Source organism: Rhodoligotrophos appendicifer (assembly GCF_007474605.1).
In the GTDB taxonomy this organism is placed as follows: domain Bacteria; phylum Pseudomonadota; class Alphaproteobacteria; order Rhizobiales; family Im1; genus Rhodoligotrophos; species Rhodoligotrophos appendicifer.
This window is the reverse complement of the sequence record NZ_VHKL01000002.1, coordinates 56,392-515,330: the sequence shown is the minus strand read 5'-3', so window position 1 is coordinate 515,330 and position 458,939 is coordinate 56,392. Positions and strand designations below refer to the sequence as shown.

Genomic DNA, 458,939 nt, shown 5'->3' with positions numbered 1-458,939 from the left:
TGAGTATCGGTGCGGTCGCCGGAATTATAGGCGGGTTGGCCGCAGCAGGTCTGAGTGTCCGGCACATGCACCTCGCAGCCCGCCCATTCCAGCAGCTTCACGGCGGAAAAACCGACCGAGGGACGGAACAGGTCGACGAGGCAGGTGACGAAAAGGCCAACTTGAGGCGGAGAAGCGGTCATAAGATCCCTGAACGGTCTCTGGTTGGCGGGACTATATCTTTGGCCGCACAATGCGCCAATGTATAAGGGTGATAAACAGGAGCCATTCATGAGCTTTGGGAAAGTGGCAGCCGTTTGGCGCTATCCGGTGAGTTCCTTAGGGGGCGAGGTGCTGCCGCAAGCGGAGATCGACGAGACGGGAATCAAGGGCGACCGGATCTGGGGCGTGGCGGAGGCAGCCACCAATGGCATTGCCAAGCCCGAGGGGGAGAAGAAGTGGCGGGTCGTTGCCGACGTGCTGGCCAGAACCGGTGAGGCCGGCATCGAAATTCAGTCTCCCAATGGTGGCTGGTTGCCTGCGGGTTCGCCCGAGGCGGAGCAGGCGCTGCAGGACCATTTCGGCTTTCCGGTGCAACTGAAGCCGCATGGGGCCGCATTCGAATCACGTGAAACCGTCGCCCCCCGCTATCGTCGCAAGCCTATTCACCTGCTGACCAGCGCATCCCTGCGCACGCTCAAATCGGTCATTCCCGAGAGTGTGGTCGACGAGCGGCGCTTTCGCCCCAACATCCTCGTCGATCTGCCCGAAGAGGCCGATGAAGGTTTCGCCGAGGGCCGCTGGATCCGCAAGGAGATCCGCATCGGAGCCGTCCGGCTCTATGTTCTGGAGCCTTGCGAGCGCTGCGCCTTCACCATGGTTGCCCAGCGTGACATTCCCTTCGATAAATCGATCCTGGCGGCGATCTCCTCGGAGAACGGCAAGGGATTCGGCGTCCTCTGCCAGGTCCTCGACGGCGGCACGATTCGGCCGGGAGATCCTGTCGAGGTCGTCTGACCCATGCCCGTTGATCTCCAGACGCTGCTGGTCTTCGTGCCCATTGCCCTGGCCCTGAACCTGACCCCCGGCCCCGACATGCTCTTCTGTCTGGGCCAGGGCCTGAAGTCCGGGCCTCGGGCCGGCATGGCGGCGGCCATCGGTGTCGCCACCGGGGCCTTCATCCATTCCATTGCCGCGGGACTGGGCTTGGCCTCCCTCTTAGCCACGACACCCTTGGCCTTCGAGGTCATCCGCTGGATCGGCGTCGCCTATCTCGTCTGGATTGCAGTCAAGGCGTTTCGTGAGCCGCTCGGCGGTCTCCGGCCGGCCAATGTGGAGAGGACCAGCGCCTTTTCGGCATGGCGCAACGGCGTCCTGGTCTGCGTTCTCAATCCCAAGATGGCGATGTTCATCCTGGCCCTGGTGCCGCAATTCGTCGCTCCCTCGCAGGGCTCCGTTTTCGCCCAGTTCCTGATCTTCGGCTTGGTCCTGAATATCGGCGGCACCGTGGTGAACGGCCTGGTGGGAGTCTTTTCCGGCAGCATCGGCCAGTGGCTGGCCCGCAACCTGGTTGCCGCCCGCGTGCTGCAATATGTGACCGGCCTCATGTTCTTCGGCATCGCCGCCAAGCTGGCCTTCGACCGGCGATAGAGGCGCCTGCGCTTTCACAGCTGGGTTTAAGTCCGTCATCCTCGAGCTTGACCCGAGGATCCAGGACCACAGGGGAAAGCTTGTACCGCTTCACCCTGGATCCTCGGGTCAAGCTCGAGGATGACGATTTGAGAGAGGATGACGGTGTGAGAGAGGGATGACGGTGAGCGAGCAGCATAAGGAGAGCGAAGAATAAGGTCGCCACCCTCTCGATGGATACCGCACCGCCATCCATGGTATGACACTCCCGTGACACATGAGGGAAACAGGCAAGGATGAGCGGCCTCAGGATGCCGGAGCCGGATCGGGGCGTTTTGGCCCGGCGCCGCGAGATCGTGCGCAGCCTTCGCGCCATCGTGCCGGGCGAAGGGGTCATCGACACGGTCGACGAGTTGCGGGTCTTCGAGAGCGACGGGCTGACGGCTCATCGCCAGCTGCCCATGGTCGCGGTTCTCCCCCGCGATACGGCACAGGTCGCCGCCGTCCTGAGATTTTGCCACGAGCAGCAGATCCGCGTGGTGCCGCGTGGCGCCGGCACGTCCCTGTCGGGGGGCGCCCTGCCGCTGGAGGATGCCGTGCTCCTGGTCATGGCGAAGTTCAAGTCGATTCTCGACATCGATTACACCGACCGCTGCGTGACCGTGCAGCCGGGGGTGACCAACCTCGCCATCAGCGACGCCGTGCGCGGCGCGGGCTTCTATTATGCCCCCGACCCGTCCAGCCAGATTGCCTGCACCATCGGCGGCAATGTGGCGGAGAATGCCGGCGGCGTGCATTGCCTGAAATACGGCCTCACCACGAACAACGTGCTCGGGGTGGAGTTCGTCCTGATCGACGGCGAGGTGATCCGCCTCGGCGGCAAGCATCTCGATTCGGGTGGATTGGACCTGCTGGGGGTGGTGATCGGCTCGGAGGGGTTGCTCGGCGTGGTTACGGAGGTGACCGTCAGGATCCTGCCTCTGCCGGAGACCGCCCGCGCCCTGCTGGTGGGCTTTCCCTCGAGCGAAGAGGCCGGCAAATGCGTGGCCGATATCATCGCCGCAGGGATCATTCCCGCCGGCATCGAGATGATGGACCGGCCGGCGATCCATGCCGCCGAGGAATTCGTGCGCGCCGGCTATCCGCTCGACGTGGAGGCCCTGCTCATCATCGAGCTCGACGGTCCCGAAGCCGAGGTCACCCATCTGATCGAGCGGGTCTCCGCGATTGCCGATGCCAATGGCGCGGCCGGCCTGCGCGTCAGCACCACCGAAGCCGAACGGCTGGCCTTCTGGGCGGGACGCAAGGCGGCCTTCCCGGCGGTGGGCAGGATCTCGCCGGACTATCTCTGCATGGACGGCACCATCCCCCGCCACCAATTGCCCAAGGTATTGCACCGCATGGGCGAGATGTCGGTGCAATACGGGCTTCGGGTGGCGAATGTCTTTCACGCCGGCGACGGCAATCTGCATCCCCTGATCCTCTATGACGCGAATATCGCTGACGAATTGGAGCGCGCCGAGGCCTTCGGCGCCGACATCCTGAGGCTCTGCGTCGAGGTGGGAGGCGTGCTCACCGGCGAGCACGGGGTGGGAGTCGAGAAGCGCGATCTGATGCCGGTGATGTTCGACGAGGGCGATCTCGCCCATCAGCAGCGGCTGAAATGCGCCTTCGATCCGCAAGGATTGATGAATCCGGGCAAGGTGTTCCCGATCCTGCACCGCTGCGCCGAGCTGGGCGCCATGCATGTCCATCGCGGCCAGGTGCCGTTTCCGAACATTCCGCGGTTCTGAATGGCCTCGGTCCTCAAGCCCGAAAATCTCGGCCAGCTGCGCGATGCCGTGGCCTGGGCCGCCTCCGCCCAGGCGCCCATCGAGATTTTGGGGTCGGGCTCCAAGCGGGCGATCGGCGGGGTGATGGATGCGAGCTGGACCCTCGATACGACCGCTCTCTCCGGCATCAGCCTCTATGAGCCCGAGGAGCTGGTGATCCAGGCCGGCAGCGGCACGCCGCTGGAGGAGATCACCGCCGCGATCACGGCACGCGGCCAGTGCCTGGCCTTCGAGCCCCCCGACCTCACCGTGTTGCTCGGCGGCAATGGCGGGCCGGGGACGGCGGGCGGCCTGGTGGCGACGAACTTGGCCGGGCCGCGGCGGATCAAGGTCGGCGCGGTCCGCGACCATTTCCTCGGCTTCAAGGCGGTGAGCGGCCGCGGTGAGATCTTCAAGGGCGGTGGCCGCGTGGTGAAGAACGTGACCGGCTACGACCTGCCGAAGCTGATGGCGGGCTCCTGGGGCACGCTGGCGGTCATGTCCGAGGTGACCCTGAAGGTCTTGCCGGCCCCCGAGACTGAATCGAGCCTGATCCTGTTCGGGCTCGACGACGAGGCCGCCATAGCCGCCCTGTCCGCAGGCCTCGGCAGCGCCTGCGAGATTTCCGGCGCAGCCCACATCCCAGTGGACCTGGCGCGGCGCTTCGCGCCTGAGGATGCGGCGGGCCAGGGCGCCAGCGTCACCGCCTTCCGGCTGGAGGGCGTCGGCCCCTCCGTCGCCTATCGCGTGGCCAAGCTCGAGGCTCTGGTCGCAGTCCAGACGGCCAGCCTGGTGGTCGAGGCCGAACCGTCGCGCGCGCTCTGGGGCGACATCCGCGACGGCCTGCTGCTTGCCGACCGCTTCGACCGCCCGGTCTGGCGGATCTCGGTCGCCCCGGCGCGCGGAGCTGCGGTCTTGAACGAATTGCGCCGCACGGCTCAGGCACGCGGCTTCTATGATTGGGGCGGCGGGTTGATCTGGTGCGACGTGGCAGCGACAGCCGATGCCGGGGCGTCAAGCGTGCGCGGCTGCATCGCCCGCCATGGCGGTCATGCGACGCTGATTCGCGCCGATGCGGCCACCCGAGCGGCGGTCGCGAGCTTCGATCCGCTCTCCCCCGGCATCCGCGCCTTGACCCGGCGCGTAAAGGCGGGCTTCGATCCCCATGGCATCCTCAATCCCGGGCGCATGTATGACGGCAGTTGACAGGTCCTTGTAACGATGCAGACCCGCTTCACCGAAGCCCAGCGCGCCGACCCGAAGATCGCGGAAGCCGAGCAGATCCTGCGCGCCTGCGTCCATTGCGGCTTCTGCACGGCCACCTGCCCGACTTACGTGCTGCTGGGCGACGAGCTCGACAGCCCTCGCGGCCGCATCTATCTGATCAAGCAGATGCTGGAGGAGGACAAGCCCGTCACCGGCGAGGTGGTGAAGCATATCGACCGCTGCCTGTCCTGCCTGGCCTGCGTGACGACCTGTCCCTCGGGCGTCGATTACATGCACCTGATCGACCAGGCCCGGGTGCGGGTGGAGGAGACCTATCGCCGCCCCTGGTTCGACCGGCTGCTGCGCGACGCCCTGGCGGCGGTCCTCCCCGATCCGGACCGGATGCGCACCGCCCTGAAGCTGAGCCGGCTGGGACGCCCCTTTGCCCCTTTGCTGCAGGCGATCCCGCCGCTGCGGCCGCTGGCGGCGATGCTGCGGCTCGCACCGCGCACCCTGCCCGAGGCGAAGCCCTTGGCCATGCCGAGCGCCGGCAAGCGGCGCGGCCGCGTGGCGCTGCTCACCGGCTGCGCCCAGACGGTGCTGGCGCCGTCGATCAACGAGGCGACCGCGCGCCTTCTCGCCCGCATCGGCTACGAGCCGGTGGTGCCGCAGGGCCAGGGCTGCTGCGGCTCGCTCACCCATCACATGGGCCGCGACGAGGATGCTTTGGCGAAAGCGCGCGCGAATATCGACGCCTATATCGCCGAGATGGAGGGCGAGGGCTTGGAGGCGATCATCATCAATGCTTCCGGCTGCGGCACCACGGTGAAGGATTACGGCCACATGCTGAAGCGCGATCCGCTCTATGCGGAGAAGGCGGCGCGGGTCTCCGCCCTCACCCAGGACGTGACCGAGTTCCTTGCAGCCCAGGGCCTGCCCGAGGGGCGCGTGCCCATCGCCATGCGGGTCGCCTATCATTCGGCCTGTTCCATGCAGCATGGCCAGAAGATCCGCACGGCCCCGAAGCAGCTTTTGTCGGAGGCGGGCTTCGAGGTGGTGGAGCCGGCGGAGGGCCATCTCTGCTGCGGCTCGGCCGGGACCTACAACATCCTGCAGCCGGAGATCGCGACCCGGCTGCGCGACCGCAAGCTCGACAACATCCGCGCGACCCGCCCCGACGTCATCGCCACCGGCAATATCGGCTGCCTGACCCAGCTCGGCTCCGGCACGGAGATTCCCGTGACGCACACGGTGGAATTGCTCGACTGGGCAACGGGAGGCCCCCGGCCGGCGGCCATGGTGCGCTGACGCGCGCTCACGCCTTGCCGCTGTGACATCCATCCGATAGAACCCGCCGCACAGAACCAACCGGCAGGACTGACGCTCGGATGAGCAAGACATTGAAATCGGAGCGCCCCAAGGCGCGCGTCGCGAAAGGCTTTCGCGACGTCGAGGCGAGCGAGATCCGCGCGCTCAAGAAGATGCTGCAGACCATCGAGCAGGTCTATGAATCCTATGGCTTCGATCCCGTCGAGACGCCGACCATCGAGTATACCGACGCCTTGGGAAAATTCCTGCCTGACCAGGACCGCCCCAACGAGGGCGTGTTCTCGTTCCAGGACGAAGACGACCAGTGGCTGTCCCTGCGCTACGACCTGACCGCCCCCCTCGCCCGCTATGTGGCGGAGCATTACGACAGCCTGCCCAAGCCCTATCGCTCCTATCGCTCGGGCTGGGTCTATCGCAATGAGAAGCCGGGACCAGGCCGGTTCCGCCAGTTCATGCAGTTCGACGCCGACACCGTGGGCACCAGCAACCCGGCGGCGGATGCCGAAATCTGCATGCTGGCAGCCGACACGCTGGAGGCGCTGGGGATCCCGCGCGGTTCTTACGTGATCCGCGTCAACAACCGCAAGATCCTCGACGGCGTCATGGAAGCCGTCGGTCTGACTGGCATTGAAGATTCTGGGCGCCGTCTAACGGTTTTGCGAGCTATAGACAAGTTGGACAAGATCGGTCTGGACGGTGTCAAAGACCTGTTAACATCTGGGCGTACAGACGCCAGTGGCGACGTCACCAAAGGAGCAGGCCTGATTGAAGATAACGTCACGATTGTGTTGGCGTATCTACAGATCGTTGGCAAGGATGGCGCCGAGAAGCTTGCTAAAGTTAATGATTTAATTGGATCCGAAGATTTGGCTATCAGTGAAACTGTACAGTTGCTGTTGCATTGTAAAGATGCTGGATATGAGCAAGACAGAATCACTTTCGACCCGTCCGTCGTCCGCGGCCTCGAATATTACACCGGCCCCGTCTTCGAGGCCGAGCTCCTGTTTGATGCCCGCAACGAGGAGGGCGAGGTCACCCGTTTCGGCTCCGTCGGCGGCGGCGGGCGCTATGACGGGCTAGTCGAGCGTTTTCGTGGTGAGAAGGTACCGGCGACCGGCTTCTCCATCGGCGTCTCCAGGCTTTACGCGGCCCTGAAGCATCTGGGCAAGATCGAGGACCAGGGGGCGGCTGCACCCGTGGTGGTGCTGGTCATGGACAAGGAGCGCATGGGCGACTACCAGGCCATGGTCACCGAGCTCCGCCAGGCGGGGCTGCGCGCCGAGATGTATCTCGGCACCTCCGGCATGAAGGCGCAGATGAAATATGCCGACCGCCGCGGCAGCCCTTGCGTGATCATCCAGGGAGGTGACGAACTGGCGCGCGGTGAGGTGCAGGTGAAAGACCTGGTCGCCGGTGCCGAGGCCGCCAAGGCCATCGAAGGCCGTGACGAATGGCGCGAGGCCCGCCCCGCCCAGGTGACGGTCAAGCGCGACGCTCTGGTGGCGGCGGTGCAAGAGATCCTGGCACGGTATTCCTGATGTGCCCTACCCTACCATCGACCGTCAGGCCCGGGCCTGATGCGAGCATCAAGGAGCCGCGGGGGACGCGCTTTCCCTGGGCGACCCTGGATCCTCGGGTCAAGCCCGAGGATGACGGTGGAGAAGATGACGCTGCCGCAACCCTTCACCTCTCCCCGTGCGTGAAAGGGAGCCGCCCCCATGCCCGGTAGGTCCTCTGCCGATCGGGGCTCCCTCGAGGCGCAGAATGCGGCCATGCTGGCGCTGATCGAGGCGGCCGGCTTCGATCATGTGACGCCTGACATCCTGCAGCCGGCGGATCTGTTCCTCGACCGCTCCGGCGAGGATATCCGCACCCGCACCTATGTCTTCACCGACCCTTCGGGTCGCGAGTTGTGCCTGCGCCCGGACCTGACCGTGCCCACCTGCCGCTATCATCTGGAGACGGCGCCCTCCCCTGCGACTGAGGCGCGTTACTGCTATTGCGGCCCGGCCTTCCGCCACCAGCCTCAAGGCGCGGATGCCATGCACCCCAACGAATTCGTGCAAGTCGGCATGGAATGGCTGGGCGACACTGACGCAGGGATCGCAGAGGCCGAGATCTTCGCCCTGACCGTGAAGGCGCTCCATGCCGCGGGCCTGACCCGCTACCGCGTCAAGCTCGGCGACCTCGCCCTGCTTGCGGCGCTGCTCGATGCGATCGACATGCCCGAGCGGTGGCGCCAGCGGCTCAAGCATCAATTCTGGCGGCCCCGGGCCTTCCGCGACCTGCTCGACACGCTCTCCAGCCGCCGCAAGCCGGTGCGCTCGGCGACCGAAGAGCTGCTGACCCGGCTGCATGGCGCCCCGGAAGCACGCGCCCTGCAGCTCGTGGAGGAGGTGCTGGAGCATGAAGACATTCCGCTGGTCGGCGGCCGCACCATCGCCGAGATCGCCCGGCGGCTGCATGAGCGGGCCCGCGACCGCGACGAGGATCCCCTCGATGCCGATGCTGTCGACTTGATCGAGACCTATCTCGCCATCGATGGGGCGCCGGAAGATGCAAGCCTCGCCATGCGCGCCATCGCGGAGAAGGCCGGTGCGCAGTTCGGGGCCGTGCTCGACCAGTTCGACCGGCGCTTTGCCGAGGCCAGAGCCCAGGGCATAGAAGTCGAGACCCACCGCTTTTCCGGCGTCTTCGGCCGCAGCCTCGAATATTATTCGGGCTTCGTCTTCCAGATCGAGGTGGAGAGCGCGACGGGTTGGCTGCCGCTTGCCGGCGGCGGCCGCTATGACGGCTTGATGGCCGCCATCGGCAGCCCGGAGCCTGTGCCGGCGGTGGGCTGCGCCATTCACACCGAGCGGCTGCGGCTGGCGCTGGAGGCCCGGTCATGATGAAGCCGCTGATCATCGCCCTGCCCTCCAAGGGACGACTCATGGAGAAGGCCTCCGAGTTGCTGGGCGGCGTCGGCTTGACGCTCGATCGCACCGGGGCGGGACGCGGCTATCAGGGCCGCCTAAACGGCATCGACGGCGTCGAGGTATCCTACCTCTCGGCGACCGAGATCGCCCATCTGCTGCGCGAGGGCGCCATCGATATCGGGATCACCGGCGAGGACTTGCTGCGTGAGCACATCCCCAACATGGCCGAGATTGTCGACATCCAGCTGCGGTTCGGCTTCGGCCGCGCCGATGTGATCGTCGCCGTGCCGGAATGCTGGCTGGACGTCGCCACCATGACCGATCTCGACGAGGTGGCGCTGGCCTATTACGCCCGCCATGGCCGCAGGCTTCGGGTGGCGACGAAATACATGAACCTGACGCGCCGCTTCTTCGCCGAGAATGGGGTGCGCGGCTATCGAATCGTCGAGAGCCTCGGTGCAACCGAGGGGGCGCCGGCGGCGGGCACGGCGGAGGTGATCGTCGACATCACCTCGACGGGGGCGACGTTGGAAGCCAACCACCTCAAGATCCTCGACGACGGCGTGATCCTGAAATCGGAAGCCGTGCTGGCAGCCCATCTCGGAGCCATGAGCGATGCCCGGCTGCAGGAGATCGTCAAGCGGCTGGCCTGAACCGGCCCCGGCCGGGCGAGTGGCGGGCCTTGGGCCTCGGCGAAATCGCAGTGCCAGCGGCGGCGCGACCGCCGAGATCGTCGCCCATCTTGATGATCCAAAATCTCTTTCAAACAATACTGATATTTAAAAATCATAATCTTAAGATTATGATTTTTACTGCCCTAATCACATTTTCATCAGCATTGATCGATTTTTGTTGAACATCCAACGGCGTCCGTCGGTGGAACATCAACTTAGCCGTGCTGTTAAGCATCGGAGATTTATCTCGGCGATGCGGAAAACTGAGCGACAGCCTTGAACAAGTTGCATCGTCTTTGCTCGACGAATCTTGAAATCAAGGAGACTTTCCCATGCAGACAAAGACCCTCCTGGCCACCTCCGGCCTCACCCTTTCACTTGCCTTGGCCAGCCTGACACCGTCCTGGGCTCTGGATGTGCCCTTCGTTCCGACACCGAACGCCATGGTCGACCGCATGCTCGAAATGGCGGATGTGAAGGAAACCGATGTTCTCCTCGACCTCGGCTCGGGCGATGGCCGTATCGCCATTGCCGCCGCCAAGGAGCACGGCATCCCGGCGCACGGGGTCGATCTGGATCCGAACCGCGTGGCGGAGGCAAAGGCGAACGCCAAGGAGGCAGGTGTTGCCGATCGCGCGACGTTCGAAGAGCAGAACCTGTTCGAGACCGATCTCTCCAAAGCCTCCATCATCACCATGTATCTGCTGCCGAAGGTCAATCTCGAGCTGAAGCCGAAACTGCTGGAACTGACGCCGGGCACCCGCCTTGTCTCGCATCAGTTCAACCTTGGGCCATGGACGCCTGACCAGTCCGACGAGGTCGACGGGCGTGACGTCTATCTCTGGCATGTGCCGGCAAAGGTGGAAGGCACCTGGCGCGTGGAAAGCCCCGAGGTGACATTCACCCTGGACCTTGACCAGACTTACCAGCAGGTCGAAGGCACCGCCGAGATCGAGGGCAAGTCCGTGCCCATCGAGAATGCCTCCCTGAAGGGCGATGCGCTGAGTTTCGAGGTCGAAGTCGAGCCGGGATCGCCTCGTGAATTCGTGGGCCGGGTGAACGGCACCTCGATCGAGCCCATGGCGACGGACGCCTCCGGTGCCGCGATGGATTGGCGCGCCACCAAGAGCTGATCCCGTCCCGTCATGACCATGGCGGACTCTCTGAGACAGGCATCTGACCCCTGGGAGGATGCCTGTTTCGGCGGCTCGCACGCCACAGGATACCAGCAATGAACGCAGCGGCTCAGCCTCGCGCCACCCTCTCGGTGTTCGAAGGCGTATGCATGATCATCTCCGTGGTGGTCGGCATCGGCATCTTCAAGATTCCAGCCCTCGTCGCCGGCAATGTCAGCAGCGAGGCCATGTTCGTTTCCGTCTGGGTGGTCGGCGGCCTCATCACCATGGTGGGCGCCCTCTGTTACGCCGAGCTCGGCTCCTCCTATCCCAGCGAGGGAGGCGAATATCACTTCCTGCGGCGCGCCTTCGGGCGCTCCACGGGCCTGTTCTTCGCCTGGGCGCGGGGGACCGTCATCCAGACGGGTGCGATTGCGGCTTTGGCCTTCGTCTATGGCGACTATGCCCAGCAGCTGGTGCCCCTGGGACCCTACGGGCCCTCGCTGCATGCCTTTTCCGCCGTGATCGCCTTCACCGCCCTGAATGTCCTCGGCACCCGGCCCTCGAAATCCGTGCAGATCGCCATGACCGTGGCGGTGATCCTCGGCCTGGCCGCGATGGTCGCGATCGGCCTCACGGCACCCGTCGCCGCTGAAGGCGTGCCCCCGGCGCAGGACAACGGATCGGCGCTCGGCATGGCCATGGTGCTCGTCCTCCTGACCTTCGGCGGCTGGAACGAGGCCGCCTATCTCTCCGGTGAGATCCGCGAAGTGCGCCGCAAGATGGCGCGCATCCTGGCCATCGGCGTCGTGGTGATCATGGCCTTCTACATCCTGATCAACATGGCCTATCTCAACGCCTTGGGCCTCGAGCGGCTGCGGGGGACGGAGGCGCCGGGAGCGGATCTCGTGAGGATCACCTTCGGCGAGCTGGGGGCCATGCTGCTGAGCCTCGGCGTCTGCATCGCCGCCCTGACCTCGGTGAATGCGACCATCTTCACCGGCGGCCGCGCCTATTTCGCCCTCGGACGCGATCTCCCGCATCTGCGCTTCCTCGGCGAATGGGACCAGAAGGGCAGCACCCCGCGCAACGCCCTGCTGGTGCAGGGGGTGATTTCCTCCGGCCTCGTGCTCTTTGGCGCGATCGCCCGCGACGGCTTCCAGTCCATGGTCGACTACACCGCCCCGGTCTTCTGGTTCTTCATGCTGCTGGTCAGCCTGTCGCTGTTCGTCTTGCGCGGCAAGCATCCCGGGGAACGGCCCTTCTCCGTGCCGTTCTATCCCGTTCTCCCGGCCCTGTTCTCCGCGACCTGCCTGGGCCTGCTCTATTCGAGCCTTGCCTATACCGGCTTGGGGGCGCTCATCGGGATCGTGGTCCTCCTGGCCGGCGTGCCGGTGGTGATGATGGAACGCCGCTTCCGCCTGCAGCCGGCGGAGTAATTCGAGGCAACAGGGATCGCGATCGCCTCAGGTGATCGCGATCGCCCTGAAGTCGTTGACATTGGTATGGGTCGGCCCGGTCATCACCAGGGTCCCAAGGGCATGGAACAGGGCATAGGCATCATTGGCATCGAGCAGGGCTTGCGGGTCGAGGCCCTGGGCCCGGGCCTCGGCGAGGGTGTTTGCGTCCACAAAGGCTCCGGCATTGTCCTCCGAGCCATCGATACCGTCGGTATCGCAGGCCAGCGCTTCGACGCCAGGCAGCCCGTTGAGGCCGAGGGCCAGCGCGAGAGCATATTCGCTGTTGCGCCCGCCCCGGCCCTGGCCCCGGACGGTGACCGTCGTCTCCCCCCCCGAGAGCACGATCGCCGGGGCCTTGACCGGCACCCGCCCTGCGGCGATCTCGCGGACGAACTGGGCATGCGCGGCACCGACCTCCCGCGCCTCGCCTTCGATGCGGTCGCCCAGGTCGACAACCGTGAAGCCGGCCGCCTCCGCCCGTTCGCGTGCGGCTGCGAGCGACAGGGAGGGGGCTGCGACGATGCGGGCCTCGCAGCGGGCAAGATGTGGATCGTCGGGCTTCGGCGTCTCCGAACGCGGATCCCGGAGCCAGTCGGTGACGGCTTCGGGCACCTCGAGGCGGTATTTGGCGAGAATGCTCAAGGCATCCGCCCGGCTCGTGGGATCCGCCAGGCCCGGTCCCGAGGCGACCATGGAGGGGTCATCCGCGGGCACGTCCGAGATGAGCAGCGAGATGCAGGCTGCGGGCCATGCCGCCGCCGCCAGCCGCCCGCCCTTGATGGCGGAGAGATGTTTGCGGACGCAGTTCATCTCCGTGATCGTCGCCCCCGAGGCGAGCAGGGCGCGATTGACCGCCTGCTTGTCCTCGAAGCTGAGCCCTGCCGCCGGCAGCGCCATTAGCGCCGAGCCGCCGCCGGAGATGAGACACAGCAGCAGGTCGTTTTCGGTGAGCTCCGATGCGAGCGCGAGGATGCGCTGCGCCGCGCGATGCCCGGCCAGGTCCGGGACCGGATGCGAGGCTTCCACCACCTCGATCTGCCGCGTCGGCAGGCCGTGTCCGTATCGTGTGATGACGAGGCCTTCGAGCGGCCCCGCCCAATGAGCCTCCACCGCTTGCGCCATGGCGGCGGCAGCCTTGCCCGCGCCGACCACCACGGTTCGCCCCGGCGGAGGCTCCGGCAGATGCGGCGGCAGCACCACCAGGGGATCGGCCGCTTTCACCGCCGCCCCGAACATCTCGAGCAGGAGGGCGCGGACGGTGTCTGCGGGCGGGTGATGGGCCATGCGTCTATCCTTGTCTGTTGGTGGTCTCCACAGACTAGCGTTCGCGGCCCGGCTTGTGAATCCCTCAGCGTGAGGCCGAACCGGCCGCAGCCTTGATGGCCGCCAAGGCACCGGGATGAGTGGGCAGAATCCCGCTCTGCGTCATATCGTCGGCCACAAGGCCGCTCAGGGCCGGATGGAGCGAGCGGAACCGCTCCACGTCGGACAACACGGCTGTCGTGAGCTTTTCCACCACGTCATCGGCGACCGCCGCGGAGGTGACCAGCTCTGCCGTGACCCCGAAGCTGCGAATGGGCTTGTCCTGTCCGCTATAGGTGCCGGCGGGGATGACGACTTCGCGATATTCCGGATGCGCCTTCAGCAGGGCCTCGACCGCCGGTCCCGTGGCATCGGCCACCCTCGCATCGCAGCTCGAAAGCGTCTCCTCCGTATTCGCGGAGGGGTGGCCGACGAACCAGACGAAGGCATCCATCTGATTGTCGCACAGGGCCTGCCCTTGGTCCTCGCTTGAGATCTCCACCACCTGCACGTCCCCCGGCGTCCAGCCCATGGCCTCTTCGATCACGGTCCAGCTGCCCAGCGCGCCAGAACCCCTCGCGCCGAGATTGACCCGCTTGCCCTTGAGGTCTGAGATGTTCGCGATTTTGGCATCGGCCCGGCTGATGATGGTGATCACTTCCGGATAGAGCGTCAGTACCAGGCGCAGCCCTTCCGCGGGCCGACCCGTCCAATCGCCGCGCCCCTGGAAGGCGTCATCGGCGATATCGGCTTGGACGATGGCGAACTGGACGTCGCCAGCCTGCAAGGACTTCACATTGTCGACGGAACCGTCGCTGGGCTCGACAGAGCAGAAAAGATGATCTTTCGATCTCTTTTCGTTGACGACGCGGCAGATCGCACCGCCGACGGGATAATAGACGCCGGTGACACCGCCCGTTCCGACGATCACCGGTGCCAAGCTCTCCTGCGCCACCGCAGCCGCCTCCACCGCCCCCAACACGGTCAAGACAATCCACGCTCTTTGCCACCACCCCATGGAATCCGCCTCATCACCAGAAATTCTCTGGCAGCCCCTGACCATCATAGGGTCCGTGCGGTGAAAAGCGCAAATGCTCAAGAGGCCGGCATGGTGCCCAGCAGCGCGTCCAGGTCCTGGTTCTTCCGTGGCCCCCGCAGCGAGAGGATTGTCGCCCCCTCCTGCTCGACCGCAGCAAGGCTCATGGGCAGGGGTGCGATCCGGACACCCGCGCTCCGATCCCGGAAGGTCAGATAAAGGCAGCGCTGGTCCAATTTCTCGGTGAAGACCCCCTCCAGATGGGCAAGCATTCTGGTCGCGGCGATCCGCATGAACCGGCGTGCCGGATCGGTGGGCGCGGCATAGAGGGCGGCGGCGAGCACCTTCTTTCCCGGATCACGAAATTTGTCGCGTTTGATGAGGCCGATATCGGCCCCTGCCCGCAGGAACGCGGTGGCGCTCAGATCCTGGGCGATGACGCTGTCGATGTCGATGGCGAGGAAGGAGTGTGGCGACCGATGCAGGAACTGCGCGAGACGGATGAAACGCATGCTTTGAAAGAAACGCACTCTATCGGCGGTTCCGCTCGGGAGACGATCCACCGTCTCATAGGTAATGCTGAGCTGAAGTCTGGCATCCGCGGGCAGACGGGCGCTGATGTCTTCCGTGCCGAAGACATGCAGATGTACCGGCGTATTGGGACTGCGCGCGGCCAGAGACATTAGCAATGGCGGCCCGTACCGCGCGACGAAGACTGGATCCCCGAAAGCGATCAAGACCTCGCGGCCTGCCGGTGCACGGGGCAGATCACCCGCGATCGGCGGCACCTGCTCCCACAGGCTGAACTGACGGGCGGGTGTCCGCGCCCTGACGAAGAGGTCGATAACCTGAAAGGCCAGATGCGCCATGGCTCGGCGCGCCCGCCCCCATGGCAGCGGGTGCTCATGGCTGAGCCCCGTCCACAGCCGATTACAGATGCGGTAGAGCCAGACCCGCTTCTTGCGGGCTCGTGCCGGGTTGCCCGCGGCAATGGTTTTCATCATGTGGAGGCGGCCTGCCGGGCAGAGGTCGGCAGGTCTCGGACCGTGCCGAGCTGCCGCGCCAACCTGCCCCGTTTGCCGCGCCGGCGCCGGGTTTCGAGCACGATCAGCAGCAAGGCGTTGAGGGCGCTGATACTGGCGCAGACACAAAGAAGCAGCCAGACGCGACCGCGATCATTCCCATAGGCCCAGTCCGTAAGGCCGCGTCGCCTCCGCCGGGCGAGCATCAGCGCCAGCGCCCAGGCAGCACTTTGGCCAATCGGGTATCGTCTCCCGGTATTGGCATCATGCTGCCGATAGAAATGTACCACGTCCGGCAGGTTGCGGATCTCCCCCAACTCCTCGAGCCGGAGGAACAGATCTGTATCCTCTTGATGGATGAGGGCCGGACGGTAGAGCCCGGCCTCCACGACTGTCGCGCGCCGCATGACCACGGTCGAATGCAGGATCGGCAGCGGCTTTGGTCTCAGACCATTCAGCCGGCTGCGGGGCGACAGCGGTTTCGGCGAAATTGGTCGCCCATCACCCGCCGTCACGGGATCCAGTTCATCCTGGCCGATATGGCAGAATGCACCGCCCACCGCCACCACGCGGGGATGTCGGTCGAGAAAATCGACCTGGAGAGACAAGCGATGCGGCGGCGCGAGATCGTCGGCGTCCATGATGGCGATGTAATCCGACCGCGCCACTGACAGGGCATAATTCAGGCACGCGACACGCCCCGGGGTCGCACAGCAGAGCAGCGTCACACGCGGGTCCACTTCCATGAGGCTCCGCACGATGGCCGCCGTCTGGTCGGTCGACTGGTCGTCCACCACCAGCAACTCGAACTCGCAATAACTTTGCCTGAGGATGCTCGCGATGGCACCGGCGATGAACCGCTCCTGGTTCTTCGCGGTCATCAGTACCGAAACACGGCTTGGCGATGGAGGGGATTTCATTGAGCGCAACTGAAGATTTAGGTTCGACACTTCTAGCGCAACTTATGCGATCTTTCAATACGCGACAAACGCATAGAGAGTAGTCGATGCGGCTTTGGGTGCCTTGAGCCCCGCCCGTGCGGCGTCTATGGTTGATTTCAGGAGCGGCCGGTGCGTCGGCTGGCGGGCTCGCAACTCATAGGCGATCGATGACCAACACGGTTTTCATCCACACCAATGCCAAGCAGATGGTTGGCGCGCTTGTCGCGGCTCACTCATTGAAGCGCAATTCGAAGACCCCGGATGCTTTCAACGTGCGGATCATTACCCAGGAGGATTATCCTCTGTTTCGGGAATATGAGGGCCGGAAGTTCCTGCGCGCCGGAACCCAGCGCGCTTGGGTCAATGACGACCTCCAATCCTTCACGCCACTGCGGTTCATGCCGCCCCAGCTCATGAATTACGAAGGCCGAGCCGTCGTGATGGATCCGGACATCTTTGCGGTGGGCGACATCAACGAGCTGCTCCAACGCGACATGCAGGGCAAGGCCATCTTCGCGCGCCCCCGCCCCGGCCACAATGACCGTCCGGACTACATGGCCAGCAGCGTGATGCTGCTGGACTGCGCCAAGCTGAAGCACTGGAATTTGGAGGAAAATTTCGGAGCCCTCTTCCGCAGCGAGCGTGACTACGAGGACTGGATCATTCTCGCTTATGAGCCGCGCGAGACGATCGGCGCTCTGGAGCCCGAATGGAACGATTTCGACCGGCTGACCCCGAAGACCCGGCTGTTGCACAACACCAAGCGCCGCACGCAGCCCTGGAAGACGGGACTTCCGGTGGACTTTACCAACCGCCTGAAGATCGACTGGCTGGCGAAGATATTGGGAAGCAACGGCATCACCATGCCAGGCCGTTACAAGCGCCATCCTGATCCGAATCAGGAGAAACTGTTCTTTGGCCTGCTGCGGGAATGTGTCGAGAGCGGGCAGATTTCGGAAAGCTATCTCCAGCAGGAGATCGAGCGCCGCCACATCCGCCCTGACGCCCTCGCCCAGATGAACAAAGCGCCCTCGCCCTCCGAGTTGAGCCTGTCCTAAGGCAGAAGTGGCCCGTTCGCTCGAGCGGGCCACCGATCGCACTCCCTCTCAAAGGGGATTTGCACTCTCAGAACATGGTGAAGGTCCAGGCCAGACCGAAGGTCCCCATGTGGATAGCCGGCTCGAAAGTCGCTGTCCGGCCGTCAAACTTCTTCTCGCCCGAAAGGTGGACGTATCGGTACTCGACCCGCGCTGAGAGACTGTCCGTCAGCTTCGTTTCGATGCCTGTACCGACGTGATAGCCGTCGATCGCCGTGTGGCCCTTGCCGGCACTCAGTTTGAGCTTCAGGTCCGCATTGGAATAACCGCCCAATACATAGATCATTGTTGATTCGCTCGGCAGCCACCCGGCCCGCGCCGAGACCGACCACAGGTCACGGATCGACTCCGTGCGATCGGGTTTGCCGCGTTGAGGCCGGAGCGGCTTGCGCGTCAGGGCACCCCCTGCGGCATCTTTGGGACCGGGTTTTTCGGGCAGGATTTCCTTGCCGAAGGTCGCCTCCAGATCGGGAACGAAGTAGTCCCCCTGGAGACCGAAGACGACTTGCGGGCTGAGTTGATAGTTGAAGCCGACAAATCCTCCGCCGATCAGACCCTCGGAACCCGACCCGTTGAACCGTGCGTTCTTTCCGGTCCGCAAAGGTGTGTTTGTCGCTGAGGCAGACCCGGCCCCGCCGACGGAACCGCCGAGATAAATCCCCGTCCAACTGACTGCCGGCTCCACCGCGATGACCGCGGGAGGCGGGCTGTAGAGATCGGCGGCCAAAGCTGGTTCCGGTGCCACAATGGCGGTCGCTGCCGTGAAGACGGCCCATTTGAACTGCTTGTACATAAACAACTCCTCTGACACCCGAGGCCATGCGGACGGCCTTGGTACCCTTAAAAAGGGCATGATATTTTTTCACACGTATAAGGAGTATCGCGAGCCATACACACGCACAAGATGTTCTGGATCATTTTACAAACTTGACGGGTCTCTGTGGTGTCTGGGCCACGGCCCGCGAGCGTCGCGAAGATGCGCGGGAACCTTTTGGCCCGTTGCGAATTGTTGAAGCGCTTAGTGCGGGAGGCGGGTCATGCTGAAATGGGCGTTAATATTCTTTATTGTCTCACTCGTGGCGGGAGCGCTCGGATTTTCGGGCATCGCCTCTGCGGCTGGATCCATCGCGAAGATACTGTTTGTCGTGTTCCTGGTGATCTGTCTGATTTTCCTCGCCCTTGGCCTGCTGGCCGGTGAGATCCTCTTCTAGGCGCGACGGATATAAAATCTTTGATCACTGACATTACGGGGCGTTGGTGATATAGAAGGTCGGATAGAAGTCGTTTCACAAAGAATACGCTGGTCAAGGAGAACGTAAATGGCGACAACAGAACCGCGCAAGAATAGTAATATGGCGCTGTGGATCGGTATAATTGTTGTGGTCTTGCTTGTGATTGCTTGGTTCTCAGGCGTATTCACCGGCAGGGACGAGACGGCAACCGACACCGCACCCACCACCACGACGACAGAGCCTGCGACCCCTCCGGCGGCCACGACCACGCCGGCGGCACCGCCCGCCCCGGCCACGCCTGAGCCGACGACACCGCCGGCCACCCCGGAGCCCGCGACTCCGTCGACACCTCCGGCGACGACACCCGGCACCACGACGCCTCCGGCAACGCCGCCGGCATCAGGTACACAGCAGTAACCATCGAAACTGCGGATCGATTTTGGGCAGCACGGCCGTGAGGTTGTGCTGCCCTCATCGTTTGGCGGACCTGAATCGATCGGATCCTCGACAAAACGGGAACGGTGGCGGCGTGAGAACCTTTATCTTTCGTTAGCTATGAGTAATGTCGATATTGACTAAAAATGAACCTCTTCAGCGCAAGATCCTTTAAGTCTTTGAACTGAAAGAGTGGAAGGTCGCAATGAATCGCCACCACGATGACTTTAGCAATGACGAACCTATGTTGAGCAGACTGGCCTTGCGAAGGCTGGGAACGCGACTTCAAAACGAATATCGCCAGGTTTGCGAGAGCGATCTTTCGCCTGAACTGTCCATGCTGATGTCTAAATTGGACGAGGCCGGCGGGTCTCGGTAGCGCAGAATTGCGGTGCGGCCGCGTCTCAGCCCTTGACGGCTCCCTCGTGAAAGGTCAGTGAAGCACATCTGTGCAAACTGGCGGAGTAGATATGAGGGTACGAGCGATAGCGGCGGCTTTGCTGATGACAGGACTGAGCGCCGCCCCGGCCTTTGCAGCCTGCAACAACACCGGCAGCTTCGATCGCTGGCTTTCCTCCTTCAAGCAGGAGGCCGTTGCTCAGGGCATCTCCCCCGCCACGATAGCGTCCGCCCTCGATGGCGTGACCTTGGACCAGAGCGTCATCAAGGCCGACCGCGGCCAGGCGGTCTTCGCCCAGAGCTTCCTCCAGTTCTCCGACCGCATGGTCGCAAAGTACCGGCTCGACAAGGGCGCCCAGCTCATCAAGAAATACAAGGCGACCTTCGACCGGATCCAGCAGAAATATGGCGTTCCCGCCCCGGTCATCGTGGCCTTCTGGGGCTTGGAGACGGATTTCGGCGCCAATCTCGGCGACAAGCAGACCCTCCGTTCCCTGGCGACTTTGGCCTATGACTGTCGCCGCCCCGATAAGTTCCGCGTCGAGTTGATGGATGCGCTCCAGCTCGTCCAGCGCGGCGACCTGAGCCCCGCCCAAATGCGCGGCCCCTGGGCCGGCGAGCTGGGCCAGACCCAGTTTCTGGCCTCGAACTACCTGAAATACGGCGTCGACTTCGACGGCGACGGCCATATCAACCTGATCAGCAGCGTCCCCGACGTGCTCGCCTCCACGGCGAATTATCTCGACGCCCTCGGCTGGCAGGCCAACCAGCCCTGGCTCCAGGAGGTGCGCGTTCCTGCGGACATGCCCTGGGAGCAGGCCGATCTGGCGACCACGCATCCCCGCGCCCAGTGGGTCAAATGGGGCGTGAAGGCCACCAAGGGTTCGCTGCCCGCCGACGGCATGGCGGCCTCCCTGATCCTGCCCATGGGCAAGAATGGCCCGGCTTTCTTGGGCTATCCGAATTTCCGCGTCTATCTGGAATGGAACGAATCGCTCGTCTATTCCCTGACGGCCGCCTATTTCGCCACCCGCCTGGCAGGAGCGCCAACCCTCACCCGGGGCGATGCCCCCCCGTCATTGAGCCTGGCCCAGGGCAAGCAGCTGCAGCAGAAGCTGGCCGCCATGGGCTATGACGTCGGCAAGATCGACGGCATCATCGGCGCCGGCACCCGCGGTGCGGTCCAGAAGGTCCAGGCCAAGCTCGGCCTGCCGGCGGACGGCTATCCGACCGCAGAGTTGCTCGCCCGTCTGCGCTGAGCGCGGCGATGGACAGCATTCTCGGCCTGCGCCCCTTCGTGCCGGCGCGCGACTTCGCCCTCTCCAAGCGGTTCTACATGGCGCTGGGCTTTGCCGTGATGCATGAGGACGAGGAGGTCGCGATCCTGAAGCTTGAGAGCTTCAGTTTCATCCTGCAGAATGTCTATGTCCAGGAATTCGCCGAAAACTGCATGATCCAGCTCTTGGTGCGCGACGCTGATGCCTGGTGGCGGCGGATCGATGCAACCGACATCGCAGACCGCTTCGGCGTGAAGCCGCCGCGGGCACCGAAGGTGCAAAGCTGGGGCTTGAAGGTCGGCTTCCTCTTCGACCCCTCCGGCGTGCTCTGGCACATCGCCGAGCCGCCATTCTGATCCGTCTCGGCGCGGCCCCTGGTTCTTTGCCCGCAGGCGGGTCCTATCCCGCCAGGATCGCCCCCCTGGCGACCGCCTCCACATCGACGCTGAGATCGAGCTCGGCAAAGCGGTCGATGGGCCACCAGCCGGCCTCGAGGGCGTCATCCGCAGCGATTGGTTCGCCAGCGATCCAGCGGCAGCGCACGGCGATCAGCACGAAGTGACGCTGGAGACGGCCGGCCTGGTCCTTTTCGAAGACATCGACGGCGGTGAGCACGGCGACGGCTTCGGTCGCGATCCCCGTTTCCTCCGCGACTTCGCGGGCGGCGGCCGCCAGCACCGTCTCCCCGCGCTCGATCTTGCCCCCGGGAAAGCCCCATTTGCCCCGATCGGGCGCATTGGCGCGCCGGATGAGCAGGATCTCGCCATCGCGAATAACCACGCCGAGCACGCAGGCGATCGGCCGTCCGGTGGTCACCGGCTCAGGACGCCAGACGCTCGATTTCGGCGCCGCAGGCGACCAGCTTCTTCTCCAGCCGCTCGAAGCCGCGGTCGAGATGATAGACCCGGTGCACCGTGGTCTCGCCTTCGGCCGCCAGCCCGGCGATGACCAGCGACACGGAGGCACGCAAATCCGTGGCCATGACCTCCGCCCCGCGCAGCCGCTCCACGCCGCGGACCGACGCGCAATCGCCGTCGAGGCTGATATCGGCGCCGAGGCGCGCCAGCTCCTGCACATGCATGAAGCGGTTCTCGAAAATGGTCTCGGTGATGGTCGACACCCCCTCCGACCGTGTCATCAGCGCCATGAGCTGCGCCTGCATGTCGGTGGGAAATCCGGGATAGGGCGCGGTCGTCACGGTCACCGGCTGCAGGCCCGTGCCATTGCGATGGATGCGAACCCCGCGATTGGTCTCCTGCACCGCGACCCCGGCCTGGCCGAGCACGTCGACGACGCTGTCGAAGAGGTCCTGGCGGGCGCCGATGAGCTGTACGTCGCCCCCGGTCATGGCCACCGCCATGGCATAGGTCCCGGTCTCGATTCGGTCCGGCAGCACCTCATGGGTGGCGCTGTGCAGCCGCTCGACGCCCTGGATGTGCAGGGTGGACGTGCCGATGCCCTCGATCTGCGCCCCCATGGCCGCCAGGCAATGAGCCACATCCGTGATCTCGGGCTCGCGCGCCGCATTTTCGATGACGCTCTCGCCGCGGGCGAGGACCGCGGTCATGAGCGCGGCATGAGTGGCGCCGACGGACACCTTGGGAAAGCTGATTCGGGCACCCTTGAGCCCGCCCGGAGCACTGGCCAGGACGTAGCCGGCTTCGATGTCGACCTTGGCTCCCAGGGCCTCGAAGGCCTGCAGATGCATGTCCACCGGCCGCGTGCCGATGGCGCAGCCGCCGGGCAGCGACACCCGAGCCTGGCCGCAACGGGCCAGCAGCGGCCCCAGCACCCAGAAGCTGGCGCGCATGCGCGAGACCATCTCGTAGGGAGCGGTCGTATCCACGATGGTCCGGGCGGTGAGATGCATCGTATCGCCCTGGATGCCGTTCATGCCCGCGCGTTTGCCGTCGACGCTGATATCGACGCCGTGATTGCCGAGGATGCGCATGAGCAGGGCTACATCGGCGAGCCGCGGCACATTGCGCAGCGTCAGCGTATCGTCGGTGAGCAGGCTGGCGATCATCAGCGGCAGGGCGGCATTCTTGGCGCCCGAGATGTGAATCTCCCCGTTCAGGCGATGGCCGCCCCGAATGCGAATTCTGTCCATGATCTTCCCCTCGGCCCGGCGGCCCCCGTGGCTCATGCCGGCGCGACCGGTCGACCTATGATCGACCGGAATCCTTAACAAGCATGATTACAGCCTCAAGGGCAAGTCTGGCCTTCACTCCCTGTCCCCGCCACCGGCCCCGGAAGGACCCTCCACCGGGTCCTCGGCAGGATCCTCGGCCGCAGCCCCCTCCCCGGCCTCGGGCCGCCGGCCGCGGGCTTGCTCCTTGCGCCGTCTGAGATTGGCGCGCAGGGCTCCCGCCAGTCGCTCGGCCTTGCGCTGCGCACCTGTCTGCCCTTTTGGGTTCCGTTCCATCCGCTCCTTCGCACATGCGATCAAACTGCCCGCTTGCACGAGACCGCCCGCTGTGGCAGGTTCCGCCCCGTTCGCGAAAGGTAGGCTGCTGCAGCCTGGCCGGCAAGCCCGGCGACCTTGCGATGCGCTGCCGTAGCTCAGTGGTAGAGCACTCCCTTGGTAAGGGAGAGGTCGACAGTTCAATCCTGTCCGGCAGCACCAGCTAAGCAATTGTTTTTCCTGACGTTCGACGGAGAATTGCGAGACAGTCGCGACTTTCCACGACGGAACGAAACCAGAAAAATCCATCAGAAACGGGGAAAATCTGGGAAGGTAAAAACTCCTTTTGTTCTCGACATTGAGCGATTTTCACGCACTTCGCTGAAAATGAGCTTGTGACCACCTAGGGCGCCTCTAATAGCCTTGGCAAAAAGTGTTCGTTTGGCACAACCGATATGATCGAGTGTTCAATTAAGGTCGCCTCGCTGGCAATGATGATGCCGGTAATCCCGTGCACTCCGATCGCTTCCCTTTCCTCAACTCTCTCGGAACGGCAGCATGTCTGCGAGAGTCGCGCGTTCGATTCTCTCGTTAAGCCTTATGGTTTGTGGAGCGACAAAGCACGAACGTCCGGTCCTCGTGGTCCCACGGACCCGTGTATGAAGCCAAAATCAGTCCGCCAGATGGCCTGGCACAGTCCTTTCCGGATCTGGCCATCGTTCTGACCACCAATCACGACCGGCAGGCGAAGATCACGTGCGAGGTGGGCAAGCTTGCAATCGGCTGTGCCAGTCCAATCGCAGACACTGATCTGCTTATCTGAGTTCATTTCCCCACCACAAAGATCAATGATCCAGAAGGCATAACAGCCGCTCTAGCAACTTATATGCAGCATGAGATCCTTTGTGATCCGACCCACTGATCGCTACCTCCATTTCCGTGGAGCAACGCATGGGAATCCGTCGGGTGGGCGGAAGTGCAGCGTCAGTGGAAGCGATGGATGCGAGCCCGAAAACGTGATCGAACAGCCGCTGGATGAGCAATTTCGCTCTTTCGTCACGTCGAATGATGGCATGGCTCCGGGTCAGCCGTGCGGCTTCGACCAAGGCGATATGAGCTAAGAACTACAAGCTACGCGCAAGACGATGGCCGACGATTCCCTCGACAGCATCTCGGGCTCCACTGGATTCACAGGCGCGGCCGACACGATCCTGGTGCTCTCGCGCGATAAGGCCGGCGTGACGCTGTTTGGAAGGGGTCGCGATGTCGATGAGATCGAAACGGCCCTGAAATTCGACGGAACAAGCGGGGTGTGGAGCCTTCTCGGCGATGCCGACGACGTCCGCCGCTCGGCTGAGCCTGGCGTCATTCTGAGGACGGCGAGTGCTCGGCAGCCTGACGTCGTTTCCAAAGCCTAAAGTTCTCAAGTTCCGCCAAGACCTCGATCCAGTGCTCGGCGGAGATCATTAAAAGGTCAGTTCGCTCAGATGCTGAAGCTACCTCCTACCACATCGGTCAGCTCATTGCGGGCGCTCGGATCTTAGGCGAGGCCGGTCGAGAGAAGGTGCCGTTTGCGGCAACACTAAGCCAGGGAACGCCCATCGAAATCACCGTGTCAGCCTGAGAATCCCGAATCTTCAGCGCATAGGTGCTAAAATCGGAGGTGCCTCGCTCATAGCCTATATCGGCCGCTAGCTCGACGCCCGCTTCATTCATCGCTCTCATGACGCCGACGCGGCCGAGTTCACCGAAATCGTCGTTCTGATACAGGAAGGCGATGCGTTTGGCGCCGACCTCCTGAAGCAGGTACTTGGTGGCGATATACATCAAGTCGGGATAAGGGGCCATGAAGCTGAAGACATGTTCCCGCTGAGGATCCGGCGCGGCGGTTGCACCGAACGCTGGCACGCCGGCGCGGTCGACATAGGGTGAAACAGCACCGATCATGGATGCGCCCATCTGCCCGAAGATGAAAAACACGTTATCACGCTCGATCAGCTTTTTGGCCGCGGCAAGCGATTGCGCGGGTTTGTAAGCATCGTCCTCGACGATCCATTTGATCTTGCGCCCGTTGATACCGCCTTCGTCGTTCACCCGTTTAAAATAAGCGTCAATGGCCTGACCATACGGGTTTGTCACCAAACTCACGGGACCGCTGAGCGCGAAAACGCCACCGAGCACGATCTCGTCCTTGGTAACGCCCTGCTCCTCGGCCTGCGCCGTCGCGGCTAGGGAGAGCGCAAGCCCTAACGTGACAAGCCAGCGCACCGCGCCGCACGTGATCATGCGGCACGCGATTTTAATCGCGTTGATGTTCATTCCACCACCTCCCTGTGTTCCGCAAGCGATCTCTTGCTCGTCTTCTGCTAGTACGATATTATCCTATAATATTGTAGTCAATAGCACAGGTGGCATTATGGATGCGGGACACCAAGGCAGCAAAGTGAACCGGGGAACGACGACGACCAGGCATCTGAGACGGGACTTTGAAGCAGGACGTTTTGTGCTGGCGCCCGGCGTATTTGAGATGATTTCAGCGCTCGTGGCAGACAAGATGGGTTTCACCGCTCTCTACATGACGGGTTACGGCGTCTCGAGCTCGCATCTCGGCCTTCCGGACGTTGGACTCGCCAGTTTTACCGATATGCTGGAGCGCGCCCGTCGTATCGCCGGGGGAACCAGTACGCCGCTGATTGCTGACGCCGATACCGGTTATGGTGGGCTGATTAACGTCCACCACACGGTGCGCGAATACGAAGCTGCGGGGGTCCAGGCCATTCAGCTGGAAGATCAAGACATGCCCAAGAAATGCGGACACACGCGCGGGCGCCGCGTCATCCCGCTAAAGGACATGCTCCAAAAGATCGATGTCGCTGCGAACGCCCGGCGCGACGACGATACGCTGATTATTGCGAGAACGGACGCCCGCGAGACCCTGGGGCTGGATGAGGCGATCGCGCGAGCCAAGGCATTCGCCGCCGCCGGAGCCGACATCATTTTCGTCGAAGCGCCCGAGACGATGGATGAGTTCAAACGGATTGGCGGCGAAATAGACGCATGGCTGCTGGCCAACATGGTCCCATCCGGCCTTTCACCCGAGATCGATGCCGATGCACTAAAGTCGTGGGGCTATTCGGCATCCATCTACCCCACCCTCGGAATCCGGCTCACCGCCTCATATCTCGCGAAGGGCTACGACTACCTGCTCCGGAACGGTTCAACAATCGGCATGCCTCTGGAGACAATTTCAATGACCGAGATGCACGAGCTCGTGGGCTTCCAAGCTATCTGGGAATTCGAGCGTAAATATTCCCAGGCGACCCAACAGTGATTAGTTTGTATTTCGAGGATCTGGAGCTGAATCAGACCTTTGAGACCGGTGGTCGGACCATAACGGAAGCCGATTCGACTTTCTTCTGCATGCTGTCCGGGGACTGGGCGCAGCTGCACTGTGATGCCGAATACGCGCGCGCTACCAGCTTCGGGCAGCGCGTCGTGGGTGGCGCTTTCGGATTTTTATTGGTCGCCGGCGCTTACACGCAGTGGGGTATCTTCAATGAGACGGGATTGGCGATGCTGTCGGTTTGCGACTGGCAGTTCACTGCTCCAATCTTCATTGGTGACACATTGCGCGTAAGAATGCTGATCGCCGCCAAGAGGGAAACATCCAAACCTGATCGAGGCATCATCGACCGCAAGATCACGATCCTCAATCAGAAGAGCGAGGAGGTCCAGTCTGGCCACTCGAAGCTGCTGATAAAGAGGCGGATCACAACGTAGGAACATCCATGGCTAGCGAAGCTGCTCTACCGCGCTCGCAACCGCCTCGCTAGGTTAGCGAGCTGCCCGCCTGCGCTAGCGTGTCCCGCACCGAGCGGCGCAGGTGCGCTCGCATTGCGCGGTCCGCCTTGTCCGGATTTCCCTCCAGCACGGCGGCAGCGATCTGCTGATGCTCGTGCATTGAGGCCTCGACTTGAGCAGTCGTCATGGCCAGCCGGAGCTGCAGCATCACCACCGGAAGGCCAAGCTTGTCGAGAAGGTCGGTCAGTTGCGGGTTGTCGGCGAGGCGTACGATCGCGTCGTGGAACTTCTTGTTTTCTGTAACGTAGATCCGTGCATTCATGAGCTGGTCGCGAGCGGTCGTAGCTTTGGCGACCTGCTCGAGATTTTTCCTGTGGGGACTGTTCTCGATGTTCTCAGCGGCCAATCGGGCGGCCAATCCTTCCAGCGCTTCGCGGATACGGAATAAGTCGAGGATTTCCCGGCGGTTCAGCTTACGCACCACGGCGCCGCGGTTGGCGATGATCTCGATCAACCCTTGCGCTGCGAGATGCCTGAAGGCTTCTCGCAACGGTCCGTGGCTGACATTCAGCTCTTCCATCAGATCGCGCATCACCAACCTCTGGCCGGGCGCGAATTCCCCATTAAGGATCATCGACCGAATCTGTGCGCCGAGGTGGTCAACAGTCTTTCCGTGTTTAATGTCGTTCGCTATGGCGGTTGGCATGGATGCTTTCCCGATGCAACTGGCTGCATTGACGCCTCTTGCGCCGGTTGTATCAGAGTGCGCCAATGTCGACCAATGCCGCGATGTTGTTTTCAGATCTTTCCAGCCAGTCGGCGACATGCCCCGCTATCTCGTCGCTGTTCTTGTCCATCATGATCATATGTGAGTTCCCGGAGATCCCGATGTCGGGCAGAAGGAGGTGCTGCGCCCGCCCACCGGCGCGGCTCCAACTTTCGCAAAGCTTGGCCAGCTGTTCTGTCAGATCTATCCAGACGGCGGACCTGTCGATGAAGTCACCGGTGATCGCAAGCAGCGGTATGCCCGCGACGCCGCCCAGGTCAATTCCTATAAAATCCGCATGCGGTTCGAGCACGACGCAGCCGACAACATTCCGCGGACAACAGGCTGCTGTGTCAAGGACGAAACCGCCACCCTGACTATGGCCGACGAGGACGCATCTGCCGAGCTTCTTTACGAGTTCGTGCAGCGCAAAGCGCTGGAGGTCTGCCACCGCTGAACGCCGCGGCACGGTAATGCGCGTCAGTGCTTCGATGTGCTCGACGGGGAACTGCTGCCCGGCAAAAGGTTTCCTTGCGCCGAAATCCTCTGCCAAGCCAAATCGATAGAGCCACCAGGATTCTTGTTCTGACCGCAAGATGGGCCTTTCGCTCCAGGGCTCGCCGTCGATGAAGTAACCGGCGCGTCCCCGTTCGACATTGTCTATGACGTGGACCTCGTAGCCGAGGCGCAGGAAATAGTTCAACCATCCTGCACGGCCATCGGGCGTTGTCTCCCAGGAACTCCCTGTCAGGCCGCCGCCATGCACCAAGACGAGCGGAATGGGATGGAGTTTTGGCTCGGGTACGAAATATTGGACATAACAGTGGTTGGCCCAGTACCGGCCGTTAGGGTCGACCGTATTGGTGTAACTGGACGAGAAGGCGAAGCGTTCAAGGGGCCGCCCGGTGATTTCGATCGGGTTGCCTCCCACCATGTAGCTTCCCATGTCGGACAGCGTGATGGCAGTCATGGGTTCCTCGACAGAATGAGGACATTGTGGCACGCGTTGATGCCGCCATTGGAATGCACCGCGCCGGTCACCGCCGCCGGCACCTGCAGGCCGAGCGCCGTGCCGCGCAGCTGGCGTACCGCCTCGACCAGACTGTCCATGACGCACGAGACGCCTGGCTGGCCGAAGGACAGCCAGCCACCATTGGTATTTGTCGGTATGCGTCCGCGTGGCCCCGTCTCACCAGCCCGGATGAACGCTCCTGCCGCCTCGACTGATATGAACCCGAACTCCGCCAGGACCATCAGCTCGATATGGGCGAATTGCGACGCAGTCTGCAACACGTGAAGCTCATCGAGGCCCATGCCGGACATCTGCAGCGCCGCCTCAGCTGCGACCTTGGCGCCGCTGGTGGTGAGGTTCGGCAACCGGCCGAGATCGTGGGCACTGGTGCGCAGGCCCATACGGTCGGTAATATATTCGTGCGTGTGGAACTCGCCGAAACCGTGAAGATAGATCGGCTCTCGCGACAAATGTCTGGCGTTCTCCGCGCGGGTCACAATCATCGCGCCCGCCGTGCCTGGCGGACCCCATGTTGCGCAATGCCACAATCGTAGCGGCGAGGAAACCATTCGCGAGGCCATGACCATCTCCGCCGTGATCGGCCCCTTGTGGCCCTTGGCCGAAAAAGGATGATGAATGGCCCAATCCTGACACTGGACGCTGACGGAGGAGATGTCTTCCTCGGTGACGCCGGACTCATGCATCAACCGCGATGCGATCTGCGCATAGAGGGTGGGGATGATGACGCCGTAGGGTTGCTCGAATTCAGGATCGGCATCCAAAGTGCTGATCCCCTCCTTGACGTCCATCAGGCCTGCAGCGGCGTCGGCGCCAACGCATAGGACATATTCCGCCACGCCGGCTTCCACGGCAATTGCGGCGTGCTTGAGCATGCCGTTCATGCCCCCGGCATGGGTGGTGATCTCCGTGGATAGTCGGGGGGTGATCTTTGCATAGGACGCCACGATATTGTTCCACTGCGGACGCATGTCCGACATCGGAGCGCGGCCCGACAGCAGACCGTCTATAGCCCCCTTCTCGATACCGGCGTCATCGAGCGCCTTGCGTATGGCTTCCATCAGGAGCGAGAGTGCTGTACGCCGCTCATCCCTCGCGCAATAGCTATCACCGATGCCGACGATGGCTGCCTTAGCCTTCAATCGATTGATGTTCATTGCATCTGCCTCCGAAAGACGGGCAGTGCGTGGTTCTGGTCAAGCGGCTGGAAGTCAACGGCGACCGGATCGCCTATGCGCAGCTCGGCGGGGTTGTCTGCTAGGACCTCTGAGAACATGTGAAAACCTTCCGCCAATTCGATAATGGCGAAGGCGCGTATGCCGGTCGCACCATCAAGATGGACGTGCTGCAACGAGAAGGAATAGACCGTTCCCACGCCCTCCGAGGTTTGCCATGTCAGCGCTTCCGACAGACAGTAGGGACAGGCCGCGCGCGGGTGAAATACGACGCTGGTGCAAGCCGCGCAGCGCTGGAAAATCAATCTGCCCGAATGCGCAGACTGCCAATATTGGGCGGTGTCAAGACTAGAACGTGGAGTGCGATACTTCATTGCGACATGCTTCTGTCACCGGGTTGGAGCAGGCGCTCACGCAAATCGACTTTCCGTATCTTGCCACTTTCGGTCATGGGCCAATCCTCAACGAAAATAATGCGACGGGGCACCCGAAAATTAGCCATCAGGCGCCCACAAAAGGAAACTACGTCGCCTTCTGCGAGACTGCTGCCGGCGCGCTTCTGAACGAAGGCGGCAACCACCTCGCCGAGCCGTGAATCCGGCGTGGAGACGGCCGCTGCCTGGACGATGTCGGGATGGCCGATCAGGACGTTCTCGACCTCCTCGGCCGAGACATTCTCGCCGCCAACGCGGATCATGTCCTTGATGCGGCCGCGAAATTTCAGATGGCCGACGTCATCCATTTCGCCCAGATCACCGCTATGCAACCAGCCGCTTTGATCAATGACTTCCGCTGTCTGTTGAGGCGCGTTCAGATAGCCGTTCATCATCCACCAGCCGCGCAGGCGTATCTCGCCCACGCTCCCGCGCGGCAGCTCGTGGCCGGTGAGCGGATCGACAATTTTGATCTCCATGCCCTCCACAGCGCGGCCACAGGTCGTAGACAATATCTCCCAGCTGTCGCCTATGCGCCCGCAAGTTCCTCCCCCCTCCGTTGCCGCAAAGACTTGGACCAGAGACGAAATCCCCATGCGCTCCCTAATCCGGTTCATCAGGGAAGGCGTAGCGTTGCACCAGGCACCGCGCAGGCTTGATAAGTCGAACTGCTCAAATTGAGGATGGGAAAGCTCGGCCGTATACATTGCAGCCGTTCCGGAGCGTAGCGTGCAGCGCTTGGCTGCGATAAGCTGGAGCACCCGCCCGGCATCATAGCTTTCCGGCATGACTACCTTACAGCCGATGGTCAACGGCACCGTCACGGCGCCGCAGGCTCCCCCGACATGGTAGACCGGCTGCGTGTTGAGAAGCACATCATTGGGACCGATCTCCAGATTTCGGAGGAAGGCCACACCGAAATAAAGACAGTAGCGATGATTGCAGAGTGCGCCTTTGGGCCGGGATGTGGTGCCCGATGTGTATTGCAGCAATGCTGGTCGGCGCCAGTCCTGCCGGGCCTGCACGGCGGCCAGCGCGTCGGCCTGGACGGCTGATCCCCCGTCCAGGAAAGCCTGCCAGCTGAGCGCCAGCGGATCGCGCGTCGAGCCGGGCAGAGCGATGATCAAGCCGAGACCGGGCAGTTGCGGTGCCGCAACCCGGCCGTGGTCGGACCGTTGTCCCTGTGGGCACAGCTCTGCCAGGGTGGCGACGAAGTCGTTGCTGCGAAATCCATCCTGCATAATCAGGAGGCGGGCGCCACTGTCAGCCAGCGTGTGCTCCAGCTCGAAGCGGCGCGAGCGCGTGTTGATTGCCGCGATGACGGCGCCGATCTTGGCGCAGGCGAATTGCACATAGGCGAACTCGGCACGATTGGGCATCCATACGGCGACGATATCGCCTTCACCGATGGAGGCTGCGACCAGGGCCCGGGCGACAGCGTTCGCGCTCTCGCGCATTCCCGCAAAGCTGACATAATCATCGTCGAACTCCCAGCCGACCCGCCCCGGCCAGGCAAGCGCTGCCCGATCCAGCGCGTCGCCGATACATTCCGGCGCGAACGCCTCAGGCCCCGAAACAATGCCGGCAGAGGGGCGACCTTCTAACGCGACCTCTGTCCTTTCCAGCATTGACCCACTCCCGCTTTGCGAAAATTGTACTATAATATTGTGATACAATCAAAGTCAAATTTCTCGTCCTGACGCCGAGGTAGAGCCGTTGACTCAAAAATAATAGCACAATATTATACTACAATAAAAGTGAACGGGGAGGACTGACTTTGGCATACGAAAACGCGGGCAAATTGCCCATAATGGACCGCAGGCGCTTCATCCTCATGACGGTGGCCGCCGTATCCACGGCTAAAATTCCCTCTGCCATGGCGCAGACTCAGGGCGTCACTGACAAGGTGATCCAGCTCGGAGGGGTGTTCGCACTTAGCGGTCCGGTCCGACTGATCACCGAACCTTATGAGCAGGCCGCCCGCGCCTATTTCGACAAGATCAACAAGGCAGGCGGCGTCAAGGGTCGCCAGATCGAATGGTTGATCGAGGACGATGCTTACCAGCCTGCTAAGGCGCTTGCCGGCGCAAAGAAGCTGGTCGAGCGCGACGGTGTTTTCCTGCTGTTCGGCTCCGTCGGGACCCCAACAACGGTGGCGATATCGACCTATGCCGAGCGGGCCGACATACCATTCTTCAGCCTCAACCCTACGCCTGAGACTTTGAAGACGACTTTCGCCCTAACCCCGAACTACTTCAGTCAGATCTATTTCGTCACCAAGCATGTTGTCGACAAGCTTGGCAAGAAAAGGGTCGCCTATTTCTATCAGAACGATGATCTGGGCGAGGCGGGGCGCAAGGGCTTCGAGAAGGCTTTGAGAGAGTCGGGCCTCGAGCCGGTCGCCGATGTGGGCTATGAGCGAGGCACGAACGATTTTAGCACCTATGTGCTTCGGCTGAAGGACTCCAACGCTGACGCAGTCGTCTCCATGAGCACAGCCGGTGCCACGGCGACGGCAATCAAGCAGGCGAAATCCGCCGGCTACGGTCCCCTTTGGGTGGCGGGCGCCGGTGGCAGCTCTGTCTCCATGCCGAAACTGCTGGGCGACGACGTTAATGGCGTCGTGTTCGCTAATGAAGTCGAATCTGCCTTCAGCGATGTCCCAGCCGTCCAGGAATTTCGGAAAGACTTGCTAGACCGCTTCCCAGGCGCGACCGTCGACTGGGGCGCGCTGGTGGGCTATGTGCATGCCGCGATGATGGTGGAAATCCTCAACGCGGCCACAGAGTTGACGCGGGAGGGCGTGATCGCCGCCGCCAACTCTGGCCAGCCCCTCGAGGTCGGATTGATGCCCCCGGTGACCTACACCGAAGAAAAGCACATCGGCGCCAACGGCGTTCGGATTTTCGAATGGCGAGACGGGAAGACTGTGCCCATTTCAGCGTGGCACACGATCTCATACGATTAGAGCATCACCATGTTCCGGCTCACAGCTTGCGCGTCGCCGCTACGCCACTTCGCGATGCGGGGGCTGTGAAGAACGCAAGCGGCACAGGGGTACGAATTCCTCCGCCGTCAGCGTCTCTTTCTCCAGAAGCAGGGCCGCTCCGGCGTCGAGATCGCTCCGGCGTCGGATGAGAATGTCGCGCGCCGTGGCATCAGCGGTCTCCACCAGATCGCGCACGGCGACGTCGATTTCCCTCGCCGTCGCCTCTGCCGCATTCGTCGGCTCCTGCGCGTTCGGCAGAAAACTCTGAACCCGCGGCGCATAGGTGCGCTGGCCGACCGTCGGATCCATTCCGTATTTTGTCACCATCTCGATGGCGATCTCGGTGGCACGCTGCAGGTCGTCGGCAGCACCTGTCGAAACATCCTCGTCGAAGATCAAGCGCTCCGCGGCGCGCCCTCCCATAAGCACGGCAATTCGGTTCTTAAGGTCGCTGGCGGCCAGCAGGAACCGGTCCTCGGTCGGTCGCTGCATCGTATAGCCGAGCGCCCCGACCCCTCTCGGAATGATGGAAACCTTCTGCACCGGATCGACCCCAGGCAGGCTGGAGGCGACCAGCGCATGCCCCATCTCGTGAAAGGCGACCCGTCGCCGCTCCGGCGGGCTGAGGACGCGGCTCTTCTTCTCGACGCCGGCGACGATCCGCTCGATGGCAGTGGTGAAATCATCGAAGGTCACGGCCACGGCCATGCGTCGCGTCGCTGCGATCGCCGCCTCGTTCACGAGGTTGGCGAGATCTGCCCCCGTGAATCCGGTCGTCAGTCCCGCAACTTTCTGGAGACTGACATCAGGCGCCAGGCGGATCTTTCGGACATGCACCTTCAGGATCTCCAGGCGGCCGAGACGGTCCGGCCGATCGACCAGGACGTGGCGGTCGAAACGTCCGGCGCGCAGCAGTGCGGGATCGAGAATCTCGGGGCGGTTGGTGGCGGCCAGCAGGATGACCCCGACGCTTGGATCGAAGCCGTCGAGCTCCGCCAGGAGCTGGTTCAGCGTCTGCTCCTTTTCGTCATAGCCGCCAAAGGCGCCTGCTGCCCTGCTGCGGCCCAGGGCATCGAGCTCATCGATGAAGATGATGCAAGGTGCAGCCTTGCGGGCCTGCTCGAACAGGTCGCGCACCCGCGCTGCGCCGACACCGACGAACATCTCCACGAATTCGGAGCCTGAGATCGAAAAGAACGGCACCCCCGCCTCTCCGGCAACGGCGCGCGCCAAGAGGGTCTTTCCCGTGCCCGGCGGCCCGACGAGGAGGATGCCTTTGGGCAGCCTTGCGCCAAGCCGGCCATACACTTTCGGATCCTTGAGGAAGTAGACGACTTCCTTCAGCTCGAACTTCGCCTCCTCGACACCCGCAACATCGGCGAAGCTGACCTTAGTGTCCTTTTCCACATAGACCTTGGCGCGCGACTTGCCGATCGACATCATCCCACCGAGGCCCTGGCGATCGGCCATGCGACGAAAGACGAACACCCAAAGAAGGTAGAATAGAAAGGCTGGCACCGCCCAGGACAGGAGGGTTTGGATGAGGCCGCCTGTCGGAACCCCGGTGACCACTACCCCCTTCGCTGCCAGCTTCTCCGCAAGCATGGGCTCGACCCGTGCGGTGACGAACGCCGTGTTCCCGCTGGGCAAGGGCGCCTTCACCCTGCCCTGAATGGTATCCTGCCCCACCGCCACTTCTGCGACCTTCTCTTGGTCGACGAGCTGTTCGAACTGGCTGAACGGAATCGTATCGACATGGCTGTAGCTTGCCCACGCCCATTGCAGCAGCAACAGGCCCATGCCGGCCGCAATGAGATACCAGGTGACGATGCTCTGTCTTCTCGAGGACGAATCCTGGGCCATGGAGTGGCGTCCGTTCCGAAACTCTGGTTTCCGGCAGCCGATCCGGTTCGAGGACAGAATGCTGCCCGAACACTGCATCACCATCGCGACTGCGGGGCTTTGACCTCTGTCAACTCGAGCGGACCGTGGGTCAGCATGTCGCTTTTAGGGCGTCCCCTTCGCGCCAGCCAGGCGGCCATCGACCACTTCGATGATCCGATCGCAATGTTGGGCCAGATCGAGATTATGCGTGACGATCAGGAACGTCGTGGATTGCTCGCGATTGATCCGTCGCATCAGCTGAAGGACATCCGTCGCTGATGCCGTATCGAGATTGCCCGTGGGCTCGTCTGCGAGAACCAGCGCCGGCCTCATGGCCAGCGCTCTGGCGATTGCCACCCGCTGCTGCTGTCCGCCCGACATATTCATGGCCCGGTTGTTCCGCCACTTGGTGAGGCCCACCCTGCCCAGAAGCTCGTCCGCACGCCGTTCCATCTCCTGGTCGGGCCTGCCGCGGTCGACGAGCATCGGCATCATCACGTTCTCGGCCGCGGTGAAGGCCGAGATGAGGTAATGATACTGGAAGACAAATCCGATCGTCCGACCTCGAAGTTGGGTCAGATCCGCATCCGCGAGACGCGTCGTGTCCTCTCCGGCAATCAACAGCCGCCCGGATGTCGGCCGGTCGAGGAGCCCGATGATGTTAAGCAGGGTGCTCTTGCCGGATCCGGAGGGACCCATCACCGCAACAAATTCGCCTTCTGCAATGGTGAGGTCGATCCCATGCAGCACCTCTGTCTCGACGGGCGTTCCAACACCGTAGGATTTGCGGATCTTTTCGAGCACGAGGACGTCAGCCACGGATTGCCTCCACCGGATCCAGGCTGGCGGCACGCATGGCAGGCGCAATGGCGGCAGCCACGCCGGTGACGGTGGCGAGAGCGGCGGATGCAATAAACAGAGTGGGCTCAAGGACGAGGGGGAAGAGTTCGGAGCCGTCTGCCTGCCGGGCGTAATTGTGCCAGACGACCAACCCCGCCGCACCCAGTGCCGAGCCCGCTAAAGAGCCGGCAAAACCGAGAATTCCGCCCTGGATCAGGAAGACGCGCAAGACCTGGCCGCGTGACGTTCCCATGGCGCGGAGAATACCGATGTCGCGGGAACGCTGGATCACGGAGACGACCAGCACCGCCGCGATGCCAAAAGCCACGGACAGCCCCACGAAAAGTCGGATCAGAGTGTTGGTGGTCTGCTGCGCCCGCACCGCCGTGAAGAACTGGGCATTGGTCTTGATCCAGCTTTCGGCCTGGACCGGCACGCTCGCCTCAATGTCCTGGGCGATCGTCTCCGCGCTGTAGATGTCCTTCACGGTGATGTCGATGGTGGTGACGCCGCCGATCAGGCCGAGCAGGCTCTGAGCCGTTCGCAGAGCGACGAACGTGCTCCGCTCATTGGCTCCCTTGTTTCCCAGATCAAAAATGCCTCGGATCGTCAGGATGCGAGCCCCTCCTGACCCCGTGGTCACATTGAGCTTGTCTCCGAGACTCGCACCGAGATCATTGGCGAGTTCGGTTCCGACGAGGATGTCGTCGGTGCCGAGGGTCGTCTGCCCCGCAACGATATAATCCGGAATGCGGACGATCTTGAAATAGCGCTCGGGGTCCATGCCGGTGAGGGTGATGCTGCGACTTGCATCGCCCCGGATTGCCAGCGCCGCTCCTGAGACCGTGGGAGAGACCACGACGATATCGGGTCTTGCCTGCATCTCCGCCCGGATGGCCTGCCACTGGTCGATCGATCGGACCCTCTGTGTGGGGCGCTGGACGATGGCGCCCTCATGGACGCCGGGGCCGAAGAGCGGGCGCGCGACCTCGTCGGGCGTCACGAGCTGGATCTGCGGTTGCGAGGTGAGAACCCGCTTGATGAAATTGGCCTGCAGGCCGGCGAGCATCGCGGACATGAAGACGATCACGCCGACGCCGATGCCGATGCCGGTGAGAATGAAGGCCGTCTGCATCCGACCCTCGGCAAGAAAGCGGGTTGCGGCAATCACCTCGAACGGCAGCCACCGGTTCATGGCGTGACCGGCCTGACGGCTTGTCCCGCCTTCACACCCGCGGCCACTGGAATGAGTTGATCCCCAGGAGCGACGCCCTCGAGGACCTCCACCATTTCGCCGGCCCGCAGACCGAGACGGACCCTCTGGCTCCGCGCTCTGCCCTCATGCACGGCCAGGACGAACGGCGCATCAGACGAGGGGTCATGGACGACCCTCGCGGGAACGATGAGGGCCCCCTGCCGGTGATCGACCTCGATGTCCACGGACACGGTCATGTCCTGTCGCAGATAGGCTGGAGGATCAGCAACCTCGAGCTTCACCTCGACGGAGGCCCGCGTGATGTCGATCGCGGGGTTGATATAGGCGACACGTGCCGGGAACCGTTGATCCGGATAGGCGTCCGCAGAGCCGATGGCGTCTTGGCCCAGCCTTATGAGACCAAGGTTCTTCTCGTCGATCTGGACGACCAGCTGGACTTCGCCGTCGGGTGCCAGCACGAGCAACGTCTTGCCCGGCTGAACAACCGTACCGCGCTCAACGCTGCGACGGATGAGAACGCCATCGCGGGGCGCAGTGATGGTTGCATAGCTGAGACGGGCCCGGGCGCTGGCGAGATTCGCCTGTGCTTGATGGAGCTGCGTCTCCACCATGACGTAATCGCTGCCGCCAGGACTTGATGTGAACACCTGAAGCTCCGCGGCCCGAACCACGGCCTGCGCGACGCCGAGGGTCTTCGTGGCCTCGTCAAGGGCCGCTTGGGTATTGTACCCGGCATTGGCTAGCCGCTCCGCGCGCCGGAATGTCGCTTCGGCATTAACAAGATTGGCGCGGCCCTGTTTCAGCGCCTCGGCAGCCGCCGGTCCCGTCACCTCGCTCATTTGCCGCAGTCGGGCTTCAGCTTGGGCCAGCGCCCCCTGGGATTGAACCATCTGCTCTTCGAGCTCGGTGGCATCGAGCGCGATCAGCTTCTGGCCCGCCTTGACGGTCTGGCCCTCGTCGACGAGGACCTCTTTGACAATACCCGTGATTTGGCTGCCGATATCGACGCGATAAGGTGTTTCCACATTCCCGCTCGCGACGACGGTCTTTACAAGGTCACCTCGAACCGCTGGATAGACCACGACGTCCGGCCCGATGGTGAGGCGCATCATCAACAGACCGGCACTCCCGATGACGAGGATGACGGCTGCAATCAGCCATTTGCGGCGCCACAAAGCTCCCCAGCCCTTGGGCCCGGGACCATGATGCAAGTGGGTGGCGGGAAAGCTCGTATTCGTCTGATCCACGAAAGCCTCGTATCTACGGCCTTCCCTTTACAGGCGCTCGGGCCGGCACCCCTTGCGATAGATCATAAGACCAACCTCATACCAATCAGCGATCGGTGAGTGCCCGCTTCAAGCGGCGAATGATCACATTACGGGCGCGCTCGTCCGCCGCCTGGGCCACGGAGTCATTGATGTCCAGGATCAGTTTCGAAAGGTCATTGTGCCAATCGAGATGGCCAGCCTGGTCGGGAGGAATTCTGGCCGGCCGATCCGACGCTATGGGCTGGGCAACCGGCCCCGAGAGGTCGAATGCCTCATCGAGCGCGGGAATGAAGACCGGCAGGTCCGCCATCGGCCCTTTCACTCGCTGCTTCAACGCTTCCAATGCGTCTTGCTCGCCGTGAACCAGAAACAGGTTTCCAGAAATCGGCCGCCGCGCCGTGATCCAGGAGACGAGTTCGGGGCCGTCTGCATGCCCCGAATAGAGATCCAGCGAGCGAATATGGGCGCGCACCAAGATCTCCTCTCCCATCAGGCGCACCTTCGTCGCTCCTTGCAGCAGGATTCTGCCCAAGGTGCCCTGCGCCTGATAGCCGACCAGCAATATCGTTGCCTCCTCGCGCCACAACCAGTCTTTGAGATGGTGGCGAATGCGTCCTGCTTCGCACATACCGCTGGCAGCGATGACGATATAGAAGCTCCGAACACGGCTGATGGCCTTGCTTTGTTCAACCGTATCCGTAAAGCGGACATTATGGGCATCGAAGGCACGCTTCAGGGCAGGTCCATCGGCCAGCTCTCGGAGATGCCTCTGGAAAACCATGCTAGCTTTCGACGCCAGAGGCGAGTCGATGAAGATCGGAACGGTCGGAACCTCGTTCGCCTCCATCAGATGAATGAGGTCGACGAGCAGCTCCTGTGTCCGCTCCACGGCAAATGACGGGATGAGCAGGGCTCCCCTCGAATGGTAGGCGTGGTCTACCTCCGCCTTGAGGCGCTGCCGCCGCACCTCAGGGGAGATCTCCGGCCGATCCTCATCGCCATAGGTCGCCTCGCAAATGATGTGATCGACGCCCTCCGGCCCCTCCGGCTCCGATTGCAAAAGCTTGTGCCCGGGCCCGATATCGCCTGAGAAGAGCAGGCGTAGAGGGTTCTCGTCATCTCTTGAAATCTCGATCTCTACCGATGCGGAACCCAGCAAATGACCCGCATTCCAGAACCGGCATCGGATGCCACCGGCAACCGTGACCCAGTCGCCATAATCCACCCCACGAAACTGGGTCAGGGTCATCACGGCCTGCTCGGCTGTGTAGATGGGCGATACGTCATCCAAGCCGCGACGGGCATTTCGCCGGTTGAGCTGCTGAACTTCCATCTCCTGGATGTGGCCCGAGTCAGGAAGCATGACCGAACACAGATCCATGGTGGCTCGGGTCGCAAAGATCGGTCCGTCGAAGCCGTCGAGCACCAATTTCGGCAGAAGCCCGCTATGGTCTATGTGAGCATGCGTCAGGACGACTGCCGTGACCGCTTTAGGGTCGAAGGGAAAGGGGCGGTAATTCAGTCCTTTCTCGGTCTTGGCCCCTTGGAACAGTCCACAGTCTACCAGAAGGCGCGCCCTGGGCGTCGTGATCAGGAAGCACGACCCCGTAACGGCTTGGGCCGCGCCATGGAAGTGGAGTTGGATGGAGTGTCCCCCCAGCGGGTGGGGTATCTGATGCGATGGCATTGCCTGGACCGGGATGCGGGTGAGAAATAATAGGTCACTAAGGCTTCACCGGACAGCGCGGGCTCATTGACCTGACGGAATTAACTGACGCATGTCAGCCTGGTCCAACCAGGAACGGAGAGATTGATATAAATCAACCGTGGCCGTTTTAACATCTCGGGACTGCGCCCAGGCCCAGGAACGACGCTCGAATTCAAGTGCATAGAGCGAGATCGTATCGCGCCCCCGCCTGCACGTTTGAAGCGGAGAGTGATGTTCGCCCGGTCCGCTAGCCACTGTAGGAAAGGCGAGTGCTCAAGAGATCGACAGCTGTGACCCTTGGCTGAATGCAACAAATTTCCGGGGGAGCAACTGACGAGCCTGTCAGAACCCGCACGCTATGACCTTGTAGCCGAGCTTTGGCCGCCCATTCCAAAGCCTTGCTGACGGCTTCTTCGAGTGAGCAAAATTCATCGAAATCGCGAGCCATGAACCGGATTGTCCACACTCTGCCTTTGCGACGTACGATCAACTGCTTCATCTGCCGGCTCCCTATTGCACCTCAAGACGAAACCGGGAAGCGGCGGAACGCCTTGATGCAGCGCAATGTGCCCCCTCCCCCGAACGGATAAGGATCACGGCCGTTCCCCTGGTCTCCTCAGAAGACGCATTGGGCAATCGATACCCGCTCTTTGTTGTTTGCGTTGAATGGCAGTGAGCTTCTCGGCGCTGGTGTTGCTCATCACCTGAGTCGACAGCTTTCCGACCACGAAGAGCGTGAGTCCGAAGATCGTGAGCAAGCGCCCATGCTAAGAAGATCAGAACTGTCCTGGAACGTTGTTCCCCTCACAAATCGGCGAGAAGATAAATTAAACCTCCCAAGCAGAAGGATTAATATGTTGCTGTACATACAGGCTCTGCCTTGCACAAGTTGATGGCTATAATATTAGTTGCAGTCGCGTCGATTATTTGCGCACAAGCTGAGGCAGCGACGCTGAGTGCTAGAATTGATCGCTCAGAGCAATTGATGTCGGTGTTCGTAGATGGACGCCTGCAGTATCGATGGCCCGTTTCAACGGCGAGGCGAGGCTATAGGACTCCAGAGGGTACGTTCCATCCCACACGACTGGAACGTGTCTGGTACTCTTCGCGGTACGAGAATGCGCCAATGCCCCATGCCGTGTTCTTTCATGGCGGCTATGCGATTCATGGCACCCTCGAGATACGAAAGCTAGGGCAGCCTGTCTCGCACGGCTGCATCCGGCTGCATCCCTCCAATGCAAAAGCATTCTTCGATCTGGTGGTCCATTACGGCGCAGCGAACACATTCATCAAAATAACTCAGTAGGATTAAGGTCTCCAAGAATGCCAGTTGGAGCGCAGCGAGAGTTCGGATCGCCACAGGCAGAATTCACGGTGAATGCGGCGACTTCGCTGGACGGGGTCCCGGCCGAGCAGACCTGCTCGTCACGAGCCGGACTACAGGACGTCTAAGGCTTTTCAGGTGTAATCGCGGTGTTAGCGCCCATGCTATCGAACGATGATGCAGGTGCAGGGTGCGAGTTGAGCGATCTTATGCGAGACGCTTCCCAGGAGCAGGCCGGCGAAGTCACCGAGGCCACGGCTGCCCATGACGATGGTGTCGACACCGTGCTTCTTGGCCGTCTCGATGATCCGGCCAACCGGGTCCCCCTCTGAGATCATTGGCTCAACACGCAATACGCCTGCACTGCGGCACTTCTGTTCGGCGTGGGCCAACATTGCGTCCGCAGCTCTTCGAAGAACATCGGCTTCGGTCAGTCGGATCTTCTCGATCCGCTCAAACTCTTTCGCGCCTGCGGGAATGATGTCTCGACCATGCGTCTGCTGGACATGCAGTAAAATCAGCCGAGCATCGGCCGAAACGGCAAGTTTGATCGCGTAGTCCAGAGCCTTGTCGGCTGCTGGGGAGCCATCCGTGGGATGCAGTATGACTGTGTCCATTGTGACCACCTTTGCATCCGGCTAGCTCCCCCGCCAGATCGACGCGCTCTTCCTTGTCTGCCCGCGTGCCGGCAGCCTTGGGAGAAGAGATTAAAGCGCCTGCACTTATTTTTTACCGGCCGACGGTGAGGTGGTCCGTGACCAATTTGACGCCGGTCGCCGACCAGGCTGCGTGTTCGACGGCATCGTGCTCGTCCCAGGTATCAACTTTTCCCTCGAGGGTGACTTTGTTCCCATCGACACTGACCCGGATCTGCGAAGCCTCGACCTTGGCGCGCCGCTTCAGCGCCTCTTCGATCTTTCGCTTGACGTCAGTAGACTGCACCATCGGCTTGAGGGTGATGTCGTTGATGACACCCGTCACGCCCGTCATTTTGCGGACCGCCAGTTCTGCGGCTTTCCGCTGAAACTGCCAGGGCACCTCCCCTTTCAGGGTCACGAGTCCATGATGCACGATAAGCGTGATGGTCTCATTCGGGATGGTCACGTCCCACTTGAGAGCGTCCAGCGCCCGTTTGGCGATTTCGTCGTCTGAGGTCTTCGCCTCACCGGGGTAGCGCACGTCGATCTCTTGCGCGATCGCTCTCACCCCGCGCACTCGCCGCACCGCGGCTTCCGCGGCAAGCTTTTCGGCGTAGCTGCGGACATGGCCGGTCAAAGTGATCACACCATCGTCGACGGCCACACCTATGTTAGCAGCATCGATGCTCGGCTCGAATTCCAGCTCATCCAAGATGTCCTGACGCAACTGAGCCTCTTTCATGACCATCCTCCATTCAAGAAAGATCCTGCGGTCCCCAAAGATCCTGCCTCGCTGGATTGAAGACGGCGAGCTTTCAGTGAAGCACAATTCAGACGCCGGCAAATTGATATATGTCAAACGACACTCCCGATGGAGAAATCTTTATTATTCGAAAATTATGGCGGCACCTGATAGTCAAATTTTATAGTTATGGCTCGCACATCTTCCCATTCCTTGCGAGTGCCGGTTTTAGCAAGATCTTCTATTATCCATTGATTCAGATCAAGAAGAGGACGGCAAGGGGATGATCTAAGGGACAGGCAAATAACTCGGCCAATTGTCGGCTTAAGGTCCTCCCGATCACATTGCAGGTCCGTCGGCTCAGCAGCATTGGCCAGTTTGAAACAGGAGAAGAGACAATGGCTGAAGCAGCAACCAAGCTCCCAGAAAAGACCGGAAATGCGCCCTCACCAGCGAGCCACGGTGCTTGGGCTCCGCTTGAAGCGCTCCGCCGAGAGATTGATCATGCCTTTGAGAACTTCGGAGTAAGGTCCTGGCTGCAGCCATTCGGCGGCTTGGCCGCTGAATCCGAATTGTCGTTTCCGCGTCGGGTGATGAGCGACATCGCGCTGGCGGTCAACATCGTCGAACGGGACAAGGACTATCAGATAACCGCTGAGCTCCCAGGCCTTGATCAAAAAGACGTCGATGTGACGGTCGCCAATGACACATTGACGATCAAAGGCGAGAAGAAGGAAGAGAAGGAAAAGCGGGAGCAGGATTATTACCTGTCAGAGCGCCGATTTGGCTCCTTCCTGCGGGCATTCCGTTTGCCAGAGGGTGTCAACGCCGACAAGATTGAGGCAAGTTTTGCCAAGGGGATCTTGACGGTCACCCTGCCGAAAGACCAGAGCGCCAAAGCCAATCAGAAGAAGATCGCGGTTAAAGCAGCGTAGGATCTGCAGCATGCAGGGGAGCATTGATCGACCAGACTGTCTTCCCTGGATTGATGCTCCTCCTAAAGACCCCGAGAGTCGGAGGGAGCTCTCCATTAGCGCCAAGTGGACGAGATCTGCGCCCACTTGGTGCATAACCTGCTGGCCCTCAATGGAGGCGCCATACTGGACGAAGGTCGTCAATTTACTTGGGATTTGGCTGCATTCGGGGTCTGAGCGCCTGTCCCCGACCGAGGCAGGAGCGCAGACCCGCTGAGCTCGGTCCACCCAAGACCGCGTGCCTATGACAAGGATCAATGCGGGGTCGGTCCATCCTCACAACATTGCAGCTTCAGCGGCAATAAACCAGTGATCGAGTTTCCAGCGGATGTCTCAGATCCTCACCCTAACACTCAATCCCACCATCGACATTTTCAGCGACGTCGAAAGCGTGCGCCCTATTCGCAAGATGAGAACAGAAAACGCGCGCTATGATCCGGGCGGCGGCGGGATCAACGTGGCACGCGTGATCAATAGGCTGGGAGGCGAAGTCGAGGCCGTATTCCTCGCCGGGGGCATGACCGGCATGTGGCTGGATACGCTTCTGGGGAAAGAGGATGTGCCGCGCCAGAAGATCGAGATCGCCGGGGAGACCCGTGTAGCCTTCGCGGTAAACGAGAAGGCCAGCGGTCTGGATTATCGTTTTGTGCCGTCTGGTCCAATGGTCACAGAAGCAGAGATCGGCACGTTCATGGACGTCGTCCGCGCCTTTGATGGTGGCTATGTCGTGGCGAGCGGTAGCCTGCCGAAGGGCTGTTCCGCCGATATTCTGATTGAGATTGCCAGGGCCGCCTCGGGCAAGGGCGCGCGCTTCGTTCTCGACAGCTCCGGTGAAGGCCTGAAAGCGACACTCTCCCAGGCCAAGGTCTACCTGGTGAAGCCGAGCCGCGGGGAACTGGAAAGCTATGTGGGGCATGCCCTCGATGATGCTGGTGTTTCAGAGGCGGCAGCCGACCTCGTCCACCGAGGCGTCGCAGAACTGGTGGCGGTGACCCTGGGAGCGCAGGGCGCCGTCCTGGCGCATTCCGACGGCGTCATCCGGGTCTCGGCACCGCAAATTAAGGCGCGCTCGACTATTGGCGCCGGTGACAGCTTCCTGGGCGCCATGGTCTGGGCCCTGTCCCGGGGATGGCTCTTGGCAGACGCGCTTCATCTTGCTGTTGCCGCAGGGGCTGCAGCGATCACCAGACCCGGAACCCAGTTATGCCGCCGGGAGGATATTGTCTCTCATTATCCCCATTTTCCGAAGCTCGAGCCCGTGCGCTGAGCGGCAGATCGAATGACATCGATCATGACATCGATGATGCGCTCCACCCATGAAGGGTGATCAGGAAGCGCTCGGAATGCGCGGCGAACTGCGTCAGGCCGGTCAGGGCTGGTTCGCGGTCGGTAATCACAAAGGTGGGGATTTGCCTGATGATCTCCGCGAAGGGCATCTTCCTCTCAAACGCCTGGCGGAAGGGACTCTGTCTGAGAAACTCAACCATGCGCGGGGCGATTCCGCCACCCATGTAAACCCCTCCCGTTGCGGAGAAGATCAGCGCGAGATCACCGGTAAACCGCCCCAGGAACTTGGCAAATTGTGTGAGTGCCGCATGGAAGGGGCCGTCTTGCGCGCGCATGCCGGCGGCGACGATCTCAGCCGGCGTCACAAGAGCGGGCGGGTTGCCGCGCTGTCGTTCCAGAGCCTCATAGAGGCGCAGAATTCCAGGCCCCGAGAGAAGGGATTCACTGGTCACGCGATCATGGACTCGCTCCAGATAGGGCCAGAGAGCAAGCTCCCCTTCTTCCACCGCACCAAACTCGGTGTGACCAGCTTCGGTCGGCAGAACCGCAAACCGGTTTTCGAAGGGCACGAGGGCAGTCGCCCCCATGCCGGTGCCCGCACCCAGAACCAGTCTCGCCCCTGCATCGCCAGGGAGTTCGGGTCCGAGTGGCGCCAGATGATCCGGACCGGCAAGGAACGGGAGAGCCATCGCCACCGCCGCATAGTCGTTCATCAGCAGGACGGATTCGGCTCCGATCGCGCGGCCGATCTGCCTTGAGTCGATCGTCCAGGAGGCATTGGTCAGATGCACCACCGCCGCATTCACCCGCGTCGCAACGGCAAGAATGATCGTTCTGGGCTTCTTGTCTGGGTGGGCTTTGAGATAAGCGCCCATGGCCTCGACTGGACCGGCATGGCCTGCCACCGGACGCTTGACCAAGGCAATGGGCGCGTCCCCTTTCTCGGCAACGAAGGCAAAGCGCGCGTTTGTGCCGCCGATGTCTCCAATCAAGAGAGGATAGGTGATCGTGTCCGTCAATGGCATGAGGTTTCAACTGCCTAACTGGTCGTGCCCATCCGCATTGCGCCGGACAGGTGTTCGGTAAACACCAGAATAAGGCGTCACGTTCAAACCCGAAGTACCCTCCAGGGCAAGAAAGTGAGCCGCCACATACTCTCCGGAGGGGATTGGATTATCGGCTGAGGCCCAACTCCGCCTCGGCGCGCGCGATCCGGGTTTTGACAGGAGCGAAGCTGTCCGGGCTCACGGAGACGGAATCGATGCCGCATTGGACTAGGAATGCCGCGAATTCGGCGTCATCGCTTGGCGCCTGACCGCACAAGCCGATCTTGGCACCGCAGGCGCGGGCCTCTTCGATCACCCGAGCGATCATCCATTTCACGGCAGGATCGCTTTCGTCGAACAGATCCGCCAATGCTGCGGAATCCCGGTCGACGCCGAGGGTGAGCTGGGTGAGATCGTTGGACCCGATGGAAAAGCCATCGAAACGCTTTGCGAAGTCCTTCGCCAAGATGACGTTGGAGGGGACTTCGCACATCACGAAGACCTCCAAGCCGTCCTGGCCACGAGCAAGGCCAGCGCTCGCCATCACCTCGAGCACCTGGTCTGCCTCCTGTAACGAACGGCAGAAGGGGATCATCACGACGACATTCCTGAAGCCCATGACGGTGCGAAGCGTCTTAATGGCCTCGCATTCCAGCTTGAAGCCCTCGCGATAATTGTCCGAATAATAGCGACAGGCGCCGCGGAAGCCGATCATCGGATTGGCTTCCTGCGGCTCGAACTCGGCGCCGCCAAGCAGTCTGGAATACTCATTGGTCTTGAAGTCGCTCATTCGAACGATAACCGGCTTGGGGTGGAACACGGCGGCTATTCTTCCGAGACTGCGGGAGAGCACGTCCACGAAATAATCCGTCTTCTTCTCGTAACCCCGCGTAAGCGCCTGGATTTCGGCCTTTGCGGCCTCGTCCTTCAGGCGGTCGAAGGAGACGAGGGCCATCGGGTGAACCCGAACGGCATTGCTGATCACAAACTCCATCCGCGCCAAGCCCACACCGTCGGCCGGAAGCCGCCACCACCGGAAAGCGGCGCTGGGATTGGCAAGGTTGAGCATCACCTCGGTTTTGGTCGACGGCAGGTCGGCAATATCCAGAATGTCGATGTCGAAGACAGCCTTGCCGTCATAAACGAAACCTTCATTGCCCTCCGCACATGAGACGGTGATCTCCTGTCCTTCAGCCAGGCATTGCGTCGCACAGCCCGTGCCGATGACCGCAGGAACGCCGAGCTCACGGCTGACGATTGCCGCGTGAGAGGTGCGACCGCCATGATCGGTGACGATGGCCGCTGCCCGCTTCATGATTGGCACCCAATCGGGATCCGTCGTCTGCGTCACCAGGATCGAGCCGTCTCGAAAGCGGCCGATGTCGGCGGCCGTTTGGATGAGGCTCACCCGACCGCTGACCACGGCATCGCCGATCGCCTGGCCCGTCGCGAGCCGGGCGCCCTTTTCAGTAATGCGGTAGGTTTTGAGGATGCCCGCCTCCCGTCGCGACTGCACGGTTTCGGGTCGGGCCTGAACGATGAAGATTTCCCCGGTCTCCCCATCCTTTGCCCATTCGATGTCCATCGGCTGCTGATAGTGGGACTCGATGGCCATAGCCCACCGTCCGAGCGTCAGTGCCTCGTGATCATTAAGGACATAGCTGTCGCGTTCGGCAGCGGAGGTGGACACATTCCTCGTGGGCGTCTCACCCGTGTCATAGATGAGCTTGAGCTCCTTGCCGCCCCGCTTCTTCTCGATGATCGGCACAAGCGTCGAATCGGCGAGCAGCGGCTTGAACAGCTGATATTCATCGGGATCGACAACGCCCTTGACCACATTTTCTCCAAGGCCCCAGGCGGCATTGATGAGAACCACGCGGTCGAAGCCAGTCTCCGTGTCGATCGAGAACATCACGCCGGCGCCACCAAGATCGGACCGCACCATCTGTTGGACGCCCACCGAGATGGCAACCGCCATCTGGTCGAAACCCTTGGCCCTGCGATAGCTGATCGCGCGATCGGTGAAGAGCGAAGCATAACAGCGGCGGCAGGCATCCAGCAGGCTCGCCTCTCCATGGATGTTGAGGAAGCTTTCGAGCTGGCCGGCAAAACTCGCCTCGGGCAGGTCCTCGGCGGTGGCGCTCGAGCGCACCGCGACTGCAATGCTCTCAGTTCCTACTCGTGCCGAGAGCGTGCGGTATGCGGTGAGGATGGCCTGAGCGACATCCTCCGGCCAGGCGCTCTCCAGCAGGAGAGCCCGAATGCTGCGGCCCGCGTCCGAAAGAGAGGTTCGCCCAGCGTCGAAGCCGGCCACGAGGCTGGAGATCCGGTCCCTGATGCAATTGCCGTCGAGATAGCGCCAATAGGCGCTGGCGGTGAGCGCAAAGCCAGGCGGTACAGCGATGCCGGATGCGGTGAGCCCTTGTACGAGCTCGCCGAGCGAGGCGTTCTTGCCCCCAACGCTCGCGATATCCTTGCGACCGACTTGTTCGAACCAGAGGATCGGATCGTCTGTCCCAGGCATGAGCCCCACTCCCTTATCGACGACACCGCGACAGGCAATGCCCACGGAGGACAGAAGATAGAAGGATCCCAAGGCGACGCCTTGACTTCGCGCAAATCCCTCCGGGGCTCCAGTTTGACATCGAGGCGATCGGATCGGTTTCCGTCATCTGCACCGATAAGACGGGCACGCTGACGCGCAATGAGAGGGTCGTCGCCGCGGCCGAGACGCCGCAGGGTATCTTCGAGATCACGGGCGAAGGCTATGCGCCCGAGGGGAATGTCACGCCTGCGGGAAATCTCGCGCGTCTCGCCCGGGCAGCTGCCCTCTGCAACGATGCAGCCCTGTTGCATCGCGACGGGAGCTGGGTGGTTGAGGGTGATCCGATGGAAGGGGCCCTTCTCGCCTTTGCGGGCAAGGTGGCGGGGGATCTTCGCAGCGCTGGGCGCAGGTTGGATGCAATCCCGTTCGATTCACGCCACCGCTTCATGGCTGTGCTGACCGAAGGTGCGGAAGGCCGCCTGACCCACGTGAAGGGCGCCCCCGAGCAGGTTCTACGGATTCGCGATTATCGAGATCGAAAAGCAGATCAGGCTGCGCGTGAGATCATAGAACGGGGCGCCCTGGACCACGTTTGACCCCCTGAAGTGTGTCGGCAGGGTGTCCCGCCTCCGGTTTGGACAAGACGCTGAACGAGCCGTCGGTCTCGAGGACCACGGCCTCGATGCCGGAGAGCTCCGAATGGCCCTGCGCCCGGATCGCCGCGAGAATCTCCTCTTCTGTGACCCGCTCCCGGCGGAGCATTTCGCCCAGAAACGCGCCGCGGAAGAAGAGCATGCTGGGCTCGGCTTTGACCAGGCCTTGAACCCACGCCCACCGGAGGCTTGTCCAGGTGATCAGGTATTGGAGCAGACAGAGGACCGTGAATGCCAGGAGACCTTCGAGGAGAGCGACATCGCTGCTCATGAGCGTGCTCGCAAGGGTCGAGCCGAGCGCGACAGTCACCACCAGATCGAAGGCGTTCATCTTCGAGAGCGTCCGTTTTCCTGTCAGGCGCAGGAGAACGATCAGACCCCCATAGGCGAGGATCCCCACGACGATGATGCGCCAGAGATCGAACCAATTATCGAAGAACATCTCTTCTCCTCAGCGGGCGCCGGCCCAGGGCGCATCCCCCCCCAACGATGAGCGGGCCGCCCTAGGCTTAATGGCCAATCGCCGAGAAGGTTCGCCCGTCTCAGTGAGATTTCCTGAAAGGAGCCCGCTCAGGGTCTGAACTGTGGCTTCACATCGCTGCGCATCAGAGTGCGCGCCAGCATCGAGCCGAGTGCGGCATCGACGGCCTGATCCGCTCGGGGCGCGCCCGCCTTCCGAAAATTTAGTTGAGCGACTGTCCAATTAAGGCCTATCTTCCTCTGATTGGCCTGGGGAGAGCGGATGCGGGCGGTTCGGACGCAACATGCGACGGCGAGGTGTGACGCGGTTTACATGCCCCTCATCAGCGACGGCTCGCGCACGAACGCGGGCCCACGACTTTCCTTCGATGCCAAGCCTTCGCCGGCGCCCGCGCTCTGCGAGGGGCAGAGACCCGGGTCGATCAGACACAACAAGGAGGGAGTTCCATGACAAGATTGCCCGTCAATCGCCGTGGGTTTCTGGGCGGCTCCGCGGCTCTGATCTCGGCACTGACCCTGCGACCGAGCGCATCCTGGTCCGTGGAGGGCGGGATATTGCGCATCCGTGAGGAAGGCGACATCGCCAATCTCGATCCCATGAAGATGGCAGGCCTCACCGAGGAGGTGGTCATGCGCGGCATCTACACCACCCTGGTCACACTGGGGGACGTCCGAGACGGCTCGAAGCTCTCGAACTGGGCGGCCTCCAGCATGGAGCAGGTCGATCCCACCACCATCAAATTCGTCCTCAAGCCGGGTCTGAAATGGTCGGGCGGCTTCGGCCCCGTCACCCCCGATGATGTGAAGTTCTCCTACGAGCGCATCGCCGATCCGGCAAACGAATCTCCCTGGAAATACCAGTTCGAGAAGCTGGACAAGGTGGAGGTCATCGACGACCTGACCGGGCTCATCAAGCTGAAGGAGCCCTTCGCACCCCTCTGGTGGATGTCCCTGCCCTGGTATGGCGGCCACATCATCTCGCGCAAGGCGACGGAGAAGGTCGGCGGCAGCTTCACCACGGAGCCCCCGGCCGTGTGCGGCCCCTATGTGATGGCAGAATGGCAGCCGAAGCAGAAGATCGTGCTGCAGGCAAATCCCGATTGGCCGGGTCCCGCAGCGGCCTTCCCGACGGTTGAGATCATCATCGTCGAAGACAATGACGCAGCCCTGCTTGCCTATGAGGCCGACAGCTTCGACTACACCAAGGTCAACATGTCGGCGACAGAGCGTCTCAAGAAGAGCCCCCTCCCCGACACGAAGCTCATCGAAGCGCAGTCCTCGCGCTATGTCTGGCTGACGGTGAACATGGAGCATCCGAAGCTCCAGGACCCCCGGGTCCGCCAGGCGCTCCAATACGCCTTCGACGGCGCCTCCGTGATCACCGGGGCTTACAACGACCTGGTGCCGCGCTCCGCCGGGCTGGCGCAGCCAGGCACCTTCGGCGCCCGCGACAAGAACATCATCGACACGCCCGACTATGAGAAGGCCAAGGCTCTCCTGGCCGAGGCCGGCGCTTCGGATCTCGAACTCGAGCTCGCGGTGATGAACACCTCCACACCCATGGCGATCGCTCAGATCATCCAGGCGACCATGGCTCAGGCCGGCATCACCATTTCCATCATGCCCTATGACGAAGGCGTCTACTGGACCCTCGGCGATCAGGCCAGCGGCGAGACCTACAAGACGCTGCAGCTGGTGCTGATGCAGTTTTCAGGCGGCATCGATCCCTCCGAGAACATGGTGTGGTTCCGCCCCGACCAGGTCGGCGTGTACAACTGGTCGCGCTGGAAGTCCGACGCGTTCGAGAAGCTCTACCAAGAGGGCCTGGTCGAGCAGGACCAGGCCAAGCGCGCCGAGATCTACAAGAAGATGCAGGATCTCATGGAGGAATCCGGCGCATTCATCTTCATTACCCATGAGCCGCTGGTGGCTGTCTATCGGGACTTCTTCGAGCCTGTGGTCCTGGCGGACACCTTTCTGAGCCTGCCGCAATGCAAGAAGGCCTGAGGGCCCGGACGCAGCGGGCGGGATCGAGGCGCCCACGGGGAAGCCTCCGCTGACCAGATTGGCTTCGATTTAGATCAAATTGAAGCCAGTTCGTCCAAGCTTAACGGAAGGATTGCGCCGGCCAGAGCCGTTTCGTTAAGAATGTCGTAAAGCAGATGATGAAACTTGGCGCGGCCGGCGGAGATGCCGGTTGCTCTTCATGCGCATAAGTGCTGAGAAATACATCTCGTGAACTGCTCGGCAGGAAAACTCGCGTCGCAGCAAGGCGGCTTGGGTAATACATCCGAGGAGATTGATCTGCGGAAGACCACCGCGGCATGTGCCGTCGGTTGGCCCGCAAGGGGGTAGCGTCATGAATTGTCTAGCTTTCCAGCCGAAACTTCTGTTGTCGGGCCTTCTTCTGACCGTGCTGATGATCACCGGGGCGCAGGCCCAACAGCCGACAAAGGCTCAGCAGAGCGCCATCCGCGCGTCCTGCTCCAGCGATTTCCAGGCCAACTGCGCCGGCGTCTCGCCCGGCGGCCAGGAGGCGCTGCAATGCCTGCAGACGAATGTCGCAAAACTGTCCGCAGCCTGTCAGTCGGCAGTGAATGCAATCGGCGGCGGCGCGGCCAGCGGTGCGACCCCTGCGGCACCGCCCCCCGCAGCAGCCACGGCCCCCAGCGCGCCCCCGGCGGCGACAACGGCCGCCCCTGCCCCGACGGTCGCCCCCGTGATGCTCACCCCGCGTCAGGAGCTGGCCCTGGTTCGGCAGTCCTGCGGCCGCGACGTGCGCAGGCTGTGTGCCGGCGTCCCCATGGGCGGCGGCCGCGTAGCGGCGTGCCTTCAGGCGAACGCCGCCGCGCTCTCCCCCGGCTGCCGCGGCGCCTTGGCCTCCATACGGCCCTGAATGTCTCGCCCCCCGGCACCCGTCATCGGAGCCGGGGGGTAATCTCGCCGAGATCTGAGCCTGGCCCGAGGGGAGTAAGGCAGAATGGGGCTGTTCGGTGGTCTTCTGGGGCATGGCACGGAAGTGGATGCTGCAAAGCTTGCGCAGCGCCTTGATGGCGTGCTGCTCGATAATGAGCAGGTGCATGTCGCCTTCAAGGTCATCCGCGATCTCTTCGTCTTCACCAGCGCCCGTCTTATTCTGATCGACGTTCAGGGTATCCGCGGCAAGAAGGTCTCCTATCTCACGATCCCCTACCGGGCGATCACGCGCTTCTCAGTGGAGACGGCCGGCACCTTTGACCTTGAGGCGGAACTCAAGGTCTGGATCTCCGGGAGTGACAAGCCGATCGAGCGCACGCTGACCAAGGGGACCGACATTCGCGGTCTCCAACGCGCGCTCGCTTGGGGTGTCTTGAAATGAGGACGCGGGGGACACCCTGGCGTTGACGTCAGTTCGCCGGCGGTGTGCCCGGCAGGAACGGGAACGGAGTGGCGTCCGCAAAGCGGCCGCTCACTTCGCCCGAATAGACCTCCCCATGCTGAAGGATCAGCTTCTTGACGGGGCTTCCGGCTTTGAGCTCCAGCTTCGACAGATCGACCCAGAAGGTGTTCGGCCGCGTGGCGGAGTCGAAATAATAGATGAGGTTCTTCTGGTCCGAGACCGTGCGCCAGATCGTCGACGAGATGTTGGGCTCTTCGGGCGTGGTGATGCCGAGGGGCACGCTGACCGCTCGCTGCACGCTCATGACCCCGGCCACGGCCTGATATCCGTAGGACTGCATCGGCACCCCGGCGATGTAGTTCTTGTCGAGCGTGCGCGGAATGGCATCCAGCAGGAAGGAAGCCCGGGCGAAGCGGTCCGCAGCCCTGTTGGTGCCGGGAAGGAAGACGAGCCCTCCGATGTTTTTCCAATAGGCATTGAGGGCGAGCTGCTGGTCATAGGCGGGCGAATTGGTCATGACCGTGAACTGCTTGCCGTGATGGATCACGAGCTTGCCCTCGATATATTCGAAGATGGCCGAATCGCCGGTCGCATCCGAGAGTGAGAGATGCAGCGCCGCCGGCGACCCGTTCGGCAAGGTGGGGGCCAGTAGGTTGAACGGATCGGCCTCCAGATGGCTGACTGCCTCCGCGACGGTGGCGAAATTGTCGAGGGCATATTGCGCCCAGGTCGAGATCGACAAGTAAGGTCGGGCCGCATCGGGCGGGGTATATTGCGACTCGGCCAGATAGAGCAGATTGGCGACCAGCCCCTTTTCATTCATGCCGTCGGTCGTCCCCGCCTCATAGCCGGAGACGATGACGCTGCCATAGCTGGAGGTCCACTTCAGCGACTGCGCTCCCGCAGCGCCGTCTCGGGCCATTCCCGCCGGGAACACCCAGAGATTGGAGGCCATGTCCTCCTTCCAATCCATGTTGCGGCCGGTGATCACCACATTCTCGGCCCCGACATAGAGCGTGCGCGTACAGGCTGCGGCGGGATGCGAGCCCACGAGGCTCGCCAAGGCCACGGCAATGGCGGCCTGAACTCTGAAATGTCTGCTCCGCATCGTCCGGTTCTCCTCGGGCTTGTTTTAAGGCGGGTACAGATGATCCGCATCCCTGAACGAGTGTAGCACGTCTGCCACCCATGTGACTGGCATCCCATTTCCCAGGAAACTGCCGACAGTTTTGAGGGTCCCAGGGAACGGAAACGCGGCATCATGAATTGTTTCGCCGCCAAACGGGTTTGCCGGCTGACTGTGACGAGGGCTGGGAGCTCGGAGGGACGGCGAGGCGACGCCGCTCGACCGCAGGATACGATGATCGTTCGTCCTCAAGACCACCCCCTCCACCCCTTCATTTGGCAGCATAGCATGACCACCAAAATCGCAATCATCGGCTCGGGGCCGACCGGCATCTACACCTTGCGCGGTCTGATCGATTCAAAAATTCCTTTGTCGATCACGATCTTCGAGTCGGAAGCCGATCCCGGCAAGGGCACTCCCTATCATCCCGACATGAACGATCAGTCCATGTTGGCAAACATCGCCAGCATCGAGTTTCCGCCGATCCGCGAGACCTTAGTGAACTGGCTGCGCCGCCAACCGGACGAGGAGCTGACCCGGCTCAAGGTGAACCGCGAGACCATCAATGTGCGGGAATTCTATCCGCGGCTCGTGCTCGGCGAATATCTGGAATCCCAGCTCCGGGGGCTTCTGCAGCAGGGTCGTGAGCGCGGCCATGTGATCGATGTGAAGGCGCGCCACCGTGTGATCGACATCGAATTGGCAGAGAGCGAGATCGCGTTGACCGTCCGCCTGCTGGACGGGGAGGAACTGCGCTCCGCCTTTGATCATGTGGTGATGGCCACAGGGCATGATTGGCCGGAAAACACCGAGATCAAGCCGGGCTATTTCATCTCCCCCTGGCCGGCCTCAGCGCTGAAGGCCATCCCCAGTGGCTCCATCGGCATCCTCGGCACATCGCTCAGCGCCATCGATGCCGTGGTGACCGTGGCGACGGCCCACGGCATGTTCATGCTGGATGCGGGAGGACGCCTCGAATATGCGCCAGCCCCCGGAACCGATGCCTTCCACGCCACGATGATGTCCCGCAAGGGGCTGCTTCCCGAGGCCGACTTCTACTGCCTCCTGCCCTATGCGCCGCTCCAATATTGCACCCCGGAGGCCATCGACGCCCTCCTTGCGTCCAAGCGCCACGACCTGCTCGACGACATTTTTGCGCTGTTCAAGGCGGAGCTCGCCGCAAGTGACCCCGACTATGCAGCGAAGATCGGTTTGAGTCTGCTGACGGTCGAGACCATCGCCCCCGCCTATTTCGCAGCGCGCGAGGATCAGGATCCTTTCGTCTGGGCCGCTCTCAATCTCGCCGAGGCCGAGCAGAACAAGATCGATCGCTACACCGTGCCCTGGCGCTATGCGATCCTGCGGATGCATGAGGTGATCGCCCGTGCCATCCCTCACCTTGATGACGTCGATCTCGGCCGCTTCCACAAGCACTTCAAGTCCATCTTTGTCGATGATTATGCGACCGTACCGCATGAATCGATCAAGCGGCTTCTGGCGCTGCACCGCGCCGGCAAGCTGGACGTGCTGGCACTCGGCAACGACTACACGATTTCGACCGACGCGGTGGAGCAGGGTGCCGTGGTGAGTTCCGGCCAGACGGTCACGTACGATGCATTTATCGACGCAACCGGCCAGCAATCCATGTCGGCTCGGGACATTCCCTTTCCGACGTTGCTTGCCCAGGGCGTAATCCGCAAGGCGGCGACCCCGGAAGCAGATGCCATCATCGATGACGCAGGCGAAAGCATGGTCCGCACTGGCGGCGTCGATCTGGACGATGCGTTTCGTCCGATCTTCGAGGCCAATCTCAGCAACCGCCTCTATTGCGTGGCGATTTCCTTCCTGCTGTACAAGCTGCCTTTTGTTCAGGGCATTACCAGCGCCTATGAACTGGGCGGATTGGTTTCAAGCGCGATTCTGAGCGATATCCGTCTGGAGACGTCCGTCGCGGCCTAACACGGGCTCGAAAGCCATTTGAGGCATGGCGACAACGGTGCTCTTTTTTCGGAACGATGAACATCCATAGAGGTTGCTAAGCTATGGATAAACCTGGCAAACAGGGCGGGGCCTAAGGGGTGAATGATGAATGCAGAGACGGTCGATGAGGATAGTCGCAGGACGCCTATACCCACCGTCATGGTGGTGGAAGACGAAGTTCTGATCCGGGTGATCATCGCCGAGTACCTGCGCGACTGTGGTTTTCTTGTCGTTGAAGCCTCCAACGGAGACCAGGCCCTCAGCCTTCTTGCCCACGCCGACAAGGAGTTCGACATCGTCTTCACCGATGTCCATATGCCGGGATCCACCAACGGTCTCCAACTGGCTCAGTGGATCGAGCGGGAGCGGCCGGAAATCGAAGTCATCCTTACATCCGGCCTGGCCCGCAAGGCGGATGCTGCAAAGGATCTCTGCGGCCATAGACAACTCGTTGAGAAGCCTTATGATTTATCGGATGTGGAGCAAAGGATCAGGCGTTTATTGAAACGCTAGTTTACGACCATGACAGGATTGACTTCCGATACCGAGGCGACTTCGGCCGCCCCACCGATCATCCTCCTCGTCCAGGACGAAGTTCTGATGCGGATGGCCATCGCCGATTATCTCCGGGAATGCGGTTACAAGGTTTTCGAGGCCAGCAATGCCCACGAAGCCATGGCCATACTGAAAGCCGGGGTGCAGCAGATCGAGGTTCTGTTCTCTGACATCACCATGCCGGGCGAGCTGAACGGCTTCGGCTTGGCGGCCTGGTCGCGTGAAAATTTTCCCTCTGTGAAGGTTATCCTCAGCTCGAGCGCTCAGCGCAGTGCCGATATCTCGGAGAACCTTTGCTCCGAGGAGAATGAGATGATCAGCAAGCCCTATGACGGCTCGTCTCTGGAGGCCCGCATTCGACGGATGCTCGGGCGCAAGCCTCGTCTCTCCGATCGGGAGTTCGAAGACAGCTGACCTTGCGCTCGCATCCAATCCTGTTCCGAGCGCCGACATCACCGAATAGCATTGCCGGATCCGCTGCAAACTGCATCATGGTGCAGTTGTGCGACAATAGGCATGTGCGGAAGGCTTGAATGGCGATTTTGCCTCGGAAGCGAGCTGGGTCGGCGTCGAGGACGTCCGCTGTCGCCGGCGCGGTGCGCAGCCTCCCTGCAATCATGCGCAGCGAGTATCTTTACCGGGCGGCCCGCAAGATCTCCGCGGACGGCGACCATGCAAGGGCGGCCGAGAAGCTGCAGTCGCATTTGCCTCGCCTGCGCGAACACGCCCACTGGCGCGCCTTCACCTTGCTGGGTCATTGCCATGCTGAGCTCGGTGACCTGCATGCGGCGCGAGATTTCTTCGCCGAAGCGGCAGCGCTCATCCTGACCGACCGAAAATTGTCGCACAGCTCCAAGAGCTACATGTCGCATTACATCGACAATCATTTTCACGACGAGCACGTCTTCCCGAAGGAGTTCAAATCGACCGCCTTCCTGTTGATTAACAAGGAGAAGCTGCCTCAGGACGTGGTTTCCGATTTTCCGGTGGAGCATGCGGAGATCCGCTCGCGCCTCGGCATGCGCATGAATGTCGGCCTGTATCGCAGCTTGCCCGACCAGGAGAGGACGGCTTTCGTGACCGGCATGGCGGACATGCTGTCCAATCTCTACCATTATGTCGGCGACGAGGATCGCGCCCTGTTTGGCCGCATGATCGCTCAGGAAGCCCCTTTGGATGGAACGGGTCTGCGCCAGGAGTTCGACGCGCATCTGGAGGCGGCCCAGCCGGCGGCCGACACCGGCACGGCCCGCTCCTTCGTAGAGATGCTGATGCACAAGCAGTTGCATCCGCGCCTGCACGGCGATGATCACCGAGGCCGGTAGAATTAGGCGAGACGCTCACTGCAGAGAGGCGTTTTCAGCGACGGTGAAAGCCGCAAGAGTGGCGAGCCGTGGGCTGCATCCAAATCCGCAGGAGAATTTTTCGCCCGCCTGTCGGTTTCGAGGCGCGTGGCCCGTCCTTAGGCAAGCAGATAGGAAAGGAGCTTTGTCATGGCATATGTCGATGGGTTCATTGTCCCGGTGCCGAAGGCCAATATCGAGGCCTATCGCGAGATGGCGCATAAGGCCGGCAAGATCTGGATGGAGCATGGGGCGCTCAGCTTCGTGGAATGTGTCGCCGACGACGTGCCCTATGGAGAGCTCACCTCCTTTCCGCGCGCCGTCCAGGTGAAGGAGGATGAGACGGTGTTCTTCTCCTGGATTACCTACGCCTCCCGCGAGGAGCGCGACCGCATCAATGCTTTGGTCATGGCCGATGAGCGTCTGATGGCCGAGATGCAGAACATGCCCATGGACGGCAAGCGCATCATCTTTGGCGGTTTCAAGCCCGTGGTGGAGCTCTAGACAGCAGCGGGACCACTCCTGGCGAGCGCCGAAATCGGAACCAAAACGGGCTCTCTGGAATACTTCAACAGAACGCTGTCCGGCCGATGGAGCTGGGCGTGCCAAATGAGGAGGTTTTCATGAGATCCCGTCTGTTGTCGAGTGTCGCTGCCGTATTGCTGCTGGGCACGACTGCCGCGTTTGCCCAATCCAACATGCCGGCCCAGGGCGGCGGCAATGCTGGCGCGACCGCCCAGAGCGGTGGCAGCAGCGGCGCGCAGGGGGGAGCTTCAACGCAAGGCGGTGCTTCTGCCCAAGGCGGCGCCCAGCAGATGCCAAACGCATCGGGCCAGGCGCAGACCGGCGGTGCGGCAGCTCAGGGCGGCACCACCCAGGGTCAGGGCGGCAATGCCACCATGCAGGGCCAGAGCGGACAACCCGGCAGTGACGGGACCCAGAGCGGCATGTCTCAGGATGGACAGGCCGGCGCCAAGCAGTCGGGTCAGGCCGCCGACGACATGACGAAGAAGAGGCAGGGCGCGGCCGAGGACGCCACGAAGTCGAAGCAGTCCGGCGCCGATGAGCAGGGTTCGCAGAAGAACGCGACCAAGGGCGAGCAGGATACGAAGAAGTCCTCCGCCGACGGCAGCAAGGGCGAATCCAAGAACAAGGAAGCCGCGCGCAGTGAGAAGCGCGATACTAAGATCACCACGAAAGAACGCACGGTGATCAAGGAGACCATCGTCAAGAATAGGGTCGAGCCCGTTCGCGACATCGACGTCTCGATCAATGTCGGCGTGGCGATCCCGCAGTCGATCCATCTTCACGCTCTGCCGCCGAGCATCATCGAAGTGGTGCCCGCCTATAGCGGCTACCAGTATTTCGTGCTCGCCGACGGCCGCATCGTGATCGTCGATCCCGGCAGCTTTGAGATCGTCTACATCATCGCCTGATATTTCAGGATCTCGCAGAAGGGTCGCTCCGCAAGGGGCGACCCTTTCTTTTTGGCCGTAACTAGCGATCGACCATCGCCAGGGCAGCCTCCGTATAGCGGGGCCCCGCGACGATGCTTGAAAGACGGTCCAGCCGACTAATGTCGGCCTCCGTCAGCTTCACGGAGATGGCCCCGACATTCTCTTCCAGATAAATCCGTCGTTTGGTGCCCGGGATCGGTACGATATCGTCCCCACGCTGCAGCAGCCAGGCGAGCGCGACCTGGCCGGGTTTGGCTCCGTGGGCCTCGGCGATCTCGCGGACCAGGGCTGCGATCTGCATGTTGGCGGCGAAGTTGTCGCCTTGCAGTCTCGGATCGTTGCGTGAGCGGAAATCGCTCTTGGGATAGTCTTCAGCGGGCTTGGACGTCCCTGTGAGGAAGCCGCGGCCGAGCGGGCTGAAGGGGACGAGCCCGATGCCGAGCTCGCGCAGGACGGGAATGACCCCGTCGTCGAGATTGCGCTCCCAGATCGAATACTCGCTTTGCAGGGCTGACACGGGCTGGACCGCATGGGACCGCCGGATCGTCCTTTCCCCCGCCTCCGACAGGCCGAAATAGCGGACCTTTCCGTCCGCAATCAGATCCTTGACGGTCCCGGCGACATCTTCCGGCGGCACCTTCGGATCGACCCTGTGCTGGTAGAGGAGATCGATATGATCGGTCTGCAGCCGCTTCAACGAAGCATCGACGACGGCCTTGATATGGTCTGGCCGGCTATCGGCGCCGACCGACTTGCCGCCCTCGTGCCGGAAGCCGAACTTGGTGGCGATGGTCACCGTGTCGCGCATCGGTTTCAGGGCGCGTCCCAGCAACTCCTCATTCAGATACGGCCCGTAGGTTTCCGCCGTATCGAAGAAGGTGCAGCCGAGCTCGACCGCCCGATGCAGGGTGGCGATGGATTCCGTTTCGTCCGCCGGTCCATAGGATCGGCTCATCCCCATGCAGCCGAGGCCGAGCGCGGAGACTTTAAGGCCCTGGCGGCCGAGCGTGCGTGTGGGAAGCATTCCAGAACCTCCTGGCTGAAGTCTTCGCCCTATATATAGGACGCGGAGATCCGGCTGCGAACCGTTCAGTTCCGATCGCAGGCGAGAAACAGGAACTCCCGCATGCAGGAGGCCGCAAGGAAGGCCGTCATGCCGCCGACATCATGGGGCGGGCTCACCGTATTGACGTCGAAGGACACGAAGCGCAGGCCGGCAAGCGAGCGGATGAGCGAAAGCCCCTCATAGGCCGTCAAGCCGCCCCAGGTCGGCGTGCAGACGCCCGGCGCGCAACTCGGGTCGAACACATCCATGTCGAAGCACAGATAGACCGGACGGCCGGCCAGGGTGGAATGGATCTCGGCGGTCACATCCTCCCAGCCCCGTTTGCGCACCACGTGATCGGGAATGACCCTATAGCCGAGCGTCTCCGCATGGCTCCACGCATCCTGCCGGTAGGTGGGACCGCGGGTGCCCACATGGAACGAGTGCTTCGTATCGACGAGCTTCTCTTCCGCGGCCCGGGTGAAGGTGGTGGCGGTGCTGTAGCGGATCCGGTCGATCCCGTCTTCCGGGAAACTGTCGGTATGGGCGTCGATATGTAGCACGACCAGGTCGGGATGCACCCGGTGCAGCGCGCGCAGTTGCGGCAGCGTCATGGCCCCATCCCCACCCATGGTGACGGGGACGACGCCCTCGGACGCGATGCCATAGACGGCCTGCTCGATGGCGGCGAAGGACTCCGCGATCGAGGACGGCACGACCTTCACATTGCCATAGTCCACCGCATTCAGCCGCTCGATCGGACTGAAGTCCTGGTCTGGCGGCTCGTAGGCGCGCACCAGAACCGATTGCTCCCGGATCGAGGCTGGTCCGAGCCGCGAGCCGATGCGTGCGGGATGGGTGCCGCTGTCATAGGGGATGCCGAGGATGGCGGCCCGGGCCTTCGAGAGGTCGCGCGACAGCGGCGCCCCCATGAAGGTTTGGATGCCGAAGGTCTCGCTCTCGTCGCCCGGAATCGTCATGCTGCTTCCCTCTCGCTCGGACCGTCCAACCCGAGCAGTCTCGCCTTCTGGCGGATCAGACCCAGGACCATGTCGATGGCCGGGGTCTCGACCCGGACGCTGCGGGCGAGTTCGGCCACAGCACCTATTATGGCGTCAATTTCGAGCCTTCGGCCAGCCTCGAGATCCTGCAGCATGGAGGTGCGGAACTTTCCGGCGAGCAGGGCCGTGGCCAGGCGCTTTTCGAGGCTCGTTTCGAAGACGATGCCCTGGGAGGCCGCAACGTCGCGCGCCTCCGTCATCATGGCGATGACGAGGGGGCGGGTTTCCCGCTCGATGATCTCATCCATGGTGGCGCCTGTGAGCGCGCTCAGGGGATTGAAGGCGAGATTGCCCCACAGCTTGAGCCAGATCTCCGTACGGATGCGGTCGCTGATACGGGCGCCGATCCCGGCCTCCGCCAGCGCCTCGATGATGGCGCCCAGCGCCGGGTCGCTGTGGCCGTCGGGACGGCCGAGAATGAAGGTGTTGTCGCTGACATGATGCGCTTCCCCCAGCCCGCTATTGCGCACATTGGCGTAGGTGACGCAGCCGATGGTCCGCTCCAGGGGCACGGCGGCGGCAATCCTCCCGCCCGGATCGAGGCTTTGGCTGCCGGTCTCGCCGAAATACCACCAGGGCAGCCCGTTCTGCACGAAGACTGCTTGCGTCGTCCCCTGCATCAGCGGCTGCAGGGTGGCGGCGATGTCCGGCACCGAATAGCCTTTGACGCAGACCAGCACCACATCTTGCGGGGCCAGCGCCTCTCCGCTCTCGGCGACCTGCGGGCGGAACGAGAAACCGTCGCCCTTGTCCGCAGTGAGCGTAACACCCTTCTCGCGAATGGCTGCGGCGCGGGCGCCCCGCGCGAGCACAGTGATCTCATGTCCCCGCCGGGCGAGATGGGCGGAGAGAAAAATGCCGATCGCGCCCGCGCCGATGATGCAGAATTTCATGAATGTCCCGATGAGGCTTGAAGTGTTGCGTAACGCCTGCCTCGTCCTTCGAGACCGCTGTCGGGCCTCTTCGGAAATGAGGTAAGCGACTGAAGATTCTGTCGATCAGCCGGAAGGTCGAGCCTCACTTTGAGGAGCAGCCGCAAGGCTGCCTCTCAAAGGTTCGGCTCGTCGACCTTACTGCGGCAGGTAGTCATTGGTGAAGATGTCTTCGGCCTTCACGGTCACTTTCAGGGCGCCGCCCTTCTCCAGGACCTCCTGCATGCCGGTCCAGTCCTCGGCCACCATGGCGCCCATGGGCTTGTCTTTGGTGTTCTTCGTGGTCAATCCGGGAAGCGAAGCCTGCCACTGGGTCATCAGGACGTCGCGGTTGCGCTCCTGCTGCGGCAGGATCTTGATGATGGCGTCGATCGCCTCTTTCGGATTGGCCTGAGCAAGCTTGATGGCCTCGACGGTCGCTTTCACGAACCCCTTCACGGCCTCTGGATTCTTCTCGAGGAACTCCTTGTTGGCGACCAGCCCCTGCGCCATGAAGCTGACGCCGAAATCCGAATAGAGGAAATGCGTCGTCTTCATGCCCAGCTTCTCGATCTGTGCCGGCTGGACGTTCACGTTGCCGGGGATCGCATCGGCCCGCCGCTGCAACAGGAGCGTATTCTTTGCGCCGGTCGCGGGGCTCAAGATGTTCACTTTCTTGATGTCACCACCATCCGCGGCCATCAGCGTGCCGAAGGCGACGCCGCTCGATTCCGAGGGAGCATAGGCGATGATCTTGCCCTCGAGTTCTTTGGGCGACTTGATGGGTGCATCCGCCGGCGAGATGACGCCCAGCATGTCGCTGACGATCCGCATGACGGCGACCACCGGCAGGCCCTGCTCGACGCCGAAGAGAAGGGTCGAGAAATCCACGAGCGCCATCTGGTCCTGGCCCTGCGCGACCATCTGCATGACGGTGGCTGAGCCTTGGCCTTCGGTGATGGTGACGTCGAGACCTTCCTTTTTGTAGAGGCCCTTGTCCAGCGCCAGGTAGAACGGCGCATGCACGCCGTAGATCGTCCAGTCGAGTTTGAAATTGATCTTCGTCTCGGCTTTGGCCGGGCTCGCAATGAGCGCAGCAGCGACAAAAGCCAGTGACAGAAGATGCGTGAATTTGCGCAACATGATCATCGCTCCCCAATTTTCCACAACGATGCTAGGCCCTCGCCTGTCGCCTCGCTCCCGCAGCCGACACTGGCCTTGACGGCTCGTTCTTCGGAAAGCGTATGGCCGCTGGTGTCGTCTATCGCGACGTGCCGCTCGGCCGGGCTGCAGGGGAAGTATCGATGGCTCCTAATGTGCCGTCCAATGACATTGTTGACTCAAATCATAACCTGGCGGTTATGGCCTCCGCCGGATGACTATCTCCGACCGGGGCGTGTCTCCGCCTGAGGCGTGGGGACATCTTAGTCGATATCCAGCCTCAGCGTGTCAGCAAAACCCCTCATCGCTTGCACGAAATCCTCAAGGAACCGCTGGGACAGCTGCGAGGCGGGACGGTAGATCGACTGGATGCAGAAGATCCTGAGCGGCACCAGGGGACGGAAGCGCCGGATGACCAGATCCGTCCGAGTGTCCCCGAGCATGACCGTGGGGTCGATCAGCGCGACCCCGATTCCTTGCGCCGCCATGGACTTGGCGGCAAAGGAATTGTTCGTCTCGAACTGATCCCTCGGCACCAGTCCCTCACGCAGGAAGGCTTCGCGAACGAGCTGGCTCGGAGGCGTGTTCTGCTCCCACAGAATGACCGCATGCCCATCGAGGATCTGAGGCGTGAGGACCGGCTCGCTGGCCAGGGGATGGTTCCGGTGCAGCACGCCCACCACCTCGAGTTCCGCCACGAGTTCGGCGGAAAGGCTCTTCTCCGGTCCCGGATGATTGTACATGAAGCCCAGATCGACCTGATGCAGGCCGATCTGCGTGAGCATGTTGCCGGAATTCTCCGACATGAGCAGGGTTCGGATATGCGGCCGTTCCCGGGCGAAGCGGGCCAGGGAGGTGGCGACGATGGAGCTCGCCAGCGCCGGGATGGCCGAGATGGCGATCTTCCCGTCCTGGCTGGAGCGCAGGCCCTCCATGCCGTCATTGAGGGCTTCGAGCTGGACGAACAGGCGCTCGATCTCGATCAGCAGCCGGGTGGCGTCGCCGCTCGGATAGAGCCGGCCGCGGATGCGCCGGAACAGACGCGCCCCAAGGCTGTCTTCGAGGCTCGCGATCGTCTTGCTCACGGCCGGCTGGGTGACGTTGAGCTGGCGGGCCGCCTCGGTCACGTTCTGGGTCTGCATGAGGATCCGGAACGTATGCAACTGGCGAAGATTGGGTAGGCGCATGGGCGAAGTGCTCCTGTCGCCCCTTTATAGCGTGATGGGGCGCCGCGCGGGAAAGAACAGCAACACGACCCCGAAGAGGTAGATCACGCCGATGCCGAGGAAGATCGCCCGGTACGCGCCATGATCATAGAGCAGTCCGAACAGGACCGGCGCGATGATGCCCCCGAGGCTCAGACCGGTGCTGACGATGGCGAAAGCCCGCGCATAGGTGCCCGGCGATGAAACCGAGCGCACGATGAGATCCCGGGACGGCAGCACCATCCCGTTCAGCAGCCCGGCCCCCACGGCGACGATGAGGATGAGGAACGGCGCCAGCGGAAACAATCCGCCGACCGTGAGCAGCACCGCGGAGCCTCCGAGCCCGATGGCAGCGACAAGGTCGTGACGCGGGGTCCGCCCGGCCACCATGCCCCCGATCAGCACCCCGATGGCCGTGGCAAAGAGATAGCCCGAAAGCGCGATATTGGCGAAATCCAGAGGAATGCCGTACAGCGCGTTCCAGGAAATGACCGCATAGCTCTGCACGCCCGTGCTGGCGGTGGCCAGCATGACCCAGATCAGTGTGTTCCGCAGGATTTCGCGCGACTTCAGCAGCGAGAGCGAGGACACATGCGGCGCCGGGGTTGAGGATTTCGCGGCATGCGCCCGCCTTGCCCGGGCAAACAGGCCCCGTTGGGCGAGGAGGCCGACGGCGACCGCGACGCCGAGCCCGCAGGAGGCCCAGAGCGCAGCTTTCCAACCCAGATGTTCGGCGATGTAGACGAGGCTGACCGGTGCGGCGGCAAAGCCGACGAAGCCGGAGAAGGTATGGATCGAAAAGGCGAGGCTCATCCTCGGGCCGGAGATCTGCTCCGAGAGGATGGCGTAGTCCACCGGATGATAGGCCGCATTCGCCAGGCCACCCACGGCGAAGGCGGCGAGCAGTGCCCAATAGGTCGGCACCAATGCGAAGAACGCGAACGAAGCAGCACCCAGCAGCAAGGCGGCGATCAACATCCAGAAGCGGTCGATCCTGTCACCAATGATGCCGGCCGGCGTCTGGAAGACGGTGGTGACCAGATTGAACAGCGACAGCGCGATGGCGAGTTGCGTGATGCCGATGCCGAGATCCCGGTTCAGGAACGGCATCAGCGGCGGCAGCACCAGGATGTAATAGTGGCTGACGAAATGGGCGGCGCTGATATTGCCGACGATACGCCACTCTCGCCTGCCCTCACTCACCTTGGTCTTTGTCTCTCTCGGTCGCTCGATGGCACGCATCGGAGCCAGATGTGGCTACGCAGGCTCAGGACTACGTTCCTACGGCATAGCATTCCCGCCGCGGATCGGCACCCCCCATCAGGAGACCATCAGGCATGCGTCGCACGGCGTTGACACCGCCCATGAGCCGCGACCAGCCGCCGACATGCTCCACGGTCCACCCCGCCGCTTCCAGTCGTGTGATCCAGGACTGCGGGCAGCGGTCCTCCACCAGGACGGTCCGCCCATCGTCATGGCGGATCCGCGGCCACTCGATCGCGGCCTGGATGTCGAGCCCCTCTTCGAAATGCCGCCGGATGACCTGCAGCAGCGATTGCGGCTGGCCGTGATCGCCAGGGGTGGAGATGGCGAGCTCGACACCCCCCTCCCCCGTCACCATGGCAGGACAGAGAGTGTGGAAAGGGCGATGCCCGGGCTTCAGGCCGCGCACTGGATCGTCGTCGAGTCGCTCCAGCATCGCGCGGTTATGCAGCACGAGCCCATGCTTGGGGACGGTCACGCAGGAGCCGAAGGCCTCGAACAGAGACTGCACCCAGGAGACGGCGTTCCCCTGCTCGTCGACGACGACAAGGGTCGAGGTATCGCCGCCGCCGGAGAGATTGACGGGATCCTGTGTGCTTCGGTGCAGGGCAGCGAGGCTTTCCGCCGTCAGGATGTCCGCGGGCAAGGCGACCCGACGGGGATCGGCACAATAGGCGTCCCGGATGCGGAAGGCGGTGAGCTTGCGCTCCAGATGGGCGACGGGATCGATGAACCCGTCCTCCGCCGCGTCCTGCTCCTGGTTGGCGAGACCGAGCATGGCGAGAAGGGAGATGCCTTGGGAATTGGGTGGCGCCACATGCACCCGATGGCCCTGCCAGTCGATGGCCAGCGGCGCATCGAACAGCGTCTCATGGCGGGAAAGGTCGCCGCCATCCAGCAGCACGCCGGCCGCACGCGCGTCTTTGATCCAGTCATCCGCAAGCGCCCCCTCATAGAAGGCGCTCCAGCCCTTCTCCGCCAGGATGCGCAGGGTTGCAGCCGCCTGCGGCTGGCGCAGTCGCGCCCCCAGACGAGCGCTGCCATGCGCGAGGAACATGGTGGCCAGCGCCGGAAAATCGGCGACGAGAGCTGCATAGTCGGGGCCGTTGAAGAAGCGGGTGGAGGTCGAATCCAGCGGCACCCCGTTTTCCGCCAAGGCAATGGCCGGCGCCAGGATCTCGGCCAGGCTCATGGTGCCGAAGCGCTCCAGCGACTGGCCCCAGGCCGCAACCACGCCAGGCACCGAGACCGCCAGCGGCCCCCGGCGCGGGATGGTGGAATGCCCCAGGGCCTGGAAGGCCTCCACGGTGGCGGCCGCAGCCGTCGCACCCGACCCGTTGATCGCGGTCACCCGCCCTTCGGCGTCTGACCACAGGGCGATGGCGTCCCCACCGATGCCGTTCATGAAGGGAATGGCGATCGCCAGCGTGGTGGCTGCGGCGATCGCGGCGTCCATGGCGTTGCCGCCGGCGCGCAGAATCGCAGCCCCCGCTTCGGCGGCGCGCGGATGACCGGCGACCACGAGCCCGTGTTCGCTCATGACGATGGGACGATGGGCGGCGAGCAGCGAAGGACTTTGGGCGGGGGGCATGTTCACTCCACGAAGCTTGCCGCATTCATGAGCGTGCGGACTTTTTCTGAGGCGGTATAGAAGGCGGGCTCTTTCATCACGGAGAAGTCCCGCGGCCGAGGAATGTCGACGGGCACGATTTCCTGGATGCGGCCTGGACGCGGCGTCATCACCACGACCCGGTCGGCGAGCATGACCGCCTCGGTAATCGAATGGGTGATGAGCAGCACCGTTTTCGGCGCCTGCATCCAGATCCGCTGCAGCTCGAGATTCATCTGCTCCCGGGTCAAGGCGTCGAGCGCGCCGAAGGGCTCGTCCATGAGCAGCAGCGACGGAGCGGTGACGAGGGCGCGGCAGAGGGCAACACGCTGTTGCATGCCGCCTGACAGCTCATAGGGCTTCTTGTCGGCGAAGCCGTCCAGGCCCACGAGCTTCAGGAGCTGGTCGACATCGGCACGCTGCGACGCTGGTCCACTCTGGATGTCCAGCGGCAGCTCGACATTCTGCCTTACGCTGCGCCACGGCAGCAGGACGGGCGTCTGGAACACGATTCCGGTGCCAGGTCCGGGGCCTTCGACCTGTTCGCCACCGACCAGGACGGCTCCCGAACTGGCCGGCAGCAAACCGGCGACGAGACGCAGCAGGGTGGATTTTCCGCAGCCAGAGGCGCCGACCACGGCGACGAATTCGCAGGGCGAGACGCTGAGATTGATGTCCTCGAGCGCATCGACGGGCCCGGTCCGGGTGTGAAAGCGCTTGGCGACAGCTTGCAGCTCGATGGATTGTGTCATCGCTCAGGCCGCTCCCGCCCCGCCATGCAGGCGGATCACATTGTGCCAGGGGATGACGGCTCGCTCGATGAACTCCACGGCGTAATAGAGGACGACACCGATCACCATGAGCGCGGCGAGGACGGCGAACAGCAATGTCGTATCCAGACTGGCATTGGCCTGCAGCAGGAGGTAGCCGAGGCCTTCCGAGGCGCCGACCCATTCGGCGATGACGGCACCGACCACGGCGAAGGCGACGGACACCTTGAGGCCGGCGAAGATGTTGGGCAGCGACAGCGGCAGCCGGAAATACCAGAAGGTCTGCATCTTACTGGAGCGCAGCGACTGGGCGAGTTCAATTACCTCGCGCTCGACCGAGCGCAGCCCGACGATGGTCGAGATCACGATGGGAAAGAAGGCGACCAGGAAGGTGACGAGGAGCTTCGGCAGGATGCCGAGGCCGAACCACACGACGATGAGTGGCGCGAGCGCGACCTTGGGAAAAGTCTGGCTGAGGATGAGCCAGGGCATGATCGCCTTTTCCAGCGTGCGCCAGGTGACCAGCATGATCGACAGCGGGATACCGATGGCGATGGACAGGAAGAAGCCTCCCAGGGTGACATAGGTCGTCACCCAGCTGTGATAGAGGAGGAAGCCGAAATCCTCGTAGATCCGCTGCAGCACGGCCTCCGGCCGCGGCAGCAGATAAGGGGGGATGTCGAAGATGTCGATGGCCGCATACCAGCCGGCGATCATGAGCACCAGGGCGGCCAGGGGATAGGCGGCTGATTTCACCGCCTCCATCAGGTCAGCCCCCGAAAGCTTTGGCGCGCACAGGCGTCATGCACCATGGTGACGAGATGGGTGAAGTCGAACACCGGCAGCCCGATCCGCGCCTGAATCGCGGCCGCGTAAGGCGGCAGCAGCGAGCATTCGAGCAGCAGGGCGCCCACATCGGGATGCTCAGCCAGGAGCCGGCAGGCGACGTCGACGGTTTCGGCCTCCGCAAGGTCGAAATCGAGGCTCGGCCGGTCGTCCCAGGCGGTGGCGGCGAATTCGGCGCAGCCCTCCATGCCGATGATCGCCACCGGCTGTGTGATCCCGGCCCCGTCCAGATGGGCTTGGGTGAGGCTGCGGGCCTCGGCCGTGATGATGCCGAGACGCTTGGACGGCTTCAGCATGCGCGAGATCATCGGCGCCAGCATGAGCGAGGATGCAAAGACGGGAACGTCGACGGCCTCCGTCAGATGCCGCTGGAACAGGGCGGCGAAGCCGCAGGACGTGGTGACGGCGCGACAGCCCTGCGCCTCGAGCAGCCGAGCCCCGTCCAGCCACGGCGCAATCGCCTCCTGAAAGGCCGAACTGCCGGGATCCATGGCCCCGAGGTCGCGCACCGTGCGGCTGCCCGAAAAGCCCTTGACCACATGATGGATGACCGGGAACGGGAAACTCGCGGCGTTGCCGATGGCCCCCGGCGGGCGGGGAAAGGAGCCCTCGATCACGAGGATTCCGATCGCATGCCCATAAATGTTGTGGCCGCCGCGCAAGACGCGACGGGACGCCGTCGCCTTCATGGCTTAGCCCTTATGCGTGAGGATTCGCGGATAATCCGCGAAGCATTCGGCGCCCTTCTCCGTGACGGCGAAGGTCTCCGAGATGACGAGCCCATACGTGTCCATCCAGATCGCCGGGATGCAGTGGAACGTCATGTTCGGCTCGAGCACCGTCTTGTCACCGGCCCGCAGGCTGGCGGTGAGCTCACCCCATGTGGGAGGATAGCCGATGCCGACGGGATAACCGATGCGGCTGTCCTTCTCGATGCCGTGGCGGGCGATGACCGCCTTCCAGGCCGCGGCCAGCTCCTCGCAGGCGACGCCGGGCTTCACCTTGTCGAGAACGGCCTGCAGCCCTTCCGCGATGACCTTGGCGACGTCCTGCATCTCCTGTGTGGGCGTGCCGAGATAGATGCAGCGAGACAGGGGGGAGTGGTAGCGATGCCGGATGCCGCCGAGCTCGATATAGAAGATCTCGCCCTCGACCAGCGGCGCATCGGTCCAGGAGAGATGGGGTGCGGCGCAATATTCCCCGACCATGGCATTAGGCGGCTTGCAGGGGAAGGTCCCGCCGAACTCCGGCAGGCCGGCGGTGGTGACGCGGTAGACCTCCGCCATCACGTCGCATTGGCGCACGCCGGGCTCGGCCTTGTCGAAAGCCGCCTGCTGCGCGGCGGCAGCGATCTGCCCGGCCTGGCGCATGAAGACGAGCTCGGCCTCGGACTTCACCATCCGGCACCAGTTGACCAGCAGGAAGGCGTCCTCGAAGCGCGCATTCGGCAGGTCCCGCTTCAGGATCGCATCCCATTTTGCGGTATAATAATAATCGTCGCTCTCGACGCCGATCACGCCCTTGTCGAGCCCGCGCCGCTTCAGCTCCTCGGCAACGAATTCGATCGGGTGGCGTTCCGTCGAGGCCACATAGTGGTCGGGATAGGGGACCACGTGCTCGGGAGCGAGGAAGGCGGTGAATTTGGCGCCGACGGCGTCCATCTTCCGTCCGATCCACAACGGCTCCTCGTCAGCGAGGCTGACGGCCACCATCTGCGGCGTATAGAACGACCAGCCATCATAGCCGGTCAGCCAGAATTGGTTGGCGGGCGAGGCGACCAGCAGCAGGTCCAGGCCGCGCCGGCTCATCTCGGCCTTCACACGACCGATACGTTCGAGGAATTCCTCGCGTTCGAACAAGATCATGACAGTGCTCCCCAAGGGCATCGTCGGCCCATTGCAGTGCAGCATGGCGCGCGAGACTTCGGGTGTCTAATGATATGTAGAGCGGCTTTTTATAACCTGCCGGTTATGGTTATTTCGGGCCGGGATAGGGATTGCGCTTCAACAGCCCCGCGAGATGGGCAGCATTGGCAGCCATGAGGCGCGTGGCTTCGACCGTGGGCTCATAGGGTTTGCGCAGGTCCTTGTAGTCCGTGGAGCCCATGGCCTCGCCGACCCAATAGGTCCCCGCGGTTGCGGCAAGGGTGAAGCCCACATCATTGAGCGCCTGGTAGATCTCGGCATGCACGTGATGCGCGCCGTCTTCGTTGCCGACCACGGCCACCATGGCGACCTTGCCGAAGGACGGCATGCGGCCCTTGTCGTCGGTCTCGTCGAGAAACGCATCCAGGCGCTCCAGCACCCGCTTCGCGACGCTGGACGGTTGTCCGAGCCAGATGGGAGTGCCGATGACCAACAGGTCGCACGCGATCACCTTCTGCCGCAGCATCGGCCATTCGTCGCCTTCGCCCTCGTCGGAGGTGACGCCCGGTTTGATGGTGAGATCGGCCACTCGCACGATCTCGCCGCCCCCGCCATAGGGGCTGAGTTCCGCCAGGATCTCATTGAGAAGCTTGTCGGTCGACGACGGCGCATCACCGCCTTTGAGCGTGCAGTTGAGGGCGAGGACCTTCAGCGCCATCCGGGACAGTCTCCATCATGTTTCCTGGAGAACCCATGGACACCGGTGAGGTTCCTCTTCCGTGAGCGCTCAGATTTTTCGACTGTCATAGGCCCAGTGCAGCAGGGCCTGGCGCTGACGCTTGCGGCAGGTGAGTTCGCCCGGCTCGCAATTCTTCACGATCTGGCCGATATGGCGGCGGATTGCTCTCCAGCGTCCGATCTGACGCCGGTCCTCCTGGTCGAGCCGGCGCCCCATGAAATAGCGGCAATACCACTGGAACCAGCCCCTGGGATCCTCCTCCGACAGCCAGCCTTTCTGGCGCCAGACGGACAGGGGCTGGCTGGCATCGACGCCGTAGAAATTAAGGTTCGGATCGCGTCTGCCCGATGCGAGCTTGGCCTGCGTGAACCAACTCGACGGGAACTCGTCGCGACCATCGGTCATGTACTTGCCCCCGAAAACCCCGAGGGCGAGCATCTCCTTCGGCGTCAGCTCTGGCGCAAATGCGGGATCGAAGGCGCCGCCGATGGGCGCGACGCACTCATAGACGTAATGGCTCTGCATCTTGTCATTGACGACGACGCGTCTGGTCATGGGTCTTCTCCGCAATCGCTGCAAGAACGGCAAGGCGAGCCGATCGTTGCCGGGTCAATGGCACCGAATGCCTCCAGCGGCGTTCTTGCGTCACCGCGATGGCGGGCTCAAGGATCTTTCATGGCCAATAGTGCTCGCAACACCCGCCCGGCGCTGGACGCGGTGAATTTTTTCCTCGCCGACGTCCGCGATGGTTTGGGCCCCTATCTCGCGATCTTCCTTCTCGCCAAGCAGGACTGGAACGCCGCCTCCATCGGCATCGTCATTTCCGTGGGCGCCATTGCCGGGATCATCGCCCAGACCCCGGCCGGCCTGCTGATCGATTCGACCCGGGCCAAGCGGGCGGTCATCGTCGCCGCAGCGGTCCTGGTGACCGGCAGCGCCCTTCTGATGCCCCTGCTCACAAGCTTCTGGTGGGTCGCGGCCCTGCAGACGATCCAGGGCGTGGCCGCTTCCGTATTCGCCCCCGCGATCGCAGCAATTACCCTGGGCATCGTCGGGCCTCGCGCCTTCGCCAAACGCCTCGGCCGCAACGAGGCCTTCAACCATGGGGGCAATGCGGCAGCGGCCTTGATCGCCGGTGCGCTCGCATACAGTTTCGGCCCGATCGTCGTCTTCTGGCTGATGGCGGCCATGGCGATCGCCAGCATTCTCTCGACGCTCTCGATCCCGGCGGACGCCATCGATCATGAACTGGCTCGGGGCCTCGCCGACGCGCCCGGCGAGGATCATGCGGAACAAGTTTCGGGGTTCCGGGCTTTGCTGGCCTCCCGGCCCTTGCTGATCTTCGCCGCCTGCACGACGATCTTTCATTTTGCCAATGCGGCAATGCTGCCGCTGGTGGGCCAGAAGCTGGCACTCGCGAATGCGGCACTCGGCACCACCTTGATGTCCGTCTGTATCGTTGCTGCGCAGCTGGTGATGGTGCCGGTGGCGCTCCTGGTGGGCGCCCGCGCCGATGTCTGGGGCCGCAAGCCGATCTTCGCCACGGCACTTGCGGTGCTCGCCCTGCGCGGCGCTCTCTACCCCCTGTCCGACGACCCCTACTGGTTGGTGGGCGTACAGCTTCTGGACGGGGTGGGCGCCGGGATCTTCGGCGCCCTCTTCCCCCTCGTGGTGGCCGACCTCACCCGCGGCACCGGCCGTTTCAATGTCAGCCAAGGCGCGGTAGCGACGGCCCAGGGCATCGGCGCAAGCCTCAGCAACGGCATCGCCGGCGTGATCGTGGTGGCGGCAGGCTACAGCGCGGCATTCTTCTTCCTCTCGGCGATTGCCGCCGCGGGATTGATCCTGTTCCTCTTCGCCATGCCCGAGACGGCAGAGAGCCGGAAGCCCAAGGTCGAGGGCCCCGGCCCCATGTCCGTGCCTATTTCTTGAACTGCTCCCACAACGGGGCAAACGAGGTATCGACCACCTCCTCGTAAGAGGGCGCGGGCGCCTCGATGGACTTGCTGCTGACCAGGAGCTCGACCGTCTTGTCGACCATCTTTGGATTCATGGCCGGCTGGAAGGCGTGCACCTGCCGTTCGATCGAGACTTTCATGATGTCGACGCCTGCCCCACCATATTCCTTATCGGCAATGCTGGAGAGTTCGTCGATGTTCTTCGGATCGTTGATGTAGCTCTGCGCCTTGACCAGCGCCCGCACCACCTTCTCGACCGTCGGCCGGTGCTCCTTCACATAGTCGCGCGTGGTCTGCAGGGTGATGTAGCCGAGGCCCTGGAACACGTCGGGCCCCTCGCCGGCGGTGATGTTGATCACATAGGCCCATTTATCCTGGCCTTCCACGCCAATGGCACCATAAGGCTCCATCACGAAGGCGGCCTCGATCTCGCCGGCCTCCCCTGCGGTCAGCTGGCGGTCGGAGCCCTTGATCGGGACCAGTTGCACGTCGACATCGGGCTCGAGCCCCGCCTTGTGCAGAACGTAGCGGGCGGACACATCCGCAAAGCCGCCGCGGGCAAGGGTACCAAGCCTGAGGCCTTTGAGGTTCTCGAGCGTGGGCTTGCCACCGAACTTGTCGGCGATGTCCTTGCGCACGATGATGGCGCCGGCGAAGTCGGTCTGGATATTCATCACGGTGACGATCGGCTGCCCACGCTTGACGGTCTTGACGTTATTCTCGAAGGCCGCATCGATGAACTGCACGGAGCCGCCGATGAGGGCGGCTGTGGCCGGCGTACCGCCACCGAAATAGTCGATGGTGACCTCGACCCCCTCCTCCTTGAAGAAGCCCTTCTGCTGGGCGACCAGCACCGGCAGGCCGAACAGCGACCTGTTCGAGACGCCGATATGGATGGCCTCGTTCGCCATGGCCTGGATGCTGCCCAGGGCCAGCGACCCTGCCATCAGTGTAAGGGCGAGCAACCGCCCAAAACCGTGCCGCGTCATGACTGTATCCTCCTGAATTTTGTTGGTATTTTCGGTGACATCAATGCGCCCCTTCCCGCCAGCGCAGCAGCGAGCGAGAGATCCTGAGGACCAGCCGGTCGAGCGCGAAGGTGAGAATCATGAGCACGAACAGCGGCATGAGCATGCCGGTCGCGTCGAAATTGCCCGCCGCCGTGTCGATCATGAATCCGATGCCGGCGCGCGAGGAGATCAGCTCGCCCACGATCGCGCCGATCACCGCAAACGAGATCGAAACGCGCAGGCCCGAAAAGATCCAGGGCACGCAGTTGGGCAGCAGCACCTTGGTGAACACCTGCAGGCGATTGGCGCGAAAGACCTTCATGACGTTCAGGAGCACCGGCTCGACCGACTTGATGCCTTCATAGGTGTTGATCATCATCGGGACCACGACCAGGGAGAAGGCGAGCAGGAATTTCGAGGCAAAGCCGATGCCGACAAACATGATGATCAGCGGCGCCAGGGCCACGCGCGGCAAGCTGTTGAGCGCGATGATAAAGGGCTCGAGGGCCGCCCCGACGAAGCGGCTGACCCCGAGTAGCAGCCCGAGTCCGATGCCGACCACAGCGCCGACGGCGAGCCCTGCCATGGCTTCCTGCATCGTCACATAGGCGTGGTAGGTGATCTCGTTGGCGAGGACCGATTTCCAGAACGCGGCGGCGATGAGGGTGGGACTGGAGAGCCAGACGACGTCGATGATGCCGGCATCCGCCAGGATCTCCCAGAATCCCAGAACACCGACGAGGATCGCAACCTGGGCCACCAGCAGCTTGGAGCCGGACTCCATGGGTTACCTCCCCCGCATGGCGAGCAGGGCCTCGGCGCGCAGATCGCTCCAGATCGCCTCGTTCAGCGCATTGAACCGCTCCAGAGTGCGCAGATGCACGATGTCGCGTGGCCGCGGAATGTCGACGTCATAGGCCGACAGAATGTGACCGGGCCGCGCGCTCATCACCACCACCCGGTCCGACAGGGCGACGGCCTCTGCCAGATCATGGGTGACGAACAGCACCGTCGTCCGGTGCTTCTCCCAATAGGTGATGAACATTTCCTGGATGAAGATCTTGGTCTGCGCATCGAGGGCGCCGAAAGGCTCGTCCATGAGGATCAACTTCGGCTCAGCGATCAGTGTGCGCGCGAGCGCCGCGCGCTGCCGCATGCCACCGGAGAGGTCGCTGGGGTAATGATCCTCGAAACCGCCCAGCCCCAACTCGCTGAGGATGACCCTCGCCCGCTCCCGGCGCTCCGCCTGGGAAACGCCGGCGATCTCAAGCCCTAGTTCGACATTCCGAACGACAGAGCGCCACGGCAACAGGCCATGCTGCTGGAACATGTAGCCGACCGACTGGCCGCGGCCCGGGGGCTGGCCCATCACCGTGACCCGGCCGCTCTGGACGGGGAGCAATCCGGCGATGAAGTTGAGCAGCGTGCTCTTTCCGCATCCGCTGGGACCCACGATCGACAGGAATTCGCGGTCGCGAACAACGAGGTCGACGCCGTCGAGAATGTCCGTCTGCTGCCCCTGGCGGTTCTTGACGGAAAAGCCGAGCCCTGGATGTCGACGGGCTCGCTCTGAGAGCCATGGCTCTCAGAGGGCGGATCTGCGCGCAATGAGTGAGGGGTCGAGATGGACAAGGTGAGCCCTGTCCTCAGCGCGGGGCGACGGCGAGGAGGACTTTCACACGCAAGGGCATCAGGAATTTCGTCATCGTTTCGCCGCCCCGTTTTCCGCCCTGCGTCTCGCCCGCGAATTTTTTTGGATATTTCTTACGGGCCACTGTGGCAAAGCCGATCACGCCCCACAAGCGGCCCCGTGCGAAATAGCGGCCAACTAACGGAAATGTCAACGTCTTGTTCGTTATAACGAACAATTGATGATCTCACCGCGCGTCATGGAAGATCAGGCCCAGCGTGTGGCGGCGGCCGGTTCTCAGGGCGCTGACCCCGTGGCGGAGAGTGACGCGATAGGTGCCGCGGGTGCCCTGGACCGGCCGGTGATGGACGGCGAAGATGACGGCATCGCCTTGTGCGAGCGGCACCACCGCAGCGCGCGACTGCATCCGCGGCCGCTGCTCGGTGAGCACGAACTCGCCACCAGTGAAATCCTCGCCTGGTCTCGACAGCAGGATCGCGACCTGCAGGGGAAAGGCGAGTTCTCCATAGAGATCCTGATGCAGGCAATTATAGTCTCCCGGCCCATACTGCAGGAGCAGCGGCGTCGGGCGCGTCTGCCCGGCCTCGTGGCAGCGGGTGAGAAAAGCCTCATGGTCAGCCGGATACCGGGTCTCGATACCCATGGCCTCGTTCCACCGATTGGCAATGGGCGCGAGCTGCGCATAGAGCGAGCGCCGCAGTGGGCTCAGCGGCGCCGGCAGGGGATAGGCGAAATATTTGTACTCGCCGCGTCCGAAACCGTGCCGTGCCATGATCACATGGCTGCGAAACAGATCATCGCGGGGATAGAGAGCGGCGATCTCCCGGCATTCGCTCGAGCTGAGCAATCCCTCGATCACGGCAAAGCCGCTGGCGTCGAGCGACCGTGCGGCATCCCAGTCGAGGCTGGGCGCGGTGTCGGGGGCGATCTTGTCTGCCAAGGCTCTCATGCCGAGCTCTCCTTGTCGAGCAGGGCCCGCTTGCGCTCTACGCCCCAGCGATATCCGGACAACGCACCATCCGTCCGCACCACCCGGTGACAGGGAATGGCGACGGCGATCGCGTTCGCAGCGCAGGCCCCGGCCACGGCCCGCACCGCCTTGGGCGCACCGATGCGCTCGGCGATGTCGCGATAGCTCGCGGTCTCTCCCGGGGGGATCTCGCGCAACGCCTCCCACACCCGTTGCTGGAATGCGGTACCGCGAATGTCGAGAGGCAGATCGAGGCCGAGGCCGGGGGCGTCGACGAAGCCCACCACCTGGGCGACCATGGTGTCGAATGCACGATCACCGCCGGTGAGCTCGGCCTTGGGAAAGCGGTCCTGCAGCTCCCGCGCCAGCGCCTCCGGATCATCCCCCAGCAGAATGGCGCAGATCCCGCGCTCGCTTGCCGCCACGAGGACGTGGCCGAGCGAGCATTCCCCGATGGCGAAGCGGATGCAGATATTGGCGCCCCCGTCCCGATAGGCGGTGGGCGTCATGCCGAGAAGGCCATCGGCGGCCGCATAGAAGCGTCCGTTGGAACCGAAACCCGCATCATAGATGGCGGCGGTGACGCTGGTTTCGGGCTGGGTGAGCGCATTGCGCACCCGCTCTCCGCGGCGCGCCTGGCCATAGGCCCTGGGCGTCACCCCGGTCACGGCTTTGAACAGGCGATGGAAGTGATAGGGGCTGAGGCCGGACTCGGCGGCCAGGACGGCAAGGCTCGGCAGCGTGTCTGCCGCCTCGATCCGCCGACAGGCCTCGGCAACCAGCTCTGCACGATGCAGGGCGGGACCCGCTGCCTGGTCCGGTCGGCACCGCTTGCACGCTCGGTACCCCAGGGCCTCCGCCGCAGCCGCGCTCTCCGCAAAACCGACATGTTCGGGTTTCGCCAATCGCGACGGGCAGGACGGGCGGCAATAGATGCCCGTCGTCTTGACCGTATAGACGAAGCGGCCATCGGCGGATGCATCGCGCGCCGCCACCGCCGGCCAGCGCGGATCCTGCTCGGCGGATGCGACGGTATGAGGAGTGAGCATTGGGGTCTTCCTTCGATCCATTATCGATCTGACCCCAATTTAAGCGCTCCTCTGGAGTGCCGCACTCCGGCCCTTGCGGTGGAATTTCCGATGCGCAGGCAACACGTCACATGTCGGCGGCGTGATATGCCCAGGCAGAGGCGACGGCCGGCCGATCCAAGACGAGCTGACACAGCTTGGCGAGCCGTGGCGCGCGCTGGAACAGGCCGGCGCGATCGCGATCCCAATAGGGGAACATGGTGAGATAGATGTCGGCCGCGCTGATCCGGGAGCCGAGCAGATAGGGGCCGGGATCGAGAGCAGCCTCTAGGGTGGCCCAATCCTCCGCAAGTCGCTCGATGGCCTTGGCGCGGATCCCGGCATGGGTCGCCGGGTCGTCATGATATTTATCCGCATGATAGACATGCATGAACGTCCCGTAGACGTTGACGGCAAGATAGGTCATCCACCGAAGATAGGTGGCGCGCTCCGGTGTGGTTATGGCCGGCGCAAGCCCGGCCTCCGGGTGAAGATCGGCCAGATAGATGCACATGGCAGCCGATTCCGTCATCACCGTGCCGTCGGGCAGCACCAGAACGGGGACTTCGCCCCGCGGATTGATGCGTCGCATCTCCGCCGGCACGTTCTCCTGACCGCGCGGCACTTCGATGCGCTCATAGGACAGTCCGAACTCGTCGAGCAGCATCTCGACGGCGGCAGCCCCCGATCCACGGCGAGTATAGATCTTATGCATGAAGCGCTTCCTCAGATGGTTATCGGACCATTCTAACGTTGTCCTTCTGTTCCGGTAAGAGGGCACCGAGGCGATTGTCCAGCAGCGTAACGCCGGTGCTTCGTCCCGTTTTAGGACAGAGTCGTTAACGGCGTGGGGAGAATATCGCGTGGATGATCGCGATGTCCTCTCGCCCTCTGCTACATCTTGAGATACGGCTTCATGGAAGCGCTACAGGTGCCTGGAACGGAACGAGAATTTACCGCAGGTCGGTGATTCGGACAGGGTCCGTTCCCGCTTGTTCTGCTTTGTTAAGATGGACCCTACGCCAGCGGGCGAACAGTCTCATCTCTTGTTAAGGATGAACCTCATGCGCGTCGGCACGCTATGTCTTCTCCTCCTGTTTGCAAGTCTTCCCGCAGCGGCTCAGGAGTTGGTGGTCCCTTCCGTGACCGATCCCGTCCCGCCCCGGACGGCATCCTCCGCCGAGGGATTCGCCCCGCGCGGATGGCAGGTCGAGTTCCAGCGCCAAGGCGACCTGAACCGGGACGGGATCGCGGATCTGGTCGTCATCCTCCGGGACCGGGCGGCCGCGAACATCCTTCCCAATCCGGACGGGCTCGGCGAGGATCCGCTCGATACCAATCCGCGCCTCCTCGTCATCGGCTTCGGCACGGGAGCCGGGACCTATGCTCTGGCAGTAAGTAACCACAGCCTGATCCCGCGGCGGGAGGACCCCGTGGTCTCCGATCCCTTGACTGTGCCGGAGGGCGTGGGCATCGAGCGCGGCGTTCTGCGCATCACGCTAGACTTCTTCATGAGCGCCGGCGGCTGGGGCATGTCCACCACCACCTACAGGTTCCGTTATCAGAACGATCGCTTCGAGATGATCGGCTATGACCGCACCGAGATTCAGCGCAATACCGGCGAGACGGACACCATCAGCATCAACTATTCCACCGGCAAGGCGAAGCACTCGATAGGCAGCATCGAGAACGACAAGGAGAAGGTCACATGGCGGACAGTGCCGAAGCGGCCTCTTCTGACCCTCGAAGAGATCGGCGACGGGCTCGAATTCGACCCGAAGATGTGAGAGCCGGGCTCGCCCCTCGCCGCTGCCATTGGCAACGCTCGAAGCGGGCCTTTCGGCGCAGCGATCGCTCAACAGCGGGAGTGATGGGGAATCAGAAAAGGAAATACCCGAGCAGCCCCGGGGGTGGTACATCCGCACCCTTCAGCGACCTGCTCGAGCTCATGACCCGGTAGCTTGCTTTGGAAGCGAGCCGCCTGGGTTCATGAGCTAATGTAGTAGCCCCACCCTATGACGACAAGATGACGGGATCGGCCGATCGTGCCTTGAATGCCGAGGAGGCCAGCGAGAACCCTCCATGGGCGCTGTCGACGAAATGAATATGGTCGTTATTCTCCAGGCTGAACACGAGGCAGGTCATCAGCGCGCTGTCGTCGAGATGATGTCCATAGATCAGCCGGCCGGCATGGAACTCTGCCTCGAGAAACGTTTCGATGGCCTTCGCTTGGGCCTCGCTGACATCGAGCACCATGCGCAGCGTATCGTCATATTTGCGAAAATCCGTATTCGAGAAGAGCTGCGACCTGTAGGCGACGGGATCGTAGGGGCCGACTTTCTGGTTCAGCAATTGCCCCGTCCACTGCAGGAACGAAATGCCGAGAAGCTTGCAATAGCGCGCCAGGACCGTGGCCTTCGGGCCGCCCAGCCGGGCCTCGGCCCAAAGCCCGCGCGGTGGCCAGCGAAACCGGAGGGATTGGTGGCTCACCGGGGCGGCCTCTTTGGGATCCTGGCCGAGGATGGCGGCGATCTGCGTCATTACCTGTTCGAGGTCCCGGCGCATGGCTGCGGCGGTGCTGGAGGTTGAGCGCACCATCAGCGCCATCATCCGTCCGTTTCGCGGCACCAGCGGATCCCATCGGCACGACAGGCCAAGAAGATCGGGCTCCCCCTCTGCCGCCGCCGCTATGACGTAGCGATCCGCATCGGTTCCCATCTTGATGAGGCTGTCAGCCAGCTCCACGCCACCGCCCGCGAACATGGCCAGAAAATTGCCGGGACTGAGCTCGAGCTTGCGGACTGCCACATCGGTGCCGCGGGCCCGCAGATCGGCCAAGGGCACGGCGGCGGCACGCAAATCGAGACCGAAGGAGCTTTCGATGCTCTGCCTGAGCTTGGCCAGTTCCCGCGATGCTGCAGCCGATACTTGTCCCGGAACGGCGATGCTGGCGCCATCGCCGCCGAACACGAAGGGGACCTTGATCTCCCCACAGACGTTGAGGACCGCGGTGATCGAGGCGGCCCCGGCCATGTTCACGTCTTTGTAGCGCCCTTCAGCGATCGCCTGCGATGATCCGACGATGTCGGTGACCATCAGCACCCAATCCGCGGGCAAGGGGCGATAATGCTCGAACTCGAAGACGCCGGAAAAATCGGAAAAGCTCTTCAGGTCGCGATAGAAGGTCTCTGAGGCCGTCGGCGGTCCGGACACGCAAACCTCCTCATTTTCAATCACGCCGATTTGGTCGGCATGTAACAACTGGGCTCTAAGCTTCGTAGATGTAAATGACTATGTTAGAAATTCGCAACGAGCAGTTGAGGTGCCCCGTGCTGATCCGCCGGCCTGCAGATATCCTTCCCTCGGAGATGACCTCCCGCAGCGTCTACATGCGACGCCGCGAGTTTCTGGCCGGCGCGCTGTCGGCGGGAGTGGTGGGTGGCATCGCCGCCTCCAGCGCGGCCGCGGCACCTTTGACAGGCGTCAAGAGCCAGTACGTGCTGGACGAGAAGCTCACGCCCCTGGAGGACGTGACCACCTACAATAATTTCTATGAATTCGGCACCGGCAAGAGCGACCCTTCGCAGAACTCCGGCAATTTCAAGCCCCTGCCCTGGACCGTCACCATCGACGGCCTCGTCAACAAGCCCCAGACGCTGGACTATGACGCCTTGCTGAAGCTCGCCCCCATGGAGGAGCGGGTCTACCGCATGCGCTGCGTCGAGGCCTGGTCCATGGTCATCCCCTGGCTCGGCTTCCCGCTGAAGGCCCTGCTCGACCGTGTCGAGCCGCAGGGAAGCGCCAAATATGTGGCCTTCGAGACGATCGTCCGACCCGACCAGATGCCCGGCATCGGCGGCTTCTTTCCGGTCCTCGACTGGCCCTATCGCGAGGGCTTGCGCCTGGATGAGGCGAACCATCCGCTGACCATCCTGGCCTTCGGCCTGTATGGCGAGACCCTGCCCAACCAGAACGGCGCCCCCATGCGTCTGGTGGTGCCGTGGAAATATGGCTTCAAGGGCATCAAGTCGATCGTCCGCATTTCGCTGGTGGAGGAGCAGCCGAAGACCGCCTGGAACATGCAGGCGCCGAGCGAATATGGCTTCTATTCGAACGTCAATCCCGCAGTCGATCATCCCCGCTGGAGCCAGGCGACGGAGCGGCGCATCGGCGAAGGCGGCGGTCTCTTCGGCGGCGGCGGACGCATCCCCACCTTGCCTTTCAACGGCTATGGCGAGCAGGTCGCGAGCCTCTATGCCGGCATGGATCTGACCAAAGACTACTGACGTGCGGCTCTCTCCGAGGATCATCAACTGGCTGGTCTATGTCATCGGCCTCCAACCGGGGCTATGGACCTTCTATCTGGGTGTCGTGGACCAGCTCGGTGCCGACCCGGTGAAGGTGCTTGAGCATACGCTGGGCGAATGGGCGCTACGCTTCCTGATCCTGACGCTCCTGATCACGCCGATCCGCGACCTGATCGGACTGAACTGGATCCGCTATCGGCGCGCCTTGGGACTGCTGGCCTTCTATTATGCAGCGGCCCACTTCGCGACCTACCTGATCCTCGACCAGTCCCTCGATCTGGCGGCCGTCGGCGCCGACATCGTGAAACGGCCCTTCATCACCGTGGGCATGGCGGCCCTGGTGATCCTGACCACCCTCGCCGTCACCTCGAATGGCTATTCGATCCGCAAGCTGGGGGTCAATTGGCGGCGGCTGCATCGCCTGATCTATCTCGCCGCCGCCTTGGGAGCCGTGCATTTCATTCTCGCGGTGAAATCCTGGCCGCCGGAGCCCTTGGTCTATGCGGGGATTATCGCGGTCCTGCTCCTCTATCGTCTGCTGCCGAAACGGCGCAGCCGCAGGCGCGTCGTGGCCCAGCCCAATCCCCGCGGCTGACGTCTCGGCACATTCCGATGAGGCGGCGCCCAGACTTCGTCATCAACCTGTCACATCCCCGTGCTCGAGCAAGCCTCAGGCAAGGCTGAGCGTTGCCGAGGCCCGTCACAAGCTAGCCCAAGAGTCCGATTGACACGGATCCGTCATCCGGGCGTGATAGCCGCAACAAACGCAGGCGCCGAGGGCGCCACTAGGGGAGACTTCGATGAAAACATCCATGCTGCGCGCCGCCGTATCATTACTGGCCGTCTGGGCAGTGACCGGACAGGCCTTTGCGCAATCGGCCGAGTTGATCGAGGCGGCCAAGAAGGAAGGCCAGCTGACCACCATCGCCTTGCCCCATGACTGGTGCGGCTACGGCGCGCTGATCCAGGGCTTCAAGGACAAGTACGGCATCCAGATCAACGAGTTGAACCCCGATGCGGGCTCCGGCGACGAGATCGAGGCGATCAAGGCCAATAAGGGCAACACCGGACCGCAGGCGCCCGACGTCATCGATGTCGGCCTGTCCTTTGGACCCGCCGCAAAGGCCGAAGGCCTGATCCAACCCTATAAGGTGGCGACCTGGGACAGCATTCCCGACAGCGCCAAGGATGCCGAAGGTTACTGGTATGGCGATTATTACGGCGTGCTCGCCTTCGAGGTGAACGCCGACATCGTCACCAAGATGCCGGCCGACTGGAAGGATCTGCTGGCGTCCGACTACGCCAATGCGGTGGCCCTTGCCGGCGACCCGCGCGCCTCCAACCAGGCGATCCAGGCCGTCTATGCCGCAGGCCTGGCGGCCGGTGAGACGGATCCCGCGAAGGTCGCCGAGGCCGGGTTGAAATTCTTCTCCGACCTGAACAAGGCCGGCAATTTCGTGCCGGTCATCGGCAAGGCGGCCTCCCTGGCGCAGGGCTCGACCCCCATCGTCATCCGCTGGGATTATAACGCCCTGGCCGATCGCGACACCCTGAAGGGCAACCCGAAGGTCGAGGTTATCGTGCCGAGATCCGGCGTTGTCGCAGGCGTCTACGTCCAGGCGATTTCAGCTTTCGCACCCCATCCCAATGCCGCCAAACTGTGGATGGAATATCTCTATTCCGACGAGGGCCAGCTCGGTTGGCTGAAGGGCTACTGCCACCCGATCCGCTTCAACGATCTGGTGGAAAAGGGCAAGGTTCCCCAGGAGATGCTCGACAAGCTGCCGCCGGCGGAAGCCTACAAGGCGGCGGTCTTCCCGAGCGTCGAGGACCAGAACAAGTCCAAGGAAGTCATCACCAAGCAATGGGACACGGTCGTCGGCGCGAGCGTGCAGTAAGGCTTGGCGGCGAGAGCGAAGGCAATCCGCTCCAGGGAAGCGGCCCCTTTGGTCTCGCAGTGATCTGTGAGTGATGCCGGCATCTCGGACTTGACCCGAGGATACAGGGGCCAAGCGGTGGACCCCTTCCCCCTCCAGTCCTGGGTCCTCGGGTCAAGCCCGAGGATGACTGAGAGGGGTGGGGGACGGACGAAGAGAAGAGGCCGGGGATGACGAGATACCCAGTCTCCAGGCAATCCTCCCTTAAGGCGCGTCATGGCTCAGGCGTCAGAGACAATAGACATCCAGGCTTCCGGACTTGGGCTCCGCAAGGAGCCCTTGTCCTGGGCGTGGCTCGGCGTGGTGCCGTTCTTCACCTTCGCCGTGTTGTTCCTGATCTGGCCGACCCTTGATCTGGTGGTCGGGGCCTTCCAGGATCCGGCGGGCAACTTCACTTTCGACAACTTCTTCCGTCTGTTCCAGCCCACGATCCTCCGCGCCTACTGGATTTCGATCAAGATCAGCGCGGCTTCGGCCATCGTGGGCGCCATTCTCGGCTTCGCACTCGCCTATGCGGTGGTGCTGGGCAATCTGCCCGCCTGGCTGCGGCCGACCCTGATGACGTTTTCGGGCGTCGCGTCGAACTTCGCCGGCATTCCTCTCGCCTTCGCCTTTCTGGCGACCTTGGGGAGGACCGGCCTCGTCACCTGGCTGCTCACCACCTATCTCGGCTTCAACATCTATTCCACCGGCTTCAACCTTTTGAGCTTCTGGGGCCTGACCCTCACCTATCTCTATTTCCAGATCCCGTTGATGGTGCTGATCCTGACCCCGGCGCTGGACGGGCTCAAGAAGGAATGGCGCGAGGCCTCCTCCACGCTCGGAGCCTCCACCTGGCAATATTGGCGCTATGTGGCGCTTCCGATCCTCTGGCCAAGCATTCTGGGCACGACGCTGCTGCTCTTTGCGAACTCCTTCGGCGCGGTGGCGACGGCCTATGCCCTGACCGGATCGTCCCTGAACATCGTCACCATCCTGCTCTATGCCCAGATCCGCGGCGACGTGCTCCACGACCCCAATCTCGGCTATGCCCTGGCCATGGGCATGATCCTCATCACCGGCGCCTCCAATGGTCTTTACATCTGGCTCCGGGCGCGCAGCGAGAAGTGGCTCCGATGAAAGGCTCCCGCCTCGGCTCCTGGATTGCCGTCACCATCGGCGCGCTCTATTTCCTGGTGCCTCTCATCTCGACCCTGGAATTTTCCATGCGCATGAAGCGCGGCGAATATTCTTTCGAGGCCTATCGGGTGGTGCTGGCCGATCCGGGGTTCCAAAAGAGCTTCCTCTATTCGACCACTTTAGCGCTGTTGACCATCCTGATCGGCGTGCTGCTCGTGGTGCCCACCGCCTACTGGATCCGGCTTCGCCTGCCGCGGCTGCGGCCGGTGGTCGAATTCATCACCCTGCTGCCCTTGGTGATCCCGGCGATCGTCATCGTCTTCGGCTATCTGCGCATCTACAACTCCTCCTCCTGGCTGCCCATGACCTCCAGCGCCCGGGCGACAGACCTCCTGCTGACCTTCGGCTACGTGACCCTGGCGCTGCCTTACATGTATCGCGCCGTCGATTCCGGTCTTCGGTCCATCGATATCCGCACATTGACCGAGGCTGCGGAAAGCCTGGGGGCAAGCTGGCCGACAATTCTCTTCAAGGTGATCTTCCCCAATGTGCGGGTGGCGATCTTGAGTGGCGCCTTCCTCACCTTCGCGATCGTGATCGGCGAATTCACATTGGCCAGCCTCCTCAACCGTCCCGCTTTCGGGCCCTATCTGCAGCTGGTCGGTGCCAACCGGGCCTATGAACCGGCGGCCCTGGCGATCATTGCCTTCGTCATCACCTGGGCCTGCATAGGTCTCATCCAGATTTTCGGGCGCGGCACCCGCGGCATGACGCCGGACAAGTGACAGGATTGATGTGATGGCGTTCCTCGAAATTCGATCCCTGCGCAAATCCTATGGTGCCAACACCGTGGTCCGGAATGTCGACCTCTCGATCGAGAGGGGCGAGTTCGTGTCCTTCCTGGGTCCCTCCGGCTGCGGCAAGACGACGACCCTGCGGATGGTCGCGGGCTTCGAGACGCCGAGCGCGGGCACGATCCTGATCGACGGTAAGGACGTGACCGACCTCAGGCCGAACCAGCGCAACATCGGCATGGTCTTCCAGTCCTACGCACTGTTTCCGAACATGACGGTCGCCGACAATGTCGGTTTCGGCCTGAAAGTCGCCAAGCGCCCCACCGCCGAGATCGCGCCCCGGGTGGCGGAGATGCTGAAGCTGATCGGCCTGCCCACTCTCGGCGACCGCTATCCCTACCAGCTTTCCGGCGGCCAGCAGCAGCGCGTGGCCTTGGCGCGCGCCCTGGCGATCAAGCCCAAGGTTCTGCTGCTGGACGAGCCCTTGTCCGCCCTCGACGCCAAGATCCGCGTGTCTCTGCGCGAGGAGATCCGCAACGTCCAGCGCGAGCTCGGCATCACCACCATCTATGTGACTCATGACCAGGAAGAAGCGCTGTCCATGTCGGATCGCATCGTGGTCATGAGCGAAGGCCGCATCGAGCAGGTCGGCACACCCTTCGAGATCTACAATTATCCCCGTACCCGTTTCGTCGCCTCCTTCGTGGGCACCTTGAACATCCTCCATGGCAAGGTGGTTGACCCTGCCACCGGACGCATGACGATCGACGATCAGGAACTGGCCGTCAGCGGTTCCTTCGAGGGGGCCAAGCCGGGCGACACGCGCACCCTTGCCCTGCGGCCCGAGGCGATCGCCTTTGGCCAGTCGGAACCAGGGCGCAACAGCTTGAACGGCACGATCGAAGAGGTGAGTTTCCTCGGATCCATCGTCCGCATCCGGGTGCGGTTCAAGGAAAACCTCGTTTCTCTCGACACGTTCAACTCGCCGAGCGCCCCGCCCCCGGATCGCGGCCAGCCGGTGACCGTGAGCTTCCTGCCCGAGGATCTGCAGCTTCTAGAGCACGCTTGAGCAGTCCTTGTGTTTACGCCCTGATCATCGACGACACCGCCGCGACCCATCTCTATAATGGCGTCGATGATTTCGCCTCCTCCCATGCCGGGGAACCGCGCAGCGGTTCGCGCCGCTTTGACCGAACGCCGTGCGAACGTGCTCGACCCGCGGCGAATCATGTTCGTGGTCGGCATCATCTTGATCGGGCTGGGCATCTTCATGCTGCCTTCCGTCGCCACCGATCTTGCCGCCGGGCATAGCGATTGGCAGGTCTTTGCCCTGTCCGCGCTGATCACATGTTTTTTCGGGACGATGTTGACGCTGGTCAGCGACCGCCAGGCGAACAGCGGCATTTCCCGCCGGGAGGGTTTTCTTGTGACGGCCGCGACCTGGGGCGCGGTCTCCATCTTCGGCGCCGTCCCCTTCATGCTCGTGGGTCAGAACCTGTCGCTGGTCGATGCCTGGTTTGAATCGGTCTCCGGCCTGACCACCACCGGCAGCACGGTCCTCGTGGGCCTCGACAACATGCCGCCGGGATTGCTGCTCTGGCGCTCGATCCTGAACTGGCTGGGCGGCATCGGCATCGTGGTCATGGCGATCATCATCCTGCCGTTCCTGCGCATTGGCGGCATGCAGCTTTTCCACACCGAAAGCTCCGACCGCTCCGACAAGATCGTACCGCGGGCAAGTCAGCTGGTCCGGTACATCGCGGCCTCTTACGGCCTCCTCACCCTGGCCTGCATGGTCTCCTACGCGATCTCCGGCATGACCCTCTTCGATGCCGTGTGTCATGCCATGTCGACGGTCGCCACAGGCGGCTTCTCCACCCATGATGCTTCATTCGGCTTTTATACCAACCCCTCCACCATGTGGGTCGCCACCGTCTTCATGTTTCTGGGCAGCCTTCCCATCGTGCTCTATATCCGAATCCTGCGGGGCGGCAGCTGGGCGATCTGGCGCGATGTTCAGGTCCAGGGCTTTTTCGGGATCGTGGCGCTCTTCATCATCGGGATGAGCGCCTGGCGCTATGCGAGCCACGAGCTCTCGTTCTTTGCGGTGCTGACGGAAGTCTCCTTCAACATCGTGTCGGTCATTTCGACCACCGGCTTTGCTTATGGCGACTACTCCTCCTGGGGCGCGCCGGCTCTGGGGGCCTTCTTCGTCCTGACTTTCATCGGCGGCTGCACCGGCTCGACCACGGGCGGAATTAAGATCTTCCGCATTCAGATCATGTGGTTGACGGCACGGGGCTACTTGGCCAGCCTCATCAGCCCCCACCGTGTTCACCGGGCGATCTATGATGGGCGACCCATTGGCGACGACGTTCCGGTTGCGGTGCTCGCCTTCGTCTCGATCCTGTTCACGAGCTTCATGGTCATCGCCATGGCGCTCACGGCGCTTGGCCTGGACTTCACCACCAGCATCACGGGAGCCGCCACGGCCCTCACCAATGTCGGACCCGGATTGGGACAGACCATCGGCCCCGCCGGCAATTTCTCGACCCTGCCCGACACGGCCAAAGCGCTTTTGGCCTTTGCCATGTTGCTGGGGCGACTGGAATTCTTCACGATCCTGGTCCTGTTCGACCCGAGCCTGTGGCGCCGTTAGGCTGGATCCGATCCATCTTCCACGAAGCGCTTCAGCCGCATCAACGCCTCGTCCCACTGGCCGGAGACCCTGTCGATATAGGCCTGAACCGCCTTGAGCGGCGCGGGATCGAGTTGGTAGCGGCTTTCCCGGCCGACCCTCAGATGATGAACCAGCCCTGCCCCCTCCAATACCTGCAGATGCTTGGTGATCGCCTGCCGGGTCAACGTCGACCCTTCCGCCAGGCGAGCGATCGATTGTGCTTGCCCGAGCGCCAGCCGGCCCACCAGGGTGAGCCGCGTCTCATCGCCAAGGGCCGCGAAGATGGCCGCGGGCGGTCTTGCGTCTTGGATGTCCCTAGGCTCCGGACTCGGCATGGCGTTGAATGTTCCCCATCTGCTCGGCCCACCCGCCCTCATTCATGCGATAGGCTTCGAACCGCCGCTCCATCGGGATCCGGTCGAATCCGCTCTCCCGCACCGACAGCAAAGTGCCGCTCTCCATGGGCTGCAACCTGAACTCGACGAGCGTCTGCGGTTCCTGGGAATAATCGATCTTTGGATCGACCGCATAGGGATGCCAGGTGAAGGAGAACAGAGTCTGCGGCTCGATCGCCTGAACGTGGATCTCGAACGTGACATGTTCGAAGCCCGGATAGGTCACCCGCCCGCGAACCGGATGTCCCGCTACGAACTGGCTCTCCAGGGCGACCTGGAACCACGTGCCGAATTCCTTGTAATCGGTCAGCGCCCTCCAGACACGCGCCACCGAAGCCTTGATCTCTATGGACTTTTCGATGCAGTCGCTCATATGCAACCTCCTGGTTGCCTTTAATCTGCCTTTGCAAGACTAAAAGAGCAACCATTTTGTTGCTTGATGAGGGATGCGTCAGCTCTTCCGATCCCAACGATCGGCCGACTGCGCATCGCTCTCGCGCGCCTCGACCCAGCGGGTCTCCTCCCCCTGCGCTTCCAGCTTCCAGAACGGGGCCTTGGTCTTGAGCCAGTCCATGAGGAACTCGCAGGCGGCGAAGGCGGCCTCGCGATGCTCCGCGGCGCAGATGACCAGCACGATATCCTCGCCTGGCTCGAGCCGCCCATAGCGATGGATGACCAGGCAGGCCTCAAGCGGCCAGCGCTGCAAGGCCTCGCCTTCGATGTCGGCCAGCGCCTTCTCCGTCATGCCCGGATAATGCTCCAGGGTCATGGCCGAGACGCCGGCACCGTCGGAGCGGTCGCGTACCGTGCCCACGAATAGGGCAATGCCTCCGATCGCCGTGTTGCCGGCCTTCAGGGCGCTGAGCTCCTGCCCCACATCGAAGGGCTCCTGCTGCACTTTGATCATGGCGACCGCATTTGAACCCGCAAAGACCGAGCAAGGCGGGGCTCAGCCAGACTGACACATATGAATCCGACGATGAAGGCAGAACAGACCGCGAGGCTGAACACCGCTACTGAGCATCGCCCTTGCCCACGGGATTGCCGGCACCGGCTTCGGGCGCGGGGTCCGGCGCCGCAACCGGCGGAGAAGGCTCCGGAGCCGCGGGCGGCGCAGGAGTTTCGACACCGGAGGCAGGCGCCTCCGATACTGTGCCGGTTGCCTCGGGAGCCGCGGGGATCGGCTCAGAAGGGCGCGCCTGAGCAGTGCCTTCTTCCGGCTTGGCCCCACCCATCAGCCCATCCAGGAACTGCTTTCCCGTGGCGCCCAGAGCGGCACCGGCTTCGTCACTGCCGAGGATCTCCCCCGCCTGGCCCGAGATGATGCCCTCGACGCCGCTGCCGAGGACGTCCTGCGCGGCCTTCTTGCCCGAACCCAGATCGAGGCTTCCTGTGGACGCGACGAGCCCCTTGAACTTTTTATAGGCCGCCTGGGGATCCTTCAGGATGTTCTCGATGTCCGGATAGATCCGGGGTTTGTTCCAGGGGCCCTTCACCACGATGGGGATATTGAACCCTTCGAGATCCTTTGTGCTCCCCTGCCCCTGCAGGGTGGCGACCAGTTTCGGGTCGATCCGATAGTCGAGCCTCTGGGTCGGCAGATCGATCGAGCCTTCCCCCGTCACCCGCACCAGCGGTCCCAGCAGGCTGAGATCGTTATTCGCCGCCAGCCCGTTTTCGATGTCGAAACTGGCCTCGAAGACGCTGAAATCCGTAAGCTGCTGGCTATCCCCCTGCCATCCATCGACGACCCCGGTCGCGACGTTGCGGATCATCTGCGCCAGATTGACGCCGCGCACCGCCCCGTCGGTGAAGCGGAAGGCCACTTTGCCCCGCAGCGTGGAGACCAGGTCCAGTTGGCTGCGGCCGGTGCCGAAGACCTGGACGCTGGCCGCCGCCTGGCCCTCTACGCGGTCGAGCCCTGAGAAATCCCGCAATAGCGAATAGCCGTCGAAATTATTCGCGCTCATGGCGATCTGCAGCGTCGGCACCGGCTTGGACCCGTCGATCTGCACGCTGCCCACGGCGGTTCCACCATAGAGCGAGGCGTTTGTCAGGCGCGTCTCCAGCAGGCCGGCTTCGAGCAGCAGCTTCATGCTGACCGCATCCACCTTGACCGTATCGAACAGGAGGCCGCCGGCATTCAGCGTGAGGTCGGCATCGAGCGCTTTGAGGCCGGCGAGTTCCATGGGCTCGCTGCTCCAGCCTGCCGCGATCGCAGGCGCACCGGGCCCTTGCCCGGCAGGTGGGGCCGCGGCGCCGAGATATTGGTTGAGGTCGATCCGGTCGACGCCGAGTGTCGCGATGATCTTCGGCCGGGGCCCTTGCAGCTCGAGCCGAACGGTCCCTTGCCCGTTCATTCCATCAAGCGCGATCTTTGCGTCCTTGAGGGTCAGCGTCTGGCCCTGGAGGCCGATGGCGCTGTCGGCCCGGAAAGCGCCGAGGCCGTTGCCGGGAGCGAGCTTCTGCCCTGCCCATTGCGCGAAATCCCGCAGCGAGGGTGTGCTGAGGGCAATGACCCCGGCAAGCGAGATGCCGTCCTTAAGGGAGATCTGGCCCTCATAGCCGGCATTCAGCAGCGGCGAATCGAGGGTGACATCGACGGCCGACGACGAGCCCGAGGCGAGCTGCGCCGGCTGGCGCAAATTCGCATCCAGAGTGATCCTCTGACCGTTCCAGATGAGCGAGCCGCGTGCACCGAAGGGTGAGGTCAGATCCGCCAGATGCAAGGTGAGGTTTACATCTTCCGCGAGGAAATTCGTGCCGCTGCGCTCATCCAGATACCGGAGGGCCCCGTTCCGGATTTCGATGGGGGCGAATTTGATGCTGTCGAAGGGCACGGCGACTGAGTCAGGAACGTCCTGAGGCACGTCGATCCCGTCTGCAGGTTCCTGGTTCTCCACCTCCGCCAGCGGCTTGTCGGCGGCCGCGGCATCGAGCACCCAATTGCTGTGACCCTGGCCGTCGATGAGCAGATTGAGCCTCGGCGCCTCGACGATGAACTCCTCGACGTCAACATTCCCCGACAGGAGAGGCATCAGGGCGACCTTCACCAGCAGTCGGTCGGTGAGCAAGAGGTTGCCGGCCGCCATTCCAGGAGGGTTGGTCAGGGTGACGTCGTTGAGCTCGACGGCGAGGTCGGGATAGAATGAGAAGCTGGACTCATCCCCCAGCATGAGCTCGCGGCCGGTCTGCTCCTTTACCGCTTCGGCGACCTTGCGGGCGACGAAATCCGGGCTGATGACGAAGGGCAACGCGATGAAGGCGACGATCGCAAGCCCGACGATGCCGAGCAGAATATAGAGCAGGCTTTTCACGAAGGCCGCTTCCTCTTCAATGGGTCGGTGGTGTCGCGCAACATGCGACGACGGTGCGGCGCTTTTGCGACAGGCCGGGCCTAGTGATTCGGTCGGATCAATTTACCATTCTTCCGCCTGAACACACGTGGCCAGATGTTTTGCAGGCTGGGCGAAAAACACTTGGGGTCGCTGCTCCCAGCCCCTATGGTGCGGCCAAAATCCAGGCCCCTAGGGAGAAGTGAGTTGCAGCAACCCCTCTGGACACCATCCGCCGCGCGCAAGGATGGCAGCCGCATGACCGCCTTCATCCATGATGTAAACGATCGCTATGGCCTCCGGCTGACGGACTACGATGCTCTCCACCGCTTCTCGGTCGAGCGGCAGGATGATTTCTGGAATGCGGTTTGGGATTTCTGTGACGTGAGGGCCTCCGTTCGGGGTGAACGGGTCCTCATCGACGGCGATAAGATGCCTGGCGCCCGTTACTTTCCCGATGCCCGGCTGAACTATGCCGAAAATGCCCTGCGCCGGCGCGACGACACGCCGGCCCTGATCTTCCGCGGCGAGGACAAGGCCAGGAGCGAGCTGAGCTGGAATGAACTCTATGTGAGCGTCGCACGCATGGCGCGCGCGCTGCGCGCAGCCGGCGTGCAGCCGGGTGATCGGGTGGCGGGCATCGTCCCCAACATGCCCGAGACCGCCGTCGCTTTTCTGGGCGCGGTGGCCATTGGCGCGATCTGGTCGTCCTGCTCACCCGATTTCGGCGAGCGCGGCATTCTCGACCGCTTCGGCCAGATCGAGCCGAAGGTACTGATCGTCTGCGACGGCTATTACTATAACGGCAAGGCCTTGGACATCTCCGACAAGGTCGACCATGTCCTGCAGCATCTGCCGACGGTCGAGCGGGTGGTGGTGATCGATTATCTCGGTCGCGGTTCAGACACAGCGCAGAAGCTTCCCCACGCGGTCGTCTATGGCGACTTCCTTGGAAACGACCCGGCCGGCGAGATCGATTTCGCGCAGCTCCCAGTCGACCATCCCATCTACATCCTGTTCTCCAGCGGCACGACCGGCGTTCCCAAATGCATCGTCCATCGCACCGGCGGCATCATCCTCAAGCATCTGACCGAGCAGAAGCTGCACGGCGACATCAAGGCCGGTGACCGCCTGTTTTATTTCTCGACCTGCGGCTGGATGATGTGGAACTGGCTGATGTCGGGTCTCATGTCCGAAGCCACCCTCATCCTCTATGACGGCTCGCCCTTCGCGCCTTCCGAGCGGGTGCTCTTCGACTATGCCGACGAGGTCGGCATGACCCATTTCGGCACCTCCGCGAAATATATCGATGCGGTGAAGAAGACCGGCTGGCGGCCCATCGAGACCCACAGGCTGGAGACGGTGCGGACCATGTACTCGACCGGCTCCCCGCTTGCGCCCGAGAGCTTCGACTTCGTCTATGCGGCGATCAAGCCCGACATCCATCTGGCCTCCGTCTCCGGTGGCACCGACCTCTGCGGCTGCTTCGTCAGCGGCAATCCGCTGCTGCCCGTCTATGAAGGCGAGATCCAGTCCCCGAGCCTGGGCAACGCCATGGATGTCTTCGACGATGCGGGCCGGCCCATGCCGCGCGGCAAGGGCGAGATGGTCTGCAAGGCCCCCTTCCCCTCCATGCCGGTGATGTTCTGGAACGACCCCACCGGCGAGAAATATTTCAATGCCTATTTCGCCCGGTTTCCGGGCATCTGGACCCATGGTGACTTTGCCGAATGGACGGAGCATGGCGGCATGATCATCCATGGCCGCTCCGATGCCACCCTCAATCCGGGCGGGGTGCGGATCGGCACGGCGGAGATCTATGCCCAGGTCGAGCAGATCCCGGACGTGCTGGAGGCGATCGCCATCGGCCAGGATTGGGACGGCGACGTGCGCGTCGTTCTGTTCGTAAGGCTGCGCAACGGCGCGGCCTTGGACGAACAACTCGTCAAACGCATCAAGACGCAGATCCGGGTCGGCGCCTCGCCGCGCCATGTGCCGGCAAAGGTAATTGCCGTCTCCGACATCCCGCGCACCAAATCTGGCAAGATCACGGAGCTGGCGGTGCGCGACGTGATCCATGGCCGCGAGGTCAAGAACAAGGAGGCCCTCGCCAACCCCGAGGCGCTGGACCTCTATAAGGATCTGGCCGAGCTGCAGGGCTGAGCTTGCGTCGGCGGCTCAGCTCAGGCGGCGAACCAGAGAAACTCCTCAGGTGACGGCGCGAGCTTGGCCTCCGGCAGATCCGCAAGCGGATAGCCGAAGGCCCCCAGCTCGCCCTGCTTGTTGAGATCAGAGAGCTTCTTGTTCCAACCGGGATGGCTCGCATCGAAGACATAGATCTTGTCGAAGGGGATGGCGCCCTCGACATGCACCTCGTCGACTTTCCATGTCTCACCGAAATACGTGTCCACACCCTGGCGCGGTTCCGCCCTGAAATAGACGGGATCGACCTCCCGGAAATTCGCCAGCCCTTCTGCATTTTTGAGGGCGTTTTCATTGAGCGAGACGGCGGGCCGGCCTTTGGCCTCGATCGCATAGTAGAAATACCGATTGCCGGTAAAAGCCTCACCGGCGCGGCCATGGGTCATAGCCCCGTCCACCGAAGCGCTGGTGATCAGCGCCATCTCATCGGTCATCCGGTCATAATAGAAGTGATATGAGCCTTCGAAACCTCCGGCCATGACGATATCCTCCGGTGAGCGCGTATCCGCCCGGAACAGCAGTTCGTAATCGTCCCGCACCAGCAGCCCATTGGCGTTCTTCGGCAGCTCTTCCGCCGGCTTCATGAACTCTTCGTGGCGGTCCACATAGGTCTTGAGGCCATTGTGATTGAACACCTCCCGGGTGTACGGCTCTGGACCGATATAGCCGTGCTTGGTGAGTGTTCGTCCTGCCGCGGCGGGAGCCTCTACGGGGTGGACGGCTCCTTCGGCGATGATCTCCTCCGGAGCTCTGGCCGGCACGAGATCGGATACGCTCTCGTCGATGAAGGCAATGTCGTCAATGTCCTTCGGCGTGTAGGCTCTCACCTCACTGGCCGCCAGGCCACTACCCCCTGTAGCGCCCGCGCCCAGGGGTTTGAGGACGGCGTCCCCATGATGGAAGAATTCCGAGGATGCCGATTTGACGATGTCCTTCACCGAGGAGACGGGAACCACGAAATCCGCGAGCCCCTTGCCTAAGAGGACGGCCGAATCCCTGGTCGCCAGATGCTCGACGGCGATTTTGAGGATTGCGCTCGCCTTGGCAGCACCCGTCAGTCCCTTGATGCCGAGCTTGGCGGCGACGAAGCCGGGCTTGCTGAGGATGCCGGCACCCGCCGTTCCCAGCGTGACCGCCAGATCGATGCCGTCGATCACCAGGCTCTGCACATCCACCTTCGACAAGGGATCATTCACGGCATCGACGATATTGCCATAGAAGGGAACGACCGCACGGAGCACTGTCTCCAGACCATGACGATCATAGCCGGACTCCTTCCAGGCGAGGAGCTTCAGCCTCAGATGATTGGCGGCTCCGTCTGCGAGAAGGGTGGATACTCTCTCCTCGGCACCGGTCCGCCTGCTGGTCTCCAGATCTTGCCAGACGACCCGATCGAATGATCCCATGGCACGCCCGATCGCTGCTGGGTCGATGCTACCATCGGCCCTGATCGGGCTCGTCTCGTAGCGATGCAGTGAGCCATCCGGGCGCACGAGACCGAATTTACCTGTGGAATCCTTGTAGAGATAGGCGGTCCCCGTCTCATCCTCCTCGATCGGTGCGCGCAAGGGCGGCCTCTTGAAGACGCTCTCGAAGGCATCGCTGTGCCAGGCCCCCATGGAGCCGCCGCCACCACTGCTTGCGAGAACCGAGAGGATGTTGGCCTGGCGCGCATCGGCCGCTGTGTCGTCCGCCTCCGGCCAGCGCCCCGTCAGGCGGTGAATGGTCCAGGCTGCTTCCACGGGTCTGGCATAGTCCGCCCAGCTGAGCCCGGCCCTCTGCGCCTCTTGCCAGGCAAACACCTTGGAGAATTGCGGGCCCTGATCCTCGATATAATCCGCAAACTGTTTGTAATAGGCCCGGTCGAGGCCATTAAAGGTGCCGAAGGCGAGCAGCATGGACTTATGGGCAAGACGCAAGGTCTCCATTTCGGCATCGGTCCGTGCCGGCCTGTATCCGAACCCGGAATACAGGCCGAGTTCGCCGCCGCTGCCGCTGACGGGCTCCGATCGGGGGACCGTCCTGATGTGAGCCTGCGACCATCGCTCTGCAATCGCCTCCCGCGTTTCGAACTGCGGCGACGTCATGGGCGTCAGCGCCATGCTCCAGAGAGACAGATATCCCTCGACCTGATCCTCGGGCGTCAGGGTCTCGGCGCTCATTGCGCGCGCCCAGATCGCCGCCTCTCGGGCGAGCAGAGCCTGCGAGGCATGCCGCTCCGCCGCACTCGCCCCCGCGTCTGCGCCACGGGCATGGATCGTATTGGCATGGCCGATCATCGCCGCATCGCTGCTGCGGGCGGCATCGCTCCCGATGGTTTGACGGGCCGCCATCGCCCGGGCGGCGAGGATGGACGTCCGCTCGAAGCCGGCGGTGGGCAGATCGAGTGTCAATTGGGGTTTCTGGGGCACCATGAGATCCCTTCCGACGGGCTGCGACGGGGATCCCGGTAGAAGCCGATTGCGGCCAAACCGAAGCGCATGAAGGTCGAGAAAAAGGTGCCGAGCACGTCCATCAAGACGGCCGGCGCGGACGGATTACTCCGCCAGGACGCGAGTGGTGGGGAAGGTGATTTCCACCATGGTGCCGCTCTCGGGTCGGCTGGAAATGGTGAAGCCCGCCCGGTTGGCCTCCGTCAATGCCTTGGTCAGCGGCAGGCCGAGCCCGGTGCCGCCGCTGCTCCGTCGCTTGGTCTCGATGCGGCGGAAAGGCTGGAGCGCATCGACGAGCTCCTCCTCGGTCATGCCGATCCCGGTATCCTTGACCCGGAGCTTCACCTCCCCCTCGGGCGTCATGACGAGCGAGACGATGACTTGGCCGCCGGGTTCGGTGAATTTCACTGCATTGGAGAGGAGGTTGAGGATGATCTGCCGCATGGACCGTTGGTCGGCGACCACGAAGGGCAGGTCCGCCGGGATGCTGGTCCGCATCAAGACCCGGGCTTCGCGCGCCTGGTCCTGCATGATGTGCACCACCTGGTCCACCACATCCACGAGATTGACGGCGGTGAAGTTGAGCTCGAGCTTGCCGGCCTCCACTTTCGACAGGTCCAGCAGATCATTGATCAGGCTCAGCAGATGCTCGCCGCTGGCATGGATGTCGCCGATATAGCCGAGATACTTCTCGTTGCGGATGGCACCGAACCGCTCCGACTTCATGACCTCGGAAAAACCCAGAATGGCGTTCAGCGGCGTGCGCAGCTCGTGGCTGATATTGGCCAGGAACTCGGATTTCTGCGCCGACGTCCGCTCAGCCTCATCCTTGGCGGCGCGGAGATCGGATTCAGCCTTTTTCCAATGGGTGATGTCGCGCAGCACGGCGCAGAACCCATGGCCTTCCGCCACCGGGGTGATGGTGAGGAACAGCGGGATCTCGCCTCCCTGACGTTCCACTCCGGTGATCTCGCGACCATCATTGAAGATGGGCGACAGAGTGCCCTCCGTCATGACGTCGAGATAATCCTTGAAGGTCTTGCGGCTCTCCGCGCTGAGAAACTCCGCGAAGGGACGGCCGACGGCCGCGCTCGGCTCGCAGCCGAAAATGGCTTGCGCTCCGGCATTGAAGCTGCGGATGCAGCCGTCGCGCTCGAGCATGAGGATGCCGTCCGTTGCCGTCTCCAGGATGGCCCGCAGCGTATCGTCCTTCGGCGTCCAGCCTTCGCTGCCGGCCTCCCGCTCCGGCAAGGGTGCGCTGCGGGGCGTGAAGATCAGCTGCCGGACCTGTCCATCCGGCAGATCGAGGGTCTTCGCGGTGATCGAATGCGGCGCCACGCGACCGTCATCGGTCGAGACGCAGGCCTCTTCGCCGCGCACGCGCCATCCCGGCAGCAGTCCGTCGAGACCGATGGCGAGGAGGGCTTCGACGCTGTCATGAGAGAAAACCTGTGCGGCTCCCGCATTAGCGGCAAGGACGCGTCCCTCGCGATGGATCAGCGACGGCTGATCGATGCTGTCGACCAGCGCCTGAGCAGCCTGCACCACCCGATCCGATGCGGACTCCTGGGGCGTGGTTGTTGACCCCGCTGGCCTGACCGCGCTGATGTCGCGCGCCACGGTGCCCAGGCTGCGGGCAATTCTCTCGAAGGCGGCGGCATCCGCCTCGCTGAGCTGGCGGCGTTCCGCCGATCCCGCAGCCAAGGCGGAAGTCCGCAAGGGGGCCTCAGGGTCTGCCGCCGTGGATTCGGACGCGTCCAGCAAAGCGGGTTCGGCGATGCTCTGGGCTGAGGCTGTAGGCTGGACCGGCGCCTCGTTCAGTGCTGCCGCAGGAGCCGCAACGGGCTCCTCCACGACGGCCGACTGCGCTGCGGGTTGATCGGCGGATCTCTCGGCGGGCACCCCTCTCTGCGAACGGGCGACGGCCCCGATGCCGCGATAGCCGCGGCCGCCTGCCACTGCGACCGCGCTCAGACAGAGGGTCGACGGACCGACGGGACCCTGCCACTCGACGATGGCGCGCCAAGCCTGCCCTTGCTCCATGGCGCCGTGCAGAGTGCCTTGGACATCATAGCCGAAGCGGCGGGCGGCCTCCTCCCAGGTGAGCCCGAGAACGTCGCCGGCAGCCGTGCCGGTCGCCTCCGCAAAGCCGCCACTGACGGAAATCCAGCGCAGTTCGGGATCGAGCTCGAACGTGAAATCGGCGCTGGCGGCGACGAAATCGGTAAGCCTCGCGGCGTTGTCCTCGAGCTGGCGCTGCAATGCACGGCGCTCGGCCACGTCCTCCAACACCAGCATGAGCTGCGGTTCGGCCCCCACGGCCTCGAGCTTGCGAGCCTCGAGACGGATGTCGCGCATGCCGAAAGTGGTATCGAGGGCCCGCACTTCTCCTGCAATCCCCGCGGACATTACCCGCTCCAGGAAGCGCGTCGCACTGCGCTCCTCGTCGAACAAAGCGGCCAAGTCGCGCCGCCGGGCGCCGGGAAAGAGATCCATGGCCGGCCGATTGGCCCGCAGGAGGCCGCCCTCGCCGTCGAAGATCATCACCGCCTGGGGCAGCGCGTCCATGACGGCATCGGCCGGCGCCGACGGATCATGGACGGGCTCGGGCTCGGCAAGGCCGACGACGAGGATTCCGGGCCGCCCATCGGCGAGACGATGATAGTGACAGCGGCAGGCGATCGGCTGGCCCGTCACCCCTGCGGCGAAGCGGAGGATTTCGTCCTGTTCCCGGCCAGGTGCAAGGCTGTCCAGCAGGGCGGCGAGCCGCTGCACGGAAGGCTCGCGCGGCTCAAAGCGCAGGTCGATGAGGTCGAACAGGGAGTGACCACCGAAAAAGGCGATGGCAGCCGCATTGGCCCAGACGATCCGCGCCCGCTGGCCGTCCCACAGCCAAGCCGGCTGGGTCGCCTCGGACAAGGCCTCCAGATTCGCTCGTCCCCCTCTGGTCACCACTAAATCTCCCGGGCTGGCCCTTCGCCCGTGTCTGAGTTCATTCTCACCGAACTCTATGTCCGTCGCTTTAACAGCCGCAAGATACGGATGATTCTTGTCCTCCTATCAATGGAAAAGGTGCTCAAATCATGGACGCCCAACATTTCCTGGGTTTCTTCGTTAACACGCGGGTGCCGTAAGCCAGGCACAGACGAAAATGGAACCTTTTGTTGCACTGCAACATTAAAGGCCGTATAGTGGCGTTAAAGCCAAACGCAGACGAAGGACGCCGCACCGCGTGCGTTTCAATGATTCCTGCGGCGGACATGACAAAGGAAATCCCATGACAGAGCTTGACAAGGGCGCCTCCACGGCACCGAAGACCGAAGCCAAGACAGCGAAGATCCCCGCCCCCGCCAAGCGTGCGGCCAAGCGTGCAGCCCCGCGCAAGACGGTCAAGGCATCGGCGAAGACCGCCGAGGTGAGATCCGCTCCCGTGGCCTCGCATTCGAGTTCCGCCGCAGCCAAGCCAGCAGCCACGCCCCAGGCCTCCACACTGAAGGCGGATACTGCAGCAGCGAAGTCGACGACCGCCGCATCCAATGCCGATGCGTCCGCCTCCAAGTCGTCGGCACCGGCCGCGGAAAAAACCGCTGCCGCAACCAAGCCCGACACCGCCGCAAAGCCGCAGGCCGCTCAGAAGTCAGAGACCACCGCGAAGTCTGAGACGGCTGCGAAGTCTGAGACCGCCGCGAAGCCAGAGACCGCCGCGAAGCCAGAGACCACCGCGAAGCCAGGGACGTCTGCCAAGCCTGTTGCCGGCCCGGCCGAGACCATGAGCAAGGCGACGGGCGAAACCCTGGCCAAGGCCACCAGCGGGACGATGAAGCTGGCTGAGAAGGCCGTGAAGACCCCGATGCCCACGGCAAGCGGTGAATCACGGATGCCTCACCCGGCGGTCGACAAGGTCGTGGCGCAGAGCAAGGCCAAGGCGACCCAGGCCGTCGATCAGATCCGCAGCCTGTCCGATGATCAGGCGCGCGCTTTCGATGTCTCGGTCCAGAGCTGGCAGGGCGGCATGGGCGAGATGCAGAAGAAGCTCATGGAGTTCACCCAGGTGAACATGGCCACGGGTTTGGAATTCTTCCGCAAGATGATGACGGTCCGCGATGTGCCTCAGGCCATTGCGCTCCAGCAGGAGTTTCTGAAGCAGTCCGTCGAAAGCTTCACGACTCAGGGGCGGGAATTGGCAGGCCTTGCCACGGGGCTTCAGGACAAGGCGCGCAAGCCTCTGCAGGATAATGTGATCCGCTCCTTGGAGCAGGTTCGCAGCGCCCGCCGCAGCTAAGAAGCGACTGGCGGGATCCGCATCATAACGAGATCCCGCCTCTTGCCGATCGCGCCTTGCCAACAGCGAAACGAGCGCCTATTTTGCGCGCAAATCGCGATGCAGCTGTAGCTCAGTTGGTTAGAGCGCCTGATTGTGGATCAGGAGGTCGCCTGTTCAAGCCAGGCCAGCTGTACCATTTTCCTTAAGGATTCCGCTTCGTTGAGGGGCCATGTGCCTCAAGTCTCCGGGGCGACCGCGGCGAGTAGACGCGGGCCCCTTAGGAGCGCCGGGCCGCGCCGATCGCGCCGCTGCTACGGGGCGCCGTCCGAGACTTTCGCAGGAAGAGCCAAAAGGTCAGGGGCCGGTGGCGACAGAGGCTTTGCCAGCACCGGAAATCCGGCTCTGCGGGCGCCTTCAGCCAGTTTGGCCCGGTCCTGAGGGTTGAAGCTTCGCTTGATCAGCTGGGCGTCTAGGTCGTCGAAGAAATGCGGGCGCATTTTCAGAAACTGCACGCGAGCGGCGGTCGCCTCCTCCACGAGACCCACCTCGTGATAGATCAGGGCCGCGACAGCGAAATAGATCGGGAACTTTTGCATGTCGGCGCGCCGAATGAGGCTGAGCGCTTCCTCCTGCTGGTTCTGCATATAAGCCGCCAGCGCCAACACTCCGTCGTAGAATCCCGAATAGCCCGGATTGCGAGCGAGTGCCTGCCGGATGAGCTCGGCGCCGCGAGCCCAATCGCCTGCCTGTGCAACGCGGCTTCCATATTCGCCCAACAACTCGGTGTCGTTAGGGTTGAGCTTCAAGGCGGCCTCGCCAACCCGAAATGCGTCTGCGGTCTGCTGGTTGAAGAACAGAGCTGTCATGAGGGCCTGCTGCGCCCGGACATTGGTGGGATCGAGGCGGACCGCCTGCCTTGCGGTCCGGAGCGCACGCTCCGCTGCTGACGGCTGGCCACCGCGTGGATTGAATTCGAACCGGTCCTCATCCAGGGAGAGGTAGGCGAGCATTGCCCAGGCTGTGGCAAAGTCGGGATAGCGGGCGACAGCTTCTTCCAGACAGGTTCGGACCTCCAGATGCGTAGCGGAGCTCAACTCGCTCCGATAGCTGTAAAACCGCAGAGTACAGCCATAGGCTTCGAGATCTTCAGGTGCGTTTTGCTGTGCCTGCCCTCGCCCGGCCTGAAAGATGGTGCCATAGGGCTGGGCGATCGCAGTTGCCACCTTCTGGGCGACGTCCTGTTCGATCGTCAACAGATCACGCGTTGTGAGATCCTCGTGGTATGTCTCCGACCAGAGGATGGCATTGCTGTCGAGATCGAGGAGTCGGGCTGTTACCCGGAGCCTGTCTGCGCTGCTGCGCACGGCACCTTCGACCACAAAGCGCACCCCAAGCGTCGACCGCAGGTCCAGGGGATCGACCATCGGATCCACAGTGGCGGAGGTCTCCCGGCCGAACACGGTCAATTCCCTGAACCGTGCGAGTTGGCTGAGGATTTCTTCAGTGAGTCCGGCGGCGTAAAGTTTCGTGTCTGGACTGCCGCCAAGATCGATAAAAGGCGCCACGACGAGGGCGGGCGACTCGGGAAGGGCGCGCGAGCCACCGGACGCTGCGGATCGGAGATACCCGTAAGTGCCGCCGACGCCAATGGCCACAACCATGACCGCGAGGACCGCCCATAGCCGCTGCTGTCTGGGGAAACGACTGGGCTCCTGACGATCGACGACACTGGGCAGGGCTGCCTCATCATCGGCGAAGGCGGCCCGCAGGGTGAAACGTGGCGTGTAGCCTCCCTTTGGGATCTCGATCAAGATCGGATCCGTGGCACCAGACATCAAGTAGTAGCGCTCGAGCGCACGCCGCAAGCGCCCGGCCTCGACGCGGACCACGGGATCACTTTGGGAATCGAAGCTCTGACTTCGGTCGAAGACCTCGATGCCGATCGAATAGGCCTTCAGGCGGTTGGCGCGCCCGGCCAGCGTCTCGTCCACCACATACTGCAAGAAATGGCGGAGTCGTCCGGGGACGTCGAAGGTCGCGCTCTCGAGGATGCGCCTTAGCTGCGCGCGAATTTCTTCGGGATCTACAATCGCTGGCCTATCGAGCATAAGCGTCTTCCACGGGTGCCGGGTTCACCAGCGATTACGGCTCCGCCCCCTCAGACCGCAGTGTGCTACTGTAAGCTACACTCCGGATGCTGAATTTCGCACGACTGTATCATATGCTGTTCGCAGGAGATGCTGGTTTTCCGTCGGGCAGGAACACCGGCGCCTTTCGGCATGCGGGGAGGAGCCAAGAGATGTCTTCAATCGGAGGTGCAGCTGACGTCGAGACTTTGAGCTGGCGTTTCAAGCTCGGGATCGTCGTCTTCATCCTCGCCTTCGCCTTGTGGCTTCTGCTGCCTCTCGCCGTCGTCATGGATTTCCCGGGAAGCACGATTGCGGCTCTGACGGGCGGCTTGTTCATCACCAACAAGATACTGCTTCTCGCGGTGATCGCGATCATGGGGAAGGCCGGGTTCCAGCAGCTCAAGGGCCTCGTCTTCGGGTATGTGGGGGGCCTGGCTCCTGAAACCGTCAGCCCGCTGCGCTACCGCATCGGATTGGTGATGTTCTGCCTGCCGCTGCTCTCGTCGTTCTTGGAGCCGTATGTGGATAGCATCTGGCCAGGCCTGCGGCCCAATCTATGGCAGCTTCAGCTTCTCGGTGACGTCATGCTGATCGCCAGCTTCTTCGTCCTCGGCTCCAGTTTCTGGGAGAAGATGCGGGCGCTGTTCATCCGGACCGCGCGGGTCGTCGACACCGCCGACGCCCGTTAGGACGCAGACATGTCCGAAGCATCGGCTCTGGATTCGGAACCCGCTCCACGACCCGTGACGGAGCGCACCGATCCCGCCCCATCGAACCCGCTGCGCCGCATCGCCCTGATCGTGGTTTTGCTGTCGATTGTCTTGTTTGCGATATCCGTCGCCATGGAGCGCATCACGCCGTCGTCCTCCCAGGCCGTCGTGCAGGCTTACATCGTGCCCATGGCCTCGGAGGTCAGCGGTCGGGTGATCGAGATCGGTGTTGCCGACAATGCGCGCGCACCGATGGGTCAAATGCTGTTCCGCATCGACCCCCAGCCCTACCAGATCGCAGTCGCCGACGCCGAGGCGAAGCTGGAGCAAAGCGGCCAGGGGATCGGCGCGAACACCGCCGCAGTTGACGCAGCCCAGGCAAAGCTCGTTGAAGCTCGCGCCAACCGGGACAACGTCCGCGAACAGGCTCAGCGCGTCCTTCAACTCGTCGACAAAGGCATCTACGCGCGCGCCCGGTATGATCAGGCCACGGCAGCCCTGCAGTCTTCCGAGGCGACGGTCACGCGCGCTGAAGCGGATCTCGAGCGTGCGCGCCAGGAACTCGGCCCGGCAGGGCAGGACAATCCCCAGCTCAAGCAGGCCCTTGCTGCGCTGGAGCAGGCTCGGCTCAATCTGCTGCGGACCACCGTGATTGCGCCCTCGGATGGGGTGGTGACCAATCTGCAGCTGGCGATTGGGCAGGTCGTCAGCGCCGGCCAGCCGGCTTTGACCTTCATTGATGCCGGGACGATCTGGATCGCGGCCGCGTTCAAGGAAAACAGTCTCGAATACGTCAAGCCGGGCAATCCGGCGGAGGTTGTCTTCGACACATTGCCCGGCAGGGTGTTCCCGGCACGCGTCGAGAGTGTCGGTTGGGGTGTCGCTCAGAGCACCGACACGAACTCCGCGCTGCCGACAATCCGCAATCAGAGCGGCTGGGTCCGGGAGCCGCAGCGTTTCCCGGTGCGGCTGACCTTCGAGGATGCGCGCCCCCCGGGTCTTCGCTACGGCTCTCAGGCCAATGTCGTCATCTATACCGGAGACAATCCGGTGATGAACGCGCTCGGTGCCTTTTGGGAGCGGCTGATCGCCCTACTGACCTATGTCAGCTGAACGCATCTTTGCACCATCAGCGGCCATAGACCTCACAAGCGCCAGACGCCAGGGCCTGCGCATCGCTCTGGCCGTGTCGGTCGGCTTTGCCTGGTCGCTGGCATCGGGAGAGGTGATGCCGTTCCTCGCGCCCCTGTTCGCCGCCCAGTTTCTGACCGCGGATCGGCGACCATTGGCTCTCTCCCAGGCACTGGGCATGGTCGTCCTGATCATGGTGGTGGGCCAGGCATTGGCGGTGGCGACAGGCCTGTTGGGCGACCGCCCGCTGGCGCTCCTCCCGCTGCTGTGGCTCCTCTTCTTTACGTGCTTCCTCATGCAGGGAGCCAACCGCGGTGGCGCGGCCGTATTTCTCGTGCTCGTCATGGCGATCATCGTTCCTCTGCTCGGCATCCTTCAGCGCGACCTGGGGGGATCCATCATCCTCATTCTCGTGAAGGCCGTGATCACAGGCGCCATTCTGTCCTGGCTCGCCCATGCCGCCTTCCCCGATCCTGCAGGATCGTCCGCGCCCACGACCGCTGCGCCGGTCGCGCTGGCGACACCATGGCGCGCGGTCGCCAGCGCCTTCATCCTGCTCGGCGCCCTGGTCCTGTGCCTCGTCGACAGCAGGCTGTCGACGGCTATCGTCATCCCGATCACCGTCGCCTCGCTCTTGGGGCAACTCGATCTGGCGACCAGCGGGCGGACGGCCCTGGGCCTAGTCATCGTCAATCTGTTCGGCGGCATCGTCGCCTCTTTCGCTTATGTCGTGCTTTCCCTGGACCCGACGCTCTGGTGGTTGTTCCTGATCGTTCTGGTGGTCGGGCTCCTCTTCGGGGGGAGTGCTGCGGCTCATGAGAAAACGGGCAAGGTCTATGCCGGCGCGCTCACGATCTTCCTGATCCTCTTCGGACTCGGCGTTTCGCCCCTGCCCGGCACTGCGGCGGAATCCTTCTCCACCCGCATCGCCTACGTTCTCTTCGCGATCACCTATGCCTTGTGCGCCGCCGCCCTGTTTTGGCCGCGGCGCCATCCCGTTCCCAGCGCCAACCCCCGATGAACATTCTGGCGTTCGACGGCAATGCCGCGACTGAAGACGTCAGTCACTTAAGACGTTCGACAAGCGCGCGGAGGTCGGCATTCTCCGCTTCGAGTTGCGCCAGCCGGTCGCGCAGCGGCTGCACAGCATTGGAGACCTCCTGCTCGGTGAAGCGCGGCGTGATGTGCTGCGGGCAATTCCAGTCGAAGGCATCCAGAGACAGCCGAAAGATGCGCTCCATCTTCGCGCCATAGCCCGGCATGGTGACGCTTTCGGTCAAAGCCGCATCGGCGTCGAGGGCCAGGATTTCCGCATGGGCATAGATCTTGAGCCGCGCGCGGCGTGGGTAGTCCATGAGGAACAGGCAGACTCGGCCGTCGGCAGCAAGGTTGCCGGTGCTGATATATTGGAGATTGCCGCGATAATCGGCGAAGGCCAGCGTGCGATCATCGATCACTTTCAAGAACCCCAGCGGACCCCCGCGATGTTGAACATAAGGCCAGCCCGTTTCGGAGACGGACGCCATGTAGAAGCTGTCGCGGGTCGAGATGAAGGCCTCCTCCCTCTCCCTGAAGCGGTCGAAACTTGCCTTGCCTTTGAACTCTGCCCAAAGATGGTCCACGCCCATCTCGGCCTGAGCGGCGCGGACGCTCGGTGTGACGGCAATATCGAGAAAGCTGTGCGGCATGGGAACTCCCAGGGGTAAGCGGATCCATCCCAGTCAGGCCAAAACGACGTCCCGTGTGGCGGGAACTGCGGCGACGCGGCCCAGCGCCAGCGACGCTCACCTCAGGACTCGATCTCTTTTACGAGTGCCCACCAATGTGCCGCTCTATCCGCAATTCCAAGCATATTTCCGCGATCGCAAGCCGCCAACGCTGATTGTGTGCGGGGGAAAGAACGACACGATCTTCCCCGAGGAAGGGGCACACCCCTATTTGCGCGATCTTCCTGATGCCGAGCTGACGCTGCTCGATACCGGCATTTTGCGCTGGAGGACAAGCTCGACGAGATGGCTCCGCTCATCCGGTCGTTCCTGGATCGAAACCTGACCGACCGCTGATCGGGAAGCGACCCCAGCCCGATGCAATCCGCCGGTCATCCGGCGGGGCCGGTCACCCAGCCTTGGTCGCGACCCAGATGACATGGCGGGCGCCCCGGCCATTCGCCCTGGCTCTGACTTTGACCTCCTCGACCGAGAACCCGCCCCTTCTGAGGCGGCGCGTGAAATCGGGGCTGGGACCTGAGGACCACACGGTCAGGACGCCCGCGGGTCGCAACGCCGACCAGGCCCGCTTCAGCCCGGATATGTCATAAAGCCCGCTGTTCTGCTCTCGACTGATCCCTTCCGGGCCATTGTCCACGTCCAGCAGGATCGCGTCATAGGCGAGCCTGTTGGCGGAGATGAGGTGTCCGACATCGCCAGTGACGATACGGACCCTGGGGTCGTCGAGGCAGCCCTCGAACATGGGAGCGAGCGGTCCATGTGCCCAGGCGATGACCTCGGGCACGATCTCCGCCACGATGATCTCGGCCTCTGGACCGAAGCACCTTAGGCCCGCGCGAAGCGTAAAGCCCATTCCGAGCCCGCCGATGAGCACCGTTGGACGAGCTTTCGCCGCCATCCGCTGGGAGGCAAGATCGGCCAGGGCTTGTTCGGAGCCGCTGAGGCGGCTGTTCATGAGCTCGTTCGAGCCCAGCATGATCGAGAACTCGTCGCCTCTCTGCATGAGGCGCAACCGCGTTGCTCCGCCTGGGACAGTCGCGGCGTCCAGTTGAACCCAAGGCTTCATGAGGAACTCGGCACGATCCGTTGCGAGCAGCGATACACTGCGCGCTTTATAGCAAGCCGCGCGAGACCGGCAACATGGGAGACTGCTCGGCTGTTCCAGAGCATCGGAACATGGGGACCCGGAACTCATCACCTAAACGGGATGCCCAAGCTGTTCGACGCCGATAGACTGAACTCATTTCGTCTTCTGGCTTTGAGTGAAGGGCTCGCACGCGAAGGAGAATGATGTGATGTCGTGGACACTCGACGAGACCGTGGCAACATCTGCAGGCGCAGTTGCCGCGGGTCGACGGGGCAGCGGGCCTGCCCTCGTGCTCGCCCATGGATGGCCATGGTTTTCATTCTCATGGCATCGGATCATTCCGGAGCTTGCACGGCATTATCATGTGCATTGGTACGACATGCCGGGATACGGGCGCTCCGAGAAATCCGCCGCACAGCGAACGTCGCTCGACGTGCAGGGTCGGGTATTCGCCGAGATGCTTGTCTATTGGAAACTGCAGCAGCCAAGGGTCTTGGCCCATGACTTTGGGGGCGCGATGACGCTACGAGCGCATGTGCTGCATGGCTGCGAGTTCAAGCGATATGTTCTCATGAATGTTGTCGCCTTGCGCCCTTGGGGATCGGAGTTCTTCGATCATGTCGGCCGCCATGTTGATGCCTTTCAGGGCCTGCCGACGCACATCCACAGGGCGGTCGTGGAGGCTTACATGAAGGGGGCGATCGTCAACAACATCGATCCCTGTGATCTTGCGACGCTGGTCGAGCCATGGCTTTCCGATGCGGGACGGGGCAGCTTCTATCGGCAATTCGAGCAAGCCGATGAAAATTATACCGCCGAGATCGAGCCGCTGTTCGGGACTATTCGCTGCCCGGTGCGGATACTCTGGGGGGAAGACGATCCGTGGATCCCGCTGGAACGCGGCAGAGCGCTTCATGGACTGATCCCTCGATCCTCCTTCGAAACGCTGCCCGGTGTCGGGCACTTGCCTCAGCTCGAAGCCCCGCAACGCCTGCTCGAACGACTGAACGCATTTCTATCGCGCGAGGACGACGACGGATGACGGGATCGACGCCTGGGAAGACGGACCCATTTCCCTCGCTCTCTTTGGTGTCCACTTCGGGGCCGACCCTCGACCCCGCGTAACGCTCTGGACAGATCTGGATACCTTTGCTAGACAGCAGGCCCTTCCTGAGGGCGCATAGCTCAGTTGGTAGAGCAGCTGACTCTTAATCAGCGGGTCCATGGTTCGAGTCCATGTGCGCCCACCATTCTTACCCGCTGGGTTCGTTTGGTCTTCCCCCGGAGAGGAATCGTCGTCCATCACATCGATCTCGGGCCGTCGCGGATCGGATCCGGCTGCCACGGTCGGCGTGAACCAGCGGCGCCGTGGTGTCAGGAATCCCCGCCCCCGATCCGATTGAGGATTCTCGAAGGCTCGGTCCGCATCCAGATGCGGACGGTCCTGTCCCGGCCGACCGCATAGGGCGCGCAGTCCTGCAACGCTTCGGCGGCCGTCCGAGCTGTGGATCGGCCGATCTCTCCACCAGGTCTGAACGTCACCAGGGTCAGCCCGGTTATGGCGCCCGCCTCGTCGAGGCTGATGTCGAACGCCACCTCGATTTGCCTTTCCGCGGCTCCGGCAGGCGGCACCCAGCACTTCTTTGCAGCCTCGGCGATGTCGCCGGCGATGTCGGCGCGGGCCGGTGAGATGGCGAGAGCGGAGAAAACAAGGAGTCCGGCGGTCAGTTTCATGCGTCTCCGGAGGCCCTGGCCTGCGCTGGCGTCAGATGCGAAAATGCTCATGAGAGCCTAACACGATCCCCCCCGGTTTGGCTGCATCGATCCTAAGGCGACAGCCGCGCGGAGACGTCGACTCGAGGGATACAGACGAAAGCTGGTCAGTCGCAGTGTTTGGATTTAGGTTCAGATCCCGCGGAACGCCACCCGAGGACAAGCGTGCAACGTGTTGTTCGAGCCCTGAGCCTGCCTGAGGTCGAACTGCTGATCAGCTGGGCCGCGGCGGAAGGTTGGAACCCGGGGCTTCAAGACCCCGCCAAATTCTACGTGACTGGTCCTGAAGGATTTATCGGCGCCTTCGTCGGAGGCGAGATGGTCTCCGGCGTGTCTGCCGTGGCCTATGGCGGCCACTACGGGTTCCTGGGGCTGTTCATCACGCGCCCGGATCGGCGGGGTGAAGGCCATGGCAAGTCCGTCTGGGAAGCGGCCATGAACAGGCTCAAAGGGCGCACGATCGGCCTGGATGCCGTCCCGGCCAGGCTGTCGGATTATGCAGCACTCGGCTTCGAGGCAGCCTACGGCACGGAGCGCCTGAGCGGTCATCTCCAGGGCACAGAGCCGACAGAGGCGGTGCGGCCCGTGACCCCCGCCATGATCGAGGACTTGATCCGCCTCGATCGCAGCATCTTTCCGGCGGAGAGGCGCGAATTCCTCGAGCATTGGCTCAGCCCCTCGCATCTCGCTTTGGCCGTGACCGATCGGGAGCGGGTGACCGGCTATGGCGTTGCCAGGCAGTGCCGAGAGGGCTGGAAGCTGGGTCCCCTTTGTGCACCGACGCCGGAAAAGGCCTTCCTGCTTCTGTCCGCCCTGTCGCGCGCGGCCGGCGATCCCCAACTCCATCTGGACATTCCGGACTCTGCCCGGGCCCTGCGCGATCAACTCTTGGCGATGGGCTTCACCACGGGCTTCCAGACCACGCGGATGTATCATGGCACCCCGCCCGGTCTCCGAAACCCGGATCACCTGTTTGCCATCACCACCCTCGAGCTGGGGTGACCGGCGCACGGAACCGGGACTGAGCCTTTACAGAGGATGCGCGATGCGCGCGGCATCGAGCATGGAGGCATGCAGGTTCCGCGACGCCCAGGCATCCCCCACTCTGAACAGACTGAAGCGCCCGGCCTCGTTGTTTCTGATGTCTTGGGGACGTGCGGCCGCCAGCGCGCCCAAATCCACCTCTCCCAGATTGCCCGACAGCGGTTTCAGCGTGAAATACAGCTCGTCATTGGGAAGAGTGCCATTCTCGCCGATCACCTGATCGACCATAAGCGGGGTCTCGTGACCGCTATAGGTGTTGGTGAGCACCGCGAGCAAACGGTTCCCCGACCGGGAAATCCTCGTGAGCCGCGTATCGGTGATGATGTGAACGTTCTTCTTGTAGAGTTCCGTCAAATGGGCGCCGAGATTGGTGCCTCCGAGTTCACGGCCGACCTCCCGGTCCGGAGTGGCCAGATGGACCTTCGAGCCCTGCGCGGCTGCAAACTCGGCACAGGACAATCCGGGGACTGAGCCGCTCTCGTCGAACAGGAGGATTTCGGCTGCACAGGAGGCTTGTCCGGAGAGAATGTCCCAGCTGGAAGTCGCCAGTTCCGCGCCCTCGAAGGAGCCGACATGGGGCACGCCGCCGGTTGCGGCGATGACCACATCGGGGTTTTCCGCCAGCACGTCCTCTTCGCTGGCATACGCGTTCAGGCGGACATCGACGTCGAGCACCTCCATCTGTCGCGCGAGCCACGTGGTAATGCCGGACATGTCGCGCTTCCAGGTCGCCTTGGCCGCCAGAAGGAGCTGCCCGCCCAGGGCCGGGGCTGCCTCGAAGAGAATGACGTGATGACCGCGGCGCGCGGCGATCCTCGCAGCCTCCATGCCCGCAGGCCCGCCTCCCACGACGACCACCCGCTTTTTGGGGCCCGGGCTCCTGGAGATCACCTGCGGAATCGTGGCCTCCCGCGTGGTCGCCACATTATGCGCGCAGACGGCGTCATGACCGGTGATGACCCGGTCCACGCAATATCCGGCCCCGACGCAGGGGCGGATGCTCTCCTCGTCTCCGGCCTTCAGCTTGTTGACGTGGTGCGGATCTGCCAGGAACGCACGCGTCATTCCGACCATGTCCACATAGCCGCCCTTCAAGGCATGTGCCGCCGTGGCCGCATCGGTCATGCGGGTCGCATGGAAGATCTTCACATAGCTGGAGACTTCGTCGCGGATGACTTTCGCGATCGGCAGATACGCCGCCGATGGGACCCACATGGTGGGCCAGATCCTCGCCTCCGACTGATAGTCGACGCCTTGGGCGCCGACCACGCTGATGAAGTCGATGAGGCCGCTGGCGGCATAGGTCTTGGCGATCTCCAGACAGTCGTCCTGCGTCAGACCACCCTTGAGCATTTCATCGCCCGGCATGCGGATGCCGACGACATAATCATCTCCCACGGCGCTCCGCACGGCGTTGAGAATCTCAAGCCCCAGACGCATCCGGTTGGCCAGCGAGCCGCCATAGCCATCCGTGCGCTGGTTCATGGCGGGCGACCAGAATTGCTCGATCAAGGTCGCGCTCTGGCACGAGATCTCCACCCCATCGAGATCACCCTCGCGCGCCCGCACGGCGGCCGAAGCGAAATCCCGGACCACGCGCCGAATGTCGTGATCTTCCATGATCACGGGGAACGACCCATGGATGATCTCGCGCAGCGGCGAGGAGGAAAAGGTCGGCAGCCAGTTCGCCACGTCCCACCGCTCCCGTCGACCTCCATGGGTCAGCTGAACCGTGCAGTGGGCGCCATGCTCGTGGATGGCGGCGGCCATTCTCCGATATTGAGGAATGACGGCATCGACGGAGCCGTTGATCTGCCCGTAGTGGAAGGAATTCTCCGTCGACGGCGCCGTTGCCCCGCCGAATTGCGTGAGCCCGACCCCGCCTTTGGCTTTTTCGGCCTGATATCGGATATACCGGTCCGTGATGTCGCCTCCGACCGCCAGACCCGGCGAGTGGCTGGTCGAGAGGAAGCGGTTGCGGATCGTCAGCCCCTTGAGCTGCAAGGGCTCGAACAGGGGATCATACTGGCTCATGGCAGCGTCCTGATGTGATCTTCAAAGCGGGGAGTGTGGCAATCGACGTTATTCGCCGGGAGAACCTTGGCCCCCCGATTGGGGCCATGCGGGGCTTCGTCCTAATGATCTCCTCCGGCCTCCTCCTGATGCGCTCGTGCCAGCGCTGCCATCGACGTGAAGCGAAAATTTGTGGACGGCATCGTCCCCGGGTTCATCGTGGCGCCGAACCCGTCCTGCTCATGGCGTCGGTATATCCAGCAGGTCGACAGGCTTTGTGCCGTGGCGGGAACATGGTCGTGAAACAAGCTTTCGGCAGTATGCAGGATGCCGGCCCGCTCCACACCCAGATCCGCCTGCAGATAGTCGATCATATAATCGAAATTGCGCGCTGCCGGCTTGTAGGAACCGATATCCTCCGCCGTATAGACGGCGTCGAAGTCCACGCCGAGCTTTTCATTGCTGGCGGCAAAGGACGCATTGTCGACATTCGACAGGACGACCAGCTTGTAATGGCTCTTGAGATAGCGAAGGGCCTCGGCCGAATCCGGGAAGGCGGGCCAGGACGGGATCGACTGCCCATAGACTTCGCACTCGTCCCAGCGCGTCGGCACCCCCCACTCTTCGCCGAGCCGCTTGTAGACCACGGCGAGAAGCTCGCTGTATTTCTTGGTCGGCGTGACCAGCTGCTGCTTCGATTCCTGGCGCGCATGCGCTTCCAGGATCTCGTTGCGGGTGAGCGTCCTCCCGACCTGGCGGGTCAGGGGCGTCAGGGCTTCCATGATGCCGCTTTCCCAGTCGATGAGCGTGCCGTAGCAATCGAAGGTAAGGGCCTTGAATTCCGACAAGCGCACTGTGAGGGTCCTCCGCATCGACCGAGTCGGGCGCATATTAAGGCACCTTGGTGCGGCGGCAATAGGAGACCGCCAGGGCGACCGACCATGAGGTTGCGACCTTTGCGACCGTCACCTCCGATCGTGAGGAGTGCGGCTCAGAGGACGTCGAAGCTGCGTGTAAACTTGTCCACCACGTCCTCCACATCTTCGGCGCCGAGACATAGAGGGGGACACATCCTGATGACGTTCCGGTACGGTCCCGAGCGGCTGGCGACGAGACCTTGGCGCCGCGTTTCCTCGAAGACCTTGAGGGCCTCCTCGGCGGCGGGCGCCTTGCTCCGCCGATCCTTGACCAGCTCGATGGCCAGCATGAGGCCTTTTCCGCGCACGTCGCCGATGATCGGATATTTGTTCTGCAGCTCTCTCAGCTGACTGATCAGCAGGGCGCCGACCTGGCGCGCATTCTCCTGGAGCTTCTCCTCCCGCATCACTTGCAGCACGGCCCGGCCCGCCGCACAGGCGACGGGGTTGGCGCCATAGGTGTGGAAGAGGAACTTGTCGGCCATGGCCTCGCCGATCTCGCGCTTGGCGATGACCGCGCCGAGGGGGATGCCGTTGCCGATCCCCTTCGCCACGACCATGATGTCGGGGATCACGCCGTGACCCTCGAAGGACCAGAAGTGATCGCCCGTGCGGCCGACCCCGGCCTGGACTTCGTCGACGATGCAAAGCCCGCCTTTGGCCCGCACGCGCTCGAACGCCCCGGCGATGTAGCCCTCGGGCATCGGCACGATTCCCCCATAACCTTGCACCGGCTCGATAATCATGCCGGCAAGCGCGCCGCTGGTTGAGGATGCGATTGTCCGGTCGATCTCGTCGAGATAGGGCGCCACGCCCTCGCCATAGATGCCGCGATATTGGTTCGGCTCCGCTACGAAGGCGACGCCACCGAGCTGGGGCACGTTGTGGCGGAAGCCCGCGATGCCGGTGAGCGCCTGGGCACCAAAGGTGGCGCCGTGATAGCTGCTGCGCAGCGCCAGCATGTCGATATTGCCGGTGAAGGACCGCGCCATGAGCAGGGCGAGGTCGATCGCCTCGGCGCCGCTGTTCGTGAAATGAACCACCCACTCGAAGGATTTCGGCATCGTCGCCGCCAGCTCTTCGGCGTAATGGGCGGGCGTCGGATGATAGAACATCGTCGTGCAATGCGTGAGCTGGGCGATCTGCTCGGAGGCTGCCTTCACGACCGCCGGATGCGCATGCCCCACGGAGATGCAGAGATTCATGCCCAGGAGGTCGGTATATTTCTTATCCGTCTCGTCCCAGACATATTGCCCCGCCCCGCGCTTGATGATCAGCGGCGTGCTGTAGGGCACGAACTTCCGCTGCGAGGCGGAGTAATAGCGATCGCGCCGCTCGACGATGGCCTCGGTGGACCAGTCGGTTTCGATGTCGGGATAGACAGGCATGCGGTCACTCCGTGAAGGGCTGGCGAATAACAGCACGGAGGCCCCGCCAGGGGCAGGAAAAGCAGCGGCGATCGCAATAACTGATGCTGAGGATTAGGCCTGCCGTCTCGCCCTCTCGGCCCCGCTCGGTCGCAATACCTCACGCGGGCGGCAGAGTGACGTTGTAATGCTCGGCCGTAAGGCTCGGGAGCCGGCTCTGGATGGCGGCGACCAAGGTATCCGCGCAACAGCGTGCAAAGACCTCCGGCAGCTCGCCGAACTCCCGCTCGCGGGCCACCAGCGTGATCTCCCGCGAAAAGCTCGCGATGGGCAGAGGATGAACGTCGATCTGCATCCCCTCCGCCACGCCATCGATGAGCAGGCTGGGCGACATGATGGCAAAGCCCATCCCGGCAGCGACCGGAGCCATGACGACACTGGAGCGATCGCCTTCCATCACCCGCGGCAGCTCGACCCGCACCCGGGAGAGATGCTGGTCCGTGCGCATGCCCACCGGGGTTTCACGGGAGAAGCGAACGAGCGGGAGCCGCTTCGCCAAGGCCGCCAGATCGTCCAGGGGGCCGCGAAACCCTTTTGGCGTGACCAGCAGAAATCTTTCGCTCAGCACCGGATAGCGCACCAATCCGTCGATCTCGAACAGATCCCCCGATGTGACGGCGAGGTCGGTGCGCCGGCTCCTGAGCAGGGTCACGTGATCATGGGCAAGGCTGGCAAACAGACTGAGTTCCGGCACTTTGAACCGGTTGCGGGCCAGCACCGAAAGCGCCGGTGCCAGCGTCGTCGCGATCGAGGCCAGCAGCGCGATGCGCAACAGCGGCAGGGGCGCTGAATTCTCTCGCCGCGCGTCAGTGAGCAGCCCCTCCACCTCACCGAGAATGGTGACCGCGCGCCGATGCAGCACCACACCCGCCTTGGTCAGCTCGATCGGCCGGAGGTTGCGGTCGATCAGCACGACGCCGAGAGCCCTTTCGAGGTTCTTCAAATGCTGCGACGCAGCCGACTGCGTCATGCCCAACATCTCCGCGGCCTGCGTGACATGGCGGGTCTCGACGACGGCGACGAACACCTCGATCGAACGGAACAGGTTGAAGTCGAACTTGGTGCCCTTGGCCATCGATCGGCCTTTCATAAGAATTCCTAATGCCCCGCACTTTGTCTTGAGAGGCTCGGGATTTCAACCGATTGTGGCCGCCGTCAGGAGACTAGAAGCAGACTTATGGCCGACATCGAACATGCCCAGATCGTGATCATCGGCGGTGGCGTCATCGGCCTCGGCATTGCCTTTCACCTCGCCGAGATGGGCGTCACCGATGTGGTTCTGGTGGAGCGCAACACCCTCACCAGCGGGACCTCCTGGCACGCCGCGGGAATTGTCGGCCCTTTGCGGTCGAGCTTGAACCTGACCAGGCTCGCGAGCTATGCGACCGAACTTTTCCCTGAGCTGGCGGCGCGGACCGGCCAGGATTCCGGATACCGCCGAACGGGTGGGCTGTGGCTGGCCCGCACGCAGGCGCGGCTGATCGAGTTGCGCCGCATTGCCGCCACCGGCGAGATCAGCGGCCTCGATGCGCGCATGATCGGACCCGAAGAGGCCTGTGAAAAGGCGGGACTTCTGTCGGAAGAGGGTCTCGCGGGAGCCCTCTGGGTCGCCGACGACGGCCAGGCCAATCCCATCGATATCTGTATGGCCTATGCGAAGCGGGCGCGGGGCGCGGGCATCCGCCTCCTGGAGGGAACCGCCTGCACGGGCTTTCAGCGGCGCAACGGCGCCGTGACGGGGATCGAACTGGCCACGGGAGGACGGATCTCCTGTGAGAAGATCGTCCTCTGCGCCGGAGCCTGGTCGCACGCTTTGGGCCGCCTCGCAGGCGTCCCCGTCCCCCTCCAGCCCGTCGAACACATGTATGTCGTGACGGAGCCGGTTCCGGGCCTCCCTCAGCCGTTCCCGATCCTGCGCGATCTCGACCGCGGGATCTATTTGAAGGAGGACTCGGGCAAGCTGGTCCTCGGCGGTTTCGAACCCCATGCCAAGATCTGGGACCCGACCGGCCCCGATGGCGACCGGCCCTTTCTGGAATTCGGTGAGGACTGGGAGCAGTTCGCGCCATTCATGGAGGCCGGCCTCTCCCTCGTCCCGGCGCTGGGCCAAGTGGGGATTCGCCATTTCATGAACGGCCCCGAGAGCTTCACGCCGGACACCCGGCCGCTGATGGGTGAATCGCCGTTCCTGAAGGGATTTTTCGTGGCGGCCGGTTTCAACTCCACGGGCATGATGTCCTCCGCCGGCGTGGGCCGGGCGATGGCGGAATGGCTGGTCGACGGTCGGCCCTCCCTTGATCTCTGGGCGCTCGACATCGCACGCTTCGACAGGGCGTCGGCAGCCCCCTCCTACCTGCATGCGAGAATGGAGGAAAGCGTCGCCGATCTCTTCGAGATGCACTGGCCCTATAAGCAGCAGAAAGCCGGACGCGACGCCCGGCGCTCGCCCTTCCACCGGCAATTCGCAGAGGCGGGCGCCGTGTTCGGTGCGCCCACCGGCTGGGAGCGGCCGCTCTGGTACGCCCGCCATCCTGGTGAGGAGGTCATCGACTACGGCTTTGGCAGCCAGACGTGGTGGCCGGCGGCGGCACGCGAAGCCAGGCACATGTCCGAGACTGTGGCGCTGTTCGAACTCTCGCCCTTCACCAAGATCGACGTCAAAGGCCCGGACGCCGCGGCGCTTCTGCAATATCTCTGCACGAATGACGTGGCCCGCGACGTGGGTCGCGCGTTCTACACCCAGATGCTGAACGATGCCGGCGGCATCGAGGCGGACGTCACCGTGACCCGCTGCGGTGAAGACGCATTTCGCATCGTCAGCGGGGCTGCGACCCGTCAGAAGGACCTCGCCTGGCTGGAGCGCCATGCGGCGGGCCGCAGCGTCCAGATCTTCGATGCGACCTCGGCCGAAGCCGTGCTTGGGGTGATGGGACCCCGGTCCCGCGACCTGCTCCAGAGCCTCACGGATGCGGATCTCTCCGCCACGGCCTTTCCATTCGGAACCTCGCAAGTGATCGACATCGGCTATGCGAGCCTGCGGGCGACCAGGGTCAGCTTCGTCGGCGAACTCGGCTGGGAGCTGTATGTCCCCGCCGAATTTGCCGAGAGCCTGCTGCAGGTGATCATCGAGGCCGGCAAGCCCTACGACCTCGGGCTTGCGGGCCACTATGCCTTGGATGGCTGTCGGCTGGAGAAGGGGTATCGGCATTGGGGCCATGACATCGGACCTCTGGATACCCCTCTCGAGTCGGGACTGAGCTTTGCCATCGCCTGGACGAAGCCGGACGGGTTCCTGGGTCTTCCGGCGTTGGAGGCGCAGCGCCGGCAAGGTCTTGCCCGTCGGCTGATGCTCTTTGCCGTGGACGGAGCAACGCCGCTCCTGCTGCATGATGAGCCGGTCTATCGCGAGGGGGTCTATTGCGGGCTCACGACATCCGGCGGCCAAGGGTTCCGCACCGGCCTCAGCCTGTGCCTCGCCTATGTGGCGGTGCCTCCCGAAGCCGCGTCCGAGACGATGTTCGAAGCCACCTATCAAATCAAGGTCGCCGGCGAGGTCTTGCCGCTCCGCCCCTTGCGGCAGCCTCCCTACGATCCAGGCGGCCAGCGCTTGCGCGGCTGAGAGGAGTGTGCACGTGAAGACACAGGCGAGAGTGGTGGTGATCGGCGGCGGCGCCATGGGCGTGTCCCTGCTCTATCACCTGAGCAAGGGCGGCTGGACCGACGTGGTGCTGGTTGAAAGACAAGAGCTCACGGCGGGATCCACGTGGCATGCGGCAGGCCTCTGCACCCATTTCGCACATAACGCGACCATCATGGAGATGCGGGCTGAATCGGTGCGGCTGTACCGTGATGTCCTTCCCGCGGAGACCGGCCTGTCCACCGGCTTTCATGCCAGCGGCGCCTTGCGGATCACGCGCTCGCCGGACCGGATGGATGAGTTCAGACATGTGCAGGGGCTCGGCAAGTTCCTGGGCTATACCTTCAACATTCTGTCTCCTGCCGAACTCAAGGCCATCTATCCCCTCTGCATCGCCGATGGGATCATTGGGGCGATCCACGAGCCTGACGATGGCCATGTAGATCCGACCCTCGCCACGAACGCCATGGCGTCCGCAGCCCGCGCCCGGGGGGCTGAGATCTATCGCCACACGAAAGTCCTGGCCATCGATCGCACGGCCGGGGGCGAATGGCGGATCCGCACCGACAAGGGTGAAATCCTGGCCGAGCATGTGGTGAACGCGGCCGGAACATGGTGCCGGGAGATCGGCACCATGATGGGCCTCGACCTGCCCGTCGTTCCGATGCTGCACCAATATGTGGTGACCGACACGGTGCCGGAGATTGCCGCCAGACAGTCGGGCGGCCAGGCGGAACTGCCGATCATCCGCGACCCTGAAGAGAGTTGGTATCTTCGTCAGGAGCGCGATGGCTTCATCATTGGCCCCTATGAGAAGGCGGCAAGCCCCTGGGCGATCGACGGCGTGCCGCCGGCCTTTGGCATGGAGCTGCTGCCCCCGGATCTCGAAAGAGTGGAGCACATCCTGGCCCTTGCCATGGACCGGGTGCCGGCCCTGGCGCATGCCGGGATCAAGACCGTGGTGAACGGTCCCATCACCTTCACACCCGACGCCAACCCGTTGATAGGTCCTGCTTTCTCGCTTCCCAATGCCTGGCTCCTGACCGGCTCCAGCATGGGGGTCATGGAGGGCGGCGGGGCCGGCAGTTTCCTTGCCGACTGGATCATGTCTGGCGAACCGCCGCGGGACGCTCTGGCTATCGATTCCCGTCGTTTCGGAAACTACGCCGACCGCGCCTATAGGCTGGACAAGGCAGTCGAATGTTTTGGTCTGCAATTCGGCATTCACTACCCCTTCGAGGAGCGGGACGCCGGGCGCCCGAGACGGGTCACGCCGCTGGTCGAAACGCAATCCGAGGCCGGCGCCGTGTTCGGATGCGCCTATGGCTGGGAACGGCCGAACTTCTTTGCAGCGGATCAAAGTGCCGAGATCGCCCTGACCTTCCGGCGCCCGGCCTGGCTGGATGCCGTGGAAGGCGAATGCCTGGCTGTGCGCGACGGGGTCGGACTGGTCGACCTGTCTGCATTTTCGAAGTTTGAGATCACGGGTCCCGACGCCCTGCCCTTCCTCGACAGTCTGGGGGCGAACCGGGCCCCGCGGCGTGATGGTCGCATCGGCCTCACTCACGCCCTGACGCCCAAGGGCGGTGTGGCCTCGGAATTCACGGTGACCCGGTTGGCCACCGACCATTTCTATCTGACGAGTGCAGCCGCCGCCGAGCGCCATGATGAGGATCTTCTCAGACACAGGGCCAGGGCCGGATTTGATGTCGAGATCACCAACCGCACGGAACAGCTCGGCATCCTCGGCCTGATGGGCCCGCATTCCCGCGAGGTCTTGTCAGGCTGCACCGAGACCGATCTCGGTGATCCTTCCTTTCCATGGCTTTCCGCACAGACCTTGGAGATCGCTGGGCTCGAAATCAGGGCACTGCGCGTCTCCTATGCGGGCGAGCTCGGCTGGGAGCTTCATGCTCCCCTGGGCGAGCTGGACCGTGTGCACTCGGCCTTGAGTGTCGCGGGCAAGCCCTTCGACCTGCGCCCGTTCGGTGCCTACGCCCTCAACGCCATGCGGCTGGAGAAAGCCTGTCGGGCCTGGGGCATGGACCTGACCACCGAACGCACGCCGCTGGAGGCCGGGCTCGACGCCTTGGTTCAGGCAAAGGATCGCGACTTTATCGGCAAGGAGGCGATGCTGACGCGCGCCGCAAGTGGAAAGGCTTGGCACATGGCGCTCTTCGAAGTTGCAACGGATGGGGAAGTCCTCCCCTTCTATGCCCACAGCCTGATCCAGGACGGGCGCCCCGTTGGGATCGTGACATCTGGCACTTATGCTCCACGCACAAGCAAGACGCTCGCTTTGGCCTATCTGAAACCGGAGGCTGAAAGCGGGGATCTCTCGATCGAGATCCTGGGCCGCGCCTTCCCGGTGCGCCAGCTGTCGGAAGTTCCCTATGATCCGGGAAATGTTCGATTGCGCGGTCGCTCGCTTGAGCCAGCGCCCGTGGTGGCCCTGTGAGCCGCCAGGGCGGCGGCCGCGCCGGCCGTCTGAACGCGCGAGCCGACAGCGACGTGATCCGCAAACCTTACGTCAATCGCCGTCTGGGCACCTTCAACGTGCTCGATGAGGAGGGCTTGAGCCTCATTGAACGCAATGCCGATCGCCTGCTCAAGGAGACGGGCATGGAGTTTGTGGACGATCCCGAGCTTTTGGAGATCTTCCACGACGCCGGCGCCGACGTCCAGGGCACGCGGGTGCGCTTCGAGGAGGGCATGTGCCGCAAGCTCATCCGCGCGACGGCGCCCCAGCGCTTCAACCAGCTGGCGCGCAATCCTGCGAACACGGTCGTCATCGGCGGCGACAATACCGTCCTCTGCCCGTCCTGGGGACCTCCCTTCGTCCACGACCTGGACCGCGGCCGCCGCTACGGCACCATCGACGATTTCCGGGATCTGGTGAAGCTGCACCAGATGATCCCCTATCTCCATCACTCCGGTGGTGTCGTTTGCGAGCCGGTCGATCTGCCCGCGAATAAGCGCCATCTCGACATGCTCTACACCCATATCCGCTATTCGGATCGCTGCTTCATGGGCGCCTTCATCGGCGAAGTGCGTGCCCAGGATGCCGTGGACATGGCGAAGATCGTCTTTGGTGCGGAGACCGTCGCCACCAACGCGGTGCTCTACAACGTGAGCAACACCAACGCCCCGCTGGTGCTCGATGCCAACATGTCGGGATCGCTCAAGGTCTATGCCCGCAACAACCAGCCGGTGGCCTGCACCCCGTGGATGCTCGCCGGCGCCATGAGTCCCTGCACGGTGGCGGGAACACTCGCCCAGGTCCTCGCCGAGGCGCTGGCGACCCTGTGCCTGGTGCAGCTCATCAACCCCGGCGCCCCCTCTCTCATGGGCAGCTTCGCCAGCACGATTTCCATGCAGAGTGGCGCCCCGACCTTCGGCACCCCGGAAGCGGGCAAGATGGTGCTCGCCTGCGGCCAGCTCGCCCGGCGCCTTGGCGTGCCCTTCCACACCGTGGGGACGCTCTCGGCCTCCAAGGTGCCCGATGCCCAGTCGCAACAGGAGGCGACCTGGGGCCTGTTGATGTCCATGCTCGCCGGTGCCAATGTCATCAATCACGCGACCGGCTGGCTCGAGGGCGGCCTGGTGACGGGCTATGAGAAGACGATCATTGATGCCGATTTGTGCGGCAAGGTCATGAGCTTCTTCGAAGGCATTGATCTCTCTGACAATGCCCAGGCGATCGAGGCGATACAGGCCGTCGGGCCGGGGTCCCACTTCCTCGGCAGCGCCCACACTCAGGCCAATTTCATGAGTGCCTTTTACCGCTCCGCCATCAGCGACAACAATTCCTACGAGCAATGGAAGGCGGACGGCCAGCTGACGGCTGACCAGAGGGCGAACCTTCGGTGGAAGCAGCTGTTGCAGGATTATGCCGATCCAGGCCTCGATCCCGCCATCGACGAGGAGCTGTGCGCCTTCATCGCCAAGCGCAAGGAAAGCATGCCCGACATGGCCTATTTTTAGGGTCAATGCGCGCAGCTCCGCCGGCATGGGCAGAGGCCCCTAATGCGCATCATCGTTTTTCCTAATCATTCGCGCTGACGCATGGATCCAGCGGCGCTTGCGCTAACCTGCGCAGGGAACAAATTCCGCCAGAAAAAACCGACAGGGGATCGTTGTGAAAAATCGCCTTCTTGCCACCGCTTTCGGCATCTTCCTTTTGGGCACCGCCGGTCAGGCCTCGGCAGCCGACGTGACCATGCCGGATCCGAACTACGCCACCGCGACGGCGGCCATGAATGTGATCAAGGCCATCGCCGAGCAAGAGCTGGGGTTGGAAGTGGATACCGTCACCACCACAGCCGTGCCGGTGATCTGGGAAGCCATGGACCGGGGCAAGGGCGAAGTGGATATCTGGCCGGACGTCTGGCTCCCGAACCAGCAGGGCCTCGTGGACAAATATGTCGAAGCGAACAAGACGGTCAAACTCGCCAAGAATGGCTATGCGGCCGCACAGGGCTATTGCATCCCCACGGCAGCAGCCAAGAAGCACGGCATCAAGAGCGTCTACGATCTCGCCAATCCTGAGAATGCCAAGCTGTTCGACACCAATGGCGACGGCAAGGGTGAGATCTGGATCGGGGCACCGGGATGGCAGTCCACGAATATCGAAAAGGTCAAGGCGCGCGACTACGGCTTTGCTGAGTTCTTCGAGCTCCAGGCCACGGAAGAGGCGGTGGCCACCGCAAATCTTGACAAGGCGGTCAAGGCTGACAAGCCGTGGATCGGCTACTGCTACGGCCCGCACCAGAATTTCGCTCTCTATGAGCTGACGATGTTGGAAGAGCCGAAACATGATCCGGCCAAATTCGTCGTGGTGCAGCCGAACGACGATCCGAACTGGTTCGAGAAATCGAAGGTCTCTTCAGGCTATGCGGATACATCCGTCCACATCGCTTATTCGGCTTCCCTGGCCAGCCGTCAGCCGGAACTGGTCGCCGCTCTCGAACGCATTCAGTTCGACGCCAACGATATCAGCAAATGGGCCTACGAGATCATCGTCGACAAGAAGCCGGCGGCGGAAGTCGCCTCGGAATGGGTAAAGGCCCATCCTGATGCCGTCGGCAAATGGATGGGACGCTGAGCCAGGCTGCATGACTTGCCACGGCCTCCGGCTTGAGCTTCATTGGCGCGAGAGCGCGAGGTGCTGATGGAGCAGGTGGAGGCCGTCGAAGTTCCTGCATCCCCGGCCATCGAGTTGCGCGGGGTCTGGAAGCTTTTCGGCGACAAGGCATCCGAGGCGATGAGCGCCATCCACCGCGATGGCCTCACCAAGTCAGAGGTCCTGCAGCGCTACGACTGCGTGGTCGGCGTTGCGGATGCGAACCTGACGATTGCCCGTGGCGAGATCTTCTGCGTCATGGGCCTGTCGGGAAGCGGCAAGTCCACGCTCGTCCGCCACATCAATCGTCTGCTGGAACCGACATCCGGCGAGATCTATGTCGACGGCGAGGACATGCTGGGCAAGAAACCTGCCGAGCTCCGCAGCATGCGCGCCCGGCGCATCGGGATGGTGTTCCAGAATTTCGGCCTGCTGCCGCATCGGACCGTGAGGGACAATGTGGCCCTGCCCCTGGAGATCCAGGCCGCCACCAAGCATGATCGCTACACGATCGCCGAACGCGCCCTGGCGCAGGTCAACCTGACCGGCTGGGGTGATCACTATTGCTCGGCGCTGTCCGGCGGCATGCAACAGCGGGTTGGCCTCGCCCGGGCCTTGGCGGCGGACCCCTCGATCCTGCTGATGGACGAGCCCTTCAGCGCCCTCGACCCCCTGATCCGCCGGCAGCTCCAGGACGAGTTCATCAATCTGTCTCGAACCATGGGCAAGACCACCGTCTTCATCACCCATGATCTTGACGAGGCGATCCGGATTGGCGACCGCATCGCGATCATGAAGGATGGAGCGATCGTTCAGGTCGGCACGCCGGAAGACATCGTCACCGATCCGAAGGATGACTATGTCGCCGCCTTCGTCGCCAACATCTCCCGCCTCCACATCCTGTCTGCCAGAAGCATCATGGAGGCCCCTGACGCCTACCGCCGGCGCAACCCCGCTTGGAATGGCTCGACGGGCAACCCACCAGTGTCGGCGATGACGGATCTCGCAAGCTTGATTGACATCGCCACCGGCAATGACGAGCCCATCCTGGTGTCAGGGACAGAGAGCGAGACCGTAGGCATCATCGATCGGCACAGCCTGTTGCGGGCGATCCGCGGCGAGACCCGGCTGTGACGAGGCAAGCCAGCGAGGCCGACCAGCACGTGCCAGAGAACGACCGGCTGACGCAGGATTTTGCCGTCCAGAACCATGGCTATTACCGCCGCCAGTTCGATCGCATCGGCCACGCCCGGGGAGGTGTCTGGTCCTTCAACGTGAGCGCTGCCCTGCTCGGGCCCGTATGGATGGCCGCTCGCGGTTTGCGGCTCTTGTTTTGGCTCGCCTTCTTCCTGGAGGCCATCGGCATCGTCCAGCTCGCCATGGGGCTTGCCGGCAATCTCGGGGCCGATCAGGCGGCGCGGGCGGATCGGCTCGAGCTTCAGGCCGCGCGCCGGGATGCCGAAGCGAAGGAAGCGATCCGCACCGGCCAATCCTATGCTGAGGGTCTCGCGCGGTCGGCCGTCGCGCTGAAGGAGGCCGCCGCGCGCGCCCGCAGCCAGGCCGAAGCCGCGACGGCACAGGGATCGGTCCACGTGACCCTGGGCATCGGGGTCATCATTCTCGCCAAGCTGATCGAGGGCTTCCTCGCCAATCATGGCCTGGAGCGGCGCTTCCGGCGCTGGCGATCCGACCGCCGCCTGCGGACCGGACTGGATTATGGGACAGGTGCGCTGGCCGGCGCTTTCATCCTGGCAGCCTATGGCCTCCTCGCCTACCGTTTCGCAGCACAGGCGCCGCCGGACTGGTTGCTCTCGGCTCCGGCCAACCGCGCGTGGCAGATGGGTGCTGCGGGCTGGCTGAACACTGTTCTCGACAGAATTTCGGCAGGCGGAGATCGCCTCTTCTCCGGGATCAGTGCCTTCATCGCGGCGCTCCTGAACGGGATCGAATACGTCCTCATCACCTCGCCCTGGCCTGTGCCGATGGCCATCATCATCATCCTGGCCTGGCAGCTCGCCGGGCCCCGAGTGGCCATTTTTACCTCGGCCGCTTTGGCCTATCTGGCCGTGCTCGGCTATTGGGAAAAGAGCCTCGAGACCGTTGCTCTTCTGGGGACGGCGGCAATTCTATGTATCGCCATCGGGATTCCGCTGGGCATCTGGTGCGGTCGCCGTCCGGCGATCTATGCCGCACTCAGACCGGTGCTGGACTTCATGCAGACCATGCCGGCCTTCGTGTATCTCATTCCCGTCATTGCCCTCTTCGGGATCGGCAAGCCGCCCGGCATCATCGCGACGCTGATCTTCGGCACGCCCCCGATGGTTCGCCTCACCGCGCTTGGCATCCAAGGTGTTCCGGCTTCCATCAGGGAGGCCGCCGAGGCCTTTGGCGCGACCCGCTGGTTTCTGCTGACCCGCGTTGATCTGCCTCTCGCCCTTCCCTCCATCATGACGGGCGTCAACCAGACCATTCTGATGTGTCTTTCGATGGTGGTGATTGCATCCTTGATCGGTGCCAAGGGACTGGGCGAGGATGTACTGAACGCCCTGCAATATGCGGCTGTGGGCCAAGGCCTGCTGGCGGGCCTGGCGATCCTGCTCTGTGCCATGATCATCGACCGCATCGTCCAGGGCCGATCGCGCTGACCTCGCCCCCCTGCCGGCGCCGCCAGCGCCTTGGAGAGGGGGTCAAGCCGTCGTGTCGCGCTCGACGACGACCGGCGAGCCCTCCGGCCAGCTTAAACTGACTTTGGCCCCTGGCTCCAAGGCAAAGCCGGAATCCCCCGCCTGCGCCTCCACGCGCAGAACACCGAGCGCCGTCTCCACCAGGAGCTGGGTGGTATTGCCGTGATAGGTGACGTCCGTGAGCGTGGCGGGAATGGCGCCGTCACCGCCATCGCTATCCCCGGACAGGCGCATGCGTTCAGGCCGCAAGCTGACCGGGACGCGGCTTCCGACCACGGCCGCGGCTCCATGGGCACTCACGAAACTGTGGCCGCCCGCTTTCAGCACTGCATTCCGTGCCGCGTCCCGGCCGACGACCTCCGCCTCGATGAGATTGCTGCGCCCCATGAAATGGGCCACGAACTCGGTCTTCGGAAGTTCATAGACCTCGTGCGGCGTGCCGAGTTGGATGATCCGGCCATGGTTGATGACGGCGATCAGCGTCGACATGGACAAGGCTTCGTCCTGATCATGGGTCACGTTGACGACGCTCACGCCGAGTTTCCGATGCAGCTGCTTGAGTTCGCCCTGAAGCTGACTGCGCAATTGCCGGTCCAGCGCGCTCAGCGGCTCATCGAGCAGGATGAGCGGTGGTGCGAAGACCAGGGCGCGGGCCAGGGCGACCCGTTGCTGCTGGCCGCCGGAGAGCTGCGCGGGCTTGCGGTCGGCCAGGCCGGTGAGCTGCACCGTCTCAAGGCTCGCAGCCACCAGGCGGGCAATCTCGGGCTTGGGCAGTTTGCGCACCTCCAGGGGGAAGGCGACGTTCTCCGTCACGGTCATGTGCGGGAACAGGGCATAGCCTTGGAAGACGACGCCGAGATCCCGCTTCTCCGGCGGCAGCGCGGTGATGTCCTCGCCCTGCAGCCGGATCGTGCCCGAATTGGGTTTGACGAAGCCGGCGATCGCCATCAGCAAGGTCGTCTTGCCGGACCCGGACGGGCCCAGCAGGGTGAGGAATTCACCGCGCGGAATGCGCAGGCTCATCCCGTCGATGGCTTTGACGCGCCCATAATGCTTATGCAGGTCGTCGACGACGAGATAATCGGAACCGGGAATGTGCACGTTGCTTGTCCTCAGGCCTTGCTGCCGCGGCCGGCGAACCGCACGATGACGATGGCGACGGTCACGAGCACCATGACGGCCGAGACGGCTGCCACTGCGGGGTCGACCCGCTCCGACAGACTGTTCCAGATGACCACCGGCAGCGTCACGACGTTGCGGCTCGTCAGGAAGATGACGGAAATCACCTCGTCCCACGACGTCACGAAGGAGAACGCAGCGCCGGCGGCGACCCCTGGCGCGATGTTCGGGACGATGATCCGTCTCAGCACGGTGAGGTTCGAGGCCCCGAGGCTACGCGCCGCCTGCTCGATCCGCCGATCAAAGCCGCTCAGAGATGTCGCCACGGTGATCAGCACCAGCGGAATGCACAGGATGGTATGCGCGACGACCACACCGGCGATGGTGTCCAGCCATTTGAGATCGATCCAGGTGCGGTAAAAGGCCAGTGCGTGCACGATCGGCGGCACGATCAACGGCGCAAACAGCAGAATGCGGATATACTGCGTAAAGCGTGCATTGAGCCGCCAGAGGCCGATGGCGCAGAATGTGCCGAGGGTGGTGGCGGCAATGGTCGTGAGAATAGCGATCCAAAGACTGGTCAGGATGCTTTGCGACCAGCGGATGTCGGACAGGAGTTTGGCGTAATGCTGAAACGAGATGCTGCCCGACGGCATTGAAAGATAACGCTCAGGGGTGAGCGAAACGGGAAAGACGACGGCCAGGGGCGCCAGCAGGAAGATCAAGCCGAGCCAGCCGAGCGCGAGAACGATCGTCCGGCTGAGCCGCGGGGGTCCCGCCACATCCATCAATCGTCTCCCTTGCCGACGATGCTTTCCCAATCGGCAAAACGGCCGACCGCAAAGATGACCGCGAACACGGACACCAGCAGCACGGAGGCGAGCATCGTGGCGATGCCCCATTCCAGCGTCTCATGCACCTGAACGCTGATATATTCGGCGACCATCATGACGCGACCGCCACCCAGGATCGCCGGGGTCACGTAGAAGCCGAGCGAGAACACGAAAATGAGGATGAACGAAGAAAACAGACCCGGGACGGTCAGGGGAAAGAACACGCGACGGAAGATCGTCAGCCCGCTGGCGCCGAGGCTCCGGGCGGCATTCATCACCCGGGGATCGATGGTGCGCATGCTCGCATAGAGCGGCAGGATGCCGAAGGGCAGCATGTAATGGATCATGCCGATGGTCACCCCCAATTCGTTCCGCACCAGCGTGAGCGGCGACTCGATGAGGCCGGAGGAGAGCAGAGCACCGTTCAGGACCCCGTTGCTGCGCAGCACGGTGACCCAGGCGAAGGCGCGGATCAGGACCGAAAGCCACAACGGCAAGAGAATGCAGGCGAACATCACCGGGCGCAGACGGTCGCTCGCCAGGGTCAGTGCGCAGGCCATCAGATAGGACAGGACCAACGTGACGATCGTCGTGATCGCGCAGATCCGCAGCGTCGTCGCGATGACGCGTCCGATGGCAGGCGAGGTGAAGAGCTGGGCGTAGTTCGAAATCCCTCCCGGTGCTTCCGTGACGCTGAGGCCCAGGACGCGAATGAGCGGGAAGATGTAGAGCAGCAGCACCAGCAGCACGGCAGGAGCGATCATGGCCAGCGCCATGCGTGCGCGCTGGTCGAGCCCGCTCATCATGCCTGATAGGCCGTCTTACCACCGACGATCGTGCGCGCGACTTTGATATGCGGGATCCGTTCCGGATCAACAGTGAAGATGTCTTCCTCAAGGATCACGAAGTCGGCGAGCTTCCCCACCTCGATCGTGCCCTTGATGTCCTCCTCGCGCCCGGCATAGGCGCCGTGGATCGTATAGGCCTTCAGGGCGTCCCAGAGCTCCAACGCCTCCTCCGGTCCCAGGGACTGCGCCGTGTCGGTCTTTCGCGTCACGAGCGAATAGATTCCCCGCAGCGGATTGGGATGGCATATCGGGGCATCGGAATGGCCCGGCGCGATGACTCCCATTTCTTTCCAGGATTTGTGGGGCCACATGTCCTTCATGGCGGCCTCCCCCCGCACCCGGATATAGCCATCCCCCAGATCATAGAGAAAGCCCGTGGCCGAGGACGGGATGACGTTCAGCCGCTTCATGCGCTCCCGGATCGCGGGCGTGGCATAGCAGCTGTGTTCGACCCGCATGCGGCTGTCGGCATTGGGATGGGCAGCAAGCGCCGCCTCGAACGCGTCCAGCACGAAATCGATGCCCCGGTCGCCGATCCCGTCGGCGAAGACGACGAGGCCGGCTGCGGTTGCCTCCATCACTTTCCGGCGGAAATCCTCGCTGGAATAGAGCAGCATGCCGGTATTGTGCTCCGGCTCCCCGAGGACGCGGGTGCCTGTATAGGGCTCGTAATAGGCGGCGGTACGGCCGGTGGTGGAACAGTCGGGGCACCATTCGACGCCGATCACGCGGATCCACTCGTCGCCGAAGCCCGAGCGGATGCCGGCACGGATATAGGACTCCACCAGCCCCGGCTCCTTGCCGCTCACCATGATCCCGACACGCAACGGCAGTTCGCCGGCCGCGCGCATGTCCTGAAAGGCGCGGATGCCGTTGGAATGGGTCAGGGAATTGTGCAGGGAGGTGATGCCGTATTGAAGGAACTCGGCAAAGACCTGTCTCAGGCCCTTGCGAAAATCTTCGGTCGTATAATCCTTGCTCAGCTCATCCACGACCACGTAAGCCGCATTCTCCCGGACGAGGCCGGTTGGCTTCCCCGTGGCGGGGTCTCGGTCGATCCTCCCGAAAGGCGGGTCCTCGGTCAGTTTCGACAGCCCCGAGCGCTCGAAGGCTGCGCGATTGACGACGCCATTATGGTGATCGGTGCGATAGATGAAGACCGGATGACCGCGGCCCGCGTGATCCAGCTCCTCCATGGTCGGAAAGCCGCCGAGCTTCATGTCGTCGTAGCGGAAGCCGACAAACCAGGCGCCGTCTTCCAACGTTGCCGTGGCCTCGGCGATGATGCCGAGGACTTCATCCTTCGACGTGACGCGCGGCCAGCTGAAATCCGCCCACCGGTGAATGCGCGCGCCATAGATGTCGGCGTGGCAATGGCTTTCGATGAAGCCAGGCAGCACGGTGCGACCGCCGGCGTCGATGATCTCCGTCGCCGGGCCTTGCAAGGCATCGATCTCCGCCGGGCTGCCTGCTGCCACGATGCGGCCGTCGCGAACGGCGACCGCATCGACGAACGGCGTCGCATCGCACAGGGTGGCAACCTTGGCGTTACGGATGATCAGATCGGCTGTCTGCATGGGGGCTCCGGCAATTGGGAAGGCCGGCCTGCAGGCAGGCCTTCCGGTCATGGGCTTTGGATCAGGACGACATCAGATCCAGAAAGCGCTTGGTCACGGGGACGATATTGGCGCCGTACCATTCCGCATTTTGCAGAACCATGAGCTTGCGATTCTCCGGTGCGCCGGGGTTGATCGCGGCCAACTCGGGCGGATAGGTGCCTTCCGCCGCGGGATTGGCGGGGCCGTTGCCCAGCAATTCGAGCAGCTTCACCTGCGATTTCGGATCCTGCATCGAGGCCAGGAAATCCATCGCCACCTTCGTCCCGGCGGGATTGTTGACGGGCACCGACATGACACCCGGCTGCAACAGGCCCTGATTGAACGTGAAGTCGAAGCGGCCGCCGGACTCTTTCTTGATCAGATTGGCGCGCGTGTGCCAGATCTGTCCCATAACGACCTCGCCGTCGCGGAACACCTGCTGGCTGCTGGCTCCGGTGTCCCAGAGGATGAGATGCGGCTTGAGCACTTCGAGCTTCTTCAGGGCGCGGTCCACATCCAGCGGGTAGAGCTGGTCCATCGGCACGCCATCGGCCATGAGCGCGGCCTCCAGGGTGCCTGCCATGTACTTGTACATGACGCGCTTGCCCGGAAACTGCTCCACATCCCAGAAATCGACCCAGCTCTTCGGGGTCTTGCCGCCAAAGGCTTGTGTGTCGAATGTGAGGACATTGCCATAGACGAACACAGTCGCGCCCCAGCGATAGTCGGTGCCGGGCAGGGTCTTCTTGGGATCGACGATGGTATAGTCGATCTCCTGGGCAGCCTTTGCCGCCCCCAGAGCGGCTTGCGTCCCGACGCCGCCATCGATGATGTCCCAGGTGACGTTGCCGGCTTCGACCATGGCGCGGACCCGGCCGGAGGTCGGCCCGCTTCCGTCCATCACGACGTCGATCCCGGTCTTTGCCTTGAAGGGCTCGCCCCAGGCCGTCTGATAGGCCTGCTCGGCATCGCCACCCCACATGGCGAAGACGAGTTCCTTGGCCTGAGCCAGGGCGTCATCCGATCTGCCCACGAGTGCCGCACTTCCGAGAAGCGCGCTCAGCTGCAGGAACGTCCGGCGGTCGACGCCACCGGTTTTGACCCGCTCTGCGGCCAGCGTCCAAGCATCGTGAAAATAATTCTGGGCGTCCTTCATGTGCAGATCTCCCTCTTGCCCCTCCCTCAGGGGCGATCGCCAGCCAAAGCCAAATCTCCGGCTAAACTGACATGTCAGAAGAATTTTGGTCTGATAAGCATGTCATTGTCAATGCCGGTTCTCCGCCGTCTCTCTCTTTGACTGAAGTGTAGCCGTTCAAAAATTGACATGTTAGTTATAAACCGTTGCCGCAGTTCGGGCAGCTCACGGAGCAGTGATGTCCACAGTGAAAAGCAGCCTGGGAACCCCGGCGAAAGCGCCGTCGATGGCGAATGAGGCCTATGCGCGCCTGGAGGAGATGATCATTCTCGGCAAGCTGTCGCCGGACACCCGCCTGTCGGAGCAGATGCTCGCCCAGGCCCTCGGACTGGGCCGTACGCCGATCCGTGAGGCGTTGCAGATGCTGCGGGCGAACCATCTGGTGGAGATCCACCCCCGCGCCGGGGTCTTTGTGACGCGACTGGATTTCCGCAGCCAGCTCCTGGTCTTCGAGGTCCGCCGCGAGCTCGAGATCCTTGTCGCCGGACGTGCCGCACGTCGCGCCAGCCATGACCAGCGGACCGAGTTTCGCCAGATGGCGAGGGATATGCGGGCATCCAGCGAGAAGGGCGACAAGATCTGGCTGATGAATGTCGACCGGCGCTTCAAGGAGCTCGCCATAGCGGCGGCCAACAACCGCTATCTGGCGGTGGCGCTGGCGCCGATCTATGCCCATTCAAGACGCTTCTATTTCACCCATCTCGAGACCACCAATGTCTCGATCGCCCTTGCCCATGCTGCGGCCATGGAAGCCATTGCAGAGGGGAATGAGGCCGGGGCGACGGCTGCGGCGCGGCGCTTTCTGGCCGAAATGGAGGAGTTCACCAAGGCCGTGATCACTGAAGAACTCGTCAGCGCCTGACACACAGTAAGCCGGGAATCATCGCCTTGACCGATTTCAATCAACCCGCGCCAGGCGTTCTGGTCGGCCGTTCGGTGCGGCGCAAGGAAGACCATCGCTTCATCACCGGCGCCGGCCGCTTCGTCGACGACCTTGTCGTCCCCGGCGTGGCTCACGCACGTTTCCTGCGCTCGCCGCACGCCCATGCGGAGATCGGCGCGATCGACATCCGGGCAGCGCTCGCCATGCCCGGCGTCCTTGCAGTCTATACCGGCCGGGATCTCAAACAGGCCGGGATTGGCTCCCTGCCCTGCGGCTGGCAGCTCAAGGATCGGGCGGGAAACCCTATGGCCGAGCCGCCGCACTTCGTCCTGGCAACGGACAAGGCCCGCCATGTCGGCGAGCCGGTTGCTGTGGTGATCGCCGAGACCGCCGCGGCCGCCCAGGATGCGATCGAGGCCGTGTCGGTCGACTATCGCGTCCACGAGGCGGTGGCCGATGTAGCGCGGGCGATCCTCCCCGAAGCACCTCGGGTCTGGGACGAGGTCAAGGGCAATCTGTGTTGTGACTGGGAGATCGGGGACTCGTCTGCCGTGGCTGAGGCCATCGCCGGGGCGGCCCATGTGACGCGGATCGAGCTGATCAACAACCGGCTGGCCCCGGTCCCGATGGAGGGCCGGGCGGCCTTGGCGCGGTATGACGCTGGCACCGGATTGTTCACCCTCCACACGACGAGCCAGAACCCGCACACCGCCCGCAGCATCATCTGTGCGCTCCTCGGGATCAGCGACGGCGACATGCGTGTGATCTCCCCCGATGTGGGAGGCGGCTTCGGCGGCAAGATCCCCGTCTATCCCGAGGAGGTCTGCCTGTGCTGGGCCGCCCGGCAGCTGAATCGCGCGGTCCGATGGACCTCCGATCGGACGGAGGCCTTCCTCACCGACGTCCATGGCCGCGACCACAAGACCTGGGCCGAACTCGCCCTCGACCGCGACGGCACCTTCCTCGGCCTGCGGGTCAGGACGCTCGCCAATGTCGGCGCCTATCTGTCCCTGGGTGGCAGTGCCATTCCGACCTTCTACTATGCGCCGCTCCTATCGGGCGTCTACCGGCTGCCGGCGATCTACTGCAACGTTGAGCTCGTCTTTACCCATACCTCCCGCATCGACGCCTATCGCGGTGCCGGCCGACCCGAGGCCACCTATCTGCTAGAACGCTTGGTCGATCAGGCGGCCCATGAGTTGGGCATGGACCGCATTGCCCTGCGGCGGCGCAATTTCATTCCCCGCGAGGCGTTCCCCTACGAAACGCCCGTGGGACTGACCTATGATTCAGGGGATCACGAAGCCACACTCGATCTTGCGCTCGAGGCCGCTGACTGGCAGGGAGCCTCGCGACGTCGTGCCGAAGCCTCCGCGCGGGGGATGCTGCACGGCATCGGCCTGTCGACCTATGTGGAGATCGCCGGCGGCATGCCGAGCCATCAGGCGGCCAGCCTGGGTGCCCGCGGCGGACGGTCCGAGATTGCTCAGATCCGGGTCAATCCCGGAGGGTCGGTCACGGTGTTCAGCGGCGCCCACAGTCATGGTCAGGGCCACGAGACGACCTTCGCCCAGATCGTATCCGATCGATTGGGCATACCGATCGAATCCGTCAGGATCGTCCAGGGCGACACCGATCGCATTCCCTTCGGCCGCGGCACGGCGGCATCTCGCTCCCTGGTGCTGGCTGGCTCGGCCATCATTCGCGCACTGGCCAAGATCGAAGTCAAACTGCAGGCGATCGCAGCTCATCTGCTCGAGGCGCCGACTTCCGAGCTGAGCTTTTCAGAGGGCGTGTTTCGGATCGCCGGCACCAACCGCTCGGTGACCGTCAAGGAGGTGGCGGCGGCCGCCTACAGCCTCCGCAGCTATCCGCCAGGCCTCGAAGCGGGCCTCGATGAGACGGCCGCTTACGATCCCGCAAACTGGACCTATCCCGGCGGCTGTCATGTCTGTGAGCTTGAGATCGATCCCGAGACGGGCGAGATGAAAATCCTCAGAATCGTGGCGGTGGACGATGTCGGCCACATCATCAATCCCATGGTGGTCGAGGGTCAGATTCATGGAGCTCTGGCGCAAGGCTTCGGGCAGGCGGTGACCGAGCACTGCGTCTTCGACGATGCGGGCCAGATGCTGACGGCGTCGCTTCAGGATTACGCGGTGCCGCGCGCCGACGATCTGCCCGATTTCACCGTGCTCACGCATGCCACGGCCTGCGAGCACAACCCCCTCAAGGCCAAGGGATGTGCCGAGGTCGGCACTGTGGGTCTGCCCCCGGCGATCGTCAATGCCGCCCTGGATGCCGTGCGGCCTCTGGGCATCACCACCTTGGACATGCCGCTGACGCCGGACCGGCTGTGGCGGGCGATCGCCTCCTCCCGATAAGCAATCCGAGTTCCGGCTGGCCGATCCCTGTGACTGCAATACTGCCAACCCACAGGAAAAACTCGCCTTCCAAGCTTGCCACCTTCCACATATTCACATAAAGATGTCTTTATGTGATTGGTGGAAATGATTGTGTCAGGACAGGATTTGTCGCAGAACTCGCCAAGCTTCGGCGATGGGGCCGTAGCTGAAAAGCCGGATGGCGTTGAGATCAAGGCAGCGCTCCAGGCAGCCGCACGCGAACGCATCCTCATCCTCGACGGCGCCATGGGGACGCAGATCCAGGGTCTTGGCTTCGATGAGGATCACTTCCGCGGTGATCATTTCGTCGGCTGCGCCTGCCATCAGAAGGGCAATAACGACCTGCTGATCCTCTCCCAGCCGGCCGCGGTCGAGGAGATCCACTACCGCTACGCCAAGGCTGGCGCGGACATCATCGAGACGAACACCTTCTCCTCGACGGCGATCGCCCAGGCCGATTACGGCATGGAGGACATGGTCTACCGGCTGAACCTGGACGGAGCCCGCCTCGTGCGCCGAGCGGCCCTCCGCGCCGAGCGGGAGGACGGCAAGCGCCGCTTCGTCGCCGGCGCCTTAGGGCCCACGAACCGGACGGCCTCCATCTCGCCGGATGTCAACAACCCCGGCTATCGGGCCACCACCTTTGATGATTTGAGGATCGCCTATGGCGAGCAGTTGCGCGGCCTGATCGATGGCGGCGCCGACATCATCCTGATCGAGACGATCTTCGATACGTTGAACGCCAAGGCCGCGATCTTTGCCTGCGAGGAGATTTTCCTCGAAAAGGGCGTGCACCTGCCGATCATGATTTCCGGCACGATCACCGATCTGTCCGGCCGCACGTTGTCCGGCCAGACCCCCACCGCCTTCTGGCACTCGATTCGCCATGCCAAGCCGTTCACTGTCGGGCTCAATTGCGCCCTGGGCGCCGCCGCCATGCGCCCGCATCTGGCCGAATTGTCGGGCGCCGCGGACACGTTCCTCTGCGCCTATCCCAATGCCGGCCTTCCCAACGCCTTTGGCCAATATGACGAGAGCCCCGAATTCATGGCGGGCCAGGTCGAGGCCTTTGCGCGCGAAGGCCTGGTCAATGTCGTCGGCGGTTGCTGCGGCTCGACGCCCGAACATATCCGGGCCATCGCCGATGCGGTCGGGAAATATGCACCGCGCGCGATCCCGGAGTTTGAGCCGCTCATGCGCCTGTCCGGCCTCGAGCCGTTCACGCTGACCAAGGACATCCCCTTCGTCAATGTCGGCGAGCGCACCAATGTGACGGGCTCGGCCAAGTTCAGGAAGCTGATCACGGCCGGTGACTATGCCGCCGCCCTGGACGTCGCCCGCGACCAGGTCGAGAACGGCGCCCAGATCATCGACGTCAACATGGACGAGGGGCTGATCGATTCGCAGAAGGCAATGGTCGAGTATTTGAACTTGATCGCCGCCGAGCCGGACATCGCCCGCGTCCCCGTGATGATCGACAGCTCCAAATGGGAGGTGATCGAGGCCGGTCTGAAATGCGTGCAGGGCAAGCCGATCGTGAATTCGATCTCCATGAAGGAGGGTGAGGAGGCCTTCCTGCATCACGCCAGGCTGTGCCGGATCTATGGAGCGGCGGTGGTGGTCATGGCCTTCGACGAGCAGGGCCAGGCTGATACTCGCGCCCGCAAGGTCGAGATCTGCACCCGGGCCTATAAGCTGCTGACCGAGCAGGCGGGTTTCGCACCGGAAGACATCATTTTCGATCCCAATGTCTTCGCCGTCGCCACCGGCATCGAGGAGCACGACAATTACGGCGTCGACTTCATCGAGGCCACCGGCGAGATCACGGCGTCCCTGCCTCACGTCCACATCTCGGGCGGCGTGTCGAACCTGTCCTTCTCCTTCCGCGGCAACGAGCCGGTGCGTGAGGCCATGCACGCGGTCTTTCTCTACCATGCCATCCAGCGCGGCATGGACATGGGCATCGTCAATGCCGGCCAGCTCGCCGTCTACGACACTATAGAGCCGGGTCTGCGCGAGGCCTGCGAGGACGTCGTCCTCAACCGCCTGCCGAAAGCGGGCGGCCCGGCGACCGAGCGCCTGCTGGAGATTGCCGAGCGCTTCAAGGGCACGGCCGGCAAGGAGGCCCGGGAGAAGGACCTCGCCTGGCGTGAATGGCCCGTCGAGCAACGCATTTCCCACGCTCTGGTCAACGGCATCACCGAATTCATCGACATGGACACGGAAGAGGCCAGGCTTGCGGCCGAGCGCCCCCTCCATGTGATCGAGGGCCCGCTGATGGCGGGCATGAACGTGGTCGGCGACCTGTTCGGCGCCGGCAAGATGTTCCTGCCCCAGGTGGTCAAATCGGCCCGCGTGATGAAGCAGGCCGTGGCGGGGCTCCTGCCGCATATGGAGGCGGAAAAACTCGCCAACGCCGCCAAGGGCATCGACAATGGTGAGCGCCAGACCGCCGGCAAGATCCTCATGGCCACGGTGAAGGGCGACGTCCACGACATTGGCAAGAACATCGTCGGCGTCGTGCTCGCCTGCAACAATTACGAGATCATCGATCTCGGCGTGATGGTGCCGGCAACGAAGATCCTCGCCACCGCCAGGGAGGAGAATGTCGACATCATCGGCCTGTCCGGCCTGATCACCCCGTCCCTCGACGAGATGGCTCATGTGGCCGCCGAGATGGAGCGCGAAGGCTTCGACATTCCGCTCCTGATCGGCGGCGCGACCACCAGCCGGGTGCACACGGCGGTGAAGATCCACCCCCGCTACGCCCGCGGCCAGGCCGTCTATGTCACCGACGCCAGCCGTGCCGTCGGCGTGGTCTCCAACCTGCTCTCCCACGAGGCCAAGCCCGCCTATGTGGAGGCCCTGCGCGCCGAATACCGCAAGGTGACCGAAGCCCATGAGCGCTCCGAACGCGACAAGCAGCGCCTTTCGCTCGCCAGGGCGCGGGCCAATCCGCACCGGATCGACTGGTCGAACTACACCCCGCCGAAGCCGTCCTTTCTCGGCACCCGCAGTTTCGCCGGCTGGGACCTGGCCGAGCTCGCCCGCTACATCGACTGGACCCCTTTCTTCCAGACCTGGGAGCTGAAAGGCCGCTATCCCAAGATCCTCGAGGACGAGAAGCAGGGTGCCGCCGCGCGCCAGCTCTTCGAGGACGCCCAGGCCATGCTGGCCAAGATCATCGACGAGCAATGGTTTGTGCCGAAGGGCGTCATCGGCTTCTGGCCTGCAAATGCGGTCGGCGACGACATTCGCCTGTTCACGGATGACACCCGCACCACGGAGCTGGAGACCTTCGTCACGCTCCGCCAGCAGCTCTCCAAGCGCGACGGCAAGCCGAATGTCGCCCTCTCCGATTTCGTGGCGCCTCGCGACAGCGGCAAGCCGGATTATCTCGGCGGCTTCGTGGTGACGGCGGGCATCGAGGAAGTGGCGATCGCTCAGCGCTTCGAGAGAGCGAATGACGATTACAACTCCATCCTCGTGAAGGCGCTGGCCGACCGCTTTGCCGAAGCCTTTGCCGAGCGCCTGCATGAAAAGGTGCGCAAGGAATTCTGGGGCTATGCGCCACAAGAGAATCTGGCGCCCGAGGATCTGATCAGCGAGCCTTATCAGGGCATCCGCCCGGCGCCCGGCTATCCCGCACAGCCCGACCACACCGAGAAGACCACGCTGTTCAAGCTGCTGGACGCGGAGCGCGAGGCGGGTGTCACCCTGACCGAGAGCATGGCCATGTGGCCGGGATCCTCGGTGTCGGGAATGTATCTCTCCCACCCCGAAAGCTATTATTTTGGCGTGGCCAAGGTCGAGCGGGATCAGGTGGAGGATTATGCGGCCCGCAAGGCGATGTCGGTGCGGGACGTCGAGCGCTGGCTGGCACCGATCCTCAACTACATCCCCGCCGCACTCGCGGAAGCCGCCGAGTAGCGCCTGGCCTTGCGCTCCTCAGCGTCACGCACGGCGCCTTTGGCTCAAAGCCCCGGAGGCGTCTTTCGCCATTTATAGCCCGCAATCGCGGCCTCATAGCCGTAATTGAACAAAGCACGCATGTAGGACTGCTCAAACGGCGTCTTGTAGGGAACCGTGAAATCGGGACCGATCACTGCGAGGTTGAAATCCACCCCGTCACGTTGGGTGGTGGCGTAGATGCGATAGAGATCACCGATGCCATTGCTGGTGATCATGGTGTTGACGGCGCGGCCGGCGATGGACAGCGTCTGCCGGTCGACCGTCGTCCACGGCACGGAGAAGCGGCCATTGCGGATGATATACGCCTCGCGCTTGCGCTTGGGGCCGCCCTTGACGCTGATCGTCGGCGGATAGAGGAACACCTGTGCCACGGCGCCGCCATCCACATGCATCTCCTGGCGCGGTACGCCATTGACGTCGACATCGAACATGACCGGCGGGAAGGCGCCGGGGATCGAGGCCGACGCCAGAAGGATGCGTTTGATGGTCTCGATCGCCTGCGGATGGCCGCTATTGGCGATGGCGCCGATATTCCAGATGACCGGCCGCCCGGCATCCAGATTGGTGGTGGCGATGAGCAGCAGCCGCCCTTTGCGATACTCCTTAGCGATCCGCGCCATCAGGTTGGCGTCGACATATCTCGAGATCATGCGATAGAGCGGCGTGGTGTCCGACATGGCGTCGTTGGTGAGGGCCGCAAACACCATCCTCGGCGTGAAGATGTCCTTCTGCGAGGTCTCGGTATAGACGGCGCGCAGAACCCCGTCATAGTCGGAACCGAGAAACGCGAAGGGCGCGATGAGGGCACCGGTGCTGATGCCCGTGACGATCTTGAAGGACGGCCGCCGCCCTGTGGCCGTCCAGCCGACGAGCAGGCCGGCCCCGAAGGCGCCATCGTCACCGCCGCCCGACAAGGCGAGGAACCGCGCCGGAGGCAGGGGCGCTCCCGGCCTCAGACGCAGTGCGGCGAACTCTCGTTGGACGGATTTGGCGCCTTCCTCCTGCATGAGGGCGACGTCGGTGTCGATGTAGAAGCGGGCGTTCGGCAAGCCGAGGACCGTGGGTTCGGCGGCATCTGCTACGGTGACCGCGGGCACCCGACCGGGATGCATGCAGCCGGAAAGCCCAAGCATAGCCAGGGCGGCAAGCGCGAACGCCACTCTCTTGAACATCACCCCACCCTCGCATCCGCCCCGCCGCAAAGCCTAGTGCGACTGTGCAGGCAGCACCAATAAAGCTAACCGTATGAGTTAATCGTTTGCAAGCAACCGTGATGCAGTGCGACCCCCCGCGACCTGCGCCGACAGCAAAGGCCGTCCTGAAATTGTTTGCTTGACATTTTAGGCCACGAAAACAACCTTTCGCGACGCTGTTCGACTTCACTAGACTTGCGACGGAGCGAATGTGCCGAGATCGCAATGTGCAACGCGTCGGCAGATGAACCCCGCGCCCATGGGCCTCGACTGAGAGCCGCCTGTACCTTTCAAGGAGCCCGTGCATGACGGCCATGACGACGGAAATCGATGCACTCAGGGCGCTTCTGTCCGCTGCGCCCCGCCCGCAGGGCTGGTCAGAACGTCGGATGCGGCTGGACACGGTGGCAACGCTCGATCCGATCGGCAGCGACGTGACGCTGCAGGGCGAACGCTTCGGTGAGGTTCCGGTCGAATGGTCACGCACCGCCACGGCCGATCCGTCCTCGGTCCTGATCTATTTTCACGGCGGCGGCTATTGCTCGGGATCGATCGCCAGCCATCGTGGCCTCGTGACGGCGGCCGGCCGTGCGGCGTCCATCTCGACGCTGGCCGTCGGCTATCGCCTAGCCCTGAGCATCCCTTCCCCGCCGCCCTGGACGATGCCCTGCTGGCCTATCGAACGCTGCTGGCCAAGGGTTTTTCTCCGCGACGCCTGGTGCTGGGCGGCGACAGCGCCGGGACCGGCCTGGCGCTGGCGTTGATGATCTCATTGCGTGAGGCGAATGAACCGCTGCCGGCCTGCGCCTGGCTGATCTCGCCCTGGACCGATCTTAAGATGACCGGGGCGACTCTGAAGTCAAAGGATGCGGTCGATCCTTTGATCCACGAGGCCTATTTGCACGAGCTCGCCGCGGCCTATCTCGGCACCACGGCGCCGGATGCCCCCCTCGCCTCCCCGCTCTACGCTGAGCTCCGCGGGCTTCCTCCGATGCTGATCCAGGTGGGAAGTGACGAGACGCTTCTCGACGACGCGGTGCGCCTGGCGGGCCGAGCGGGGGCCGCGGAGTGCCGGGTCATCCTGGAAGTCTGGCCGAAGATGATCCATGCCTGGCCGCTTTGGGCCGCCCGCCTGGAGCCGGGGCGCCAAGCGATCGCCAAGGCGGCCGATTTCATCCGGACCGCCTTGGCCTAGACCCACGCGACTTTCCAAAGCTCGGCTAGTGCTCGGCGAAAAGCCGTCCCTGTCCGGCAATCTTGTCCTTCACGCCCGCCAGCCGCAGGCAGTCCCAGGCCAGCGCCTGGTTGCTGGTGACCACCGGCTTGCCGATAGCCGCTTCGATCCGGTCGATGAGTGACGAGGTGCGAAGCCCGGTGCAGGAGATGAACAGGGCATCGCTGTCGGGATCGGTGGAGGCAATGGCCGCTTCGAGGATGGCGTCGCCGCTGACCCTGTTCATTTCCGGATCGCCGCCGAGGTCGAAGGTGGAGCGTTTGTCGATGGTCCAGCCATTGCTCTCGAAATAATTCCCGATGAGATTGGCGGTGTCCACGAGATAGGGCACGAGCAGCGAGATGCGCCGTGCGCCGAACTGGCTCAGCCCCTTGGCGCCTGCCTCGATGGGTGTGGCGATGGGAAGTCCCGGGCGCCCCTTGCCGATGCTGGCATGGACGCGGTCGAGCCCGACGGCGACAGTGCCAGAGGTGCAGCTGAAGCCGATGACGTCGAGGGGTGATCCCGGAACGAGCAGACTGGCGGCCCCTTCCAGATGATCGCCGAGCTGGCGCAGGGTCTCGGGCGTGGCGACTGTGCTCATGGCGACCCGGGTCGAGAACACGGCCACGCCTTTGGCGCTCGCCAGGAATTGTTCCACGTCCCATACCCCGACCCGATCCGTGCTCAGCGCGATCACGCCGATGGATGCCACGGGTCCGACACCGTCGTCGAAGCTGCTTTGCGAACGTCCCCAGTTTCCGTTGCTGCTCATGTTTGCCTTCCGCCTGAATCGTGCCGACCGCTCCGCGAGCGAGCGCGTCTGCATTCATAGATGAGATTGTGGCAATTGCCACATACAGCTTTGCTTCACGGCATCACTCTATCGGCGTTGACCGCAGCGATCCCACGAACAGAGGAGCTCCAACGATCGCGGACGGTTCTGACCTGGAAAGGGAGGATGAAGTCGTGCCCGTCAATGACATGATGACCCGGTTTTGGCAGCAGAGCGGAAGCCAGATCCACACGGTGGACCTCAACTTCGCACCGACCCACACCTTTGTGACGGCCGCGCTCAGCGGTACGACGGGAAGAGGCACCCAGTTCTGCGGCATCGTCGGAGCGCGAACCCGGCCGCGTCCCGGTGGCGAGGAATTCCCCGAGACCTTCGGCAACTGGTTTCAATGGCGGTCATCCTTGTTCAGACAGAACATGACCTCCGTGACCTGCGGCATTGCCACGGGAGAGGACCAGACGGCCCAGGGCCTGTTCACGCTGTCGTTTTTCTGACGTCCATGATGGGAGGATGCAATGCAGGTTGATTTTTCAGGCGGCGTTGAGGTCAAGGCTCACCAGGCCTGCGTGGTCTTCGACACCCGCTCCGGCGCAGTTGCGCATATCCATGAGAGCATCACACTCCAAGGAGCCGATCCGCCCTCGCCCGAGGCGCTGGCGGCGCAGGCGTTGAACCACTTCCGGGCATTCGCCCGAGAAACGCAACTCACCCGCCTGGACACCGTCGACGTGTTGCATGTACCGGCCGAGGGATTGGCCTCCGGCGGGACGGTCACGGTCGATCTCCGGACTCGCAAGCTGGTGGTGGCGGAAGCAGCCGGGGCGCCCTCCCTGCAGGGCGGCCGGATGTCGGACTGATGGGCGACCATCGGCGCGCGGCTCCTGGCCGGTGGGTCTCTCTCCCCACGGGCTCAGGAGCCGAGTCGCCGGATCATTGCTGGTCCGGATCGCGATAGTTCTTTTTGACGATTTCGTCGGTCCGGGCCTTCTGCGCCGGGGTCTGGTTCTTTCTTCGCCACATCATGATGCCGTAGATCATGGCTCCGGCAAGCACCACCACGGCGATGACATCGATGATCAGCCATTGCAGGCCGCCAGCTTCCGCATCCATTCAAATCTCCTCATGATCAATTGCTCTAGGAAGAACCCTCCAGCCGGAATTTCGTTCGCAACCGGCTTGCAAGCCCTCCTCACTTTTTGCTGCGCTTGGAACCTGTTCGCGCACGAGCGATTGACTGGAGACTTTCAGGCAACGCAGCGAGGACATCATGGGCAAGACGATCGTTGGAACCTTCGAGACCCGGGAGCAGGCCGAGCTCGCCGTCGAGCACCTGGTGCAGGAACTCGGCCTTGACCGCAGCGACGTCTTCGTTGCCGCAGCCGAAGCGGAGAATACGGCGGGTGAAGAATTCGACATCGTTGAAGCCGAGCGCGGCGGTCCCGACCCGGCGAAGAGCGAGGCAACGGCGCTCAACGGATTATCGAAGTCTCCGCCGACATTCAGGATGCAGGCGCCGCCGGCCGGGTGGAGGAGACCATGCGGTCACTGGGAGCCCAATCGATTCAGAGCCATTGAGGCTGCGCAACCGTCACTCAGCGGATCTGTCGCATGTTCTCCGGCAGCCAGGTGGCGAGTTCGGGCACGGCGATGAGGACGAACACCATCAGCAGCATGATCGCGAACATCGGCAGCGCCGCCCGGGCGATATAGCTCATGGAATGCTTCGTCATGCCCTGCAGCACGAAGAGGTTGAAGCCGATGGGCGGCGTGATCTGCGCCATCTCCACCACCACGACGATGAAGATGCCGAACCAGATGATGTCGATGCCCGCCTGCCGGATCATCGGCTCCACGATGGCGATCGTCAGCACGACCACCGAGATGCCGTCCAGGAAGCAGCCGAGAATGATGTAGAAGACGAGCAGCACCATCAGCAGTTCGAAGCGACTGAGCTGCAGCGCCCCGATCCATTCGGCAAGCGCCCGCGGCAGGCCGGTGAATCCCATCGACAGGGACAGGAACGCGGCACCGGCCAGGATGAAGGCGATCATGGCTGAGGTTCGGGTCGCCCCCATCAGGCTTTCGGTGAATGTCTGCCAGGTCAGTGTGCCTTGCGCGGCAGCCAGCACCAGCGCGCCGATGACGCCGATGGCGGCAGCCTCGGTGGCGGTGGCAAGGCCGAGATACATCGAGCCGATGACGACGACGATCAACAGCAGAACGGGCACCAGGAAGCGCGATCGTTTGACCTTCTCCAGGAACGGCACCGCCGGCTCGATGTCGGGATTGTAGCTCTTGGAGAGCTTCGACATGGCGACCACGTAGCCGGCGAAGGCGGCGGCGAGCACGAGCCCCGGCACGATGCCGGCGATGAAGAGCTTGGTGATGGATTCGTTGATGGCCACGCCATAGACGATCAGGGTCAGGGAAGGCGGGATCATCAACCCCAGCGTTGCCGAGCCTGCCAGAGTGCCGATTGTCAGCTGCTCCGGGTAATTGCGGCGGCGCAGCTCCGGGATCGTCATCTTGCCGACCGTGGTCAGGGTCGCGGCCGAGGAGCCGGACACCGCAGCGAAGATCGTGCAGCCCGCCACATTGGTATGAAGTAGCCCACCGGGCAACCGTCCCATCCACGGGGCGAGCCCCTTGAACATGTCCTCCGACAGCCGCGTCCGGTAGAGGATTTCCCCCATCCAGATGAACATGGGGAGGGCCGTGAGCGACCAGGACGAGGCCGCTCGCCAGATCACCGTCATCATGGCGTCTCCGGTCGGTCGGCCCGTGAACATTTCCATGCCCACATAGGCCACGCCGAGCAGGGCAAAGCCGATCCACACGCCCGACCCGAGCAGGACGAAGAGCACCAGGAGGAACAGTCCGATGGCGAAGAAGGGCTCCATCGCCTACTCCGCGTGGCTCTGTTCGACGCTATCCTCGCGGATATTGTCGCGGCCCGAGACGACGAGGCTGACGAGATTGTCGATGACGCAGAGCGCCAGGATCACGGCGCCCACGGCCATCGGCGCCTGCGCGATCCATAGCGGCGTCATGTCCTGGCCTTGGCTCACATCCTTCAGCCTGAAGGACCAGTAGACGAGCTTGACCGCATACCAGGCGAGAAAGGAGGCCGCCGCAGAGGCGACGATCAGGCAGCCGAGCTCACCCCAGAAACGCCGGGCGCCCAGGGCATTGAGCAGCAATCCGACCCGGATATGGGCCCCTCGGTTCAGGGCATGCGCGAAGGCGAGGAAAGAGGCCGACGCCATGAAATAGCCGGCATATTCGCTGGAGCCGTTGAAGGGAATGCCGGCCCAACGCGCGACCACCTGCGCTGAGATGACCACGAGGATGGCAAGGAGGCACAGCGCGGCGAGGACCGCCGCGCTGTCATAGAGGGCATTGAGGCCGCGCCGGATCATGAGGGGCGCTCGCAGTCATGGGGGCGGTGCGCGTTCACGCCTTCGCCTTTAATTGGCGCGATAGGCCTCGATGATCACCTTGCCGTCGTCGCCGGCCTTGGCGAGCCATTCCTCGGTCATGGTCTGGCCGAAGCCCTTCAGCTCGCCAGCCAGTGGCTCGCCGGCGGGAGCGACCTTCATGCCGTTGTCGGCCAGTGTCTTCAGATAGACTCCGGTCAACTCCTTGACCTTTGCCAGCCCGCTGGCGGCGGCCTTTTCCCCGCAGGAGGTCAGCGCCGCCTTGCCGGCATCGTCAAGGCCGTCCCAGGCGTCCTTGTTGACGAAAACCACATTGCGCGGCACCCAGGCCTGCACGTCATAGAAATGGGTCAGCTGCTCCCAGACCTTCGAATCAACGCCGGTCGCTCCTGAGGAAATGAAGCTCTCGACGACTCCGGTGGCGAGGGCCTGGCTCAGCTCGGCCGCTTCGATCTGCACCGGCGCCATGCCGGCGAGATCGGCGATCCGGGCCGTCGCGGCGTTATAGGCGCGGAACTTGACCCCCTTTAGATCGGCGACCGAACCCACATCTTTCTTGGTGAAGAGCCCCTGAGCCGGCCACGGCACGGCGTAGACATAGACCAGATTGTCCTTCTCCAACGCCGCCTTCAGCTTCTCGCTGGCAGCCGCCCAAAGCTTGTCCGAGGCCTCGAAGGAGGTCGCCAGGAACGGAATGCTGTCGATGCCGTAGAGAGGGTTCTCATTGGCATGGGCCGAGAGCAGCCGCTCGCCGATGGGCGCCTGCCCCGTCTGCACCGCGCGCTTGATGTCATTGCCGCTGAACAGGGCGCCATTGGGATGGGTGACGATCTCGATCTTGCCGCCCGAAGCATCCTTCACGCAGGCGGCAAACGCGACGGCGTTCTCCGAATGGAAGTTGGTGGCGGGATAGGCCATGGGCATGTCCCACGTCTCCGCCAGCGCCGCTGTTGCCGAAGTGGTCGCCAATGCGGCTGCCATTGCCACTCTGTTCAGGAATTTCATCGAGACGGCTCCCTCATGTTGCTTTTGTCCTGCCCTCGCCATGGGTGACGAAGCTTACCCTGATTTACCCTCGCCATTCCAGTCCGGCCTTCCAATGCTACTTTCGTTTGACTGCATCGCCCGAGGCTCTGCGCTGGACGACTTTTCGCTAACTGGCCAACGGCCGCAACTTGGGCTAGTTGCTGCACCATGTGGCAGCTCGGCACCTGACAGAGTCATGACCCACGGTGGTTTCCGCTTACTCGCCTCTGGCGCCTCGCATCGATGGGGCATCCATTGGGCAGCGCCCGTTCTGGCTCTGGGCGTTTTCTCCGTGGATACGTTTACCGATATCCGCAGCGCCATTGCGGTTCTTTATGTGCTGGTGCTGTTGCTGGCCGGTCCGGCGCTCTCCCGCCGGGGCATCATCGTGCTGGCGAGCATCTGCTGCGGCCTGACCTTTCTGTCGTTCCTGATCGCCCACGGCCTCGACGCGGACACCTCCACCCTGCTGCGCTGTGCCGTCGCCATCGCTGCGATCGTCATCACCGCCGGCCTGCTGCTGCAGAACGACAGCGCAAGGCAGCTTCTGATCCAGTCCCACGCGGCGTTGAGCCGGAGCGAGAGCCGCTACCGCTCAATGTTCGAACAGACCCGCTTTTCGCTGTGGGAACAAGACTTCAGCAAGGTGATGGTGAGACTGGACGAGCTTCGTGGAGCGGGCGTGGACGATCTTCGGGGTCACCTGGAGCACCATCCTGACGTTGCGCGACAGCTCCTCCGTGACATCGTCACGCTTGATGTGAATGACGCGACGGTCGAACTCCTCGATGCGCCGTCACGGGCCGACATCATTGGCAGTCTCGAACGCTATGTGAACCCTGACGATCCCGCGCTGCTGGGCGTTCTGGACGCGATCTATCGCGGCGCCAATCAATTTGAGGGCACGGGAAGGCTTCTGCGTCACGACGGAACTCCCCTCACCGTCCTACTGGGCATGACCTTTCCCGATGATCCGGGAGGCTTCGACCGGATCGTGGCGGGAATTGCCGATATCACCCAGCGGGAGCAGACGCGCGAGGCGTTGATGGCGGCGCAGTCCGAACTTGCCCGGGCATCCCGAGCGGCCACTCTGGGCGCCCTGTCGGCCTCCATCGCCCACGAGCTCAACCAGCCATTGGGGGCCCTCGTCATGAATGCCCAGACCTGCCTGCGCTGGCTGCGCCGCGAGCCACCGGACATCACGGCCGCCATCAATGCGGGCGAGCGCATCGTGCGCGATGCCAAGCGTGCCAGCGAGATCGTTCAACACACGCGAAGCCAAGTGGTCAGAGGACTGCCCGAGGATGAACCGGTCGACTTGGCGACCCTCATTGAGGATACGGTGGCTCTCCTCGATCGGGAGATCGCCATGGTCGAAGCACGGGTGGTGACCAATGTCGCCCCCGGCATTCCCTCCATCCACGTCAACCGGACCAATCTCCAGCAGGTGCTCCTCAACCTGATGAACAATGGCCTGCAGGCGATGGCGGAGACGCGGGGAGCGCGGCTCTTGACGATCACCGTCGCGCGCGAAGAGGCCGATGACATCGCCGTGTCCATTCGTGATCGCGGCACGGGCATCGCCGAGGAGAGCCTTGCGCGCCTGTTTGATCCCTTCTTCACGACCAAGAGCGGAGGCATGGGCATGGGCTTGGCGATCTGCCGCTCGACCATCGAGGGTCTCGGCGGTCGACTTTCAGCGCGAAATGATCAGGATGGCGGTGCTGTCTTCGAATTTACGATTCCCATCTCTTAGCCGGGCTCATCAATGCAGCAACCCATCTCAGCCGCAAAGTCGCGAGAGCCGATCGTTCTGGTGGTCGACGATGACGAAGCCATTCGCGAAGCGCTGTGCGATCTGCTGAAATCGGTGGGAACGGATGCCATGTGCTTTGCCTCGACCCGGGAGATGTTGGACGCCAAGGTGCCCGACCGGCCCGGCTGCATCGTGCTGGATGTGCGCCTGCCCGGCGGCAGCGGCTTGGATCTGCAGGCGCAGCTCACGAAACAGGGCAACCGGATGCCCATCGTGTTCATGACCGGCCACGGCGATATCCCCATGACGGTTCGGGCGATGAAGGCTGGCGCATCCGATTTTCTCACCAAGCCCTTTCGCGACCAGGACATGCTGGACGCAGTGGCGGCAGCCATCGACAAGGATGTTGCGCGTCGCCTCGAGATGCAGGCGGCGGAGCAGGCGAAACTATTGGCCGATACTCTCACGGCGCGGGAGAAGGATGTCATGGCCGCCGTTGTTCGCGGCTTGATGAACAAGCAGATCGCAGGCGAGCTCGGTATCAGCGAGATCACAGTCAAGCTGCACCGCGGCAATGTCATGCGCAAGATGCAGGTTCGCTCCGTGGCGGACCTGGTGCGCAAGGTGACGCTGCTCGAGCCGACCTGACCTCATGTCCTGCCCGCCTAAACCTACGTATGGTATCATTCTTTTAGATTACGCCGCACATAATGGGTTGAAGTCTGGAGTTTGACCAAGAGGGTGCCGGCCGTGTCTCGTGTTCCGCTCATCGCCGTCGTGGACGACGATCATGCCATTCGCGAAGCCCTCGACGATCTGATCCGGTCGCTCGGCTATCGAAGTGCGCTGTTCTGTTCCGCCGAGGCCTTTCTGGCCGATGCCGATCGGGACGCCGTCGGCTGCATGGTGGTCGACGTCCAGATGCCGGGCCTCAGCGGTTTGGAGCTGCAGGCGCAGCTGAATCGGGAGGGCGGAAAGCCCCCGATGATCTTCATGAGTTCGTATTTCGATGAGACGACCCGCTCCAAGGCCTTGAAGGCGGGAGCCCATTGCTTTCTCAGCAAGCCCGTGGATGACGAGATCCTGATCTCGGAAATGCACGCGGCGCTTTCGGCCTCTACTGGATCGCTGTGAGGCCTGTCTCTCCTATACTTTGATTTAGGTCACCTGTACTCAGAGCTCATCTGATCACCCTGGCGTACAATGGCTGAAACCGGCCGCAAGGCTCACTCTGACCCTGTCGATGAAACCCGGAATGTCCGGACATATGAGACGGGAGAACATCATGAGCCGACCCCTCGCAGCCCTGATCGCCGGCCTTGGACTGCTTTCCGCAGCCTTCCTCCCAATGGCGACCTATTCTGGTCCGGACCTGCCGGCCCTTGAAAACCCAAACTCGCGTTTGCGCACGCAGTTGCAAGATCAGTCGAAGGCTCCCGTCCCGAGCCAGTGGGTTTACGACGATCCTGCAGTCCGTCGGCTCCATGCCTGAGGAAGTGCGAAAGCTCTCCTCCTCAGGCTTCATACCTAAACGAAAGGCGGCCCGCTCGGACCGCCTTTTCTGCTGCTGGGTATGGCTCGGATCGAGCGCGCTAGGCTGCAAAACGCCTGCGGCAGAGGTCAGCCGCATCCTGCCGGCGCCAGCGATAGGGAGTTTCCCCCACGAAGCGTTTGAACACCGTCGTGAAATGCGCCTGGGTCTGGAAGCCGACATTGAGGGCGATTTCGACGAGACTGTCCTCGGAGTTACGCATCATGTCCTGCGCCCGCTCGATCCGGCGACGCAGCAGGAATTCATGCGGTCGGAGGCCGGTGGCCAGCCTGAACTGGGCGGCGAAATGCATGCGCGTCAACCCCGCCGACTGAGCGAGGTCCTCGGCTCCGACCGGCTCGGACAGATTGGCGTCGATGAACTCCAGAGCCCGCTTGAGCCGCCATTTTGGCAACGGCCAGAGCTTCCGGCGGCCGCCGTCGGCGCTTTCCTGACGCAGACCGACGACCCGTGCCACGAGCGCAAGGCTTGCCGCTTCGACGAACAGCGCATCCCACTCGCCTTGCGCCTCCTCCATGCGGATCAGCGTTCTGGCCAGGCGCTCTGCTGTCTCGTCGTGAAATTGGGCGGTGAGGTCGATCAAGCCGCCTTCGCTCGGGTGCAAGTTCTTGAGGCGGTCGAGCAGGGCACTGCTGGTGAGACAGATGCGGATCGTCGTCCCGTCTTCGGTGCGCAGGTGTTCCAGCATGGTGGCACCGGCCGGATGCCCGTGACCGAAGCCGGCGGGTGACACGAGGAATTCGAAACGGACATGGTCGATGTCCATCCGGACCGTCAAGGGGTCCGCCGGCACCCTCTCATGCGCGGCCCAGGACGCAGAGCCGGCCTTGACGGTGAGCTGCCATTCGGCGGCAAGATCGGTGGGGGCGGAACTGAGCTCTATAAGCATCTCTGCACTCCTTCGGGGAAATTGCAGAGAAAGCTTCACCCGCCGGTGCCGGAACATCCATTCTACAGGAGGTTCGTGGAGGTATCGCTTGGTCTACCGCCCTCTATACACAAGTATAGGGGACACGGCTCAGGCGGCGGTCAGCGGGTTGGTGGGTAGCCGTCGGGCAGGTTGAAGCCCGTGGGAAACGGGTCGCTCGGATCGAGGACATATTGGTGAAACGCGGTGATCCATCCGGAGCCCGTGATCGCCGGCCGGATCGCAGGAGCTCCGGCCATGTCGGTGGTCTCGACGATTTCGCCGATGAACTCGGTGCCGATGATGGACCGGTGGAAGAGTTTTTGGCCGGGCTCGATCAGTCCGCGCGCATTCATGACTGCCAGCCGGGCGCAGGTCCCGGTGCCGCAGGGCGAGCGGTCCAGTCTACCCGGCGAGACGACCACCGTGTTGCGGCTGGCGAGCCCGCCCTCCACCGTCTCAACCGGCCCCGTGAACAGGGTCTGGTTGATGGTGTGGATCTCGCTATTCTCCGGATGGACCGCGGGAACCTGTTCGGCCGCAGCTTTCTTGATGCGCTCACCGAGCTCCACCAGGGCTCTCCCTTCCGAGGGGACGATCTGGAACCCGAGACTTTCGGCGTCGACCACGGCATAGATCATCCCGCCATAGGCGACGTCCACGCTGATCGTGCCGAGCCCCGGCACATCGACCGGGCAATCGAGCCCGAAGACGAAGCTGGGGACGTTGACGAAACGCACCGAGCGGCATTTGCCATCCCGGCACTCCGCCGTCACCCGCACGAGCCCGGCCGGCGCCTCCAGGGTGAGCTCGGTCACGGGCTCCGTCATCGGGAACATGCCGGTCTCGAGCATCGCCGTGACGGTGCAGATCGTGTTCGATCCCGACATGGGCACGTAATATTCGGATTCCATGATGATGAATCCGAAATCCGCATCGGGATCCGTCGCTGGCACGATGAGATTGACGCATTGCGTCACCCGGCCCCGCGGCTCGTTGAGCAGGAACAGCCGCAGCGCGTCGGCTTTGGTCTCCAGATGTTTCATCTTCTCGAACACCGTTCGCCCCGGAACATCCAGGACGCCGCCGGTGATGACCTCGTTCAGCTCGCCGCAGGCATGGACGCCGACGACGTTGATCATTCGGGAAAAGCGCATGACGAATGGCACCCTGTGAGACTTGCGGCGTTTTGCTGTAACCCCTGCGCCGGGACGCTACAATATTGCGACGGGGAATGTCAGCCCTTCCAGTGCCCCTGAGGAGCAATTCGATGAAGAAGATCTTTCTCCTGGTGAGTGTGGCCGTGACCCTCTCGAGCCAGCCGGCCTCGGCAATCCTGATGCAGAAGCAGAAATTCGATCTCGAAACCTTCTGCGGTGACGCCATTCGCAAATATTGCCCGAAGGTGGACAGGGATAGCATCCATGCTCTGTGGGCATGTCTCTCGCCGCACTTCCTCGGCACGAATCCGCTGTGCAAGGCGACGCTTCAGCAAATCCAACAGAACTGATCCGGCGGGCCTATGGGTGAGTCGATCACGGGAATGTGAACGCAGTCCTAAATGCTCCAGCGAGCCACGATTCCCGGCGAAGCCGCGGAAAACCGTAAAATTGCGTATAAATCTCTTCTGGAACATCTGGAGGTTTGGCGGCTTGATGCACCCGCGAGGTGGGGTGGGAGAACGGGGTGGCAATTCTTGAGACGCAGAGCCTTTGGCTCGGCAGTCTTTCGCAGCAAGAACGTAACCGACTCTGGGAGCGTATCGCCGGAGAGGTTCCCGCCATGAATCCGTCGGCTGGCGATCTTCTCACTCTCCTCCAGACGCTGGACGGCTCGCTGACGGCTCAGCCTTTCATCTCCGGAACGCCCCCTGGAGGAAACCTGCGCCCCAGTCCACCCAAAGGGGCCCATGCGCAGAGGCCGCCAAGAGGCTTGGCCCGACGTCGGATCGCCTATTGACGGTGCAGATGAGTTCTGCGCCGATCCCAGCCCCGAGTAACAACCAGACCATAAAAACGGTACCGGCCGGGATGGGAGCCGGCAATTTTCACAATCATCAACAACACCTCTAATCATCCACCCCTATAACTACCAAAAATAAAATTTTAAAACATTTTTATATTACGAAATCTCCATTATCTTCTGTCTTTATCGGAACTAAATGTCGCACCAGCACGATTTATCAATATCGGGTGGAGCTTTTGCATCCGTCGATATTGTTAATTCGGAGGTAAGACCAATGCATTCAACAAAAATCAAGTCAAAGCATATGGCGGTGCTTCTAAGTGTTGTTTTCCTGTCGGCAGCGTCCTTCCAGGTTCACTCGGTCTCCGCGGCCGGAGTTGGAGTGGGCGTCGGCGCTGGCGCAGGCGGTGGCAAAGGGTTGGGAGTGGGCGCTGGCGTCGGAGTGGGCGGCGGTAAGGGCGTCGGTGTGGGTGCAGGCGTCGGCGTTGGCGGCGGCAAGGGTGTCGGCGTCGGCGCAGGAGCCTCGGCCGGCGGGAGCAAGGGTGTAGGCGTTGGGGCCGGCGCGTCCGCGGGCGGATCGAAAGGCGTGAGCGCCGGAGCAGGAGCATCGGTTGGCGGCTCCAAGGGCGTGAGCGCCGGGCTCGGCGCCTCGGTGGGCGGCTCCAAGGGCGTGAGCGCTGGTGCCGGAACATCGATCGGCGGCTCGTCAGGAGTGAACGCCGGGCTCGGCGCCTCGATCGGAGGGTCGAACGGTGTCAATGCGGGTCTAGGCAGTGCCATCGGCGGTGGGCAGGGCATCCAGGCAGGCCTAGGCACGACCATCGGAAATTCTCAGGACATCAAGGCCGGAGCGGGAGCCTCCATTGGCGGCGGCAAAGGCATCCAGGCTGGACTCGGAGCATCCTTAGGGGGATCTAAGGGCGTGAAGGCCGGCGCTGGCGCATCAATCGGCGGCAGCAAAGGCGTACAGGCTGGCCTCGGCGCCTCCCTGGGCGGCTCCAAGGGCGTGAATGCCGGCGCGGGCGCCTCGATCGGCGGGGGCGGAGGAATTAACGCCGGCGTCGGCATAGGCATCGGTGGTGGCTCCGGGGGAGGCGGCTCTGGTGGAGGCGGCAGCACCCCGGGCGGCGGAGGAAATGGTGGCACGCCGGGCGGTGGCGGCGGCATGGCCGGCGGCGGCAATGGCGGGGCACCGGGCGGCGGCTCCCCAGGCGGCGGCTCGGGCAACCCTGGGTCAGGGGGTCTGAACCCTGGCAGCGTGGCGGGTGCGGTCTCCGGCCTGTCTGGGGTCGATCGCGCCGAGCTTCGGCGGACCTGCCAGACCGTGATGCAGCGGCCGGACCGTTATTCGCGCGAACAGGTGGCCGTCTGCCGCATCGTTGCCTCACTTTAGAAAACGACAATAGCGACAGCAACGGGGCGCTTCGGCGCCCCGTTTTCATGACTAGATCAGGCGATCTTTTGCTTAGCCTGCAACTGATAGGCTACCTGGACGATTGTTTTTCTGGTGGCTGTGCCCGCACAGGCGCCATGCCGGCGCGGTAAAAGTGCCCTATCTCGAGCCGCGCCGGCGCTTCTCCCGGCTTCTGATGAAGCGCGTCACGGCCTGATCGCCACCTTCAGAACGCCCTCCCGCTGATGTCCGAAAAGATCATACGCGGTCTCGATCTCCTCGAGTTTGAAGCGATGCGTGACCAGCGGCTTGAGGTCGACCCGACCCGACGCCACCACCTCCATCAGCCGACGCATCCGTTCCTTGCCGCCCGGACACAGCGTGGTGACGATCTTGGTATCGCCCAATCCCGCCGAGAACGCGTCCAGGGGGATGCGAAGATCCGTCGAGTAGACCCCCAGGCTCGACAGCGTGCCTCCTGGCCGCAGGACCCGCAGGGCGGCTTCGAAGGTTCCCTGGGTCCCGAGGGCCTCGATGGCGGCATCGACTCCGCGTCCGTCCGTGAGCTCCATGATCTGGGCCACGGGATCACCCTGCTTGAAGTCGACGGCGACGTCTGCTCCGAGCTGCCGAGCCATGGCCAAACGCTCCGGGACGGTGTCCACGCCGATGATGGTGGTGGCACCCATCAGCTTCGCGCCGGCGACCGCGCAGAGGCCGATCGGACCCAGCGCGAAGACAGCGACTGTATCGCCGATGCGGATGGAGGCGCTCTCGGCGCCGGAAAAACCCGTGGACATGATGTCCGGGCACATCAGCACCTGTTCGTCCGTCAGTGCGTCCGGAATCGGGCTCAGATTGACCATTGCGTCGGGAACCAGGACATAATCCGCCTGGGCGCCGTCGATCGTATTGCCGAAGCGCCAGCCGCCGGCAGGCTTGAACCCGTGGCGCGAACTGCCTCCATCCTGGGAGTGGCAGCCGCAGAGGCTGGCATAGCTGTGCCCCGAGGGGGTGATGGCGCCCGCGATGACCCGTTGGCCCTCCCGATAGCCGGACACGGCGGACCCCAGCTTTTCGATGATGCCGACGGGTTCATGCCCGATGGTGAGTCCCTTCGCGACAGGATATTCACCCTTGAGGATATGGATGTCGGTACCGCAGATGGTGGTGGTCGTAATCCGCACCAGGGCGTCCAGGGGCCCCACATCCGGGACGGGCTTGTCTTCGAGGACAATCCTGCCCTTCTCGACGAATACTGCCGCCTTCATCATTTTCATGGGAAACTCCAAATCATTGTCGCCTTTCCGGGCGATTGTTGAAGTATCCCCGCTGAAACTCGCCGACCTTGACTTGTGTCAACACCTGCCCGCGGGATCGCGCCCAAAGTGCAGTGATGGAGCGTCCAGGAGGCATTATGAGCACGGTTTCCACGATCAAAGATATCATGGTGCATCTCGATGGAACGGATGAAGATGAGGTTCGCCTCGCCCATGCCGAGGCCCTGGCATCGAGCTTCGAGGCCTATCTCACGGGCTTGTACATCAACTTGATCCCTGGAGATGGCTGGCCCTTGGCGCCGGAATTCCTGAGCGAGCTTCTGGTCGAGCTTCAGGAGAAAACCCGCGACGACGGCAATCGGGTGGAGACCCGCCTCGATCAGAGGTTCCAGCGATTGGCGGTGCCGAACCAATTGAAACGGCTCGATCTGTATCTGGTGGAGCTGTATCACGCGATCGCAGTGCAGACACGGTGCACGGATCTGTTCATTGCCAGCAGGCCCTACGACGCCACTGGCGAGGATCGTTGGACAGGGGTGTTCGAGACCGCGCTCTATCATTCGGGACGAGCCGCCTACATTCTGCCACCCGGACGTCAGCCGACTGCTGGAGACAGCGTCTTGGTCGCCTGGAACGGCTCGCGCCAGGCGTCTCGGGCCGTCGCCGAGGCGATCCCGTTCATGCAGCGTGCCAAGCAGGTTCATATCGCCCTTGTCGAGGACGGAGCGGCGGAGGAGCGCGGCGAGGAGAATGGCGCCGACTTGGCGCGGCATCTGTCGCGCCATGGCATAGCGGTCGAGATTCGGCATGTCGCCGACTGGCATCGCCGCTCGGCGGCCCTGTTGAATGAAATCGAACGCCTGGGTTGCGATCTGGTGGTGATGGGAGCCTATGGCCATTCCCGCCTGCAGGAATGGATGCTGGGGGGCGTCACACGAGATTTCCTGAAGAAATGTCCCGTTCCGATGCTGATGGCCCGCTGACGGAGCATCTCATAAATCGGCTGTACTTTGCGGTTGATCAATGTGGACCGAACGGACGGGACTATTCATCTAGCGAGGTGCTGGGTTTTACTCGGAGCGAACATGATTAACTGGTTGCTGAGACCGATCCTCGCTTTGGCTGGCGTCATCGCAGCCTGGATGATCGCGACCGATTCACCGAATTACGGCCTGGTTCAGGCGATGATCACCATCATCCTGGTTGTCGGCTTAGTGGGCGCGGCGGCATTCTGGCCCGCGCGCTGGACAGAATGGCTGACGGGCAAGACGCGGCAAAAGTAGACGCCTCGACTGTCCGGTAGGGATCCTCACCTGAGGTGCAAGCTTGCCAGGGTAAGCGTGGGCTCCTCGGGATGGGTCTTCATGTTGAACCCGAGCTCCCGGCACATCTGCAGCATGCGGGTATTCTCTCTGAGGATCACGCCGTCAATGCGATGCAGCCCATCGGCACGGCCATACTCGATCAGCTGCTGCAAGAGGGCCCAGCCGAGGCCCTGCCCCTGGAGATTGCTTCGCACCAGAATTCCATACTCGGCGATTTGGTGATCAGGGTCGGCGGAGATCCGGGCGACACCTGCGAGTTCCCCCGAGGGATCGAGGGCAATGAAGGCCATGTCCCGGTCGTAATCGAGCTGGGTGAGCCGCACCAGCATGTCTTCCGAAACGCTTTTTTGGGTCGAGAAGAAGCGAAGCCGCATGTCGTCCTGGGAGACATGGCGGAGGAAGGTCTCATAGAGCGCGGCATCGGCTGGCCGTATCGGCCTGAGCCGGTAGTGGTTGCCCTTCCGTTCGACCTCCTTCGACCATCCCGAGGGATAAGGCTGGATGATGAGATCCGGATTGGGTCCGGTCCGGTCGATTTCCGCGGGCTCGATCTCGACCCGCGCATCGAGGGCGATGATGCCGTCGCTGTCGGCAAGCAGCGGATTGATGTCCATGGCGACGATGCAGGGGAAATCCACGATCATTTGCGACAGCCCGAGGAGCGCGCCGATGATCGCCGGCCGGTCGGCGGGTTTACGGTCGCGATAGCCCGCGAGCAGGCGCGCGATCCGCGTCTGGTCGATCAGATCCCCCGCCAGCACGTCGTCCAGCGGCGGCAGACCGATCGCCGTGTCGTCGACGACCTCGACCGAAACCCCGCCGGCACCGAACAGGATGACGGGGCCGAAGAGAGGGTCCCGGTTGATGCCGAGGATCAGCTCCTGGGCTCGGCTGCGCGCGATCATCGGCTGCACCGCATAGCCCTCGATGGCGCTTTGCTGTCCGACGTCCTGCAGCCGTCGGGCGATCGCCGCCGCAGCGTCTCTGGCAGCCTCAGGCGTCTCGATATTCAGCACCACGCCGCCAATGTCGGATTTATGCGTGATGGTCTTCGACAGGAGCTTGACCACGATCTTGTCGGCACTCTCGAGCAATTGGGCGGCAGCCACCTCCACGTCCTCGATCGAGGAGGCCACGAATGTGTCCGGCACGGGGATGCCATAGGCCTGGATGGCCGCTTTCGCCTCCGGCTCCGTCAGCATGCGCCGGCCCTCCGCCGCCACCTGTCGCAGCAGCTTTTCGACCCTCTTCCGACCGTCGCCGGGGATCTCGCTTTCGCTTTGCGGCACCCGCGTCAGCAGCGCCTGGGTTCGCGACCAGCTGCTCAAATAGGTCATGGCCACTGCCGTGGCGGCCGGCGTCTCATAGCTGGCGACGCCGCTGTCCTGCAGGATCCGCCGTCCCTCCCGCGCGGTATGTTCGCCAAGCCAGCATGACAGCACCGGTTTTCCCTCGATCAGGCCCTGCTTTGCCAGCGATGCGACCGCATGCGCTGCCGCCTCCGCCGAGGCAAGGCCCGTGGGGCAGTTCAAGACCATCAGCGCGTCCACCCCCGGATCTGCCGCCACGATCGCCAGTGCGGATGTGTAGCGCTCGGGCGGTGCGTCCCCGATGATGTCCACCGGATTGCCATGCGACCAGTTCGCCGGGAGCACGGCGTTGAGCCGCATGATCGTCTCCTCTGACAACTCGGCAAGCACTCCCTTGCCGTCCATCAGCTGGTCGACGGCGAGAACCCCTGCCCCACCGCCATTGGTGACGATTGCGGTGCGCAGCTGGGTGAGCGGCCGGAAACGGGAGATGGTTTCGGTGGCGTCGAACAGCTCGCCCAGGCCGCCGACCCGCAGCACGCCGGCGCGGGCGAAGACGGCCTCGACGACACGGTCGGAGCCCGACAGGGCGCCCGTATGGGTCGCTGCAGCCTTGGCGGCCTCCTTATGCCGCCCTGGCTTGATGACGATGACCGGCTTGAGCCGCGCGGCCGCCCGGGCCGCGGACATGAACTTGCGCGGGCTGGGGATCGATTCCAGATACATGACGATCGCCCGCGTGCGGGGATCGCGCGCCAGCAGATCGAGAAAATCCCCCACATCCACATCTGCCATGTCGCCCAGCGAGACGATCTGCGAGAAGCCCAATTGATTGTCTGCGGCCCAGTCGATGAGCGACACGGCGATCGCCCCCGATTGCGACAGGAGCGCGATATTGCCGGGCTCTGCGCCCATATGGGAGAAGCTCGCATTGAGCTTGGCCGGCGGAATCACGAGACCCACGGTATTGGGGCCGATGATGCGGAACAGATAAGGCTTGGCCGCATCCAGCATCGCTTGGCGCAGCCCGTTGCTCTCGCTCAGTCCCGCCGTAATGACCACTGCGGCCCGCGTCCCCTTCTCGCCGAGTGCGTGGATGAGGGCCGGCACCGAAGCTGGCGGCGTGATGATGACGGCGAGATCCGGCACGCCGGGAATGTCCTTGACCTCCCCATGGCAGGGGAGGTCACCGATGTGGCGGTATTTCGGGTTGACCGGCCAGATGTCGCCCTCGAATCCGCCGGCCAGGATGTTGTTCAGAACCACCGTTCCCACGGCTCCGGGGCGTTGCGAAGCGCCGATGACGGCGACGGAGCGGGGATGCAAGGCATGATCGAGGTTTCGGATGGTCATTGGGTCCTGACGTGACGATTGCGCTGTCGATAGAGTGAGCGAAACAGAATCTGCATCAAAGCACATGACAGATGCATTGCGGCATGGAACTGATCTGCATCAAGGCCAGGATCCGCACACCTCGCTAAAGAGGCAAGCTCATCGGAAGCTCATGATGCATCACGGCAGCGATCATTCGGGACTCTCGGCTTTGCGGACAGGCAGAATTGCACTCCTTCTCATGGCGATCCTCGGGGTCGTTTCGTTCTCCGGAACCCCCACCACCCATGCCCAGGAAGCGAATTTCAAGCAGCGTCTGCAGGAGCTGTGGCAGCGGTTCGGTGGCGACCGGCTGCCTCGCGACGTCGCTTCCTCCAACGGCCGCATCGAGGCCGAGCAGATCCTGGTCTCGGCGAAGTTTGCCGGCCGCATCGCAGAGCTGCTCGTGGAGGAGGGCCAGACGGTCGAGGCCGGCAGCGTCGTCGGACGCATGGACACCTCCGAATTGGAAGCGCAGCTCAAGGGGGCCGAGGCCCAGGTCCGGCGCAGTGAGCGGGCCATAGCGGAATCGGAGGCCGCCATCGCCCAGCGGCAGAGCGAATTGCTTCTCACCCAGCAGGAGTTTCGTCGCACGGAAACCCTCCAGTCCCGGGGCTATGCCACGCAACAGGAGCTCGACAACCGCCGCAGCCGGCTGAATGTGGCGGAGGCTGGCGAGCGCGCCGCCCATGCCAGCTACGATGAAGCGCAAGCCGGTGCCGACGTCGCCCGCGCCGAGGTGGCGCGCATCCGCTCGCTGCTGGACGATGCGGTCCTGACGGCACCCCGCCGGGGGCGGGTGGAGTACCGCCTTGCCCATGCCGGCGAGGTGGTCGCCGCCGGCGCGCCGGTCGTGACGCTGCTCGATCTCTCCGACGTCTACATGACGATCTTCCTGCCCGCCTATGCCGCCGGCCGCCTGGCGCTCGGCGACGAAGCCCGCATCGTCCTCGACCCCGCCCCGGACTATGTGATCCCGGCCACCATCTCCTTCGTGGCCGCGGGCGCCCAGTTCACGCCGAAATCCGTCGAGACCGCCGACGAGCGCGAGAAGCTCATGTTCCGGGTCAAGCTGCAGCTCTCCTCCGCCCTCCTGAAGCAATATGAGAGCCGGGTGAAGATCGGCGTCCGCGGCATTGCCTATGTCCGCACCAGTCAGGCGGCCACATGGCCGGAGAAACTCGCAGTCAAGCTGCCGCAATGACCGACCCCGTCGTCACCTTCGGCCAGGTCAGCCATCGCTATGGCAAGACGATAGCACTGGAGAAGATCGAGCTCGCCATTCCCGGCGGCTGCCTCGCCGGCGTGATCGGGCCCGACGGTGTTGGCAAATCCACGCTGCTGTCGCTGGCAGCCGGCGTCACCCGTCTTCAAAATGGCGCGGTGCAGGTGCTGGGCGGCGACATGTCGAAGGCAGCCGTCCGTCGCGCCCGGGTCGCGCGGATCGCCTACATGCCGCAAGGATTGGGTCGCAACCTCTATCCCACCCTGAGCGTAGAGGAAAACCTGCATTTCTTTGGCCGTCTCTTCGGCCAGGGTGGTGCGGAACGACGCGAGCGAATCGACGAGTTGCTGGCCGCAACCGACCTTCGCGCCTTTGCCGACCGCCCGGCCCAGAAGCTCTCCGGCGGAATGAAGCAGAAGCTCGGCATCTGCGCCGCCCTCATTCACGATCCTGACCTTCTGATCCTTGACGAGCCGACCACCGGCGTCGATCCGCTGTCGCGCCGGCAGTTCTGGGAACTCATCAATCGAATGCGCCTTCGGCGGCCACAGATGAGTGTCGTCGTTGCTACCGCCTATATGGAAGAGGCTGACGGCTTCGACTGGCTGGCCGCTCTGGACAAGGGCCGGGTCATCGCCACCGGCACCTCCTCGGAGATCAAGGCGCGCACGGGCGCGGTCGATCTCGAACGGGCCTTCATCGCCCTCCTCCCGGACGGCCAGCGCGGCACGGCCGAGCCGTTTCCCGATCCGCCGCCGATGCGCCATGAGGGGCCCCCAGCCATCGAAGCGGAGGGCTTGACGTGCCGGTTCGGGACCTTCACCGCCGTCGATCATGTGAGCTTCCGGATTGGCAAGGGCGAGATCTTCGGCTTCCTCGGCTCCAACGGGAGCGGCAAGAGCACCACCATGAAGATGCTCACCGGGCTGCTTCCGGCCACCGAAGGCGAGGCCAAGCTGTTCGGCCACACGCTCGATGCCAACGACATGAACACCCGTCGCCGCGTTGGCTACATGTCCCAATCGTTTTCCCTCTATGCTGAATTGACGGTGCGGCAGAACCTCGTGCTGCATGCGCAATTGTTCGACCTTCCGCCGTCGGAGGTCGGCCCCCGCGTGCGCGAGATGCTCGAGCGTTTCGATCTGGTCGCGAGCGCCGACAGCCGGCCCGACGCCTTGCCCTTGGGGATCCGCCAGAGGTTGCAGCTGGCCGTGGCGCTCATTCATGGCCCGGAGATCCTTATCCTCGACGAGCCGACCTCCGGCGTTGATCCTGTGGCGCGCGACACCTTCTGGCGCAGCCTGATCGAGCTCTCCCGCAAGGACGGAGTGACGATCTTCCTCTCCACCCATTTCATGAATGAGGCCGAACGCTGCGACCGCATTTCCCTGATGCATGCCGGCAAGGTCCTCGCCGTCGGCAGTCCAGCGGAGCTGAAGGCGGCCCATGGGGATGGAACGCTTGAGGATGTCTTCATCGCGGTGCTCGAGAAGGAGACGGTCCCCGGTGCGGCCGCTGCGCCCCCCGCCCCGGTCGTCCATTCCCGGGAGCAGAAATCCCGCCTCTTCGATCCCCGACGGCTCTGGGCCTATTCCTGGCGCGAGACTCTGGAGATCCTGCGTGATCCCGCACGCCTCGCCTTCGCGCTTCTGGGTCCAGCGCTCCTGCTCCTCACCTTCGGCTTCGGCATTTCCTTTGACGTGGAGGACCTCCCCTTCGCGGTCTTCGACCAGGATCAATCCACCCAGAGCCGGGAACTGTTGGAGAGCTTCCAGGGCTCGCGCTATTTCGAGGAACGGCCACCCATTGCCAATGCCGCCGATCTCGAGAGCCGGCTGAAGAGCGGGGAGCTCAAGCTGGCGATCGAGATCCCACCCGATTTCGGCCGCGACCTGCTGCGCGGTCTGCGCCCCGAACTGGGCGTCTGGCTCGACGGCGCCATGCCGTTCCGCGCCGAGACCACCCGCAGCTACGTGACCGGCATCGCCTTGAGCTACATGGCGGATCAGTCGCTTCGCCGATACGGCATCGCGCAGGCGCCCTACCCCATCACCATTGAGCCCCGCTTCCGTTACAATCAGGCCTTCAAAAGCGTCAATGCCATCGTGCCCAGCGTCATCATGCTCATGCTGGTGCTGATCCCCGCCATCATGTCGGCCCTCGGCATCGTGAAGGAGAAGGAGACCGGGTCCATCGCGAATTTCCAGTCGACCCCGGTCACCAAGCTGGAATTTCTCCTCGGCAAGCAGCTCCCTTATGTGGTCATCGCGTTTCTGAGCTTCATATCGCTGGTCCTTCTGACCCGCTTCGTCTTCGACGTACCGGTCAAGGGCTCCCTGGCGACCCTGGTGCTCGCCTCGATCGTCTATATTTTTGCCACCACCGGCTTCGGCCTCTTCTTGTCGAGTTTCGTCAGCAGCCAAGTCGCGGCCATTTTCGCCACCGCCATCATCGCCATCATTCCTGCCGTCAATTTCTCCGGCCTCCTGGTCCCCGTCTCCTCTCTCACCGGCGCCGGTCGGGTGATCGGCCTGGGCTTCCCCTCCGCCTGGTATCAACCCGTCACCGTCGGCGTCTTCACCAAGGGACTGGGTTTCGAGGCGCTCTGGTTGGATATCCTGGTGCTGGCCCTGTTCGCGATCGGCTTCATTGCAGCCTCCGCGCTCGCACTCCGCAAGCAGAGGCCGTGAGATGCTGAGCAGCCTCAAGACGGTCTTCCGCCTCGGCATCAAGGAGCTGTACAGCCTCAAGGCCGATCCGGTGCTGGCGTTGTTGATCCTCTATACGTTCACCATTGCAGTCTACACCGTCGGCACCAGTGCCAAGTTCGAGGTCGAGAACGCCTCCGTCGCGGTGGTTGACGAAGATCGCTCGGCTCTCTCCTTCCGTCTGCGCGATGCCTTGCTCCAACCGTTCTTCAAGGAGCCGGTTCTCATCGACGCCGACGAAATCGATCCCGCCATGGATGCCGGCCGCTACATCTTCGTCATCGAGATTCCCCCAAAATTCCAGCAGGACGTCGTTGCCGGCCTGCAACCATCCATCCAGCTCGACATCGACGCGACCGCCATGTCCCTGGCCGGCAATGGTGCCGCTTACATCCAGAACATTCTCGTCCAGGAGGTGCTGGCGACGGTTCCCCAGGCCGCCAGGGAGCAGCCCATCGAAGTCGTCGTCCGCGCCAAATTCAATCCGAACCTGAAATCCGCCTGGTTCACCTCGGTCATGCAGGTCATCAACAATATCACCATGCTCGCGGCGATCCTCACCGGTGCCGCTTTGATCCGCGAACGCGAGCACGGAACGATCGAACATCTGCTGGTCATGCCCGTGTCGGCCACTCAGATCATGCTGGCCAAGATCTGGGCGAATGGTCTCGTCATAATCGTTGCGGCCGCCGTCTCGCTCATGGTCGTCGTCGAGATCATGCTCGGCGTGCCGATCGCCGGTTCGATTTCCCTCTTCCTTCTGGCAACGGCGCTCTATTTGTTCTCGATCACCGCCCTCGGCATCCTGATCGCCACCGTCTCCAGCTCCATGGCCCAGTTCGGCCTGATCGTCATGCCGGTGCTGATCATCATGAACCTCCTGTCCGGCAGCACCACTCCGCTGGAAAGCATGCCGACATGGCTCCAGGCGATCATGCAGGTCTCGCCTGCCCTGCATTTCGTGAGCCTGTCCCAGGCGATCCTCTACCGTGGCGCCGGGCTGTCGACGGTGTGGCCGCAACTGACGCTCCTGGTGGTCTTCGGCGTGGCGTTCTTTCTCTTCGCCAAGCTGCGCTTCCGAAAGGCGCTGCTGACCATGCGCTGAGGCCTCCGCGAGGCCGCGGACTTTGCGCTAGATCATAGTGGAACCGGATCCGCAGGCTAATGTTGCACCATGATGACCAAGCCCTCGGCGCCGCCAACCTACAAGATCGACGTCATGGTGCGAGACCAGACGGACTTGGCCTTTCCGTTGGTGCAGGCCCTGTGGCCGCCAATGGAGCTGACGGACTGGCGCGGTTTTTGTGATCTGGTGTTCGCTTCGGGAGGAATCCTCTCTGGCGGCCGCAGCCTTTACGTGGCCGTCGCTCCCAAGGGTTACATACGCGGCCTGTGCCTGGTCGCCGTGAGCCGCGACCCTAGCCAGGGTGACGTCCTCGACGTTCCGATTCTCATCATCAGCAGTGCCGCCGACGAGGCTGGCGTCACAGCGGAGTTGATCGACCATCTGAAGGCGATCGCTTGGGGCCTCGATTGCCGCACGCTGCGGCTGATGACCTTGTCCTGGGAGGCGGTGGCTCAGTATCTCCGCAATGAGCCTCATGAGGCGTCCAGCATTCAGCTTCTTGCCGTCGAGCCGCAGAACAGCGGCCGATCAGGACATCTTCCCGGTGAAGACATAGCCGACGCCGCGCACCGACTTGATGAGCGCGGGTGATTTCGGATCCTTTTCGATTTTCTTGCGCAGCCGCGCCACCTGCGCGTCGATGACCCTGTCGAAGGCGTCGAAGGCCCTCCCCCTTGTCAAATCCATCAAGGTCTCGCGGGTGAACACGCGCCCTGGATGGCGGGCCATGATGGCGAGGAGATCGAACTCCGCCGTCGTCAGCGCGACGTCGACGCCCTCGTCCGAGATCAGCTGACGCCGATCCAGATCGAGGCTCCAACCGTCGAACTGGAGGCTCCTCTTCGACTCGCTGCTGGGTGCTGCAGCCGGCTTGCGGCGGCGCATGACGGTCTTCATGCGCGCCAGCACTTCCCGCAGATGGAAAGGCTTGGTCACATAGTCATCGGCTCCGATCTCGAGACCGACGATTCGGTCGACCACGTCGTCGCGCCCGGTCACCATGATGATCGGCACGTCGGAGCCGCTGCGGATCGCTCGGGCGACGCTGAGGCCGTCATCGCCGCCAGGGAGTTGCAGGTCGAGGAGGATGATGTCGATGGAGTGGCGCGCCAGGCAGTCATGCGCAGCCTGCGCGTCGGCGACGGCGGACACCCGATAACCCTCGCCCTCGAGATAGCGGAGGAGCATCTGCCGGATGCGTGCATCGTCGTCGACGACGAGCACATGCTCCGGATCGGCTTGCGGCTCAGCCATTTGGGCCCCCGAACTTCTGTCCGCTGTCACAAACGGTTACAATTTTGCACGATCCGTCACAACACAATCGTTCTGCAGTTACGTGACGCCCGTCAGATGGCGCTGTCAACGTCATCACGGGAACACCGCCATGTATGTGGAACACGCACTCGCACGGTTTGCCGACGCCAGCAAGGCTGTCGCGCCGACGGATATGCCCGCGCCCACGCTGCAAGCGTTGTTTTCCAACCAGCCGGTGGAGAAGTTTGACTGCGGAGCTGCCCTGTTCTGGGAGGGTGACGATGCCACCCATGTCTTCGAAGTCCTGGAAGGCGTCCTGCGCATCTTCAGGATCCTCGGGGACGGTCGGCGGGTCATCACCGGTTTCATTTATCCCGGCGATCTGGTTGGCGTCTCCCTGAAAAAGCGTTACCTTTATACCGCTGAGGCTATCACACCGACGAAGGTCCGTCGCTTCACCCGCATGCGTTTCGAAACCGAAATCAACGAAAGTCCCGAGCTCCGACCGCAGCTCTTTGCCAGGCTCTGCGACGAGATGGCCGCGGCCCAGGATCAGATGGTGCTCCTCGCGCGCAAGAATGCCGAGGAGCGGGTCGCGAGCTTTCTCCTGATGCTGGCCCGGCGCCTGTGCCAGGATGCTGCACTCTGCCCGGAAATCGAGCTCCCTATGACCCGGCTGGACATGGCCGACTATCTGGGCCTGACCATCGAGACGGTCTCGCGCACGATGACGAAGCTCTTCAACCGGAAGATCATCGCTCCGAGTGGTCGCCATGCCATCATCATCCGCAACATGAAGGAACTTGCCACCATTGCGGGGGACGACGACGAGGATTTTCGCCCCACCATCCACGCGAATGTCCATCAGGCCGTATGGCCCCATGCATGATCTGCGGAACCGATCTCTGTGACGACGACTGAGCGGGTCGCGCCGAATGATCGGATTCTGGATGAGATTGTCCAGGTTCTCGATGGCACGAACATCATCGTGCATGATTTCTCAGGCCGCATCAGCCGCTGGACGGGCGGTTGCGAGCAGCTTTATGGCTGGAGCCGCAACGAAGCCATTGGCCAGGTCTTTCACGAGCTTCTGCGCACCGAATTCCCGATTCCCGTAGCCGAGATCCGTTCCTGGATTCAGCGGTTCGGCAGTTGGGAAGGCGAGCTTCTCCATCGCCATAAGAACCACCAGGCGGTCCACGTCGCCAGCCGCTGGGTCGTCCCCAATCCGAGCCAGGCCAGCGAGCTGGTGATCGTCCAGACCAGCAACGACATCAGCGATCTCAAGCTCGCCCAGGGGGTTCTCGCGACCCGCGAGGCGCATCTGAGTTCCATTCTCGATACCATACCCGAAGCCATGGTTGTCATCGACGAGCGCGGGACGGTGACCTCGTTTAGCGCCGCGGCGGAGAAGCTGTTCGGATATACCGCCCATCAGGTTCGCGGACAGAACGTGAAGATGCTGATGCCCAACCCCGACCGCGAGGCGCATGACCAGTATCTCAGTCGCTATCTCCACACCGGAGAGCGCCGCATCATCGGCTATGGCCGGGTCGTGAACGGTCTGAAGAAGGATGGAACTGTCTTTCCCATGGAGCTGGCGATTGGCGAGGCCATCGCCGAGGGAGAACGCATCTTCACCGGCTTCATCCGGGATCTCACCAGCCGCCACAAGATGGAGGAGGAACTGCGTCAGGCCCAGAAGATGGAGGCAGTAGGTCAGCTGACCGGGGGCATTGCCCATGATTTCAATAATCTTTTGACGGTCATCAGCGGCAATCTCGAGATGCTGGAGAGCCGGATTCGCGACGAGAACCTCCGCATCCTGCTGCAGGAGGCCCAGGACGCGGCGAATGATGGCGCCAAGCTCACGGGGCAATTGCTGGCCTTCGGCCGACGGCAGCCTCTCAACCCGAAGCTCGCTGATATCGGCCGGCTGGTGACGAACTTCTCCGACCTGTTACGTCGCGCCCTTGGTGAGACCATCGAGCTGCGCACCGTCGTCGTCGGCGCCGCCAATGATGCCCTTGTCGATGCCTCGCAGCTCCAGAATGCCCTGCTCAATCTGGCGATCAATGCCCGCGATGCCATGCCCCGGGGCGGCCAGTTGTCCATCGAGATCGCGCGCAGCCAGATCGACGTCGACTATGCCCGCCTGTATCCCGAAGTGCGAACCGGTGATTTCGTTCTCGTCTCCGTGACAGACACCGGTAAGGGCATGTCGGCGGAGGTCCGGCAGCGCGCTTTCGAGCCGTTCTTCACCACGAAGGGACCGGGGTCTGGAACCGGCCTCGGTCTGAGCATGGTCTACGGCTTCGTGCGGCAGTCCGGCGGCCATGTCCAGATCTACAGCGAGCTCGGGAAGGGCACGAGCGTGCGGCTGTTCCTCCCGGCAGCCAAGAACCAGATGCCGGCCGTGAGTCTTGAACTGGCCGATAGTGCCCGGTCCGACCTTCCTCGCGGGCATGAGACGATCCTCGTCGTCGAGGACGACCCGCGTGTCCGCCGCATCGCTGTGGCGCGTTTGCAGGAGGCCGGATACACGGTCCTGGAAGCGAGCAATGGTCTCGATGCACTGGCCCTCATCGGCGGGCATCCCGAGATCCGGTTGCTGTTCACCGATGTCGTGATGCCGGGGGGACTGAGCGGCGATGAACTCGCCAGGAAGGTTCGCGCCACGCGGCCTGAGATCAAGGTGTTGTTCACGTCCGGCTATGCCGAGCCGAGCATCGCCGGCCGCGAGCTTGCCGAGACCGGCAGCTGGCTGAAGAAGCCCTACACGGCGAAGGATCTCGCCATCCGTCTGCGGGAATTGTTGGACTAGCCCCGGCCGAGGACGAGCGCCTGCAGCCTCTCGAGCAAAGGTTGCTGCGCCTTCAGGATCTTTCTCTGCGCCACCGGCAGGGCGAACCATTCGACCCTGTCGACTTCGGGAAAGCTTTGCATGCTCCCGCTCCGCGCCGGCCACTCCATCTCGAAGGAATTGCTTCGGAACTCCGCCGGGTCGAACGCCGCCTCGGCAGCGAAGGCCGTGACCTGCTTCCCATTGCCCTGCCGGATGCTGCCGAGAGGCTGAAGCGCGCACTCCGGCAGGCATCCCACCTCTTCCGAAAATTCCCGCCGGGCTGCGTCCTCGGGATCCTCCTCACGGCCATATTGGCCCTTCGGGATCGACCACGCCCCGAGATCCCGCCGCCTCCAGAACGGTCCCCCGGGATGCACCAGGAGGACGAAGATCTCGCCATCCTCCACCTGGTACAATACGATCCCGGCGCTCCTGACGGCCATGGCTGGTGTCTCCCGTCTCACCGGGAGCGGCGAGAGCTCTCTTCATATCGAAGACCTGTTCGGTGTGACAAGCCTCGCAGATCGCCGGCGGCCATCACCTTTGATCGACGTCAAGCCGCTTGTGCGGGAGGCATGCCATCATGGGGGTGGGATCGACCAGCGGCTCGCTCCCCGAGCCCGACCGGAATGAGGAATGTAGCCATGTCAGACATGCGATTGAGCGCGAGAGGACCGCGCCTTTGCGTTGCCAACGTGATGACCACGAGACCCGTGACCGTCGCACCGTCGGCGTCCATCAAGCAGGCGGTTCAGCTGATGCTCGACCACCATATCAGCGGCCTTCCCGTCGTGGATGGCAATGGCGAGCTCCTCGGCATGATCACCGAGGGTGATCTCCTTCACCGCAGCGAACTGCGAACCGACCGCAAGCGCCCGTGGTGGCGCGACATCCTGATGAGCCCGGGCAGGAGTGCGGAGGAATATGTCCACGCCCATGGTTGCAGGGTCGGCGAGTTGATGTCGACGGACGTGAAGGTGACCAGTCTCGATGCCGAACTCCTCGATGTGGTCGAATCCATCGAGACCTATAATATCAAGCGCCTGCCTGTCGTGGATAGGGGCAGGCTGGTGGGAATTATCGCCCGTGCCGACATCCTGCGCGCTTTGTTGAACGTCCTCCCGGAAAGCGGATCCGCGTTCCTCGATGACCAGCAGATAAGGTCAGCCATCCTGGCGGAGCTCAAGCACCAGAGCTGGGGCCGCAGCGGCATGATCGATGCGATCGTCCGCTTTGGCCATGTGGAACTGACCGGCAGCGTCCTGGATGAGCGCGAGCGCCTGGCGGCCCGGGTGCTAGCGGAAAATATTAGCGGCGTGAAGTCGGTCACCAACAATCTGCAATGGATCGAGCCCATGTCGGGCATGGCCGTCACCGCCCCCGAAATGGAGGATCAGTCAGGTAGCCCACGATGAAGGCGATGGTGCTCGCAGCAATCGGCCGGCCGCTCCAGCTGGAGGAGCGACCCGATCCCGTTCCCGGGCAGGGCGAGATCCGGGTGAAGGTGGAGGCCTGCGCCGTCTGTCGCACCGACCTTCATGTCGTCGATGGCGATCTGACGCAAGCGAGCCTGCCCATCATTCCCGGCCATGAGATCGTCGGCCGCGTCGACGCGCTCGGCGCCGGGGTCACCACCCACGCCGTCGGCACCCGCGTCGGCATTCCCTGGCTGGGGCATACCTGCGGCCAGTGCAGCTACTGCCGTGCGGGCCGGGAGAACCTGTGCGACCACCCCGCCTTCACCGGCTACACCCGCGACGGCGGCTTTGCCACTCACGTGGTGGCGGACGCCGACTTCGCGTTCCCTCTGGAGGAGGGTGGCGATCCGGTCGCTGCGGCACCGCTGATGTGCGCGGGCCTGATCGGCTGGCGTTCCCTCTGCATCGCCGGCGACGGCCACCGGATCGGCCTCTACGGTTTCGGCGCTGCGGCCCACATCCTCGCGCAGGTCTGTCGCTGGCAAGGCCGCGAGGTCTATGCCTTCACCCGCGACGGCGATGAGGCGGCCCAGGCGCTGGCCCGATCCCTCGGCGTCAAATGGGCGGGCGCCTCTCACGAGCCGCCGCCCGAGCCCCTGGACACGGCCATCATCTTTGCGCCCGTCGGCGCCCTTGTCCCCCTGGCGCTGCGGGCGGTCCGCAAGGGCGGCCGCGTGGTCTGCGGCGGGATCCACATGAGCGACATCCCGCAATTTTCCTACGATCTCCTCTGGGAGGAGCGGGAGCTCGTTTCGGTCGCCAACCTGACCCGTCGCGACGCCGTCGAATTCCTGAAGCTGGCACCGCAGATGGGAATCGAGATGACCACCACCGTCTATCCTCTCGAGCGCGCCAACGAGGCGCTGGAGGATCTGCGCGAAGGCCGCTTCCAAGGTGCTGCCGTTCTGGTGCCGTGACCATGCTGCTGCAGCTGCTGATGCCCTGTGGGGGCTCACCGCCGAAGGCGTGCGGCGATCCCTGCAGCCTTTGCCCCCTCGAGCAGCAGAACGACGGCAACCGCTGCGCCGATCGACATGCCGAAGCCGGCCATTCCGACGGCGCCGAACTGGAACAGCCGCGCGAGCTGGGGCACGCCGAAGACCAAGGCGAGGATGGAAAGGGCCGCCGCGACCACCAGCATCAGCGCCCTGTTCGGCCGCGTCAGGGCCGTCCAGAGCGACGAGCTGAAAGAGCGGTCCACGATGATCAGCGCGAGGTTCGAAAGGACCAGCGCGAGGAAGGTGCGGCTGCGAACAATGTCCTGAGGCGCATCGAGCTCTAGCGACAGGACATAGACCGTGCCGGCCGCAGCGAAGGCGGCCAGTCCTTGCACCAGGCTCCACAACATGAGCGAGAGCGGCAGGAGCGGTGCCGCTGCCGGACGCGGCGGCCGGTCCATGAGATCGCGCTCCTCAGGCTCGGCTTCGAAGGCGATGGAGCACACCGGATCGATGAACATCTCCACGAAGGCGATGTGTAAGGGCCCCAGCAAGGGCGGCAGACCCATGACCAAGGGCAGGAAGGCGATGCCGGCGATGGGGACATGCATCGCCATGACATAGCTCATGGCCTTGCGAAGATTATCGAAGGTGCGCCGTCCCAGCCTTATGGTGCGCACGATCGAGCTGAAATCATCGTCGAGGAGCACCATGGCGGCGGCTTCGCGGGCGACATCCGTGCCGCGTCCGCCCATGGCGATCCCGATATGGGCGGCCTTGAGGGCGGGGGCATCATTCACCCCGTCCCCCGTCATGGCGACGATCGCCCCTTGCGCCTTCAGCCGTTGCACGATGCGCAGCTTCTGTTCCGGCAGGATGCGGGCGAACACGGCCGCCTCGCGAACTTTTCTGTCGAAGCCCTCATCATCCAGGGCAGCGAGCTCGAGACCGGTGACCACCGGTTCGGCGGCAAGGCCCGCCTCGCCTGCAATGGCCGCCGCCGTGCCGGGATGGTCGCCCGTGACCATGGCGATGCGGATGCCGGCGGCGCGGCACTCTCGCACGGCATCGGGAATGCCTTCGCGCAGCGGATCGGCCAGGGCGAGCAGTCCTCGGAACTGAAGTGTCTGGTCTTCCAGCCGGGCGCTGCCACGATCGATGAACTCACCATCCGCAAGCCCGAGGACGCGCAGGCCCCGCATCGCCATCTCGCGCGCGGCGGCAAGGGCGGTGGTGGCCTCCGGATCCGACAGGCGGCAAAGCCTGACCACGGCTTCTGGCGCCCCCTTTGCGGCCAGGATCCTGCGCTCCGAGCCAGCCTCTTGCCAGGCCCGTGCCATGACCGGCAGGTCTTCGCGCAGACCGAAATCGCGAACTGGCGCCAGCGATTCGACATCGGCGGATGCGCCGACCTGGTGAATGGCGCGTTCCATGGGATCGAAGCTGTTGTCGCGACTGGCCCGCACCGCAATTTGCATCAGCGGTGCACCCGCGCGATCCCGGTCCGGGCCAGAAGGAATGGTGACGAGCCGGCCATGGGCGTTGCGCAGCTCCACCACCTTCATTCTGTTCTCGGTCAGTGTCCCGGTCTTGTCCGTGCACAGGACGGTCGCCGCGCCAAGCGCCTCGATCGCCGCGGCACGCCGCGTCAGGACGCGGGCTTTCGCGATGCGAATGGCGCCCATGACCGTGAACACGGTGAGGATGAGGGGAAATTCTTCCGGCAGCATTGCCATGGCCAAGGCGATGCCGGCGAGCGTGGCCGTGGACCAGTCCTCGCCCGCAAGCGTGTAATAGAGGAGGCCAGCCAGCACGCTCACGAAGACGGCAACGATGGCGAAAAGGCGGACAAGTCGCCGCGTCTCGGCGCGCAGCCGGGGCGGCTCACGCTCGATGTCGCTGAGACTCTGGCCGATGCGCCCGAGCTCCGTGCGCCCGCCGGTATTCACCACGCGGGCGCGGCCATGGCCGCCCACGACAAGGGCACCGGAGAAGATGGCGCTGGGAGTGTCGCTGCCCGCCCGAACGGCGCCCGAAGGTGCACCATGGCTTGCCGACTTGCGCACCGAGATCGATTCGCCCGTCAGGAGCGACTCGTCCACCTCCAGGCTGGCGGCGGCCAGCAGCATGCCATCCGCCGGAATGCGATCACCCTCGGCGATGAGGATGACATCGCCCTCCACCACCTCCCGCCCCGGAATGCGCCGTTCCACACCGTCTCGCAGGACTAGCGCGCGCGGGCTCGAGAGATCGCGCAGGGCTTCGAGCGCTCGCTCTGTCCGCAGTTCTTGGACTACGGCGATGACCACCGAAAGGGTCGCAAAACCGAACAGGATTGCGGCCTCGAGCGGATCGCCGATGATGAAATAGAGAACACCGGCCGCGAGCAGCAGCATGAACATGGGCTCGCGCACCGTATCGAGCACGATGCGCAAGGAAGAGCGGTGCTCCGCGCGCGGCAGCTCATTGGGTCCGTCTCGACGCAGACGGATGGCCGCTTCCGCCGACGTCAGCCCCATCTCGGGCGAGCGGGCATCTACAGCAGAAATCATCCTGCTCGCCTAAACTTTCTGCTCAAGGCTCTTCGAGGGTCTTTAGATAGCCTATCACATCAATGATCTCGGCGGGGTGAAGCTGGAATTCCGGCATTGACGGATGCCCGGTGACGATCCCTTCCGCCAGCGCTTCGCTGAGATCTTCCACGGGATAGTTCTTGTGCAGGTCGCGGAACTTCGGCGCGATGGCGAGCGGGCTCTCACCGGTCAGGCCGATGGCGTGGCAGGAAGAGCAATAGAGCTGCACCAGTGCCCGGCCGCGGCGGATGGATGGAGTCTCGGATGGGGTCTCGGCCTGAGCTGCGGTCACCCCCGCGAGCATCAGCACCATCCCCGTGACTGCCGCCCTCACGGCCGCGGGCCCGCGATGCCGCTGACCGCGGCGGAGGACGGTTGGGGTGACGGGACCGCTGAAACGCTTGCGATCCGAAAGGTGTGCGCACCCTGTTGGTCTTTGATCGTCACATATTCGCCTGGCGCGAAGACATGCGACTCCAACCGATAGCCAGGCTCGTCATCGTCGCTCGAGTCGGGGTCGTAATCGATGATCCACGTGGCTCCATGGGCACCTCCGGCCTTGTGCCGTAGCAGGCCGTGCCGGTCGTCCTCATTGGCCCAGAACCTGCGGACGGTGCAGCGATCGCGAGCTCCCGCCCAGACGTCCGGATCGAGATGGCCGGCCTCCGTCAGCGGCGCCACAAGATTGTAGCCGTGTCGGACGCTGCCTGCGGGAAACTCTGCGTTGCGGGCGAGATGCAGGGTGATGTGATGAAGCATGGTCGATCTCCTCCTGTTACAGCCGAGAATTGACGTTCGAGCGAGGGAGCGCCTTGATATCGATCAATGCGGCAGGACAAGTGTGACGCTGTTGTTGGGGCGCATAGGAGGATCCACCGTGAACCAGAGACTTTCGGAAATCAGGGACGTGATGGTGCATCTCGATGGCACGTCCGGCGACGAGGCCCGCATCAAACATGCTGAAAGCCTCGCCCTCCGGTTCGGTGCCCACCTGACCGGACTTTATACGAACTTGATCCCCGCCGAGGTCTGGGCTCCGACCCCGGAATTCTCCGGTGCACTTCTTCTGGCCGAGCTTCAGCAAAAGGGCCGCGTCGATTCCGAGCGGGTCAAGGACCGTCTCGCGGAGCGGTTCCGCTTGCTGCAGGTCAATGGCGAGGTGCGCAAGCTGGACCTCTTCATGATGGAGATGCGCGACGCGATCGCCGATCAGTCACGATCGAGCGATCTCTTCGTGGTGACCCGCCCTTACTCGAAGGATGACCGCGACAGTCGTTGGCCGAATGTCTTCGAAGCCGCGTTGTTCGAATCCGGTCGCAGCGTCTATGTCGTGCCCCCGGCAAGCGAACCCCGCGACGCTGCGGCATCGGTTCTGATCGCCTGGAACGGTTCGCGCGAGGCGACCCGGGCGATCGCCGAGGGCATGCCTTTTCTGCGACGCGCGGAACAGGTGGTGGTCGCTCTCACGGATGTGGAGCGGCCGGCAGAGGAGGCGGGCGAGGAACGAGGTGCGGACCTCGCCCGTCACCTTTCGCGTCACGGGATTGCGGCGGAGCTCAGACATATCCCGGAATGGCACAGCCAATCGGCGGGTCTTTTGAACGAGATCGAACGCCTTGGCTCCGATCTCGTTATCATGGGAGGCTATGGACATTCCCGCTTGCGGGAAACGGTTCTCGGCGGGATGACGCGAGACTTCCTGACCGAGTGCCCGGTGCCCATGCTGATGGCCCATTGATCACGCGCACCAATCAGCGGAAGGATTCCTCAATGAGTGTTCGGCTTCACCACGATGAACACGTGCTGGTCTGCGACGGAACCAAGGCTCTGCTCTTGCGGAATCAGGGCGATGCCATCGCCCTCAACCTGCAGGTGGAGCGGGAGTTTTCAAGCGGCAGCAATCCCAAGACCTCTGACCAGGGCACTGAGCGTCCCGGCCGCCAGCAGGGCCGCAGCTTCCCCACCAGCGCCGTCGAGCAGACGGACTGGCACCAGCAAGGCGAGGACGAATTCGTCCGCAGCGTGGCCGAGGCGATCAACGACACGTTTCGCGACCGCGCCGCAGGCGGCATGATCGTTGCGGCACCACCCAAGGCCCTGGCCGAGTTGAGGCGCCATCTCGATCCCGCTGTCACCTCCGCCGTCAAGGCGGAGCTGGACAAGGAGCTGACCAATCTTCCCGTCAATGAGATCGAGAAGCACGTGGCGAGACTCTGGACCTGAGAGCCGTGCATTTCCTGGCGCTCGCAGCAGACTATGACGGCACCATCGCCAAGGACGGCATCGTTGCGCCGGCCACTTTGGCAGCCCTTGAGCGCCTGAAGTCGACCGGGCGCCGCTTGATCCTGGTGACCGGCCGCGAGCTGCCGGAGCTCTTGCCGATCTTTCCTGGGATCGGGGTCTTCGACCGCGTCGTCGCGGAGAATGGGGCGCTCATCTTCGATCCCCTGTCGGGGCAGGAGCGCCTGCTCGCGCCGCCGCCGTCCGCCGCCTTCATCGAACGGCTGAAAGCCCTCGAAGTCGAACCCCTTTCCGTTGGCCGCGGCATTGTCGCGACCTGGGAGCCCTGCCAGGGAAAAGTTCTCCGCGCCATCCAGGAGCTGGGTCTCGAGCTGCAGATCGTGTTCAACAAGGGTGCGGTGATGGTTTTGCCGACGGGCGTCAACAAAGCCAGCGGCCTCTCTGCGGCACTCCATGAGCTCGATATCTCTCGGCTGAATGTGGTCGCCGTCGGTGATGCCGAGAACGACCACGCTTTCCTCCAGGCCTGCGGCTGCGCGGCTGCGGTCGCCAATGCGCTCCCGGCCGTCAAGGCGGCGGCGGACATCTGCCTGCGCGGGGATCATGGCGCCGGCATCGTCGAATTGGTGGAGCGTATCATTCGCGAAGATGCAAAGCTCGCGTCTCCCCGGAACGCCGGCATCCGGCTCGGCCGCGGTTCCGGCGGCGAAGCGATCGACCTCCAGTCGACCGACGGCAGCGTGCTGATCGTCGGCCCCTCCGGTTCGGGCAAATCGACGTTGGCGACGGCACTGACGGAGCACATGGCCGAGCAGAATTTCGAGTTCTGCATTCTCGATCCGGAAGGCGACTACGTCGATCTGCAGCATGCGGTCCCCATCGGCAGCCCGGGGGTCCCCCCGAGGGCGGATGAAGCGCTGAAGCTGCTCAACGAGACGGGCGTGAGCATCGTCATCAACACCCAGATGCTGAACCTGGAGGAACGCTGCAGGGTCTTCGCCTCGGTTTTGCTCCAGACGTCACGGCTGCGGCAAAGGACGGGCCGGCCCCATTGGCTCATCATCGATGAGGCGCATCAGGTGCTGCCCGCCTGCTGTCCGGTAACGGATCTGCTGTCCGGTGACGACATCCCCACCGCCATCCTCCTGACGCTCTTCCCAAACTCCCTTGCCATAGAGGCGCTGCGACAGGTGACGACGGTGATCGTGCTGGATGGATCTCCGGAGCACGCCATCAAGGCCTTCGCCGAATCCACCGGCAGGCCTGTTCCGGAGCGCATTCCAGCACCCAGGACAGGCGAGGCGCTCTATTGGTCCTTGCGCTCCGGCATATTGGAGCATGTGATCCTGGAGGTCCCGGTCCAGACCCATAAGCGCCATGCCGGCAAGTATGCCGTCGGCGACGTCGGCCACTGGCACAGCTTCTATTTTCGTGGGCCGGACCTCGCTGTGAACCTCCGGGCGCCGAACCTGTTTCGCTTCATCGAGATTGGCGATTCGGTCGACGACGCGACCTGGAACCATCACCTGCGCGCCGGTGATTATTCCTCCTGGTTCAGGAAGGTCATCAAGGACGAGGGCCTTGCTGCCGCCGCCGCCAGGATCGAGGCGGATCCGACCCTCGATGCGGCGGAGAGTCGTCGCCGCATGCGCAAGGCGATCTGGCGGCGTTATGCGGCGCCCGTGTCCTGACGCCGCGCTCTGGCGCCCTTTCCATCGGAATTGATCTGCATCAAGGCGACCCCCTCGAGACTCGGGATTTCTGGGTCCAAAGCGCGTGGCTGAGTGGGAAGACCGATGCACCTCATCATTATTTTTGGGCTGACCGCACTGGTGGCGATCGTCGCCAGCGCCAAGGCGCATGACACCCCCTTCGCGATCCAGATGGCGCTCATCGCGCTGATCATGCTGGGCGCCATGATCTGGCGTCTGCGGACAATGGATTTCACGGCCGACCGCATGATCCCGTTCCGCCAGGAGCAGACCGGTTACATGGATGACGTCGTCCGGGCCGGCGTGATCGCGACGGTGTTCTGGGGCGTGGTGGGTTTCCTCGTCGGCGTGGTGATCGCGAGCCAGCTCGCCTTCCCGGCCCTCAATCTCGACCTGGCCTATACCAGCTTCAGCCGGCTACGGCCGCTGCACACCTCGGCGGTGATCTTCGCCTTTGGCGGCAACGCGCTCATCGCCACCAGCTTTTATGTCGTCCAGCGCACCACCGGCGCCCGGCTCGCTTTCGGCAATTCCGCATGGTTCGTCTTTTGGGGCTATCAGCTGTTCATCGTCATTGCAGCGACCGGCTATCTCCTGGGCATCACCCAGTCGAAGGAATATGCCGAGCCGGAATGGTATGCGGACATCTGGCTGACCATCGTCTGGGTGGTCTATCTCGCGGTCTTCCTCGGCACGCTCTTCAAGCGCAAGGAACCGCATATCTACGTCGCCAACTGGTTCTATCTCTCCTTCATCGTGACCATCGCGATGCTGCATGTGATCAACAACCTGGCGATGCCGGTGTCCTTCCTCGGCTCGAAGAGCTATCCGATCTTCTCCGGCGTCCAGGATGCCCTGATCCAGTGGTGGTACGGCCACAACGCCGTCGGCTTCTTCCTCACCGCCGGCTTCCTGGGCATGATGTACTACTTCATCCCCAAGCAGGCGGAGCGGCCGGTCTATTCCTACCGACTGTCGATCGTCCATTTCTGGTCGCTGATCTTTCTCTACATTTGGGCCGGGCCCCATCACCTTCATTACACGGCCCTGCCGGATTGGGCGCAGACCCTTGGCATGGTGTTCTCGATCATGCTGTGGATGCCCTCCTGGGGCGGCATGATCAACGGTCTGATGACGCTCTCCGGCGCCTGGGACAAGCTCAGGACCGACCCGATCATCCGCATGATGGTCATCGCGGTCGCCTTCTACGGCATGTCGACCTTCGAGGGGCCGATGATGTCGATCAAGGCGGTGAATTCGCTGAGCCACTATACTGACTGGACGATCGGCCATGTCCATTCCGGAGCCCTCGGCTGGGTCGGCATGATCACCTTCGGCGCGGTCTACTTTCTGACGCCCCGGCTCTGGAACCGGGAACGGCTCTACTCGATGAACATGGTCAACTGGCACTTCTGGCTCGCGACCATCGGCATCGTTCTCTACGCCTCCGCCATGTGGGTGGCGGGCATCATGCAAGGCCTGATGTGGCGCGAATATGATGGCCTCGGCTTCCTGGTCTACTCCTTCGTCGAGACCGTCGCCGCCATGCATCCCTATTATGTGATCCGCACCCTTGGCGGGGTCCTCTACCTCACCGGCGGCATCCTCATGGCCATCAACGTGTGGAAGACGATCCGCGGCGATGTCAGGGCGAGAGAACCGCTCGTGGCGCTCCAGGCTGCCGAATAAGGAAAGCCGAGATGTTCAAGTTCAATCACGGCACCATCGAGCGCAACGCGACCCTGCTCCTCGTGCTGAGCTTCCTGGTGGTCACCGTCGGCGGCATCGTCGAGATCGTGCCTCTGTTCTACCTCCAGAACACCATCGAGAAGGTCGAGGGGATGCGCCCCTACACGCCTCTCGAACTGGCGGGCCGGGACATCTATGTCCGCGAGGGCTGCTACTCCTGCCACAGCCAGATGATCCGCCCCATGCGCGACGAGGTCGAGCGCTATGGCCATTACAGCCTGGCGGCGGAGTCCATGTATGACCATCCCTTCCAATGGGGCTCGAAGCGGACCGGACCGGACCTCGCCCGCGTCGGTGGCCGCTACTCCGATGACTGGCATGTGGAGCATCTGAAGGACCCCCGCGCCGTGGTGCCGGACTCGATCATGCCAGCCTATGGACAGCTCGCCGATCGAGCGCTGGACACGCGCGACATCGCCGGCCACCTGAAGGCCAATGCGGCGGTCGGGGTCCCCTATACCGCCGATATGATCGCCAATGCGAGGCAGGATCTCAAGGCCCAGGCCGACCCGGCCGGGGACGCCACGGCCCTCGCCGAGCGCTATGGCGACAAGGTCCAGGTGCGCGATTTCGACGGCAAGCCGCATGAGGTGACCGAGATGGACGCATTGGTGGCCTATCTGCAAATGCTCGGCACGCTGGTTGACTTTACCAGCTATGAGCCACGCACCCAGGCGGAGGCGCGCTGATGTCGGATGTCAGCTACGAGGCCTTGCGCCATTTCGCCGACAGCTGGGGGCTGGTGTTTCTGTTCTGCATCCTGGTGGGCATTTTCCTGTGGGTTCTGCGCCCCGGCGCTGCCGCTCACTATCGCGACCAGGCAAATATTCCCTTCCGAGACGAGAAAGAGGACTGATCATGGTCGATCGCCAAACCCCTCACGCCGGGGCCGATCGCGGCGGCGATTTTGATGCGGCCACCGGCCAGGAGACGACCGGCCACGAATGGGACGGAATCCGTGAGCTGGACCGGCCGCTCCCCCGCTGGTGGCTCTGGACCTTCTACGCGACGATCGTCTGGGCCATTGGCTACGTCATCCTCTATCCGGCCATTCCCATGGTCACCTCCTCGACCAAGGGCCTCTTGGGCTATTCGACCCGCGGTGACGTCGAGCAGCAGATTGCGGCGGCGAAGACGGCGCAGGCGGGAAAGCTCGAGCAGATCGCCCAAGGCTCCCTCGAGCAGATCCAGAATAACCCAGACCTGCTGCGCTTTGCCGTGTCCGGCGGCCATTCCGCATTCCAGGTGAATTGCATCCAGTGCCATGGCTCCGGCGCGGCAGGCAGCCCCGGCTATCCCAATCTGAATGATGACGAATGGCTCTGGGGCGGCACCCTGGAGGATATCTACACGACGATCCGCCATGGCATCCGCTTCACCGCCGATCCCGACACGCGATCCTCCGAGATGCCGGCCTTTGGCGCCGACGGGATCCTGGATCGCCCCCAGCTCGCCCAGGTTGCCGACTACGTCCTGTCCCTATCCGGCCGGCAGTCGCAAGGCGTGAACCTGGAGCCCGGCAAGCAGATCTTCGCCGATAACTGTGCAGCCTGCCATGGCGACAACGGCCAGGGCAACCGTGAGGTCGGTGCGCCCGCTCTGAACACCGCGATCGCCCTCTATGGGAGCGACCGCGCATCGATCCTCGCCCAGGTCACCCGGCCGCGGCACGGCGTCATGCCGGCCTGGTCGACACGGCTCGATGAGGCCACGCTGAAGGAACTCGCACTGTACGTCTATTCGCTGGGCGGCGGCGAGGCGAACAAGCAGCAGGCGGCAAAATGACGATCGTGGTCATGAAGGATTACCGCCCGCCGGATCCGCCGGTCGAGACGATCGACGTCGAGGCCGTCAACAGCCGCAAGCGCCAGTCCCTCTATGCGCCGCGGATCAAGATCTTCCCCAAGCGCGCCGCGGGCTTCTATCGCCAGCTCAAATGGTGGATCATGGCGGTCACCTTGGGGATCTATTGGATCACCCCCTGGATCCGCTGGGATCGCGGCGCCTATGCGCCGGATCAGGCGGTTCTGGTCGACCTCGCCAATCGCCGCTTCTATTTCTTTTTCATCGAGATCTGGCCGCAGGAATTCTACTACGTGGCTGGGCTGCTGATTATGGCGGGGCTCGGCTTGTTTCTGGTGACCTCGGTGCTGGGCCGCGCCTGGTGCGGATACACCTGTCCGCAGACGGTGTGGACGGACTTGTTCATCGCGGTTGAGCGCATGATCGAGGGGGATCGCAATGCGCGCATGAAGCTCGACAAGGCCCCCTGGACCTTTGAGAAGCTCCGCAAGCGGGTGTCTGTCAACGTCCTGTGGCTGTTGATCGGCCTCTGCACCGGAGGCGCGTGGATCTTCTATTTCGCCGACGCCCCGTCTTTGGCCCGCGGCCTCGTCACGTTTGAGGCGCCGGCCATCGCCTACACGACCATGGCGATCCTCACGGCGACGACCTTTGTCTTCGCCGGCTACATGCGTGAGCAGGTCTGCACCTATATGTGTCCCTGGCCCCGCATCCAAGGCGCGATGCTGGACGAGAGCTCGCTCATCGTCACCTATAATGGGTGGCGCGGGGAGCCGCGGTCCCGGCACCAGAAACGGGCGGAGGCGCAAGGGCTGCCGGTGGGAGATTGCGTCGACTGCAATGCCTGCGTCGCCGTCTGCCCCATGGGCATCGATATCCGCGACGGCGAGCAACTCGAATGCATCACCTGCGCCCTCTGCATCGACGCCTGCAACGACGTCATGGCCAAGGTGGACAAGCCCTTGGGGCTGATCTCCTACACGACCCTCGACGACTACCAGCGCTCGACCCAACAGGCGGAGCGTCTGGGCCGGGTCGAGGCGACGAAGCTGCAGCAGCCTTTCACCTGGCGCAAGATCTTCCGTCCGCGGACCATCCTGTACTCCGCCCTGTGGATGGCGGTCGGCATTGCCATGATGGTGTCCCTCACCATGCGCGACCGGCTGGGCCTGAACATCCTGCCCGATCGAAATCCGCTCTTCGTGACCCTCGCCGATGGGTCGATCCGCAACGGCTACACCATCAAGATCTTGAACATGCAGACCGTGCCGCAACGATTTGAGATCGCCCTCGTCGATCTGCAGGGCGGCAGCCTGTGGCAGGCGGGCGAGGAAGATGTCGGTCGGAGCCATCTCGAGGTGGAGGCCGGTGCGGACCAGGTGAAGGAAATGCGGATCTTCGTTCGTCAGGCGAGGGATGCGGTGCGCCCGGGCGTGCAGAATTTCGCCCTCACGGCCCGCAACCTCTCGACAGGGGAAGTCTCGACCGAAACCACCGAATTCCACGCCCCCGATCCTGGAGCGGGAAAATGAGGATCCTGCGCCTCGACGATGAGCATCCCCTGACCGGCTGGCATGCTTTGGCGATCGTGGTCTTGTTCTTCGGAACCATCATCACGGTCAATCTCATCATGGCGAGCTTCGCAACCGGCACGTTTCCCGGCCTGGTCGTCCAGAACAGCTATGTCGCCAGCCAGCACTACAACGCGTTGCTCGCCGCGGGCCGCGCCCAGGACAAACGCGGCTTGGTCGCTCGCATGGAGGCGGAAGGCGGATATCTGCGTTTCCGTCTGACCGGGGCCGATGGCAAGCCTCTGTCCGGCCTTGAAATCTCCGTCCATGTCGGCCGCCCCTCGACGGCCCGGGAAGACCGCACCCTGACCTTGCGGCCCGATGGCGACAGCTACCGGTCCGAAGCATCCCTCCCCCCAGGCCTGTGGGAAGTGGATCTTCAGGCCGAGCGGAACGGCGACTTGGTCTTCCGTCGGACCGAGGATGTGATGATTGCAGCCGGAGGGGCCGCTGATGGCCGGTAACCTCTCCCTGCCCGCTTTGGCGCCGGCCGCATGCTGTGCGGTCGCACCGGCGCCTCTGGACCTGGGGCCGCGCGTGGATGCATCCTTCATCCGCGTTCTGGAGCCGGGAATGGCACATGTGGACTTCCTGGTGCCCGAGATGCACTGCGCCGGCTGCATGTCCAAGATCGAGGCGGCCCTGCGCGACAGGGATGGGGTCGCTCATGCCCGGGCCAATCTGACCACCCATCGCGTCGGTGTCGACTTTGCCGAAAAGGACTGCGATGCCGACCAGCTGCTGGCGGCGATCGAGCGCTGTGGCTACCGGGCCCGCCCCTTCGACGCGGCAGCCCTCGACGCCTCCGCCGAGGACAAGACCGCCTCGCGGCTCTTGACGTCGCTGGCCGTGGCAGGCTTTGCCGCCGGCAATGTCATGCTGCTGTCGGTTTCGGTATGGTCCGGCGCCGACGGGGCGACGCGCGACCTGTTCCACTGGCTCTCCGCCCTCATCGCCCTTCCCTGCATCGCCTATGCGGGGCAGCCCTTCTTCCGCTCCGCCTATCGCGCTCTGAAGGCGGGCACGTTGAACATGGATGTGCCCATTTCCCTGGGGGTCATCCTTGCGTCCGCCATGAGCCTCTACGAGACTGCGACGAGCGGCCAGCACGCCTGGTTCGACGCTTCGGTGGGCCTGCTTTTCTTCCTGCTGCTCGGCCGTTATCTCGACCACCGCATGCGCGGCATCGCTAAGTCGGCGGCAGCCCAGCTCCTGTCGCTGTCGGCCCGCAGCGCCATGCGCCTGGAAGCCGATGGACGCGCCGCCCATGTGCCGATCTCCGAGATCGCCATCGACGACCTGATCCAGGTGGCGGCCGGCGAGCGTGTGCCGATCGATGGCCGGATTACCCAGGGGCTGAGCGAGGTCGACCGCTCCATGCTCACCGGCGAAGCCGATCCCGAGCGGGTGCGGGTCGGCGATCGCGTCTATGCCGGAACACTCAACCTGACCGGCAGCCTGGTGCTGCGTGCAACGGCTGTCGCCAAGGACACGCTGCTGGCGGAGATCGTCCGGCTCATGGAGGCCGCCGAGCGCGGCGATAGCGATTTCGTTCGCCTTGCCGACAGGGCCGCCCGTCTCTATTCACCGGCCGTCCACATTCTGGCCTTGGCGACACTCTTGGGCTGGCTGGCTCTCGGCGGCGGCTGGCACGAGAGCCTGACCGCAGCGCTGGCCGTCCTCATCATCACCTGTCCCTGTGCCCTGGGGCTCGCCGTGCCCGCGGTCCAGGTGGTAGCAAGCGGCTATCTCCTGCGGCGCGGAATCATGCTGAAGGACGGCGGCGCTCTGGAGCGCCTGGCCATGATCGACACGGTCGTCTTCGACAAGACCGGAACCCTGACGCGGGGCGAGCCGCAGCTCGTATCGCAGCCGGGATGGTCTTCGCCGGCCTGGCCGGTGGCCGCCGCGCTCGCGCAAGCCAGCCGCCACCCGCTGTCTCGCGCCCTTCAAGCGGCCGCTGCGGCGCGTGGCATCGAGCCGGCGCAGCTCACGGACATTGTTGAGACGCCAGGCTTTGGGTTGACGGGACGGCTGGGGGGCCGTCTGGCGCGGATGGGACGCCAAGGATTCGCCGGTCCTTCCTCATCTTCCGGGGGCCGGCAGCCCGAGCTCTGGGTCAGCCTGGAGGGGGATGCTCCTTCGGTCTTTCGCTTTCAGGACCAGTTGCGGGAAGATGCAGCCGCGACCGTCGCGACCCTGAACCAAGCCGGACTTGACACCCAGCTCCTGTCCGGTGATCGCCGGCAGAGCGTCTCGGAGACGGCAAGCCGCGCTGGCATCCAGGACTGGCGGGCAGAGCAGACGCCGGCGGAGAAGGCTGCCGTCCTGACCGAGCTGAGACATCAGGGTCGGCACGTTCTGATGGTGGGCGACGGGATCAACGATGCTCCCGCGCTCGCCTCGGCCTTCGTCTCCATGTCGCCGTCCAGCGCCGCCGATGTAAGCCAGACGGCGGCATCCTTGCTGTTCACGACCCAGAAGCTCGACGCTGTGCTCGTGGCCTGGCGCACGGCGCGTGTGGCGCGGAGGATCATCATCGAGAATTTCGCCTTGGCCATCGCCTACAACGCCATCGCAGTGCCCATCGCCATGGCCGGCATCGCGACCCCGCTCATCGCCGCCATCGCCATGTCGACATCCTCCATCCTGGTGACGGCCAATGCCCTGCGTCTGCCCTTGGCCACGCGCCGGCTGGGGCGGCGCATATCGGAGCTGCCGTTGCTCCAGGAGGCCGTGGCATGATAGGCCTGCTTGTCCTCATCCCCGTGGCGTTGTTTCTCGGCGCGATTGGCCTCGGCGCCTTCATCTGGGCCTTGCGGTCCGGACAGTTCGATGATCTGGACGGTGCCGCCGTACGAATTTTGAACGATGACGGCGCCATGGCAGCGCCCCGCCCTCCGTCCCGCCCCGACGGCGGGGTGGTCAGGAACAATGAGGGGCGCGGAGAAGAATAATGTTCAATAGAATTGTCGTGGCCGTCGATCTGACGGAAATGCAGCGCTCCGCAGAGACGTTGAGACAAACCGCAGATCTTGCAGGCTCGGCGACTGCCAAACTGCATATGATCTTTGTGCGACCGCTGCTGATCGAGGCTGTTCTGACCTACCTGCCGAAGAACTACTACCAGGACGAGGAGCGAACCTCGCTGGAGACGATGCAGGACATGGCGAAAGAGGCGAAACTGCCGCTTGACCGGCTGACCACCTCCAGTCCCGTCGGCAGCGCGTATGAACATGTCCTGGAATGCGCCGACCGCTTCAATGCCGACTTGATCGTCGTCGGGTCGCATCGCTCCGGCATGACCGGCTTTCTCCTCGGCTCGAATGCCGATCGCGTGGTGCGCCACGCCACCTGTTCCGTACTCGTCATCCGCTGAGCCGGACGTCCGAAGGAGTGCGTCGCTTCACCAGAGACGTTCTGTCTCCGGTGCGTAATCCTGGTGCCGGTCGACCTTGAACGGGGCCATGTCGAAGCTCGGCGCCACTCCGCTGACCAGCTCCGCCACGAGCTTGCCGGTGATGGGTCCCGCGGCATTGCCGAAGACGTGGCCGGCGGCCACGATCAGGCCCTCGTGACCCGGCAGGGGACCGATATAGGGCAGGCTGTCGGGCGTCGACGGCAGGAGCCCCGCCCAGCTTGTCGCGACCTCGGCGCGGGTGAGCTGGGGAAAATGCTCGGCGAACACTTTGGCGGTGATGCCGACCCCTTCCAGCGTCGCCGTCTGGTCATAGCCCGGATAATCCATGGGCAAGCCGAGCATGACGGTGCCATCATGCCGCTGCACCATGCATTCCAGCAGGTCCACATGGCGCAGACCCTCCTCGCTAAGCGAGCGGAACATGCCCTCGCGGTAGCTCGGCAGCTCCCGGATGATGGTATATTGCTTGAGCGCCAGCGGCCCGTAGAGCAGGCGGTCGAACAAGGGCGGCAGGGGCTTGGTGGCAACGGCCTGCAGCCGCATCGGGCGGATCGGCAGGTTCAGTCCGATCGTCTCAGCCAGCATGGGGCCCCAGGACCCGGTTGCCAGCACGGTGGTGTCCGCCGTGAACCGGCCGGCCGTCGTCTCCACGCCAGTGATCCGCTCGCCCGCGGTGATGAAGCCCGAGACGCCTGTCCCCTCGAGGATGTCGACGCCCGCGCCGCGGACCGCGCGTCCCAGCGCCTGGACGAATTTCGGAGTATAGATCTGGGCATCTTCCGGGCAGAAGGTGGCGCCTGTGACGCTGTCCGGCAGGATCGGGCACAACTCGCGCGCGGTCTTGCCGTCGACGACTTCCATGGCCAATCCGTCGGCGCGGCGTCGACCGGCGAGTTCCCGCAACACCTGCAGCTCGTCCTCGGCAAAGCAGTAGATCATGCCGCCATTGCGGCGATACTCGAACTCATTGCCGATATCCGCGATGATCTCGGGATACAGGTTGCCGCCGGCACGCGCGAAGTCCAGCTGCACCCCGGCCGGCCGCAGGCTCAGCCAGATAAAACCGGCATTTCGCCCCGACGCGCCCCAGGCAAGATGCTCCCGCTCGATCAGCCTGACCGAATGCCCGGCCTTGCGCAGGTAGTAGGCGCAGGATGTGCCCACCACGCCCCCGCCAATGACGATGACATCGCTGTGGGACTGGTTCATGCCAGGGTCCTCGCCGTGGCGGGTCGATCGAGCCACATCTGCTTCAATGCTTTCTTGTCCACCTTGCCGGTACTCCCCAAGGGCAGGCTGTCGAGCAGGACGATCTGCGCCGGCACCTTGAACTCGGCCAGGTGCTCGGCGCAGGACCGGCGCAGATCCTCGCCGGTCACGAAGGCCTGGCCCCGCAGGATCACGTAGGCGACGGGCACTTCGCCATATTTGGCATCCGGCACGCCGATGACCGCCGCGGTCAGCACCGCCTCATGGCTGTTGAGGATCTCCTCGATCTCGACGGGGGCAATATTCGCACCCCCCCGGATGATGATGTCCTTGATTCGGCCGGTGAGAAAATAATAGCCCTGGGCATCCCGGCGGCTGAGATCGCCCGTCTTGAACCAGCCGTCCCGAAGTGCTGCCCGGGTCTGCGCCTCGTCATTGTGGTAGCGCTTCAACATGGAGGGAGCCCGCACCAGGAGCTCGCCTTGGGCGCCGGCGGCGACATCCCTGCCCTCGCCGTCCACGACCCGTGCTTCGACCCGGGGTGCCAATTTGCCCAGCGAGCCCTTGGGCACGGGATCGCGATCCGTCCACGGCCGTCCGAAGATGGGCCGGACCTCCGTCAAGGCGTAGTAATCATCGATCTCCTTGTGGAAGCGGCTGGCGAACCGCTGCCGCAGCTCTTCCGACAAGGGAGCGCCGGCGCAGATCAGGAGCCGCAGGCCCGAGAGATCGACATCGAGATCGTTCTGCTCGGCATATTCGAGCAGCATGGCGAACATGGTCGGGACGCCATGGAAGAGGGTGACGCCGGCGTGCTGCAGAGCCCCGAGCACTTCGCCCGGATGGAACCGCCGCAGGATGACCACCTCCCCCCCGGCCTGCAGCGCCGCAGCCGCGGCGGTGGACAGGCCGTAGAGAAAGCCCATGGGCAGCGCCACCAGCGTGACGTCCTGGGGGCTGAGGCCCCAGAGCTCCGCCAGCATGTCGTTTCCGGCACTTTCGGCCGCCTGATCGAAGACGACGGCCTTCGGGATGCCGGTGGAGCCCGACGTATAGATCACCAGGAAGTCACCATGGTCCAGATTTCGCTCCGGAGCCGGTGTCCTTGTGGTCTCATCCAGTTTGGCAAACAAAGTCGAGATCAAGCAGCGCTGCGAGGCCTCGACGGCGACGGCGGCCACGTCGGCGAGAGCCTCGTCGTGATAGAGGACGGAGGCTCCGCTATGGTCCAGGATGAAGCGCACCTCGGGGGCGCTGAGACTTTGATTGACCGGAACGAAGACCGCGCCGAGCCGGGCTGCGGCGTAATAGAACAGCATGATCTCGATCGAATTCTCGCAGAGCACGACCAGGGGCTGGCCCGCCTGGACACCACGGTTCGCCAGCGTCGCGGCAAGTGCCGTGCTTTGGCGAACCACTGCACCATAAGTCAGGCTCTTGGCGCTGGTGCGCAGGGCAATTCTGTCGGGAGTGCCTTCGGCGACGGCCTGCAGGCGGGAGGATATGTTCATCGAGACCTTCACGGCTCACAGCTGTCCAATGAGTATAAAAATTCGTCTCCCCAGTCAATTGCGCTTGACGCTGAGGGAGCGTCTGGGCAGGAAATGAGCCGAGGCGAACCAGAGGATGACGGGATGACGTCGGAAGCAAAGCCATATTGGACGACTGCGGTCAGCGATGTCGACAGCTCGGATGTCTATGTCCGCGGTTATCCCCTGAAGGAGATCGTGGGCCGGCTCCCCTTTCCGGCGGCCTGCTTTCTGCTGATCCGCGCGCGCCTGCCCAGCCCCGGCGAGGCCAGGATGATGGACGCGATCCTGTGTTCGGTCTTGGATTATTCCCTGCAGAAGCCCGGCACCGTCGCAGCCCGCTATTGCGTGTCCGGCAACCCCTCCATGGTGGCCGGCATGGCGACGGCGGTCCTGTCCGTGGGCGAATACACTTTGGCACCCGACGACGCAGGCCGCTTCATCACCGAGACCTATGCGGTCTATCGTGCCTCGGGCGAGCCCATGGCAGCGCAGGCCGAGAAGCTGGTGGCAGCGCTGAAGTCTGAGGGCAAGCGCATACCGGGTCTGGGTCATCCCAATTTCCGCGTCATCGATCCCCGGGCCCAGCGCCTGAAGGAAACCGCGATCGCGGAAGGCGTCTGGGGCGACGCCTGCGACTGGTATGAAGCGGTTCACAAGGCATTCATCAGTTTGGCGGGCAAGCCGGATCTCGTCATCAACGAGGTCGGCATCATGGCGGCCGTTCTGGCCCAGATGGGCTTCACCCCGCCCGAAATGACCGGCGTGGCAATCATCTCCAGCCTGCCCGGTGTCGTGGCGCATGTGTCCGAAGAGCTGCAATCGAAGCAGCGCATCCGTGTCGTCCCCGACTCCATCGCCGAATATCCGCGGAGCCGCAAGGACCTCGAGGAGGACCTGGCATCGGCTGGCTGGGGTCGGAAATGATCTCCACGAAGGTCACCGAGGATTTTGGGCTCGTCCATCCGATCTTCTCCGCCGGCATGGCGCGCGTGTCCCAGGCGCCCTTGGTGGCGGCCGTGAGCGCGGCCGGAGGCATGGGCTGCCTCGGCGGCGTCACCTTCATGCCCGAGGCCCTTCGCGCCGAGATCGAGGCGATCCGCAAGGCGACGGACCGGCCCTTTGCCGTGAACATTTTTCCGCCCGAGGATGAGGACGCGGAGAAATGGACTGCCGCCCGCGAGGCCTGGGCCAGTCTGCCCCCGGTGCAGAGGGCAAAGCTCGCAGGCATAGAACCCATGCTGACGCCGGGCGTCTCCGCCGCCCAGTTGGACGTCGTCCTGGAAACGCGTCCTGCCGCTCTGGTCCTGACCTTCGGTGTGCCGCGCCACGTGGTCGAGCGCTGCCAGGCGCGCGGCATCAAGGTCATGGCCCTGTGCGGCTCGGTCGGTGCCGCCGTCACCGCTGATGCGGCAGGGGTCGATTACATCATTGCGCAAGGGGCCGAGGGCGGCGGCCATACCGGCCATGTGGGAAGCCTGGCTCTGGTGCCCACGGTGATCGATGCCGTGAAGGCGCCGGTGATCGCAGCCGGAGGGATCGTCGACGGCCGCGGTCTGGCTGCAGCCCTCTGTCTCGGAGCGGAAGCCGTCTGGTGCGGCACCCGTTTCATCGCCAGTGCGGAGGCCTTTGGCCATCCCGCCTACAAGCAGCGCGTCACCTCCGCTTCGGCCCGGGACACGACGCTCACCACCGCCTATACCGGCAAGAACCTCCGCGCCCTGCGCAACGACTGGACGGCACTTCACGAGGATGACCGACAAAAACGCAGCTTCCCTGCGCAATATGCCATTGCCGGGCAGCGGGTGGAGACGGGCTATCAGGATGGCGATCTGGCCGAGGGCATGATGCCCGCCGGGCAAGGCTTGGGTCTCGTGCGCGACATCCTCCCGGCAAGCGACATCCTGTCGCGAATGACAGCCGAGGCGGAGCGCGTGCTGAAGGCGAAAAGCGGCCTTTGCGGTTGACACGCCGCGATCGTCAATTATTCTGACTTCATAGTCGAATTTTAAGCCTTTAAAGACAGTTCATGGGTTGGAGATGGCGGATTACGATGCGCTGATCGTCGGTGCCGGTCACAATGGCTTGGTCTGCGGCGCCTATCTTGCCAAGGCGGGACTGAAGGTTCTGGCGCTCGAGCGGCGCCACGTCCTCGGCGGCCCGGCCGTCACCGAGGAACTCTGGCCAGGCTACAAGATCTCGGTTGCCTCCTTCGTCATGACCCTCCTGCAGCCGAAGATCATGCTCGACTTGGAGCTGCAAAAATTCGGCCTCGAAGTCATAGAGACTTCCCCAGGTTTTCAGCCATTCCCTGACGGCACGGGGATCGTCTTCTGGCCCGAGACCGAGAAAATGTGCGCTGAGATCGCGCAGTTCTCGCCCCATGATGCCGAAGCCTATCCCCGCTATCTCGACCACATGGAAAGCCTGGTTCCGCATTTGCGGAAGCTGCTCTTCGAGACGCCTGTGGATCCGACCACTTTGAAAGCCCGCGACATGGCCAGGAGTGCGGCCCTCGCCTGGCGTTTCCGCGATCTGGGCTCGAAATTCTACGACATTTGGGACCTGCTGACCCTGAGTGCCCACGACTTCCTCTCCCGGTGGTTCGAGAGCGAGAAGATGCGTGCGGTCTTGGGCTCCTATGCCTCCGGCAGCGGCGGCAATATCGGACCGAAGAGCCCGGGCTCGGCCTATGTGCTGGCCAGGCCCTTCTTGCGCGACCAGACCACGGCAGCGGGGGCCAGCGGCCTCGTCCGCGGCGGCATGGGCTCGATTTCCCAGGCGATCGCCAGATCCGGCGAACGTTTCGGCCTTCAGACGCGCACCGATGCTGAGGTGACGCGCATCCTCGTAGAGCAGGGCAAGGCGATCGGCGTGGAGCTCGCATCCGGCGAGACGATCCGCGCCAAGACGGTCATCGCCAATGCCAGTGCCAAGACCACCTTCCTCAGGCTGTTGGCCCCGGATCAGCTTCCTGCCGGCTTTCTCCAGGACATCCGGAACTTCCGTACCACCTCCACGTCCTTCAAGATCAACGTCGCCGTCGAGCAACTGCCCAGTTACAGCGCCTTCACCCGCAAAAGCCCTGGATTTGCCTATCCTGGAGCTGTGGTGATCGCCCCCAGTGTGGACGAGTTGGAGCGCGCCTTCGACAGTGCCAAATATGGCGAGATGGCAAAGCAGCCCTATCTGTGGATGCTCGCCCCCAGCATGTTCGACCCCACCGTGGCGCCGCCCGGCAAGCATGTCATGAGCATCTTTGGCGGCCACGTGCCCTACAAGCTCCAGGGCCGGGAATGGGACGACGCTGCCCGCGAGGAGCTGTTCCAGCTCGTCATGACCACGATCTCGGCCTATGCCCCGGGCTTTGGCAACAGCGTGATCCACAAGCAGGTGCTGACGCCTGTCGATCTTGAGCGCATCTTCGACCTGCCCGGCGGCCATGTCCATCATGGTGACCTGTCGATGGATCAGATCTTCTTCAAGCGTCCGGCCCGTCATTTTTCCGACTATCGGTCCCCGATTTCCGGGCTTTACCAGTGCGGCGCCTCCACCCATCCAGGCGGCGGCGTGTCAGGTGTGCCCGGCCATAACGCGGCACGGGTGGTGTTGCAGGATCTGGGGAAGCGAGCATGAGCGAATTCACGGGGCAGGTGGTGATCGTCACCGGCGGCGAATCGGGGATCGGCCGCGGCATCGTCGAGGCCTTCGCGGCCGAGGGGGCGACCGTCGTGATCGGCGGTATCCTCGAGGACAAGGCGCGGGAGACGCTGTCCGCCGTGTCCGGCACGGTGGAATTCGTCAAGACCGACGTTAGCGTCTGGGACGCTGTCGACGCCCTGGTCTCGGGCACCTTGGCCAAGCATGGCCGGCTCGACGTCTATGTGAACAATGCCGGCGTCTTCGACGGCTTTGCCTCCTGCCTGGAGACGACGGAGGCCCTGTGGGACCGGGTCATCGACATCAACCTGAAGGGCCAGTTCTTCGGCTGCAAGCGCGCCCTCCAGCACATGGTGCCGGCGGGCTATGGCCGCATCATCAACATGTCCTCCGTGGGCGGCCTGAAGGGCGGCGCCGACGGCACCAGCTACACCGCCTCGAAATTTGCCGTGATCGGCCTCACGAAGCAGCTGGCGACCACCTATTCGGGCTATGGCATTACCGTCAACGCGATCTGCCCCGGCGTCATCCAGACCCAGATCCGCGCCAACTCGGCGGCCGTGCTGGGCGAGATCGGACCCGACATGGAGCAGGGTGTCGGCGCCGATCCCGACGGTTACAAGCGCTTCGTCCCGGCCCAGCGCCGCGGGCAGCCGGATGAGGTCGCGGGACTGGCCCTCTACCTCGCCTCGAAGAAGGCGGGCTATGTGACCGGCCAGACCCTCACCATCGATGGAGGCTGGTCTGCCACCTGAGACCGTGCATCTGCAGGGAGACGATCCCGTCCTGGAGGCGATCCGCAATTTCATCGGACGCGAGGTGGCCCCTCATGTGGAGAGCCTGGAGGCGACCGGAGACTATCCCGACCATCTCGTCGGGCAGCTCCGCGACCTCGGCCTCTTCGGCCTTGCCATCCCCGAGCGCTTCGGCGGACTGGGCCTCGACATCGGCACCATCGCCCGGATCATGGAGATCCTTGCCGGCGGTTGGGCGAGCCTGGCCACCTATGTCAACAGCCACGCAACCGTCAGCTACCTTCTGACGAAATACGGCACCCCGGCGCAACAGGACCACTACCTGCCGAGAATGGCGACCGGGGACATACGGGGCGCTCTGACGCTCACGGAAGCCGGCGCCGGCTCGGACCTTCAGGCGATCCAGACGACCGCCCGTCCCCAGGGCGACGGCTTCCGCTTGTCCGGGAGCAAGATCTTCGTCACCAATGGCCGCCGCGCCGGAGTGCTTCTCGCCCTTGCGAGGACCGATCCTGCGGCCACGAAGCCGTCGCGCGGCATGAGCCTGATGCTCGTGGACAAGGCGCGTGCCGGCGTGGAGGTCGGCGGCGATTTCTCAAAGATGGCGCACGGCCTGGTCGATACCTGCGAGATCCATTACGCCGATGTCGATCTGCCGGCCGAGAGCCTGTTGGGCGGTGAGCCGGGACGCGGTCTTAGCTGGCTCCTCGACGGATTGGAGCTCGGCCGCATCATGATCGCTGCAAGCGCGGTCGGCCTCGGCGAGGCGGCCCTTGCCGCCGCAACCCGATACAGTCTCGAGCGCTGCTCCTTCGGCAAGCCCATCGCCGAGCACCAGGCGGTGCAGCTCGAGCTCGCAACCATGGCGACGAAGATCGAGGCGGCCCGTCAGCTCACCTACGAGGCCGCCCGCCGCAAGGAGAGCGACGGCCGCGCCGACATGATCTCCGGCATGGCGAAGCTCTTCGCCAGCGAGACGGCATTGGAGGTCGCAACCGGCGCCCTGCGGATCCATGGCGGCTACGGCTATATCCGGGGCTATGCGGTGGAGCGCTTCTTCCGCGAGGCCCCACTTTACATCGTTGGCGAGGGCACCAACGAGATCCAGAAACTGGTCATCGCCCGGCGCCTGCTCGAGGCCGCCAGGGAGGGAGCCGCGTGACCACCGTCTGCCTCACCTTCGATTTCGACGCCCTGTCGCTCTGGATCGGCACGTTCAAACAGGTGACACCGACGCCCCTGTCGCGCGGCGAATACGGCGCCCGGGTAGCGATCGACCGCATCCTTCGGGCTCTGGACGCCCAATCTGTTTCGGCCACGTTCTTTGTTCCCGGCCATACCGCGCGAACCTTCCCCGATTCGGTGCGGGCGATCGCCGCCGCCGGGCACGAGATCGGCGCCCATAACGATGTCCATGAGTCCCCCTCAGGCCTGAGCCGCGCCAAGGAGGTCGAGATCATGGACCGCGCCGAAGCCTCCCTGGCAGGGATCACGGGCGAACGGCCCCGAGGCTATCGTTCGCCGGCCTGGGACCTGAGCCCTCACACGATCGAGCTGCTGGCTGAGCGCGGCTATCTCTACGACAGCAGCTGCATGGCCGATGACTTCACGCCCTACCGGCCCCGCTTCCGGGACACGGTGGCGGAGGATGGCACCATCTCCTTCGGCGTGGAGGCCCCCCTCTGGGAGTTCCCCGTCGCGTGGGAGCTGGACGATTTCCCCTATTTCGCCCATGTGACGCGGCCGATCTTTCCCGGCTTGCGCAATCCTGAGGAGGTGGGCGAGATCTGGTTTCAGGAGTTCGACTACTGTCGTCGCCACGTGGCGGATGGCGTCTTCACCCTCACCACCCACCCGCAGATTATCGGTCGCGGCCCCCGCATCCTCATGCTGGAGCAGCTCATAGAGCGGATGAAGGCATCCGGCGACGTCACTTTCTCCACCATGGCGGCTGCCGCCAGAACCCAAGATTGCAAAAGGACCTGAGATGAGCACCGAAGTCGCCGAGCAAGCCCCGCCTGTGTTCAAGCCGGGCCCGTCCGCCCGTTACTATGATGATTTCACCATCGGCGAGAGCTGGATCAGTCCCGGCCGCACCATCACCGAGGCCGACGTGGTTGCCTTTGCCGGCCTCACCGGCGACTACAATCCCATCCATACCGACGAGGAATTCGCCAAGACGACGGTCTTCGGTGGACGCATTTTGCATGGGCCCGCCGGCTTCGCGATTGCGACCGGTCTCGAAAGCCGCCTGGGCATCAAGGACGGGACGGCGATCGCGTTTCTGGGCATGACCTGGGATCTGCGGGGCCCCATTCTCATCGGCGACACCATTCGCGTGCATGAGAAAGTGGCCGCCATGCGCGAATCCAAGAAGCCCACACAAGGGCTTGTAACCTTTGATGTTTCTGTTGTTAATCAGCGCGGCGAGGTCACCCAGGAAGGTCAGTGGAAGGTCCTGATGATGCGGCGGCCGAAGTGAAGCGGGAGTGAAGAAGACGGCGATGCCGCTGCAGGAGCGAAAGAAGACCAAGTCGGCCGTGAGCCCGCGCGAGGCGCTGAAGGCGCGCAAGCAGGCCCAGGTGCGCGAAGAGATCGTCCGCGTGGCATCCAGGCTGTTCGCCGACCGCGGCTATCGCGCCGTGACCATCGACGACATCGCCAACGAATTGGGTTTCACCAAATCCGCCGTCTATTATTATTTCGAGAACAAGGCCCAGATCCTCTGGCAGATCTTCGAAGACATTTACGACGGCTACATCAAGATGGTCTCGGAGGTCCGCGATCAGGGCTTGGCGCCCCGTGAGGCGCTGCACCGGATGATTTACCAGCACGCCATGTCGGTCATCGAGCGGCGGGACTGGACGGCGATCTATTTCCGCGAGGAGGGCGAGTTGACGCCCGAGCAGCAGAAGACGATCAGCCGCCGCAAGCGTGAATATGATGCCATCATCGAAGAGATCTATGCTGACGGCGTCCGCCAGGGCCTGTTTTCGGACATTCCGCCCCATATCGCCGTGAGCGGAATCCTCGGCATGTGCAACTGGTTGCATGTGTGGTTCAGCGAGAAGGGCTCGACCCGCCCCGACGAGATCGCCCGCTACTATGCCGAGTTGCTGGCCAAAGGCTACGAGCTCAGCGCCCCATCCTGAGGCGCGCTACGTCCGCACCCTCGTCCTTCCCCTCCGCAGCACCCCCGCCGTAAAGGCTACGGGCGCGCTCGACCTCCTCGAGATGATCGCCCGCCCAGACCCAGATCGAGCAGACGGCCTCGGCCAGGCTTTCCCCTAGCGCCGTCAGTGTATATTCCACCCGTGGCGGAACGACCGGATGCACGACCCGACTAACCAGCCCGTCGCGCTCCAGGACGCGCAGCGTCTTCGTCAGCATCTTCTGGCTGATTCCAGGGACCTGCTCGCGCAAACGTGAAAAGCGCAATTCGTTTTCGCCTTCCAGGGCGTCGATCACCAGAGGCGTCCACTTATCGGCAATACGCTCAAGGATTTGGCGGACCAGGGCATCGCGCCCCGGCGAATCCATACAAAGCTGGGAATTCGGGATATCCATGGTTTCCTCCCAGTTACTATGCAACCTCAAAGTGCCTTCTCGCCGGACACCAGGCAGATGAGATAGGTTCTAATCTAATGCTCGACGTGAAGAATACGAGCATCCTGAGGAGCGCCCGTTGCGTTGCGCCCGCCCGTGCATCTCCGCCGGGCGTGTAGGAGAATAACATGATCTCATTCACTTTAAACGGGGCCACGCAAAGTGTCGATGTCGAGCCCGACACGCCGCTCTTATGGGTCATCCGCGAGACCCTGGGCCTCACCGGCACCAAATTCGGCTGTGGCATTGCCCAATGCGGTGCCTGCACCGTGCATGTGGATGGGTCCACGCGCCGCTCCTGCGTCACCCCCATCGGCACCGTTGAAGGCTCGGACATCGTGACCATCGAGGGCATCGAAGGTCCCGAGGCCGAGGCGGTCTACGCAGCCTGGGTCAATGTCGACGTGCCGCAATGCGGCTATTGCCAGTCCGGTCAGATCATGTCGGCGGTCAACCTGCTGCAGAACCAGCCCAAGCCGAGCGATGCCGACATCGACGGCGCCCTGTCCGGAAACATCTGCCGCTGTGCCACCTATTTCCGCATTCGCCAGGCGGTCCACGAAGCCGCCTCGAAGCTGGAGGGCTGACCCATGCTGGACAAACCGATGACCATGACCCGGCGCGGCCTCTTCGCCGCGGGTGCGGGACTCGTGATCGCCTTCCACCTCGCGCCCTTGGGCAAGGCCCAGGCCGCCGCCCGTACCGTTGAGGGAATACCCGCAGGCGCACCCGGCAGTTTTGCGGCCAATGCCTTCGTCCATATCGCGCCCGATGACACGGTGACGGTGCTGAGCAAGCATATCGAGATGGGCCAGGGACCCTATACGGGCCTCACCACCATCGTGGCCGAAGAGCTCGATGCCGACTGGAGCCAGATGCGGGCCGAAGCCTCTCCGGCTGATGACGAGATCTACAAGAACCTCGCTTTCGGCATTCAGGGCACCGGCGGCTCGACGGCGATTGCCAACAGCTACGAGCAGCTTCGCAAGGCGGGAGCCACGGCGCGCGCCATGCTTGTCGAAGCGGCCGCCCGCCAATGGAACGTGCCAGCCTCCGAGATCACAGTGGTCAAGGGGCGGGTGCGCCACGCCCCGTCCAACCGCGAGAGCGGGTTCGGCGCACTTGCCAAGGCAGCCTCCGGCATCACGCCGCCAGCCGAACCCAAGCTGAAGGATCCTGCCGATTTCACCCTGATCGGCTCCGACATCAAGCGTCTCGACAGCGCCGCCAAGTCGGACGGCACCGCCGTCTTTACCATCGATGTGACCCTGCCCGGGATGCTGACGGCCCTGGTCGTCCATGCCGATTATTTCGGGGCGACGGTCGCCCGCTTCGACGACAAGGCGGCTCGCGCCGTCAAGGGCGTCGTGGACATCAAACCAGTGCCGGCAGGCGTTGCGGTCTATGCCGAGACCATGTGGGCGGCTCTGAAGGCCCGCGATGTGCTCGAGATCGAATGGGACCTGTCAAAGGCGGAGACACGCTCCTCCGCCGAGATCATCGCCGATTACGAGGCGAAGGCGAAATCCGCGGGCTTCGTCGTGACCAGTGCGGGCGATGTGGCCAAGGCCTCTGACGAGGCGGAGCAGGTCATCGAAGCCGACTACGTCTTTCCCTACCTGGCGCATGCGCCGATGGAGCCCCTCGATGCGGTGTTCGTGAAGGCCGCCGACGGCTCCATCGACATCTATTCCGGAGCCCAGTTCCCGACCAGCGACAAGGCGGTAACCGCCAAGATCCTGGGATTGAAGCCGGAGCAGGTGCGCGTGAACGTGCAATTCGCCGGCGGCAGCTTCGGTCGCCGCGCCCAGGCGGGCTCGCCTTACGCCATCGAGGCCGCCGAGGTGTTCAAGGCCAGCGGCGGCGATCGGCCGCTGAAGCATCTCTGGCTGCGGGAGGACGACATTCGCGGCGGCTATTACCGGCCGATTTACGTCCATCGCCTGCGGGGCACCATCGGCGCCGACAAGTCGATCACCTCCTGGCAACAGGTGGTGGTCGGCCAGTCCATCATCACCGGCACCCCCTTCGAGGCCATGATGGGCGACGGCTACGACCCGACATCGGTGGAGGGCGCCAGCGATCTCGCCTATGCGGTGCCGCACCGACAAGTCTCCTTGCACACCACTAAGGTGGACGTGCCCGTGCTTTGGTGGCGCTCCGTCGGCCACACCCATACCGGCTTCACCACCGAGGCCTTCATGGACGAACTCTTGGCTGCGGCGGGCAAGGACGCCGTGGAAGGCCGCCTGGCTCTCCTGGGCGAGCAGCCGCGCCACGCCGGCGTGCTGAAGCGGGTCGCCGAGATCGCCGATTGGGGCGGGCCCGTCCCGGCCGGCAGGGCGCGTGGGGTGGCGGTGCATAAGAGCTTCGACACCTATGTCGCCCAGATCGCGGAGATCTCCCAAGGGGAGAACGGCCTGCCGCGCGTGCATAAGGTGTGGTGCGCGGTCGATTGCGGCGTCCCCGTCAACCCGACCATCATCCGCGGTCAGATGGAAGGCGGCATCGGCTTCGGTCTGGGCGCCATGCTGTTCAGCGAGATCACGCTGGGCGAAGGCGGCCGCATCGTGCAGTCGAACTTCCACGACTACCGCTCTCTCCGCATCGACGAGATGCCCGAGGTGGAGGTGGCGATCATGGATTCACGGGAGAAGCCGACGGGTGTCGGCGAACCGGGAGTGCCTCCCATAGGCCCCGCGGTCGCCAATGCCTGGCGGGTGCTGACGGGAAAACCCGTGCGGCGCCTGCCTATGTTGCCCCCGGTCGACAGCCGGAGTCTCTCATGACCCTGACGCATCGTTGCGCCCTCGCCGGCATTGCCGCGAGCTTGGCTCTGGCCGGCTGGCTCGGGCTGAGCCAGAACGGCACCGCCCAGGAACAGACTGTGGAGCTGCGGCCGGCGGCCTCCTTTGCCGACATCGCCGATCCCAAGGCGCGATCGCTGGCGCTGTTCGAGGAAGCCGGAAAGGTCCTGCAGCATCCCCGCTGCGTGAACTGCCATCCAGCCGGCGACAGACCGCTGCAGGGCATGGCCATGCTGCCCCATCAGCCGCCCGTGTTCCGGGGCGAGGATAATTTCGGCCTCACCGGCATGAAGTGCAACACTTGCCACGGACCTCAGAACGTCGATCTCATGGCCCAGGCCGACGGCGTCGAGAGCATTCCCGGGCATGAAAGCTGGCATCTGGCGCCCATCGAAATGGCCTGGGAGAAAAAATCCCTGGGTGAAATCTGCCGGCAGATCAAGGATGTCGACCGGAATGGCGGCAAGGACATGGCCGCTCTTGTGCACCACATGGCGGAAGACAGCCTCGTGGGCTGGGGCTGGCATCCCGGCAAGGGTCGCGAGCCCGCCCCAGGCACTCAGAAGGAGTTCGGCGCCCTGATCAGCGCCTGGGCCGAGACGGGGGCGGAGTGTCCGCCGCTCTAATTCAAGATGAGGGCGGCCGGAGCGCGGCCGCCTTCACGCACCGAAGGCAGACCTGCGTCGTGCCGGCAGAACCGCAAGCAGGCTCGCCCCTCTGAGGATCAAAAACAGGTGCAGAGCGGCCCACAGGCCGTCATTGCCGAAGGTCGCACCGAGACCGAACAGCAGCCCCACATAAATGACGAAGGACAGGGCCATCATATTGCGCATGTCGCGCGACCAGGTGGCACCGATGAAGACCCCATCCATCTGGAAAGCAAGCACGCCGCTGAGGGCCGTGAGCGCCGCCCAGACGAGATCCTCGCGCGCCTCCTGCCGGATGACGGGCTCCGTCGTCACCAAGCCGATGAGGTCGCTGCCGACGACGAGGAAGACTGTGGCGGTCAACCCTGCCAGCGCGAAGCCCCAGATCGTGGTCAGGCTTACCCCGCGATCGAAGGCCTCGCGGCTGTGGGCGCCGATCGCCCGCCCCGCAATTTGCTCGGCGGCATTCGCAAAGCCATCCAGGAAATAGCCGGCCACCAGGAAAAAATTCATCAGCACCGCATTGGCCGCGAGAGTGCTGGTGCCGAGCTGCGCACCCTGGCGGGTGAACAGGGCGAAGGCCGCCAGCAGCAGGAACGAGCGGATCATGATGTCGCGGTTGAGGGAGAACATCCTGGTCAGCGCCGCCCGATCCAGCAGCCGGCTTCTCGGCAGTCTGTGCGACGTGGCAAAGCGGATGGCGAGAATGCTCAAGCCCACGGCGGCAGCCAGAGCCTCGCCTGCCACGCTGGCCCAGGCGACCCCGGCCACCCCCCAATGAAGCTCGAGAGCGAACAGGATGCAGAGCCCGACATTGGTGGAATTGAGGATGACCTGCAGCAGCAGGCCGAGAGCTCCCTCCCCGCGCCCCAGCACGTAGCCCAGGACGGCATAGTTGATGAGGGCCAAGGGAGCGCCCACCATGCGGACCCGGATATAGGTGGACATGGCCTCGGCCACCCCAGGATCGGCCCCCATGAAGGCAATGCCGCCCAGGGCGATCAGGGGTCCGAGCAGGGCGAGACCGACACCCGAGGCCACCGCGATGACGAAAGCGTGCCAGAACGCCGTCTTCTCTCCCAAGATGTCGCCGCGCCCCATCGCCTGGGCCGTCAGCCCGGTCGTCCCCGACCGCAGGAAATTGAAGCTGGTGAAAACCACGTCGAAGACGATGGCCCCGGCTGCAAGTCCGCCCAGCAAAGCTGCATTGCCGAGTTGGCCAATCACGACCGTCCCGACGATGCCGAGCAACGGGGTCGTCACATAGGCGAGCGTCATCGGCACCGCGATGGAGAGCACCAGCCGGTTCGTCACCAGAAAAGGCCGGGTTTGCGCCTCTGTTGCGGGAAGTTGCGTCACGAATGCGCCGTGAATGACGGCTCGAAAGAGCGTTTCATTGAGCCAGACTTCTCTCTCGACAAGCAGCGCCGTCATCTCTAGCGTATCTGTAGCATTTTCAATGACATGATTATCGCGAGGACTGGTGATGGCGCCACGGAATGCCCGAACTCCCGCGACCCTTCAGCCCCAGCGATACACCGGCGTTGCGCAGGCCCTGCACTGGCTCACCGTCATTCTCATAGCGGCGATCTTGCCGATTGCCTGGCTGGCCGAAACGGCGACCGGTGCGCTGCAGAATGAGTATTTCACCATCCACATGTCGTTGGGGGTGACGATCTTTGCGGTCATTGTTCTCCGCCTCATCTGGCGGGCCACGCATCCCGCACCGCCGCTCCCGGGCCATGCTGGCGCCGCTCTGGAAGTCTCCGCCAAGATCAGCCCCTGGCTGCTCTATTTGATTCTTCTGATTATGCCGATCACCGGCTACCTCATGGCCTCGAGTGGCTCGCCCGTCCCCTTTTTCGGTCTCTTTGAGCTTCCCGCTCTGCCGAAGAACGAGTCTTTGGCCGAATGGGCGGAAAAGCTCCATCTCCTGGGGCAGTGGGCGGTCTACGGCCTCATTGCTCTCCATATCGGGGCGACCGCATTCCACCTCATTATGCGCCGCGACGCGCTTCTCGATCGCATGCTTCCGCCGCAGACCGGACCCCATGCATGAGCATGGGTCCTGGGTAGAAATGCCTGTGGCATTGCTCTAGATGTTCCTGTGAATGAGGGCCCCGGCGCCAGCTGGGGCCTTTTCCGTGTTTGGAACACAGATGCTCCAGCCGAAAGCGCATGCGACCTCGCCGGCCCACCAGGATGGCCTGCCTGCGCCGCAGCGCGTCCAGGCCGCATTCGCGATCGCGGCAGCGATCGCCATGGCGACGCTGGACACGGCGATCACGAACACGGCCCTGCCCACCATTGCCACCGATATCGGCACGGACTCCGCAACCGCCATCTGGATCGTCAGCTCCTATCAGATTGCTGTGCTGGCCGCGATCCTGCCGCTGGCGGCTTTGGGAGATATCGTCGGCCATCGCAAGGTCTATATCACCGGCCTCGTGCTCTTCACATTGACCTCCCTGGCCTGCGGCCTGGCCTGGTCGCTGCCTTCCCTCGTTGCCGCCCGGGCGCTTCAGGGTTTGGGCGCTGCGGCGATCATGTCCGTCAACACCGCCCTGCTGCGCTACGTCTACCCCTCGAAGATGTTGGGCCAGGGCTTCGGCCTCAACTCGTTGGTCGTGGCGATGTCCTTCACGATCGGTCCGACCGTCGCCTCTCTGATCCTGTGGGTCGGCTCCTGGCACTGGCTGTTCCTGATCAATGTGCCCATCGGCGTGGCCGCGATCGTCCTCTCCTTGCGCAACCTCCCCCAGACGCCGCGATCAGCCCATGGTTTTCAACTGGGCGCGGCGATCCTAAGTGCCGGCTTTTTCGCCCTGCTCATGCTGGGCATCAATGATGCCTCCCATCAGGCGTCCTGGGCTTCGGTTGGGGTCGAAAGTCTGGGTTCGGTCGTCTGTCTCGTCCTGTTGATCTGGTGGCAGCGCGGACACCCTGCCCCCATGCTGGCCGTGGATCTCTTCAGGCGACCGGTCTTCGCCTTGTCGGCAATGACCGCTGTGGGAGCCTTCGCCGCCCAGGCCATCGCCTTCGTGGCGCTGCCCTTCCTGCTGCAGACCGGCCTCGGCCGCAGCCAGGTCGAGACGGGGTTCCTGATGACGTCATGGCCTGCGGTCGTCGCATTGATGGGTCCGATCGCGGGCCGCCTCTCCGACCGCTATCCCCCGGGCATCCTCGGGGGTGTGGGACTGATGACGATGTGCATCGGCATGGCCGCCTTGGCGCTGATGCCGGCGGATCCTTCGACCGCCGACATCGTCTGGCGCATGGCTCTCTGCGGTGCCGGCTTTGGCTTCTTCCAGTCGCCCAATCTGAAGGCGCTCATCACCAGCGCACCAGCGGAACGCGCCGGAGGAGCAAGCGGCATCGTCGCCGCGGCAAGGCTGTTTGGCCAGACGACCGGGGCAGCCCTGGTGGCCCTGTGCTTCCACCTGTTCAGCAGCGACGGATCGCTGCTGTCTCTTTGGCTCGGCTGCGGTTTCGCGGCCCTCGGGAGCCTAGCCAGCTTCCTTCGCCTGGCGGCACCGTCGGCCGCCAGGCCATAGCACAAGCGTTAATGGTCGTGGCTCGGGCCGGCAGAACCGATGGGCTCGACCTGGAACTGGACCTTGAGGGTTCCAGCCTTCTCGAAGGTAAGGGTGCCGGGCAGCGGTTCACCCTCCTGGATGGGCTGCTTGAGCTCGAGGAACATCAAGTGATACCCGCCGGGCTTCAACACGACCTTGCTCTTCGGCGCGAGTTCCAGGCCATTCGGCAAAGCGCGCATCTTCATCACGCCATTGTTCATGCTCATCTCATGAATCTCGGTCTGCCCCGCTGTCTCCAGAGTTGCAGAGAGGAGACGATCGGCCGTGTCACCTGTGTTGATGATGACGACATAGCCTCCCCCTGACGGTGCGCCCACCGGCGTTGCCCGCACCCATGGGTTCTCGACCTCGATGTCGCCGAGTTTGGTGCCATGGGCAAAAGCGCCAAATGTGGAGAGGCAGAGAAGGCCAGCGGCGATGGACAGAGTTGCAGTTCTGCGAGTCGGAGTCATATGGGGTTCCTTTTAGGATCAGGTCAGACAGTTTGATCGACAGTGCCTCTGCGCCGGGGCAGAGACGTTACCACGAGGTCCAGCGTCAGGACGAAGAGCAGCGAGAGCCCGACCAGGGGAAAGATGATCCCTCCGATCGCCAGCATCGCGGCCACCACATAGAGCTTGCGGCGGTCGGCGGGCATGGGCGGCACGCCGAGGCTGCCCTTGGGCCGCCGCTTCCACCACATCACGCCGGACGACACCGCCAGAGTGATGATGGCCAGGCACACGACCAGCATGACGATCTGATTGATCAGTCCGAATTCCTGGCCCATATGGGTGTTGATGCCCCACTCCATCGCTTTGGCGAAGGGCCCGTAATCGGCGTACGACATGTCGATCAGCGGCTGGCCGCTATACTGGTCGAGATGGACGATGCGTTGCTGGGAGAGATCGTCAGGATAGACGGTCGCGGAATAGACGCCCGTCTTGTCCTGAGGAAGGCCGACGGCAAAACCCTTGCTCAGCCCCATCGACTCAAACTTGGCGACCGCTGCATCCAGGCCGATCGCACTCGACTGCCCGGCCTGATGCGACATGGGGATCTGGGCCTGCTCCAGCGACCAGGGCGTCGGCGCAACGTGGTTCATATGCTCGTCGGAGACCGGCACGCCCACATAGACCCCTGAGGGATAGCCATAATTGGTCCCATTGGCCCATTCATTGACCTTGTCGCCCCAAAACACCGACCAGGGCATGCCGGACACGGCGAGGAAGACGATGAAGAATCCCGAGATCGCCCCCGTCACTGCGTGGGTGTCGCGCCAGAAGATCCGGGACTTGGGCGTGCCTCTCACGGAGAGCACGCCCCCCGCCTGCTTCCTCGGCCACCAGAGATAGAGCCCGGTCACCACGAGCAGGATCGCCCAGCCACCGACAATCTCGATGACGCCGTTAGCGATCGGGCCGAAATAGCCGAGGCTGTGGATCTGCCGGATGATCCACATTACCGTTCCCTTGAACGGGATCGTTCCGAGGACTTCGCCCGAATAGGGATTGACGAAGACGGACAACCGCTCCCCTGCCGGCGTCTTGACGCTGACCTCCGCCGACGCATCGGGTGACGCGGGTGGTGTGTATTGAACCGGTGTGCCCTGTACCGAGGCTGTCGCCGCCGCCACGATCTCGCTCGGCGGTTTTTGCGGCACGCTTTGCTGCGAGATGAATTTCACATCGCGATGGACGAAATTGTCGATGCCGTCACGAAACAGGTACAAGCCCCCGGTGATCGACAGCATGATGAGGAAGGGCAGGCAGAACAGGCCCGCATAGAAGTGCCAGCGCCAGACGGCGCGATAGAGGTCAAAGGAATGGACGCGCCGCAACGGGCGTTCCACGTCGGCAAGATCAGTCATTGAGCAAGTCCCACAGGCCGCAGCAGTCAGGCTGCGCGGCTGAATTCCAGTCTGCACGGTTGACGGCCCAGGCGGGCCGACGCTGCCTTAGGCGTGGGGCGGACCAGTGGGATCGGGGGGAGCTGAGCTCGCATTGCGGGTGGGAATTACCCGGAGCAGAGCCTCGCGCTCAGCGAGCCCGCCCCAGCACAGTGCCTTGGAGCCTTCCAGATCGGGAAGGGAGATGGGAATGAGTGGGCTCGCCTGCTGCACGAGACGGCAGGCGTCGCAAGGCTTTCCCAAGTCACCAGAGGATTGATCGGTATTGTGGGTGTCGACCCGGCAGATGGATGCAGCCAGGGGATCGACGACCGAACTGCCGCCAGGTAAGGCCGCCTGGATCTGGGCGATGGCGTGAAGCGGCGCGAGGACGCAAAGCACGAACACGGCGAGGAGCGATAGCCCCCGACCCCACCAAACGATCCTTGCACGCGGCTGAGCCACGATCCCTCGACTGTCCCATTGCCCGGTGCAATGGTTACGCGCGACGGTGGCACCGGTCACGCCGCAATACGTCGCAGCGGGGTTAGTGCGCCGCGTAGACCTCGGCTTGAGCGCTTGCCAGAAACGCGTCGAAATAGGCGATGGTCTTGGCGAGCCCTTCGCGCAACTCGATCGTCGGCTCCCAGTTCAGCAGCGACTTGGCAAGGCTGATATCCGGCCGGCGCTGCCGTGGATCGTCGACCGGCAGCGGCCGGCGCACCAGAGCCGAGCGCGATCCGGTCAGCTCCAGCACGGTCTCGGCCAGCGCCCGGATGGTGAATTCCCCTGGATTGCCGATATTGACGGGGCCGGTGACGCTGTCGGGGGTGCGGTCCATGAGTCGGATCATGCCTTCGACCAGATCGTCCACATAGCAGAAGGAACGCGTCTGCTCTCCGTCCCCGAACAGTGTAATCGGCTGGTTCGTCAAGGCCTGGATGATGAAGTTCGACACCACACGCCCATCATTCGGATGCATCCGCGGGCCATAGGTGTTGAAGATGCGCATCACCTTGATCGGCAGGTCATGTTGCATGCGATAGGCGAAGAACAGGGTCTCCGCGCAGCGCTTGCCCTCGTCGTAACACGCGCGCGGCCCGATGGGATTGACATTCCCCCAATAGGATTCCGGCTGCGGATGCACCTGCGGGTCCCCATAGACTTCGCTGGTGGAGGATTGCAGGATCTTCGCATTCAGACGTTTAGCAAGCCCGAGCATGTTGATGGCGCCATGGACCGAGGTCTTGATGGTCTGGGTGGGGTCACGCTGGTAGTGGATCGGTGACGCCGGGCAGGCGAGATTGTAGATCTCGTCGACCTCCACATAGAGCGGCATGGTGACGTCGTGGCGCATCAGCTCGAAATTCCTGTGGTCGAGCAGATGGGCGACATTGGCCCGCGCGCCGGTGAAGAAATTGTCGACGCAGAGCACCTCGTGCCCGGCATCCAGCAACCTCTCGCAAAGATGGCTCCCGATGAAGCCGGAACCGCCGGTGACGAGGATCCGCCGGTTCGAGGAGATGACGGCGGGTGTGAAGGAACGATTGATCTCGTTCATGCGGCGGACCTTTCGAAGGACGGATCTTTGGCGGTGAAATGGTCCCGCAGCCAGGCCAGGAGTGCGCCGACCGCAAGACCTGCGAGAAGGGCGCCGGCAAGGACCAGCAGGGCGGGCGGATAGGCGGCGCGGATCGGCGCCGAGGCTTTGGTGATGATACGGAAATTGCTCGTCGCGAGATCTTCCTGCTCGCTGCTCTGCTTGGCGCGGGTGAGCACGTTTTCGAGCACGGCCTTTGAGGCGTCGGCATCCCGTTGCAATTCGCGCAGCTTGATCTGCGCCTCGTTGTTGGTGAGCGCCACCTGCTTCATCCGCGACAGGCTGGCCGTCAGCGAGGTCTGGTCTGCCCGCGCAAGCTCCAGCTCGCTGCGCGCACGCTGCAGCACAAGGGAGAGCTCTTCCGCAAGCTGCCTCTGGGCAATGGCGTGTTGCGCCTCGATCGTCTTCATCTGGGGATGGCTGGGACCGAACACGGCGCTCAATTCCGCGCGTTTCCGGTCGATATCCGCAAGATTGGTCCGCAGTCCGCTAAGGGCCGGCGAATCCAGCCCGTCTGCGGCCGAGGCTGCAGCCGAGCCGGACCTGGCCAGCAGTTGCGCTTGGTCGAACCTGGCTTGAGCCGTCTCGACGCGAGCGCGCGCGGCGCCCAGGCGCTGATTGATGTCCTGCAGCTGTTGCTCATCGATCAGGACGCCTTGCGTGCCGATCAGATCATGCGCCTTTCGATAGTCCTCGACCCGGTTTTCGGCGCGCTCGACATTGGCGCGTAACTCGTCGAACCGCGCGGTGAGAGTGTCTGTGGCATCGCGCGTTGAGGACGAACTCGCCTGGACTTCGTCAGCGAGATAGGCCTCGGCGACCGCATTGGCGATGGCGGCGGCCTGCCGCCCGCTGGGCAGCAGCATGTAGATCTGGATGACATAGGTATTGCCGACGCGCTTGACGTAGAGCGCCTCGCGCAGCCGCTGCAGGGCAAGTTCTGTGGGATCCTGAGCGCTGTCAGCCCCGGAGGACTCTCCCAGCAGCGCAAGCAGCTTGGCGCGCAGTCCCAGGCTCATCGGTTTGGCGAATTCGGGATCGCGGGCAAGGCCCTGCGTCTCGACCACCCGGCGCAGCACGCTGTCCGAGCCGATGATCTCGATCTGGCTGTCCACGAGGAGCGAATCCGCCCCTTGCGATGAAGTCCCAAGGCCGCTGGGCACCACCTCTTCGGCCTGCAGGAAGCGCTTTGAGCGCGGATCGATGAGGATTTGTGTGGAGGAGCGATAGAGGGGCGTCGACAGGAGGACGAAGAGGAGACCGGCCGCGACGAACAGGGCTGCCGTGGCGATGATCGACAGCTTGCGCCGCCAGAGGATCCCAATCAGGGCTTTGAGATCCTGTCCGAAGGCGTCGAGTCCCGAGGCCGGGGGATCGAGCGGCCGGGCGCCGGAAAAGCTGTCGATGCGGTGATAATTGGCAATGTTCATGATGTTCGTCTCGAACCAAGACCATGAAGCTTCGGTCTGAACCCCCCGTAGCAAGCCCTGTGCCGTTTACGATCGCCCCGTCATCCGCTTCACTAGAGCGTGAAGACGGGGCTTGGTCTGGAGCCACCGGCGCCCCTGCCAGACGGCCACACCGAGCCGGCCCTTGACGCTGCGGGGGCTCAGCGCCTCGTAGAGCACGCGGTCGTCGGCACCGAGGCTCTGCTTGTAGGGCTCGTCTCCGACGGTGAGATCGAAATAGGTCATGCCATCTTCGGCAAAGGCTTCCATGGCCTTGAACAGCATGACCCGCCCCGGGGCGAGATGGCTGGGGCCATCCATGTCGAAGGCCATCATCAGCAAATGGAAGGCATCGTCATGGACAAGGCCGAAGCCGGTCGCAGCAAACGCGTCACCGACTTTCAACCCGATCACGCGGCCATAGGCCCGGGCGGTTTGACCCAGGGTCAGGTCCCGGTAGAATTCGCTCCACATGGCCTCGCGCATCATGTCCTCGCGCTGCAGCCGGCCGAAACGGTCGATCCGCTGATGGGCCAGAGTCTCATAGAGGGATTCCGCTTGGCCATCGCCGCTATGGGAGGCGAAAGAGACCGGGGCGATGGCATTCAGCTGGCGTTCGCGACGCCGCAGCCCGGACAGAGCCTTGCTGCTCATCACCATCCGCGCCTTTTCGGGCCACGGCGTGCCGATCCGCACCCCATGCGCCATGGCGCTGAACGGCGCCTTGATCGGAAGATGCAGCAGCGGATTGGTAAGCCCGCCGACTTTCTCTGGCAGTTTGCGCAGCCGGATGACGTCGGCATCGGGGAGCATCGCCTCGATGCGCCGCCACAGGTCGAGAAAGCCTGCCGCATCTTCCGCCGGGAAATCTGCCGCCAGGATCGGGGCGCAATAATCGGCGACGCGGAGATCCGCAACGCTGATCATCCTGAGCCCTCTCTCTCGATAGGCGCAGAGCGGCAGGATCATCATCGGCGCGGCCCCTGCCTGTGGACGCACCACGACCATCAGCGGCTGTGCCCGTTGGTGCCGTTGAAAGGCGGCGTAGAGCGGGGCAACGAAGTCGTAACGCTGGAAGGCGGTGACATGTCCCCCCTCCTCCAGCGCCCGCCATTCCGCTTCCAGCGGGGCACAGTCGCGGTGGACCTCGATGACGGCGGTCTCGAGGCCGCCAGCCGTGACCCGCAGGACATCGTCGCGGTAGAGCTCGAGATTGCGCACCGGATCGAACCGCCGGAACAGCTCGCCCGCCTCGGCCTCGATCCGTTTGCGATAGGCGTCATTGTCGCCGACCAGGGCCGTTAGCGCGCGGGCGACGTCCTCCGGGTCGTGAGGATCCGCCGCCTCGCCCACGGCGAGCCCGTCGAGATAGCCGTCGATCCCCGTCATTTTGGAATAGAGCACGGGCGTTCCGGCGAACAGGGCCTCGAGATAGACCATGCCGAACGTCTCGTCCCGCGATGGCAAGACCATCGCCAACCGGCTCGGAAACTCCTCGAGCAGCTGCGCATGGGGGACGTATCCCCGCAAGAAGGCGCGCCCCTGGAGACCGTGCCGCACAATCAGCGCCTTGGCGGCCTCGGCCCCCGCCGCACTCCCGTAACCGATGATCTCAAGCCGGACGTCCTTCAGCGCGTCGCCTGCGAGAGCGAAGGCCTGGAGCAGGGTCGGAAGGCCCTTCTTTTCCAGCGCATCGAGATTGAGGGCCGTCACCAGGATCGGCTCGGGAGCCACGGGCGTGATCTTCGGCCTCGCATTCTCCACGAAATTCGGCAACGTCCGGGTCTTCCTGGGGTCGATCCCGGTGACCCGCTCGAAGCCCTCGCGGAACCAGGCCGAGACATAGAACGCCCGCGTCGCATCGCGCGCCATGCGGCGGAACAATGGTCTGTAGGTGGGCTTGGCCCGGAACACCTTGGCTTCGACCTCTCCCCGGACGGAGTAGAACAGAGCAGCCTTCCGGCGTCGTGCCACGAGCCAGGCTGCGATGCCTTCGAAGGTGAACCTGTGGCTGTGGACCGTGGTGGGTACGATTCCTTCTTGCGTGAGGAAGCGCCCGATCCGTCGTGCGAGGAGAAACTGCGAGACGATCATGCCGACCCCGAAAGGCAGGGCGAAATAGCCATGGGCGATGAGCCGCCGCCCATTCACCTCGCCCAGGTCCTTCCAGTAGCAGCGGAACGGATTGCCGATGCGCTGCAGCGAGATGACGACCTGATCGAACAGGGTGAGGCGGTCCACCAGCCGCTCGACGGCCGTCGTGGTGGGCGTGCGGATGGGATTGGGATAGTCCGACGAGATATGCAGGATCACGGGGCGGGTCGGCGCGTCCTGGCGGTCTGCGGCCGCAATGCGGGTCATCTCCACCGGACGACCTCCTTGGCAAACAGCATCGCCAGCGGTCCGACGCTGAGGACATAGCGGCGCCAGAGCCTCCTGGGCTCCGAGAGCAGCCGGTGCAGCCATTCGAAACCGAGGCGCTGCATGACTTCCGGCGCCCGTGTCTTGACCCCGCCGATGAACTCCATGGCAGCGCCGATGCAGAATGCTGTGCCGGTTGCGCCCGGCGCACGCGAGATCGCATAGGCGACCTGCTCCGATTGCGGCGCACCCACGGCGATGAAGAGGAACCGGGCTCCGCAATGGGCACCGAACTCGACGCATTCGGAAAAGGCCTGCGGGTCGTTGACGAAGCCCATGGGCGGGACATGCCCGAAGAAATCATACTGTGGGAAATTGGTGCTGAGCGCCTCCAGCACGTCCGGCCGGGCCGCGATCACCGCAAGCCGGTCGCCGGGCCGCAGCACCTCGTCGAAGATGCGTTCGACCACATCTGTGCCGTTCAGATGCGGCAGCCTCAGCCCAACCAGAAAGCCCAGGCGCCGGACGATATGGCTGTCGCACCAGCTCTGCCAGGCGCTCTCATAAAGGGGCAGCAGGTCATGCCGCTCGGTGAGGCGCGTGACGTGATCGACATTCGGCGTGACGACGTAGCGGAAACGATCCTCGGGCCCGACGGCAAGGAGCGAGGCGAGAACCTCCTCGACGGCCCGGAGGTCATAAGGCGCGCCCAGAAAATGGACGCGGCCGCTTAGGCTGGCTGAATTCGTCATCGAAACAGGTCTCCGCATCGGAACGGCACGGCAGCAGTCGGGATCGTTTCATTTCGGCACGATCGCGAGCGCCTTTCGCTTGAAGCACGTTTCCCGTCGCAGTTTTCGTGCCTCGCTGAGGAGCCGGGGCCCTGCGCCGGATGGCACGCGGCCTGCAGGAGGTAGGGGCATCGATCACTCGAGAGACCCCATGCGCAAGGCGATCCTCCTGTCGCTCATCGACCAAGCCCTGCTCAGCGGCTTCAGCCTGGCGCTGAACCTGTTGCTGCTGGCGCATGTCTCTTCGCAGCAATTCGGCCTCTTCACCTACGCGCTCACGGTCCTGCTGATCTTGACCTCGCTGCATAACGCCATGATCGCCACGCCGATTGGCGTCGGCCTTCCCGGCCGGCCGGCTGAGAGTCAGGCCGCAACCCTGGCGAACCTGCTGACCATGGACCACGTGCTGAGGACGGCAGTGGTGCCCATGGTGCTCGGCCTCTGCGCCGTCACCAGTGGCGACTGGGTCTTTGCTCTCGCCGCCGCATCCCTATGTGCGACGGGCCTGTGGCGCGAGACCCAGCGCGCGGTGGCCTTCACCCTGCTGCGGCCGCACCGCGCCCTGGCGATCGATGCCTTGGCCGTGGCGCTGTCGGGCGCCGCCATCGCCGCGTTCTGGACGATCCTCGACCCCGTGAAGGCGATGCTCTTCGGCGTGTCGCTCGGCAACGCGGTGGCTGTTCTCTTGGCGGCGGGGTCCCACGCGTTGGCCCGCCTCGGAGCTGCCCTTGCCGCGTATCGCACGGTCTGGACGGAGAGCCGTTGGACCCTGACCGGGGCGGTCACGACGGAAGCGCAGTATCGAGGCTATGTCTTCGTCGTCGAAGCACTCCGCGGCGGCACCGTCCTGGGCGAGATCCAGGCGGGACGGGTGCTGATGGGGCCGATGCCGCTCCTGGCCTCCGCCTGGGGCCGCATCGCCCGTCCCGCCATGACCCGGGCAGTGGTCGAAGGCGATGTGCCCCGCGCCCGCCGCATCCTGTGGCAGGGCACGGCAGGCGTCCTCGGCCTCAGCCTTGTCTATCTCGCCGCTCTCGCGATCGCCTGGCGCTGGATCGAGCCCGCCCTGTTCCACGGCCGCTACCCCGACATCGCCATGCTCTCGGCGGCCTGGGGGCTCGCGACCGTGGTCAGCATGGCACAGATGTGCCTGGGCTATTACCTCCAGGCCGCCAGGCTGTTCCGCCAGCTCGCCTTCGTTTCGGTGGGGGCGTCCGCCGTGTCGCTGGTCGCGCTCTCCGGCCTCTCCGCCGCGGTGCCGCCGATCTATGCGATCTGGGCCGTCACAGCCGGCGAGACCGTGGCCCTCCTGTGGTCGGCCGTTCTGATCGCCCGCGCTCGACGCTCCGCCGGCCGCCTTTCGCTGGTGCCCGCATCATGAGCCTCGCCCTCGAAGTCCGCACCGATGCCGGCACCGAGATCTGGGCGCGCGCCGTAGCACGCTGGCTGCCCGCGCTGATCCTCTTTTACAGCCTCTTCATCTGGCCGGTCCTGTATGGCCAGAGCCCCGATACTGGCCCTGCGCTTGCCGAGCGGGTGGCGGAGACCCAGTCCACGCTGCTCAACCAGCTGTTCTTTCCCGCAATGTTCCTGACCGCGGCCTTCGTCTGGGTCGCAACATCCTACCGCCGCAGCGCTGCCCTTTGGCAGCCGGCCTTGATCCTGGTCGCCCTGCTGCTGGGGCTGTTCATCCTGTCCACGCTGTGGTCGGTTGCGCCCGACACCGCCCTGAAGCGGGCGATCCTGCAGATCACCATCGTCGGCGCCCTGGTCCTGTCCATTGTGGCGGCAAGCGACCCCGAGGCGGTGGTGGACCGCATCTTCTGGATGCTGGCAGCGGTGTTACTGGTCAATCTCGGCGTGGTCGCGGTCACGGCGCCGGGGCCTTTGGGATATGAAGGCTTGTTTCCGCAGAAGAATGGCCTTGGCGCTGCTGCAGCCTTAGGCGTCCTCTTCGCCCTCCATCACGCGGCCACCCGCGTCGGCCTCGCACGTCTGGCGGCTTTGGGGCTTCTGCTGGCCGGCTTGGCCCTTCTGGTGCTGAGCCGCTCGAAGACCTCCCTGGGTCTGGCCGTTCTGGTGCCAGTGCTGACCTTGTTCATCTGCGTCACCGCGCGAGCCTGCCGTCTCTCGGTCCCCTTGTTGGTCAGCGGCCTGACCATCGCAGCGGTCCTGGTCTTCTATCTTGGCGTCGGCAGCTATGTTTGGACGTTTGACAGCGTGGCCTACGCCCTGTTCGGCGACCCGACGCTCACCACCCGCACCGATATCTGGGTCTTCGCGACCTCCATGGCCTCCCGCCTGCCCATTCTCGGCTACGGTTTCGAATCCTTCTGGCAGACGGGCGTCGAATCTCCGAGCTTCCGCGAAGCCCCCGGTTTCATCGCCCGCATGCCCCATGCCCATAACGGCTATATCGACATCCTGCTCCAGACGGGATGGGTGGGCCTCACCCTCCTTGGCATTGTGCTCTGGACGGCCCTCGGCCTGGCAGGCCGGGTGCTGAAGCAGCATTTCGGTCTCGGCTATCTCTGCGTCACTCTCATGGTCTTCCTGATGCTCTACAATCTTTTGGAATCCGCTTGGTTTCGCGGCTTCGACTACATGTCCATGGTCTTCGTGATCGCCCTCTCCTTGGCTGCGACGGCGAGAAGGACAGCGCCATGGAACGGCTGACCATCGGCATTGCCAGCTGCGGCCGGGCGATGCTGGCCCATACACTGGCGTCCCTCTGTGCCATGCAGCGCCCCGACGGCGTGGTGATCGACATCCTCGTCGCCGACGATGATCCCGGTGGTGCGGCGGCGCGGGTCGTGGCGGACGCCGGTCCCTGGTCTCTGCCGGTGCAGGTGGTGGCCGTCGGGGCCGGCAATATCTCCGCCGCCCGCAATGCGGTGCTGGACAGGGCCACGGGCGACTGGATCGCCTTTGTCGACGACGATGAATGGGTGGCTGCGGACTGGCTCATCCGCATGCGCGCGGCCGCCGAGGATTTTGCGGCCGACGTGGTCGTGGGCCCGGTTTTCCCGCAATATCCTGTGCAGACGCCGCCATGGATCGCTGCCGCCGATCCGCTCTTCATCGACTGGGGCCCGCGCGGACGCCGTCTCGATACGGGGCGGTCGGGCAACGTCCTGTTCCGGCGCGAACCCGTGCAGCGAGCGGGCTTGCGCTTCGATCCGGCGCTCGGCCGCAGCGGCGGTGAGGATACCGATTTCTTCCATCGTCTTCACCGGGCCGGCGCCGTCATGGTGGCGACCGACGACGCCCATATTTTCGAGGAGGCGCCCCCCGCGCGGCTCGACCTCGGCTACATGCGCCGCCGCTCCATGCGCTCCGGCCAATCCTACGCCCGCTTCAGGCTGGGCGGGGGACGGAGGCTCGATGCAAGGCAACTGGCGTTCTACGCCGATGCCGCAGCGAAGATGCTCCTTGGCGGCTTGGGCGCCGCACTCTTGCGCCCGCTATCGCGCGGCCGATCCCTGCGCTGGCAGCAGAAGACCTGGCTCAATATCGGCAAGCTGCGGCAGATCACAGGGCGTGATCTGCCATCCATGTATTGACGCCATATTTGCGCGCACGCAGCGGATTGCGCACGGCGGACCGGGCACGGCTGCCCCATCCTGCGAGCCGGGCGATGTCGCCGAGCGCATCGAAGTCGTGGCAGACCGTATTGCGCGGGACCAACCGGTCGCCCCGTCGGGCGAGCCCCCCGGAACTTGTGAATATCCGCCGATAGCCGGCCTCAAACGCCTTCTGCAGAACCCGTCTGTCGAAGGCGCCGAACGGGATTGAGAGGCTGTCGACCGGACAGCCCGCGGCATCCTCGAGGATGTGGCGGGCATCGTGGAGTTCGCGGTGCAACACGTCATCGGCACAGCTGGTCCAGTCGCGATGATCCATTCCGTGATTGCCGATGCCCATTCCCATGGCCGCCATCTCTGCGACCTGCATCCGCGACAGCGATCCAGGCCGGTCGAGACGACCGGCAAGCACGAAGAAGGTGGATGACAGCCCCGCCTCTGCCAGCATCGGACAGGCGATGTCGAAATCCGACGCATAACCGTCGTCGAAGGTGATCTCGATGCGCCGGTCGGCCCGCGCCTGCTGGATCACGGCACCAAGCACCTCCGGGGTCACCCAATAGGGCCGCTCCGCCGCATCGATCGCAGCGCTCGGCGCGCCGATGCCGTGGAAGGTGAGGACGAGGCGATCGGGAAACATGGAGATCAACCGGCGTTGCGGTAGCTTTTCGGCGAGAACACGGTCATCAGGATGATGCGCATGTCGAGCCAGAGCGACCAGTTCTTGAGATAATAGAGGTCGTATTCCACGCGCAGGCGCATCTTCTGCTCCGTGTCGGTCTCGCCGCGATAGCCGTGAACCTGGGCCCATCCGGTAATGCCGGGCTTGGCGATGTGGCGGCGGGAGTAATAGGCGATCCGTCCGTCGAACGCGTCGTTGAGGGTGACGGGATGCGGCCGCGGCCCCACGACCGACATATGTCCGAGGAGCACATTCACGAACTGCGGCAACTCGTCGATATTGGCACGTCGGAGCCAGCGACCGACGCGCGTGATGCGGACATCGCCCTTGGTCGCCTGACGGAATGCGGCACCATCCTCGAGGACCGTCATGGAGCGGAACTTGAACACCCGGAAGGTTTCGTGATTGAAGCCGTGCCGCGTCTGCCGGAACAGCACTGGCCCTTTGCTGTCGAGCTTGATCGCGATCGCTGTGAGCAGCAGCACGGGCGAGAGCATGACCAGGGCGAGGCTGGCGACGATGATATCGAAGACGCGCTTGGTGATGACCTCGGTGCGCTGGAAGGCAGCGCGCACCAGGATCAGGCCGGCAGCGTTGCCGGCCGTCCCCATGCCCTCATAGCGGTCGAGGACCGGGCCGGGCGCGATATGGATGGCGACCGGAGTTTCCATCAGCGCATCGGTCAGGGTCTCGATGAGGTTGACCTCCGACCACGGCACCACGAGGATCACGTCGTCCGGCTTCAACTGGCGCGTCCGGTCGCGCACGAGGCTGGCGACGTCGTTGATGTGGTCGAGTTCAAGCATGCCGACGGCGCGCCAGCCCACCTGCCGAAGATCATAGCGTTGCATATGGGCGTCGATGTCGTCGCGCCGTCCGACGAGCACGACCTTGCGGGTCGCAAAGCCCGATGACCGACCGACGAATTCGGCGACCTGCGTCGTCCCGAGGCGGAGCACGAAGAGGGCGGCCAGGCCCGCGAAATAGAGCGAGACGGTGGCGCCACGGGAATATTCTGAGCCCGACTTCAACAGGAACATGAGCGCCAGGACGATGCCCGCAGCGATGTTCCAGCTGAGCAGCAGCTCGTCGAACCGGGTCTTAGACTGGACATAGTTCCGGAACCGATAGGATCCGCGCGCTGCGGCGATGATCATATAGACGAGGGCAAAAATCCCGCCCCACCTGAGATGATGCGACAGATTTCCGGCATTCCCGAAGGCGACGGCGTAATACGCCATGCCGGTGGCGAGGGCCGCACTCAAGACGGCGATACCATCGAGCGCGGCGGCGGCGATACCGCAAGGGAGCCACGAGAGGCGGGCCACGGATGAGCCCACAGGAAGGCTGCCATCCAACTGGTCAATGCTGCTCATCATCTTTTTCAACATGCGAAGGAATGCCGAGTCCTGAGAGCCGGAACCTTTGGGTTAGCGATCCCCCGAACATCCGCAAGAAGGGTGCCGTCTGGTGCGTGTCAAAATGAAACGAGCCAAACGATGGCCTCTCTATGACCCGGCGCGACGGATCGCCTGCATCGTCGCCGCAACGTCGCCGCCGAGAAAATGTGTTCGCGCTCCATAAGCGGGAACATCTCCGGAAAAAGGCAGAATTTGGCCATAAAGCGCCAGCCAGGAAAGGCTCCATTCTGCCGGTTCCTCCTGGGCGGCACCGGCTGTCCTCCTGAAAGCGGATGGATCCTGAAGCCCTCGCAGAATAATGTCGACGAGCCGCTTCAGCGGTGCGGGATCGACCGGCTCGCCGCGGGCCTGGGCGATGAAGGCCATCAGAGTCAGCGCTTCGGCGGCGAAGGCGTGATAGCTCCGCGCCTTTGCCCCGCGCGTCATCTCCAGCGGCAGGGTCCCGTCCGCCTGAATATCGGCAAGGCCCTGCTTGAGCACGGCATTCGCCTGGGCCCACATGTCGAGATCACCGGTGGCGAGGGAGGCGGCGGCAAGCGCTGCCCCGGCCCAATAGGTCAGGTTGTTCGGCGGGACATCACGGCGTCCGAGGAAATTCGGGAGGGGTGTGGCCATGGCGTGGAGCCAGGTCTCCAACTGACGGCGCTGACGTATATCCGCCATCGGCTTGAGCTTGAGATAGGCAAGGGCGAATCCCACGAGATACCAGTTTCGCTCGTAATTCGCCTGAAGGCTCGCCAAGTCCTGCGTCAGCACGCCGCTATCGGCCCAGAGGATCATGTCCGCCAGTGCGCAACCCCCTGCGATCACATCGTCGCGGAGAAGAAAGGCATCCGCCCTCTCCTGCTGCAGCCTGACGAACGCCTCATACGGGGCCACCGCCCGGTCCCTTGCCGCCCGCCTTAGCGCGTCGATCTCACGCCCCTGCCGATCTTTGTAGAATGCCTCCACGGCGAGCGGCTGGCGGGGCGGGGTCACCAAATCGCACGCTCCCGCTGGAGCGGGATCACAAAGAAGCAAAAGGGCGGTCCCAGCAAGCGTTGCAACGGTCAATCTCGGTCCTGGCATGGCTTTCGCTACCACAGCTTCAAGGCACGTCTTCCTGGTCACGATGACACGGTTCCGTCGAGCGGCACCAAAACCGGGATGGTTAATGATTGATGAAGGTCCTGTATCAAATCGATACATCCAAAGCTGAGCCCGAGGTGGAACACTAGACCATGAGCATTCGACGCGTAACACTCCCGGGAACAGACCTTCAGACCTCGGCCATCGGCTTCGGCTGTGCTTCTCTTGGCTCGCGGATTGCGACCTCTGATGGCCTGCGCAGCCTGGAAGCGGGCTATGAGGCTGGCGTGACGTGGTATGATGTGGCTCCGCCCTATGGCGCCGGCGAAGCGGAGATCGTCTTGGGAGAGTTTCTCAAGACCCGCCGCGACCGGGTGCAGGTCTGCACTAAGGTGGGCCTGACGCATCCCGAGCGCAATCAACTGATGAAGCTGGTCTATGCCACGGCGAGACCCGTCGCGGGCAAATTGAAGGCGCTGCGGCGCGGCTTTCGCGCCTTGCCCTCGACGCGCTATCGCAAAGTGCCCCTCGATGCGCCGACGATGCGGGCCTCTCTAGACAGGTCCCTGGCCCGGCTCGGCACCGATCATGTGGATGTCTTCGCCCTGCATGATCCAGATGTCTCCGACGTCACCCGTGACGAGGTCCTGCGCGCGCTCGAGGAGATGCAGCGCTCGGGCAAGGCGCGGTATATTTCGGTCGCGGGCAACCTTCCCGCCTGTCTCGCCGGCATCGCACTTCCTTCCCCCTTCGGCATCGCGCAATTCGCGGACGCACCGGGATCGAATGCGCGTTGGCAGGTGGTCGAGGCCGCCGGGCGTCCCGTCGCCACCGTGACCCATTCTGTCTTCGGCGTCGATGGGAGCCACGAGCGCCTCCGCCAGCGACTGATCTCGGACCCTGCAGCGCGCGGGCGCCTCGCCACTGCGGGGTATGACGGTTCACCCGAAGCAACCGCCAGTGCCCTGCTGATGGATCGCGCCCTGGCGGCCAATCAGGAAGGCGTGGTGCTCGCCTCGATGTTCTCCGCAGCCCATCGCAACCACAACATCGAACGCGCTTCGCGGCCGGTGCCTCAGGCGGCCGTCGACCTGCTCCGTTCCCTGTCCGAATATCCTGCTTTGGAGGCGGCGTCCGCATGATCCATGATCACCTGGAAGGCCTGGACGAGCTTCGCCATGATCTCTGCATCATCGGCTCCGGCCCCGTCGGCATCACCCTCGCCTTGGAAATGGCCCGCCTGGGCCGCAGCGTCCTGGTGCTGGAGTCGGGCGGGCGAGACCGCGATGACGCAGTCACCGAGCTTTCGGCGGCGGAGATCCTCGAGCCCGGGCGCCATGACGACATGCGCATCGCCGTCGCCCGCCGTTTCGGCGGCACCTCCAATCTGTGGGCGGCGCGCTGCCAGCCTTTCGACCCGATCGACTTCGAGGCCCGTCCCTGGATCGGTGAGGCCCGCTGGCCGTTGCAGGCAGGGGATCTCGCCTCCGCCCTTGAGGCCGCCTGCGCCTACGCCCATTGCGGCCAGCCGCAATTTCGCGATCCCATTCCCGGCGTCGCGACGCAAGATGAGGCGTTCGATTACACTCGCCTGGAACGGTTCAGCAACCAGCCGGCTTTCCAGCGGGCGCATGCCGCAGAACTGGCGCGAAGCCCGCGGATCGATCTGCGCCTGAACGCCACCGTCACGGATTTCGCCTTCGACGCCCAGGAGCGCGTGTACCGGATCGTGGTCGCCCGTCCCGACGGCAGCCGCCGCGAGATTCCCGTGAACGCTTTGGCGCTGGCCTGCGGCGGGCTCGAGAGCACCCGCCTCCTGCTCGCGGCACAGCGCCGGCAGCCCGGCCGCTTCGGCGGCATCGATGGTCCCTTGGGACGCTATTACATGGGCCACGTGATCGGCGAAGTCGCCGATATCAATTTTGCCTCCGACACCCTCGACCGGGCCTATGATTTCTACACCGATGGCCGGGAGTCTTACGCCCGGCGGCGGTTCATCCCGTCGGATGCCCTGCAGCGTGCTGCGCATCTGCCGAACATCTGCTTCTGGCCGGTGGTGCCGCCGAGCGCCGACCCGCGTCATCGCAGCGCCATCCTCTCCATGGTGATGCTCGCGCTCTCGATCCCACCATTGGGCCGTCGTCTGGTCGCGGAAGCGATCCGCAAGCGCCACGTCCCCGACGACCTGCAGCGCTTGCCCCATGTGATGAATGTCGTTCGCGGCCTGCCGGCGGCGGCGGTCTTCGCCCCGTCCTTCCTCTATCGTCGCTATCTGAGCGCCCTGCGCCTCCCCGGCTTCTTCGTCCGCAATCCGGCGCGCAGCTATGGCCTGTCCTATCATGCCGAACATCTGCCCAATGCCGAAAGCCGGGTTCGCCTCGCCGAGGCAACGGACCGCTTCGGCCTGCCGCGACTGTCGATTGATCTGCGCTTCAGCGCCCGGGATGCCGAAGGGGTCCTGCGCGCCCACGACGAACTGGGAGGCTGGCTCTCGCGCACCGGTTTTGGCAGTATGACCTATCGCCAGCCCCGCGAGGCGACGGCCGAGGCGATCCTCGCGCTTGCCGCTCACGGAACGCACCAGATCGGGACGGTGCGCATGGGCGAGAACCGCCGCGAAGCCGTCGTCGACCGGGATCTGAGATGCTTCGACTGCGACAATCTCTTTGTCGCCGGCTCTGCCGTCTTCCCGACATCGGGCCAGGCCAACCCGACGCTCACCGCCGTCGCCCTCGCCGTGCGTCTGGCCAGGACGCTGGCGAAGCAAAGCCAATCGGCACCCTCCCTCAGGGCAGCCGCCTGAGCGAGCGCCTCAGCCGTTCGGCGCGCTTGGGCTCAACCCGCCTTTTTCTTCGAGAAACTCGATGACCGTCTCGAGACCCTGCCGGGTCTTGAGATTGGTGAAGACATAGGGTCGCTCGCCGCGCATGCGCTTGGTGTCCCTGTCCATGACGTCGAGCGAGGCCCCGACCATGGGTGCGAGATCGATCTTGTTGATCACCAGCAGATCGGAACGGGTGATGCCGGGGCCGCCCTTGCGCGGGATCTTCTCGCCCGCCGCGACGTCGATGACATAGATGGTGAGATCCGCGAGCTCCGGTGAGAACGTCGCCGCAAGGTTGTCGCCGCCCGATTCGATCAGCACCATGTCCAGGTCTGGAAATCGCCCGCGCATTTCGGCAATGGCCGCGAGATTGATGGACGCGTCCTCGCGGATCGCCGTATGCGGACATCCCCCCGTCTCGACGCCCATGATCCGCTCCACGGGCAGGGCCTCGGCGCGGGTGAGGATGAGGGCGTCCTCCTTGGTGTAGATGTCGTTGGTGATGGCGGCGATGTCATAAGTGTCGCGCATGGTCTTGCACAGCGCTTCCATCAGCGCCGTCTTGCCGGAGCCGACCGGGCCGCCGATGCCGACGCGCAAAGGTCCGTGGGGAGAGGAACTCATGTCCGGAACAGCCTCGTATATTGGGTTTCATGATTCATGGAGGCGATGTCGGCGAGGAACGCACATCCGCCGAGATCGTCAAGATCCGCACCGGTCGCCGCATCGGCGATCTCGGCCACGACCGGTTCGAGACGGGCGAGAAGACGCTGCCCCTGCGTCTGACCCAAGGGCACCAGCCGCACTGCCGCTGACACGAGGTTGGCGACGAAGGCGTGCAGATAGGCGGTGAGCGCCATGTCGCAGGCAATCCCGTGGCGGGCGGAGGCCAGGGCGACCGCCACCGGATAGGCGATGTCGCCTGCGGGCAGCAGCGTGTCGGGGGCCCAGGCGGCATTGGTGGCGAGCACGAAGGCGCGACCCTGGGACAGGCTTTCGCTGCGCCGCTCCGCGGAGGGAAAGAAGGCGGCGGCAAGTTCGATGATGTCGGCGAGCCCCTCTCCGCCATCGAGAGCCGCGGCATGGGTTGCACAGAACAGGAGGGCGTCCTGGCGGCCGCCGCCATGGCGAAGGATGTCCTCGATCCAATCGCCCACCGCTTCGGCAGTCGCCGCGTCGCCGGCTTCGACGGCCCATTCGAGCCCATTGCTGTGGCTGAAGGCACCGACCGGATAGGACGGCGACAGCCAGGCGAGCAGGCGATAGAGGGCTGCCGCCTCAGTGATCATGGTCGTGGCTGTGGCTGTGTGAATGACTGTGACTGTGGGCATGGCCGTGAGCGTGGCTTTCAGCATGGCTGTGGGCATGGGCATGCCCGGCCGCCGCATAGGCGCCGCCCTCCGGCAGAAAGGGCTGCGTCACGGCCGTCACCGTCGCACCCAGAGCCCGCAGCATGTCGGCAATGACATGATCCGGACGGATCAGGACGGCCGAGGCCGTGATCTCGGCGGCCAAATGGCGGTTGCCGATGTGCCAGACGAGGCGCATCAGGAGCTCCGGGCTGCCGGCGGTCACGTGCATCAGCGCCTCGGGCTCGGCCCTGACCCGCACGATCCGCCCATCCTCCAATTCGAGCCCGTCGCCCTCCTGCAGCGCCGTAGCCTGCGCCAGATCGAGCAGGAAACGCGTCCCGCCCTTGGTGGTGAGCTGGATGCGCCGGCGATGGCGGCCGTCATGGTCGAGGCTAATCTCGTCATCGGCCTGGGCGAAGGAGCCGGCCGGCCGGACTGTGCGGGCATGGAGCATGGTCATCTCAATACAGGAAATAGAGCTGCGACAGGGGCAAGGTCGTCGCCGGCTCGCAGGTCAGGAGTTCGCCATTGGCGCGCACTTCGTAGGTCTCTGGATTGACCTCGATGGTGGGAGTGAGGTCGTTATGGATCATGCTAGCCTTTGAGATGCCGCCCCGAGTGTTTTCGACGGCGATCATCGTCTTGGCGACGTTGAGACGGACTGGAAGCCCCAGATCCAGCGCAGCCTTTGACACGAAGGTGACGGAGGTGGACCCGAGCGCCTTGCCGAGGCTGCCGAACATGCGCCGGTAATGCACGGGCTCGGGCGTCGGGATGGAGGCATTGGGATCGCCCATGGGCGCCGCCACGATCATGCCGCCGAGGAGCACCATCTCGGGCTTGACGCCGAAGAAGGCCGGCGACCATAGCGTGAGATCGGCCCGTTTGCCCACTTCGACGGATCCCACATGGCGGCTGACACCATGGGCGATGGCCGGGTTGATCGTGTATTTGGCGATGTAGCGCTTGACCCGCAGATTGTCGTTCTCGCCGCGCTCCTCGGCAAGCCGGCCGCGCTGCTGCTTCATCTTGTGCGCGGTCTGCCACGTCCGGATGATCACCTCGCCGACCCGGCCCATGGCCTGGCTGTCGGAGGAGATGATCGAGAACGCCCCCAGATCGTGGAGGATGTCCTCGGCGGCGATCGTTTCCTTGCGGATGCGGCTCTCGGCGAAGGCGATGTCCTCGGGGATCTCGGGATCGAGGTGGTGGCAGACCATGAGCATGTCGAGATGCTCGTCGATCGTATTGCGCGTATAGGGCCGCGTCGGATTGGTGGAGGACGGGATGACGTTGGGCAGGCCGCACACCTTGATGATGTCCGGTGCGTGTCCGCCGCCCGCACCTTCGGTATGAAAGGCGTGGATGGTGCGCCCCTTGAAGGCGGCCACCGTGTTCTCGACGAAGCCGCTCTCGTTGAGGGTATCGGTGTGGATCATCACCTGCACGTCGTAATCATCCGCCACCGACAGGCAGCAGTCGATGGCTGCCGGCGTCGTCCCCCAATCTTCATGCAGCTTCAGGGAGCAGGCGCCGGCCTCGATCATCTCGATCAGCGCCTCGGGCCGCGAGGCATTGCCCTTGCCCGAAAGCCCCAGATTCATCGGCAGTCCGTCGAAGGCTTCGATCATGCGGGCGATATGCCAGGGTCCGGGCGTGCAGGTGGTCGCCAGCGTTCCATGGGCGGGGCCCGTGCCGCCGCCGAGCATGGTGGTGACGCCCGACATGAGGGCATCCTCCACCTGCTGCGGACAGATGAAGTGGATATGGGCATCCATGCCCCCGGCCGTGAGGATCTTGCCCTCCGCGGCGATCGCCTCGGTGCCGGGGCCGATGATAATGTCGACACCGGGCTGGATGTCGGGATTGCCCGCCTTGCCGATGGCGACGATGCGGCCGTCCTTCAGGCCGACATCGGCCTTCACGATTCCCCAATGGTCGATGATGAGGGCATTGGTGATGACCGTATCCACGGCACCGCCGGCGCGGGCGACCTGGGACTGGCCCATGCCGTCGCGGATGACCTTGCCGCCGCCGAACTTCACCTCCTCGCCATAGATCGTCCGGTCCGCCTCCACCTCGATGACGAGGTCGGTGTCCGCGAGTCGGACCTTGTCGCCCACGGTGGGGCCGAACATGTGGGCATAGGCCTCACGCGACAGCGAATAGGGCATCAGAGCGTCCCCATGATCTTCTGGTTGAAGCCATAGACCTCGCGCTTGCCGCCGAGGGGCACGAGATGGACCTGCCGGGACTGTCCCGGCTCGAAGCGCACGGCGGTGCCGGCGGGAATGTCGAGGCGCATGCCGCGGGCAGCCTCGCGATCGAAGGCGAGCGCCGGGTTGGTCTCGTAGAAATGATAATGCGAGCCGACCTGCACGGGCCGGTCCCCGGTATTGGCGACCTCCAGCAGGATGGCGTCCCTCCCGGCATTGAGGATGATCTCGCCGGGCAGGGTCTCGACCGCACCCGGCGCCGTGCGGTGATCCCTGTGGCCCCGGATCGGGTTGTGCACCGTCACCAGCTTGGTGCCGTCGGGGAAGGTCGCCTCGACCTGCACCTCGTGGATCAGTTCGGCGACGCCCTCCATGACCTGGCTCGGCGCCAGCACATGAGCGCCGGCCTCCATGAGATCGGCGACGGAGCGACCGTCCCGGGCGCCTTCCACGACGAAATCGGAGATGAGGGCGATGGCCTCCGGATAGTTCAGCTTCGCACCGCGCTCCAGCCGGCGCCGCGCCACCATGGCCGCCATGGCGACGAGCAGCTTGTCCTTCTCTCGGGGAGTGAGTTTCACGGCCTGTCCTCTGTTGAACGTCCCTCGGCCCGGCCAGCGCGACGCGCACAGCCGGGAACGTGAACCGGGACGACGATTGCTGCGGGATCGATCCTCACAGTCTCCAAACCCTCGGCAAGCTCACCTCCAGCGCCTCCAGCACTTCGCACAGGCGCTGGCGCAATTCGCTCCCCGTTGCCGCCACCATACGCACGGCCAGGAGACCGTTCCAGACGCTGGCACCGCCGATTCCCCCCTTACGCACAAGAAGCGCGCGTGCCCTCTCCAGCCGCGCTTGGACGTCCCCCCCGACCCAGACGAGGCTGGCAAAAGCGAGATTTCCATCGAGCACCGCTGCGCCCGCGCCGGTCACATCGACCGCGCCGCCGAGGCGGGTCGTATCGGCATAGACGAGCCGGCCGCCGCGGCGGATGCGCCAGCGGTCCACGAGCGAGCCGCCGCGAACCGTCTCGCCGGACGCGGTGCGGCCCAGGACGATGCTCTCGCAGAGGAGTGCTTCTGCGGTCTCCGCCAGAGTGACATCGAGCGTGCGCGACAGGCATCCGCCGTCGAACAGGATCGTTTCCTGGGGCAGCCAGTCGAGCCGCGCCCCCTCGCCGACCTCGAGCGAGACATCGAGATGTGCATCGCCCCCCATGGACCGATAGACCCGTTCGGCGGCCTGGGTCGTTACGACGGCACGGGCGCTTTCGGCCACCCGGATCGAGGCTTTGAAGACGTCGCCGCCCGTGACGCCGCCGGCCGTGTTGATGAGCACCGCCTCTGGAAACCCTCCGACACCGAGACGCGGAAAGCGCACCTTGAGAGAGCCTTGCTGATACGCGCCCGACGCATGGGACGCCGGCATGGCACCTTCGATGCACAGGCGTACTTCGCCACTTGCACGCTGCAGGGTTGGAGGCGCGGGAACGGACAAGCGATTCAGCATGGACTGCACCCTATCATGTCATCCCCGGCGCTGCAGCGCATGTCGCGGGACTGGGCAGAACCGCGCGGGATGGCGAAGAGGTGGCACGCTTAAACAGACAACCGCCGGCGGACATCGTCCTCGACCATGTCTTCGGCGCGGCCGGAGAGCACGATCTCGCCCCTGTCCATGACCGCGAAATGATCCGCCAATTCGCGGGCGAAGTCGAAATATTGCTCGACCAGGAGGATCGCCATGTCGCCTTTGTTGCGCAGGTAAGTGATGGCCCGGCCGATATCTTTGATGATCGAGGGCTGGATGCCTTCGGTCGGCTCGTCGAGCAGCAGCAATCGGGGCCGCGTGACGAGAGCTCGGCCGATGGCGAGCTGCTGCTGCTGCCCCCCGGAGAGGTCGCCGCCGCGCCGGCCCTTCATGGACTTCAGCACCGGGAACAGGTCGAAGACTTCGTCGGGCACGGCCTTCTTGATGCCCTTCGGCACGGCCGCAAAGCCCGTCTCCAGATTCTCGAAGACCGTCAGCAGCGGAAAGATCTCGCGTCCCTGGGGGACATAGGCGATGCCCCGCCGTGCCCGGTCATAGGGCTTGAGACCGTTGATGACCTCTCCGTCCCAGCGCACGGAGCCGTCGGTGACGCCATGGTGTCCGGTGATCGCCTTGAGCAGCGAGGTCTTGCCGACCCCGTTGCGGCCCATGAGACAGGTGACCTGGCCGATCTCGGCGGAGATCGAGATCTTTCGCAAGGCCTGGGCGGCACCGTAATAGAGGTCCAGGTTCTCGACGGTCAGCATGCTTCAGCGCCCCAGATAGACTTCGACGACGCGCGGATTGGCGGAGACCTGGTCCAGGCTTCCCTCGGCCAGCACTGACCCCTCATGCAGGACGGTCACCTTGCAGCCGAGGTCGCGGACGAAGACCATGTCGTGTTCGACGACGACGACCGATTGGGTCCTCGCGATGTCCTTCAGCAGGATCGCCGTCTGCTCGGTTTCGGCATCCGTCATTCCTGCGGCAGGCTCATCGACGAGGAGGAGTTGGGGTTGCTGGGCGAGCAGCATCCCGATTTCGAGCCATTGCTTCTGGCCATGGCTGAGATAGGCGGACAGTTCGTTGCGGCGATCGGTCAGGCGGATCAGGGAGAGCAGCTCCTCGATGCGGGTCTTTTCGCCCCCGGCGAGCTTGTGCTTCAGGGTTGCGAAGACGCCGCGCGGAGCTTTCAGGGCAAGCGCGATATTGTCCCAGACCGTATGGCTCTCGAAGACCGTGGGCCGCTGGAACTTGCGGCCGATCCCGAGCTCGGCGATGGACGCCTCGTCCATGGCGGTGAGGTCGGTTTTGCCGGCGAACAGGATGGTGCCGTCATCGGGCCGGGTCTTGCCGGTGATCACGTCCATCATTGTCGTCTTGCCGGCGCCGTTGGGGCCGATGATGGCGCGCATTTCGCCGGGATTGACGATCAGTGACAAGGCGTTGAGGGCGCGGAAACCGTCGAAGGAGACGGTGACGCCGTCGAGATAGAGCAGCGAATTGCTGAGCGCCTCGGTCATGGCCTCACTCCGCCGGCTGGGGTTTCGAGAGCGAGGCGTCGGGCAGCGTGTCGGCCTTCCGCTTCACCCTGCGACCCTGCCAGGCTGCGGCAATGGTCCCCACGATGCCCTTCGGCAGGAACAGCGTCACGGCGATGAACAGGGCACCCAGCGCGAAGAGCCACAATTCGGGCAATGCGCTGGTAAAATAACTTTTGGCGAAGTTCACCACCACCGCGCCGACGATCGGCCCCACCAGGGTGCCGCGACCGCCGACCGCGACCCAGATCACCGCCTCGATGGAATTGGCCGGCGAGAATTCGCTCGGATTGATGATGCCCACCTGCGGCACATAGAGGGCGCCGGCCACGCCCGCCAGCATGGCGGAGACCGTCCAGACGAAGAGCTTGTAGTGCTCGACCCGGTAGCCGAGGAAGCGCGTGCGGCTCTCGGCGTCGCGCACCCCCACCAGCACCTTGCCGAATTTGGAGGTGATGATGCCTCGGCAGAGGACGAAGCCGATCGTCAGTGCGACGGCGGAGGCAGCGAACAACGCGGCACGGGTGCCGTCGGCCTGGATGTTGAAGCCGAGGATGTCCTTGAAGTCGGTGAGACCGTTATTGCCACCGAAGCCCATGTCGTTGCGGAAGAAGGCCAGCAGCAGGGCATAGGTCATGGCCTGGGTGATGATCGACAGATAGACGCCGGTGACGCGGCTGCGGAAGGCGAGCCAGCCGAAGGCGAAGGCCAGAAGGCCCGGCACGATCAGGACCATGAGGGCCGCAAACCAGAAATGATCGAAGCCCAGCCAGTACCAGGGGAGTTCCTTCCAGTTCAGGAACACCATGAAATCCGGCAGCACGGGGTTTCCATAGACGCCGCGAGGACCGATCTGCCGCATCAGATACATGCCCATGGCATAGCCGCCCAGGGCAAAGAAGGCGGCATGGCCAAGGGAGAGGATGCCGCAATACCCCCACACGAGGTCGAGGGCGAGCGCGAGCAGCGCATAGGTGAGATATTTGCCGAACAGCGACACCACATAGGTCGGCACGTGCAGCGTGCTGCCGGGCTCCACCATCAGGTTGAGGATGGGGACGAGGACGGCGATCCCGAGCAGGATGGCGACGACGATCCACGAGAAGCGGTCGAGGCTGCGGGTGATCATGTTTCGATCGCCCTGCCCTTGAGGGCGAACAGGCCACGCGGCCGCCGCTGGATGAACAGGATGATGGCGACGAGGACGATGATCTTGCCGAGCACCGCACCGGCATAGGGCTCGAGGAACTTGTTGACGATCCCCAAGGTGAAGGCGCCCACCAAGGTCCCCCACAGATTGCCGACGCCGCCGAACACCACCACCATGAAGCTGTCGATGATGTAGCCCTGGCCGAGATTGGGGCTCACATTGCTGATCTGGCTCAGGGCGACCCCGGCCATGCCGGCGATGCCGGAGCCCAGCCCGAAGGTCATGGCGTCCACCCAGGGAGTGCGGATGCCCATGCCCCCGGCCATGCGGCGGTTCTGGGTGACGGCGCGGATCTTCAGGCCGAAGGCGGTGTAGCGCAGCACCAGGTTCAGCACGGCGAAGACGATGAGGGCGAAGATGACGATGTAGAGCCGGTTCCAGGTGATGGACAGGCCCCCGAGCTCGAAGGCCCCCGACATCCAGGAGGGCGAGCCCACCTGTCGATTGCTGGGGCCGAAAAGGGTGCGGATGGCCTGCTGCAGGATCAGCGAAAGCCCCCAGGTGGCGAGCAGGGTTTCCAAGGGCCGCCCGTAGAGGAAGCGGATGATCGACCGTTCGATGGCGATGCCGATGGCTCCCGCGACGATGAAGGCCACGGGGATCGCGATCAGCACCGAACCCCCGAGCAGCCCGGGCATGGTCTGGGCGATGACGGTCTGCACGACGAAGGTCGTGTAGGCGCCGATCATGACCATTTCGCCATGCGCCATGTTGATGACGCCCATGACCCCGAAAGTGATAGCAAGCCCGATGGCCGCGAGCAGGAGCACCGAGCCCAGCGAGATGCCGTACCAGATGTTCTGGACCGCATCCCAGATCATCAGATTCTGCTCGATATCGGCCATGGCCGCCTGGGCCGCGGTCGGGACTGGGCCCTCGCCGGCCGAGATGCTGGAGAGCATCGTCAAGGCCTCGCGGTTGTTTCGGGCGGCGATCGTGGCGACGGCTGCAACCTTGTCATCCACGGATGTCTCCGCGGATTTGAGGATCACTGCCGCACGGGCCTCTTCCATCACGGTGCGGATCTGTGGATCCTTCTCCGCCGCCAGCGCCTTGTCGAGGGCTGCGAGCCCGTCCGGGTCGGGGGTGATGAAGAGGGTGTTGGCGGCCGACAAGCGGACGCCGGGGTCGGGGCTCATCAATGTCAGCCCGGCCAGCGCCGAGCGGATCTCCCGGCGCAGCGAATTGTTCACGCGAATCTTCTCGATCTCGTTGCGGCCCGCCTGGCCGGCAGCCGCGCCGGTCACCGGCTCGAAGAGATCGAATCCGCTGCCGCTGCGGGTGGCCTTGAAGACGGCTCCATCGCTTTTGCGACGATAGAGATCGCCCTCGGACAAGGCCTCGAGGACGGGAGCCACGGCCGGATTGCCGCTGGCACCGAGGCTGGCCACGGCTGCCGCCGTTGCGGCGAAATCTGCGCCCCCCAGCGCGTCCACCTGGGCCTTGATGTCCTGTGCGGAGGCGAGGCCGGGCGCGAGGAGGGCGGCGAAGAGAAGAAGTATGCGGAACAAGTGCATGAGTCCGGTGCTCTCCGCAGTTTTTACCCATCATCCCCGGACTTTGACCCCGCGGGTCCAGGGTCCCGGGGGAAAGCCTGCGCCGTGTCGTTCTCGATCCCCGGGTTACTCCCGGGGATGACGTGGATGATGGACCGTTAGCCTGCACAGCCTTGCGGGATGGTCCGGCCGGACCACATGACGCTGACCCTGATCCGGCCGGTTTCCGTTCCCCTCCGGAAGTCGTCAGGAGCCGCTTTTTCCCAGACACTTGCCTGTAGCGACATTGTAGTTGCCGCAGGCCATGGGTTTGCGCCAATCGGAGATCAGGTCTTTCGAACCGGGCAGGAAGTCGGACCACTCGTCGCCGACGATGAGCCCGGGCGTCTGCAGCACGGTCTCGAACTGGCCGTCATCCTGGATCTCGCCGATCAGCACCGGCTTGGTGATGTGGTGGTTCGGCATCATCGCCGACATCCCGCCCGAGAGATTGGGCACGGACACGCCGATCAGCGCATCGATGACGGCGTCGGGATCGGTCGTCCCGGCCTTCTCGACTGCTTTCACCCACATGTTGAAGCCGATATAGGCAGCTTCCATCGGGTCGTTGGTGACCCGCTTGTCGTCCTTGATGAAGCCGTGCCAGGCCTTGATGAACTCTTCGTTCTCGGGCGAGTCGACGCTCATGAAGTAGTTCCAGGCGGCGAGATGGCCGACCAGCGGCTTGGTGTCGACGCCGGCGAGTTCTTCTTCGCCCACCGAAAAGGCCACGACCGGGATGTCCTCGGCCTTGACGCCTTGATTGCCCAGCTCCTTGTAGAAGGGAACATTGGCATCGCCATTGATGGTCGAGACGACGGCGGTCTTCTTGCCGGCCGAGCCGAAGCTCTTGATCTCGGACACGATCGACTGCCAGTCGGACTGGCCGAACGGCGTATAGTTGATCATGATGTCTTCCGCGGCCACGCCCTTGGCCTTGAGATAGGCCTCGAGGATCTTGTTGGTCGTGCGCGGATAGACATAGTCGGTGCCCGCCAGGACCCAGCGCTCGACGCCCTCCTGATCCATCAGATAGTCGACCGCGGGGATCGCCTGCTGATTGGGAGCCGCACCGGTATAGAAGATGTTGCGCGAGGACTCCTCGCCTTCATACTGTACGGGGTAGAAGAGGAGGCCGTTGAGCTCCTCGAACACGGGCAGCACGGACTTGCGGCTGACCGAGGTCCAGCAGCCGAACACGGCCGCGACCTTGTCCTGCGACAGCAGCTGCCTCGCCTTTTCGGCAAACAGCGGCCAATCCGACGCCGGATCCACCACGACGGCCTCGAGCTTCTTGCCCAGAAGTCCGCCCTTCTTGTTCTGCTCCTCGACGAGCATCAGCATGACGTCCTTGAGCGTCGTCTCTGAAATCGCCATGGTCCCCGACAGAGAGTGCAGCACGCCAACCTTGATCGTGTCGTCTGCGGCCGATGCAGTCCTCGGCGCGAGCGCCATGACCCCCAACGCAACCACCGTGACGACGGTCTTGAGCAATCCCCAGGCTTTCTTCATGAAATGCCTCCCAGTTTTCCCGGTCTTGTGCATCGCAAAAGCAATGCCAAGACGAGGGGGAAGCTTTCGGAAGAAGGAAGCCCCTGGAATCAAAAGGTAAAGAGAAATTAACCATGATCGCGCAGCGTTCACCTTGGCGGATGCCACTGCTCAAGCCATGCGCAACTGATTAAAATATCATCGGACACCGAAGCGCGCGGGCGGCCCGCCCGTCTGCCTCCATCAGGCTGCGGTGACCCGGTTCCGCAACACATGGCGGATCTTCCGGGCCAGCGCCTCGCGCGTATAGGGCTTGCTCAGAAGTTCGGTGTCCTCGTCCAATCGACCATTATGGACGATGGCGTTGTCCGTATAGCCTGAGGTGAACAGAACGGCGATGTCGGGCAGACGCTCCCTTGCCTTGCGGGCCAATTCCGGACTGCGCAACGGACCCGGCATGACCACGTCGGTGAAAAGGACGTCGAGGGACACGCCGCTCTCGATGATCGCCAACCCGCTGTGCGCGTCCCTCGCCTTCAGGACGCGATACCCAAGCTCCGAGAGCATTTCCACAACGGTGGAGCGCACATCCTCGTCATCCTCGACCACGAGGATCGTTTCGCTTCCCCCCACCACCGGTCCGACCTCGACGTCGCTGGCCAGATCTTCGCTCTGCCGCACCCTCGGCAGATAAAGACGCACGGTCGTTCCCTGGCCGGGTTCGCTGTAGATCTTGATGTGACCGTTCGACTGCTTCACGAACCCATAGACCATGCTCAGCCCGAGCCCGGTCCCCTGCCCTTCGGGCTTCGTCGTGTAGAAGGGTTCGAAGACCTGCTCGAGGATCTCCGGTGCAATCCCGCAGCCGGTGTCGGTGACGGCCAGCATGACATATTGCCCCGGCACCACATCCACATGCCGGGCAGCATAGGCATCGTCCAGCGATGCGTTTCCCGCCTCGATTGTGAGCCGGCCATGCCCGTCCATTGCATCGCGCGCATTGATCGCGAGGTTCAGCAACGCGTTCTCCACCTGATAGGAATCGGTGAAGACGTTCCACAAGCCGCCGCCGATGACCGTCTCGATTTCTATTCCATCCCCTAGCGCCCGTCGCAGCATGTCGTCGAGGCCGCGGACGAACCGTCCGAGATTGACGACCTTCGGCGCCAGCGGTTGGCGTCGGCCGAAGGCGAGCAATTGCGAAGCGAGCTTCGCCCCGCGCGTGACTCCCGCCAAGGCGTTCTTGACCCTCTGCTCCGCACGCTCGCTGCCGGCAACGTCCTTGGAGAGCAGTTGCAGATTGCCGCCGACGACCTGCAGCAGATTGTTGAAGTCGTGAGCAACCCCGCCGGTAAGCCTGCCGATGGCTTCCATCTTCTGCGCCAGCCGCAGGGCTTCCGCCGCCTGTTCGATGGCGACGGCCGCCTCCTTGTCGGCGGTGACGTCTCGCCCCACGCCGTGCAGCATGTCCGTGGCCTCGTCCGCCGAAACGGTCCAGGAGATCCAGCGCCAGCTGCCATCGGCAGTCTTCACCCGATTCTCGAACCGCTTCGAGCGCCCGCTGCCCGGCAGCGCAGCAAGGTCTCGCGAGACGGTCTCGCATTCATCGGGATGCAGGAAGCCGATATAGTCTTGGCCGAGCAGCTCTTCCGGCGCATGGCCGAGGACCCGTGTCCATGAAGGGCTCACCCTGACCAGCCGGCCACGGGAATCGGCGATGACGAGCAGATCCTCGCTCAGCTCCCACAACCTGTCCCGCTCTGCCAGCGCCAGGTGGACGCGATGCTCCAGGGTTCGCGCATCCTCCCGCAGCCTTTCCTCGGACTCCTTGCGGATCTGCGCGAACTGGAGATTGCTGGCGACGCGCGCCAATAACTCCCGAGCCGCAAAGGGCTTGGTGAGATAGTCGTCGGCCCCCGCCTCGAGGCCGCCGACCCGCGCCTCCTCTCCGGCGCGCGCCGAAAGCAGGAGGACCGGTGTATGCCGGAGAGTCTCGTCCTCGCGGAGGGCGGCCAGCAGGCCGAAGCCGTCGAGCTTCGGCATCATGACGTCCGACAAGACCAGATCGGGCGCCCGGCTCCGTGCTGCCGACAACGCGGCCTCACCATCCACCGCCATCTCGACAGTGTAACCTTCGCCACGCAAGAGACGTCCGATATAGTCCCGCAGATCTGCATTGTCGTCGGCCACGAGGATGCGCTTGCCCTTCTCCGCCCCTCCCGAAGGGACGCCAACATCCTCTGCAGCGGACGCGATCGGCGAACTCTCCTCGCCCGCCTCCGCCGCTGATCCGGGCAGCCAGCGGAGGGCTTCCTGGACATAGGCATCCGCGCGGAGGCTGCTGGCGGCCGCTTCAGTCTCCCCAGTGTCAGTGCCGGTGGTGAGGTGCTGCCTGCCGAAGGGCACGACGACATGAAAGCGCGTGCCTCGCCCCACTTCGCTCTCGACCCTGATCGAGCCCCCATGCAACCGGACCAGTTCCTGGACCAGGGCCAGCCCGATACCGCTCCCCTCGATGGTTCGGCCGCGCGATCCCTCGATGCGGTGGAAGCGCTCGAACAATCTCGGCAGCTCCGCCTCGGAGATGCCGATCCCGGTATCGGCAATCACGAGCTCGGCCCCCAACCCGTCTTTTGCGGCAGCCATGGTGACTGTGACCTCGCCGGTGAAGGTGAACTTGAAGGCGTTGGACAGGAGGTTGAGGACGATTTTCTCCCACATGTCCCGGTCCACGAAGACAGTGTTGGGCAGTGCTGGGCAGGTGACGACCAGCTTCAGCCCCGCCTTCTCCATCGCCGAACGGAAGGTGGAGGCAATGTCGGCGGTATAGCTCGCAAGATCGGTCGCAGCGAAATGGGTCCGGACGCGTCCCGCCTCGATGCGCGAGAAATCGAGGAGGATGTTGACGAGCTTGAGAAGCCGAAGACTGTTGCGATGGGTGACTTCGATGAGGGTTCTGTCTGCCGACTCCGTGTCGCCCTGATGCCGCGCCATCAGTTCCTCCAGCGGCCCCAGCATCAGGGTGAGCGGAGTACGGAACTCATGGCTGACATTGGAGAAGAACGTGGTCTTGGCCCGATCGATCTCAGCCAGCGCCTCGGCGCGGCGTCGTTCCTCCTCGTAAGCTTGGGCATTGCCGATCGCCGACCCGATCTGCCCCGCGACGAGTTCGAGGAATCCCTGATAGCCTTCATCCAGCACCCGGTAGGGATTGAGACCAACCACGAGGATGCCGGGGCGGCCCACCTCGCCGGAGGTGACGACCGGGAGGATGGCTGCCGAGTGAGGCGGCTGGCTCCAGGCGCCCAGAGGCAGCTGGACGCCGAGCTCCTGATCACCAAGCTCTGAGATCAGGCGCGGCTTGTGGCTGGTCATGACCTCGGCGCAGGGCCAGACTGACATGCCCTCCCCTCGGATCGTGGCCGGCGCGCCAGGATGCGACCGGTCGATCCCCTGTGTCGCGACCAGCGACAGGCAATCATCCTCCGCCTCGCTCATATAGAGCAGGGCGAAGGGAAGATCCTGAGGATTGGTTGCCAGGGCCAAGGCGGCTTGCTCGCAGGCGTCATCCCGTGTCCGCGCATTCGCGGTGCGCGTCGCGAGTTCCCGCAGCAGGGTCAGTTGTCGTTCACCGATGACGCGCTGCGTGTCGTCCGTATTCGCACAGATGATGCCGCCCGGATTTCCGTCGTCGTCCGGAATGGGACTATAGGAGAAGGTGTAATAGGTCTCCTCCGGATAGCCGTTGCGCTCCATGATGAGGAGCTGTTCCTCGACATAGGTCCCCTCCATGCCGCTCATGGCGGTATCGAGCATCGGCCCGATATCGGTCCAGATTTCGCTCCATACGACGGCGGTCGGCTCGGCCAATGCGCGTGGATGCTTGCCGCCGATGATCGACTTGTAGGCATCATTGTAGAAAAAGTGCAGCTCTCGGCCCCAGCCGACCCAGATCGGCTGCCGCGAGGTCAGCATGATCCGTAGAGCTGTCTTGAGACTTTGCGGCCAGGATCGGGGAAGGCCAAGAGGACTTTTCGACCAGTCATGGGCACGCATGAGAGCGCCCATTTCTCCGCCGCCCGAAAGAAACTTCGCGCCGTCCGGCTCAGCCTCCGGGGCCACCCACACGCTCGTATCCGTCAATCCCCCCTCCGTGGGAAACAGCCCAGGCCCCCGGGCGCGACGATAGAGGCTGCCGCCGCCAGTAAACAGTCAGCAGGCCCATTTCGTTCACCGCCATTTTGGCGTCTCCCTGAAGAAACGCAACAACGCTGAGACTTCTGCGTTGCACGATAAGTTCAGCCCCCAGGAGACAGTGGAATGACCAAGCATTTTCCGAAGCCCCCGTTCGACACGCCGATGCAGCAGGTCCCGGGCTTCACCGACCAGATGAACCCCCGTCCCGACCATGGCGAGGAGAGCTACAAGGGATCCGGGCGCCTCAAGGACAAGAAGGCGATCATTACCGGCGGTGACTCTGGCATCGGCCGCGCCGTGGCGATCGCCTTTGCCCGGGAAGGCGCCGATATTCTCATCTCCTATTTGAACGAGGATGAGGACGCCCAGGAGACGAAGCGCTGGGTGGAGGAAGCGGGCCGCAAATGCATTCTGCTTCCCGGCGACATCTCGAAACCCGCACAGTGCCGGAAGATCGTGGAGGAGGCCGCCAAGGCGTTCGGGCGCATCGACATCATCGTGAACAATGCGGCCCACCAGATGAGCTTCGAATCGATTGAGGAGATCCCCGACGAGGAATGGGACATCACCTTTGCGACGAACATCTCCGCCATGTTCTACATTACAAAGGCCGCGATGCCGCATATGAAATCCGGCGCTTCCATCATCAACACCGCCTCGATCAACGCGGATTCGCCGAGCCCCAATCTCCTCGCTTATGCCACCACCAAGGGTGCGATCCAGAACTTCACGGCGGGGCTGGCCCAGCTCCTGGCCGAGAAGAACATCCGCGCCAATACCGTGGCCCCCGGCCCGATCTGGACGCCCTTGATCCCGTCCACCATGCCGGAGGAGAAGGTGAAGAATTTCGGCGAGCAGGTGCCCATGAAGCGCCCGGGTCAGCCGGTCGAGTTGGCGCCGGCCTATGTCATGTTGGCCAGCGACGAAGCAAGCTACATCTCGGGCGCGACCATCGCTGTGACCGGCGGCAAGCCGATCATCTGATCGGCCCGTCCTCCAGGAAATCCCGGTAGGCCTGCAGGGTCTGCTCCACGGCCGCCGCCGTCTGGCCCGGATACCAGATGGTGGCGGGCGTCGGGGTGACGAGCGTCCCTGCCGGCGAGATCTGTTCGGCAACCCGCAGCCCCTCGACGAGCATGTCGGCGGGTCCGGCACAAATCATGGCCGGACGCGTCAGCAGCGGCAGCCGTGCCTGCGTGTCATATTCGAAGGCGGCCCGATAGCTCCGGTCATAGGTCAAACCGCTGGACAGAAGTCCGATGACCCAGTCATGCAGGAAATCCGTCTCCGGAACCCCGAGCGTGCGGACCGCCGAGCGCGCCTGCCGGTACCATGGCCAGAATAGGAACATGTCGCGCCGCATGTTCCAGGCCTGCTGCAGATGCAATCCCCAGCGATCGGGCGCAAGCGGAGGCAAATAATTCTCGAGAATGTCCGCGGTGAAGGTCGGGGGCAGCAGCGGCGGTGCCTCCAAGATCATCCGCCCGACACGCTCGGGCGCGAGCAATGCAAGCTCCAAGGCGACACAGGCCCCAGTATGCGTGCCCCAGAGATCCAAGGTCTCCAGGCCGAGGCTGTCCGCGAGATCGAGAGCGTCGCCGGCCAGGGCGGCGATGTCGGTCTTCTCATAATGCGGCTTGTCCGATCGGCCATTGCCGAGAAAATCCGGCGCATAGACATCCCGGATGGTGCCGAGGCCCTCGATGATCGGGGTCAGCGGCGCCGTCGATCCGGGCGCCGACTGGAACATCATCAGCGGGCGGGAACCGCCGCCGGCGCGGCGTACATGGATGTGACCGGGAGGCGTTTCCACATAATCGCACCAGACGGAACGGGTATCGTCGGGCTGCGCCTTCTGTCTCACGCCCGTGGGCGCTCTCGCCTTGACCGCGAGCTCGGCCAGCCGCTTGTCGATCATCGCCGGCATGGGAATGTCTTCGAGCAGCGTCGCGGCTCTACCATCATCGAGCCCGGCAATGCCATCGAGACAGGCATTCCACAATCTCTCGAAATGCTCAGGTCGCGTCGCGGCGTTGACGACCGTCTCGTCAAGATCCTCGTCGCTTGGCAAGGGGGCCCCGATCGCCGCCGGCAGCGAGGGATGCTGCGGATCGAGCAGATGCCGATTGCGGATGAAGGCCCATAACGCGGTGAGATGCGCCCCGTCCGGCCGTGGGGCGAGAGCCGGCGGGCGCGCGCGCTTCTTGGCCCAGGCCTGTGCGAGTTCGAGGTCGGCGGCGAACAAAGCGGACGGCTTAGGTGAAAGCGCCTCGTAAAGGGCAGCCGCCAGCGGGGCTGCGAGATCATAGGCCAGCAGGGGCGCATCGCCGAGCTCGAGCACCGCCCAAGCCTCAGCCAGGATCCTGGCTGCACCGTCCAACCCATCGTCGCCGCTCGCGGAAGCGCCGATCCCCGGAAGCTCGAAGGTGATGACGCTGTGATCGGAGAATTCAGCAGCGCACTGCCGCGCTCGTGGCGCTGCCCCGAGGATCATCCCCGGCAGGACGACGAGCGGCAGGCCCGCACCGGCCCGCCAGTAGCGCAATTGGCCATGCGACGTTGCCACATAGGCGGGCTTCACCGCCACCGCTCCGAAGATCCCGCTCATGTGCCGAGATAAGCGGCCTTCACCCGCGGATCGTTGAGGAGGTTGTCGGCTGTATCTTCGAGCACGATATTTCCGGTCTCCAGCACATAGCCGCGATTGGCGAGCCTGAGGGCGAGATCGATGCGCTGCTCGACCAGCAGGATCGTCAGCCCTGCCGTGTGCAGGCTGCGGATGGCATCGGCCAGCTGGTCCACCATGATCGGCGCGAGGCCCAGCGAGGGTTCATCCAGCATCAGGCAGCGCGGCTCGGCCATGAGGCCACGAGCGATGGCGAGCATCTGCTGCTGGCCGCCGCTGAGTGTTCCGGCCTTCTGGTCGCCTCGCTCTTTGAGGATCGGGAACATGGAGTAGATCCACTCGACCCGGTCGGCGAAGGAGCGTGTCTTATCCTTCGCCCGCGTGGCGCCGAGCTCGATATGTTCGTAGACGGTCATGTCCGAGAACAGCAGGCGCCCTTCCGGCACCTGCACCACGCCATGGGCGATGATCTCATGGGGCTGCATCGTGTCGATGCGCTTGCCGTCGAAGGAGATGCTCCCCGCCGTCGGCCGCAGCAGGCCGGAGATGGTCTTCAGCGCCGTGGTCTTGCCCGCGCCGTTGGAGCCGACGAGGGTGACGACCTCCTTCTCGGCGACCTTGAGCGACATGCCATGGATGACCTCGCGGCGACCATAGCGGACGGTGATGTCGTTGACTTCAAGCACTGACCTGCTCCCGTCCCAGATAGACGCGGATCACGTCGGGATTGTCGGCGACCTCGCGCGGGGCGCCTTCGGCGATCTTGACCCCGTGATCGATGACCACGACGCGGTCGCAGACGCCCATGACCACCCGCATGTGATGCTCCACCAGCAGCACCGCGACGCCGCGCCCGCGGATGTCGTTGATCATGCCGACCAGCTTTTGCCCCTCCTCGGGGTTCATGCCGGCCGCCGGCTCGTCCAGCAGCAGCAGCTTGGGATCGGCGGCGAGCGCAATCGCAATTTCGAGCCGCCGATGCTCGCCATAGGACAGCGCATCTGCAGGGAAATGCGCACGCTCCCCCAGATGCACGAAGTCGAGGATCTCATAGACCTTCTCGACGACGGCGGCTTCCTGCTCGCGATACCCCGGCGTGTGGAACAGCGCCGGCACCCAGCCCTTGGACGTGGTGCGGAAGGTCGCCGCCCGGACATTGTCGAAGGTCGACATGGCCGGGAAGATGCTGGTGATCTGGAAGGTGCGCGTGACGCCGAGCCGCGCCATCTTGTGGGCTGCGAAACCGGTGCAGTCCTTGCCCTGGAACGCGACGGTGCCGCTGGTCGGCGGCATGGACCCGGCAATGCAGTTGAACAGCGTCGTCTTGCCGGCTCCGTTGGGACCGATCAGCCCGACGACCTCGTTGTCATTGACCTTGAGGTCGACCTCGTTGACGGCCGTGAGGCCGCCGAATTTCCGCGTGAGGCCGCGCGCTTCGAGGATGGGCACCGTGCTCATGGCGCGATCTCCCTTCTGGCATCGGGCTGTGGCGTGGCGGACTTTCTCAGCACCGGTTGTTCAACATAGCGGCGCCACAGGCTGACGATGCCCCCCGGCAGGAAGATGACCGAGGCGATCAGCAGGGCAGCGAAGATGACGAGCCGCATCGCACCGAGCGGACGCAGCAATTCGAGCAGGCCCACATAGATGAGGGCGCCGATGATGGGCCCAGCGATCGTGCCGCGGCCGCCGACGATGACCATGATGATCAGCGCCGACATGTATTGGAGGCCCATGAGCTCGGGGGTGATGACCTTCACGTAATGGGCATAGAGCGCGCCGCCGATGCCCGCGACCACGGTGGCGACCACGAAACCGAGCAGCTTCATATGGAAGATGTCGATGCCCAGGGAGGAGGCGAGGTTGGGATTCTCACGGGTGGCGATGAAGGCGCGTCCCGTGCGGCTATGCACCAGCGCATAACAGGCATAGGCGAAGATCACCACGCAGGCCAGGGCGACGTAGTAATATTCCTGCGCCGTCGAGAATGTCAGCCACTCCGGGCCGAAGGACAGGGGTGGGATGTTGGAAATCCCCATGGGGCCGCGGGTGACGTCGACCCAGTAATTGGTCACCGTATAGATGATCGATCCGAAGCCGAGCGTGAGGATGGCAAATTGAGGCCCGACGATCCGCAGGGCGACATAGCCGATGACCAGGCCGAACACCCCCGCGATGAAGCCTGCAAACAGCAGCGCAGGCAGGCCTGGGAGGCCGTAATCCATTCCCAGGATGGCCGCGGCATAGGCGCCGATGCCAAAGAAGGCGGCATGTCCGAAGGTCAGCTCGCCGAGATAGCCGACGATGATGTTGAGGCTCAGCGCCAGCAGCGCATAGAGCATCCAGAGCACCAGCAGGTGATGCAGATAGGTGGAGCCCGTCAGCAACGGTAGGATCGCGAGCACGGCCAGGGCGATGAAGGGAAGGATCTTGTTCGCCATGGGATCAAGCCTTCTTCGCGGTGCCGAACAACCCTTGCGGGCGCCATAGCAGCACGATGATGATGATGGCATAGCCGATGGCCTCGGCGAATCCGAGCGAGATGTAACCTCCCCCGAGCGACTCGATCACGCCGAGCGCCAGGCCCCCCACCAGCGCTCCGGGGATGCTGCCAAGCCCGCCCATGATGACGACGATGAAGCCCTTGAGCACGGCCCAGCTGCCGACGGTCGGATAGATCATGGCCGTGGGCCCGACAAGCGCTCCGGCAACCGCGGCCAGTCCGCAGGCCAGTGCGAAAGTCCAGGCATGGACCCGGCGGATATTGATGCCGGTCAGCGCGGCGCCTTCGGCATTCTGTGCAGTCGCCCGCATCATCTTGCCCATGCTGGAATTCTTGATGAAGAGATAGAGCGCGATCAGCACCACGACGCCCACCGCGAAGACCACGAGGCGCTGCTGGGTGACGATCAAATCGCCCCATTCCACGATTTCGTCGGAGAAGGGGCTGGCCACATATTTGGGATCGGCGCCGAAGACGACCTCGCCGCCATTGGTGAGCAGGAGCGCGAGCCCCAGGCTCGACAGCAGGATGGTGAACTCATGCTCCTTGCGCAGCGGCCAGAAGAACAGGACGTTTGCCAGGATGCCGACGGCTGCGGTGAGCCCCGTCGCGATCAGGGCCGCCGAGATATAGTCGAGGCCGAGCATCGACATGACGTAATAGGTGAAGAAGGCGCCGAGCATGTAGAACTCGCCATGGGCGAAGTTCACGATCCGCAGCACACCGAAGATCAGGGTGAGCCCGGTCGCGATCAGCACATAGGCCATGCCGTTGACCAGGCCATTGATGACCTGCTGGGTGAAGACGACGAAATCCATTGCCATGCTCTTGTTAGATCGTGTGACCCAGTAGAGGGATTACCTCTTACCCCGACAGTCATCCCGGCCGGAGCGCAGCGCAGATCCGGGATGCCCACGCAATCAGGGATCCCGGATCTGCACTGCACCGCGTTCCGCGCTGCAGTGCGTCCGGGACGACCCGAGACACCTGTCCTCAATCCTGAGGGAGGTCAGTTTTTGACGGACGTGATCTTCCCGTCGACCACCCGGATCAGATAGGTGTTCTGCAGAGCCTGACCCTGCTCGTCGAACTTCATGTTGCCGAGCAGCGTGTCCCAGGGATGGCCCTTCAACGCCGCTGCGATCTTGTCGTAGGCGCGCGGGTCGCCCGCCTCCTGGATTGCGCCGGCAAGCAGCTCCACGGCCTGGGCCCCGAGCGAACCGATGAAGGCAGGCTCGTTGCTGAACATGCTCTTATACTGCTCGATCCACGCCTTCAGCAGCGGGTTGTCGCTGTCGGGAGCGAACAGGGACACGGAGTAGACGCCCTCGAGTGCCGGCCCGGATAGCTCGACAAGCTTCGGGTTCATGTTGCCCGCAGACGCGATGATGGTGCCCTTGTAGCCCGTCTGGCGGATCTGCCGGTAGATGGTGGCACCCTGTGAGGTGTTGATGGCGGACACATAGATCGCGTCCGGCTTCAGGGCGCGGATCTTCGTGAGCGCCGTGGTGAAGTCCGTATCGTTGCGGTTGTAATATTCATTGCCGACCGACTTGATCCCGCATTCGCCCAGCAGCTTTTCGTAGTTTTGCGCCTCGAGGCGGCCGTAATCGTCGTTGATCGTCATATAGGCGACCGACTTCAGGCCCATCTTGTCGCAGATGAACTTCGAATAGGTGGCCGAGTTCATGGTCGAGGTCGCGTTCAGACGGAACAGGTACTTGTGCCCTTCCGCCGTGACCTTCGGGTGCTGCGAGGAGGTCATCACGGTGATGATCTTGTCGCGCGTCTCTTCCTTCAGGCTCAACGCGACGGCGCTGAACCAGCCGCCGACGAGCACGTCGACCTTGTCCTGCTCGATGGCGCGCTTGGCAGCGGAGACGCCCTCTTCCGGCGTGCCCTTGTCGTCATACTTGACGAGCTCGATCTTGCGCCCGTCGAGGATGCCGCCCTTGGCATTGATGACGGCGGCCATGGCCTCCATGCCTTCGGCGGCGAGCTGGCCGTCAAAGGCGCCTGCCCCGCTCAGCGGCAACAGGGCGCCGATCCGGACCGGCGGTTTTTCTTGCGCGTGAACGCCGGACACGAGTGTGCCCGCCATGAGCGCCGCACCGGCGGCGATAATCAGTCTTCTCGATAACATCTTCTAGGTCCTCCCCAGGCTAAACGACCCTTCAGGGTCGTGCTTCTGTTCAGCTTGCACGCAGATACTTGAGCTGCAGCTCCTCGACTTTCTTGAAGCCGATGAAGTCGATGAAATCATTATGGTCGGTCCGTGGCCGCGGCAGGTCCTTCGTGGACTTCGACGCGACCAGCGCGGCCAGATTTTCCCGCAAGGCGGCCGCCACGGTCATCAACGGCACCAGGGCGAAGGTCGCCATGCCCGCCACGCTTTCGATTTCCTTGGGGCTCATGCCTTCGAGCCATCCCAGGATCTGCAGCGACAGCGGCACGCCCACGCCCTCGCGCATGGCGCGCAGGCCCTCGATGTCCTTGAAGCACTTGCTGATGGGCTGGATGATATCGGCGCCGGCGGCCACATAGGCCTTGCCGCGGTCGATCGCTTCCTGCACATCGACCACATCGGTCCGCGCGATGATCAGCATGTTCGGGTCGCGGCGCGCGGCTGCGGCTGCGGCGACCTTGGAGACCGCCTCGTCCTTGGCGATGACCTCGACGCCGCCGACGCAGATTGGGCAGCGCTTGGGCGACACCTGATCCTCGAGGATCACGGCCGAGCATCCGATCGCCTCGAATTCGCGCACGGTGCGCATGGCATTGATGGCGTTGCCGTAGCCGGTATCGATATCGGCGATGACGGGGATGTCGACCACGTTGATGACGTTGCGCACCACCGCCAGGTTCTCCGACATGGTGTAGAGTTCCGCATCGGGCATTCCGAGATGCGAGGCGGAGACCCCGAAGCCCGACGTCATGACGGCATCGAAGCCCGCATCCTCGATCAGTTTCGCCGACATCGCATCATAGGCACCGGCCGACCATACGGTCTGCTGGTTCACCACGCGGTCGCGAAAGTCTCGGGTTCTTGCCATGTCAGTGATCCTTCCGTTCGCCCTGCATGGGCGTGGTGCGTTTGAGATAAGGGACGAGGCCACCGGCCTCGAGCATCTGTTCATCGCCCGCCGCGAGCGGTTCGAAGGGGAGTTCCGTGCCCTTGGTGAGGTTGCGGACGACACCGGCCTCCCAATCGACTTCGATCTCGTCCCAGCGCTCCACCAGCGTCAGGATGCCGGGGCAGCTCACCTGGGGAAAGCCCATGCTCACCTCCCCGCGCCAATAGCCGGGTGAGAAGCTCTCTGCGATGACCCCGGTGATGCCGAGATGGCGCATGGCCCGCATCGGCGGGTAATGGGGATGTCCGTAGCCGAAATTTCCGGCGCCCACGAGGATGTCACCGGGCTTCACCTGAGTGGCGAACTCCGGGTCATAGGACGTCATGGCGGCGGCGGCGAGTTCGTTGATGTCGGTGATCTTGATGTTCTTAACACCGACGATCTGGTCGACGTCGAAATCCTCTTCCGTGAAGATGAAGGCGACGCGTCCCCGAAGGTTCTTGAGCGGCATGGTTCGACCTCAGAGATATTTGCGCGGGTCGGCGAGCTGACCCTCGATCGCGGCCGCCGCAACGACGGCGGCATTGCACAGGTAGATCTCCGAATCCGGGCTGCCCATGCGGCCGCGGACATTGAGCGTGCCGGTGGACACGGCCCGCTGCTTGTCCGTCATGGTGGCGATCCGGCCGAAGCAGTAATCGCAACTCGGCGAGGAGACGAAGGCTCCGGCTTCGGCGAGGATCGAGATCAGACCCTCGCGCCCGGCGGCGGCCATGATCTCCTGGCTGGTCGGGATGACATTCAGCATGAAGCCCTCCTTGACCTGCCGGCCCTGCAGGATCTGGGCGGCGATGCGCAGATCCTCGAGCCGGCCCGAGGCACAGGAGCCGAGATAGCCGGTGTTGATCTCGAGGCCGAGATAGTCCGACAGATTGCGAGTGTTCGACGGGGTCGGCGGGATGACCAGCACCGGCTCGAGACCGTTGAGGTCGATGTCGTAGACGGCGGCGTAATGGGCATCCGGATCGCTGAACACCGGCTCCAGCTGCTTGCGCGCTCGTGGCAAGGCGTAGGCCAGCCGGTCCTCGTCCGGATTGACGATGGCGGTGATGGCCCCGGTGAACATGGCCAGGCCGGTGATGGTCTGCAGCCCTTCGGTCGACAGCGTCTTCAGTGCCGGGCCACCGATCTCGAGCACCTGGAAGCGACAGGAGGACGGACCCATGGTGCGGACGAGATGATGGAACACGTCGCGCGCCATGACGCCGGGGGTGAGTTCGCCCGACAGATTCACCCGCACCGTATGGGGCACCTTGATCGAGACTTTCTCGCGCACGAAGGCTTCCAGCACATTGCGCCGCATGCCGATGGCCAGCGTACCGAAAGTGCCGAGCTGGCTGATATGCCCGTCGAAATGCACGACGAAGGCGCCCGGCGTCGCATAGCCCACTTCCGCGGCGACCTGATGGCCGATGCCTTTGCGCTCGAACAGGGGAACATTGTTCTCCTTGCACCAGCTGCGGGTGCCGATATGGAGCTCTTCCTCCTTCGGCGTCGTCGCCGGGACCATGTGATCGATGAAGATCGCAAACCGCTCCGGCTCCGCCACCCTGTCGATGCCGAAGTCTTCCTTCATGCTCTTGAAATAGACGTCAGTATAGCCGGGGAAGTCGTAGGCCAGCACGAAGTCCGGCTTGGCCATGAGTTCGTCGCCGGCGCGTGCGCCGGGAACGCCTGCGGCCCGTGCCAGGATCTTCTCTGTAATCGTGTAGCCCATAAACGCTCTCCTATTGCCGCCCGAGACCGAGCGAGCCGGGATTCATTAGGCCCTGGGGATCGACGGAACGCTTCACCCCTTCGAGCAGCGACCAGGTCTCCGGAGTGAGAAGCTCCTTGAACGGGTAATCCCGCGCCACCTGCCAGCTGACGCCGCCGAGACTGGCATAGAGCTCCTGCGTCCCGCGCCGCAATTCGGCGACCGCATTGCGCGCCGTGACATTGGCCGGCCGGTCCCGCCATGGCTTGACCACGTCGTCGCCCAGACTCTTGGCATGGAGCGGCGTGATCTCGTCCATCCAATAGAAGGCGGGCTCGAGGAAGAACTCGTTGCCAACCGTCATCGACATGACGGAATAGACGATGCCGTGCTTCTCCATGAAGTCGCGCTTTGAGGCGAAGAAGGCGTCATTGGCCTCCGCCACCGCCTTGCCGGTGCTCAGCGGAAACACGGCGTGGATCGGCACCCATCTTTGGCCGTCGGCGCCCAGCATCCCGCGCGTCGGCCCGAAGGGCTTCGAGCGCATGACCTTCGGCACCGTGTTCTCGATTTCTTTGCCGTAGCGATTGCCGATCTCGCGGACCCGCTTCATGGATTCCGCCAGCTCCGCAGGCGTACGGCCCTCGAGCACCAGATGCAGCGTGTAATTATGCGCCTTGAGGAAGGCGGTGCCGCCGGCGGCGACGCTGACCGCGTCCTTCAGGCCGCCCAGCATGGTCTTGCCGCCTTTGACCACATTGCCGAGCGTCTTCACCCCATCCATCAGCTTGTTCACGGAGGCCGAATGTTCGGCCTTGGTGCGGTCGATGCCAAACCCTTCCGAGATGGACCGGGTCCGCGCCATCTCGACTTGGGCCGAGGCCATGATCGGCATCGACTCGAACCCGAAGGAGAGATAGCCGGTCTCGGCAGGCTTCACATGCAGCCGGATCGTGGCGGCGACCTTCACGCCCATGGCTCCATTGTCGCCCAGGAACAGGCCCGTCAGGTCGGGACCACCCTCGCGGGTGAAGGGCTTGGCGTCCTTGCGGCCTCCGGAGCCTGTAGTGACGATGCGGCCATCGGCCAGCACCACGGTGACGCCGAGGACGCTCTCCGCGACGGTCGCATTGGTGGTCGAGCCGAAAAACGCACTGTTCTGCGACAGCGCTCCGCCGATGGTGGCGTTGATGCCCGACAGCGGCCCCCAATAAGCGCTGCGCAGGCCGGTGCCTTCCAAGGCCTCGTTGAGCTTCGCCCAGGTGCAGCCGGCTTCGACCGTCACATACATGTCGGCTGCGTTGATCTCGAGGATCCTGTCCATCCGCCTTGCATCGATGACGATGGAATCCGGCAGCGCCGGGATATAGCCCTTCGTATACGACATGCCGCCGCCGCGCGGCACCACTGCGACACCGGCCTGGATAGCGGTCGACACCGCCATGGCCGTCTCTTCGCGTGTCTTCGGCATCACGACGGCCAACGGCGGAATGCCGGGCTGCCAGAAGATGTCGTTGGCGTAATAGCTGCGCGTTCCATCATCCGCGAGCACCACGTCCGCGCCCAGATCCTGGATGAGGCGGTCGATGGCGGGATGGTTCCTGTGCTGGAGGTTTTCGGCCAGGGACATAGCGGTTCTTTCTTCAGTTCTTCCAGACGACGGGTTCGAAGGCAAAGCCCGAACCCTCGCGCCGCGCATAGCCGGCATGCGGCGCACCGAAATGCTGCGGAAACAGGATGGCGTCCGACTCCGCGGCAAAGTCCAACAGCTTTCTCCGCGTTAGCGGGGCTCGCTCATTGTCTTCGCAGAACCGGGAATTGAGCGTCGGACAGACGATTTGCATCGGTTGATGAAGGACATCTGCGGTGAAAACGCCAGTTTCGCCTTTGGACTCGACCCGGATGTTCAACTGCCCGTCGGTATGGCCGGGGGCGGCAACGAAGCTGATCACGTCGAGGAGACGATCTCCCGCCTCGACGAAATCCACGAGACCGGCGTCCACCACGGGCATGACGCTGTCGACGATCACCGGCCCGCCTTCAGGCTGCGCCCGCAGGCTGCGACCATCGGTGGTCCAATTGGCGAACTCCTTGGCGCCGAAGATGTAGCGCGCGCGGGGAAATGTCGGCACCCACTGCCCATCCACGAGCATCGTGTTCCAGCCGACGTGATCCACATGCAGGTGCGTATTGATGACATAGGTCACGTCTTCTGGGGCCACGCCGGCCTCGGCCAGCCTGTCGAGGAAGGGCAGGTCGAGCATGTGGAAGCGTTTGAAGGCTGCCGGAGCGCGATGCTTGTGATTGCCGCAGCCCGTATCGATCAGGATGACATCCTTGCCGATCTTCAGCAGCCAGGAATGCATGCTCGACATCAGCCTGCCCGATGCCGGATCGAGAAAATTCGGACTCGACAGGATCGGGAACCGCTCGAGCAGAGCAGGCGAAAAATCTGGAAAAAGAAATGCGGGATCGAATCCGGGCGTCAGCATCTCCTCGATGCGCGCCACCGAAACGTCCCCAATCCTGACCGTATCGACCAACTATTTCCTCCGTCTCTTTTTATTGAATCCAAAGAAGCACCTCGCTCAATCCGTGTCAACCAACAAAATTCATTTCATATCGTGAAATGAATCGACTATCCTGTCTTGCCGATGGAAGCGAACTTTGCTTTGTGAGCAGCCCTTCCCCGAGGCTCGGCAGTGTCGCCGAAGTGTCGGGGGAGCGTGTGGGGCCAGGCCAATAAAGAGGGACTGCGATGGAGGAAAAGGGATCGATGAACGTTCGCGCCGTGACCCGGGCGATCGCCATTCTCAAATCCTTCGAGGGCCGCGGCCTGCAGGGACTGGCCGAGATTGCCGCCCAGACCGGCCTCGACAAAGGCACCACGCGGCGGCTGCTGGTGACGCTGATGAACAGCGGCTTCATCGCCCAAGATGCAGCGACCCAGCGCTATGGCCTCGGTCGCGCTATTCGCGCCCTGGCCGAAAGTGTGATCGATAATTTTGATCTGCGCGCCGCAGCCGTGCCGGTGATGGAGCAATTGGCCGCTGAACTCGACGTGACCACTTTTCTGTCGATCTATCAGAATGGGGCGGCCATCTGCTTGGAGCGCATCCATGGCGCTGGCGGCATGGAGCTGCGCTGGTGGCCCGTCGGAGGGACGCTTGCCCTGAACTGTGGAGGGGCTCCCAAGCTTCTTCTCGCCTACCAGTCGGAGCAGGAAATCGCGCGCGCGCTCTCCGGGCCTCTACCGACGCTCACCGCGAAGTCCATCACCGACCGGGCGAAGCTCCGCGAGCATCTGGCACGTGTTCATGAGCAAGGCTACGAATTTGCCGTGGACGACGTCGCCCTCGGCCTCGCGGCCTTGGCGGTGCCTGTTCTGGATGCCAAAGGCCGGCTTCTCTGTGCGGTGAGCGTCTCCACGCTGAACCCGCAGATGATCGATCACGGCCGGCCCAAACATCTCGCCCGGCTCTTGGCTGCCGCAGAGGCCATTCGGCGGCGTCTCGGCATGAAGGCCGAAACCCCTGCTCTGGAAACCGCTTAGCGCATCAGGGACGGCGGCTCTCGATGATCCGGTCCGGCAAGGCGTCGACCGCCTTGTCCGCACCCTTGTCCTCGCCCGTGACCCCTTCCTGCAGAACTTTGGTGGCAGCCTTGTCCTTTTGATCGGGATCGGTGGGGATCGGGGCAGTCTCCGGAGTGGCCCCGAGACCGATCTCCTTCGGCTTGACGCCAGTGCCCCTTGCGGCCTCGGCGAATGTCGCGAGCGCCTCAGGCTCCTGCTTGCCGGTCATGCGTTTCTCCAATGCTGTCCTTCCCGACCAACTCGATGCGCACCCCTCAGGTTCCATTCGGTGGAGGTTTCCAAAATCGGAACCACTGCCCGTCGCCTGTCATTGCTTTCCCGATAACGGACATTGGTCCGGCCGGACACGGGCCAGTGTCACAAGCCATAACTGGAGGAACTCATGAAGCATGTATCATTGACCGCCATGGCGTTTGCGGCGGCGTTGTTTGCATCCCCGGCGCTTGTCAGCGCCCAAACGAGCAACACCGACTGCCCTGCGGCGGGCACGGCAGCCACGGGAACCACTTCGGCAGACTGTAGCCCAGGCGGCGAGAACACGTCGGCCACGGGAGGCAACACGGGCAGCGGTCAAAACACCGGGACCAGCGGTAACAATACAGGAAACCAATCGGGCAACGGCAATACGGGTTCTGGCGGCACGGGATCCGGCAGCGGTTCTGGATCGGGCAGCGGCAGCGGTTCGGGTGCCGGCGGCTCCGGCAGCGGCAGTGGCTCAGGTGCGGGCGGCTCCGGCAGCGGCAGCGGTGGCTCCGGGAGTGGTGGCTCTGGCGGTGGTGCTGGCGGTGGCTCCGGTGGTGGTGCTGGCGGCGCCGGTGGCGGCGGCGGCAGCGGCGGCTAACATCGACACGAACAAATCAGCTGCGGCGGCCTGAACAGGCCGCCTGCAGCGCCTCCCTTTCGCCTTCCCAACCGAACACGCTTCGTCCGCCATAGCTGGGAGAGCGTCCCCGTTCCTCGGCCAGAAATGCACCGAAAGACGGCCCGGTCACATGCGCCTCCAGGCGGCGAGACTGGTCGTCGAGCCGCTTCAAGGCGCTCAGCTCCTCCTCACGCCCAAGCTTGGCGTTCTGCACGGCCGACTTGAGCACCTGGATTGTCTGGTCGTAGACCTTGATCGGCACCGGGAACGGATGCCGGTCCTTGCCGCCATGGGCAAGCGAGAAGCGGGCGGGATCGGAGAAGCGACAGGGCGCGCCATGCATGACCTCGGCCAGGAGAGCGAGCGCACGCACCGTGCGGGCGCCGACGCCGGGGACCTGCAGCAATGCCGTGAAATCCTGCGGCCCGTTCTCGGCGGCGGCGGCCAACGCCCCGTGGAGCCGCCGCACCACGACATCCCCCTCGCGCACGTCGTGATGCGCGGGCATCACCAGATGCGGCAGCATCGGCTGGGCGGTTTCGGCCGGCGCAGACCCTGTCTCCAGGCGGATCACGTCCCGGGCCAGACGTTCCGGCGTCTCCGTTCGCAGCATCTCGATTTGGCTGTGCCGGGAGGCCTCTGCGCGATGATCCGTCAAGTTGATGATGGTCCCCTGCTCTCGGCCCTCGATGGCCGCATGCGGGGCATCGACGAAACTTTTGAGCCCTTCCGAAAGCCAGTGGTACCGGCGCGCCTGCCGGCGTTCGTCATTCATGCCCTGTTGGACCACGACCCACTTGCCGTCATCGGCCACGATGAAGCCGTGCAGATAGAGGTCGAACCCATCCTGCACGGCTGCACTGTCGACCTTCGCCACCAGTCGGCTGGACTGGGCCAGGAGAACGCCGTCGAAGCCGACCTTGTCCCCGATCAGGGCCAGCTCGTGCGGCGTCTGCCGCGAATGCTTGCCGCGCCCACCGCAGACATGCAGGCCAAGCTCCTCCGCCAGCGGTGGCAGTCCTCTCTTGAGCGCTCCGATGACGCTGGTGGTGATGCCGGAGGAATGCCAGTCCATACCCATCACGGAGCCAAACGACTGGAACCAGAAAGGGTTCGACAACCGTCTGAGAAACTCGTCGCGTCCGTAATGATGGACGATTGCCTGGGTGACCACGGCCCCGAGTCGGGTCATGCGCTCCCCCAGCCATTTCGGCACCCGCCCGCCATGGAGCGGCAGATCGGCACTTCCTGAGCGTCGCGTCACGGCCTTTATACCTCGAACATTTCGGGAACGAGCATAACGGGTCAGGAGTGTTTTGTCTTCACCTCTGCGGCCGGCGGATGGATCTGCTCGAAGGTGCACTGACGCGCCGCCTTGTCCGGCCGCCAGCGCAGGAGCTTCGTGCCGTGGCGAAAGCGGTCGCTGGTGACGTGGTCGAAACGCACCTCCACGACCAGCTCCGGCTTCAGCGGCTCCCATTCGACGCTGCGGTCAGTACTCCATCGGCTTGGACCTCCCGGAGCCTTGCCGGAGAACCCAGGCGGGGAACGCAGACCCTCCAGGCGCTCCGTCAGCTCGGAGCGTTCCGCATTCGAGATGGTGGAAGTAAAGCCCACATGATCGAGTCTGCCGTCCTCGTTGTAGAGGCCCAGCAGCAGTGAGCCGACTTTTCGGCTCTTTGCCGCGTAGCGAAAGCCGCCGACCACGCAATCCGCGGTCCGCAGACGCTTCACCTTGACCATCATCCGCTCGCCCGTGTGGTAGGTCTCGTGCAGCGGTTTGGCCACGACCCCGTCGGTCCCGCTGTCGCTGGTGTCGCTGAGCCAGGCCTGGGCGTCCTTGCGTTTGGCTGTGCAGGGCGACAGAAGGAGCCTGTCCTTCACCGCCGCGGCCTTGGCGAAGGAGTCCAGCGCCGCACGCCGCTCGACGAGAGGCCTGTCCACGAGCACCTCGCCCCTGGGCGTCGCGAGCATGTCGAACAGTACCAGCCGTGCCGGCGTCTCCCGTGACAGTTTCTTGATCCGGCTCTCGGCCGGATGAAGCCGCATCTGAAGAGCATCGAAGGAGAGGTGCCCGTCGATCTCGATCACCAATTCCCCATCGACCACGAACTGCTCGGCTTTCACGGCGGCCAGCATCTCGACCACTTCCGGAAAATAGCGCCCGAGGGGTTTGCCCGACTTGGCCCGCAGCTCCACCTGGTCCCCCGCCTTGAAGGCAAGGCACCGGAAGCCGTCCCATTTGGGCTCGAACTGCCAGCCCTCACCCTCGGGCAACGTGTCGGCCGAACGCGCCTCCATCGGCTCTGTGGACAAGGGCAGCAGGAAGTCCGGCGGGCTCACGCCGCCACCTTGATCTTTCCCATCCGCTTGATGGCGTCTTCCAGCGGCCGTTCGCCAGCGCAATAATCGGCCCACGCCTTGGTCTTCGCCAGAAGCGCCGGCACGCTGCGGATTGTATAGCGCTGGGGATCGAGATCGGCTTTGACCTGAGGCCAGGTCAGCGGCATGGACACCGTCGCCCCGGGCCGTGCCCGCGCCGACAGCGGAGCCACCGCCGTGGCCATCCGGTCATTGCGCAGATAGTCGAGGAAGATGCGCCCGTCGCGGAGTTTCTTGGCCATCTTGACGAGATATCGGCTCGGATCGTCCTGCGCCATCTGCTGGCAGACGGCATGGGCGAAGCTCTTTGCCTCGGGCCAGGTGAGCTTGGATTTCTTGGTCGCCGCCAGCGGCGTGACCACATGCAGCCCCTTGCCGCCCGTTGTCTTGCAGAAGCTGACCAGGCCCACAGCCTCCAGGCGCTCGCGCATTTCCTTGGCAGCCGCCACCACCGCCGAGAAGGGAACGTCAGGCCCGGGATCGAGATCGAAGACCAGACGTCCCGGCAACTCCGGCAGATGCGGCTGGCAATTCCACGGGTGCAGTTCCAGGCCGGCGATCTGTGCGACCGCGGCCAGCCCCTCCACCCGATCGATTTGCAGATAGGGCTTGCGGTCGCCGAACACGGTGACGAGTTCCAGCAGGTTGGAACTCCCCGGCATCGCATGCCGCTGGAAGAAACGCTCGCCGTCGATCCCGTCGGGAGCCCGCACGAGCGAGCACGGCCGTCCCTTGATATGGTCGATCATCCACGGTCCGACGGCCTCCAGATACTGGGCGTAGTCGAGCTTGGTGACGGGTTCGCCCTCGCCATCATCGGGCCACAGCGCCTTCTCCGGATGCGAAAGGACGACCCCCATCACCACCGCCTTCTTCGCCCCAGGACCTTTGCGGGTCGCTGCCCGCTTGGGCGGTTTCGTCACTTTGGTGGGGATCGGCGTCTCGACCGTCGCCGGATCTGCCGGGGTCTCGGCCTCAACCTCCACGGCCGGCTTGTCCTCGCGCAGCCCCTTGAAGGCGGCCTGTCGCACCATGCCGCCGCCCGTCCAGCCGGCGAATTCGATCTCGGCCACGAGCTCCGGCCGCGTCCAGTGCATGTCCGAGGATTTACGGGGAGCCCCGACGCCGGTGAAGGGTGAGGTCTCGGCTGCCACCGCCTTCAGCTTCGGCAGGAGGCTCTTGACCTTGGCCTCGCCATAACCCGTGCCGACGCGGCCGACATAGACGAAATGGTCGCCGCGATGGACCCCGACCAGCAGCGATCGGAACCGCCCATTGGTGGTGGTCCAGCCGCCGATGACCACCTCATGCCCTGCCCGGCACTTCGCCTTGGTCCAGCTGTCCGTCCGTCCCGATCGATAGGGTGCATCAAGCCGCTTGGAGATGATGCCTTCGAGCGACAGGCGGCAGGCTGAACGCAGGACGGCGTCGCCACCGCTCTCGAAATGCTCCACATAGCGGATGAGCCCCTCCGAACCGTGATCGGCCAGGAGCGCCTCCAGCCGCGTCTTGCGGTCGGCAAGTTTTGCCGCGCGCCAATCCGTGCCCTTCTCGAACAGGAGATCGAAGGCATAGAAGATTAGATTGTCGGTATTCTGCTCCGACAGCGCTGCCTGAAGGGCTGCGAAGTCCGGCGCCCCGTTCTCATCGAGGGCCACGATCTCACCATCGATGATGCTGTCCGGCAGCGCCTTCGCCTCCTTGACGATGGCTGAAAACTTCGCGCTCCAGTCCAGACCTTTGCGGGTCTTGACCGTAGCCTTGCCGCCTTCGACGCGCAGCTGGACGCGATACCCGTCGAACTTGATTTCATGCGCCCATCCAGTGCTGGTCGGCGGCCGCTCCACCAGCTGGCAGAGCTGCGGCGGGATGAAGTCGGGCATCTCGGCGGCCTCGGATTTCGTCCTGCCCGCCTCGGCTGATTTCGTCTTCGGCGACTTTCGCGCCTCGGCGGCCAGCCCCGCAGTGCTGTCCCAAACGGCATCTGCGGCCGGCTGGCTGCCGGCCTCCAGCATGAACGGCTTCGGGGCGCGCCCCTTGCCGGCAGCGATCGTCTCCATGGTCCGGCCTGAGGCGATCGAGGTCTCCTCGGCGATTGCCGCCTCCCCCTCCCCCTCGCGCGCATGCTCGTCCCGGTGTTTGATGAGCAGCCAGTTCGTGCGCTTTCCCTTGTCGCGATCATGCCGCATCCGCACCAACACCCAGCTGCCATGCAGCCGCTTGCCGTCGAGCGTGAACTTGAAATCCCCGTCCGCAAGAGCCTTTTCGGGACTTTTCGAGCCCTCCGGCTCCCAGAAACCGCGGTCCCAGAGCATGACGGTCCCGCCGCCATACTGTCCTTTCGGGATGGTGCCTTCGAAATCGCCGTAATCGAGCGGGTGATCTTCGACCTCGACCGCCAGCCGCTTGTCATGCGGATCGAGGGAGGGGCCCTTCGTCACCGCCCACGACTTGAACACGCCGTCAAGCTCGAGCCGCAGATCGTAATGCAATCGCGTCGCCGCATGCTTCTGGATGACGAAGCGCCGCCGCGGCGACGTCACCACTTCCGCAGCACCGCTTGGCTCGGCGGTCTTGGTAAAATCTCGCTTGGCACGGTATTTTGAAAGCTTAGGCTCGGTCGGCACGCGCGTCACCTGTCGGTTTCTGGAAACCTGTGGCGACTCAACGCGCCACGGTGATTTTGGTTCGGGTCTCTGGGAACGGCGCGCGCCGTTCCGAGTTGAGTCAGGGTTTCGGAGACAGAAAATGGCACCGCGGGCGAATTGGAAGGGTTTCCTGAAGGTGGCGGAGCTGACCTGCCCCGTGGCCCTCTATACGGCGGCCTCCACATCCGACCGCATTTCCTTTCACACCCTCAACCGCGAGACCGGCCACCGGGTCCGGCGCCAGTTCGTGGACCAGGAGACCGGCGAACCGGTTCCCACCGAAGAGCAGGTGAAAGGCTATGAGACCGGCCAGGGCGACTACATTGTCCTGGAACCCGAGGAGATCGCCGCTGCCTTGCCCGAGAGCGATAAGACCCTGGCGGTCGGCACCTTCATTCCTTGTGACGAGATCGATGACGTCTATCTGGACCGACCCTATTACCTCGCTCCTGCCGGCGCTCCCGCCGAGGAGCCCTTTGCCCTCATCCGCGACGGCATGCGGGCGAAGAAGGTCGCAGCGCTGGCCCAGACGGTTCTCTTCCGTCGCGTGCGCACATTGCTGATCCGTCCCTATGATCAGGGTCTGATCGCGACCACATTGAACTTCGATTATGAGGTGCGCGCGGCTGAAGATGCCTTCTCCGAGATCAAGGACATGAAGATCAAGGGCGAGATGCTCGATCTTGCGGAGCACATCATCAAGACGAAGCGCGGCACGTTCGACCCCGCGAACTTCGACGACCGCTACGAGGCGGCGCTCGCGGAGCTCATCAAGGCGAAGCAGGAAGGCAAGACGATCAAGCCGCGCAAGGTCCAGGCGGAAAGCAAGGTCGTGGATCTGATGGAGGCCCTGCGCCAAAGCGCGGGCGCGAAATCGGCGGCAAAGAAGGCCACCGGCAAATCAGCGCCCAAACGGGCACCGGCGAAATCGGCACCCCGCCGCAAGGCAAGCTGATCGTCGTCGCAAGGCGAGTTGATCGTTACCGCTTGCCCTTGCCGCCCTTTTCCTCGGCGGCCAGGCTCTTCTTCAGCGCATCCATGATGCTGACCACATTGCTGGGCTTCTCTGCCGCTGCCTTCTTCTTCGGCGGCTTCTTGCCCTTCTTCTTCGCGGCGATGATGTCGAGCAGCTTATCCTGCACCGGATCTGTCACCATCGATGGGTCCCAGGCCTGGGTGCGGTCCTCGATGACCTTCGTGACCATGCTCAGGAGCTTGGGGTCGCCCTTGGTCTTTTCTTTTGACGGGAAGTACTGCGCTTTGTCACGGACCTCGTCGCCATAGCGCAATGTCCACAAGACGATCCCGCGGTCCCGCGGCTCCAGCATGACGGCCCGCTCGCGGCGATAGAGGACGAGCCGCGAAATGCCGACCATCTCGGTGGCCTCCATGGCATCCCGGATGACGGAGAAGGCCTCCTCGCCGACCGGATCGTCGGGCATGAGATAATGCGGCTTGTCCAGCCAGATCCACTCGATGGAGGATTTCGGCACGAACATGTCGATGTCGATGGTGCGCGTGCTTTCCAAAGCGACGGCATCGAGCTCTTCATCCTCCAGCATCACATAGCTGTCGGCGCCCGTTTCATAGCCTTTGACCTCGTCTTCATCCTCGACGGGCTCCTGCGTCTCCGCATCGACATACTGGCTCTGGATCCGGTGGCCGGTGGCGCGGTTGAGGGTGTGGAAACGAACCTTCTCGCTCTGCGTGATCGCCGGCATCATCGCCACCGGACAGGTGACGAGCGAGAGCTTCAGGTAGCCTTTCCAGAAACTGCGTGGCGCCATGGCCTGATCCTCGGGCAGCGTTATAGCGAATGACAAACCTTTGGCGCTGCGGATCGTTCCGGCGAGCCTCAGAACGTCATTCTCTCCGGCTGGGGTTTGGTCTACACAACCGAACCCTCCGCCTGCAGAAAATCCAATGGCCCAACGCAAACCCAACATGCTCGACTGGCTGATGCTTGCCGTGATGGTCAGCATCTGGGGATCGTCGCTGGCCCTGGTGAAGGTGGCTGTGGAGGGGATGGCCCCCCTGTGGGTGACGGCATTGCGGATGGCGATTGCAGCGCTTGTCCTTGTTCCCGCTGTATGGCTTCAGGGCCGGACCCTACCCCGCCGTCTCGACGTCTGGGCGTGGTTTGCCGGCCTTGCAGTGATCGGCAACGTGCTCCCCTTCTATCTCATTGCCTGGGGCACGCAGAAAATCCCGTCCGGCCTGGCCGGCATCCTCATGGCCAGCACGCCCATCATGGCCATCGTCGGGGCGCATCTCGCATTGCCGGACGAGCGGTTGAACCTGCGCACCTTCACCGGCTTCCTGGTCGGCTTCGTCGGCGTCGGCGTCCTGATCGGACCGGAGTTGCTGTGGAGCGAGGGCCCGCAGATCGACGTCTGGGGCGAACTCTCGCTCGTTGCGGCGAGCCTTTGCTTTGCCAGTCACAACATCATCGCGCGCAAGATGCCGAGGGTGGATCCGACCGAGACGGCGGCCGGCGTCATGACGGTGGCCGGCATCATTGGTTTGTTTCTCGCTCTGGTTCAGGACCCGACGTCTCTCGCCCAGGTGCCCCTGCAGGCCTATGTGCCGGTGCTGGTCCTCGGCGTCGTGGCCACCGGTTTTGCGGTCTTGCTGCTATACTCGCTCATCGGTCGCAACGGGATCAGCTTCACCTCCTATTCGAGCTACCTCATTCCGTGTTGTGCGGTTCTGGTGGGGTGGCTCGTCATGGGAGAACCTCTGAGCACCGAGGCGGTGATCGGCCTGTGCCTCATCCTCTCGGGCATCGCCATCAGCCGCTATCGCAACCATTGATCGGATTGCGCCGAGCCCGGGATCGATCGGGGGCAGGAGCGCGTTGATAGGGGCAGCGAAGTCGAGGCTCCACAAATGCGCAGATCCTATGTCTGGTTGATCGTCTTGACGGCACTGATCGTGGCTGCTGTCGCCATCGTGAAAATCGTCATCTACCCGGAGCGGGCGACCGTCGACGTGGCCGCCGGAACCGGGACCAATCCCCAGCTGCCGCCGCCGGACAAGACGCTTGTGCCCACGGTCAACATCGCCCCGGCGGTCGGCTGGTCCGAAGGGGCCAAACCGACGCCGGCAGAGGGCCTGAAGGTCTCCGCCTTCGCAGACAAGCTCGATCATCCGCGCTGGCTCTATAAGCTGCCCAATGGCGATATCCTTGTCGCCGAAAGCAACGCTCCCAAATCCGATGCTGATCCCGGGATCAAGGGCTGGGTCATGGATCTGGTCATGAGTTGGGCCGGCGCGGGTGTGCCGAGCCCCGACCGCATCACCCTTTTGCGCGACACCGATGGCGACGGCGTCGCCGATCAGCGCTCCGTTTTCCTGAAGGGGTTGCATTCGCCCTTCGGAATGACGCTCGTGGGCAGTGATCTCTACGTGGCCAATGCCGATGCCCTGATGCGTTTCCCTTACACCGAAGGTGCGACGTCCATTTCCGATCCGGGCACCAAGGTCGTCGATCTGCCGGCCGGAATAAACCATCACTGGACGAAGAACGTCATCGCCAGCCCGGACGGCGCGAAGCTCTATATCACCGTCGGATCGAACAGCAATGTCGGCGAGAATGGCTTGGAGGCCGAAAAGGGCCGTGCGGCGATCTGGGAGCTCGACCGCGCGACCAGCCAGATGCGGGAATTCGCCACCGGCCTGCGCAATCCCAACGGACTGGCCTGGGAGCCGACCACCGGAGCCCTGTGGACGGCCGTGAACGAGCGCGACGAGATCGGCAGCGACCTCGTTCCCGATTATATCACATCGGTGAAAGACGGCGCGTTCTACGGCTGGCCTTACAGCTACTGGGGCCAGAATGTGGATGTCCGGGTCGAGCCGCAGAACCCCGAGCTCGTCGCCAAGGCGATTGCACCGGACTACGCTCTCGGACCCCATACGGCGTCATTGGGGATCGCCTTCTCCCAGGACACGAGCCTGCCTGAGCAATGGCGCAGCGGCCTGTTTGTCGGCCAGCACGGCTCCTGGAACCGGCGTCCCAAGAGCGGGTACAAGGTCATCTATGTTCCCTTCGCGGATGGCAGGCCGTCAGGTATGCCTCTTGACGTGCTTACGGACTTCCTGAATGCCGACGACAATGCGCAAGGCCGTCCCGTGGACGTGATCCTGGATCAGCAGGGGGCTCTGCTGGTCTCCGACGACGTCGGCAATGTCGTCTGGCGTGTAACCCCTGTAGGGCCCTGAGCTCCCGACCAAGTCCTCAAGACCGCCTGGAGCTCCCTGGTCGGTATCCCAACGCCTCCGAGATGCGCGCGGCTGCCTCCACGGTCTTGCGGATCTGCACTTCGGAAGGCACCGTTTCGAGGAATTGGGTTGAATCGAGCACCCCCAGAGTGCCCACCAGATCGCCGTTCATTCCGAAGATGGGCGCGGCCAGGCCATTGAGCCCGATGAACATCTGATCCGGTGCCACGGCCCACCCCCGGGCTCTGACACGATCCACCTCGGCGATCAGTCCCGCGGGACGGACCAGGGTGCGCGGCGTGAACATTTCCAGCGGCGAGCGGATCACGCGCTCCTGCAGGTCGCTGCTGCCAAAGGCCATCGCGATGCGCCCCTGCGCCGAGGCATGATAGGACAGGACGGACCCGCGTCGGACGCCGATTTCCACGGCCGATCGGCCTGGAAAGGTCAGCAGCACCTGCACGCCGTCGGGCGCGATTTGCGACACGACGGTCGAATGACCGAGCACGTCGCGCAACTCCCGGGCGATGGGTGCGGCCGCCTCTGCGAGATCCAGATTGTCGTTGACGATCCGGCCGAGCATGACGAGCTTGGGTCCGGCCTGATAGCGCTCCGAATCGGGAGCCTGGGTGATGTATCCTTCTTGAACCAGGGTCTGCACATGACGATAGATTCGGCTCTTGGTCGTGCCAAGACGATCGGCCAGGGCCGTGATGCCGATCGGGCTGCGCGCCTCGACAAACAGCTCCACGAGGCGCAGCGCGAGCACCACCGACTGCACGCCGCCACTCTGTTTTCCGCCGACCTTCGGCATGCAGGGACCCCTGTTTTTTCCCTTGACAGGATCGCGGTCGCACCGCCAAATCTTCATAAAAATGATATTTCGTTTCGCTGTTCGAAACAAGGAGGATGCCCATGAGTGCCCCGTCCGGCCGTCCCTCGGCGGCCGATTTTCGCCAGCGCTTGCTGGCCCATGAACTGGTGGTAGGCACCTTCATCAAGACCCCAGCGACGCATCCTATCGAAATCATCGGCGGCCTCGGCTTCGACTTCGTGGTCATCGACGAGGAACATGCCCCCTTCGACCGGGTGACCATTGATGCCGGCCTGCTTGCCGCCCGCGCTTCGAACACCGCAGGGATCGTTCGCGTCTCCGAGCCGACGGCCGCCAAGCTGCTGGCCGTGCTGGACGACGGGGCGACCGGCGTTATGGTGCCGCATGTCTTCAGTGCCGAGAAGGCCCGCGACGTGGCGTCCGCCTGCCGCTATCGCGGCGGCAAGCGGGGCTTCTCCAACACAACCCGTGCCGGAGGCTTTGGTGCCGTGGGCATGTGGGACCATGTGGACGCGGGCGATAAGGCCGCGACGGTCGTGGCCATGATCGAGGACCCCGAGGCGATCGAGGCGATCGATGCCATTGTGGCTGTCGATGGGATCGATGCCTTTTTCGTCGGCCGGGGCGATCTGTCGGTGGCGATGGGGGCGGCGTCCATGGCGGCGCCCGAAATCATGGCCGCAACGGAGAAGGTGGTGGCTGCCGCCAAGCGCGTGAACAAGCCCGTCCTGTTGATGGTCGCCAATGCGGCGGAAGCCGAAAGCGCCAAGGCGCTCGGCATTACCGGCTTCATCGTCTCCTCGGACCAGGGGTTCCTGCGCCAGGCCGCCGGCAGGCTTCTGCAGGACTTCTCGAGCCTCCGCGCCAACTGAGCGCGCCATAGACGGAGGACCCCATGGCCGCCACTCTCGAGCCCGGCATTCCCACCGACCAGGCCTTGAAGGACCCCCGGCGTGCCGCAGAAGTGGCCGCCATCCTGCCCGGCGCCATCGATCTCCACTGCCATTCCGGCCCCTCCGTCATGCCGCGCATTCTCGACCACGCCGAAGCCATGCAGGAGGCGGCCGACGCCAAGTTCTCAGCCCTGCTCTACAAGGACCACTACTATCCCGGCATGGCTCATGCCCAGATCTTGGAGAGGCTTTTTCCCGATACGAGCGTGAAGCTGTTTTCGGGCGTCGCTCTGAACAACGCGACCGGTGGGGTCAATCCCCATGCCGTCGACCACTGCGTGAAGCTGGGCGGCAAGATCGTCTGGATGCCGACCTTCTCCGCCGCCAATCACTTGGCGCAAGGCTCCGGTGACGCGAAGAACTTCCCCAAGACCGCCCAGCGCATGCTGGAGCCGATCCCGCTGAGCGTTCTCGACGCGAACCGGAAACTCACCGACGAGACCCTCGCGGTGCTCGATATCATTGCCGAAGCCGACATCATCCTTGCCGGCGGCCATCTGCACGTGACCGAACTCTTCCCCCTATTCGAGGAAGCCAAACGTCGCGGCGTGAAGAAGATGATGGTGAACCACCCGACCTATGTCGTCGGCTGCAGTGACGCGGACATCCGGGGGCTGGTCGCGCTGGGCGCCTATATGGAGCATTCGATCTGCATGTTTGTCGACAGCCGCGTCAAACAGTTCACGCCGGACCAGTTGAAGCACTGGATCGACGTGGCCGGGATTGACCGCACCATTCTGGGCTCTGATCTCGGCCTCACGGAAGCGCCGCGGCCGGTCGAGGGCTTTCGCCAGATCGTCTCGATGCTGCTCGATCTGCAATTCACGGCCGACGACATCAAGATCCTGATCGGCAGGAACGCCGCCGGCCTCCTGGGCCTGCCGAACTAAGGCTGCCGCTTCAGGGTCCAACGCTCAGGCGACCTCAGATCCTCTCCAGCGCTTGCTCGACATCCCGCAGGAGGTCGTCTCCGTCCTCGATGCCGATCGACAGCCGCACCAGATTCGGTGCCACTTCCGATGTCGGCCCCTCTGCTGTGCGCCGGTGCTCCGCGAGACTCTCGACGCCGCCCAGCGACGTCGCCGGGAGGAACAGCTTGAGCGATGTGACGAAGCGCTTGGCCTCGGCCTCTCCGCCCTTGACCAGCAGGGACATCATGCCGCCGAAGCCATTGCTCATCTGCTTGACGGCCGTCTGGTGGTCCGGGTGGCTGGGCAGGCCTGGATAGAGCACCCGCTCGACCTTCCCATTGCCTTCGAGCCCCCGCGCGATCTTCAGCGCCGCAGCCGAGATCGCCTCGAAGCGCACGAACACGGTGCGCATGCCACGCATCAGCAGCCAGGCTTCGAACGGGGCCATGATCGAGCCGAGATATTTCCGCGTCACCACCACGTCGTCCCACAGGGCATTGCGGGATTTCACCGCCAATACGCCCCCGGTCAGGTCGCTATGGCCGTTGAGGTATTTGGTGGCGGAATGGAAGACCATGTCGGCGCCGAGATCGAGCGGCCGCGTCGTCACCGGCGGCGCGCAGGTTGAATCGACGACGAGGAGGGCTCCGGCCTCATGCGCGATATCCGCGGCAGCCGCGATGTCGAGGACGTCCCAGGTGGGATTGACGATCGTCTCGCCCCACACCAGCGCCGTTTCCCGGTGCACGACGCGCGCCAGGCTCTTGGGATCGCTGGTCTCGTAGAAGTCGAGCCCGATGCCGCGACGCTCTGCGATGCGGCGCATCCAGCTCTGGGCGCCATGATACATGATGCGAGGAGCCACCATATGCTGCCCCTTGTGCAGGGCCTCGCAGACCGCCACGATCCCGGCAAGCCCGGACGCATAGAGCAACGCCGCCTCCGCTCCCTCGAGCTCCGCCAGCGCCGCCTCGGCCTGGGCCACGGTCGGAGAGCCATAACGGGAATAGAGGAACTCGCCCATCAGCTCATGGGTCTCGTCCCGGGCGAAGGTCGTGGCGAACTGGATCGGGGGGACGATCGCTCCATGGGCCGGATCGACGAAATGTCCGATCTGCGCCACGCGGGACCGAGGCGACGCCTTGAAATTATCGGCCATGAAACTTTGTTTCCTGTTGATAAACTAAAACTGTTTTAGCGCCAAAATCTCCTGTTGGGAATTGGTTCTTCACTCGGCCGGCTGCAGAACACCGAAGTCCCCATCGGCTTCGGCGATGACCTCCGGCGTCGTCACCTTGACCCGGAACCAAAGCGCGTACAGGGCCGGCACCACCAGCAGCGTCAGCACGGTGGCCACGATCAGTCCGCCCATGATGGTGACCGCCATGGGGCCCCAGAACGCGCTCGTGGTCAGCGGGATCATGCCCAGCACGGCGGCCAGCGCCGTGAGCACCACGGGCCGCGCCCGCCGCACCGTCGCATCCACGATGGCCTGGTCCTGCGCATGTCCGGCGGCGATGTCGGTATCGATCTGATCCACCAGGATCACGGTATTGCGCATGATCATGCCCGCCAGCGCGATCATTCCCAGAGTAGCATTGAAACCGAAGGGCATGTTGGCGACGAGCAGCGCCGCAGTGGCGCCGATGAGCCCGAGCGGCGCCGTGATCATGACCAGGGCGAGCCGCGAGAAGCTCTGCAGCTGGATCATCAGCAGCGTCATCATGGCGATGATCATCACCGGGAACACGGCCACCAGCGCCTTGTTGGCCTTGGCGCTTTCCTCGATCGAGCCGCCGGTTTCGATGCGATAGCCCTCGGGCAGCGCCTTCACGATCGGATCGAGCTTCGGCAGAAGCCGCGTCGTCACGTCCGGTGGCTGGACCCCGTCGATGACGTCTCCGCGGACGGTGAGGACGAGGTCGCGATTGCGCCGCCACAGGATTGGCTCCTCGAAATCATAGGCGATCCGGGCGATCTGGCCGAGTGGCACGGCGACGCCATTGACCGTGGCAACCGTCAGCGACGCGAGATGGTCGAGGTCGAGCCGCTCCTCGGGAACCGCCCGCGCCACGATGTCGATGAGGTCGATGCCGCGCCGCTGCTGGGTGATGGTATAGCCCGTGAGCAGGGTCTGCAGCGTCTGCGAGACCTGGGCCGGCGTCAGTCCCATGGCCCGGGCCCGGTCCTGGTCGACCCGCAGAGTCACCGATTTCGTCTGCTCGCCCCAATTGAGATGGGGATCGATCACGGCCTGGTCCTGAGCCATGATTTCGCGCACCTGGGCGGCGATCGTCCGCACCTCCAGGGGATCCGGCCCGATGACCCGGAACTGCACCGGGAAACCCACCGGCGGACCGAACACGAAACGGTCGACGCGCACCCGCGCCTCCCCCAGCGCGCCATTGGCGATCTGCCGCTCCAGCCGTGCCTTCAGCCGTTCGCGCCCCTCGATATCCTTCGCGACGATGACGATCTGGGCGAAATTGGCATTGGGCAGCACCGGATTGAGACCGAGCCAGAAGCGGGGCGCCCCCCGGCCCACATAGGTGGTGGCGCTCGCAACGTCCGGATCGCCCTCGATGAGCCGTTCTGCCTGTTCGGCCACCTTCTCGGTCGCGCCGATGGCCGTGCCCTCGGGCATGCGCATTTCCACGAACAGCTCGTTGCGGGTCGAGGTGGGAAAGAACTGCTGCTGCACCGAGCCGAACCCGACCACGGCCACCGCGAACAGTGCCACCGTCACCAGCACCACTGTCTTGCGCCAGCGGATGCACAGCGCGATCAGGTGCTTCAGCGGCCGATAGAGGCGGCCGTCGTAAAGGGCATTCTCATGCGCATGCTCCACATCGCCCTTCTTCATGTCGGGCAAGAGCTTGAAGCCCAGATAGGGCGTGAAGATCACCGCCACGAACCACGAGGCGATGAGGGCGATCCCGACGACCCAGAAGATGCCGCCCGCATATTCGCCTGCGCCCGATTTCGCAAAGCCCACGGGCAGGAACCCGGCCGCGGTCACCAGCGTCCCGGTGAGCATGGGAAAGGCCGTCGAGGTCCAGGCGAAGGTCGCAGCCCTCGACCGGTCCCAGCCCTGCTCCATCTTCACCACCATCATTTCGATGGCGATGATCGCATCGTCCACCAGCAGCCCGAGGGCGATGATCAGGGCGCCCAGCGTGATGCGGTGCAGGTCCATGCCCGCCGCGAACATGATGACGAACACGATGGCCAGCACCAGCGGTACGGACAGGGCAACCACCACGCCGGTGCGCAGGCCCAGCGACAGGAAGCTCACCAGCAGCACGATCCCCAGCGCCTCCATGAAGGTCTTCAGAAACTCGCCGACGGATTCCTCCACGATATGCGGCTGGTCCGCGACCTGGGTGATCTCGATGCCCACCGGCAGTTCGGCGGTGATCCCGGCCATGGCGGATTTGAGGTTTTCGCCCAGGGTGATGATGTTCGCGCCCTTGGACATGGAGACCCCGAGGCCGATGGCCGGCCTTCCATGCTGGCGGATCAGGAAGCTGGGCGGATCCTCGTAGCCCGGCTTCACCTCGGCGACGTCTCCCAGGCGGAACAGCGTGGAGCCGACGGCGATGGGGACGGCTTCGATTGCGTCAACGCCCTGGAACGCGCCGGTGACCCGCAGATTGATCCGGTCGGCGGCGGTGTCGATCGCCCCGCCGGCCACCACCTCGTTCTGCTGCGCCACGCTGTCGAAGATCTGCTGCGGCGTCACCCCGAGGGTCGCGAGCTTCGTATGGCTGAACTCGATATAGATCCGCTCAGGTCGCACCCCGATCAGATCGACCTTCTCCACATCCGGCACCCGCAGCAGCGTCTGCCGCATCTCCTCGCCGATGGATTTCAGCTGTGCCGGGCTCACGGTGTCGCCGCTGAGCATGTAGAGGGCGGAATAGACGTCGCCATATTCGTCGTCGAAGCCGGGTCCAACGATCCCGGCCGGCAGCGCGCCGCGAATGTCGCCGACTTTCTTACGCACCTGATACCAGAGTCCCTGCACCTCCGACGGGGGCGTCGTGTCCCTGAGGATCACCTGGATGAACGAGATGCCGGGCCGCGAATAGCTTTCCACCCGGTCGAGATGCGCCAGCGCCTGCAGCTTCTTCTCGATGGGGTCGGCGACCTGCTCCTGCATCTCCGTGGCCGTCGCTCCCGGCCAGGCGACGCTCACCACCATCACCTTGATGGTGAAGGACGGATCTTCCCCGCGCCCCAGCTTGAAATAGGAATAGGCCCCGGCGGCCGCCAGCAGCAGGATGGCGAACAGGACGAGTGCCCGATGCGTGATCGCCCATTCCGAAAGGTTGAAGCGCGACATGGAAGCCTCTGCTCAAGGAGCGTCGATGGTCCGGACGGTGGCGCCCGGATTGAGCTTGTGCACGCCGAGGCTGACCACCTCCTCGTCCGCCTCGAGTCCCTCGCTGACGAGCGCGGCATCCTCCGTATAGGCGGCGATCTTGACCGGCCGCCTCTCCAGCACATGGCGCGTCGGCTCGACCACATAGACCTGCGCGCCGCCGCCCTGGTTGAACACCGCCGACAACGGCAGGCGCGCAACCTCCGGTCCGGGCGCGCGCAGAGTGACGGTGGCCGTCATGCCCAAGGCAATGGTGTCGTCGGGATGCCGGATCGTGAACCGCGCGGCATAGGTCCGGCTCCCGGCATCTGCCTGCGGCGCCAGCTCGCGCAGCACGGCCTCGTAGCGTTTGCCGGGATCGGCCCAGAGGGATACGGTGGCATGGGCGTTGCGTGCCTCGGCGATGACGGTCTCGGGAAGCGAGACCACCGCCTCCCGCTCGTCCAGCCGGGCGAGCCGGATGACCGTCTGACCTGCGGCAACCACTTGGCCGGGCTCTGCGGCCGTCTCGACGATGATCCCGTCATGATCGGCCAGCAGCTCGGCATAGCCGAGCCGGTTGCGGGCGAGATCCAGGGACCGCCGCGCCCGCTCCAGCCGTCCCACGGCCTCCTGCTTGGCGAGGGTCTTGCGGTCGAATTCGGCGGCAGAGGTGAAACCGCGCTTGAGCAGTGAATCATAGCGATCGGCTTCGGCACTCGTTTGAGTCAGGTTCGATTGCGCCGCGGCAAGCTCCGCCTCCGCCGATTGCAGCTCGAGGCTGAGATCCTCGGGATCGAGCCGTGCGAGACTCTGGCCCGCCTTGACCGTCTCGCCCACATTGACGAGGCGCGCAGTGATCTTGCCCGCGAGCCGAAACCCGAGAGCGCTTTCATGTCGTGCTTTGACCGTCCCGACGAAGGTCTTCTCATCCTGTGCCGGTGCCAGGATCACCCGCGTGACCTGCACCGGCCGTGGCGGTTCCGCCTTGGACTCGGCCGCCTGTTGCTCGGAGCAGGCCCCGAGGATCAGCCCGGCCAGTACTGGCACCGCAACAGCGGAAAGGCGGGTGAAAGAGGCGTTCATTGAAGGCTCCGACCTGATCCCTAAAAACTGATGAAAATCCACAATTGTCACTTTTCGGTCGCGGACGATCCGGCGCTGCTTCGGTTTCAATCCCTTGGCTCGATCGCCTTCAAGAGGAAATCGATCGTGCGTTGGAGGCCTTTGTCGAGCTCTTCTTCTGCCGACTGGGCGACGAGAACGGGGTGGCAGAAGCGCGCGCAGCAATCGAGGAAGATCGCAGACACTTCTTCCGGATCGTGTAGGGCAAAACTGCCATCGGCGATGCCTTCTCGCAGGAGCTGCGCGGTCGTCGTCCGGATCCGCTCCCTGTGAGCCAGGATGTTCTGCCAATTATGTTCGATCGCCACCAGGACCATCTCATGCACGCGGCGTTCTTCGATGAAATTGTCCAGGTGATTGCGGAGGATGGTCTGGAAAACCGCATGGATGCGCGTCCGCACCGGCAAGTCCTGCTGCTGGACGCGGCGGATCTCCGCCTCCATTTCGCCCAGGCAGCGGCTGCAGATGCATTCCACGATCGCGTGCTTTGAGGGAAAGAAGCGGTAGACATTGGCAGGCGACATTCCGAGTTCGGCGGCGATGTCGGCGACTGCTGTCTTCGTGAAGCCCATCCGCCGAAACAGATCCTCCGCCACCTTGGCGATCTGGTCGCGGATCTCATCCGGCGTCTGCTTGCTGCGGGGGGCCATGGGCGCTCCTGACTGATTTCTGATAAATATCATAATTTATCATTTTTACAAGAGAGCCGATCTTTGCCGGGAAAAAACGGATGGAAAATGGTGCATGACGCATGTTTGGCAATCGTGGTAGAGCCGGCATTATGACAGCCATCATCAATATTTGCTTTGGGACGCTCTTATGAATCTGCTTGAGGAAATGGACCCTTCCCTCACCGGCCGGCAGATCCTGCAGGCCTTGATCGACAGGGGCGGGCGTCCGCCCATCGGCGACACGATGGAGTTCAGGCTGATCGAGGTGGGCGATGGTTCGGCGGTCTTCGAGGGCGTGCCGGGGCTCCATGCCTACAATCCCCTGGGCACCATCCATGGCGGCTACGCGGCGACCCTTCTCGACAGCGCCTGTGGCTGCAGCGTTCACACTAAGCTGGCAGCGCAGCAGGCCTATACGACACTGGAACTGAAGGTCGCCTACCACCGGGCGCTGACGACGGAAACCGGAGCAGTTCGCGCCGAAGGTCGTGTTCTCAGCTTCGGTCGCCGCGTCGCCTTCTCCGAAGCGAAGCTCGTCGACCGCAATGGCAGGCTCTATGCGTCCGCGACCTCCACCCTGTTGATCTTCCCGAGGGAGGGCCTCAGCGGCTCAGATAATCATGCAGGATCTCGCCCGGAACGAGGCTGAAATCGGCCCGCCACCAGAAGCCTTCCAGCATGTCCCGCACAGGCAGACGATAGACCGGCGCCTGGATGTTTGGCCGCAGCTCCACCGTGCAGGGACCGGACCAGCATTCATGCACCGTGAGCGAGCCCAGCCGACGCGCCGTGAGCTGCCGGATGGCCGGCGTGCCGTCGATATGGTCGATGGCCTTCAGGTTGATGTTGAGGGCGAAGTCGAAATAGCCCGACATCCGTGCGATCTCCGCACGCTGCTGCTTATAGGCCATGGTGCCGGTCAGGAGGTCGATGCCGTTGCGCTCGATCGTGCCGACCCAGGCATCCCCGCGCGCCTCCAGCTTCGGCGCCCCGAGCTTCTTTGGCTGCCCATGCACCTCGCGCCCATGGACGACGCCGCCATCCGAGGACAGGAACAGATAGGGTGAGTACCCGCCCGCCTGCCCTGTCGGGCCATAGCGGCATCCGACCATGACGTTGCTTTCGTAATAAGGTCCGAGCCACTCCGTATCGTTCATCTTGTAGATATGCGCGAGAACGATGTCGGAGGCCGGCTCCAGCGGCGGCGGCAGGATCCGCGCCACTGCCTCTTCATCCGTCCGCCAGGCGAGCGTCAAGACCTCCGCATTCCGGAAGCCGAAGGGAAAGGGCGGCACCGTGGGAGCATCGAAGGGTGTGGAAAAGCCGGGAGCGAGGATGCGCTCCAGAGTGAGCCGGTCGGCGGCCTGGCTCTTCCAGTCACTCATCGGCCTCTCCCTTCGCGACCATGGCGGCGCGCGTGGTCTCGTGCACGCTGCGCATATGCTGGACCATCGCCGCCTCGATGCCTGCAGCGTCCCGCGTCTCGAGCGCGGCGATGATCTGCACATGGTCCTCGACGGACCGCGCGAGCACCCCCGGGGTCTCCCAGGCGATCTTGCGATATTCGTTGCCGAGGAAGTAGAGCGCCTCCGAGATGCGCTCGAGGAAGGGATTGTCGAGCGCGGCACCGAGGGTGCGATGGAACTCCATGTCGGACACGCGGAATGCGACCGGATTGCGGATGAGGCCCTTCTGGATCTCCGCCATCTTGGTGAGCCGCACGATCGTGCCTGTATCGACCTTCTCCGCCAGACGTCGTCCCATGGCCCCTTCGACCACGACGCGAGATTCGTGCAGCGCCTCGAAGTTCTCCTCCGTGAGCGTGATCAGCATCTGCAGCGGCGCCAGGATTTCCGCCGCTTCCAGCGAGCTGACGAACACGCCCCCACCCTGCCGTACCTTGACGACGCCGAGGATCTGCAATCCCCTCAGGGCCTCGCGCACAGAGGGACGCGAGACCTGGAGGGTTGCGGCGAGATCGCGCTCCGTCGGCAGCTGCTGGCCGGGCCGGACGCTTCCCGAGCGGATCAGGTCCAGGAGGTTCCGCGCCACCTGCTCGGCGACCGACACCCGTTCGATCGGAGCGAAATCCTCCATGGAGGCACCGGTGCGGGCGGTCATGGGACGGGGCATCGTGGCGGCCTTCCGCTCAGCGCACGATCGATCTCGTCGGCGGCGAGGCGCTGGAGCGTGTCCATGGCGGCATCAGAATACCAGGCCGCATGCGGCGACAACAGCAGGTTGGGCGCCTGCCTGAGCGGCGACGTCGCGAGCAACGGCTCGGTGGCAAAGACATCGAGGGCGGCCGCCCCGAGATGGCCTCGGGTCAGGGCCTCCGCCAGGGCCGCCTCGTCGATCAGCGCACCGCGCGAGCAATTGACGATGACGGCGCCCGTCTTCATCCGCGCCAGCGAGACTGCATTGATGATCTCCCGCGTCTCGGGGGTGACCGGCGCATGCAGCAGCAGCGCATCGACCTGCGGCAGCATTGCCTCGAAGCTTGAGGAGCCCACGCCGAGGCTGGCCGCGCTCGCCGCGTCGAGCATCGGATCGGCAACCATGATCGGGAAACCGAAGGGACGCAGCCGCGCCAGCACTGCCCGACCGATGCGGCCGAGGCCGAGGAAGCCTATGACCGTCTCGGCTGCGGGTCTCAAGGGACGCGACACCGCGACGGCGCTCCAGTCCCCCCCTCGCACCGAGGCGTCCAGGGCCGGGAGCTTCCGGTAGAGTGAGAGCAGCATGGCCAGCGTGTGGTCGGCGACTTCGTCCACGCAATAATCCGGCACATACGCGACCTGAACCCCGAGCCGACGCGCGGCGATGACGTCGATATTGTCGAAGCCGACGCCGTAGCGCACCACGGTCGCCCCTGTCTTCAGAGCGCTGAGCGCGGCGTCCGTCATGGGCGCGAACTGAACGAAGACGGCATCCGCCCCCTCGACGGCGGCCACCACCTCTTCAGCGGTCCGGCACTGGAAGCTGTCCAACTGCGCGCCGTGCCGGGCGGCCACTGCCTGCTCATGCGGCAACGCGCCGAAGGTGCTGTCGGTCACGACGATACGGGTCATGGCAGGGCTTTGGGTGGAAAGAACGGGACGCCGTAATCGGCTTCGAAGCCGCCATCCACATGCAGCACATGACCGCTGACATAGGAGGCATCCTCCGTGCAGAGGAAATAGATGGCCCGCGCGATCTCCGAGGGATCGGCCAGCCGTCGCGCCGGCGTCCGCTCGATCATCGGCACGGTGTTCAGGCGCCCCTCCGCGACGGCGACGGTCACCAGATCGGTCTCGACATAGCCGGGGGCGACCGCATTGACCCGCACGCCGCGGGCGGTCCACTCCACGGCAGCAGTCTTCGTCAGCGACGCGATGGCGGCCTTCGACACCGCATAGGGAGCGCGACCCGGGGCACCGCGGGTCGCAGCGATGGAGGCGAGATTGACGATGGCACCGCTGCCCTGGGCCAGCATGATCCGCCCTGCGGCCTGCAGACAGTGCAATGCGCCATGCAGGTTGACGTCGAGCACCGCGTTCCAATTCTCGAAGGTCAGGCTCTCCAGCGGGGCATGCCGTTGAATGCCGGCATTGTTGATGAGCGCATCGAGGCGGCCCCAATGCGCGGTGGCCGAGGCGAAGGCCTGGTCCACCGCGACGCGATCGGTGACGTCGAGAGGCAGCGCCAGCATTTTGCCTGCGAAGCCCTCGGCTCGGGTCCGTGCGCGCGCGATCTCCACATCGGCGATGGTGACGTGCCAGCCCCGGGCAGCGAAGGTCTCCGCGGTGGCCCAGCCGATGCCATTGGCACCGCCGGTGATGAAGACGGCTTTGGCGTCTGACGTCATGCTAGTCGCCTTTGTGGATGGCGTGGCGATAGGCATAATGGGCAAGCGCGTCGCTGTTCAGGCGGAGCCCGGTGCCGGGCGCGGTCGGCGGCGACAGGTGCCCACGCTCGATATCGGCGAAGGCGGGCGCTTCGATCAGCATATGCGAGCAGTCGAAGGGCCGGTCGGCGGGAAACACCTCGATATGGTCGGCAGCGTCATCGGCGAAGACGCAATGGCGATGGACTTCCGGATTGACGTGATAGGACACGCGGAAGCCTTTCGACACCGCTCGGGCAGCGAGGCTCAGGGCGGCGGTGAAGCCCCCGATGGTGGTCGCATCCACCCGCACGACGTCGATGGCCTCCCGTTCCATCAAGTTCTCGAGGTCGAGCGGGCGCGTGCATTCGTCTCCGAGCCCGATCGGCACCTTGGAATGCTGGCGCAGGAAGGCGATCTCGGACACCCGCGTCCGCGGCATGGGATCCTCGATCCAGCCGATGCCGAGATCCTGCCACAGATCGGCGGCCTCCAGCCCCTGCCGGGCCGTTTTCCACGACCAGGCGAGATCGCAGGTGAATTCGGCCTTCGGGACCGACCGTCTCACCGTTTCGAGAATCCGCCGAATGGGGCGCGGCTCGCCATAATGAGCGGCTTCCATCTTGAAGAAGTCGTAGCCTTCGTCCGCCCGCGCCGTAAGGCGGGCGGCGATGTCGTCCTCTCCTTCGCCTTCGATCTCATAGCCCTCGACGAGTCCCACCCGCACCTGCCGTTGATGACCGCCGAGCAGCTGCCAGACCGGCACACCGAGGGCTTGGGCACGCAGATCCCACAGGCAGATATCCACCATGGAGCGGGCGCGGCCGATGACGCCGTCATCCTCGATGGCCAAGGTTGCGCGCCGCAGATCCGCCAGCCGCTCGCCGTGATTTCCGGCATCCTTCCCCACGAGGCGGGGTGCCAGGAGGTCGGCGATCGCCACGTCCACCGGCGATCGGCGGGTATGTCCGAGGCAGTCGGCGACGAGCCCGCAGCGCGTGGTGATCCGCACCGCTGCATACTGGCGGGACGTCACGGTAAAGTTTCCGAAGGAGAGAGCGGAGGGCAGCGGCAGGCTGCACGCCCAGGTCTCGACCCGGTCGATGGTCAGGTCACTCGTCATGGCTAAGCGTCCGTCTACTCCCCATCCTGGCTGCCTCTCGTCGACGGACCGTTCTGCGACGGTCTCGGATTTGCACAAACTTCTTGCGGACGGCTGAACAACCTGCTGAATTGGTAAGGCCAATGCACGCTAGCGGCTTCGACGGTCGACTTCAAGCTGCAAACTGCACTCGGCCAAGGTGGGTTGAACAGACAGGGACAGGGGAGAATGCAGATGAGATTTTCCGTTGCAGTCACGGCGCTCCTACTCGGCTTGGGCGCAGGCAGCGCCGTCGCACAGGAGCTTCCGCACGAGGCTACGCCGCTGATCGAGAATTGCGGCGACGGGTCATATGAGAAGGCCAAGACTGAGGGGATCGTGGTGGGCATCTCGCCCTCCCCGCCATTCACCTCGCTCAATCCGGGCACGCAAAAAGCGGAAGGCCTCGAGGTCGAGATCGACGAAGCGGCTCTCAAATGGGCCGAAATCAACAATATCAAATATGAGGTCATGCCCTTCGGCCAGCTGATTCCGGCCCTGCTCGCCAAGCGCATCGACATGGTCGCGGCCCTGCACATCACGCCGGATCGCAAGAAGGTCATTTCCTTCACCAGCCCCGCCTACTGGTATGGCCCGGCGATTCTGGTGAAATCCGGCAATCCCGACGGGATCAAGTCCTATGACGACCTGAAGGGCAAGCCTGTGGGTGCGATCGCCGGCTCTGCCGCTGACGAGTATCTCCGCAAGATCGGCGCCGAGGTTGTCCCCTTCCAGACCGACGCTGAACAGTTCAGCGCCGTGGCCACGGGCCGGGTCAGCGCGGTGGTCGACGACGACACGAAGATCAACCTCTTCCTGGCTTCTAATAAAAGCTCTCCAATGGAGCTGGTGAAGGGTGTGAAGGTGCCCGACGAGCTGATCTTCACCTATGGCTACGGCTATGTGCGGCCCGGTCTCCGGAAGGAAGACTGTTCCCTGCGCGTCGCCGTGAGCATGGGTCTCGACGAGGCTCGCGGCAACGGCACGGTCTCCGCGCTGCTGAAGAAATACGGCTTCTCCGACGCCAACCTCTTCTTCTTCCCGCTGAACAATTGACGATGCCATGAAAGTCCCTCTCCCATTTTTTGGGGGAGGGAGGCCTGTTGCGGCAGCAGTGGCAGGGTGAGGCGTCCCGCCGCGAGCCCGAGGAAGGCCGGAGCCCCGGGGCCCCCTCGCTGCAATGCTCAGGCATTCCGCCCGCTCCCAAGCGGGGACCGGTGAGACTTCCCAGGGGCAGCGACCAATGGATCTTCTGAATTTCGAGGTGATCGGCGATTACTGGCAGGTCTTCCTGCGCGGGCTCAGCCTCACCGTCTTTCTCACTCTTGTCACCATGGTGCTGGCCACCGTCATGGCAATCCCGCTGGCCCTGGCGCGACTGTCTGAGCTGAAGTTGATCCGCTGGCCGGCCAATGTCTTCGTCGAATTCATGCGGGCGACCCCGCTCATCCTGCAGCTCATCTACATCTATTACGTATTGCCCACTGCCGGGATCAGGCTCGATCCGATCACCGCTGCGATCACGGGCCTGTCTCTCCACTACGCCGCCTATCTGAGCGAGGTCTTTCGCGGCGGCATCCAGTCGATCCAGAAGGGGCAGCTCGAAGCGGCCCTCAGCCTGGGCCTGTCGCGCTATCTGGCCTTCCGCAAGGTGATCCTGCCTCAGGCGACCCGCGTGGTCCTGCCGACCCTCGGCAACTATCTGATTTCCCTGTTCAAGGACACTTCGCTCGCCTCCGTCGTGACGGTGCAGGAGCTGATGTTCAGCGGCCAGATCATCGCCGCCCGCAACTTCCAGTATTTCACCGTCTATACGGTGACGGCGATCCTCTATTTCGCCGTCTGCTATCCCTCAGGCCTCGCCGTGCGGGCGCTGGAGGACTACACCCGCAAAGGCTGGGTCGCGAAGGATGCCAAGGCCAAGGGCTGAGCCCTCAGGCCAAGGCACCCCTTGATCAGAAATTCCCGGCCCGGCCAAGGGCAGGATAGCTTTCCAGATACTCTGCCATGCGGCTCGCCGCCTCCATCAGGCGGTCGAGCTCGGTTGCATAGGAAAGCCTGAGAAAGCCTTCGCCATTGGCGCCGAAGCTCTCGCCGGGGACCACCGCCACATGAGCGCGCTCGAGCAGATGGTCGGCGAGGATGTCGCTCGGCCAGCCGGTGCCCGTCACATTGGGAAACACATAGAACGCTCCCCCCGGAACGCGGCATGAAACGCCGGGAATGTCGTTGAGGGCGGCAACCAGGGCATCGCGGCGCTCCTCCAGCACCTTGCGATAGGCGTCGACCTCGTCCCGCGGCCCGGTGATGGCGGCCAGCCCCGCCATCTGCGCCGCTACGTTCACGCAGGAATGGGTCGCCGAGATGATCTTGCGGACATAGGGAACGAGGGCCGTCGGCCACACGCCGAAGCCAAGCCGCCACCCCGTCATGGCGAAGGTCTTGCTCCAGCCATCCAGCAGGATCGTCCGGTCGCGCAACTCGGGATAGCTGTAGAAGCTGGCGTGCTCGCCGTCGAATGTGAGCTGTGAATAGATCTCGTCCGTCAGCACCGCCACATGCGGATGATCGGCAAGGCCTGCAGCCAGCTTGTCGAGTTCGGCCCGGGGCACGATCCCGCCCGTGGGATTGGCCGGGCTGTTGAGGATGATCAGCGTCGTGTCCGGCCCGATCAGGCTGAGCACTTCTTCGGCCGAGAAGGCAAAACCATGGGACTCGCGGATCGGATACGGCACCGACCGCGCGCCCGACAGTCGGATGGCCTCGCGATAGGGAGGGAAGCCCGGATCGGGATAGAGGATTTCCGCGCCCGGTCCGCCGAACAGCGTGGCGGCCAGGAAGATGGTGACCTTGCCCCCCGGCACGATCACCACCTGCTCGGCATCGACAGAACTGCCGGTCCGGCGGCTCACATCTGCGGCCACAGCCTCGCGCAAGGGGGTGATGCCGACGGTTGAGGTATAGCCATGGGGCCCGTCCTTGGCGGCCTTCGCGCCTGCGTCCACCACATGGGCCGGCGGCCGCAGGTCAGGCTGACCGATGCCGAGATTGATGACGTCATGGCCGGAGCTCTGAAAGGCCAGCGCCCGCTCGAGCACGCCGAAAGCGCCCTCCTCCTGCAGCGTGGCTGCATTGTCGTTGAGTTTAAGTCCGTTCATCGATCCCCCTGTTCGGTCTTCATTCGATCAAGCTGCTCTCCGCCATGAGCCGACTGACGAAACGCTGCGGATCACCCGCACTCTGCGCTCTTACATAGACTTGGTTTACCGCTTCTGCGAGAGGCGTTGTGCGCTGCATGGTACGCAACATGGACATGACATAGGCGCTGTCCTTCGCCGCATTCGCGATGCTGAAGGGATAGCCATCCAGATCCCCCTCGACTGCGGCATCCATGATGCGCCGCAGAGCACCCGAATTCCCCGATCCGCAGAGCATGACGGCATAGAGCTTCTGCCAGTCTATATCCGCCGCCCGCGCGTGCTGAAAAGTTTCCGTGATCAGGGCGACCATGCCCAGCACCAGATAGTTGCTCATCAGCTTCGCCGTGTTGCCGGTCCCGGGCCCGCCGAAGACTGAAACCTCGCGACAGAAGCATTCGAGCAGCGGCACGGCGCGCTGGACATCCGCCGGCGCACCCCCGACCATCGCGCCCAGTTCCCCGTCGCGGGCTTGCTTCGGGCCCCCGGCAACCGGCGCATCAACGAGGCCGATGCCGCTTGCCGCGAGATCCGCCTGAAGCCTTTGCGTGGCGCTCGGCTCGGCCGTCGAGGTGTCGATGATGAGGGCATCCTTCTTGAGCAAGGGCCTGAGAGTGCCGATGATGTCTTCCACCACCTTGGAGTTGGGAAGACACAGGAAGATGACTTCGCTGTCCTCGGCGAGCTTCGCTGCCGTCTCCGCCTCGCTGGCCCCGAGTTGCATCAGCGATTCGATCGGTGCGCGGTTGCGATGGGCGAGGACCGTCAGGCGGTGGCCGCAGCGGATGAGGTTTTCCGCCATTCCCTGACCCATCAGGCCGACGCCGATAAATCCGACTTTCATGTTTCGTACCCCCGTTCTTGAGGCCTCATTGAACAGGCTAAGAGGCCGCCTGTCACCCCGGTCGTCGCCAGAACGCTTTCCGCCTGCGGAAAACCGGACTAACCATCTAGCAGACAATCGATCAGGGAGAGCGTCAATGACGGGTAGGCTGGAGGGCAAGACCGCCTTCGTGACCGCGGCAGGTCAGGGCATGGGGCGGGCTGCGGCGGTCGGCATGGCACGCGAGGGCGCAAGGGTCTATGCCACGGATATCGACGCCGATGCTCTCGCCTCCCTGCCCGGCGAGGCGGCAGGAATCGAGACCTTTGTGCTCGACGCCTTGGATGGGGCCGCCATCGATGCGGCGCCAGCGCGTGTGGGAGTGCCCGACATTCTCTTCAACTGCGCAGGCTACGTGCACAGCGGGACGGTGCTGGAGACCACCGACGAACAATGGGACTTCTCCTTCGCCCTGAATGTGAAGAGCCACTTCCGGGTGATTCGCGCCTTTCTGCCCCTGATGCTCGAGGCCGGCGGCGGCTCCATCATCAACATGGCCTCGGTTGCCTCCTCCATTAAAGGCGTGCCCAATCGCTCGGCCTATGCCGCGACGAAGGGTGCAGTGATCGGGCTGACCAAGGCGGTGGCGGCGGATTATGTCTCGCGCGGCATCCGCTGCAATGCCCTCTGCCCTGGCACCATCGACACGCCGTCCTTGAACGAGCGCATGCGGGCCTCCGGTGATTACGAAACCTCTCGCAAGGCCTTCATTGCCCGCCAGCCCATCGGTCGCCTGGCGACGGCGGAGGAGGTGGTGCCGCTGATCATCTATCTCGCCAGCGACGAATCGCAATTCGTCACCGGCCAGACCCACATCATCGATGGCGGCTGGGCCCTCTGACCCGCCCTCATCCTGAGATGCGAGTGAAGGCACGCATCGAAGTCTCGGCGAGTGCCGCCGCTGGAACGAAACCTAGAGCGGCGGCAGCCCCACCTTTTCCCGAAAGCTCGGATCGCGGATCTCCACCTCGCCGCCGGCGAGGTCGTCGGCCTTGCCTGCGAGCAGGAAGGCAGCAGCCTTGGCAGGCTCTTCCGCGGGCCGCAGCGCGCTTTTCGGCAAGCGGCTCACATCATTGACACCGGAGGCGCGGATCGTCCCCTGCATGTCCGTGTCGACTAGGCCCGGAACGAGCCCGAAGGCGAGAATGCCGGCATCGCCATATTCCAGCTGCACCGACCGGGTCAGCATCGCGAGCCCGGCCTTGCTGGCACAATAGGCAGACCAGCCCTCCATCGGTCGATGCGCCGCCCCGCTGGAAATATTGACGATCCGCCGGATCCCCGTTCCCTGCTCTCGCAGAAGGGCGCGGGTCAAGCGATAGGGCGCGACCAGATTCGTGGTGATCAGCTGAGCCCAGGCGGTTTCGTCCGTCTCGGTGATCTTGCCGATGGGCTCGATCACACCGGCATTGTTGACCAACCCGTCGATGCGGCCGAAACGCGTCAGGCTTGATCCGATGATGGTGTCGGCTCCCTTGGCATCATTGACGTCGGCGACGACCACCAGCGCCCTCTCTCCCAACGCCGCCTCGATATCCGCCTTGCGGCTGGCGGCGCGGACCACCAGCACCGCACAGGCGCCGTCATCAATGACGGCTCGGGCGATAGCATATCCGAGCCCTTTGCCTGCCCCCGTGACGATGATGACCGGATTTTCGCTCATGGACTGCCTCCCGTTTATGAGCATTTAGGATCAGGCGGGGCATCGGGTCAATTGGCCTGACCACTCAAAGGAATAATCGGTCCGCCCCGTGCGAGTAGCGGGCGACCTTTTCCCGATCGAGTTCGACCCCGAGCCCCGGACGGTCTGGGATGGTGAGGTATCCTTCTTCATCCAGCAGGAACGGCTCCGACAGAAGCCCGTCCACATAGGCACTGCCGCCGATGAACTCGACCACGTCCACATGCGGAAATGCTGCTGCCATCTGCAGGTCGGCCGCCACTCCCAATGCAGTGTTCCAGCCATGGCCGATATATTTGACGCCGAAATCCTGGGCCATCCATGCGATCCGGCGTTGCTCGCTGATGCCGCCGACCTTGGTGACGTCGGGTTGCACGATGTCGAAGGCGCCGCGGCTGAGCCAGGGCAGGAAGGACTGGCGCCGCGTCAGCACCTCGCCTCCCGCGATCGGCACCGGGCTTGCGCGTCGCAGCGTGCAGAAATCCTCCAGCGCATCGGGTCGCAGCGCCTCCTCGAACCAGCCGACATCGTAATCCTTGAGCATGTCCGCCGTCCGCAGCGCCCATTTGAGCCCATTGGGCCAATAGGCATCACTTCCGCCTGGATCCACGAACAGCTTGGCCTCCTCGCCCGCCGCCTCCCGCGCCGCGCGGACGATCGCCTCGTCATTGCGGAAGCTGTCGCGACGGCCAAAGGGGCCCCAGCCGATCTTGAAGGCCCTGAAGCCCTTGTCCCGATAGCTCGCGACCACCGCACCCATCTGATCCGGCTCCTCCATCAGCAGCGAGCAATAGGGTTGGACGCGGCGCTGATACATGCCGCCCAGAAGCCTGCCCACGGGCTGCCCCAGCGCCTTGCCGAGAATGTCCCACAAGGCGATGTCGATGCCGCTGATCACATGGGTGAGAGTGCCGCCGCGCCCCATCCAGAAGGTGTTCTGGTGCAGCTTCTCCGCCACCCGCTCCGGCTCAAGCGCATTCTCGCCGCGATAGAGCGGCTCCAACACCTTGAGACCCGCCTCCACGAGCCGGCCGTCGGTGAACACGCTGCCATAGCCGGTGATCCCCTCCTCCGTATGCACCGCGATCAGGGCATGGATCGAATCCTCCGGCACGATTTCGACCGACCATCCCCCCTTGGGGCTTTCCCCCAGCAACGGAACGGCCACGATCGAACGGATGCGCAGGGCGGACAGGGTCATGGGGGAGATCTCCGAAGGCGGGTGACTGATCATCCGCCGCATCCGTGGAATGTCAACGCGCCAATTCCCCTCTGGGCGCCCGCTCGGCTCACCGCCTGTGGATGCATATCTTGCATCTGCCGGCGACCTTCGCCATGGTCGCGACGACACGGAACAGGACCTCATGCGCTTCATCCACACTGCGGACTGGCAGGTCGGCAAACCGTTTCGGCAGTTCGGCGATCGTGAGCCTCTGCTGCGCCAGGCCCGTCTGAACGTGATCGAGACCATCGGTCGGCTGGCTCTCAGGGAGGGCGCCCTCCATGTGCTCGTCGCCGGCGATATTTATGACACCGACAGCCCCACGCATCGAACCCTGCGCGAGCCGCTGGAACGGATGCGGGCGCTGCCAAGTGTGCAGTGGCATCTCCTGCCCGGCAACCACGATCCCCATCGACCACAGGGTCTATGGGACCGGGTCCGCGCCGGGGGCGTGCCCGAGAATGTCCACCTCCATCTGACGGCCGAGCCTTTCGCCCTCGACGGCTCGGCAACCCTCTTGCCGGCACCCCTGACCCGCCGCAGCGAGAGCACCGACCTGACGGCGTGGATGGACCGGGCCGAGACCGGGCCGGGTCAGATCCGCATTGGCCTCGCCCATGGGTCCGTCACCGGGTTCAGCTCGGAGAGCGAGGCCAGCAACCCCGTCGATCCCCGCCGTCCTGAAATGGCGGGTCTCGCCTATCTCGCCTTGGGCGACTGGCATCGCACGGTCAGGATCGGCGACCGCCTCTGGTATGCCGGCACGCCCGAGCCGGACCGTGCCGGCAGCCAGGAGATCGGACAGGTCCTGCTGGTCGACAGCGCCGGTCCCGGCGCTGTGCCTCTGGTGACGCAACAGGATGTCGGCACCTATCGCTGGCTCGACCGCGAGGCGCGCATGGGCGAAGTGAACGCGCTCGATGATCTCGAATCCGGCTTACGGTCCCTTTCCGGGCTATCCTCGACCCTGCTCAGGCTCCGCCTCTCCGGGACCCTCCCCCTGGCGCAGCGCATCGAGCTCGACCGGCGGCTGCAGGATCTCACGGCAGCCATGTTCAACCTGCAAACCGACCTGGAGGGGCTCCTGCTGCGACCCACGGCAGCCGATTTGGAGGAAATCGATTTTGGAGGGGTCTTGCGTCAGGCCGCCGACCGGCTGAAGGCGATGGTCGACGACGGAGCCGGAGATGCAGCGCACCGCCGCCACGCGGAACAAGCCTTGATCGAGCTTTTCATCCGCGTCTCTCGGGCGGAGGCCCCGCCATGAGGATCACGGGCATCACCGTCGATGGCGTGGGCCGCTTCGGCTCGCCGACGAGTGTTCAGGGTCTCGGCGCCGGGGTGAACATCCTGGCGGCCAGCAACGAGGCGGGCAAGTCCACCCTCTTCCGTGCCGTGCGAGCCTGTCTGTTCGAGCGGCACACTGCGCGCAGCAAGCCGATCCAGGCGTTGCTCAGCGAGGGCCTTTCCCTGCCGATCAGTGTGACCGTGGCCTTCGAGCACCAGGACGAGCACTACGAGATTGCAAAAGCATTCCTGCGAAGCCCGTCCGCGCGCCTGACCCGCGGCGGCGTCGAAATCGCCCGCAACCGGCAGGCCGATGAACTGGTCTGGGAGATCTTAGGGATCGAATCGGGAGCCAGCACGATCGACGATGCAGCCTTCGGTATCCTATGGGTCGAGCAGGGTCACTCCTTTCATCTCCCGACGCCGTCGGGCAATGCGGCTTCGGCACTCAATGCGGCCATTCATGCGGAGGTGGGAACGCTCGTCGGTGGCGAAAGGGCGCGAACCGTACTGGCGGAGCTGAAGCAGGAACTCTCTCTGCTGGTGACCGAGACAGGTCGTCCGAAGACGGGTGGACCGCTGCAGGAGGCGCAGGCGCGTGCTGCATCCGTTGCACAGGAACTGGAGCAGACGGAGCAGCGCCTGGGTCTCCTCGAGCTGCAGCTTGGCCAACTCGTCGCCAAACGGGCAGAGCAGGCCCGCCTCACTGATCCCGCAGCGGTGGCAGCCTTGCAGGCTGATCTGGAGGCTGCCCGCCGCGAGCTTAAGTCCGCCGAGACCGCTGCCGCTGTTTTGTCCCGCTATCTGGCTGAAGAGCATGCCGCCAAAGCCGCGCTCGAGCGTGCCCAGGCGACCCATGCGGATCTTTCGGCCCGTGCCGGGCGCATTGACATGGGTCGCAAGCGCATCCAGGAGTTCAGCGATGCCCTTGCTCCCCTGGACGACCAGGACCGAGCGGCCCGCCAAGCCCTCAGGGAGGCCCGCGAGGAAATTGCCGCCATCGACGCCGCAGCCATGGCTTCGGACGAGGAGGAGCGACGATTGCAGCACCTCGGCGCCGCGGCGACTCGGGAGGGGGAACGCTCCGCCCTCGAGCAGCGCCGCCTTGTGCTTGCACAGATTGGCGAACGACAGGTGGCGAATGAAGCCGCCTTGAAGGCCAATCGCGCGACCGCCCTCCTCGTTGAAGCCATGGACGAGGCCGAGCGTGAACTGGCCCGAATCGTCGCCCAGCTCGAAGCCACCGCCCCCGAGATTACCATTGATCTCGCGCCCGGCGCCAAAGGCAGGCTCAGCATCGCCGGCAGGCCGGTCGAGAGGGGCCTTTCGCTCTCTGCCGTGGAGCCGGTCACCATCGACATAGCCGATGTCGGACGCATCATCGTGTCGCCCTCGGCAGACGCCGACGCAAGCCTGCATCGCCGCCGCCACGAGCGGCAATCACAAATTGCCGAAATTCTGGAGCAGGCAGGCGCCGGCTCGGCCGCGAGCGTGCGGGCGGCTCACCTGCGACGCAAGGAGCTGGAGGCTGAGGCCGTCGGCCTGAGGGCGGAATTGCAGGGCTTGGGCATTAAGCTGTCCCCCGCCCAGGAGATCGAGCGGCTGCGCGGCGAGATCGCAGCCATTGGCGCCCTGGTCGAACAAACCTGCGCGGAGGCCGGACTCGACCACCTGCCCGAGCTGGAGGCTTTGGCTGCCAGGCGCGATGCCCTGCACCAGGAGCGCGATGCCAATCGCGCCCGTCGCCAGGTCTTGGAAGGCATCAGCGATGCCCATCACGCGCGGCTTTCCAACCTGGCCGACGAACGTGGCCGCCTGGCGGGCACCCTCGCCGAGGTCAAGGCTCGTCTCGAGGCCGACCAGCTCTTGCTGCCTGATGCCGAACGCACGAACCGCCTGGCCGCCGCCGAGACCGCCCTCCATGCGGCCTTGTCGGACTACCGCCTGAAATCGGCGGCCTTGGAGGACCAGCGTGCCAGGGCCCCTGCGCCGCTCGAGCTCGACCGCCTGCGAAACCGGTTGGAACGCTGTGAGGCGGCCATCGAGGGTCAAAAGGACAAACAGGGGCTTCTGGAACGCGATATCGCCAATCTCGAGGGCCAGGTGCAGAATGCGGGCGGTGATGGGCTGGGCGAACGCGCCTCCGCCTTGCGGGAGGATCTCGACCGCATCACCCGCGAAATCGACGTCCACCAATCGCGGGTGGCCGCGCTCGCTCTCCTCCGCGAGACCATTGAGGCCTGTTACAATGAACAGCGCGACCGCCTGAACGCACCGCTTCGCCGGCATTTGGAGCCGTTCCTCAATGATGTCTTCCCGGCTGCGGAGCTGGTCCTCGGCGATGGATTTTCAATCGAGGGCCTGAAACGCAACGGAGCGACTCATGAGCTGTTCACCCGCCTCTCCGACGGCACCCGCGAGCAGATTGCCGTGCTGGTGCGTTTGGCCATGGGAGCGCTCATGTGCGAGCGGGGCAATGAGGTGCCGATCATCCTCGATGACGCCCTGGTCTTCTCCGATGATGACCGCATTACGCAGATGTTCGATGCCCTGAACAGGGCCGGACGCAGCCAGCAGGTCATTGTTCTCACCTGCCGGACCCGCGCCTTCACCGCCCTCGGTGGCCGCCAGCTCTCCCTGGCGGATCGTTAGTCTGTGCAATTCCTATCGCCATTTTTCTCACCGCGCGCTAAAGCATCGCCCTTCGACCACCGGATATTTCCTTCATGGCTGCTACGCTGCCTCCCAGCCCTCCTGTCGCTGCCGATTCTGTCCGCGAGGTGGCCGTGGTCGGCGCCGGTCTTGTCGGCCTCTGCTCCGCCCTATGGCTGCAGCGCCTTGGGCACAGCGTCACCCTGATCGACAGCGAGCCGCCTCTGCCGGGCTCCTCCTATGAGAATGCCACCTCCTTCGGCAACGCCTGTACCGTCGCCCCGCATGCGGTTATCCCCGTAGCCACGCCCGGCATTGGTCGGCGCGTGCCGGCGATGCTGGCCAATCCCGAGGGCCCGCTTGCGATCATGTGGCCTTATTTGCCGCGCCTGGCACCGTGGCTGCGGGGGTTTCTGGCCTCGTCAACCCCTGACGAGATGGAACGGATCGGGGGGATCCTGCGCGGCCTTCTCGACCTCGCTGATGCGGGCTACCAGCCGCTCTACGAGGATGCGCGGGTAAACCACCTTCTGCGCCATGCGGGCTGCCTCTATCTGTTCAAGACCGAAGCCGAGCATGCCGCCGCCCGCGAGGATACGATCTTTCGCGAGCGCCACGGCGTCCGCATGGATCACTTGGATTCCAATGCCATCCGCGATCTCGAGCCCAATCTCGCACCGCTCTATCACCGCGGGCTTCTGTTCCGCGACGCCTACACCTTCGACACGCCCAAGGCAGTTGCCTTTGCCTTTGCACAAGCCTTTCTGGGCCATGGCGGAACGATCGTTGCAGGCCGGGTTCGTGCCCTGTCACCGACCCCGCAAGGCATCCGCATCGCGCTGGAGGGTGCCGACGACCATCTCGCCGAACGGGCTGTGATCGCCGCCGGCTCGTGGTCGCGGCCCTTGGCGAAATCGATCGGCGACGATGTGCTTCTCGACACCGAGCGCGGTTATCATGTGCTCTTCCCGGAAGGCGGCAACCTGCTCAACCGCCCCGTCTGTTATGCCGAGCACGGCTTTTACATGACGCCCACCTCGGAGGGTTTGCGGGCCGCAGGAACCGTCGAGCTCGGCGGCTTGACTGCGCCCGCGCGCACAGTGCGCACCCGGGCTATTCGCAAGGCGGTCGCCAAGCTGGTGCCCCGGGCCGGCGAAGGGACCCGTGAATGGCTGGGCTTCCGCCCGTCCATGCCCGACAGCTTGCCGGTGATCGGTCAGTCGCCGAGTGATCTGCGGGTCATCTATGCCTTCGGCCACGGCCATATCGGCTTGACGCTCGCCGGTATCACTGGCCGGCTGGTGGCCGACCTGCTGTCCGGCCGTCCCACGCCGATCGACATGGGGCCGCTTCGCCCCGTTCGCTTCGGCGCGTTTGGTCGGCCCTTGCCTGGCCGCTGACGGCGCTTACAGGGGAGGAATCCGCAAGACCCAGCCCGGCTGGATGAGGTCGGGATTCTTGACCGGCGGCGTGTTCGCCTTGACGATCTCCTTGTATTTGTCGCCCTTGCCCTTGCCGTAATGCGTCTCGGCGATCTTCCAGAGTGTGTCGCCCTTCTTGACGGTATACATGATCGCTGCGGCGCCCGCAGCCGCGGTCGTCAATTGGCTGTCGACCTTGGCGACGCCCACTGTATTGCCCACCGCGAGCACGATCTTCTCAGCCTCTTCGGGTGTGGTCGCCTTTCCCGACACCGTAACCTTGTCGCCATCGACCGCGACATTCAGCCCGTCCGCCTTGAGGCCCATGTCCTCAACGGCCTTCTTGAGTGCCTCCGCCGTGACCGGTGTGGCCGCCTTCGCTTCGCCGATGCCCAGCAATTTGGCTCCGGCGTCCTTGATGAAATCGAATAGTCCCATGATAGGGTCCCTTCCTCGGGTTGCATCATCATCTCTGACAACGATACGTCGAAACCGATAACGCTTCACCAACGCTATAGCAGATCCTGGTCATGAAAAAGCCCAGCGCGGCGAGCGGTGGGCTCCCGAGAGGATATTGGGTCGTCAGGAAGACGGCATCAGGCTCGTGACCGTCTGCTTCTGGTTCTTCACTGTATACTGGATATCCACCTTCTGGCCGGTCTTGAACTTGCTGAGATCGACCGACTTGGCCACAGAATAACTTTGACCGTTATCAAGCATAAGCATATGCGACTTCGGACTTACGCTTTTGATTGTTCCCGTAGATGCCATCCCTGCCGCAAATGCCAGACTGGACGTAGCAAAGAGGACTGACGCCGCCACCACAGCAATACGACGCTTCATCTCGAAACTCCATCGACTAAGCAGGTTAAATCTTCGGGAAATCTTTGGTTTTGTTTACCACTTTCCCGTCATCCTGCGATGACAACTTCGCTCCTGCTTCGTGGCAGAGTTGTGTCACATAGATTAACTTGTTGTAATGTGCATGGCGCTGCAGGACAGTCACTCCCTGCCCGATTCCGTCACGCCCGTTTTGGGCGTTTGGAACGCAGCACGGCGTCCACTCACCTAGGAGCCGATGCAGCTCTTCAGCTCAGGAACAATTCATCGGAGTGGGCAAGCGGTTCAACGCTCCCATGTCCACCTGGCAGCGCGTCCGCAATCGACCTTGGCACCAACTGTCCGGTCGGATTGAGGATGAACACCATCCGCTCCTCAACTGCGGCGGCGACGGCCTGGGCGGCGGCGGTCGCGTCGCCATCGCTCGCCTGCAGGGCAAGCTCCCAAGCTGCGCTCGAAAGGCGGATCAGGTTTTCAGACGGCCCCTCGCCGATTTGAAAGAGACCCGGGGCGCCGGTTCTCGCCACGACGGTTGGCACCGCCGCATCGGTGGCGAAAGGCGCGCTGATCACGATGGCCTTGTCTTCCCATGGGTAAAAGTTTTCGACCGTCTGGTGAAAGCCTTTCAAGCCCTGCACGAAAGTAAGGGTGTCCTCGGTTTCGCTGTTTGCGGTGACGTCGAGTTCCCGGCTGCCGTCTCCCATGAGGACGCCAGCGGTCATGCCGTTGCGCGTGTAAACTGCGGTGATGGCCTGCTCAAGGACGTCCAGGTCCCGCTCATAGCGCGTCTGCACCTGCTGCGCGGCCGGTGAGGAGGGTTCTTCCCCGCGAGACCAGCGAATTGCCTCCGCGTCGAAGGTCCACGTGGACACGCCACCCACACCTCGGGTGGCCCCGGAGTCCGCCTGCAAGACGTCCTGGAGTTGCAGATGCGGCGGCACGTGATGGGCCTGGGAGCCGTAGGTGACACTGACGCCGGAGATCATCAGGGATTGGAGAGCCTCCGCGGCCCAGGAGACCTCGTTCTCATAGTGCTCAAGAATTTCCTCCCACAGCGCCTCATCGATCCGATACTCGACATTTGCCCCGGTCATCCTCACAACAGGCTGCGGGCGATCCAGCGGAAAGAAAACCTGAATGAAGTTCGCACCGAGATGATCTGAGCCCGGAGCGACCACGACCAAGGATCGGTCCACAAACGGGTCATAGCCTTCGATCGTTTGGTGAAGGAACGGGCGGTCCATGAATACGGTGATCGTCTCGGTTGGATTCAAGCACGTCACGTCGAGTTCGAGCCTCTCGCCCGGCTCGGGGTCTGTCAGGGACACGTCCATGCCCTGACGCCGATAGTCGCCCTCGACGCTCCGCACCGTCTCCGCGGATCTTAACCACTCAGGCGTAAGGGGTGCCTGCGGCTGTATGAGGAATCTTTGCTTCTCCAGATCCTCGATGATCGTATGCGCCATGATCGGTCCTCCAGATTCGACCCGCTGGATTGCAGGTCCCGATCAAAGAGGCCGCCAACGCGGTAATTGCTCGATCTTATAATGGCAGCAAAGCGACGACGCCGAGCCGCAGCAGGACCTTGGGCTTGAAGATCCCCCCAAGCCCAAGGACACATTCATCCTCAAGCGGCGGCCTTCACCCCCTCCTTCGAGATCCAGGCCTGGGTTTGGTCGAGGCTCGTCTCGAGCCGGTCGAACATCTCGTTGATTTCACCTTCGGTGATGATCAAGGGCGGGCACAAGGCGATGGAATCACCGGCGACCGCGCGGCCGATCAGGCCATTGGCCTGCATGAAGCCGATGGTCTTGGCACCGACGCCCGCCTTGGGATCGAAGGGCTTCTTCGTGCGCTTGTCCGAGACGAGTTCGACGGCCCCGATCATGCCCTTGGCGCGAACCTCGCCCACGATCTCCCGATCGATGAGCTTGTTGAAGCGGCCTTCGAACACGGGAGCGAGCTTCTTCACATGGTCGATGATCTTGGTGCGTTCATAGATCTCGAGCGTCTTCAGGGCCACCGCGGCGGCGACTGGGTGACCCGTATAGGTGTAACCGTGACCGAAGGTGCCGATCTTGCGGCTCTCATCCAGCATCGCCTGATAGACATCCTCTTCGATGGTGATCGCCCCCAGCGGCAGATAGGCGGAGGTGATGGCCTTGGCCACCGAGATCGAATTGGGCGTAATTCCGAAGGTCTCGGAGCCCCAATAATTGCCGGTCCGACCGAAGCCGCAGATCACCTCGTCGGCGATGAACCGAATGTCGTACTTCTTGCAGATGGCTTGGATCTTCTCGAAATAGCCCTCCGGCGGCACCACAACACCACCCGCGCCCATGATCGGCTCGGCGATGAAGGCGGCCACCGTCTCTGGCCCTTCGCGTTCGATCATGGCCTCCAGGCTGGCGGCCATGCGGCTCGAGAAATCGGCCTCGCTCTCGCCCTCATGGGCGTTCCGGTAGTAATGCGGGCATTCGGTATGCAGGATGTTCTTGATCGGCAGGTCGAAATCCATGTGCACCGGCGCCAGGCCCGTCAGCGACCCGGAAGCGACGGTGACGCCGTGATAGCCGCGGATCCGGCTGATGATCTTCTTCTTCTCCGGCTTGCCGATGGCATTCGCATGGTACCATGCGAGCTTCACCTGCTGGTCGTTGGCTTCTGATCCCGAGGAGCAGAACAGGACCTTGGAGGCATTGTGCGGCGCGAGTTCCTTGAGCTTCTCGGCGAGCTCGATGGCCGGATCATGGCTTTTGCCCGCGAAGATATGAGTATAGGGCATCGTCCGCATCTGCTTGGCCGCAGCCTCGACGAGCTCCTCGTTGCTGTAGCCCAGAGCCGTGCACCACAACCCGGCCAGACCCTCGATATATTCGCGTCCCTCGGCATCATAGACATAGATGCCTTTGCCGCGCTCGATGACCAGTGGCCCGACATCCCTGTGGGTTGCCAGATTGGTATAGGGATGGATCAGGGTCTCGACGTCGCGGACCGACAGGTTTGACAGCTTGTTCATGGGACTGAGGCCTTTATTCTCGGAAGTTGGCGCATAATGCGCGAGGCCGAGTCCCAATGTCAAAAACTGAAGCGCAGGACCGGCCGTCGCCAGTTGCACGGTCGTATCGTTTTGGCCGTAAACGCGCCTTAACTCGGGCTTTTCTCGAGGCTCTCCTTCGCCTGCCATCCGGCAACAGTGAAGGAGCGAACCATGTCTGGGAACATACACGAACCAGGAATAGTGGGCTTAAATCTCAAATTACATGCCGAGGAGGTCAAGAACCTCATCGAGTTCGCTCACGAGAACCGCGCTTTTCTAGATGCGATTGCTCGAGGCGAAAGCGAGGACGGCCTGGGTTTTGAGGACGGAAGCATCGAGGAGGCTGAAAGAAATTCGGAAGTGGCGACACAGCGGTATCACGCGATGCGCGATGATTCTGCTGTGACCCCATCCGCTCTGGAAGCAGCTCGTGTTTCGATGGAGAACTGGAGAAACTACTCGGAATTCTCGAAAGAGAATTCCGAGCTGATTGCGACCGTGTGGGATCGCGACGACAACGACGATGACCATCAAGATCATGAGATGTGCATGACTGATTGCGCAATTGCAGATCTCAAGGCCTATCACGCGTGGGTTTCTGATCTCGCCGCCGAAATCGCAGCTGAAGCACCCTCGCCATATCTTACTGACGAGGGAAATTCGTTGGATAACGTCTCCAGTTCCGACATCTTCAGCAATTCGGAAATCGGGGTCCTCGCGGCGGGCGTGTCGGCTGACTTCGGTTCGTTTCTTTAGGGTGCAACCGAGGGGTGGCGAGGCTCAGCGACCGGCCGCTCCCGCGCCATCCGTGGAAAGCGGGCTTCCTGATCTCGCTTGCAGCCGGTCCATGAGGGTACGGCTGCGGTAAAACTCAGAGACCACCACCGCTCCGACGACTGCAAACCCGCCGATCAGCCGCGGCCACGTCAGCGCCTCGCCCAGGAAGACGGCGGCGAGCATCACCACGATGATCGGCTCGATATTGAGGATCATCGAGGTGGATGCGCCGCCGGTAAGCTCGACGGACTTGAACATGCACATGAAGGCGACCGTGAAGAACACGCTCACGAACAAGACGGGCGACCATCCGGCGAATGTAAAGGGCGCGATGGCAAACGAGCCCGAGAGGGCGAGATAGCCGATCGCGGTCGCGACACCCACTATGGCCATGTGGAAGGTGACGACCGTGCCATCGGCCCTGCGCAGGGCCACGCTGTTCCAGAAGATCGCCACCGAATGCGACAATGCGCCGGCGACCACCAGGACCAGTCCGGTGACGTTGAGGGCGACGTCGTTGAGGCCGACCGCCGCGCCGATACCGGCCAGGGCGACGAGCGGGCAGACGATCTCGACGATCGACGGCATTCGCCGCTCATGCGCGCAAAGCATCAAGGCCGTGGCGAACGGAAAGATATAGAAGGTGACCACGGCAACACTGACCGGGATCAAGGCCAGCGAGGCGAGCAGACAGAGGGTCGCGATCGCGGCGAGAAATCCGCTGGCAGCGGCGTGTTTTGCGAGACCCCGCGGCAGTCTCAGCGGCAATCCGAGCAGCGGCAGGGCGACCAGCAGCGTCATCATCAGAACGCTGTACCGGATGAACACGACCGTAGCCGGCGAAAATCCCACCGCATAGGTTGCGGGCACCGAGACATCGTTCACACCCAGTGACACGGCAGCGGCGATCGCCAACAGAATGCCGAAGCGCGTTCGGTGACGGCGATTGAGGCTCACGCGACCAGCATCCCATTCTGCCGAGGCCCGAACGGGACGGTCCGGAGAGGCTTCATCCAAGGGTAGGCATCGGTCATGGGGCGCTCCTCGGGCTGGGTCTTCAACCTCTGCGGGGTGAACGGCGCCAGCCCATCCATGGCGTAGACCGTATTCGAAGCCCCCGTCAAATGGCTTTGCTGCACGCTGGGCTTCCCTGCTTGACGTCGTCTCCGATCCGGGTTCAGGTCTCGCCACCAACGGAGCCGAACCATGAGCGACGTCGAAGAATTGATCCGATCTCCCGCCAGCGGGATTGTGGCGAGACTGCGGGCCGGCACCCTGTCGCCTCACGACCTACTGGATGCCTTGGAGCAGCGCGTCGCCGCGGTGAACCCGGCCATCAATGCGCTCCCGACCTTATGCTTCGAGCGTGCCCGCGCCGAGGCCAGCCGCCTCCTCGACCTGCCTCTGGCCGAACGCGGGATCCTGGCCGGTCTTCCGATACCCATCAAGGACCTCACCGCCGTTGCGGGAGTGCGCACGACCCAGGGTTCGCCCATCTTTGCCGACACCATCCCGGACGAATCCGACATCCTGGTTGAAACCCTGGAGCGGTCCGGCGGGATCGTCTATGCCAAGTCCAACACGCCTGAATTCGGCGCCGGCGCCCAGACCTTCAATGAAGTCTTCGGCACGACACGCAATCCCTGGAACCTCTCGCGCTCGGTCGCCGGCTCCTCGGGCGGTGCGGCCGCGGCCCTCGCCTCGGGCATGGCCTGGCTTGCCCACGGCTCCGACATGGGCGGCTCCCTCCGCAATCCTGCCAGCTTCTGCGGTGTCGTGGGCTTGCGCCCCTCCCCCGGCAGGGTTGCCACAACGCCGGGCTCCGTCATCGACGACACGCTCTCTGTCGAGGGACCCATGGCGCGCAACGTGGCCGACGTCGCACTCATGCTCGATGCCATGACCGGTGCCCATGGCCGCGATCCGCGCTCGCGCACCCATGTCGGTGCGAGCTTCGCCGCTGCTGCAGCCGCCAAGCAGGCCCCGAAGCGCGTGGCCTTCAGCGCCACGCTGGGCATCACCCCCGTGGACCCGGAGGTCGCCGGCATTTGCCGCCGTGCAGCCCATGACTTCGTGGACGCCGGTGTCATCGTCGAGGAAGCCCATCCCGACCTTTCCGAGGCTCATGAATGCTTCCAGACCCTGCGGGCCTTGAACTTCGCCATCGGCCTCGGCGGCCTCTATGACAGCCACCGCAGCTTGTTGAAGCCGGAGGTGATTTGGAACGTGGAGCAAGGCTTGAAGCTGACGTCCCGCGACATCGCCCGCGCCCAGGCGCAACGCGCCGTCCTCTACCAGCGCATGGCGACCTTCTTCGAAACTTATGACCTGCTGCTCTGTCCGGCCACCATCACCGCTGCCTTCCCGGCAGAACAGCGCTATCTCGCCGAATGCGACGGCCATCGCTTCGAGACCTATATCGACTGGCTGGCCATCGTCTACGCGATCACCCTCGTCTCCTCGCCGGCAATCTCGATCCCGGCGGGCTTTACCGCCGAAGGCCTGCCCGTCGGGCTTCAGATCGTCGCCCGGCCACAAGCCGAGGCCGAGCTTCTCTCGGCTGCGGCGGTCTTGGAACAGGTCTTGAACCTGGGTCCCATCACCCCGATCGATCCCCGTGCCGGAGCCTGACTGAAATGCGTATCGTCGATCTGTCTATTCCGCTGGAAAACGACGTTCCGGCGGACCCGCCCTTTCAGCGGGTGCGCATTGACTATGAGGCCCACGACACCTCGGCCCCGAAGATCGCGAGCCTCTTTCCGGGGCTGAAGCCCGAGGATCTGCCCGACGCCCAGGGCTGGGCGGTGGAGACGGTGCAGATCTCGACCCACAACGGCACCCATGTGGACGCACCTTGGCACTACCATCCGACCATGGATGGCGGCGCCCCTGCGATCACCATCGACGAGGTGCCGCTGGAATGGTGCTTCCAGTCCGGTGTGAAGCTGGATTTCGTCATCTGCCCGACGGCCATGTGGTGACGGCTGCCGAAATCGACGCCGAGCTCTACCGGATCGGCCATGTCCTGCAGCCCCTGGACATCGTGGTGGTCAACACCAGCGCCGGCGCGCGCTATGGACAATCCGATTACGTGGACTCCGGCTGCGGCATGGGCCGCGAGGCGACGCTGCATTTGACGGGCCAGGGCATTCGCGTCGTCGGCACCGACGGCTGGAGCTGGGATGCTCCCTTCCTCCACACCGCCCGCCGCTACGCCGAAACGGGCGATGCCAGCCTCATTTGGGAAGGCCACAAGGCCGGGCGCGAGCGGGGCTATTGCCAGATCGAGAAGCTGCACAATCTGGAAGTCCTGCCGGCGACCGGTTTTAAGATCGCCTGCTTCCCCGTAAAGATCCGCGCCGCCTCCGCCGGCTGGACGCGGGCGGTGGCGATCCTGGACGATTGAGCCGCTAGGCGTCGACCGGCGCTTTTCCGCGGAGCCCAGTCAGCCTCTCGAGCATGGCATCCACAGTCGAGCAGACGATCGCTCCGGACGCTGCGATCTCCGAGCCGATCTCCACTGGCAGGCTCGAATTGCTTCCATCAGGGATGCGGTTCAGCTTGCCGCCGACGAAGACGGGGATGTCGAGGCCGATCCGCTTCATGTCCGCCTTCAACTCCGCCACGAATTCGAGTGCGATGCCGTTATAGGACGACAGCGCGATGAAGTCGGCGCCCGACTCCAGCGCATATTCCGCAAGATCGTTCGGATCCGTCGACACGCCGCCGTCGAGAATGTCCACTTTGAGCTCGCGCAGGACGGTCTCCACCAGGATCTTGCCATATTCATGCACGTCGGTGGTGGCCAGACAGCCCTTGAGGCCGGCCGTGGTGATGGCGCGGCGATGCCCTGGCTCCATCTTGCCGACGATGCCCTCTCCCGCCGCCTCGAGCTGCTCGATCGAATCCGAACGCACCACCGGAGTGCGGCCACGCAGCCGCCCCTCCGTCGGATCGCCGGGACCATAGAGCTCCTCCAGCTTCTTCGAGCCGATGCGGCGGATCGCCAGCAGCATCTCGAAGGGGTTCGTCGTGTCGATGCCGGCATCGTTGAAACCCGTCAGCACCGTATCGCGGAACCGATGGCCGGCCTCCACGATGCGTTCGACGATCTCTTCGATCTCCTGGTCCGTTTGCAGCACATGCAATGGCTCGTCGAGCTCGATCAGCCGGTTTGCGAAGATATGGACGTCGATGATCTCCTCGATGTCCGGGATCCGCTCCGCCTCCGTGACCGGCACGGGATTGATGGCATGGCCCGCCGGACGCGTCCGCTCGCCATAGATGTCCATGCGCAGATAGGAGGCAAGCGCCGCATAATTGGCGGCGTGGTTGGGACCATACATGGTCGTCGCGCCATAGATCATGGTGCCGGGGGTGCGGGCGACGCTGGAGGCCGCGCGCTGGAAGGCGAGCCGGGTCAGCGGCCGGGCATAGGTATTGCCGAAAGAATAGGAGGCATGCGCGCCGCAGAGTTCGTCGATGATGTACTGCTCGAGCAGGATGGCCCCCAGCGAGCAGCCGAGATCCGTGAACATCGAGGCAAAGCCGTCATCGATGTTGGAGTGGATGATGATGTCCACCGGCTGAGCCGAAGTCAGGGCGATCGCCTTGAGGGATTCCGCGGTCGTGGCGACGTCGTCGTCCCAATGCGGCTGGCGGAACGCGAAATACTGCCCGAGATTGCCGATCGAGGTCGCTCCCGCAAGAAGCGCGCATTTGGTGTTCTCGAAGGCGGCCGGCGAGCCGATCATGAAGTCGCCGAAATGCGGGGCGACGGGTGCGCTATGGGTCAACGCGATCCAGTCTTCCACCTCCCCCATGATCATGCCGGTCCCCTGCGGCATCTTCGATCGCATCGCCAGCGGATAGCCCATGTTCCAGTCGAGGCAAATGCCGTAGCGGTCGACGCGGTATCCGAGCTTGTCCAGTTCCTCCCAGATCTCCGAATAGGCCCGCCGGCTCTTGGCCCTGTCGCGGTAGCCGATCTGGGCGTGGGTCATGATCTTGCCCTCGGCGGTGCGCTTGCGCTTGTACTCCATTTCGGAGCCCACGCCGTATGTCTTGAGAAACGGGCCGGGCTGAAGTGTGTAATGCTTGGCGGCCGACCGCCCTTCGTCGATAAGCGCGGCGGCATCGGGCAGGACGCTTTCCGGAAAGACCTGACGGCGATCGAGAACGGACATGGGGGGCGACTCCGAGAACGAGAACAGCGGCTGGAAAGAGCCTATTGCCGACCGTGGCGTTCGGCAATGAAAGCTTTTATGCTGGCTCCGCGACTAAGGGAGGCATGCCGATGGATGCGTTGAGTGACCCCGACCGGTTCGAAGTTGCACAACTGGCACGGCGACGGCGTCCCGGCTACAGTCTTGAGGCCCCGTTCTACGTGAGCGATGCCGTGTTCCGCGCGGATATTGATGCGATTTTCGCGCGCCATTGGCTGCTCGCCGGCGTCGAGGCTGACATTCCCCAGCGCGGCGACTACGTCACCCTGGAGGTCGGGCCCTTCTCCGTCGTCATCCTGCGGGGCATGGACGGGGTGATCCGGGCCCTTCACAATGTCTGCCGCCATCGCGGCGCCCGGCTGATGAGCGCGCCGCGTGGATCGGCCGCCAAGCTCGTCTGCCCCTATCACAGCTGGGCCTATGATTTGGACGGCGCCCTCGTTTTTGCTGAGCACATGGCCCCGGGCATGGATCGCAGCTGCCTCGGCCTCAAGCCGGTGCATCTGCGCAACGTCAGTGGATTGATCTTCATCTGCCTGGCCGAAGATCCGCCGGAGGACATCGAGGAGATGGCGCACACGGTTGCGCCCTATCTGGCGCCCCACGATCTCGCCAACAGCAAGCTCGCCCATCAGATCGACATCGTCGAGAACGGCAATTGGAAGGCCGTGATGGAGAACAACCGCGAATGTTACCACTGCAGCGGCCATCCGGAGCTGATCCGCACCTTCTTCCAGTTCTTTGGCCACACGGAAGCCGATGTGAAGCCTCGGCAGCAGAGATACTATGAACGCTACTGCCGAATTCGATCGGAAATGGATCAGATCTGGCGCGAACTGAACCTACCCTCCGAGTTGGTCGAGAAGCTGGATGACGGGGCCACCGCCTTCCGGCTGGAACGTCTGGCTTTGGACAATGCGGGCGAATCCTACACCCTCGACACGAAAATCGCCTGCAAGAAGCTGCTGGCCGATTTCACCAATCCCCGCCTCGGCGCCCTGTCGCTCCACACGCAGCCAAACTCCTGGAACCACTTTCTCAGCGACCATGCGGTGATTTCCTTCATCCTGCCTCTGTCAGCGGACAGGACCCTGCTGCGGACCAAATGGCTGGTCCACAAGGACGCCGTCGAGGGCCGCGACTATGACGTCGAGCATCTGACCGAAGTCTGGCGCAAGACGAACGAGCAGGATGCGGCCTTCGTCTCGCTGGTCACCAAGGGTGTTCAGAGCCCGGCCTATGAGCCGGGCCCGTATTCTCCCAACGAGAATCAGTTGGAAAAATTCCTGACCTGGTACATGGACAGGCTGTTGAAGTATTTCGACGGTCACCAGCCGATGCTCCCGCCACCGGCACCTCATTTGGAGTCCAGACTATCATCATGAGGATTATGGCCGTTGCCGCAGCGCTTCTCTTCGCCACGGCGGCTCGCGCGGACTGTCCACCTCCGGAAATCATGGCCCGGGCTGCCGACCGCTGGCTGGAGGGTCACCGGCTGCCGGCGATAGACGGCCTGGCCACCCTCGACGATGCCCTGTGCGCCCAGAAGGCGTTCAACGCTCAGTTGGAGCGAAGGCTGGGAAAGCCGGTGGCCTATAAGGTGGGCTTCAGCTCTCGGGCGGCTCAGGAGCGCTTCGGTGTTGATGAACCCGTTATCGGTGTGCTGTATGCGCCGATGCTCATGGCCGATGGCGCCGAACTGCCCATGAGCAGCACGCGCAAGGCCTTTTTCGAGGCCGACCTGATGGTGACGGTCGACGACGTCGCCATCAACGCGGCCACCACCCGCGCCGAAGTCGCGTCGGCCTTGGGCCTGATGATCCCCTTCATCGAGATCCCGGACTTGGCCCTCAAGCCCGATGTGAAGCCGGATGGCTTGCTCATGGTCGCCTACAACGTGCTGCCGTTCCGCGGGGTGCTGGGCCGCGGGATCCGGGTGAAGGACATTCGCGACGTGGAGGCGGCGCTGGCCGAGATGAGGGTGACCGTGCTCGTCGATGGTAAAGTCGTCGATCAGGCCACGGGCGAGGCGCTGATGGGCCACCCGCTCGACGTCGTCTTGTGGATGGTGAGACATGGGGTGCAATTCGCCCCCGGAGACATGATCAGCCTCGGCTCGTTGGGAAAGCTTCAGCCCCTGATCGTGGATCAGTCCGTCCGCGTGGAATATGCGGGGCTGACCAGAAAGCCATTGAGTGTGGGTTTCGCTTCAGTGAAATAGGAAACGCGGGACTCCAGTCTCGTTCCAACCCGAAACCGCAGACCACCCGCCGCGTCTTCCCGAGGAGAATCGATGTCCACACCATCCACGACGGCCGCCAGGGCTGAACCGATCCGCGTGGCGATTGCCGGCCTCGGAGCGATTGGGTTCACGGTCGCTCAGGCGTTGGACCGAGGCCTGCCGGGCTTCACCCTCACGGCGATTGGTGTCCGCGACAGGGCCAAGGCCGAGGCGCGGTTGCAATCGCTTCGGCACCCCGTGCCCTTGGTGACGATCGCAGAGCTGGAGCCATTGGCCGACCTCGTTATCGAATGCGCGCCTGCCTCGATCCTTTGTTCGATCGCGGAGCCTGTTCTGAAGGCCGGCAAGAAGGTGATGATCTTGTCCGTCGGCGCCTTGTTGACCAATGAGCACCTGGTCGAGCTCGCCCGCGCTTCTGGCGGCCAGATCATTGTGCCGTCCGGTGCATTGCTCGGCCTCGACGCCCTGCTGGCTGCTGCTGAGGGCGAGATCCGCTCGGTCCGCATGGCCAGCCGGAAGCCGGCGCAAGGCTTCGCGGGGGCTCCCTTTCTGGAAGAGCGCAACATCCGCATCGAGGACATCACCGAGCCCCTGCGGATTTTCTCCGGCAGCCCGCGTGAGGCCGCGGTAGGTTTTCCAGCCAATATGAATGTGGCAGTCGCTCTGTCCCTGGCCGGCATCGGTCCCGACCGGACGGTCCTGGAGATCTGGGCGGACCCGACCATTACCCGCAACACCCACACCATCGAGGTTGAAGCGGACAGCGCCAGCTTTCAGATGTCGATCGCCAATGTGCCGTCGGAGAACCCGAAGACGAGCCGGATCACGGCTCTCTCCGTTATAGCGACGCTTCGCAAGATGACGGCACCGCTGCGCTTGGGGACGTAACGGCCCGGCGCACGGTGCCGCCACGTCCCAATGCGAGGGCCGAAGAGCCCTAGCTCCGCGATTTCGCCCGTCTTGCGAGCATGTTGAGCCCTTCCACCAGGGCCGAGAAGGCCATGGCCGCGTAGATATACCCCTTGGGCACATGCACGCCGAACCCCTCCGCGATCAACGTCGTGCCGATGAGCATCAGGAAGCCCAGGGCGAGCATGACGATCGTGGGATTGCGCTGGATGAAATTCGCCAGCGGCTCTGCGGCCAGCAGCATGACCAGCACCGCCACGACCACCGCGATGACCATGACCGGGATGTGGTCCGTCATGCCCACGGCGGTGATGATGCTGTCAATGGAGAAGACCAGGTCCAGCAGCAGAATTTGCATGATCGCGGCATTGAAGGTGAGGCTTGCACCCTTGGTCGAGAACATGTCGTCGCCGGGGTCGGGATCGACGGTGTGGTGGATTTCCTTGGTCGCCTTCCACACAAGGAACAGGCCGCCTGCGATGAGGATGAGGTCGCGCCAGGACAGACCGTGGCCAAAGAGCTCGAACAGCGGCGTGGTCAGCTGAACAATGAACGCCACCGTGCTGAGCAGCCCCAGTCTCAGGACCAGCGCCAATCCGATGCCGATGCGCCGGCCCCGGGCCCGTTGATGCTCGGGCAATTTGTTGGTGAGGATCGAAATGAAGATCAGATTGTCGATCCCCAGGACCACCTCCATGACGATGAGCGTAACCAGAGCCACCCAGACCGTGGGGTCCGCGGCGAGGGTCGCGAGGTAGTCCATTCTGGATGTCTCCATGGTGTGCCGGCCCGCTGCCGGCAGCGACGTAGTAATCTGTGTTTCGGCCTGCGGCCAGACAAGATTGTGTCTTCGAGCTGCCCCACTCCAGCCGTCTCGTCAGCGTAGGAGCAACAACCCGCGCCGGAACGAACTTGGAATGGTGAAGCAGATGATCACCCGTAGAGCCATTATCTTGGGCAGCTTGATGGCGACGCCGTCCCTTCTGGGAGTGCACGCTGCCGAGGCGACCATGGATGATCGCCTGCGCGATGTGGAGGCCCGCAATGGAGGGCAGCTAGGGGTCGCGATCCTTGACCTGGCCTCCGGTCACGTTTTTGGCCATCGTGCCGATGAGCGGTTCCCCCTCCTGAGCACCGTCAAGCTCCTGGCGGCAGCCCATGTCCTGGCTCGGGTGGATCGCGGACAGGAGAGACTGGACAGGCGCGTGATCTTTTCGAAACGCGACTTGGTCACATATTCGCCCATGACCGAGGGCCGTGTCGGCGCCCCCGGCATGACCATGGCGGAACTCTGTGACGCCGCCATCGCCACGAGCGACAACACCGCCGGCAATCTTCTGCTCGCCAGCGCCGGCGGTCCTGCCGGACTGACCCGGTTTCTGCGCTCGATCGGCGATGAGGTGACCGGCCTGACCCGCATCGAACCGTTTCTGAACTCCGCCGTTCCTGGAGATCTGCATGACACCACCACACCTCGCGCCATGCTCGAGACGATGCGCAAGCTCCTCGTCGACGATGGTCTGAGCGAGACCTCGCGTCGGCAGCTTGCGGCCTGGCTTGTAGCGAACAAGACGGGCGACAAGCGCATTCGTGCAGGCATTCCCAAGACGTGGCGAGTGGGCGACAAGACCGGAACAAATCAAATGGGTGCGTGCGACGTTGCCATTGTGTGGCCCCCCGCGCGAAAACCGATCCTGGTGACCGTCTATTACGCGTCCAAGCCAGGTCAGACGGCCGAGAGCCGCGATGCTGTGATCGCCGCTGTCGGTCGTCTGGTTGCCGGGATATGAAAGCGGTCAGCCCTCTGCGGGGCTAAGTTTCAAGACCCGCGAGCCGCCACCGCCTTCAGTCAAGGCATAGACGTGACCGTCAGATCCGATCTTCACGTCCCGAATCCGCGCATCGAGCGGCACCCATTCCTCATGGGCCACCCTGTCACCCTCCATATGCAGGACGACGAGGGCCTGGTTCACAAGACCGCCGATGAGAAATGCGCCCTTCCAGGTCTCGAACGCATCGCCTTCATAATGGGCCATCCCCGAGGGTCCGATGACGGGATCCCAGTAATAGATGGGCTGCTCCATCCCCTCCTGGGCAGTAATGCCTTTGCCGACTGGCTTTCCGCTATATTCAACGCCATAGGTGATGACCGGCCAACCGTAATTGAGACCCGGCTGCGGCCGGTTCAGTTCGTCTCCGCCCTTCGGCCCGTGCTCCACCGTCCAGAGCCGACCCTGTCCGTCGAGTGTCGCGGATTGGAGATTGCGATGTCCATAGGACCAGATCTCCGGCTGAGCGCCCTCGCGGCCGACGAAGGGATTATCCTTCGGCACGGATCCATCGGGATTGATGCGGAAGACCTTGCCCAGTCCGCTTCCCACGTCCTGCGCCTGGACGCGCGGTCCGGGCAGCGACCGCTCCCCGACTGTCACATACAACATCCCGTCGGGCGCGAAGACGAGCCGCGATCCGTAATGCTTGTCGCTGTTCCAGCTCGGCATCTGCCGAAAGATCACGGCCACGTCCTGCAACTCTGCCGAGCCCTCGGTCTCCACCAGCTTGCCCCGGGCGACGGAAGTGCCGTTGCCGCCCTCGCGCGGCCCGCTGAAGCTGAAATAGACCATCCCGTCGGTGGCGAAGTCCGGGCTGAGGACAACATCCAACAGCCCTCCTTGTCCACGAGCATCCACCTTCGGCACCCCCTTCAAAGCCGGCCCGATCTCTCCTCCCGTCGATACGATGTGCAACTCGCCCGACTTCGCCGTCACCAGCATCCTCCCATCCGGCAGGAACTCCAGGGCCCAGGCCCTCGGCAAGCCCTCCACGACCGTGGTCACGTTCACCTTTGTGAGCATGTCAGGCTCCGGCGCCCGGGTTTGGCCTTCGAAGGCCGGCTTCTGGTCCGGCGCGTTTGCCGCGCGGTCCGACGGCGGTGTCGCCGTCACGGTCTGTCCGAAAGCCAGGGGCGTCATGGCCCCCGTGAGCAGAGTGGTCGTCATGGCGAGAAGGGCGAGTGATCGCATTCCTGGTCTCCGCATTGATGTATGTCACGGCGAAGCCATTGAAAGGATGCTTGGTTCCGCCCCGCTTCCATCAAACCCTCGCGAGCGGGCGGGGTCGGTCCCTCGCAAGCGGGACGGAGGGGGTGGTGATCTGCAACTCAGGGGCGCGTCAGGACGCGCAGTTGGCGGGCGGAAGATGAAGCATTATGTACCGCGGACTATGGGCGGTTTGCTGTCGACGGATCCATCAAGGAGGAACTTATGCTGTCCAAACGTCTGCTGAGCACTGTGATCGTGGCGGGTTCGCTCGCCCTGGGCGGCGCTATGGGGACGCCTGCAGTGGCGCAGTCCTTTTACAGTTCGAACGTGATATCGAAGCTCGATGTCACCAGCGCCCAGCGGAGCAAGCTCCGCGCCATCACCAATAAAAGTGAGGCGGAACTGCTGGCCTTGCTGCGCCAGAACAACATCAACCCTGCAGCGAAGCCACGGATGGATAAGCTGATGCAGATCGCTGGTCACCTGCAGGCGATTCAGCGCAGAGAACGCCAGGCGGTCTCGAAGGTGCTCGATGCCAATCAGATGCGCCAGTATGACCGCATCATCTTCGACACGCAGAAGCGTGTGAGGGCGGCGGCCAACTGATCATGGGAGAGGGGCCGGTCACGCGCTTTCCCTCTGTCATGCCACAGCTGGCGACGAGGCCGGTGAGGGCGACCCTCACCAGGTGAGGCGTGCCACCCTGCTCCCCGCATCTATAACCCAGATGTAAAAAAGCGCCTCGGCGACACCCACCCCACAGAAGCGAGATTGCCACCCGACCTCGGCGCAATCAGAATAGGGGTCGGTATCGTGCTCATCCCGGGGTCTGACATGGCATCCGTCAATATCCGCAGTCTCTCCGCTGTCGAGGCGGAGGCTCGTCTGGAAGAGCTGGGACTGATCCTCGCGGATGCCGTGGCCGACGGGGCCTCTGTGAACTTCCTGGCGAGCTTCACCCGTGAACAGGGCAACCTGTTCTGGCGGGCTCAGCTCGCGGGCTTGGCGACCGGAGAAAAGCACCTGCTCGTGGCGGAATGCGGCGATCGATTGCTGGGAACGGTGATGCTGATTTTGGCGCCCCAGCCGAACGGCTCGCACCGGGCGGAAATCGGCAAGATGCTTGTGCTTTCCTCGGCGCGTCGGCGAGGAGTGGGGCGCAAGTTGCTGGAGGCCGCCGAGGCGGCTGCTCTCTCCGCCGGCCGCACGCTCCTGCTGCTCGACACGGAGACCGGCAGCGCGGGAGAGGCCCTGTATCGCCGGTGTGGCTGGATAGAATGGGGCCGCGTGCCGGGTCATGCCTATCGCCCGGAAGGAATCCTCGCCGATACGACCTTCTTCTACAAACGGCTGCGCGCGTGAGCGGATCAGCCGGCCTGCGCTTGCACAACGCAGACCGCTGCTCCAGTCTGCCGTCCATTGAGTCGCAGCAGGAGATCAAGATTGAGCGAAACGCATATCATTCGCGGCTCGGGGATCACGGCCACCATAAAATCCCTCGGCGCCGAACTGATCAGCCTCAGGAAGGGCGGCGACGAAGAACTGCTTTGGCAGGCCGGCCCCGAATGGCCGCGTCACTCGCCCGTGCTGTTTCCCATCGTTGGACGTCTTGCCGACGACACCCTGCACCATGGCGGCAGGACATACTCCATGAGCCAGCATGGTTTTGCCCGTGACAGCCGTTTTGAGTGGACCGATCGCTCCGCGACAAGGGCGTCGCTTCGCCTCTGCGATAATCAGGCGACGCAGGCCCAGTATCCCTTTCCATTTTGCTTGGATGTGACCCACGACGTCAGCGACGCTCGTCTCACGGTCACCATGCAGGTGACGAACCCGGGGGACGAAGCGCTGCCTTTTTCCATCGGCGCGCACCCGGCCTTCCGCTGGCCTCTGGTCGCCGGCATTGCCAAGGAAGCGCACCGTCTCACCTTCGCGAAGCGGGAGCCGGGTCCCGCCCGATCCGTCGACGGCGGACTGATCGGCCCCCCCAAGCCGCTCCCCTTCGATGGATTGACGCTACCGCTCTCACCGGAACTCTTTCGGGACGATGCGATCGTCCTGCCTACGGTTCAAAGCCGATCGGCACGGTTTTCCGCCCTTGATCCGGCAGGAGCGACGGTCAGGGAGGTGCAGGTCTCCTGGCGCGGCTTCGTCGACCTCGGAATATGGTCAAAGCCGACGGGTGCGCCCTTTCTCTGCATCGAGCCCTGGCACGGCACGGCGAGCCCGGTGGGCTGGGACGGACCCTTTCTCCAAAAGCCGGGACTGGTGCACCTCCCGCCGGGTCAAAGCACGGAGTTCTCCTGGTGGGTTGAGATCTAGGCTGTGCGTTCCATGTCGGCGGCGGCCGCCGCATCCCAGCTGACCATGATGCCCGACATCGTCATGGCGCGCCGTCCGGAGCTCACATCATGGGCTTCGATGACCTCGCCACGATAGATCGGTCCGCCGGTGCTCGACATGACCATGTGCTCGAGCTCGGCACCGTCTTCGGGGCTGAGCCGCAATTCGAACTCGCCTTTCATTCCCGCATCCACAAGGGCTGCGTGCAGGGCACTGATCGTGTTGTAGAGACGTGCAGCGTCGCTCAGCATGTTTATCCTCCGGTCTATAGGAGCATAACGCTTAACCTTGAGCGATGGTTCGGCTCTGGACCGAATGTGGATCCGTCAGACGGGTGTGGAGCGGAAAGCCGCAACTGATGCTGCGTCCGTCTCCAGGATCTCGCCGATGACCTCCGCCCGCTCGCGCAGATGCAGGCAATGTCCCGCGATGAACGGATCGGCCTTTTCCTCCAACTCGACGATGAGGGCGGCGATGCGCGCCACCAGATCCTGTTGTTCGGCAAGAGATGCTGGCATTTTGCTCATTGGTTCACGGCTCCGCTGCGGAACCCTTCCGCCCGCTCGTCTTTCCAGCGGCGGCTCTTATACTCGTAGCTGGGCAGGTCCTCTCGGTCGACGACGACGAGGTCCATATTGATGTTGGTGGTCTGTTTCAGCTCTGCACCGATGGTCTTCAGCAGGGCCTGTCGCTCGCTGTCGCCGGAGAAGGCGGCATCGGCCTTGAAGGCGAGCCTGAGTTCCACGCAGGTCTTCCCCTGCATGCTGGTATAGACGCGTCCGGCATATTCCCAAACTTTGTCGCAGCGGAACACGACACCGTCGACTGCGCTCGGCCACATGTTGTTTCCCCGGATCTTCATCATGTCGTCGATCCGGCCGATGGTCCCGGCCTCCACTCCGATCCAGGGCCGCCCGCTGGGTCCCGCGCCGGGTGACACATAGCGGCCCTTGTCCCCGGTCCGGAAGCGAATGACCGGAGAGCCGATGATGTCGAGATTGGTCAGCACGATCTCGCCTTCCTCGCCGGGGCCGACGAGTTCCATGGTCTCCGGGTTCACCACTTCCACGAGATTGTGCCATTCGAAGAAGTGCATGACCCCGCGTCTGTCTCCCTGGATGGCGCCATGTTCGCAGGTTCCGGCCGAAAAGCCGGCCGCCTGTGTGCTGCCATAGCCTTCATGCAGCTTCGCACCCCAGAAGGCTTCGACCCGCTGGGCCCACTCGACCGGATAGCTTTCCGCCGCGATGTAGAGGGTGCGCAGCATCGGAAATTCCTCCGCGGGGCTGAGGCCCTTGCGCCGGAAGGCTTCCGTCAGAGTGTGCAGATAGCTGGTCGAGGCATAGATGAAGTGGAAGTCCCTGAATCGCCGCATGAGGTCGATCTTGGCATCCGTGCTCATGGTGCCGCCCACCGCATAGCTGGTGACGCCGGCCACGCGAAAGCCTTCGGTCGGTCCCCAGCCGCCGGTGGTGAGCCCTCCGGCCGGCACGCAGTTCAAGGCCGAATCCCCACGCCGCAAGCCGGCGAGATACCAGGGCAGGTAATGAAAATGTCCCTGCATGGCGATGTCGTGATTGGTGCGCCCGAACACCTCCTGGCCTTGACCGGAGGTTCCGCCCGTCAGGTTCATGAGCACGACGTCCTCGCGGGGCACGCCCACGCGGCGGCCGAAGGGAGGATGCTCCTGCTGGTCGGCCAGGCAATCCGCCTTCGCCATGGTCGGGATGCGATCGCGAAACTCGGCGACCGAGCGGATCTGCTCCGGCCGCACCTTGGCTGCATCGAACCGGTCGCGGTAGAAACCGTTGCGCGCATAGACGCGCGCCAGCTGCCGCTGCAGCTTGGCGAGTTGCAGGGCCTCCAGCTCTGCGCGCGACAGCGCGGTCAAACCTGCGAGGATGGCCGACGGTGTTGAGCTCATACAGTTCATCTCTGCGTCTGAGAGCGGGGTGATGATGGTTCCACCCCGTTGCCGCTTGTCGGACAACAGGTCAATCTTATCGCAAACGCGGTGCGACGCAAGACCGTTTGCGCCTCTTGCATCCCCGGCCTCAGAGCGTCAGAACCAGGCGTCTTGCATCTCGAGCGGCGTAGGATCGAGACCACGCAACAGATGGTGAAAGGGTGCGATGGTGGGCAGTTCCCAAGCGAAGAAATAGCAGCAGGCCTGCCGCTTCCCCGCATAGAATGGATCCTCGCTCTGCCCCGGCCGCGCAGCCGTGAGCGCCTGGCGCAGCCAGACCCAGGCGATGACCGTATGCCCGAAGGCGTCGAGATAGAGCGACGCATTGGCGAGCCGCCGTTCGTGGTTGGCTTCCGCCCTAAGCACGGCCGTCGTCTGGACGAGATCGTCCAGTGCCGCAGCGAGGCTTTCCCCCCAGGCCCGGCAGTCGGCATCATCGGAGACTTCGGCCAGCTCCACGGTCTCCCGCATGGCCTCGACCGTCGCGGAGAACGCCTGTCCCTCTTGCATCATCACCTTGCGGCCCAGGAGATCCAGCGCCTGTATTCCGTTGGTGCCCTCGTGAATCGGATTGAGGCGATTGTCGCGATAGAACTGCTCCACGTCGAATTCGCGGGTATAGCCGTAGCCCCCATGCACCTGGATCGCGAGATCATTGGCGATGGGCCCGTATTTGGACGGCCACGACTTGGCGACCGGCGTCAGCACGTCCAGCAGGAGATGGGCACGCGCCCGCGTCTCCTCGTCCTCGGCGGTGGCCGCTTCGTCCACCAATTGTGCGCAGATCAGGATGAGGCCCAGCGCCCCTTCCACATAGGCTTTCTGAGCCAGGAGCATCCGCCGGACATCGGCATGCTCGATGATGGCGACCGGCGGCCGCGAGGGGTCCTTGGCTGAGGCCGACCGCCCCTGGTGCCGGCTGCGCGCATAATCGAGGCTGGCGAGATAGCCGGTATAGCCGAGCATCGTGGCCCCGCGCCCGATGGCGATGCGCGCCTCGTTCATCATCTGGAACATATAGGCCAGCCCCTGATGGGGCTCGCCCACCAGCGTCCCCACCGTCGTGCCGGATTCGCCGAAATTGAGCACGCAATTGGTCGTGCCGCGATAGCCCATCTTGTGGTTAAGACCAGCCAGGGCGACGTTGTTCGGGGCTCCGACACGGCCATCCGGCTCCACCAGCCGCTTCGGCACGACGAACAGCGAAATCCCCTTAGCGCCGGCCGGTGCGCCACGCAGCCGCGCCAGGACCAGATGGATGATGTTCTCGGAGAGATCGTGCTCGCCGGCTGAGATCCACATCTTTGAGCCGGTGATCGAATAGGTGCCGTCGGGCAGCGGATCCGCCATGGTGCGGATGTCGGCGAGCGAAGAGCCGGCTTGCGTCTCCGACAGGCACATCGTGCCGAGAAAGCGCCCCTGCAGCAAGGGTTCGAGATAGAGCCGCCGCTGCTCCTCGCTGCCATGCACGCGCAGCAGATTGGCATTGGCGATGGTCAGCATCGTATAGGCCGCAGTGGCGATGTTCGCGGCATCGAAGCAGGCGAAGCAGGCCTGTGCGATCGTCATCGGCAGCTGCATGCCGCCGATTTCGGCGTCATGGGTGGCAGCCAGGAGGCCTGCTGCGGCGAAGGCATCCACCGCCGTCTTGACCTCCGGAATCATCACGACGCGACCATTCTCGAACCGCGGCTCGTTCTGGTCCGACAGCTTGTTGTGGGGGCGGAACAAATCCGCCGCCAGCTGCTCCGAAAGATCGAGGGCCGCATCGAAAGTCTCGCGCGAATGCTCGGCAAAACGCTCCCGCTCGGTGAGGCGCTCGACGTCGAGCACCTCATAGAGCAGGAAGTCGAGGTCACGGCGCGAGAGGAAATGGGCGGTCGCGCTCATGGAACTCCCTTTCAGACGAATTTTCCACCCGAGGCCGCCAGCGTGGCGAGCAGGGGCGCCGGTGTCCAGAACGCGCCGTGATTGCCCTTCGCATAGCGCTCCATGGCGGCAACCACGGTCTCGAGCCCGATCTCATTGGCATAATGCATGGGCCCGCCCCGGAAGCGGGGAAAGCCATAGCCGGAGAGATAGACCACGTCGATGTCGCTGGCCCGCAAGGCGATCCCGTCTTCCAGGACCTGGGCACCCTCATTGATCAGGGCATAGAGGCAGCGCTCGACGATCTCGTCTTCTCCGATGGACCGGCGTGTCAGCCCGATATCGGCCGAATGCTTGACGATCATCTCCTCGACTTCGGGATCGTTCACCGGGGTGCGGCCCTCATATCGATAGAAGCCCTTGCCCGTCTTCTGCCCGAAGCGCCCCTGCTCGCACAGGAGATCGGGGATCGCCGAATAGGGCCGGTCCGGCTGCTCGACGGCGCGGCGCTTGCGGATCGCCCAGCCGATGTCGTTGCCGGCGAGATCCATCATCCGCAGCGGCCCCATGGCCATGCCCCAGCGCTCCAGCGCCCCGTCGACCTCATGGGGAAGCGCGCCTTCGTCCAGCAGGAAATAGGCTTGCCGGAGATATTCCTCCACCATGCGGTTGCCGATGAAACCGTCGCAGACGCCCGCCACCACGCCGATCTTGCCCAGACGCGCGGTGACCTTCATGGCCGTCGCCAGGGTCTCATCGCTGGTCGCCTTGCCGCGGACCACTTCGACCAGCCGCATGATGTTGGCAGGACTGAAGAAATGCATCCCCACGACCCTGTCGGCACGCCGGGTGGCGCTGGCGAGCGCGTCGACATCCAGGGTGGAGGTGTTGGTGGCGAGGATCGTCTCCTGGGGTGCGGCCTCATCCAGCGCCCGGAGCACCGACTGCTTCACCTCCATATTTTCGAACACGGCCTCGATGATGAGGCCCGGCACGCGTGCCGCCGCCGCAAGATCCGTCGAGCCCGACAGCTTGCCCAGGCGCTCCTCTGCAGCCGCCGGCTTGATCCGGCCCTTCTCGACCAGACCAGCATAATGCTTGCGAACGGCCTCCAGTCCACGCTCCAGGGCTGCGGCATCGGCATCCACCAAGGTCAGAGACAAGCCCGCATCGAGACAGGCGAGACCGATCCCGCGGCCCATGGTCCCTGCGCCGATGATGGTCACGTGGTCGATGGTCGCCGTGGGTGTGGCCGCCGTGATGCCCGGCACCTTGGCCACCTCCCGCTCGGCGAAGAAGGCATGCCGCAAGGCACGCGACGCCGGCGTGTTGACGACGACATTGAAGCGCCGACGCTCTTCCGCGATCGCCGCGTCGAACGGCTTGTGGATGGCGTCGTCGAGGCAGTCGAGGATGGCCTCCAGGGCGGGCACCCGGTTGCCGGGCAGAAGTTTCTCGCGAGCGGCCTTGAGCGCCGGCTCGGCCGTCGCGGCGTCGACTTTGACATCGCGCAGGCGGCGCGGCTCAGCTCCTCCCGCAATCAGTGTTTGGGCCAGGGCGAAGGCCGCATCCTTCACATCCCCTTCGGTCACCTCGTCGAACAGACCGGCAAGGCGCTTATCCGTGGCTGGCACCATCTTGCCGCCGGTCATCACCTCGATCGCTGCCGCGAAATCGATGGCGCGGGGCAGACGCTGCGTGCCACCGGCCCCGGGCAGGATGCCCAGAGTGATCTCCGGCAGGGCAACTTTCGCACTGGCGGCGGCCACCCGGTAATGGCAGCCCAGCGCCAGCTCGAGCCCACCGCCAAGCGCGATGCCCTCGACGGCGGCGATGACCGGCTTGGGGCAGGCCTCGATGCGGGCGATGACGTCGGTGAGATGCAGCTCCGACACCGACCCGATATCGTTGAACTCGCGAATGTCGGCTCCCGCGGAAAAGCGGCCGCCCTTTCCCTGGATGACGATCGCCGCGACGGCAGGATCGCGCTCCGCCGCCTCGAGCTGCGCCACGATGGCGGCGCGCGTCGTGCGGCCGAGGCTGTTGACGGGAGGATTGTCGATGAGGATATGGGCGATGGTCATGCAGTCGATCCGTCAGTGATGGCGCTTGAGTTCGAGGCGGCCGATTTGGTTGCGGTGGACTTCGTCCGGTCCATCCGCCAATCGCAGCATCCGGGCCAGCGCATAGGCATAGGCCACGCCGAAATCGTCCGAAACGCCGCCGCCGCCATGGGCCTGGATGGCCCAGTCGATGACCTGGCAGGCCATGACCGGCACGGCGACCTTGATCATTGCGATTTCCTTGCGCGCTTCCTTGTTGCCCGCCACGTCCATTTTCCAGGCCGCGTTGAGGACCAGGAGACGCGCTTGGTCGATGAGGATGCGGGAATCGGCGATCCGTTCCAAGGTGACGGTCTGCTCGGCGATGGGCCGCCCGAAAGCCACCCGGTTCTTTGTGCGCACGCACATCTTCTCCAAGGCCCGCTCGGTCAGGCCGATCAGGCGCATGCAGTGATGGATGCGACCAGGTCCGAGGCGACCTTGCGCAATCTCGAAGCCCCGGCCCTCGCCCAGCAGCATGTTCTCCACCGGCACCCGCACATTGTCGAAGACGACTTCGCCATGTCCGTGCGGAGCATCGTCATAGCCGAAGACCGGCAGCATGCGCTTCACGTCGATCCCCGGCGTGTCGCGGGGCACGAGGATCATGGATTGCTGCCGATAGCGGTCGGGATTGTCCGGTGAGGATTTACCCATGAAGATGATGATGGCGCACCGCGGATCGCCGATCCCGCTGGTCCACCATTTGCGGCCGTTGATGACGTAGTGGTCGCCGTCCCGAAGGATGGAGGATTCGATGTTCGTCGCATCCGAAGAGGCGACCGCCGGCTCGGTCATGGCGAAGGCCGAGCGGATCTCGCCGGCCAGCAGAGGCGCGAGCCAGCGCTCCTTCTGCTCCGGCGAGCCGTAACGCTCCAGCACTTCCATGTTGCCGGTATCCGGAGCTGAGCAGTTGAAGACCTCCGGAGCAATGATCGAGCGGCCCATGATTTCGCAGAGCGGCGCATATTCGAGATTGGTCAGCCCGAACCCCTTCTCGCTCTCCGGCAGAAACAGGTTCCACAGGCCCTCGGCGCGCGCTTTGGCTTTCAACTCTTCCATCACCGAGGTCGGCTGCCAGCGATCGCCCGTCGCCACTTCCTCGGCGAAGCGCGGTTCGGCGGGATAGACATGCGCCTCCATGAACTGCGTCAGCCGCTCGCTGAGGTCTCGCGTCTTGGGCGAAAGCTCGAAATCCATTGAATGCTCCGATCAGTTCTTCGCGTTGACGACCGCCGCCCAGCCGCAGGCTGCGCAGGTTCCGGCCAGGGCGCCCCGCTCGCGGGCGTCGGGAGAGGCCGCATTGCCGTCGAGCGCGCGCTTCAGGACACCTTGGAGGATGGCCGCGAGCCGGAACAGGGCGAAGGCCACGTAGAAATGCCAGTTCACGATAGCGGCTCGGCCCGTCCGGCGGCAATAGGCGGCGAGATACTCCTCCTCCGACGGAATGCCGCTGGCGGAGATGTCGCAGCCGGCGAGACCGCCAAAGGCATGGGGCGGCAGATGCCAGGGGAGACAATGATAGGCGAGATCGCCGAGAGGATCCCCCAGGGTGGACAGCTCCCAGTCGAGCACCGCGAGAACGCGGGGAGAAGCTTCATCGAGGATGAGGTTTTCGAGGCGGAAATCGCCATGGACGAGAGCGGCCGGGCCTTCCTCAGGCAGATTGGCGGGCAGCCAGGAGATGAGCTCTTCCATGTCCGCGAGCGTCTCGGTCTCCGAAGCACGATACTGCTCCGTCCACCGCTTCACCTGGCGCGCGTAGTAACCCTGCGGCCGGCCGTAATCCGCAAGGCCGGCATCCGCGATATCGATGCGGTGCAGGGCTGCGATCGCCGCATTCATGGCCTCATAGGTCGCCTTGCGTTCGTCAACCGTGAAGCCCGGCAGAGCCGGTTCCTTCAGGACGCGCCCCGCCACATAATCCATCACGAAGAACGTGGTGCCGAGGATGGTGTCGTCATTGCAGAACAGGCGCATCATGGGCACGGGCACCGCCGTCCCCTGCAAGGCGCTCATCACCCGATATTCCCGATCGATGGCATGGGCGGAGGGCAACAGCGTGCCGCCGGGCCGCTTGCGCAGCACATAAGGCCGGGAGCCCGCCTGGAGCAGGAAGGTCGGGTTCGACTGGCCGCCGACGAACGGCTTGACCTGCAGCGCCGACCAGTCCCCATCGAGGCGGGGTTCGAGATAGGCGGCGAGGTCGGATACGTTGAGGGAATTTTGCGTCATGAGGTCCGTTCAGCTCGCGGTATAGCCGCCATCCACATAAAGAATCTGCCCCGAGACGAACGCGGCTGCGTCGGAGGCGAGAAAGACCAGGGGACCCTCGAGGTCCGACGTCTCACCCAGCCGCCCCAGCGGCGTCCTGTCGACGATGGCGCGATAGAGTTCGGGCTGCATCTCGACCATTGTGCGGTTGAGGTCGGTCACGATGACGGTGGGCCCGAGGGCATTGACCGTGATACCATGCGGACCGAGTTCGACGGCACAGGCCCGGGTGAAGTTGGCGAGGCCGGCCTTGGCCGCGGAATAGGCGCTACGACGGGCCACCCCTCGTTCCGAGAGGATCGAGCCCATGTTGATGATACGGCCGCGGCGGCGCTCGATCATTCCGCGTGCCACGGCTTGCGTGCACAGGAAGGTACCCTTCATGCTGACGTCGACGACGCCGTCCCAGTCCTCGACCGTCAGATCGAGGAGGCCCTTGGGCGAGGTGACCCCGGCATTGTTGACGAGGATGTCGATCGGTCCGAGCGCGTCCTCGGCGACGTTCAACGCGGCATTGATCTGCGCCTGATCAAGAACATCGGCAGACACGGCGACCGCCCTGCCCCCTTTATCCCGAAGCGCTTTTGCGACGGCTTCGCATTTGTCTGCCGAACGCGCCACCACCGCCACCGCAGCGCCGGCTCTCGCCAATGTCGCGCAGGCCACCGACCCGAGCCCGCCACCGCCGCCAGTGACGAAGGCGGTCTTGCCCTGAAGCGAAAAGGCGGACATCTCGCTCACGCCTGCGGCTTGAACTTCGGCAGCACCATCCCGCCTTGTCCAGCTTCGAACACGACCTCCACCGGCATCTCGGCGGTGACCGCATGGACGTCGCAGCCGATGATGTTGCTGACCATCCGCACCCCTTCGTCGAGATCGATCAGCGCGACCACATAAGGGACCTCCTGCCCATAGACCTCCCGCGGCACCGGATGGTTGACGACGATCCAGCTATAGACCCGGCCCTTGCCGGATACCTCGGTCCAGTCGGAAGCGTCGGAATGGCAATGTCCACATGACTTTCGTGCCGGAAACCGCAGCGTCCCGCAATTGGTGCAGCGTTGAATGAGCAGTTTGTGAGCCCTCGTCCCGTCCCAGAAGGGCGCCGAATCGGCATCGGGAACGGGGATGGGCTTGGTGAATTCGTTCATGGTGATGGTCCTTGACCGCCTTTGGCGTTGTCGGGCTCGAGCACAGCGCCGAGGAAAATCAGTTCCTCAGCACCATGGCGCTGCCACAAGTCATGGCACCGGCCGTGGTCAGCGCGATCTCCGCCCCTTCGATCTGGCGCGGGCCGCAATCGCCGCGCAGCTGCCGCACCGCCTCGAGCACGTGGTTGAAGCCATGGATATACGCTTCCGACAGCAGGCCGCCATGAGTGTTCAGGGGCAGGCTGCCGTCGCGCGCGATGGCGCCGCTCGCGCAAAAGGGCCCGCCCTCGCCTTCCTTGACGAAGCCGAAGCCCTCAAGCTGCATGATGATCGAATAGGTGAAGCAGTCATAGATCTCGGCGACATCCACGTCTTGCGGGCCGACGCCGGCGCTCTTCCACAGATCATCCGCGATATAGGCGGCATAATTCCTTGAATGATCGGGCCAGCGGATCGCATCGAAGAGATCCTCCCCCTGGTCGGGCCCGCCGCCATAGGCGCCACCCATGATGTAGACCGGCTTGTGCTTCATGTCCTTCGCGCGGTCCGCGCCCGTGACCAGCACGGCACAGGCTCCATCGCTCTCCAGGCAGATGTCCAGCATCCGGAAGGGCTCGACGATGAACCGCGAGGCCATGTAGTCGTCCATGGTGATCGGCGTGCGCTGCATCGCGCGTTCATTGAGCGAGGCATTGTCCCGGAAGGTCACGGCGATGTGGCCCAGCTGCTCGGCATTGGTGCCGTATTTGATCATGTGCCGGCGCGCCCACATGGCCATGGCCTGGGGATAGGTGATCCACCCGAAGGGCGCGGTATATTGCGTGATGCCGCGGGCCTGCATCTCGCGCCCGCCGCCGAGCCGGAATCCGGAGCGGCCATTCATCGCCCGGAAGCAGAGCACGTTCTTGGCCAGCCCGCTCTCGATGGCAGCCGCAGCCGACAAGGTGATGAGATTGGCGGCGTTGCCGCCTCCGGCGAAATCAACAGCATAACCCGCATGCGGAATGCCGAGCGCTGTTGCGACCGCGATGGCCGGCACGCTGTCGCCGAAATTATAGCTGATGAGGCCGTCGATATCCTTGACGTCCACGCCGGCATCCTCGGCCGCCTTCAGGCAGGCCTCTACGGCGAGGTTGAGCACCGGAGTACCGGAATTCTTCGTATAGGCGGTCTCGCCGACACCGGCGATCGCGTATTTGTCCTTGAGCGTAAACATGGCAGCCGCCTCCCGGTCGGTCCTTTTCCTGCTTTATATCCTATTCACCGGTTGCCGGACAAGAGGTCAAGCATTGACAACACTGCCGCCCCTGAGGACCATGGCGAGGTGGATGGCAGAGTGAAGTGTGGTCAGAGAGTTTGATGACAGAGCAGAACCAGACAGACGCGGGCGAGGAGCCCCGGCGGGTATTATGCGCCACGGACGGCCCTGTCGCGACCATTACTCTGAACCGTCCGGATCAGCTGAATCCTCTGGACCGGTACACGGTTGGAGAGTTGCTCGAGACGGTCGAGCAGCTTGATGCCGACGAGACCGTCTCCACGGTGATTGTCCGCGGCGCCGGCCGCGCCTTTTCCGCCGGCGGCGACCTGGAAGGCTATCTCGAGCTCTACAAGGACCGGCCGAAATTCATGCGCTTCCTGCGGGACTTCAACACGCTCCTGGAGACCATCGAGCGTTCCTCGAAGATTTACGTGGCGGTGGTGCATGGCCATTGCGTCGCCGGCGGGCTGGAGCTGATGTTGGCCTGCGACATTGTCCTTGCCGCCCATGAGGCGAAGATTGCCGACGGCCATCTGAATTTTGCCCAATTGCCCGGTGCCGGGGGGTCCCAGCGCCTGCCGCGCGCCATCGGGGTCTTGCGGGCCAAGATGCTGGTGCTCACCGGCCGCACCCTGAACGGCCAGGACGCCGAGCGCATCGGCCTCGCCAGCCTATCCGTACCCCTGGCCGAGATCGAGCCGGCGCTGGACGCCCTGATCGGAGACCTCTCACGCAAGAGTCCCTTGGGGCTCAAGGGCGCCAAATACCTGATCAACACGGGCGGCTTGAACGTCCGCGACGCGGGTCTCGAGCTGGAACTCACTTACGTCCATCATTATGCCACCACCTCCCACGACGCCTATGAGGGCCTTGCCGCTTTCAAGGAGAAGCGTGACCCTCAGCTGACGGGGCGCTGACATCCTGGGGCTGCATCTCGGGAGCGGGCGAATGGCCGAGTTCGGCCCGGGCCGCCGCGACCGCGTCCGTCAGGCTGGTTTCATAGATGACCAGAGGCGGCCGCGCGCCTTGCCCCAGCAGGATCCGCCGGACGGCCACTGAGGCTCCGGAAATGCGCACCGATGCGCCCTGTCGCTCCGCGCGCTGTGCGAGGCTCGCAATGGTCGCCGCCGCCGTCGAATCGAGCTCGAACACCTCCGACAGATCGATGACATAGGCGCGGGGGCTTTGCCCGATGCGCTCCAGAACCGCCGAGACGCTCGCGGCAGCACCGAAGAAGAACGCCCCCGAGATGCGGTAGATTGCGATGTCGCGATCGACCGCAAGCTTTCCTTCATAGGGGACGCGTGCAGATGCGCCGTCTGCGGCATCCTCTTCGACCATCGGCCGCTCCACCTTCACCGATTGTGCCATCCGGTGCAGGAAGACGAGCGCGGAGATGCTGAATCCGACCACGATTCCTTCTGTGAGATCCCGGAAGATGACGAGCAGGAACGTCGACATCAGCACCACCGCATCGCTCCATGAGGCACGCAGCAGATTGGCGAATTCGTGTTTCTCCGCCATGTTCCAGGCCACTACCGCCAGCACCGCGGCCAGCGTCGCCAGCGGAATGTAACTCATCAGCGGTGCGGCGATCAGCATGAAACCCAGCAGCAGCACCGAATGCGTCATCCCAGCGATCGGCGTCCGGCCGCCCGCCCGAACATTGGTGGCGGTCCGGGCAATGGTGCCGGTCACGCAGAAGCCGCCGAACAGCGCGGAGCCGATATTGGCGACGCCCTGCGCCACCAATTCGCAATTCGACCGGTGGCGCCGTCCCGTCATGCTGTCTGCGACGACGGCCGAAAGCAGGCTCTCGATGCTGCCCAGCAGGGCGAAGGACACAGCACTCGGCAGGACCTCGAGCACCTTCCCTACCGAGAGCGTCGGCAGCATTGGCATCGGAAAGGCTTGCGGGATCCCTCCGAAACGGCTCCCGATCGTCTCGACCGGCAATGCCATGCCCCATGCGAGCAACGCCCCGAGGGCAACCGCGATAAGAAGCCCGGGCCAGTGTGGCTTGTACTTGCGGGTCAGCAGGATCACGGCGAGTGAGAACAGGGCGACCGCGACCGCCGAGGCATTCACGCTCGGCAGCGCGGCATAGAGGACACCCAGCTTCTCGACCAGCGGCCCCGGTTCCTGTCCCTCGATCTGCAGCCCTAGGAGGTCTCGGATCTCGCCGGAAAAGATGATCACGGCGATGCCGGCCGTGAAGCCGACCGTCACGGGGTAGGGAATGTATTTGATGAAGGTGCCGAGTCGCAGGAAGCCGATGGCCATCAGCATGACGCCGGAGATCAGCGTCGCGAGGATGAGGCCCTCGAGCCCGAATTGCTGGACGGTTGCCAGAACCAGCACGATGAAGGCGCCCGCCGGCCCGCCGATCTGAAACCGGCTTCCGCCCAGCGCCGAGACGATGAAGCCGCCGACGATCGCCGTATAAAGCCCGCGCTCCGGGGGAACCCCCGAAGCGATGGCGATTGCCATGGACAGCGGGAGGGCGACGATCGCGACCGTCAGCCCGGCGACGAAATCCGCCTTGAAGTCGGCGGCGCGGTAACGCTCCCGCAGCACGGTCACGAGCTTGGGCGTGAAGAGCTCGACGAAACTGGGGGTCCCCAATTGCGCGGTCATCGGCGATCGCATCCCTCGCTGTTTTGGCGAGGCGCACCCTGTATTGGGCTATGCTGGCTTGGGAGCCTTGAACCGCACACCCCGACCTCCTCCTTGGCTTGCCACATGGTCACCGATCAACTCGACCCCTGCTCTCTCGAAGGCGTCGACCACCTTCATCAGCGAGTCGACGACACCGCGGACGGTCCCGTCGCTGGCCTCCATGCGCTGGATCGTTGGCACCGAGACGCCAGCCATGTCAGCGAGCTGGCGTTGATCGATCCCAAGCAGAGCGCGACCGGCCCGCATCTGTGCAGATGTAATCAACAAGGCACCTTTCCAGAGTTCCACATTCTATCTGAATTCAAGTTTAATACATCAGTATTCAAGTTTCTGCGCCAAAAAGTCGCCTCTCCGCAGTCTGCTGGTTCGAGCACTCTGCCAGGAGCTGCCAGAGCGAAACATGCCATGCCCGCACATCCGCGATGAACAGCGGCTGCAAGGCGATGGCATGCTGCCTGTTGTCTTGGGCAAGCAGCGCTTTGCTCTCGGCGTGTCTCAGGACGTTGCGGATGTGGGAATGGGAAATGCCCAGTGTTGTGGCAAGGGCCCTGCGCTGAACTCAAACCAGTGCGGCGAGCTCCTGGCCGTCACCGGCGTCTGGTAATGCCGCTGGATCAGGGCGAGGGCGATTCGGTCGCCACAGTCGAATCGGTCGAGGACGGCGAAGCTGTTGGAGCCCTTCGCCATCTCTCGTGCCCAGTCCAGAAGCGGCGCGGTATTAGCAACGACAGCCTCGAAAAAGGCCCGGTCATTCTCCAGTCGGCGCGTTGTGCCTGGCTCCACATAGCCCATGATCTCGCAGCAACGCATATGCTGCGCCATCCATGATCTGAGCCCGGCCAGCAGCGGCTCTTCCGGCGTCAGAAAGCGTAACCGGCGATCCTGTGGATCGATCTCTATACTGAGAAAGCCGGACAGCCTCAGGAGAGAGATGAAGGCTGCCAACGTCCGCGAGTGCCCGATCTCTTTTTGAATGAAGGCCAGTGTCGGACGCCGTCCACGACCTTGCATTGCTGTGAAATGCGAAATGATGATCAATCCCGCGGCATGAGATTGAACGTTTCGTCCGAATATCTTGTTGATCAGTCGCTCGCCCCAATGCAGCGCCAGTATCGATTTGGCACAGGATCGGATGGCTGCTTCATAATCTGCTTCGTTTACCAAAAGCTCTGGCTTTGTGGATCTATGCAATATTTGCACTATCACCCCGCTCACAAAAAAGTCATTCTAGAAATGTCGATTCAACGACGCCTGCGAAGTGAACGCCGAGGGGGGTAGTGATTTCAATGTGCAATAATTGTGACCATGAAGGTTTACGTTTAGGCCGCCGCGAGTTGCTGTTCGGCGGGGCTGCGGCTTTGGCGGCATCGAGCGTGTTTCTGTCGCGCGGGGCATTTGCCCAGACGCCTGCAAACGCGATCAGCGGCGAGGAAGCCCTGAAGCGTCTCGTCGACGGCAATGCGCGCTATGTTGCGAACACACCAAACGCCAGGGACTTCTCCGCCGGTCGCGCGGCACGGGTCGGCTCGCAATATCCGTTTGCGTCGATCGTAAGCTGTGCCGACAGCCGCGTCGCTCCGGAATTTGCCTTCGACCAGCAGCCGGGCGATCTCTTCGTCGTCCGCGTCGCCGGAAATTTCGTCAATGACGATGGCCTGGCGAGCTTGGAATTCGGCACCTTGGTGCTGGGCGCACCGCTGATCATGGTTCTGGGCCACACCAATTGCGGTGCCATTCGCAGCGCCATCAGCGTCGTCAACGACGGCACCGAGCTTCCCGGTCACCTCCCGATTCTGATGAAGTCTCTCACTCCCGCCGTGGATGCGGCGAAAAAGGAGGGCGCGACCGATCTCATGGAGGCCACAACCGTCGCCAATGTTCGCTTGAACGTCGAGCGGCTGAAGACATCCGACCCGGTTCTTGCCGAGCGGGTAGCCCAGAACAAGCTCACCGTCGTCGGTGGAATCTACGACCTGGCCACCGGCAAGGTGACGGTTATTTGACAGCACCCTCCGGTGAAGCCTCACCGGAAGCATCCCTGAAATTGGGGTGATGACCCCGCCTAGCCTCCGAGGAGCCTAGGCTCCGGCAAATCGCCCGGCCCGGAAGTCGTTGAACGTCTGTGGCAGGGCCCCGGCCGCGATGGCCGGTGCGAGAAGCCGGGCATGCGCCGCGGCCAGTGTCACACCGCTATGGCACGTCGCGACGAAGGCGCCTGGATGCGTGCTCGACTGCTCGTAGATCGGAAAGCCGTCGGGGCTCATCACCCGCAGCGCCGCCCAGCTCCGGACGACCCTCACATCCCTGAGCCGCGGAAAAATCCGCACTGCCCTGTCGGCCATGACGCTCAGGATGCCGGTACCCACATCGTCCGCCAGCCCCGCCTCCTCTTGCGAATCGCCGATCAGCACGGTGCCGTCATCCGTCTGTCGCAGGGTCTGGATCGGATGCTCCATGAAGCGCGGCAATCTCTCCGTGACGATGATCTGCCCGCGCTGCGGCCGCACCGGCGCGTTCAAGCCGACCATGGGTGCGAGCCGGGCATTGCCGAGGCCTGCGGCCAGCACGAGCCGGTCGGCATCGATGGCGAAATCCGCGCCCTTGATCCTGAACCCGTCTCCGGTTTCGATCGTCTCGACGCGATGATTGGCTCGATAGGTGGTTCCGTCTTGACCCATCGCCACATGCAGCGCGCGAAAGAGCCTGAGCGAGTTCAGATGTCCGTCGAGCGGGCTGTAGCTGCCGCCGACAATGTCGGGACCGGTCCCGGGGATGCGCTTGCGGATCTCGTCGCCATCCAGGATCTCGTGAGGATAGGCGACCATGTCGGCCTGATTGTGCAGCCGCAGGGTCACTACCTTCAACCGCTCGAATTCCGCCTCCGAAAGCGCCACATGGAAGCCCCCCGGCTGCTCCAGGGCGACGTTCACCCCCGTGCCCTCTTCGAGTTCGGCGGCGAAACCGCCCCACAATTCGGCCGATTGCCGTGTCCAGGCCGCATAGCGCGGCAGACCGAAGCCTTTCGTCTGCACCCAGACCAGCGCGAAATTCCCCCGTGAGGCCCGATGCGCCACGTCGCCCTCGTCCAGCACGATGACCCTGAGCTTCTCGCGCGCCAGACCCCAGGCGAGGCTTGCCCCCACCAGGCCGCCCCCGATGATCGCGACGTCATAGGCTTTCGTGTTCATGCCGGATCCTGATAGAGGAGTGTGTAGGCTGTCGCAGGCTGGGGAAGCGGCAGGGTCACGAGGACGCGCAAGTGAGTGAGAGCGCCGCCATTCTTCCAACGGAGCGCGAGGTCGATACCCGCGGCCGCCTCATCGAAGCGGCGTTGCGTGTCTTCTCGAACCGCGGCATCGATGCGGCGACCTTGCGAGAGATCACCGAGGAGGCGGGCGCTAACATCGCCGCCGTGAACTATTACTTCCGCTCGAAGGACGAGCTGACGCGCAGCGTTCTTGAGCATTGCCTGCGCCCCATCAACGAGGCACGCCTCGCTGCCTTGCACGCCTGCATCGAGCGCAGCGCCGGTGAGGCGGTGGCCATCGACGACATTGTTGACGCCCTGGTGCGCCCCATGGTCGAGCACAGCATCGACCGTCTTGGCGGTCGCGCGGCCGTTCGCCTCTTGCTGCAGGTGCGCGCCTTGCCGCGGCCCCTGACCAACACCATCCTCGCCGAGCAGTTCGATCAATTGCATCGCCTTTTCCTGGAGGCCCTGGGAAAGAGCCTGCCGCATCTTTCGGCGCCCGAAATCGCCCTCCGCTATGATTTCGCCCGCGGCGCCATGATGCAGATCCTCGGCGACCTCGACCCGGCCGCGCGGGATCTCCCCGGCCTCGCGGTGAGCCACAGCGGTCTCGACGATGCCCGGGTGATCTGTCACTTGCGGCGCTTCATCTCCGAAGGCTTCAAGGCGCCTTCTGCGGAAGACCGGACGTCGGATAGACCGTCGGCACGAGCCCGGACATGAGCCATTTGCACATGGTCACGATGTCGAAGATCGGCAGGCCGGTGCGCTCAGCCAGCGACGCCGCATAGGTCGGCATGTTCGCGCATTCGATGACGATGGCGCCCAGCTGGGGATCGCGCGTCATGAGCCGCTGAGCGGCAGCCAGAACTTCCTCCTCGATGGCCTTGCGGTCGACATTGTCGCCGCCTGTGATCATCGACCAGAAGGCCCCGTCTCGTGGCGGGCTTTCCCGGGGAAGGTCGTGCTCGACCCCAACGGCCTTGAGATGCCGCGCCGAAAGCTGGGCGGCTTCGGCGGTCAGGATGCCGACGCCGCGGCCTTTCGGGAGCAGCCGCTCGATCAGCGGGATCTGCAGCAGGCTGGTCGTGGCCACGGGCACCGGCAAAGCTGCCGCCAGCTCCTCCTGGAACATTGCCAGAAACCCGCATGTGGTCGAGATCGCGGTGGCCCCGTGGTCGACGAGGTCGAGGCCTGCGGCGATGAAGCCGTCGAGCAGCCCCTCGCCGCCGCCATCGATCACCCGATGCGGATCGGCCCCGCGCACGATGCGGTATTGGATGGGAAACGGCCAGGTGGCGCTGTTTCCCACGTCCCCCGGGATGCGGACGAAATGCGTATCCAGGATGAGCATGCCCAGGCTATGGCCATGAACGGTTCTCAGTGCCAACCGGTCCTCCCGATCAAAACAAACATTTGAAATGGACGATTGAAATCATCGCCCCTAAGGATGCACACTCTGATCGAGAAACCTCACGCGGACAATAGCAGCAATGGACCTCTGGCTCGCGTCACCCTTTTCCCTCGTCTCGTGGATCGGGCTGTTCACAAGCAGGCTGCCATGAGCCGCTATGATTTCCTCATCGTCGGCGGCGGCTCTGCCGGCTGCGTCCTGGCCAATCGCTTGTCGGCGGATCCTCGCTTCCGGGTGGCCCTGCTCGAAGCGGGCCGTGACACGCCGCCTGACGCCGTTGAGGAGGCCATCCTCGATAGCTATCCGCGCATCGCTTACTTCAACGCCAGGAACATCTGGCCCGAGCTTCGTGTCCACCTGACCCCCGTGCCCCACAACGATCCTGACGCCGCCACTCCCAGGCGCTACGAACAGGCGCGGATCATGGGCGGCGGCTCCAGCCTCAACGACATGCAGGCCAATCGTGGGACGCCGGCAGATTATGACGCCTGGGCGGCTGACGGTCTCGTGGGGTGGGATTGGGAGAGCGTACTGCCCTGCTTCCGGCGAATCGAACGTGACATGGATTTTGGCGGGCCGCTGCATGGCAAGGACGGCCCCATTCCGATCCGGCGCATCTTCCAGCAGACTTGGCCGAAATTTTCCACCGCGGCCGCTGACGCTTTCCGCAGCTCCGGCTTTGCCGAGCTTTCCGACCAGAACGGCGAATTCGGCGACGGCTTCTTTCCGGTCGCCATCTCCAACATCCTGGATCGACGCGTCTCCTCGGCCATTGGCTATCTCGACAACGCGACGCGCCGCCGCCCCAACCTCGACATCCTTGCGAACACCCAGGTCCACGGCCTGGTGATGGACGGCACCCGTGCCACAGGTGTCTTGGTCCGCCAGTCCGGCACGGAACGACGCATCGAGGCCCGCGAGATCATTCTCTGCGCCGGCGCCCTGCACTCCCCCGCCATGCTGATGCGCGCCGGCATCGGGCCGGGAGCGGCATTGCGCGAAGCGGGAGTCGAGGTGTCCGTCGATCGGCGCGGCGTGGGACGCAATCTGCACGACCATCCGACCCTGTCGATTTCGGCCCATATCCCGCAGGCGGCACGTCTTAAGCCCTCCGGCCTGCGTCGCCATATCCATGTCGCCATGCGCTACAGCTCGAATGTCCCCGAGTGCCCGGAAAGCGATATGTACATGGTCGCTGTGACGAAGACCGGCTGGCACCCCGTCGGCGAGCAGATCGGCTCGCTGATGACCTGGGTGAACAAGGTCCATTCCCGCGGCCATGTCGCGCTGCAGGGACCCTCGCCGGAGCGCGAACCGCATGTGGAATTCGCCATGCTCTCCGACTACCGCGACGTGGAACGGCTGAAAGCGGGTCTGCGGCTGATCGCCCGCCTCTACGAGACCCCCTCCATGCGGGCGGTGGCGAATGATCCTTTCCCGACCAGCTACAGCGAGCGCATCCGCGATCTCGGCGTTGTCAGCCGCAAGAACCTCGTGCTCACCACGATCCTCGCCCGGATGCTGGATGGCCCTGCTTGGGCACGGCGACAGCTCCTGCGAAGGGTGGTGACGGAAGATGATCCGGTGGAGGCCTTGCTCGCCGACGACAGGCTGCTGGAGCAGTTCGTGCGCGGCAAGGTCCACGGCGTCTGGCATGCCGCGGGGACCTGTCGGATGGGCCGCGAGGACGACCCGCTCGCGGTCGTCACCCGCTCGGGCAAGGTCATCGGCGCCGAGGGCCTGCGGGTCGTCGACGCCTCGGTCATGCCGGATGTGCCGCGCGCCAACACGAACCTCCCGACGATGATGATCGCCGAGCGGATGAGCGAGCTCATCCTCGGTGAACAGAGGCAGGCCTGACGCCTACTCCGCGGCGATGCTGGCGGCCCGGATCGGCAGGTCGTAACGCTCGGCCAGACCCAGGTCGCGGACGATGGCCAGCCCCTTCTCCAGCGCCGGCCCCTGCAGGGCCGTGAGCGGCCGGCGAAGATCGCCGCTGGGCAGCCCGATGGCCTTCATCAGCGATTTGACCGCCACCGGATTGACCGCCGAATAGGTGTAGTGGAGCAGCGGCAGCAGGCGCAGATAGGTCTCTCGGAAGGTCATGCCATCGGCCCCGTCCGTCCCCCAGGGCGTCGACAGGAGAGCCATTTCCGCCGGCGCGATATTGCCGGTCATGTTCGCAGTTCCGTGCCCGCCCAAGGCCATGGTAGGAACGACCAGCCCCAGATTGGGAGAATCGCAGCACATCACGGCCACATCCGGGCGCCCCGCGATGACCTGCGCCACTTGTCCCACCCGTGCGGTCGATTCCTTGTGCACCACGTAATTCGGGTGCCGGAAGATTCTCAGCAGCGCCTCGTGGCCGAGATCGGTTTTGACCCGAGGCGGGTTGTTGTAGACGCCCATGGGCAACTCGACCGCGTCCGCAGCCTCCAGGAAATAGCGCTCGATGTCGTCCTCCGGCGCGCAGATATAGGCGGGCGCGGCGAGAATTGCCCCATCCGCCCCCTCCGCCTTGGCGAAGCGCAGCATGTCGATGGTGGCCTTCGTATCGCCGCCGGTGCAGCCATAGAAGAACTTCATGCCGCCGGTCTTCATCTTCGCGGTCTTGGCGACGATCTCCCGCCGCTCATCGCCGCTGAGCATGGAGATCTCGCCCGTCGAACCGAGGATCAGCACGGCGCGGGTGCCATTGGCTTCTTGAAACCCGAGAAGAGACCTGAACGCCTCGTAATCGACGGTGCCGTCCTTGTTGAAGGGCGTGATCATCGCCACGAATGACCCTGTGAAACGCATCTTCGCCATAGACTGTGATCCTTCTCTGCCTGAATGCCTGCAGCGACTATATTGCCCCCCTTAAACACTCAATTCAAATGTTTGTTTTAACCCGCTTGATCACCGGCTTTGATGGCCGTCACATGCAGGAACTCCGCTGGCTCGTCGTCGAAGCCTCGTCCCGAAGAGGTCTCGATGGAGAGGCTGGCCCAGGGCAGAGTGCCGTAGACCTCTTCCAGCCATTCCCGCGACGGATTGTTGTAATAACGGCCAAACTTGTCGCGCTTCGCATGACCGCCGCCATGCTTGAAGCTGGAATAGAAGACGCCGCCGCCGCGCAATGCGGTGTGGACGCGGCGGACCACCTCGCCCAGCGCCTCGCGCGGCACATGCAACAGGCAGGCCTTGGCCCAGACGCCGTCATACTGATCCTGCGCCTCCAGATCACCGAACTTGAGCACCTGCACCGATCTCCCGAGCCGTTTTCCGGCCTGTTGCGCGAGCTCCTGTGATCCGTCGGTGGGCGTGACAGCGAAGCCTTTCGCGATCATCGCCTCGGCATCGTGCCCGCTGCCGCAGCCGAGTTCCAGCACGTCGGCCCCCGGGGCCAGCCGCGCGAGGAAGCCGTCAAGTTGCTTTGCAGGTTTGGCATTCTCGCGCCGCGCATAAGTCTCTGCGGTCGTGTCGTAGAACTGCAAAGTGTCCGGATCATGCATCTTCATCTGAGCGTCCTGAAGGCTTTCCAAAAAATCCGACCTGAGAATATGCTGTCTGGTCCCGGACTGCGAGGGACATCGCTCAACAGGCAGGAGCAAAGGGTGGAAAAGCGATACTCTTGGCCGGAGGGTCATTGGGATTGGCCGGTCCATGTCAGCCATAAGCATGGGGTCAGATGCGGCCAGATGATCTGGGTCGGTGGCCAGGTCGACCTCACAAGCTCCGGCGGGGTGAACAATCCTCATGATCTTTCCGCCCAGATCCCTCGCTGTATCGATAATTTCGCGAAGGTGCTGGCGGAGTTCGGCTGCGATCTTGCGGACCTCGTGAAGCTTCTATGCTTCTACGTCAATGACGGATCCCTGGACGAGGACCGGTTTCTCGCGCAGGTCGCCGCAGCCTTGCCGGATGGCGCACGCCCGGCCGTCACCGCTATTCCCGTCCCCTACCTCGCCTATCCCGGCATGGTCGTGGAGATCGAGGGTTATGCCATGCGCGGCGAGAAGGACGAGCGGCTGCCGCGCAGCTTTGCGGCCTCCCGGGATCTCTCGCCGGGCAACGCGCACTTCGCCTCATCGGTGCGATGCGGCAAGATGATTTTCGTCAGCGGGCAGTCTCCAATACGCGATGACGAGGTCGTGCATGCGGGTGACATCGTCGCCCAGACCAACCGGGTCATGCGGCAGATCGAGAGCGCACTGGGCGAGTTAGGTGCCGACTTCGACGACGTGGTCAAGGTCAACCGCTGGTATGTCGGCGGAGGCACCGTCGAGGATTTCGAGCCCGCGGCCATGGCCTGCGCGAACCATTTCAAAGAGCCGGGTCCCGCCGCCACGGGCATCCCGCTTCCGCGTCTTGCGCGCACGGGTCAGCAGATCAAGATCGAAGCCGTGGCCATGTTGCGCGAGGACGGGCAGCGCCTCCCCCGGCGTCACGTCTGGCCCGAAAGCCTCTGGGACTGGACCATTCATCTCCCCTACAAGCACGGCCTCAAATGCCACGACATGATCTTCCTGGGCGGTCAGGTCTCCTTGGACAAGCACGGTGCCGCAGTGGATCCGGGTCAGATGAAGCCGCAGACCCGTCTGGCCATGACGCATATCGGCACCATCCTGCAGGAGCTCGGCGCTGACTATGCTGACGTCTGCAAGATCACCACGATGTATGAGGGCCGCGGCACGGCAGACATCCTCCACGATAATCTGCTCATCCGTTCTTCTTTCTTCACGGAGCCGGGACCGGCAAGCACCGGCATTCCGCTCCCGGTCCTCGCTTATCCCGGCATGATCATCGAGATCGACGCCTTCGCCATGGCCGAGCCTGATCCCATTCCTGAACTTCCGTGAGGGCGCCTCCAAACCCTCTTGCCAACCAAGCATTATCGAATAACAATACTTTTGCTCGATAAGCGATCATCGCAGGCAGGGGTGCACATGGCAGTTGGGGAAATAGCGGGCAAGAACGTCGTCGTGACGGGAGGAGCCAAGGGCCTCGGCTTTGCGATCTCGACTCTCTTCGTCGAGCGAGGCGCCAAGGTCTGCATCATCGACATCGACAAACCCGGCCTGGAAGACGCCGTTGCGCGTTTGGGAGGCGAAGAAAAGGCCGTCGGGATCGTTGGCGATCTCCGGCGCCGCCAGGATGCACACCGGGCCTTCGATGCGGCGGCAGACGCCCTCGGCACGGTCGACATCTTGGTCAATAATGCAGGCGTCTATCCGCGCAAGCCCATTCTCGAAATCGATGATGACGACTGGGATTACACCTTCGACGTCAATCTGCGCGCCATGTTCCACACGACCGTCGCCGCCGCAAACCACATGAAATCGCGGCGGTCCGGCGCCATCGTCTCGATCGCGTCCATCGACGCCTATATCCCCTACGCCAAGAACGCCCATTATGCTGCCGCCAAGGCGGCCGTCATCAGCTTCACCAAATCCTTTGCCCAGGAGCTGGCGCCGGACGGGATTTTGGTCAATGCTGTCTCTCCCGGCCCCATCGACACGCCGAACCTGCGGGCCCTGGGCATCTATGAGGACCTCGCCAAGTCGACGCCCTTGAGTCGCGTGGCGACGCCGGAGGACATTGCGGAAGTCGTCTTTTTCCTCGCCAGCGGTCGCAACCGCTACATGACCGGCGAGACGGTGATCGCCAGCGGCGGCATCATCATGGTTTGAACCCCGCCGCTGTGAAGCGCTCCGGGATGATCGACGCATACAGAAATCAAAAACAGAGGGAGTGGTGCGATGACTGATCAATCTGACATTTCTGGAACGAGCCTTTCGTCTGGCCCCGTCATTGGCCGGCGAACGATGCTCGCAGGCATGGGCCTCGGCGCGGCGGGCTTGGTGACGGGCTTCCCGTCCATCCTTCGGGCCAAGCCCTCCACCATGACCGTGCCCAATTCCGGTGGCGCCTTGGAGGAAGCCTTCAAGGTGGCTTATTTCGAGCCTTTCCAGAAGAAATCGGGGATCCAGATTCTCGGTGCCCCCTATATGGATACGGCGCGCGTCAAGGCGATGGTCGACAACAATGCCGTCGACGTCGACATCTTGAACATTGACGCCACGGAAGCGGCCGCCCTCGCCCGGCTGGGCCTGCTCGAGCCGATCGACTACGGAGTGGTCGACAAGTCCTCCCTCTTGCCGGAGGCGGCTCAGGAATTTTATACCCTCGTCGACGTCGCGGCCTATGTCATGGCGTGGAACACCAATGCCTTCAACGCCGAGACGCGTCCCAAGAACTGGCAGGAATTCTTTGATCCCGCCGCCAAGGAAGGTCAGCGCAGCCTGTGGAAGCTCGCGCCCCAGACCCTCGAGGTCGCAGCCATGGGCGGCGGCCAGCCGCGCGACAAGCTCTATCCGATCGACCTCGATCTGGCCTTCAAGTCCCTCGACAAGGTCAAGCCTGATCTGACCTGGTGGAGCTCCGGTGCCCAGGCTGCCCAATTGGTGATCGGCGGCGAAGTCGATGTCGGTACCGTCTGGAACGGCCGCGTCTTCCAGGCGAAGATCGACGGCCAGCCGGTGGACTACACCTTCGACAACGCGCTCTATGTTTGCGACGCCATGGTTATCCCCAAGGGCGCCAAGAACAAGAAGGAAGCCATGGAGCTTCTGGCGACGATGGTCGAGGCCCAGAATCAGGCGACCTTCTGCAAGGCGATCCCCTATGGACCGGTGAACACCAAGACCTTCCCGCTCTTGGATGAGAAGACGCTGGCCATGCTTCCGAATTCGCCGGAGAACAACAAGACCGCCGTCTTCCAGAACTTCGACTACTGGGCAGACCAGGGTCCTGCAGTCTTCGACAAGTTCAATCAGTGGCTGCTGGGCTGAGGATGCCGCCAGTACCGAAGTCCGATGCGGCGGCCTCCCCGCCGCATCGCCTCCGGCGTCGTGCCTGGTCGCCCAGCCGCGGCAATGCCTTGCTGCTGCTGCCGCCTTTGCTGCTGCTGACCGCTTTTTTTATCGTGCCGCTGGCGACCGTTTTTATTCAAAGCCTCTCCGGTGACACGCTTGGCCTGACCCAATATCGGGAGGTGGTGACCAATGGCGCCACCGTCTCGGTCCTGCTCTACACATTCCAAGTGGCGCTGCAGGTCACGCTCGGCGCGCTGATCCTGAGCTATCCCGTCGCCTTCATGGTGAGCCGCCTGCGCGGCAATCTCCTGCATTTATGCCTCGGCATGATTCTGATCCCCTTCTGGACCAGCACGGTCATCCGCACCTATGCCTGGATCGTCATCCTCCAGCGGCGGGGCGTTCTCAATGAGGCCTTCATGGATCTGGGCCTCATCGAAAAGCCCCTGCGCCTCGTCAGCAACGGCGTCGGCATGCAGATCGCCATGATGCACATCATGCTGCCGTTCATGATCCTGCCGCTGCTGAGCGCCATGCGTGGCATCGATGGCAATCTCCTGCGCGCGGCCTCGGTGATGGGGGCCAATCCCTGGCGCCAGTTCGTGTCCGTCTATCTCCCCTTGTCGCTGCCTGGCATCAGCGCCGGCTGTGTCCTGGTCTTCATCACCTCCTTGGGTTTCTACATCACGCCGGCCCTTTTGGGCGGCCAGCGAACCATGGTGGCGGTGCTGATCGAGCAACAGGCCTCCCGTCTGTTGAACTGGCCGCTCGCCTCCGCCCTCGCCACCATTCTGCTGATTCTCACCTGCGCCCTCTTCATCCTCTATGAGCGTGCCTTGCGCAGCACCGGCGGCGGACGTCCCGCGGGAGAGACCGCATGACGACCTCGGCCCATTGGCGCGTCGTCGGCGCAGGGATCACGGCCTTTTCGGTCCTGGTCCTGGTCTATCTCGTCGTTCCCACTTTGGTGATCGTGCCGCTCTCCTTTTCCAGCGCCACCTTCCTGAGCTTCCCGCCTCCTGGCTGGTCGCTGCAATGGTACGAGGCTTTCGCCGGCAGCGCGGATTACCGGATCGCCATCTTCAACAGCATCAAGATCGGCGTTCCCGCAGCCCTTCTCGCCACCATCTTCGGCACGCTCGCCGCGCTGGCCCTCGTCCGCGGCTCCATGAGGGGCAGAAGGCCCCTGTCGGCCCTCATGCTCGCGCCGCTGATTCTGCCGCAGATCGTCCTCGCCATCGGTCTCTTCCCGATCATGGTGAAACTCGGCATCATCGGCAGCTATCCCGCGATCCTGCTTGGCCACACGGTGGTCTGCCTGCCGCTGGTCTTCATCACCGTCTCGGCATCATTGCGCAGCTACGCGCCCACTTACGAGATGGCGGCCATGACCCTCGGCGCCAATCCCTGGAACACGTTCCGCTTCGTCACCTTCCCGATGATCCGGGTCGGCATGGTGGTCGGCTTCATCTTCGCCTTCACCTTCTCCTTCGACGAGTTGATCCTGGCGATCTTCCTCACCAGCCCAGCCACCCGCACCGTGCCGCGCCTGCTGTGGGAGCAGCTGAATTATCAGATGACCCCCGTCATCGCCGCAGCGACCGTGGTCCTGCTGCTCATCACCATCTCGCTGCTCATAGCCGCCGCGATCGTCAATCGCTATGGTCGCGGCAAAGAGAAGGCGGCATTCGAATGACGTCTTTGACGAACACGGAAAGGGAGGGACTGGTCTCGCCGCACTCAAAACGCACCGGCGCCGTCGTCGAGTTCCAGAGCGTCACGAAGAGCTATGGCTCCCTTTGCGCCTTGCAACCGACGTCCCTGAGGATCGAAGCCGGCGAGTTCTTCGCCATCATCGGACCGAGCGGCTCGGGCAAGTCGACCCTCCTCGGCATCACCGCGGGCTTCGTCACGCCCAGCGACGGCTCCATCGCCGTCGACGGCGTGGACGTCGTCTCCACCGCCCCCTATCATCGCAATTTCGGCATGGTGTTCCAGAACTATGCCCTGTTCCCGCATATGACCGTGGCCGAGAATATCGGCTTTCCCCTGCGGATGCGGCGTCGCTCCAAGGCTGAGATTGCCGAGAAGGTCGACAGCGTCCTTGCCATGGTTCGGCTCGAGGGTCTCGGCGGCCGGCGGCCTTCGGAACTGTCCGGAGGCCAGCAGCAGCGCGTGGCGCTCGCCCGTGCCGCCGTCTATGATCCGCTGCTCCTGCTCATGGACGAGCCCTTGGGTGCGCTCGACAAGAACCTGCGCGAGGAGATGCAGGAGGAGATCAAGAACTTCCAGCATGCCTTGGGCGCGACGGTCATCTACGTGACCCACGACCAGCATGAGGCCGCCTTCATGGCCGATCGCATCGCCATAATGCGCAACGGCGCCATCGAGCAGATCGGCTCGCCGCGTACGCTCTACGAGCGGCCCGAAACGGTCTTCGTGGCGAGCTTCCTTGGCGAGGCGACCTTGCTTCCCGTGAAGGATGTCCAAAGCGCTGCCGACGGCCAGGTGACGGTGCAGATCACCGACGGGCCGACCGTCGCCGCCATGTCCGCCAGCGGTCGTGGCGAAGCGCTGTGCATTCGGCCCGAAAGTGTCGTGATCGGAGAGGCCGCCACCACGCTGGACAACAGCTTCGGGGGCAGGATCGAAGATACAGTCTACACCACCGGCAGCGTGCGCTATCGCATTCGCCTGGACGGCACCGGACACCTCATCACGGCGCGGATTCCCTCCCACCCTGATATTCTCCTGATGCAGCCGGGGGAGCCGGTGAAGATCGGCTGGAGTCGCCGCGACACCTTATTGGTCGAAGGAAAGTAGCCCATGGATTCGTTTGCCGGAAAAACTGTCGTCATCACGGGAGCGGGGTCCGGCATGGGCCGCGCCCATGCCAAGCATTTCGCCGCGCGCGGGGCCACCGTCGTCATCCAGGACATCAACCCCAAGGGGCTGGCCGAGACCGAATCCCAGGTCAAGGCCGCAAACGGAACGGTGGCGTCTTATGTCTTCGACATCTCGAGCGTGGCCGAGATCGATCGCATGGCCGCCGACGTCACCTCCCGTTTCGGCGGTATCGACATCCTCGTCAACAATGCCGGCTTCGGCCTCGACAAAGTGATTGAAGACATCGAACGGGCAGACTTCGACCGGATGATCAACATCCATGTCAAAGGCACCTTCTTCTGCACCCGCGCCGCCGCTCCCTCCATGAAGCAGCGCCGTTGGGGGCGTGTGATCAACGTCTCCTCTCGCTGGGCTCAGGCCGGACACAACATGGCCTCCGACTATATCAGCGCCAAGGGCGCCATCCTCGGGTTGACGAAGGCCTGGGCGAAGGAACTGGCCCCCTCCAACATCACGGTGAACGCCATCGCCCCTGGCGGTGTCTGGAGCCAGATGGTCATCGACAATCTCGGCGAGGAGGGGGTGCGCGAAGAGGAGCGCAAGGTGCCCTTGGGCCGCTGGGCTCAACCCGAGGAGATCTCCGAGACGGTCGCCTTTCTGGCGAGCGACGAGGCATCCTTCATCACTGGCCAGGTCATCAGTCCGAATGGTGGCAAGACCATCATCGGCGTTTGAGAGTTTAGGGGACGATCATGGGCGAGTTGGACAAGAAAGTGGCCATCATCACGGGCGCTGGCGCAGGCATGGGCCGGGCGCATGCCCAGTTGATGGCGGAGCGCGGGGCCATCATCGTGGCTCAGGACATTGTCGGCGATCGTGCCGAGGAGACGGCGGCGCTGGTGCGTGAGAAGGGCGGTGAGGCCGTCGCCATTGCCTGCGACGTCGCCGACACCGACACGCTGATGGCCGAACTGCACAAGGCGATCCAGCGCTATGGTCGCGTCGATATCCTCGTCAACAATGCCGGCATCGGCGGCGAGCCCCTGCTGGAGGAGACGACCGAGGAGGATTTCGATCGCACGTTCGGCGTCCATGTGCGCGGCTCGTTCTTCGCTGGCAAGGCGGTGATCCCCACCATGAAGCAGCAGCGCAGCGGCAAGATCATCAACATCTCCTCGATCTGGGGCATGGTCGGCCATCACTATGCCTCGCCCTATTGCGGTGCCAAGGCGGCCCTTCTCGGCCTCACGAAGGCCTGGGCCGTCGAGCTTGCACCCTGGAACATCCATGTGAACGCGGTGGCGCCCGGCGGCGTGGTGACCGAGATGGTCCTCTCCCAGCCCGATGCCGAGAAGAAGATGGCCGCGAAAATGTCCCGCGTCCCCCTGGCGCGCTACGCCGAACCACGCGAGCTTTCCTACACCGTCGCGTTCCTGGCCTCGCCGAGATCTGATTTCATCACCGGCCAGACCATCAGCCCGAACGGTGGCGAGACGATCGTCGGCATCTGAGTCCAGCGACGTCTCCTGCCGGTTGACAGGCTATTATTGAATAGCGATACTGAGGACCTCATTCCGATAAAGGAGCGATCGATGCGGTTCGGCCTCTTCAATCTCATGAACCAGTGGAACCTGGATCAGCGGGACGTCTATCGCGGCGCCCTCGACTGCACCCGCCTCGCGGAAGAGATCGGCTTCGACATCGCTTGGTTTGCCGAGCATCATTTCTCCAATTACAGCCTCTGTCCCTCGCCCTTGATGATGGCGGCGGCGGCAGCCCGGGAGACGAACAAGATCCGCTTGGGCCCCGCGGTGATCGTGGCCCCCCTCTACAATCCCATCCGCCTGGCCGAGGAAGTGGCGCTGCTCGATCAACTGAGCGAAGGCCGGGCCGTTCTTGGTCTCGGCTCCGGCTATCAGCGGTTCGAGTTCGACGCCTTCGGCGCTGACCTCTCCGAACGCCAGGAGCGCATGCTGGAGATCTGGCGGATCGTCGATCAGGCCGTGCACGAGAACCGTTTCGAATTCTCCGGCAAGTTCTACACTCTGCCTGCCGTTCCCCAGGCCATCTCGCTGTATAAGCCGCGCCGTCTCGACACCTTCTTCGTGTCCTGGTCGCCCGAGATCATCGATCATGCCGTGGCGACGGGAGCTGTTCCCTTCATCACGGTCGGCTGGGGCGATACGGCCGCCCTGACCAAGATGCATGATTTCGTGGGCGAGAAATACGCTGAAGCCGGCCACAGCCTCGCCGGTCGCCCCTTCGCCGCGCAACGCTATGTCTATGTGTCCGAAGACCGTTCGGAGCTGGAACGCGTGGCCGCCGGGATTCGCTATGCCGGCCGTTGCGCAGGCCATATGCGGGTCGGAGCCCAGACCCTGAATGGCCATGTCATCGAGGACCTCCCGGTCGAGGGAGAGCCATCCCTGGCCACCATCCAGGCCAGCGTCCCGATCGGTGCACCGGAAGTCGTGGCCGAGCGGCTGGTGAACGAGATCCGCACCAATGGCATCACCGATCTGAGCTGCTTCATGTGGCCGGCGGGGATCGAGGCCAAGGCTGCTCTACGGTCCATGGAGCGCTTCGGTCGGGACGTCGTCCCGCTGGTCGAGAAAGCCTTGCGGGAGGAAACGGCGGCCCCTGTCCAGCAGGTCGCCTGAGCCTGGGCTCATCCCCAGGACGGGGGGAAGCGTCCGGCGGAAAGTCCCGGATTGGACATGTCGTGCGCGGCCGCCCGGACCATCGGGCCGAACTTTTCCAGCGCCGCCTCGATGGTGTAGCGCTCTTTGTCCACGGAGATGGTGACTGCCGCCACCGGCACGTCCCCGTCTCCCAGCACGGGGGCTGCGACACCGAGCTCCATCTCCAGCACCTCGCCATCCTGCCAGGCGACCCCCTCCTCCCGGGCGACGGCGATGATGCGCCTCAGCTCGTCAACGTCGATGATGGTCTGGTTCGTGAGCTTCCGCAGCGGCGAATGGGCGAGCATCCGCTCCACGTCATCCTCCGCCAGACGGGACATGATGGCGCGTCCGCCGGCCGTGCAATAGGCATAGCGGCGTACCGGCAGCAGCGCGAAATCATGGCTGACCAGGTTGGGGATCCGGCTGAGGTAGAAGACATGCACCCCGTCCATCAGCGTGATGCTGACATTCTGCGTCGTCTGCCGCGCCAGGGGTTCGAGATGCTTCATCGCCTGCGCCATGAGCGGGTCCGCCTGCAGAAATGAGACGGCGTAGGAGATGAACCGCGGCGAGAGGCTGTATCGCTTGTATCGCTGATGCCGCCTCAGCAGTCCGAGATGCTGCAGCGTGAACAGCAGCCTTTGCACCGACCCCTTTTCCAGCCCCGTCTTCTCGACGATTTCCGAGAATGTGAAGCTTTCGGCATTGTCGTTGTACAGGTCGAGGATTTTGTTGGCTTTTTCCAGAGTGCCCAGTTGCAGGACGCTCATCTTGACTTCTTTCTGCAGCGGCTGCGGCGCGCAGCACGGGCTTTGTTGCTATCAGGGAATCGCATGTCAATTCAACAGTGTCAAAATGCGATAAGCGGCGGTGAAGGCGGAAAAATACCGCCTGCGAGGAAAAACAGTCTGACGGAACGGCCTCTTTTTGCCATAACACATGCCGCGCCCCGAGAAGAACAGATGATGGCGGGGCAGGCTGTTCGGATAGGCGGGAGAGATGATGACTCATGTAGATCGGGCGGGGCTGAAGATTGCCGAGGTTCTGCAGCAATTTGCTGAAGGCGAGGCTTTGCCTGGCACCGGCCTCGCAGCGGATGCGTTCTGGACCGGCTTGGCCGACATCATCCGTGTATTCGCTGCGCGCAACGCCGAATTGCTGGCGCGGCGCGACACGCTCCAGGCCGAGATCGATGACTATCACCGAGCGCAATCCGGCAAGCCTTTCGACGCGGAAGACTATGGCCGCTTCCTGCGCGACATCGGCTATGTCCTGCCGGAGCCTCGCGACTTTGCCGTGGCGACCTCCAACGTCGATGATGAAATCGCCCATATCGCGGGCCCGCAGCTCGTGGTCCCCGTCTCCAACTCGCGCTATGCCCTGAACGCCGCCAATGCCCGCTGGGGCAGCCTCTATGACGCCCTCTACGGCACCGATGCCATCCCCCAGGACGCCGACGCTGGTCGGGCCGGCGGTTACGACAAGGCGCGCGGCGCCAAGGTGGTGGCGCGCGCCCGTGAATTTCTTGACCAGGCGGCCCCCCTCGCGAAGGGCAGCCACGGCGACGCCGCCGCTTATGCTGTTCGAGCCGGCGCTTTGGTCGTCAGCCTCACCGACGGCTCCGAGACCGCCCTTGCCGATCCGTCCCGGTTTGTCGGCTACCAGGGCGATGCAGCCGCGCCCACGGCAATCCTCCTCCGCCACAACAACCTGCATGTCGACATCCGCATCGACCGCACCCATCCGATTGGCGCCGACGATGCGGCCGGCATCGCCGATGTCATTCTCGAATCGGCCGTCTCCACCATCATGGACCTCGAGGACAGCGTGGCTGCCGTCGATGCCGACGACAAGGTCCAGATCTATCGCACCTGGCTCGGCCTGATGAAGGGCGATCTCGTGGAAAGCTTCGACAAGGGCGGCCGCACGGTGGAGCGGCGGCTGAACCCTGACCGCATCTATCACGCGCCGGCAGGAGGAGAACTCCGCCTCCATGGACGCAGCCTCATGCTTGTCCGCAATGTCGGCCATCACATGTTCACGGACGCGGTCCTGGATGAAGCCGGACGTGAGGTGCCTGAAACCATCCTCGATGCCGCCTTCACCTCCCTCATCGCCCTGCATGATCTGCGCAGCGCAGGCCCGATCCGCAACAGCCGGTCCGGCTCGGTCTATATCGTCAAACCGAAAATGCACGGCCCTGACGAGGTGGTGTTTGCAAGCGACCTGTTCGCCGCCGTCGAGGACCTGCTCGGCCTGTCCCGCAACACCCTGAAAATGGGCATCATGGACGAGGAGCGGCGCACCACGGTCAATCTGAAGGCCTGCATCCGCGCCGCCGCCCACCGCATCATGTTCATCAACACCGGCTTCCTGGATCGCACCGGCGACGAGATCCACACCTCCATGGAGGCCGGCCCCATGATCCGCAAGAACGACATGAAGTCGACGGCCTGGATCAAGGCCTATGAGGACAACAATGTCGACGTCGGCTTGGCCTGTGGACTGCCCGGCAAGGCGCAGATCGGCAAGGGGATGTGGGCCGCGCCCGACCGCATGGCGGACATGCTGGAGCAGAAGTCGGGGCATCCCAAGGCGGGGGCGAACACCGCCTGGGTGCCGTCTCCCACGGCAGCGACCCTCCATGCGCTGCACTATCACGAGATCGATGTCCAGGCGCGGCAGGCGGAGCTTCGCCAGCGCCCCCCGGCGAAACTGGCCGATATCCTGACCATTCCTGTTTCGCAGTCCAACTGGGCGCCCGAGGCGGTCCAGCAGGAGCTCGACAACAACTGCCAGGGCATCCTCGGCTATGTCGTCCGCTGGGTGGATCAGGGCGTCGGCTGCTCCAAGGTGCCCGACATCCACGATGTCGGCCTCATGGAGGATCGCGCCACCTTGCGCATCTCGAGCCAGCATATCGCCAACTGGCTGCGCCACGGCATCGTCTCTGAGGACCAGGTCATGAGCACCTTGCGTCGCATGGCCGAAATCGTCGACCGCCAGAACGCTGGGGATCCGCTCTATCGCCCCATGGCGCCGGGCTTCGACGGCCCCGCGTTCCAGGGTGCCTGCGACCTCGTCTTCAAAGGAGCAGCACAGCCGAACGGCTACACGGAGTGGATCCTTCACGGCCGTCGCCGCGAGGTGAAGTCTCGCCACTGATCACCGACTGCGTAAGATGACGATTGTCCCGGGCCGCATGCCGGCCGATGCCCACTGGCTCATGGAACCTGAAAGATGACCCTTGAACGAACCGGCGGGCAGATCCTCGTCGACCAGCTTGCCGCTCACGGCGTCGAGCATGCCTTTTGCGTGCCCGGCGAAAGCTATCTCGCCGTTCTCGACGCGCTGCATGACAGCAGTATTGCGTTGACCGTCTGCCGCCAGGAAGGCGGGGCGGCGATGATGGCGGAAGCCTCCGCCAAGCTGACGGGCAAGCCCGGCATCTGTTTCGTCACCCGCGGTCCTGGCGCTTCGAACGCCTTTCCCGGCCTGCATATCGCCCAGCAGGATTCGACGCCGATGCTCCTCTTCGTCGGCCAGGTCGAACGTTCCGCCCTGGGCCGCGATGCGTTTCAGGAGCTCGATTACGTCGCGGTGTTCAGTTCGGTGGCGAAATGGGTGGTCGAGATCACCGATGCGGCCCGCATCCCGGAGCTCGTCTCCCGCGCCTTTCACGTCGCCGCCTCCGGCCGGCCGGGACCCGTCGTCATCTCGCTGCCCGAGGACATGCTGACTGACACGGCGATGGTCCCCGATGCCAGCCCGACACCGGCCTCCGACGCCTATCCCTCTCCGTCGCAATGGGAGGCCTTCGCACGTCTCCTGAAGGACGCGGAACGACCCGTGGCGATCCTCGGCGGCAGCCGCTGGTCCGCCGAAGCAGTCCGGCAGTTCGAGGCCTTTGCCGCCCGCGCCCAGATCCCCGTCTACTGTTCCTTCCGCCGGCAGATGCTCTTCAACGCCGATCATGAGTGCTATGGCGGTGACCTGGGCCTCGGCGCCAACCCCGACCTCCTGGCCTCGATCAAGGGCGCCGACCTGCTCCTCCTCATTGGCGGTCGGCTGTCGGAAATCCCCTCTCAGGGTTACACTCTTTTGGACATCCCGCAGCCGCGGCAGAAGCTGGTCCACGTCCTTCCCGGTGCCGAGGAGATCGGCAAGCTCTATCACCCGACCCTCGGCATCGTCGCCTCTCCGGCATCCTTCGCCGCCGGCCTTGGCGATCTGGACCTGCCCGCACCCTCCAATTCACGCCACCAGCGCTGCGCTGACGCACACTCATCCTATGTCCGCTGGAGCGATCCCAAGGCAGTCCGGGTCCCCGGCGACCTGCAGATGGGGGAGATCATGGCCCAGCTGCGGGAGACCGCGCCCGCCGATGCGATCTTCTGCAATGGCGCCGGAAATTACGCGACTTGGCTGCATCGCTTCTGGCCCTTCCGCTCCTACGCCACCCAGCTTGCTCCGACCAGCGGCTCCATGGGCTACTGCATTCCCTCGGCCGTGGGCGCCAAGCGCATCGCGCCCGAAAAGACCGTCATCGCCTTTGCCGGCGACGGCTGCTTTCTCATGAACGGCCAGGAATTCGCGACCGCCGTCCAATACGCCTTGCCGATCATCGTCATTCTCATCGACAACGGCATGTATGGGACGATCCGCATGCATCAGGAGCGTCATTATCCTGGCCGCGTTTCCGGCACCGATCTGAAGAACCCGGACTTCGCGGCCTATGCCCGGGCCTTTGGCGGCGAGGGCGAGACGATCGAGCGGACGGACGAGTTCCTTCCCGCCTTCCAGCGCGCACTGAAATCCAGGGTCCCGACGATCCTGCATTGCAAGCTCTCGCCCGAAGCCATCACGCCGACGACGACGCTCACGGCCTTGCGCGAGGCCTCGTCCCGGTGATCATGCTCCGCATTGCGAACGGATGTGGTCTCATGGAGAATGGGCCACATCCTGGAGCCGACGGTGGAGACGCGTGATGGCCGAATTCTACGACGCCCTTGAGACTCGCGATCCTAATCAGCGCGAGCGCGATCTCCTCGGGCGGCTGCCGGCCTTCATAGCGGCGGTCATGGAACGTGCGCCCGGCTGGAAGACGCATCTGGCCGGGATCGAGCCGCGCACCATCACCTCCCGCGCGGCCTTGTCTCAGCTCCCCCTCCTGCGCAAGAGTGACTTGAAGTCTTTGCAAGGCGCTAACCCGCCTTTTGCGGGTCTCGCGACCACCGGTGGCACGCCGCCGGTCCGCATCTTTGCCTCCCCCGGCCCGATCTTCGAGCCCCAGAAGGAAGGCGACGATCCCTGGCGCGCCGCCCGCGGCCTCTTCGCCGCCGGATTCCGCAAGGGCGACCTCGTTCTGAACTGCTTTGCCTATCACTTGACGCCGGGCGGCTTCATCATGGATACGGCAGCCCGCGCGCTCGGCTGTACCGTGATCCCCGGCGGTCCCGGCAATGTCGACCTGCAGGTCGAGGCCATCGGCCATCTGCGCCCCAACGCCTATACCGGAACGCCGGACTTCCTGAAGATCCTCCTGGACCGTTGCGAGGCGACGGGCACCCCCGGCTCGATCGCCAAGGCGCAAGTCTCCGGCGCCGCCTTGCCGCCCTCCCTGCGCGAGGAGCTCGCAAGCCGCGGCGTCGACGTCCGCCAATGCTATGCCTTGGCCGAGGTCGGCATGGTTGCCTATGAGACGGAAGCCCTCGAAGGCATGGTGATCAGCGAGGACGTGATCGTCGAGATCGTGCGCCCCGGCACGGGCGACCCGGTTCCCGAAGGTGAGATCGGCGAGGTGGTGGTGACCACTTTCAGCGATCTCTATCCCATGATCCGCTTGGCGACGGGCGACCTGTCGGCCCTGCTTCCCGGCGCCTCTGCCTGCGGCCGCACCAATGCCCGCATCAAGGGGTGGCTCGGCCGGGCCGATCAGACGGCCAAGGTCAAGGGCATGTTCGTCCAGCCCGGCCAGATCGCCGAGATCGGCAAGCGGCATCCAGAACTCGGCCGCTTGCGTTTGGTCGTCACCCGCGCCAACGAGCAGGACGCTATGCTCCTGCGCGCGGAAAGCACCATCCGTGATGAAGCCCTGAAGGATGCTGTCGCCGCAAGCCTCCGCGCGGTCACCAAGCTTCGCGGCGATGTGGAGCTGGTGGCCACGGGCTCCCTGCCCCTGGATGGCAAGGTGATCCATGACGAGCGTCGCTGGGACTGAGCGCGGGCGGTCTTGCGCCCAGGGGCTCAGCTGATGACGATCGCTTCTCCTGCCTCACCCTCCCCGATTTCGACCCTGTCGCCGGAGGCGATGCCCTCGAGATCGCAGACGACGATGGGAAACCGCACGTCATAGAGAAACTCGGCGACGATTGCTCCGACCGTGAGGATCGGGTCCGGACTGCCGAGGAGGAGAGCCGCCGGTGCGGTACCCCTGCGGATCGATTCCGTCAAAACCGATGATGACGAGGACGACCCGCGCCCGCTGGGCATCACCAGCACCCGACCGGTGACGCTGACGCCGGCCTCCGGATGGGAGGCATCGATGATCGTGCCGGTGGCGGCGTCGATCCCGCCCCAGAAGCTGAGCGCTTCGGAGAGGACGAGGGCCGGGCCCTCAGCCTGCCCCGTGGCCAAAAGTCTCCCAGGCGTCTCATGCGAGCCTCCGCACGACCCGTCCCTCGGCCGCGGAAAGGATGCAGTCCTCCATCCCGCCAAAGGCAACGGAGACGCCGAGATTGCCGGGCGCATAATGGGCCCATTTGCCCGAATTCGTCATCACCGCACCGTCCAGCCGCTTCAGGATCGCGGTCGTATAGGTGCAGGTGTCGGCCACGGGAAGCAGAGTGAAGGCCTCCGTCCCCTCGAAATCCCCCTCGCCCACCAGCTGCTCAAGGGTCGCCCGGCCCGTATTCACATAGATCGGGATGCCTCTGGCCGGCGCGATGCGGCGCAGGATCGGCAGCAGCTGCTTCCATTCTGCTCTGGAAAAATGCGGCGTGCCCAGGGAAACCGCCGTGATCGGCGTCCCGTCGGGGACCGTCGACAGATGTCGCAGCGCATCGGTGAGATCAGCCTGCGAGACGAGGATCGTCTCGTCCGGTGCATGGCCTTGAAAGGCGTCATCGACGCTGCCCGCTTCCGGCGTGATCCCCACGGCATGGAAGAGACCGACCGAGCCGACCGTGGCGGCCGCAGCCCCCAGGGCTTTCAGCTGGTCTTCGCTGTTTGGCGGCGGCAGGCCCTCGATCACGGGGATGCGGTCGCCGCTGAGTTTTCCCACGACCAATCCGACGGCGACGAACAGCGCGTCGGTTGGCTCGGGCGATGTCGGGAACCCCGTGAGCCGGAACAGGATGCGGCCGCGCCGGTTCTCGTCGAGATGCAATCCCCAGGCGGGCGCGCGTCCCGTCAACGCGCAGCACATGTCGATGAAGTCGCCATATCTGTTCGTGCGCGCGCCGATCACCGAATTGGCGAAGACAATGGCGTTGGACTCCCCCCACGCGATCTGGTCGCCGAAGCGCGGCCGGAACTGCGTCTGATAGGGCGCGCAGGTGAATGTCGGCAGGCATCCCAGCTCCTTATGCACCTGCATGAGGCGCCGGGCCGGCTTCTGCGCCTCCTCCGTCATCTGCATCAGTTCCGGATGGATGAGGTCCAGCGAACCGACATTGAGCGTGGTCGGGACTGCGACCCGGCCCCCGCCGGCGGCGAGCCGCTCGGCGAAATCGAGGCTCGCCTGCCCGAGATAGAGGCAGCCGTCGATATGGGCTGCAGAGATGTCCAGCAGCCGATCCGCTCGCACCGCCTTGGCGAAACTGCTCAGGATCTTCATGGCCGCGGCCGCGGCAGGTCCCGCCTCCCCGTTCAGCAGCGCGAGATCCCCAGGGTCCAATTCAAGCGTCATCCGCACCTCCAGCCTTCATGCCGACTTGAGCATGGATCGCGCGCATTGGGGAGGGGCAATAAGTGCCATGTTAACGGGGCACGAGGCGCGCCGCCGGCTCCTTGTCCCAGGCCCGGGGCTGGAAATACTCGAACACCCACTCCCGGAACGCGGCGACCTTTGGCAGGATTTCGCGCCCCTGCGGGATCAGCAGATAATAGGCGGACGGGGAGCTCACCCGGATGTTGAAAGGCTCGATCAGCCGCCCCTCCGCGATGTCGTGCCCCACGACCGCGGACCGGCCCATGACGATGCCGAGCCCTTCGATGGCGGCATGGAAGGCCGGATAGAGGAGGTCGCAGCTGATCTCGCGATCGAAGACCAGATCCGGCACCCCCGCCCTTTCCAGCCAGAAGGGCCAGTCGTCGCGCACCAGCAGCGGAGATCCGGATCGCACGATCATATGATGCTGCAGGTCGGCAGGCTTGGTGAGAGGCGGCCCCTGCGCCAGCAGCCTGGGGCTGCAGACGGGGAACACCTCCTCGTCGCCGAGCTTGTGCACCGTGACGCCCGACCAGTCTCCCACCCCATATTGGAAGGCGACGTCATATTCCGGGCGGGCGGGCGGGGCATTGGGAACGAGGGTCTTGAACCGCAGCTTGAGGTCCGGAAACCGCTGCATGAAGTCGGTGACGTTCGGCAGCAGGCTCTTGATCAGGAATGTTCCGAGGCATCCGATGGTCAGCGTGTCGTCGCGCTGCTCATAGGTGGCACGGTCCGTCGCCAGCGATATTTCGGAGATGACGAGGCTGACCGCGGCGAGATAGCTTTCGCCCGCCTGGGTCAACTGCAGTTTGCCGAGCCCCCGGGCGAAGAGCTTCGCCCCCAGCATCTCTTCCAAATTGCGGATCTGATGACTGATGGCGGTCTGCGTGAGGTTGAGTTCGACGGCTGCGCGAGTGAAATTGAGATGGCGCGCGGCAGCTTCGAACGCCTGCAGCGCCTTCATCGACGGTAGATGTCTCCGCACTCTGCGCGCGCCTCCAGGCCCCCTGAATTCCTCGCTTATCTGGGGCCATAGAGAGAAATTCCTCCCCGGTCCATGGGAAATCATCGTCTTGTCGAGATAGTGTGCGGCAATCGCCTGCAGCGGCCGCCAATAGACGACCTCGACTGATGCGGAGTTCGGCAAATAAGCGAGCCGAGGGCGGCAGCGGCACCGCCCTCGGCAAGGCCTCACCCGAGCTTGAAGGGATCGCGCGGCTCGCCCGTCAGCTCGACATAAACCGATTTGGTCTCGGTATATTCGCGGATCGCATCCACACCGTTTTCACGGCCGAGCCCGCTTTCCTTGAACCCGCCGAAAGGCGTGGCGAAGGAAACGACCCGATAGGCGTTGATCCACACGGTCCCGGCCCGCAGCCGGTGCGCAACGCGATGCCCGCGGTGGATATTCTGGGTCCAGACCGCGGCGGCGAGGCCGAACCGCGTGTCATTGGCGATGCGGATGGCATCTTCTTCGTCGCTGAACTTGATCACGCTCAGGACCGGTCCGAACACCTCCTCCTGGGCGATCCGCATGTCGTTGGTGACGTTGGACAACACGGTGGGCTGCACGAAGAACCCGCCGAGGTCGGGATCTCCGATTCCGCCACAACAGAGCTTGGCCCCGTCGGCTTTGGCGACGTCGATATATTCCATCACCTTGTGATATTGCGGCTCGTTCGCCACCGGCCCCATCTCCGTGGCCTCGTCCATGGGGTTCCCGAGACGGATCTCCTTGGTGCGGGCGACGATGCGCTCGAGCAATTCATCATGCACGCTGTCCTGTACCAGCAGGCGGGACCCCGCCATGCAGGTTTGCCCCGTCGCCCCGAAGATGCCGGCGATGGCCCCATTGGCGGCAACGTCGAGATCGGCATCGGCGAAGACGATGTTCGGCGATTTGCCGCCCAGTTCGAGCGAGACCCGCGTCAGGTTCTGCGCGGCAGATGCCGCGATCCGCTTGCCGGTGGCCGTGGCCCCTGTGAAGGCGACCTTGTCGATGCCCGGATGCTTCACCAGGGCCGCGCCGAGCGTCCCCTGGCCGGTGACGACATTGAACACGCCGTCCGGGAAGCCGGCTTCCTTGAACCGCTTGGCCAGTTCGAGCGTCGAGACCGGCGTGTGCTCCGAGGGCTTCACCACGAAGGTGCAGCCGGCGGCGAGCCCGGGCGCCAGCTTGAAGACCAGCAGCAATCCCGGCGAGTTCCAGGGGGTGATGGCCCCGACCACGCCGACCGGCTCGCGCCGCGTATAGATGAAGAAGTTCGTGCGGTCGGAAGGCACCACATCGCCCTGGAGCTTGTCGGCCATTCCGGCGAAATAGTAGAAATATTCAGGGATGTAGCGCCACTGGCCCAGCATCTCGCGATAGAGCTTGCCATTGTCGTTGCATTCGATCCGCGCCAGGATCTCCGCATCCCGTGCGACGATGTCGCCGAGCTTGCGGATCAACGCCCCGCGCTGGGTCGCCGTCAGCTTGCTCCAGGGCCCCTCGTCGAAGGCCCGGCGTGCGGCGGCAACGGCGGCGTCGATGTCGGACTCCTGCCCGTCTGGAACCACCGCCCAGCGTTCTCCGGTATAGGGATTGAATGAATCCATGACCCGGTCGCAAGGCACGTCCCGCCCGTCAATATGCAAGTCGTAATGTGCAACCGGCGGACCATCTGAAACCTTTTTATCCATTGTTTTCCTCCCTGGTGGGGCTGGCGCGCTTTGCGCATTCAGCGGGCAGACGGGTTTCCGTAGCCTAATTGCCGAAAACGAGGGGGTCGACACAAGTGAGGCTTTTGAATGAGGGCATGAAAATACATCATGTACGCGACCGCGACGCCCGCCGGCCGCCGTCCGGCGCGTGTTGCCTGATGAAGCTTTTTCATACCCCTCATGAAAACCATCCCTTGGCGTCGCCGGAGACCTGTAGCTATAAGTTCGGGCCTATGGGTGGCGTCGCAAAGCCGCCCCTGAAGAACAATGATAAGCATTTAGGGTAGAATGAGCGAAACGTCCGCAACCACAAACCACCGTCAAAGTACCTCGGGCTCCGTGGAGACCCGCGATGGAACCCGCATTCAATATGCCCTTCACGGCGGCGGTCATCCAAAGCGGATCGTGTTGATCCACTCCTTGGCTATGACGAATTCCTTTTGGGATGCCGTGGCATCGCGCCTAGCCGATGCGGCCGATGTGCTGGTTTATGATTGCCGCGGTCATGGCGCGTCTGACAAGCCGGATGCGCCCTACACGGTGGAGCTCTTCGCCGATGATCTCGCCGATGTCATGGACGCGGTGGGCTGGAACAGCGCCTTTGTGGCGGGAGCCTCCATGGGGGGGTGCGTAACCCTGGCCTTTGCGGCGGCCTATCCCGAGAGGGTCGAGGGCCTCGGCCTCATCGACACGACCGCACATTATGGTGATGACGCGCCGGAGCAATGGGCAGGCAGGGCGCAGAAGGCGCTGGAAGGTGGCCTCGGTGCCCTCGTTGATTTTCAGAAGACGCGCTGGTTCGGCGACACGTTTCGCGAGAACAACCCGGCCATCGTCCAGGATGCTGTGGACGTCTTCCTCGCGAATGATCCCAAGGCTTACGCCCGCACCTGCCACATGCTGGGTGCCTGTGACAAGCGGGCGACACTGCCTCAGATCAGAGTTCCGGTGCGCATTCTGGTGGGCGAAGAGGATTATGCGACGCCCGTCGCCATGGCGGAGGCCATGAAGGCGGCGATTCCGACCGCCCAGCTTCATATCCTCCCTTCCAAGCGGCACCTGACGCCGCTGGAGGCGCCCGACAGTGTGGCGGGTGAGCTCCGCCAGCTGATGCAGGAGACGAGTCGATGAATTTCAGCGGTGAGATCACCGTTCGCGCCACGCGCGAAGCCGTTTATGATGCCCTGAAGGACGCGCAGTTCTTCGCCTCCTGTGTCGAGGGCGTGCGCGATCTGCAGGAGGTCGACCCAACCCATTACACGGCGGTGATGGAAACCCGGGTCGCCTATATCCGCTTCAAATTCGACGTCGCGGTGGAAGTCACGCGCATGGAGCCCCATGAGGTGATCGAGGCGAAGGTCGAAGGCGTCCCCTCTGGCATCGTCGGCCGCCTCACCGGTGCCTCCAAAGCACATCTGGAGCAGCGCGGCGAGGATACGGCCATAGCCTATTCCATTGACGTGTCCCTTGCAGGCAAGCTCGGCGCCCTCGGCCAGCCCGTTCTCAAGTCAAAGGCCCGCGAGATGGAGCGCAACTTCACCGCCAAGCTGCGCGCGGCCTTTGAGCAGTCGGAAGCCGCGGCATGACCCCATTCGAACTGGCGGAGCCGACCACCCTGTCCGAGGCGATTGGTCTTCTCGATCCTGACGATCCGACCATTCGTCCGATTTCTGGCGGCACGGCCCTCATGCTGATGATGAAGGCCGGTGTCTTTCATCCCTCCCGTCTGGTGTCGCTCCGAGGCATTGAGCCTCGCTTCTCGGAAATTTCGCTGAGCCCGGAAGGTGGTTTGGACGTGGGCAGCCTGGTCCGTCTCAGCGCCCTCGAGCGTTCGGCCGACGCCATGAGCAGCTTCCCTGTTCTTGCCGACACCTTGCGGGTCCTGTCGAACCGGCGCGTGCGCAACGTGGCGACCATCGGCGGAAACCTGGCCCATGGCGATCCTCACATGGATCTGCCGCCGGTCCTCATGGCTCTCGATGCCGCGATCACGGCGCATGGTCCCGGTGGCGAACGGCGTATTCCCATGGCCGATCTGTTCCTCGGCTATTACGAGACGTCCCTCGCCCCGGACGAACTGATCGGCCGCCTGCACATTCCGGCCCAGGGAAATCGCGTCTCCGCCTATATCAAATGCACGACCCGCTCCGCCGATGATTGGCCTGCCCTCGGCGTCGCGGTATCCCTGGATCTCGACGGCGACACCATCCGCGACGCGCGCATCGTCGTCAGTGCCGCCACCGAGCGGCCCACCCGCATGACCGAGGCCGAAGCCGCCGTTCGTGGCGCCGCCATTGGCGATGCGCTATTCCGTGAAGCCGGTGAACGCGCCGCTGGAGAGGCGGAGGTCATGTCGGACACCCGCGGCTCTGCACCCTACAAGCAGCAGCTCGTCCGGGTGTTCACTGGCCGCGCATTGGCCAAGGCCGTCGCCACCACAGGCCGGGGACCTATTCAGTGATGTTGCACAAAGTGAAGCCCAATGGCCAAGTTGGACGCTCCGTCCATCGGCTTGAGTCCCAGGAGAAGGTGACCGGGCGCGCCGAATATACCCACAACATCAGGCTGCCGGGCATGCTGCATGCCAAGATCGTGCGCAGCACCCTTGCCCATGGCCGCATCACCGGCATCGACACGTCGGCGGCCGCGGAGCTCCCGGGCGTTCACGCCGTCTACACCTCCGAGGATGTCCGCAAGCTCATCCCCCATCCCTATTTCGGACCGGCCTTCCACGACCAGCCGATCTTGGCCATAGACAAGGTCCGCTATGTCGGCGAGGCCGTTGCCGTGGTCCTTGCGCGCGATCCCCATATCGCCGACGAGGCGGCCCAAATGGTGATGGTCGATTACGAGGAGCTGCCGGCGGTCTATGACGAGGTGGAAGCGGCGGCCTCAACCGTTTACGTCCATGACGAGCTCCGGCCGGCCGGGACCTTTCCGGACCTGAAGCATCTGGCCGGCGTCCGCAACACCAATGTGGCGCTGGATTACAAGCTCGTCCGCGGTGACGTTGAAGCAGCCTTTGCGAGCGCCGACCACGTCTTCGAGCATGCCTTCACCACCCAGCAGGTGATGCATACGCCTTTTGAGCCCATGATCTCCATCGGGGAGCCGACCGGATCGGGACTCACCATCCATACGGCCTCCCAAAGCCCTTCCTTCGTTCGCATCGAGGTGGCCCGCCTGCTCGGCTGGCCGGAGAATCGCATTCGGGTGAAGACAGGCCATCTGGGCGGCGGTTTTGGCGCCAAGCTCTACATCAAGCTGGAGGCACTGGCGGCCGCTCTGGCCTTGATGACCCAATGCCCGGTCCGCGTCGCGCTGTCGATGGAAGAGCAGTTCTATACCATCAGCAAGCACGCCACGACCTTCCGCATCAAGAGCGGCGTGACCAAGGACGGCCGTGTGGTCGCCCGCCGCTGCGATGTGTGGTGGAATGGTGGTGCCTATGCCGATATCGGTCCGCGCGTGACGCAGAAGTCCGGCTTCACGGCGGCCGGCCCCTATGACATCGACAATGTCTATCTCGAATCCGCCGCCGTCTATACGAACCGTCCTCCTGCCGGGGCCTTGCGCGGCTTTGGCATTCCGCAGCTCGTCTGGGCCTATGAGAGCCACACCGATCTCATCGCTCGTGCTTTGGACCTCGATCCTGTCGAGATCCGCCGCAAGAACATTCTGCGCAATGGCCGGCCGCAGGCCACTGGCACCGTTTTGAAGGATGCGGCGATCGAGGAGGTGCTGGAGCGCACCGCGGCCCGCATGAACTGGTCGGCTCCTTTCGATCGCGGCACCGGCCCCGTGCGTCGCGGACGGGGCATCGCCATAGGCTTCAAGGCCAGCGTCGCACCGACGACCTCCGTGGCGATGGTCAATGTGTCCGCCGATGGCAGCTGCACGCTCTATTCGAGCACGGTCGACATGGGACAAGGCTCGGACACGGCCATGGCCCAGATCGTCGCCGAGGTGCTCAACATCCCCACCGAGCAAATCCGCGTCGTCCGGCCCGACACCGACGTCACCCCCTATGACATGGCGACGTTGGGCTCGCGCTCGACCTTCCACATGGGCAATGCCGTGCGTCTCGCGGCCGACGATGCGAAGATGAAGCTGGCGGCTCTGGCCCGCGAAGTTGGGGAGCCGGAACAGTCGAACCTGCCGATCTCCGGCCTGTTCAAGAAGAAATACGGCATGCAGGCTGGCAACGTCATCGGCGTCGGCAGCTATATTCCGACCTATTCCTCGCCCGATCATGACACCGGCTTGTCTGAGAATGTCACGCCCTTCTGGATGACCGGCGCCAGCGGGGTCGAGCTCGAGGTCGATACCGAGACCGGGCATGTTCGCATCCTGCGCATGATCAATGTCGCCGACCTCGGGACGCCTCTGAACCCGGAGATCGTCGACACGCAGCTCTCCGGCGCCGCCATCATGCAGCTTGGCTTCACCATGTCCGAGAAGATGGAGTTCGACGCCGGCCAGGTCACCAACGCCTCCCTGGCGGATTACAAGATCCCGTCCTTTCACGACATCCCGCTGCGGATCGAGAACGAGGCTGTTCAGGCCGAACAGCAGAGCGGCCCCTTCGGAGCGAAGGGCGTCGGCGAATCCGCCACCTTCGGCTTGTCGCCGGCGATTGCCAACGCCATCGAGGATGCTGTCGGCATCCGCATCACATCTCTGCCGATCACGCCGGAAGCGGTCTACCGCGCCTTGCGCACCGCTGCCCGGTCGCCTCTCGAGGACGCCTGATGGACCGCATGATCAACTTCAAGCTCAATGGGCGCCCCGTCGAGGCTCGCATTGCCCCTCACCACACGCTCGTTGAGCTCCTGCAGGAGGAATTCGCCCTCTTCGGAGCCCGCGAAAGCTGCGGCCAGGGCCTTTGCGGCTGTTGCACGGTGCGGGTCGACGGCGAGACGGTCTCGGGGTGCCTTTACCTCGCAGCCTTCGCCGACGGGACCGAGATCGAGACGATCGAGGGTCACGGGACGCCGGACGCCCTGGATCCTGTCCAGGAGGCTTTCATCGAGACGGGCGCCTTTCAATGCGGCTTCTGCACGCCGGGCTTCATCATGATGGCCAAGCGCCTCTTGGAAGAGCACCCCGATCCGGAGGAACATGAGATCCGCGACTATCTTTCGGGGAACCTCTGTCGCTGCGGCGCCTATCCCGAGATCGTTAAGGCCGTGCAACTGGCCGCGCATAAGCAGAAGGCAGTCTCGGCGTCGCATGTGCGGGAGCAAGCCTGAGCTGGAAATCGCGGGTCTCGGCCCCGCTCACAAGAAAATGACGGACAGGGTCAGACTGTCTGCGGCAACATAGGGAGTGTTGATGAAACGGAATGAAGTTCCCGTCGTCGCGAATGCGCCTGCGGAGATTGAATGGGGCAGCGATATTCCGGCTGCGATGTTGCGCCATGTCGGCATCGACTATGTCGCCCTCAATCCAGGCGCCAGCTATCGGGGTCTTCACGACAGCCTCGTCAATTACCTCGGCAATGAAGCGCCGAAGATGCTGCTCTGTCTGCATGAGGATCACGTCGTCTCGATCGCCCACGGCTACGCCAAGGCGACGGACCGGGCAATGGGCGCCGTCCTGCACAGCAATGTCGGACTGATGCACGGGCTCATGGGCATCTTCAATGCCTATTGCGACCGCATGCCCATGATGATCGTCGGTGCCACCGGCCCTGTCGCCTCCGACCTGCGGCGCCCTTGGATCGACTGGATCCATACCGCCAAGGACCAGGGCGCGCTGCTGCGCGACTATATCAAATGGGACGATGAACCCCGCTCGCCCGAAGCCCTCGTCGAGGCGTTCCTGCGCGGCTCTCAGCTCACCCACACCGAGCCCCGCGCCCCCGTCTATATCTGCCTCGATGCGGGCCTCCAGGAGCAGAAGCTCGAAAAGCCCGTGGAATTGCCGCGCGAGCGCTATGCCTCAGCCCCGCCCCCGAGTGCGGATTCGGCATCGATCGAGCGCCTTGCCGACCTCCTGATGTCTGCGAAGGCCCCTCTCCTGCTCTTTGGCCGCGGCTCCCGCCGCCAGGACGACTGGGACCGCCGCGTCCGCTTGGCGGAACTCGTCAATGCACAGGTGATGACCTCGATCCGCGAGCGTGCGGTATTTCCCACCGACCATTCCCTTCATGCGGTGACGCCGTCGAATTGGGTGACGCCGAAGGGCAAGGAGATCGTGCGCGGTGCCGACCTGATCGTGAGCCTCGACTGGGTCGACCTGAACGGCTTCTTTCAGCAGGTCATGCGCAAAACCGATCGCATTGAAGCAACCATCGCCCATGTCTCTCTCGACAGCCACATCCACCGTGGCTGGAGCATGGACTATTTCGGACTGGCCCCCGTCGACCTGCCCATTCTTGCCAATGCTGACCGCGTCGTGGCCCAGCTCCTTGAATTTCTCGAGGCCCGGAGCGAGGCAAAAGCTGCAACGAAAGGCACAGCGGAACCGAAGCCGATACCGGACTACACGGGACGTCCCGGTGAGGAGATCGCCCCTCGTGATGTCGAGATCGCCTTGGCGAAACTGCGTGAGGATTATCCCCTCACGCTCGCCCATGTGACCATCGGTTGGGCGGGCGACGTCTTTGCCTTCCGTGGACCCTTGGACTTTCTCGGCCATGACGGCGGCGCCGGCCTGGCTGCGGGCCCCGGCCTGACCGTCGGCGCAGCGCTCGCCCTGCAGGATCAGGATCGCATTGTCGTCTCCGTTCTCGGTGACGGCGATTTCATGCAGGGCTGCAGCGCCTTGTGGACGGCGGCCCATTACGACATTCCGGCCCTGTTCATCGTCTCCAACAACCGGTCCAACTTCAATGATGAGCTCCATCAGGAGGCGGTGGCCAAGATCCGCCGCCGCCCTGTGGAAAATCGATGGATCGGCCAGCGGATCGATGACCCCGTCGTGGATCTCGCCGCGATTGCCCGCGCTCAAGGGGTTGCGGCGGAAGGCCCGGTGAGCGACCATGCTGGAATGGAGGCCGCCATTCTGCGCGGCATCAAGCATGTGCAGTCGGGCAAGCCTTATTTCATCGATGTTCATGTGGCGGCGGGCTACGCCAGCACGCCCTTGTCGCGAGGAGAATGATCGAACGACCAGAAGACCAGCGGACGAGTTTAACCAGACAAAAATCAAAAGGAGTGGAGGGATAATGAGAAAATTAGCTGCACTGGCCTTCGTCGCCCTGTTGGCGACCGTGAGTGGATCGTCTGCACAGCAGGCCTATCCGGACAAGAACGTCACGATCCTCGTGCCCTTTGCACCGGGCGGCATCGTCGACATTGCGGCTCGTATCGTGGGTGAGGGACTGGCCCAGCTTTGGGGCAAACAGGTGATTGTTGAGAACCGCTCCGGTGGCAGCGGCTTCATCGCCGCAACCGCTGCGGCGCGCGCCGCGCCGGATGGATACACCCTTCTCGCCGCCGAGGCGGGCGTCAGCGTGATCAATCAGCTGATCTTCGCCAGCACCCCTTACGACATGGCGAAGGATTTCATCCCCATCACGCTCATGAGCGACACCCCGATCGTGGTCGCCGTGAATACGAAATCCGGCATCAATTCCATGGCGGATCTGATTGCCAAGGCGAAGACGGAGCAGCTGAACTATGCCTCGCCCGCCAATGGCACCCTCAATCACCTGACCGGCGAGTGGATTGCGCTGGAAGCGGACCTGAAGCTGCGCCATATCGGCTATCGCGGCGGCGCGCCGGCGGCAACCGCATTGGCAGGGGGCGAAGTCCCCATCGGCATTCTCGCTTACTCCTCGATCCGTCCCTATGTGGAAGCAGGCAACGTGAAGCTGCTTGCGGTCACCGGTGCCGAGCGTGTCGAAGCGGCGAAAGACCTGCCCACCCTGGCTGAAAGCGGTGTACCGAACGTCGCAACCACGCAGTGGGCCGGTCTTTTTGCTCCTGCGGGCACCCCGGACGCCATCGTTCAGAAGATCCAGGCGGATATCGCTACGGTCCTCGCCAAGCCCGAAATCCAGAAGCAGTTCGCCGCTGGTGGGGCCTCGGTGATCCAGGGCTCGTCGGCGGAGTTCGCCAAGCGGCTGGAGAACGAGCGCAAGCAGTTCGGCGAGATCGTCACCAAAGCGAAGATCACAGCAAACTGAACCCGTGCGCGCGCCTCAGGGCGCGCGTCCGCTTTGGGAGGGGGAAGTGATGCTGACACTGCCCAGGAAGACGCTTCTCGCGGGCCTCGTCTGCATGATGCTCGGGGCTTTCGTGGCTTGGCGTGGATATGACTATTCCATCGGCAATCTGAGCCATGTCGGTGCCGGCTTCTTTCCCGCTGTTCTGGGGCTCATCCTGGTGGCGTCGGGGATTGGCCTGGCAATCCAGGGGCTCCGCATTCGCAAGGAAGCGGGACCCGTCATCAACCTCCGGTCTTATCTGACCATACCGGGGGCCGTGATCGTCTTCGCGCTCACCATCAACCGCTTCGGCCTCTTGCCCGCTGTGGCTCTTGCCACCGCCATCTCGAGCCTGGCCGACCCCGATATGTCGAAGCGCAGCATTCTGTTTCTGACGATCGGCCTGATGGTACTGACCTACATCGTCTTCGTGTTGATCCTCCAGATCCCTCTCACTCCGGTAATGTGGCGGCCATGACCGATTTCCTCCACAACATGGAATTGGCGCTCTCGACCGCGCTGGTCGCTGAGAATCTTTGGTACTGCCTTCTTGGCGTGACCCTGGGCATGATCGTCGGCGTGCTCCCCGGAATCGGGCATCTCGCCGCCATCACCATGCTCATGCCATTGACGTTTCACGTCCCGACCACGGCTGCCCTCGTCATGTTGGCCGGCATCTACTATGGCGCCCAATATGGGGGTTCAGTAGCTTCGATCCTTCTGAACCTTCCCGGCACCGCCTCGACCGCCGTGACCTGCCTCGACGGCTATCCCATGACCCGCCAGGGCCGCGCCGGCATTGCTCTGTTCATGACCGCCGTTGCTTCCTTCGTCGGCAGCATTCTCGCCGTGATTGTTCTGATCCTCTTGGCACCGCCCCTCGCCCGGGTCGCCTTGACCTTCGGCTCGGCGGACTATTTTGCCATGATGGTCTTGGGGCTCGTGGCCACCGCCACTCTCGTCCAGGGCAATCCCCTGATTGGGGTCGCGTCCGTGGTGATCGGCCTCGTTCTTGGCCTCGTCGGCACCGACGTGAACACCGGTACCCTGCGGTTCACATTCGATATTCCGCAGCTTTTCGACGGCGTCAGCATCGTGGCCCTCGCCATGGCGCTCTTCGGGCTGTCGGAAGTCATCAATAGCGCGGGCCGCCGGAGTGGGCACACCCTGCGTTCGGAGAACATAACGCTGCGCTCACTCATACCCACCCGCGAGGACGTCCGGCGAAGCATCGCGCCGATCCTTCGCGGCGCCGGCGTGGGCACCGGGGTCGGCATTCTTCCGGGTGCCGGCGGCGGCTCCATGGCCTCCTTCATGTCCTATGCTTTGGAAAAGCGCATCTCGCGGACCCCGGAACAATTTGGCCACGGCGCCATCGAGGGCATCACCGGTCCGGAAAGCGCGAACAACGCCACCTCTCAGGCCGCGTTCATCCCCACTTTGACCCTGGGCATCCCGGGGGATGCGGTCATGGCATTGATGCTGGGAGCCTTGCTGATCCATGGCGTCCAGCCCGGCCCCCGGGTCGTCACGGAAAATCCTGAGTTGTTCTGGGGACTCGTTGGCAGCTTCTTCATCGGCAACCTCATCCTGCTCGTGCTCAACATCCCGCTCGTCGGCATCTGGGTTCGCATTCTGAAGATCCCCTATCGCTATCTCTTTCCCACCGTGGTGGTGCTGATCGGGGTCGGCGTCTATTCCATTTCCTACTCTTACGTCGACGTCCTCTCGGTGGCCGTTCTGGGGCTGGCTGGCTATCTGCTGATCCAGATCGGTTTCGAGGCGGCACCGATGCTCCTCGGCTATATCCTCGGGCCCTTGCTTGAGGAGAATTTCCGCCGGTCCCTGCTTCTGACCGACGGCGACCTGATGGTGTTCCTGACGCGGCCGGTCAGCGCGACATTTCTGGCCATATCGGCCCTCGCCATCCTTTGGTCTGTCGTCTCCTCGTTGCGTGCTCGTGCGAAGCGTGCCGCCGGGACGCCGTCGTAAGGGTGGGGAGTTTCTGCTTCAACGGAGGATAACTCATGCCCACAGGTCTCGTGGTCAGCGCTCATGCGGCCGATTTTGTCTGGCGAGCCGGTGGCGCGGTCGCCCTCCACGCCAAGCGGGGTTACCGCATGGTGGTGGTTTGCCTGTCCTTCGGCGAGCGCGGTGAGAGTGCCAGGCTCTGGCGCCAGCCGGGAGCGACCTTGGATCAGGTCAAGTCGGCCCGCCGCAAGGAGGCCGAGCGCGCAGCCGAGATCCTCGGCGCCGAACTCATCATGTTCGATCTCGGCGACTATCCGCTGCGGGTCGCTGACGAGGATCTCTTCCGTCTCGCGGATATTATCAGGGACCTGAGGCCGGCCTTCATTCTCGGCCATTCCGCGGAGGATCCCTACAATTACGATCACCCTCTGGCGAAGAACTTCACGCACGAAGCCCGCATCATCGCCCAGGCCCATGGTCACAATCCGGGCGCGCCCGTCGTCGCCGCCCCGCCCCTCTTCCTTTTTGAGCCGCATCAGACCGAGCAGTGCAACTGGAAGCCCCAGGTCTTCCTGAACATCGATGAAGTCTGGGATATCAAGCGCCGAGCCTTCGAATGCATGCAGGCCCAGGAGTTCCTGTGGGAATATTACACTCGCGTCGCTCTGCAGCGCGGCCTGCAGGCGACGATGAACGCGAACTCAGGCATAACGATCACCCATGCTGAGGCCTATCAGCGTGTCTTTCCCGCCGTGGTAGAGGAGCTGGCATGAACCGTATCGCCGTTAGAAACATTGAACGCGCATCCGCAGAGATCATTGAGGGTCTCGCCAAAGTGGGCGTGTCCACAGCCCATGAGGCGCTTGGCCGGATGGGTCTGATGCATACCGGCATCGGCCCCCGCCAGCAGGGAGCCAGGATCGCCGGTTCTGCCGTGACCGCTCTGTGCGCGCCCGGCGACAATTTCATGCTTCACGTGGCCCTTGAGCTGCTGCACCCCGGCGATATCCTCGTCGTGGCGACCCTCTCGCCTTCGACCGACGGCTATATCGGCGATCTCCTCGTGACCGCCGCCAAGGCCCGCGGCGCCGTGGCCATGGTGCTCGACGCCGGCATCCGCGATGTCGCCGAGATCCGCGAGATGCAGTTTCCGGTCTGGTCGCGATGTGTCTCCGCCCAGGGCACCGTCAAGGAAACCGTGGTCAGCGCCAATGTTCCCGTGACCTGCGGCGGTGCTTACGTCGTCCCTGGCGACATCATTGTCGCCGATGATGATGGCGTGGTGGTGATCCCGCGTCTCCAGGGGGCCCGCGTCCTGGAAGCTGCCCGTCGCCGCGAGCAGGATGAGGTCTCCACTCGTGCACGCCTCAACAAGGGCGAGGTGACATTGGATGTCTTGAACCTTCGCTCGAAGCTCTCCGATCGCGGCCTCCGCTATGTCGACGGACCCGTGGATTGGTCGGGCGGCGACAAGGACATTTGACACCTCTTCAGCTCGGCGCTTGACCGCGTCCCCTAGGGTGCGACCCGTTTCTCGCGCAGGAACGAATAGGTGCCGACCGCCACCAGGGCCGCGGCACCGATAAAGGTGGCAGCGTCGGGGACCGTGTGGAAAACGACCACCTGAATGAGGATCGCCCAGAGGATGATCGTGTAGCGGAACGGTGCCACCACGGAGACCTCGCCGACCCGCGCCGCACTCACGATGGTGAAATAGGCACCTGCGATAATGAAGCCCGCGGCCAGCGCATAGGCCGCGCCGCGGGCTGTGATCGGATGCCACGTCTCGAAACTGCCCAAGGCCCCGGCCAAGAGAGTGACGCTGACCGCCGCGATCAGCGAAACGAAGATCGACGATGTCCCCGGCGGCAGCCGTCGCGATGACAGATCCCGCACCGTAACGAACAAGGCCGCGAGCAGGGCGACGAGCGACCAGACGTTGAAGCCGTCCAGCCCCGGCCTGATGATCAGCAACACGGCGGCGAACCCGATCACCACGGCGGACCAGCGCCGCAAGCCCACCTTCTCTCCCAAGGCAAGGGCGGCTCCGGCCGTCGACAGCAGGGGCACGAGTTGCAAGATGGCGGTGGCATTGGCGATCGGCAGCCTGGCGAGAGCGCTGATATACAGCATCGCGGACACGGCATCGCCGAGCGTACGCAGCACGAGCGCGGGGTGAAAAGCAACCTTGAAGCCCTGAAAGGCGCTGTTCTTCCAGGCCGCGATCATGAGCACCGGGATCAGCGAAAGCCCCCGCAGGAACATAGCTTGCCCCACGGGCATGTCCTCGCTGGCGAGCTTCATCAGCGTGTCGTTACCGATGAAGCCGATCATCGCCACGATCATCAGAACAATTCCGCGGCGATTGTCGTCACGCATCATGGGCTCGTCACCGGCTATGTGCCGGAACGGCGGGGCGTCGACATGGCGGGGGTCGCGGCATCATCCTCATAAGTCTCCCGGGCGGCCTCGGAGGCCATCTGGACATGCAGGATGGCTGCAGCCCGGGCCGCGGCCTCGTCTCCGCTTTCGATCGCGTCGCAAATCGCCCGCATCTCGGCGAGGCTCAGGGCCGATCGGCCGGTCCGCGACATCGAACGATCCCGGAGGAAGCTGATGCGCGCCAGCAATCCCACCAGCATGTCTGCGATCACGGCATTCCCGCAGCTTCGCAGGATCACCGCGTAGAAGCGCGCAGTGTCCTTGAGAAGCCCGGCCCGATCGCCCTTCTGCACAGCCACTGCGAAGTCATCCAGGGCGGACCGCATGGCCGCCACGTCCTCAGCCGACGCACGCGTGGCGCACAGTGCCGCCGCATCCCCTTCGAGCAGCGCGCGGACATGATAGATGTCGCGGGCCTCCTGCCAGGAAATGAACGGGATCTGGGTTCCGCGATTGGGCACGATGGCGATGAGGTGCTGCGCCTCCAGGCTGCGCAGCGCTTCCCGCACCGAGGGTCGGCTCACGCCCAGCATCTTGCACAGCCGGGCCTCCACCAGCCGGTCCCCCGGCTTGAACACGCCGGCGATGATCGCCTGGCGCAGTTTTTCGACGGCTTGGCCCTGGACGGTGCTCGGCCGAACCAGCAGGTCCAGAGGAACTCGGCCCTCAGCCTCGGCCATGCTGTCGCTCGCCGAGCCAGCGGAAGACGGCATACCGCGCCTTGAACCAGTCCCTCGCGGCAAGTCGGTCCCTCCACGCCGTGGTCCGTGCCGCCTGCCGCTCCGGCGAGTTCAGGGCTTCCTCCCGGGCGAGATAGTGGATCGACAGATGCGTGAAGGGATCCGGCGTGCCTTCGGACACGCTCAGGCGTCGCACCATCAGCCAGTCCGGAGACTTCATGAGCAGCGGAATATGCTCGCTCTCATACCAGTCGTCGAACTCCGCGCGCTCCGAATCCGGAACGTTGAACCAGACGGAGTGGATGACGGGGGCATCGAGCGCCGTCTTGGGATCGGTCCCCTCCTGGGTGAAGCAGCTTGTCTCTGCCGCCAGATAGCGGGTGAAGCCGGTCACATTTGCCAGCATCCACTTGGTCTCGTCCGAAGGCTCGTTTTTGACGGCCGCATAGTCGTCGCGGCCGAGCACGCCGAGATCCTCCATCTCATAGACGGCCAGATAGCTCCCGTCGTCGCGCGCTTTGTACCGCTGGGCGCTGGCGAAGCCCGAACATCCCATGCGCAGCGGGATGTGCTCCTCATCATACCAGCGGTTGAACTTGGCCTCGAAGGAGGCGTCCGGTGTCATCTCGGAGAAGAGAATGGCTTGGCCCTTGGGCGAGGTTGCGACCATGGTATTGGCTTGTTTCCAGAATTGACAGATTGTCTGACAAAGTCTAACGAAAGACGTTGCCCTGTCAAGTTTCTGCCAGCGCGGGAGACGATCCATGCAGCTCAAAATCCGCCGCCAGTTCACCTTCATCGAGGATCGATCCGAGGATTTCGGCCGCGCATCCGACCGGCCGTTGCGCAAGATCGCCGTCGTCGCGGTTGTGGAGAATCCTTTCGTCGGCACATATGTCGCCGATCTTTCCCCCCTGATCGAGGCGAGTGCTGCTCTCGCCACGACCATGGCGCAGCGTGCCCTTGCCGCCATGGGTGACGTTCCCGTCCAAAGCTACGGCAAGGGTGGGATCGTCGGCATCGGCGGTGAACAGGAACATGCGAACGCATTGCTCACGACGGCGTTTGCCGAGCCGTTCCGTTCGTCGCTCGGCGGGGGCAAGGCATGGATCTCGTCCATGACCAAGGTCGCCGGGCCCGGGGCACCCATCGACATCCCCATGAACCACAAGGACGACGTCTATGTGCGGTCGCATTATGATGGCATGTCCCTCACGATGCCCGACACGCCCCTTCCCGACGAAGTTGCGGTCATCTTCTGCATGGCCAGTGGCGGCCGTCTCAATGCCCGGGTCGGTGGTCTGACCCACGAAGAGGTGGCGGCGCGGCGCTGAGCATCCCGGGGAGGCTTCCATGCGTACGGCCATCGTTAATCTCGGCGGCATCATCTCTGGCGATCTCGCCGCGCCGACCGTAGCGGGTGACGCCATTCTCATGGATGGCGGCCTGATTGTCGAAATCGGCAGCGTTTCCGATGCGGCCCTGCGCGGTTGCGACGTCGTCATCGACGGCGGCGGCGCCATCGCTGCACCGGGGCTGATCGACAGCCATGTGCACATCACTTTCGGTGACTACACCCCGCGCCAGCGCACGGTCGGCTATCTCGAAAGCTACACCCATGGCGGCATCACCACCGCCATCTCGGCCTCCGAGGTGCATACGCCCGGTCGCCCCAAGGATCCCGAGGGCGTGAAGGCGCTCGCCGTCGCCGCCCTCAAATCCTTTGAACAGTTCCGTCCCGGCGGCATGCGCGTCCACGCCGGCTCCGTGATCCTGGAGCCGGGTCTCGAGGACAAGGACTTCAGCGAACTCGCCGCGCGCGGCGTGTGGCTGGCCAAGGCTGGCTTCGGCGCCTTTGCCGACCCCATGGAATATGCGCCCATGGTGGCCATGGCCAAAAGCCACGGCATGATCACCACCATGCACACGGGGGGCTCTTCGATCCCGGGCTCCTCCGGCATCTGGGGAAGCCACGTCCTCGCCGCCGATCCCCACGTGTCCTTCCACGTCAATGGCGGCCCTGTCGCCATGCCGGACGAGGATTTCCCTCGCCTCGTCGACCAGTCGGAGATCGCTCTTCAGGTCTGCACCGCCGGCAATCTGCGCACGACGCTGCTCACCGCTGACCTCTTGTCCGGTGCCGGCCAGCTGGAGCGCCTGCTGATTGCCACCGACACCCCGACGGGCAGCGGCATCATGCCCTTGGGCGTGCTTTACACCATCACCCATCTCTGTTCGCTCGGCGGAATGGATCCGGAGCTCGCCATCGCGGCGGCCACGGGCAACAATGCGCGTGTCTACCGTTTGAACAGCGGCATCCTGGCCCCGGGCCGCGACGCGGACGTGATCATTCTGGATGCCTGCGCCGGCGGGTCGCAAATGGACGCCCTGAGCGCCATCCGCAACGGCGACATACCGGCCGTGGCCGCCGTCGTCACGGCCGGAGTTCCACGCTTCGTGGGCCGCAGCCGCAACACCCCGGCGGCCATGAAGACCGTGCGCGTGGCCCAGAGCAACATCATGCAGGACTTCGCGGCACCGGCCCACTAGGGCACACTAAGGCCCACCGGCGAAACCGCCGATGAGCCTTTTGGACGATCTCGAAATGGCTAGTTGGAACCGCCATTCTTGATCAGGTCGTAGGTTTCCTTCATTTCGGGATGGGCATCGAGGAATGCCTTGGCGACGCCGGCCGCTGCCGCCTGCGCCTTTTCCTCATCCGCACCCTGCAGCTCGACCGAAGTGCCACCCTTGGCGGCCCAAGTCTCACGGTTCGCCTTGTCGCGCTCCAGCTGACGCTCGAACATGGGCTGTTCGAGATCCTTGCCCGTCTCGATGACCATTTTCTGCAGGTCCTCGGGCAGGCTGTCGAGCCAAGCCTTGCTCACCGAAGCGATGGTGTTCAGGTACCAGAGTTCGGTCCGCAGGAGATGAGGCGCTACCTCGTTGGTGCGCAGCGAGACGAAAACGTCCAAGACCGAGCTGACACCGTCGATCACGCCCTGTTGCAGCGCTGCGGAGACTTCATTGAGCGGCATCGGCACGGCGGAGGCGCCCAACGCGGTGATCGTGCCCGTTTCGGTCTCCGAGGCGAGAACCCGGAGCCGCTGGCCCGCAAGATCGGCCAGCGTCTTTACATCCTTGCGCGTGGCGATGACCTGAGGTCCATAGACCAGAAGGCTGATTCCGATGATGCCCTTGTCGGCGCCGAGATTAAGCAGATTCTCGCGCGCCTTGGGATCGTTCAGCTTCTTGCGCGCATCTTCCATCGAATCGAAGAGTCCCGGCACCGCTGGCACCTGGAATCGCGGATCGACGCCCACATAGAATTCTGAGGGATTGATGGTGCCCTCGATCGTTCCGAGCTGCATCCCTTCGAGGACGGTGTTCACCGGCCCCAGCTGGCTTGCCGGGTAGAGCTGGACCTCGATGCGACCGCCTGAGCGCTTCTCCAGCTCTTCCTTGTACCGCTTCATCCATTCATGCTGGAGGTCGTTGATGGTCGGCGTGGAGAATTTCATCGTGAAATCTGCCGCCAATCCTGGGGCGACCCACGTCATGGTGAGTGCCGCGGCCCCCATGATGCCTAAGAATTGCCGTCTGAACCTGCCTGTGGATGTCATCGCGTTCTCCCTTTTGTTACGTTTGCGATGGTGTCTGACGCTGACGTTAGTTGAGTAGAGCCGTGGAGAACCAGGGCACATAGGTGATCACGAGCAGCGTGAGCACCTGAAGAACCACGAAGGGTGCAACGCCCCGGTAAATGTCGATCGTCCGGGCGTTGAGCACCGCCTGCGTGACGAACAGGTTGAGACCGAAGGGCGGCGTATACATGCCGATGCTGAGATTGACCGTCATGATCACGCCGAAATGAATGGGGTTGATCCCCAGATGCATGGCGATCGGCAACAGCAGCGGCGTCAGGGTCAGCACCGCCGAGGTGGGATCGATGAAGCAGCCGATGATCAGCAGCAGGATGTTGACCGCCAGCAGATACATCCACGGGCTCAGCTCCATATGCGTGACGAACCCGGCCAGGCTCGCCTGGAATCCGGTGACCGTGAGGATCCAGGAGAACACCGCGGCCGCCGCGACGATGATCATGATCTGCGCCGTCAGCAGGGCTGAGTTGCCTGCGATGTCCAGAACCTCGCGAAGATTGAGGTCCCGGTGGATCAGCACCGTCACGACCAGCGCATAGACGCAGGCAATGCCGCCCGCCTCCGTCGGCGAAACGATGCCCCCATAGATCGACCCAAGCACGATGATCGGCGTCAGCAGCGACCAGAAGGCGCGCCGCGTGCAATGGATCACATTGCTGAAGGAGAACGCCGTCCCTTCCCGGATGTTCTTGTGCATGGCGTAGCCGATCACCGCCAGGGCCAAGGAGACGCTGAGCAGCAGGCCCGGGAGAATGCCGGCCGTGAACAGTTGCACGATCGACTGCTCTGCCACCGCCCCGTAGAGGATGAAATTGATGCTCGGCGGAATGACGATCGAGATCGCACCGCCGGCATTGATGAGCCCCAGGGAGAAGGGGACCCCATAGCCATTGCGGATCATGTCGGGATAGATCTGCCGCCCAACCGAGGCGACCGTGGCGGGACTGGATCCCGAGATCGCGCCATAGATGCTGCTCGTGCCCACCGCCACCAGACCCACCGCGCCGGGTGTGCGCCCCACCAGCGACAACACCCAGTCGATGATGCGCCGGGAGATGCCTCCGCGCCCCATCAACTCGCCGGCGAAGATGAAGAACGGGATGGCCAGCAGCGTATTGCTTGAGATGCTCCCGAAGATGGTCTGATGGAGCATCGTTCCGGGCATGTTCATGAAGAACGCGATGGTCGCCAGGACGCTGATAATCAGCGCCAGGAACACTGGAAGTCCCAGCAGCAGAGCGGCAAAGGGAAGGACGACGAGGGTCCAGGTCATGACTTGCCGCTATCCTCGACGATGGGGCCGACACCGCCCGGCAGATGCACCCCCGGTTCTTCGGGGCGTGCCTTGATCTCGCGCACCATCGCATAGATCGCAGCGAGCGCCGACAAGACGAAGGCGCCGAAGAGGAAACTGTGCGGGATCCATGTGGGGATGCGCGCCGCCATGCTCTTTTGCCCGAGCCTGAGCATGAGCGACATGACCGTATAGGATTGCATGGCCAGATAGATGCTGACGCCGATCCAGACCGCATGGGCGAACAGCCTCAACGCCTTCTGCACCGGGCGTGAAACCGCCTGCACGAGAACATCGATCTTCAGGTTTTCATCCAATGCGGTCGCCACGATCAAACCTGCCATGACGATGAAGAGCAGGCCGAAGCCCATGACCTCCTCGGTCCAGGAGAACGGCCGTCCCCAGACATATCGCAGGAAGACATTGACGAAGTTGAGGATCACCCCTGCCAGGAGCAGGAGGCCAATGGCAAACTTGATGCCGTCGAGCGCTCGCTTGAAGGCCTGCACCCTATGCTCCCCTGCTGGCCACGTCGGAACCGGAGTGAGGATTCTCCATTGTCCACCGCCAGGCTGCAAGCTCCATGAGCCCGGCATCGTCTCCCGCCGATCGGATCAACTGCACGCCCAGCGGCAGTCCTTCGTCCGCCAGAACGGGAAGCGAGACCGCCGGCACACCGAGAAGGGAGGCGGGAACATTCATTCGAGGATCGCCGGTGTAAGACAGCCCGACAGGCGCGGCACCCGTTGCCGAGAGTGCGATCATGCCGTCGAGATGCTCCATCTGCTGGGCGAAGATGTCTCGCACCCTTTGACGGGCCGCCAGCGCAGCATTGTAATCGGCCGGGGTCATCTTTTCGGCATCGGCGAGGCGCCCCTGCATGGCGGCGCTCACCAAGTTCGGATGGGTCTTGACATAGGCGCCGAGAGGCCACCGGAACTCCCATGACATGATCCGCCACGTCAGGGCGAGGGCCCCGTCCAAGGCTTCTTCCAGCGCTGCCATGCCGGCATTCTGCGAGCGCCCGACGATCTCCACGCCCGCCGCTCTCAGCCGGTCGAGTTCTGCCTCGAACGCCGCCAGGGCGCCCTTTGAGGCGTGCCGCCATCCATCCGTCTCCAGCACGGCCAGCCGCTGCGGCGCCTTGGGCGCCGGCAACGCGGCCGGTCCCTCGAGCGCGGCCTGTCCCGGATCTCCGCCGACCCGGTCGGCGATGGCGCGAGCCACGGCCCAGACATCTTCCAGTTCGGCACCGATGAGGCCGACGCAGCTCTGGCTCAGAGTGTCGAAGGAGCCGCCCCGATTGAGCGCGCCATAGCTCGGCTTGTAGCCGACGCAGCCGCAGTAACTTGCCGGCCGCAAGGTCGAGCCCACCACCTGGCTGCCCAGGGCGACCGGAACCATGCCGCTGCCGACGGCCGCGGCCGATCCGCTGCTGGATCCTCCCGGCGTCCGCTCCTCGTCATGAGGATTGGTGGTGGTTGAATACTGCTCGGTGGAGGCGAACTCCGTCGTCGCGGTCTTGCCCAGAATGATCGCACCGGCTTCCCGCAGCGCTTGCACGGAGGCCGAGTCCCGGCCGGTGGCAAAGCCGGCCCACATCGGCGAGCCCTGCCCGGTGGGCATGTCGGCGGTCTCGATGATATCCTTGATCCCGATCGCCATGCCGTCGATGGGCGACAGCGGCGCCCCCTCGAGCCAACGCTGTGCGGAGGCCTTTGCCTCTCGCCGGGCTGAATCCCGGTTGAGCGCGGTGAAGGCATGCACCGTCGGCTCCCGCTCGTCGATACGGGCCAGGTGGCTTTGCAGAAGCGTTTCCGGCGTCGGTGCGGGCGAGCGAAAGCCGTGGCTCGCCCGAAGGTAGGACACTTTCGTCACGTGGCAGCTTAACCCTTCCCAAAGACCGCAGGCACGGTTCTCTTATTCTGCCCCCAAATTGTCAGACAGTGTGATCGTAGTCAACGCCTCCGCAACTGGGCATGACCAACATCCGCATCTGGACTGCCATACTGCATGATGGTATGACAATCTGAAAAGAATGGATACGCCACACGTTTAGGGTGGATATGAAACTTCATAACGAATTTGCGGTTCCGCTTGCGCCTGCGGACACTTGGCAGTTGCTCAATCAGGTCGAAAGGGTCGCGCCCTGCTTTCCTGGAGCTGAATTGCTCGAAGCGCGCGACGATGGCAGCTTCGTCGGCACCGTGGCCCTGCGGTTGGGCCCCGTCTCGCTCTCGTTCAAGGGCACGGCGGTCTACGAGGAGCGCGACGCCACGGCCATGCGCGTCAAGGCCCGCGCCACAGGCAATGAACAGCGCGCCCGCGGCACCGCTCGTGCGAATGTCGAATTCCACATCGTCCCCGAGGGCGCCGGATCGCGCGTGCTCATCGACACCGATCTGCAGCTTGCCGGGTCCATCGCCCAATATGCCCGAGGCGGCGGCATGATCGAGGCGACGGCCCAGGTGATGATCGACGACTTTGCCCGCAATCTTCAGACCCAGCTCGAGCAGGACCGCACATCGGAGCAGTCGACGCCTGCCGAGCCAGCCGCGGCCATGGACGGCACCACCCCGTCGCCGGAATTGGCGGGCCCGGGGCCTGTCAGCAGACCGGCTGCCAGCCGGCCGCCGGTCAGTCGGCCGCCTTCGCTTCTTCGGCTGCTCTGGCTTGCCCTTAAGAAGCGCCTCTTCGGCAGCTCCTCACGATGAAAGCCGCAGCCTTCGAGTACCATCGCCCCGGAACCGCAGCCGAGGCGCTCGATCTCGCCGCCAGCTTGGAGAACGCGAAGTTTCTCGCCGGCGGCCAATCCCTCGTGGCCATGCTGAACATGCGCTATGCCATCGTCGATCACCTGATCGATCTGAACCGCGTGGCGGATCTCGCCGGCATCTCGCTCGTCGGCAATGCCTTGCGCATCGGCGCCATGACCCGCCAGAAGACGCTCAAATCTGACACGTCCGTGGCACGGCGCGCGCCAATCTTCGCCGCAGCCCTGGATCATGTCGGCCATCTTCAGACCCGCAACCGCGGCACCATCGGCGGCAGCCTCGGGCACATGGACCCGTCAGCCGAGCTCTTGGCCTTGGCCGTGCTCCACGATGCCGTGGTGGAGGTCAAATCGCGCTCTGCAGCGCGCGAGATCGCCATTGCCGACTACCCCATCGCCTATATGACGCCCTCGATCGAGCCGCAGGAGATGATCACCTCCGTGACCTTCCGGCTGCCGGCCGAGCATCATGGCTGGGGCTTCCATGAATTTGCCCAGCGCCATGGCGACTTCGCCGTTGTCGGCGTCGCGGCCTTGATGGAGCTGTCCGACGGCAAGATCGCGCGCGCGGCCATTTCGCTCTTTGGTGTCGGCATGGCGCCGGTCCGGCTCGCTTCTGCCGAGGTCATGCTCGCCGGGGAGGCACCCCGGCCGGAGCTTTTTGAGGCCGCCGCTGCAAGCCTCGACGGCGTGGACTTCTCCACCGATGCCATGGCCAGCGGTGCTTATCGCCAGCGTCTGGCGCGGGTTCTGACGCGCCGCGCTCTGACGGATGCCGCCCGACGCGGCGGGCAAACGGAGATCTGACGATGCACCATCCGATCACCCTGACCGTCAATGGCCGCGCGGTGACCGCCGAGGTCGAACCGCGTGTGCATTTGGCCGATTTCCTGCGCCACCAGCTCAACCTCACCGGCACCCACTTGGGCTGCGAGCATGGGGTGTGCGGTGCCTGCACCATCCTCGTCGATGGCGATGCGGTACGCTCCTGCCTGATGCTGGCGGTGCAGGCGGACGGAGCCGACATCGTCACCATCGAAGGCCTGCAGGAGTCCGATGGCACACTCAATGCCTTGCAGACCGCCTTCCGCAAGCATCATGCCCTGCAATGCGGCTTCTGCACCCCCGGCTTTCTCGCCACTCTGACCCAGATTCTCCGCGATCGGCCCGAGATCGAGGAGGACGAGCTTCGCGGTGAGCTCTCAGGCAATCTCTGCCGCTGCACCGGCTATTCCGGCATCGTCGATGCCGCCCTCGAGGTCGCCCGCGGCCTGCGCCAGGGAGGGACCGCGCCATGACCACGCGGTATTTTGGCGCTCCCGTCCAGCGCGTCGAGGACCAGGCCCTCCTGACCGGCAAGGGCCGCTTCACCGACGATGTGAAACTCCCCGGGACTCTGCACGCAGCCTTCGTCCGCTCGCCTTACGCCCATGCGCGGATCAACGGGATCGATGCCGACACTGCGCGCACCCTGCCGGGTGTGAAGCTCGTGCTGACCGCCTCCGATCTCCCGAGCCAGGTTCGGGGCAAGCGGATCCTGCTTCAGGTGCCGAACCCGGCCATCACCGAGCCGCTCACCCAGATGCCTCTGGCCTTGGACGAGGTGTGCTTCGTCGGCGAGCCGGTCGCCGTCGTCATCGCCGAGAGCCGCCATCTCGCCGAGGATGCGGCCGAGGCTGTGTTTGTCGACTACGAGCCGCTGCCCATCATCGGTGACCTTGCGGCCGCCATCGCTGCCGATGCGAGCCCCGCCCATGCCCATCGCAGCGACAATATCGCAGCCCGGATCCAGGTCGGCTATGGCGATGTCGCCTTGGCCTTTCAGTCCGCAGCCCATGTCGTCTCCGCCACGCTGCCCCAGCATCGCGGCACCGGCAATCCGATCGAATGCCGCGCCGTGCTGGCCATGTTCGACGTGGTGCATGACGCCTTCACCGTCTGGTCGGCCACCCAGGCGCCCCACGGGTTGAAGCGCGCCCTCGTCGACATCCTCGACATTCCTGATACGGCCGTGCGGGTGATCGCTCCCGATGTCGGCGGCGGCTTCGGACCCAAGCTGCAGGTCTATCCCGAGGAGATCGTGGTGCCGATCTGCGCCAAGCTGCTCGGTCTGCCCGTAAAATGGATCGAGGATCGGCGCGAACACCTTCTGAGCACGGTCCAGGAGCGTGACCAGATCTGGACCATGCATTTGGCGCTCGATGCCGATGGCAAGCTTCTCGGCTTGCGCGGCCAGATGCTCCATGACCAGGGCGCCTATGTCCCCTGGGGCATCATCTCCCCCTACATCTCTTCGGTCACGGTGCCGGGCCCTTATGTCCTGCCGGCCTACAAGCTCGAAACCCTGGTGGTCTTCACCAACAAGGTCCCGACCACGCCGTTGCGCGGTGCCGGCCGTCCTCAGGCGGTCTTCGCCATGGAGCGCCTGCTGGATCACGCCGCCGATGCGCTCGGCCTCGACCGTGCCGAGATCCGCCGCCGCAATCTCATCCCCACCGAACAGATGCCCTACCCCGTCGGGCTGATCTTTCGCGACGGCAAGCCGCTTGTCTATGACAGCGGCGACTATCCCCGCTGCCAGGCGCTCGCCGTCGAGAAATCAGGCTGGGAGACATTTCGGGAGCGTCAGCGCGCCGCCTTGGCCCAAGGCCGTTATATCGGCCAGGGGATTGCGAACTACGTCGAAGGCACGGGCCTCGGCCCCTTCGAGGGCGCCACGACCCAGGTCCTCCCCTCCGGCCGCATCCTTCTGCGCACAGGTTCGGCAGCGCAGGGCCAGGGCAACCAGACCGTCTATGCCCAGATCGCAGCCGACGCCTTCAACGTCGATATCACCCAGGTCGATGTGGAGGTCGGCGACACCGCCTCGATCCCCCTCGGTGTCGGCGCCTTCGCCAGCCGCCTGATGGTCAATGTCGGATCGTCCGTCAGCATCTCTTCGGCCGCGGTCGTGAAGAAGCTGAAGCAGATCGCAGCGGCACGGTTCGAAGTGTCCGAGGACGACATCGAGCTGGCTGACGGCACGGTTCGGGTTGCCGCCTCCCAGGGTGGGGCCCTCACATTCGCGGAAGTCGCGCGCATGACTGGCGGCATGCCGGGCTTCTCGCTCCCTGAGGGCATTGAGCCGGGACTCGTCTCGACCCATTATTTTGCGCCACCCCAAGCGGCCTATGCGAACGGCTCCCATGTCGCCGAAGTCGAGGTCGACCCCGAGACTGGAATGATCAAGGTCCTCCGCTATATCGTGGTTCACGACTGCGGCAAGGTGGTGAACCCGCTGCTGGTCGAGGGCCAGATTCAGGGCGGTGTCGCCCATGGCATTGGCAACGCGTTCCTCGAGAAGATGCGGTTCGACGAGGATGCCAATCCCGTCACCACCTCCCTGGCCGACTACATGCTCCCCGATGCCGGCATCGTGCCCAAGGTCGAGATCTACCATGTGGAATCGCCGTCCCCATTGAATCCCATCGGCGTCAAAGGCGCCGGCGAAGGCGGCACCATTCCCGCAGCCGCCGCCGTCGTCTCTGCCATCGAGGATGCGCTTAAACCCTTCGGTGTGCGCATCGACGAAGCCCCGATTTTACCCGAACGCCTCTGCGAGCTCATCGATGAGGCCGCCGCAGGCAACGCTCTGAAGGAAACTGCATGACCCGCGACGCCGCCTTTGCCGTGGAAGCCGATAACGCTTCCCATGTGGCCACGATCCGCCTGACGAATCCCGCCGACGGCAATCGCCTGACCGGCGACGACATCGTGGCCCTCGGCCGTGCCATTCGAGAGGCGGGCTCCGACGAAGCCATCAAGATCGTCGTGATCCGGGCGGAGGGAGAACACTTCTGTCTGGGCCGCATCCCCAACCCCAAGGGCGCATCCCTTCCGTCCGCCCTGCAGATCCAGAAGACGGTGACCGACCCGATTCTCGGGCTCTATGCTGATGTCCGGGCCACGCCCGTCCCCGTCCTCGCCGTCGTCCAGGGCGAGGCCCGTGGCTTCGGCTGCGCCTTCACGGGCCAGTGCGACTTGGCGATCGCCTCCCGCCGGGCGACCTTCTCCATGCCCGAGATGGAGGTGAACTTGCCGCCCACGCTGGCAATCTCGGCGGTGCTGCACAAGGTGCCGTTGAAGAAGCTCACCCACATGGTCTACACGCGCGAGAGCATCACGGCCGAGGAGGCGCTCACCTTCGGCTTGGTCGGCGAGTTGGCCGACCCGGGCGATCTCGACGCCGCCGCCTCCCGCATCATCGCCGGCCTCACCGATCGACGCCGGGCTGCCCTTCGCACCATCAAGCAATATTTGGGCGCAGCGCCGTACATCGATCCGAATGCTGCCGCCCGTCTGGCGGAAGCGATGCTCGCGGGCATATTGTCGTCGTCGGATGAGGCCTGACCGAAGCGACCATCCGGGCAGGACGCCCCAATAACGGGAGAAGAAGGCATGGCTGATTCCCCCTCCTCCGGCGTTCTCGCGCCGGTCAAACAGGAAGCCGCCCCGCTGCGGCGCCGGATCACGATTGTCCTGCGCGATGCGATCGGTGCTGGCGTTCTGCCCCAGGGCAGCCGTCTGGTGGAGAAGGACCTCTGCCGCGATCTGAATGTGAGCCGCACCTCCCTTCGCGAAGCGTTGCGCGAATTGGAGGCCGAAGGTCTCGTCACCCATCAGCCCAACCGCGGCCTGATCGTCACGCGCATCTCTCGCGCCGAGGCGGAGAACGTCTATCGCGTGCGCGCCGCCCTCGAGGCACTCGTTGCCGAGCAATTCGCCGAAACCGCCGATGCCTCCGCGATCGCGGCGTTGAAGCGGCGGGGGGCCGAGCTGCGTCAAGCCTACGCCACGGGTGACATGCGGATCATCCTCGAAGCGAAGAAGGTCTTTTACGAATGCTTCTGCGAGGGCGCCGGTAACACCCTCGTGCTCGACCTTCTGAAGCGGCTGAATTCGCGCATCACCCAACTGCGCGGCCGCTCCCTGGCCGGTGATGAACGCAAGCCGGAAAGCTTGGCCGAGATTGACGCGCTACTGGCCGCTCTGGAGGCGCGCGATGCGCCCGCAGCCCGTGCCGCAGCGCTGCTCCACGTGCAGAACGCGGCCCGCAGCGCTTTGGCGACCCTCATCGAGACCGCCGAGGAGCCTCGCCCAGCGACGGCCTGATGGTCAGATCACCACATCCTCGATGGGCTCGGTCGGCTGGCTCCGCGTCACGATCAGCCTGTTGCGGATAAGGCGCACCAGATGCACCACCAGCGCGAGTGAGATGAGGCTGAAGCCCACCAGCACGGCCGAGTGGAAGAGGTACATCGGCACTTCCAGGGAGATTGATTCCTGGCCCATCTTGTAGACGCGCAGCACGAATTGCGCCGAGATCCAGGTCACGATCCCGCAGGTCACCAGGGAGACGACGAGGATGACGAGGCTGAGCACGCCTTCCTTGCGCCCGGAAAGCCGGCTGCGAAGGAGGTCCATGCTGAGATGCCGGTCCTGGAACGAGATCAGCGCTGCGCCGAGAAAGACCAGCCAGATATTGGCATAGACGAGGAAATCCTCCGCCCAGGTGAAGGGCGCTGCAAACACGTAGCGGCCGACGACATTGGCGAAATTGACGCCGATGCCCACCAGCATGAAGACGGCGCAGATCCCTCCGACGACTTTTGCAAGCGTCCCCATCACTCCTGCCTCCTCGATCCGTCTCCGATCAATTTGCCCTCCTGTCTTCGAGGATCATGTCGGAGGCCTTCTCCGCGATCATGATCGTCGGGGCATTGGTATTGCCGGAGGTGATTGTCGGCATGATCGAGGCGTCCACGACCCTGAGCCCGGCGATGCCCCGGAACCGCAGCCTTGCATCGACGACACTTCGGTCATCGGATCCCATCTTGCACGTGCCCACGGGATGGAAGATGGTCATGCCGATATTCGCGGCCGCCTCCCTCAATTCATCGTCCGTCTGCACGGCGGGTCCCGGCTGGATTTCCTGCGGATCGAACCGCTTCAGCGCGGGACAGGCGACCGCTCGGCGAACTGCCCGCATCGCCTTCACCGCCGTTTCGCGGTCGGCCTCGTCGGTGAGGAAATTGAGCTGGATGCGGGGATCGTCATTCGGTTGGCTTGACCGCAGCCGCACGCTGCCCCGGCCATGGGGATGCAGCAGACAGGCCGACGCGGTAAAGCCGGGGAACGGGTGCGGCGGATCGCCGACCTTGTCGAAAGTGACGGGATAGGCGACGAACTGGACGTCGGGCCGGTTCAGCTGCGGGTCGGATTTGGTGAAGGCGTTGACCAGCGCGGGCGGGATCGTCAGCGGCCCCTTCCGGTACAGCGCATAGCGCAATCCCATGCCGATCTTGCTGAACAGACTGTTCGCCTGCTCGTTCAGGGTGACCGTGTCGCGAACGCGATACATCATCCGCAAGGACATGTGGTCCTGGAGGTTCTCTCCGACTCCCGGCGAGGCGTGCTGGACGGGGATACCGACCGATTTCAGGTGCTCCGGATTGCCGATGCCCGACAATTGCAGCAGATGCGGCGAGCCGATGGCGCCGGCGGAGAGAATGACCTCGTGCCCGGCCGAGGCATGCATGCTCTTGCCCCGGCGATCGAACTGCACTCCGGTGCAGCGTCCGCCCTCGAGGATCAGCGCCTTGGTTTTGGCCTCGGTCATGATGGTGAGGTTGGGACGCCCCCTCGCCGGCTTGAGAAAGGCCCCCGCTGCGCTGCAGCGCAAGCCATTGCGGCGCGTCAGCTGAAAGCGGCCGACCCCTTCATTGTTGCCCCGATTGAAATCATCCGTGGCCGGGACCCCGCTCTCCAGGGTGGCCTGTTCGAAGGAATCGAGGATCTCCCAGCTTTCTCCGATATGTTCGACGGCCAGCTCACCGCTGCCGCCGTGAAATTCGCTGGCCCCGTCCACATGGCTCTCGGACCGCTTGAAATAGGGAAGCACGTCCGTCCACCCCCAGCCGGAATTTCCGAGCGCTTCCCAATGGTCGTAGTCGGCATCCTGGCCGCGGATATAGACCATCGCATTGATCGACGAGCTGCCTCCCAGAACCTTGCCCCGGGGATATTTGATCTGCCGGCCCTTCAGGCCTGGCTCGGGCTCAGTGGTGAAACACCAGTCGACGCGTGGATTGCCGAAGGTGAAGTAGTAGCCGATGGGAATATGAAGCCAGATATACCGGTCGCGCGGTCCCGCCTCCAGCAGCAACACCTTGATCTTCGGATCACGCGTGAGACGATTGGCCAACACGCAGCCGGCCGAACCGCCGCCCACGATGACATAATCATAGGTCCCCGCATCCTCTCCAGCGCGCCCGCCGCGCCGGCCTGCATCCTGTTCGTTCATCCGCTGATTCGTCCCGCTGGTGCAGAGCTTATGGCCGCTCGCTTCGATCTGACGGCCTGGGGCCACCACGGCGCCAAAGTGCCGGGACATGTCCTGCGAGACAAATGAGGTATTCCGCTGGCTCCCATGAACATCCTTCATGGGGAAACGGACGCAGCTTCACGGGAATCCGGCCGAACCCTCTAACTTCCTCATGGTCGTTATGAAATTACCTCTTTTGCCTTTCCCGGGGTCAGATGCTTTTGTCCCGCCAGTCGCGACAAGGCTGCCGCTCCATAGAGCCGCCATCGCCACGGGGAGGCCTTTGACATGTCCGGAATTCTGGCCTGCGCCACGATGCTGCCTTCGCAGGGTCTCCCGGCATGTGGCTGATCGGCGGCGTTCCGTTTGTATTTCTGCTGATCGGCTTTCCGATCTTCATTCTGTTACTCGCGACGGCCCTTCTCCTGCTCGGCTTCGCGATGCCGATGCCGTCCTCCGCCTTGCATCAGGTGATGTTCGGCAGCCTCGACAAATTCTCCCTTCTGGCGATCCCCTTCTTCATCTTCGCCGGCGAGTTGATGGCGCGCGGCAGCATGTCCCGCCGGATCATCGAGTGGGTCTTGGCTCTGCTCGGCGGCCGCCGCGGTGCGATGCCCTTGGCGACCGTCGGCGCAAGCACGGTCTTCGGCGCCCTGAGCGGCTCCAGCCCCGCGACCGTCGCGGCCATCGGGCGGCTCATGTACCCCAATCTTCGCTCCTCCGGTTATAATGAGAGCTTCTCCAGCGGCTTGATCACCGCCGCCGGCGGGATTGCGATCGTCATCCCGCCGTCCATCGCGATGATCCTCTATTGCGTGTCGGCCGAGCAATCCGTATCGCAACTGTTCCTCGCCGGCATCATCCCTGGGCTCTTTCTGGCCCTCCTGATGGGCCTTTACATTTACGTCTACGCGTGGCGCATGGACATCCGCGAGAGCTCGGAATTCTCCATCAGGCGACTGCTGGAGGCCAGCCGCAACGGCTTTTGGGCGCTCCTGACGCCGCTCATCGTGCTCGGCGGCATCTATTCCGGTGTCTTCTCGCCCACGGAGGCGGCCGGCATCGCCTGCGTCTATGCGCTGATCGTCACCTTGCTCATCTATCGCGACCTCACTTTCGCCGATGTCTGGCGCCTCGCCATCGATTCCGCCGCCTTGACCGGGCAGATCATGATCATCGTCGCCGCTGCGGGCGTGGTCTCCTGGCTCGTCACCGTACTTGGCCTCCCTCAGCAGATCGTTGCAGCCATCCAGGACGTCGGCGCGCCCGTCTGGCTCTTCCTGCTCATGATGAACATCCTGCTGCTGATCGTCGGCTGCTTCATCGATCCCATTTCGGCGATCCTGGTCCTCACCCCGCTCCTGGTTCCCATCGCCAAGAGCCTCGGGATCGACCTCATCCACTTCGGCCTGATCATGACCGTGAACTTGAGCATCGGCATGTTCTCGCCCCCCTTCGGATTGAACATCTTCGTGGCCCAGGCGACGCTCGGCGTGAAGACCTCCGAACTCTATCGCGGCCTTCTTCCCTTTATCGGCGTCTATCTTCTGGGCCTCGCAATTCTCACGGCCGTTCCCGAGATGTCGCTGTTTCTGTTGAGATTTTTCCAATAACAAACCCAGGAGTGGACATGTTTTCCTTTCGAGCTTCACGACGCGCCGCTCTCCTTCGCGCCGCCGTTACCCTTTCCGTGCTGGCCATCGCTCCTGTTCTGACCTCGGCCTCCGCCTGGGCGCAGGAATTCACCATGAAGATCGGCTTCACCACCATCAACGACCCGTTCCACGAATTCGCCAAGCGCTATGCCGAGGAGGTGCAGAAGCGCTCCGACAATCGGATCAAGGTGGAAATCTTTCCCGCGGGCCAGCTCGGCACCGCAGCGCGCCAGATCGAGGGCCTGCAGTTCGGCACCCAGGAGATGTTCATTTCTCCCCCCGGCTTTCTCGCCGGCATCAATCCGGGCTTTCAGGCTGTCGATGCGCCCGGTCAATTCAAGAGCATGGACCATGCCCATGCCGTTGTGACCGATCCTGAGTTCCAGGAGATTTATCTCAATCAGGCCGCCGAGGCCGGCATTCGGGGCGTGGCTCTGTGGATCTACGGTCCGACCGCGATCACCAGCGTAAAGCCGATCGAGAACATCGAGAGCGTAAAGGGCTTCAAGACCCGGGTCCTGGCCTCTCCCATGGAGCAGAAGCTCGCCGCCGCCCTCGGCATGACGGGCGTCTCCATGGACTTCACCGAGGCCCTGCCGGCGCTGCAGACCGGCACCATCGACGCGGTCCGCACCAGTCTCGTCGTCATGGGCGGCATGAAGTTCTTTGACACGGCGAAATACGCCATCAAGGAGGAGACCGGCATGATCTTCAGTGGCGCTTGGGTGAGCCAGTCCTGGCTCGACCAGCTGCCTGCCGATCTGAAGGCGATCGTGATCGACACAGCCCATGAAATGCAGGATGAGGGCACGAAGATCTCGAAGGATTTTGCCGCCAAGTCCGATAAGCAGTGGACTGACGCTGGTGTCACCCTGGTCGTCCTCTCCGACCAGGAGCGTGCCGATCTTTTCGCGAAAGTCTCTCCCATCGGCGACGAAATGCTCAGCACGAACGAACGTGCGGCACCCGCTTGGAACGCCCTGAAGAAGGCACTGGCCAAAGCACCGGCCAACTGAGCGAACGAAAGCCGGCGCAGGGCAAGGTGCCCTGAACCCAGCACTGACCGTCCCCGTCAAACTGCGAGCGGTGATCCCCTGCCCCTAGGTGCGGGAGCACCGCTCGAAGGCGCTCACGACGGCCGATGCAGCAATTGCTTCATCTTGGATCCGTTCTTCAGCATGAGTGTCCTCACCCCGCCCACGCCATTCCCGCGTAGGGCCCTCAGATCCTCCGCGGATTTCTTCAGCACATTGGACAGCGAACGATTGCTGATTCCGCCCGCCCGCATGCGCACCAGCACCCGGGGCAGATAGATCACCCTCCCCGTGATGGAGGTCAGGATGCGGAGCATGAAATCGTAATCCGCAGCGATCTCATAACTCGTATCGAAACACCCGAATTGCTCATAGAGCCGACGCCGCAGATACAGGGTCGGATGCGGCGGCATCCAGCCGGAACGCAAGTTCTCGGCGTTGAATTCACCCGCCCGCCAATAGCGGATGATGCGATGAGGAGCTTCTTTGCTCACATAGACGAGGTCACCGAACACGGCCTCGACGCCGGGATCGGCAAATTCATGCGCGATGCGCCTCAACACGCCGGCATCGGCATAGAGGTCGTCCGCGTGGAGGAACCCGACCACATCCCCCGTCACCCGCGCCAACCCTTTGTTCAGGGCGTGGTAGAGGCCCTTGTCACGCTCGCTGACCAGAGTGGCGAAATGCTGCCGGTGTCCTTGCAGAAACTCTGCCGTACCGTCGCGGCTCGCTCCGTCGATGACGATGTGCTCCACCCTCTTGTGCGTTTGCTGTGCCAGGGAGCCGACACAATCGCCAATGGTGTGGACGCAATTGAAAGTTGCAGTGATGACCGAGATCTTCGTCACATGCGGTCCTGATGTCGTGAGCCATAGGGAATTCGGCGGGTGAATTACGTCTCGACCACCCGCGGCCCGATGGGAAGCGCGGGAACGCCGGCATGGATCTGCCAGGAGCACAGTCGCGACGTCGCGACGCTTCCCAGGGACAGCACGGCCCCTTCCTCGACCACGACGCCGGGCCCGACCACCCCCCGTGCCGCGATCCAGCTCCCGTCCCGGAGCGCGATCGGCTGTGTGATCAGGTTGAACGTCCCCCGCGTCCAGTCATGGTTTCCGGTGCAGAGATAGGCGCCCTGGGAGATGCAGCAATTCGATCCGATGGAGACCGGTGCCAGATTGTCGATCCAGACATCTTCCCCGATCCAGCTGTGGTCGCCCACCGACAATCTCCAGGGAAACTTGACGCGCACCCCTGGCCGGATGACCACGCCCCGACCGATGCACGCCCCGAACAGCCGCAGCAGAACCCTGCGATGGGCAGATCCCGGCAGCACCGACCGGATCAGCACCGCCTGCACGATGTGCCAGAGCACCTCTATGGCCCACGGACGGCCTCGCGAGAAACTCTCGGTGGAATACCCCTCGAGCGTCACGGACGGACCCTTGTCACCGGGCATGTTCGGGCGAGTGTCGATGATTCACCCCTGGGCCTGAACCGGCATGCCGAGCACCCTGGCTGCATCGCCGGAGGGACAGAACACATAGTCGCACGCGCTGAGATCCCCATGGATGCCGATGTCCTCAATGAGATCGAGTCCGGCAAGGCGGTCGCCGTCGCCCTTGCGGATGCGCAAGATCACGTAGTCGAGATCCTTCATCATCTGCTCGATCTGCTGCTGCCTGCTCAGCCGGTCGACGGCCTCGGCAGAATAGCAGGGGAGGATTTCCGCGATGATCCATGGTTGCGACGCCGAGACGGCATCGCGCAGCGTGAGCAGCACGTCCGCCTCCCCGCCCTCCACGTCGATCTTCACGAAACTGAGCGGACCTGCGCTCATGGCCTCTTCGATCGCGCGATACGGAAAGACCGCGACCGGCACCAAACGGCTGATCCGCTGCTCCGGCCGGAAACCCTCGACCAGCGAAGCGGAGGCATCGGTGGCGCTGGCATAATAGAGCTGCAACAGCTGGACTCCTGGCGACCGGCCGAGCGCCACTGGCACGATCCGGCAGGTCGTGAACGCATTCAGCGCCATGAGGCGCTCGGCATAGGCCACGCAATGGGGGTTCGGCTCGATGCCCAGATAGGGCCGTTGTCCATCGACGGCCATCACGGCGAGCATCGTCTGGCCCAGATTGACCCCGACATCGAGGAACGTGCCGCCGCGGAGCGGCAGCAGCCGGTGCAGGAGTTCAAGCATCCATGGCTCGGCCGGCTCGCACATGGTTCTGCCCAGCATCGGCGTGCGGAACTGACGATCGCCGATGCGCAGCGTTGCGGCGGCGAGCACGGCCGGCAGCTTCAAGCGCCGCAGCGCCCTGCGATGTAAGGCGGTAAAATCCATTCTCATCTCTTGGTGAACGAAGGGGGAAGCCGCTTACGTCGGCGGCCGGGCGCGCTGTCTCAGCAGGCGCGTCCGGTTGATGGCGCGCGCGATCGTCTCGATGTTCTGTTCATAGGTATGACACAGGCTGAAGGCGGCCCGCTTCTTCTGCAGATCGGCGCTGTTCAGATCCTCGGTACGGGCGGCGACATCTCCGAACAATCCGCACAGCGATCTGTTCGTCTGGTCCTCCGCCATCACGATCAGATCCGATCCGCGATGGGCGTCCACCCAGTTGGAGAGGACGACTTTGCCGGTGGCGAGATATTCCATGATCTTGTGCGGATTGACCCCGCCATCGACGGTGACCGAGAGGTCGTAGAACAGCAGCCAGAGATCGATGTCCGGCGCCGCGAGCAGGATTTCCTCCGCGGTGCACTGCCCCTTCAGCTGGCAGTTTGGCAACTGCCGCAGCGTCTGCAGCGGGACTCGACCATGGTCATAGGGTCCGAAGAAGACGAACTCGGCCTGGGGATGGGCTCGCATGGTCTCGATCAGGCACGGCCAGTCGACCCCCGGATGCGCGAGATTTCCCACATAGCCCGCCCGCACCGGTCCGGTCCGGCGGCGGCCGGGTCCGGGATTGGCCATCACGCCCTTGGCATGTCGGGCATATTCGGACCGCAGGCCATGGGGCACGACGCAGGAAAATTGCGGATCGACGCCGCTGCGGCCCACATAGAGCGGGGAATTCGACAGCACCAGCGCCGCGCCCTTATGGCCCGAGCCGGCACGAAAATCGTCCACCGGGTGAAAGATACTGAATTTTGCCCCGAAGGCCGAAAGATCGTCGAACTGAAACGCATTGTCGAAATCCCAGACGAGGTCGGGGGAGAACCCCAATGCTCGGGTGAGATGACGAGCCTGCTGGCGCATGAGCAGATGGAACAGGCGTCGGAACTTGAACTTCACCCAATAGGGAAACAGGGGAGCGTAACGGACCCTGTGGAGCTTCTCGTAATCCGTCTTGGCGACGCGCACCGATCCTCTGTTCAGATCGAAACAGGGAGGCTCGACGAAATAGACGTCATTGCCGAGCCGGGCGATTTCCTTGGCATAATTATGCTTCGAGACATGAAAACCATCCCAGGGCTGCGGAGAAATGAGGAGGATCCTCTGCCCGCCGGTGGCAAAGCTGAACGGATCCGCACTGTCAGACATGGAGATGATCTCGTCGGTATCGATCGAATTCGTCGTCGCGGATATAGCCGTGATAGCGATAGGGGCTCTCATGCCGAACGCATCGCGCCGGATCCAACCGGCGGATCATCTTCGCCGGGTTGCCCGCGATGACGCAGAACCCGTCCGGGAAGGACTTCGTCACGACGGCCCCGGCGCCCACGATGGTGAAATCCCCCAAGGTGACGCCCGGCAGCACCACGGCTCCGGCCGACAGCCAGCAATAATCCCCGATCGTCACTTCATCCAGCGCGTGCCGGCTGAGGTCTTCCACATCGTGGTTGCTGCTGATGATCGAGACATTGGCCGCTATTCTTCCATAGCTGCCGATCTTGATCTTCCCCAGACCCTGGATATAGCACCCGGGCATGTAGCCGGGACACGTCTCGACCCCCACCAGGATGTTCTTCCACCCCTTCACCTCGCTGGTCGGATGGATCGGCCAATAGGGCCCCGTGTTTCCTCTCAGGACGAAATGCCGAAACCACATGTCGAACGTGATCGGCAGAGACGTCTGCGCCGTCTCCCGGAGAAACCTAAAGGAGCGATGCCGCACCACGAGGAGCTCCAGGATCCGCATTGGGCTGCGCAGCAGCTTGCCGATCAGCGGCCAACGCGGAATCATTGTCGCGAAAGTCGCCAGCACGCCACGATATGAGCCAGGTAGACAAGCGAGGCGCTCGCCGAATAGGCCAGGATGATCAGTTCGCCCTGTCGAGACAGAATGGCTGTTGCGCACACCGCTCCCGCGATGAGCAGGAAGCCGATGCCCGACAGGATCATTCCGAGCTTCTGGGCGCCGGTGAAATAGAGGATGGAGGACAGCGGCGCCGAGAGAAATCGCAGGAAGACCACAGGCACCAGCAGCCGCGCCGTCTCACCGGCGCTCGTCCAGTTCGGACCGAGGATGAAGGTGAAGAGCTCGGGCGCATAGACCGACAGCAGCAAAGTCGGCATCAAACCGGCCGTGCTCAGGCCGATCAGCGTTTTCAGATAGATCTCCCGGCAGGACCCGGTCTGGCGATACTGATGGGAGGCATGTTGCCGGAACACTTGGGAGATTGAGGTCCCGAGAAGGCTCATGGGCGCCGCCATGAGCTGTCGCGCGCGCACGAATGATCCCAGAACCGCGGTCAGACCCATGAAGCTTAGGGCGAAGCTCGGGATCTGCTGGTTGACGGAGTTCATCATTGCGGCGGGCAGGGCGAACCGGGGATAGCTCCTGTGCCGCTTGGCGAGCACGATGATGCGGCGCCGGCTGGCTCGCCAGACTCTCCTTCTTGGCCGCATCCGATGAAACGCGATCAGCAGTCCTGTCAACGACACCGCTTGTCCCCCCAGATAGGCGAAAAGCAGTCCGTCGGCGCCGTAGCCGTAAAGCCCGAGGATCACAGAAAGGGCGGTGCTGAACGCCACCAGCGAGACTTGGTTTCGCGCCACCAGCCCGAACCGTCGATAGCGTCCCACCATCGTGGACAGCGCTGTGATGGTCCCACTGGCCAGGATGCTCAGCGGCAGGCACAGGATCCATCCCCTTGCCTCCGAATAGGCCTGGGTGCCCCCCATCCATACATACAGGCACGCCCCCAGCAGGGCTCCACCGAGTGCGACCGGGACCGAGGCCCAGAAGCAGACCGCCACCAGCTGTTCGGCCCGCTCGTCTCGCAATTCCGCGAGGATCGCCTGGTGGAACTGCAGCGTGCTGACACTGGCAAGCACATGGGCATAGGCCATATAGGTGGCGAGGATGCCGTAATCCGAGGGCACATAGAGCCGCCCCAGCAACGGGGCCGCCAAGATCGGAATGGCCGCCGCGATGAGCTGTCCGGTCGACAATTTCGCAACCGAGCGCAGAAATCCTGAGCGTGCCAATCGTCGGATCATGGTCGCGACACGGGATCATCTGGCATGAACGGCGCAGCGCCCGCCGGCTTTGCAACCGTGATGTCCGCAGCCCCACCCTGCAACCGGCCGTCACGAATGCAGCCGTTCACAAGGACCAGGCGGAGAAGGACTGCCCCGTCAACTTTCGCAAGTGCTCGACATCCGGCCGGAAGCGATTGGCGAGCCTGGCATGCTCCTCCTCGGTCAGCTTCTTTTTCAGGCTGCCGGGAAACAGGGCATTGCGCAGCAACGGCGTCTTCAGGAGCCGATCCGTCATGCGGGGCGCCAGGCGGTTGGCCACCCGATAGGCAGGATGGCGCCGCATGTGGTTGGGCACGATGTCCTCACCATTCTCATTGACGACGAAGTCGAAGGCGGTCGCCTCTGTGAAGCGTTCGACCCCCAGGAAATCGAAGGCTTGGTTCATTGCGGACAAGCGGTCTCTGCGGATGCGCGCAACATCCAGAACTAGGATCTGACTCAGCGGGAAATAGTCGAGGAAGTACGACAGCTGATAATAATAGAGGCTGGTCTTGACGTAATGGTCGTTGGCTTGCGCCCATTGGATCTTGTGCTGGTCATTTCCGATATAGCTCTCGACCAGATGCGACAGATACCGTTCGATGGGATCTCTCACCAGATAGATGAGCTTGCACTCCGGCACCAGGTCGTGGATGCGCTTCGGCGCCCCGGCATAAAGCGGATGATGGGCCTTGCTGTAATTCTGGGAGGATTCGCCGCGGACAGGCTTGGTCCCGTCGAAAAGGCTTTGATACCAGTCGACCCCGCGATGGGCATTCTCGCCCGCGAAGAAATTCACCTCCTTCGGGTTCGACATGCCAATCGCGGGATGACGGTCGAAATAGGCGTGAAAGCTGGTGGTCCCGCATTTCATGCCGCCTATGACGATCAGATTGGGCAACGCACCCATGGCTGCTCAGGGCCTGGCCGGCACGCGGTGCCAGACGGGGCGCGCCGTCTTCCGCGCCCGCGCAGATGCGGCATAGACCTCCGCCATCCGCGCTGCGACGCCGTCCCAGGAATATTCCGCCCTCACGAGCCTTTCTCCGGCGGCGCCGATCTCGCCCCTCAGCACGTCGTTCCCCAGCAGGCGAGCAATGGCCCCTGCAATCTCTTGCACGTCGCGCTCGACCACTGAGGCCGGATCGAGGCGCTGCACGATGGTTGCAGCACCGACGCGGCGGGTGCAGATGACCGGCGTCCCCATGGCCAGCGCTTCGGGCACCACATTGCCGAAATTCTCATGGCTCGACGGCACGACCAACAGATCCGCATGCGCCAGGAACGACCATTTCTCCTGCCCCACCAAAGGGCCCACATATCTCACCCGCTCTCCCCCGGGATCGAAACGCGCGATCAGCCCGGCCACCTCCATCTGGTCGTAACCCCCGATCCGGAGCCGCGCGCCGGGACAGTGCAGCACAGCTTCGATGGCGAGGTCGACACCCTTCTTCCAGTCCAGTCGCCCCAGAAACGCGACCCGGGATCCGGGCGGCACCTCGGCCCAATGATCCACGCCGGCGTGATGCCCGCGCTCGACCGGCGCTTCGACGCCATTGGGAATGACCACGATGGGGGCGCTGCGAGGACACAGCTCCCGCACGTCGGACGCCTCCAGCGCCGAGGTCGCATGGACCGCGGCGGCCAGTCGGATGCACCTCTCCTCGAACAGTGCGATCCAGCACCGCTTGACCAGCCGCGATTTCCTCTGGATCAGCTCGGCAGTGAGCATTCCCCTCGGCGAGTGGACGTAAGGCACACCCATCCTTCTGGCCAGCTTTGCAGCCATTGGCCCCGGCCAGAGAAAAGCGCCGTTGATATGCAGGACGTCCGCATGGCGGAGGCTCCGTTTCAGACCCTTGCGCAACGACCGCGACCAGTACAGCCGCCGCAGCGCAGCGATCGCATAATAGCGCACGATGACACCGTCGATCAGGACCGGAGTGTCGAGCGGAACGTCGAGCCTGTCCGGGCCGTCCTCATTGGTGGTGAAGACCTGCACATTGTGACCCAGCCGAACCAGGCTGCGCGCCAGCCCATGACTCGATTGGACCGGTCCGCCATAGCGCGTTGCCGGCAAGTAATTGGGAGCGAAGATGACGATGTTCACGGAATGGGAAGCTGTCAAAGGTCGCTGAGAAAGGCAGCATGCTTGCGGGTGAAGGCTTCGAGGCCGAACCGCTCGCGGGCCACCGCCACCGCTTCCTCGGCCATGCCTGAGCGGAGGCTGCGATTCCTTGCAAGCCGCAACAGAACGGCGGCATGTCCCACGGCATCGCGCGGCGAGACGATGAAGCCGTTTCGGTCGCCGCAGATCGCTTCCTGCGACCCGTCCTCGTCGCCGACGATCACCGGGACACCGCAGGCCATGGCCTCCAGCGGCGTGAGCGGCAGTCCCTCGCCGCGCCCCGCCCCGCGATCGCTGACCAGCGAGAAGACATGGGCGCACCGGTAGACCCCGGCCAGATCCGCCTCATCGATGGCCCCGCTGAAATGCACGCACTCTCTGACGCCGAGCCTGGTCGCGAGCGCTTCCAGCCGTGATCGGTCGTCGCCGCGTCCCGCAATGACCAGCCGCAATTCGGGTCTCTCCGGGATCACGGAGGCGACCACCTCGATCAACCGGTCATACCCCTTATGAGCTGCGATCTTCGCCAGCCGCCCCAGCGTCATGACGATGAAATGCGCCTCCGGATCGGGAATGCCATATTTGCGACGCAGATCCCGGTCCGGTTCCCCAGGAAGGAAGCGGTCGAGATCGACGGGGTCCCAGATCACCTCGGGTGGGCGCGTGTGCAATCCGTTCTCCGTGACGTAGTTCGCGGTGAAGTGACAATCTGCAATGACCCTGTCGGTCCGCCCCATGCAGGCCCGGCGAGGCGCGGTGAGCCCGCTCCAGATCTCCAACCCATAGACATTGAGCACGCTGCGTGCGCCCGCCAGTCGCGCGGCCATTGCCTGCAGGGGACCGAAATTCACATGCGCCGACCAGACCAGGTCCGGCCGCCACCGGGAGGCGAGTCCGACCGCGCGACTGGCGAACGCCAGCCGATCGCGCCGGGTGGCCGATCCGCCCCCCTCGGGTCCGTGCCATTCGACGGCGAAATCCTCCTCCAACCTGTTGTCGTCGGGCCCGAGCAGCGACAGCACCTTGACGTTTTCCACCCCGCAGATCCGACGCAGCGACGATATTTGATAGCGCGAATAGCGGCTGATCCCGCCCTTGTCGAAGCAACCAGGCGTCAGATGCAGGATCTTCGGTCCGATGCGCGTCAAGGCTCGGTGACGGCGCCGACGACGGATGCAAGGACGGGCCAGAGCGGGCTGGACCGTCTGCAGAACAGCTCGTCCCCGTCGACCATGGACTCGCAGCCGATCAGCGGTCTGTAGCCATGCGCCAGCAGCACGCTGTAGATGGCCTCCACATTCGTCCCGAAACGGGCAAGGTTTTGCCGACTGATCTCGATATAGACGGCGTCCACCTTCTTCAGCAGCCCGCTTTGGTCGAGGGAGGCGAGAACATCCGCCTCCGCTCCCTCCACATCGATCTTGCACAGCAGGATCCGCTCGCTGGCCACCTTGTCGATCACGGTCATGTCTCCGAGATGGATCACGAGCACGGGCACACCCCGCGACGACCCGTCTTTGCCGGCGAGGAAACCGCCGCCTGAATGATGCGCATCGAAGACGAGGGTCGAGATCTCCGAATGGGTCCCGACCGCGGCGTTGAAGGGGAAGAGATTGGTGGACGCGTTCAGCCGGATATTCGCCACCAGATCCCCATAGATTATGGGGTTGGGTTCGAAGCAGAAGACATAGCCGTCATTCAGATGGCGTGCCGCCACCAGCGAATAGATCCCGGTATTCGCACCGATGTCGAGGAACATCGAATCCCTCGGAAGGACTTCGATGACGTCGCGCAAGGTCGCGCCATACAGCCCCCAGATTGACGCCCAGTTCGTGAAGTCCCTCCGCCGGACTCGCATCCTCGGCCCATAATGGGACCGTGTGGTGGGGAGCACCGTCAGCACCAGGCCGAGCAGTCTGGTGGCTCCCCGCCGGTGGCGGTGTTTCAGCAGCCAGCCCGCGATCGAATGGATCACGCGCCGGATCCTGCCGAACTGCGGTCCGCTCGGGACAGCACCCCCGCCACGATGTCGAGAATCTGATCCTCGAAGGCATCTGCGGTGAACTCGGCCAGGGCTCGGCTTCGCACCGCCCGGCGCATCTCTGCATACGCCACGGGATTTTCCAGCATCCAGATCATCTGGGCGGCGACCTCATCGGGATCGCGCGGTGCGTCCAGCAGCAGCCCGGTGCGCCCATCCTCCACGAATTCTGGGATCGCAAAGGCGCGCGATGCGATGGCCGGGCAGCCGAAATAGGCGGCTTCGATGATGACGGCCGGATTGGTATCCTTCATCGTCGGATGCAGGATCGCCATTCCCCGTGAGAACAGCCCAACGAGCTTTGCCTGCTGCAGGGGATCGTCCTTCCGCAGAAAGCCGACCCACTCCACTCCCGCCGGAGGCGGCACGTCGGAGGCATGGTCACCGATCACCGCCAATGTGCTTTCGGGAAAGCGCGAGCGGACCTTCGCGAAGGCCTCCAGCACCACGGACCCGCCTTTTCCGGCAAAATTCGTGGACATGAACAAGAACAGCGCCTCATCGCGGTAGTCGTCCGACATTGGCGGGGTGACGGCCCCAAAATTACTGACGCTTTTCACTAGCTCCGCACGAAGCCCGTATTGTTCGAGACCCCTCTTCGCGAAGTACGTGCTCCTGAAGACGATTATGTTTGCTCCTCCGAGCCAAGTCGCCTCGCGCCGCTCGATCTTGGCGAGATCATCCCCGGAAAAATCGCTCCGATCATGATAGATATTCATGTAGTCGTGAAATGTGCAGTCGTTCCACGCGATGAAGGGCCGTGACGGCGTGGTCAGGATCCAGGGCGTGAAGCCATGGAAGAAGTCCAGCCTGGCCGTCCTGTCGGCCAGCGCCTCGTAGTCCTTGGCGATCCGCTCTAGCCGTGCAGGATCGTAGAAGGAGAACCGTCCCGGCAGGCCGACCATCCGCAATGCCTTCGAGATCAGCTTGCGATGTGGCGCGGCCGGCGGATCGATGGGTCCCACATAGCGCACCTCATAGTCACGCCGCAGCGCCTTGAGCACCGCCCTGTTCCGCGCTGAGTACCCGCCGCCCGTCAAATCCTCCGCAAGGTTGGAGATGAAGTTGATGGTCGCCAAAGGTCTAGGACGCCAGCGCCTGGTGCTGCAACCTGTGCTCGATCATCTCGATCACCGGGGCAAAGCAACGATCATAATTGTATCTCTGCCAATAGAGCCGGCGCGCCCGCCGCCCCTCCATCACGCATCGCTCTGGAGTGTTGCAGTAGAGTGCAACCGCCGCCGCAATGTCGCCAGGAGAGACAGTCTTCAGGCAAATCCCGATCCCGTTGCCCTCGATGAGGCCTGGCACCCCTGGATTGCCGTCTCCGATCTGAGCCAGCCCCGCCTGCATATACTGGTAGCGCTTGTTGCTCGCGCCCAACGCGGATCGCCACTGGAAGGATGCCCCCTCCAGGAGGCTGATGCCGAGGCGAGCCGACGCCAACCTGTTGCGCAGCAGGTCGTAGGGCATCCATCCTTCGATGTTGACCCTTGACGACAGGCCCGACTTCAACCGTGTCGCCAGGGGCGAGGCGTCGTCGCCGATGATGGTGAACTGAGCATCGCCCGGCCATTGCTCCACGGAAGCGGCGATCATGTCGATCTTCTGGGTCTCTCCGATGGTGCCGCAATAGACGACTTCGAAACCGGGTGTCTTCCCCACCTGCAATGTCTCTCCGGCACCGTCACGCAAAGGGTAGTTGGGCACCACCAGGAACCTGTCCTTCAGACTGAGCACTGTCCTGATATGCTGGGCTCGATCCTCATCGGGGGCCATGCAGAACTGGTAGCGCCCGAGCGACAGGCGCAGCCGCTGCTCCACGCGGCTTGTTTCGATATGCTGCAGGCTTTCATGAAAATGTGCGCCGCGGAGGCTGGGCCGAAAGGGCGCCATGTCGCTATAGAGCATCCCCAGCGGATCGAACGCGATTTCCACCAGCCGCTTGCCGCGTGCTGCCAGTCTCGCGGCAGTGATCTTGGCGAGGAAGCTGGTCGTTCGGTGCATCCGGCTGAGGCCGCGGCACCAGGGCGGGTGCACGATCGTGACCTTCACGCCAGGAGCAGCGAAGGCCATGGCCTGCGCACCTTTGCGAAAGGTCGTCACCACCTCGACCGCATAGCCGGCCTCGCTGAGAAGCCGCGCCTGACACTGCACCGGCGGATAGGCGTCGACCGCGCCCGGCGAGATCAGGATGGCCGCCGTGTCGGACAGCCTCGGGCGCACGCTCACCGGTGACGGGCCCCGGTCATCTTCCCGCGTGCGGCATCCCGGCGGCGAGGAGCATGTCCGCTCTGCAGAAACTGGCTGATCGCCCAGATCAGGGCCGCGGAGATCACCGCCGTATTCACCATGAAGAAGAAGTCGGTGAGCGGTGCGATGAAGGCCATGCCGGCTGCGAACCAGCCGGCAAAGCTCATAGGCCGCCACTCCCGCAATCCCAGCGCCGCCTTCTTGTCCACGAAATGGATGAACAGGCCGAGGGCGAAGAACCCGAGAAGCACTCCCGCGTGGCCGAAATTCACGTAGAACTCGAACACTGGCCCCGCACCGAAGGTCGCACGCTCCGAGAACCGCATGCCGGTATGCTCGGCAACGAACTGGCTGCCGCCCATTTCGGGTTTTCCGGGCCAGAGGAAGCGCGGCATCCAGGCCAGGAGCGCCAGATAGAGGGTCTCGCCATAGAGCCTGAGGCCCGGCACCTGGGCATGCCACTCGATCATCTTGCCGACGAAGATATACTGGTTGAGCCGCCCATTGATCTGGTCGAGGCTGGCGAAGTTCCAGGGCGACAGGAATTCGGACCTGGCAACCGCGTCGGCGACTGCCCCCAACCGCGCGAACAGGCCCGCGTCACTCCACAGCACGGCCCTGAGCTGGTCCCGGAAGGACATCCAAGTCACGAACAGGGAGAGCAGTCCATAGCCGCCGATCGCGGCCCCCGCGGTCAGCCGCAACTCTCCCCAGCGCCGCGGTACGAAGTTGCACAGCCAGAAGCCGAGAAAGATGGTCAGGACGATGAAGCCGTAGGACGTAAATCCGAACGCAACGAGATAGGTCATGGGAATGACGCAGGCCAAGGCCATCCATCGCCCGGTGCTCCGCCCGGACAGGGCGGCGATCACGGCACCCAGGCAGATCGCCACGACGGCCACGTTCCGTCCGACTTGGAGAACCGCCTGCAGCATCGGGATCGGCAGGCTGGTCCCCGCCGCCAGGAAGCCTGCAAGGCCGAATGCCCCCAGCACCATCATCAGCTCTCGATTGGCTGAGGGGCTGAAGCTCGCCCTTCGCACCGGCTGCCGTGCGTGCCGCAGGGCCCGGCGTTCGGAAACCCAGCACCCGAGCGCAAAGCCGAAGACGCCGAGCAGCGAAGCCTTCGCCCCGACGAGAACGGTCTCCTCCGTGAACCCGTAGCTCTGAAGGTACAGCCGCCCGTCCGGCCGCATATGGGAATAGCCGGGCACGCCATAGGAGGCAAAGCCGCAATAGAGGAACGACATCGACAACAGGAAGGCGATCGGCAAGCCCACGCTGCCCAGCGGCGACCGCTGCGTCATCCGCGCGACGAGCAGCACCAGGACGATCCATGTCACGCCGACCGCCCAGATCTCCGGTAGGATGGACGTCACCGGGATGCCACCGCGGAATCCTCGAATCGTGCGCCCTTGCGGAGTGCCGGAGCCCCCTCGATCAGCGAGTTCTCCGGGAATGACGAACACACGACCGCATTTGGCTTCACGAAGCTGTCGGACCCGATGGAGTGGCCGATTACGATCGAGTTCAACCCCAACCAGACATTCCTCCCGAACCGCACCGGGCTCAGAATGGTGTGTGGGTCGCTTTCGCCCCAGCGCATGGTTCCATCCCGGCACCGCCGGAAATCATTTGAGAAGGAATAGATCTTCACCCCCGCGGATGTGGTGAAGGCATCCCCTGCCCTCACCCCCCCATGGCCCTGGATGATCGTCCCGATCCCCACATGAGAATGGTGGCCGATCACGATTTCGCCGATCCCAGCCTCGCCGTCGTCGTGAGAACAATGCCCAGGCGTTCCAGAGAGAGGGGCACCGGCGATCAGAATGCAATTTTGGTCGATCCAGACATTGTCCCCCAGCGAGATGCATTCCGGCGCCGTGAAGCAGACGCCCGGCGCGATGGTGACAGCGTCGCCGCAACGCTTCAATCGCCGCCGGTAGTAGCCGCGTCGCAGACGGATGCCCACGGGTCCGCTCACTCCGCGGATCACGTCCTCCCACAGATGCAGGAGCAGCCGCTTAAGCAATCAGAGACAGTTCGCGCGCTGTCTGGACCAGGGTGCCGACGATGGCATCCACATCCCGGTCCTCCAGGCCTACATAGGTCGGCAAGTTGAGCCCGATCGGGGACAGCCTGTGGGCTTGTGGCGTATCGGCTGCTCTCAGATAGGGCATGTCCGACATGGGATGGAAATAGGGCCGTGTGTCCACGCCCCGCTGCTTCAGCAACCCCATGAAGGCATCGCGGCGGGCCTCGTCCAGCCCGTCGATTTCGACGCAGACCATCCAGAAGCTGTTGCCGGCCCAGTTGGCCGTCCGGTTGAGGCGCAGGCCGGGATGCGAGGCGAGCCGGTCCTGATAGAGCTTGAAGAGAGCGCGCCTGCCTCCCAGCAAGGCCTCGGCGCGATCGAGCTGAGCGCAGCCGACGGCCGCCTGGAGATTGGTCATGCGGTAATTATAGCCGAGCTCCTGGTGCCAATAACGCCTCTGCCCGCTCATGGCGTGATCCCTCAGCAAACGGCAGCGCTGCGCCAGGAGACCATCGTCGGTGACCACCATCCCGCCTTCGCCGGTGGTGAGGTTCTTGTTGCCATAGAAGCTGAAGGTCCCGCACGCCCCGAACGATCCCACCGGCTGCCCCTCGATGGTCGCACCATGCGCTTCGGCAGCATCTTCGATGACCAGCAGTCCGTGCCTGTTCGCCACATCCACGATGGCCCGCATGTCCGCGGGATGGCCATAGAGATGCACTGGCATGATGGCTTTCGTCCGCCCGGTCAGCAGCCCCTCCAGAAGCCTCGGATCGAGGCATAATGTGAAGGGGTCCACGTCGCAGAACACCGGCGTCGCGCCCGCCATCAGAACGGCATTGGCCGTTGCGATGAAGGAAAGGTCCGGTACGATGACCTCGTCTCCCCGCTCGATGCCCATCGCCAAGAGCGCCAGATGCAGCGCCGCCGTCCCGTTGCACACCGAAACGGCATGTTTCGTGCCGCACAGCGCCGCGAAATCAGCCTCGAAGCGGCTGATATAGGACCCCAGCGAGGAGATCCAGCCGGAGCGCACCGCGTCGGTCACATATTGGATCTCAAGGGCCGTGATGGACGGCCGCGAGACGGGATAGCTGATGGACAAGAGGACTCCGCTGGTGGCTCTGAGGGTCAGGTCATGAGTTTGACGCGGCGCAAAATCAGCTCGAGCCGCTGCCGGTAGCTGTGTTCCGCATGGGCTCGCCGAGACCCGGCCTCCCGGATGGACAGGGCCCAAGCCGGATCCCGCTGGGCTTTCGCGACGAATTCGGTAATATCGTCGATGGACCGATAGACCAGCACTTCGGTGCCGGGCTCGAAGCAGCCGGCGACCGCGGGGCGATCCTCGATCAGGTGCAGGCCGCAGGCGCCGGCGATCTCGAAGGCACGGCAATTCAGGCTGTCGCCTTCGGCCAGGGTGGTCGAGTTCAGGCAGGCGATTCCGCTGCCGAAGATCGCACTCTTCTCCATCCTGACGATAAAGCTGCCACGATGCGCCGCCTTGATCGTTGGATCCGCCCATCGTGGAGGGGGAAAGCCGTACAGCGCCACCGGCAATCCGGCCTCGATCAGCCGCCGAACGATGAATTGTCGGTAGCCATAATAATTTCCGGCCACGACGATCTCGCCGCCGATCGCACCAAACCTCCGCTGGTGCCAGTCGGGATTGAAGGCCTCGTGCAGGAGCTCGGCATGCAGTCCGACCGTACGGAATTTGCGTACGGCCAGAGCATCCTTGAGGAAGATCGCGTCCCAGGCGTCCGAGAGCAGCCCCATGCCGCGCATATTGGCGGGCGGATCTCCCCACCAGGCGGCCAGTCTTCTCACCTTATGCCGCTTGAGCTCGGCCAGCACATCCTCGCGCAGGCTCTGGGTGAGACACAGGACCAGGTCGCAGCGCGTCTGGCGGGCCCGTCCCACGGCCCAGCGTTCGGCGGCGGACCAGTAATGGGGAAAGGCTTTCGATCGGAGCTCGGCGATGCCGCGGGCCAGGACGTTTCGCGGAGGGGCAAAGGGCAGAGTGTCCACCTCATGACCCATTTTCCGCAGTGTATAGACCGCATTATCCGCGAAACTGTCCGGGGACGGATAATTTGGGATGAGGATTTTCACGGCTCTGTATGTGTTTGTGGCGCACTGGTAATTTCCTCGCCGCACAGACTGCCGACCGGCGACCTGAGCCTGTCGCTCGGGATTCGGCCGCTCAGCGACGGGCACCTGTCCCGGGAGAGGCTCGCCTCTCGACGATGCACGCCAGGATGGCTACCGCACTCCGAGGTGAAGACACCCGGAGCGTGAGACGGTGAGGATCTGAACGGCGGCGCGACGCTGCTGGGAACGTTTGCGAATACTGACCCGCGAACCCCGCTAGGGTTTCCGGAATAATGCGAACTTTGATCGGATGAGGCGGCTCTTCGGAGTCGGAGCCACTGTGCAAGGCCTTACATTGAGCAGGGTTACGGAACTCATTCTTCCAGGAACTCTAAGGCAACGCGATCGTCGAAATACACATGCTGTCTTGTGCTCCGGTGGATCTCGTGGGCCTCGCCGACGAGTCAGCCGTTATTTGAGGTTTCTTGCTGCACGAAGTCAACGGGCAAAATCTTTAAATTATAACTCAACTGTTTTTCACTTTACGCCGATATATAAAGCATAAGTTTACAGATAACCCAAAAATATCCTTTTCATGCAACATGATGTTCGATTTTTATCGTGAGAATTGCTGCCCTCCACAGCTCGACCACCTGAGGTCTTGGCCGGATTTGCCGCATCCTTTGGTGAAGACGCTCAAAACGAGCGCAGCCATTGTCGCAACGACTGACGTTGCGGAATCTGTCGACACGATCCAGCCTCGCCGCCAAGATGGACGCGGCGAACCGGGAGAAACCGGGGCCTTGCGAGCTCGCGCGGAGGGTTGGGAATGTTGCGTCGTTTGGATGAGGACCTTCTTGCCACCGACATGCCGAGCGGCGGTGAGCTGTTGGCGGAAGGCCGCGCCATCGCGGCGGGTGTCGAGGTCGGAACGAGTCTCCTGTGCCGTGAATTCGGCGTCCGCAACGAAGCCGAATACAAGGCCCGCATGACGGCGGAGGGCCGCGTCATGACCTGCATGAATCTCGGCTGTCCGACATGGGCCGCCACCCGCTCCGGTCTCCTCCATATCTGCGAGCAGGCGGCGAAACGCGGCTTCCGCATCGACCGCTTCACATTTCAGATGGACCGCCGAATGGGCATCCCGCCCCAATTGTGGGATGCAGCCTCGAAGGAGACCGGACCGCTGCTCCTGACCGATGCGGAGTGGGAGCAGACGGCCTCGACGGTGCCGATCCAACCCGGCCTCGCCGACATGATGATCGGCTCCCCCATGTCGGTGCCCAACTGCGTGCGAGCGCTCCGAGCCGGCGTCAACTACATCGGCAACATGAGCCAGTTCTCGTGGAATTATCCGGTCTGGGACGGCACCGATCTCGACCAGATGGGCGAGATGGTCAAGGCACTCGGCATCATGGGGGCCAAGGTTGATCAGGGGGCCGTCGTCCAGTCCTATCTCGACGATGGCTACTGCGCCCAGTTCTCCGACTACAGCTCCTACATCGGCTGGGCGCTGTTCGAGCGCTACCTGGTCGAAGACCTGGTCGGGGGACATCTGTCCGTCTCCTGGGGCGGCCTCACCCATGACCCGCTGATGAAATCCGCTGTCACGCACGCCCTGGAAGCGGTGAAGCCCAAGGGCAGGTTCCATGGCTTCTACCATTGCGACACGACCCACTTCACGAAGGACGTCGAGCGCAACTACGCCGCCCTGTCCATCGACATGCTGTATCAGGTCCTCACGGAACTGAGGCTGGGGACCGGCAGCGCGGTGTTGCCTATTCCGGTCACGGAGGCGCTACGCGTCCCCACTCTCGACGAGACCGTCGAAGTGCACAACATCACCCGGCGGATCATCGACGATGCGCCGCGCCTCATGCCGATGGTCAATTGGGGGCCCATCGAGGCGCAGCGCGACAGGCTCATCCACCATGGTCGCGAGTTCTTCTCGAATCTCCTGGCCGGCTTGTCAGGACTGGGCGTGGATGTGACCGACGTGCTGCAGCTCCTCCTCGCCGTGAGACGCCTGGGGGCGGTGCGGATCGAGCGGATGTTCGGCGCCGGCGCACGCCCGGAGATCGGCCCCCTCCATTACGAGCCGATTCTGCCCACCGACACCCACCGCGACTATCTTGAGCGCCGCGACACGATCGAGACCAGGATCCGCACGTCCGGCGCAGTGATCCTGCGGCCAATGAAGGTCCTTGTCGGGTCCACCGACATCCATGAATTTGGCATGCATCTCGTCATGACCACCTTGCAGGCCATGGGACTGCAGCCGATCAGTGCGGGCGTCGACCTCGATCCGGACGAGCTCGCGGAGATGGCCGCCAAGGTGAATGCGACGGTTGTGGCGATTTCGACCCATAACGGCATGGCCCTGAGCTACGCTCGGCAGCTGCTGACCGAGCTCAAGGCGCGCGGCGTCGACGCCAGGATCATCATGGGGGGCAAGCTGAACCAGGACGCCGACGATCAGCCTGTGCCGGTGGATGTCTCGTCGGATTTGCGCCGTCTCGGCATTTCTGTCTGTGAGGATATCGAGGACCTTCAGGGGGCTCTGCAAGGCATCGTGTGATCCTAAAAGAATCGGCACCCACGCCGCTTGCGGCAATCTCCGTGACGATCCTAACCTGCATTACGGGTCGCAGGCTTGGCCATCACTGGCAAGCCGGTCCCTAACCACCCATATCATGGCGGCGAGCCACAACGGTGTGCCGACGGAGAGCCTGATGAAAGACACTGATCCCCGCATCTGGATGTGGTCCGACGCCCTGAACATGCTGGACCGTGCCGAGCGGATGCATCGGCAGATGTTTCAGCCCGCGCCGACCCCCGGGTCCCGCGCGCATCATCGCGCGCCCTGTTGGGAACCCCCGGTCGATGTGCTCGAGACCGAACGCGAAGTGCTCGTTCTCGCGGCTCTGCCGGGCGTGGATTCGGACCGCATCAACATTGCCATCCACAATGGTGCGCTGACCATCTCGGGTGAACGCGTGCTGCCCAGCGAACTGCGCACGGCAACGATCCATCGCATGGAATTGCCGCAAGGCCGCTTTGAACGGCAGGTCCAGCTTCCGCCGGGCCGCTATGAGGTTGCACGCCCCGCAGTTGTCAACGGCTGCTTGGCCGTCGTGCTGCGGAAAGTCTGAAGGCGAAGAAAAATATGAGAAACCCAATGGTCCAGTTCTTGTCACCCGTCCGTGCGGCAGATGCTGGCGGAACGTCCGGCAATGGCGCCGCCTCCGACACCTTGATCATCTTGCCGGTCCGCAGCTTCGTGCTGTTTCCGGGGGTGGTGATGCCGGTATCGATCGGGCGCCCCTCCTCCGTTGCTGCGGCCCAGGAGGCGATCCGTGAAGGCAGGCCCGTCGGCATTCTCATGCAGCGCGACGCGACCCTGGACGAGCCCGGCCCGACCGATCTCTATCGCATGGGCGTGATCGCCAACATCCTGCGGTTCGTGACGGCACCCGACGGCACCCACCACCTGGTCTGCCAGGGCGAGCAGCGGTTCCACGTCGAGGACTTCGTCAAGGAGAAGCCCTTCTTCACCGCCCGCGTGCGGCGCATCGAGGAGAATGACGAGCTCACCTCCGAGATCGAAGCCCGTTTCGTCCATTTGAAGGGCCAGGCCACGGAAGCCCTCGAGCTGCTGCCCCAGGTGCCGCAGGAGCTGCTCGCCGCCGTCAACGGAGCGTCCTCCCCCTCAGCACTCGCCGACCTCGTCACCGCCTATATCGACATCTCTCCCGAAGAGAAGCAGGAGCTTCTCGAGACCGTCGACGTCACCGCCCGCATGAACAAGGTCTCGCGGCTCTTGGCACATCGCATTGAAGTGTTGCGGCTGTCTCAGGAGATCGGTCGCCAGACCAAGGCCTCCATCGACGAGCGCCAGCGGGAAGTCCTGCTGCGCGAGCAGATGGCGGCCATCCAGCGCCAGCTCGGCGAGGGCGAGGGCGGCAATGCTCAGGAGATCGCCGATCTCGAAAAGGCGATCGCCGAGGCCGGCATGCCCGACGATGTCGAGCAGATGGCGCGCAAGGAGCTGGGCCGCTTGCGACGCATGCCCGATGCCAGTGCCGAATATGGCATGATCCGGACCTATATCGACTGGCTGATCGCCTTGCCCTGGAAGCTGCCGGAGGAGGCGCCCATCGACATCGCCGGCGCCCGCAACATCCTCGACGAGGATCATTTCGGCCTCGACAAGATCAAGCGTCGCATCGTCGAATATCTCGCCGTGCGCAAGCTCGCCCCCAACGGCAAGGCGCCGATCCTCTGCTTCGCCGGTCCCCCCGGCGTCGGCAAGACCTCGCTCGGCCAGTCCATCGCCCGCGCCATGGGCAGGAAATTCGTCCGCGTGTCCTTGGGCGGCCTCCATGACGAGGCGGAGATCCGCGGCCATCGGCGCACCTATGTCGGCGCGCTGCCTGGCACCATCATTCAGGGGATCCGCAAGGCGGGCACCCGCGACTGTGTGATGATGTTGGACGAGATCGACAAGATGGGCAGGGGCATCCAGGGCGATCCTTCCGCCGCCATGCTGGAGGTGCTCGACCCTGAGCAGAACGGCACGTTCCGGGACAATTACCTCGGCGTTCCCTTCGACCTCTCCCGTGTCGTTTTCATCGCGACCGCCAACATGCTCGATACCATTCCCGGCCCCCTGCGCGACCGTATGGAGATCATCACCCTCTCCGGTTACACCGACCAGGAGAAGCTGCAGATCGCCCGCCGCTATCTCGTCAAGCGGCAGCTCGAGGCCAATGGCGTCACGCCGGAGCAGGTCGAGATCGACGATGCGGCGCTGCAGGCGATCATCCGCGCCTATACGCGCGAGGCCGGCGTGCGCAATCTCGAGCGCGAGATCGGCCGCGCCATCCGCCACGTCGCCGTCGACATCGCCGAGGGCAAGGCCTCCCGGGCCGAGATCAACCTCGCGGCATTGAAGGATCTGCTGGGCCCCCCGATCTTCGAGGACGAAGTCGCCCTGCGCGTCAGCGTCCCCGGCGTGGCAACGGGCCTCGCCTGGACGCCGGTGGGCGGGGACATCCTGTTCATCGAGGCGACCCGCTTGCCCGGCAAGGGCGGGCTGATCCTCACCGGCCAGCTCGGCGAAGTCATGCGGGAGAGTGCCCAGGCGGCCATGAGCATCGTCAAGAGCCGTGCCGCCGACTTCGGCATCGATCCCGCGATCTTCGAGAAGAGCGACGTTCACATCCACGTGCCGGCCGGCGCCACCCCCAAGGATGGTCCGAGTGCGGGCGTGGCGATGTTCACCGCCCTCGTTTCGCTGCTGACCCGCCGCACGGTGCGCAAGGACACTGCCATGACCGGCGAGATCAGCCTGCGCGGCTTGGTGCTGCCTGTGGGTGGCATCAAGGAAAAGGTCGTGGCCGCCGCCCGCTCGGGCCTCACCCGCGTCATGCTTCCGGCCCGCAACCGGCGCGACTACGAGGATATCCCCGAAGATGCTCGCAATCGCCTGGACTTCATCTGGCTCGAGCGCGTCGAAGATGCCATCGAAGCCGCATTCGAGCCTGAGGAGGAGGCCGCCTCCGCCATGCGCGCCGCCGGCTGAACGCCGCATCTGCGCAGCATCCTCTCGCGTCCTGATAGGAAAAAATATCTGACCTGTAGGATTGACCCCGGCTGCATTCGTTCTTGAGACTGAGAACGTGGTGCAGCCGGGCAATCTGAGCCCTGCTGTAGCATCGGCACGGGGGCAACCCCCGGAGAGGTGCAGGCATGAGCCATTCCTATCGTTGGGTGATCGTCGCCCTTGGCGCGTTGATGACCTGCGTCGCCATGGGCACGATGTTCTCGCTGGCGATTTTCCTCGAGCCCATGTCGGTTGACACCCAGTGGTCGCGCACCGGCATTTCGACTGCGATGACCCTCAACTTCATCGTCATGGGCCTTGGTGGTTTCGCCTGGGGCGCGGCCAGCGACCGTTTTGGTGCGCGCATCGTCGTCCTGGCTGGCGCCCTCCTGCTCGGACTGGCCTTGGTTCTCGCCAGCCGTGCGCCATCCCTGCTCGTCTTCCAGCTGACCTATGGCGTCCTTGTCGGCCTCGCCGCCAGCGCCTTCTTTGCCCCCATGATCGCAGCCACCACCGCCTGGTTCGACGACAACCGCGCCCTTGCCGTCTCTCTCGTCTCCGCCGGCATGGGGGTCGCGCCTATGACCATCTCACCCTTCGCCCGCTGGCTGATTTCAGCCTCTGACTGGCGCACCGCCATGCTGATCATCGGCATCGCCGCCTGGACGCTGCTGGTGCCGGCTGCCCTCATGGTCCGCCGCCCCCCGGCCCTCGCACCGGCCCAAAGGGCTCCTCACGAGTCCGTCGCTACAACAGGCATGTCGGTGTCCGACGCGTTCCGCTCGCCGCAATTTCTCGTGCTGGGTCTCACCTTCTTTGCCTGCTGTGCAGCGCATGCGGGACCGATCTTTCATATGGTCAGCTATGCCATGATCTGCGGCATAGGTCCCATGGCGGCCGTCAGCATCTACAGCGTCGAGGGCCTCGCCGGACTGGGGGGCCGGCTCCTCTACGGGACGCTGGCCGACCGCCTGGGCGTCAAGCCGGTGCTCATCGCCGGTCTGGCCGTGCAGGCCCTGGCGATTGCCGCCTATGTCCTTGTCAGCGGCATCGGGCAGTTCTATGCCCTCGCGATCATCTTCGGATCGGCCTATGGCGGGGTGATGCCGCTTTACGCCGTGCTGGCGCGCGAATATTTCGGCCAGCGCATTCTCGGCACCGTCTTCGGCGCGGTCACCATGCTGTCGAGCCTCGGCATGGCCTTTGGCCCGTTGGCGGGTGGCCTGATCTTCGATGCCTTTGGCGGATATTCCTGGCTCTTCCTCGGGTCCGCGGTCGTTGGGCTGGCGGCCGTCGCCGTGGCCTTCACCTTCCCGCCGCTCCCCGGACATCGATTGAGACCCGCTTTGTAAATAGCCGCCTGGCGGAAAAATTTTTCTCGCGGCCTTTATCTTTGGGGAACCAGTTTTTGCGAAGTTGGTTATCGCTTTGTAAACTGAGGGGATGACCCATGAGCCGACTGATCGCTGCACTCAAGACTTTCTTGGCGCTGAACCCGCCCCAGCATGTCTCGGCTCAAGCTCCGTCATGGGATCACATCGAGACCCGCTATCGCTACAGCGAAGCCGGTTGATCACTCCTCTTCGGTGGAGCCAGCAGCCACCGCGTGGACGAATCGGCGGAAGGCCTTTGCTTTAGCGGTAAGGTCTCGGCCGTCCGGAAAGCCCAGCTGAAAATCCAATCCCACATGCACGGCGTTCGGGAAGAGGCGCATGAGCTGTCCCGATTGCACATAGGGCTGAATGAGCTCCGCGAAAAACAACGCGACGCCATGCCCGTCCAGTGCCGTGCGCAGCAAGGCATGGCTGTCGTTCAGTCTCAGGCTGGGGATTTTCTCAGGCGCTTTCACCCCCTGCCCTGCGAACCATGCAACCCAATGGTCGACTTCGAACTCGTGAAACAGCCGATGCTCAAGCAGGTCCCTGGGCGCAGCAATACCGCCCGACGTCTCGACGAACGCAGGGCTTGCAACCGGTACCAGTGACCCGTCCAGCACCTTCTCGCGCCGAATGCCGAAAGCGTCCGCACCGGCCCAGCTGATATCAAGGTCCATCCCCTCGCGACGATGATCGGCCGGAGCATAGGAGTGGTGCAGCCGCAGCTCGATATCCGGATGCATGGAGAGAAATTCGTGCAGCCGCGGGGTCAGCCACTCGGCGGAGAAGAACGGCGGCACTCCCACAGTCAGGATGTGGCGATCTTCGCTGCCGGCCACCTGCGCCACCGCCTCGGCAATGGCTCCGAATCCCTTATCGAGGCCTTCGAAGAGCAGCCTTCCGGCATCCGTAAGATGGTGAACGGCCCCCGGTCGCCTGTCGATGAGGCGAACGGAGAGCTCGGTCTCCAGCCCTCTGATCTGCCGGCTGACGGCGGCTTGTGTCACTCCGAGTTCGGCGGCGGCCCGCGTGAAGCTGAGCGTGCGCGCGAGGGCCTCGAAGCCGCGTAAGGCACCCAGTGACGGAAGTCGACGCATGGCTTCATCATTACCCAAGATTATGATGAAGCAGCATTCCTCATTTGCTCCGGTAGGTCACCATGATTTTACTGCCAGATCCGCAGAACTTCACGGAGACGGAAATGCACGACACTCTAAGCGCTCCTGGTGCAGCGACGATCACCAAGGGGGACCTGCCGGTCTTGTGTCTCGGCGAGCGCGACGTCGCACGCCTTCTTGACCCCACCTCCCTGCTCGACGGTCTCGCCGAGGGCTTTCGGCGGCTGGCGAGTGGAGACGTCCAGTCTCCCGAGCGCGTCGGCGTCACGCTGCCGAACGCAGGATTCTCCCTGTCCATGCCGGCCTGGGCGCCGGGCTGGCCGATCGCCGTGAAAGTGGTGAACGTCTTCGAGGGCAATCTGGCGCGGGGCCTTCCCAACCACCTCGCTTTGATTGCGCTCTTCGATCCCGAGACGGGGACGCCCCTGTGCATCATGGATGGCACTCACATCACCGGGATGCGCACCGCGGCCTCGGCGGTCCTCTCCGTGCGCGAACTGGCCCGCCCCGATGCGCGCGTGGTGACGCTGATCGGCGCGGGTGTACAGGGCCGGGAACACCTGCGGCTCCTGCCTTTGGTCCGCGACTTCGCCGAGATCCGCATCGCATCATTGCATTTTGCGGATGCCCAGCTGTTGGCGGAGAGTCACTCCGGCGCGCGCGCCGTTGAGGATGTGGAGGCCGCCATACGCAGCTCCGACGTGGTCTGCCTGGCGACCCATGCTTACGCCCCGGTCATTGACGCCGGCTGGATTCGTCCCGGCACCCATGTCTCTTCGGTGGGTTATGCCCCGCCATCGGGGGAGCTTCCACCGGATCTCCTCAAGCGCGGCCGTCTCTTCGTGGAGACCGCGGATGCCTTCAACGCGCCACCGGTCGGCTGCGGCGAACTGGCGGGGATCGATCCCGCCACAGCTACGGCACTGGGAGAGGTGCTGCTGGGTCACAAGCCCGGCCGCATCACCCAGGGTGACATCACGATCTACAAGGCCATGGGGATCGCCATGGAGGATCTGGTGGCCGCCCGCATCGTCTATGACGGTGCACGAACCGGGCAGGCGGGGACGACGCTTCTTTTATGATCGCATGGCCGAGGCACCCCTCGCGATCGGGTGCGCCCCTTGGACTGAGGCGGAAGGAACCCGGCTCATCCTGCGGCGGGAGGCGCTTTCAGAACCTTGGCCGGCGACACGAAGATCGTCGACTCATGCGCCAGGCGCTGGGCCCGCAGCCGGGCAGTTTTTTGCTGGGCGAGGAGGGCATCCGCCTCGACCATGCGCATCACGGCACTCTTGTCGGTCTTTGCCGCCGGATGAAATTGACGCTCTGCCTTGGCCTTTGAGCTGCGGGAATTCATGAATTTTTTTCCTTGGATTGCGGAGTCGAGCCGCGGCGTCCGACCGGCAATGATAACCATCCCTCGGGCGGGGCATTCCGAGTCAGTCGACGCCACAACAATAACTTGAATTGTCAAATATTAAACCTATTTATTATTCAGCGACAATTCCATCTTTTTATTGAGTTGTTATAATTTATTTGCAGGATGCAGCGATGCCCTGGTCAAATTCGGAGGCGATGACATGCAGTATCTCGGGAGAATTTCAGGAACCGGACGCGTCATGTGCGATGGCGGCGAGATCGGCCAGGCCTCCTATGACTTCGAAGGGTTTAACCAAGGCGCACGCGGGGTGACAAGCTCAGGCGAGGTGTGCATGGCCGCGGCCATTCTCAAGGATGTCTTCGGCCGTCCGAACATTCAGCTTCTGACCGAGGATGGTCGCCTGCTGAACCTCAGATTCTCATCCAAGCAGCTGCTCGCCTCCGCCGATGCAGCCCATGTTGATGTCACCGGCGACTTGCCGACGGCGCGCGGCTGGCACTGAACGCAAGACGTCTTATTCGTCGAAGGCCGGGGGGAACTCTCCGGCCTTGAACAATATGATGGGAGTGTCGTCATAATCGCCCATCTCGACATCGGCCGACGTGGAGAAAGCGACGACCCCGAGCCTGACCTTCGAGAGGCGCTCTGCGCGCCGGCAGGCGTCATCTGCGGACGTACACAGGATCGGCGGCTCCTGCCTCAGGGATTTGCCGCGGCCGGCAACGAAGGCCTGAACGATATACGCCGTTTGCTTCGTCATTGAAGTTGACCCGCCTCGACGCCGCCTGAGAGACGCCTCTGGAGAAGTAATTCCTCAAATATTCTCTCGAATGACGTCATTAAATTCTCGCTTCGACAAAAATCATCCTCGCCCACTGTTAAACGATTTTTTCCTGTCCGGGCGAAACGCCCCGATTTTATTTTCGACGTTAGCACTCCTATCATTCAAGTGCCAAAGCATGTATAAGGGTGATGCTGGCCTCTGATGGCCGCAGAAAGAAACTCATATGAAATTCCGACCACTTCACGACCGAGTCGTCATTCGGCGCGCCGCGGGCGATGTCAAATCCAAGGGTGGGATCATCATCCCCGACACCGCGAAGGAGAAGCCCCAGGAGGGCGAGGTCGTCGCAGTGGGACCGGGCCTTCGTGACGAAGACGGCAAGCTCATCCCCCTCGACCTGAAGATCGGCGACAGCGTCCTCTTCGGCAAATGGAGCGGCTCCGAAATCAAGGTCGACGGCGAAGAGCTGCTGATCATGAAGGAGAGCGATATCATGGGCGTCGTCGAGACCACCGAAGCGGCCAGAAAAGCCGCCTGACCTCCGACGCCTCCAGAATGTCTTTCAATTATTCGATTGGATTAAAGCCATGTCCGCCAAGGAAATTAAATTTGGCACCGATGCGCGCGATAAGATGCTGCGCGGCGTCGAGCTGCTGAACAATGCCGTGAAGGTGACGCTCGGTCCCAAGGGCCGCAATGTCATTCTCGACCGCTCCTATGGGGCTCCCCGCATCTCCAAGGATGGCGTCACCGTCGCCAAGGAGATCGAACTCTCCGACAAGTTCGAGAACATGGGCGCCCAGATGGTGCGCGAAGTGGCCTCGAAGACCAATGACCTGGCCGGTGACGGCACCACGACGGCTACGGTGCTCGCAGCCTCCATCCTCCGCGAAGGCGTCAAGCTGGTCACCGCCGGCATGAATCCGATGGATCTCAAGCGCGGCATTGACATGGCCGTCGCCACGGTGGTCACCGAGATCGGCGCCCGCGCCGTGAAGGTGAAGTCCTCGGGCGAGATCGCCCAGGTCGGGACGATTGCCGCCAATGGCGACAGCCTCATCGGCGAGATGATCGCCAAGGCCATGGAGAAGGTCGGCAAGGAAGGCGTGATCACCGTCGAGGAATCGAAGACGGCCGAAACCGAGCTCGACGTCGTCGAGGGCATGCAGTTCGACCGCGGTTACCTCTCCCCCTATTTCGTCACCAATGCAGAGAAGATGCGCGTCGAGCTCGAAGAGCCCCTCATCCTCATCCACGAAAAGAAGCTCGGCAATCTCCAGGCGATGCTGCCGATTCTCGAGGCGGTCGTCCAGAGCGGCAAGCCCCTGCTCATCATCTCCGAGGACGTCGAGGGTGAAGCCCTGGCGACTCTGGTCGTGAACAAGCTGCGCGGCGGCCTGAAGGTCGCAGCCGTGAAGGCGCCCGGCTTCGGTGATCGCCGCAAGGCCATGCTCGAAGACCTGGCGACGGTTACCGGTGGCCAGATGATCTCTGGCGATCTGGGGGTCAAGCTCGAGAATGTCACGATCGACATGCTGGGTCGGGCCAAGCGCGTGGTCATCGAGAAGGACAACACCACCATCATCGATGGCGCTGGTGAGAAGGCCGACATTGCGGCGCGTGTCCAGCAGATCAAGGTGCAGATCGAGGAGACCACCTCCGATTATGATCGCGAGAAGCTTCAGGAGCGGCTCGCAAAGCTCGCCGGCGGCGTCGCCGTTATTCGCGTCGGCGGTGCGACCGAGACGGAAGTCAAGGAGCGCAAGGATCGCATCGATGATGCCGTCAGCGCCACCCGCGCGGCCGTCGAGGAAGGCATCGTTCCGGGGGGCGGCGTGGCCCTTCTTCGCGCCAAATCGGTTCTCGCCGCGCTCAAGGGCGGCAACGCCGATGAGACCGCTGGCATCTCCATCGTTCTGAAGGCGCTGGAAGCTCCCATTCGCCAGATCGCCGAGAATTCCGGCGTCGAGGGATCCATCGTGGTCGGCAAGCTGCTGGCGGGCAATCACCCGAACCAGGGTTACGACGCCCAGACGGAACGCTATGTGGACATGGTCGAAGCCGGGATCATCGATCCCGCGAAGGTCGTCCGCACCGCCTTGCAGGATGCAGGGTCCATAGCAGCCCTGCTGATCACCATGGAGGCCATGATCGCCGACATCCCGTCCAAGGAGTCCTCCTCAGGTGGCAATCCTGGCATGGGCGGCATGGGCGGCATGGGCGGTATGGGCTTCTAAGCCTGGTCTGCATCGTCACGATATTGGGGAGCACGGGCCGCAGGGTCCGTGCTTCTTCTTTTTCCTCACGTGAAACTTTTGTTCCTCTGTTGACAGTGCCGGGGCTCCTCCGCTACAGGCCCCCGAAATGGCGCGTGCGCGAGGCAGCCTCCAATCGGGTTCGGGGTGATGATGGCCAATCGATTCTATGTTCTGAGCCTGTCCTGCACGGACCAGCCCGGCATCGTGGCGGCAGTGACGACGGAGCTTGCCCGTATCGGAGCCAACATCGCCGAGAGCGGCCAGTTCTGGGACCGCGAGAGCAATCAGTTCTTCATGCGAATTGCATTTGCGGCGCCGAGCCATCTCACCCGCGAAGAGATTGCCGAAGCCCTGGTCGGGCCGTCGCGCAAATATGCCATCAGGACCACCCTGGTTGATCAGGCGCGCACGCCGCGGATCATCGTGATGGTCTCCAAGTTCGACCATGCCCTCCTGCATCTCCTCTATCAGATCCGCGTCGGTTGGCTGAAGGCGGAGGTTGCAGCTGTGGTCTCCAATCATGAGGACAGTCGCAGGGCCGTCGAGATGGAGGGCATCCCCTATCACTGCTGGCCCGTGACGAAGGAGAACAAGCAGGAGCGGGAACGTGAACTTTTCGCCTTGGTCGAGAGCACGGGGGCGGAGCTCATCGTGCTCGCCCGCTACATGCAGGTCCTGTCGAGTTCCTTCTCCGAGCGCCTCGCAGGGCGCATCATCAACATCCACCACTCCTTTCTCCCGAGCTTCAAGGGCGCCAAGCCCTATCACCAGGCCTTCGAACGCGGCGTGAAGCTGATCGGCGCGACCGCCCATTACGTCACCCCGGATCTCGACGAGGGGCCGATTATCGAGCAGGAGACGGAGCGGGTGAACCACGCCATGACGGCGGAGGACTTCGTCGCCACGGGCCGCGATATCGAAAGCCGGGTCCTCGCGCGCGCTGTGAAGCACCATCTGGAATCCAGGGTGGTAATCAACGGCCATAAGACCGTCGTGTTCTGAGCCCGCCGAGCGGCTCGGCCGCGCAGGCGGCTGCGTTTCTCCTGCCATGACAAAGCCAGATCCTTCCGGCATAACGGCGAGAATGGCCTCCCGTCTCGGCAATGCCGGCTCCTCCGATCACGGAGAGTTCGATTTACAGGGCATCCGCCGCCCTTGAGCATTGGAGGCTCACGGCAGCAAGGATTGTGCGTGTGACTGTCGCAGCCGAGAGCAATCGTCCTATCGTCCTACCCCCACGTCGCTTTTCTATCTTCGCTCCTCCTTCATGGTGGCCCCGGTCTCCTTCGGGACGGTTGCGGCAGAGCGTTCGCCAAGCCGAACTCGCGGGCATGGTGGTCGCATTCCGCGTCAGGACCGCAGTCTTGGCGGTTCTGGCCATCTGGCTGCTCGTAAGTGTCGCCTGGCCGCGTGATGTCTATTATCTCGGCATCATCGCGATGTTCTTTGTCCTCAGCTACATCCCCTATCGGCTGCGTCATCACCGCCGCTTCAAGCTGATCAAGATCGGTTTCATTGCTCTTGATGTCACCTTGATCACCGCCGCGATCCTGTTGCCGCCGCTGGGCGGCCTGGCCGCTGACTGGCCGGTGCAGACCCGACTTCGAGGCCAGGAATATCTCTATCTTCTGCTGCTGCTGGCAGAAGCGGCACTGACCTATTCGCCCCTGATGGTGGTGTGGACGGGGATGGCGATCTCCACGATCTGGTCGATCGGCGTCCTCATCATCTATTGGCTCCCGGGCACCACCCGCTTCGTCGATGTGTTCGACGGAACGCAGCTATCCGACGAAGCGGCCCTGCGGCTGATCTTCAATCCGACCTTCGTCAGCCTCACCCAGTGGTGGACACAGCTCGTCGTCACCGGGTCCTTCACTCTCATCATTGCGCTCGCCGTCTGGCGAAGCCGCACCACTCTCTTGGCCCAGGTGCAGGCGGAGGTCACCCGCAGCGACCTTGCCCGCTACGTCTCCCCCGATGTGGCCGAAGCCATGTCTGCCAAGGCGGCCTTCGGCTTCGGCGAACCCGCAAGGCGCAATGTCGCGGTGATCTTCGCCGATATCGTCGGCTTCACCTCCATGTCGGAAAAGATGATCCCCGAGCAGATTTTCGACCTGTTGCGGAGCTTCCAGACCCGCTGCTGCAAAGTGGTCTTTGCCCATGGCGGCACCCTGGACAAATTTCTGGGCGACGGGGTCATGGCCACCTTTGGCGGCCTTGAGCAGCAACCGGATTCAGCGGCCCGTGCGCTCGCCTGCTCCTTCGCCCTCCAGGACGAGATCGCCAAATGGAACGCGAAGCGGACACGGCGCGGCGTCGATGGCGTTGAGGTTGCCATCGGTGTCCATTATGGGGCCGTGGTCGTCGGCAATATCGGGGCCGACCGACGCATCGAGTTCACGGTGGTGGGCGATGTGGTGAACGTGGCCAGCCGGCTGGAACAGGCCACCCGCGAAATGGGGGCCAAGATGCTGGTCTCCGATGCCTGCCTGACCGCGGCCGGCGGGCCTCCGCCAGGCCGGGCCTTTACCCGTGTCCTCGAAATTTCCCTGCGCGGCAAGAGCGACGCCATAAGGGCCCATGCCGTGGACGGTGAGATCAGGCGGTGAGACTGGGTCTCACCCTCGAAAGTCGGCGACCGCGTCCACCGTGGCCCGGGGTGCTCTGAAACTGTTCGACGGATGGTCCCGATCCGCATGCCCGAAGGCGATGCCGCAGAGGATCAGCCGATCCTCTCCGATATCCAGGAACCGCCGCACGAATCCGCTATATCCGGCGATGGCGGCCTGGGCGATGCAACCCAGGCCCTGCGCCGTCACAGCCAGCATGAAGCTCTGGACGAAGCCTCCGCAATCCACCAGCCCATAGGGTCCCAGCGCCCGGTCCGACGTCACCAGCGCCACATGGGGAGCATCGAAGAACTGGAAGTTTCTCAGCGCCTGATGCTGCGAGGCCGCCCGGTCCCCCTTCTTGATGCCCACGGCGTCATAAAGCATCCAGCCGACTTCGCGTCGTCGGTCCAGATAGACCCCTTGATAGGAGGGCCATTCGATATCCGGGTCCGGTTCGGCTCCGGACACGACATGATCGTAAAGTCCCGTGCGAAAGGCCTCGACCTTCGTACCCGAGAGGATGATCATCTGCCATGGCTGCGTATTGCACCATGATGCGGCAAGCTGGGCGCTGGAGAGCATCTCCTCTATGACCGCGCGCGGCACCGGATCGGGCTTGAAGGCCCTGCAGCTCCGTCGCTCATCCATCAATCGCTGGAATTGTTCTCCACTCGGCAGATTAGGCAGATTTGTCGCTAAGCCCACATTGGTCCCCAGTCACCCGCATTGAGCCGCTAGGCGGCTTCACGCTGCCAGGATTTGAGCTCCGGCAGCACCTTTTCGGCATAGAGGCGAAGATTGCCCTCCGCATCCTGCAGCGATAGTCCACCGTAAGTCACATTGATCTGGATATCAAAGTCGCCGATCAGCGCGCGTCGCTTCTCGTAATTCTCCAGGATCTGGTTGGGCGTGCCGAAATTATTGGCGCGAACATAGGCCTCCCGCAGCTGCTCATGCGCCGTCGTCAGGACTTTCTCCGCGGCTGTGGCATAACCTGAATATCCCTTCGTCTGCGAGAAGTGCTTGCTGCCGAATTCATAGTGGTCGATCAGGATGTCGTAGTAATTCCCGATATACTTCATCGCCATCTCTTCGGCCCGATCCGCACTGCTGTCGCAGAAGACGAATTCGGTGCAGGTCGGCGCGGGCGCATCGCGCCCCTGAGCCTCCCGGAACAGCCGGTGATAGGTTTCGAAATGGCCGACCATCTCGGCCCAGGGCTTCTGGGCGAAGACGGTCATCCGCGCCCCCAGTTCGGCGGCGATGGGAACCGTGTCCGGCGACATGGCCACGCAGGTGATCCGATCCTTGAAGCTCTTATAGGGCCGCGGCCGGACCTCCGTGCGCTTCTGCTTGTAATAGGGACCGTCCCCCTCGACGAATCCGGTCTCCACCCCCTCGATGACCATCTTCGCCGCCTCGTTGAAGCGGTCGCGGCTCTCGTTCATGTCGATGCCGAAGGCCTCGTATTCGCGCCGGGCGAGACCGCGTCCGATCCCGAAATGGGCGCGCCCCTGGCTCAGATGGTCGAGCAGGATCATTCTTTCCACGACCCGCAAGGGATTGTTCCACGGCAGGATCACCGCGCCGGTCATGAGCTCGATGGTGGAGGTCTGCCCGGCGAGCCAGGCCAGCAGCGCCACATTGTCGGGACCCATGGAGTAATTGTTGAAATGATGCTCCACGGCGCTGATTTTCTCGAAGCCCAATGGCTCGGCCAGCTTTACGAGATGGAGATCCCGTTCATAGGCCTCACGGTCCGTGATTTCATCGAAGGCGTTTTGCAGAACGCAGTTGATCCCGACTTGTGGCATGTTTCCTCCTCCGGACCCACGGCCCATACCTTAAAATCTGGTTATTCTGTTTATAGGATTTCTATGAGCCTAGGAGGCGGCCGCGGCGCTTGTCAAGTCGCCTTGAAGAGGGACCCTCTAGCAGCGGCCGGCCAGGGTTCCTCCATCCACCATATAGACGCCGCCCGTACAGAAGGACGCCTCCTCGCTCGCCAGGAAATGGATCATCGCGGCGACCTCCTCCGGCCTGCCATACCGTTTCAGCGGAATGGCCGAGGCGATCCGTTCATGCGCCTGCTGCGGTGCCGAGGGCTGCGCACCCGCCTCGATCGCCTGCATCATCCGCGTCTCGATGGGCGCCGGATTGACGCTGTTGACCCGAATCTTGTGGGCGGCCCCCTCCAGGGCTGCGGTCTTCATCAGTCCCAGCACTGCATGCTTGCTCGCCACATAGGGCGCAAGTCCGACGCTCCCCCGCACGCCGCCCGTAGAGGACAGGATCACGATCGAACCGCCACCTTGGGCGCGCATGAGCGGCATCAGCCGGGACAGGCCGAGAAACACGCTGCGAACATTGACATCCATCACCCTTTCATAATCGCCGAGGGAGAGCTCACCGAGGCGAGCAATTCGTCCCTCGATGCCAGCATTCAGAATGGCGGCATCGATCCGCCCGAAAGCCTGCTGCATCGACTCGACGATGTGAAACGACTGCGCTTCGTCCGCCACGTCAGCGCACAACCACCGGGCGGTGCAGCCGAGGTCTCGTGCCAGTCGCTCGACGCCGTCCCCGTCGATGTCGACGAGGAACACATTTGCGCCTCGCGCCGCGAAATGGCGCGCCGTCGCCTCCCCGATTCCGGCCGCCGCACCCGTGATCAACACCGCTCTGCTGCTTGATGCCACCATGCTTGCCTCTCTTCTTCACCGGCTCACGGCGCGGATAGTGAACTTGAAAGCCCTATTCCGACCCGGAGTAGATCTATTGACAGGTAAACCTAACTTATGGTCGAGTTGAAGGCCTTATTTCGGGCAAACAGGTCCGGGGCGCGCATCGTGCGGGTCCAGGATCATAAGAATAAGCGGGAGGATGCACGATGAAGCTGTTGCGACAGGCTGCGCGTACGGCGCTGATTGCGCTCTGTGCCTGGATGGCACCGGGGGCCGCCCATGCCGAGACCATCATCAAATATTCGAGCTATGTGCCGGCGACCCACCCCATCAGCAAGGACGCGATCCTGCCCTGGGCTGAAGAAGTGGCGAGGGTGACCGACGGCCGCGTAAAATTCGAACACATGGTCAAGATGGCCGGCACCGCCCCGTCGCAATACGACGTCGTGCGGGATGGCTTGGCCGACATGGCCCTCGTCACCCCCGGCTATACCCCGGGACGTTTCGATCTGACCAATATCGGTGAGATGCCCCTGTTGAGCGACGACCCGCTGGTTGCGTCCGTGGCCTTTTATCGGTTCTACGAGAAATACTTGGCCCCGCTCGACATCTTCAAGGATGTCCACGTCGTGACGGTGACGCTGGCCTCTCCGGGCGTGATCTTCACCAAGCGCCCACCGATTAAGCAGATATCCGATCTGAAAGGCTTGAAGCTGCGCAGCCCGCTGACGACCACGGTTCCCGTCATCACGGCCCTCGGCGCGATCCCGGTTCAGAAGCCGGCCACCGAGCTCTATGAGCTGCTCTCGACCGGTGTCATCGATGGCAGCCTGTCCGGGGCCGAGCAGGCCGTCACCTGGAACCTCGCGGACGCCGCGAAGGCCATAACGATCGTTCCCGGTGGCCTCTACAATTCCGTCCTCGTCTTCGTCATGAACAAAGACAAGTGGAACAGCATCAGCGAAGCCGATCGCGCCGCCATCACGGCCATCTCCGGAGAGAAATTGGCCAAGCGTGTGGGCGAGATCTATCGCAAGCCCGTCGCCGAAGGCCTCCAGCGGATGCGCGATGCGGGGGGCACCGTGGAGACCGCAAGCCCGGAACTGACCGCGGCCATCGCTGCGGCTCTGAAGCCGGTGGAAGCCTCCGTCCTCGACATGGCGCGCTCCAAGGGCCTCAAGGATCCCGAGGCGGCCCTCGCCGATTATCGTGCGATGATTGCGACGCTTCAGAAGGAATACCATGCCGACTGAGCCGGCAGTGGTCGCAGAAACGAGAGACCCCCTATGGCTAGCCCCGAGCTTTCGGCACTCCTGACACTCCTGGGGCCGCCACAACCCGGGGCGAATCCCTCGGTGGAAATGCGCAGGGCCGGATTCCTCCGCCTGAGCGCTTTGATGCTGCCGCTTCCGGAAGACGTGACGGTGACGCCGACGGAAATCGGCGGCATCCCCGCTGAAGTGACCACCATCAGAGACGCAGAGCCACCCGCCGGTACGCTGCTCTTCCTGCACGGCGGCGGCTTCTCGGTGGGCTCTCCACTGACCCACCGGGAATTCGTCGGCCGATTGGCGCGGGCCTCAGGCCTCCGGGTGGTCTCTCTTGATTACCGCTTGGCCCCGGAGCACCCCTTTCCCTCCGCCCTCGACGATGCGGGGGCCGCCTATGACGGCGTGTTGGCGGCCGGCATACCGGCCCAGTCCATTGCCCTTGCCGGAGATTCGGCCGGGGGCGGATTGGCGCTTTCGCTCCTCCTCTCCCTCCGCGAGAGGGGCGCGCCTCTTCCCGCCTGCGCCGCCGCCATCTGCCCCTGGGCCGATCTGTCCCTCTCAGCGCCGTCGCTGGACGAGAATGCCCGTTCCGACCCCTTGGTGCAGCGCCTCAGCGCATCGGGTTCGGTCGAGCGCTATCTCGGCCCATCGGGCGACCCGCGACATCCCCTCGCCTCTCCAGTCTTTGCCGATCTCGCCGAGCTCCCGCCTCTCTTCCTCCAGGCCACCAGGGCTGAGTCCTTGCGCGACGACGCCCTGAGACTGGCGGAAAATGCCCGAAAGGCTGGCGTGGAGGTCGAACTCGACCTCTGGGAGGACATGCCCCATATCTGGCCGTTCTTTGCCAAGATGCTGCCCGAAGGCCGCGCTGCCATCGACCGGGTCGGCACGTTTCTTCGCCGCCGCGTGAAGGCCCCGGCGCGCCTACGTCCCTAACCCCTTCGGCGATCTTGCACCGCCCCATGCCTGCACGGTACAGTAGTCCTGTTCATAGGATGTTCCGACAAGATGATGAAAATGCCGTCCGCAGCTTTACAACCGGGTCCCGTCACACTCTATGCGCAACTCGCCCGAATCCTGCGCGACCGCATTTATAGCGGCGTCTGGAAGGACGGCGAGGAGATCCCCACCCTCGAACAGCTCGCCCTCCAATACAACGTGGCCCGCGTCACCGTCCGCCAGGCCATCCAGATGCTCTCGAATGAAGGTCTTCTGTCCAGCCAGCGGGGACGCCGCACCTTCGTCACATATCAGGTCTCGGTCTCCGACGGACGCCCGCTTTTTTCTTCCATCGGCGCGGTGGAAATCGATGCAGCCCATTATGGGATCGAGATCCTGGAAAAGGAGCAGCTGGAGACGATCATCCACCCCTCCCTCAGTCACGGCACGCCGCATGGTCCTTACATGCGCGTCCGCAAGCTCGACAGCGAGCGCGACAACCCCTACTCCCTCTCCGAGAATTACGTGGCGCTCGACATCTACAAGAAATTTCCCAAGGGCGCCGAGCGTCGGGTGAAGATCGTCAGGCTCGTCCGTGAGCACGCCGATCCCAAGCCCGTATCCGCCTTCGAGCGGATTTCCGTCGACATGCCGGAATATGAGGAGGCCAGGCTGCTGAAAATCTCCTCTTCCCTGCCCGTAGCCCGCCTTTCTCGCGTCTTCCTGGACGCGAACAATCGGATCCTGCTCTTCGGCACCTACACCTATCGCGGTGACCGGTTCGGCATCGAGCGCGACATCTCGAACTTCGTATACTGATTACCAGCCGGCCTTAAGCACCTCGGCCGCGGACTGTTCCAGCGCCTCCCTGTGATCCGGATGCGCGATGGCGACCATCCGCCGGGCCCGCTCCGCCACTGGCTGGTCCCGGAGCTCCGCGATGCCCCATTCCGTCGCCACCAGGTCCACATCGCTGCGCGGCGTAGTGACGGGACCGTGGATAATCCGGGGCACGATCGTGCTCGCACGCCCCTGCCGCGCCGTGGCGTTCAGCGCCACGATCGACCGCCCATTGGGCGCCCGCAAGGCACCGCGTGTAAAATCCCCATGGCCTCCGACCGCTCCGAGATAGCGTGGGCCCGCCACCTCGGCGCTCACCTGCCCCGTCAGATCGACCTCGACCGCTCCATTGATGGCGATCAGGCCATCCAGCTTCGCAAGGATGGCCGGATCATGGGTATACGAGCTGGGCCGAACCGAGAGGTCCGGGTTCAGGTGGGCGAACCGCTCCAAGCGGCTGGACCCCCCGAGCAAGGCCGTCACGGTCACCCCGGTATCGATCGGCTTTCGGGCATTGGTGACGGCGCCGCTCTCGTACAGATCGACCAGCGCATCGCCGACGAGGCCGGTATGGATGCCCAGATCCTTGTGATGCCTGAGCGCTCTCAGGATCTGGTCTGGAATGGCGCCTGTCCCCAGCTCGATGACGCTGCCATCGGGGATGAAGGCGGCGACGTGCTGGGCGATCCGGCCCGCGGCTTCGTTCGCCTCGGCGACCTTGGGCCTGGTGAATTCGCGTCGGGTGTGGACAGCCGCGTCGAGGACGAGCTCCTTCGGCCATTCCGCCCCATGGCACCAGGGCATGCACTCATTGATCTCGGCGATGATCCTCTTCGCGCGCCGTGCCGCCGCGAGAATGTAGTCGTTGCTCACGCCCAGGCTGTGGCGGCCATTGCCGTCGGCCGGGCTGAGCTGCACCAGCACCACGTCGGGCGCTCTCCCGCGCTCGAGGAACGCCGTAAGCTCCGAATAGTGCAGCGGCAGGAGATCGAGACATCCCGCCTCGATGAGGGCGCGATTGTCGCCGATGCCGCAATAGCTGAGAAAGCGGATCCTGTCCCCGTGCTCAGGCCGGAACACGCCCGAATAGGAGCCGCCGATGAACAGGCTGCAAGGCCCGATCTCGTGTCGCTGCTCGACCAGGCGCCTCGTCAAGGCGACGGGCTCGCCGAGATTTTGCGGGCAGACGATGAAATCACCCGGACCGATGAAGGCTGAAAGGTCGAGATCGCGTTCATCCATGCCTAGACATCCCTTGGACAGCGGACAGGAGGGCGGACCGGCCGGCACCCGCGTCGCCGGTCATGAGTACTCTTTATGGAACGACCATACTTCACCAGGCGTGACAGGAGAATGGACCCACGAAAATTGACGGTTGCCTGAGAAAGATGGATGTCCTAGTTTTAATCCTACCTGAAGGGCTTTGCAAATTCTGAAGCTGAGGCTGCAAGTCCCGGACCATCCACCCGACACTGTCTCGACAGAGTTGAAATCAGCAGGCAAGTCCCATCCATGGCAGTGCTTCTCGATCGGAATGCCCGCGTCCTGGCCGTCAACGCTGTCGGAGCCTATGGCCGTGCCCAGGTCCAGTTTGCCGCCCAGACGGGGACGAATATCGTGGCTCATGCGGCGGCCGGTCGTGGAGGCTCCCGCGTCGATGGACTTCCTGTTTTCGAGTCTGTGGCTGAGGCCGTTGCGGCGACGTCGGCCAATGCGGCCCTCATTTACACCCCGGCCATGGGCGCCCGCGACGCCATCGTCGAATGCGCCGATGCCGGCCTGCGCCTCGCCACCGCGGCCGCCGAATTCGTTCCCCTTCACGACACGCTTTACGCCGTGGCCTATGCCCGCGAGCGGTCTCTCTGGATCAGCGGCCCCAACACGGTCGGCATTGTCACTCCCGGCCAGGCCATGCTGGGCGCCATCCCCCCCGGCATGACCATGCCCGGCAGGGTCGGCGTGATCGGCCGCAGCGGTACCTTGACCATGACGGTGGCGGCGACCCTCACGCGCGCCGGCATCGGACAGAGCACGATCGTCCATGTCGGCGGCGATGCCCTGTGCGGCCGCAATCCCCATGAATGGCTGCAGCTTTTCCTCGCCGATCCCGAAACCGATGCCGTTCTCTATGTCGGCGAGATCGGAGGCACGAAAGAATATTCCATGCTCGATTTGATCGGTACGGCCACTAAGCCGGTGCTCGCCCTCATCGCCGGGCGCCATGCCCCGGTGGGCAAGCGCATGGGCCACGCCGGCGCTCTGGTCGGGGGCGAGCGGGAAACCGCCAAGGCAAAAATGGCAGCTCTCCAGGAGGCCGGCGCCACCATCGCCCGCTCCCCGGCGGAGCTTGCGGATAAGACGAGGGAGATGCTGCAATGAGTTGGCAGGACGGGGCACCTTCAGGTGTCGAGATGACGCCCGAGCGTCAGCAGATTCGCGACTCCGTGAAGCGGATCTGCGACGGCTTCGACGATGATTACTGGCTCGACCTGGACCGCAAGCACGAGTTCCCCCATGCCTTTCACGCCGCCATTGCGGCCGGCGGCTGGCTGGGGATCACCATGCCGGAGGAGTTCGGCGGCGCCGGGCTGGGCGTCACCGAAGCGGCGATCATGATGCAGACCGTGGCCAATTCCGCCGGCGCCATCGCCGCCTGTTCGACCTTCCACATCAATCTCTTCGGCCCTCACCCCGTCGTCCTTTACGGCACGCCGGAGCAGAAGCAGCGGATCATTCCGCCGCTCGTGCGCGGTGAGGACAAGGTGGCCTTCGGCGTCACCGAGCCCGACGCCGGCCTCGACACCACCCACATCACCACGCGCGCGGTGCGCCGCGGCGACCGCTACATCGTCAACGGCCAGAAGGTCTGGACCACGACCGCCCAGCAGGCGACGAAGCTTTTCCTCCTCACCCGCACCACGCCGATCGAGGACTGTGCGAAGCCCACGGAGGGCATCACCCTCTTCTATACGGACTTCGATCGCAGTCGCATCGAGGTGCGCGAGATCGACAAGCTCGGCCGCGCCGCCGTAAATTCGAATTCCATCTTCATCGAGGACCTCGAAGTCCCTGTGGAAGACCGTATCGGCGAGGAGGGCAAGGGCTTTCGCATGCTCCTCGACAGCCTTAATCCGGAGCGCATATTGATTGCAGCCGAATGCGTCGGCCTTGGCCGCCGGGCGCTCGCCAAGGCCTCCGATTATGCCAAGGAACGTCGCGTCTTCGGCCGCCCCATCGGCCAGAACCAGGCCATACAGCATCCTTTGGCGCAAAGCTGGATGGCTCTCGAAGCTGCCGATCTCATGGTCTGGCGCGCGGCGTCCCTCTACGACCGGGGAGAGCCTTGCGGCGCCGAGGCCAATGCCTCGAAATATCTCGCTGCCGATGCGGCCTTCGACGCCTGCGACCGGGCGGTCCGCACCCATGGCGGCTTCGGCTATGCCAAAGAATACCATGTGGAGCGCTATCTCCGCGAGATCATGCTCCCTCGCATCGCCCCCGTCAGCCGTGAACTGATCATGTGCTACATCGCCGAGCGGGTTCTCGGCCTGCCGAAATCCTACTGACCCTGCCATGAAGCTGATCGAGTTCGAAGCAAAGCAGCTCCTCCGCCATGCCGGCCTGCCCGTCCCCAGAGGGCAGCTTGTCGGGCCCGGGGATCCCGTCGAGGCCCGTGGCCCTGTCGCCGTGAAGGCCCAGCTGACCCGCGGCGGACGCGGCAAGGAGGGGCTCGTCAGACTGACCTCCGCGGCGGACGCGCCGTCAGCCTGTGAACAGCTCTTGGAGATCATGACGGAACTCGGTGTGCCACCCCTTGTCCTGGTGGAGGAGCAGGCTGAGATCGACCAGGAATGCTATCTCGGCTGGCGCATCGACGATGTCCGCCAGGCGCCCGTCCTGATGTTCTCGGCCGTCGGCGGGGTCGACATCGAGGCGCAAGGCAGGCTCAGCGAATATGCCGTTGATCCACTGCGGCCGGTTCACGTCCAGGACCTCCTGCCGATGCTGATGGACGGCGGGCTGAGCGGCAGGAGCCTGGGTGCGGTCGCCCGCTTCGCGGCTCAATCCTACCGCGTCTTCTGTGAGCACGAGGCCGACCTTCTGGAGATCAACCCGCTGGCCATCCTGCCTTCGGGCAATGTTCTCGCCCTCGATGCCAAGATGTCCCTCGACGAGAATGCCGCACCGCGCCATGGCGAGCGGAGAGGATATCTCTCCGCCGGCCTCCAGACCGCTGAATTGTCGCCTCTCGAGCGGCGCGCCGCTGCGGCGAATGTAACCTTCGTCGAGCTTCCCGGGCGGGTCGCGATCTTTTCCGGTGGCGCCGGACTGGGCATGGCCTTGGTGGATGCCTTGGCCGATGCGGGACCGGGCGCGGCGAATTTCGTGGACGCAGCGGGCGGCAGCTCGGCCGATGTTTTCCAGGCCATGGGCCGCATCGTTTTCGAACGGGCCAGGCGCCCCGATGTCGATGCCATCATCATGTTCTTTACGCTCTCGGCGACCTCGTTGAAGAGCGCGGTGTCGGGCCTGCTCGAATTCCTGGATCGCGAGCCGCCGCCGAAACCCATGGTCGCAGGGCTCTTGGCGGCCGGTGCGGCTGAGCGTGAAATGACCCTGGCGCAGGCACGGGAGGCGTTTCAGTCCCGCGGCATCCGCTGCGTCACGACCATCGACGAGGCCGTGTCCGAGGTCTCCAAGATCCTGGACAGCATGACTGTCGCCTAGACAGCTTCGAGGAAGAGAACCAATGCAGCAAGTGGTCCGAATTGGCGGTGCCGGCGGCTTCTGGGGCGACAGCACGGCGGGAGCTGAGCAGATCCTGCGGAGCGCAGACGTCGATTACCTCGTCTTCGACTATCTGGCCGAACTGACCATGTCGATCCTGGCCAAGGCACGCCAGCGTCATCCGGATCTCGGCTATGCGACGGATTTCGTGGCTGATGTGATGGCGCCACTCCTGCCCGAGATCAAGGCCCGCAAAATCCGCATTTTGACGAATGCCGGCGGCATGAATCCCCGCGGATGCGCTGCCGCCTTGCGCAAGGCGGCAGCCGCACAGGGACTGTCGCTTCGCATCGCCGTCGTCGAGGGCGACGACCTCCTGCCCCATGAGGCAAGTCTCCGGGCCCAGGGCGTGACCGAAATGTTCACCGGCGCTGATCTGCCGCCGAAGCTCACGAGCATGAACGCCTACCTCGGCGCCTTCCCGATTGCGGCAGCCCTCGCCCAAGGCGCCGACGTGGTCATCACCGGGCGCTGCGTCGACAGCGCTCTCGCCCTCGGCGCCCTGATCCATGAATTCGGCTGGTCGGCCCAGGATTATGACCGCCTCGCGGCCGGGAGCGTCGTCGGCCACATCCTCGAATGCGGCACCCAGACCACCGGCGGCCTCTACACCGACTGGACGGAGGTTCCCGGCCGCCACGATATCGGCTACCCCATCGCCGAATGCAGCCCCGATGGCAGCTTCATCCTCACCAAGCCCCGCGACACTGGCGGCCTCGTCACGCCCACCGTGGTCACCGAGCAGCTGCTCTACGAAATTGGCGATCCCGGCAACTACCTCCTCCCCGACGTCACCTGCGATTTTCGGGGGATCACCATCGAAGCCGCAGGCGAGAACCGGGTCCGGATCAGCGGCGCGCGCGGGGCCGCGCCGACGCGAAGCTACAAGGTCAGCGCCGTCTATGAGGACGGCTATCGCTCCGGAACGACGCTCACTCTGGTGGGCCGCGACGCCGCGGCCAAGGCCGCCCATGTCGCGGACGCCATCATCGCCCGCACCCGGGAGATGTTCCGCCGTCGCAATCTGGGCGACTATGAAGAGATCTGCATCGAACCCCTCGGCACCGAACAGGCTTTCTACGGCGCCCATGCCCGTGGCTCGGCCACGCGCGAGGTCGTGCTCAGGATCGCCGTCCGCCATGCCCAGGCCGAAGCCCTGGACCTGTTCGGCCGCGAGATCGCCCCCTTCGGAACCGCGGGAACCCCCGGCACCACGGGGTTCAGCGGGCGCCCCAAGCCGGGCAAGGTGTTCCGCCTCTTCTCCTTCCTGGTGCCGAAGGATCAGCTCGACGTCACGGTGGAGTTGGAGGGCACGAGCACCGCGATTCCCGCCCTGTTGCCGCCGCCGGGTGAACCCGACTTGCCGCCGGTTCCGGCGACCGCTCCGGCTTCACTGCCAAGCGGGACCAGGCGGGCTCCCCTGTCGGCCATCGCCGTGGCCCGCAGCGGCGACAAGGGTGACCTCGCCAATATCGCCGTCATCGCCCGCAGCCCCGAACTCTATGGGTGCCTGCTGCGCGAAGTGACGCCGGAGCGCGTGGCCGAGCAGCTTTCGCATCTCGTCAAGGGCAAGGTCGAGCGCTTCGAGGTTCCCGGCGTCCACGCCGTCAACCTCCTGCTTCACGAGGCGCTCGGTGGGGGCGGATCGGCGTCTTTGCGCAACGACCCCCTTGGCAAGGCCTTCGCCCAGATCCTGCTCGACATGGAAATCACAATTCCCGCCTGACCGAGGGAAAGACACTTGCCCTGTAGTTCGGTCAAGCGGTAAACTTCTGTGGGAAAGGCACACCGGGCCGTCCCACGACAACAATCAGCCGCCTGATCGACGTGTCAGTCACGTGATGCAAGGGCGGCGCCGGAGGAAAATCATTGGCCATTCTGCTCGATCGCGAAACGCGCGCCGTCATTCACGGCATCCAGGGCAAGTATAGTCGTGCCCAGCTCGGCATGATGCTGAAGGCGGGCACCAGGATCGTCGCCGGCATCAGCGTCGGCGGTGCCGGAGGTGATGTGGACGGCATCCCCGTCTTCGACGACATGACCGCGGCGGCCGCGGCTACCAGGGCGAACACGGCCCTCCTCTATGTCCCCGCCTCCGGCCTTCTGCACGCCATCCGCGAAAGCGTGGACGCGGGGATGCGGCTGGTCATTGCCGCCGCCGAGAATGCTCCGGTGCAGGATGCCATGGACGCTGCCGCTTATGCGCGGTCCAAGGGCACATGGCTGGTCGGCCCGAATTCCCTCGGCATGGTCATCCCGGGATTCGGCATGCTGGGCTCCTATTCCCTCGATTTTGCCCAGGCGGGTCCGGTGGGCCTCATCTCCCGCAGCGGCTCGATTTCCGTGAGCGCCAGCCGTCTGCTGGCACAGGCGGGACTCGGCCACTCCGCCTGCATCCATATCGGCGGCGATTATATTTGCGGTCGCAACCCGCATGAGTATCTGGAAGCCTTCGAGCAGGATCCCGCGACCCGCGTCACGGTCTATTGCGGCGAGGTCGGCGGCACTAAGGAATATGAAATGGCCCGCTGCCTCGGCCACCTCTCGAAGCCACTGGTCGCGATGATCGTCGGCCGCGCCGCCCAGCCTGAAAAGAAGCTCGGCCATGCCGGGGCCCTCGTGCTCAGTGAGCGTGACACTGCCGAGGCCAAGCGCCGGGCCTTGCGTGCCGCTGGCGCCCACGTGGCTGATAGCCTGCCGCATCTCGTTCAACTCTGCCGCGACCTGCTGGAGCCCGCCGGCCGCGGCGCCCGGGTCGCCTGACCATGGGTGCCGCACCGCATCGCCACGGCCCCTTGGCAGGCTTGAAGATCATCGAACTGGCCGGTCTCGGGCCGGGACCGATGGCCGCCATGCTGCTCGCCGACCTCGGTGCCGACATCATCCGCATTGATCGCCCCGGCGCTACGCCCCCGGCGGCGCCGGATCCCGTGATGCGCGGCCGGCCGACCCTGTCGCTCGACCTCAAGACACCGGCGGGCCGGGATGCTCTGCTCGACCTCGTCGGTGATGCCGATGCCTTGATCGAAGGCTTCCGTCCGGGCGTCATGGAGCGCCTGGGGCTGGGGCCCGACCTGTGCCTCGCCAGGAATCCGAGGCTGATCTTCGCCCGCATGACCGGCTGGGGCCAGACCGGCCCGCTGGCGCACACCGCCGGTCACGACATCAACTATATCGCGCTTGCCGGCGTTCTCGGCCGCATCGGCCGTCCCGGCGAGCGCCCCGTGCCGCCGCTGAATCTGGTCGGAGATTATGGCGGTGGCGCCCTTTATCTCGCTTTCGGCATCATGTGCGCGCTGTGGGAAGCCCGCGGTTCCGGCCGCGGCCAGGTCCTCGACGTCGCCATGGTCGACGGCGCCGCCTCCCTCATGGCCAAGCAGTTCGGCCTCCACGCCGCCGGCCAGCTCGGCGATCGCGGCACGAACCTCCTCGATGGCGGCGCTTATTTCTACGACACTTATGAATGCGCCGACGGCCGCTATGTCGCTGTAGGCGCCATTGAACCGCAGTTTCATGCAGCCCTTCTGCAGGTGCTCGACATTCCCGCCGACACGTTGCCGCCGCAATGGGATCAGAAGCGCTGGCCCGAAGCCCGCACGATCCTGGCACGGCGCATCCTGGCCCGCACCAGAGATGAATGGGCAAGCCTCGCAGAGGGCACGGACGCATGCCTGACCCCGGTCCTTGATCTGGCGGAGGCAGCCGCCCATCCCCACGCGCGGGCACGGCAGGCTTTCAGCTGCGTCGCCGGCAGTCCCCAACCTTCTCCCGCCCCGCGCTTCAGCCGCACCCCAGGCGAAGTCTCCGCGACTGCCCGCCCGGCATCCACGGAGATCGAGACCGTCAAGGCGCGCTGGAGCGCCCCGCAACAGGGATCCTCTGAATGAAACTGATCGAAGCAGACGGCAAGGCGCTCCTGTCGCGGCACGGCCTGCCCGTTCCGCGCGGCATTCTCGTCGCACCCGATTCCCACGCGAGCCTGGACTGGACCGCGCCCGCCGCCGTGAAGGCCCAGCTGACCTCCGGCGGCCGCGGCCTCGACGGCCTCGTGAAGCTGGCCGATGCCCAGGATGTCCTGGGCGAAGTCGAAGGCATCCAGGAGGCCATGCGCCGGCGGGGCAGCGAACCCTTCATTCTTGTTGAGGAGAAAATCTCCTTCTCGCAGGAATTCTACCTGTCGATCCGCCTTGATGATCTCAATCAATGTCCCGAGATCCTGTTCTCGCCCCATGGCGGTGTTCATGTGGAAGGCCATGCCGACGCCTTGCGGACGTTTCCCATCGATCCTCTCGAGCCCCTGGGCCCGCATCGGCTCATCGCATTCTTCCGCCAGGCTGCGATCAATCCGCGCCTCATCGGCCCCCTCTGCCGCTTTGCGGTCCAGCTTTATGAGGTGTTTCGGAGCGAGGATGCCGAGCTCATCGAGATTAATCCTCTCGCCGTGACCGAGAGGGGGCTCATGGCCCTGGACGCGAAGATCGTGCTCGATGACGCGGCCGCCTTTCGCCATCGCGACCATGCTTCGCTGGCGTCCTTCGGGCTTCGCGAACGCGCCCTGCATGGCCTGGAGAAGCGCGGCGCCGAACGTGGCATCACCTTTGTCGAGCTGCCCGGCGACATCGCCGTGCTCACCGGCGGTGCCGGTCTCGGCATGGTGGTGCTCGACGCCCTTGTGGACGCGGGATACCAGCCGGCCAACTTCGTCGATACGGTCAGCGGCAGCGGCTCCGACCTGTTTCAGCGCATGGGCGAGCTTGTCTTCGAGCATGCCCGCTCGCCCCACATCCGCGCCATCCTCGCCTATTTCACCCTCTCGGCGACGTCCCTGAAGGCGGTGGTCGATGGCCTCCAGGAGCTGTTTCGCACCAACCCGCCACCGAAGCCCATTGTGCTCGGCATGCATGCCAGCGGCGCCGCCGAAGCCGACATCACCCTTGTCGAGGCCCAGAAGCTGTTTCGCAGCCAGGGCTATGATTGCGTGGTCGAACTTGCGGACCTGATTGACTGCCTGAAGGCCAAAGTCGATCCGTCACCAACCGGAGCACCCTGATGACCTCTTCCAGCCCCATCCTCCGCCAATCGGCCGGTGGCGTCATGCGCCTGACCATCAATCGCCCCGAGGCCCGCAATGCTCTCAATGACCAGGTGCTCGTCGATCTGGAGGTCGCGATCCGCGAAACCCAGAAGGACTCGGCCAATCGCGTGATCGTGGTCACCGGGGCCGGCGACCGCGCCTTCTGCGCCGGCGGCGACCTCAAGCCCAACTCCAAAACTTTCGGCTTCGATCCCGCCGAGCCGCGCACTGCCTATGCCGAGTTGCTGCGCACCGCTAAATCCTGCACCCTGCCCCTCATCGCGCGGGTGAACGGCCATTGTCTTGCCGGCGGCATGGGCATCCTCGCCATGTGCGACATGGCGGTTGCCACCTCGAAAGCCCTGTTCGGCCTGCCCGAGGTCAAGATCGGCCTGTTCCCCATGCAGGTCGCAGCCCTCCTCCATTCGATTGTCCCCCGCCGCAAGTTCGACGAGATGTGCATCACCGGCGAGCCCATTTCCGCCGAGGAGGCCCGCGAGATCGGCCTTGTGAATTACGTCACCGAGCCCCACGGCCTTGACGAGAAGCTGGAGTGGCTTGTTGGCCGCACCCTGGACAAATCCCCGACGGCCATCCGCCGGGGCAAATATGCCTTGCGCGCAATCAGCGACATGACCTTTGAGCAGTCCTTGTTCTATATGGAAAATCAGATCGTTTCCCTTGCCCTGACCGAGGACGCAGCCGAAGGTCTGGCGGCATTCAACGAGAAGCGCGCCCCGGCCTGGACCGGCCGCTAGACGATTGGGGAGCCGCCGATGTCCGATGTTCCAGCGCGCGTGACGATCACCGAGGAGGGTCCCCGCGAGGGCTTCCAGAGCGAACCGCCCGGCATTGCGACCGAGGCCAAGATCCGCCTCGTCGAGGCGCTGGCGGAGACGGGCGTCACCCGGATCACCTGCGCCTCCTTCGTCGATGCAAGGCGCCTGCCCCAGATGGCCGATGCCGAGGCCATCGCGGCCGGTATCCGCCGCCGGGCCGGCGTCGCCTATACCGGCTTATGGCTCAATGAGAAGGGGTTCCGGCGAGCTGAGGCCTCTGGGCTCGACCTCGACCCTTTGATCGTCGGCAGTGCCTCCGACACCTTTCTCATGCGTAACAACAACCGCACGCCCGAGGCCTCCTTGGCGGACCAACGGCGCATGCTGGAGGTCTATGCCGATGCCGGCCTCTCACCCGGCCCGATCTACCTGTTCACGGCCTTCGGCTGCAACTATGAGGGTGACGTCCCCGTCGCCAAGGTCGTCGCCTGCACGGACTCGCTCATAGGGCTCTACGACGAGAGGGGCATCGCCCCGAGCGCGCTCTATCTCTGCGACACGGTCGGCGCTGCCAATCCCATGCTCGTCAGCACGATTGTCGGGGCCATTCGCGAACGCTGGCCCTCTCTTGAAATCGCTCTCCATCTCCATGATACCCGCGGCATCGGCATGGCCAATGTCCTGGCCGGCCTGCAGATGGGCGTTGCGCGTTTCGATGCGTCGGTGGGTGGCCTCGGCGGGTGTCCCTTTGCGGGCAACCGGGCTGCGGCCGGCAATATCGCCACCGAGGATCTGGTCTTCCTCTGCGAGGAGATGGGGATCCAGACCGGCATAGATCTGGAAGCCCTGATCGAGGCGGCAAGATTGGCAGAGGGGATCGTCTGCCACCCTCTTCCCGGCCGCGTCATGAAGGCCGGCTCCCTCGCCCGGTTCCGGCATGCGGAGATGCGCCAATGAAAGCTGTGACATGATCCTGGTCCGGACTGACAGGCTGCTCCGCACCATCGAGCGAGGGTTCGCCCTTCTTGCCGCGGTCTCCGCCTTCGTGATCATGGTCATCATCGTATTCGACGTCGTGCTGCGCTACTTCTTCCACGCGCCGCTGTCATGGGCCACGGAACTCATCGGCTGGTTCCTGATGGTTCTGATGTTCTACGGAGCGCTGTCGGGAGCCTTCACCAACAATTCTCATGTCCGCGTCGATATCCTGCTCGAATATTGCTCCCTGCCGCTGCAGCGCCTCCTTGAGACCGTCATCTGCCTGCTGTCTGCTCCCGTCTTCGGGTTCATCGCCTATCTTGCCGCGGCGCGCGCCTGGCAGAGCTTTGCCAATGACGAGGTTTTGTCGGGTCTGATCGCTTGGCCGACCTGGCCGCCACCCGCCTTTGCCGCGATCGGCGCTGGCCTTCTCACATTGCGTCTCCTCTTCAACGCCATGGCCCATCTCAACGCCTGGGCGACCGGCACCGACATTGTCGCCCTGCCCCACATCGACCACAGCGCGGGAGTGCGCGCGGAATGATCGTCGCCTTGGTCATGCTTGGGCTGTTTGTCCTGCTCGCAGCGGGCGCACCGGTCGGCTTCGCCATGCTGATCTCCGGCGCCGCCGGCCTCTATGCCTTCGGTGGCATGCGCATTCTCACCGGCATCTTCGACACGGCACCCCTGTCGGCGGTCAACACCTATGAGCTCGTGACCATCCCCATGTTCCTGCTGATGGCGGAACTGGTGCTGGCCAGCGGCATCGCCGATGATCTGTTCAAGGCCGCCTCCACCTGGATGGGACGCATCCGTGGCGGCTTGGGGATGGCGACGGCGGTCGCGGGAGCCGGTTTCGCGGCGATCTGCGGCACCAGCACCGGCTCGGCGGCCACGCTCGCCTCCACCACCCTCCCGGCCATGCTGAAGCAGGGATACGAGCCGAAGATGGCCAGCGGTGTCGTGGCGATATCCGGCACCCTCGCGATCCTGATCCCCCCATCGGTCGGCCTCGTCGTCTACGGTCTCCTCGCCGAGGTCAGTATCGCCCGGCTTCTTGTCGCGGGCATCATTCCCGGCTTCCTGGTCATGCTGCTGATCATGGGCACGGTCGCGGTTCTCGTCTGGCTCGATCCCACCCGCGCCCCGGAGGCACGTCCCACCACCTGGCGCGAGAAACTCTCCGACCTGCGTGGCGTCCTGCCGATGATCGTCCTGTTCGGTGTCGTCACCAGCGCCATCTACACCGGCTTCACAACCCCCACCGAGGCCTCGGCCATCGGCGCCTTCGGGGCTCTCCTCATCGCCCTCATGCGCGGCCGCGGGTCGCCCTCGATCTTGGCAGGCGCCGTCATGCGCGCCACCTTCGCCAGCTGCATGATCGCCATGATCCTGCTCGGCGCCCATGTCTTCGGCTATTTCATCGCCCTCTCGCAGATCCCGCAGCAGCTCATCGCCGTCGTGGGCGGCCTCGACATGTCCCCCTGGCTGATCATCAGCCTCGTTCTGTTCGGCTACATCATCCTCGGCGCCTTCATGGACCAGATGGCGATCCTCGTGCTCACGATCCCCATCGTCGTGCCCCTGGTCGCCAGCCTCGGTTATGACCTCGTCTGGTTCGGCATCATCATGATCGTGGTCGCCGAAATCGGCCTGATCACGCCGCCCATAGGGCTGAATTGCTTCGTCGTGGCACGCTACGCCAACCGGCCTGTCTCAGAGGTCTTCCAGGGCATCTTTCCTCATTTCATCGCCCATATTCTGATCATCATCCTGTTCATGCTCGTGCCGGGGCTGATTCTCTGGCTGCCGTCTCAGATGTAAGAAGAACATTAGGAGGAACGCTTGAAAGCACTCGTCTCTGCCTTTGCCGGCCTCACCCTTGGCGCCACCGCCGTCCTTGCCGATGACGCCGTCACCCTGCGGGTGGCCGACGCCTTTCCGACCGCGCATGTGATCTCTATTGAAGGGGCCAACTTCTGGATGAAGCGCGCCAAGGAGCTCAGCGGCGGCAAGGTCGAGTTCGAATATTATCCGGCCCAGCAACTCGGCAAGGCCGGCGACATGCTCCGGCTCGTCGACACCGGGGTCGCCGATGTGGGCTATGTCGCCCGCCTATGTCACGGACAAGATGGCTCTCTCGGACGTCGCCATGTTGCCGGGCATGTTCACCGAGGTCTGCAAGGGCACCCACGCCTACTGGAAGATGGCGACCGAGGGCCTCCTGGCCAAGACCGACTTTGGCGGCAACAAGATCCACCCCATCTTCGTGGCTCTCCTGCCGCCCTATCAGGTCATCGGGCCCCACCATCCCATCAAGTCCTTCGAGGATCTCAAGGGCATCAAGATCCGCTCCAGCGGCGGCAGCGTCGACCTGACCATCCGTGCCCTCGGCGCCACCCCCGTGAAGCTGACCGGCCCCGAGACGCGCGAGGGTCTCGAACGCGGCACCATCGATGCCAATCTCGGCCCCAACAGCTCGCTCAAGGGCTACGACATCTTTCCCTTGGCGAAATACGGGACCCAAGGCGCGTCATTCGGAAGCTTCGTCGTCACCTATTCGATCTCCGACCGCGTCTGGAACGGCCTCTCGGATGAGGTGAAGCAGGCCCTGGCCAAGGCGGGGGAGGAGACGAACACCCATCTCTGCCAGGCCCATGAACGTGAGAACCTGTCCGCCATCAAGGCCATGGAGGATCTCGGCGCGGACTTCTACCATCCCACCGATGCCGACAAGCAGGCCTTCGCCGCCACCGCGACGTCCGTTGCCGCCCAATGGGCCAAGGAGCTCGACGACCGCGGCAAGCAAGGCTCCGCGGCCCTGGCCGAATTCAAGTCCGAACTGGGCAAGTGAGATGGAGCGCACGGAACCGCTGTCCTGGCTGACCGCCTCGGAGCTGCTCGACGCCTATCGCAGCCGCTCCCTCTCGCCGGTCGAGGTGATCTCCGACATCGAGGCGCGGATCGAACGCTACGAGCCGACGCTCAACGCTTTTCCTTTCCTCGCCCTTGATGAGGCGCGCGACGCGGCGCGAGCCTCCGAGGCACGATGGCAGGCGGGTAAGCCCGACGGTGCCCTCGACGGCGTCCCCGTCACCATCAAGGACACCGTGGATGCGAAGGGGTGGCCAACCCGCAAGGCCTCTCTCCTGACGCCTGAGGATCATCGCGCCCAGGCCGATGCTCCAGCCGTGGCACACCTCCGCGAGGCGGGGGCCGTGCTCTTCGCCAAGACCGCGGTTCCCGAATTCGCCTGGAAGGCCATGACCGACTCCCGGCTCCATGGCATCACCCGCAATCCCTGGGATCCGGAACGGACGCCCGCCGGATCGACCGGTGGCGGCACGGCCGCGGTCGCCGCGGGCATCGGCCACTTGGCCCATGGCACCGATGGCGGCGGCTCGCTCAGGATGCCGCCCAGCTTCTGCGGGGTCGTCGGCCTCAAGCCGACCCATGGCCGCGTGCCCTATGTTCCGCAGCTGGGCCCTGCCGCCAGTCTCGTGGTGGAGGGGCCCGTGGCGCGCTCCGTCCGCGACATCGCCCTGGCGATAAACGAGATGAAGAAGCCCGATCCTCGTGATCCGTTGTGCCTCCCCTATGACCCGAGTGACTGGAGCCTTGCGCTCGACACCCCGCTCGCCGGCATCCGCATCGCCTACAGTCCTGGTTTTGCAGGCGCCGAGCCGCCCCGCCGCACCCTCGCGGTGATGCAGGAGGCGGTGGCCGTCTTCCGCTCCTTGGGGGCCACCGTCGACGAGGTCGGACCCGTCATAACCCCCCTGAAGCCACGCTTCGAGGCCCATTGGCTGGCCAGTCTCGGCCAGGTTCTGCGCGCCATCCCTGAAGATCGGCGTGATCTCCTCGATCCCATGCTGCGCCAGCTCTGCGAACAGGGTCTGCCCTTGGGTCCGGAGCCCGTATGGGAGGGACTGAACGAGCGCCAGGTCCTCGGCCAGGAGATGGCCGAGTTCCATAGGGACTATCCGCTGCTGATCACCCCGACCATGCTCGACATCGCCCCTCCGGTGACGACCGTCTACCACTCGCCGGCCTTCGATCGCTGGGACGCGACCGTCTACACCATGACCGCCAATCTGACAGGCCAGCCGGCGCTGTCCGTGCCCGCCGGCCTCGCCGATGGCCTGCCGATCGGCCTGCAGATCATGGGGCCGCGCTTTGCGGAACGACAGATCCTCGCCGCCGGCCACGCCTTCGAGCAGGTGCGAGGCCGTCTGGTCCCACACCCGCTGCTGCTGCAAAGTCTGGAGCGGATGTCCCGCTCCTGAGAGGGGTCAGGCGATCTCGAACAGGCCCGCAGCACCCATGCCGCCGCCGACGCACATGGTGACGACGGCATACTTGACGCCGCGGCGCTTGCCCTCGATCAGGGCATGGCCGACGAGACGCGCCCCGGACATCCCATAAGGGTGCCCGACCGAGATCGCCCCGCCATCCACATTGAGCCTGTCGGGATCGATGCCGAGCTTGTCACGGCAGTAGATCACCTGCACGGCGAAGGCCTCGTTGAGCTCCCAGAGCCCGATATCCTCGACGCTCAGGCCCTGCTGCTTCAGCAGTTTCGGCACGGCGAACACTGGGCCGATCCCCATTTCGTCGGGTTCGCAGCCGGCGACGGCCATGCCCCGGAAAATCCCCAAGGGTTCGAGCCCTCGTTGCGCCGCCAGTCCTGCCTCCATGATCACGCAGGCGCTGGCACCGTCGGAAAGCTGGCTCGCATTGCCCGCCGTGATGAAACCCTCGGGCCCGCGCACCGGCTTGAGCGACGCCAGACCCTCCAGCGTGGTCTCGGGGCGGTTGCCCTCATCCTTGTCCAGCGTGACCTCGCGCGTGGACACAGCACCGCTCGCCTTGTCGACCACGCTCATCATCGTCGTGATCGGCGCGATTTCCTCGGCAAACCGCCGCCCCTGCTGGGCCGCGGCCGTCCGGCGCTGGCTCTCCAGCGAATATTCGTCCTGCGCCTCGCGCGAAATCCCATAGCGCTTGGCGACGTTTTCCGCCGTGTCGATCATGGGAACATACATGTCCGGCTGCAGCGCCAGCAGGGCGGGATCCTGCCGTCGATACATGTTCGCATGGTCGTTCTGCACCAGGCTGATCGACTCGACCCCGCCGCCGATGCCGATGCCGATCTCGCCGAGCTTGATCGCCCTGGCCACATTGGCGATCGCCTGCAGCCCGGAGGCGCATTGCCGATCGACCGTGGTTCCGGCGACGGTCACCGGCAGCCCGGCCCGCAAAGCGGCCTGCCGCCCCACATTATAGCTGGTCGTCCCCTCCTGCATCGCGCAGCCGAGAGTCACGTCCTCGACCTCTCCTCCCTCGATGCCGGCGCGCTGAAGCGCATGCGAAATGGCATGTCCGGCGAGCGTGGGGCCCAAGGTCTCGTTCAACGCGCCGCGATAGGCTTTGCCGATCGGCGTCCGCGCCGTCGACACGATTACTGCATCAGCCATCTTCTGCTTTATCCCTTTAGATCGACACTCGGATCGACGAACCGGCCCAATCCGCCATTGAGGTGGACCAGAGGCACGATCTCTCTGTCAAGGCGAATGGCACTCACCCTGCCGATGAAGATGGTATGCGTTGCATAGTCGAACAACCTGTCCACGCGGCAGAAGATGTTCGCCTGCGCCCCATGCAGGAAGGGCGGCTCCGGCCCCTCCATGTGCCAGTCGCCGATGCCGAAGCGCTCCTCACCCTGCAGCTTTCCCCCGAAGGGCGCGCACAGCGCTTCGTGGTCGAGCCCCAGGAAATTGACGCAGAAAAATCCGGCCTCACTGATCGGCCTGTGAATGCTTGCTTGGCGATTCACGCAGACCAGCAAGGCCGGAGGTTCGACGGTCAGGGAGGAAACCGCCGTTGCTGTCATGCCATGGGGAACGCCCCGATGGCGGGTGGTGATGATCGACACCGTGGCGGCCAGGCGCCGCATGGAGGCACGGAAGGCCAGTTGCAGGTCCTCCGCCGTCTTGTCGGCGACGGGCGCAGCCGCATCGATGTCCCCGGGCTTCGGCCCCCATTCGACCTGCGCCCTGATCGCCCGACGCGCCCGGTCGACATGGCCGGACCTATCGGCGTCTGTGATCATGGCACTGAGGCCCGCATGCCAGTCGTGGTCGCCGGCCAGGATGCCCCAGTCGCGTAGCGCATCTTCGGAGACCCAGGCGGTCTCCTCATCCGCAAAGAGAGCGATCCCCGAAAACGCCGCCTTCACCGTCTCGAGGGTGCTGCGCGGCTTGTCTTCGATGACGATTCTGAAGCGGCTGAAATCCGAAGGGTCTTCGAGCCCGACGCGATCACTCTCCAGGCGCAGCTGCATGGTGGCCTACCGTCCCAGCCTTATTCCGCCGCCTGGCTTCCTTTCGCCCGGGCCTTCTTCGCCTCCTCATGCTGCACGAAGGCGGCCTCCGACGCGGATTTCCGCTCCTTCTTGAAGGCCGCGTCATTGTCGGCCATCCATTTCAGCGTCTCGACCCGGTTCACATTGGTCTTGGCGAAATGCGGCATCACGAAACGAGCATAGAGCTCGTAGGATTTGCGCGTCTGCTCGCGATCGGCCCAGTCCACATGCTGCGCCATGAAGGCGCCGAAGGCACCCTGCTTGGCCTGCAACCGCTCGATCATGGCGATGGCGTCGTCCGGCGTGCCGATCACCGCGCGCTTGGATTCGATCAGGATGTCGACCACGTCGCGGCCCTTCGTGTCGAAGGGGTTGGGCGCGACCAGATCGTAATATTTGGCCCAGCGTTCGATGCCGAAGCGCACGTTCTCGCGCGCCTTTTCACGCGTCTCCGCGATGTGCAGCGGCGCCACCAGCCTGAGGTCGCCGCGCTCCATGGTGTTCCCGTATTCGGCTGCCACCTCGTTGGCGATCTGCCAATTGCTGCCCAGCACGTCGAAGCCGCCGATTTCCGACGCCGCCACGCACAGCATCGACAGCCCGTATTTCCCCGCTGCCCGGCCGCCCGAGGGCGTGCCGGCGCTCGCCACCGCCAGATGCGGGATCGGCCGCGTATAGGGCAGGAGATGCACGCGGGCATCCTTGAGTTCGAACCACTCGGTCTTCTTGGTCACCGTCTCGCCATGCAGCAGCCGGAGGATCACCTCCAGCGCTTCGATCATGCGGTCGCGCGTCTGTCCCGCATGCAGCCCCAGCATATGCGCATCGGTCACCAACAGGCCGGGACCGAAGCCGAACATCACCCGTCCCCTCGTCATGTGATCGAGCTGCGTGATCCGGTTCGCGACCATCAGCGGGTTGTGATAGGGCAGCGTGATCACGCCCGTACCGAAGCGGATGCGCTTGGTGATCTCCGCCGCAGCCGCGATGAACAGCTCCGGCGACGAGATCATCTCATAGCCTCCGGAGTGATGCTCACCGACCCACACTTCGTCGAATCCGAGATCGTCCCACCAGCGGCAGAGATCCAGATCGTTGCGCATCCATGTGGTCGGCCCCTCCTCGACGGGATGGTAGGGAGCCAGAAAAATGCCGTGACGAAGCGGGAAGTCGGTCATCGTTTCCTCATGTCGCTATGTCGTGCCGCCGAGGGCGTCAGAGGCCTGCCGGACAACACCGCGACAGCCTCCATGATTTTGTAGATCTAACATCCTGTTAATAGAACTACTTGTCAACTGTTGGGCGGTCCACTTCCCACTGACTAATCTCGCCAGGTCACGAAGGCTGCGGGCTCGACCCGCGCCGTCCGTGTCTTGGCCAAGGCGGCACTGTCATCGGCATAGCCCATGGCCATGCCCGCGAAGATCATCTGCTCCTCGGGCATCCCGAGAAACGAACCGATGGTCTTAGGCCAGTTCGACCACACCTCCTGCGGGCAGGTCGCCAACCCCTGGCCCACCGCCAGCAGCATGATTGTCTGCATGAACATGCCGAGGTCCGACCATTGCGGCGACCCCATGTTCCGCTCGAGCGCGAAGAACAGCCCCACCGGCGCGCCGAAGAAGCTATAGTTCATCTCCGACAGCAGATCCTGGCCGCCCTCGTCGCGACTGAGCCCCAGCGCTTCGTAGCGCTCGATACCGGCCTCGCGCCGTCGGCCGCGATAGGGCTCCCACAGGCGCGGCGGATAGACCTCGTAGTCCGGCGTCTCCCGCACCCCCGCCTTGAACTGCGCCACCACTTGGCTGGTGAACGCCTCCAATGCCGGTCCCGTCAGCACATAGACGAGCCACGGCTGCAGATTGCCGCCGGAGGGCGCGCGCCGGGCCACGTCCAGGATGTCCTCGACGAGCGCCCGCGGCACCGGATCAGGGCGAAAGGCCCGAACCGACCGACGTGCCAGCACTGCATCGCGAACGTCCATCGACTCTAACTCCTTGTGCGGTCAGATCCGGCCCAGGGCCTTGAGCCTGGGCTCCAGTGCCGCCATGGTCCCGCGATAGGCCTCGCTACGGCTCATGTCGACGATCTGCTCCGCCGCATCCGCCACCATCTCCGGCGTCACCGGCTCCATGGGGTCGAATTGCACGCCTTCGGCCTTCATCAGGGCCACGCGGGCAAAATGGCCGCCGGTCGCATTGAAGATCTCGCCGGTGCGGCTGCAGCCTTCGCTGCACAGCCAGGCCACCAGGGGCGCGATCAGCTCCGGCTTCATGTGCCGTTCGATGGTCTCCCACAAGAGCCCGGCGCTCATCCGTGTCGCGGCACTCGGCACCACGGTGTTGATCGTCACCTGGCTCTGCGCATGGTCGAGCCGGACGCAGTTCATGAGCCCGATCATCCCAGCCTTCGCAGCGCCATAGACGCTCTGCCGCAGATTGCCCACCAGCCCGGAACCGGAGCTGGTCAGCACGATGCGTCCGTAATTTTGCGGCAGCATCACCCGCAGTGCGGCTTGGGTACACAGGATCGTTCCCATGAGATGCACGTCCAGCACCTGCCGCATATCCTCCAGCGTCATCTCCGCCAGAGGGCTCTCCCGGAGGATCCCAGCATTGTTGATCAGGATGTCGAGCCTGCCGAAATCGCGGACTGCCATGTCGATCATTCCAGCGGCCCCGTCCGGCTCGGCGACGCTGTCGTAATTGGCCACCGCCTCCCCGCCGGCGTGCCGGATCTCGTCGACGACGGCGTCAGCGGCAGCCGAGGAACGCTCCCCGCCCTTCACCGAGGTGCCGAGATCATTCACCACCACCTTGGCGCCGCGCGCGGCCAGCAGCAGGGCGTAGGACCGCCCCAGCCCTGCCCCTGCTCCCGTTACCAGCGCCACGCGATTGTCGAAGCGGATCATCGAGGATCCTCCGGTCAATTGAACAAGAGATTTGGCAGCCAGAGCGAGATCGCCGGAACCAGCGCCAGGATCAGGATCCGGAACAGATCTGCAACGATGAACGGGATGATCCCGCGGATGATCGTCATCATGGAGACATCCTTGGACACGGCCTTGATGACGAACAGATTGACGCCGATCGGGGGCGTGATCAGCCCGATTTCCACGAGCACCACCACCATGATCCCGAACCAGATCGGGTCATAGCCAAGCCCGGTGATGATCGGGAAGAACAACGGCACCGTGAGCAGCATCATCGAGATGCTCTCCAGCAGGCATCCGAGCACCAGATAGATGATGATGATGAACGTGATCACCAGCGCCGGCGGCAGGCCCTTTGCCTCGACCACCTGCAGCAGGCCCTCATGCGCGCCGGTATAGTTGATGAACTCGCCGAACATCATGGCCCCGAGCAGCAGCGCGAACATCACCGCCGTCGTCTGCACCGTGTCGAGCAGGATCTCGTACAGCGTCGCAAGCGACAGCCGTCCCCTCAGCAGCGCGAAGAAAAAGCCGCCGCTGGCACCGATTCCCGCAGCCTCCGTCGCGGTGAACCAGCCCCCGTAGATCCCGCCGATGACCAGGCCGAACAGCAGCACGACGGGCCACACCGAGCGCACCGCGTCGATCTTCTCGGCTCTGTCTGCGATCGCTCCCGGAGGGGCGGCGCTGGGATCGCGCCAGGCGGTCCACTGCACGGCCATCAGATAGCCGAAGATGCCGAGCAGACCCGGGATGATGCCGGCCGCGAACAGCTTGCCGATATGGCTCTCGGTGATGATGCCGTAGATCACCAGCAGCACGCTGGGCGGGATCAGGATCCCGAGCGTCCCGCCGGCGGCGACGGAAGCCGTCGCCAGCCCGTCGCTATAGCCATATTTCCGCATCGACGGCAGTGACACCTTGGCCATGGTGACGGCCGTGGCCACGCTCGAGCCGCACACCGCGGCGAACCCGCCGCAGGACAGGATCGTCGCCATGGCGAGGCCGCCGCGCCGGCGCCCGATGAAAACCTGAGCCGCCCGGTACAGATCGCCCGAAATGCCGGCGCCCGCGATGAAGTTGCCCATCAGGATGAACAGCGGAATCACCGACAGCGAATAGGACATGGTGCTGTCTTTGGCCGCCAGCGCGATCATGCTGAGAGCCGGGGTGACCCCGTTGAGGGCGGCAAATCCCAGAAACCCGACCAACGCAAGGGCGATGGCGATGGGGATCCCGGAGAAGATGATCGCGAAGGCGGCAAGGAAGCCGAGACCGGCAGCCAGCATCAATCGGCTCCCGGCAATGAAGTGACGGCGGGCTCATTGTCGCCAGCCGAGGAGAACATCAGCGCGATGAACGCGAGGGCGGTGAGCGCCGACATGATCGACATGAACCAGAAGACCGGGCCGATCGGGATCAGCAGATACGCCGTGGTGTCGCCGTAGCTGGCGGACCGGTCGCCGAGGATCCACAAGCGCCAGGCCAAGCAGGCGAAGATGAAGGCGCCGAGGAGCCCCGTGACCACCCTTTGCACCATCCGCGCCCGGGGTCCCAGCACAGTGTCGACGATGTCGACGGTGATGTGCTTCCGGCGAAAGGCGATGATGGGATAGACCAGGAAGGTGATCACCACCAGCGTGATTTCGGTGATTTCCGTGCCCCCGGCGATGGGATGATTGAACACCTGTCGACCGATCACGTCGACGAGCGTGATCATCATCATGAGGAAGAGGAACGCGGATGCGATGATCCCGACGGTCTTCTCGAGTCCTGAAAGCACTGGGTCACCCCCGGTTCGCTACTGAGGCAGTGTCCGGCCACCGATCCGGTATGGCGGGTTAGTTCGCTTTGGCACCAGCCTGGAGTTCGGCGCGGAACTGGGCCAGAACCTCTTCCGGATTGTCCAGCCCCTTCGCCTTGGCCTTTTCGATCCAGGCGCTCTCGATCGGCTTGAGGGCCTCTTTCATCTCGCCCAGAAGTTTCGGATTTGCGACCGTGACCGTGTGTCCCGCAGCCTTGATCGCCTCGAGCCCGTCTTCGTCCGCTTTCTGATAGGCCTGGCCGATCTTCAGCGCCAGCGCCTCGCCGGAGACCTTCATGATGGCGGCCTGATCTTCCGGCGTGATCGCATCCCATTTCGCCTGGTTCACGATGACGCTCAAGATGGCGTTATAGAGCCCGCCCGGCACCACGGTGAGGAACGGCACCAGCTCCAGGATCTTGTTGCCTTTGGCGCCCTCCCGCGACAGGAACGTGCCGTCGATCACCCCCGTCGACAGGAGCTCATAGGCCTCCGTCGACGGTTTCTGGACGGGCACGGCCCCCAGCGCCGTCATGATCGGCGCCGTGCTGCCCAGGGGGCTGCGGAGCTTCAGTCCTTTGAGGTCCGCAAGATCGTCGATCTCGACCTTGGTGGTGTAGATATGGCCCGACGCCGTGGTGAAGGTGCTCAGCACATGGACGCCATCGAATTCGTCGAACTTCGAGAGATATTCCTCATAGATCCGGTAGAAGGCCGGCGACATGACGACCGCCTCGGTGCCGAGGAACGGCAGCTCGCCCATCTCCAGCAGGGTGAAGCGTCCCGGCGTATAGCCATTGACGATGATCGAGACGTCGGCGAGGCCGTCCCGCACCACGTCGAACTGCGCCTGGGCGGAGCCGACCACCTTCGGCAGGAACTCGATCCGGACACGGCCTTGGGTGGCCTCGTCGACCGCGTCGGCCCAAGGCTTCATGACACCCGCATTCAACCAGTGCTGAACCGGCAGCCATGCGGAAAATTTGAGGACGGTCTCCGCCTGGGCAGGCAACGCCGCGAACGCCGTCGCTGCGGCGAGCGCGAGGCCGGCCAGAATCGATTGCCTCCACGATGGTCCCATCCTTTTGCTCCCCATGAAGTGTTGATTGCGGATCTTCGTCGCGCTGCGCGGCCGACACGGGCCAACTCTCCCGAACTACACTCAATGCCTATTGTCTTGTCAATAGACATTCTTTTGCCCTCTTCGCCCTCGAAGGACCGTCTCAGCCTAATTTGATGCTTGACTGGTTTATAGAAATACGCACGCTAGGCGGCATCAAAAATGTGAAGAAACCAGTGGGGAGATGATGATGTTCCGTAAGCTTGCGATTGCGGCTGCCGTTGCTGCGACGACGCTCCTGGCCACGGTCGGCGCCCGCGCCGACACGGTGTTGCGGATGTCCAACTGGGTGCCCTTGGGCCATCCGCTCTATACCGATGTTCTCAAGCCTTGGACCGAGGACGTGGCCAGGCTGACGAACGGCCGTGTCACCGTCGAGATCGCGCCCAAGGTGGTCGGCACCGTCCCCACCCAGTTCGATGTCGTTCGCGATGGCCTCGCCGACGTCGTCTACATCGTTGCCGGCTACACGCCCGGCCGCTTCCCCCTGGTCGAGCTCGGCGAGCTTCCCTTCATCACCGATGATGCACAGGTGGGGGCGACGGCCTTTTATCGCTTCTACGAGAAACATCTGGCTCCCCTGGACGTCTACAAGGGGGTCCACACCCTGAGCACGTTCACCACCTCTGCGGGCCAGATCTACACCGTCAAGAAGCAGATCAAGACCATCGACGATCTCAAGGGCCTGAAGCTGCGCAGCCCGCTGGCCAGCACCATGCCGACCATTGAGGCGCTTGGCGCCGTGCCCGTGCTGAAGCCCGTGTCCGAGCTCTACGAAATGCTCTCCACCGGCGTCCTCGACGGCACCATGTCCCAGAAGGAGCAGGGCAACTCCTACAAGCTCGCCGACGTCACCCAGTATCTGACCCTCATTCCCGGCGGCACCTATAATTCGGTGATGGCCCTGCTGATCAATCAGGACAAATGGGACTCGATCGATAAGGCCGATCAGGAGGCGATCATGAGCGTCTCCGGCGAGGCCTTCGCCGAAAAGATCGGCCGTGCCTTCGATAAGGGCGACCAGGGCGGCATCGAGGCCATGAAGAAGGCGGGCCGCACCATCGAGACGGCCACTCCCGAACTCGTCGCCGCGATGAAGCAGGCCCTCGAGCCGATCGAGGCCCAGGCGCTCGAAAAGGCGCGTGCAAGCGGCCTTGCGGACCCGGCCGCAGCACTCGCCGACTACCGCGCCGACGTGGCGCGCGCCACCGCCGAACGGAAGAAGCCAGCGGCCCAGTAACCGTTTCGAAGGAGGCACGCACATGAAGACCGTCCTTCGGGCAACGGCCCTCGCCCTAGCTTTGTCCTCGCTCGCCGCGTCGGCCGCACGGGCCGCCGAGGTCGTGATCAACTATTCCAACTGGATGCCGGCGGCGCATCTGCTTCACACCGAGGCGATCGTCCCCTGGACCGAGGAGGTCGCGCAGGTCACCGAGGGCCGCGTCAAGATCAACATCCTGCCTAAGGTCGTGGGCTCCGTCCCCTCGCAATATGACGTGGTCCGCGACGGCCTGGCCGACATGGCCCTCTTCATCCCCGGCTATACGCCCGGACGGTTCAACGTCGTCTCCGTCGGCGAACTGCCCATGCTCTCCGACGACCCGTTGACGGGCGCCGTCTCGTTCAACTGGTTCTACGAGACGGTGATCACGCCCATGGACGTCTTCAAGGGCGTCCACATGGTCGCCATGTTCACCACCTCCCCCGGCCAGATTTTCACAGTCAAGAAGCCGGTCGAGACGCTGGCGGATATGAAGGGCCTCAAGCTCCGCTCTCCCCTGGCCACCACCGGCCCCATGCTCGCGGCCATGGGTGCCGTTCCGGTCCAGAAGCCCGTCTCCGAACTGTATGAACTCCTCGTCGGCGGCATTCTCGACGGCACGCTGGCGGGCAAGGAGCAGGTCGCCGGCTTCAAGCTGGGCGAAGTCATCAACCATCTCACCCTCGTGCCCGGTGGGCTCTACAATTCCGTGCTGGGCATTGCCATCAACGAGGATGTCTGGGCCAGAATTGACGAGGCCGACCGCGCGGCGATCACCAAGATATCCGGCCGTGCTTTGGCGGAGAAGGTGGGTCGCGCCTATCGCACGCTCGATCAGCGTGGCCTGGAGATCATGGGCCACCCTCCCAAGACGGTCTTGACCGCCAGCCCTGAATTCGTCGCCGAGATCACCGCCGCGGTCGCCCCCGTTATCGACCAGACGCTGGCAGACAGCGGCTTACAGGATCCGGCTGCCGTGCTGGCAGATTACAAGGCCCAGATCGCGAAGTTCCGCAGCGAATTCGCCCAATGAGCACGTCGCTTCTCGACGGCAAGGTGGCCCTCGTCACCGGCGGCGGCTCCGGCATCGGTCGCGCGGCAGCCTTGGCCATGGCCCGCGAAGGAGCCGCCGTCGTCGTCGCGGATCTTGGCACCGAGACCTCCGGCGAGACTGTCGCCATGATCCAGACGCGAGGCGGCACCGCCTCTGCGGTGGCTGCCGATGTGTCCGACGACGCCCAGGTCGCGCGCATGGTCGATCACGCCGTTTCGACCTATGGAGCGCTGCATTGCGCCTTCAACAATGCCGGCATCGGCGGCGCCGCCATCGGCGAGACCGGCAAACGCCTGGGCGAATACAGCCTGGAAGGTTGGAGCCGCATGATCGCCGTCAATCTGACCGGCGTCTGGCTCTGCATGAAGCACGAGCTGTCGGTCCTCCGGCAGGGCGGCGTCATCATCAACACGGCCTCGATTGCCGGCGTCATCGGCCTGCCCAATGCCGGCGCCTATACGGCGGCCAAGCATGGCGTCATCGGCCTGACCAAGGCGGCCGCCCTGGAATATGGCCGCGACGGCATCCGCATCAATGCCGTCTGTCCAGGCTATGTGGAAACGCCGCTGATCTCACACTCCCTCGAGACTCGTGCCGACAGCATGCGCGCCCGCACCCCGCTGGGCCGTCTGGCGACCCCCGAAGAGATCGCCGAGACCGTCGTGTTCCTGTGCTCCGATCGGGCCTCTTACGCCACCGGTGCGGTGATCATGCTCGACGGCGGCTATACCGCCGCCTGACGTTTCAACGTCACGGCAGCAGGGCCCGCGAACCGTAATCGGCGCCATGCAGATGGGTGAAGAAGCCTGCCGTCAGCCCGCCATCCACAGGCAGCACCACGCCGTTCACATAGGAAGCCGCATCCGAAAGCAGGAACAGCGCCACCTTGGCCTGGTCCTCTGGCGAAGACAGCCGGCCAAGAGGGGTCCTGTCACACATGACCCCGTCGATATGCTCCGGCACCCCCACACTACGCAGCAGCGGCGTGTCGACGACACCGGGAGCGACGCAATTCGTCCGGATCCCGTGGCGGCCCCACTCGATCGCCAGTGATTTCACCAGGCCCGCGACCCCGTGCTTGGACGCGCTGTAATGGATCCGCGCCGCATGGCCGCCCAGCGAATCGACCGATCCGACGGCCACCAGCGATCCCCGTCGCCGCGGCAGCATCTGCGCGCCTGCCGCCTGGAACGTGTTGAACATGCCCGTGAGGTTGATGTCGATGACCGCCGACCAGAACTCCCCTGACATCTCCTCGGCCTTTGCCGGCCGCGAAATTCCGGCGGCGGCAACGACCCCGTCGAGGGGCCCGAGCACTGCTTCCGTTGTCTCGACCGCAGCTCGCAGGGCTTCGCTATCGCGCACGTCGAGTGTGATCGCCACGGCTTGCGAACCCGCCGCCTCAAGGCGCGCGACCATGGCATCTCCTGCCTCCTGGTTGGCGTCGACGACGGCGACTTTCGCGCCGTCGGCAGCCGCCAGGCGCACGACGGCGCCCCCGATTCCCGAGGCGCCGCCCGTGACCATGATCACGCGGCCTTCAAGTCCGAAATTCAGCATGATGCGCAAGCCTCTATATGTCGATCACTTCGCGGCGAATTCCGGGCCGATGGCTTTGATCATCGCCCGATAGTCGGCCATGGCGGCGGTGGGATCGGCGAGCCCCTTGGCTTTGGCCGACTCCAGCAGCTGGGCCTCGACGGGCTTGGCCGCCTCGGCGATGGCAGCCACCAGGGTCGCATCGGCCGTCACCACGTCCTTGCCCTTCGCCTTCATGGCGTCGATGCCCGCCTGCATGGGCTTGCGGAACGCCTCGCCCATGCGCTTGGCGAGCTCTTCGCCGGAAATCTTCATGATCGCCGCCTGGTCCTCGGGGCTGATCTTCGCCCAGCTGTCCTTGTTGACGACGACACCGAGCGCCGAATTGTAGAGACCGCCCGGAACCAGCGTGATCGCCTTGGCCACGTCAGCGATATTATAGGTTACGGCTTGATCCGCGCCTGAAAGCGACCCGTCCAGAACGCCCGTCGAAAGCAGTTCATAGAGCTCGGTCACCGGCTTCTGGACCGGGGCCGCCCCGAGATTCTTCAGCAGCGGGATGGTCATCGACACCGCCGCGCGGATCTTCAATCCGTTGAAATCCGCAGCCTTGGTGATGGCCGCATTGCGCCCGAACACATTGCCCGGCGAGCCGACGAAGGTTGCCAGCACATGGACGTCGTCGAACAGGCCGATCGGCGCCAGATATTTGTCGAAGAAGCGGTTATAGGCGACCGAGGCGACCACCGGATCATCGCTCAGCAGCGGCAGTTCGCCCAGGCTGGCGAGATCGAAGCGTCCCGGCGTATATCCCGGCGTGATGAAGGCCATGTCCGCGAGACCGTCGCGGACCACGTCATATTGCGCCGGCGCGGTGCCGACCATCTTGGTCAGCGCCTCCATCTTGACCCGCCCCTGGGTGACCTCCTCAACCTGCTTGCCCCAGGGCAGCATGACCTCGCTGTTCACGAAGTGGGTCAGCGGATTGTAGCTCGAATATTTCAGCACGACTTGGGCCTGGGCCAGGCTGGCGGTGAGTGCGACGGCAAGCCCGGCCAGCGCCAACGCGCCCGCCCTCTTCAGACATCCCATGTGCGTTCCCTCTTCGCGTTTCTGTTTATGCGCGCTGCCCTTGCTGAGCCGCCAGACGCTCGGGTCTTCAGCGGCCTCCTCAGGACGGCCTCCGCCACGAGATCACATGCCCTCTTGTACTGTCAATAGGTTTACATGCGCTCTGTTCTTTGAGATCATGCCGTCCTGATCCGCGAAAGACGGTGTTGGGAGAGAAGCGATGTCACGACTTGCGCTGGTCATCGGGGGTGGCAGCGGCCTGGGAAAGGCCTCCGCTGAAGCACTGGCGGCACAGGATTATCATGTGGCTGTTGCCGATCTCAGCCTCGAGGCGGCGCGCGCGACAACGGCAGGCCTGTCCGGCGGCGATCATCGCGCCTTCGCGGTCGACGTCGCCGACGAAGCCTCCGTCGAAGGCCTCTTCGACACGGTCGAGGCCGAGCTGGGCCCGGTCTCCGTGATGGCGAATTTTGCCGGTCTCCTGATCGCCCAGGACGGCGCCCGGATTGGCTTGATGCACACCTCGCTGGAGGATTGGGAGCGCAGCTTCGCGGTCAATGCCCGGGGCTGCTTTCTGGTCATCCGCGAGATGCTCCGCCGGCGTCGGGACAATCCCCTCCCCCATGGCCGCATCATCACCGTCAGCTCGCTCGCCGGCCAAATCGGCGGCGTGCGGGGCAGTGCGGCCTATGCCGCAGCCAAAGGCGCCGTTCTCACCCTGACGAAGACCGCTGCGCGCGAGGGCGGCCCCATTGGTGTCACCGCCAACGCCCTGGCGCCCGGCATGATCGATACCCCGATGCTGCGGCTCGTTCTGTCCCCGGCGGAGGAGACGACGGCATTGGCCTCCCTGCCCGTCGGTCGTGTCGGCCAGCCCCTGGAGATCGCGCATGCGATCACCTTCCTGGCCTCCGAGCAGTCGGGCTTCATGACCGGCGCCACCCTCGACATCAACGGCGGCCACTACATGCGCTGAACGGCGCGAGACCATCCAGACGCGAAGAGGCAGAGATGAACCGGCAGATCGTTCTGAAAGCCCGTCCCGTGGGACTTCCCAAACCCTCCGACTTCGAGCTGTTGAGGGCCCCCGTTCCGGAGCCCGCATCCGGCCAGTTCGTCACCCGGAACACCTATCTGGGCCTGGCACCCGCCGCCCGCATCCGCATGAGCGACGGCGACAGTTACGCCCCGCCCACTCCTCTGGGCTCGGTGATCTACGGACAGACCGCGGGCACGGTCGTCAGCTCCCGCCATGCCGGTTTCGCCATCGGCGAAAAGGTGGTGATCACCGATGGCGGCTGGCAGGACTACAGCCTCAGCGACGGCTCCACGGCAACCAAGATCGATGAGGCCAAGGCTCCCCTCACCCACTGGCTGGGGAGTCTCGGCGTCTCCGGCCTCACCGCCTATATCGGCCTGCTGGTCCATGGTCGACCCCAGCCGGGAGAGACCGTGATCGTGTCCGCCGCCGCCGGCGCAGTCGGCTCGATGGCTGGGCAGATCGCCAGGATCAAGGGCTGCCGCGTGGTGGGCATTGCCGGCGGAGACCGTAAATGCGCCTATGTGCGCGACGAATTGGGCTTTGACGACTGCATCGACTACCGCAGCGAGGACTTCACCACGGCCCTGGCGGCCGCCTGTTCGTCGGGGGCCGACATCTTCTTCGACAATGTCGGGGGTCAGGTTCGGAACGCCGTCATGCCGCGCATGAACCTGTTCGGCCGCATCGTCGTCTGCGGCATGATCTCAGAATACAATGGCGCCTCAACCGCGGGTCCGAGCTGGTTCCCGATCCTGACCCAGCGCCTGACCATCCGCGGCTTCCTCATGCGCGATCACATGGATCACCAGCCGCAATTCATCGACGACGTCAGCCATTGGCTGCAGGAAGACCGGATTGTCATGCGCGAGGATATTGCCGAAGGCCTGGAAAGCGCGCCCTGCGCCTTCCTGCGCATGCTGCAGGGTCAGAACTTCGGCAAGACCCTCGTCAGGCTGTGAGTGTGCATCGGTCACCGGGATCGCCTGAGGGGATCCCGGACGCCCCGGAATGCATCGGCGATCGGCTATCGGTCTGTGGACGGGCGTCGCGGCCGGTTCACGTAATTCTTCAGGATCGGCTCGCCGACCCGCGCCAGGATGATGCGCTCACGCTGGCCCTTCCAGCTCCTGAACAGCCAATGGCCGGCAATCGCCCCGGCAAAAACCACGCAAACGCTCATCACATCGATCATTACATGCTCCTGAACCGCGAAGCATACCTCATTCAAACGCAAAGACCTAATGATGTGTCTCTGGCCTGCTCAACGCTCCTGCCTTCGGAACGCGAAGGGGACAAGCATCGGCAATGCATGGGCGGCCAGAAGCCCTGAAAGCCCTCCGGCGAACTTCACCATCGCGTCCATCAGTCGGGCATGACGGTCGGGCGTCACCAATTGGGCGAATTCCAGCCCGAACACCAGCGAGGTCATCAGCACGGCGATTTCGAGTGTCCGTTTGGGATAGGCCAGGCTGAACAGGATGGTGACCGCTGCGAAGGCGATGAAATGTTCACCATTGCCTCCCAGCGCATGAATATGCGGCCGGTCGCGCAGCGGTGACAGGGTGGCAAGGGCGATGAACCCGACGGCGCCCCAGGCTGAAAAAATAAGCAACTTGCGCATGTTTGCCTTGGATCGAGAAGCTGCAGGGTCCTGATGCAATCTCCAAGCCAAATCCAAGTCTAAGGCTTTTTCATAGCACGACTGAGGTCTTCTCTTGTGCGTCTCCGATGAATGTCAGTCGGGCATGGGCTCTGCATCGGGCGGCACCACCCATTCCGTGATCTGCGCGACGAACGGCGCGAACAGGATCGTCTGTCCTTGGGGATCGGCGGAGAAATAATGCTGGTTGTAGGTCACCCCGTCTTCCGTGGTGTAGCCGGTCACCGCCCAGCGGACCTTCACGGCTTCCGAAACCAGATATCCCTTTTTGACGAGGTCCTTGGCAATGTCTCCCGGGTCTCGATCGTCTCGGATGGTGATCAGGTCCTGTACATCGACACTATTCGTCAGCTTGACCGTATAGACCCACATGCTCGCGTCCTTTTTCCAGCCCGAAGGCGACGCCATGATCATCATGGTACTTCCGCTGTTCGGTCAACTGCGCCATGGTCGAGACGACCACGTCCCGCCTGACTCTACTCCGGCTCCCCATGCTCGTCTCGGAACTCCTGTCTATAGCGGCGGCAGTCTGCATCGCCCTCAGCGGCATGCTGATCGCGGAATTGCGGGGCCGCGTCCGGGTGCTGACCCTGACCCGCTGGCAGATGACGGCGGCCTTTTTCATGACGGCTGTCGCATCTTTGGTCGTCGGTGGCTGGCGCAGCATCGACCCGTGGCAATTGAGCTTGCTGGCGGCATCGGGTTTCTTCGGCATCATCATCGGCGGCATCACCTATTTTGCGGCCATCTACGCCGCCGGTGCACGAACCGCAGCCTTGCTGTTCTCCCTGACGTCGCCCTTTGCCCTGCTCCTCGGCTACGTCTTTCTCGATGAGGTCGTCACCGCCCAGCAGGGGCTCGGGATCGGTCTTGTCTTGATCGGGATCGTGATGGCGGTCGGACGACCCGAACGGCTGGAGACCGTCATGACCGCCCCTGGAGTAACCCGGCCCGCGAAATTGCCCTGGCTTGGGATCGCCTGCGGAACGACCACCGCCCTGTGTCAGGCCCTGGGTGTTCTTCTGGCGCGCCCTGCCATGGCGGCGGGTGCCGAACCCTTCACGGCGATGGCCATTCGAGCGGGGATCGGCGCGCTGTTTTTCTCGCTCCTTGTCACGCTGCCCTTCGTGGCTCGAGCGACGGCGACGTCTCAGTCACCGTCGATTAAATCGAGAGCTATCGCCTTTTCCGCTGCCTTCTTCGGCACCGCCTTGGGAACCTGCCTTCTGCTGGCAGCACTCGCGCATGGCAATGTGGGGATCGTCGCCACCCTGTCATCCATGACGCCCATCGTCATCCTGCCGATGATCTGGATCCGAACCGGTCTTCGCCCGGTCGCGACGGCGTGGCTCGGCGCCTTCTTCGCCGTCGTCGGCACGGCGCTGATTAGCCTCTAGCGCAACCGTCGACGGCCTGTCTGTCCGGCAGCGATTCTTCCCGCCAAAACAGGAACCTATGACCGCGCCCCCGGTTGTCCTGCGAACGAATGCCGAGGAGCATGAAGATGAGACGACACCTATTGGGAAGCGCCAGTCTGGCGCTTGCACTCGCGTGGAGCACCGCCGCTTTCGCGCAGATGGACAACAATGAATTCATGGCCAAGGCGATTCAGACGAACCTTGCTGAAATCGCTTTGGGCAAGCTCTCTCAGGAGAAGGCGCAGGACGCAAAGGTCCGCCAGTATGGCGAGATGATGGTGAAGGAGCACACCGAGGCCAATGCCGAGGCCGAGGCGCTCGCCCGGTCCCTTAACCTGACACCGCCTACGGCTCCGTCCGAGGACGACCAGGAGATCGCCCGGAAGCTGTCGGGGCTTTCCGGTGCAGCCTTCGACGAGGAGTTCGTTGACGCCATGGTCGATGGCCATGAGGAAGCGGTGGCCATGTTCCGCGAGCAGTCCGAGGCCACCGATTCGGTGGGTCAGTTCGCCAAGAAGATGCTGCCGCACCTTGAGGAGCATCTGCGGCTCGCCGAAGCGTTGGATGACGATGCGGATGGCGCCGAGAACGCCGCCGTGAAGGACCCGTCCAAAAACGAGGCGAAGCTCGCTCCCGGAGCCAACAGCTTCACGGAGGGACAGGCTCAGTCTCGCATATCCGACATGGGCTACACCGACGTCGGTCCGCTGAAGAAGGATGAGAACGGTATCTGGCGGGGCGAAGCCAAGAAGGACGGCAAGGCCATGGCGGTCGGTGTCGACTTTCAGGGAAATGTCGTCGCTGAATAAAAGTTTTGCACCGGAGAGCCGTTATGACACGTACACTGACAGCATTATTTGATGATTTCGCCGAAGCCAGGACCACGGTCGCTGAGCTGGAAGCCTCGGGGATCCCCCACAGCGACATCAGCATCGTCGCTAACAATGCCGGCAACCGCCATTCTGAGCACCACCATGGTGAGCACCACCATAGTGAGGCGGCGGAAGACGCGGGCAAGGGCGCCGGCATCGGCGGCGTGCTTGGGGGAGGCGCAGGCCTCCTCGCCGGCTTGGGCCTTCTCGCTGTTCCCGGTCTTGGACCGGTCGTGGCCGCGGGTTGGTTGGCGGCGACGGCGACCGGTGCCATTGCCGGCGCCATTGCCGGCGGCGCGGCCGGTGGCATCGTCGGGGCACTGACGGAGTCCGGGGTGGATGAGGACCGGGCCCATGTCTACGCCGAAGGCGTTCGCAGAGGCGGTACCCTCGTCACCGTCCGCACTGACGAAGCCCATGCCGCGACGGCGGAGGCCATCCTCAATCGTGACACTGTCATTGACCCCGATGTGCGCGGTCGCGCCTATCGCGAGCAAGGCTGGACGGGTTTCGACGAGAGCGCCCCAGCCTATACCCATGAGGAGATCGAACGCGAGCGGAGCATCTATTCTCCGACACCGCGTCTGTAACTTTCACGGTCACTGAGGACGAATAAGGCGACGCCGGTGCCCATGCTCGTCCGGACCTGCGCGGCAGGGACGGACCGATCACGGGTGCCGGCGTCGTTTTACGAGTCGAGCGCCTTGCGGGCGGCGGGCAAGCCTGGGGCGCCGTCGATCGTGGTGACCCCGTCGACATGGCTTGGGCACTGGTCCAGCCGAATGTCATGGGCAGCGATCGCAACTTTCAGCATTGATGATCATTCTCCCCTGGAAGGGGCGCTTCCCCGCCCTTTCACAGCACAACCAGTGCCCTTTTCTTCGCAACCCTATGCGCGATCCGCGAGACGAGGGGAGGGAGTTCGGGACGCGGGCGGAGATTTGCGCTATGATGCAAACCCAATGACGACAGGATTCTTAAAGAGATTTTGCCCACTCGAAGCGGCACCGGATGATGAGAGAACTCAAGTGGCTGCGCTTCCCATACGACGCGCACCGACGGGAGACCTTTCTGTTCTTCTGGTGACCTCGCGCCAGACGCGCAGATGGATCATTCCCAAGGGAAACCTGATCAAGGGCCTGCCGGATCACGAGGCTGCTGCTGTAGAGGCGCTGGAGGAGGCTGGTGTCGTCGGTGAGATTTCCTCACAGTCGATCGGCTCATACACCTTTCGCCGACAGATCGATTCCCGGTGGCAACTGATTCGGGTGGCCGTCTACCTCCTGGAGGTTCGCCAGCAGCTGGACACCTTCAAGGAACAGGCCGAGCGGGAACTTCGCTGGTGCACGATCTTGGAGGCCGCCGATCTCGTGCGTGAAGAAGAGCTCCAAGCGCTCATTCGCAGCGTCGATGGTGATCTGCGTGCTCAAGCGGGCCAGCCGGAGTCGGGCGACACCGCGTGACGTGCTGAGGCGCCGCTCCGGATCAGACTGTCAGAGCAAGCCGCGCGTGCGCGTCATGGATCTGGTGGGATCCGCGGCATGTTTCGGCGCAGTCGAATACTCACCCCTCTCATAGATCTCGATGGCTTGCCGCCAGTGATGAGTCGCCCGCCCCTCAGGCCGCCCTTCTGCTTCCCAGATCCGATGCGCGATGATCCGCAATGTTTTCTCGCGCTCTTTCTCGTCCAGAACGCGCTCGATATCCGCAGCATGCTCCAGGCACTCTTCCGAGAGGCGCTCCATGGCCTCCAGGGCTCTTTCGTCGGTGGTCCGGAGCGCCATTTCTCTGTATTTTCTAGCCATCTGGCGATATCGGACGGCGTCCCGCTTATCTTCGTGCATGATTGCTGTGCCTGCTCTGTCTCACCTGACGAAGGGGTAAAACTCTAACGGCGTCATGGTTTCGATTCAGTTAGATAAATTACTCCGGCCGTCCATCGAGCGTCTCAGCGTCCCGACGGCCTGCCACGCCGTCTCAGCCAGGCGGCAGCGTAGCCGCAAAGCGGCACGATCTCCAAACCTTGCGCGTCGACCTCCTTCACGATGCCGCGCATCAGCCGGTCCGCAGCGCCAGTGCCCCTGAGCTTGGGTGGCGCCTCGACATGGGTGATCACCACGGACGATCCGCTCCGGCGATAATTGGCAAAGACGATGTCGCCATCGACGGCGAGCTCGAAGCGGCTCTTCTCGGCATTGTCGCGGACGTCCTGCACCGTGCTCCTCCGTCGGCTCTCCGGATCGAAGAACCAGAACTCGAAAAACCGGGGTGTGGTTCCCCGGTCCAAGAATTTTGTCCGGGATCTGAAGCGCGGCTGGCGTATCTCCGCCGGGGGCTGGGGCCGAACTAGCCTGGCTGGTATCTCAACCGCGCAATGGCGCGCGACCAGGCCTGCAGCTTCACGTCCCGGCTTTCGGCACTCATCTGCGGCAGAAAGCGTTTCTCGAGCCTCCAGAGCCGGCTGAAGCCCTCTTCGTCGGGCCACACGCCGGCGCTGCGACCGGCGAGCCAGGCAGCACCGAGCGCCGTCGTCTCCAGGATCATGGGGCGATCCACCGGGGCATCGAGCATGTCGGCGAGCCGCTGCATCGTCCAGCTGCTCGCCACCATGCCTCCGTCGACCCGCAGCATGGTCTGGGAGCCGTCCCGCCAATCCTTTCGCATGGCTTCGATGAGGTCGCGGGTCTGGAAGCACACGGCCTCCAATGCGGCCCGTGCCAGCTCGCGCGGACCGGTAGCGCGGGTGAGGCCGAACAGGGCTCCCCGTGCCTCGGGGTCCCAGTGAGGAGCGCCGAGCCCGGTGAAAGCGGGAACAAGGATCACGTCTTGCCCGGGGTCGGCAGTATCGGCCAGATCTCCCGACTGATCTGCGGTCTCGATGACCTTCAGCGCATCGCGCAGCCACTGGACGGCGGCCCCGGCAACGAAGATCGAACCTTCCAGGGCGTAGGTCGTCCGTCCGTCCAGCCGATAGGCGATGGTGGTCAGCAGCTTGTTCTGCGAGGCGACCGCCGATCGCCCCGTGTTGAGCACGGCGAAGCAGCCTGTGCCATAGGTTGACTTCACCATTCCCGGCTCGAAGCACGCCTGCCCGATCGTGGCTGCCTGCTGGTCGCCGGCAATCCCGCACACCGCGATCGAGCCGCCCAGCAGGTCGGCCTCCGTCTCCCCGAAACGGGTCGCGCAGTCCATCACCTCCGGCAGCAGCGCGGCCGGCACGCGCAGCAGCCGCAGCAGCTCCTCGTCCCAAGCTCCCCGATGAATGTCGTAAAGGAGCGTGCGCGAGGCATTGGTGGCGTCCGTGGCATGGACGCGGCCCCCCGTCAGCCGCCACAGTAGGAAGCAATCCACCGTCCCGCAGGCCAGCTGGCCGGCCTCGGCCGCAGCCCGGGCGCCCGGCACGTGGTCCAGGATCCAGGCGATCTTCGTGCCCGAGAAATAGGGGTCCGACAGCAGGCCGGTCCGCGCCGTGATCAGCGGCTCGGCCCCGTCTTCGCGCAGCTTCGCGCAGACGTCCGCGGTGCGTCGGTCTTGCCAGACGATCGCATTGTGAATGGGCTTGCCACTATGCCGCTCCCAGACGATGACCGTCTCGCGCTGGTTTGCGATCCCGATGGCCGCGATGTCGCGAGCCGAAAGTCTGGCCTTCTCCAGCGCCCGCCGGGCCGTGTTGAGGGTCGTGCGCCACAGGTCCTCCGGGTCGTGCTCCACCCACCCCGAAGCCGGAAAATGCTGCGGAAACTCCTCCTGGTCGAGGGCGAGCACCGTCAGGCTCGCATCGAACAGCATGGCGCGTGAAGATGTCGTGCCCTGGTCGAGGGCGAGGATGATGCCGGTCATGAGACGCTCGCAGATGCGAGCCCCTGCCTCGCCGGAGGCAGGGGCTCGCCAGGACTTAGTTCTTTTTCGCGGTCGCGTCTTCCCAGCTCTTGATCAGCTCGTCATAGTCGACGGTGATCGGCTTTTCCTTCTCGTTCGCCACCGGCGGCTGGGGCGCGAGAGTGCCGTCGGCCTTCGCCTTCTCGTACCAATACTCCACCGGATGCTCCTCATTGAGCTTCGGCCCGCATTCGCCCTGCACGCCGGCCCTCTCGAGGCGGGCCAGCACCCGGTCCTGTTCCGTCGCCAGGGCGTCCATCGCCTCCTGCGGTGTCTTGGCGCCCGAAGCGGCATCACCGATATTCTGCCACCAGAGCTGCGCCAGCTTCGGGTAGTCCGGAACATTGGTGCCGGTCGGCGTCCACTGCACCCGTGCCGGTGAGCGGTAGAACTCGACCAGCCCGCCGAGCTTGGGAGCCCGTTCGGTGAAGCTCTTGTCGCGCACATCCGAATCGCGCACGAAGGTGAGGCCCACATGGCTCTTCTTCAGCGACACGGTCTTCGCGACCGTGAACTGCGCATAGAGCCAGGCGGCCTTGGCGCGGTCTTCCGGCGTCGACTTGAGCAGCGTCCAGGAGCCCGCATCCTGGTAGCCGAGCTTCATGCCGTCCTTCCAATAGACCCCGTGCGGCGAGGGTGCCATCCGCCACTTGGGCGTATCATCGGCATTCACGACCGGCAGACCCGGCTTCACCATGTCCGCGGTGAAGGCCGTATACCAGAAGATCTGCTGGGCGATCTGGCCCTGTGCCGGGACCGGACCGGATTCCGAGAACGTCATGCCCGCAGCTTCCGGGGGTGCGTATTTGTTCAGCCAGTCGATATATTTGCTGATCGAATAGACGGCCGCGGCACCATTGGTGTCGCCGCCGCGCGTGACGGAGGAACCCGCCGGCCGGCAGCCTTCGACGCGAATGCCCCATTCATCCACCGGCTTTCCGTTCGGCAGCCCCTTGTCGCCGTTTCCCGCCATGGACAGCCAGGCATCCGTGAACCGCCAGCCGAGCGACGGGTCCTTCTTGCCGTAATCCATATGGCCGTACACCTTCTTGCCGTCGATCTCGCCGAGATCGTTGAAGAAGGCGGCGATGTCCTCATAGGCCGACCAGTTCACCGGCACGCCGAGCTCGTAGCCGTACTTGTCCTTGAACTTGGCCTTGATGTCCGGATTGGTAAACCAGTCATAGCGGAACCAGTACAGGTTCGCGAATTGCTGGTCGGGCAGCTGATAGAGCTTCCCGTCCGGCCCGGTCGTGAACGACTTGCCCATGAAGTCGTCGATGTCGAGCATCGGATTGGTGACGTCCTTGCCCTCGTTGGCCATCCAGTCGGTCAGGTTTCGCACCTGTTGATAGCGGAAATGCGTCCCGATCAGGTCGCTGTCATTGACCCAGGCGTCATAGACATTCTGTCCCGACTGCATCTGGGTCTGCAGCTTCTCCACCACGTCGCCCTCCTGGATCAGGTCGTGATTGACCTTGATCCCGGTGATCTCGGTGAAGGCCTTGGCCAGGGTCTTGGCCTCGTATTCATGCGTGGTGATCGTCTCCGAGACCACGTTGATCTCCATGCCCTGGAAGGGCTTGGCGGCATCGATGAACCACTGCATCTCCTTCAGCTGTTCGTCCTTGGAGAGCGTGGAGGGTTGGAATTCGCTGTCGATCCAGCGCTGGGCCGCGGCTTCGTCCGCCTGCGCCCCCGAACTTGTCAGCAGAACGACGACCGCGGCCGTCGCGAGCAACATCTGTCTCATCTCGAGTTTCCTCCGTTTATACTTATGGGACACGGGACGCTTGCCGGGGTGATCGCCTCCTTTCCTTTCTGTCAGACCCATCGGAACACGCAGACTGCATAGACGGCGCACAGGCCGAGCGCCCACCACAGGTTGGAGCCGGCGAAGGCGAGCCAGATCAGGCAGATGAAGGCGCTGCCCAGCAGCGAGATGAACAGGCGGTCGCCTCGGGTCGTCTCGATCCGCAGCAGCCCGTGGCGCGGCGCACCGCCGGGCCGCACCGCCTCCCAGGCCATCATCACCGCGAAGATCACCCCGATGCTGATGAAGAACACCGCCGTCGGCATCGTCCAGGCCATCCAGGTCAGATCCATCAGACTCTCCCCAGGGCAAAGCCCTTGGCGATGTAGTTGCGGACGAAATAGATCACCAGCGCACCCGGAATGATGGTCAGCACGCCCGCGGCGGCCAGCAATCCCCAATCCATCCCCGAAGCCGAGACCGTTCGCGTCATCGTCGCCGCGATCGGCTTCGCCGCGACCGCCGTGAGCGTCCGCGCGAGCAGGAGTTCCACCCACGAGAACATGAAGCAGAAGAAGGCGGCGACCCCGATGCCCGAGGCGATCAGCGGCATGAAGATCTTGATGAAGAAGCGCGGGAAGGAATAGCCGTCGATATAGGCGGTCTCGTCGATCTCTTTCGGCACCCCGGACATGAAGCCTTCCAGGATCCAGATCGCCAGGGGCACATTGAACAGGCAATGGGCGAGCGCCACCGCCACATGCGTGTCGAACAGTCCGATGGACGAATAGAGCTGGAAGAACGGCAGCGCGAAGACGGCCGGCGGGGCCATCCGGTTGGTGAGCAGCCAGAAGAACAGATGCTTGTCGCCGAGGAAGCGATAGCGGGAGAAGGCATAAGCGGCCGGCAGCGCCACCGCCAGCGAGATCACCACGTTCATCGCCACATAGGTCAGCGAGTTGATGTAGCCCGAATACCAGGACGGATCGGTGAAGATGGTGCGGTAATTGTCCAGCGTCGGCGCATGCGGCCAGAGATTGACGCCGGAGATGATCTCCTGGTTCGTCTTGAGGCTCATATTGATGAGCCAGTAGATCGGGATGAGGAGGAACACGATATAGAGCGTCGGCACCAGCCAGCTGAACGAGGCCTTGCGGCGCACCCGCAAGGAGCCGGCATCACGGGCCGCATCCGCCTTCCTCTCCACCACCTCCGCCTCGGCTGTGGTCATGGCGCACGTCCTTTCGGCCGTTCCTCGCCCACATTGGTCATGACGGTATAGAACACCCAGGAGAGCAGCAGGATGATGAGGAAATAGACGATCGACATGGCCGCGGCCGGCCCCAGGTCGAATTGCCCGATCGCCATCTTCACCAGGTCGATGGACAGGAATGTGGTGGAATTGCCGGGCCCGCCGCCGGTCACCACGAAGGGCTCCGTATAGATCATGAACGAGTCCATGAACCGCAGCAGCACGGCGATCAGCAGCACCCGCTGCATCTTCGGCAGCTGGATGTAGCGGAACACCGCCCAGCGCGAGGCCCCGTCGATCCGTGCGGCCTGGTAATAGGCCTCCGGGATGGAACGCAGCCCGGCATAGCAGAGCAGGACCACGAGGCTCGTCCAGTGCCACACATCCATGACGATGATGGTCGTCCAGGCCGCGATCGGGTCGCGGGTATAATTATAGTCGATGCCCAGCACGCTGTTGAGGAAATAGCCGAGCAGGCCGATGTCGCCGCGGCCCATGATCTGCCAGATCGTGCCGACCACGTTCCACGGGATCAGCAGCGGCAGCGCCATCAGCACGAGGCAGACCGGCACGGCCCAGCCCTGTCGCGGCATGGTGAGGGCGATGGCGATGCCCAGCGGGATCTCGATCGCCAGCACGATGGCCGAGAAGATCAGATTGCGCATGAGGGCTTCGTGAAACCGGCTTGAATGCAGCAGCTCCTCGAACCATTCCGTGCCCGCCCAGAAGAACTCGTTGTTCCCGAACGTGTCCTGAACCGAATAATTGACCACGGTCATCAGCGGGATTACGGCCGAGAACGCCACCAGCAGCAGCATCGGCAGGACCATGAACCAGGCGAAATTGTTGGGCGTCCTGTCCATCAGGCGGCCCTCCCCTGCACCAGATGGCCGCCCGAATAGACGTGCAGGTGACCGGGATCCAGCACGATCCGCGCCTGGTCGCCATCGATCTTGGCCTCTTCCGGCGCGATCACATTGAGGCTCGTTCCTTCGAACTCCACCCGCGCCACCTTCATGCGTCCGATATCGTCGATGCGGCGGACCTGGACGGGCAGTCCCCGGGCCTCCGCACCGATGCGGATGAACTCCGGGCGAATGCCGATCTCGACGCCGTCTGCACCCATGTCGCCATCCGCATAGGCGCTGGCGAGCGCGATCTCATGGCCTCCGGCAAGCCTGGCCGTGGTGCCGGAGACCTGCGCCGGCAGGAAGTTCATGCCCGGCGAACCGATGAAGTAGCCTACGAATTTATGCGCCGGCCGGTCGAAGAGATCTTCCGGCGTGCCGATTTGGACTACCGCCCCTTCGAACATCACGACCACCGTGTCGGCGAAGGTCAAGGCCTCGGTCTGGTCATGGGTTACATAGACCATGGTGAAGTCGAACTCCCGATGCAGCTGCTTGAGCTGCGAGCGGAGCTGCCACTTCAGATGCGGATCGATGACCGTCAGCGGTTCGTCGAACAGGATCGCATTGACGTCGGAGCGGACGAGGCCGCGCCCGAGCGAGATCTTCTGCTTCATGTCGGCGGTCAGCCCCTTGGCCCGCCGCGCCAGCACGGGCCCCAGGCCCAGCATCGCCGCGATCTCCGCCACCCGGCTGTCGATCTGCGCCCGCGCCACTCCCCGGTTGCGCAAGGGGAAGGCGAGGTTCTCCGCCACCGTCATCGTGTCGTAGATCACCGGGAACTGGAACACCTGGGCGATGTTGCGCGCCTCCGTCGGCAGCGTCGTCACATCCTCCTGATTGAACAGGACCCGCCCGCGGCTGGGCACCACCAGCCCGGAGATGATGTTGAGCAGGGTCGTCTTGCCACAGCCGGACGGGCCCAGCAGCGCATAGGCGCCGCCATTCTCCCAAACATGGTTGAGCTCCTTCAACGCGAAGTCCTGCGGCCCCTGGGGATCGGCGAGATAGGAATGGGCGACATGATCGAGAGTGATGCGGGCCATCTCGCCTCCTATGCCGCCGATTTCAGGTCGGGAGCGGCCGCCAGGGCGCCATCCGTGGTGAAGACGAAGAAGTCCCGCGGGTCGAGGAACATCTCGATCGTCTGCCCGATGCTGAACTCGCGGATGCCATGGGCCAGGGCGACCCAGCGGAGGCCTCCGAAATCCGTATGCACGAAGCTCTCTGATCCCGTGATCTCCGTGATGGCCACTTTCGCCGGGAGGGAGATCGTCGCGTGCAGCGGCTTCTCCAGCAGCAGATGGTTCGGACGGAACCCGAGGGTGTAAGGCCCATCCGGCAGCCCCGCCATTTGCCCCGTGGCAGGGATCGTCAGCCCCTCGGCATGGACCAGCCTGTCGCCGCGCTTGTCCATCATCAGCAGGTTCAGCGGCGGATCCGAGAAGGTCTGCGCGGTGACGAGGTCTCTGGGGGTGCGATAGACCGACAGCGTCGGCCCGAACTGCGTGATCCGGCCCTGATGCAGCGTGGCGGTCTGCCCCCCCAGCAACAGGGCCTCCGTCGGCTCGGTCGTGGCATAGACGACGATGGCGTTGCTTTCAGCGAAGATCCGCGGCAGCTCCTCGCGCATTTCCTCCCGCAGCTTGTAGTCGAGATTGGCCAGCGGCTCGTCGAGCAGCACGAGCTGGGCGGATTTCACCAGCGCGCGCGCCAGCGCCGTGCGCTGCTGTTGTCC

Annotated in this window: 426 protein-coding genes, 3 tRNA genes and 4 pseudogenes (2 of these 433 only partly in view); 210 read left to right on the top strand and 223 right to left on the bottom strand. The window is 63.8% G+C overall.

The window, feature by feature from the left end; all coding sequences use genetic code 11:
* A protein-coding gene (locus FKM97_RS06495) for a (Fe-S)-binding protein (RefSeq protein ID WP_144291560.1) crosses the window boundary here: on the bottom strand, positions 1–182 show its 5' portion. 592 nt of this gene lie to the left of the window's left edge; only the first 182 of its 774 coding nucleotides appear in the window; it begins with the start codon at positions 180–182; its stop codon lies beyond the left edge, outside the window.
* An 88-nt stretch (positions 183–270) separates the two neighbouring features.
* Here FKM97_RS06495 and FKM97_RS06490 point away from each other — a divergent pair, with 88 nt between their 5' ends.
* The 10 genes from FKM97_RS06490 (at position 271) to FKM97_RS06445 (ending at position 12,100) form a co-directional block, all read left to right on the top strand.
* Positions 271–996: an MOSC domain-containing protein gene (locus tag FKM97_RS06490; protein ID WP_170240786.1), complete on the top strand. Its 726-nt coding sequence runs from the start codon at positions 271–273 to the stop codon at positions 994–996.
* A 3-nt stretch (positions 997–999) separates the two neighbouring features.
* The gene (locus FKM97_RS06485; protein WP_144291558.1) at positions 1,000–1,629 is read left to right on the top strand and encodes a LysE family translocator; all 630 of its coding nucleotides are present in this window, start codon (positions 1,000–1,002) and stop codon (positions 1,627–1,629) included.
* A 275-nt stretch (positions 1,630–1,904) separates the two neighbouring features.
* Positions 1,905–3,401 (top strand): FAD-linked oxidase C-terminal domain-containing protein, encoded by a 1,497-nt coding sequence (locus FKM97_RS06480; RefSeq protein ID WP_144291557.1) that lies wholly within the window; start codon positions 1,905–1,907, stop codon positions 3,399–3,401.
* Positions 3,402–4,625: a glycolate oxidase subunit GlcE gene (gene glcE / locus FKM97_RS06475; RefSeq protein ID WP_144291556.1), complete on the top strand. Its 1,224-nt coding sequence runs from the start codon at positions 3,402–3,404 to the stop codon at positions 4,623–4,625.
* A gap of 15 nt (positions 4,626–4,640) precedes the next feature.
* Entirely contained in the window at positions 4,641–5,933 is a 1,293-nt protein-coding gene (gene glcF / locus FKM97_RS06470) for a glycolate oxidase subunit GlcF (protein ID WP_144291555.1), read from the top strand.
* Between the two features lie 80 nt (positions 5,934–6,013).
* Entirely contained in the window at positions 6,014–7,492 is a 1,479-nt protein-coding gene (gene hisS / locus FKM97_RS06465; protein ID WP_144291554.1) for a histidine--tRNA ligase, read from the top strand.
* A 180-nt stretch (positions 7,493–7,672) separates the two neighbouring features.
* Positions 7,673–8,845: an ATP phosphoribosyltransferase regulatory subunit gene (locus tag FKM97_RS06460; RefSeq protein WP_144291553.1), complete on the top strand. Its 1,173-nt coding sequence runs from the start codon at positions 7,673–7,675 to the stop codon at positions 8,843–8,845.
* Positions 8,842–9,525 (top strand): ATP phosphoribosyltransferase, encoded by a 684-nt coding sequence (gene hisG / locus FKM97_RS06455; RefSeq protein ID WP_144291552.1) that lies wholly within the window; start codon positions 8,842–8,844, stop codon positions 9,523–9,525. Before FKM97_RS06460 ends, hisG begins: the two co-directional genes overlap by 4 nt.
* Positions 9,526–9,878: 353 nt before the next feature.
* Complete coding sequence (locus FKM97_RS06450) at positions 9,879–10,679, top strand: SAM-dependent methyltransferase (protein WP_144291551.1); 801 nt, start codon at positions 9,879–9,881, stop codon at positions 10,677–10,679.
* A 98-nt stretch (positions 10,680–10,777) separates the two neighbouring features.
* Positions 10,778–12,100, top strand: coding sequence for an APC family permease (locus FKM97_RS06445; RefSeq protein WP_144291550.1), 1,323 nt, complete (start codon positions 10,778–10,780; stop codon positions 12,098–12,100).
* A gap of 27 nt (positions 12,101–12,127) precedes the next feature.
* Here FKM97_RS06445 and FKM97_RS06440 read toward each other — a convergent pair whose 3' ends face one another.
* From FKM97_RS06440 to FKM97_RS06425, 4 genes are all read right to left on the bottom strand, one after another.
* On the bottom strand, positions 12,128–13,405 hold the full coding sequence (locus tag FKM97_RS06440) for a glycerate kinase type-2 family protein (RefSeq protein ID WP_144291549.1): 1,278 nt from the start codon (positions 13,403–13,405) through the stop codon (positions 12,128–12,130).
* Positions 13,406–13,469: 64 nt separating this feature from the next.
* A complete protein-coding gene (locus FKM97_RS06435; RefSeq protein WP_246104976.1) occupies positions 13,470–14,405 on the bottom strand; it encodes a TAXI family TRAP transporter solute-binding subunit in 936 nt (311 codons plus the stop codon).
* Between the two features lie 113 nt (positions 14,406–14,518).
* Positions 14,519–15,463, bottom strand: coding sequence for a hypothetical protein (locus FKM97_RS06430; protein ID WP_144291547.1), 945 nt, complete (start codon positions 15,461–15,463; stop codon positions 14,519–14,521).
* Positions 15,460–16,401 (bottom strand): glycosyltransferase family 2 protein, encoded by a 942-nt coding sequence (locus FKM97_RS06425; protein ID WP_144291546.1) that lies wholly within the window; start codon positions 16,399–16,401, stop codon positions 15,460–15,462. The genes FKM97_RS06430 and FKM97_RS06425 overlap by 4 nt, the downstream gene beginning before the upstream one ends.
* Positions 16,402–16,589: 188 nt before the next feature.
* Between FKM97_RS06425 and FKM97_RS06420 the strand changes: the two genes are divergently transcribed.
* Positions 16,590–17,480, top strand: coding sequence for a glycosyltransferase family protein (locus tag FKM97_RS06420; RefSeq protein WP_144291545.1), 891 nt, complete (start codon positions 16,590–16,592; stop codon positions 17,478–17,480).
* A gap of 67 nt (positions 17,481–17,547) precedes the next feature.
* Here FKM97_RS06420 and FKM97_RS06415 read toward each other — a convergent pair whose 3' ends face one another.
* Positions 17,548–18,312 carry an outer membrane protein gene (locus tag FKM97_RS06415; protein WP_170240783.1) on the bottom strand — a complete coding sequence of 255 codons (765 nt, stop codon included), beginning with the start codon at positions 18,310–18,312 and terminating at the stop codon, positions 17,548–17,550.
* 244 nt (positions 18,313–18,556) lie between these two features.
* Between FKM97_RS06415 and FKM97_RS06410 the strand changes: the two genes are divergently transcribed.
* The 4 genes from FKM97_RS06410 (at position 18,557) to FKM97_RS06395 (ending at position 21,218) form a co-directional block, all read left to right on the top strand.
* Positions 18,557–18,730, top strand: a complete 174-nt coding sequence (locus FKM97_RS06410) for a DUF1328 domain-containing protein (RefSeq protein ID WP_144291543.1) — start codon at positions 18,557–18,559, stop codon at positions 18,728–18,730.
* A 108-nt stretch (positions 18,731–18,838) separates the two neighbouring features.
* Entirely contained in the window at positions 18,839–19,168 is a 330-nt protein-coding gene (locus tag FKM97_RS06405) for a hypothetical protein (RefSeq protein ID WP_205014769.1), read from the top strand.
* 488 nt (positions 19,169–19,656) lie between these two features.
* Complete coding sequence (locus FKM97_RS06400; RefSeq protein ID WP_144291542.1) at positions 19,657–20,844, top strand: lytic murein transglycosylase; 1,188 nt, start codon at positions 19,657–19,659, stop codon at positions 20,842–20,844.
* An 8-nt stretch (positions 20,845–20,852) separates the two neighbouring features.
* The gene (locus FKM97_RS06395) at positions 20,853–21,218 is read left to right on the top strand and encodes a VOC family protein (protein ID WP_205014767.1); all 366 of its coding nucleotides are present in this window, start codon (positions 20,853–20,855) and stop codon (positions 21,216–21,218) included.
* A gap of 43 nt (positions 21,219–21,261) precedes the next feature.
* Here FKM97_RS06395 and FKM97_RS06390 read toward each other — a convergent pair whose 3' ends face one another.
* The 3 genes from FKM97_RS06390 to FKM97_RS06380 all read right to left on the bottom strand — a co-directional run bounded on the left by FKM97_RS06390 (position 21,262) and on the right by FKM97_RS06380 (position 23,287).
* The gene (locus tag FKM97_RS06390; RefSeq protein ID WP_144291541.1) at positions 21,262–21,678 is read right to left on the bottom strand and encodes an NUDIX hydrolase; all 417 of its coding nucleotides are present in this window, start codon (positions 21,676–21,678) and stop codon (positions 21,262–21,264) included.
* A gap of 4 nt (positions 21,679–21,682) precedes the next feature.
* Positions 21,683–22,972, bottom strand: a complete 1,290-nt coding sequence (murA, locus tag FKM97_RS06385) for a UDP-N-acetylglucosamine 1-carboxyvinyltransferase (protein WP_144291540.1) — start codon at positions 22,970–22,972, stop codon at positions 21,683–21,685.
* A 114-nt stretch (positions 22,973–23,086) separates the two neighbouring features.
* Positions 23,087–23,287: a hypothetical protein gene (locus tag FKM97_RS06380; RefSeq protein WP_144291539.1), complete on the bottom strand. Its 201-nt coding sequence runs from the start codon at positions 23,285–23,287 to the stop codon at positions 23,087–23,089.
* A gap of 126 nt (positions 23,288–23,413) precedes the next feature.
* On the opposite strand from FKM97_RS06380, the gene FKM97_RS06375 reads away from it, so the two are divergent.
* Positions 23,414–23,488 (top strand) — tRNA-Thr (locus FKM97_RS06375).
* Positions 23,489–24,411: 923 nt separating this feature from the next.
* A complete protein-coding gene (locus FKM97_RS06370; RefSeq protein ID WP_144291538.1) occupies positions 24,412–24,684 on the top strand; it encodes a P-loop NTPase family protein in 273 nt (90 codons plus the stop codon).
* Between the two features lie 97 nt (positions 24,685–24,781).
* On the opposite strand, the gene FKM97_RS06365 is transcribed toward FKM97_RS06370, so the two are convergent.
* On the bottom strand, positions 24,782–25,585 hold the full coding sequence (locus tag FKM97_RS06365; protein ID WP_144291537.1) for an ABC transporter substrate-binding protein: 804 nt from the start codon (positions 25,583–25,585) through the stop codon (positions 24,782–24,784).
* Positions 25,586–25,682: 97 nt separating this feature from the next.
* Between FKM97_RS06365 and FKM97_RS06360 the strand changes: the two genes are divergently transcribed.
* Positions 25,683–26,597, top strand: coding sequence for an isocitrate lyase/PEP mutase family protein (locus FKM97_RS06360; protein WP_144291536.1), 915 nt, complete (start codon positions 25,683–25,685; stop codon positions 26,595–26,597).
* The gene (locus FKM97_RS06355; protein WP_170240782.1) at positions 26,594–27,046 is read left to right on the top strand and encodes a MaoC/PaaZ C-terminal domain-containing protein; all 453 of its coding nucleotides are present in this window, start codon (positions 26,594–26,596) and stop codon (positions 27,044–27,046) included. Before FKM97_RS06360 ends, FKM97_RS06355 begins: the two co-directional genes overlap by 4 nt.
* 49 nt (positions 27,047–27,095) lie before the next feature.
* Here the strand turns inward: FKM97_RS06355 and FKM97_RS06350 are convergent, their stop codons facing one another.
* From FKM97_RS06350 to FKM97_RS06330, 5 genes are read right to left on the bottom strand one after another with little or no spacing between them, the layout of a single operon-like run.
* Positions 27,096–27,773 (bottom strand): GntR family transcriptional regulator, encoded by a 678-nt coding sequence (locus tag FKM97_RS06350; RefSeq protein WP_170240781.1) that lies wholly within the window; start codon positions 27,771–27,773, stop codon positions 27,096–27,098.
* Between the two features lie 52 nt (positions 27,774–27,825).
* Entirely contained in the window at positions 27,826–28,803 is a 978-nt protein-coding gene (locus tag FKM97_RS06345; RefSeq protein WP_144291533.1) for an alpha/beta fold hydrolase, read from the bottom strand.
* Complete coding sequence (locus FKM97_RS06340; protein ID WP_144291532.1) at positions 28,800–30,020, bottom strand: thiolase family protein; 1,221 nt, start codon at positions 30,018–30,020, stop codon at positions 28,800–28,802. Before FKM97_RS06340 ends, FKM97_RS06345 begins: the two co-directional genes overlap by 4 nt.
* Positions 30,017–30,412 (bottom strand): Zn-ribbon domain-containing OB-fold protein, encoded by a 396-nt coding sequence (locus tag FKM97_RS06335; protein WP_144291531.1) that lies wholly within the window; start codon positions 30,410–30,412, stop codon positions 30,017–30,019. Before FKM97_RS06335 ends, FKM97_RS06340 begins: the two co-directional genes overlap by 4 nt.
* Complete coding sequence (locus FKM97_RS06330; protein WP_144291530.1) at positions 30,409–32,100, bottom strand: AMP-binding protein; 1,692 nt, start codon at positions 32,098–32,100, stop codon at positions 30,409–30,411. Before FKM97_RS06330 ends, FKM97_RS06335 begins: the two co-directional genes overlap by 4 nt.
* A 149-nt stretch (positions 32,101–32,249) precedes the next feature.
* On the opposite strand from FKM97_RS06330, the gene FKM97_RS06325 reads away from it, so the two are divergent.
* A complete protein-coding gene (locus FKM97_RS06325; RefSeq protein ID WP_144291529.1) occupies positions 32,250–33,440 on the top strand; it encodes an ABC transporter substrate-binding protein in 1,191 nt (396 codons plus the stop codon).
* Between the two features lie 39 nt (positions 33,441–33,479).
* On the opposite strand, the gene ftsH is transcribed toward FKM97_RS06325, so the two are convergent.
* From ftsH to FKM97_RS06300, 5 genes are all read right to left on the bottom strand, one after another.
* A complete protein-coding gene (gene ftsH / locus FKM97_RS06320; RefSeq protein ID WP_144291528.1) occupies positions 33,480–35,324 on the bottom strand; it encodes an ATP-dependent zinc metalloprotease FtsH in 1,845 nt (614 codons plus the stop codon).
* Positions 35,325–35,468: 144 nt separating this feature from the next.
* The gene (locus FKM97_RS06315) at positions 35,469–36,164 is read right to left on the bottom strand and encodes an ABC transporter ATP-binding protein (RefSeq protein WP_144291527.1); all 696 of its coding nucleotides are present in this window, start codon (positions 36,162–36,164) and stop codon (positions 35,469–35,471) included.
* Positions 36,157–37,380: an FtsX-like permease family protein gene (locus FKM97_RS06310; protein ID WP_144291526.1), complete on the bottom strand. Its 1,224-nt coding sequence runs from the start codon at positions 37,378–37,380 to the stop codon at positions 36,157–36,159. The genes FKM97_RS06315 and FKM97_RS06310 overlap by 8 nt, the downstream gene beginning before the upstream one ends.
* Positions 37,377–38,612 carry an efflux RND transporter periplasmic adaptor subunit gene (locus FKM97_RS06305; RefSeq protein WP_246104975.1) on the bottom strand — a complete coding sequence of 412 codons (1,236 nt, stop codon included), beginning with the start codon at positions 38,610–38,612 and terminating at the stop codon, positions 37,377–37,379. The genes FKM97_RS06310 and FKM97_RS06305 overlap by 4 nt, the downstream gene beginning before the upstream one ends.
* 121 nt (positions 38,613–38,733) lie before the next feature.
* A complete protein-coding gene (locus FKM97_RS06300) occupies positions 38,734–40,356 on the bottom strand; it encodes an MBL fold metallo-hydrolase RNA specificity domain-containing protein (protein ID WP_144291525.1) in 1,623 nt (540 codons plus the stop codon).
* A 913-nt stretch (positions 40,357–41,269) separates the two neighbouring features.
* On the opposite strand from FKM97_RS06300, the gene FKM97_RS06295 reads away from it, so the two are divergent.
* Complete coding sequence (locus FKM97_RS06295; protein WP_144291524.1) at positions 41,270–41,683, top strand: L,D-transpeptidase; 414 nt, start codon at positions 41,270–41,272, stop codon at positions 41,681–41,683.
* A gap of 182 nt (positions 41,684–41,865) precedes the next feature.
* On the opposite strand, the gene FKM97_RS06290 is transcribed toward FKM97_RS06295, so the two are convergent.
* Both FKM97_RS06290 and FKM97_RS06285 read right to left on the bottom strand, forming a co-directional pair.
* Positions 41,866–42,318 carry a universal stress protein gene (locus FKM97_RS06290; RefSeq protein WP_144291523.1) on the bottom strand — a complete coding sequence of 151 codons (453 nt, stop codon included), beginning with the start codon at positions 42,316–42,318 and terminating at the stop codon, positions 41,866–41,868.
* 112 nt (positions 42,319–42,430) lie between these two features.
* Entirely contained in the window at positions 42,431–43,081 is a 651-nt protein-coding gene (locus FKM97_RS06285) for a BON domain-containing protein (protein WP_144291522.1), read from the bottom strand.
* 344 nt (positions 43,082–43,425) lie between these two features.
* Here FKM97_RS06285 and FKM97_RS06280 point away from each other — a divergent pair, with 344 nt between their 5' ends.
* Both FKM97_RS06280 and FKM97_RS06275 read left to right on the top strand, forming a co-directional pair.
* Positions 43,426–44,016 (top strand): Hsp20/alpha crystallin family protein, encoded by a 591-nt coding sequence (locus FKM97_RS06280; RefSeq protein WP_342783541.1) that lies wholly within the window; start codon positions 43,426–43,428, stop codon positions 44,014–44,016.
* 367 nt (positions 44,017–44,383) lie between these two features.
* Positions 44,384–45,322 carry a 1-phosphofructokinase family hexose kinase gene (locus FKM97_RS06275; RefSeq protein ID WP_144291521.1) on the top strand — a complete coding sequence of 313 codons (939 nt, stop codon included), beginning with the start codon at positions 44,384–44,386 and terminating at the stop codon, positions 45,320–45,322.
* 22 nt (positions 45,323–45,344) lie between these two features.
* Here FKM97_RS06275 and FKM97_RS06270 read toward each other — a convergent pair whose 3' ends face one another.
* Both FKM97_RS06270 and ppsA read right to left on the bottom strand, forming a co-directional pair.
* Positions 45,345–46,367 carry a glucokinase gene (locus FKM97_RS06270; RefSeq protein WP_144291520.1) on the bottom strand — a complete coding sequence of 341 codons (1,023 nt, stop codon included), beginning with the start codon at positions 46,365–46,367 and terminating at the stop codon, positions 45,345–45,347.
* Positions 46,368–46,515: 148 nt separating this feature from the next.
* Positions 46,516–48,912: a phosphoenolpyruvate synthase gene (ppsA, locus tag FKM97_RS06265; protein WP_144291519.1), complete on the bottom strand. Its 2,397-nt coding sequence runs from the start codon at positions 48,910–48,912 to the stop codon at positions 46,516–46,518.
* Positions 48,913–48,977: 65 nt separating this feature from the next.
* On the opposite strand from ppsA, the gene FKM97_RS26640 reads away from it, so the two are divergent.
* Entirely contained in the window at positions 48,978–49,529 is a 552-nt protein-coding gene (locus FKM97_RS26640; RefSeq protein ID WP_342783545.1) for a hypothetical protein, read from the top strand.
* Here the strand turns inward: FKM97_RS26640 and FKM97_RS06255 are convergent.
* Positions 49,498–50,028, bottom strand: a complete 531-nt coding sequence (locus FKM97_RS06255; protein ID WP_144291518.1) for a DUF421 domain-containing protein — start codon at positions 50,026–50,028, stop codon at positions 49,498–49,500. The two genes, FKM97_RS26640 and FKM97_RS06255, sit on opposite strands and share 32 nt — an antisense overlap.
* A gap of 485 nt (positions 50,029–50,513) precedes the next feature.
* On the opposite strand from FKM97_RS06255, the gene FKM97_RS06250 reads away from it, so the two are divergent.
* The 3 genes from FKM97_RS06250 (at position 50,514) to FKM97_RS06240 (ending at position 53,424) form a co-directional block, all read left to right on the top strand.
* Positions 50,514–52,073 (top strand): ABC transporter substrate-binding protein, encoded by a 1,560-nt coding sequence (locus tag FKM97_RS06250; protein WP_144291517.1) that lies wholly within the window; start codon positions 50,514–50,516, stop codon positions 52,071–52,073.
* A 352-nt stretch (positions 52,074–52,425) separates the two neighbouring features.
* Positions 52,426–52,962, top strand: coding sequence for a hypothetical protein (locus tag FKM97_RS06245; RefSeq protein WP_144291516.1), 537 nt, complete (start codon positions 52,426–52,428; stop codon positions 52,960–52,962).
* Positions 52,963–53,046: 84 nt separating this feature from the next.
* Positions 53,047–53,424, top strand: a complete 378-nt coding sequence (locus FKM97_RS06240; RefSeq protein WP_144291515.1) for a PH domain-containing protein — start codon at positions 53,047–53,049, stop codon at positions 53,422–53,424.
* A gap of 28 nt (positions 53,425–53,452) precedes the next feature.
* Here the strand turns inward: FKM97_RS06240 and FKM97_RS06235 are convergent, their stop codons facing one another.
* Positions 53,453–54,553 (bottom strand): linear amide C-N hydrolase, encoded by a 1,101-nt coding sequence (locus tag FKM97_RS06235; protein ID WP_144291514.1) that lies wholly within the window; start codon positions 54,551–54,553, stop codon positions 53,453–53,455.
* 306 nt (positions 54,554–54,859) lie between these two features.
* Here FKM97_RS06235 and FKM97_RS06230 point away from each other — a divergent pair, with 306 nt between their 5' ends.
* The 6 genes from FKM97_RS06230 to FKM97_RS06205 all read left to right on the top strand — a co-directional run bounded on the left by FKM97_RS06230 (position 54,860) and on the right by FKM97_RS06205 (position 59,885).
* Positions 54,860–56,530: an FAD/NAD(P)-binding protein gene (locus FKM97_RS06230; protein WP_144291513.1), complete on the top strand. Its 1,671-nt coding sequence runs from the start codon at positions 54,860–54,862 to the stop codon at positions 56,528–56,530.
* Positions 56,531–56,653: 123 nt separating this feature from the next.
* Complete coding sequence (locus FKM97_RS06225; RefSeq protein WP_144291512.1) at positions 56,654–57,064, top strand: response regulator; 411 nt, start codon at positions 56,654–56,656, stop codon at positions 57,062–57,064.
* A 9-nt stretch (positions 57,065–57,073) separates the two neighbouring features.
* A complete protein-coding gene (locus tag FKM97_RS06220; protein ID WP_144291511.1) occupies positions 57,074–57,520 on the top strand; it encodes a response regulator in 447 nt (148 codons plus the stop codon).
* Between the two features lie 119 nt (positions 57,521–57,639).
* Positions 57,640–58,431 carry a hypothetical protein gene (locus tag FKM97_RS06215; protein ID WP_144291510.1) on the top strand — a complete coding sequence of 264 codons (792 nt, stop codon included), beginning with the start codon at positions 57,640–57,642 and terminating at the stop codon, positions 58,429–58,431.
* A 168-nt stretch (positions 58,432–58,599) separates the two neighbouring features.
* Complete coding sequence (locus FKM97_RS06210; RefSeq protein WP_144291509.1) at positions 58,600–58,953, top strand: DUF1428 domain-containing protein; 354 nt, start codon at positions 58,600–58,602, stop codon at positions 58,951–58,953.
* 119 nt (positions 58,954–59,072) lie between these two features.
* Complete coding sequence (locus FKM97_RS06205) at positions 59,073–59,885, top strand: DUF1236 domain-containing protein (protein ID WP_144291508.1); 813 nt, start codon at positions 59,073–59,075, stop codon at positions 59,883–59,885.
* 61 nt (positions 59,886–59,946) lie between these two features.
* Here the strand turns inward: FKM97_RS06205 and FKM97_RS06200 are convergent, their stop codons facing one another.
* The 13 genes from FKM97_RS06200 to FKM97_RS06140 all read right to left on the bottom strand — a co-directional run bounded on the left by FKM97_RS06200 (position 59,947) and on the right by FKM97_RS06140 (position 72,936).
* Positions 59,947–60,930, bottom strand: a complete 984-nt coding sequence (locus FKM97_RS06200; protein ID WP_144291507.1) for an aldo/keto reductase — start codon at positions 60,928–60,930, stop codon at positions 59,947–59,949.
* Between the two features lie 65 nt (positions 60,931–60,995).
* The gene (locus FKM97_RS06195) at positions 60,996–61,931 is read right to left on the bottom strand and encodes an agmatinase (protein ID WP_205014766.1); all 936 of its coding nucleotides are present in this window, start codon (positions 61,929–61,931) and stop codon (positions 60,996–60,998) included.
* Positions 61,928–62,905, bottom strand: a complete 978-nt coding sequence (locus tag FKM97_RS06190; protein WP_144291506.1) for a ketopantoate reductase family protein — start codon at positions 62,903–62,905, stop codon at positions 61,928–61,930. The genes FKM97_RS06195 and FKM97_RS06190 overlap by 4 nt, the downstream gene beginning before the upstream one ends.
* A 177-nt stretch (positions 62,906–63,082) precedes the next feature.
* Positions 63,083–64,066 carry an ABC transporter substrate-binding protein gene (locus FKM97_RS06185; RefSeq protein ID WP_170240779.1) on the bottom strand — a complete coding sequence of 328 codons (984 nt, stop codon included), beginning with the start codon at positions 64,064–64,066 and terminating at the stop codon, positions 63,083–63,085.
* Between the two features lie 281 nt (positions 64,067–64,347).
* Complete coding sequence (locus FKM97_RS06180) at positions 64,348–65,271, bottom strand: LysR substrate-binding domain-containing protein (RefSeq protein WP_144291504.1); 924 nt, start codon at positions 65,269–65,271, stop codon at positions 64,348–64,350.
* A 24-nt stretch (positions 65,272–65,295) separates the two neighbouring features.
* Positions 65,296–66,492, bottom strand: a complete 1,197-nt coding sequence (locus FKM97_RS06175) for an MFS transporter (protein WP_170240778.1) — start codon at positions 66,490–66,492, stop codon at positions 65,296–65,298.
* A gap of 70 nt (positions 66,493–66,562) precedes the next feature.
* Entirely contained in the window at positions 66,563–68,143 is a 1,581-nt protein-coding gene (locus tag FKM97_RS06170; protein ID WP_144291502.1) for a gamma-glutamyltransferase family protein, read from the bottom strand.
* Between the two features lie 2 nt (positions 68,144–68,145).
* Positions 68,146–68,913: an ABC transporter ATP-binding protein gene (locus FKM97_RS06165; RefSeq protein WP_144291501.1), complete on the bottom strand. Its 768-nt coding sequence runs from the start codon at positions 68,911–68,913 to the stop codon at positions 68,146–68,148.
* Between the two features lie 3 nt (positions 68,914–68,916).
* The gene (locus FKM97_RS06160) at positions 68,917–69,696 is read right to left on the bottom strand and encodes an ABC transporter permease (RefSeq protein WP_246104954.1); all 780 of its coding nucleotides are present in this window, start codon (positions 69,694–69,696) and stop codon (positions 68,917–68,919) included.
* Positions 69,696–70,466: an aspartate/glutamate racemase family protein gene (locus FKM97_RS06155; protein ID WP_144291499.1), complete on the bottom strand. Its 771-nt coding sequence runs from the start codon at positions 70,464–70,466 to the stop codon at positions 69,696–69,698. The genes FKM97_RS06160 and FKM97_RS06155 overlap by 1 nt, the downstream gene beginning before the upstream one ends.
* 3 nt (positions 70,467–70,469) lie before the next feature.
* Entirely contained in the window at positions 70,470–71,642 is a 1,173-nt protein-coding gene (locus FKM97_RS06150; RefSeq protein WP_144291498.1) for a M24 family metallopeptidase, read from the bottom strand.
* A gap of 109 nt (positions 71,643–71,751) precedes the next feature.
* Positions 71,752–72,360 (bottom strand): flavodoxin family protein, encoded by a 609-nt coding sequence (locus tag FKM97_RS06145; RefSeq protein ID WP_144291497.1) that lies wholly within the window; start codon positions 72,358–72,360, stop codon positions 71,752–71,754.
* 69 nt (positions 72,361–72,429) lie between these two features.
* Complete coding sequence (locus FKM97_RS06140) at positions 72,430–72,936, bottom strand: hypothetical protein (protein ID WP_144291496.1); 507 nt, start codon at positions 72,934–72,936, stop codon at positions 72,430–72,432.
* 120 nt (positions 72,937–73,056) lie between these two features.
* Here FKM97_RS06140 and FKM97_RS06135 point away from each other — a divergent pair, with 120 nt between their 5' ends.
* Positions 73,057–74,313, top strand: a complete 1,257-nt coding sequence (locus FKM97_RS06135) for an MFS transporter (protein WP_144291495.1) — start codon at positions 73,057–73,059, stop codon at positions 74,311–74,313.
* Here the strand turns inward: FKM97_RS06135 and FKM97_RS06130 are convergent.
* The 7 genes from FKM97_RS06130 to FKM97_RS06100 all read right to left on the bottom strand — a co-directional run bounded on the left by FKM97_RS06130 (position 74,303) and on the right by FKM97_RS06100 (position 79,752).
* Complete coding sequence (locus FKM97_RS06130; RefSeq protein WP_144291494.1) at positions 74,303–75,328, bottom strand: ABC transporter substrate-binding protein; 1,026 nt, start codon at positions 75,326–75,328, stop codon at positions 74,303–74,305. The genes FKM97_RS06135 and FKM97_RS06130 overlap by 11 nt on opposite strands.
* Positions 75,329–75,368: 40 nt before the next feature.
* Positions 75,369–76,133 carry an ABC transporter permease gene (locus tag FKM97_RS06125; RefSeq protein WP_144291493.1) on the bottom strand — a complete coding sequence of 255 codons (765 nt, stop codon included), beginning with the start codon at positions 76,131–76,133 and terminating at the stop codon, positions 75,369–75,371.
* Positions 76,134–76,136: 3 nt separating this feature from the next.
* Positions 76,137–76,802, bottom strand: a complete 666-nt coding sequence (locus tag FKM97_RS06120) for an ABC transporter ATP-binding protein (RefSeq protein ID WP_246104953.1) — start codon at positions 76,800–76,802, stop codon at positions 76,137–76,139.
* Between the two features lie 193 nt (positions 76,803–76,995).
* Entirely contained in the window at positions 76,996–77,193 is a 198-nt protein-coding gene (locus tag FKM97_RS06115) for a hypothetical protein (protein ID WP_144291491.1), read from the bottom strand.
* 33 nt (positions 77,194–77,226) lie between these two features.
* Positions 77,227–77,949 (bottom strand): 2OG-Fe(II) oxygenase, encoded by a 723-nt coding sequence (locus tag FKM97_RS06110; RefSeq protein ID WP_144291490.1) that lies wholly within the window; start codon positions 77,947–77,949, stop codon positions 77,227–77,229.
* Positions 77,946–79,019, bottom strand: coding sequence for a bifunctional DNA-binding transcriptional regulator/O6-methylguanine-DNA methyltransferase Ada (gene ada, locus FKM97_RS06105; protein WP_144291489.1), 1,074 nt, complete (start codon positions 79,017–79,019; stop codon positions 77,946–77,948). The genes FKM97_RS06110 and ada overlap by 4 nt, the downstream gene beginning before the upstream one ends.
* Before the next feature lie 106 nt (positions 79,020–79,125).
* Positions 79,126–79,752: a glutathione S-transferase family protein gene (locus FKM97_RS06100; protein WP_144291488.1), complete on the bottom strand. Its 627-nt coding sequence runs from the start codon at positions 79,750–79,752 to the stop codon at positions 79,126–79,128.
* A gap of 349 nt (positions 79,753–80,101) precedes the next feature.
* Between FKM97_RS06100 and FKM97_RS06095 the strand changes: the two genes are divergently transcribed.
* Entirely contained in the window at positions 80,102–80,824 is a 723-nt protein-coding gene (locus FKM97_RS06095) for a hypothetical protein (RefSeq protein WP_144291487.1), read from the top strand.
* A 226-nt stretch (positions 80,825–81,050) separates the two neighbouring features.
* Here the strand turns inward: FKM97_RS06095 and FKM97_RS06090 are convergent, their stop codons facing one another.
* A complete protein-coding gene (locus FKM97_RS06090; protein WP_170240777.1) occupies positions 81,051–82,250 on the bottom strand; it encodes a DUF3095 domain-containing protein in 1,200 nt (399 codons plus the stop codon).
* An 80-nt stretch (positions 82,251–82,330) separates the two neighbouring features.
* On the opposite strand from FKM97_RS06090, the gene msrP reads away from it, so the two are divergent.
* The 7 genes from msrP (at position 82,331) to FKM97_RS06055 (ending at position 89,853) form a co-directional block, all read left to right on the top strand.
* Positions 82,331–83,323 (top strand): protein-methionine-sulfoxide reductase catalytic subunit MsrP, encoded by a 993-nt coding sequence (gene msrP / locus FKM97_RS06085; protein ID WP_144291659.1) that lies wholly within the window; start codon positions 82,331–82,333, stop codon positions 83,321–83,323.
* Position 83,324: 1 nt separating this feature from the next.
* A complete protein-coding gene (gene msrQ, locus FKM97_RS06080) occupies positions 83,325–83,939 on the top strand; it encodes a protein-methionine-sulfoxide reductase heme-binding subunit MsrQ (protein WP_144291485.1) in 615 nt (204 codons plus the stop codon).
* A 217-nt stretch (positions 83,940–84,156) separates the two neighbouring features.
* A complete protein-coding gene (locus tag FKM97_RS06075; RefSeq protein WP_246104973.1) occupies positions 84,157–85,242 on the top strand; it encodes an ABC transporter substrate-binding protein in 1,086 nt (361 codons plus the stop codon).
* A gap of 255 nt (positions 85,243–85,497) precedes the next feature.
* Positions 85,498–86,400 (top strand): ABC transporter permease, encoded by a 903-nt coding sequence (locus tag FKM97_RS06070; protein WP_144291483.1) that lies wholly within the window; start codon positions 85,498–85,500, stop codon positions 86,398–86,400.
* Positions 86,397–87,185 carry an ABC transporter permease gene (locus tag FKM97_RS06065; RefSeq protein WP_144291482.1) on the top strand — a complete coding sequence of 263 codons (789 nt, stop codon included), beginning with the start codon at positions 86,397–86,399 and terminating at the stop codon, positions 87,183–87,185. Before FKM97_RS06070 ends, FKM97_RS06065 begins: the two co-directional genes overlap by 4 nt.
* 13 nt (positions 87,186–87,198) lie before the next feature.
* Positions 87,199–88,263 carry an ABC transporter ATP-binding protein gene (locus FKM97_RS06060; protein ID WP_144291481.1) on the top strand — a complete coding sequence of 355 codons (1,065 nt, stop codon included), beginning with the start codon at positions 87,199–87,201 and terminating at the stop codon, positions 88,261–88,263.
* 84 nt (positions 88,264–88,347) lie between these two features.
* Complete coding sequence (locus tag FKM97_RS06055) at positions 88,348–89,853, top strand: TrkH family potassium uptake protein (protein ID WP_144291480.1); 1,506 nt, start codon at positions 88,348–88,350, stop codon at positions 89,851–89,853.
* Here the strand turns inward: FKM97_RS06055 and FKM97_RS06050 are convergent.
* From FKM97_RS06050 to FKM97_RS06035, 4 genes are all read right to left on the bottom strand, one after another.
* Positions 89,850–90,209 carry an ArsR/SmtB family transcription factor gene (locus FKM97_RS06050; RefSeq protein ID WP_144291479.1) on the bottom strand — a complete coding sequence of 120 codons (360 nt, stop codon included), beginning with the start codon at positions 90,207–90,209 and terminating at the stop codon, positions 89,850–89,852. The two genes, FKM97_RS06055 and FKM97_RS06050, sit on opposite strands and share 4 nt — an antisense overlap.
* Positions 90,190–90,642, bottom strand: coding sequence for an SRPBCC family protein (locus tag FKM97_RS06045; RefSeq protein ID WP_144291478.1), 453 nt, complete (start codon positions 90,640–90,642; stop codon positions 90,190–90,192). Before FKM97_RS06045 ends, FKM97_RS06050 begins: the two co-directional genes overlap by 20 nt.
* 78 nt (positions 90,643–90,720) lie before the next feature.
* Positions 90,721–91,176 carry a molybdopterin synthase catalytic subunit MoaE gene (moaE, locus tag FKM97_RS06040; protein WP_144291477.1) on the bottom strand — a complete coding sequence of 152 codons (456 nt, stop codon included), beginning with the start codon at positions 91,174–91,176 and terminating at the stop codon, positions 90,721–90,723.
* A 106-nt stretch (positions 91,177–91,282) separates the two neighbouring features.
* Positions 91,283–93,586 (bottom strand): AsmA family protein, encoded by a 2,304-nt coding sequence (locus tag FKM97_RS06035; protein WP_144291476.1) that lies wholly within the window; start codon positions 93,584–93,586, stop codon positions 91,283–91,285.
* A gap of 225 nt (positions 93,587–93,811) precedes the next feature.
* Between FKM97_RS06035 and FKM97_RS06030 the strand changes: the two genes are divergently transcribed.
* Positions 93,812–95,767, top strand: coding sequence for an acetoacetate--CoA ligase (locus tag FKM97_RS06030; protein ID WP_281290076.1), 1,956 nt, complete (start codon positions 93,812–93,814; stop codon positions 95,765–95,767).
* Between the two features lie 20 nt (positions 95,768–95,787).
* Here the strand turns inward: FKM97_RS06030 and FKM97_RS06025 are convergent, their stop codons facing one another.
* The gene (locus FKM97_RS06025) at positions 95,788–98,220 is read right to left on the bottom strand and encodes a hypothetical protein (protein ID WP_144291475.1); all 2,433 of its coding nucleotides are present in this window, start codon (positions 98,218–98,220) and stop codon (positions 95,788–95,790) included.
* A 123-nt stretch (positions 98,221–98,343) separates the two neighbouring features.
* The gene (locus FKM97_RS06020) at positions 98,344–101,190 is read right to left on the bottom strand and encodes an ATP-binding protein (RefSeq protein WP_144291474.1); all 2,847 of its coding nucleotides are present in this window, start codon (positions 101,188–101,190) and stop codon (positions 98,344–98,346) included.
* A gap of 325 nt (positions 101,191–101,515) precedes the next feature.
* On the opposite strand from FKM97_RS06020, the gene phaP reads away from it, so the two are divergent.
* Positions 101,516–102,520, top strand: coding sequence for a TIGR01841 family phasin (phaP, locus tag FKM97_RS06015; RefSeq protein ID WP_144291473.1), 1,005 nt, complete (start codon positions 101,516–101,518; stop codon positions 102,518–102,520).
* Between the two features lie 101 nt (positions 102,521–102,621).
* Positions 102,622–102,698 (top strand) — tRNA-His (locus tag FKM97_RS06010).
* Positions 102,699–102,813: 115 nt separating this feature from the next.
* Here FKM97_RS06010 and FKM97_RS06005 read toward each other — a convergent pair.
* Complete coding sequence (locus tag FKM97_RS06005; protein WP_205014764.1) at positions 102,814–104,610, bottom strand: adenylate cyclase; 1,797 nt, start codon at positions 104,608–104,610, stop codon at positions 102,814–102,816.
* Positions 104,611–104,801: 191 nt separating this feature from the next.
* On the opposite strand from FKM97_RS06005, the gene FKM97_RS06000 reads away from it, so the two are divergent.
* The 3 genes from FKM97_RS06000 to FKM97_RS05990 are packed head-to-tail and all read left to right on the top strand — an operon-like array spanning position 104,802 to position 107,493.
* Positions 104,802–105,320: a transporter suffix domain-containing protein gene (locus FKM97_RS06000; protein WP_144291472.1), complete on the top strand. Its 519-nt coding sequence runs from the start codon at positions 104,802–104,804 to the stop codon at positions 105,318–105,320.
* A 27-nt stretch (positions 105,321–105,347) separates the two neighbouring features.
* Positions 105,348–106,454 carry an HlyD family secretion protein gene (locus FKM97_RS05995; RefSeq protein WP_428977894.1) on the top strand — a complete coding sequence of 369 codons (1,107 nt, stop codon included), beginning with the start codon at positions 105,348–105,350 and terminating at the stop codon, positions 106,452–106,454.
* Positions 106,444–107,493, top strand: a complete 1,050-nt coding sequence (locus FKM97_RS05990; RefSeq protein ID WP_144291471.1) for a DUF2955 domain-containing protein — start codon at positions 106,444–106,446, stop codon at positions 107,491–107,493. Before FKM97_RS05995 ends, FKM97_RS05990 begins: the two co-directional genes overlap by 11 nt.
* Positions 107,494–107,536: 43 nt before the next feature.
* On the opposite strand, the gene FKM97_RS05985 is transcribed toward FKM97_RS05990, so the two are convergent.
* Complete coding sequence (locus FKM97_RS05985; protein WP_144291470.1) at positions 107,537–108,160, bottom strand: pyridoxamine 5'-phosphate oxidase family protein; 624 nt, start codon at positions 108,158–108,160, stop codon at positions 107,537–107,539.
* Positions 108,161–108,290: 130 nt separating this feature from the next.
* Here FKM97_RS05985 and FKM97_RS05980 point away from each other — a divergent pair.
* Positions 108,291–108,535 (top strand): annotated as a pseudogene (locus FKM97_RS05980) (alpha/beta fold hydrolase); the annotation flags it as partial.
* A 52-nt stretch (positions 108,536–108,587) separates the two neighbouring features.
* On the opposite strand, the gene FKM97_RS05975 reads toward FKM97_RS05980, so the two are convergent.
* A complete protein-coding gene (locus FKM97_RS05975) occupies positions 108,588–109,265 on the bottom strand; it encodes a spermidine synthase (protein ID WP_144291469.1) in 678 nt (225 codons plus the stop codon).
* Between the two features lie 229 nt (positions 109,266–109,494).
* Between FKM97_RS05975 and FKM97_RS05970 the strand changes: the two genes are divergently transcribed.
* Complete coding sequence (locus FKM97_RS05970) at positions 109,495–110,328, top strand: alpha/beta fold hydrolase (protein ID WP_144291468.1); 834 nt, start codon at positions 109,495–109,497, stop codon at positions 110,326–110,328.
* 132 nt (positions 110,329–110,460) lie between these two features.
* Positions 110,461–110,536, top strand: a tRNA-Lys gene (locus tag FKM97_RS05965).
* Positions 110,537–110,660: 124 nt separating this feature from the next.
* Here FKM97_RS05965 and FKM97_RS05960 read toward each other — a convergent pair.
* Positions 110,661–111,020, bottom strand: coding sequence for a hypothetical protein (locus FKM97_RS05960; RefSeq protein ID WP_144291467.1), 360 nt, complete (start codon positions 111,018–111,020; stop codon positions 110,661–110,663).
* A gap of 204 nt (positions 111,021–111,224) precedes the next feature.
* On the opposite strand from FKM97_RS05960, the gene FKM97_RS05955 reads away from it, so the two are divergent.
* Positions 111,225–112,061 (top strand): GNAT family N-acetyltransferase, encoded by an 837-nt coding sequence (locus tag FKM97_RS05955; RefSeq protein ID WP_144291466.1) that lies wholly within the window; start codon positions 111,225–111,227, stop codon positions 112,059–112,061.
* Between the two features lie 27 nt (positions 112,062–112,088).
* Here FKM97_RS05955 and FKM97_RS05950 read toward each other — a convergent pair whose 3' ends face one another.
* The 4 genes from FKM97_RS05950 to FKM97_RS05935 form a co-directional block, all read right to left on the bottom strand.
* Positions 112,089–114,137, bottom strand: coding sequence for an oxidoreductase (locus tag FKM97_RS05950; RefSeq protein ID WP_144291465.1), 2,049 nt, complete (start codon positions 114,135–114,137; stop codon positions 112,089–112,091).
* A gap of 101 nt (positions 114,138–114,238) precedes the next feature.
* Complete coding sequence (locus FKM97_RS05945) at positions 114,239–114,970, bottom strand: haloacid dehalogenase type II (RefSeq protein WP_144291464.1); 732 nt, start codon at positions 114,968–114,970, stop codon at positions 114,239–114,241.
* 137 nt (positions 114,971–115,107) lie between these two features.
* On the bottom strand, positions 115,108–116,421 hold the full coding sequence (locus tag FKM97_RS05940) for an aspartate aminotransferase family protein (RefSeq protein ID WP_144291463.1): 1,314 nt from the start codon (positions 116,419–116,421) through the stop codon (positions 115,108–115,110).
* 139 nt (positions 116,422–116,560) lie between these two features.
* The gene (locus tag FKM97_RS05935) at positions 116,561–117,550 is read right to left on the bottom strand and encodes a LysR family transcriptional regulator (protein ID WP_144291462.1); all 990 of its coding nucleotides are present in this window, start codon (positions 117,548–117,550) and stop codon (positions 116,561–116,563) included.
* Between the two features lie 87 nt (positions 117,551–117,637).
* Here FKM97_RS05935 and FKM97_RS05930 point away from each other — a divergent pair, with 87 nt between their 5' ends.
* The 6 genes from FKM97_RS05930 (at position 117,638) to FKM97_RS05905 (ending at position 127,864) form a co-directional block, all read left to right on the top strand.
* The gene (locus FKM97_RS05930; RefSeq protein WP_144291461.1) at positions 117,638–120,079 is read left to right on the top strand and encodes a GcvT family protein; all 2,442 of its coding nucleotides are present in this window, start codon (positions 117,638–117,640) and stop codon (positions 120,077–120,079) included.
* 13 nt (positions 120,080–120,092) lie between these two features.
* The gene (locus FKM97_RS05925) at positions 120,093–122,555 is read left to right on the top strand and encodes a GcvT family protein (protein ID WP_205014762.1); all 2,463 of its coding nucleotides are present in this window, start codon (positions 120,093–120,095) and stop codon (positions 122,553–122,555) included.
* Positions 122,552–124,081, top strand: coding sequence for a trimethylamine methyltransferase family protein (locus tag FKM97_RS05920; protein WP_144291460.1), 1,530 nt, complete (start codon positions 122,552–122,554; stop codon positions 124,079–124,081). Before FKM97_RS05925 ends, FKM97_RS05920 begins: the two co-directional genes overlap by 4 nt.
* 154 nt (positions 124,082–124,235) lie before the next feature.
* Positions 124,236–125,201, top strand: a complete 966-nt coding sequence (locus FKM97_RS05915; RefSeq protein WP_144291459.1) for an ABC transporter substrate-binding protein — start codon at positions 124,236–124,238, stop codon at positions 125,199–125,201.
* Positions 125,202–125,267: 66 nt separating this feature from the next.
* Complete coding sequence (locus tag FKM97_RS05910; protein WP_144291655.1) at positions 125,268–126,353, top strand: quaternary amine ABC transporter ATP-binding protein; 1,086 nt, start codon at positions 125,268–125,270, stop codon at positions 126,351–126,353.
* Positions 126,350–127,864 carry an ABC transporter permease gene (locus FKM97_RS05905; RefSeq protein WP_205014760.1) on the top strand — a complete coding sequence of 505 codons (1,515 nt, stop codon included), beginning with the start codon at positions 126,350–126,352 and terminating at the stop codon, positions 127,862–127,864. The genes FKM97_RS05910 and FKM97_RS05905 overlap by 4 nt, the downstream gene beginning before the upstream one ends.
* Before the next feature lie 42 nt (positions 127,865–127,906).
* Here the strand turns inward: FKM97_RS05905 and FKM97_RS05900 are convergent, their stop codons facing one another.
* From FKM97_RS05900 to FKM97_RS05880, 5 genes are all read right to left on the bottom strand, one after another.
* On the bottom strand, positions 127,907–129,004 hold the full coding sequence (locus FKM97_RS05900) for an ABC transporter ATP-binding protein (protein ID WP_144291458.1): 1,098 nt from the start codon (positions 129,002–129,004) through the stop codon (positions 127,907–127,909).
* 11 nt (positions 129,005–129,015) lie between these two features.
* On the bottom strand, positions 129,016–129,810 hold the full coding sequence (locus tag FKM97_RS05895) for an ABC transporter permease (RefSeq protein ID WP_170240776.1): 795 nt from the start codon (positions 129,808–129,810) through the stop codon (positions 129,016–129,018).
* Positions 129,810–130,661: an ABC transporter permease gene (locus FKM97_RS05890; protein ID WP_144291456.1), complete on the bottom strand. Its 852-nt coding sequence runs from the start codon at positions 130,659–130,661 to the stop codon at positions 129,810–129,812. Before FKM97_RS05890 ends, FKM97_RS05895 begins: the two co-directional genes overlap by 1 nt.
* A complete protein-coding gene (locus tag FKM97_RS05885) occupies positions 130,658–132,280 on the bottom strand; it encodes an amidohydrolase (RefSeq protein WP_144291455.1) in 1,623 nt (540 codons plus the stop codon). The genes FKM97_RS05890 and FKM97_RS05885 overlap by 4 nt, the downstream gene beginning before the upstream one ends.
* Before the next feature lie 61 nt (positions 132,281–132,341).
* Positions 132,342–133,457, bottom strand: coding sequence for an ABC transporter substrate-binding protein (locus tag FKM97_RS05880; protein WP_144291454.1), 1,116 nt, complete (start codon positions 133,455–133,457; stop codon positions 132,342–132,344).
* Between the two features lie 217 nt (positions 133,458–133,674).
* Between FKM97_RS05880 and FKM97_RS05875 the strand changes: the two genes are divergently transcribed.
* The 3 genes from FKM97_RS05875 (at position 133,675) to metH (ending at position 140,714) form a co-directional block, all read left to right on the top strand.
* Positions 133,675–134,358, top strand: coding sequence for a GntR family transcriptional regulator (locus FKM97_RS05875; protein WP_144291453.1), 684 nt, complete (start codon positions 133,675–133,677; stop codon positions 134,356–134,358).
* Positions 134,359–134,384: 26 nt separating this feature from the next.
* Entirely contained in the window at positions 134,385–136,763 is a 2,379-nt protein-coding gene (locus FKM97_RS05870; RefSeq protein ID WP_144291452.1) for a xanthine dehydrogenase family protein molybdopterin-binding subunit, read from the top strand.
* A gap of 147 nt (positions 136,764–136,910) precedes the next feature.
* Positions 136,911–140,714 (top strand): methionine synthase, encoded by a 3,804-nt coding sequence (metH, locus tag FKM97_RS05865; RefSeq protein WP_170240794.1) that lies wholly within the window; start codon positions 136,911–136,913, stop codon positions 140,712–140,714.
* 44 nt (positions 140,715–140,758) lie between these two features.
* Here the strand turns inward: metH and FKM97_RS05860 are convergent, their stop codons facing one another.
* Entirely contained in the window at positions 140,759–141,928 is a 1,170-nt protein-coding gene (locus tag FKM97_RS05860; protein WP_144291450.1) for a patatin-like phospholipase family protein, read from the bottom strand.
* A gap of 326 nt (positions 141,929–142,254) precedes the next feature.
* On the opposite strand from FKM97_RS05860, the pseudogene FKM97_RS05855 reads away from it, so the two are divergent.
* Positions 142,255–143,144: pseudogene (locus tag FKM97_RS05855) on the top strand (alpha/beta hydrolase).
* A 25-nt stretch (positions 143,145–143,169) separates the two neighbouring features.
* Here FKM97_RS05855 and FKM97_RS05850 read toward each other — a convergent pair.
* Positions 143,170–143,937 (bottom strand): aspartate racemase/maleate isomerase family protein, encoded by a 768-nt coding sequence (locus tag FKM97_RS05850; RefSeq protein WP_144291449.1) that lies wholly within the window; start codon positions 143,935–143,937, stop codon positions 143,170–143,172.
* Between the two features lie 194 nt (positions 143,938–144,131).
* On the opposite strand from FKM97_RS05850, the gene FKM97_RS05845 reads away from it, so the two are divergent.
* Together FKM97_RS05845 and FKM97_RS05840 are read left to right on the top strand one after the other, a co-directional pair.
* Positions 144,132–144,452 (top strand): hypothetical protein, encoded by a 321-nt coding sequence (locus tag FKM97_RS05845; RefSeq protein ID WP_144291448.1) that lies wholly within the window; start codon positions 144,132–144,134, stop codon positions 144,450–144,452.
* A gap of 21 nt (positions 144,453–144,473) precedes the next feature.
* Complete coding sequence (locus FKM97_RS05840; protein WP_144291447.1) at positions 144,474–144,815, top strand: hypothetical protein; 342 nt, start codon at positions 144,474–144,476, stop codon at positions 144,813–144,815.
* A 73-nt stretch (positions 144,816–144,888) separates the two neighbouring features.
* Here FKM97_RS05840 and FKM97_RS05835 read toward each other — a convergent pair whose 3' ends face one another.
* From FKM97_RS05835 to FKM97_RS05820, 4 genes are all read right to left on the bottom strand, one after another.
* A complete protein-coding gene (locus tag FKM97_RS05835) occupies positions 144,889–145,068 on the bottom strand; it encodes a hypothetical protein (RefSeq protein WP_144291446.1) in 180 nt (59 codons plus the stop codon).
* Between the two features lie 482 nt (positions 145,069–145,550).
* Positions 145,551–146,858 carry a TRAP transporter large permease gene (locus FKM97_RS05830; protein ID WP_144291445.1) on the bottom strand — a complete coding sequence of 436 codons (1,308 nt, stop codon included), beginning with the start codon at positions 146,856–146,858 and terminating at the stop codon, positions 145,551–145,553.
* 3 nt (positions 146,859–146,861) lie between these two features.
* Positions 146,862–147,377: a TRAP transporter small permease gene (locus FKM97_RS05825; protein WP_144291444.1), complete on the bottom strand. Its 516-nt coding sequence runs from the start codon at positions 147,375–147,377 to the stop codon at positions 146,862–146,864.
* A 48-nt stretch (positions 147,378–147,425) separates the two neighbouring features.
* Complete coding sequence (locus FKM97_RS05820; protein WP_144291443.1) at positions 147,426–148,400, bottom strand: TRAP transporter substrate-binding protein; 975 nt, start codon at positions 148,398–148,400, stop codon at positions 147,426–147,428.
* Positions 148,401–148,617: 217 nt separating this feature from the next.
* On the opposite strand from FKM97_RS05820, the gene FKM97_RS05815 reads away from it, so the two are divergent.
* The 4 genes from FKM97_RS05815 (at position 148,618) to FKM97_RS05800 (ending at position 151,669) form a co-directional block, all read left to right on the top strand.
* Complete coding sequence (locus FKM97_RS05815; protein WP_170240775.1) at positions 148,618–150,177, top strand: sensor histidine kinase; 1,560 nt, start codon at positions 148,618–148,620, stop codon at positions 150,175–150,177.
* A 12-nt stretch (positions 150,178–150,189) separates the two neighbouring features.
* Complete coding sequence (locus FKM97_RS05810; RefSeq protein WP_144291441.1) at positions 150,190–150,825, top strand: response regulator transcription factor; 636 nt, start codon at positions 150,190–150,192, stop codon at positions 150,823–150,825.
* A 102-nt stretch (positions 150,826–150,927) separates the two neighbouring features.
* Positions 150,928–151,311 carry a response regulator transcription factor gene (locus FKM97_RS05805; protein WP_144291440.1) on the top strand — a complete coding sequence of 128 codons (384 nt, stop codon included), beginning with the start codon at positions 150,928–150,930 and terminating at the stop codon, positions 151,309–151,311.
* Between the two features lie 151 nt (positions 151,312–151,462).
* The gene (locus FKM97_RS05800) at positions 151,463–151,669 is read left to right on the top strand and encodes a hypothetical protein (RefSeq protein WP_144291439.1); all 207 of its coding nucleotides are present in this window, start codon (positions 151,463–151,465) and stop codon (positions 151,667–151,669) included.
* A gap of 100 nt (positions 151,670–151,769) precedes the next feature.
* On the opposite strand, the gene FKM97_RS05795 is transcribed toward FKM97_RS05800, so the two are convergent.
* Together FKM97_RS05795 and FKM97_RS05790 are read right to left on the bottom strand one after the other, a co-directional pair.
* Positions 151,770–152,618, bottom strand: coding sequence for an AraC family transcriptional regulator (locus FKM97_RS05795; protein ID WP_246104951.1), 849 nt, complete (start codon positions 152,616–152,618; stop codon positions 151,770–151,772).
* A gap of 140 nt (positions 152,619–152,758) precedes the next feature.
* A complete protein-coding gene (locus tag FKM97_RS05790; protein WP_144291437.1) occupies positions 152,759–153,793 on the bottom strand; it encodes a proline racemase family protein in 1,035 nt (344 codons plus the stop codon).
* Positions 153,794–153,906: 113 nt separating this feature from the next.
* Here FKM97_RS05790 and FKM97_RS05785 point away from each other — a divergent pair, with 113 nt between their 5' ends.
* From FKM97_RS05785 to FKM97_RS26225, 3 genes are all read left to right on the top strand, one after another.
* Positions 153,907–154,146 (top strand): hypothetical protein, encoded by a 240-nt coding sequence (locus FKM97_RS05785; protein ID WP_144291436.1) that lies wholly within the window; start codon positions 153,907–153,909, stop codon positions 154,144–154,146.
* Between the two features lie 176 nt (positions 154,147–154,322).
* On the top strand, positions 154,323–154,595 hold the full coding sequence (locus FKM97_RS05780) for a hypothetical protein (protein ID WP_144291435.1): 273 nt from the start codon (positions 154,323–154,325) through the stop codon (positions 154,593–154,595).
* A 280-nt stretch (positions 154,596–154,875) separates the two neighbouring features.
* Positions 154,876–155,994 carry a hypothetical protein gene (locus FKM97_RS26225; RefSeq protein WP_170240774.1) on the top strand — a complete coding sequence of 373 codons (1,119 nt, stop codon included), beginning with the start codon at positions 154,876–154,878 and terminating at the stop codon, positions 155,992–155,994.
* A 206-nt stretch (positions 155,995–156,200) separates the two neighbouring features.
* Here FKM97_RS26225 and FKM97_RS05770 read toward each other — a convergent pair whose 3' ends face one another.
* Positions 156,201–157,274, bottom strand: coding sequence for an NAD(P)-dependent alcohol dehydrogenase (locus FKM97_RS05770; RefSeq protein WP_144291434.1), 1,074 nt, complete (start codon positions 157,272–157,274; stop codon positions 156,201–156,203).
* Positions 157,275–157,411: 137 nt separating this feature from the next.
* On the opposite strand from FKM97_RS05770, the gene FKM97_RS05765 reads away from it, so the two are divergent.
* Together FKM97_RS05765 and FKM97_RS05760 are read left to right on the top strand one after the other, a co-directional pair.
* The gene (locus tag FKM97_RS05765; RefSeq protein ID WP_144291433.1) at positions 157,412–158,257 is read left to right on the top strand and encodes a universal stress protein; all 846 of its coding nucleotides are present in this window, start codon (positions 157,412–157,414) and stop codon (positions 158,255–158,257) included.
* Between the two features lie 102 nt (positions 158,258–158,359).
* Positions 158,360–158,557, top strand: coding sequence for a hypothetical protein (locus FKM97_RS05760; RefSeq protein WP_144291432.1), 198 nt, complete (start codon positions 158,360–158,362; stop codon positions 158,555–158,557).
* 26 nt (positions 158,558–158,583) lie between these two features.
* On the opposite strand, the gene FKM97_RS05755 is transcribed toward FKM97_RS05760, so the two are convergent.
* A complete protein-coding gene (locus FKM97_RS05755) occupies positions 158,584–161,262 on the bottom strand; it encodes a bifunctional acetate--CoA ligase family protein/GNAT family N-acetyltransferase (protein ID WP_144291431.1) in 2,679 nt (892 codons plus the stop codon).
* Between the two features lie 151 nt (positions 161,263–161,413).
* Here FKM97_RS05755 and FKM97_RS05750 point away from each other — a divergent pair, with 151 nt between their 5' ends.
* From FKM97_RS05750 to FKM97_RS05735, 4 genes are all read left to right on the top strand, one after another.
* A complete protein-coding gene (locus tag FKM97_RS05750) occupies positions 161,414–162,484 on the top strand; it encodes an HlyD family secretion protein (RefSeq protein ID WP_246104950.1) in 1,071 nt (356 codons plus the stop codon).
* Positions 162,481–165,195 carry a ribosome-associated ATPase/putative transporter RbbA gene (gene rbbA, locus FKM97_RS05745; protein ID WP_144291652.1) on the top strand — a complete coding sequence of 905 codons (2,715 nt, stop codon included), beginning with the start codon at positions 162,481–162,483 and terminating at the stop codon, positions 165,193–165,195. The genes FKM97_RS05750 and rbbA overlap by 4 nt, the downstream gene beginning before the upstream one ends.
* Position 165,196: 1 nt before the next feature.
* Entirely contained in the window at positions 165,197–166,318 is a 1,122-nt protein-coding gene (locus FKM97_RS05740; RefSeq protein WP_144291430.1) for an ABC transporter permease, read from the top strand.
* A 69-nt stretch (positions 166,319–166,387) separates the two neighbouring features.
* Positions 166,388–166,930 carry a hypothetical protein gene (locus FKM97_RS05735; RefSeq protein ID WP_144291429.1) on the top strand — a complete coding sequence of 181 codons (543 nt, stop codon included), beginning with the start codon at positions 166,388–166,390 and terminating at the stop codon, positions 166,928–166,930.
* Here the strand turns inward: FKM97_RS05735 and FKM97_RS05730 are convergent.
* Positions 166,868–167,593, bottom strand: a complete 726-nt coding sequence (locus tag FKM97_RS05730; protein ID WP_144291428.1) for a response regulator — start codon at positions 167,591–167,593, stop codon at positions 166,868–166,870. The genes FKM97_RS05735 and FKM97_RS05730 overlap by 63 nt on opposite strands.
* Positions 167,594–167,786: 193 nt before the next feature.
* On the opposite strand from FKM97_RS05730, the gene FKM97_RS05725 reads away from it, so the two are divergent.
* Positions 167,787–168,482, top strand: a complete 696-nt coding sequence (locus FKM97_RS05725; RefSeq protein WP_144291651.1) for a helix-turn-helix domain-containing protein — start codon at positions 167,787–167,789, stop codon at positions 168,480–168,482.
* An 18-nt stretch (positions 168,483–168,500) separates the two neighbouring features.
* A complete protein-coding gene (locus tag FKM97_RS05720; protein ID WP_246104949.1) occupies positions 168,501–170,417 on the top strand; it encodes a hybrid sensor histidine kinase/response regulator in 1,917 nt (638 codons plus the stop codon).
* Here the strand turns inward: FKM97_RS05720 and FKM97_RS05715 are convergent.
* Positions 170,414–170,881 (bottom strand): NUDIX hydrolase, encoded by a 468-nt coding sequence (locus FKM97_RS05715; RefSeq protein ID WP_144291427.1) that lies wholly within the window; start codon positions 170,879–170,881, stop codon positions 170,414–170,416. The genes FKM97_RS05720 and FKM97_RS05715 overlap by 4 nt on opposite strands.
* Positions 170,882–171,136: 255 nt before the next feature.
* On the opposite strand from FKM97_RS05715, the gene FKM97_RS05710 reads away from it, so the two are divergent.
* Positions 171,137–171,853, top strand: a complete 717-nt coding sequence (locus FKM97_RS05710) for a CBS domain-containing protein (RefSeq protein WP_246104948.1) — start codon at positions 171,137–171,139, stop codon at positions 171,851–171,853.
* Positions 171,850–172,833, top strand: coding sequence for a zinc-dependent alcohol dehydrogenase family protein (locus FKM97_RS05705; RefSeq protein ID WP_144291426.1), 984 nt, complete (start codon positions 171,850–171,852; stop codon positions 172,831–172,833). The genes FKM97_RS05710 and FKM97_RS05705 overlap by 4 nt, the downstream gene beginning before the upstream one ends.
* Before the next feature lie 35 nt (positions 172,834–172,868).
* On the opposite strand, the gene FKM97_RS05700 is transcribed toward FKM97_RS05705, so the two are convergent.
* Genes FKM97_RS05700 through FKM97_RS05690 form a run of 3 tightly spaced genes read right to left on the bottom strand, consistent with a single transcriptional unit; the run spans position 172,869 to position 176,186 of the window.
* Positions 172,869–175,406: a cation-translocating P-type ATPase gene (locus FKM97_RS05700; protein WP_144291425.1), complete on the bottom strand. Its 2,538-nt coding sequence runs from the start codon at positions 175,404–175,406 to the stop codon at positions 172,869–172,871.
* A 22-nt stretch (positions 175,407–175,428) separates the two neighbouring features.
* The gene (locus FKM97_RS05695) at positions 175,429–175,731 is read right to left on the bottom strand and encodes a c-type cytochrome (RefSeq protein WP_246104971.1); all 303 of its coding nucleotides are present in this window, start codon (positions 175,729–175,731) and stop codon (positions 175,429–175,431) included.
* A gap of 26 nt (positions 175,732–175,757) precedes the next feature.
* Positions 175,758–176,186, bottom strand: a complete 429-nt coding sequence (locus tag FKM97_RS05690) for a hypothetical protein (protein WP_144291423.1) — start codon at positions 176,184–176,186, stop codon at positions 175,758–175,760.
* Between the two features lie 118 nt (positions 176,187–176,304).
* Here FKM97_RS05690 and FKM97_RS05685 point away from each other — a divergent pair, with 118 nt between their 5' ends.
* The 12 genes from FKM97_RS05685 (at position 176,305) to FKM97_RS05630 (ending at position 187,882) form a co-directional block, all read left to right on the top strand.
* Positions 176,305–177,165, top strand: a complete 861-nt coding sequence (locus FKM97_RS05685) for a universal stress protein (protein WP_246104947.1) — start codon at positions 176,305–176,307, stop codon at positions 177,163–177,165.
* Between the two features lie 32 nt (positions 177,166–177,197).
* The gene (locus FKM97_RS05680; RefSeq protein ID WP_144291422.1) at positions 177,198–177,650 is read left to right on the top strand and encodes a baeRF12 domain-containing protein; all 453 of its coding nucleotides are present in this window, start codon (positions 177,198–177,200) and stop codon (positions 177,648–177,650) included.
* A 5-nt stretch (positions 177,651–177,655) separates the two neighbouring features.
* A complete protein-coding gene (locus FKM97_RS05675) occupies positions 177,656–179,359 on the top strand; it encodes an HAD-IIB family hydrolase (protein ID WP_144291421.1) in 1,704 nt (567 codons plus the stop codon).
* Between the two features lie 105 nt (positions 179,360–179,464).
* Positions 179,465–181,069, top strand: a complete 1,605-nt coding sequence (ccoN, locus tag FKM97_RS05670; protein ID WP_144291420.1) for a cytochrome-c oxidase, cbb3-type subunit I — start codon at positions 179,465–179,467, stop codon at positions 181,067–181,069.
* A gap of 11 nt (positions 181,070–181,080) precedes the next feature.
* Positions 181,081–181,818 (top strand): cytochrome-c oxidase, cbb3-type subunit II, encoded by a 738-nt coding sequence (gene ccoO, locus FKM97_RS05665; protein ID WP_144291419.1) that lies wholly within the window; start codon positions 181,081–181,083, stop codon positions 181,816–181,818.
* Entirely contained in the window at positions 181,818–181,985 is a 168-nt protein-coding gene (locus tag FKM97_RS05660) for a cbb3-type cytochrome c oxidase subunit 3 (protein WP_144291418.1), read from the top strand. The genes ccoO and FKM97_RS05660 overlap by 1 nt, the downstream gene beginning before the upstream one ends.
* A gap of 2 nt (positions 181,986–181,987) precedes the next feature.
* On the top strand, positions 181,988–182,914 hold the full coding sequence (gene ccoP, locus FKM97_RS05655) for a cytochrome-c oxidase, cbb3-type subunit III (RefSeq protein WP_144291417.1): 927 nt from the start codon (positions 181,988–181,990) through the stop codon (positions 182,912–182,914).
* An 11-nt stretch (positions 182,915–182,925) separates the two neighbouring features.
* Positions 182,926–184,464: a cytochrome c oxidase accessory protein CcoG gene (gene ccoG, locus FKM97_RS05650; protein WP_144291647.1), complete on the top strand. Its 1,539-nt coding sequence runs from the start codon at positions 182,926–182,928 to the stop codon at positions 184,462–184,464.
* Complete coding sequence (locus FKM97_RS05645; protein ID WP_144291416.1) at positions 184,461–184,967, top strand: FixH family protein; 507 nt, start codon at positions 184,461–184,463, stop codon at positions 184,965–184,967. Before ccoG ends, FKM97_RS05645 begins: the two co-directional genes overlap by 4 nt.
* The gene (locus tag FKM97_RS05640; protein WP_144291415.1) at positions 184,957–187,248 is read left to right on the top strand and encodes a heavy metal translocating P-type ATPase; all 2,292 of its coding nucleotides are present in this window, start codon (positions 184,957–184,959) and stop codon (positions 187,246–187,248) included. Before FKM97_RS05645 ends, FKM97_RS05640 begins: the two co-directional genes overlap by 11 nt.
* Positions 187,245–187,460: a cbb3-type cytochrome oxidase assembly protein CcoS gene (ccoS, locus tag FKM97_RS05635; RefSeq protein WP_144291414.1), complete on the top strand. Its 216-nt coding sequence runs from the start codon at positions 187,245–187,247 to the stop codon at positions 187,458–187,460. The genes FKM97_RS05640 and ccoS overlap by 4 nt, the downstream gene beginning before the upstream one ends.
* Positions 187,460–187,882, top strand: a complete 423-nt coding sequence (locus tag FKM97_RS05630) for a universal stress protein (RefSeq protein ID WP_144291413.1) — start codon at positions 187,460–187,462, stop codon at positions 187,880–187,882. Before ccoS ends, FKM97_RS05630 begins: the two co-directional genes overlap by 1 nt.
* Before the next feature lie 27 nt (positions 187,883–187,909).
* On the opposite strand, the gene FKM97_RS05625 is transcribed toward FKM97_RS05630, so the two are convergent.
* Both FKM97_RS05625 and FKM97_RS05620 read right to left on the bottom strand, forming a co-directional pair.
* Positions 187,910–189,133, bottom strand: coding sequence for an NAD(P)/FAD-dependent oxidoreductase (locus FKM97_RS05625; protein WP_144291412.1), 1,224 nt, complete (start codon positions 189,131–189,133; stop codon positions 187,910–187,912).
* Entirely contained in the window at positions 189,130–190,644 is a 1,515-nt protein-coding gene (locus FKM97_RS05620) for a class I adenylate-forming enzyme family protein (protein WP_144291411.1), read from the bottom strand. Before FKM97_RS05620 ends, FKM97_RS05625 begins: the two co-directional genes overlap by 4 nt.
* Positions 190,645–190,767: 123 nt before the next feature.
* Here FKM97_RS05620 and FKM97_RS05615 point away from each other — a divergent pair, with 123 nt between their 5' ends.
* The 8 genes from FKM97_RS05615 (at position 190,768) to FKM97_RS05580 (ending at position 198,229) form a co-directional block, all read left to right on the top strand.
* A complete protein-coding gene (locus FKM97_RS05615; RefSeq protein ID WP_144291410.1) occupies positions 190,768–191,589 on the top strand; it encodes a citryl-CoA lyase in 822 nt (273 codons plus the stop codon).
* Positions 191,586–192,629, top strand: a complete 1,044-nt coding sequence (locus tag FKM97_RS05610) for an NAD(P)H-dependent flavin oxidoreductase (RefSeq protein ID WP_144291409.1) — start codon at positions 191,586–191,588, stop codon at positions 192,627–192,629. The genes FKM97_RS05615 and FKM97_RS05610 overlap by 4 nt, the downstream gene beginning before the upstream one ends.
* Before the next feature lie 73 nt (positions 192,630–192,702).
* Positions 192,703–194,298 carry a phytoene desaturase family protein gene (locus FKM97_RS05605; protein ID WP_144291408.1) on the top strand — a complete coding sequence of 532 codons (1,596 nt, stop codon included), beginning with the start codon at positions 192,703–192,705 and terminating at the stop codon, positions 194,296–194,298.
* Complete coding sequence (locus FKM97_RS05600; protein ID WP_144291407.1) at positions 194,295–195,077, top strand: SDR family NAD(P)-dependent oxidoreductase; 783 nt, start codon at positions 194,295–194,297, stop codon at positions 195,075–195,077. The genes FKM97_RS05605 and FKM97_RS05600 overlap by 4 nt, the downstream gene beginning before the upstream one ends.
* A gap of 4 nt (positions 195,078–195,081) precedes the next feature.
* On the top strand, positions 195,082–196,239 hold the full coding sequence (locus tag FKM97_RS05595; RefSeq protein WP_205014758.1) for an acyl-CoA dehydrogenase family protein: 1,158 nt from the start codon (positions 195,082–195,084) through the stop codon (positions 196,237–196,239).
* Entirely contained in the window at positions 196,236–197,063 is an 828-nt protein-coding gene (locus tag FKM97_RS05590) for a polysaccharide deacetylase family protein (RefSeq protein ID WP_144291405.1), read from the top strand. The genes FKM97_RS05595 and FKM97_RS05590 overlap by 4 nt, the downstream gene beginning before the upstream one ends.
* 1 nt (position 197,064) lies before the next feature.
* The gene (locus FKM97_RS05585; RefSeq protein ID WP_144291404.1) at positions 197,065–197,559 is read left to right on the top strand and encodes a MaoC/PaaZ C-terminal domain-containing protein; all 495 of its coding nucleotides are present in this window, start codon (positions 197,065–197,067) and stop codon (positions 197,557–197,559) included.
* A gap of 7 nt (positions 197,560–197,566) precedes the next feature.
* A complete protein-coding gene (locus FKM97_RS05580; RefSeq protein WP_205014751.1) occupies positions 197,567–198,229 on the top strand; it encodes a TetR/AcrR family transcriptional regulator in 663 nt (220 codons plus the stop codon).
* Here the strand turns inward: FKM97_RS05580 and FKM97_RS05575 are convergent.
* On the bottom strand, positions 198,213–198,644 hold the full coding sequence (locus tag FKM97_RS05575) for a winged helix-turn-helix transcriptional regulator (RefSeq protein ID WP_205014750.1): 432 nt from the start codon (positions 198,642–198,644) through the stop codon (positions 198,213–198,215). The genes FKM97_RS05580 and FKM97_RS05575 overlap by 17 nt on opposite strands.
* Before the next feature lie 167 nt (positions 198,645–198,811).
* Between FKM97_RS05575 and FKM97_RS05570 the strand changes: the two genes are divergently transcribed.
* The 3 genes from FKM97_RS05570 to FKM97_RS05560 are packed head-to-tail and all read left to right on the top strand — an operon-like array spanning position 198,812 to position 202,116.
* The gene (locus tag FKM97_RS05570; protein WP_144291403.1) at positions 198,812–199,270 is read left to right on the top strand and encodes a (2Fe-2S)-binding protein; all 459 of its coding nucleotides are present in this window, start codon (positions 198,812–198,814) and stop codon (positions 199,268–199,270) included.
* 3 nt (positions 199,271–199,273) lie between these two features.
* Positions 199,274–201,472, top strand: coding sequence for a xanthine dehydrogenase family protein molybdopterin-binding subunit (locus tag FKM97_RS05565; RefSeq protein ID WP_144291402.1), 2,199 nt, complete (start codon positions 199,274–199,276; stop codon positions 201,470–201,472).
* A complete protein-coding gene (locus FKM97_RS05560; protein WP_144291401.1) occupies positions 201,469–202,116 on the top strand; it encodes an Isoquinoline 1-oxidoreductase subunit in 648 nt (215 codons plus the stop codon). The genes FKM97_RS05565 and FKM97_RS05560 overlap by 4 nt, the downstream gene beginning before the upstream one ends.
* A gap of 33 nt (positions 202,117–202,149) precedes the next feature.
* Here the strand turns inward: FKM97_RS05560 and FKM97_RS05555 are convergent, their stop codons facing one another.
* Positions 202,150–203,571 carry an MATE family efflux transporter gene (locus FKM97_RS05555; RefSeq protein WP_144291400.1) on the bottom strand — a complete coding sequence of 474 codons (1,422 nt, stop codon included), beginning with the start codon at positions 203,569–203,571 and terminating at the stop codon, positions 202,150–202,152.
* A gap of 52 nt (positions 203,572–203,623) precedes the next feature.
* On the opposite strand from FKM97_RS05555, the gene FKM97_RS05550 reads away from it, so the two are divergent.
* Both FKM97_RS05550 and FKM97_RS05545 read left to right on the top strand, forming a co-directional pair.
* Entirely contained in the window at positions 203,624–204,196 is a 573-nt protein-coding gene (locus tag FKM97_RS05550) for a cytochrome b (RefSeq protein WP_144291399.1), read from the top strand.
* Positions 204,197–204,296: 100 nt separating this feature from the next.
* A complete protein-coding gene (locus FKM97_RS05545; protein WP_144291398.1) occupies positions 204,297–205,691 on the top strand; it encodes an MFS transporter in 1,395 nt (464 codons plus the stop codon).
* A gap of 8 nt (positions 205,692–205,699) precedes the next feature.
* Here FKM97_RS05545 and FKM97_RS05540 read toward each other — a convergent pair whose 3' ends face one another.
* From FKM97_RS05540 to FKM97_RS05510, 7 genes are all read right to left on the bottom strand, one after another.
* Positions 205,700–206,185: a copper chaperone PCu(A)C gene (locus FKM97_RS05540; protein WP_144291397.1), complete on the bottom strand. Its 486-nt coding sequence runs from the start codon at positions 206,183–206,185 to the stop codon at positions 205,700–205,702.
* A gap of 23 nt (positions 206,186–206,208) precedes the next feature.
* Positions 206,209–207,582, bottom strand: coding sequence for a PepSY-associated TM helix domain-containing protein (locus tag FKM97_RS05535; RefSeq protein WP_144291396.1), 1,374 nt, complete (start codon positions 207,580–207,582; stop codon positions 206,209–206,211).
* An 87-nt stretch (positions 207,583–207,669) separates the two neighbouring features.
* Positions 207,670–208,065 carry a hypothetical protein gene (locus tag FKM97_RS05530; RefSeq protein ID WP_144291395.1) on the bottom strand — a complete coding sequence of 132 codons (396 nt, stop codon included), beginning with the start codon at positions 208,063–208,065 and terminating at the stop codon, positions 207,670–207,672.
* 82 nt (positions 208,066–208,147) lie between these two features.
* Complete coding sequence (locus FKM97_RS05525; RefSeq protein WP_205014748.1) at positions 208,148–209,161, bottom strand: UDP-glucuronic acid decarboxylase family protein; 1,014 nt, start codon at positions 209,159–209,161, stop codon at positions 208,148–208,150.
* Positions 209,158–210,630, bottom strand: a complete 1,473-nt coding sequence (locus FKM97_RS05520; protein ID WP_144291394.1) for a GumC family protein — start codon at positions 210,628–210,630, stop codon at positions 209,158–209,160. Before FKM97_RS05520 ends, FKM97_RS05525 begins: the two co-directional genes overlap by 4 nt.
* Before the next feature lie 66 nt (positions 210,631–210,696).
* The gene (locus FKM97_RS05515; RefSeq protein WP_246104969.1) at positions 210,697–213,009 is read right to left on the bottom strand and encodes a GNAT family N-acetyltransferase; all 2,313 of its coding nucleotides are present in this window, start codon (positions 213,007–213,009) and stop codon (positions 210,697–210,699) included.
* Positions 213,006–213,761 (bottom strand): WecB/TagA/CpsF family glycosyltransferase, encoded by a 756-nt coding sequence (locus tag FKM97_RS05510; protein WP_170240771.1) that lies wholly within the window; start codon positions 213,759–213,761, stop codon positions 213,006–213,008. Before FKM97_RS05510 ends, FKM97_RS05515 begins: the two co-directional genes overlap by 4 nt.
* Positions 213,762–213,951: 190 nt before the next feature.
* Here FKM97_RS05510 and FKM97_RS05505 point away from each other — a divergent pair, with 190 nt between their 5' ends.
* The 3 genes from FKM97_RS05505 to FKM97_RS05495 are packed head-to-tail and all read left to right on the top strand — an operon-like array spanning position 213,952 to position 217,363.
* Positions 213,952–215,181 (top strand): MATE family efflux transporter, encoded by a 1,230-nt coding sequence (locus tag FKM97_RS05505; RefSeq protein WP_144291391.1) that lies wholly within the window; start codon positions 213,952–213,954, stop codon positions 215,179–215,181.
* Entirely contained in the window at positions 215,178–216,476 is a 1,299-nt protein-coding gene (locus FKM97_RS05500; RefSeq protein WP_144291390.1) for an O-antigen ligase family protein, read from the top strand. Before FKM97_RS05505 ends, FKM97_RS05500 begins: the two co-directional genes overlap by 4 nt.
* Entirely contained in the window at positions 216,464–217,363 is a 900-nt protein-coding gene (locus tag FKM97_RS05495; protein WP_170240770.1) for a glycosyltransferase family 2 protein, read from the top strand. Before FKM97_RS05500 ends, FKM97_RS05495 begins: the two co-directional genes overlap by 13 nt.
* On the opposite strand, the gene FKM97_RS05490 is transcribed toward FKM97_RS05495, so the two are convergent.
* The 3 genes from FKM97_RS05490 to FKM97_RS05480 all read right to left on the bottom strand — a co-directional run bounded on the left by FKM97_RS05490 (position 217,332) and on the right by FKM97_RS05480 (position 220,465).
* Complete coding sequence (locus tag FKM97_RS05490) at positions 217,332–218,024, bottom strand: polysaccharide deacetylase family protein (protein WP_144291388.1); 693 nt, start codon at positions 218,022–218,024, stop codon at positions 217,332–217,334. The two genes, FKM97_RS05495 and FKM97_RS05490, sit on opposite strands and share 32 nt — an antisense overlap.
* A gap of 5 nt (positions 218,025–218,029) precedes the next feature.
* Positions 218,030–219,445, bottom strand: a complete 1,416-nt coding sequence (locus tag FKM97_RS05485; protein ID WP_170240769.1) for an exopolysaccharide biosynthesis polyprenyl glycosylphosphotransferase — start codon at positions 219,443–219,445, stop codon at positions 218,030–218,032.
* A 129-nt stretch (positions 219,446–219,574) separates the two neighbouring features.
* Positions 219,575–220,465: an alginate lyase family protein gene (locus FKM97_RS05480; RefSeq protein WP_170240768.1), complete on the bottom strand. Its 891-nt coding sequence runs from the start codon at positions 220,463–220,465 to the stop codon at positions 219,575–219,577.
* Between the two features lie 242 nt (positions 220,466–220,707).
* On the opposite strand from FKM97_RS05480, the gene FKM97_RS05475 reads away from it, so the two are divergent.
* Together FKM97_RS05475 and FKM97_RS05470 are read left to right on the top strand one after the other, a co-directional pair.
* Positions 220,708–221,697, top strand: a complete 990-nt coding sequence (locus FKM97_RS05475) for an aldo/keto reductase (RefSeq protein ID WP_144291385.1) — start codon at positions 220,708–220,710, stop codon at positions 221,695–221,697.
* A complete protein-coding gene (locus tag FKM97_RS05470; protein WP_144291384.1) occupies positions 221,694–223,358 on the top strand; it encodes an FAD-dependent oxidoreductase in 1,665 nt (554 codons plus the stop codon). The genes FKM97_RS05475 and FKM97_RS05470 overlap by 4 nt, the downstream gene beginning before the upstream one ends.
* Positions 223,359–223,367: 9 nt before the next feature.
* On the opposite strand, the gene ureG is transcribed toward FKM97_RS05470, so the two are convergent.
* The 12 genes from ureG to FKM97_RS05410 form a co-directional block, all read right to left on the bottom strand.
* On the bottom strand, positions 223,368–224,003 hold the full coding sequence (ureG, locus tag FKM97_RS05465) for an urease accessory protein UreG (RefSeq protein ID WP_144291383.1): 636 nt from the start codon (positions 224,001–224,003) through the stop codon (positions 223,368–223,370).
* The gene (locus FKM97_RS05460; protein WP_246104946.1) at positions 224,000–224,710 is read right to left on the bottom strand and encodes an urease accessory protein UreF; all 711 of its coding nucleotides are present in this window, start codon (positions 224,708–224,710) and stop codon (positions 224,000–224,002) included. The genes ureG and FKM97_RS05460 overlap by 4 nt, the downstream gene beginning before the upstream one ends.
* On the bottom strand, positions 224,658–225,185 hold the full coding sequence (locus FKM97_RS05455) for an urease accessory protein UreE (protein WP_205014739.1): 528 nt from the start codon (positions 225,183–225,185) through the stop codon (positions 224,658–224,660). The genes FKM97_RS05460 and FKM97_RS05455 overlap by 53 nt, the downstream gene beginning before the upstream one ends.
* A gap of 7 nt (positions 225,186–225,192) precedes the next feature.
* Entirely contained in the window at positions 225,193–226,905 is a 1,713-nt protein-coding gene (gene ureC, locus FKM97_RS05450) for an urease subunit alpha (RefSeq protein WP_144291381.1), read from the bottom strand.
* The gene (locus tag FKM97_RS05445) at positions 226,905–227,528 is read right to left on the bottom strand and encodes an urease subunit gamma (RefSeq protein WP_144291380.1); all 624 of its coding nucleotides are present in this window, start codon (positions 227,526–227,528) and stop codon (positions 226,905–226,907) included. Before FKM97_RS05445 ends, ureC begins: the two co-directional genes overlap by 1 nt.
* A 94-nt stretch (positions 227,529–227,622) precedes the next feature.
* Positions 227,623–228,456 carry an urease accessory protein UreD gene (locus FKM97_RS05440; RefSeq protein WP_144291379.1) on the bottom strand — a complete coding sequence of 278 codons (834 nt, stop codon included), beginning with the start codon at positions 228,454–228,456 and terminating at the stop codon, positions 227,623–227,625.
* An 89-nt stretch (positions 228,457–228,545) separates the two neighbouring features.
* Complete coding sequence (urtE, locus tag FKM97_RS05435) at positions 228,546–229,244, bottom strand: urea ABC transporter ATP-binding subunit UrtE (RefSeq protein ID WP_144291378.1); 699 nt, start codon at positions 229,242–229,244, stop codon at positions 228,546–228,548.
* 3 nt (positions 229,245–229,247) lie between these two features.
* Positions 229,248–230,000 carry an urea ABC transporter ATP-binding protein UrtD gene (urtD, locus tag FKM97_RS05430; protein WP_144291377.1) on the bottom strand — a complete coding sequence of 251 codons (753 nt, stop codon included), beginning with the start codon at positions 229,998–230,000 and terminating at the stop codon, positions 229,248–229,250.
* A 4-nt stretch (positions 230,001–230,004) separates the two neighbouring features.
* The gene (gene urtC, locus FKM97_RS05425) at positions 230,005–231,147 is read right to left on the bottom strand and encodes an urea ABC transporter permease subunit UrtC (RefSeq protein WP_144291376.1); all 1,143 of its coding nucleotides are present in this window, start codon (positions 231,145–231,147) and stop codon (positions 230,005–230,007) included.
* The gene (gene urtB / locus FKM97_RS05420; RefSeq protein ID WP_144291375.1) at positions 231,144–232,745 is read right to left on the bottom strand and encodes an urea ABC transporter permease subunit UrtB; all 1,602 of its coding nucleotides are present in this window, start codon (positions 232,743–232,745) and stop codon (positions 231,144–231,146) included. The genes urtC and urtB overlap by 4 nt, the downstream gene beginning before the upstream one ends.
* A gap of 225 nt (positions 232,746–232,970) precedes the next feature.
* The gene (urtA, locus tag FKM97_RS05415) at positions 232,971–234,218 is read right to left on the bottom strand and encodes an urea ABC transporter substrate-binding protein (protein WP_205014790.1); all 1,248 of its coding nucleotides are present in this window, start codon (positions 234,216–234,218) and stop codon (positions 232,971–232,973) included.
* Positions 234,219–234,497: 279 nt separating this feature from the next.
* Positions 234,498–238,397 (bottom strand): ATP-binding protein, encoded by a 3,900-nt coding sequence (locus tag FKM97_RS05410; protein ID WP_246104944.1) that lies wholly within the window; start codon positions 238,395–238,397, stop codon positions 234,498–234,500.
* 177 nt (positions 238,398–238,574) lie between these two features.
* Here FKM97_RS05410 and FKM97_RS05405 point away from each other — a divergent pair, with 177 nt between their 5' ends.
* Positions 238,575–239,435 carry an SDR family oxidoreductase gene (locus FKM97_RS05405; protein ID WP_144291373.1) on the top strand — a complete coding sequence of 287 codons (861 nt, stop codon included), beginning with the start codon at positions 238,575–238,577 and terminating at the stop codon, positions 239,433–239,435.
* Here FKM97_RS05405 and FKM97_RS05400 read toward each other — a convergent pair.
* The 11 genes from FKM97_RS05400 to FKM97_RS05350 all read right to left on the bottom strand — a co-directional run bounded on the left by FKM97_RS05400 (position 239,428) and on the right by FKM97_RS05350 (position 250,953).
* Complete coding sequence (locus FKM97_RS05400; protein WP_144291372.1) at positions 239,428–241,059, bottom strand: alpha/beta fold hydrolase; 1,632 nt, start codon at positions 241,057–241,059, stop codon at positions 239,428–239,430. The genes FKM97_RS05405 and FKM97_RS05400 overlap by 8 nt on opposite strands.
* Entirely contained in the window at positions 241,056–241,763 is a 708-nt protein-coding gene (locus tag FKM97_RS05395; RefSeq protein WP_342783539.1) for an ABC transporter ATP-binding protein, read from the bottom strand. The genes FKM97_RS05400 and FKM97_RS05395 overlap by 4 nt, the downstream gene beginning before the upstream one ends.
* The gene (locus FKM97_RS05390) at positions 241,756–242,535 is read right to left on the bottom strand and encodes an ABC transporter ATP-binding protein (protein ID WP_144291371.1); all 780 of its coding nucleotides are present in this window, start codon (positions 242,533–242,535) and stop codon (positions 241,756–241,758) included. The genes FKM97_RS05395 and FKM97_RS05390 overlap by 8 nt, the downstream gene beginning before the upstream one ends.
* On the bottom strand, positions 242,532–243,518 hold the full coding sequence (locus tag FKM97_RS05385) for a branched-chain amino acid ABC transporter permease (RefSeq protein WP_144291370.1): 987 nt from the start codon (positions 243,516–243,518) through the stop codon (positions 242,532–242,534). The genes FKM97_RS05390 and FKM97_RS05385 overlap by 4 nt, the downstream gene beginning before the upstream one ends.
* Positions 243,519–243,522: 4 nt before the next feature.
* Positions 243,523–244,398: a branched-chain amino acid ABC transporter permease gene (locus FKM97_RS05380; RefSeq protein ID WP_144291369.1), complete on the bottom strand. Its 876-nt coding sequence runs from the start codon at positions 244,396–244,398 to the stop codon at positions 243,523–243,525.
* 191 nt (positions 244,399–244,589) lie between these two features.
* Positions 244,590–245,723: an ABC transporter substrate-binding protein gene (locus FKM97_RS05375; protein WP_144291368.1), complete on the bottom strand. Its 1,134-nt coding sequence runs from the start codon at positions 245,721–245,723 to the stop codon at positions 244,590–244,592.
* A 49-nt stretch (positions 245,724–245,772) separates the two neighbouring features.
* On the bottom strand, positions 245,773–246,633 hold the full coding sequence (locus tag FKM97_RS05370) for an isocitrate lyase/PEP mutase family protein (protein ID WP_144291367.1): 861 nt from the start codon (positions 246,631–246,633) through the stop codon (positions 245,773–245,775).
* 1 nt (position 246,634) lies between these two features.
* On the bottom strand, positions 246,635–247,165 hold the full coding sequence (locus tag FKM97_RS05365; protein WP_144291366.1) for a 3-isopropylmalate dehydratase small subunit: 531 nt from the start codon (positions 247,163–247,165) through the stop codon (positions 246,635–246,637).
* Between the two features lie 9 nt (positions 247,166–247,174).
* Positions 247,175–248,431: a 3-isopropylmalate dehydratase large subunit gene (locus FKM97_RS05360; RefSeq protein WP_144291365.1), complete on the bottom strand. Its 1,257-nt coding sequence runs from the start codon at positions 248,429–248,431 to the stop codon at positions 247,175–247,177.
* Positions 248,432–248,441: 10 nt separating this feature from the next.
* Positions 248,442–250,040, bottom strand: a complete 1,599-nt coding sequence (locus FKM97_RS05355) for an FAD-binding oxidoreductase (RefSeq protein WP_144291364.1) — start codon at positions 250,038–250,040, stop codon at positions 248,442–248,444.
* A 13-nt stretch (positions 250,041–250,053) separates the two neighbouring features.
* Positions 250,054–250,953, bottom strand: coding sequence for an MBL fold metallo-hydrolase (locus tag FKM97_RS05350; RefSeq protein WP_205014738.1), 900 nt, complete (start codon positions 250,951–250,953; stop codon positions 250,054–250,056).
* Between the two features lie 233 nt (positions 250,954–251,186).
* Between FKM97_RS05350 and FKM97_RS05345 the strand changes: the two genes are divergently transcribed.
* The gene (locus FKM97_RS05345) at positions 251,187–251,963 is read left to right on the top strand and encodes an IclR family transcriptional regulator (protein WP_170240767.1); all 777 of its coding nucleotides are present in this window, start codon (positions 251,187–251,189) and stop codon (positions 251,961–251,963) included.
* A gap of 4 nt (positions 251,964–251,967) precedes the next feature.
* On the opposite strand, the gene FKM97_RS05340 is transcribed toward FKM97_RS05345, so the two are convergent.
* Positions 251,968–252,213 carry a hypothetical protein gene (locus FKM97_RS05340; protein WP_144291362.1) on the bottom strand — a complete coding sequence of 82 codons (246 nt, stop codon included), beginning with the start codon at positions 252,211–252,213 and terminating at the stop codon, positions 251,968–251,970.
* Positions 252,214–252,387: 174 nt separating this feature from the next.
* On the opposite strand from FKM97_RS05340, the gene FKM97_RS26220 reads away from it, so the two are divergent.
* On the top strand, positions 252,388–252,846 hold the full coding sequence (locus tag FKM97_RS26220) for a hypothetical protein (protein ID WP_170240766.1): 459 nt from the start codon (positions 252,388–252,390) through the stop codon (positions 252,844–252,846).
* Positions 252,847–252,862: 16 nt separating this feature from the next.
* Here the strand turns inward: FKM97_RS26220 and FKM97_RS05330 are convergent, their stop codons facing one another.
* Genes FKM97_RS05330 through ligD form a run of 3 tightly spaced genes read right to left on the bottom strand, consistent with a single transcriptional unit; the run spans position 252,863 to position 257,876 of the window.
* Positions 252,863–254,131, bottom strand: coding sequence for a DUF763 domain-containing protein (locus FKM97_RS05330; RefSeq protein ID WP_144291361.1), 1,269 nt, complete (start codon positions 254,129–254,131; stop codon positions 252,863–252,865).
* A gap of 41 nt (positions 254,132–254,172) precedes the next feature.
* Positions 254,173–255,210: an ATP-dependent DNA ligase gene (locus FKM97_RS05325; RefSeq protein ID WP_281290075.1), complete on the bottom strand. Its 1,038-nt coding sequence runs from the start codon at positions 255,208–255,210 to the stop codon at positions 254,173–254,175.
* Positions 255,207–257,876: a DNA ligase D gene (gene ligD, locus FKM97_RS05320; RefSeq protein ID WP_144291360.1), complete on the bottom strand. Its 2,670-nt coding sequence runs from the start codon at positions 257,874–257,876 to the stop codon at positions 255,207–255,209. The genes FKM97_RS05325 and ligD overlap by 4 nt, the downstream gene beginning before the upstream one ends.
* A gap of 121 nt (positions 257,877–257,997) precedes the next feature.
* Here ligD and ku (FKM97_RS05315) point away from each other — a divergent pair, with 121 nt between their 5' ends.
* The gene (gene ku, locus FKM97_RS05315; protein WP_144291359.1) at positions 257,998–258,852 is read left to right on the top strand and encodes a non-homologous end joining protein Ku; all 855 of its coding nucleotides are present in this window, start codon (positions 257,998–258,000) and stop codon (positions 258,850–258,852) included.
* Positions 258,853–258,877: 25 nt separating this feature from the next.
* On the opposite strand, the gene ku (FKM97_RS05310) is transcribed toward ku (FKM97_RS05315), so the two are convergent.
* Complete coding sequence (ku, locus tag FKM97_RS05310) at positions 258,878–259,684, bottom strand: non-homologous end joining protein Ku (protein ID WP_144291358.1); 807 nt, start codon at positions 259,682–259,684, stop codon at positions 258,878–258,880.
* A 136-nt stretch (positions 259,685–259,820) separates the two neighbouring features.
* On the opposite strand from ku (FKM97_RS05310), the gene FKM97_RS05305 reads away from it, so the two are divergent.
* Complete coding sequence (locus tag FKM97_RS05305; RefSeq protein ID WP_143958127.1) at positions 259,821–260,711, top strand: DMT family transporter; 891 nt, start codon at positions 259,821–259,823, stop codon at positions 260,709–260,711.
* A 75-nt stretch (positions 260,712–260,786) separates the two neighbouring features.
* Positions 260,787–262,121, top strand: coding sequence for a PQQ-dependent sugar dehydrogenase (locus FKM97_RS05300; RefSeq protein WP_143958126.1), 1,335 nt, complete (start codon positions 260,787–260,789; stop codon positions 262,119–262,121).
* 16 nt (positions 262,122–262,137) lie between these two features.
* Here the strand turns inward: FKM97_RS05300 and FKM97_RS05295 are convergent, their stop codons facing one another.
* On the bottom strand, positions 262,138–262,935 hold the full coding sequence (locus tag FKM97_RS05295; protein ID WP_170240765.1) for an IclR family transcriptional regulator: 798 nt from the start codon (positions 262,933–262,935) through the stop codon (positions 262,138–262,140).
* 101 nt (positions 262,936–263,036) lie between these two features.
* On the opposite strand from FKM97_RS05295, the gene FKM97_RS05290 reads away from it, so the two are divergent.
* Together FKM97_RS05290 and FKM97_RS05285 are read left to right on the top strand one after the other, a co-directional pair.
* Complete coding sequence (locus FKM97_RS05290) at positions 263,037–263,828, top strand: HpcH/HpaI aldolase family protein (RefSeq protein WP_205014736.1); 792 nt, start codon at positions 263,037–263,039, stop codon at positions 263,826–263,828.
* A 23-nt stretch (positions 263,829–263,851) separates the two neighbouring features.
* Positions 263,852–264,799 carry a DUF6282 family protein gene (locus tag FKM97_RS05285; protein ID WP_143958123.1) on the top strand — a complete coding sequence of 316 codons (948 nt, stop codon included), beginning with the start codon at positions 263,852–263,854 and terminating at the stop codon, positions 264,797–264,799.
* Between the two features lie 34 nt (positions 264,800–264,833).
* Here the strand turns inward: FKM97_RS05285 and FKM97_RS05280 are convergent, their stop codons facing one another.
* The 4 genes from FKM97_RS05280 to FKM97_RS05265 form a co-directional block, all read right to left on the bottom strand.
* Entirely contained in the window at positions 264,834–265,979 is a 1,146-nt protein-coding gene (locus FKM97_RS05280; RefSeq protein ID WP_143958122.1) for a trans-sulfuration enzyme family protein, read from the bottom strand.
* A 69-nt stretch (positions 265,980–266,048) separates the two neighbouring features.
* Positions 266,049–269,165 carry an efflux RND transporter permease subunit gene (locus tag FKM97_RS05275; RefSeq protein ID WP_143958121.1) on the bottom strand — a complete coding sequence of 1,039 codons (3,117 nt, stop codon included), beginning with the start codon at positions 269,163–269,165 and terminating at the stop codon, positions 266,049–266,051.
* 12 nt (positions 269,166–269,177) lie between these two features.
* Positions 269,178–270,269 carry an efflux RND transporter periplasmic adaptor subunit gene (locus FKM97_RS05270; RefSeq protein ID WP_143958120.1) on the bottom strand — a complete coding sequence of 364 codons (1,092 nt, stop codon included), beginning with the start codon at positions 270,267–270,269 and terminating at the stop codon, positions 269,178–269,180.
* Between the two features lie 86 nt (positions 270,270–270,355).
* Positions 270,356–270,958 (bottom strand): TetR/AcrR family transcriptional regulator, encoded by a 603-nt coding sequence (locus tag FKM97_RS05265; protein WP_170240764.1) that lies wholly within the window; start codon positions 270,956–270,958, stop codon positions 270,356–270,358.
* A 169-nt stretch (positions 270,959–271,127) separates the two neighbouring features.
* Here FKM97_RS05265 and FKM97_RS05260 point away from each other — a divergent pair, with 169 nt between their 5' ends.
* Positions 271,128–271,628 (top strand): PaaI family thioesterase, encoded by a 501-nt coding sequence (locus tag FKM97_RS05260; RefSeq protein ID WP_143958118.1) that lies wholly within the window; start codon positions 271,128–271,130, stop codon positions 271,626–271,628.
* On the opposite strand, the gene FKM97_RS05255 is transcribed toward FKM97_RS05260, so the two are convergent.
* From FKM97_RS05255 to FKM97_RS05235, 5 genes are read right to left on the bottom strand one after another with little or no spacing between them, the layout of a single operon-like run.
* Positions 271,582–272,364 carry an acetoacetate decarboxylase family protein gene (locus FKM97_RS05255; protein WP_143958117.1) on the bottom strand — a complete coding sequence of 261 codons (783 nt, stop codon included), beginning with the start codon at positions 272,362–272,364 and terminating at the stop codon, positions 271,582–271,584. The two genes, FKM97_RS05260 and FKM97_RS05255, sit on opposite strands and share 47 nt — an antisense overlap.
* Positions 272,357–273,100, bottom strand: a complete 744-nt coding sequence (locus FKM97_RS05250) for a FadR/GntR family transcriptional regulator (RefSeq protein ID WP_170240763.1) — start codon at positions 273,098–273,100, stop codon at positions 272,357–272,359. Before FKM97_RS05250 ends, FKM97_RS05255 begins: the two co-directional genes overlap by 8 nt.
* Positions 273,097–274,050, bottom strand: coding sequence for a C-terminal binding protein (locus FKM97_RS05245; protein ID WP_143958115.1), 954 nt, complete (start codon positions 274,048–274,050; stop codon positions 273,097–273,099). Before FKM97_RS05245 ends, FKM97_RS05250 begins: the two co-directional genes overlap by 4 nt.
* On the bottom strand, positions 274,047–274,826 hold the full coding sequence (locus FKM97_RS05240) for an SDR family NAD(P)-dependent oxidoreductase (protein WP_143958114.1): 780 nt from the start codon (positions 274,824–274,826) through the stop codon (positions 274,047–274,049). The genes FKM97_RS05245 and FKM97_RS05240 overlap by 4 nt, the downstream gene beginning before the upstream one ends.
* A gap of 1 nt (position 274,827) precedes the next feature.
* Entirely contained in the window at positions 274,828–275,967 is a 1,140-nt protein-coding gene (locus FKM97_RS05235; protein WP_143958113.1) for a mandelate racemase/muconate lactonizing enzyme family protein, read from the bottom strand.
* Between the two features lie 213 nt (positions 275,968–276,180).
* On the opposite strand from FKM97_RS05235, the gene FKM97_RS05230 reads away from it, so the two are divergent.
* Both FKM97_RS05230 and FKM97_RS05225 read left to right on the top strand, forming a co-directional pair.
* On the top strand, positions 276,181–277,041 hold the full coding sequence (locus FKM97_RS05230; RefSeq protein ID WP_246104943.1) for a substrate-binding periplasmic protein: 861 nt from the start codon (positions 276,181–276,183) through the stop codon (positions 277,039–277,041).
* Between the two features lie 187 nt (positions 277,042–277,228).
* Positions 277,229–277,915: an amino acid ABC transporter permease gene (locus FKM97_RS05225; RefSeq protein ID WP_143958111.1), complete on the top strand. Its 687-nt coding sequence runs from the start codon at positions 277,229–277,231 to the stop codon at positions 277,913–277,915.
* A gap of 25 nt (positions 277,916–277,940) precedes the next feature.
* On the opposite strand, the gene FKM97_RS05220 is transcribed toward FKM97_RS05225, so the two are convergent.
* Both FKM97_RS05220 and FKM97_RS05215 read right to left on the bottom strand, forming a co-directional pair.
* Positions 277,941–279,143: a pyridoxal phosphate-dependent aminotransferase gene (locus FKM97_RS05220; protein ID WP_143958110.1), complete on the bottom strand. Its 1,203-nt coding sequence runs from the start codon at positions 279,141–279,143 to the stop codon at positions 277,941–277,943.
* Between the two features lie 19 nt (positions 279,144–279,162).
* Entirely contained in the window at positions 279,163–280,143 is a 981-nt protein-coding gene (locus FKM97_RS05215) for an NAD(P)-dependent oxidoreductase (protein ID WP_281290074.1), read from the bottom strand.
* Between the two features lie 19 nt (positions 280,144–280,162).
* Here FKM97_RS05215 and FKM97_RS05210 point away from each other — a divergent pair, with 19 nt between their 5' ends.
* Complete coding sequence (locus FKM97_RS05210; protein ID WP_143958108.1) at positions 280,163–280,906, top strand: SDR family oxidoreductase; 744 nt, start codon at positions 280,163–280,165, stop codon at positions 280,904–280,906.
* A 72-nt stretch (positions 280,907–280,978) separates the two neighbouring features.
* On the opposite strand, the gene FKM97_RS05205 is transcribed toward FKM97_RS05210, so the two are convergent.
* A complete protein-coding gene (locus FKM97_RS05205) occupies positions 280,979–281,728 on the bottom strand; it encodes an SDR family oxidoreductase (protein WP_170240762.1) in 750 nt (249 codons plus the stop codon).
* A gap of 64 nt (positions 281,729–281,792) precedes the next feature.
* Positions 281,793–282,980, bottom strand: coding sequence for a mandelate racemase/muconate lactonizing enzyme family protein (locus FKM97_RS05200; protein ID WP_246104942.1), 1,188 nt, complete (start codon positions 282,978–282,980; stop codon positions 281,793–281,795).
* Positions 282,981–283,044: 64 nt separating this feature from the next.
* Here FKM97_RS05200 and FKM97_RS05195 point away from each other — a divergent pair, with 64 nt between their 5' ends.
* The 3 genes from FKM97_RS05195 (at position 283,045) to FKM97_RS05185 (ending at position 288,307) form a co-directional block, all read left to right on the top strand.
* Positions 283,045–284,235, top strand: a complete 1,191-nt coding sequence (locus FKM97_RS05195) for a metallophosphoesterase family protein (RefSeq protein ID WP_170240761.1) — start codon at positions 283,045–283,047, stop codon at positions 284,233–284,235.
* Positions 284,232–286,907, top strand: coding sequence for an AAA family ATPase (locus FKM97_RS05190; protein WP_143958105.1), 2,676 nt, complete (start codon positions 284,232–284,234; stop codon positions 286,905–286,907). The genes FKM97_RS05195 and FKM97_RS05190 overlap by 4 nt, the downstream gene beginning before the upstream one ends.
* 74 nt (positions 286,908–286,981) lie before the next feature.
* Positions 286,982–288,307: an NAD(P)/FAD-dependent oxidoreductase gene (locus FKM97_RS05185; RefSeq protein ID WP_143958104.1), complete on the top strand. Its 1,326-nt coding sequence runs from the start codon at positions 286,982–286,984 to the stop codon at positions 288,305–288,307.
* A gap of 6 nt (positions 288,308–288,313) precedes the next feature.
* Here the strand turns inward: FKM97_RS05185 and lysM are convergent, their stop codons facing one another.
* From lysM to FKM97_RS05165, 4 genes are all read right to left on the bottom strand, one after another.
* Complete coding sequence (lysM, locus tag FKM97_RS05180; protein WP_143958103.1) at positions 288,314–288,766, bottom strand: peptidoglycan-binding protein LysM; 453 nt, start codon at positions 288,764–288,766, stop codon at positions 288,314–288,316.
* A 144-nt stretch (positions 288,767–288,910) separates the two neighbouring features.
* Positions 288,911–289,171, bottom strand: coding sequence for a DUF1344 domain-containing protein (locus FKM97_RS05175; RefSeq protein WP_143958102.1), 261 nt, complete (start codon positions 289,169–289,171; stop codon positions 288,911–288,913).
* A 245-nt stretch (positions 289,172–289,416) separates the two neighbouring features.
* Positions 289,417–290,634, bottom strand: a complete 1,218-nt coding sequence (locus FKM97_RS05170; RefSeq protein WP_143958101.1) for a hypothetical protein — start codon at positions 290,632–290,634, stop codon at positions 289,417–289,419.
* Positions 290,635–290,795: 161 nt separating this feature from the next.
* Entirely contained in the window at positions 290,796–292,187 is a 1,392-nt protein-coding gene (locus FKM97_RS05165; RefSeq protein ID WP_143958100.1) for an aminotransferase, read from the bottom strand.
* A gap of 192 nt (positions 292,188–292,379) precedes the next feature.
* Between FKM97_RS05165 and FKM97_RS05160 the strand changes: the two genes are divergently transcribed.
* Positions 292,380–292,964 carry a hypothetical protein gene (locus tag FKM97_RS05160; RefSeq protein WP_143958099.1) on the top strand — a complete coding sequence of 195 codons (585 nt, stop codon included), beginning with the start codon at positions 292,380–292,382 and terminating at the stop codon, positions 292,962–292,964.
* Between the two features lie 24 nt (positions 292,965–292,988).
* Here the strand turns inward: FKM97_RS05160 and FKM97_RS05155 are convergent, their stop codons facing one another.
* On the bottom strand, positions 292,989–293,942 hold the full coding sequence (locus FKM97_RS05155) for a DMT family transporter (protein WP_143958098.1): 954 nt from the start codon (positions 293,940–293,942) through the stop codon (positions 292,989–292,991).
* A complete protein-coding gene (locus FKM97_RS05150) occupies positions 293,939–294,124 on the bottom strand; it encodes a hypothetical protein (RefSeq protein ID WP_143958097.1) in 186 nt (61 codons plus the stop codon). Before FKM97_RS05150 ends, FKM97_RS05155 begins: the two co-directional genes overlap by 4 nt.
* Positions 294,125–294,191: 67 nt before the next feature.
* Here FKM97_RS05150 and FKM97_RS05145 point away from each other — a divergent pair, with 67 nt between their 5' ends.
* Together FKM97_RS05145 and FKM97_RS05140 are read left to right on the top strand one after the other, a co-directional pair.
* Entirely contained in the window at positions 294,192–295,616 is a 1,425-nt protein-coding gene (locus FKM97_RS05145; protein WP_143958096.1) for an amidase, read from the top strand.
* 5 nt (positions 295,617–295,621) lie between these two features.
* A pseudogene (locus tag FKM97_RS05140) lies at positions 295,622–296,391 on the top strand (cyclase family protein).
* 4 nt (positions 296,392–296,395) lie between these two features.
* Here FKM97_RS05140 and FKM97_RS05135 read toward each other — a convergent pair.
* Positions 296,396–298,171, bottom strand: coding sequence for a cobalamin-dependent protein (locus FKM97_RS05135; RefSeq protein ID WP_143958095.1), 1,776 nt, complete (start codon positions 298,169–298,171; stop codon positions 296,396–296,398).
* Between the two features lie 110 nt (positions 298,172–298,281).
* Here FKM97_RS05135 and FKM97_RS05130 point away from each other — a divergent pair, with 110 nt between their 5' ends.
* From FKM97_RS05130 to FKM97_RS05120, 3 genes are all read left to right on the top strand, one after another.
* A complete protein-coding gene (locus FKM97_RS05130; RefSeq protein WP_143958094.1) occupies positions 298,282–299,595 on the top strand; it encodes an aromatic ring-hydroxylating oxygenase subunit alpha in 1,314 nt (437 codons plus the stop codon).
* 5 nt (positions 299,596–299,600) lie between these two features.
* Complete coding sequence (locus FKM97_RS05125) at positions 299,601–300,431, top strand: 2-keto-4-pentenoate hydratase (protein ID WP_143958093.1); 831 nt, start codon at positions 299,601–299,603, stop codon at positions 300,429–300,431.
* A 72-nt stretch (positions 300,432–300,503) separates the two neighbouring features.
* Positions 300,504–301,340 (top strand): aspartate dehydrogenase, encoded by an 837-nt coding sequence (locus FKM97_RS05120; RefSeq protein WP_143958092.1) that lies wholly within the window; start codon positions 300,504–300,506, stop codon positions 301,338–301,340.
* Positions 301,341–301,389: 49 nt separating this feature from the next.
* Here the strand turns inward: FKM97_RS05120 and FKM97_RS05115 are convergent, their stop codons facing one another.
* Positions 301,390–302,124, bottom strand: a complete 735-nt coding sequence (locus FKM97_RS05115; RefSeq protein ID WP_143958091.1) for a TerC family protein — start codon at positions 302,122–302,124, stop codon at positions 301,390–301,392.
* 166 nt (positions 302,125–302,290) lie between these two features.
* On the opposite strand from FKM97_RS05115, the gene bla reads away from it, so the two are divergent.
* The gene (gene bla / locus FKM97_RS05110) at positions 302,291–303,151 is read left to right on the top strand and encodes a class A beta-lactamase (RefSeq protein WP_143958090.1); all 861 of its coding nucleotides are present in this window, start codon (positions 302,291–302,293) and stop codon (positions 303,149–303,151) included.
* A 6-nt stretch (positions 303,152–303,157) separates the two neighbouring features.
* Here the strand turns inward: bla and FKM97_RS05105 are convergent, their stop codons facing one another.
* Entirely contained in the window at positions 303,158–304,384 is a 1,227-nt protein-coding gene (locus FKM97_RS05105) for a PQQ-dependent sugar dehydrogenase (RefSeq protein ID WP_428977892.1), read from the bottom strand.
* A gap of 240 nt (positions 304,385–304,624) precedes the next feature.
* On the opposite strand from FKM97_RS05105, the gene FKM97_RS05100 reads away from it, so the two are divergent.
* From FKM97_RS05100 to FKM97_RS05090, 3 genes are all read left to right on the top strand, one after another.
* Entirely contained in the window at positions 304,625–305,008 is a 384-nt protein-coding gene (locus FKM97_RS05100; protein WP_143958089.1) for a hypothetical protein, read from the top strand.
* Between the two features lie 228 nt (positions 305,009–305,236).
* Positions 305,237–305,764 carry a GNAT family N-acetyltransferase gene (locus FKM97_RS05095; RefSeq protein ID WP_143958088.1) on the top strand — a complete coding sequence of 176 codons (528 nt, stop codon included), beginning with the start codon at positions 305,237–305,239 and terminating at the stop codon, positions 305,762–305,764.
* Between the two features lie 81 nt (positions 305,765–305,845).
* On the top strand, positions 305,846–306,724 hold the full coding sequence (locus FKM97_RS05090) for an aldose 1-epimerase family protein (protein WP_143958087.1): 879 nt from the start codon (positions 305,846–305,848) through the stop codon (positions 306,722–306,724).
* On the opposite strand, the gene FKM97_RS05085 is transcribed toward FKM97_RS05090, so the two are convergent.
* From FKM97_RS05085 to FKM97_RS05040, 10 genes are all read right to left on the bottom strand, one after another.
* On the bottom strand, positions 306,721–306,996 hold the full coding sequence (locus FKM97_RS05085) for a hypothetical protein (RefSeq protein ID WP_143958086.1): 276 nt from the start codon (positions 306,994–306,996) through the stop codon (positions 306,721–306,723). The two genes, FKM97_RS05090 and FKM97_RS05085, sit on opposite strands and share 4 nt — an antisense overlap.
* Positions 306,997–307,071: 75 nt before the next feature.
* Complete coding sequence (locus tag FKM97_RS05080) at positions 307,072–307,272, bottom strand: hypothetical protein (protein ID WP_143958085.1); 201 nt, start codon at positions 307,270–307,272, stop codon at positions 307,072–307,074.
* The gene (locus tag FKM97_RS05075) at positions 307,269–308,669 is read right to left on the bottom strand and encodes a phenylacetate--CoA ligase family protein (protein WP_170240759.1); all 1,401 of its coding nucleotides are present in this window, start codon (positions 308,667–308,669) and stop codon (positions 307,269–307,271) included. The genes FKM97_RS05080 and FKM97_RS05075 overlap by 4 nt, the downstream gene beginning before the upstream one ends.
* A gap of 138 nt (positions 308,670–308,807) precedes the next feature.
* The gene (locus FKM97_RS05070) at positions 308,808–310,601 is read right to left on the bottom strand and encodes an acyl-CoA dehydrogenase (RefSeq protein ID WP_143958083.1); all 1,794 of its coding nucleotides are present in this window, start codon (positions 310,599–310,601) and stop codon (positions 308,808–308,810) included.
* Between the two features lie 11 nt (positions 310,602–310,612).
* Positions 310,613–312,664: a 3-hydroxyacyl-CoA dehydrogenase NAD-binding domain-containing protein gene (locus tag FKM97_RS05065; RefSeq protein WP_143958082.1), complete on the bottom strand. Its 2,052-nt coding sequence runs from the start codon at positions 312,662–312,664 to the stop codon at positions 310,613–310,615.
* A 12-nt stretch (positions 312,665–312,676) separates the two neighbouring features.
* Positions 312,677–313,882, bottom strand: a complete 1,206-nt coding sequence (locus tag FKM97_RS05060) for an acyl-CoA dehydrogenase family protein (protein WP_143958081.1) — start codon at positions 313,880–313,882, stop codon at positions 312,677–312,679.
* 12 nt (positions 313,883–313,894) lie between these two features.
* Positions 313,895–314,917 (bottom strand): phosphotransferase family protein, encoded by a 1,023-nt coding sequence (locus tag FKM97_RS05055; RefSeq protein ID WP_143958080.1) that lies wholly within the window; start codon positions 314,915–314,917, stop codon positions 313,895–313,897.
* A 9-nt stretch (positions 314,918–314,926) separates the two neighbouring features.
* Positions 314,927–315,688 (bottom strand): SDR family NAD(P)-dependent oxidoreductase, encoded by a 762-nt coding sequence (locus tag FKM97_RS05050; protein ID WP_143958079.1) that lies wholly within the window; start codon positions 315,686–315,688, stop codon positions 314,927–314,929.
* 5 nt (positions 315,689–315,693) lie between these two features.
* Positions 315,694–316,107, bottom strand: coding sequence for a Zn-ribbon domain-containing OB-fold protein (locus FKM97_RS05045; protein WP_143958078.1), 414 nt, complete (start codon positions 316,105–316,107; stop codon positions 315,694–315,696).
* Between the two features lie 58 nt (positions 316,108–316,165).
* Complete coding sequence (locus FKM97_RS05040; protein WP_143958077.1) at positions 316,166–317,323, bottom strand: thiolase C-terminal domain-containing protein; 1,158 nt, start codon at positions 317,321–317,323, stop codon at positions 316,166–316,168.
* 143 nt (positions 317,324–317,466) lie between these two features.
* Between FKM97_RS05040 and FKM97_RS05035 the strand changes: the two genes are divergently transcribed.
* Positions 317,467–318,285, top strand: a complete 819-nt coding sequence (locus FKM97_RS05035; RefSeq protein WP_143958076.1) for an enoyl-CoA hydratase/isomerase family protein — start codon at positions 317,467–317,469, stop codon at positions 318,283–318,285.
* On the opposite strand, the gene FKM97_RS05030 is transcribed toward FKM97_RS05035, so the two are convergent.
* The 3 genes from FKM97_RS05030 to FKM97_RS05020 all read right to left on the bottom strand — a co-directional run bounded on the left by FKM97_RS05030 (position 318,248) and on the right by FKM97_RS05020 (position 321,211).
* On the bottom strand, positions 318,248–320,005 hold the full coding sequence (locus FKM97_RS05030) for a SulP family inorganic anion transporter (protein WP_143958075.1): 1,758 nt from the start codon (positions 320,003–320,005) through the stop codon (positions 318,248–318,250). The two genes, FKM97_RS05035 and FKM97_RS05030, sit on opposite strands and share 38 nt — an antisense overlap.
* Before the next feature lie 48 nt (positions 320,006–320,053).
* Entirely contained in the window at positions 320,054–320,311 is a 258-nt protein-coding gene (locus FKM97_RS05025; protein WP_144291636.1) for a helix-turn-helix domain-containing protein, read from the bottom strand.
* 231 nt (positions 320,312–320,542) lie between these two features.
* A complete protein-coding gene (locus tag FKM97_RS05020; RefSeq protein WP_143958074.1) occupies positions 320,543–321,211 on the bottom strand; it encodes a hypothetical protein in 669 nt (222 codons plus the stop codon).
* Positions 321,212–321,333: 122 nt separating this feature from the next.
* On the opposite strand from FKM97_RS05020, the gene FKM97_RS05015 reads away from it, so the two are divergent.
* Positions 321,334–322,050, top strand: a complete 717-nt coding sequence (locus tag FKM97_RS05015) for a carbonic anhydrase (protein ID WP_143958073.1) — start codon at positions 321,334–321,336, stop codon at positions 322,048–322,050.
* A 75-nt stretch (positions 322,051–322,125) separates the two neighbouring features.
* Here the strand turns inward: FKM97_RS05015 and FKM97_RS05010 are convergent, their stop codons facing one another.
* On the bottom strand, positions 322,126–323,235 hold the full coding sequence (locus tag FKM97_RS05010; protein WP_143958072.1) for an NAD(P)/FAD-dependent oxidoreductase: 1,110 nt from the start codon (positions 323,233–323,235) through the stop codon (positions 322,126–322,128).
* A gap of 71 nt (positions 323,236–323,306) precedes the next feature.
* On the opposite strand from FKM97_RS05010, the gene FKM97_RS05005 reads away from it, so the two are divergent.
* Positions 323,307–324,020, top strand: coding sequence for a TetR/AcrR family transcriptional regulator (locus FKM97_RS05005; protein WP_143958071.1), 714 nt, complete (start codon positions 323,307–323,309; stop codon positions 324,018–324,020).
* Here FKM97_RS05005 and FKM97_RS05000 read toward each other — a convergent pair.
* Entirely contained in the window at positions 323,959–324,687 is a 729-nt protein-coding gene (locus FKM97_RS05000; RefSeq protein WP_246104941.1) for an aspartate/glutamate racemase family protein, read from the bottom strand. The two genes, FKM97_RS05005 and FKM97_RS05000, sit on opposite strands and share 62 nt — an antisense overlap.
* Positions 324,688–324,858: 171 nt before the next feature.
* Between FKM97_RS05000 and FKM97_RS04995 the strand changes: the two genes are divergently transcribed.
* The gene (locus FKM97_RS04995) at positions 324,859–326,571 is read left to right on the top strand and encodes a GMC family oxidoreductase (protein ID WP_143958070.1); all 1,713 of its coding nucleotides are present in this window, start codon (positions 324,859–324,861) and stop codon (positions 326,569–326,571) included.
* Between the two features lie 3 nt (positions 326,572–326,574).
* Here FKM97_RS04995 and FKM97_RS04990 read toward each other — a convergent pair whose 3' ends face one another.
* Both FKM97_RS04990 and FKM97_RS04985 read right to left on the bottom strand, forming a co-directional pair.
* Positions 326,575–327,519, bottom strand: coding sequence for a 4-hydroxy-tetrahydrodipicolinate synthase family protein (locus tag FKM97_RS04990; RefSeq protein WP_143958069.1), 945 nt, complete (start codon positions 327,517–327,519; stop codon positions 326,575–326,577).
* A 77-nt stretch (positions 327,520–327,596) separates the two neighbouring features.
* Positions 327,597–328,211, bottom strand: a complete 615-nt coding sequence (locus FKM97_RS04985; RefSeq protein WP_143958068.1) for a class I SAM-dependent DNA methyltransferase — start codon at positions 328,209–328,211, stop codon at positions 327,597–327,599.
* A gap of 96 nt (positions 328,212–328,307) precedes the next feature.
* On the opposite strand from FKM97_RS04985, the gene FKM97_RS04980 reads away from it, so the two are divergent.
* The 9 genes from FKM97_RS04980 to FKM97_RS04940 all read left to right on the top strand — a co-directional run bounded on the left by FKM97_RS04980 (position 328,308) and on the right by FKM97_RS04940 (position 337,075).
* Positions 328,308–329,552 carry a Rid family hydrolase gene (locus tag FKM97_RS04980; protein ID WP_170240758.1) on the top strand — a complete coding sequence of 415 codons (1,245 nt, stop codon included), beginning with the start codon at positions 328,308–328,310 and terminating at the stop codon, positions 329,550–329,552.
* Positions 329,553–329,639: 87 nt separating this feature from the next.
* On the top strand, positions 329,640–330,383 hold the full coding sequence (locus FKM97_RS04975) for an SDR family NAD(P)-dependent oxidoreductase (protein WP_246104940.1): 744 nt from the start codon (positions 329,640–329,642) through the stop codon (positions 330,381–330,383).
* 69 nt (positions 330,384–330,452) lie between these two features.
* Positions 330,453–331,544, top strand: a complete 1,092-nt coding sequence (locus FKM97_RS04970) for an ABC transporter substrate-binding protein (protein WP_143958066.1) — start codon at positions 330,453–330,455, stop codon at positions 331,542–331,544.
* Positions 331,545–331,546: 2 nt separating this feature from the next.
* Complete coding sequence (locus FKM97_RS04965; RefSeq protein WP_143958065.1) at positions 331,547–332,449, top strand: ABC transporter permease; 903 nt, start codon at positions 331,547–331,549, stop codon at positions 332,447–332,449.
* Positions 332,446–333,264 (top strand): ABC transporter permease, encoded by an 819-nt coding sequence (locus FKM97_RS04960; RefSeq protein WP_143958064.1) that lies wholly within the window; start codon positions 332,446–332,448, stop codon positions 333,262–333,264. The genes FKM97_RS04965 and FKM97_RS04960 overlap by 4 nt, the downstream gene beginning before the upstream one ends.
* A complete protein-coding gene (locus FKM97_RS04955) occupies positions 333,261–334,391 on the top strand; it encodes an ABC transporter ATP-binding protein (RefSeq protein WP_143958063.1) in 1,131 nt (376 codons plus the stop codon). The genes FKM97_RS04960 and FKM97_RS04955 overlap by 4 nt, the downstream gene beginning before the upstream one ends.
* 3 nt (positions 334,392–334,394) lie before the next feature.
* Positions 334,395–335,150 carry an SDR family NAD(P)-dependent oxidoreductase gene (locus tag FKM97_RS04950; protein ID WP_143958062.1) on the top strand — a complete coding sequence of 252 codons (756 nt, stop codon included), beginning with the start codon at positions 334,395–334,397 and terminating at the stop codon, positions 335,148–335,150.
* Between the two features lie 17 nt (positions 335,151–335,167).
* Complete coding sequence (locus tag FKM97_RS04945) at positions 335,168–335,926, top strand: SDR family NAD(P)-dependent oxidoreductase (protein ID WP_143958061.1); 759 nt, start codon at positions 335,168–335,170, stop codon at positions 335,924–335,926.
* Between the two features lie 81 nt (positions 335,927–336,007).
* A complete protein-coding gene (locus FKM97_RS04940; protein WP_143958060.1) occupies positions 336,008–337,075 on the top strand; it encodes an LLM class flavin-dependent oxidoreductase in 1,068 nt (355 codons plus the stop codon).
* Positions 337,076–337,083: 8 nt separating this feature from the next.
* Here the strand turns inward: FKM97_RS04940 and FKM97_RS04935 are convergent, their stop codons facing one another.
* A complete protein-coding gene (locus FKM97_RS04935) occupies positions 337,084–337,869 on the bottom strand; it encodes an IclR family transcriptional regulator (RefSeq protein ID WP_143958059.1) in 786 nt (261 codons plus the stop codon).
* Positions 337,870–338,101: 232 nt separating this feature from the next.
* Here FKM97_RS04935 and FKM97_RS04930 point away from each other — a divergent pair, with 232 nt between their 5' ends.
* The 3 genes from FKM97_RS04930 (at position 338,102) to FKM97_RS04920 (ending at position 343,319) form a co-directional block, all read left to right on the top strand.
* The gene (locus tag FKM97_RS04930; protein WP_144291633.1) at positions 338,102–340,264 is read left to right on the top strand and encodes a malate synthase G; all 2,163 of its coding nucleotides are present in this window, start codon (positions 338,102–338,104) and stop codon (positions 340,262–340,264) included.
* Between the two features lie 75 nt (positions 340,265–340,339).
* Positions 340,340–342,010, top strand: a complete 1,671-nt coding sequence (locus tag FKM97_RS04925; RefSeq protein ID WP_143958058.1) for a thiamine pyrophosphate-binding protein — start codon at positions 340,340–340,342, stop codon at positions 342,008–342,010.
* A gap of 76 nt (positions 342,011–342,086) precedes the next feature.
* Positions 342,087–343,319 carry a phenylacetate--CoA ligase family protein gene (locus FKM97_RS04920; RefSeq protein ID WP_143958057.1) on the top strand — a complete coding sequence of 411 codons (1,233 nt, stop codon included), beginning with the start codon at positions 342,087–342,089 and terminating at the stop codon, positions 343,317–343,319.
* A 26-nt stretch (positions 343,320–343,345) separates the two neighbouring features.
* Here FKM97_RS04920 and FKM97_RS04915 read toward each other — a convergent pair whose 3' ends face one another.
* From FKM97_RS04915 to FKM97_RS04900, 4 genes are all read right to left on the bottom strand, one after another.
* The gene (locus tag FKM97_RS04915; RefSeq protein WP_246104939.1) at positions 343,346–343,735 is read right to left on the bottom strand and encodes an aconitase X swivel domain-containing protein; all 390 of its coding nucleotides are present in this window, start codon (positions 343,733–343,735) and stop codon (positions 343,346–343,348) included.
* 16 nt (positions 343,736–343,751) lie between these two features.
* Positions 343,752–345,008, bottom strand: coding sequence for an aconitase X (locus FKM97_RS04910; protein ID WP_143958055.1), 1,257 nt, complete (start codon positions 345,006–345,008; stop codon positions 343,752–343,754).
* A gap of 70 nt (positions 345,009–345,078) precedes the next feature.
* On the bottom strand, positions 345,079–346,101 hold the full coding sequence (gcvA, locus tag FKM97_RS04905) for a transcriptional regulator GcvA (protein WP_281290078.1): 1,023 nt from the start codon (positions 346,099–346,101) through the stop codon (positions 345,079–345,081).
* Positions 346,102–346,223: 122 nt separating this feature from the next.
* The gene (locus FKM97_RS04900; RefSeq protein WP_143958053.1) at positions 346,224–347,714 is read right to left on the bottom strand and encodes an aldehyde dehydrogenase; all 1,491 of its coding nucleotides are present in this window, start codon (positions 347,712–347,714) and stop codon (positions 346,224–346,226) included.
* Between the two features lie 309 nt (positions 347,715–348,023).
* Here FKM97_RS04900 and FKM97_RS04895 point away from each other — a divergent pair, with 309 nt between their 5' ends.
* From FKM97_RS04895 to FKM97_RS04845, 11 genes are all read left to right on the top strand, one after another.
* Complete coding sequence (locus tag FKM97_RS04895; protein ID WP_143958052.1) at positions 348,024–348,866, top strand: alpha/beta fold hydrolase; 843 nt, start codon at positions 348,024–348,026, stop codon at positions 348,864–348,866.
* Positions 348,863–349,321, top strand: coding sequence for an SRPBCC family protein (locus FKM97_RS04890; protein ID WP_143958051.1), 459 nt, complete (start codon positions 348,863–348,865; stop codon positions 349,319–349,321). The genes FKM97_RS04895 and FKM97_RS04890 overlap by 4 nt, the downstream gene beginning before the upstream one ends.
* The gene (locus tag FKM97_RS04885; RefSeq protein WP_143958050.1) at positions 349,318–350,196 is read left to right on the top strand and encodes an FAD binding domain-containing protein; all 879 of its coding nucleotides are present in this window, start codon (positions 349,318–349,320) and stop codon (positions 350,194–350,196) included. Before FKM97_RS04890 ends, FKM97_RS04885 begins: the two co-directional genes overlap by 4 nt.
* The gene (locus FKM97_RS04880) at positions 350,196–352,487 is read left to right on the top strand and encodes a xanthine dehydrogenase family protein molybdopterin-binding subunit (protein ID WP_144291632.1); all 2,292 of its coding nucleotides are present in this window, start codon (positions 350,196–350,198) and stop codon (positions 352,485–352,487) included. Before FKM97_RS04885 ends, FKM97_RS04880 begins: the two co-directional genes overlap by 1 nt.
* Complete coding sequence (locus FKM97_RS04875) at positions 352,487–352,987, top strand: (2Fe-2S)-binding protein (RefSeq protein ID WP_143958049.1); 501 nt, start codon at positions 352,487–352,489, stop codon at positions 352,985–352,987. The genes FKM97_RS04880 and FKM97_RS04875 overlap by 1 nt, the downstream gene beginning before the upstream one ends.
* Positions 352,988–353,069: 82 nt before the next feature.
* The gene (locus FKM97_RS04870; RefSeq protein ID WP_143958048.1) at positions 353,070–354,842 is read left to right on the top strand and encodes a thiamine pyrophosphate-binding protein; all 1,773 of its coding nucleotides are present in this window, start codon (positions 353,070–353,072) and stop codon (positions 354,840–354,842) included.
* 64 nt (positions 354,843–354,906) lie between these two features.
* Positions 354,907–355,869: a Bug family tripartite tricarboxylate transporter substrate binding protein gene (locus FKM97_RS04865; RefSeq protein ID WP_170240756.1), complete on the top strand. Its 963-nt coding sequence runs from the start codon at positions 354,907–354,909 to the stop codon at positions 355,867–355,869.
* Between the two features lie 49 nt (positions 355,870–355,918).
* Positions 355,919–356,368 (top strand): tripartite tricarboxylate transporter TctB family protein, encoded by a 450-nt coding sequence (locus tag FKM97_RS04860; RefSeq protein ID WP_143958046.1) that lies wholly within the window; start codon positions 355,919–355,921, stop codon positions 356,366–356,368.
* A complete protein-coding gene (locus FKM97_RS04855; RefSeq protein ID WP_143958045.1) occupies positions 356,365–357,882 on the top strand; it encodes a tripartite tricarboxylate transporter permease in 1,518 nt (505 codons plus the stop codon). The genes FKM97_RS04860 and FKM97_RS04855 overlap by 4 nt, the downstream gene beginning before the upstream one ends.
* Positions 357,883–357,917: 35 nt before the next feature.
* Positions 357,918–358,634 carry a PIG-L deacetylase family protein gene (locus FKM97_RS04850; RefSeq protein WP_143958044.1) on the top strand — a complete coding sequence of 239 codons (717 nt, stop codon included), beginning with the start codon at positions 357,918–357,920 and terminating at the stop codon, positions 358,632–358,634.
* Complete coding sequence (locus FKM97_RS04845) at positions 358,631–359,344, top strand: 4-carboxy-4-hydroxy-2-oxoadipate aldolase/oxaloacetate decarboxylase (protein ID WP_143958043.1); 714 nt, start codon at positions 358,631–358,633, stop codon at positions 359,342–359,344. The genes FKM97_RS04850 and FKM97_RS04845 overlap by 4 nt, the downstream gene beginning before the upstream one ends.
* Before the next feature lie 32 nt (positions 359,345–359,376).
* Here FKM97_RS04845 and FKM97_RS04840 read toward each other — a convergent pair whose 3' ends face one another.
* The 3 genes from FKM97_RS04840 to FKM97_RS04830 are packed head-to-tail and all read right to left on the bottom strand — an operon-like array spanning position 359,377 to position 361,653.
* The gene (locus FKM97_RS04840) at positions 359,377–360,243 is read right to left on the bottom strand and encodes a DMT family transporter (protein WP_143958042.1); all 867 of its coding nucleotides are present in this window, start codon (positions 360,241–360,243) and stop codon (positions 359,377–359,379) included.
* A gap of 14 nt (positions 360,244–360,257) precedes the next feature.
* Positions 360,258–360,983 carry a GntR family transcriptional regulator gene (locus FKM97_RS04835; protein ID WP_143958041.1) on the bottom strand — a complete coding sequence of 242 codons (726 nt, stop codon included), beginning with the start codon at positions 360,981–360,983 and terminating at the stop codon, positions 360,258–360,260.
* Positions 360,970–361,653, bottom strand: a complete 684-nt coding sequence (locus FKM97_RS04830; RefSeq protein WP_143958040.1) for a DUF4286 family protein — start codon at positions 361,651–361,653, stop codon at positions 360,970–360,972. The genes FKM97_RS04835 and FKM97_RS04830 overlap by 14 nt, the downstream gene beginning before the upstream one ends.
* Positions 361,654–361,747: 94 nt before the next feature.
* Between FKM97_RS04830 and FKM97_RS04825 the strand changes: the two genes are divergently transcribed.
* Positions 361,748–362,317 carry an amino acid synthesis family protein gene (locus tag FKM97_RS04825; protein ID WP_143958039.1) on the top strand — a complete coding sequence of 190 codons (570 nt, stop codon included), beginning with the start codon at positions 361,748–361,750 and terminating at the stop codon, positions 362,315–362,317.
* Between the two features lie 19 nt (positions 362,318–362,336).
* Positions 362,337–363,533 (top strand): amidohydrolase family protein, encoded by a 1,197-nt coding sequence (locus FKM97_RS04820; RefSeq protein ID WP_143958038.1) that lies wholly within the window; start codon positions 362,337–362,339, stop codon positions 363,531–363,533.
* Positions 363,534–363,592: 59 nt separating this feature from the next.
* On the opposite strand, the gene FKM97_RS04815 is transcribed toward FKM97_RS04820, so the two are convergent.
* The 4 genes from FKM97_RS04815 to FKM97_RS04800 are packed head-to-tail and all read right to left on the bottom strand — an operon-like array spanning position 363,593 to position 367,817.
* Positions 363,593–364,606 (bottom strand): TRAP transporter substrate-binding protein, encoded by a 1,014-nt coding sequence (locus tag FKM97_RS04815; RefSeq protein ID WP_170240755.1) that lies wholly within the window; start codon positions 364,604–364,606, stop codon positions 363,593–363,595.
* 46 nt (positions 364,607–364,652) lie between these two features.
* A complete protein-coding gene (locus FKM97_RS04810) occupies positions 364,653–365,918 on the bottom strand; it encodes a TRAP transporter large permease (RefSeq protein WP_143958036.1) in 1,266 nt (421 codons plus the stop codon).
* Complete coding sequence (locus FKM97_RS04805; RefSeq protein ID WP_170240754.1) at positions 365,915–366,448, bottom strand: TRAP transporter small permease; 534 nt, start codon at positions 366,446–366,448, stop codon at positions 365,915–365,917. The genes FKM97_RS04810 and FKM97_RS04805 overlap by 4 nt, the downstream gene beginning before the upstream one ends.
* A gap of 1 nt (position 366,449) precedes the next feature.
* Positions 366,450–367,817, bottom strand: coding sequence for an amidase (locus FKM97_RS04800; RefSeq protein WP_143958034.1), 1,368 nt, complete (start codon positions 367,815–367,817; stop codon positions 366,450–366,452).
* A gap of 188 nt (positions 367,818–368,005) precedes the next feature.
* Between FKM97_RS04800 and FKM97_RS04795 the strand changes: the two genes are divergently transcribed.
* From FKM97_RS04795 to FKM97_RS04770, 6 genes are read left to right on the top strand one after another with little or no spacing between them, the layout of a single operon-like run.
* Positions 368,006–368,653, top strand: a complete 648-nt coding sequence (locus FKM97_RS04795; RefSeq protein ID WP_143958033.1) for an SRPBCC family protein — start codon at positions 368,006–368,008, stop codon at positions 368,651–368,653.
* The gene (locus FKM97_RS04790) at positions 368,650–369,519 is read left to right on the top strand and encodes an FAD binding domain-containing protein (protein ID WP_143958032.1); all 870 of its coding nucleotides are present in this window, start codon (positions 368,650–368,652) and stop codon (positions 369,517–369,519) included. Before FKM97_RS04795 ends, FKM97_RS04790 begins: the two co-directional genes overlap by 4 nt.
* Before the next feature lie 2 nt (positions 369,520–369,521).
* The gene (locus FKM97_RS04785; RefSeq protein ID WP_143958031.1) at positions 369,522–370,010 is read left to right on the top strand and encodes a (2Fe-2S)-binding protein; all 489 of its coding nucleotides are present in this window, start codon (positions 369,522–369,524) and stop codon (positions 370,008–370,010) included.
* Positions 370,007–372,361, top strand: coding sequence for a xanthine dehydrogenase family protein molybdopterin-binding subunit (locus tag FKM97_RS04780; RefSeq protein WP_143958030.1), 2,355 nt, complete (start codon positions 370,007–370,009; stop codon positions 372,359–372,361). Before FKM97_RS04785 ends, FKM97_RS04780 begins: the two co-directional genes overlap by 4 nt.
* The gene (locus tag FKM97_RS04775; RefSeq protein ID WP_143958029.1) at positions 372,358–373,101 is read left to right on the top strand and encodes an enoyl-CoA hydratase/isomerase family protein; all 744 of its coding nucleotides are present in this window, start codon (positions 372,358–372,360) and stop codon (positions 373,099–373,101) included. The genes FKM97_RS04780 and FKM97_RS04775 overlap by 4 nt, the downstream gene beginning before the upstream one ends.
* Before the next feature lie 48 nt (positions 373,102–373,149).
* Positions 373,150–373,863, top strand: coding sequence for a GntR family transcriptional regulator (locus FKM97_RS04770; protein WP_143958028.1), 714 nt, complete (start codon positions 373,150–373,152; stop codon positions 373,861–373,863).
* Between the two features lie 3 nt (positions 373,864–373,866).
* Here FKM97_RS04770 and FKM97_RS04765 read toward each other — a convergent pair whose 3' ends face one another.
* Entirely contained in the window at positions 373,867–374,376 is a 510-nt protein-coding gene (locus tag FKM97_RS04765) for a TRAP transporter small permease (protein ID WP_143958027.1), read from the bottom strand.
* A gap of 28 nt (positions 374,377–374,404) precedes the next feature.
* Positions 374,405–376,054, bottom strand: coding sequence for a GMC family oxidoreductase (locus FKM97_RS04760; RefSeq protein WP_144291631.1), 1,650 nt, complete (start codon positions 376,052–376,054; stop codon positions 374,405–374,407).
* 362 nt (positions 376,055–376,416) lie between these two features.
* On the opposite strand from FKM97_RS04760, the gene FKM97_RS04755 reads away from it, so the two are divergent.
* Together FKM97_RS04755 and FKM97_RS04750 are read left to right on the top strand one after the other, a co-directional pair.
* A complete protein-coding gene (locus FKM97_RS04755; RefSeq protein ID WP_143958026.1) occupies positions 376,417–377,688 on the top strand; it encodes a TRAP transporter large permease in 1,272 nt (423 codons plus the stop codon).
* 17 nt (positions 377,689–377,705) lie between these two features.
* Positions 377,706–378,746, top strand: coding sequence for a TRAP transporter substrate-binding protein (locus tag FKM97_RS04750; RefSeq protein ID WP_143958025.1), 1,041 nt, complete (start codon positions 377,706–377,708; stop codon positions 378,744–378,746).
* Positions 378,747–378,859: 113 nt separating this feature from the next.
* On the opposite strand, the gene FKM97_RS04745 is transcribed toward FKM97_RS04750, so the two are convergent.
* From FKM97_RS04745 to FKM97_RS04670, 16 genes are all read right to left on the bottom strand, one after another.
* Positions 378,860–379,615, bottom strand: coding sequence for a glycosyltransferase family 2 protein (locus FKM97_RS04745; RefSeq protein ID WP_143958024.1), 756 nt, complete (start codon positions 379,613–379,615; stop codon positions 378,860–378,862).
* Positions 379,616–379,659: 44 nt separating this feature from the next.
* Positions 379,660–380,202 carry a WcaF family extracellular polysaccharide biosynthesis acetyltransferase gene (locus FKM97_RS04740; protein ID WP_143958023.1) on the bottom strand — a complete coding sequence of 181 codons (543 nt, stop codon included), beginning with the start codon at positions 380,200–380,202 and terminating at the stop codon, positions 379,660–379,662.
* Between the two features lie 45 nt (positions 380,203–380,247).
* Positions 380,248–381,114, bottom strand: coding sequence for an FkbM family methyltransferase (locus tag FKM97_RS04735; protein ID WP_170240753.1), 867 nt, complete (start codon positions 381,112–381,114; stop codon positions 380,248–380,250).
* A gap of 33 nt (positions 381,115–381,147) precedes the next feature.
* Positions 381,148–382,314, bottom strand: a complete 1,167-nt coding sequence (locus FKM97_RS04730; protein ID WP_143958021.1) for a glycosyltransferase family protein — start codon at positions 382,312–382,314, stop codon at positions 381,148–381,150.
* A complete protein-coding gene (locus tag FKM97_RS04725) occupies positions 382,307–382,957 on the bottom strand; it encodes an acyltransferase (RefSeq protein ID WP_143958020.1) in 651 nt (216 codons plus the stop codon). The genes FKM97_RS04730 and FKM97_RS04725 overlap by 8 nt, the downstream gene beginning before the upstream one ends.
* Positions 382,954–384,204, bottom strand: a complete 1,251-nt coding sequence (locus tag FKM97_RS04720; RefSeq protein ID WP_170240752.1) for a lipopolysaccharide biosynthesis protein — start codon at positions 384,202–384,204, stop codon at positions 382,954–382,956. Before FKM97_RS04720 ends, FKM97_RS04725 begins: the two co-directional genes overlap by 4 nt.
* Before the next feature lie 118 nt (positions 384,205–384,322).
* Positions 384,323–385,147 (bottom strand): sulfotransferase domain-containing protein, encoded by an 825-nt coding sequence (locus FKM97_RS04715; RefSeq protein ID WP_143958018.1) that lies wholly within the window; start codon positions 385,145–385,147, stop codon positions 384,323–384,325.
* Positions 385,148–385,153: 6 nt separating this feature from the next.
* Positions 385,154–386,347 carry a glycosyltransferase gene (locus tag FKM97_RS04710; RefSeq protein ID WP_170240751.1) on the bottom strand — a complete coding sequence of 398 codons (1,194 nt, stop codon included), beginning with the start codon at positions 386,345–386,347 and terminating at the stop codon, positions 385,154–385,156.
* A gap of 14 nt (positions 386,348–386,361) precedes the next feature.
* Positions 386,362–387,513, bottom strand: a complete 1,152-nt coding sequence (locus FKM97_RS04705) for a glycosyltransferase family 4 protein (RefSeq protein WP_170240750.1) — start codon at positions 387,511–387,513, stop codon at positions 386,362–386,364.
* A complete protein-coding gene (locus FKM97_RS04700; RefSeq protein ID WP_143958015.1) occupies positions 387,510–388,340 on the bottom strand; it encodes an FkbM family methyltransferase in 831 nt (276 codons plus the stop codon). Before FKM97_RS04700 ends, FKM97_RS04705 begins: the two co-directional genes overlap by 4 nt.
* Entirely contained in the window at positions 388,337–389,485 is a 1,149-nt protein-coding gene (locus FKM97_RS04695; RefSeq protein ID WP_143958014.1) for a glycosyltransferase family 4 protein, read from the bottom strand. Before FKM97_RS04695 ends, FKM97_RS04700 begins: the two co-directional genes overlap by 4 nt.
* A 4-nt stretch (positions 389,486–389,489) precedes the next feature.
* Complete coding sequence (locus FKM97_RS04690; protein WP_143958013.1) at positions 389,490–390,638, bottom strand: glycosyltransferase family protein; 1,149 nt, start codon at positions 390,636–390,638, stop codon at positions 389,490–389,492.
* A complete protein-coding gene (locus FKM97_RS04685) occupies positions 390,635–392,038 on the bottom strand; it encodes a hypothetical protein (protein WP_143958012.1) in 1,404 nt (467 codons plus the stop codon). Before FKM97_RS04685 ends, FKM97_RS04690 begins: the two co-directional genes overlap by 4 nt.
* Complete coding sequence (locus tag FKM97_RS04680) at positions 392,035–392,691, bottom strand: acyltransferase (protein ID WP_143958011.1); 657 nt, start codon at positions 392,689–392,691, stop codon at positions 392,035–392,037. The genes FKM97_RS04685 and FKM97_RS04680 overlap by 4 nt, the downstream gene beginning before the upstream one ends.
* Positions 392,684–393,799 carry a DegT/DnrJ/EryC1/StrS family aminotransferase gene (locus FKM97_RS04675; protein ID WP_143958010.1) on the bottom strand — a complete coding sequence of 372 codons (1,116 nt, stop codon included), beginning with the start codon at positions 393,797–393,799 and terminating at the stop codon, positions 392,684–392,686. Before FKM97_RS04675 ends, FKM97_RS04680 begins: the two co-directional genes overlap by 8 nt.
* 26 nt (positions 393,800–393,825) lie before the next feature.
* Positions 393,826–394,806, bottom strand: coding sequence for a CgeB family protein (locus tag FKM97_RS04670; RefSeq protein WP_143958009.1), 981 nt, complete (start codon positions 394,804–394,806; stop codon positions 393,826–393,828).
* Between the two features lie 808 nt (positions 394,807–395,614).
* Here FKM97_RS04670 and FKM97_RS04665 point away from each other — a divergent pair.
* From FKM97_RS04665 to FKM97_RS26875, 5 genes are all read left to right on the top strand, one after another.
* Positions 395,615–397,363, top strand: coding sequence for a cobalamin-dependent protein (locus tag FKM97_RS04665; protein ID WP_143958008.1), 1,749 nt, complete (start codon positions 395,615–395,617; stop codon positions 397,361–397,363).
* Between the two features lie 154 nt (positions 397,364–397,517).
* Positions 397,518–397,937: an Hsp20/alpha crystallin family protein gene (locus FKM97_RS04660; protein ID WP_143958007.1), complete on the top strand. Its 420-nt coding sequence runs from the start codon at positions 397,518–397,520 to the stop codon at positions 397,935–397,937.
* 26 nt (positions 397,938–397,963) lie between these two features.
* On the top strand, positions 397,964–400,369 hold the full coding sequence (gene lon / locus FKM97_RS04655; protein WP_246104938.1) for an endopeptidase La: 2,406 nt from the start codon (positions 397,964–397,966) through the stop codon (positions 400,367–400,369).
* A 167-nt stretch (positions 400,370–400,536) separates the two neighbouring features.
* Positions 400,537–401,742, top strand: coding sequence for an MFS transporter (locus FKM97_RS04650; protein WP_143958005.1), 1,206 nt, complete (start codon positions 400,537–400,539; stop codon positions 401,740–401,742).
* 98 nt (positions 401,743–401,840) lie between these two features.
* The gene (locus tag FKM97_RS26875; protein WP_281290073.1) at positions 401,841–401,963 is read left to right on the top strand and encodes a hypothetical protein; all 123 of its coding nucleotides are present in this window, start codon (positions 401,841–401,843) and stop codon (positions 401,961–401,963) included.
* Here the strand turns inward: FKM97_RS26875 and FKM97_RS04645 are convergent, their stop codons facing one another.
* A complete protein-coding gene (locus tag FKM97_RS04645; RefSeq protein WP_143958004.1) occupies positions 401,964–402,863 on the bottom strand; it encodes a LysR substrate-binding domain-containing protein in 900 nt (299 codons plus the stop codon). It lies immediately after the preceding gene.
* A gap of 104 nt (positions 402,864–402,967) precedes the next feature.
* Between FKM97_RS04645 and FKM97_RS04640 the strand changes: the two genes are divergently transcribed.
* Positions 402,968–403,966: an ornithine cyclodeaminase family protein gene (locus tag FKM97_RS04640; protein WP_143958003.1), complete on the top strand. Its 999-nt coding sequence runs from the start codon at positions 402,968–402,970 to the stop codon at positions 403,964–403,966.
* A 65-nt stretch (positions 403,967–404,031) separates the two neighbouring features.
* Here FKM97_RS04640 and FKM97_RS04635 read toward each other — a convergent pair whose 3' ends face one another.
* Positions 404,032–404,241: a hypothetical protein gene (locus tag FKM97_RS04635; protein ID WP_143958002.1), complete on the bottom strand. Its 210-nt coding sequence runs from the start codon at positions 404,239–404,241 to the stop codon at positions 404,032–404,034.
* Between the two features lie 223 nt (positions 404,242–404,464).
* Between FKM97_RS04635 and FKM97_RS04630 the strand changes: the two genes are divergently transcribed.
* Positions 404,465–404,767: a hypothetical protein gene (locus FKM97_RS04630; RefSeq protein ID WP_143958001.1), complete on the top strand. Its 303-nt coding sequence runs from the start codon at positions 404,465–404,467 to the stop codon at positions 404,765–404,767.
* A gap of 12 nt (positions 404,768–404,779) precedes the next feature.
* Here the strand turns inward: FKM97_RS04630 and FKM97_RS04625 are convergent, their stop codons facing one another.
* Positions 404,780–405,025: a hypothetical protein gene (locus FKM97_RS04625; RefSeq protein WP_143958000.1), complete on the bottom strand. Its 246-nt coding sequence runs from the start codon at positions 405,023–405,025 to the stop codon at positions 404,780–404,782.
* A gap of 247 nt (positions 405,026–405,272) precedes the next feature.
* On the opposite strand from FKM97_RS04625, the gene FKM97_RS04620 reads away from it, so the two are divergent.
* The 4 genes from FKM97_RS04620 to FKM97_RS04605 all read left to right on the top strand — a co-directional run bounded on the left by FKM97_RS04620 (position 405,273) and on the right by FKM97_RS04605 (position 409,916).
* The gene (locus FKM97_RS04620) at positions 405,273–405,587 is read left to right on the top strand and encodes a co-chaperone GroES (RefSeq protein ID WP_143957999.1); all 315 of its coding nucleotides are present in this window, start codon (positions 405,273–405,275) and stop codon (positions 405,585–405,587) included.
* Between the two features lie 49 nt (positions 405,588–405,636).
* Positions 405,637–407,286 carry a chaperonin GroEL gene (groL, locus tag FKM97_RS04615; protein WP_143957998.1) on the top strand — a complete coding sequence of 550 codons (1,650 nt, stop codon included), beginning with the start codon at positions 405,637–405,639 and terminating at the stop codon, positions 407,284–407,286.
* A gap of 171 nt (positions 407,287–407,457) precedes the next feature.
* Positions 407,458–408,309, top strand: a complete 852-nt coding sequence (purU, locus tag FKM97_RS04610) for a formyltetrahydrofolate deformylase (RefSeq protein WP_144291630.1) — start codon at positions 407,458–407,460, stop codon at positions 408,307–408,309.
* A gap of 329 nt (positions 408,310–408,638) precedes the next feature.
* Complete coding sequence (locus FKM97_RS04605; RefSeq protein ID WP_246104937.1) at positions 408,639–409,916, top strand: adenylate/guanylate cyclase domain-containing protein; 1,278 nt, start codon at positions 408,639–408,641, stop codon at positions 409,914–409,916.
* Positions 409,917–409,925: 9 nt separating this feature from the next.
* Here the strand turns inward: FKM97_RS04605 and FKM97_RS04600 are convergent, their stop codons facing one another.
* The 3 genes from FKM97_RS04600 to FKM97_RS04590 all read right to left on the bottom strand — a co-directional run bounded on the left by FKM97_RS04600 (position 409,926) and on the right by FKM97_RS04590 (position 412,621).
* A complete protein-coding gene (locus tag FKM97_RS04600; RefSeq protein WP_143957996.1) occupies positions 409,926–410,567 on the bottom strand; it encodes a nitroreductase in 642 nt (213 codons plus the stop codon).
* 86 nt (positions 410,568–410,653) lie between these two features.
* Entirely contained in the window at positions 410,654–411,733 is a 1,080-nt protein-coding gene (locus FKM97_RS04595) for an LLM class flavin-dependent oxidoreductase (RefSeq protein WP_170240749.1), read from the bottom strand.
* Between the two features lie 117 nt (positions 411,734–411,850).
* Positions 411,851–412,621 (bottom strand): SDR family NAD(P)-dependent oxidoreductase, encoded by a 771-nt coding sequence (locus FKM97_RS04590; RefSeq protein WP_143957994.1) that lies wholly within the window; start codon positions 412,619–412,621, stop codon positions 411,851–411,853.
* Positions 412,622–412,809: 188 nt separating this feature from the next.
* Between FKM97_RS04590 and FKM97_RS04585 the strand changes: the two genes are divergently transcribed.
* From FKM97_RS04585 to FKM97_RS04575, 3 genes are all read left to right on the top strand, one after another.
* Positions 412,810–413,856, top strand: a complete 1,047-nt coding sequence (locus tag FKM97_RS04585) for a TRAP transporter substrate-binding protein (RefSeq protein ID WP_143957993.1) — start codon at positions 412,810–412,812, stop codon at positions 413,854–413,856.
* 33 nt (positions 413,857–413,889) lie between these two features.
* Positions 413,890–414,810, top strand: a complete 921-nt coding sequence (locus FKM97_RS04580) for an alpha/beta hydrolase (protein WP_143957992.1) — start codon at positions 413,890–413,892, stop codon at positions 414,808–414,810.
* A gap of 72 nt (positions 414,811–414,882) precedes the next feature.
* The gene (locus FKM97_RS04575; protein WP_143957991.1) at positions 414,883–415,632 is read left to right on the top strand and encodes a GntR family transcriptional regulator; all 750 of its coding nucleotides are present in this window, start codon (positions 414,883–414,885) and stop codon (positions 415,630–415,632) included.
* Here the strand turns inward: FKM97_RS04575 and FKM97_RS04570 are convergent, their stop codons facing one another.
* Complete coding sequence (locus FKM97_RS04570) at positions 415,633–416,895, bottom strand: acetyl-CoA hydrolase/transferase family protein (protein ID WP_143957990.1); 1,263 nt, start codon at positions 416,893–416,895, stop codon at positions 415,633–415,635. It lies immediately after the preceding gene.
* A gap of 270 nt (positions 416,896–417,165) precedes the next feature.
* On the opposite strand from FKM97_RS04570, the gene FKM97_RS04565 reads away from it, so the two are divergent.
* The 14 genes and pseudogenes from FKM97_RS04565 (at position 417,166) to FKM97_RS04500 (ending at position 431,558) form a co-directional block, all read left to right on the top strand.
* On the top strand, positions 417,166–418,032 hold the full coding sequence (locus FKM97_RS04565; RefSeq protein ID WP_143957989.1) for a succinate--CoA ligase subunit alpha: 867 nt from the start codon (positions 417,166–417,168) through the stop codon (positions 418,030–418,032).
* A complete protein-coding gene (locus FKM97_RS04560; protein ID WP_143957988.1) occupies positions 418,029–419,219 on the top strand; it encodes an acyl-CoA dehydrogenase family protein in 1,191 nt (396 codons plus the stop codon). The genes FKM97_RS04565 and FKM97_RS04560 overlap by 4 nt, the downstream gene beginning before the upstream one ends.
* A gap of 7 nt (positions 419,220–419,226) precedes the next feature.
* Complete coding sequence (locus FKM97_RS04555; RefSeq protein ID WP_143957987.1) at positions 419,227–420,381, top strand: ATP-grasp domain-containing protein; 1,155 nt, start codon at positions 419,227–419,229, stop codon at positions 420,379–420,381.
* Between the two features lie 22 nt (positions 420,382–420,403).
* On the top strand, positions 420,404–422,167 hold the full coding sequence (locus FKM97_RS04550; protein ID WP_143957986.1) for an acyclic terpene utilization AtuA family protein: 1,764 nt from the start codon (positions 420,404–420,406) through the stop codon (positions 422,165–422,167).
* A 143-nt stretch (positions 422,168–422,310) separates the two neighbouring features.
* Positions 422,311–423,204: a succinate--CoA ligase subunit alpha gene (locus FKM97_RS04545; RefSeq protein WP_143957985.1), complete on the top strand. Its 894-nt coding sequence runs from the start codon at positions 422,311–422,313 to the stop codon at positions 423,202–423,204.
* Positions 423,205–423,206: 2 nt separating this feature from the next.
* A complete protein-coding gene (locus FKM97_RS04540) occupies positions 423,207–424,328 on the top strand; it encodes a CaiB/BaiF CoA transferase family protein (RefSeq protein ID WP_143957984.1) in 1,122 nt (373 codons plus the stop codon).
* Positions 424,325–425,491: an ATP-grasp domain-containing protein gene (locus tag FKM97_RS04535; RefSeq protein WP_143957983.1), complete on the top strand. Its 1,167-nt coding sequence runs from the start codon at positions 424,325–424,327 to the stop codon at positions 425,489–425,491. Before FKM97_RS04540 ends, FKM97_RS04535 begins: the two co-directional genes overlap by 4 nt.
* Positions 425,491–426,273, top strand: a complete 783-nt coding sequence (locus FKM97_RS04530) for an enoyl-CoA hydratase/isomerase family protein (protein WP_143957982.1) — start codon at positions 425,491–425,493, stop codon at positions 426,271–426,273. Before FKM97_RS04535 ends, FKM97_RS04530 begins: the two co-directional genes overlap by 1 nt.
* An 18-nt stretch (positions 426,274–426,291) precedes the next feature.
* Positions 426,292–427,251: a hydroxymethylglutaryl-CoA lyase gene (locus tag FKM97_RS04525; RefSeq protein WP_143957981.1), complete on the top strand. Its 960-nt coding sequence runs from the start codon at positions 426,292–426,294 to the stop codon at positions 427,249–427,251.
* Between the two features lie 10 nt (positions 427,252–427,261).
* Entirely contained in the window at positions 427,262–427,816 is a 555-nt protein-coding gene (locus FKM97_RS04520; protein ID WP_170240748.1) for a TRAP transporter small permease subunit, read from the top strand.
* The gene (locus FKM97_RS04515; protein ID WP_143957979.1) at positions 427,813–429,096 is read left to right on the top strand and encodes a TRAP transporter large permease; all 1,284 of its coding nucleotides are present in this window, start codon (positions 427,813–427,815) and stop codon (positions 429,094–429,096) included. The genes FKM97_RS04520 and FKM97_RS04515 overlap by 4 nt, the downstream gene beginning before the upstream one ends.
* Before the next feature lie 159 nt (positions 429,097–429,255).
* Positions 429,256–429,324, top strand: a pseudogene (locus FKM97_RS27150) (hypothetical protein); the annotation flags it as partial.
* Positions 429,325–429,367: 43 nt separating this feature from the next.
* Complete coding sequence (dctP, locus tag FKM97_RS04505; protein WP_143957978.1) at positions 429,368–430,126, top strand: TRAP transporter substrate-binding protein DctP; 759 nt, start codon at positions 429,368–429,370, stop codon at positions 430,124–430,126.
* A gap of 1 nt (position 430,127) precedes the next feature.
* Positions 430,128–431,558 (top strand): amidase family protein, encoded by a 1,431-nt coding sequence (locus tag FKM97_RS04500; protein WP_170240746.1) that lies wholly within the window; start codon positions 430,128–430,130, stop codon positions 431,556–431,558.
* A 6-nt stretch (positions 431,559–431,564) separates the two neighbouring features.
* Here the strand turns inward: FKM97_RS04500 and FKM97_RS04495 are convergent, their stop codons facing one another.
* From FKM97_RS04495 to FKM97_RS04460, 8 genes are all read right to left on the bottom strand, one after another.
* Positions 431,565–432,749, bottom strand: a complete 1,185-nt coding sequence (locus tag FKM97_RS04495) for an acetyl-CoA C-acyltransferase (protein ID WP_143957976.1) — start codon at positions 432,747–432,749, stop codon at positions 431,565–431,567.
* 8 nt (positions 432,750–432,757) lie between these two features.
* Entirely contained in the window at positions 432,758–433,615 is an 858-nt protein-coding gene (locus FKM97_RS26635) for a flavin reductase family protein (RefSeq protein WP_143957975.1), read from the bottom strand.
* A gap of 20 nt (positions 433,616–433,635) precedes the next feature.
* Positions 433,636–434,814 carry an LLM class flavin-dependent oxidoreductase gene (locus FKM97_RS04485; RefSeq protein ID WP_143957974.1) on the bottom strand — a complete coding sequence of 393 codons (1,179 nt, stop codon included), beginning with the start codon at positions 434,812–434,814 and terminating at the stop codon, positions 433,636–433,638.
* A 143-nt stretch (positions 434,815–434,957) separates the two neighbouring features.
* A complete protein-coding gene (locus FKM97_RS04480; protein ID WP_143957973.1) occupies positions 434,958–435,620 on the bottom strand; it encodes a nitroreductase in 663 nt (220 codons plus the stop codon).
* Positions 435,621–435,641: 21 nt separating this feature from the next.
* Positions 435,642–436,547 carry an SDR family NAD(P)-dependent oxidoreductase gene (locus FKM97_RS04475; protein WP_143957972.1) on the bottom strand — a complete coding sequence of 302 codons (906 nt, stop codon included), beginning with the start codon at positions 436,545–436,547 and terminating at the stop codon, positions 435,642–435,644.
* A 14-nt stretch (positions 436,548–436,561) separates the two neighbouring features.
* The gene (locus FKM97_RS04470) at positions 436,562–437,857 is read right to left on the bottom strand and encodes a TRAP transporter large permease (RefSeq protein ID WP_143957971.1); all 1,296 of its coding nucleotides are present in this window, start codon (positions 437,855–437,857) and stop codon (positions 436,562–436,564) included.
* Entirely contained in the window at positions 437,857–438,351 is a 495-nt protein-coding gene (locus FKM97_RS04465; protein ID WP_143957970.1) for a TRAP transporter small permease, read from the bottom strand. The genes FKM97_RS04470 and FKM97_RS04465 overlap by 1 nt, the downstream gene beginning before the upstream one ends.
* Positions 438,352–438,409: 58 nt before the next feature.
* Positions 438,410–439,453 carry a TRAP transporter substrate-binding protein gene (locus tag FKM97_RS04460; protein ID WP_170240745.1) on the bottom strand — a complete coding sequence of 348 codons (1,044 nt, stop codon included), beginning with the start codon at positions 439,451–439,453 and terminating at the stop codon, positions 438,410–438,412.
* 229 nt (positions 439,454–439,682) lie between these two features.
* Here FKM97_RS04460 and FKM97_RS04455 point away from each other — a divergent pair, with 229 nt between their 5' ends.
* Genes FKM97_RS04455 through FKM97_RS04445 form a run of 3 tightly spaced genes read left to right on the top strand, consistent with a single transcriptional unit; the run spans position 439,683 to position 442,547 of the window.
* A complete protein-coding gene (locus tag FKM97_RS04455; protein ID WP_170240744.1) occupies positions 439,683–440,732 on the top strand; it encodes a TRAP transporter substrate-binding protein in 1,050 nt (349 codons plus the stop codon).
* A 22-nt stretch (positions 440,733–440,754) separates the two neighbouring features.
* Positions 440,755–441,786, top strand: coding sequence for a TRAP transporter substrate-binding protein (locus tag FKM97_RS04450; RefSeq protein WP_143957967.1), 1,032 nt, complete (start codon positions 440,755–440,757; stop codon positions 441,784–441,786).
* Positions 441,783–442,547, top strand: a complete 765-nt coding sequence (locus FKM97_RS04445) for an SDR family NAD(P)-dependent oxidoreductase (RefSeq protein WP_143957966.1) — start codon at positions 441,783–441,785, stop codon at positions 442,545–442,547. Before FKM97_RS04450 ends, FKM97_RS04445 begins: the two co-directional genes overlap by 4 nt.
* A gap of 10 nt (positions 442,548–442,557) precedes the next feature.
* On the opposite strand, the gene FKM97_RS04440 is transcribed toward FKM97_RS04445, so the two are convergent.
* Positions 442,558–443,367 carry an SDR family NAD(P)-dependent oxidoreductase gene (locus tag FKM97_RS04440; protein WP_143957965.1) on the bottom strand — a complete coding sequence of 270 codons (810 nt, stop codon included), beginning with the start codon at positions 443,365–443,367 and terminating at the stop codon, positions 442,558–442,560.
* A gap of 24 nt (positions 443,368–443,391) precedes the next feature.
* On the bottom strand, positions 443,392–444,438 hold the full coding sequence (locus tag FKM97_RS04435) for a TRAP transporter substrate-binding protein (protein ID WP_143957964.1): 1,047 nt from the start codon (positions 444,436–444,438) through the stop codon (positions 443,392–443,394).
* Positions 444,439–444,637: 199 nt separating this feature from the next.
* On the opposite strand from FKM97_RS04435, the gene FKM97_RS04430 reads away from it, so the two are divergent.
* The gene (locus tag FKM97_RS04430) at positions 444,638–445,393 is read left to right on the top strand and encodes an SDR family oxidoreductase (protein ID WP_143957963.1); all 756 of its coding nucleotides are present in this window, start codon (positions 444,638–444,640) and stop codon (positions 445,391–445,393) included.
* 35 nt (positions 445,394–445,428) lie between these two features.
* Positions 445,429–446,418 (top strand): NADP-dependent oxidoreductase, encoded by a 990-nt coding sequence (locus FKM97_RS04425; RefSeq protein WP_143957962.1) that lies wholly within the window; start codon positions 445,429–445,431, stop codon positions 446,416–446,418.
* 65 nt (positions 446,419–446,483) lie between these two features.
* Here the strand turns inward: FKM97_RS04425 and FKM97_RS26215 are convergent, their stop codons facing one another.
* From FKM97_RS26215 to FKM97_RS04415, 3 genes are all read right to left on the bottom strand, one after another.
* The gene (locus FKM97_RS26215) at positions 446,484–446,651 is read right to left on the bottom strand and encodes a hypothetical protein (protein WP_170240743.1); all 168 of its coding nucleotides are present in this window, start codon (positions 446,649–446,651) and stop codon (positions 446,484–446,486) included.
* Between the two features lie 69 nt (positions 446,652–446,720).
* On the bottom strand, positions 446,721–447,080 hold the full coding sequence (locus FKM97_RS04420) for a VanZ family protein (RefSeq protein ID WP_143957961.1): 360 nt from the start codon (positions 447,078–447,080) through the stop codon (positions 446,721–446,723).
* A 114-nt stretch (positions 447,081–447,194) separates the two neighbouring features.
* Positions 447,195–447,536 (bottom strand): hypothetical protein, encoded by a 342-nt coding sequence (locus FKM97_RS04415; protein WP_143957960.1) that lies wholly within the window; start codon positions 447,534–447,536, stop codon positions 447,195–447,197.
* A 29-nt stretch (positions 447,537–447,565) separates the two neighbouring features.
* Between FKM97_RS04415 and FKM97_RS04410 the strand changes: the two genes are divergently transcribed.
* The 3 genes from FKM97_RS04410 to FKM97_RS04400 all read left to right on the top strand — a co-directional run bounded on the left by FKM97_RS04410 (position 447,566) and on the right by FKM97_RS04400 (position 449,999).
* Positions 447,566–448,516 carry a DMT family transporter gene (locus tag FKM97_RS04410; protein WP_143957959.1) on the top strand — a complete coding sequence of 317 codons (951 nt, stop codon included), beginning with the start codon at positions 447,566–447,568 and terminating at the stop codon, positions 448,514–448,516.
* 107 nt (positions 448,517–448,623) lie between these two features.
* Positions 448,624–449,346: a DUF4142 domain-containing protein gene (locus FKM97_RS04405; protein ID WP_170240742.1), complete on the top strand. Its 723-nt coding sequence runs from the start codon at positions 448,624–448,626 to the stop codon at positions 449,344–449,346.
* Positions 449,347–449,369: 23 nt separating this feature from the next.
* The gene (locus FKM97_RS04400) at positions 449,370–449,999 is read left to right on the top strand and encodes a hypothetical protein (RefSeq protein ID WP_143957957.1); all 630 of its coding nucleotides are present in this window, start codon (positions 449,370–449,372) and stop codon (positions 449,997–449,999) included.
* A 98-nt stretch (positions 450,000–450,097) separates the two neighbouring features.
* Here FKM97_RS04400 and FKM97_RS26870 read toward each other — a convergent pair whose 3' ends face one another.
* Entirely contained in the window at positions 450,098–450,223 is a 126-nt protein-coding gene (locus tag FKM97_RS26870) for a hypothetical protein (protein WP_281290072.1), read from the bottom strand.
* 214 nt (positions 450,224–450,437) lie between these two features.
* On the opposite strand from FKM97_RS26870, the gene FKM97_RS04395 reads away from it, so the two are divergent.
* On the top strand, positions 450,438–450,872 hold the full coding sequence (locus FKM97_RS04395; RefSeq protein ID WP_246104936.1) for an NUDIX hydrolase: 435 nt from the start codon (positions 450,438–450,440) through the stop codon (positions 450,870–450,872).
* Between the two features lie 30 nt (positions 450,873–450,902).
* On the opposite strand, the gene FKM97_RS04390 is transcribed toward FKM97_RS04395, so the two are convergent.
* From FKM97_RS04390 to FKM97_RS04350, 9 genes are all read right to left on the bottom strand, one after another.
* The gene (locus tag FKM97_RS04390; protein ID WP_143957955.1) at positions 450,903–451,253 is read right to left on the bottom strand and encodes a DUF2934 domain-containing protein; all 351 of its coding nucleotides are present in this window, start codon (positions 451,251–451,253) and stop codon (positions 450,903–450,905) included.
* 104 nt (positions 451,254–451,357) lie between these two features.
* Positions 451,358–451,696: a GNAT family N-acetyltransferase gene (locus tag FKM97_RS04385; protein ID WP_342783538.1), complete on the bottom strand. Its 339-nt coding sequence runs from the start codon at positions 451,694–451,696 to the stop codon at positions 451,358–451,360.
* A gap of 59 nt (positions 451,697–451,755) precedes the next feature.
* Positions 451,756–453,249, bottom strand: a complete 1,494-nt coding sequence (gene glpK, locus FKM97_RS04380) for a glycerol kinase GlpK (protein WP_143957954.1) — start codon at positions 453,247–453,249, stop codon at positions 451,756–451,758.
* Positions 453,250–453,304: 55 nt separating this feature from the next.
* Positions 453,305–455,041, bottom strand: coding sequence for an ABC transporter substrate-binding protein (locus FKM97_RS04375; RefSeq protein WP_143957953.1), 1,737 nt, complete (start codon positions 455,039–455,041; stop codon positions 453,305–453,307).
* Between the two features lie 71 nt (positions 455,042–455,112).
* Complete coding sequence (locus tag FKM97_RS04370; RefSeq protein ID WP_143957952.1) at positions 455,113–455,394, bottom strand: DUF2160 domain-containing protein; 282 nt, start codon at positions 455,392–455,394, stop codon at positions 455,113–455,115.
* A complete protein-coding gene (locus FKM97_RS04365) occupies positions 455,394–456,272 on the bottom strand; it encodes a carbohydrate ABC transporter permease (protein ID WP_143957951.1) in 879 nt (292 codons plus the stop codon). The genes FKM97_RS04370 and FKM97_RS04365 overlap by 1 nt, the downstream gene beginning before the upstream one ends.
* A complete protein-coding gene (locus tag FKM97_RS04360; RefSeq protein WP_143957950.1) occupies positions 456,269–457,156 on the bottom strand; it encodes a carbohydrate ABC transporter permease in 888 nt (295 codons plus the stop codon). Before FKM97_RS04360 ends, FKM97_RS04365 begins: the two co-directional genes overlap by 4 nt.
* Positions 457,156–458,247 (bottom strand): ABC transporter ATP-binding protein, encoded by a 1,092-nt coding sequence (locus tag FKM97_RS04355; protein WP_143957949.1) that lies wholly within the window; start codon positions 458,245–458,247, stop codon positions 457,156–457,158. The genes FKM97_RS04360 and FKM97_RS04355 overlap by 1 nt, the downstream gene beginning before the upstream one ends.
* Positions 458,248–458,255: 8 nt before the next feature.
* Positions 458,256–458,939, bottom strand: partial view of an ABC transporter ATP-binding protein gene (locus FKM97_RS04350; protein WP_170240736.1) — the 3' portion only. The gene runs 405 nt beyond the window's last position; only the last 684 of its 1,089 coding nucleotides appear in the window; its start codon lies beyond the right edge, outside the window; the stop codon is at positions 458,256–458,258.

Coding starts and splice junctions, on each gene's coding strand:
- FKM97_RS05705 (WP_144291426.1), top strand. CDS start 171,850: ATGAAGGCGATGGTGCTCGCAGCAATCGGCCGGCCGCTCCAGCTGGAG.
- FKM97_RS06285 (WP_144291522.1), bottom strand. CDS start 43,081: ATGAAAGAGGCTCAGTTGCGTCAGGACATCTTGGATGAGCTGGAATTC.
- FKM97_RS05695 (WP_246104971.1), bottom strand. CDS start 175,731: ATGCTCGCGGGGGTGACCGCAGCTCAGGCCGAGACCCCATCCGAGACT.
- FKM97_RS06135 (WP_144291495.1), top strand. CDS start 73,057: ATGGCCAATAGTGCTCGCAACACCCGCCCGGCGCTGGACGCGGTGAAT.
- FKM97_RS04650 (WP_143958005.1), top strand. CDS start 400,537: ATGAGCCATTCCTATCGTTGGGTGATCGTCGCCCTTGGCGCGTTGATG.
- FKM97_RS06140 (WP_144291496.1), bottom strand. CDS start 72,936: ATGACCAGACGCGTCGTCGTCAATGACAAGATGCAGAGCCATTACGTC.
- FKM97_RS05550 (WP_144291399.1), top strand. CDS start 203,624: ATGGCGCCACGGAATGCCCGAACTCCCGCGACCCTTCAGCCCCAGCGA.
- FKM97_RS05660 (WP_144291418.1), top strand. CDS start 181,818: ATGTCGGATGTCAGCTACGAGGCCTTGCGCCATTTCGCCGACAGCTGG.
- FKM97_RS05880 (WP_144291454.1), bottom strand. CDS start 133,457: ATGAAGGACGCCCAGAATTATTTTCACGATGCTTGGACGCTGGCCGCA.
- FKM97_RS04785 (WP_143958031.1), top strand. CDS start 369,522: ATGCACCATCCGATCACCCTGACCGTCAATGGCCGCGCGGTGACCGCC.
- purU (WP_144291630.1), top strand. CDS start 407,458: ATGGCCAATCGATTCTATGTTCTGAGCCTGTCCTGCACGGACCAGCCC.
- FKM97_RS04425 (WP_143957962.1), top strand. CDS start 445,429: ATGAACCGGCAGATCGTTCTGAAAGCCCGTCCCGTGGGACTTCCCAAA.
- FKM97_RS04375 (WP_143957953.1), bottom strand. CDS start 455,041: ATGAGACAGATGTTGCTCGCGACGGCCGCGGTCGTCGTTCTGCTGACA.
- FKM97_RS06060 (WP_144291481.1), top strand. CDS start 87,199: ATGGCGTTCCTCGAAATTCGATCCCTGCGCAAATCCTATGGTGCCAAC.
- FKM97_RS05850 (WP_144291449.1), bottom strand. CDS start 143,937: ATGAGCAGCAACGGAAACTGGGGACGTTCGCAAAGCAGCTTCGACGAC.
- FKM97_RS05500 (WP_144291390.1), top strand. CDS start 215,178: ATGAGCCTCGCCCTCGAAGTCCGCACCGATGCCGGCACCGAGATCTGG.
- FKM97_RS05475 (WP_144291385.1), top strand. CDS start 220,708: ATGAGCATTCGACGCGTAACACTCCCGGGAACAGACCTTCAGACCTCG.
- FKM97_RS06235 (WP_144291514.1), bottom strand. CDS start 54,553: ATGCGGAGCAGACATTTCAGAGTTCAGGCCGCCATTGCCGTGGCCTTG.
- FKM97_RS05555 (WP_144291400.1), bottom strand. CDS start 203,571: ATGACGGCGCTGCTTGTCGAGAGAGAAGTCTGGCTCAATGAAACGCTC.
- FKM97_RS05800 (WP_144291439.1), top strand. CDS start 151,463: ATGAGCCGACCCCTCGCAGCCCTGATCGCCGGCCTTGGACTGCTTTCC.
- FKM97_RS04420 (WP_143957961.1), bottom strand. CDS start 447,080: ATGCGCAAGTTGCTTATTTTTTCAGCCTGGGGCGCCGTCGGGTTCATC.
- FKM97_RS05050 (WP_143958079.1), bottom strand. CDS start 315,688: ATGTCCGCCTTTTCGCTTCAGGGCAAGACCGCCTTCGTCACTGGCGGC.
- FKM97_RS05210 (WP_143958108.1), top strand. CDS start 280,163: ATGACGGGTAGGCTGGAGGGCAAGACCGCCTTCGTGACCGCGGCAGGT.
- FKM97_RS05270 (WP_143958120.1), bottom strand. CDS start 270,269: ATGAACGCCTCTTTCACCCGCCTTTCCGCTGTTGCGGTGCCAGTACTG.
- FKM97_RS05045 (WP_143958078.1), bottom strand. CDS start 316,107: ATGAACGAATTCACCAAGCCCATCCCCGTTCCCGATGCCGATTCGGCG.
- FKM97_RS05205 (WP_170240762.1), bottom strand. CDS start 281,728: ATGAGCGAAAATCCGGTCATCATCGTCACGGGGGCAGGCAAAGGGCTC.
- lon (WP_246104938.1), top strand. CDS start 397,964: ATGGTCCAGTTCTTGTCACCCGTCCGTGCGGCAGATGCTGGCGGAACG.
- FKM97_RS04890 (WP_143958051.1), top strand. CDS start 348,863: ATGAATTTCAGCGGTGAGATCACCGTTCGCGCCACGCGCGAAGCCGTT.
- urtC (WP_144291376.1), bottom strand. CDS start 231,147: ATGATCACCCGCAGCCTCGACCGCTTCTCGTGGATCGTCGTCGCCATC.
- FKM97_RS04790 (WP_143958032.1), top strand. CDS start 368,650: ATGAAAGCCGCAGCCTTCGAGTACCATCGCCCCGGAACCGCAGCCGAG.
- FKM97_RS04415 (WP_143957960.1), bottom strand. CDS start 447,536: ATGATGATCATGGCGTCGCCTTCGGGCTGGAAAAAGGACGCGAGCATG.
- FKM97_RS05385 (WP_144291370.1), bottom strand. CDS start 243,518: ATGGCGAACAAGATCCTTCCCTTCATCGCCCTGGCCGTGCTCGCGATC.
- FKM97_RS06290 (WP_144291523.1), bottom strand. CDS start 42,318: ATGGACACAGTCATACTGCATCCCACGGATGGCTCCCCAGCAGCCGAC.
- FKM97_RS04865 (WP_170240756.1), top strand. CDS start 354,907: ATGAGAAAATTAGCTGCACTGGCCTTCGTCGCCCTGTTGGCGACCGTG.
- FKM97_RS06100 (WP_144291488.1), bottom strand. CDS start 79,752: ATGCATAAGATCTATACTCGCCGTGGATCGGGGGCTGCCGCCGTCGAG.
- FKM97_RS05960 (WP_144291467.1), bottom strand. CDS start 111,020: ATGAAACTGACCGCCGGACTCCTTGTTTTCTCCGCTCTCGCCATCTCA.
- FKM97_RS05610 (WP_144291409.1), top strand. CDS start 191,586: ATGATCTCCACGAAGGTCACCGAGGATTTTGGGCTCGTCCATCCGATC.
- FKM97_RS04575 (WP_143957991.1), top strand. CDS start 414,883: ATGATGAAAATGCCGTCCGCAGCTTTACAACCGGGTCCCGTCACACTC.
- FKM97_RS06220 (WP_144291511.1), top strand. CDS start 57,074: ATGACAGGATTGACTTCCGATACCGAGGCGACTTCGGCCGCCCCACCG.
- FKM97_RS05895 (WP_170240776.1), bottom strand. CDS start 129,810: ATGGATGTGGCGGGACCCCCGCGGCTCAGCCGGACGATCGTTCTCGCG.
- FKM97_RS04990 (WP_143958069.1), bottom strand. CDS start 327,519: ATGGCGAAGATGCGTTTCACAGGGTCATTCGTGGCGATGATCACGCCC.
- FKM97_RS04475 (WP_143957972.1), bottom strand. CDS start 436,547: ATGATCCGCTTCGACAATCGCGTGGCGCTGGTAACGGGAGCAGGGGCA.
- FKM97_RS05490 (WP_144291388.1), bottom strand. CDS start 218,024: ATGTTTCCCGATCGCCTCGTCCTCACCTTCCACGGCATCGGCGCGCCG.
- FKM97_RS04580 (WP_143957992.1), top strand. CDS start 413,890: ATGGCTAGCCCCGAGCTTTCGGCACTCCTGACACTCCTGGGGCCGCCA.
- FKM97_RS05930 (WP_144291461.1), top strand. CDS start 117,638: ATGGCCGACATCGAACATGCCCAGATCGTGATCATCGGCGGTGGCGTC.
- FKM97_RS04930 (WP_144291633.1), top strand. CDS start 338,102: ATGACTCATGTAGATCGGGCGGGGCTGAAGATTGCCGAGGTTCTGCAG.
- FKM97_RS05280 (WP_143958122.1), bottom strand. CDS start 265,979: ATGGCCGATAATTTCAAGGCGTCGCCTCGGTCCCGCGTGGCGCAGATC.
- FKM97_RS05570 (WP_144291403.1), top strand. CDS start 198,812: ATGATCTCATTCACTTTAAACGGGGCCACGCAAAGTGTCGATGTCGAG.
- FKM97_RS04495 (WP_143957976.1), bottom strand. CDS start 432,749: ATGGCTGATGCAGTAATCGTGTCGACGGCGCGGACGCCGATCGGCAAA.
- FKM97_RS05540 (WP_144291397.1), bottom strand. CDS start 206,185: ATGACTCCGACTCGCAGAACTGCAACTCTGTCCATCGCCGCTGGCCTT.
- FKM97_RS05400 (WP_144291372.1), bottom strand. CDS start 241,059: ATGAGCGGGATCTTCGGAGCGGTGGCGGTGAAGCCCGCCTATGTGGCA.
- FKM97_RS06125 (WP_144291493.1), bottom strand. CDS start 76,133: ATGGAGTCCGGCTCCAAGCTGCTGGTGGCCCAGGTTGCGATCCTCGTC.
- FKM97_RS06185 (WP_170240779.1), bottom strand. CDS start 64,066: ATGTTGCGCAAATTCACGCATCTTCTGTCACTGGCTTTTGTCGCTGCT.
- FKM97_RS05125 (WP_143958093.1), top strand. CDS start 299,601: ATGGCCGTTGCCGCAGCGCTTCTCTTCGCCACGGCGGCTCGCGCGGAC.
- glpK (WP_143957954.1), bottom strand. CDS start 453,249: ATGACCGGCATCATCCTCGCCCTCGACCAGGGCACGACATCTTCACGC.
- FKM97_RS04620 (WP_143957999.1), top strand. CDS start 405,273: ATGAAATTCCGACCACTTCACGACCGAGTCGTCATTCGGCGCGCCGCG.
- FKM97_RS06380 (WP_144291539.1), bottom strand. CDS start 23,287: ATGGAACGGAACCCAAAAGGGCAGACAGGTGCGCAGCGCAAGGCCGAG.
- FKM97_RS05715 (WP_144291427.1), bottom strand. CDS start 170,881: ATGGCCGTCAGGAGCGCCGGGATCGTATTGTACCAGGTGGAGGATGGC.
- FKM97_RS26225 (WP_170240774.1), top strand. CDS start 154,876: ATGCATTCAACAAAAATCAAGTCAAAGCATATGGCGGTGCTTCTAAGT.
- urtD (WP_144291377.1), bottom strand. CDS start 230,000: ATGACCGAGGCGCTCAGCAATTCGCTGCTCTATCTCGACGGCGTCACC.
- ku (WP_144291359.1), top strand. CDS start 257,998: ATGGCACCGCGGGCGAATTGGAAGGGTTTCCTGAAGGTGGCGGAGCTG.
- ccoP (WP_144291417.1), top strand. CDS start 181,988: ATGGTCGATCGCCAAACCCCTCACGCCGGGGCCGATCGCGGCGGCGAT.
- FKM97_RS04430 (WP_143957963.1), top strand. CDS start 444,638: ATGTCACGACTTGCGCTGGTCATCGGGGGTGGCAGCGGCCTGGGAAAG.
- FKM97_RS05760 (WP_144291432.1), top strand. CDS start 158,360: ATGATTAACTGGTTGCTGAGACCGATCCTCGCTTTGGCTGGCGTCATC.
- FKM97_RS06230 (WP_144291513.1), top strand. CDS start 54,860: ATGACCACCAAAATCGCAATCATCGGCTCGGGGCCGACCGGCATCTAC.
- dctP (WP_143957978.1), top strand. CDS start 429,368: ATGTGGGCTATGTCGCCCGCCTATGTCACGGACAAGATGGCTCTCTCG.
- ccoG (WP_144291647.1), top strand. CDS start 182,926: ATGAAGGATTACCGCCCGCCGGATCCGCCGGTCGAGACGATCGACGTC.
- FKM97_RS06250 (WP_144291517.1), top strand. CDS start 50,514: ATGACAAGATTGCCCGTCAATCGCCGTGGGTTTCTGGGCGGCTCCGCG.
- FKM97_RS04390 (WP_143957955.1), bottom strand. CDS start 451,253: ATGCACGAAGATAAGCGGGACGCCGTCCGATATCGCCAGATGGCTAGA.
- FKM97_RS05405 (WP_144291373.1), top strand. CDS start 238,575: ATGACCAAGCATTTTCCGAAGCCCCCGTTCGACACGCCGATGCAGCAG.
- FKM97_RS05070 (WP_143958083.1), bottom strand. CDS start 310,601: ATGAGCGCGACCGCCCATTTCCTCTCGCGCCGTGACCTCGACTTCCTG.
- FKM97_RS06345 (WP_144291533.1), bottom strand. CDS start 28,803: ATGACTGCCATCACGCTGTCCGACATGGGAAGCTACATGGTGGGAGGC.
- FKM97_RS04600 (WP_143957996.1), bottom strand. CDS start 410,567: ATGGATGAGCGACGGAGCTGCAGGGCCTTCAAGCCCGATCCGGTGCCG.
- FKM97_RS05460 (WP_246104946.1), bottom strand. CDS start 224,710: ATGCCCACAGTCACAGTCATTCACACAGCCACAGCCACGACCATGATC.
- FKM97_RS05950 (WP_144291465.1), bottom strand. CDS start 114,137: ATGAGCCAGTATGATCCCCTGTTCGAGCCCTTGCAGCTCAAGGGGCTG.
- FKM97_RS06370 (WP_144291538.1), top strand. CDS start 24,412: ATGGCCGACGATTCCCTCGACAGCATCTCGGGCTCCACTGGATTCACA.
- FKM97_RS04640 (WP_143958003.1), top strand. CDS start 402,968: ATGCACGACACTCTAAGCGCTCCTGGTGCAGCGACGATCACCAAGGGG.
- FKM97_RS06420 (WP_144291545.1), top strand. CDS start 16,590: ATGACCAACACGGTTTTCATCCACACCAATGCCAAGCAGATGGTTGGC.
- FKM97_RS05985 (WP_144291470.1), bottom strand. CDS start 108,160: ATGCCGCACAGCTTTCTCGATATTGCCGTCACACCGAGCGTCCGCGCC.
- FKM97_RS05810 (WP_144291441.1), top strand. CDS start 150,190: ATGCAGCAACCCATCTCAGCCGCAAAGTCGCGAGAGCCGATCGTTCTG.
- FKM97_RS05245 (WP_143958115.1), bottom strand. CDS start 274,050: ATGACCCGTATCGTCGTGACCGACAGCACCTTCGGCGCGTTGCCGCAT.
- FKM97_RS04590 (WP_143957994.1), bottom strand. CDS start 412,621: ATGGTGGCATCAAGCAGCAGAGCGGTGTTGATCACGGGTGCGGCGGCC.
- FKM97_RS04935 (WP_143958059.1), bottom strand. CDS start 337,869: ATGAGCGTCCTGCAACTGGGCACTCTGGAAAAAGCCAACAAAATCCTC.
- FKM97_RS06440 (WP_144291549.1), bottom strand. CDS start 13,405: ATGGCCCATCACCCGCCCGCAGACACCGTCCGCGCCCTCCTGCTCGAG.
- FKM97_RS05455 (WP_205014739.1), bottom strand. CDS start 225,185: ATGCTCCATGCCCGCACAGTCCGGCCGGCCGGCTCCTTCGCCCAGGCC.
- FKM97_RS06485 (WP_144291558.1), top strand. CDS start 1,000: ATGCCCGTTGATCTCCAGACGCTGCTGGTCTTCGTGCCCATTGCCCTG.
- ku (WP_144291358.1), bottom strand. CDS start 259,684: ATGGCGCCACGCAGTTTCTGGAAAGGCTACCTGAAGCTCTCGCTCGTC.
- FKM97_RS05130 (WP_143958094.1), top strand. CDS start 298,282: ATGGATGCGTTGAGTGACCCCGACCGGTTCGAAGTTGCACAACTGGCA.
- FKM97_RS06025 (WP_144291475.1), bottom strand. CDS start 98,220: ATGGTGCCCCAGAAACCCCAATTGACACTCGATCTGCCCACCGCCGGC.
- FKM97_RS04470 (WP_143957971.1), bottom strand. CDS start 437,857: ATGCTGGCTGCCGGTCTCGGCTTCCTTGCCGCCTTCGCGATCATCTTC.
- FKM97_RS05645 (WP_144291416.1), top strand. CDS start 184,461: ATGAGGATCCTGCGCCTCGACGATGAGCATCCCCTGACCGGCTGGCAT.
- FKM97_RS04585 (WP_143957993.1), top strand. CDS start 412,810: ATGAAGCTGTTGCGACAGGCTGCGCGTACGGCGCTGATTGCGCTCTGT.
- FKM97_RS04405 (WP_170240742.1), top strand. CDS start 448,624: ATGAGACGACACCTATTGGGAAGCGCCAGTCTGGCGCTTGCACTCGCG.
- FKM97_RS05035 (WP_143958076.1), top strand. CDS start 317,467: ATGACAGAGCAGAACCAGACAGACGCGGGCGAGGAGCCCCGGCGGGTA.
- FKM97_RS06405 (WP_205014769.1), top strand. CDS start 18,839: ATGGCGACAACAGAACCGCGCAAGAATAGTAATATGGCGCTGTGGATC.
- FKM97_RS06245 (WP_144291516.1), top strand. CDS start 52,426: ATGAATTGTCTAGCTTTCCAGCCGAAACTTCTGTTGTCGGGCCTTCTT.
- FKM97_RS05105 (WP_428977892.1), bottom strand. CDS start 304,384: ATGCGATCACTCGCCCTTCTCGCCATGACGACCACTCTGCTCACGGGG.
- FKM97_RS04730 (WP_143958021.1), bottom strand. CDS start 382,314: ATGTCTGACAGTGCGGATCCGTTCAGCTTTGCCACCGGCGGGCAGAGG.
- FKM97_RS04965 (WP_143958065.1), top strand. CDS start 331,547: ATGCCGCCAGTACCGAAGTCCGATGCGGCGGCCTCCCCGCCGCATCGC.
- FKM97_RS05680 (WP_144291422.1), top strand. CDS start 177,198: ATGAGTGTTCGGCTTCACCACGATGAACACGTGCTGGTCTGCGACGGA.
- FKM97_RS05840 (WP_144291447.1), top strand. CDS start 144,474: ATGCAGGTTGATTTTTCAGGCGGCGTTGAGGTCAAGGCTCACCAGGCC.
- FKM97_RS26635 (WP_143957975.1), bottom strand. CDS start 433,615: ATGCAGCTGCGCCTGGAGAGTGATCGCGTCGGGCTCGAAGACCCTTCG.
- FKM97_RS05120 (WP_143958092.1), top strand. CDS start 300,504: ATGTCCACACCATCCACGACGGCCGCCAGGGCTGAACCGATCCGCGTG.
- FKM97_RS05970 (WP_144291468.1), top strand. CDS start 109,495: ATGTCGTGGACACTCGACGAGACCGTGGCAACATCTGCAGGCGCAGTT.
- FKM97_RS04895 (WP_143958052.1), top strand. CDS start 348,024: ATGAGCGAAACGTCCGCAACCACAAACCACCGTCAAAGTACCTCGGGC.
- FKM97_RS06425 (WP_144291546.1), bottom strand. CDS start 16,401: ATGAAATCCCCTCCATCGCCAAGCCGTGTTTCGGTACTGATGACCGCG.
- FKM97_RS06255 (WP_144291518.1), bottom strand. CDS start 50,028: ATGTTCTTCGATAATTGGTTCGATCTCTGGCGCATCATCGTCGTGGGG.
- FKM97_RS05565 (WP_144291402.1), top strand. CDS start 199,274: ATGCTGGACAAACCGATGACCATGACCCGGCGCGGCCTCTTCGCCGCG.
- FKM97_RS04550 (WP_143957986.1), top strand. CDS start 420,404: ATGCAGCAAGTGGTCCGAATTGGCGGTGCCGGCGGCTTCTGGGGCGAC.
- FKM97_RS06055 (WP_144291480.1), top strand. CDS start 88,348: ATGCCGGGGAACCGCGCAGCGGTTCGCGCCGCTTTGACCGAACGCCGT.
- FKM97_RS05505 (WP_144291391.1), top strand. CDS start 213,952: ATGCGCAAGGCGATCCTCCTGTCGCTCATCGACCAAGCCCTGCTCAGC.
- FKM97_RS04875 (WP_143958049.1), top strand. CDS start 352,487: ATGGACCGCATGATCAACTTCAAGCTCAATGGGCGCCCCGTCGAGGCT.
- gcvA (WP_281290078.1), bottom strand. CDS start 346,101: ATGATTTCCCATGGACCGGGGAGGAATTTCTCTCTATGGCCCCAGATA.
- FKM97_RS05710 (WP_246104948.1), top strand. CDS start 171,137: ATGACCACGAGACCCGTGACCGTCGCACCGTCGGCGTCCATCAAGCAG.
- FKM97_RS04565 (WP_143957989.1), top strand. CDS start 417,166: ATGGCAGTGCTTCTCGATCGGAATGCCCGCGTCCTGGCCGTCAACGCT.
- FKM97_RS04715 (WP_143958018.1), bottom strand. CDS start 385,147: ATGGGTGCGTTGCCCAATCTGATCGTCATAGGCGGCATGAAATGCGGG.
- FKM97_RS06410 (WP_144291543.1), top strand. CDS start 18,557: ATGCTGAAATGGGCGTTAATATTCTTTATTGTCTCACTCGTGGCGGGA.
- FKM97_RS05470 (WP_144291384.1), top strand. CDS start 221,694: ATGATCCATGATCACCTGGAAGGCCTGGACGAGCTTCGCCATGATCTC.
- FKM97_RS05740 (WP_144291430.1), top strand. CDS start 165,197: ATGCTGAGCAGCCTCAAGACGGTCTTCCGCCTCGGCATCAAGGAGCTG.
- FKM97_RS05520 (WP_144291394.1), bottom strand. CDS start 210,630: ATGAACATTGCCAATTATCACCGCATCGACAGCTTTTCCGGCGCCCGG.
- FKM97_RS04870 (WP_143958048.1), top strand. CDS start 353,070: ATGAAACGGAATGAAGTTCCCGTCGTCGCGAATGCGCCTGCGGAGATT.
- FKM97_RS05055 (WP_143958080.1), bottom strand. CDS start 314,917: ATGACGCAAAATTCCCTCAACGTATCCGACCTCGCCGCCTATCTCGAA.
- FKM97_RS06005 (WP_205014764.1), bottom strand. CDS start 104,610: ATGCTCGATAGGCCAGCGATTGTAGATCCCGAAGAAATTCGCGCGCAG.
- FKM97_RS06155 (WP_144291499.1), bottom strand. CDS start 70,466: ATGAAGGCGACGGCGTCCCGTCGCGTCTTGCGCGGCGGCCACAACATT.
- FKM97_RS05515 (WP_246104969.1), bottom strand. CDS start 213,009: ATGACCCGCATTGCGGCCGCAGACCGCCAGGACGCGCCGACCCGCCCC.
- FKM97_RS05060 (WP_143958081.1), bottom strand. CDS start 313,882: ATGGATTTCGAGCTTTCGCCCAAGACGCGAGACCTCAGCGAGCGGCTG.
- FKM97_RS05010 (WP_143958072.1), bottom strand. CDS start 323,235: ATGAACACGAAAGCCTATGACGTCGCGATCATCGGGGGCGGCCTGGTG.
- FKM97_RS05820 (WP_144291443.1), bottom strand. CDS start 148,400: ATGAAATTCCTGAACAGAGTGGCAATGGCAGCCGCATTGGCGACCACT.
- FKM97_RS26215 (WP_170240743.1), bottom strand. CDS start 446,651: ATGATCGATGTGATGAGCGTTTGCGTGGTTTTTGCCGGGGCGATTGCC.
- FKM97_RS05290 (WP_205014736.1), top strand. CDS start 263,037: ATGAGTGCCCCGTCCGGCCGTCCCTCGGCGGCCGATTTTCGCCAGCGC.
- FKM97_RS05750 (WP_246104950.1), top strand. CDS start 161,414: ATGATGCATCACGGCAGCGATCATTCGGGACTCTCGGCTTTGCGGACA.
- FKM97_RS04440 (WP_143957965.1), bottom strand. CDS start 443,367: ATGCTGAATTTCGGACTTGAAGGCCGCGTGATCATGGTCACGGGCGGC.
- FKM97_RS04535 (WP_143957983.1), top strand. CDS start 424,325: ATGAAACTGATCGAAGCAGACGGCAAGGCGCTCCTGTCGCGGCACGGC.
- FKM97_RS05735 (WP_144291429.1), top strand. CDS start 166,388: ATGATGACCAAGCCCTCGGCGCCGCCAACCTACAAGATCGACGTCATG.
- FKM97_RS04885 (WP_143958050.1), top strand. CDS start 349,318: ATGACCCCATTCGAACTGGCGGAGCCGACCACCCTGTCCGAGGCGATT.
- FKM97_RS05370 (WP_144291367.1), bottom strand. CDS start 246,633: ATGGCAAGAACCCGAGACTTTCGCGACCGCGTGGTGAACCAGCAGACC.
- FKM97_RS04770 (WP_143958028.1), top strand. CDS start 373,150: ATGGCTGATTCCCCCTCCTCCGGCGTTCTCGCGCCGGTCAAACAGGAA.
- urtB (WP_144291375.1), bottom strand. CDS start 232,745: ATGCACTTGTTCCGCATACTTCTTCTCTTCGCCGCCCTCCTCGCGCCC.
- FKM97_RS04645 (WP_143958004.1), bottom strand. CDS start 402,863: ATGCGTCGACTTCCGTCACTGGGTGCCTTACGCGGCTTCGAGGCCCTC.
- FKM97_RS05075 (WP_170240759.1), bottom strand. CDS start 308,669: ATGAGCTCAACACCGTCGGCCATCCTCGCAGGTTTGACCGCGCTGTCG.
- FKM97_RS06490 (WP_170240786.1), top strand. CDS start 271: ATGAGCTTTGGGAAAGTGGCAGCCGTTTGGCGCTATCCGGTGAGTTCC.
- FKM97_RS06170 (WP_144291502.1), bottom strand. CDS start 68,143: ATGCCCCCCGCCCAAAGTCCTTCGCTGCTCGCCGCCCATCGTCCCATC.
- FKM97_RS04860 (WP_143958046.1), top strand. CDS start 355,919: ATGCTGACACTGCCCAGGAAGACGCTTCTCGCGGGCCTCGTCTGCATG.
- FKM97_RS05015 (WP_143958073.1), top strand. CDS start 321,334: ATGTGCAATAATTGTGACCATGAAGGTTTACGTTTAGGCCGCCGCGAG.
- FKM97_RS04665 (WP_143958008.1), top strand. CDS start 395,615: ATGTTGCGTCGTTTGGATGAGGACCTTCTTGCCACCGACATGCCGAGC.
- FKM97_RS06095 (WP_144291487.1), top strand. CDS start 80,102: ATGCGCGTCGGCACGCTATGTCTTCTCCTCCTGTTTGCAAGTCTTCCC.
- FKM97_RS05770 (WP_144291434.1), bottom strand. CDS start 157,274: ATGAAAATGATGAAGGCGGCAGTATTCGTCGAGAAGGGCAGGATTGTC.
- FKM97_RS05375 (WP_144291368.1), bottom strand. CDS start 245,723: ATGTTATCGAGAAGACTGATTATCGCCGCCGGTGCGGCGCTCATGGCG.
- FKM97_RS05560 (WP_144291401.1), top strand. CDS start 201,469: ATGACCCTGACGCATCGTTGCGCCCTCGCCGGCATTGCCGCGAGCTTG.
- FKM97_RS05285 (WP_143958123.1), top strand. CDS start 263,852: ATGGCCGCCACTCTCGAGCCCGGCATTCCCACCGACCAGGCCTTGAAG.
- FKM97_RS04955 (WP_143958063.1), top strand. CDS start 333,261: ATGACGTCTTTGACGAACACGGAAAGGGAGGGACTGGTCTCGCCGCAC.
- FKM97_RS06145 (WP_144291497.1), bottom strand. CDS start 72,360: ATGGCGCTGAAGGTCCTCGCCCTCAACTGCACGCTCAAAGGCGGTGAT.
- lysM (WP_143958103.1), bottom strand. CDS start 288,766: ATGGGACTATTCGATTTCATCAAGGACGCCGGAGCCAAATTGCTGGGC.
- FKM97_RS06480 (WP_144291557.1), top strand. CDS start 1,905: ATGAGCGGCCTCAGGATGCCGGAGCCGGATCGGGGCGTTTTGGCCCGG.
- FKM97_RS04630 (WP_143958001.1), top strand. CDS start 404,465: ATGCAGTATCTCGGGAGAATTTCAGGAACCGGACGCGTCATGTGCGAT.
- FKM97_RS04910 (WP_143958055.1), bottom strand. CDS start 345,008: ATGACGCTTGAATTGGACCCTGGGGATCTCGCGCTGCTGAACGGGGAG.
- FKM97_RS06205 (WP_144291508.1), top strand. CDS start 59,073: ATGAGATCCCGTCTGTTGTCGAGTGTCGCTGCCGTATTGCTGCTGGGC.
- FKM97_RS26875 (WP_281290073.1), top strand. CDS start 401,841: ATGAGCCGACTGATCGCTGCACTCAAGACTTTCTTGGCGCTGAACCCG.
- FKM97_RS05525 (WP_205014748.1), bottom strand. CDS start 209,161: ATGAACGAGATCAATCGTTCCTTCACACCCGCCGTCATCTCCTCGAAC.
- FKM97_RS04815 (WP_170240755.1), bottom strand. CDS start 364,606: ATGACATCCACAGGCAGGTTCAGACGGCAATTCTTAGGCATCATGGGG.
- FKM97_RS06335 (WP_144291531.1), bottom strand. CDS start 30,412: ATGAAGTATCGCACTCCACGTTCTAGTCTTGACACCGCCCAATATTGG.
- FKM97_RS05600 (WP_144291407.1), top strand. CDS start 194,295: ATGAGCGAATTCACGGGGCAGGTGGTGATCGTCACCGGCGGCGAATCG.
- FKM97_RS05355 (WP_144291364.1), bottom strand. CDS start 250,040: ATGTCCCTGGCCGAAAACCTCCAGCACAGGAACCATCCCGCCATCGAC.
- FKM97_RS05255 (WP_143958117.1), bottom strand. CDS start 272,364: ATGAGTGACTGGAAGAGCCAGGCCGCCGACCGGCTCACTCTGGAGCGC.
- FKM97_RS04455 (WP_170240744.1), top strand. CDS start 439,683: ATGTTCCGTAAGCTTGCGATTGCGGCTGCCGTTGCTGCGACGACGCTC.
- FKM97_RS05765 (WP_144291433.1), top strand. CDS start 157,412: ATGAGCACGGTTTCCACGATCAAAGATATCATGGTGCATCTCGATGGA.
- FKM97_RS04840 (WP_143958042.1), bottom strand. CDS start 360,243: ATGATGCGTGACGACAATCGCCGCGGAATTGTTCTGATGATCGTGGCG.
- FKM97_RS26870 (WP_281290072.1), bottom strand. CDS start 450,223: ATGCTGAAAGTTGCGATCGCTGCCCATGACATTCGGCTGGACCAGTGC.
- FKM97_RS04795 (WP_143958033.1), top strand. CDS start 368,006: ATGAAACTTCATAACGAATTTGCGGTTCCGCTTGCGCCTGCGGACACT.
- FKM97_RS04880 (WP_144291632.1), top strand. CDS start 350,196: ATGTTGCACAAAGTGAAGCCCAATGGCCAAGTTGGACGCTCCGTCCAT.
- FKM97_RS05785 (WP_144291436.1), top strand. CDS start 153,907: ATGAAGAAGATCTTTCTCCTGGTGAGTGTGGCCGTGACCCTCTCGAGC.
- FKM97_RS05145 (WP_143958096.1), top strand. CDS start 294,192: ATGAGCGACGTCGAAGAATTGATCCGATCTCCCGCCAGCGGGATTGTG.
- FKM97_RS04855 (WP_143958045.1), top strand. CDS start 356,365: ATGACCGATTTCCTCCACAACATGGAATTGGCGCTCTCGACCGCGCTG.
- FKM97_RS04520 (WP_170240748.1), top strand. CDS start 427,262: ATGATCCTGGTCCGGACTGACAGGCTGCTCCGCACCATCGAGCGAGGG.
- FKM97_RS05535 (WP_144291396.1), bottom strand. CDS start 207,582: ATGACTGATCTTGCCGACGTGGAACGCCCGTTGCGGCGCGTCCATTCC.
- FKM97_RS05170 (WP_143958101.1), bottom strand. CDS start 290,634: ATGGCGCATACGATCATCGAGGATCTGGAGAAGCAAAGATTCCTCATA.
- FKM97_RS06460 (WP_144291553.1), top strand. CDS start 7,673: ATGCCCGGTAGGTCCTCTGCCGATCGGGGCTCCCTCGAGGCGCAGAAT.
- FKM97_RS05095 (WP_143958088.1), top strand. CDS start 305,237: ATGGCATCCGTCAATATCCGCAGTCTCTCCGCTGTCGAGGCGGAGGCT.
- FKM97_RS05160 (WP_143958099.1), top strand. CDS start 292,380: ATGTCTGGGAACATACACGAACCAGGAATAGTGGGCTTAAATCTCAAA.
- FKM97_RS06310 (WP_144291526.1), bottom strand. CDS start 37,380: ATGAACCGGTGGCTGCCGTTCGAGGTGATTGCCGCAACCCGCTTTCTT.
- FKM97_RS04950 (WP_143958062.1), top strand. CDS start 334,395: ATGGATTCGTTTGCCGGAAAAACTGTCGTCATCACGGGAGCGGGGTCC.
- FKM97_RS05440 (WP_144291379.1), bottom strand. CDS start 228,456: ATGCTGAATCGCTTGTCCGTTCCCGCGCCTCCAACCCTGCAGCGTGCA.
- FKM97_RS04460 (WP_170240745.1), bottom strand. CDS start 439,453: ATGGGACCATCGTGGAGGCAATCGATTCTGGCCGGCCTCGCGCTCGCC.
- FKM97_RS05605 (WP_144291408.1), top strand. CDS start 192,703: ATGGCGGATTACGATGCGCTGATCGTCGGTGCCGGTCACAATGGCTTG.
- FKM97_RS04750 (WP_143958025.1), top strand. CDS start 377,706: ATGTTTTCCTTTCGAGCTTCACGACGCGCCGCTCTCCTTCGCGCCGCC.
- FKM97_RS06150 (WP_144291498.1), bottom strand. CDS start 71,642: ATGATCTTGTTCGAACGCGAGGAATTCCTCGAACGTATCGGTCGTGTG.
- FKM97_RS04525 (WP_143957981.1), top strand. CDS start 426,292: ATGTCCGATGTTCCAGCGCGCGTGACGATCACCGAGGAGGGTCCCCGC.
- ureC (WP_144291381.1), bottom strand. CDS start 226,905: ATGCCCTATTCGCTGTCGCGTGAGGCCTATGCCCACATGTTCGGCCCC.
- FKM97_RS04820 (WP_143958038.1), top strand. CDS start 362,337: ATGCGTACGGCCATCGTTAATCTCGGCGGCATCATCTCTGGCGATCTC.
- FKM97_RS05080 (WP_143958085.1), bottom strand. CDS start 307,272: ATGAGCAAAATGCCAGCATCTCTTGCCGAACAACAGGATCTGGTGGCG.
- FKM97_RS04925 (WP_143958058.1), top strand. CDS start 340,340: ATGACCCTTGAACGAACCGGCGGGCAGATCCTCGTCGACCAGCTTGCC.
- FKM97_RS06195 (WP_205014766.1), bottom strand. CDS start 61,931: ATGACGATTCCGGGCGACGAGAGCGAGACCTTCGGCATCCAAACCTTC.
- FKM97_RS04825 (WP_143958039.1), top strand. CDS start 361,748: ATGCAGCTCAAAATCCGCCGCCAGTTCACCTTCATCGAGGATCGATCC.
- FKM97_RS05575 (WP_205014750.1), bottom strand. CDS start 198,644: ATGGATATCCCGAATTCCCAGCTTTGTATGGATTCGCCGGGGCGCGAT.
- ftsH (WP_144291528.1), bottom strand. CDS start 35,324: ATGGCCCAGGATTCGTCCTCGAGAAGACAGAGCATCGTCACCTGGTAT.
- FKM97_RS04845 (WP_143958043.1), top strand. CDS start 358,631: ATGAACCGTATCGCCGTTAGAAACATTGAACGCGCATCCGCAGAGATC.
- FKM97_RS05275 (WP_143958121.1), bottom strand. CDS start 269,165: ATGTCGCGCTTCAACCTTTCGGAATGGGCGATCACGCATCGGGCACTC.
- FKM97_RS06200 (WP_144291507.1), bottom strand. CDS start 60,930: ATGCTTCCCACACGCACGCTCGGCCGCCAGGGCCTTAAAGTCTCCGCG.
- msrP (WP_144291659.1), top strand. CDS start 82,331: ATGTTAGAAATTCGCAACGAGCAGTTGAGGTGCCCCGTGCTGATCCGC.
- FKM97_RS04605 (WP_246104937.1), top strand. CDS start 408,639: ATGGTGGTCGCATTCCGCGTCAGGACCGCAGTCTTGGCGGTTCTGGCC.
- FKM97_RS06130 (WP_144291494.1), bottom strand. CDS start 75,328: ATGACGCGGCACGGTTTTGGGCGGTTGCTCGCCCTTACACTGATGGCA.
- FKM97_RS05230 (WP_246104943.1), top strand. CDS start 276,181: ATGAGATTTTCCGTTGCAGTCACGGCGCTCCTACTCGGCTTGGGCGCA.
- FKM97_RS04515 (WP_143957979.1), top strand. CDS start 427,813: ATGATCGTCGCCTTGGTCATGCTTGGGCTGTTTGTCCTGCTCGCAGCG.
- phaP (WP_144291473.1), top strand. CDS start 101,516: ATGACAGAGCTTGACAAGGGCGCCTCCACGGCACCGAAGACCGAAGCC.
- FKM97_RS05630 (WP_144291413.1), top strand. CDS start 187,460: ATGTTCAATAGAATTGTCGTGGCCGTCGATCTGACGGAAATGCAGCGC.
- FKM97_RS05620 (WP_144291411.1), bottom strand. CDS start 190,644: ATGAACATATCCTCCCGCCTGCAGGCCGTCGCCGAAGGCACTCCCGAC.
- FKM97_RS06365 (WP_144291537.1), bottom strand. CDS start 25,585: ATGAACATCAACGCGATTAAAATCGCGTGCCGCATGATCACGTGCGGC.
- FKM97_RS05040 (WP_143958077.1), bottom strand. CDS start 317,323: ATGTTTACGCTCAAGGACAAATACGCGATCGCCGGTGTCGGCGAGACC.
- FKM97_RS06075 (WP_246104973.1), top strand. CDS start 84,157: ATGCTGCGCGCCGCCGTATCATTACTGGCCGTCTGGGCAGTGACCGGA.
- FKM97_RS06340 (WP_144291532.1), bottom strand. CDS start 30,020: ATGAACATCAATCGATTGAAGGCTAAGGCAGCCATCGTCGGCATCGGT.
- FKM97_RS06070 (WP_144291483.1), top strand. CDS start 85,498: ATGGCTCAGGCGTCAGAGACAATAGACATCCAGGCTTCCGGACTTGGG.
- FKM97_RS05165 (WP_143958100.1), bottom strand. CDS start 292,187: ATGAACAAGCTGTCAAACCTGTCGGTCCGCGACGTCGAGACCCTGATC.
- FKM97_RS05135 (WP_143958095.1), bottom strand. CDS start 298,171: ATGTCCGTTCTCGATCGCCGTCAGGTCTTTCCGGAAAGCGTCCTGCCC.
- FKM97_RS04625 (WP_143958000.1), bottom strand. CDS start 405,025: ATGACGAAGCAAACGGCGTATATCGTTCAGGCCTTCGTTGCCGGCCGC.
- FKM97_RS04540 (WP_143957984.1), top strand. CDS start 423,207: ATGGGTGCCGCACCGCATCGCCACGGCCCCTTGGCAGGCTTGAAGATC.
- FKM97_RS06450 (WP_144291551.1), top strand. CDS start 9,879: ATGCAGACAAAGACCCTCCTGGCCACCTCCGGCCTCACCCTTTCACTT.
- FKM97_RS04400 (WP_143957957.1), top strand. CDS start 449,370: ATGACACGTACACTGACAGCATTATTTGATGATTTCGCCGAAGCCAGG.
- FKM97_RS05690 (WP_144291423.1), bottom strand. CDS start 176,186: ATGCTTCATCACATCACCCTGCATCTCGCCCGCAACGCAGAGTTTCCC.
- FKM97_RS04850 (WP_143958044.1), top strand. CDS start 357,918: ATGCCCACAGGTCTCGTGGTCAGCGCTCATGCGGCCGATTTTGTCTGG.
- FKM97_RS05990 (WP_144291471.1), top strand. CDS start 106,444: ATGTCAGCTGAACGCATCTTTGCACCATCAGCGGCCATAGACCTCACA.
- FKM97_RS06360 (WP_144291536.1), top strand. CDS start 25,683: ATGGATGCGGGACACCAAGGCAGCAAAGTGAACCGGGGAACGACGACG.
- FKM97_RS05910 (WP_144291655.1), top strand. CDS start 125,268: ATGGAGCAGGTGGAGGCCGTCGAAGTTCCTGCATCCCCGGCCATCGAG.
- FKM97_RS05340 (WP_144291362.1), bottom strand. CDS start 252,213: ATGACCGGCAAGCAGGAGCCTGAGGCGCTCGCGACATTCGCCGAGGCC.
- rbbA (WP_144291652.1), top strand. CDS start 162,481: ATGACCGACCCCGTCGTCACCTTCGGCCAGGTCAGCCATCGCTATGGC.
- FKM97_RS05790 (WP_144291437.1), bottom strand. CDS start 153,793: ATGCGCTTTTCCCGAATGATCAACGTCGTCGGCGTCCATGCCTGCGGC.
- urtE (WP_144291378.1), bottom strand. CDS start 229,244: ATGCTGACCGTCGAGAACCTGGACCTCTATTACGGTGCCGCCCAGGCC.
- FKM97_RS06190 (WP_144291506.1), bottom strand. CDS start 62,905: ATGAAATTCTGCATCATCGGCGCGGGCGCGATCGGCATTTTTCTCTCC.
- FKM97_RS04445 (WP_143957966.1), top strand. CDS start 441,783: ATGAGCACGTCGCTTCTCGACGGCAAGGTGGCCCTCGTCACCGGCGGC.
- glcF (WP_144291555.1), top strand. CDS start 4,641: ATGCAGACCCGCTTCACCGAAGCCCAGCGCGCCGACCCGAAGATCGCG.
- FKM97_RS06275 (WP_144291521.1), top strand. CDS start 44,384: ATGTCTCAGATCCTCACCCTAACACTCAATCCCACCATCGACATTTTC.
- FKM97_RS05725 (WP_144291651.1), top strand. CDS start 167,787: ATGCCCGCGCCCACGCTGCAAGCGTTGTTTTCCAACCAGCCGGTGGAG.
- urtA (WP_205014790.1), bottom strand. CDS start 234,218: ATGGCGCTCGCGCCGAGGACTGCATCGGCCGCAGACGACACGATCAAG.
- FKM97_RS04810 (WP_143958036.1), bottom strand. CDS start 365,918: ATGACCTGGACCCTCGTCGTCCTTCCCTTTGCCGCTCTGCTGCTGGGA.
- ccoO (WP_144291419.1), top strand. CDS start 181,081: ATGTTCAAGTTCAATCACGGCACCATCGAGCGCAACGCGACCCTGCTC.
- FKM97_RS05625 (WP_144291412.1), bottom strand. CDS start 189,133: ATGAACCAGTCCCACAGCGATGTCATCGTCATTGGCGGGGGCGTGGTG.
- FKM97_RS05585 (WP_144291404.1), top strand. CDS start 197,065: ATGAGCACCGAAGTCGCCGAGCAAGCCCCGCCTGTGTTCAAGCCGGGC.
- FKM97_RS05100 (WP_143958089.1), top strand. CDS start 304,625: ATGCTGTCCAAACGTCTGCTGAGCACTGTGATCGTGGCGGGTTCGCTC.
- FKM97_RS04725 (WP_143958020.1), bottom strand. CDS start 382,957: ATGATTCCGCGTTGGCCGCTGATCGGCAAGCTGCTGCGCAGCCCAATG.
- FKM97_RS05260 (WP_143958118.1), top strand. CDS start 271,128: ATGAATCTGCTTGAGGAAATGGACCCTTCCCTCACCGGCCGGCAGATC.
- FKM97_RS06110 (WP_144291490.1), bottom strand. CDS start 77,949: ATGAGAGCCTTGGCAGACAAGATCGCCCCCGACACCGCGCCCAGCCTC.
- FKM97_RS06000 (WP_144291472.1), top strand. CDS start 104,802: ATGTCTTCAATCGGAGGTGCAGCTGACGTCGAGACTTTGAGCTGGCGT.
- FKM97_RS04660 (WP_143958007.1), top strand. CDS start 397,518: ATGAAAGACACTGATCCCCGCATCTGGATGTGGTCCGACGCCCTGAAC.
- FKM97_RS04480 (WP_143957973.1), bottom strand. CDS start 435,620: ATGGACGTTCGCGATGCAGTGCTGGCACGTCGGTCGGTTCGGGCCTTT.
- FKM97_RS04355 (WP_143957949.1), bottom strand. CDS start 458,247: ATGGCCCGCATCACTCTCGATCATGTCGCCCATTCCTATCTCGCCGAT.
- FKM97_RS06430 (WP_144291547.1), bottom strand. CDS start 15,463: ATGATGAAAACCATTGCCGCGGGCAACCCGGCACGAGCCCGCAAGAAG.
- ccoN (WP_144291420.1), top strand. CDS start 179,465: ATGCACCTCATCATTATTTTTGGGCTGACCGCACTGGTGGCGATCGTC.
- FKM97_RS06445 (WP_144291550.1), top strand. CDS start 10,778: ATGAACGCAGCGGCTCAGCCTCGCGCCACCCTCTCGGTGTTCGAAGGC.
- FKM97_RS05825 (WP_144291444.1), bottom strand. CDS start 147,377: ATGATCCGGCGCGGCCTCAATGCCCTCTATGACAGCGCGGCGGTCCTC.
- FKM97_RS05860 (WP_144291450.1), bottom strand. CDS start 141,928: ATGTTCAAGAGAGTGGCGTTCGCGCTTGCCGCCCTGGCTATGCTTGGG.
- FKM97_RS05615 (WP_144291410.1), top strand. CDS start 190,768: ATGACGTCGGAAGCAAAGCCATATTGGACGACTGCGGTCAGCGATGTC.
- FKM97_RS05295 (WP_170240765.1), bottom strand. CDS start 262,935: ATGCCGAAGGTCGGCGGAAAACAGAGTGGCGGCGTGCAGTCGGTGGTG.
- FKM97_RS04835 (WP_143958041.1), bottom strand. CDS start 360,983: ATGGCCGAGGCTGAGGGCCGAGTTCCTCTGGACCTGCTGGTTCGGCCG.
- FKM97_RS06225 (WP_144291512.1), top strand. CDS start 56,654: ATGATGAATGCAGAGACGGTCGATGAGGATAGTCGCAGGACGCCTATA.
- FKM97_RS04410 (WP_143957959.1), top strand. CDS start 447,566: ATGGTCGAGACGACCACGTCCCGCCTGACTCTACTCCGGCTCCCCATG.
- murA (WP_144291540.1), bottom strand. CDS start 22,972: ATGGACAGAATTCGCATTCGGGGCGGCCATCGCCTGAACGGGGAGATT.
- FKM97_RS06350 (WP_170240781.1), bottom strand. CDS start 27,773: ATGCCAACCGCCATAGCGAACGACATTAAACACGGAAAGACTGTTGAC.
- FKM97_RS04755 (WP_143958026.1), top strand. CDS start 376,417: ATGTGGCTGATCGGCGGCGTTCCGTTTGTATTTCTGCTGATCGGCTTT.
- FKM97_RS05250 (WP_170240763.1), bottom strand. CDS start 273,100: ATGACCGCCCGCACCGGTGCCTCCATGGAGGATTTCGCTCCGATCGAA.
- FKM97_RS04985 (WP_143958068.1), bottom strand. CDS start 328,211: ATGAAGATGCATGATCCGGACACTTTGCAGTTCTACGACACGACCGCA.
- FKM97_RS04940 (WP_143958060.1), top strand. CDS start 336,008: ATGCGGTTCGGCCTCTTCAATCTCATGAACCAGTGGAACCTGGATCAG.
- FKM97_RS05940 (WP_144291463.1), bottom strand. CDS start 116,421: ATGCCTGTCTATCCCGACATCGAAACCGACTGGTCCACCGAGGCCATC.
- hisG (WP_144291552.1), top strand. CDS start 8,842: ATGATGAAGCCGCTGATCATCGCCCTGCCCTCCAAGGGACGACTCATG.
- FKM97_RS05700 (WP_144291425.1), bottom strand. CDS start 175,406: ATGATTTCTGCTGTAGATGCCCGCTCGCCCGAGATGGGGCTGACGTCG.
- FKM97_RS04500 (WP_170240746.1), top strand. CDS start 430,128: ATGGAGCGCACGGAACCGCTGTCCTGGCTGACCGCCTCGGAGCTGCTC.
- glcE (WP_144291556.1), top strand. CDS start 3,402: ATGGCCTCGGTCCTCAAGCCCGAAAATCTCGGCCAGCTGCGCGATGCC.
- FKM97_RS04365 (WP_143957951.1), bottom strand. CDS start 456,272: ATGACCACAGCCGAGGCGGAGGTGGTGGAGAGGAAGGCGGATGCGGCC.
- FKM97_RS05875 (WP_144291453.1), top strand. CDS start 133,675: ATGTCCACAGTGAAAAGCAGCCTGGGAACCCCGGCGAAAGCGCCGTCG.
- FKM97_RS04450 (WP_143957967.1), top strand. CDS start 440,755: ATGAAGACCGTCCTTCGGGCAACGGCCCTCGCCCTAGCTTTGTCCTCG.
- FKM97_RS06400 (WP_144291542.1), top strand. CDS start 19,657: ATGAGGGTACGAGCGATAGCGGCGGCTTTGCTGATGACAGGACTGAGC.
- FKM97_RS06395 (WP_205014767.1), top strand. CDS start 20,853: ATGGACAGCATTCTCGGCCTGCGCCCCTTCGTGCCGGCGCGCGACTTC.
- FKM97_RS05640 (WP_144291415.1), top strand. CDS start 184,957: ATGGCCGGTAACCTCTCCCTGCCCGCTTTGGCGCCGGCCGCATGCTGT.
- FKM97_RS05265 (WP_170240764.1), bottom strand. CDS start 270,958: ATGGCCCCCCGCAGCAAGCAGACGCCGGATGAGATCCGCGACCAGATC.
- moaE (WP_144291477.1), bottom strand. CDS start 91,176: ATGATCAAAGTGCAGCAGGAGCCCTTCGATGTGGGGCAGGAGCTCAGC.
- FKM97_RS06330 (WP_144291530.1), bottom strand. CDS start 32,100: ATGCTGGAAAGGACAGAGGTCGCGTTAGAAGGTCGCCCCTCTGCCGGC.
- FKM97_RS04970 (WP_143958066.1), top strand. CDS start 330,453: ATGACTGATCAATCTGACATTTCTGGAACGAGCCTTTCGTCTGGCCCC.
- FKM97_RS04735 (WP_170240753.1), bottom strand. CDS start 381,114: ATGGATTTTACCGCCTTACATCGCAGGGCGCTGCGGCGCTTGAAGCTG.
- FKM97_RS06180 (WP_144291504.1), bottom strand. CDS start 65,271: ATGCGCCTACCCAATCTTCGCCAGTTGCATACGTTCCGGATCCTCATG.
- FKM97_RS05835 (WP_144291446.1), bottom strand. CDS start 145,068: ATGGATGCGGAAGCTGGCGGCCTGCAATGGCTGATCATCGATGTCATC.
- FKM97_RS05730 (WP_144291428.1), bottom strand. CDS start 167,593: ATGGCTGAGCCGCAAGCCGATCCGGAGCATGTGCTCGTCGTCGACGAC.
- FKM97_RS05485 (WP_170240769.1), bottom strand. CDS start 219,445: ATGATGAGCAGCATTGACCAGTTGGATGGCAGCCTTCCTGTGGGCTCA.
- FKM97_RS05185 (WP_143958104.1), top strand. CDS start 286,982: ATGGCTGCTACGCTGCCTCCCAGCCCTCCTGTCGCTGCCGATTCTGTC.
- FKM97_RS06415 (WP_170240783.1), bottom strand. CDS start 18,312: ATGTACAAGCAGTTCAAATGGGCCGTCTTCACGGCAGCGACCGCCATT.
- FKM97_RS06065 (WP_144291482.1), top strand. CDS start 86,397: ATGAAAGGCTCCCGCCTCGGCTCCTGGATTGCCGTCACCATCGGCGCG.
- ureG (WP_144291383.1), bottom strand. CDS start 224,003: ATGAGTTCCTCTCCCCACGGACCTTTGCGCGTCGGCATCGGCGGCCCG.
- FKM97_RS04570 (WP_143957990.1), bottom strand. CDS start 416,895: ATGGATGAACGCGATCTCGACCTTTCAGCCTTCATCGGTCCGGGTGAT.
- FKM97_RS05200 (WP_246104942.1), bottom strand. CDS start 282,980: ATGATCAGTCACCCGCCTTCGGAGATCTCCCCCATGACCCTGTCCGCC.
- FKM97_RS06160 (WP_246104954.1), bottom strand. CDS start 69,696: ATGGAGGCGGTGAAATCAGCCGCCTATCCCCTGGCCGCCCTGGTGCTC.
- FKM97_RS05885 (WP_144291455.1), bottom strand. CDS start 132,280: ATGCAGACAGCCGATCTGATCATCCGTAACGCCAAGGTTGCCACCCTG.
- FKM97_RS04760 (WP_144291631.1), bottom strand. CDS start 376,054: ATGAACGAACAGGATGCAGGCCGGCGCGGCGGGCGCGCTGGAGAGGAT.
- bla (WP_143958090.1), top strand. CDS start 302,291: ATGATCACCCGTAGAGCCATTATCTTGGGCAGCTTGATGGCGACGCCG.
- FKM97_RS05815 (WP_170240775.1), top strand. CDS start 148,618: ATGACCCACGGTGGTTTCCGCTTACTCGCCTCTGGCGCCTCGCATCGA.
- FKM97_RS04360 (WP_143957950.1), bottom strand. CDS start 457,156: ATGGACAGGACGCCCAACAATTTCGCCTGGTTCATGGTCCTGCCGATG.
- FKM97_RS04555 (WP_143957987.1), top strand. CDS start 419,227: ATGAAGCTGATCGAGTTCGAAGCAAAGCAGCTCCTCCGCCATGCCGGC.
- FKM97_RS05830 (WP_144291445.1), bottom strand. CDS start 146,858: ATGGAGCCCTTCTTCGCCATCGGACTGTTCCTCCTGGTGCTCTTCGTC.
- FKM97_RS06050 (WP_144291479.1), bottom strand. CDS start 90,209: ATGCCGAGTCCGGAGCCTAGGGACATCCAAGACGCAAGACCGCCCGCG.
- FKM97_RS05240 (WP_143958114.1), bottom strand. CDS start 274,826: ATGACGTCAGACGCCAAAGCCGTCTTCATCACCGGCGGTGCCAATGGC.
- FKM97_RS04635 (WP_143958002.1), bottom strand. CDS start 404,241: ATGAATTCCCGCAGCTCAAAGGCCAAGGCAGAGCGTCAATTTCATCCG.
- FKM97_RS04900 (WP_143958053.1), bottom strand. CDS start 347,714: ATGGATAAAAAGGTTTCAGATGGTCCGCCGGTTGCACATTACGACTTG.
- FKM97_RS26220 (WP_170240766.1), top strand. CDS start 252,388: ATGAAGCATGTATCATTGACCGCCATGGCGTTTGCGGCGGCGTTGTTT.
- FKM97_RS05225 (WP_143958111.1), top strand. CDS start 277,229: ATGGATCTTCTGAATTTCGAGGTGATCGGCGATTACTGGCAGGTCTTC.
- FKM97_RS06215 (WP_144291510.1), top strand. CDS start 57,640: ATGGCGATTTTGCCTCGGAAGCGAGCTGGGTCGGCGTCGAGGACGTCC.
- FKM97_RS04975 (WP_246104940.1), top strand. CDS start 329,640: ATGGCAGTTGGGGAAATAGCGGGCAAGAACGTCGTCGTGACGGGAGGA.
- FKM97_RS05510 (WP_170240771.1), bottom strand. CDS start 213,761: ATGACGAATTCAGCCAGCCTAAGCGGCCGCGTCCATTTTCTGGGCGCG.
- FKM97_RS04530 (WP_143957982.1), top strand. CDS start 425,491: ATGACCTCTTCCAGCCCCATCCTCCGCCAATCGGCCGGTGGCGTCATG.
- ada (WP_144291489.1), bottom strand. CDS start 79,019: ATGCTCACTCCTCATACCGTCGCATCCGCCGAGCAGGATCCGCGCTGG.
- FKM97_RS05115 (WP_143958091.1), bottom strand. CDS start 302,124: ATGGACTACCTCGCGACCCTCGCCGCGGACCCCACGGTCTGGGTGGCT.
- FKM97_RS04560 (WP_143957988.1), top strand. CDS start 418,029: ATGAGTTGGCAGGACGGGGCACCTTCAGGTGTCGAGATGACGCCCGAG.
- FKM97_RS05235 (WP_143958113.1), bottom strand. CDS start 275,967: ATGACGAGTGACCTGACCATCGACCGGGTCGAGACCTGGGCGTGCAGC.
- FKM97_RS05220 (WP_143958110.1), bottom strand. CDS start 279,143: ATGAACGGACTTAAACTCAACGACAATGCAGCCACGCTGCAGGAGGAG.
- FKM97_RS05890 (WP_144291456.1), bottom strand. CDS start 130,661: ATGATGAGCGGGCTCGACCAGCGCGCACGCATGGCGCTGGCCATGATC.
- ppsA (WP_144291519.1), bottom strand. CDS start 48,912: ATGCCTGGGACAGACGATCCGATCCTCTGGTTCGAACAAGTCGGTCGC.
- FKM97_RS04830 (WP_143958040.1), bottom strand. CDS start 361,653: ATGGTCGCAACCTCGCCCAAGGGCCAAGCCATTCTCTTCTCCGAGATG.
- FKM97_RS04920 (WP_143958057.1), top strand. CDS start 342,087: ATGGCCGAATTCTACGACGCCCTTGAGACTCGCGATCCTAATCAGCGC.
- hisS (WP_144291554.1), top strand. CDS start 6,014: ATGAGCAAGACATTGAAATCGGAGCGCCCCAAGGCGCGCGTCGCGAAA.
- FKM97_RS06165 (WP_144291501.1), bottom strand. CDS start 68,913: ATGACACAATCCATCGAGCTGCAAGCTGTCGCCAAGCGCTTTCACACC.
- FKM97_RS06210 (WP_144291509.1), top strand. CDS start 58,600: ATGGCATATGTCGATGGGTTCATTGTCCCGGTGCCGAAGGCCAATATC.
- FKM97_RS05935 (WP_144291462.1), bottom strand. CDS start 117,550: ATGAAAGGCCGATCGATGGCCAAGGGCACCAAGTTCGACTTCAACCTG.
- FKM97_RS05545 (WP_144291398.1), top strand. CDS start 204,297: ATGCTCCAGCCGAAAGCGCATGCGACCTCGCCGGCCCACCAGGATGGC.
- FKM97_RS04370 (WP_143957952.1), bottom strand. CDS start 455,394: ATGGATCTGACCTGGATGGCCTGGACGATGCCGACGGCGGTGTTCTTC.
- FKM97_RS05065 (WP_143958082.1), bottom strand. CDS start 312,664: ATGACCATCGCCCATATCCTCATCGACAATCCTCCCGTCAACAGCCTC.
- FKM97_RS06240 (WP_144291515.1), top strand. CDS start 53,047: ATGGGGCTGTTCGGTGGTCTTCTGGGGCATGGCACGGAAGTGGATGCT.
- FKM97_RS04775 (WP_143958029.1), top strand. CDS start 372,358: ATGACCCGCGACGCCGCCTTTGCCGTGGAAGCCGATAACGCTTCCCAT.
- FKM97_RS05300 (WP_143958126.1), top strand. CDS start 260,787: ATGCGCAGATCCTATGTCTGGTTGATCGTCTTGACGGCACTGATCGTG.
- FKM97_RS04485 (WP_143957974.1), bottom strand. CDS start 434,814: ATGACCGACTTCCCGCTTCGTCACGGCATTTTTCTGGCTCCCTACCAT.
- FKM97_RS05030 (WP_143958075.1), bottom strand. CDS start 320,005: ATGACCGCGCAATTGGGGACCCCCAGTTTCGTCGAGCTCTTCACGCCC.
- FKM97_RS06045 (WP_144291478.1), bottom strand. CDS start 90,642: ATGAGCGACTGCATCGAAAAGTCCATAGAGATCAAGGCTTCGGTGGCG.
- FKM97_RS06270 (WP_144291520.1), bottom strand. CDS start 46,367: ATGCCATTGACGGACACGATCACCTATCCTCTCTTGATTGGAGACATC.
- FKM97_RS05190 (WP_143958105.1), top strand. CDS start 284,232: ATGAGGATCACGGGCATCACCGTCGATGGCGTGGGCCGCTTCGGCTCG.
- FKM97_RS04995 (WP_143958070.1), top strand. CDS start 324,859: ATGAGCCGCTATGATTTCCTCATCGTCGGCGGCGGCTCTGCCGGCTGC.
- FKM97_RS04780 (WP_143958030.1), top strand. CDS start 370,007: ATGACCACGCGGTATTTTGGCGCTCCCGTCCAGCGCGTCGAGGACCAG.
- FKM97_RS04945 (WP_143958061.1), top strand. CDS start 335,168: ATGGGCGAGTTGGACAAGAAAGTGGCCATCATCACGGGCGCTGGCGCA.
- FKM97_RS05305 (WP_143958127.1), top strand. CDS start 259,821: ATGGCCCAACGCAAACCCAACATGCTCGACTGGCTGATGCTTGCCGTG.
- FKM97_RS04435 (WP_143957964.1), bottom strand. CDS start 444,438: ATGGGATGTCTGAAGAGGGCGGGCGCGTTGGCGCTGGCCGGGCTTGCC.
- groL (WP_143957998.1), top strand. CDS start 405,637: ATGTCCGCCAAGGAAATTAAATTTGGCACCGATGCGCGCGATAAGATG.
- FKM97_RS05495 (WP_170240770.1), top strand. CDS start 216,464: ATGGAACGGCTGACCATCGGCATTGCCAGCTGCGGCCGGGCGATGCTG.
- FKM97_RS04595 (WP_170240749.1), bottom strand. CDS start 411,733: ATGCCACAAGTCGGGATCAACTGCGTTCTGCAAAACGCCTTCGATGAA.
- FKM97_RS05390 (WP_144291371.1), bottom strand. CDS start 242,535: ATGAGCACGGTGCCCATCCTCGAAGCGCGCGGCCTCACGCGGAAATTC.
- FKM97_RS05380 (WP_144291369.1), bottom strand. CDS start 244,398: ATGGATTTCGTCGTCTTCACCCAGCAGGTCATCAATGGCCTGGTCAAC.
- FKM97_RS05365 (WP_144291366.1), bottom strand. CDS start 247,165: ATGCCGCTCAAGAACCTTCGGGGACGCGTCGCCTTCATCTTCACGGAA.
- FKM97_RS06295 (WP_144291524.1), top strand. CDS start 41,270: ATGGCTATAATATTAGTTGCAGTCGCGTCGATTATTTGCGCACAAGCT.
- FKM97_RS04765 (WP_143958027.1), bottom strand. CDS start 374,376: ATGGGGACGCTTGCAAAAGTCGTCGGAGGGATCTGCGCCGTCTTCATG.
- FKM97_RS05360 (WP_144291365.1), bottom strand. CDS start 248,431: ATGGGCTACACGATTACAGAGAAGATCCTGGCACGGGCCGCAGGCGTT.
- FKM97_RS05175 (WP_143958102.1), bottom strand. CDS start 289,171: ATGAAGCGTCGTATTGCTGTGGTGGCGGCGTCAGTCCTCTTTGCTACG.
- FKM97_RS05345 (WP_170240767.1), top strand. CDS start 251,187: ATGAACGTTCGCGCCGTGACCCGGGCGATCGCCATTCTCAAATCCTTC.
- FKM97_RS05795 (WP_246104951.1), bottom strand. CDS start 152,618: ATGCTTATAGAGCTCAGTTCCGCCCCCACCGATCTTGCCGCCGAATGG.
- FKM97_RS06300 (WP_144291525.1), bottom strand. CDS start 40,356: ATGCCATCGCATCAGATACCCCACCCGCTGGGGGGACACTCCATCCAA.
- FKM97_RS05085 (WP_143958086.1), bottom strand. CDS start 306,996: ATGCTGAGCGACGCTGCACGTCTCTACAACACGATCAGTGCCCTGCAC.
- FKM97_RS04960 (WP_143958064.1), top strand. CDS start 332,446: ATGACGACCTCGGCCCATTGGCGCGTCGTCGGCGCAGGGATCACGGCC.
- FKM97_RS05755 (WP_144291431.1), bottom strand. CDS start 161,262: ATGACCATCCGAAACCTCGATCATGCCTTGCATCCCCGCTCCGTCGCC.
- FKM97_RS05975 (WP_144291469.1), bottom strand. CDS start 109,265: ATGAAGCCTTGGGTTCAACTGGACGCCGCGACTGTCCCAGGCGGAGCA.
- ccoS (WP_144291414.1), top strand. CDS start 187,245: ATGATAGGCCTGCTTGTCCTCATCCCCGTGGCGTTGTTTCTCGGCGCG.